This window comes from Allobosea sp. BK604 (assembly GCF_004341515.1).
GTDB lineage: Bacteria > Pseudomonadota > Alphaproteobacteria > Rhizobiales > Beijerinckiaceae > Allobosea.
Map to the genome: position 1 here is coordinate 1 of NZ_SLZF01000010.1, position 338,849 is coordinate 338,849.

A 338,849-nucleotide genomic window follows, 5' to 3' on the forward strand; every position below is an offset into this window, starting at 1 on the left:
GGCTATAACCGCGCTGCCTCGATCATGGAGCGGATGGAGAACGAGGGCATCGTCGGCCCCGCCAACCACGCCGGAAAGCGTGAGATCCTCGTCGATGGCGTTGATCTGTAGCGCATCGGCCCGAAAAGCGGCTTCCGCGTTTCGGAGAAACGCGGAAATGCTCTAGTCAGCGCTTCTCGGCAAGGAGTGCGAAGCGGGTCGAGGAGCCGAGCCGGATGGCGTCGTGCACCGGCGCCGTCATTTGCTGGGCCCTGACGACCTGGATGTAATCCGCCGGTTGGATGTTCACGAAGCCCGCAGCCGTGAGCATTCCCTTCAACCGGTCCTGACTCAACCCGTCCTTGAAGAAGAAGCGCTGGCTGATCGAAGCATGGGTGTCGCTGTCGATCTGATGGACGGGCGCACCCCGGCGGTCGCGCAGCCAGTTGCCGAAGCGGTTGATCAGGGCCTGCAGCCTGGTGCGATTGATCCAGTCGCCATCGATGACGAGCAGGCGCCCGCCCGGCCTGAGCACGCGGAACCATTCGGCGAAGGCCGCTTCAGGATCGGTCAGCGTCCAGACCAGATGGCGGGTGATCAGCGCGTCATAGCTCGCGTCGGAATCGAGCAGGCGCTCGGCATCGCCGAGCAGGATCCGGGCGGATTTGCCGTGCTTGGCGCGGGCCCGCTCGATCATCGCCTCGGAGAAATCGAGCGCGGTGACGCGATGGTTCAGCGAAAGCAGCGCGCGGGTGATCTCGCCGGTGCCGCAGGCGAGGTCGAGCACGTCGATCGGCTTCGGTCCGAACGAGTCGCGGAGCAGGCGCTGGAAAGCCTGCATCTCCCGGTCGGACTTGATCGCGTGGCCGTATGAGAGATCGAAAGTCTCGGCACGAACCGACCAATAGGCGCGGATCTCCTCCTTGAGGGAGAAGTTGTCTTGGGGCGTGGGTGCCGGCATGGCTCAGTGGACCTGGATATAGGGCTCGACCAGAAGCGTGCCGCGGGCCGAGCGTTCGAGATGCACGCCGACCGCATATGTCTCCGAGACGGCCGGATGCGCAAGCACCTTGTCGGGTTCTCCCGCCTGGGCGATGCGGCCCTGGTTCATCACCAGGATATGGTCGGCGAAACGCGCCGCCAGCGAGAGATCGTGGATCGCGACCACGGTGACGATGCCGCGGCGGCGGGTGGCGGCGCGGATCGTCGCCATGACGTCGAGTTGGCGGCGGACATCGAGCGCGCTGGTCGGCTCGTCGAGGAGCAGCGCGTCGGGCTCGCGCACCAGCGCCTGGCCGATCGCGGCAAGCTGGCGCTGGCCGCCCGAGAGCGTGCCGATATCGCGCGAGGCGAAGGGAGCGAGGCCGAGCTCCTCGATCACCGCCTCGACGGCCCTGACATCCTCGGGCGAGGCGGACAGGGCGAAGCCACGATGCAGGCTCTTGCGGGCGAGCAGGATGATGTCGAAGACCGAGAGCGCGACGCGCGCCTCGGTATCCTGCGACAGGTAAAACACCTTTCGGGCGCGCTCGCGGGCGGAGAGGCCGGAGAGGTCGTTGCCGTCGAGACTGACGCGGCCGCTCCTGGCGCGCAGCAGCCCCGCGGCGCAGCGGAACAGGGTCGATTTGCCCGAGCCGTTGGGGCCGACCAGCGCGGCAAGGCTGCCGCGCGGAAGCTCGCCGGTGCTCAGGCCCTGCAGCACGGGCGCCGCACCATAGCCGAAATGCACGTCCTGGACGGAAAGCGCCATCCTCAGGCTCCCTTGCTGCGGATCGACATGACCAGGCTGATGAAGAAGGGCACGCCGATCAGGGCGGTGATGATACCGATCGGGTAGATCACGCCGGGATTGATCGCCTTCGAGACGCTGGAGGCGAGCGAGAGCAGGGTGGCGCTGGCGATCGTCGCCACCGGCAGGAAGAAGCGCTGATCCTCGCCGACGAGCAGCCGCGCGATATGCGGGCCGACGAGGCCGATGAAGCCGATGCCACCGACGAAGGAGACCGAGACCGCCGCGAGCAGGGATGTCGCGACCAGGATCTCCAGCCTGAGACGGTCGACACGCACGCCGAGGCTTTCGGCCCGCTCGTCGCCGAGGCGCAGCGCCGTCAGCGCCCAGCCGCGCATCAGGAAGAAGGGCAGCGCGACCGCGATCAGCACGGCAGCGATCTCGACCTTGCCCCAGGTGGCGCGCGCCAGGCTGCCGAGCGTCCAGAACACGATCTGCGTCAGTTGCACCTCATTGGAACGGTATTGCAGCAGCGCAGTGATGGCGTTGCAGGTGAAGAGCAAGGCGATGCCGACCAGGATCATCGTCTCGGCGCTGACGCCGCGCAGCTTGGTCATGAAGAAAAGGACGAGCGAGGCGGAGAGCGCGAACACGAAGGCATTCGCCGTGACGATGAAGACGCCGGCGCCGGGAATGATGCTCCAGCCGAAGACGATCGCCACGGAGGCGCCGACCGTCGCCGCGGCCGAGACGCCGAGCGTGAACGGATCGGCCAGCGGATTGGAGAGGATCGTCTGCATGCCGGCGCCGCTGAGGCCGAGCATGGCGCCGACGGTCAGCGCCATCAGTGCGATCGGCAGTCGCAGGTCCCAGACGATGACCGAGAGACGCGGCTCGACGCCGGAGGGATCGGCCAGCGCCCTGAGCACGTCGCTCAGCGCCAGGTTGCCGGGGCCGATCGAGACATCGAGCGCGACCGCGAAAACGAGCGCGGCGAGGCCGAGCACGATCAGCTTCACCCGGCGTGCATTGCGCTGGCGATAATCTGCGGAAGCGCTGGCGCTCACGGGCAGTACTGCGGTCATCTTGCGTGGCGGCTCAGGGACTGCGGTGCCAGGCTCACTGGAGCTTGGCCCAGAAGATGCCGGAATAGGTGATCGGCAGGAACTTCTCGTGGAATTCCTTGAACACCGCCTCCGGATCGACGTCCTTGAACAGGTCGGGATAGAGCTCCTTGGCCATGGCGAGCTCGGCGACGAAGTAGAAGGGCGCGTCATAGAACTGGTGGTAGAAGGCCATCACCTTCTTGCCCTGGACGGCCTTGAGCTGGGGGAAGCCGGGGCGCTGCATCAGGGCCGAAAGCTCCTTCTGCACCTTCTCGGTCGTCGCGTCATAGCCGAGGCTGACGGCGGCGCTGCCGGGATTGCTGCCGTACCAGTTGGCCCCAGTGAGGAAATAGACGTCCGGATTGTCGGAGAGCACCTTCTCCTGCGCGGCCTCGGCCTGGAAGCCGGTGAAGAACTGGCTGCCCCAGTTGCGCCCGCCGGCCTCCTCGATGAAGCGGCCGAAATTGGCCGGGCCGAAGGTCGCGCAGCAGGGCAGCAGGCCGGCGGCGCGCTCGACGAACACCATCGGCTTCTTCTTGTCCGGGATCGCACCGACGCGGGCATAGATGCGCCGGGTCTGCTGCAGATAATAGTCCGAGAAGGCGGTCGCCTCCTTCTCGCGGCCAAGCACGCGGCCCAGCAGCTGAACGCTCGGCAGCACGTTCTGCGTCGGGTCCTGGCGGAAATCGACGAAGATCGTGGCGATGCCGGCCTTCTCGAGCTTGCCGAGCAGCCCGGTCTCCTGCGCCTTGAAGTAGTTGGACAGGTCGAGGATGTAGACCTCGGTGCCGAGAGAGGCGATCTTCTCCATGCTGACATCGGCCGCATAGGGGTTGCCCATGTCGGCGACGTCCTTCGCCTTCGGGAATTTGGCGAGGTATTTTTGCCAGGCACCGGGATCGTTCTGGATCAGGTCGTTGCCCCAGCCGACGACGCGCTTGAACGGATCATCGCGGTCGAGCATCGCCAGCGTATAGAGCTGGCGGCCTTCGCTGAGCACGATCTTCTGTGGGTCCTTGGTGACCTTGACGACGCGGCCGGCGAGATCGGTGACCTCGATCGTCTCGGCGGCGGCGGCCGCAGTGAAGAGAGCGGCGGCGGAGAAGGCGAGGGCCGAGACCCAGCGGCGCAGCGAAACGGAGGGGGAGAGCATAATTTGTCTTCCGGCTAGGGAGTATTAGCCAGCCGCTATCACGGGTATACCGCCCGCATCAAAGCAATTCTTGTTCTTTAGATTTAGTCTAAATAGCAGATACAAGTATTTCCGCGTGACAACCACGGCGGCGCAGGGCGCGAGCTTGGCTGAATCTTCCGTCCATCGGCGCGCGAATGGCGGGCAGGCGGCCGTGACCGGGCCGCGGGCGGCCCGGCCTTCCACAGGGCTGTGCGCTGGCTCAGCCGGCGGTCACGGTCAGCGCGACGCTGCCGAGCCCCTCGATCTCGAACGCGTAGGCCTCAGGAGTCTTGGGGAAACGGGTCGTGACCAGGCTGCCGGTCATGACGATCTCGCCGGCGCGCAGGGCCTGCCCTCGTGCGGCGAGATGGTTCGCCAGCCAGGCGAGCGGGGCGAAGGGATGGCCGAGCACGTCCCGGCCATGGCCGCGATCGACCTCGGCGCCATTGCTCTTGACGATGCCGAGCACCGACTCGAGCGCGGGCCAGGTCGGTCGGAATTCCGACAGCACGATGCCGGCATTCCAGGAGTTGTCGGCGACGAGCGAGAGGATATCGAGCTCGGCATAATTCGCGGCGCGGTCATCGACGATCTCGATCGCGGCGCAGACGCCGTCGACATAAGCGGCGACGCTCTCCGCCGTGAAGGGCGCCTCCTGCGGGGGCAGATCGCGGGCCATGCGCACGGCGATCTCGAATTCGAGGCCGAGGCGGCCATAGGCCGGGATCGCGACGCTGGCGCCGCTGGCGTGCACGCGCTCGGCCAGGACCACGCCGGCAATCGGGGAATCGATGCCGCACATGGCCTGCATGCGCTGCGAGGTCAGGCCGATCTTGTAGCCGACGGGCTTGCCGTGCTTGGCCTGCAGCAGCGGCACAAAGCCGTCCTGGATCGCATAGGCGTCGTCGAGCGAGGCTGCGCCATTCGCCGCCGCGAAGGGGCGAAACTGCTCATTCTGCTCATGCTCGCGCAGCAGCCGCTGCGCGAGTTCGTTGGCATTGCGCATCTTGTCCTCCCGGAATGGCGCTTCAGGCCTTGTCGATGCCCCAGAAGACCGGGAAGCCCTTGCCGACGCCGCTGATCGTCTTCCTGTATGCCGTGGCATAGAGGTACTGGCCAAGCGGAATATAGGGCACGTCCTCGAAGGCCTGGACCTGGATCGCCTCGGCGGCCTTCTTGCGCGCGGCCTCGTCCGGAGCCGAGAGCCAGGCGGCGCGCAGCTCTTCCAGCTTCGGGCTGCTCGGCCAGCCGGGCGCCGCCGAGGCGCCGTTGCTCCAGAGCATCGTGTGGGTCATCGGGTTGAGCTGGTCGAGCCCTCCGGTGAAATTGTCGATCACGCTCCAGCCGCCGGCATCGACGCCGTCGCGCTTGGCGCGGCGCTGCACGACCGTGCCCCAGTCGGTCGCCTGATAGTCGACATTGAAGCCGAGCTTGACCAGGAGGTCGCGGCCAACCTCGGCGACGGCCGAGAGGATCGGGATGTCGGTCGCGCCGAGCATGACGATCTTCTCGCCCTTGTAGCCGGCAGCGACGATCGCCTTGCGGGCTTCGTCGATGCTGAGGGGCGAGGGCATGCCGGCGCTGTTCGCCATCGGCGTGCCCGGGCAGAAGAAGCCGACGCCGTCCTTCCACATCGACTTGTCGTCTCCGACGGCGGCCTGCATGAAATCGGCCTGCGTGACGGCGCGGAGCACGGCGCGGCGGATCGCCGGATTGTCGAAGGGCGGGTGAAGCTGGTTCATCCGCATGATGCCGATATAGCCGGCAGGATCCTGGATCTCGACCTTGAGATTGGCGTCCTGCTTCAGGATCGGCAGAAGGTCGGGGATCGGCAGCTCCCACCAGTCGATGCCGCCTGTCTGGAGGGCGGAGCTGGCCGTGGAGGAATCCGGGATCGTGTGCCATTCGACCCGGTCGAATTTCACCACCTTCGGGCCCGCCATCCAGTCGGTGGTGCCGGTCGGGCATGGAACATAGCCGGCAAATTTCTCATAGACGGCGAGGGCGCCGGGCTGGCGCTCATCCGTCTTGAAGCGGAACGGCCCGCTGCCGATCATCTCGGTGACCTGCTTGAACGGATCGGTCTGGGCGATGCGCTCGGGCATGATCGCGGCGAGGTTGTTCGTCGCCTTGCCGAGGACATCAGGCAATTGCGGGAAGGGCCGCTTCAGCTTGAAGACGATCTTGCGATCGCCCGAGGCCGAGACCTCGTCGCAGGCGGCCATCAGCAGCATGCCCATGCTGTCGCGCTTGCCCCAGCGCTGGATGCTGGCGACGCAGTCGCGCGCGAGCACGGGCGTGTTGTCGTGGAACTTCAGCCCCTCGCGCAGGGTCAGTGTCCACTGCAAGCCGTCGTTCTCGACGACATGGCCCTCGACCATTTGCGGCGAGGTGCGGAAATTGCTGTCCTGGCCATAAAGCGTGTCGAAGACCATGGCCGCGTGGTTGCGGGTGACATAGGCCGTGGTCCAGACCGGATCGAGCACGGCGAGATCGGCCTGCGGAATGAATTTCAGCAGCTTCGCGCCTTGCGCCCGGGCGATGGAAGGCGCGGCGAGGCTGCTCGCCGCGAGCGCCGAGCCGATCAGGAATTCACGCCGCCTCATGGCTGCACCTCGTTCTGTCTGGATGTCGTGTCGATGCGGTAATAGCGGACCGCGTTGTCATGGAAGATCGCGCGCTGCTCGTCGGCCGAGAACGGCTCGAGCATATCCTTCAGCCGCTCGCAGATATCGGCGAAGCTCATGCTGCGCCGGGCGACCGGATAGTCGCTGCCGAACAGGGTGCGCGACGGGCCGAAAGCCTCGACGATGGGCAGCACCGTGGCCTTGAGATTGTCGAGCGAGCGGTCGGGATCGTAGGCGCCGTAATTCGAGAGCTTGATCGCGATGTTCGGCGCCTTGGCCATGGCGGCGAGCCCGGCGCGCCAGCGCGCGAGACCCTCTGCGTCGCGGTCGACCGGGCTCGCGCAGTGGTCGACCACGAAGACCTGATCGGGAAAGTCGAAGGCGAGCTTCGCGACATCCTCGGACTGATAGGGGTTCATCAGCAATTCGAGCAGCAGTCCGTGGCGTTCCAGGAGCTTCAGGCCGCGCCGCCAGTCCGGATCAGTGAGCAGTGGCTTGTCGGTCCAGCGCTTTTTCGGATCGGGATGCCAGCGAACGGTCTCGCGCAGGCCGGCTACAGCGGGGAATTCGGCCTGGCGCTCGACCATGCGCTCGGCATCATCAGCGTCGAGCTTGGCATAGACGACATAGCGCGTGGCGAGGCCGCCGGGCTTTTCGGCCGCCTCGAACCAGAGCGTCTCCTCGACCGGATCGCGAGCGCGGTCCCAGAGCGCCTCAATGCAAACCGTTGCGACGACATTCTGGCCGGCGGCATCGGCCCAGTAGTCGGGCGCGAGATAATTCTTGCGCATGTAGGAGATGTCGCCGAGCGCGCCGATGCCGGAGGCCGCGTCGGTCAGCCAGGGATGGCGCTTGAGGTCGAGATCCCAGAGATGGTGATGAGCATCGACGATCGGGCCGTCGTAGCGCGCCATGCAAACCCCCCTGCAGCCGGTTCCGCGCCCTCTCGCCATTCGGGAGGGCCGACATGAAAGCTCAATCTAGCTCAGGGCCTGCGATCTTTCTTTTCAAATTCGGCGGGTTCTGCGAGAGCCTTCGGCATGAACATTTCAAGGAAGCCCTGGAAGGCGAAACATTCATGTCGACCAAGCTGGACCGAATGGACTTAAAGATCATCGAGGCCTTGCAGGAGGATGCGCGGCTGTCGAGCGCGGAGCTCGCCGAGCGCGTCGCGCTGACGGCCTCGCCCTGCTGGCGCCGGGTCAAGCGGCTGGAGGAGGAGGGCGTGATCACCGGCTATCATGCCGAGGTCGACCCCGCCCGGCTCGGCTACAAGGTGATGGCCTTCGTCCACATCTCGCTGGCGCGCAAGGACGCGGCCAATGTGCGCGCCTTCGAGCAGGCGGTCGCGGCGATCCCGCAAGTGATCGCCTGCTATTGCGTCTCCGGCCGCTACGACCATCAACTGACCGTGGTCGCGCGCGATCTGGAGGAGTTCGGCCAGTTCGCCCGCGACCAACTCGGTGCGTTGCCGGGTGTGGCGGAGGTCTACAGCGCCTTCGTGATGCAGAACGTCAAGACGCGCGGGCGCCTGCTGCCGCACTTGGACGGCGCAGGCTGACGGGGAGCGAGCTGGCTCAGCCCGCGCGCGGCACGCTCTTGCGCTGGCCGCTCTCGGCCGAAGCCTCGATCAGCTCGAGCAGGCGCTGATGCTCGAGCGCGTCGGCGAAGCTGGGCAGGGCCGGCGTGCCGTTGCGGATCGCCTCCGCCAGCCGGACCAGGAGCTGCGCGCTGAAGAAGGGCGGCCCGGCCGGCATATCGGGCGGCGCCATATTATAATGAGTGGGCACGTCGAGCTCCTTGAACTCGCGGGCGCCGCGCCGGGCGCTCATCACGGCGAGGTCGGCGCGCTGCAGGCCAACCGTGGTGACGACCACCGGCGGCCTGGTGGCGATGACGAGGTCGCCGTCGGTGCCGTTGATCTCCAGGCGCACGCCGGTCGGCGCGTACATGTCGGTCTTGATATGGAGGCTGGCGACGGCGCCGCTTTCGAGCCGGCCCTGGACCAGCAACTGGTCGGGCGCGGTGACGTCGAGCACCTCATTGGTGCCGACGATGGCGGTCTTCTTGTGCTGCGTGGTCAAGACCGCCGAAAGCTCCGAGAAGCCGCCGAGCATGTGCTTGAGGCTGTCGAGCGAATGGCCGCCGGCGACCGTCAGGGCCGTGGCGCCGGCGCGCTTGTCGGTGCGGTAGGCTTCGCCCGGCGGCAGCTTCGCGCCGGAATTGGCGAGCGATGACGTGAAGGTATAGGAGATGACCTCGCCGACATGGCCGTCGCGGACGAGATCACGGATGAAGTTCAGGGTCGGGTTGGCGCGGCCCTGCAGGCCGACCATGTGCTTGACGCCAGAGGCTTCCGCCGCGCGCAGCATCGACTGCGCCTCGGTGCTGTCGAGCCCGAGCGGCCATTCGCAGAAGACGTGCTTGCCGGCATCGGCCGCGGCCTCGACCAGTTCCCTGTGCTGCGCGACCTTCACCGCGACGATGACGAGGTCGACATCCTCGCGGGTGACGAGCTGGCGCCAGTCGGCGAGCGCATGGGGCACGTTAAAGCGCTTCGCCGTCTCGTCAGCGCTCTCCTGGCGCGTGGTGCAGACGGCGGTCACCGCATATTGCGGCAGCTTCGCCAGGGCGGGCAGATGCGCGGTGATGCCCCAGCCGCGCTCCGGGTTCGCGCCGATGATACCGACGCGGATCTGCTGTTCAGCCATGTGTGATGTCCTTTGAAACGGTGTCGGGTCCGCCGGCGCAGGCTCAGCGATCCTCGACGAAGGCGGTCTCGCGCGTCTTCTGGAAGGAGGGCAGCATGATCAGGATCAGCAGCGCGACGGCGGCGGCGAGCAGCACGGCGCTGATCGGGCTGGTGACGAAGGTCATCGGATTGCCGCCTGAAAGCTGCATCGCCCGGCGCAGGTTCTCCTCCATCAGCGGCCCGAGCACGAAGGCGAGCAGAAGCGGCGCCGGCTCGAAGCCCCATTTCATGAAGAGATAGCCGACGAAGCCGAACAGGATGAGCAGCGTGACGTCGAAGGTGCTGTTGTTGAGCGTGTAGACGCCGATGCAGCAGAACACGATGATCGCCGGGTAGAACAGGTGGTAGGGGATCTTCAGGAGCGCGACCCAGACCCGGATCAGCGGCAGGTTGATCACCACCAGCATGATGTTGCCGATCAGCATCGAGGCGATGACGCCCCAGAACAAGTCGGGATTCTTGGCCATGACCTGCGGACCGGGCTGGACGCCGTGGATCATCATCGCGCCGGCCATCAGGGCGATGACGGCATTGGCCGGAATGCCGAGCGTGAGCAGCGGAATGAAGGAGGTCTGCGCACCGGCGTTGTTGGCCGATTCCGGTGCGGCGACGCCCTCGACCGCGCCACGGCCGAAGCGCTGCGGCTGCTTCGAAAGGCGCTTCTCGGCGGAATAGGCGACGAAGGAGGACAGCATCGCGCCGCCGCCGGGCAGGAGGCCGAGGAAGAGGCCGATGCCGGTGCCGCGCAGCACCGCCTTCCAGGCGCGGCGGAAATCATCGAGCGTCGGCCAGAGATTCTCGATGCGTCCGCTGATCGTGACGCGCTGCTCCGGCTTCTCCAGATTGGAGATGATCTCGGCGATGGCGAAGAGGCCCATGGCGAGCGGCACGAAATTGATGCCGTCGGCGAGGTCGGGAATGCCGAAGGTCATGCGCCTGGCGCCGGATTCGACATCGGTGCCGACCGAGGCGAGCAGCAGGCCGAGGATGATCATCGCCAGTGCCTTCACCAGCGAGCCCTGGGCGAGAACGATCGCGGCGACGAGGCCGAGCACCATCAGCGAGAAATAATCGGCCGGGCCGAAGGCGAGCGCGACTGCGGCCAGCGGCGGGGCGAAGAGCGCGATGAAGAAGGTCGCGACGATGCCGGCGAAGAGCGAGCCGAGAGCGGCGACGGCGAGCGCGGCGCCGGCGCGGCCTTGCCGGGCCATCTGGTAGCCGTCGAGGCAGGTCACGACCGAGGAGTTCTCGCCCGGCAGGTTGACCAGGATCGCCGTGGTCGAGCCGCCATATTGCGCGCCATAATAGATGCCGGCGAGCATGATCAGCGCCGAGGTCGGCTCCAGGTAGAAGGTCGCGGGCAGCAGCATCGCCACGGTGGCGACCGGGCCGATGCCGGGCAGGACGCCGATCAGCGTGCCGACCAGCGCGCCGATGAAGCAATAGAGCAGGTTGATGGGCAGGATCGCGATGCTGAGCCCATGCAGCAGGCCGGCGAGACTATCGATCATCACAGGCTCCCGAAGCTCGGCCAGACCGGCATGGACAGGCTGAGGCCCTTGACGAAGACGCCGACGCTGAAGGCGGCGAGGATCGCGGCCATCGCGGCGATCTGCAGCGCACGCGTCTCGCGGTTGGCCATGGCCGAGATCAAGACCACGCCCACCACGGCGACGACCAGGCCGAGGCGCTCGAGCGTCGCGGCGAAGAAGGCGACGCTGGCGAGCACGAAGATGATCGGTCGCGGCACCCAGCGCTCGAGCGGCGGTCCCTCGCTCATCACGCCCTGGACGAGCATGATCAGGCCGAAGCAGAGCTGGATGATGCAGAGCAGGCGCGGTGCGTAGCCCGGCCCCATCTCCAGCGTCGTGCCCTGGCGCAGCGGCGCGCAGAGCCAGAGCGCCAGCAGCGCGACGGCTATCAGGAACAGGCCGCCGATGACGTCATTCGGGTTTCGGATCTGCTTCAGCATGCCCGTTTTCCTCCTCGAGAGCGCGCGCCTGGCTCTTGCGGCCGGCACGTTCTGGTCTTGTCGTTGCAGTCCGGGCTCTGCGGCCCGTTCCCTCTGGTCTTATCGCTTGAGCATTTTCGCGCTTCTCCGAACCGCGAAAATTCTCTAACTATCTGTTTTGACGCATTTTCTTCAGGCGAACCGATATCCACTTCGCTCGAAAATGCTCTAGCCTATCAGACGCCCGCCATCGACGGGCATGACGATGCCCGTGACATATTCGGCTTCGTCCGAGGACAGGAAGACGGCGGCGGCGGCGATATCCGTCGGGCGACAGAGGCGCCCGAGCGGGATCGTGGTCACCAGCCGGTCATGCGCGGCCTCGGCTTCCGCCTCGTCCTTGAACATTTCGGCGAACATCGGCGTGCGCCCGACGGCGGGCGCGATCGCGTTCACGCGGATGCGGTCCGGCGCGAATTCGCCGGCCATGGACTGGGTGATCGAGATCACCGCCGCCTTGGTGGCGTTGTACCAGGTCATGCCCGGGCGCGGGCGCATCGCCGTCACCGAGGCGATGTTGATCACCGAGCCGCCGCCGACGCGGCGCAGAACCGGCATGGCATGGGCCGCCATGTGATAGAGGCTCTTGATGTTGATCGTCAGCAGCCGGTCGACCTCGGCCTCTGGCGTGCGGCCGGTGCGGGAAGGGTGCTGCGTGATCGCGGCATTGTTGATCAGGACATCGAAGCCGCCGAACTGGGCATCGACCTGCTTCACCATCGCCGCGACCGAGGGGCCGTCGGCGACATCGCATTGCACCGCGATCGCTGCGCCAGCGCCGGATTCCGCCGCGACCTGCTTCGCCGAGTCGAGATTGAGGTCGACGCAGGCGACGCGCGCACCCTCGGCGCGGAAGCGCCGCGCCATCTCGGCGCCGTAACCCGAGCCCGCGCCGGTGATCAGTGCCGTCTTGCCGTCTAGCCGCATCTTATCGTCCCACGAAAACAGGTTGGCGCTTTTCGACGAAGGCGCGCTTCGCCTCCTGCGCATCCTCGGTCCGGCCGAGCTTCGTCGTCATCTCCTGCTCGAAACGGTAGCCGTCGCGCAGGGTGAGGTTCTCGACCAGATTGAAGGAATCCTTGATCAGCTGGATCGCGAGCGGGCTCTTGGCGGCAAGCTCGGCCGCCAGCGCCATCGCCGCCGGCATGAGCTCGGCAGCCGGCCGCAGCTCGTCGACCACGCCGAGCCGGTAGAGCTCGGCCGTGGTGATGCGCCGCCCGGTCAGGAGCAGGCGGCGCGCCATGGTCGGGGTGAAATGGCGCTGCAGGAACTTGACGCCGCCGGCCAGGCCGACATCGACCTCCGGCATGGCGCAGAACGTGTCCTCGTCGGCAATGATCATGTCGCAGGACAGGGCCAGCGCGAAGCCGGCGCCGAGGGCCGGGCCGCTCAGCGCTGCGATGACCGGCTTCGGGCAGTCCATGACTGCGTAGAAGACCTCGCGCACCAGCCGGTTGAGGCGCCGATAGTCTCCGGCGTGCGGGGTCAGGGCGGCACGCTCCTTGATATCGGCGCCGGCGGAGAACGAGCGGGTGCTGCCGGTCAGGACGATGGCCCTGACATCCTCACGATCCGACAGATCGTCGAACATGTGCAGCAGCTCCTCGCGGAGCTCGCGGCTGAGCGCGTTCACCGGCGGGCGGCTCATGGTGACGGTGGCGACGCTGTCCGCCACCGCCAGGCTGAGATGCTTGAACTCCATCACTGGCTCTCGCTGGTTGCCATGGCTGGGGCAGGCGCGGCGGCGGCGAGCTCGCGCCTGATCTCGGCGCCGTGCTCGTCGAGCACGGGTGGCGGGGTCATGACGATGCCGTCGCGATTGCCGTCATAGACGATCGGGGTGCGCAAGGTGCGGACCTCGCCCTCGGTCGGGTGGACCAGCGTCCGGTCGATGCCGAGATGGCGCACCTGCGGGTCGGCGACGACCTCGTCGGCGCCCAGCACCGGCGCGTGCGGCACGTCCGCAGCCTCCAGCAGCGGCAGCCAATGGGCCCGCGGCTGGCTGGCGAAGATCGGCCGCAGCACGTCCTCGAGCTGATCGTGGTTGCGGACGCGGTCCATGCGCTGGACGAAGCGCGGGTCCTGGGCCAGGTCCGGCCGGCCGATCGCCTGCAGCAGGCCGTTCCAGAACTTTGGCGGCGAGGAGAGATGCAGCGCGATGGTGCGGCCATCGGCGCAGCGGAAGGCGAGCGATTGCGAAACCCGGCCGCGATCGCGCGGGGAGGGCACCTTGCCGTTGACGAAATAGCCCTGGAACTGCTCGACGGCGAAATGCATCGTCGCTTCCAGCATGGAGATCTCGACGAGGCGGCCCTGGCCGGTGCGCTCGCGCTCCATCAGGGCGCCCATGATGCCGAGGGCGGCATAGAGGCCGGTTACCGAGTCCGAGACCGCCGGACCGACGATGCGGGGCTCCTCTGGCGAGACGAACATGCTGAGGAAGCCCGAGACCGCCTGCGCAACTGTGTCATAGGCCGGGCGGCGCGCGTAGGGACCGTCACGGCCGAAGCCAGTGATCTCGCAATGGACCAGCCGCGGATTGAGGGTGCGGGCCTGTTCCGGGCCGATGCCGAACCTGTCGGCGGCGCCCGGCCGCGAGTTCTGGATCAGCACGTCGGCCCCAGCGATCAGATCACGAAAGGCCGCTTGGTCCTGCTCCAGCTCGAAATCGAGCGCGATCGAACGCTTGTTACGGTTGAAGGCCTGGAATTGCGGGCCGTAGAGACCCTTCTCGAAGCTGCGGAACGGGTCGCCGCTGCCGGCGCGCTCGACCTTGACGACGTCGGCGCCGAGATCGGCAAGCAGCATCGCCGCATAGGGGCCGGTGATGAAGCGGCCGAACTCGATGACGCGGATGCCCGCTAGGACGCGGGTCATGGCTGCGGACCCTGGAACGAAGGAGGGGAAAGGCGCTGCACGGCCCGAACATCTCGATTGCGTGACATGCAACGAGGGGAGCGACTTGGTGCTTTCAATGCAAACCAAGTTAGATCAATCTCGGTTGCAGTTTTTTAAATCGAAATGCCCCGCCATGCTGCGCCTGCCGCCGTTGAACGCCATCCGGGTCTTCGAGGCCGCCGGGCGCCATCTCAGCTTCAAGGATGCTGCAACCGAGCTCTGCGTGACGCCGGGCGCGGTCAGCCGGCACGTGATGAACCTGGAGCAGCATCTCGGCGAGCGGCTGTTCGAGCGCCATCATCGCGAGGTCCGGCTGACGCAGCTCGGCGAGCTTTATCTGGCGACGGTGCGCCGGACGCTGACCGAGCTTTCCGACGCCACGGAGGCGCTGGCCGCGATCCGCGCCAAGGGGTTGCTGCGGCTGAAGGTGCCGCCGACCTTCGCGACGCTCTGGCTGGTGCCGCGGCTCGCCCGGTTGAAGGCGCAGCATCCCGACCTCACCCTCCAGATCACCACCTCGCATGACCAGACCCGCTTCGCCGCCGACGAGATCGACGCCGCGATCGGCTATGGCGGCGATTATGGCGCCGATATCCAGGTCGATCGGCTCTTCGGCGAGGTGATGGTACCGATCGTGGCGGGGGCGCGGGACGGGCAGGGCACTGTTTCCATCCCGCCCGAGTTGCTCGTGCAACGCACCCTGCTGCATTCGAGCCATCGCATGCAGGATTGGGGGCAATGGCTCGCGGCGGCGGGGCTTGGCCAAGTTGACCGCAACGAGGGGCTGGTCTTCGAGAATTCGAGCCTGACCTTCCGCGGCGCGATCGAGGGCGTCGGCGTCGCGCTGACCCAGGTCGCCTTCGCACTCGACGAGCTCGAGAACGGTCGGCTGGTCATTCCCTGCGACATCCACTTGCGCGACGAGACCGCCTATGTGTTTGCTGTCCCGCGCGCCCGGCTGCGCGATGCGCGCGTTCAGCGCTTCCGCAACTGGATCGTCGAGGAGGCCCGCACGACCCGGGAGCGGGCGGCCCGTTTCCGCATCTGAAAACAGCCTTCGATCTTTGCATCCGCCGCACGTTGGATGTTCCAAAACCGGAACGCCCTGATCGTTGACGCAAAGGCGGGCGCTGTTAGCATTTCGACCAAAGGACAAGAAACTGTCGGGGAGGATCGAAATGCGCAGAATGTTGACGGGCCTGATCGCGTCCGTAGTGATGGCCATGAGCGCGCCGGTATCGGCGCAAGAATTTCCCAGTAAGCCCGTCCGCATTGTCGTGCCGTTCCTGCCTGGCGCCGGTAACGACGTCCTGGGCCGATTGACGGCGGAGCATCTGAGCCCGCGGCTCGGCCAGCCTGTGACGGTCGAGAACAGGGCCGGCGCAGGATCGCAGATCGGCGTCGACTTCGTCGCGAAGTCTCCGCCCGACGGCTATACGCTGCTCTGGGCGGCGTCGGACGGCATCTCGGTGCTGCCGGCGGTCAAGGACAACATGCCCTACAAGGTGCCGGACGATTTCACCTTCGTCTCGCGCATCGTCGAATTGCCCTTCGCGCTGGTGGTCTCCTCGAAGCTGCCGATCAACTCGGTGGCGGACCTGCTCGCCTATGCCAAGGCCAATCCGGGCAAGCTGCGCTACGGCACGTCCGGCGTCGGCGGCGTGCCGCATATGGGCACGGTGCTGATGGAGAAGCGCGCCGGCATCAAGCTGCAGCACATTCCCTATCGCGGCGTCGCGGCAGTGGTGAACGACCTGCTTGGCGGCCATGTCGATATCGGCTTCGTCACCCCGCCGACCATCAAGCCGCATGCCGGCTCGACCGACAAGATCAGGATCATCGCGACCACCGGCACGAAGCGCCATGCGCTCTTCCCGGATGTGCCGACCCTGATCGAGGCCGGCATTCCCGATGCGGTCATCACAGCCTGGTACGGCGTGCTCGCGCCCGCCAAGCTGCCGGCGCCGGTGCTCGACAGGCTGACCAAGGACCTGCGTGCGACGCTCGCCGATCCGCAGGTGCAGCAGCGGCTGGACCAGCTCGGCTACACGCTCTCTCCGCTCGAAGGCGCGCCGTTCCGCGACTTCGTGGTCAACGACCTCAAGACCTGGACGGCGCTCGCCAAGAGCGAGAACATCAAGGTCGAGGAGTGACCTGAAAAATACTGCCGCGCGCCGTTCCGGCGGTGCGCGGCCCCTCACAATTGCCAAGGCCGTGTCGATCTGCCCAACGCCCCGCGCTTGCGGGGCGAGCCTTATCGCACGCCACGCGACGAGAAGGCGAACTCATGAAGCAGCGGGTCATCCATGTCGGCATCGGCGTCTTCGGGCGCCGCTGGTGCAGCGAATTCCTCAAGACCAATGTCGCCGACGGCACGATCGAGGTCGTCGCCATCGTCGACCTCAACCCGGAGGCGCTGGCCTTCGGCGCCGCCCAGCTCGGGCTGCCGGCGGAGCGCTGCTACCAGGACGCCGCGAAGGCCTTCGCCGAAGTGAAGGCGGATTTCTGCACGGTCGTGGTGACGCCCGCCCATCACGAGGCGATCATCGACCTCGCGCTGGCGCATGGGCTCGACATCCTCTGTGAAAAGCCGATTGCCGATACGATGGCGGCCTCCCTGCGGATCGCGCGCAAGGTCGAGGCGGCCGGGCGCAAGATGGCGGTGACGATGAGCCACCGCTTCGACCAGGACAAGACGACGCTGCGCCGGATCGTGCGCTCCGGCATCCTCGGCAAGATCAACCATGTCAGCCTGCGCTTCCTCGGCGACATGCGCCAGCACATGGCCTGGAGCTCGCTGTTCCGGCACCAGATGGCCGATCCGCTGCTGATCGAAGGCGCGATCCACCATCTCGACATCATCGCCGACTTCGCCGGCGCACCCTGCCGGACCGTCTATGCCAATACCTGGAAGCCGAGCTGGGCCGAATATGCCGGTGATACCGACGGCATCGTGACCATGGAATTCGAGAACGGCGTGCGTGCGCTCTATGAGGGCTCCTGCGCGCATTCGACCGGGCTCAACACCTTCTACAAGGAGTATATCCGCGTCGATGGCGAGCACGGCAGCGCGATCCTGCATCATCGCGATGTAGAGGTGTTCATGCGCCAGGATATCTGGCGCCAGCAGAGCCGTGAGGGCACCGGCCAGAAGGTGCCGCTGCTCGAACAGCGCAAATGGATCAACAACTGGTTGATCGAGCTGTTCTGCCAGTGGCGCGACGGTGGGCCGGCCCTGGAGACGCAGGTCGCGGCGAATGTCCAGGCCTCGGCACTGGTCTTCGGCGCAATCGAGAGCAGCCGCAGCGGCAAGGTGGTGGAGCTGCAGGAGCTGCTTGCGCAGGCGGCCTGAAGCAGTCCGCAGCGCAAGCCGAGCAAGGTGAGGCGCTGGGAACCCTCTCCCGGATGGGAGAGGGCAGGGTGAGGGACGGGATCCCGCGCGCTTCCCGGAAAAAGTCAGCGCTTATTCGCGTCCTCGACCAGCGCCGTCAGCTCGCGGTTGAAGCGCTCGGTCTCCTCCCAGAAGGGCGAGTGGCCGACGCCGTCGTAGTAGGACGTCTTGGCGTGCGGCACGGTCGCCGCCGTATAGAGGCTCGCCGCCTTGAGCACCGCCTTGTCGGAATTGCCGTGGCTGACCAGCACCGGCACCTTCAAGCCCTTCAGCATGGCCTCATACGGCGTCTGGCGGCCGCCGAGATTGACCCGCACATAGGCCGGGGTGAGCTGGTTGAAGGCGACCATCCGCTCGAAATCCGCCTGTGCCGGCTGCTTCTCGAAGCAGAAGCGGATGAATTCGGCCACCGAACGCGTCTGCGTCAGCAGGTCGGGGCTGCCCATGCCGGCGGAGGCGTCGCCGGCCGGCGCGCCGGCATTGCTCGCGGCATTGGTCAGTGCCGCGACATAGCTCACCGCCGCGACATTGCCGTCGCCATAGACCATCAGGTAGTCGCTGACGACGCGCCCGGCATAGCTCCAGCCGACCAGCGTCGGCTTCTCCAGCTTCAGCGTGTCGATGATCGCCTTGACGTCGTCGGCCCAGCGCTTGTTCTCGTGATAGGCCGCCTTCTCGACCGGCTTGTCGGAATTGCCGTGGCCGCGCAGGTCGAAGGTCACCATCCGGAAGCGGCGCGCCATCTCGGGATCGGTGACCTGCTTCAGCCAGGACATGAAGGCCTGGGAATAGCCATGGACGAACAGGATGGCGGGTCCTTGCGGATTGCCCCATTCCTGCACCGAGAGCTTGACGCCGTCGGGCGAGGTCACGGTGTAGGGCTTATAGGGCAGGGCCGGCGGCTGCTGCGCGAACACGGGCGTCGCCAGCAGCAATGCCAGCGCCAGGGCGGCGATCTTCATATGTTTCCTCCCATTGTTATTACGCCCCGAGGTTAGGCCGGTGGCGCCGGGAGGAGAGCGGCCGGGCTTTGCAAAGCGGCTGTTCGGGCCGTGAAAGCATGCTCCCGCGAGAGGAGCCGCCATCGTCATTGCGAGCCCCGGGCCTTGGCTTCGGCAAGCCCGAGTACAGGCTCCGCGAAGCAATCCAGGAGGTCTCGCGCAGTCCCCTGGATTGCTTCGCTGCTCGCAATGACGGCAGGAAAACGCGCTATCCGGCCTTGGCGACCTTGCGCTCCGGCCCAGAACCCTCGCTGAAGGCGCCGGCCTCGGCGAGCCTCCGGATCTCGTCGGGCGCGAGGCCGTAATCGGCCAGGATCTCGTCGCGATGCTGGTCGAGCAGCGGGGGCGCATGGCGGGTCTCGGCCGGCGTCCCGGTCAAGCGGAACGGGCTCGAGACCGCCTTCACCGTTTCGCCGGCATAATCGAACTCGGTGACGCCGCCGGATTCGGCGAGCTGCGGATGCTCCGCCGCCTCGCCGGCATTGTTGACCTTGGCGACATTGACCTTGACCGGGCCGAGCCGCTCGATGACCTCCTGGCTCGAGAGCTGCCGCGTCACCGCCGAGATCGCCTCGATCACCTCGGTGCGGTGGGTCTGGCGGTCGCGCACCGTCTTGTAGCGGGGGATGGCGAGGCGCTCGGCATCGAGCGCCTGGGCGCAACGCTGCCACATCGCATCGCTCGGCGCGATGATGACGACGCTGCCATCGGCCGTTGGGAAGACCTGGTTGGGCACGCTGAGATGGTTGGCCGTGCCCATCGGCTTCCGGACGGTGCCGTCGATCCAGTACTCGGAATAGAAATAGTTCATGAGATGGGCCGAGCTCAGCAGCAGCGAGGCCTCGATGCGCTGGCCCTTGCCGGTCTGGGTGCGGCTGTAGAGCGCCGCCAGCACGGCGCCGACCAGGGCGAGCGAGCCGTGCAGGTCGACCGCCGCGGTGCCGATGCGGACCGGCGGACGGCCGGGCTCGCCGGTCAGGCTCATCAGGCCGCTATGGGCCTGGAGCGCGAGATCATTGGCGCCGATCTCCGAGAGCGGGCCGGACGGGCCATAGGCATAGAACTCGCCATAAATCAGGCCGGGATTGGCGTCGTTCAGCGAGTCGTAGTCGAGCTGCCATTTCCGCATCGCGCCCGGCCGGAAATTATGGACGGCGATATCGCATTGCGTCAGCAGCTTGCGCGCGACCTCGCGGCCGGCCTCGGAACCGAGGTCGAGCGCGATCGAGCGCTTGTTGCGGTTGAGCGCAAGGAAGGAGGGGCTGACGCCGAGCCGCGGCTCCGTGCCCTCGGTCAGGCCGAGATAGCGTGCCTCGTCGCCGCCCAGCGGCGCCTCGACCTTGACGACATCGGCGCCGAGATCGCCGAGGATCTGCGTGGCAGCCGGTCCCGCGAAAACGCGTGAGAAGTCCACGACCCTGATGCCGTCCAATGCGCCTGCCACGTCACTCGTCCATTCTGCTGTGGTATCGTCCGGCTGCGGCCTTGCTCCGCCACGGCCCATCCTGTCTCGGTTCAACGCGCCGGCGCGTAGACCAGCGCCTCGCCGACGGTCAGCTTCTTGCCGGTATCGTCCTCGCACCAGACATCGAACTGGTAGGCGGTCTCGCCCTCCGGCGTCTGCGTCGCGGCGGTGACGCGGGCGACGGAGATGACGATCTGGTCCTCGTAGATCGGCGCGATGTACTTGGTGCGCAGCCGGCCCTTTCCGGCGACGGCGCGCCCGAATGTGTCGAAGAGCAGGCCCATGATCCAGTTGGTCGAGATCATGCCGTCGGAGATGATGCCGGGCAGGCCCTGCTTCCTGGCGTAGTCGTCATCGTCATGGATCGTCGGATCCTGGGTATGGATGCGGCCATCGTCATGGGCGACGGTGGGCTGGGCATCGACATACCAGCGCATGCGCTCGCGGGTCATCGGGCGCGGGGCTGAGCGTAGCTCGGAGCCGATCTGCAAGGTCGTTGTCATCATCGTCTCCTCAGGCCGCGGCCGAGTCTGCGCCGCGATAGGCGAGGATGGCGGTGTCGCGATAGGCGATCAGCAATTTGCCGTCCGAGGCGCGCCGCAGATCGATCGTCATCACGACATAGTCGCGGCCCTTCTTCTGGTAGCGCTCGATCACCTCACCGGAGACGCTGAGCTTCTCGCCGACGGGCACCTCGGCATGGATGGTCGCATCGTATTCATAGTGGATGCGGGCGCTCGGGCCGGTGCCGAGCGGGCAGCCATGGCGATAGAGCCTGAGCTTGTCGAGATGAACCAGCGTCGGCGGCGCGATTGGATTGTCTATGCCCTGCAGGAATTCGTGATGCAACTCGTTGGCGTGGCTATACTCCCGCACCACGAAGGCACTCATCGTGTATTCGACCGGGCCGATCTTGTCGCCCACGTCGAGATCCGAAACATATTTGCCTGTCGCCACGTGCGTCCTCGCCGAAGTTCTGTCGCTTGTCTGACAGGAGGATAGGAGCCCGTTTCGCGCCCCTGAAGGCGCAGTGCGCGAGCAGGAACTTTTCATCCGCCGCAAATGACTGCGTGAAAGCCGGCAAAAGCCACGATGTTCTTGAATTTCGCTGGGCTTGGTGCCGGAATGGGCAAACCTGCAACACCGCCATCGCTTGCACGCCAAGCCGGCTCTCAATAGGCTTCCTTCCAAAATAAGCAAAGATCGAGGAGGACGTCATGGAGTGGCTGCGCGCCGCGGAACTGTTCGTGAATGTCGTGCAACTGGGCAGCCTGTCGGCGGCGGCGCGCCGCTGCGGCGTCTCGCCCGCGACAGTGTCGCGGATCATCCATTCGCTCGAGGAGGATGTCGGCGGGCGGCTGCTGAACCGCACCAGCCGCAAGCTCAACCTGACCGAGGCGGGCGAGTTCTACTACAACAAGGTCGACCAGATCCTGCACCAGATCCAGGAGGCGAACGAGAGCGTCGCGCGGCTGCAATCGAGCCCGCGCGGCACCTTGCGAGTGCATTCGCGCATGCTGGTCGGCAACCAGTACATCGTGCCGGCGCTGACCGAGTTCTCGCGGCGCTATCCCGAGATCAGCGTCGACCTCCTGCTCTCGAACTATGCGGTCGATCTCGTCGCGCAGAACATCGATGTCGATATCCGCATCGGCAAGATGGAGGACTCTGCGCTGATCGCGCGCAAGCTTGCGCAGGCGCATCGCGTGGTCTGCGCCACACCGCGCTATCTCGCAACCGTGCCGCCGCTTGAGACGCCGGATCAGCTCGGCGCCTATAACTGCCTGACGTATCGGCTCAATCTTGGCCGCTCGGTCTGGCGCTTCATCGATCCGGAGGGCAAGCTCAGCGAGGTTCCGGTCAGTGGCAACCTGCAATCCGACAACGGCCGGGCGCTCCTGCAGGCGGCGCTCGCCGGGCAGGGTATCGTGATCATGCCGGACTGGGCCGTGCGCGACGAGCTGGCGAGCGGCGCGCTGGTCCGGCTGCTGGCCGATTATCAGGTCAGCAATCTCGATTTCGACAACGGCATCTACGCCGTCTTCCAGCACGCGACGCAGGTTCCGAGCAAGATCCGGGTCTTCGTCGACTACATCGCCGGCTATTTCAAGGAACAGCTCGGTGAGCCGCCGCGCCAGCGCGAGCCGGCGAATTTGCGGGTGGTGTAGCGATCAGCTCGGCTCTGTCGCCGCCATCGAGGGGCGTTCGAGCAGCCTGGCGTAGAAGGCCGCCAGGCGTGGGTGCTTGATGCCCTCGAATTCCGGCAGGCGGCGCGCGGTGTAGCCGATGGCGCAGGCGGTCGCGACCACGCCGAGGTCGAATTCCGGCGCGGCCGGGTCGATCGTGCGCTCCATCTCGTCGAGGCAGCGCTGGACCTTGCCGAAATGCCAGGCGATGAACTCGGCCGATTGCTCGCCCTCCGGCCGCAGCCGCTCGTTGCGGACGAGGATCGCCGCCTCGATGATTCCGTCGGCATCGGCGATGCGCGTCAGCGCCCGCCAGCGCGCCGGGCCGCTCGCCGGGAGCAGCCGCGTCTTGCCGAACTCTGCGTCGAGATATTCGGCGATCACGGGCGAATCCTTGATCGTCAGCCCGTCGCCGGTGACGAGGAAGGGGATCTTGCCGAGGGGATTGAGCGGGATCACCGCTTCCGGCTTCTGGCGCGGATTGACGTCGATGAGCTCGACCCTGTCCTGGAGGCCGTGCTCGTGGATCACCACGAAGACCTTGCGGGCATAGGGCGACATGCTGTTTGCGTAGAGACGCATCGCGATCATCCTCGAGACTTGGCCACGCGGCATTGCCGGCACCGACCCTTGAGGTCTAGCGGCCCATATTCGCGCCCGCCAGAGGATGGTCCGGACAGCAGCTTTGCGCGGGGCGGAAACCGGCCGCACGAGAGGGCCGATCCCTCCAGCCCCTGAAAATCTGGTTTGCGCCGCGCCCTGTATCCGGCCGCCGGACTGCAAAATAGCATTCGGGCAGCCGGGAGGGGCGTTGTCCGCCATGCCGGCCTTTTCTTGCGCAGGACGAACGAACCCATGAACAAGATCGACCTCGACGGCCGCGTCGCCATCATCACGGGAGGCGCCGGCGGGATCGGCCTCGCCACGCTTGAACGTTTCGTCGCTTCAGGCGCGAAGAGCGTGATCTGGGATCTCGACGAGACCCTGATCGCCGAGGCGGCGGCACGCTTTCCCGGCACGACGGGCCTGCGCGTCGACGTGACCGACGAGGATGCGGTCAAGCGCGCTGCGGCGGAGACCTTCGCGCAGAACGGCAAGATCGACATCCTGGTGAATGCGGCCGGCGTCACCAATCCCCGGACGCTGGTGGTCGAGTACTCGCTGGCCCTGTGGCGGCGGATGATCGACATCAACCTGACCGGCACCTTCCTGTGCTCGCGGGAGGTCGTGCCCTTCATGCAGAAGGTCGATTATGGCCGCATCGTCAATCTCGGCTCGGTCTCGGGCAAGGAAGGCAACCCGTTCAGCTCGGGCTATTCCGCCTCGAAGGCGGCGGTCCATTCGCTGACCAAGTCGCTCGGCAAGGAACTGGCCAAGACCGGCATTCGCGTCAACGCGGTGGCGCCGGCGATCATCGCGACCAAGAACCTGTTCCACGACATGCCGGAGGAGATGCGCAATCTCTGGGTCTCGCGCGTGCCGATGGGGCGGCCGGGGCAGCCCGAGGAGGTCGCGGCGATGATCGCCTGGCTGGCCTCCGAGGATTGCAGCTTCTCGACCGGGGGCATCTTCGACCTGTCGGGCGGTCGCGCGACCTATTGAGCATCCGGGCGACAAGGCCCTCGCCGTTTGAGACCGCCGCGTCGCGGCGGTCCTTGGGGCAGGGCCCGGGCCCGTTTGGACGGCGTCCGAGGCGCTCTACTTTGTGACGAAGGTGCGGGCGATTTGCTGGTCGGCGAGCTTCCAGCCGCCCTCGGTCCGCACGAAGCGGCTGCGCCAGTCGCCGATGCTGAAGGGCTGGCTCATCGGCAGGGGTAACTCGGTGCCGCGGCCGTTATAGACCATGTAGTAGGACAGGCCCTCGGCATTGGCGCCGTCGATGATCCGGATGTGGACCGTCGTCAGCAGGTGCCGCATCACCAGGTCATCCGGGCGCTTGCCGAGGATGGTCGGGATCTCGTCCGGGCCGCGCAAGGTCAGGTCGCCCCGGCGCAGCGTGCCGTCGGGGGTAAACAGTGCCACCATGGCGGCTCCGTCGCCGCGATCGACCGCGACGGCATATTCGGCCAGCAGCGTGCGGCAGGCCTGCTCGATGCTCTGTTTCTCTTGGCTATCCATGGTCCAGCGGTCGCATGCGCGCGTGCCGCTGTCACGCCGGCGCGGGCGACAAGCTGATTTTCATCCCGTGAAACGGCGCGCCTGAAGCAGTTCCGCGTTTCTCGAAAAGCGCGGACATGCTCTCTCTATGTGTGGCGACGCATTTTCGTCACGCGAGCCGGTGTCCGCTTCGCTCGACCATGCTCGGGCGGCGCATTTGCATGCGGGGAGAAGCTGGCGTCCGGCGCCTGCGCCTTATCCGGCGGCAGGGCGCCTGATAGGTCTTGATCGTTAGGCGGCGGCGCTTTCTCGATGCCGGCCGTGACCGGGAGCGGGCCAGTCGCTGCGATGATCCATACAGAAATCAACGGCGTGAGCCTGCCCGTGCTGGGCTTCGGAACCTATCACCTGACCGGCCCCGAAGGCGTGAAGGCGATCCGCCACGCACTCGATCTCGGCTACCGCTATCTCGACACCGCGACGCGCTACGGCAACGAGGAGGAGGTTGGCCAGGCCATCGCCGAGTCGGGGATCGACCGGGATCGCATCTTCCTCGCGACCAAGCTGCGCTATGTCGATCTCGACCCCGCCACGATCGAGGACAGGGTCAAGGAGAGCCTGGCCCGGCTGCGCGTCGACCATGTCGACCTGCTGATGCCGCACTGGCCGAGCCCGACCATTCCGGTCGCCCCGATCATGGAGGCCTTCGCCAGGGTCAGGGACAAGGGCTATGCGACGCATATTGGCGTCAGCAACTTCCCGACCGACCTCATGCGCGAGGCGATCAAGGCTTTCGACGGGCCGATCTTTTCCAATCAGGTCGAGTATCACCCGTTCATCGCCCAGAGCGCGGTGCTCGATCAGCTACGGTCCCATGGCATCCTGCTGACGGCGGCCGTGCCGCTGGCGCGCGGCGCGATCGACGACGAGCCGGTCATTCGCGAGATCGCCGAGAGCTACGGCAAGACGACGGCGCAGATCACCCTGCGCTGGCTGATCCAGCAGCCGGGCGTGACTGCGATCCCGAAATCGGGGCAGCCCGAGCGGATCAGGCAGAACCTGGAGATTTTCGATTTCGCCCTATCCGAGGACGAGATGGCGCGTATCGGCGCGCTGCAGCGCAATCTGCGCCTCGTCGACGTGTCCTGGGCGCCGGTCTGGGACGCGCCGGGCTAGCGCATTTCCGCGTTTCTTCGAATCGTGAAAATTCTCTATCTACTTGTTTTTACGCATTTTCTTCACGCGAACCGGTATCCACTTCGCTCGAAAATGCTCTAGCGCACGGGCCCGAAAAGTGGATTGCGGTTTTCGGAAAAGGCTGACGCGAAAACAAGACGCCAGATGATCGAACCGGATACGATATCCGGTCCGATGATCTAAAGGGAGTGGTTCACGAGGGCCGCTTCCCGCGCTCCGTATAGGCGCCGAGCCCGTCCTTGAGCTCGGCATTGCCGGTCTTGGCCTTGGCGTTCTTGGTCGCGAGCGCGATGCCGTCCTCATAGCCGAGTTCCTCGCTATGCCGGATGAAGCGCTTGGTTTCCTCAAGCGCTCCCGGCTTGCCGGCGAGGATGCCGGTCAGCGTCTCGCCCAGCTCTTCCTCGAGTCGTCCAGCCGGAACGACCCGGTTGACGAGGCCGAGCCGCATGGCCTCGGGCGCCAGGAAGGTTCGGCCGGAGAGCAGGAGGTCGGCGACATCGCGCGAGCGCATCAACTTGAGCAGGCTGGGCGCCGCGCCATATGGCACGATGCCATGCCGCACCTCGGGGAAGCCGAGCTTCGCCGTCTCCTCGGCGATGGCGATGTCGGTCCAGCCGACGATCATGGTGCCGATGCCGAGGGCGAAGCGCTCGACCACGCTGACGACCGGCTTGGGACAGAAATAGATCGCGCGGTTCATGCCCTCCATCAGGTCGTACATGCGCTCGATCTCTTCGGGCGGGGCGCTCTGCAGGGCGGCGAGGTCGTTGAGGTCGCGCCCGGCGCAGAAGGCGCCCTGCCTGCCGCGCAGCACGACTGCGCGGCAGCTCGCATCCGCGGCGAGCGCCGTCATCTCCGCGACCAGACCGGCCACCATCCGGTTGGATAGCGCATTGAGCCGGCCGGGATTGTTCAGCCAGAGCGTCACGATACCCGCTGCGCTGCGCTCGACGTCGATCCCGCTCATGCCATGCTCCTTCCGGCCGAGGCGGCCGATGCTGTGCGGCCGTTATAGCCGACAAGGCGGAGCGGGATGTTGCGCTGGGCCGATGGCAGCTTTTCGCCCGGCGACCGGTCGGTTCAGCGCAGCGGCGGAGCGTAGAGCACGCCGCCCATGCTCCAGAGCTGGTTAAGGCCGCGCGGAATCCCAAGGCGCGAGCGCACGCCGAGATTGCGCTCATAGATTTCGGCATAGTTGCCGGAGGCCTTCACGGCGCGCAGTGCGAAGGCATCGTCGAGCCCGAGCATCTTGCCGAGCCCGCCTTCCGCCCCGCTGAACCGGCGCACATCGGGCTTGCCGGAGGCTGCGGCCTCGGCCGTGTTCGCCTGTGTGACGCCGAGTTCCTCGCCATTGATCAGGGCGAAATTCACCCATCTGACGACGTTGAACCAGGGGAAGTCGTCGGCGCGGGTCACCGGGCCGAGCGGCTCCTTGGAAATGACATCGGGCAGGATGATCGCATCGCCGGGCTTGGGCAGCCTGAGGCGCTCGGCATAGAGGGCCGACTGGTCGCGGGTCAGGACGTTGCACTGGCCGTTCTGAAAGGCTGCGAGCGTCTCCGAGCTCCGCGGGAAGGCGAACTCCTCGTATTTCATCGAGTTGGCGCGGAAGAAATCGGCGAGATTGGCTTGCGTCGTCGTGCCCGCCTCGACGCAGACCTTGGCGCCGTCGAGATCGAGCGCCGAGTCCTTGTTCAGGCTGCGCATCACCATGAAGCCCTGGCCGTCATGGAAGTTGATGCCGGCGAAGGCGAGGCCGAGGCCGGCCTCGCGTTCGAGGGTCCAGGTCGTATTGCGCGAGAGCAGATCGACCTTGCCCGAGCGCAGGGCCTCGAAACGGTTGCTTGCGGAGAGCGGGACGAATGTGACCTTCGCGGGATCGTCGAAGATCGCGCCCGCGACGGCACGGCAGAAATCGACGTCGAAGCCCGACCATTGGCCCTGGGCGTTCTGCTCGGAGAAGCCGTAGAGGCCCTCGCTGACGCCGCATTGCAGCGTGCCGCGCTGCTTGACGGTGTCGAGCGTTCCGGCGGCCGCCGGCAGCGCGAGCGCGCAGAGCGCTGCAGCACCGAGACAGGCGAGGGCGGAACGAGCGTGAAGCTTGACTGCGTGCAGCATGAGCGATCCCCCTGACGCGGAAAGTCCTGGTTCTGGAAAGTCCCGGTACTGGAAAGTCTTGGCTGTGGAAGGGCAGGCGCCTAGAGGCTGGCGCTGTGCCTGATGATCACCTTGGTGCCGACAGGCACGCGCTCGTAGAGGTCGATGATGTCGCCATTGGCGAGCCGGAAGCAGCCCGACGAGATCGCCTGACCGATCGTCTCCGGCTGGTTGGTGCCGTGGACACGGAACACGGTCGAGCCGAGATAGAGCGCGCGTGCGCCCATCGGGTTGCCCGGCCCGCCGGCCATGAAGCGCGGCAGATAGGGCTGGCGCGCGATCATTTCCGGGGGCGGGCGCCAATCCGGCCATTCCGACTTGCGGCTGACCTGGACCTTGCCGGACCACTGGAAGCCCTCGCGGCCGACGCCGATGCCGTAGCGCAGCGCCTTGCCATTGCCCTGGACGATATAGAGGAAGCGCTCGGAGGTATGGATGACGACCGTGCCCGGCGCCTCGCTCGAGCGGAACAGCACCATCTGCTTGGCATAGGGGCCTTCGGCATGGACGTCGTCGCCCGAGACGCGGCCGGGCTCGTCGCCGACATCCATGGTTTCCTCGGAACCCTTCGCCGATCCCTGCGCCGACGCAGGCACCCAGGTCACTGCGGCGAGAGAGAGGGAAAGGCAGGAAGCGGCGAGCACAGCTCGCGTCAGATCGCGCATCCGCATGATTGCTACTCCAGAAAGACCGATATTCAGCACCGCACGTAGACGAAGGTGCCATAGCGCCGATTGGCGTCGGCATCGATGAAACGCATGGTCATGACGCCGTTCGAGACGGGCTGGATCTCGCGGTCCTGCGGGTCTCCGGCCGGAGCCTCGAAGCCGACATAGATCTTGCCGCCCGGGCCGCCCTTGAGCTTCAGCTCATAGGGCTTGGGATCGTCGGCGACATGCATCATCACGCCGTCGGTCGGGCCCTTGGTGATGGTGTAGGGCTGGCTGCATTGCGCCTTGGCCTGGGCCTCGGTGCGCTTGCGGTCCTTCTCGGTATGGTAGGAGGCGATGCCCCAGCGGCCGATCAGCCGCTCATTGGTGAAGCCGGCGGGCGGTGGCGGTGCGGCGCCGACGGAGGGCGCGAGCGCGGTCTCGCTGGTCGAGCCACAGCCGGCGAGCGCCAGTGTCAGCAGCGTCGCGCCGAGCGCGGAGCATGGTAGCCAACGAAAGGGAATCGCCGTGCGGGTGCCAGTAATCGTGTCTGAACGTGAAGAGAGGGCGGATGAGGCCGCCGCTTGTCCGGCCCGGTATCGCAGTAGCACGTCATGCCCCCCAGCGTCTTTTGACCTGTGCCATCATGCGCGGACATTTTTGCGGATTTCAAGCCGCTGTGTGAAATCATGTTCCGGGATGCGCAGGACTGTGCCTGATCCTTGCGGCTCGCGCTTGCGGCGCCGGGCGTTGCAAGTTTCTGAATTGCCGGGAAAACTATCCGATGCCACGGGCAGCCGCGGCGCGGAGCTGGATGCGGCCGGATTTCATGATCATTCGCCAACTGGTCTATCTCGACGCGCTGGCCCGCGAGAAGCATTTCCGCCGCGCCGCCGAGGCCTGCCATGTCTCGCAGCCGACGCTTTCGGCTGCGATCGTGCAGCTCGAGGAGGAGCTCGGCGTGCTCATCGTCGAGCGCGGCCGGCGTTTCCAGGGTCTGACCAGGGAAGGCGAGATCGTGCTCGCCCATGCCCGCCGCATCCTCGCCGAAGCCGACCAGATGAAGGACGCCATCGCCGAGCTGCGTGACGGCGTCAGCGGCAAGATCAGGCTCGGCGCCGTGCCGACCGCACTGCCGATGATCGCGCATATCACCGCGCCGTTCTCGACGCGCTATCCCGGCGCCTCGCTCACCGTGCTGTCGCTGACCTCGACCGAGATCCAGGACGGAATCGACAATTTCGAGCTCGATGTCGGCTTGACCTATCTCGATAACGAACCGCTCGAACGCGTTGTTTCCAAACCGATCTACCAGGAAGCCTATGTGCTGCTGACGCGCGAGGACGGGCCGCTCGGCGAGCGCGAGAGCATCACCTGGGCGGAAGCCGCGGCGCTGAAGCTCTGCCTGCTCACCTCGGACATGCAGAACCGGCGCATCATCGACGGCATCTTCCGCTCGGTCGGGCACGCGCCGAAGCCGGCGATCGAGACCAATTCGATCTTCAACCTCTGTTCCCATGCCGGCATCCAGGGAGTCTCCAGCATCGTCTCCTCGCAATTGCTGGAATTCTTCGGCGTGCCGCTCGGCACCAAGGCGCTGCCGCTGATCGAGCCCGACGCCAAGCGCACGATCGGCCTGATCATGGCCGATCGCCACCCCGCTGCGCCGCTTGCCCGCAACCTCTTGGCGATGTCCGGGACGATGGCGGATGCCAGCCTGCCGAGGCGCCCGATCGTTAAATAGTTCGCTTCTATCGAAGCCGCCCGACGCGGCTGATCTTTGCGCATATCAGCGAAAGTTATCAGGGCGCCGCACGAGGTTGGCGGGCCGGCGTCTCGGGTTTTGATAGGTCCTGGCTATTGTGTGGTCGGAACAAACGATTTGAAATCATCCTAAACTTGCCCATCCTCCCCTGAAACGGCAGGCCGCGTGAACGGCCCGCATGGAGGAGGGACGATGGTCCACTACCCAGCCTGGGACCAGGACGAGGCGCGCTCGATCGTGTCGGGCCTGTCTCATCTCGAAGGAGCGACGCTGCCGATCCTGCACGCATTGCAGGAGGAGTTCGGCTATGTCGATCCTCAGATCGTGCCCGTCATCGCCGAGGCGCTGAACCTGTCACGGGCCGAGGTCCATGGCGCGATCACCTTCTATCATGATTTCAAGACCTCGCCGGCACCGCGCCGGGTGATCAAGCTCTGCCGCGCCGAGGCCTGCCAGGCGCTCGGCTGCGAGGCGGTGGTCGACGAATTGGCGCGTGAGCACGGCATCGATGTCACCGCGCTCGCGCATTCCGGCGATATCGCCGTCGAGACCGTCTATTGTCTCGGCAATTGCGCTCTCGGGCCGTCGGCGCTGGTCGATGGCGAGCTGATCGGACGGCTCGATGCCGACCGGCTGGCGGCGTTGTGCTCCCGTCACGGAGCCGACGCATGAGCGCCCAATCCGTGAAGGTCTTCGTGCCGGTCGATGCCGCGGCGCTCTCCGTGGGAGCCGAGGCCGTGGCCAAGGCGGTCGCGCGGGAGGCCGAGGCGCGCGGCCTCGAGGTCGAGATCATCCGCAACGGCACGCGCGGCATGCTATGGCTGGAGCCGCTGGTCGAGGTCGAGCTGCCCGAGGGGCGCGTCGCCTATGGCCCGGTTGCGGCACGCGATGTGGCCGGCCTGTTCGATGCTGGCTTCCTGAGCGGCGGCACGCACGCGCTCAGCCTCGGCAAGACCGTGGAACTCGACTGGATGAAGCGCCAGCAGCGCGTCACCTTCGAGCGTATCGGCGTCACCGATCCGCTATCGCTGGCCGATTACCGCAGCCATGACGGGCTCAAGGGGCTCCAGTACGCGCTGTCGCTGACCGGCGCCGAGATCGTCGAGATGGTCAAGGCCTCGGGCCTGCGCGGCCGTGGCGGCGCCGGCTTCCCGACCGGCATCAAGTGGAAGACCGTCCACGACGCCAAGGCCGAGCAGAAATACATCGTCTGCAATGCCGACGAGGGCGATAGCGGCACTTTCGCCGACCGCATGCTGATGGAGGGCGACCCCTTCCTGCTGATCGAGGGCATGACCATCGCGGCCGTCGCGGTCGGCGCGACGCGCGGCTATATCTACCTGCGCTCCGAATATCCGCATGCGCACAAGGCGCTCTCGCGCGCCATCCTCAAGGCCGAGGCGGTCGGGCTGCTCGGCGATTCCGTGCTCGGCACCGGCCATGCCTTCCATCTCGAGGTCAGGCTGGGCGCCGGCGCCTATATTTGCGGCGAGGAGACCTCGCTGCTCGAAAGCCTGGAAGGCAAGCGCGCCATTGTCCGCGCCAAGCCGCCGATCCCGGCGCTGAAGGGCCTGTTCGGCAAGCCGACCATCGTCAACAACGTCCTCTCCTTCGCGGCCGTGCCCTGGATCCTCCAGCACGGCGCCCAGGCCTATGCCGATTACGGCATGGGCCGTTCGCGCGGCACGCTGCCGGTCCAGCTCGGCGGCAACATCAAGCGCGGCGGGCTGATCGAGCTCGCCTTCGGCATCCCGCTGCGCGAGATCATCGAGGATATGGGCGGCGGCACGCGCTCGGGCCGGCCGATCCGCGCCGTGCAGGTCGGTGGCCCGCTCGGCGCCTATCTGACGGCGGCACAGCTCGACACGCCGATGGATTACGAGGCGCTCGCCGCCATCAAGGCGATGCTCGGCCATGGCGGCATTGTCGTCTTCGACGACACGGTCGACATGGCCAGGCAGGCGCGCTTCGCCTTCGAGTTCTGCGCCAAGGAGAGCTGCGGCAAGTGCACGCCCTGCCGCATCGGCGCGACACGCGGCGTCGAGGTGATGGACCGCATCATCGCCGGGGTCGAGCGGCCGAAGAACATCGCCGTGCTGCGCGACCTCAACAAGCTGATGACCGACGCTTCGCTCTGCGCCATGGGCGGCCTGACGCCGATGCCGGTGATGAGCGCGCTCAACCATTTCGCCGAGGATTTCGATCGCCCAAGCCTGCCGCTGGCGGCCGAATAGGAGAGACCGATGAGCCTGATCAAGGAACTCGACTTCGGTACACCGATCCGCGTCTCCGACAAGATGGTGACGCTGACCATCGACGGCGAACGCGTCACGGTGCCCGAGGGCACCTCGGTGATGGCGGCCGCGATGCAGATGGGGACGAAGATCCCCAAGCTCTGCGCCACCGACTCGCTCGAACCGTTCGGCTCCTGCCGGCTCTGCCTGGTCGAGATCGAGGGCCGGCGCGGTACGCCGGCTTCCTGCACCACGCCGGCCGAAGAGGGCATGGTCGTGCGGACCCAGACCGAGCAGCTCGCGACCCTGCGCAAGGGCGTGATGGAGCTCTACATTTCCGACCACCCGCTCGACTGCCTGACCTGCTCGGCCAACGGCAATTGCGAATTGCAGGACGCCGCGGGCGCGGTCGGCCTGCGCGAGGTGCGCTATGGCTACGAGGGCGAGAACCATGTCTTCGCCAAGAGCAAGGATGGCACGGACAACGTGCTCTATCTCGGCAAGGACACGTCCAACCCGTATTTCACCTATGATCCGACCAAGTGCATCGTCTGCAATCGCTGCGTCCGCGCCTGCGAGGAGGTGCAGGGCACTTTCGCGCTGACGATCAGCGGCCGCGGCTTCGATTCACGCGTCGCCGCCGGCCCGACGGATTTCCTCGGCTCGGAATGCGTCTCCTGCGGCGCCTGCGTGCAGGCCTGCCCGACCGCGACGCTGATGGAAAACCTCGTCATCGAGCACGGCCAGCCCGAGCATTCCAAGGTCACGACCTGCGCCTATTGCGGCGTCGGCTGCTCGTTCAAGGCCGAGATGCAGGGCGACAAGGTCGTCCGCATGGTGCCGTACAAGGACGGCAAGGCCAACGAGGGCCATTCCTGCGTCAAGGGCCGCTTCGCCTGGGGCTACGCGACCCACAAGGACCGCATCACCAAGCCGATGATCCGCGAGAAGATCACCGATCCCTGGCGCGAGGTCTCCTGGGACGAGGCGATTTCCCACGCGGCTTCGGAATTCAAGCGCATCCAGTCGAAATACGGACGCGAATCGCTTGGCGCCATCACCTCGTCGCGCTGCACCAACGAGGAGGTCTATCTCGTCCAGAAGCTGGTGCGCGCCGGCTTCCGCAACAACAATGTCGATACCTGCGCCCGCGTCTGCCATTCGCCGACGGGCTACGGCCTGAAGACGACGCTCGGCACCTCCGCCGGCACGCAGGATTTCAAGTCGGTCGAGAAGTCCGATGTCATCTTCGTCATCGGTGCCAATCCGACCGACGGCCATCCGGTCTTCGCCTCGCGGATGAAGAAGCGTATCCGCAAGGGCGCCCGCGTCATCGTCGCCGATCCGCGCCGGATCGACATGGTCAAGTCGCCGCATGTCAAGGCCGACTACCATCTCCAGCTCAAGCCCGGCACCAATGTCGCGCTGATCAACGCCATCGCCCATGTCATCGTCACCGAGGGGCTGATCGACGAGGATTATGTCCGCGAGCGCTGCGATCTCGCCGATTTCGAGCTCTGGGCCCGGTTCGTCGCCGAGGAGCGCAACTCGCCGGAGGCGAGCGAGCAATATACCGGCGTGCCGGCGGCCGATGTCCGCGGCGCCGCAAGGCTCTACGCCACCGGCGGCAATGGCGCGATCTTCTACGGGCTCGGCGTCACCGAGCACAGCCAGGGCTCGACCACGGTGATGGGCATGGCCAATATCGCCATGGCGACCGGCAATATCGGACGCGAAGGCGTCGGCGTGAATCCGCTGCGCGGCCAGAACAATGTCCAGGGCTCCTGCGACATGGGCTCGTTCCCGCACGAATTCACCGGCTATCGCCATGTCTCGGACGATGCCACACGCGACATCTTCGAGAAGCTCTGGGGTGTCACGCTCGATGCCGAGCAGGGCCTGCGCATCCCCAACATGCTCGACGAGGCGGTCGGCGGCAGCTTCAAGGGGCTCTATGTCCAGGGCGAGGATATCGCCCAGTCCGACCCGAACACCCAGCACGTCACGGCCGGCCTTGCCGCGATGGAATGCGTCGTCATCCAGGACCTGTTCCTGAACGAGACCGCGAAATACGCCCATGTCTTCCTGCCGGGCTCGTCCTTCCTGGAGAAGGACGGCACCTTCACCAATGCCGAGCGCCGCATCAACCGTGTCCGCCAGGTCATGGCGCCGATGTCGGGCAAGGCCGAGTTCCAGGTCACGATCGATCTGGCCCGGGCCTTGGGGCTGGAGATGAACTACGGCCATCCCAGCGAGATCATGGACGAGATCGCGCTGGTGACGCCGACCTTCGCAGGCGTCAGCTATGCGAAGCTGGAAGAGCTCGGCTCGGTGCAATGGCCCTGCAACGAGAAGGCGCCGCTGGGCACGCCGCTGATGCATGTCGATCGCTTCGTGCGCGGCAAGGGCAAGTTCATGATCACCGAGTTCGTCGCGACCGAGGAGCGGACCGGGCCGCGCTTCCCGCTGATCCTGACGACCGGGCGCATCCTTTCGCAATACAATGTCGGCGCGCAGACCAGGCGCACCGAGAACAGCCGCTGGCACGAGGAGGACGTGCTGGAGATCCACCCGTTCGACGCCGAGAGCCGCGGCATCAAGGATGGCGATCTCGTCGCGCTGGCGAGCCGCTCCGGCGACATTTCGCTGCGCGCCGAGGTCTCGGAGCGCATGCAACCGGGCGTGGTCTACACGACCTTCCACCATGCCTCGACCGGCGCCAACGTCATCACTACCGACTTCTCGGACTGGGCGACCAATTGCCCGGAATACAAGGTGACCGCGGTCGAGGTCCGGCGGACGAACTATTACTCGCAATGGCAGGAGAAGAACCGCGAGGAGGATTTCTCGCTGCGCCGCATCGCTGGAAGGCTGCAGGATGCAGCGGAATAGCGCTCCCGCCCAGCCTCCGGCGTCCTATGCCGTGCCGGTCAGGCCGCTGCGCTTCGCGGACGGCCTGCTGCCGGAGATCGCCGCCGAGGTCGCGGTCGAGGCGCCCGTCAACATCGTCTATGGCAGCTTGCCCTATGCGGTGATGATGGCGAGCCCGGCCGATCTCGAGGATTTCGTCGCAGGCTTCAGCCTGACCGAAGGCATCATCCGCGGCGTCGACGAGATCCGCGATATCGTGGTGACGCCGAAGGAGGAGGGGATCGAGGTCGCGGTCGAGCTCGCCCCCGGACGCTTCCGCGAGCATCTGGCGCGCCGGCGCAATCTTTCCGGCCGGACCTCCTGCGGGCTCTGCGGGGTTGAGACCTTTGACGAGGTACCGCTGGCAGCGCAGCGGATAGGCGAGGAGCCGCCGCTTTCGCTTGGCGCGATTCACGCGGCCCTGGAAGCGCTGACCCGGCACCAGCCACTCAACCGGCTGACACGCTCGGTCCATGCCGCCGCCTGGTGCGATCGCGACGGCACGATCCTGGCGGCGCGGGAGGATGTCGGCCGGCACAATGCCTTGGACAAGCTGATCGGTGCGCGGTTGCGAGCTGGGCAGGGTGCCGGTGGCGGCTTCGTTCTGACGACCAGCCGGGCTTCGTTCGAGATGGTCGAGAAGACCGCGATCTTCGGCGCGGCAGCGCTGGTGACGATCTCGGCGCCGACCTCGCTCGCGATCGAGCGCGCACGGAAGCTCGGGCTGACCCTGGTCTCCGTCGCCCGCGACGATGCCGCGATCCTCTTTGCCGGCGAACTCGCCGAGGAGCTGGAAACAGAAGCGCGATGAGCCAGGACACGCACGACGCCCATCACGATCCCGCCGCGGCCAAGGCCGCGAATGTGGTCAAGCTCGGCCATATGGCCAGCCAGATCGCGGATTTCTTCAAGTCCTATCCGGAAGAGCAGGCGGTGCCGGCGATCGCCGATCATATCAACCAGTTCTGGAACCGGCGGATGCGTGAGGATTTCCTCGCGACCTATAATTCCGAGCATCCCGACCTGCCGCTACTGGTGCGCAAGGCGATCGCGCAGATCAAGCCGGCGAGCCCGAGCATCTAAGCTCTCTAGGAATCAAGCGGCCCGCAGCAGCTCCTCCGCGGCTCGCCTGAGCAAGGGCGCCGCGGCGCCGTGGATCTCGAAATTCGGGTCGGCCCGTTCGCTGGCGAGCTGCGGCATGGCGAGCCCTTCCAAAGTGCCCTCGGTCCGGAACAGCGCGTCGAAATGGGCCCAGAGCCGGGCATTGGCGACGAATGGGCCGCTGACGATGATCCGGTTCGGGAAGAACAACCGGCAGGCATTGGCAAGTGCCCGCGCCAGGATCCGCGCCGCCTGATCGATCTCCGGCAAGCTCAGCAGGTCGCAGTTGGAGAACTGCTCGCTCAATTTCGCCTCGTCCTCGCCGAGGCTGCGCCAGTGCCGGCGCAGCAGCGGCAGCAGCGACCAGAGCGCCGCGCCGGTTTCCAGGCAGGCCGTGTTGCCGCAGCCGCAGCGACGGCCCTCCAGCACTGAGAAGCGCCAATGGCCGATCTCGCCGAAGGAGCCGCCGGCCGGCGAGAAGGGCTCGCCGTCGACGGCATAGGCGAGGCCGATCCCCCAGCCCCAATGCAGCAGCAGCGCCCCGCCGGCGAATGATTTCGGCTCCCGCGCCGCGCGCGCCCGGAGCTCGGCATCGAGATTGCGACAGATCTCGATCGGGCCGGCGACGGGTTCGAGAATGGCCTGGATGTCGAGCGCCCGCATCTTCGGCCAGCGCGACGCCATCAGCCATTGCCGGCCGCGGATATCGATCAGGCCGGAGAGCGAAACCGCCGTGCCCGCATGGCTCATGCCGCGCGGCATGGCGGCGACGAGGAAGCCGCCGAGCTCGGCCATGGCGGCGGCCAGCGCCGCGTTATCGGCCTCGGGTGCCAGCGCGATCGTGCGCTCCTCCAGGATATGGCCGTTGAGATCGACCAGCGCACCGGACAGCGACTGGCTCGCCACATAGATGACGGAGGCGCCGATGCGGCGCGGATTGGCGATCAGCACGGCCGCGGGCCGGCCGCGCCCGGCGGTCTCGCCGGGAACCTCGAGGATGAGACGGCGCGCCGCCAGGTCCGCAACGACGCGGGAGGTGGTGGTCGAGCGCAGCTCCAGCGCCTTGCTGAGCTCGGCCCGCGAATGGGCGAGCCCGCGTGCGACGAGCCCGTAGACGCGCGCGCAATCGCGCTCGTAGGGCGTGGCGAAAGGGGCCTCGTCGGTCGTCGCGAGCATGTCGGTCTTTATTTTGAACGCATGTGTTTAAAAATAGCCATTGCGTTTTCGAGCAGCACCCATAGAGTTTGTCACGGGAAATATAAACAATTCTTCTGTCTAAGGTTCAAAAATCACATGATCGATCTCCGCATCGTCGCCGACAAGGACACGCTCGGCTGCGAGGCCGCCAAGCTGGGGGCGGAGGCGATCCGCGCCGCCCAGGCCAGCCATGGCCACGCCAATATCATCGTGGCGACGGGCGCGAGCCAGTTCGAGGTGCTCGGCCACCTGGTCAAGGCTGAGGGTATCGACTGGTCGAAGGTCACGGCCTTCCATCTCGACGAATATGTCGGCCTGAGTGAGGCGCATCCGGCGAGCTTCCGCCGCTATCTGCGCGATCGCTTCGTCGCGCCGGTCGGCGGCAAGGTCGAGTTCATTCCGGTTGACGGGGAGGGCGATCCGGCGGGCGAGACCGCGCGGCTCAACGCGCTGATCGCCGGCAAGCGCATCGATGTCTGCTTCGCCGGCATCGGTGAGAACTGCCATCTCGCCTTCAACGATCCGCCGGCAGATTTCGAGACCGAGCAGCCCTATATCGTCGTGACGCTCGACGAGGCCTGCCGCAACCAGCAATTCGGTGAGGGCTGGTTCCCGACCTTCGCCGATGTGCCGGAGCGCGCCATCTCGATGAGCATCCGGCAGATCATGAAGAGCGAGCTGATCATCCTGTCGGTACCGGATGAGCGCAAGGCCAAGGCGGCTCAAGCCGCGGTCGAGGGGCCAGTCAGCCCGCTCTATCCGGCGTCGATCCTGCAGCAGCATGCCAGGACCGTGCTGTTCATGGATCCGCCTGCGGCCTCGCTGCTGAAGAAGTGACGGCGATGCGCTCAGCCGGGCTGATCGATCTTCAGGTCAACGGTTTCGCCGGGATCGATTTCAATTCCGGCGCGATCACGGCGGCAGAGCTCGACCATGCGCTGGAGGCGATGCTCGCCACCGGCGTGACGGCCTGCCTGCCGACGATCATCACGGCCCATCCGCACGAGCTGGAAGAGCGCTTCCTGGCGCTTGACTCGGCGGTTTCGGAAAGCAGGCTCGGGCCGCTGATGTGCCCGGGCTACCATCTCGAGGGCCCGTTCCTGAACCCGGCCGAGGGCTATCATGGCTGCCATCCGCCGGCGGCGATGACGGCCGCTGGCATCGGGCTGGTTGACCGGCTGCAGGCGCTGATCTCCCGGCCGATCCTGCTGGTGACGCTGGCGCCTGAGGTCGAGGGTGCGATGGCGCTGATCGCCGCGCTGAAGAGCTCGGGCCGCATCATCGCGCTTGGCCATACCGCCGTCGATTTCGCGCTGGCGGAGGCTGCCGCGCAGGCCGGGGCGACGCTGTCGACCCATCTCGGCAACGGCATGCCGCAGCAGGCCCACAAGCTCAACAACGCGATCTTCGCCCAGCTCGCCGAGGACGGTCTCTGGGCGAGCTTCATCGCCGACGGCATCCATATCCCGCCCAAGGCGCTGAAGGCCTTGCTGCGTGCCAAGGGCTTGGAGCGGGCGATCCTGGTCACCGACGCGATCTCGGCGGCGGCCTCGCAGCCGGGCCGCTATCCGTTCGCCGGCATGAGCGTCGAGCTCGGCCCGGATGGCGCGGTGCGCCAGCCGGGCGGCGTTGGCCTGGCCGGTTCGGCGCTCAGCCTCGACCAGGGCGTGCGCAATCTCGTAGCCTGGGGGCTTGCTACGCCGGACATGGCCATTGCGCTGGCCTCGGGCCATCCGCTTGCGCTGCTGGGGCCCGCTCTGAAAGCCTTCGGGATCACGCTCGACCTCGGCGAGGTCGACTGGTCCGATCGCCTTGCCGTCAGCCGCGTTCGGCTGGGCGAGGTCGAACGCCGCTTTGCCGCCTGATCGACGACGCCGAACAACTCACCAAGAAGAGGGGATCACCACATGAGCCATGACCTGACCAAGATCGACCGCCGCACCGTCCTGGGCGGCCTCGCCGCTACCGCAATGGGCGGCACGACCGGCGCCTTCGCGGCCTCGCCGCCGCTGCCGACCTCGCCCGTCGCGCTCAACCTGATCGATGTCGGCGGCGCGCTGGCGCTGATGCAGCGCGCCTTCGACGATTACAAGGCCGCCAATCCCAAGCTGATCTCGCGCCTGACCTATGTGAAGGCGCCGGCGCCGGAACTCGCCAGCAAGATCAAGGCGCAGCAGGATGCCGGCCGCGCCGATCTCGACATCGTGCTGACCGGCAGCGACGGCCTCGCCGCCGGTCTCGACCAGAATCTCTGGCTGAAGATCCTGCCCGATTTCAACGACAAGTTCCCGAATATCGAGGAGAACTACGAGCCAGCCGCGCTCAACCTGCACAAGGTGCAGGGCGCGGGCTTTGGCGTCGTTGTCAACTACTACCCCTCCGGGCCGCTGATCGAATACATGCCCGACCGGGTGAAGGCGCCGCCGACCACGGCCGAGGAACTGCTCGCCTGGGCCAAGGCCAATCCGAACAAGTTCATGTATGCGCGCCCGGCCAATTCCGGCCCCGGCCGCACCTTCATGATGGGCCTGCCCTATATCCTCGGCGACAAGGATCCGCAGGATCCGGTCAATGGCTGGGAGAAGACCTGGGCCTATCTCGCCGAGCTCGGCAAATATATCGAGTATTACCCTGCCGGCACCGGCGCGACGATGAAGGAGTTCGGCGACGGCTCGCGCGACATCATCATCTCGACCACCGGCTGGGACATCAACCCGCGCGCGCTCGGCATCGTGCCGAAGGAGGCCAAGGTCGGCACGATCAAGGGCTTCCACTGGGTCTCCGACGCCTTCTTCATGTGCGTGCCGAAGGGCGTGCCGAACGACCGGCTCGCGGTCGTGCTCGACATGATGGCCTATGTGCTCACCCCCAAGGCGCAGGCCTATGCCTATGACGAGGGCTATCTCTATCCTGGCCCGGCGGTGAAGAACGTGCCGCTCTCGCTCGCGCCCAAGGCGAGCCAGGACGTCATCGCCGAGTTCGGCCGGCCGGAATATGCCGACCTCATCGCCAACAACCCGATCGAGCTGCCGCTGAAGCCGGACAAGATGGTCGTCGCATTCCGCAAATGGGACGAGCTGGTCGGCTCAAAGGCCAACAAGAAGTAAGCTGATTCTGCATGAACGCGCCGCCGCGGCCGGGAGGTTGCGGCGGCGTTCTGTTGTCGGACGATCTGCCGCAGGCCGAGCCGGAGCGCGGACCGGCGCGGCGTTCACATCGACGACGCAATGCTGGTCAATGCAGCATGAGATTAATTTTGAAGAGCCCGGCGCATTTTCCAGTTTTCAGATTCTGGTCCGTGTATTAACCTTGCCTTCAATCGATGTCGTCTGCGCCTGATCTAAGGCTTCCGTTGTGAACGGCCGTTCACTTAAGCGGGTAGTAAGCAATATTTACTTTACTACCTCTTCTCCCTGATATGCCCGATCAGTTTGGGGTGATGCCGGAGCCGGGGGCGGCCTGGCGCGGGGGCATTTTCGGGCGTGTTCACCTGGTCGAGCGACCATATTGCTCCGCATGAGCGCTTCGAGCATTGGCGCGAAGTGCGTGCGAAGGGCATGTTCGGCGTCACGGCCGAGCGCGACGGCGACCATGACGGTGAGTTCCGCGGCAGCCTGACATTGCGCCCGCTGGGCTCGGCGGCGCTGGTCGAGTTGCATGCGACGCCCTACAAGGTCGCGCGCACGCAGGCCGATATCGTGGCTGCGCCGAGCGACAGCCTTTGCCTCTACCAGCAGCTCGAGGGCGGCGGCTGGTTCGAAGCCGGCCGGGGCGGACGCTTCATCACGCCGCGCGGCACGCTGGCGACCAGCTATTCCGACCTGGCCTACAACACCGTGCCGGCCACGGCGGCCGGCTATCACCTGCGCGTCCTCAAGATCCCGAACGGCCTGGCGCTGACGAAGCGCGCACATGAGCTCGTCGCTAGCCCGCTCGACGAGCGCGTGCCGGTGACGGCGCTGATCCAATCCTGCTTCTCCGATCTCGTCGAGACGGATAACAGCATCGGCGCGGAGGAGACCGAGCTCCTGGTGGAGGCGCTCGGGCAGCTCGTGCTGATCGCGCGCGGCGTCGCCGAGGCGCGCAGCGACGCCAGCCGCGCCGCGCTCAGGGTTGGGCGACTCTCGGCGGCGCGCTATATCATCGGCCGCGATTTCGACCATGCGGCGCTGTCGCCGGCCTTCGTCGCTGGCCAGCTCGGCATCTCGATCAGGCATCTTCACGCCCTGTTCGAGCCGACGGGCCAGAGCTTCTCGCAGAACGTCACCGCCGTCCGCCTCGCCGAGGCCGGACGCTGCCTGCGCCAGAACGCGGCGCGGCCGGTGGCGGACATCGCCTTTTCCTGCGGCTTCGACAGTCTCGCGACCTTCCACCGTGTCTTCCGCGCCGCCTATGGCATGGCGCCCGGCGATTATCGCCGGGCCCTGGCCGAGGGTGGCTGAGACGACACTACGCGCTGATTTCGTAGGGTTTTTTACTGCCGGCGCGCTGTCGTGCGCTGGATGAGAAGACAAGGGCGCTGACCTTGCGACAGGGTCCGCGCCGATCATGACGGGCACATTGCCGGGGATTCGGGTTTGGCCATGGCTGAGAAGACGAGAACGGGACTGCGGAAGGCGAGGCTCGGCAAGGGCGCGAAGCGCGCGGCCCTCCAGGCCGGTCGCGACATGGTCCAGCCGATCGCTCTGGCACTCGGCCGGCGCCACCGCCGGGCATTGCTGCTCGCCTGTACGGCTCTGGTCATGCCGATCGTGGTGGCCTTCCCCACAGCGCCGGCCATGGCGCAATACACCGGCGGCAATGGTGGGAATGGTGCCGGCGCACCCAATGGCTCCACCCCGGGCGGCGGCGGAGGCGGCGGTGCATATGGAGATGGCAGCGCAACCGCCGGTGGCGGTGGAGGCGGAGCGACCGGCGGTTCGGGCAACCGGGGCGGTAGCGGCGGCGGTTCGGATGGTGCTGGCGGCGGCGGAGCCGGTTTTGTCGCTGGTGCCGGCGGCGGTGGCGGCGGAGCTGGCGGCGCCGGCCTGACCCTCAGCGCCGATCTGACTAACGCCGCCGCCATCACGGGCGGCAACGGCGGCAATGGCGGTGGTGGAAACTACAATGCCGTCCCCAGCAACTCATATGGCGGCGGCGGCGGCGGCGGCGGTGGCGGCTCCGGCATTATCGCCGGGGCAGGCGCCAACCTGACTAATTCCGGCACGATTACGGGTGGCAAGGGCGGCGGCGGCGGATCTTCGAACGGAGCGATCAATCCGTTCACCGATCCCTCCGGCAACGGAGTGGGTGGCAGGGGCGGCAACGGCATCACCGCAACCGGTTCAGCCGGGTTGGTGATCACCAATACCGGGACCATCAGAGGCGGTGGTGGCGGCTCCGATTTCCAGAATGCGCAACCATACCGGCCTCAGCCCGGCGGCATCGGCATCATCGGGCAGAACCTGACGATCATCAACAGCGGTACGATCGCCGGTGGCGCCAACGGTGGCGCCGCTGGTGTGAACGGCGCTCTTTCCAACGCCATCACGATCACCGGCGGCACCAACAGCATCAAGGCGCTCGCGGGCAGCAATATCGGTGCGATCGAGCTTGGCGGCAACACGACGCTCGCCGGCACGTTCAACAGCACGATACAGGTCAATGGCGGCATCGCGATGTCGGTGACCGGCTCGACGGCCGCCGATGATGCGACGGGCATCACCACGCTGACCAATTTCGGCGCCACCTCGATTGCGGCCGGCCGCAAGCTCAGCGCGCAGACGATCAGCAACGGCGCCGGCTCGATCGGTATCGGCGCCGGCGCGACCCTGCAGGGCACCGGCAACACACTGAACAACAACGCGATCATCGATGTCGGCGCCGGCGGCAGCGTCATCGATGCCGGCGCGATCAACAACCAGGGCGGTGGCACGATCAACTTCAACGGCCCGACCGGAACGGCGACGCTGTCGGCGGGGCAGGGCATCTATAATGACGGGCAGATCAAGGTGCTCGGCGGCGACGTTGCCGTCACCGGCGATGTGAGCAACCAGAACAATGGCACGCTCACGCTGACCGGCGGCAACATGAGCGGCATCGGCACGCTGACCAATAGCGGCACGGCGACGCTGAACGTCGCCTCCGGCTACAATCTGAGCGTTGGCACGCTGTCCGTCACGGGCGGCAACGTCACCGGCACGGGTACGGTCACGGCGTCGACGGCCTTCAACCTGTCCGGCGGCACGATTGGCGCCACGCTCGCGGGCACTGCCGCCTTGACCAAGACGGGAACCGGAACCGCCATTCTGACCGGCGCGAACAGCTTCAGCGGCGGCACCACGGTCAATGCCGGCACCTTGCAGCTTGGCGCAGGCGGCAGCCTGGTCTCGACCAGCGACCTGACAGTCGCGACCGGCTCGATCTTCGATCTCAACGGCCGGTCGCAGGGCTTCGGCAAGGTCGAGGGTTCTGGCGAGGTCAAGCTCGGCACGGCCGGCGCGCTCACGGTCGGCAATGCTAACGCCAGCTCGACCTTCGACGGCGTCATCAGCGGCGCGGGCTCGCTGACCAAGGCGGGTAGCGGCACATTCGTGCTCAATGGCGCCAACACCTATACGGCCGGCACGACGGTCAGTGGCGGCATCCTGCAGCTGGGCGCGAGCGGTAGCCTGGCCGCTACGGGCAGCCTCGGCATCGGCTCGGGCGCGACCTTCGACCTCAACGGCCGCGCGCAGACGATCAGCACGCTCAGTGGCGCGGGCTCGATCGCGCTCGGCACCGGCGGTGCGCTCAGCATCGGCAATGGCAATGGCAGCTCGGGCTTCGGCGGCGTCATTTCCGGCGACGGCTCGCTGACCAAGCTCGGCGGCGGCACGCTGACGCTGACCGGCGCCAATACCTATACCGGCGGCACGACGATCTCGGGCGGCATGCTGCAGCTCGGCGACGGCGTCACCAACGGCACGATCACCGGCACCATCGTCAATAACGGCACGCTCGCCTTCAACCACACCGGCAGCCACAGCTTCGATGGCGCGATGACCGGCACCGGCGGCCTGGCCAAGTCGGGCAACGGCACCTTGACGCTGACCGGCGCCATCGGCAGCACCGGCGCGACGACGATCAACGGCGGCACGCTATTGCTCGGCACGGGGGGCGGCCTCTCCAGCAGCAGCGTGGTCTCGATCAACTTCGCCGGCACGATCCTCGACCTCAACGGCCATACCCAAACGATCGCGGGCCTCAACGGCACGGGCGAATTGAAGCTCGGCAGCGGCACGCTGACGATCGATCAGGGGCCGGGCACGTCGGGCTATGGCGGCGTGATCTCCGGCTCTGGCTCGCTGACCAAGAGCGGCGCCGGCACGTTCGTGCTCTCCGGCGACAACACCTATGGCGGCGGGACGACAATCTCCGACGGCACGTTTCAGATCGGCTCCGGTACCACCACGGGCTCGGTCCTGGGCAATATCGTCAATAACGGCTCGCTCGCCTTCAGCCGGACCGACGACTACACCTTCGCCGGCGATATCTCGGGCTCCGGCTCGGTCACGACGGTCGGCGGCGGCAAGCTCATCCTGACCGGCAACAACAGCTATACCGGCGGCACGACCGTCACCTTCGGCTCGCTGCAGATCGGCGACGGCACGACCGACGGCGTCGTGTCCGGCGACATCAACGTCCGCACCAATGTCACCTTCAACACGGTCGGTACCCAGACCTTCGCCGGCCGCGTCCTCGACGGCTTTGGCACCTCCGGCTCCTTCACCAAAGCGGGGGCGGGCTCCCTGACGCTGACCGGCACCAGCGATTTCCTCGGCGGTACGAGCGTCGATGGCGGGACCTTGGTGCTCGGCGGCAACGGGCTCCTGCGCAGCACCGGCGGCTTGTCGGTCAGCTCCGGCGCGGTGCTCGACCTCGCCGGCCATGCTCAGGGCGTGGGCGCGCTCAGTGGCGGCGGCACCGTCCAGCTCGGCACGGGCGGGGCGCTCACCGCGGGCAATGGCGATGCGACCTCGACCTTCGCGGGCGTGATCACCGGTGCCGGCTCGCTGACCAAGGCGGGCACCGGCACGCTCACGCTGACCGGCGCCAATGACTTCACCGGCGGCACGACGATCAGTGCCGGCACGTTGCAGATCGGCAATGGCGGCGCGACCGGGGCGATTGTCGGCAATGTCGTGAATGGCGGCACGCTCGCCTTCGATCGCACCGGCAGCTTGACTGTCGCGGGCGACATCTCCGGCGCGGGCGCCCTGGCCAAACGCGGTGCGGGCACGGTGATCCTGACCGGCACGAACAGCTATGCCGGCGGGACGACGATCAATGGCGGCACGCTGCAGATCGGCAATGGCGGCACCGCCGGCACGATCGGCGGCAACATCACCAATAATGGCGCGCTGAGCTTCAACCGCTCCGACAGCGTCACCTATGGCGGCGTGATCAGCGGCAGCGGTTCGCTGACCCAGGCCGGCAGCGCCACCCTGACCCTGACCGCAGCCAACAACTTCAGCGGCGGCACGACCATCAACGCCGGCGGCACGGTGCGCTTGGGCAATGACGGGACGAATGACGGCTCGATCACCGGCAATGTCGTCAATAACGGCACGCTCGAATTCGACAATCTGAACAATGCCAGCTTCGCAGGTGCGATCTCCGGCAGCGGCGACCTGACCAAGCTGGGCACGAACACGCTGACCCTGACCGGGGGCAGCAGCTATACCGGCCAGACGCTCGTGAGCGCCGGCACCTTGCAGCTCGGAGGCAACAACCGCTTGGGCGGCGGCGACCTCACGGTCGCGTCCGGCGCCAGCTTCGACGTCAACAGCTATGCGCAAAGCGTCGGCGCGCTTGGCGGAGCGGGCAACGTCCTGCTCGGCGGGGGCGGGGCGTTGACGGTCAACCCCGGTAGCGATGCGACCTTCTCCGGCACGATCACCGGCCTGGGCTCGCTGACGAAGACCGGCGCGGGCCGGCAGATCCTGACCGCGGACAATAGCTATACCGGCAGCACCACGATCAGCGCCGGCATTCTGCAACTCGGCAATGGCGGCACCGCGGGCTCGATCGCGACTGATGTCAGCAATAGCGGCATCCTCGCCTTCAACCGCTCGAACGAATATACCTTCGACAAGGTCGTCTCGGGATCCGGCTCCGTCGAGCAGAACGGCACCGGCCGCACGATCCTGACCGGCACGAACATCTATAGCGGCGGCACCGCGATCAATTCCGGTGCGCTCCAAATCGGCAATGGCACCGCGAGCGGCTCGATCGCCGGCTCGGTCACGGTCGCGTCCGGTGCGGAGTTCGCGGTCAACCGCTCCGACGTGTACACGCTTCCCAACGCGGTCAGCGGCGCCGGCAAATTCGCGCAGCGCGGCAGCGGCACGACGGTTCTCGGCGACGGCATGGCCTATACCGGCGGCACCGTGATCGCTGCCGGCACGCTCCAGGTCGGCACCGGCGGCACGAGCGGCTCGCTCGGCTCCGGCGATATCGCCAATGCCGGCGCGCTCGTCGTCAACAAGAGCAACGGCCTAAGCATTGCCGGCGCCATCAGCGGCACCGGCAGCTTCGAGACCGCAGGCGCCGGCAAGACCACGCTCTCCGGCGCCAATATCTATACCGGCGCGACCACTGTCAGCGGCGGCACGCTCGAGCTCTCGGGCTCGCTCGGCAACACGGCCGTCTCGGTCTCCAGCGGCGCGACCCTGGCCGGCGGCGGCACGATCACGGGCGCGGTCACGATCGCCGCTGGCGGCCATCTCGCGCCGGGCGCCAATCCCGGCACGCTGACCACCGGCGTCCTCAGCGTCGGCTCGCTGTCGCTCTCCTCGGGCTCGATCCTCGATTTCGATCTCGGCCTGCCCAATCTGCTGACCGGCAGCGACCGGGTCGACGTCACCGGCAATCTGACCCTGGCCGGCATATTGAACGTCTCCGATGCCGGCGGCTTCGGCGGCGGCATCTACCGGCTGTTCAACTATGGCGGCGCACTGATCAACAACGGGCTGGTGCTCGGCACCCTGCCGGCAGGAACCGTCGCCTCCGACCTCTCCGTGCAGACTTCGGTCGCAGCCCAGGTCAACCTGGTCAATTCGGCCGGCCTTTCGCTGAATTTCTGGGATGGCGGCGCCGCGGGCAATGCCAACAACAACCTGGTCGATGGCGGCGCTGGCACCTGGAGCGCCAGCAACGGCACCTGGACCAACCAGAACGGCAGCGTGAATGCGCCTCCGAGCGTCACACCGGGCTTCATGGTGTTCCAGACGCTGGGCGGCACCGTCACCGTCGACACGACGGGCGGCGCGGTCTCGGCTACCGGCATGCAGTTCGCCGCCGACGGCTATCGCGTCACCGGCGGTCCGATCGCGCTCAGCGGCGCGCAGGCGATCATCCGCGTCGGCGACGGCACCTCGGCCGGCGCTGCCTATACCGCGACGATCGACTCCGTGCTGACCGGCGCCAGCGCCTTGGTGAAGACCGATCTCGGTACGCTCGTGCTGACCGGCGCCAACACCTATACCGGCAACACCGTGTTGAATTCCGGCACGCTCTCGGTCTCGTCCGATGCCAATCTGGGCGATGCGGCCGGCGGCCTCGTCTTCAACGGCGGCGTGCTGCGCGTCACCGGCACGAGCTTCACCTCGACCGCGCGCGGCATCACCTTCGACAATGGCGGCGGCGGTTTCGATATCGCCGATGCCGGCAACAGCTTCACCGTCAGCCAGGCGCTCGGCGGCAATGGCGGGCTTGCCAAGCTCGGCGCAGGCGCGCTGGTGCTGACCGGAGCGAACAGCTACGCGGGCGGGACCACGATCGCCGGCGGCACGTTGCAACTCGGCGATGGCGGCGCCTCCGGCTCGATCACGGGCGACGTCGCCAACAGCGGTACGCTGGCCTTCAACCGCTCGGATGCCGTGACCTTCGCCGGCGCGATCTCGGGCAATGGCGCGGTGCGGCAGATCGGCAGCGGCACCACGATCCTGACCGGGGCGAATAGCTATACCGGGGGCACGGTCATCACGGCCGGCACCCTGCAGGTCGGCGATGGCGGCACGGTGGGGTCGATCGTCGGCGACGTCGTCAATGACGGCACGCTCGCCTTCAACCGCTCGGACAATGTCGCCTTCGCGGGCGCCGTCTCCGGCGGCGGTGTGCTGAAGCAATTCGGCGGCGGCACGCTCGTCCTGACCGGGGCAAACAGCTATACCGGCGGCACGAGCATCACCGGCGGCACCTTGCAGCTCGGCAATGGCGGCACCTCCGGCTCGATCACCGGCGATATCGTCAATGACGGCACGCTCGCCTTCAACCGATCCGACAACCTGACATTGGCTGGGGTGATCTCCGGCAGCGGCGCGGTTCGGCAGATCGGGACTGGCACGACGATCCTCATCGGGACGAACACCTATGCCGGTGGGACGGTGATCACGGCTGGCACGCTGCAGCTTGGCGATGGCGGCACCTCCGGCTCGATCACCGGCGATGTCGCCAATGACGGCGCACTCGCCTTCAACCGTTCGGATGTCGTGACCTTCGCCGGTACGATCTCGGGCAGCGGCACGGTGCGGCAGACCGGCAGTGGCACGACGGTTCTGACCGGAACGAACAGCTATGCCGGCGGCACCGCGATCACGGCAGGCACCTTGCAACTCGGCAATGGCGGCACGTCCGGCTCGATCACCGGCAATGTCGTCAATGACGGCACGCTCGCCTTCAGCCGTTCGGACGCGGTGACCTTCGCCGGGGCGATCTCCGGCAGCGGCGCCGTGCGGCAGATCGGCTCGGGCACGACGATCCTGACCGGGACGAACACTTATAGCGGCGGGACGGTGATCACGGCCGGCACCTTGCAGGTCGGCAATGGCGGCACGAGCGGTTCGATCACCGGCGATGTCGTGAATAACCACACGCTCGCTTTCAACCGCTCCGACAGCCTCACTCTCGCGGGTGCGATCTCCGGCAGCGGTACCGTGCAACAGATCGGCTCGGGCACGACGATCCTGACCGGGACGAACAGCTATACCGGCGGGACGGCGATCAGCGCCGGCACCTTGATGCTTGGCAATGGCGGCACCTCCGGCTCGATCGTCGGCGGTGTCGTCAATGCCGGCACGCTCGCCTTCAACCGTTCCGACAGCCTGACCCTGGCAGGGGTGATCTCCGGCAGTGGCGCGGTGCGGCAGATCGGTTCTGGCACGACGGCCCTGACCGGCAACAACAGCTATACGGGCGGCACGACGATCGTCGCGGGCACCTTGCAGCTCGGCAATGGCGGGACGTCCGGCTCGATCACCGGCGATGTCGCAAATAGCGGCACGCTCGCCTTCAACCGCTCGAATATGCTGAGTTTCGCCGGCGCGATCTCGGGCAGCGGCGCGCTGCGGCAGATCGGGTCGGGCACGACGATCCTGACCGGCACGAGCAGCTATACCGGCGGCACCACGATCAGCGCCGGCACCTTGATGCTCGGCAATGGCGGCACGTCCGGCTCGATCACCGGCGATGTCGTCAATGACGGCACGCTCGCCTTCAACCGCTCGAACGCAGTGACCTTCGCGGGGGCAATCTCGGGCAGCGGCGCGCTTTGGCAGATGGGCGCCGGCACGACCGTGCTCGACGGCACCAACAGCTATAGCGGCGGCACGGTGATCTCGGCCGGCACGCTGCGCGGCGCGGCCTCGAGTTTCGGCAGTGGCGCCATCCTCAACAACGCCGCTTTGATCATTGATCAGCCGGTCAATGCAGTCTTCGGCAATGCGATCGACGGCACCGGCTCCTTCACCAAGACCGGCGCCGGCAGCCTGAACCTGACGGGCAATAGCGGCCTGTCGGGCCCGACGACGATCGCGGCCGGCCGGCTTGCCGTGAACGGCTCGCTCGCCAATTCGCCGGTTACGGTGCAGAGCGGCGCCATTCTGGGCGGCAACGGCACGGTCGGCGCCTTGAGCGTGCAGAGCGGCGGCATTGTCGCCCCAGGCAATTCGATCGGGACCTTGACCGTCAATGGCGGCGTCACCTTCGCGCCCGGCTCGATCTATCAGGTCGAGGTCGACGGCCAGGGCCAATCGGACAAGATCATCGCCACCGGCACGATCGCCGTGTCGGGCGCGACGCTCGAGCTCGCTGCGATGACCGGCACGTTTTCACCCACGGCGCGCTATGAGCTGTTCAGCGCCGCAGGCGGCGTCTCCGGCCGGTTCGACAGCGTCGTCAGCAATTTCGCCTTCCTGGCATCGAGCCTCGACTATGATGCAGGGCAGACTTTTCTGACCATCTCGCGAAACGACGTCGCGTTTCCCGCCGTCGGCCAGACGGGCAACCAGATCGGCTCGGCCGCGGCGAGCGAACGGCTCGGGCTCGGCAATCCCGTCTACGACGCGGTCGTCAAGCTCGACGCTGCCTCGGCCCGTGCTGCCTTCGATGCGCTCTCGGGCGAGGTGCATGCCTCGGCCAAGACCGCGCTGGTCGAGGAGAGCAACGCCGTGCGCTCGGCTTCGATCGACCGGCTGCGCTCGGCCTTCGGCTCGGTCGGCTCGACGCCGATGGCGACGATGAATTACGGCTTCACCGCCGATCTCGCTCCCGCCATCAAGGGCTCGATGCCCCGGCTCAACACCGAGCGCTTCGCGGTCTGGGGCCAAGGCTATGGCTCCTGGGGTCGGACCGACGGTGATCGCAACGCTGCCAAGCTGACGCGCTCGACCGGCGGCTTCTTCATCGGCGCCGATATCGCCGCCTTCGACACGATGCGCTTCGGTCTGGTCACCGGCTATAGCCGCACCGAGTTCGACGTGAAGGGCCGGCGGTCGTCGGGCGAGAGCGACAACTACCATCTCGGCCTCTATGGCGGCGGGCAATGGGGTGCGCTCAGCCTGCGCACCGGCGCGAGCTATACCTGGCACGATGTGGAGACCTCTCGCATCGCCGCCTTCGCCGGCTTCGGCAACAACTTGAGAGCCGACTACAATGCCGGCACGGCCCAGGTCTTCGGCGAGCTCGGCTATCGGATCGATCTCGGCCGCGTCGCGCTCGAGCCCTTCGCCGGCCTCGCCTATGTCAACCTGCATACGGACGGCTTTAACGAGACAGGCGGTGTCGCCGCGCTCTCGGGCCGCAGCGACGACACCAGCATCGGCTATTCGACGCTGGGCCTGCGCGCCTCGACCTCCTTCGCGCTCTCGGGCATGGACATGACCCTGCGCGGAACATTGGCCTGGCGCCATGCCTTCGGCGACGTCGATCAGACCGCGACGCTGGCCTTCGCAGGCTCGACCCCCTTCGCGGTCGCCGGCCTGCCGATTGCCAGGGATGCCGCACTGGTCGAAGCAGGGCTCGATTTTGCGATCAGCCCGACCGCGACGCTCGGCCTGTCCTATACCGGACAGCTCGCGAACGATGCTCAGGATCACGCCTTCAAGGGCAATTTCGCCATCAAGTTCTGAGGTTCATCCCTCTAAGACGGCAAGCAACGCCGCCCACCCGGGCGGCGTTTCGCTGTTGGTACAGGGCATCGGCGTCGCCATTGGGGCGCTCGGAATACTTGTCTGTCATGTGAGTTCTGGCAGACCCGCGTGAACAAGCTTGCCGGCTACTCGGGCCTGCGCCATCATCCGATTGCCGGTCGAAATCGATGTCCGGCGCCGCGGAGTCAGATCGCGATCAGCACTTTGCATCGACCTTAACTCCTTACAGCAGCGCGGCTTTTTCGAAACCTTTCAGCAATCGGGAGATAGCAATGAAGGCTTTCAATGCGACGATGGTTTCCCTCGCTGCTTCGCTGATGCTCGCTGCTCCGGTCGCCGCGCAGCAGAACCTCGGTCCTCCAACCGGGTCGGTGCGGATCCAACAGGTTCAGGTGGCCTTCATCGGCTCCGGACAGGCTGGCGGCGGGACATTGAAGTTTCGCGGCCGTTCCTATGGCATTACCGCGGGCGGCCTGGGAATTGGCGGTATCGGGGCGTCCAAGCTCACGGCGACCGGCACGGTCTATGGCCTGACGCGGCTGAATGATTTCGCCGGCGCCTATGTCCAGCTTCGGGAAGGCTGGGCCGTGGGAGCCCAGGGACGCGGGCAGCTCTGGCTGCGCAACGACAAGGGCGTGACGATGCGGCTGGCGACGCGCCGCCAGGGCTTGCAGCTTTCTCTCGGGGCAGACGGCGTGCTGATCGGCTTCAAGTAAGCCTGGACGCGCCAAGCCGAACAGCGTCACCTCTCTGCGCGGACCGCCCTTCCGACCCTTTAGATCGGCGGTCCAGCAGCCGTGACATCCGTGTCGAGCGCCTTAAGAGGTCGAGCGGGCGAGCGCGTCGCGCTGCTTCATCAGGCGCGCGATCTCCGCCTCCTGATCGGCGATCCGTTGCGACATCAGCTCTTCATCCGCGGCGCCGGAATAAGCCGCGGCCTGCTCGATCAACTCGCTGAGATTTTCCCTGAGCGCCGCGATGCGGCCGTCGATCTCGGCGATGGTCGTCAACATGTCCGGCATGACAGATCTCCGGGAGATATCGCAGGTGACGCTGCGCCGTGATCAAGGCGTGCGGATGACGAAAGCGGTGATGTTAGCGCGACTTCACCTCGCCGCCATCCATGCGCAGCACGGTGCCGGTCATCCAGCGCGCTGCCGGCGATACGGTGAAGGCGATGAGATCGGCGATCTCCTCGGGTTCGCCATAGCGGCTGATCCCCGCCTGAGCGAGAAGCCTTGCCTTCGCCTCCTCGATGCCCAGCTTGTTGGCCGTCGCCCAAGTCGCGATCATGGCCTGCCGCCGACCGGTCATGACCGGACCCGGCGATACGCTGTTGACCTGGACCCCGTCCCGAAGCCCGCGATCCGCGAACGCCTTGGCCAGGGCTTCGATCGCCGCATTGATCGTGCCGATCGCGGCCGTGGCGGCATTCGGAATATCCGCGCCCGTGCCCGAGATGAAGATCACCGAGCCTTTCGACGCCATGAGAGCCTCCCACGCCCGCAGCGTCAGCCGGCGTGCGCCATGGAATTTGAGCGCCATTGCCGCGTCCCAGTGCTCATCGCTGAGTTGGAAGAGATCGACGCCTGGAACCGCACCGGCGATGTTCACGATCGCATCGATCCGGCCAAAGCGCTCCAGGCTCCGGCTCACCAAGCTGTCGGCTGCACCGGCCGCGCTCAGATCGAGTTCGAGGACCAGCGCTTCGGCGCCCGCAGCCTTCACCTCTTCCGCAACCCGGTCGAGTGTCTCGCCAGACCGCGAGGCCAGGACGACCGCGGAAAAATCGCGGGCGAGCCTGAGCGCAGTCGCCTTTCCGATGCCGGAGCTGGCGCCGGTTACGATCGCTACTGATGTCGTCATGGGGCATTCCCCTGAGGCTGGCTTCCATCGTCTCATTCGCGGCCACGCCTCAGGCGTGCACCACGACCATTTTTCCGGTGGCTTCGTTGGCTTCCATCACGCGATGCGCCTCGCGGATCTCCTCGAACCGGAAGATGCGCGACGGCTTCGCCTTCAGGCGGCCGGCGGCGACCTGTTCGGCGATGTCCTGCAGCGGGACATCCGACAGCGGAAAGCCGGGCGTGCCGAAGACGAAGCTGCCGAAGAAGGTCAGGTAAACGCCGCTCGCCATCTGCAGCAGAGGATTGAAATCCCTGATCGGGTCGAGGCCGCCGAGCCACCCCGCAAGGCAGGCCCTGCCACCGCGCCGAAGCATCGCAAGAGAGTCGACGATCGTGCTGTTTCCGACCAGGTCGAGTACCGCATCGAGCTGCTTCGTCTCGGCCAGGCGCTGCGACAGATCGGGCCCTTCGAGCTGGCAGCGCTCAGCCCCCAGCTCCTGAAGCATCGCAAAGCGCTCGCGGTTGCGCGTCGTGGCGATCACGCGCGCTCCCGCATTCACGGCCAGATTGACCGCTGCCTGACCGAATGATGAGGTCGCACCCCGGATCAGGAGGCCCTGGCCTTTCCTGAGTTCCAGGTTGCGGAAGAGGCAGGTCCATGCCGTCGCATAGGTTTCCGGGATCGCCGCCAACTCGGCCCAGGGCAGGCTGGATTCGATGAGCGCGACATTGGAGACGGGAACCCGGGTGAATTCGGCATAGCTGCCATTGATCGTGCGCCCGAGCCCGCCCATCAGCGCCGCGACCTTGGCGCCGACCGCAAACTCGCCGCCGGGGCAGGATTTCACCAGGCCGACGCATTCGATCCCGCTGACCTCCGCCGCCTCAGCCCATTCGCCGCGGCGCATATGCATCTCGGCATGATTGATGCCGAACGCCTTGATCGCGATCACGACATGGCCAGGCAGGGGCTCCGGCTCGGGAATGTCCTTGTAGACGAGGGCATCCAGCCCACCGAACGTGTCGATGACGATCGCGCGCATTGTCTTTCTCCAGGTTGGGACGTGCACAGGCTGCCGCGGGACGCGGGCCTCCTCCCGGTGCTGATAGGTTGGGCGGTCAGCGAGCCGTGCGGCTGCCCGTCAGTGCCGAGTTCAGGAAGTCGCGGATCTCCGCCGCGATCTCCTCGGCATGGGTCTCCAAAGCGAAATGGCCGGTGTCGAAGAAGCGGATCGCGGCATCGGGGATATCGCGCCCGAATGCCTCGGCGCCTGGCGGCAGGAAGAACGGATCATTCTTTCCCCAGACCGCGAGGAATGGCGGCTTGTACGCGCGGAAATAGCTCTGGAATTTGGGGTAGAGCGCGATGTTGCTCTTGTAGTCGCCAAAGAGGTCGAGCTGGATTTCGTCGGCGCCAGGACGCGCCAGATAGAAATTGTCGAGCGTGTAGCCATCCGGCGAGAGGCGCGCCTTGGCCGCATCCGGCACGCCGTGCGCGTATTGCCAGATCGTCATCTCCGGCGCGAGCATGGCCCGCAGCGCCTGGCGGTTCTGGTCCGACGGCTCCTGCCAATAGGCCCGGATCGGGTTCCAGCCGTCGCTGAGCCCGTCCTCATAGGCGTTGCCGTTCTGCGAGATGATCGCGGTGATGCGTTCGGGATGACGCATCGCCAGGCGGAAGCCAGTCGGGGCACCGTAGTCGAAGACGTAGATCGCAAAGCGATCGAGACCTGCGAGCTCGGTGAAGCGTTCGATGACGCCGGCGATGTTGTCGAAGGAATAGGTGAACTCGCTTCGCGGCGGCATATCCGATTGACCGAAGCCGGGAAGATCGGGCGCGACCACATGGAAACGGTCAGCGAGCAGCGGGATCAAATCGCGGAACATGTGCCCGGAACTCGGAAAGCCGTGAAGCAAGAGCAGCACCGGCGCGCCTTTGGGGCCGGCTTCGCGATAGGCGATCTTGAATCCGTCGACATCGATCTTGCGGAATTTCACGGTTGCCATGGAGCGCTCCTCTGCGAGGTTGCCGTAACCTCTCTGAATGCCAGAAGAGGGCTATCGTTCTTGGCGTAACCTGTCAATCGCTCTCATGGAGGTTATTCATACTCATCCTGCTTGGGAATCCGATAGGAATATGCCGCCCCATTCGTGCGCGGCCCGGCCGCGCCCGAAGCTATCAATCGAGAAGGCGACCAGGGCGCTCGTATCGTGCAGGCAAAGCAAGGTAAGCTTGAGGACACCGGCGAGCAGCACACAAGTCCCGATCACACCACACGGGAACCAGGTTCGCTGACGCGGACTGGTTCTGCGGGGCCCTCATCCGCAGCGATTTCGGCGTGAGCCGCCGCCGTTTGGCGGCTATGCCCGCCCTTAACTTGTCAGGCGTTGTTTTAGTGGTTATCTGCGGATTCTGAGCTTGATCGCAGGATGCGATAGGATCGCGACGTGATGACCGAAAAGCGCCCGCCCGCCTTCTTCCTTGCCGATGCGACCGGCCTCGATTTCCTCAATTCGATCGCGACACCGGTCGAAACGCCGGTCGAGTGGATCAACTCGGGTGAAGATCTGCTGTCCTGGCTCAAAGCCGCCGGCCTGGCGCCCGAACCCGTGCTCGACGGATTTCAGAAAGCGAGCGTGCCGGGCGAACTCGATGCCGTGGCAGCGCAGGCGCGCGCCTTGAGGGAATGGTTCCGCGGTTTCGTGCATAAGCACAAGGGCAAGCCGCTGGCCTCCGAGGCGCTGGATGAGCTGACCCCATTGAACAAGATCCTCGCCAGGGACGAGGAATTTGTTCAGATCGTCGCTCGCGACGGGACCGAAGCCGATGCGGGCGCATCGGGCCTGAAGCGGCAGGCGCAGCGCCGTTGGCGCTCGCCCGAGACGCTCTTGCTTCCGATCGCCCGCTCGATGAGCGACCTGGTCTGCACCGATGATTTCAGCCATGTGAAGGCTTGCGAGGGCGCGGCGTGCACGATGCTGTTCATCGATCGCACGCGCGGTCATGCGCGCCGCTGGTGCAGCATGGCGGTGTGTGGCAACAGGGCGAAGGCGCAGGCCCATCGCGATCGGGCGAAAGAGGCCGGACAGCCGTTGCAGCGCTCTCGGAAGCACTGATCCGGATGGAGAATTGGCTAGCCGGCTCTTGGGTTCGCTGAGCGATGCTCTGCGCCAGGCTGGATCCAGGCGAACGCCGCTAGCCTGGCGCGTGCGGGCTAGCGATTGATCGAGACGCCCCAGGCTCGCGGCTGGCCCATCGCCCAGCTCTTGTAGCCGGAGATATTGGCGCGCACGGCGCTGGTGCGCACCTCCGAATAGAGCACGATCATCGGCACCTCCGCCCGGAACATCGCCTCGAGCTTGTCGAAGATCGCCTGGCGTTTCGCCGGCTCAGCGATTTCCATGCTCTGCGCGAGGAGCTTTTGCGCCTCGCCATTATCCCAGACCTTGCGGGGTTGCTCGGCCTTGTCGCCGGAGAACATCTCGAAGGACAGGGACGGGTCGAGCCTTGCGGAAAAGCCGTGCGACATCAGTTGATAGCTGCCGGAGAGGTAGCGGTCCTGCTGCGTGCCCCATTCCAGCACGTCCAGGTCGATGTTGATGCCGGCTTCCTTGGCCATGGCCTGCACGATCACCGCCTGGTCGAACATGTTCTGGTAGCGCTTGTTGGTGATCATCTTGATCGGCTGGCCCCTATAGCCCGCGTCTGCCAGCAACTTCCTGGCCGTGGAGAGGTCGCGCTTCGGCCGCTCCGACTGGATCTTCTGGTGATAGCCGCTTGCCGGTGAGATCGGCGAGCTGTTGGGCCTGGCCGTTCCTTCGCTGACCTGGTCGACCAGGACAGGCAGGTCGAGCGAGAGCTGCAACGCCTGGCGGACCCGCACATCCGACAGCAGCGGATCCTTGGTCTGGATCAGGATGTCGTTGATGTTCATCACCGATGCCGAATCCAGGATGATGGCCTTGTTGGCCTTGTACCCGGCGAGGTCGGCATTCTGGATGTCGAAATTGATGTCGATATCGCCCGAGAGCAGGGCTGCCTTCGCCGTCGACTCGTCCGGGATGATCGTGAAGCGCAGTTTCTGGAGGCTGGTCGACTTATTGCCGGCGAGGCCGTCCGGCGTGCCGGGCAGGGCGGAATATTTGTCGTTGCGGATGAGGTCGATGAACTGGCCGCGGCGCCATTCGCCGAGCTTGAACGGCGCCGTCGTGACCGGAGCGAGCCATTTGCCGTCGGGCCCCAGCGAGCTCCTGTGGAAGACGCCGGTGCCGCCGCAATCGGGCCGCGCCAGCGTTCCGAGGAAGAGCGCCGAGGGCTTCGCCAGCGTGAATTCGACGGTCCTGGCGTCCTTGGCGACGACGCCGGTGACCTTCACGGCGCCGCGCCCGTCGACCTCGGACAGGCAGCGCCAGCCGGTGGCCGGATCGGTGTAGCGCTTCCATGAGAACAGGACGTCGTCACTGCTGACCGGCTCGCCATTGCTGAAGCGGAGATCGTCGCGCAACACGAAGCTATAGGTCTTGCCGTCCTCGGACACGTCGATCGACTTCGCCAGGAGCGGGCCGACGGTCGCATCCTCCTTGAAGGCGACGAGCCCTTCGAACAGATGGCTCTGGAGCGCGTCGGTATTGGCATCGCGATTGACGCCCGGATCGAGCGAGCGGATATCGGCGTTGAGGCGAATGCGGAGCGGCCGCTCCTCCTGGGCATTCGCCATGCCGGCCACCAAGCTGGTCGCCAGCACCAGAAGCATGAATGGTCTCATTTTATCCCCTCGTTTTTGAGTTGGCTCTGGGGTCTGTGCAGACCCCGTTCCGCGGGCCATCGCGTCGGCCCGCGGGGAGGGCGGGCTCAAGCCGCCGAGCGTGCGGCCTCCGTCGAGCGAGCGACCGTCGTGCTCGGCACCTCGATCTTCATTCCCAGCGAATAGCTCGCGAATTGCCGGTTCAGGGCCGGCAGCAGCGCGACCTCCATCGTGCCGGTCGCGGGCTCCATCACGATCATCGCGACCGTCGCGGACTGATTGTTGGAGAGGTTCTCGCGCGGCGGCCGGCAGACCGACCAGGGCGTCTCGAAATCGTCGAAAAGCGCGGCCTTCACCGTCTCCGGCGTGATGCTGCCGACATGCGGCTCCAGCAGCTCGCGGACCCTGATGTCGCGATAGAGCGAGTCCGGCATGTTGGCGACGCCGGTATCGCGCAGCTTCGAGAGCGCGACCGGGCTCTGGAAATGGTTGGCGTGGACGATGAGCCCGTTCTCGGGCTGCACCTGAAAGGTCTCGTCCGGCACGCACTCGAAATCGATGGCGATGCCGTTGGCGTGGCTGACGATGATGTTGTTGGAGGCCGATTTCGGCGTCGTGTAGACGGAGTGCATGGCGAGTGCCAGGCGGCGCTGTTCGAGCACCTTGCGGCGGATCAGAGCCAGTGGCACGCCGAGGCGGCGATAGTCCCGCTCGCATTCGAGATAGTTACCGGTGATGGCGATGCCGGCGGAGTTGAAACCGAAGCGCGCCAGGACACCCGCTTCAGTGAAGGTGAGGATGTCCGGCTCGTTCTCGCGGCGGATGCGCAGCACGACGGCCGTCTCCGCGCATTCGATCTTCCAGTCCCAGTTCTGGGCGTGAATGAGCCGTCCCGCCTTGGTCGCCGCGGGGAGCGCGACGAGGCCGGTGCAGCCATCGGGATCGTCAGGGATCTCTTCGCCGCGCTGGCGCCGCTTGGCGAGCTTCAGCATCTCGGTCCTGGCGTTGAGCAGCAGGATCGCGGCGTATTCGACGCCGGCCCCTTCCGCGATGCCGCGCATCTCCTCGACATAATCAGCGTCATAGGCCGTGATGCTCGGCTCGAAACGTGCGGTAATCTCGCGGATCTGCTGCCAGTCGACATTGCTGGCATGGATTTGCGTCGCATAGTGATCAACGCCACGCTTGATGCGATCTCTTGCCTGCTCGCCATATTGGCGGCCGCGCTCGCGCGCTGGACCTGAGATCTCGATCAATGGGCAGTTCGAAGGAATCGTCATCGTTGCTAAGCTCTCCGCGCAAAAAGGCTGCCGAGGCCTGTCGCAGCCATAAGGGAACGCTAGCAGAATGTTTTTTGTGATACAATGACCACGACGGACAACGACAATGGCCGCCAGCCTACGCGTCTCCAGGAGGAGCTCGCCGGGCGCATCATGGATCTCGCCCGCGCGGACGGCGCTGTTCCCGGCGACCGCCTCAACGAGAAGATCCTGGCCGAGCGCCTGAGCGTCTCGCGGTCCCCGGTTCGTGCGGCGCTCGATCTGCTGGCGGCGCGCGGGCTCGTCATCCGGCGGCCGCAGCGCGGCGTCGAGCTCCTCGCTGCGCTTCCCGGCGAGGCCGCGGCTTCCGGCGAGCGCGCGGGCGACGACGATCTTCTCGTGCGCATCGCCGCTGATCGGGACTATGGCAATCTCGGCGATGACGTCTCTGAAACCGAGCTGATGCAGCGCTACGGCGTCGTGCGCGCGGTCGTTCGCCGGGCGCTCGATCTGCTCGCGGATATGCAGATGGTGGAGCGCAAGCCGGGCTATGGCTGGCGTTTCCTGACGAGCTGGAGCGCCGAGCTGCGCCGTGACAGCTATCGCTTCAGGCTGGTCATCGAGCCGGCCGCCATCCTCGAACCCGGATTTGCACTGCGTCCCGGCTTTGCCGAGGAGATGCGGCGGCTGCACGATGACAGCCTTTCATTGCCATGGAGCGAGACCTCCAGCGTCGCCTTCTTCGAAATGAATGCCGCGTTCCATGAGGGCATCGCCGAGGCCTCGGGCAATCGCTTCCTGCTGGAGGCGATGCGGCGCCAGAACCGGCTGCGGCGCTTCTCGATTTACAATTGGAAGCACGGGTTCGACCGCGTGCGCGCCAACTACGCCGAGCATATGGAGATTCTGGCGAAGCTCGAGGCCGGGGATGTCGAGTTCGCCGCCCTGCTTATGAGGCGGCATCTGGAAATCGCCGGGAACATGAACCCGTCAGCAGCGAAGTGATGTTTTTTATCGACTGAAAGTCAATCTATCGGAATCGTACCTGTGCTGGGCGATCGGCTTTGCCTGGCCAGCGGCAGCTCAGGTCCAGCGCCGCTGCCCCGGGTGGATCAGCGATCAAGAACCGGTTATTGTTGTCCGCCGACGATAACCGAAGTTGTTGAAATGGACCTTTCCCTTGCCCTGAGGGCTTTCGTTCGCACGGTCGAGCGCGGCTCGGTGACGGCCGCGGCCAAGGACCTGGGTGTGTCCCAGCCCGCCGTGACCAAGCATCTCCGCAATCTGGAAGCTCATATCGGCGCGCGTCTGCTGGAGCGGTCCTCGCGTCACGTCAGGCTGACGCCGCACGGGCGCACGATCTATGAGGCCAGTCATCCGGCCTTGGCGTCGATCGATGCGGCGCTCGAAGGCGTCCGGCGCGACATGGGGGCGATCGAGGGGCTGATCCGCGTCCACGCGCCGTCCTGCATCGGCGCGAAGCACCTGCATGCGATGGTCATGGAGTTTCAGGCGCAGCATCCGACCGTGTCGGTCGATCTGGTGCTCGAGGATCGCGTCGTCGATCTCGTGTTCGAAAATTTCGACCTGGGCATCAAATACGGGCGGCCGGAAGGCCAGGACCTCGTCATCAGAAGCCTCGGGCAGATCAGGCGTATTCTCGTCGCCGCGCCATGCTTCCTCGGCAAGCATGGTCCGATCGATACGCTCGAACGGCTGTCCGAGGTCGATATGGTGACGACGGCCCAGGTGCTGTCGCCGCGCGATACGATCCAGCTCCAGCGCGGGCATGAAGGCGCCGAATTGCGGGTTCGGGCGACCCTGCGCACCAACAACGCCTATGTGATCGTCAATTCGCTCATGACCGGGCATGTCGCCGGGCCTGTCCAGCATCTTCTGGTGCATGAGGAACTCGAGCAGGGCGCGCTGATCCGCATCCTGCCGGAATACGAGGTCAAGTCGCACGAGATCTTCATGGCCTACCCATCGGTGCGGTTCATGCGGCCCGCCGTCCGGGCCTTCGCGGATTTCGTCGTGCCGCGCATCAAGGCGGTGGAGGGGGTCGATCCGCTCGAGCGCCCCTTGTCACGTCGCGAGGCGGGTTCCGATCGCGCCGTCGCCGTTTGAATAGCTATTGGATATGGAAGCTATAATTACATAACCAATCGACAAGTTTTCGATCTGGCCTCATCTCCCCGGAGACGTTTCGGAGAGATCGAAGACCATGATGACAAGACGCGGCGCCATGCTGGCGATCGGTTCAGGTGTGCTCCCGGGTTGTGTTTCGCTCCCGCAGCCCGAACTGGCGAGTACTGCCCCTCCCGGAATCGATCCGGCCTATGTCCGGATGTATGCGGCGCTCGATGACGAGCCGTTTCCCGTCCCGGCGGTCGAACTGGAGGAGGTCGATCCGCAGTTCTGGCGGCGGGAGATCGCCTATGCGACGCCGGAGCAGCCTGGCACGGTCGTCGTCGATCCCGGCGCCCGCCATGCCTATCTCGTCTTGCCCGGCGGGCGGGCCATTCGCTACGGCGTCGGTGTCGGCAAGGAAGAGGCGTTCAACTTCCAGGGAGCCGCGATCGTCGGCCGAAAGGCGCAATGGCCGCGCTGGACGCCGACGCCGGACATGATCCGCCGCGAGCCCGCGCGCTACGCGCAATATGCGGGAGGATTGGCTGGCGGCGCCGGCAATCCGCTCGGGCCACGCGCCCTGTACCTCTACCGGAACGGTCAGGATTCCCTCTACCGGCTGCACGGCACCGTGGAGCCCTGGACGATCGGCACGATGGTGTCCTCCGGCTGCGTTCGCTTTCTGAATCAGGACATTATCGATCTCCACCGGCGCGTGCCGACCGGCAGCAAGGTCGTCGTCCTGGCCGCTTCAGCCGGCATGGCCTGAATCTCCGACATCGCTTCCCAAGACATTCCATTCGATGCGCAGCCCGGCCCGTCCTGGGCCCGTGAGGTTGCGCGTCCAATTCCTCGTGGAGATTTCCATGGTTTCTCACCAGGCTCCCCTGTCCGTGGCCAAGGTCGATCGGCTGCTGGTATGGCGCTACATCTTTGCCGGCCTGTGCGCGAGCCTCGACAGTATCGGGCTGGCCCGCTTCGCCTTCACGCCGCTCATTCCGGAATTGATCGAGGCCGGGTGGTTCTCGGCCCCGAGCGTCGCCTATCTCGCCGCAGCCAATCTGGCGGGCTATGTCTGCGGCGCGCTTCTCGGCAGGCCGATCGCGGGGCGCCTCGCCAACGAGCATGTGCTGCGGATCATGATGGTGCTGATCTGCGCCGCATTCTTCGCCTGCGCTTTCCCATTCTCCTTCGCATGGTATTTCGGCTGGCGCTTCCTGTCGGGTTTCGCGGGCGGCGTCGTCATGGTGCTGGTGGCCGCCACCATCCTCCCGCATGTTCCGCCGGCCCGAAAGGGCGCTGCGGGTGGGGCGATTTTCCTCGGCCTCGGCCTTGGGATTGCCGGGTCAGGGACCATCATCCCCCTGCTGCTCGGGCTGGGTCTGGCTCAGACCTGGATCGGGCTGGGCATCATCTCCACCGTGCTGACTGCCGTGAGCTGGTTCGCCTGGCCTTCGAGCAAGCTCAGCCGGCGCGATGAGCCCAAGGCGGCTCCCGAGCGGGTCGCGCGGTTCGGCCGGGACGTCAGGCTGGTCTATGTCCAATATGCCTTGATGGCCACGGCCGCGGTTGCGCCCATGGTCTTCCTCGTCGATTTCGTGGCTCGCGGTCTGCGGGCGGGCACGCATCTAGGCTCGGTCTTCTGGGCGATCTATGGGCTAGGGGCCATTGCCGGCCCGCCTCTCTATGGCTACCTGGCTGACCGGATCGGCCCCAAGCCGACCATGAGGCTGGTTTCGCTGATCTTTGCCGTAGCGCTGGCAGGGTTCTACGCCACCGACAACCTGACCGTGCTGGCAGGCCTGACGATCATCATAGGCACCTTCGCGCCGGGGATCGTGCCGCTCGTGCTTGCGCGCGTGCATGAAGCGATTCCGCGGAGCGCGAGCCGCCAGAATCTTGCCTGGGGACGCGCCAGCATCATCTCCGCAGCCGCCATGGCGGTCGCAGCCTATGCCTACTCGGCGCTGTTCAATGCGACCGGTGGCGATCACCGCCTGCTGTTCCTCATGGCTGCCGGGCTGCTGGTGGTCTCGCTCATCTCGGATTTCGGCCTTCCCGCCAAGGTCAGTGGCGATCCCGAGGGGGCCTGACCGAGGGATACGACTCGCCTGGGTTGGCCCGTTCCGCACCGCAGGCGATCATATCCGACGCCTATTTTTTCCGAGCCGTCGTGCCGCGTTCCGTGATTCCGGTGGATGGAACGCGCACGACGCGCGGCTCGACGATCTGGCCCTGGCTGAGCGATGACAGCATCGCCAGCGTCTCGTCGACCATCCGCTCGATCGGCAGGCACAGGGTGGTGAGGTCGTGCGAGGACCAACTGGCGAGTGCGATGTTCTGGCAGCCGACGATGGACAGCTCTTCCGGGATGCGCAGGCCGAACCGTCGCCGGGCCTCGTCGGCGAAGCCAAGGGCCAGCAAGTCACTGGCGCAGAACAGGCTGTCGATCGCCGGCAACTGCTCGCGTGCCGCGAGGGCTGCATTGAGGCCATCCTCATAGCTGAAGCCTGTCGCCGGGATGATCTTGGGGGCAGGCAAGCCTCGCATCCGGGTCCGCTCGACGAAGCCGGTCATCCTCTCGATATTGGTGGTCGCGTCATTGCCGGACGACAGGAAGGCGAGGCGTTCATGCCCGCTGTCGATGAGCAGGTCGGCGACCAGAGCGGCGCCGGCCTCGTTGTCGCAACCAACGCCATAGGCATCGGGGTCGCGTGAAACCCTGTTGAAGTAGATCAGCGGAACACCGGCATGCTTGGCCTGTTCGATCGCGGCCTCGGAGAGGAGGCCGGAGAAGACCAGGATCGCATCGGGGCTGTAGGCCATGAGCGTCTGCAGGCTCGCGTCGAAGTCCTGGGCGTAGCTGCCCGGGATCAGCATCAGCGACATGTCGATCCGGTGGATGCGCTCCGACAGCTTTGCGAGAACCTCCGAATAGATCGGCGAATTGACGCTCGACATGATGACGCCGACGATGCGCGTCTTCCGCGTCGCCAGGCTTCTGGCGAAGACATTGGCCCGATAGCCGAGCTGTTCGGCCCGCCGTAGCACCAGTTGCCGCGTCTCCTCCGAGATGATCGTATCCTTCTGGAAGGCGCGTGCGACGGTCGCCAGCGAGATATCCAGGTCAAGCGCGATATCCTTCAAGGTCACGCGGCCATAACTGCGCTTTCCAGCCGCGCGCGTCGGGACTGCCGTGCCGTCGGTAAGAGCGTCCTCGGATATTGCAGGGCGATCATTGCTCACGCGGTCAAACCTTCGAATCCCCAAACCTGACAAGACCTTGCAGCATCTTGAACAGCGCTAGCGCTTCGGCGGTTCAGGTCAACACCAGAGCCTACAGCATTGCGGCGATCAAAAAAAGAGAGCGCTCTCATTGACAATGAGAGCGCTCTCTTTGTAGCGTCGCGGGCATCAGCTTTCGCGTTCGCGGCGCCGCTGAGGGCGTGGCGGGTGCTGATCGATCGGCGCCGGGCTTTCCGTAGGGAGCGCCGGCGTTCGTCAAGAACCAGAGCATCCGCAACCGAATGGATGCCTCGCCACAGGGAGATGATCATGAAGCTGCTGGCTGGCGCCTGCTTTGCGCTCGGCGTCGCATTCGCCTTGCCCGTGATCGCGCAGGAGACGCCGAAGCGCGGGGGCATTCTGGTTCAGTCGATGGATGTCGAGCCGGCATCGCTCGATCCGGCCTTTGGCAATGCCCCCGGTCGCGATCGGACCGTCTACACCCAGATTTTCGAGAACCTGTTCGTCCAGGACGAAAAGGGAAACCTCGTCCCGCAATTGGCCAAGTCCTGGGAGATCGCCAAGGACCAGCTCTCGATCACCTTCCATCTGCGCGACAACGTGGTCTTCCATGATGGAACGCCGCTGAACGCGGAAGCGGTCGCGTTCAACCTGAACCGGATCGTCGATCCGCAGGTCAAGGCGCGCGCCCGCCAGTTCGTCTCCGACATGAAGTCCGCAACGGCGGTCGACGCCATGACAGTCAGGGTCGATTTCACCCGGTCCTCGGCCTCGGTGCTGTCGGGCCTGGCCAATGAAGCCGGCATGATCTCATCGCCCAAGGCGATCCAGGCGCTGGGCAACGAATATGGCCGCAAGCCGGTGGGAACGGGCCCGTTCTCCTTCGCCAGCTGGACCAGCGGCAACCAGATCAAGCTGCAGAAATTCGAGAATTATTGGGGGCGTGACGAGAAGGGCGAGAAGCTGCCTTATCTCGATGGCGTCACCAACCGCATCATCGTCGATACCGCCTCGAAGATCGTCGAGGCCCGCGCAGGCACTGTCCATATCACCGATGCGATCCAGCCGAAGGATTATGCTCAGGTCGAGCGCGACCCGAACCTGACGCTCGAGGACAGCCTCGCCAGCAATCTGCAGATCCTGTCGTTCAACCTGACCCGGCCTCCCTTCGATGACGAGAAGCTGCGCCGCGCCTTCGTGCATGGCATCAACCGGGCCCTGATCGAGAAGGTCGCGTCGAACGGACAGGGGCTCGTGCTCAAGGGGCTGGAGCCGCCGCAATCGCCGATCTACGGCGAGAACCTGCGGGACTATGATTTCGACCTCGCCAAGGCCAAGAAATTCTATCAGGAATCCGGCCACAAGGGCGTGGTCAAGCTCGCCATGATCCAGCGCGATCCCGATACCAGGATCGCCCAGATCATCCAGGCCCAGATGGGCGCGGTCGGCGTGCGCGTCGAGATCGAAGCGCTGGAGCGGCTCGCCTGGGGCGACAAGATCTACAGCCACAATTACGATATCGCGCTGCATCGGATGTCGGCTCCGAAGGTCGATCCCGATGTCAATTTCGGCGCCTATTACGCCAGGACTGCCGGCGCGAACCATAGCGGCCACAAGGACGAGACAATCTTCGCGCTCATCGAGAAGGGCCGCACGACGATCGATCCGGCGGCGCGCAAGGCGATCTATGTCGAGTTCCAGCAATATTTGCTCGATCATGCCTATCAGCTGCCGCTGACCTCGGTCCGCGACCGCGGCATCATCCGCAAGGAGGTTGCCGGCCTCCACCAGGAATTCAGCGGCGCCTATCTTTTCGACCGGGCCTGGCTGCGGAAATAGCCCGATGCCTGCCTCCGCGAAGGCGTCGCTGCTCCGGTTGTCATGGACGCCGGGCAGGGCGCTTCCGGCCCCGTTCCAAGAGAGCCGCAGGAGAACCGCGTGATTGGGTTCCTGATCCGCAGGGTGCTGCAAATCGTGCCCGTCGCCATCGTGATGTGCGCGGTCGTCTTCACCACCGCCTTCATGCTTCCCGGCGATCCGACCCTGACCATCCTCGGCGAGAACGCGCCGGCGGCGGCGAGGGCGGCCTTGCGCGCGGAAATGGGCCTGGACCGGCCCATTCCACTGCAATTCATCGATTGGCTCGGGCGCGCGCTGACCGGCGACCTCGGCAAATCGTTCAAGACCGGGGAGCCGGTCATGGACATGCTGCTCACCCGCATTCCGGTGACGCTCGAACTCACAATCCTGGCGATCACGCTGGCCGCATGCATCGGCGTGCCGCTCGGCATCATCGCGGCGCTCCGACGTAACAGCTGGGTCGACACCCTCGTCAGCATTCTCTCGATTTCCAGCCTCGCCATGCCGTTCTTCTGGGTCGGCATGTTGCTGATCATGCTGTTCACGTTGCGGCTCGGCTGGCTGCCTCCCTCCGGCTACGTGCCCTTCTTCGAGGATCCGCTGAGGAACCTCCAGCTGATGATCATGCCGGTGATGACGGTCGGGATGGCTTACGCCGCGCTCCTGATGCGGCAGACCCGGGCGGCGATGATCGAGGTGCTGTTGCAGGACTATGTCAGGACGGCGCGGGCCAAGGGCGCGGCCGAGCCACGCATCATCATCCGGCACGCGCTGCGGAATGCGCTCATCCCGGTCATCACCGTGATCGGCCTGCAATTCGGCGGGCTGATCGGAGGCGCCGTCGTCACCGAGACGGTGTTCGCGCTGCCCGGTCTCGGCCGCATGATCACCAATGCCATTTTCGAGCGCGACTACATGGTCGTGCAGGGCGCGATCCTCGTCGTGGTCGTCGGCGTGATCCTGGTCAATCTCGTCACCGACATCACCTATTCGCTGCTCGACCGGCGGGTGCAGCTATGATCGCGACCTCCGAACCGGCCAAGGACGTGGCTGCAACGCCTGCCATCGGTGCGGCGCCTGAGCCGTCGCGCGTCCTGGCGGTACTGCGTGCGCTGCTGCGCCATCGCCTGGGCAGGATCGGCGCTATCGGCCTTTCGCTGTTGCTGTTCTGCGCTGCCTTTGCGCCGCTGCTGGCACCATTCGATCCCGCAGAGATCGACTATGAGGCGCTTCTCGAAGGGCCGAGCTGGCATCATTGGTTCGGCACGGACGAGCTCGGGCGGGATGTCCTGTCGCGCGTGCTCTATGGCAGCCAGACCTCGCTTCAGGTCATGGCGCTCGCGATCTCCGGGGCGCTGCTCATCGGCGTGACGCTCGGCATCGTCTCGGGCTTCCTGCGCGGCTGGTTCGACGATGTCGCCATGCGCGTCGTCGACGGCCTGCTCGCCTTTCCGACCATCATCCTGTCGCTCGCGATCGTCGCTGCGCTGGGGCCGAGCCTGACCAATGCGATCATCGCGATCGCCATCGTCAACGTCCCGGACTTCGCGCGACTCGTCCGCGGCGAGGTGATCTCGGTGCGCGAGCTTGAATACGTGCAGGCGGCGCGGGCAATCGGCATGACCAATGCCCGCATCCTCTGGAAGCATGTCTGGCCTAACGTCCGCGGCAGCGTGATCATCTACGCCTCGCTCAAGGCGGCGGCAGCGATCATCACCGAGAGCGCCTTGTCGTTCCTCGGTCTCGGCGTCCAGCCGCCGGATCCGACCTGGGGCTCGATGCTTTCGACCGCCATGCAATACAGCGACGCCTGGTGGATCAGCATCTTTCCGGGCCTCGCGATCTTCATCACCGTCCTGTCGCTGAACCTTCTCGGCGACGGCCTGCGCGACGTGCTCGACGCAAGGACGTGAGCCGCGACGCCGCCCGCATCCGCAATCCAGCCCAAATTCAAGACCGAGAAAGGCGCCACCATGCAGGATAGTTCATCGACGTCGAACCGGGTGAAGGAGCCCGGCATCCGGGCATTGTTCACGCTCGAAAGCCGCTGGCAGGCCTGGCTGGATGTCGAAGCCGCCCTGGCGCGGGCCCAGGCGAAGATCGGCATGGTGCCGGAGGAGGCCGCCCAGGCGATCACGGCCGCCGCGCGGCTGGAACTGCTCGACCCCGAGCGCATCCACGAAGGCTTCCTCCGCACCGCTCACACGCTGGTGCCGCTCGTCTGGGAACTCGGACGCGTCGTCGGCGAGCCGCATGGCGGCTGGGTCCATTGGGGCGCGACCACCCAGAACATCGTCGCCAGCGGCGATCTCCTGCTCATCCGCAGGGCTTTGTACATTTTCCGCGGCCAGCTGCGCGAGATTTTGGGCTCGATGGCCGCGCTGGCGGAACGCGGTGCGGAGATGGTCATGGCCGGCCGCACCCACGGCCAGCACGCCGTGCCGATCACCTTCGGCTACAAGGTGGCGACCTGGGTCGACGAGCTGCTGCGCCATCTCGACCGCATGGACCAGGCCGAGCCGCGGATCGTCGCTGCCATGCTGGGCGGCGCCGCGGGCACCTTCGCCTCCTTCGGGCCTGAAGGGCGCAAGCTTCAGGAACTGCTCGGCAAGGAGCTCAACATGCCCGCCCAGGAAATCCCCTCACGGGCGGTCGGCGATCGCGGCGCCGAATATGTCTGCTTGCTCGGAATGATCGCGGCGACCTCGGCGCGGATCGGCCGCGAGGTCTATACGCTGATGAAGACGGAGTTCGGCGAGGTCGAGGAGCCCGTGCCGCCTGGAACGGTCGGCAGCTCGACCATGCCGCAAAAGCGGAATCCGAAGCTGTCGCAGGATGTGGTGAGCCTCGCCGCCGAGGTGAGGGCATTTGTGCCGCTTGCGCTCGAGGCGATGCAGACGGAGCACGAGGCCGACCGGACCACCGACGTCCTGATGCAGACGGTCGAGGCGAATGCCAGCATCGCAGCCGGCGATATGCTGGCCCGCCTCGTCGAGATCATGGCCGGGCTGCAGCTCAACCCGACCAGGATGCGCGCCAATCTCGACCTCAGCGGCGGAATGATCATGTCCGAGGCGATCATGCTCAACCTCGGCAAGACCCTGGGACGCCAGCATGCCCATGACGTCGTCTATGATGCGGCTCAGAAGGCGGCGACCAGCGGCGGCAACTTCGCCGAGATCCTGGCGGGCGATGCGGCCGTGAAGGAGAGGCTCTCATCCCAGCAGATCGCCGATCTCCTCGACCCCGCCGGTTATACCGGACTCTGCGCGGAGATGGCGCGGGACGCGGCACGGCGAGTCCGGCAGGCGGCGCGACAGACAGCATCTTCTGCCGGCAAGCGTATCGGCTGACCGGGACGACACGAAACCTGATCCAGAATTACTTTTTCTGTTCCAGCGAAAGTAATTCTGGTGTTTCTTGGCGTTCGGGGGATGAACTGCGCGATGCGAGGACTGTCTGGCGCGCTTCAACCCTGGATCGAGGGGGGAGGCCGTCATGAACAGGTATATCGCCGTCAACAGGTATATCGCTGTCGCCTGTGTGCTCGCCGCGGGGCTGGCTTTGCCAGCCTGCCAGACATCGCAATCAAGGCAGGCCGAACTCGCGCAGATCTGCTCCAATCCCTATAATCGGCAGCCGGGCAATCTCTATTTCAGCGAATGCCAGGCGATCGCTCCGTCTTCCAACCAGCAGCTCCAGCAGGATTATCAGCAGGGGGCGCCGACCGGGGACGAATAGCCCGGCGGCTTCCCCGCTGGCAGGCTGACGCGCGTGTGAGCCGGCTCCTCAGGTGGGAATAACCGACCTATGCGAGCTGCGCGAGCGCGCCTTCATATTTCTCGAGGCGCGCCTTGAGCTCTTCCGGCTCAAGCTTCGCCAGCTGTGTTCGCGCGATGTTGTCACGCAGATCGGCGAGCTTGACTGGCTTCGCCAACGCATTCGCGCCGGCTCGGCGAACGAACGCTTCGTAAGGCTCGTCGTCCGGCCGCGTGAGGGCGTTCACCGCATCGACGATCTCCTCGCTGAACCCTTCATTCGTCAGATCCGTGAAAGTCCAGGCGGAATCTTCGACCACGTCGTGGAGCACCGCGATGATCGCACGCTTTTCGTCGTTCGAGCGGATGAAGGCCAGGGCGACCCGAAGCGGGTGCGAGATATAGGGCGCCCCGGCCTTGTCGCGCTGGCCGGAATGGGCTTCCGCGGCGATTTCGATGGCCCGCTCCAACGTGCTCATGGCCAATCTCCCTGCAGGCGGATGGCGGAGCTTCAGCGCGGCGTCAGGTTCTCGTCGCGATGCTCGCCGCCGAGCGTTGCGGCCCACCATGCTGCTGCGGCGCCGACCAGCAGCGCAGCCGCCGTCATGAACGCGGTCAGGACTGCGATCTTGCGGGCGCGCTCGGCGACCTGCTTCGCCGTTTCCTTCGCCTGGTTCAGCTTGGCAAAGGCGTCGTCCATCCGCTTTTCAGCCTCGGGCTGGGCAATGCCGGCGCGTGCGGCCAGCCGCGACGCGAGATATTCGCGATCTGCCGGATCGAATTTGCCGTTGGCCAATGCGCCGACGAAGATCCGTGAAGCCTCGTCCCGCTCGGCCGGCGTGACATTGGTCGTCCCGGTCGTCCGCATGACGCTGTCGAGCGCCGAGCCCATCGGATCTGCCTGTTGGGAGATCAGTGACGCGGCTCCCGAACCGGCTGCGGCGATGCCGCTCGCGGCCGTGCGTGCCACGCCGAACAGGGATGAGCTCGCGACCATGGTGATGAGCAGCGCGCCGACAGCCCAGACCAGCAGGCCATGGGCGCCATCGCGGATGCCACGCTCTTCCCGGGTTGCGTCCGGGATCGGGTGACGCATCCTGCCTGCGAGATAGCCACCTGCGGCACAGCATGAAACCGTGATCCACAGCGCCCAGAGCGTGCCGGCGACCATGAGCGCCGCTGCGCTGGTGCTGCGCTCGAAATCCGCCGAAACGAGCGAGAGGCCGACCGCGGCACCGAAAATGGTCAGGATGGTCGAGATCGCGGTCGCGAGCACGGCTCCGCCGATGATCGGCCCCCATTGCAGGTAGCTCTGATCCGGCTCGTTGACGGTGACGGGGGCTACGACGACATCGGTTCCCATGGACATGGCTTTGCCTCCCTACCGCAATCCAAAGAACGAAAGGATCGCCATGACGACGACGACGAGACCGACCAAGTAAATGATATCGTCCACATGAGCCTCCCTGCGGCGCGTCGCGGCATGAGGTTCAAACCAGAAGCGGGGCCGATTGGTTCCTCCCGGAACAGACGACGGGAGCTGCGCGGGGACGTGATGACTTGGCCCCTGATGACTTGGCCCCTGATGACTTGGCCCAGCTGATGACTTGGTCGAAACAAGCAAACCGGAGCGCAGCATCGCGCTCAGACGATGCCGCGCCCCGGGGCCGTTCGTTTTCGGGCATGACGGGCGGGCGACAAACGGCGCCTCCCGCCGGTCAGGTCGACGCTATTCGATCACGTCGATGATCTTGCGGCTCTGCGGATCGACGATCAGTACGTCGTCGCCGACCAGCGCGTAGTGATAGCCGCGCAGCTCGCTATCCTGCTCGCTGGCTTGGGCCGGGATCGGGCGAAGCACGATCTCGCTCGAGAGCACGGCACCCTTCAAGCCTTCGATGCCCTGGATGTCTCCGGGCCTGGCGTCGTTCAGGATGAGCCGCGCGATCTCATGCCGGGAGTCGGTGCCGTTCGACGTCGATTGCCGCGCCGTGCTGCCGGATGTCGCCGGAGCGGCGGCGGCCGAGCGCATCCCGCTCTTGTCGACCACATCGACGATCCGATGACTGCGCGGCTCGACGATCGCGACCTCGTCTTGCTCGGTCATGACATATTGGTAGCCGCGCCAGCGCGGGTTGCGGTCCACGAGCTCGGCCGGCAGATCGGCATAGGGAGCATCGGCCGGCAGGACGACACCTTCCTCGAAGACGACCGAAGTCGGTGCGCGCCAGCGCCTCACGTCTCGGCGCCGCTCGAAGCTGGCATAGACGTCGACGCCGCCGTGCCGTCCTCCGTCGCGCTCGATCACCTCGACGATACGTCGGCTGCGCGGGTCGACGATCACGATCTCCCGGTCCGAGACCGTGTAGCGGAAATCGCGATATTGCGGCCTGAGCGAGGCGATCTCGCCCGGCACCGGCTGGAGCTGGACGCGCGTGGGCAATTGCGCCCCCACCGAGACCGAGACGCCCAGGTTCTCCGCCTTGATCTCATTGCGATCGACGCGGCTGCGCACGGTGTCGGCGATTTTCTGCTTCTCGGATTCGGCACGCTCGTCTCCAGCCGGCTGGCGGCCGGCCGTAGCGCGGCTATCCGTCGGCTCGGCGCCCGCCGTACCAGGCTGCGCGCCGGGGCGCTGGGCGGTCGAGCCCGAGCGCTGATTGTCATCCGACCCCGGGGTCGCGCCCGGCCGAGCGGATTCGGTTGCGCCGGGTTGGTTAGGCTGCTGCGGCTGAGCGCGCTGCTGTGCGGGCCGCTGATTGTCGGGCCGCGACTGCTCCGCATCGCGCCGCCCGGAACGGTCTTCCTGTTGCCGGTCGCGCTGGGCCTGCTCGCGATCACGCTGGCTTTGTCCCTTCTGCATCTCCTGAGCGCGTTGTTCGGCCGGTTGCTCGTGCTTCTCGCGTTGCGCCTGCTCGCGTTCGCGCTGCTGGGCTTGTCCCCGCTGCATCTCCTGCGCGCGCTGCTCGGTCTGTTGCTCGCGCTGAGCCTGCTCGCGTGGGGAATTTGCACCTCGCTGGCTTTCGCCTCGCGGGCTTTCCTGGGCTCGCATTCCATCCGATTGCGGCCCGCGCTGAGCGCTTGGCGGCTGCTGGACATCACGCTCCACCCGGCCCGGCGCCCTTTGCGGCCCGGCATCTCCGGGCGAGGGGCGCTCGGCGCGTCCTCTCGGCGCCTCGTCCGGCGGCACCACCATGACCGGTTGGGCGAGCGCCCAACCCGACTGAGCGGCAAAGGCGATCGCAGCGATTCCTACAAATCGTTTCATTGGGATCACTCCCTGTTGAGTTTATCGGATTGGGCAAACAACGACGCGGGCGGATGCCTGTTCCCGTCATCGTGAAGGGCGCTGGTGCGGTGGGCCGTATTTCCGGCTGGTCAGATTGCCGGCGAGGGGCGGCTATTTCCGCTGCCAGCGTCGTCGCAGCCGGAGCCAGAGATCAATCGCTCCCATGGCGAAACGCGCCATCGGCTTTTGCAGGAACGGGATATCCGCAGCCAGCAGCAGCAGGCCGAGCGGCAGCATCCATAGACCCAGGAATGGAAGGATCGAGAAGACGCCGCCGATGATGAGAAGTGCGCCGGCAGGCAGGCGGATCCAGCGCGAGGCCGGATGCCTGAGCCAGCGCAAGGCCGCAGCGGCGCCCGCCGGGATCTCCTGCTCGATGCGCTTGAACGCCTGACGGAGAGCATGCTCGCCTTCGGTCATCGTTCAATCGCGCCCTCGGTCCCGTTCCGCGTCGTTGGGAAGTTCCTTCAATTTCGGCGGCGGGCCCAGCCGATGCAACCCAAGAAGGTTACTCCGGCCGAGCCCGCGTGCGGCGATGCCGAGGCATCCGTTCTATTCGATGATCTGCACCACGCGACGGGTCTTCGGCTCGACCAGGACCGTGCGATCATTCACCACCGTGTAGCGATACTTGCTCACGCCATACTCGCGCGGGACCGTGTGGTACACGACGCCCCTCGAGGGAAGCACCGTTCCAACCTCGACATCGTTCGAATAGGTGTACGACGGCACGCGCTGTTGCACGACATATTGCTTGAAGCGCGGGGTATTGTCGCCGACGATTCCGCCGGCAACGGCGCCGCCAACTCCACCCACCACGGCGCCTACGGGACCACCGACGATAGCGCCGCCGACCGCACCCGCCGCGCCGCCGCTCAGCGCGCCACCCCGGGCGCCGTCCGGGTTCTGGGCGAAGACAGCAGCCGGGATCAGCGTGAGCGCTGTGGCAAGAACAAGCTTCTTGATCATAATCGTAAGCTCCTCGTGATCCGAGACCTGTGAAACCGAACGGCTCGCCGTCCAGAAGGTTCCTGGGAGCCGGCCGCTAATCCACGAAGCGGACGGTGACGCCGGGCTTCACCATGCCGGCGAGTTCCTCCGCATCCCAATTGGTCAGCCGCACGCAGCCATGCGAGGAGGTCTTGCTGACGCGGGACGGCTCCGGCGTGCCGTGAATGCCGAAGGTCGGCTTCGACAGCGCGATCCAGACGGTGCCGACCGGGTTGTTCGGTCCGCGCGGGAGCACGAGCTTGCGGGTGTTGTTGCCCTGCTGGAAGTTCTTTTCCGGATCATAATGATAGGTCGGATTCTTGACGATCCGTGCGACCTGATACTCGCCTTCGGGTGAGGGCGTGTCGCCGCTGCCGATCGTGGCGGGATAGCTCGCGATCATCTCGCCCGCCGGCCCATAGGCCGAAACCATGCCGGTCCGCTTATTGGCCTCGATCGTCTGGACTTCGCTGGGTGGTGCCGCCCGACTGGCGGAAAGCACGGCGATCGTTTCTCCGGACTCGCGATAGCGTGCACGCGGATTCAGGGCTCGGAGCAGGCCCTGGCTCATCTTGAAGCGCTCGGCATACATTTCCGCCGCTGTGCGGTAGCCGAGCCGCCTCAGCCTCGCCTGCCTGCCATAGTCATGCGGGATCCGCTTGGTGAAGGCGTAGCGCACATCTGCAATGGTCAGGGCATAGGCGGTGACGATGTCCCGCGCGGTGTCGCCGCCGAGCGCCTGCCAGGTCGCGTTGTCGATTATATCGCCCTCACCAAGATTTGCGCGCTGGCGGAATTGGACGATGGCCTTGCGATAGTTCTCGCCGTCCATGCCGTCGATTTCGCCGGGGGAGATGCCCTGGCGCGCCAGCAACGTCTGGGCCTTGACGATCGATGCCGATGGCTTGGCCGATGGCTTGGTCGCCTTGCGCTTGGGCTGAGCAGGGGCACCGGCGCGGTTCACCTCGTCCGGCGTGAGCGCGAGCGCGCCGCCACCGAACGCCAGAGCGAACGCGACAACGAGCGCGCGGCTCAATCCGCGCCTCATGAATGGCTTCGGCATGGCCTTACCTGCGCTCCGCCCCAGTGCTTTCCGTCTCAGTGTTTGGAGACGTGGCCTGGCTTGCCCTTGCGCTTGGTCGAAGCGAGTTCGTCGAGTTGCTTCTCGCTCATCGATTTGGCCATCGATTTCGAGGCGCCTCTCAGCTCGCTCTTCGGCATGTCGCCGCGTTTCGCCGCAAGGGCGGCGCCGGCGGCCTTTTGCTGGGCTTGGGATTTGGCGGGCATGGCGGGATCTCCCGGTAGGTTTTCTGCAAATCCAACGGGCGAACGCGGCCAACGTTCCGCTGGCCGTGACGCGGGGCGCCCCAGCTCAGCTTTTTCGTGACTGGTGGACCCGATTATGCGAAATATGTTCTTGTTTGGTTCCGGAGGGCGATGTGGCTCAGCGGGCGGGCAGTGCCGATCTGCCATTGCATAATGGCCGTGTTCCAGCCTGGCTCGGCCAGCGCATGTCGCGGCTTGGCGCTGTGATCGCGCAGGCTATCGTGCACCATTACGGGCGCGACGAGTTCCTGCGTCGGCTCGCGCATCCCTACTGGTTTCAGTCCTTCGGCGCCGTCATGGGCATGGACTGGCACTCGTCCGGCATCACCACCTCCGTCATCGGCGCCTTGAAGCGCGGCCTGACGCCGCTCGCAGGCGAACTCGGCCTGCATGTCTGCGGCGGCCGCGGCAGTCATTCGCGCCAGACGCCCGCCGAACTGGTCGCGGTCGGAGATCGGATCGGCTTCGACGGCGCGGCGCTCGCCAAAGCGAGCCGGCTGGTCGCCAAGGTCGACAGCGCCGCCGTGCAGGATGGGTTCGAGCTCTATCTGCACGGTTTCGTGGTCGGCGATGACGGCAAATGGACAGTCATCCAGCAGGGCATGAACGGCGATAGCGGCGTGGCGCGGCGCTATCACTGGCTCTCCGAGGGGTTGGACAGCTTTGTCGATTCCCCGCATGCGGCGATCGACGGCAGAAGCCAGGGCAATATCGTCAATCTCGCCGATCGCAGGGCCGCGCCGTCGCGCGCCGGTCAACTCGACCTGCTGCGGCATCTGGGGCCGGATCGCATCGCCGAGGAGGTGGCTGCGCTCGAAGGGAGGGTTGCGCCGCTCGAGACGTTCGAGCAGCCGACCCTGCCGCATCTGGTCATGCCTGGACATCACGACGTACGGCCGAAGGATGTGATGATCCGCCGGCTTCACGGCGCGCTGGCGGCGGCGGCGGATGCCGGCCCGGAGGATTTCACCGATCTCCTGCTTGTGCCCGGCGTCGGCGCCCGCACCGTCCGCTCGCTCGCCATGGTGGCGGAAGTCATTCACGGCACGCCATGCCGCTTCGCCGATCCGGCGCGGTTCTCGCTCGCCCATGGCGGCAAGGACCGCCAGCCCTTCGCCGTGCCGACGAAGGTCTATGACGAGACGATCCGGGTGATGAAGTCCGCGGTGGAGCGGGCGAAACTGGGCAATGAAGAGCGTCTGGAGGCCATTCGCCGGATGGATGCCGAGACGCGCCGGCTCGAGCGCTTCGCAAGCGGGCCGAGCCTGCCGGCCTATATCGCCGAGGAACGCCGCCGTTCGCACGAATATGGCGGGCGGAGCGTGTTCGGCTGGGAGCAGGCGCCTGAAGAGGCAGATGCCACTGACGAAGCACCCGTACGTCCGAACCGGCGATAGGTGAGGGGATCTGCAGGTCAGGCTCCCCACCAGGGTGCCAGCTCTCGACGAGCTGAGTTTTTCCTCACCTCCGTGATGCCAAGCGACCCCACGTTATCCGATTGCCATATGCGGGAGCATGTGTATTTGAATTGTTTCAATTTCCTGATCTGCCCGGACATCGAGGGATATCGGTTGTGACAGGCATCCTGGACGAATCCCGCTCCGCTGGCGCTGTCGGCCAAACCGAAGCGGCGTTCAGCGTCACTCGGCAGTCAGACGATCGGTTCCTCGGCAGGAACATCCATTCCGGGCCGGGCCGCGTGTTCGGCGGCCTTCTGGTGGCACAGGGTCTTGCGGCCGGAGGGGCGACAGTGCGCGCGGACCTGGCACCGCATTCCCTGCACGCGCAATTCCTGAGGCCCGCCGATCAACTGATGCCGTTGGACTACATCGTCGAACGGATCAAGGATGGTCGCGGCTTCGCCACCCGTCTTGTACGCGTGCAGCAGGAGGGGCGCCTTGCCGCGCTGCTCATGCTGTCCTTCGCGGCCGAGAGCCGTGGTCCCTACCGAAATCCATTGCCGCCGATGGCCCCAGCTCCGGATGCCTGCCCGACGCTGGAGGCGTGGCTGAACGATGTCGGCCAGCACTATCCAGGACTTTCGGAGGTGCTGAGGGGGCGGGATCATCCGCTGGATATCCGGCCGGTGAGCGCGCCATCGCGTCTCGATATGCATGGAAGCCGCGATGCCTCGCTCTCCTTCTGGTTTCGACCGCTGGTTGCCGGGCGCGCCGATCGCCTGGCTCGCTGCTGCGCTCTCGCCTATGCGTCCGATCGGTTCGTGATGACGACGGCGGCGCTGACCGAGCTCGCGCGGTTTGTCGCCGGCGAGCTGATGACGGCGACCCTCGACCATTCCCTGCGGATTCATGCCGAGCCGCCCGAGGGATGGCTCTTCTTCCGAACCGACAACCCGGTCGCCGGGGCAGGGCGTGCCTTCGTCACGGGTGAGATCTGGTCGACAGATGGCCGCCTCATCGCCTCGGTCGGGCAGGAGGGGGCGATCGTCTATCGGGATGGCGTAGCAGCCTAGGCGCGCCTGGCGGCTCGGGGGAGCAGGGCCCCGTCAGATATGCCTGACGGACTCCCGGAAGATCACTTCGGCGTCGAGCTGGATCCGCTGTGGGATTTCGGCCTCGTTACGCATGCGGCGCATCAGGAACGTCCAGGCCATGCGCGCGATCTCCCGCGTCGGGCGTGACACGACCGAGAGTTTCGGCGTGACGAGGTCTTCCCATTCAGGCTGCTCGAAGGACAGCAGCGAAATATCGCGGGGGCAGTCGATGCGCAGCACCCGGAAGGCGCGGAGCACCCAGGCGGCGAAGGTCGAGGTGCTGACCACGATGGCCGTGGGGCGCGGCTCGTTCTGCAACTCGCCCGCCAGCCGCGCTGTCAGCGTGGATTGATCGCGTCCGCCTTCGAGCACACGGATATGGACCCCGACCGGGTCGGCTGCCGCCCGCATGCCCGCGATACGCTGTTGATTGACGATAAGGCCCGCCTCGCTGACGATGAACAGGATGCTGCGGTGGCCGCGATCGATCAGCCCCTGCGTCGCCCGCTGCATGACGGCATGATTGTCGAAGGTGACGCGGTCGAAGGCGAAATCGTCATCCGGGGCCCGCTCGACCACCACGGTCGGAACGCCGGAAGCCGCGATCATCTCATAGGTTGCCGAAGGATCCTTCGACGGCACGATCAGCAGCCCGCCCACGCGGTATTTCAGCAGGGACACGATGCGCTGGTACTCGATCTGGGCATCGCCCTGGCTGAGCACCTGCATGATCTCGATGCCATGCGCGGCGGCGACCTCCTCGAAGGCCTCCATCAGCGCCGAGAAATAGGGGATCGAGGTCTGCGGAACGCAGATGCCGACGACGGGCGAGCGCTTGCGGCGCAGGCCCAGCGCCAGCATGTTGGGCGAATAGCCCAGCTCCTTGATGACATCCAGGACACGCTGCCGGCGCGCTTCGCTGACTGTGATCGTGCCGTTCAGCACGTTGGAGACCGTGCCGACCGACACCCCGGCCATGGCCGCGACATCCAGGATCGTCATGCGCTTCTGCTTCACGCCCGGTCCAGCCTCCATCCTTGCTAAGCGACTTTACGTCTTTGATGATTTTGACGGCGATGGGAATAGTCCGATCGGACAAGTGCCCTTATGAGCCGGCGAATTCATCGAGAAACGGCCTTGCGGAAACGGCCCGCTGCTCAGAGTTCGGAATCCTGGCCGCGGACATTCGATACGATGCTCCGCGTCGAGAGCGCGACGATCGCGACCGCGAGGATGATGAGCCCGGCCGAGATCGGCCGCTCCATGAACACCATGAAACTGCCCTGGGATATTTCCAGCGACTGCCGCAACGACTGCTCCATTAGCGGCCCCAGGATCAGCGTCAGGATCAGCGGCGCGAGCGGCACATCGAGCTTCTTGAACAGATAGCCGACGACGCCGAACACCGTCATGGTGCCGACGTCGAAGAGACGGCCATTGGTCGAGTAGGCGCCCACTACGCAAAAGGCGAGGATGAGCGTGAAGAGCACCGCGCGCGGAATGCGCAGCAGGCTGACCCAGAGCGGGATCAGCGGCAGGTTGAGGATCAGCAGGATCAGGTTGCCGACGACGAAGCTCGCGATCACGCCCCAGACCACGTCCGCATGTTCCTGGAACAGGAAGGGACCCGGGATGATGTTCTTCATCATGAAGGCGCCCATGATGATGGCGACGGTCGGCGAGCCGGGAATGCCGAGGGTGAAGAGCGGGATCAGCGCGGCATTGGCATAGGCGTTGTTGGCGGTCTCGGGCCCCGCGACCCCCTCGATCATGCCCTTGCCGAATTCGCCCGGCGTCTTCGAGAGGCGCTTTTCGGTGATGTAGGAGATCACGGTCGGCACCACCGCTCCGACGCCGGGAACGAGGCCGAGCACGAAGCCAATGCCGGTACCGCGCAAGACCGGGCCGGTCGAGCGGCGCATATCCTCGCGCGTCGGGACAAGGTCGCGAATCCGCGCGCGGATGATCTCGATGCGCTGGTCGCCCTCGAGCGCGACCAGGATTTCGCCGATGCCGAACAACCCCATCGCGACGATGACGATGTCGATGCCGCCCATGAGATTGATATTGCCGAAGGTGAAGCGCGGCGCGCCCACCACCGGGTCGATGCCGACCATGGCGATCAGCAGGCCGAGCACGGCCGAGATGAGCGCGAGCGCGATCGAACGGCCGGCCAGTCCGATGACGAGCGTCAGGCCGACGAGCATCAGGCTGAAGAATTCAGGCGGGCCGAACAGCAATGCCAACTTGGTCAGCGGGCCGGCGAGCAAGACGAGCCCGGCGACCGAGACGAGACCACCGATGAAGGAGCCGATGGCCGCGACTGCGAGCGCAGGGCCGGCGCGACCGCGCTTCGCCATTTCGTAGCCGTCGATGCAGGTGATGGCGGAGGCGGCCTCGCCCGGGACATTGACCAGAACCGAGGTCAGCGTGCCGCCATACATCGTGCCGTAGTAGATTGAGGTCAGCATGATGATCGAGGCGGTCGGGTCCATCTTGAAAGCGATGGGCAAGAGCAGAGCCGTCCCCGCGACCGGGCCGATACCCGGCAGGATGCCGACCACCGTGCCGATGATGCCGCCAATGAGCGCAAACAGCAGGTTGTTAGGCTGGAGCGCGACGGAGAAGCCGGAAATCAGAAGCCCGAGCGTCTCCATCAGATCAAAGTCCGAACCGGCCGGATGGCAGCGCGACGCCGAGATAGTCCGAGAACAGCATGGAGAGGCCGAAGCTGGCGAAGATCACGGTGAGGCCGATCTGCACGGGGCTGCGGCAGCCCAGCGCCAGCAGCAGCCCCAGCGAAGCGATGAGCATGGTGAGCCGGAAGCCAAGCGCGTCCATGCTCGCCGCGACGAAGATGAGCGCGGCGATGACGGCGCCGATCCGCAGCAGCCCTGTCCGATCGGGCCAGAAATCAGCGGGTACCGCGCCGCCGTCGCGCCGGGCCGTGACGATCACGCTGGCGGCGAGCAGTGCCAGCGCGCCGCAAAGCCAGAGCGGAAAGAAGCCAGGTCCCGGGCCGAGGGCCGAGTAATAGGAATAGCGGGTCGCTTCCCAGCCGAGCCCCGCCGCGATCAGCATGAAGATCACGCCGGCCACAACATGCAGACGCGTCATTAAACCTCCGGGCAGGCGAGGGGACGGGGGACCGAACAGCCTATTGCGGGTTCGCGTCCATGACGGGTTTCATCCGCGTTTCGATGTCGATCCAAGCCTTGGTGTAGTCTTCCGGCGTGAGGTAGCGCGGCTCGACGCCCATCGCATCGAGCCCCTTGCGATGCTCGGGATCGGCGATGACCGTCTTCATGGCCGCGCTGATCTTGTCGACGATCGGGCGTGGCGTGCCGGCAGGCGCGAGGAGGCCGGTCCAGGACGCGGCGTTGACGTCGTAGCCCTGCGATTTGATCGTCGGCACGTCTGGCATGGCGGGGTCGCGCGTCTCCGCCGCAACGCCGAGCACCCGGAACGCGCCGGCCTTCATCTGGGTCAGCCCGTCGGTGATGCCACCGGCCAGGACGTCGACATGCCCTCCGAGCAGCGCCGTGACGGAGGGAGCGCCGCCATTGAAATGGACCGGTGCGAATTTCACGCCGGCGGCCCGCTCGAGCATCACCACCTGGATATGCGGCACGGCCATCAGCCCGGAATCGCTGATCTTGATCGTGCCCGGCTTGGCCTTGGCGGCCTCCACCAGGTCCTTGATGTCCTTGATCGGCGAATTGGTCCGCACCGCCAGCATGGCCGGCGTGAAATAATGCAGCCCGACCGGCTGGAAACTCTCGCGGCCGTAGATGGCCTGCCGCGTCTTGTCGAGATAATGGGTCGTCACCGTCGGTAGCACCGCGTAGCCGAGCGTGAAGCCATCTGGCGTCGCGCGGACGAGTTCGCTCAAGCCCACCTGCGAGGCGGCGCCGGCCTTGTTGACGATCTGCACGCGTGTCTTGAGTTCTTTCTCCAGCCCCTGGGCCATGAGCCGTGCGGCGGTGTCGGTCGCGCCGCCCGGCGCATAGGGCAGGATGATGGTGATGGTCTTGCCCGCCGGAAAGTCCTGCGCCATCGCGGGATGGACCGCGGCCATCGCGCAGAGCGCCAATGCTCCCAGGGCGAGGCTCGATAGCGAGCGGAATGCGACGATCGGCCGGCTTCGGCTCATCGTTCAATCTCCCATAGCGTTTCTCGGAGCTCTCTGACGAAGCTCTTTGTTATTGAATGGTTTCAGAGCGCGGGTGGTTTTGCAACCGCTGAATATTGGCGAAAACGTGCCGGTGACCCGGCTTCGCGACGGTCAACGATGCGAGAACATCACCCGCCCAGGCGTGGCCATGCGCGCTTTCAGGATCACGCCCTGTTCCGATTCAGTGAGATAGAGCGTCTTGCGGTCGGGCCCGCCATAGGCCGCGTTGGTCACGCGGATGCCGGCGCAGGACTTGATGCGCGCAATCGGCTCGCCAAGCCGGTCGAACAGCCAGGCGCAGGCGAGGCCGGAATGGCACACGACGAGGCCGCCATGTTCGTCCAGGGCCAGGCCGTCCGGCCCGGCAAGTCCGCCCGAAAGCTGGATGAAGAGGCCGAGCTTATGGGCGAGCGGGGACTCGGGATTGAGTGGAGCGCGGATGATCTGCAGCGTCCGGGACAGCGCGATCAGCAGCGCCTTGTTGCCCTCGTCGAACACGAGTCCATTCGGATAGGTCAATCCCTCGGCGACGAGTTCGACCGGCCCGCCCTCACGCCAGCGAAAGATGCGACCGACCGGGTTTTCGAGGCTCGCACCGCCGGGATCGGTGAAATAGAGGGTGCCATCCTCGGCGAAGACGAGGTCGTTGAGGGCGTTGAAGCGCTCGCCCGCGGGGCCTTCGACACAGTGCAGGATCTTGCCATTCTCGGGATCGAGGATGAGGAGGCCCTGAAACTGATCGGTGACGAAGAGGCGGCCATCACGATGGATCTTCAGGCCATTGGGAGCGCCGTCATAGCGCTTGAACAGCGACCATTCGCCCGCCGGGGTCAGCTTGAAAATGCGTCCATGGCAAATGTCGACGCAGTAGAAATTGCCCTGCCGGTCGAAGGATGGGCCCTCAAGGAAGGAATGGAGCGGGCCACTGCCGCGCCTGCGGCTCCACTCGGTCTCGTTGGTGAAGCGCCACTCGGCCGGCAAGCTGGCAAAGACCTCAGTCTCGACGATCGGGGGCGCGGCGAACATCGGGTTTCCTCCAGGGCTGGCTTGAGCAGGCGGGCGATCGGCTTCCGCCGGGCCTATTCGACGAGCAGCAGCCCATCGACGGCATGGCATGCATCGGCCGAAATCTTGAGCGGGTTGACCTCGAAGGTGAAGTTCTCCCAGGGCGCCGACGCGACGAGAGCTGAAAACCCGGCGAGGAAATCGGCGGCGAGCTTGTGCTGGGTCTCGGAGAGGAGGGCGGGCATCCGCCTGACGGTGCGCAGCCGGGAGAGGAGATCATAGGCTCCGTCCACATCGAGCGGAGCGCGGGCGAAGACCACATCATCGATGATCTCGGTCTGTCCCCCACCCATGCCGACGCCGACCATGATTCCGAATTCCTTGTCGCGGAAAGCGGTGACGAGAAGCTCGACATCGCCCGGCACCATGCGCTGGAGCCAGAGGCCGTCGAGCGTGGCGCCGAGCGCCTTGGCGCGATCGCGGAACACCGCGTCGGTCTTCAGCGCGGCCTCGGTGCTGTCGATGCCAAGCGCAAGCAGCCCGGCTGCGGCGCGATGCGTGACCTGAGGCGAGATCGCCTTCATCACGAGCGGGAAGCCGACCGTCTCGGCAGCCACTGCGACATCCCGGGGCGAAACCGCGAGCAGACCGGGCGCGACCGGCAGCCCGGCGGCTTCCAGAATGCCCGCGGCAACATTCTCGGAAACGACCTGGGGGCCGCCGGCTTCGCTGACGAAGGCTTTCCAGTCGAAATGCTGTACCAGGTCGGGCCTGAGGCGGATGCGACTGCGCCGATCCTCCGCATAGCGCGCGACATGGCCCATGGCGCGGATGGCGCGAGCATGCTCGTCATAGGCGCGCACGCCGCGCCCGGCGAGCAGATCAAGGATGCCTTCCGGCGGTGAGAGCCAGCTCACGGCGACCGGCTTGTCGATGGTCCCGCGCAGGTGCTCGACCATCTCGACCACCTCGCGGGCGTGCTTGCCGAAGCCGGCGGAGAGGAAGATCATCGAATCGACGTTCGGCGCCTCGGCGAAGATGCGCAGCACCTCGGGTAGGTTGGCGCGGTTCTTAGGATTGGTGACCGAACCAGGCGTCAGGTCGATTGGATTCATCGAGGATGCGAGCGGGGTGAGGATCGGCTTGACCTGCTCGCGGATATCCGCGTCGAGGGCCGGCACGGTGAGGCCTTCGCGAATGCATTGATCGGTGCCGATCACGCCGGAGCCGCCGCCGAAGGACGACAGCAGCACGCGGCTCCCGCGCGGAAGCTGCCCGGGTTTCAGCGCCGCGAGCTGCAGGCAGACATCGAGCTGTTCCTCGGTCGAATAGACGCGGATGGCGGCGAATTCGCGAAAGATCGCCTCATAGGTGCGGTCGAGCCCGGCGAGACGGCCGGTATGGGCAAGCGCCGCCCGGCCGCTCTCCTCGGTGGCGCCGCCCTTGAGGACCACGACCGGCTTGCCGCGATCCCGCGCCTTGCCCAGCGCCCTGGCGAAGGCAGCCGGGTTGGAAAGCCCTTCGGTATAGACGGCGATGACCCGCGTTCCCTCGTCCTCGACCAAGGCCTCGATGAATTCGGGAATGCCGATTACCGCCTCGTTGCCGCAACTGATGGTCATGCGGAAGCCGAGGCCGAGCTCCTGCGCGCGGGCATGGGCTGTGACGGAGAGCCCGCCGCTCTGGCTCACCATCGAGACCGAGCCGGGCACGAAATGGTCGAACTCGGTCATCAGCGACGAGAACGACGCCGTCAGTCCGATCGCGGTGTTGATGACGCCGATGCAGTTCGGGCCGCAGAGCTTGAGATCCGTACCGCGGCACAGGTCCTCGAGTTCTCGCTGGCGCGCCCTGCCATCCTCGTCACCCTCGGCGAAGCCGCCGGCCCAGACGATCGCAGCCGGAACCTTCGCCGCGATGCAGTCCGACACGACGCCGAGAACGGCATCGGCCGGTACCGCGATGATGGCGAGATCCGGCACCGCCGGCAGTGCCGAGAGGCTTGGGAAACATGGCAGGCCACCGACCTCGACCCGCCCCGCATTCACGGGCCAGACCGGGGCCTTGTAGCCGAATTTCTGCAGGTAGGAGACGCAGAGCCCGCCGAGATTGCCATCACGGTCGGAGGCGCCGATCACTGCGACGGAACGCGGCGCGAGCAGCGGCGTCAATGAGCCCATGGATGTGGTCACGCAGAACGTTCCGGTCGCTTGATGGTGGTCAGGGGAGGCGGGTCAGCGCAGTTTCCACACCGGCTTGCGCTTCTCGCGGAAGGCGCGCGGTCCCTCGGCGCCGTCCTCGCTCTCGGCCGTTTCCTTGTCGAGATGCTTGGCGTAGCTGTCGAGCGCCTCGTGCTGGCTCTGGGCCATGCGGTAGAGCTTGACGGCCGCCTGCGTCGCCAGGGGCGAGCCCATGCAGATCATCGCGGCAAGCTTCTCGGCCTCCTCGATGACCTTGTCCTGCGGTACGACGCGATTGACGATGGCGTATTGCAGGCATTCCTGCGCGGTCAGCCGGCCGTTGCACAGGGTGAGATAGGCCGCGATGGCGGGCGGAAGGCTCTGCAGCATCTTCTGCGGAGAGCCGAGGCGCCCGACCAACGTGTGGGTATCGCCGATCCAGGCATCGTCGGCCATCACGCGAAGCTGGCACTGCAGCGCGAGCGAAAGCCCGACGCCGACCGCGAAACCATTCAGGGCGCAGATCAGCGGCTTGTGGAGATTGGCGTCGCTCGGCTGGCCGCCGCCGCCCCAGAAGAACATCGGATTGGTTGGGTCCTCATGCGGCGTGCGCTTGCCCTCGGCCTGGTACTTGGCGAGGAATTTGACATCCCGCCCGGCGCAGAAGGCTTTGCCGGTGCCGGTGACGATGCCGCAGTAGATATTCGGGTCCATGCCGATATCGCGCCAGGCCGCCCGCATCTCGGCATAGGCGTAGGAGTGCAGGGCGTTCATCACCTCCGGGCGATTGATCCGCACATAGGCGACGTTGCCCTTCTTCTCGTAGACGATGTGCTCCTGGCCGGTCGGCATCTGGGCGGGATCGTAAGGCGATTCATATCTCGGCATGGCGGTTCCTCGGTTTGACCTGTGCGCGCTGTTTTGAAGAGGGGGCGCTGCGCCAGGACGCGCCTCCCATTTTTTGAATGCTTTCAGAAACTCTATTCGGTTTCCCCCATGACGCAAGCACGATGTTGATAAGACGGCGATTTCACGCTTTCCGGCGGCCGCCGCAGCGGGTTTCAGAACATGGCGATCAGCCTGCCTTCATCGGCGAGCTCCGCGGGGCTGCCGTCATAGAGCTTGGTGCCGCGATTGAGCACGATGGCCCGGTTCGCCACAGCGAGGCCCTGTTTCAGGTTCTGCTCGACGAGCAGGATCGTCGTCCCGAGCTCGGCATTGATCTCGCGGATGCTGTCCATGACGCGTTCGACCAGCAGGGGCGCGAGTCCGATGGAGGGTTCGTCGAGGATGAGCAGGCGCGGGCCGGACATCAGCGCCATGCCGATCGCGAGCATCTGCTGCTGCCCGCCCGACAGCGTGCCGCCGATCTGGCGGTGGCGCTCCTCGAGGATGGGAAACAGACCAAAGACACGTGCGATCCGCTCGGCGATGACGGCTTTGTCGGTGACCGAAAAGCCGCCGAGCTCGAGATTCTGCTGCACAGTCAGGCTGCGGAAGATGCCGTGGCCCTGCGGCACCAGCGCGACGCCGTCGAGGATGTTGTCCGAAGGGCTGCGGCCGGTGATGTCCCTGCCGTCGAAGCCGACCTTGCCGGATTTCAGCCTGATCAGTCCGAAAATCCCGCGCAACAACGTGGTCTTGCCCGCCCCGTTGTGGCCGAGGACCGTCACGATCTCGCCGGGCTCGACGACGAGGTCGACGCCGTTGACCACCGTCTTCTTGCCATAGCCCGCGTTGAGGCCTTCGATGACGAGACGCGCGCTCATTTGAAGTACCGCCGCATCAATTCCGGATCCCGCATGAGCGCGCCGGGCTCGCCCTCGGCCAGCGCCTTGCCTTCGTCGAGATAGACCAGGTGATCACAGGCGTTACGGATCGCCTCGAGATTGTGCTCGATGATGCAGATGGCGCGATTGCGGGCCGCGAGCTGGCGCAAGAGATCGATGATCTTCTGCATGGCCGCGCCATCGAGGCCGGATAGCGGCTCGTCGAGCAGCAACACCTCGGCATCGGTGGCGATGAGCCGCGCGACGACCAGGAGCTTCTCCTCGGCATAGGAGAGGTCCTCGGCCAGATCCATCGCCCGGTCGCCGAGACCGATAAACGCGAGGATCGCCATGGCCCTGGCAGTATTGGCCGCGTCCTCCCGACGCACGGCGAAGGGTCTCAGGAACAGCGCCGAGAGCCGGTCGCCGCTCTGGCGCGGCAGTGCCACGAGCACGTTTTCCAGCACCGACATCCTGGTGAAGAGCCGCAGGTCCTGGAAGGACCGCGCGATACCGGCACGGACGAGCTCGTGCGGCCGCAGCCTTGTCAGCAGCTTGCCGCGAAAGCGGATCTCCCCGCCATCGGCAACGAGAAAGCCGGTGAGGAGATTGAAGGCCGTGGTCTTGCCGGCGCCGTTGGGCCCGACGAGGCCGGTGATCCGGCCGCTCGCCAGATCGACGTCGAGCGAGGAAATCGCCACGATCCCGCCAAAGCGCTTATTGAGGCCGACCGCGGACAGGGCCGAGCCTTCGCGCGCCGCAAGCGGGACGATGGCGCCCATGGCGGGTGGGGCCCCGTCGGGCATGTTGCGATGCGGCGCCTTTTTTCCGCCCCGTTTCGGTTCGCGCAGCAGGCCTTCCGGCCGGAAGACGAGGAAGAGGATGAGGACGAGCCCGTATATGAGAAGGCGGAGCTGGCCGGCCATGCCCTGCGGCAGATCGATGAAGGCAAGCCCCGCGGGGAGCAGGACCAGGATGGCTGCCCCGAGCACGGAGCCGAGAAGATTGCCCGTTCCTCCGACCACCACCATCGAGAGGATCAGGACGGTTTCGCTGACCTGGAAGCTGTCGGCCCCGACATAGGAGAGGTAATGGGCGAAGAGCGAGCCGGCGACGGAGGCGAGGGCGGCGGAGAGGCCGAAGACGCCGACCTTGAGATAGAAGATGTTCTTGCCGACGGAAGCTGCCGCGCTTTCGTTCTCGCGCATGGCCCGCAGCGCCCGCCCGAACGGCGAATTCCCGACGTGATAGGCGACGGCGAAGCAGAGGGCGGCGGCCAGTGCAGCGATGGGCAGGAAGCGCGCCGGCCCGCCGAAGGCGTGCCCCAGGATCGTCAGCGGCGGCACGCCCGAGATGCCGGAGGCTCCGCCGGTCAGGCCCGTCCAGTTCAGCATCACGTCGATGGCGATGACCTGGAGCGCCAGCGTGGTGATGATGAGATAGATGCCGGAGACCCGGAGCGAGGGCAGGGCGATGGCGAGCCCGATCGCCCCTGTCAGGACGATCGAGGCGATGAGGGGCAGCGGGAAGGGCCAGCCGAGCCTGAGCGTCAGCAGCGCCGTCGCATAGGCACCGACCGCATAGAAGGTGGCGTGGCCGAAGGCGAAGAGCCCGGAGAAACCGATCAGCAGATTGAAAGAGGTCGCAAGGATCGCATAGAGGCAGATCATCACGCCGATATGGAGCACGAGATCCATGGCTTACCTCTTCAATCCGGAGAAGAGGCCCTGCGGCCTGACCAGCATGACCAGGAAGAGCAGGACGAAGGCAATCGAGTTCTGCCATTCGGTCGGGATCTTCCAGAGGCCCAGGCTTTCGACGAGGCCGACGAGATAACCGCCGGCGATCGCGCCGGGGATCGAGCCGAGCCCGCCCACCACCGCGACGACGAAGGCTATGAAGACGGGGTTGAAGCCCATGGTCGGCGTCGCGCCTTCGTTGAGCAGGGTGAACACGGCAGCGATGGCCGAGACGGCCGAGCCGATGGCGAAGACCACCAGCGAGATGCGATCGGTATCGATGCCGACGATGCGGGCCATGTCGCGATTGTCGCCGAGCGCCAGGATCGCCTGGCCATAGCGGGTGCGCCTGAGAAATAGGGTCAGGATGGCGGCGACCGCGACGACGGCGGCGATCTGACCGAGTTGCAGGGCGGTGACATAGACCGGCCCCAGTATAAAGATCGGGGCGGTGAACTCGGGAATGGTCTGCACGCTCGGCGTGAAGGCCAGCGTGAGGAGGCTGTCGAGTACGATCGACAGCGCCAGCGACAGGATCAGCACGGAATGCGATGACATTCCGCGTGCCTCGAACGGCCGATAGGCCAGTCCGTAGACGGCAGCACCGGCCAGCGCCGCGCCGGCGACGCCGATGGCGGCGCTGATCGCCAGCGGAAGGCCGGCCGCGGATGCTGCGAGCCAGGCGGCATAGGCCGCAACGGCATAGATCGGCCCGTAGGCGAAATGCACGATCCGCGTCGTGCCGAAGATCAGGCCGAAGCCGAGCCCCAGCAGCGCATAGCGGCTGCCATTGCCCAGCCCGTTGACCAGGAGTTGCGCAAAGAGGTCCACGCTGAGGCGAGCCGTCAGTTGATCTCGGCGAAATTCTGGAATTTCGCCTCGCCATTCGTGACCTTGAAGATGCCGACGCGCTTCAGCCCGGTTCCGTCGGGCTTGAAGGTCATGTCGCCGCCATAGACGCTCGGCACCTTGGGGTTGGCGAGAAGAGCGGCCCGGATACGCTCACCGGTGAAATAATCGCCACCTTGTGCGCGCGATCGCTTGATCGCCTCGCAGATGACGTGGATGCCCTCGTAGTAATTCGCGGCGTAGACCTCGGGGTTGTCGTTGAAGCGCTTGCGGTATTCCGCCGCGAAGCGCTGGGGCCAGGGGTCGGAGGCATTGGGATTGAAATAGTCGGAGGCAAAGATGTAGCCCTCGGAATGGGGACCCGCGACCTTGCCGATATCGGCGGTGTATTCGACGCCGATGATCGGCTGCTTCATGCCGAATTCGCGCGCCCGCTTCATCACCAGGCCCGGTCCGGGGGAGAACTGCCAGACAGCGAGGAAATCCGCATTGGTGTTGCGCAGCTTCGCCATTTGCGTGTCGATGTTCGAGGCGTTCGACATGGCCTGCTCGGTCGCGGTGATCTCGCCGCCATACGCCTTCCAGTCCGCCTCGGCGGCGCGGATCAGGCTTTGACCGTCATCGGTCACCGCCGCCATCTGCGCCATTTTCTTGAAGCCCATCTGCTTGGGCACCGTCAGCACGGCACGGGCGACGACCGAGGCCACCGAGCGGTTGTGGTAGAGATATTTGAACGGGCCGACGAGCGCGTCAGTGACCGAGCCGCCGTCGAGCATGAAGATCTTGTGCTCCTCGCCGATCGGAGCAACGGCAAGCCCGACCGCGGAATAGGACAACAGGACCGCCTGGATATCGTAGCGGGCGCGAAGCCGCTGCATTGCATCGACGCCGACGCGCGGCACGCCCTGATGATCCTCGATGGCGGCTTCGACCTTGATGCCTTCGACGCCGCCGGCCGCGTTGATCTCCTCGACCGCCATCTGGATGGCGCGCTGCATGACGAGCGCGTTCCAGTTGCCCTTGTCGGTGAGGCCGAGCAGCGCACCGATCCGGAACACGGGCGGGTCCTTCGGCGGCTCGGCGGCATAGGCCCGGCCCGCGAACGCCATGGCCGGCGCCAGTGCGAGCATCGATGCCACGCTGCGCCGAGATGGTGCCTTGGCGGGCGCCGGCGGCGCGCCGTCGGTGACCGCGTGCTGAAGCGGAAGCGTGTTCGTCGTCATGCCGCATCCTCCCGGATACTGATTTCGTTGATCCAGCCCCTCTGTGGAGGCGTTTGCCGCACGTCGCTCCGGATTGATCGGCGTGTCGATGTCGGGGCGGGCGGCGTGCGCGTGGCCGGCCAGGTGCCGTTGCACGGCCGTCTTCAGCGCTTCTTCATGCCCGCGGTGGCCAGTACCTCGTCCACGATCGGCGCCTGCGCCTTTAGGGCGCTCAGGAATTCGGCGCCGGTCATCGCGTTCGGCATGATGGTGAGCTGCTTCATCGTCGCGAGGAGTTCGGGATCCTTGCCGGCGACGATGATAGCCCTTTCCAGCCGCGCCTTGAGCTCCGCCGGCACGGCCGCGGGACAGGCGAAGCCGAGCGGCACGACGCTGGAGGCGTTGAAGCCCAGATCCTTCAGCGTCTGGACGTCCGGATAGTTGGGCCAGCGGTTGGCCGTCGCCGAGGCGAGCAGCCGGAGCTGCTTGCCCTCGATCAGGGAGACCATGTCGGGCGGGGTCTGCAGCACGATGTCGACATGGCCGCCGACCGCCTGCGCCACGGCCTCCGGCTGGGTGTTGGCCGGAACGAAGCGGAATTTCGCGCCCGTCAGGGTGCCGAGCTGCACCATGGCGATGCCGTTCATGATCGCACTGGCCGACCAGGTGATCGGCCGCGTCTTGCCGAGTTTGATGAGGTCGTCGACGGTCTTGATCGGGGAGTTGGCGGCGATCCCGATGCCGAAATAATTCTCGGCGACGCTGCCGAGGAAGCTGAAGCTGTCCCAGGTGTAAGGCACGGTCATCACATGCGGGAAGACCAGCAGTCCTCCGACATTGACGAGCCCGATGATCGAGCCGTCGGCTTTCGAGGCGGCAAGTTCGGCGAAGCCGGTGAGACCTGCGCCGCCGAGCACGTTCTTGACCTGTACGGGAACGCCGAGCTCGCGGCTCAGCACCTTGGCGACGCCGCGCGCGACCGAATCCGCAGAGGAGCCCGGGCCAACCGCGACGATAATGGTGATGTCACGCGTCGGCCATGCCTGGGCGCGGACCGGCAGCGGGCTTGCCACCACGCATGCGGCGAGCGCGCCAGCGGCTTTCAACAGTTCCCTGCGCTTCATGCGTTTCCCCTGGGTTTTGATTTTTGAATTGTTTCAAAATTGGCATGGGCCGGCCCGGCGCACAAGCGGATCAATGCCTGTTTTTCTTCCTAGCCATCCTCCCGCAGGACGAGCTTGCGATGCGGCAGCAGTCCGAGGACAAGGAAGAGGGCGGCGATGCAGAGCAAGCCGGTCGAGAGCGTGCCGGTCACGAAGATCGAGATTTCGCCACCCGAGATCGTCAGCGCCTGGCGCACCGAGCGCTCGAGGATCGGGCCCAGCACGAAGGCCAGGATCAGCAGCCCAAGATCGAAATTCATCTTGCGCAGGAAATAGCCGAGGAAGCCGAAGATCACGGCGACCAGGATCGCGGTCGTGCCGCCCGACGCATACACACCGATGACGCACATCAGCATGATCAACGGCGAGAGATAGGCGCGGGGAATGTCGAGGATCTTGATGAGCGGCCCGATCAACGGAAGATTGAGCAGCAGCAGCATGACGTTGCCGATATACATCGAGGCGATCAGCCCCCAGAACACCTCCGGCTGGCGCTCGATCATCGCGGGCCCCGGCGCGACGCCATGCATCATGAAGGCCGTGAGCAGGATGGCGGAGACCGCATTCGAGGGCAGTCCCATGCAGAGAAGCGGCAGGAGCGCGCCCGAGCTGCCGGCGTTATTGGCGGTTTCGGGGCCGGCGACGCCTTCGACCGCCCCCTGGCCGAACTCCTTGGGATATTTGCAGAGCTTGCGCTCCAGCGCATAGGAGAGGAACGAAGCCAGCATGGCGCCGCCACCCGGGAGAACGCCGACGGCGAAGCCCAGTACCGTGCCGCGCGCGACGGGTGCGACCGATCGGCGGGCTTCTTCCTTCGTCGGCAAATAGCCGAAGAAGCTCTTGGGAGGCTTGATGATCTTGAGCTTTTCCAGCGGCTGGCGCGCCATGGTCAGGATTTCGGAGAAGCCGAACAGTCCGATGGCGAGCGGCGTCAGGTCGATGCCGCCGGTCATGTCGATGCTGCCGAAGGTGAGCCGCGGCGCCAGCGTCATCGGGTCTGCGCCGATGCAACCGAGCGTCAAGCCGAAGCCGACCATGAGCAGCGCCTTGAGCAGCGGCCCGCCGGAGAAATAGGTGACAGCCGCGAGGGCCGCGAGCATCAGCGCCGCATATTGCGCCGGCCCGAAGGCGAAGACGATCTTGGCGAGGGGCGGCGACAAATAGGACATCGCGACCGTGCCGACCGTGCCGGCAATGAAGGAGCCGACGGCCGCGACCGTCAAAGCCGCGCCGGCCCGGCCTTTGCGGGCCATCATGTAGCCGTCGAGGCAAGTGACGACCGAGGATGCCTCGCCCGGGATGCGCAGCAGCACCGAGGTCGCCGTGCCGCCATAGGCGACCCCGTAGTAGATGCCGCAAAGCATGATCAAGGCTGGCGTCACGTCGAGATTGGCGCTGAGCGGCATGAGGATGGCGATGGTCGCGAGCGGGCCGACGCCAGGCAGGATGCCGATGACCGTACCGAGGAAGGTGCCGATGAAGCAGTAGAGGAGGTTTGTTGGCGTGGTGACCGTCGAAAAGCCGAGCAGGAGATTGTCCATCGCGCGGCCTCAGCGGGTGGCCAGGCGGAGCACGAATTCATCGAGCGGCCCGAGCGGCACCTGCGTCTCGAGCAGGTAATTGAAGCCGAGGACGCCCAGGAGACCGAGCAGGATCCCGTAGACGAGCGCGCCCTTCCAGCTTCGCCCTTCCGCGCCCCAGCACAGCGCGAGGACGAGGACGACGCTCATCAGAATGAAGCCGAGCCAGGCCGAAGCCAGAACAAGGAAGGGCAGAGCGAGGGCGTAGGCCCAAAAGTTGCGCTTCTCGGTTGGGCCAAGCTCCTGTTCCGGTTCCGCTTTTGCCTCCTCCGTGGCGAGGCCGGGGAATGCGAAGAGAATGGCGGCGAGCACGCAGCAGAACGCTGTCGTCAGCATCGGAAACAGGCCCGGCCCGGGGCCGAAAAGATCCCACATGTCGAGAGTCCGCGCCTGCCAGAAGAAAGCCAGGCCCAGGATGAGCGCGACAAGGAATGTCACGCGGTCAAGCGACATCCGCAGCATTCGGGGCTCCCTAGTCCCGGCGCCGCCTATCGCGTGCCCCAGCAGGGGCATCACCCGGCGACATTATTGAATGCTTTCATTGGGGCATTATCGGATTTTGCTGTCAACCCGCGAGGGCCCGCGGTGAGAGCGCTCCGGCTTGGTCTATCGGAGTAGTTTGGGGGACGTGGTTGCCCGCCCTGGCTCTTCCCGACCCGTACCAACCGTGGCCTTACGCAGACCAGACAGCAATTGTCCGCGCTCGCAGCGATTGGGAACCGCGCGTTGCGCACGAGCGAGCGCTGAATTGGGCATGCATCATCGAGGAACGTCTCGGCAGGAGACTTTTGGCCGATAGCTCCCGCTCGCTGGAAACCAGCCGCCACCCACAGGATCGAATGTCTGCCAACGCCCGGCCCAACAGTATTTTACCACGTTTAACGCGCGGGGGCCCGCGTTCATGCCTAATCTCTTCTCGAACCGGCGTCTCAATGGGGCCACGCCGTGATGCTGTCGCACCCGCGCGCGGTCGCCGCCTTCATCGAGATTGCCGATGCCGACATCAGCCCGAATCTCTGAACGCATCATCATTCATTCAAGGAGAGAACCTTGACCAAACATGTCCTGTTCATCGTCACCAACGCTGCCGTCATTGGCCCGCACAATCGCAAGACCGGGTTCTTTTTTGCCGAGGTCGCCCATCCTTTCGATGTGCTCGACAAGTCGGGAATCGCGGTAGAATTCGCATCCCCCGCCGGGGGATGGACGCCGTACGATGCATATGACGAGAAAGATCCGGCCCAGAAGGCGTTTATCGAGAGCAAAGCCTTTCGCCGATTGAATCGTAGCCGCAAACTATCCGAAGTGGACGCTGCGGATTATGACGCCATCCTGGTGCCCGGCGGTCTCGGACCCATGGTCGATATTCAGCACAATGCGGACGTCCAAAAGGCGATCGTGCGCGCCTGGAGCACGGGCAAGCTCGTCGCCGCCGTGTGTCACGGCCCGTGCGCGCTGCTCGGGGTGGACCTCGGCGACGGCACGCCGTTCGTGCGTGGCAGAAAGCTCACGTCCTTTTCCAAGAAGGAAGAATATGACTATGCCCGCGAGGATGTGCCCTATGAACTCGAGGATGCGCTAAGGGCAGAGGGCGCCGAGTTTTCGTCAACGTCCAATTGGCAACCTCATGTCGTGGTCGATGGCCGCCTCATCACCGGCCAGAATCCCGCCTCTGCAGGGCCATTGGCGAAAGAGCTGGTTGATGCCCTCGAGCATGCGCGCGCGTTGGCAGCCTAGCCTCGACGCAGCGGCGACCTCCCGCGGAAATGACCTATGTCCAATCCGGTGAAAATCGTTGCGGTCCTGGCCCCCCGGCCAGGCAAAACGGAAGAGCTGCAGGTATTGCTCGAGGGCTTGGCGGCTGCGAGCCGCACCGAGCCGGGGAATCTTCGATGGGATGTCTGGCAAGAGCAAGGCGCGGACAAGCGTTTTGTTCTCGACGAACTCTACACCGACAACGCAGCGGCCATTGCGCACCGCGAAACGCCGCATTTCCAGGACTATCTCAAGCGGGTCGGAGGTCTTGCCGAACGGTCCGCGCTGACACTTGATCCCTTCAATCTAGGCCAAGTCTAACGAAGCCAAGTCTAAAAATCTGCACCAGCTCGGTTAGGCACGACCGTCGCGATCGACCTGATGGCAAGCAATACGGACTGCCCGCACGGAACGGACCCGCTCAGCGTGTCTCGCAGGTTTCGCTGCTGCCATTACGGGTGAGGGTGGCGCTGCGCCCCTTGATCCAGAACTCGATGTCACCGCCGACATAGCGCCCGCCATCCGCCGACACGGCCTGCGGCAAGATCGCCTCACGACCGCCATCGAAGGTCAATTTAGCGCGACCGGCCTGCGCGGTGGGCGGGGAGAATTGGGCCGTCAGCTTCGTTCCGCCGCTGCATTCATAACGCGCCTCGGTCGCGGAAGCATGGCTGGCGAAGGCCAACGCCACCAGCGCCACACCAAGGGATACCGGCCGCGAGAATTTCGACATCCGCCAACTCCATTGTCCTGAATGCGTCGCCCAGGTCAGCGTCGCCATCACGGTTCCGTGGGGCCGTCGCCAGCGTTTACCGGCGGTCCCAGGAATTCCATGTTCCAGCGTCGGCCGAATTCATTCAAGCGGGCGCGGTCCGGCACGCCGTGCTGCATGATCTCGCCGAGCTCGGTGAAGAAGCGCTCGGCATCGAGGCCCGGCAGGATCATGATGAGCTGACGCGCGGGCCTGTCGGTGACGTTGACGAAGCCATGGCTGGCGCCGCCCGGCACGGACACCAGATCGCCGGCATCGGCGAAGAAGCGCCTGCCGTCGATCTCGTACAGATAGCGGCCCTCCATGACCCGGAACAGCTCGGTTTCGGGATGGCGGTGGCGCGGCGGGCCGTAGCCGGGAGCGTTGACCGTCTCGATCACGGTCATGGCACCGCGGTTCGTCGTGGGCGGCAACCGGACGCTCAGTTCCAGGCCGATCGCCGGCACGAGAATGGGCGGCTCGTCGCCGCGAGATCTCCAGAAAGAAAACGCCATCGGCCGGTCCTTTCTCGGCTTTCCCGAAATCGCTCGTTCATCGGCCGGCCCGGCCGCCGCGCCGAGCATGGCCTGCACCCTATTCTGGCGCTGGAACATCGCCCGAAAGCAGGCATAGTCGGTCGCTTCCATTGCGCCTGCAGGCAACTCGTGGCCGAGACGTGCCTGCCTGCCGCCCTATTGAGACATGTGTGAAACGGATTGGGTACGGGACGATGCAGATTTCCTTCAAAGACAAAAAGGTCGTGATCGCCGGAGGAAGTCGCGGGATCGGTCGCTCGATCGCCCTGGCCTTCGCTGCCGCAGGGGCCGATGTGGCCATCTGCGCGCGCACCCAGCAAGGGCTTACGCTGGCGGAGGCCGAGCTGAAGCGTCATGGCGGCAAGGTATTCGCCGCGCCCTGCGACCTCGCCGAAGCCGCCGCCGTGACACGCTTCGTGAACGAGGCGGCCGAGGCGCTCGGCGGCATCGATGTTCTCGTCAACAATGCCTCGGGCTTCGGCATGAAGAATGATGAGAGCGGTTGGCTTGCCAGCGTCAATGTCGACCTGATGGCGACGGTGCGCGCGACGGATGCGGCCATCCCCTATATGGAGAAGGCCGGGGGCGGCGCGATCATCAATGTCTCGTCGATCTCCGGGCTTCTGGCGGTGCCGCGCTCTTTGCCCTATGCCGCGCTCAAGGCGGCCGTGGTGAATTACACGATGGGGCAGGGACGGGCGCTGGCGCCGAAGGGCATCCGCGTGAACGCGATCGCGCCTGGCTCGATCGAGTTCCCCGGCGGATCGTGGGAGAGCCGCAAGGTCTCGGATCCCGAACTCTACCGCCGCACGCTCGACAGCATCCCCTCGGGCCGCTTCGGGGCGCCCGAGGAGATCGCCAAGGTCGCGCTCTTCCTGGGAGGCGATATGGCGAGCTGGGTGACCGGCCAGACGATCGTCGTCGATGGCGGCCAGATGCTGAGCTGAGCCGCACGCTTGGAGCGTTTTTGCGCTTCTCCGAAGCGCAGAAACGCTCTGTCTATAAGGCTTTGACGCATTTTCTTCACGCGAACCGGCCTCCGCTTCGCTCGAAAATGCGCTGGCCTGCGAGGCCGCGTAGCAATCGCGGCCTCGGTCCAATGGGCGTGGCGATCCAGCCTGCCTATTTTTCCGCGTCCGCGGCGATCGAGTTGTCGATGAGCGCGTCGGCCTTCAGGGTGATCGGCTCGCGGCTGAAGCGTTTCGCGAGATCGAGCGCGGTTTGCACGCCGGCGAGCGAAACCTCGGGCTTGTGGGCGTAGAAGGCGATATTGCCGTCGAAGCTCGCATCGAATGTGGGCTGGTCCATCGAGGCGAATTGCTTCTCCTTCAGGATCTTGCGGGCCTGGTCCGGGTGCTCGGCCAGCAGCACCTGCGCCTTTGCGATGGCGCGGACGAATTTCACCGCGAGCTCGCGATTCTTCGCTAGGAAGTTCGGATCGACCGCGATCGCCATGTAGAGCGAGTCGCGCAGCAGCGGGATCTTGTCCTTGCCGAGATCGACGATCGGGATCGCGTCGCCGGCCGCGATCGCGCGCTCGGGAACCGGCGGGGTCATGACGAAGGCGTCGATCTGGTGGTTCTGGATCGCCGGCGGCAGGTTCTGCGCGCCGAGCGCGATCAGTGTCGAGTCCTTCGAGGCATCCAGTCCGGCATCCTTCATCAGCAGCCGGACGACCTGGTCGGTCGAGGCATTCGGCTCGGTGATGCCGATCTTCTGCGCCTTGAGCGCCTTGACCCGGGCCTCGAGCGGGGAGTCGGGCGTCACGCCCGCCTTCTGCGCCTGCTCCTTGCCGAGCACGATCTTGTGGTTATAGCCGGTGATCAACGTGGCGATCACCTTCACGTCGCCGGCATTCACCTTCATCGCGTCGATCGGGTGAGAGAAGATGCAGGCGCAGAACTGGGAATCGCCGTTGATCAGCGGAACGATCGATTTCAGGCCGCTGCCGGTCGCGACGAAATCGACATCCAGCCCCTCCTTGGCGAAGAGGCCGGTATCGCGGGCGAGATAGACGGCGGCGGCCGAAAGGCTGGGGGCCGACTGGTTCACCACGATTTTCTGTGGCGCGGCATGCGCCGCCGTACAAAGCATCGCGCTCGCGAAAATCGCGGCCGTGCGAGACAAGACTGCACGCATTGAAACCTCCCTGTCGCTTGTCGTTTCAGCCTGCCGGACGCGACGATCTCCTCCACCGGAACAGGCTTTTTTCGATCCGCGTCAGCAGGGCGCTGAAGCTCGCGGAAACGATGACGAGAAGGATGAGGCCGGCGAAGACGCCCGCCGTGTCGAACTGCGCTCCGCTCGACTGGATCAGGTAGCCGATGCCGCGGTTCGACGCGAAGATCTCGCCGACGACGGCCCCGATCAGCGCATAGGGGATGGAGATGCGCAGGCCGGTCGAGACCCAGAGCAGGGCGCTCGGGATGATCACCTTGCGCAGGATCTGCAGGCGCGAGGCGCCCATCGTCTTGATGATGTTGACCAGGTCCTCGTCGACATCGCGCACGCCCATGAAGGTGTTGTAGAACACCAGGAAGAACACGATGACCACAGTCAGCACGACCTTCATCGTCAAGCCGATGCCGAACCAGAGAATGAAGAGCGGCGCCAGCGCGACCTTCGGCAGCGAGTTCAGGACGACGATGAACGGGCCGAGCACCCGCGCGAGAAATTCGTTGCGGCCGAGGAGCAGCCCGACCGCCATGCCGGCGAGCGCGCCGATCAGGAAGCCGAGGATCGCCTCGTGCAAGGTCGCCGCGAGATGCATCCAGATCTCGCCGCTCTCGATCCAGTGCCACAGGCGCTCGGCGACGAGGCTGGGCTTGCTGACATAGACCGGCCGGATCCAGCGGCCTGAGGCGAGCTCCCACAGAAGCAGGAGGCCGACGACGATGGTGATCCGCGCTGTCCAGATCACGGACGGGCGCAGCCAGAACGAGTTCTCCTCGGTCACATCGGCGGGCGCCGCGATCGGCATGTCGACCGTGTCGGCATCGGCAAGCTCGCCGCCACGGAGGGGCTGATGCACCGTCATGCGGCTTCCTCGCTTTCGGCCTGCCGCAACATCGCCGCGAGCTCGCGCTGGATCGTGAGGAACTCCGGCGAATATTCGAGCTCCTCGAGATGGCGCGGGCGCGGGAGCGGGACCTTGAGAACGCCCTTCACCCGGCCGGGCCGGCGGGAGAGCACGAGGATGCGGTCGGCGAGCTTGACCGCCTCGCCGAGATCATGCGTGACGAAGACCACGGTTTTGCGGTCGTTCTGCCAGATATCGAGCAGTTGCTGCTGCAACTGGCCGCGAAGCTGCGCGTCGAGCGCGGCGAAGGGCTCGTCGAGCAGCAAGGTCGCCGGCGCCGAGACCAGCATGCGGGCGATGCCGACGCGCTTGCGCATGCCGCCGGAGACCTCCGCGGGATAGTGCTTCTCGAAGCCGGACAGGCCGACCGCCGCCAGCATCTTCGCGGTCCGGTCGGCCGCTTCGCGGCGAGGGATTCCGGCGATCTCGAGCGGCAGCGCGACATTGTCGAAGACCGTGCGCCAGGGCAGCAGGCTGTCCTTCTGGGTGAGATAGCCGACCTTGGTGTTGATGCCGGTGACCTTGACCCCGTCGAAGAGTACCTCGCCGCGATTGGGCTTCATCAGGCCCGCGGTCATGTTCAGCGTTGTCGACTTGCCGCAGCCGCTCGCGCCAAGCACGGCGAGGAATTCACTGCGCTCGACCTCGAACGAGATCGGGCCGAGCGCGGGGATCGCCTTGCCCTCCTTGAAGAAGGTCTTGCAGACGTCCCGGAATACAATGGCGCGGTCGGATTGCGTCCTCATGCCGCCGTACTCCGCGCCGCGGCGAAGGCGGTCGCTGCGGCGATCTCAGTCAGGCTGACCGGACCATCGAGGCTGCGCAGCTTGCGGTAGAGCTTCCCGGAAAGGGTGGGATCGTTCATGACCTTGGCGCAATCATCGAATTTGGCCTCCAATTCGGCTTCGGAGAACCAGCGCGAGGGCTTGCCCTTCGCCAGCGGCACGAGCTTTTCGACGCTGCTGCCATCGCTGAAGGATACCGCGACGGCTGCGGCGAATTCGGGGCTGTCGGCGACGCGATCGTCGACGACGACGGTCATGCGCGACAGCAGCGCACGCAGCCGCGAGTCGGTCAGGGCGTTCGAGCCGAAGGTCGAGAGCAGCACTTCGCCATAGAGCAGGCCGGCGGCGACGCAGAAATTCATGCTGAACTTCGCTTCGAGCGCCGTCTTCGGGTCGGTATAGATCAGCGGGTCGAAGGAGAGAGCCGAGGCGCCGACCCGGATTTCAGCGATCTCCCGCCCGGCCATCTCGGCATGGATCTGCGTGGCGGCCTCGATCGCCGGGTGCGTCGCCCCGCAGGCGGGGTAGGGCTTCAGCGCGAGGCCGTATTCGGACAGGATTTCGAGCGGTTCGCCGGGGCGGGCGAGATGGGCGATATCTGCACCCGGCGTGCCGAAGACGGCGGCATAGCCGAACCTGTGCTCGAGCACGCCGCGCGCCGCGGTGAAGCCGGCCCGTGCGAGCAGCGCAGCGCGGACACCCGCTTCGGCAGCCTGCCCGGCATGGAGCGGCTTGGTCATCGTGCCGAAATTGCCGCGCAGGCCGCCGGCGGAGCTCGCGGCGATGGCCAGTGCCGTTTCCATGGTGGCCGTGTCGAGCCGCAGGATGCTGCCCGCCGCAAGTGCGGCGGCGAGGCAGCCGAAGCTCTTGGTCGCATGCCAGCCGCGCTTGTAATGGGCGGTGTTGAAGGCGCGGCCGAGCTTGCCGAACATGTCGAGTCCGACAATGTAGGCGCTGACCAGATCCCGGCCGCTGGCCTGGGACAGAGGCGCCACCGCGAGCGCGGCCGGCACGATGACCGCGCTCGGATGGGCATAGGCGGGGTGGTTGGTGTCGTCGTAGTCGAGCGCATGCGCGGCGGTGCCGCCGTAAAGCGCGGCTTCGGCGATGCCGGCATAGGCATTGCGGCCGACCAGCGCGCTCGGCAGGGCGGCGCTCGGCTCGCTCGCGCTGGCCATCGTCTTCAGCATGATCTCGGCGGCGGGCTCGGCCGACCCGGCGAGCTGGCACCCTACGCAATCGGTGATCGCATCGACGGCCCGGCGGCGTGCCTCGGCCGGGAAGACGCGCTCATGGGCCGACGCGGCGAAGGCGGCAAAGGCAGTCGCGAGCACGTCAGCCATGGCGATCGGCTCCCTCTCGGGCATGACGGATGAGCACATCCGCGACGACGAGGCCCTGGCCGTGCGGGCCGACGAAGACGGGATTGAGCTCGATCTCGGAGATCCGCCCGCGTGCCGCCAGTGCTGCATCGCCGAGCGTCAGCGCCGCCGCGACCAACGCATCGCCATCGGCCGCCGGAGCACCGCGAAAGCCGTTCAGCAGGCTGCTCAGCTTCAGACGGGCGATCGCCACACGGATCTCGCTTTCCGTGGCGGGCAGCGCGAGATAGGCGATGTCGCCCCAGAGCTCGATACCCTGTCCGCCGGTCCCGATGGCGAGGACGGGTCCGAAATCGGGATCGTCCACGATCGACAGCACGGCCTCGACGCCCTTTGCCATGGCCTGGATCAGCACGGGAGCCTGCGGATCGCCGAGGCGCTGGCGAATGCGGGCGACAGCGGCATCGGCATCGCCCACGCTCTTCAGACCAATTTCGACGAGACCGAGTTCGGTCTTGTGCTCCGCCTGCTCGGGCAATGCCTTGACCACATAGGGGCCGTCGCATGCGAGAGCATTGGCGCTGGTTCCCGGTGCGACGACGAGGCTTTGCGGGATCGGTAGATCGAGTTCCGCAAGGTAGCGCGAAGCTTCCGCCCATCCGGTATCCGCAGGCGGCTCCGCATCAAGGGTCGGCGTGCGGGCGTTGCGGCGCTCGGTCCTGGACTGCCTTGCGGCGTAGAGCCAGGACAGGTAGCGCACCGCGTCGGCGGGGTCCCGCGCGGCGACGATACCGTCAGCGATCATCTCGCGGCGTTCTGCGGCGGGAAGCACGTCGCCGAGCAGGGAGACGACGATCGGCAATCCGGTTCGGCGCGCGATATCGGCGACGAGCTCGCGCCGCTGGCGGATGTCGCGCGGCCCGCGATTGGCGAGCTGGATGATCAGGGCTTCGGTCGCGGCGTCCTCCGCCACGATGGCGAGCGCCTTCTCGAAGAGATCGGGATGGGACAGGACCTGGCCGGTCAGGTCGGTCGGGTTCTGAGCCTGCCCGAACGCCGGGAGGATGCCGGTCAACGCCGTGACGGAGGCATTGCTGAAACGGGCGAGGGGCACGCCATAGCGCTCGCAGAGATCGGCGGTGAGTGCGCGCGTGCCGCCGGGAATGCTGAACACCGAGACGCCCGCCTGCCCCTCTCCGCTGCGCTTTGGCGGCGGGATGAAGGTCAGGATTTCGGCGGCCTCGATCAGCTCGGCCAGGCTCTCGACCTGGACGACCCCGGCCTGGCGGAAGACGTCGCGATAGATCGCATAGGCACTGGCGAGCTTGCCGGTATGCGATCCGGCGGCCTCCCGGCCGATGGCCGAATTGCCGGATTTCAGCGCGACAAGCTTCACGCCGCGTTCACGCGCCCGCTGGGCAAGGTCGAGCAGCCGCGCCCCATCCTTCAGGCCCTCGATGAAGAGCAGCGCCACCTTGGTGTCGGGCTGCTCGATCAGCCAGTCCAGCACGTCGAGCGCGTCGGTGCAGGTCTCGTTGCCGACGCTGACGACATAGGAGCAGCCATAGCCGGCATCCTGGAGATGCCGCGCCAAGGCGCCGGCGACAGCGCCCGACTGCGAGACGATGGCGATCGGCGCATGGTGGAGCGTGTCGCGCGCCGCTGCCGAGCCGAAGGTCAGGACGAGCTTCTCGGCGACCGACCAGACGCCCTCGCAATTCGGGCCGATCAGGGTGATGCCGGCCTCCTCGGCAACGCGCGCCATCTCCTGTGCCAGCGCGTGGCCGCCTTCGGCCTCCTCGAAGCCCGAGGTCAGCACCACTGCCGCTCCGACGCCGCGGCGGCCGCATTCGGCGATGACGCCGGGCACCTGCGCCGCCTGCACCATCACCACTACCACGTCCGGCGCTTCCGGCAGGGCGGTGATCGACGGGTAGCAGGTCAGCCCGCCGATCTCGGCATATTTCGGATTGACCGGGTAGATCCGCCCGGTGAAGCCATTGCGCCGCAGGTTGAGCAGCGGCGCGCCATTGAGCTTCTGAGGGTCGGCCGAGAGCCCGACGAAGGCGACCGAGCGCGCCTTGAACAGCGCCTCGAAGCCGACGAGCCCCTCAGAACATGAACTCGCCGCCGTTCGCATGAATGATCTGTCCCGTGATGAAGCCGCCGGATTGCGAGGTGAGGAAGAGGCACGTGTCGGCGATGTCCTCGACACGCCCGAGCCGGCGTAACGGCAGGGCCTTGCGGCGCTTCTCGTACTCGACCTCGAAATTCGGATAGTGGACCGGGTCGCGCGTGGTCTCGATGATGCCTGGCGCGACCGCATTCGCAGTGATGCCGAACTCGCCGAACTCGATCGCGATCGCCTTGGCCAAGGCGAAAGTGCCGGCCTTGGCGGTGACGTTATGGGCGCGGTTGGTCTTGGGCGAGAAGCCGTCGCGGCCCGAGATATGGATGATCCGGCCCCAATTCCGTTTCTTCATGTGCGGGATCGCGGCATGCGCGAGGTAGAAGGCCGAGCTCAGGTTATTCTCGATGACCTGGCGCCAGCCCTTCGGCGTAATCTCGAGGAAGGGCTGGTGCAGGCGCAGCGAGACATTCGAGACGACGATGTCGAGCGAGCCGAAGCGGTCGACCGCCTGCTGCACCATCGCCTCGACCTGATCGGAATCGCCGACATCGGCCAGGAGCGGCAGCGCCTCGACGCCGAGTGCACGGGCCTCCTCGGCGACCTTCTCGATCGAGTCCCGGTTCTTCAGGCCGTTGACGACCACATTCGCGCCGGCAGCCGCGAAGGCAAGCAACGTCGCCCTGCCGATATTCTGGCCGGATCCCGTGACCAGCGCGGTCCGGCCCGCAAGCATCTTCTCAGTCATCGTCTGGTCCTCATGCAATGGCGCCGGCGCGACGAAGCTCGCCGATCTCGGCTTCCGAGCGGCCGAGGACGGCCGTCAGCACGTCCTCGGTGTGCTCGCCGAGCATGGGCGGCGGCGCCGCGACCTGGCCGGGCGAACGGCTGAAGCGGAAGGGCACGCCGAGCTGCGAGATCTCGCCGACGCCCTCGTGCTGCAGCTTCACCACCATGCCCGGCGAATTTCGTTCGAGATCGCGGAAGGCGCCGGCGAGGTCGTTGACCGGGGCGCAGGGCACGTCGGCGGCCTCGAGGATCTCGAGCCATTCCGCCGTGCTGCGCTGCTCGGTCACGGCCGAGATTTCCGGCACCATCAGCTTGCGGTTCTTGACGCGGAGCTGGTTGGTGCGGAAGCGCTCGTCCTCACCGAGCTCCGGCCGGCCGAGTGCGGCGCAGAGATCGCGATAGATCTTGTTGGTGCCGGCGCTGATGACGACATGGCCGTCCTTGGTCGGAAAGGCCTGGTAGGGCACGAGCTGGGGATGGCCGGAGCCCATCGGCCCGAGCTCCGCGCCACCGTCGAGCACTGCGACCGAATAGTTGATCAGCATGCTCATCGTCGCATCGAGCAGCGAGACCGAGAGCTCCTGGCCCTTGCCGGAGCGCTCGCGCTCGAACAGCGCCGCCATGATCGCATTGGAGAGATAGATGCCGCCGCCGAAATCGGCGAGCGAGACCCCCGGCCGCAGCGGATCCTGCGAGTCGGGCTGGCCGGTGATGCGCATGACGCCCGAGCGGGCCTGAACCGCGACGTCCATGCCCGGCTTGTCGGCCAGCGCGCCTTCGCTATAGGCGGCGATATTGGCGTAGATCAGCCGCTCGTTGAGGGCGCCGAGCTGGTCGTAGCCGAGGCCGAGCCGTTCCATCACGCCGGGCCGGAAATTCTGCACGGCGACATCGGCCCAGCGGGCCAGGTCGCGGCATACCGCCGCGCCTTCGGGCGTCTTCATGTCGATGCCGATGCTGCGCTTGTTGCGGTTGATCGCCAGGAAATAATCGCCGCCGACGCGCGGGATATCGGCGTGGAAGCGTTCGCTGACATTCATGTAGCGGGTCGGATCGCCGCGGCCGGGCTTCTCGATCTTGAGGACATCGGCACCGAGATCGGCGAGCACCATCGTGCAATAGGGGCCGGCGACGCCATGGGTGAAATCGAGGACGCGGATGCCCGCGAGTGGGCCGGAACGTTGCATCAGAGCTTCACCGAAATGTCGCGGGAGGGGAGGCGGACCTGTGCGGTGCCGCTGCAATTCTTCTCGCCGCGCTGATTGGTGCCCCACCATTCGACATCGACCAGCGCCTCGCCGTCGACGATCTGCTTGCCGGTGACCTTGCCGGTGAGCTTGGTGAGGTCGCCGACGAGATTGGGCTTGGTCACGCGCCCGCCGACCCGCCGGACGAAGCCCATGTCGCCAGCCCAGTTGGTCATCAGGTGGCCGGCCCAGTTGATGCGCTGCCAGCCCTGGTCATAGGCGCCGGGCATGCCGATCTCGCGGGCGATCTCCACGTCGAAATGGCCGGCTGCCGGATGGCAGGGCACATGGGTCGAGGGGGAATAGTAGACGTTGTGCGGGTGGCGGTCGCGCTCCTGGAAGGCGAGCTTCAGCACATTGTAGACCGTGCGCCGGCCCGCATAGAAGCCGACGATATCGACCAGCGTCAGCGGCCCCTTGAACAGGACCGGCAACTCCTCGCCGATGGCGACATCCTCGTAATAGCGCGCCTCGGCGCCGCGCCGCATCTCGTTGCGATAGGCGGCGGCGATCTCCTCGAGCTCGTCATCCGTATAGCGGTACGGCTCGCCGTTATTCCTCGGCTCCTTCTCGAAGCGGAAGCCGGCGCCGCTCCTGGCGCGGGGAATGCGGAAGATCTCGCCGACATAGCGCGAGACCTGCTCGCCCGCCTGGTTGCTGTAGATGACCTCGCCGACCTGGCTGATGAAGCGCTCGACCGAACGGCCGGATTTCTCGACCACGTCGATCAGGCGCGCCTTGGCGCTGATCGTGTCGCCGACGCGCACCGGCTTGCTGTGCTCGAAGGTGCCGCCGGCGAAGATCCACTGCACGCCCGGCAGGCCCGGCGCCACGATGCCGCTGTCGATCGTATAGAGGAAGGTCGGCGGCGCGATATTCGTGCCCCAGACGCTGCCCTTGCCGTAATCAGTGGTCGAGAACAGCGGGTTGTCGTCGCCGACGCTGTACTGCGCCCAGCGCCGGATGTCGTGCAGCGAGATCGGCTCGTAGATCGCCGGCAAATGAACGTCGCGGCGGAGCCAGACGCCGATCAGCTTGCGGGCTGCCTCGACCTGCTGGTCGCTCAGTCCCGGCGCCTGCTTGCCACGGTCGAGCAGGCGCGCCGCGCCCTCGTTTCCTTCGCCCATATGACGTCTCCACCAATTCGCGGCTGCTGTTTAGCCGTCATTATTTCATGCATGATTGCATGCAGATTTTCATGGCGCAACCCGAGCGACCGCGCTATTTCGACATGGCTGCCACGTCGTGAAGTGGGGATGTCGAGATGGATGAGCACCAGCCTTTTGCCCGCCGCATCGCGCAATTCGCCTTGGGTCTCGGGCCGATGGCGGGGCGCGAGGACGTGCGCGAGACGATCACGCGCTCCGTCGTCGATACGGTCGCCTGTCTCGTCGGCGCGCTCGACGCCAAGTCGGTGATTTCGGCCCGCGAAGCCGCTTTGGCCTTTGAGGCCGTGCCCGCGGATGCAGCTGTGCCAAGGGCGTCTCTCGCCGGCTCCGATGGTTATGCCACCATTGCCGCTGCCAGCTTCGTCAACGGCATCGCCGCTCGCTATCTCGACTATAACGACATCTACCTGTCGAAGGAGGCGATGCATCCGAGCGACAACATCCCGATGGTCCTGGCCCTCGCGGAAGGGCTCGGGCGCAGCGGTGCCGATGCGCTCGACGCCATCATCCGGGGCTATGAGGTGCATTGCCGGCTCGCCGACACGGTCAGCACCCGCAAGGGCGGATGGGACAATGTCATCCTCGGCGCGATCGCGGCTGCGGTCGCCGCCAGCACGCTGCTCGAGCTCGACGAGGAGGCGCTGGCCAATGCCATCGCGATCGCCGCCACCGGCAATGTCGCCCTGATGGAGACGCGCGTCGGCGAGCTCTCGATGTGGAAATCGGCCGCCTGCTCCTATGCCGGGCGCGCCGGCCTGTTCGCCGCGATGCAGGCCCGCCATGGCCTGACCGGGCCGGCGCTGGCGCTCGACGGCAAGAAGGGGCTGTTCGCGCAGGTCACGGGTGTTGCCGACCCCGCGCATTTCACGCTTCCCGTGGAGCGGCCGAGCCTCTTCGACGTCCATCTCAAGGCCTATCCGATCCAGTATTTCACCCAGACGGCGATCGACGCGGCGCTTGCGGTGCGCGGCGCGGCCCCCGTCGCCGAGATCGAGCGAATCCGGGTCGAGACCTTCGAGTTCGGCCGCGTCGCGGCGGCAGACAGCCCGCAGAAATGGCAGCCGCGCACCCGCGAGACCGCCGATCACAGCTTGCCCTATGCGGTCGCGGCAGCGCTGCTCGACGGCAAGGTCGGCGAGGCGCAGTTCGAGCCGGCGCGTATCCTCGCCAACGACATCCAGTCGCTGATGGCGCTGATCGAGGTCGAGGAGAATCCGGATTTCACTGCCGCCTATCCCGAGCGCGTCCCGACGCGGATCACGGTCAGCGCGCGCGGTGGCGATACGCATGAGGCACAGGTCGACTTTCCGCGCGGCCATGCCCGCAATCCGATGTCGCATGACGAGATTTCCGCCAAGTTCCGCGACATGTCGCCATTTGGCGGCGAGACCGATGCGCTCCTGGGCGAATGGTGGCGGCTCGCGTCCTTGCCGGGCGCGGCCTTCGCCGCGCTCATCCGCAAGACGCTGATCGCCGCCTGACCTCGCGACCAAGTGCTGTCAGGCGTTGGCGATCTCGGCCCGCCAGGGCAGGGCCCTGGCCCCGATGAATTCGCCGATGGCGAGGAGAACGAGGCCAAGGACAGCAAGTAGGACGATGGTCCCCATCACCGTCGCGGCATTGAGCTCGTTCAGCCCGTAGATCATCACGCTGCCCAGCCCGCTATTGCCGCCGACGAATTCCTGGAAGACCGTGCCGACGAAGGCGTAGGCGACCGATTGCGGAAAGGCGCGCATGGTCCAGGCCAACGCGACCGGGATCTGCAGGTCGAGGATCTCGTGGCGATGCCCGCCGCCGAGGACGGCGACATGGTCGATGCGGGCACGGTCGATCGTCGAGATGCCGTGCATCACGTTGAAATAGACGATGAAGAAGACGAAGGACGCCGCCATCACGATGCGCGGCTCGATGCCGATGCCGAGTGCGATCAGCAAATAGGGCGCCAGCACGATGCGCGGGATTGCGTTCGCAGTGCCGATGAAGGGATCGAGCACTCGCCGCATCAATGTCGAATTCGCCAGCAGCAGGGCGGCGCCGAAGCCGGTGAGCAGGCCGGCGATCAATCCCAGTACCGTCGCCAGCAAGGTGTAGCCGACATGCATCGCGAGCCGCGACTGGCCGTAGAGCTTGACCAACTGGCGCGCGACACCTGATGGCGTCGAGACGATGAAGGGGTCGAAGATCGGGAGCTGCCCGAGCAGCGGGATCCGGCTGCCCCATTCCCACAGCGCCAGGACAGCCGCCGCGAAGAGGATACGTGCGATCCAGATCTTCATGGCCTGGCGCCCCCGGGCGTGGCGTCGCCTAGCATCAACCGATGCGCGAAGGCGCGCTGCAGCCCGCGCGTGATTGCGATCAGCACGAGCCCGATGATGCCGAGGGCCAGCGCGCTGATGATGAGATCGTCGGGATGGCCGCGCTGCATCGCGTTGAACATCAGCGCGCCCAGGCCGCTCTCGGCATTCAGGCTCTCGGCGAAGACGACGCCGACCAGCGCGAAGGCGATCGCATTGGGCAAGGAGGCGATGACGGCGCCGATCGACGACCAGATGCGGACGTCGCGCATGCGGTGCCAATAGCTGCCGCCGAGCGCCCTGACCCCGTCGAGCAGGGCCGGCGGGGCATGCACGGCGGCATCGAGCACGTTGAAGAAGACGACGAGGAAGACGATCAGCCCGGACATCACGATCTTGGTGATGAAGCCGAAGCCGAAGAGCAGGGTCAGCGTCGGCACCCAGGCGACGCGTGGCACGGCGTTGGCCGCAGCCAGGAAGGGGGCGAGCGTCAGGCGGATCGTGGTGAATTCCGCCAGCGCGACGCCGAGTACGAACCCCAGCGCGCTGCCGCCGGCGAGGCCGACGAAGGTGGCGAGCACGGTGTCGCCGATCTGTCGGCTCAGCGGCGGCAAACCCTCGACGCCCTGCCAGAGCGCAGCGACGCGCGGGAAGACCAGCGAAGGCCGGCTCCACAGCATCTCGTCGATCGGGCCGAACTGCCAGAGCGCCAGGATCGCCAGGATGATGGCGATCTGGATCGCGGCGACCGTCAGGCCACTCGGCTGCCTAGGGCTCGCCAAGGCTGAACTCCTCGCTCAGCGCCGCCCAGGTCTGCTGGTAGCAGGCGGAGAATTCCGGCATCTGCTTGACCTGGAAGACGTTGCGTGGCCGCGGCAGCGGCACCTCGACGATGTCGAGGATGCGTCCTGGCCGCTTGGAAAAGATGACGATCCGATCGGCCAGCGTCACCGCCTCTTCGAGATCATGCGTGACGAAGACGACCGTCTGCCGGCTCTCCGACCAGAGGTCGAGCAGGTATTGCTGCAGCCCGGCGCGGGTAAAGGTGTCGAGCGCGCCGAAGGGCTCGTCCATCAGCAGCACGCTCGGCTCGATTGCGAGCATGGCGCAAAGAGCGGCGCGCCGGCGCATGCCGCCCGAGAGCTCGCTCGGATAAGCGCCTCGGACATCCGCGAGTCCGGCAATCTGGAGCAGGTGGTCGACGCGCTGACGCGCCTGGGCATCGTGCTTCAGGCCGCGATAGGACAGGCCGAGCGAGACGTTGTGCTCGACCGTGTACCAGGGCAGCAGCGTCTCCTTCTGGAAGAGATAGCCGATCTCGGACAGCGGCTTTCCCTGGACCTGCCGCTCGCCGATATGGATGCTGCCGGCAGAAGGCTCGGCGAGGCCCGCGATCGCATTCAGCAAGGTCGTCTTGCCGCAGCCGGACGGCCCGACGAAGGCGACGAACTCGCCGGCAGCGATCGTCAGGTCGATCGTCGTCAGCGCCTCGATCCTGCCGCCGGCGCGCGTGGTATAGCTCTTTTCCACCCCCGCAATGGCGATCCGCGCGCCGGCCGGCCGGGTGGTTTGGAGCTTGGCCATCGCGTTCACTTCGCGAAGGCCCCGACATCCTTGACGAGCTGGTCGTAGCCGTATTTTCCGCGCTCGGCTTCGGGGATCAGGCCGTTGGCGACGACGAAATCCTGCCAGCGCCTATATTCCTCGGGTGTGATCCTGATGCCCTGCGGTCGCCAGTAATTCTCCTTGTAGTCCTTAACCGCCAGCGTCACCGAGGCGAGATCCTGGCCGCCCATATCGGCGAGGATCGTCTTGGCAACCTCTTCCGGCGAGTTCGTCCTGATGAAGTCGTCGGCGGCGGCCATGGCGCGCACGACCTTCTTCACCATCTCCGGCTTCTGGTCGATCGTGGCTTGCAGCGCGTAGATCACCGAGGAGGGCATCGGGCCGCCGAAGATCGCGTCCCATTCCTTGCTGTCGCGGGAATCGAAGATGACGCGGCCATAGCCTTCCTTGACCGCCGTCTCGATCATCGAGACGCTCGCCACAGCTGCCTCGATGCGGCCGCTGCGCAGGGCGCCGACGATATTGTTGAGGGCGCCGAGGCTGAGCCATTGCACGTCCTGGTTCGTCAGGCCCGACTTCAGGAACATGTAGTTCGCATAATAATAGGCGCCGCCGCCGGTTGCGGTGACGCCGATCGGCTTGCCCTTGAGATCGGCGAGCGTCTTGGCGGCCGAGCCCTTGTTGACCAGGATGTTGCCGAAAGTGTTGCGCTGGTCGACCGCGGCCAGCATCGCCGCCGGGCGGCCTTCGCGGTTGATGACGATGACATGCTCGGGATTGCCGAGCAGCACGTCGGCCTGTCCGGTCGCGAGCAACTGGGCCGAGCGCGAGCCGCTGCCGGTGACGATCAGGTTCGGCTTAAGGCCCTCGGCGACGAAATAACCCTTGGCCATCGCGACATAGATGTGGGTGTAGATCGGGTCGCGCACGCCGACGGAGAGATTGATCGGGATCGGCTGTTGCGCCGCCGCAGGCTGTGATGCCGCGGCGAGACCGAGTCCCAGCAGGAATGCGCTGACCATCGCTTTGAACGGCATCTCGTCCTCCCTGTGGATTTTTGTGTTCTATTTTTCATGAATTTTTGCATGCAGAATTGGTTCTGGCAATCCCTTCTCCCGGTCATGGCGACGCGGGCGTTCGGAAGCGTTAGGGGCGCAAAGTCGAGGGCGCGAACTGGCGCAGATGTGAAAGCAGACGCTCGCGCGCGCCGCGAATATGCTGCGCGAGGATCTTGCGCGCCTTGCTCTCCTGGCCCTTCTCGAGGGCGCCGAGCAGGGCAAGGTGATCCTCGTAGACCGCGAGGCCGCGGGTGTCCGACATTCCGGCGATGCGACGCTTCAGGATCAGCCGCTCGAAAATGCCGTTGAGCATCGAAACGAGATAGGCATTGCCCGTGAGGCCCGCGAGAGCGAGGTGGAAATCGCGGTCGACGAGCATCCGCTCATAGGTGAGGTTCTGCGTGATCAGCGTGGAATAGCGCTCGTTGATGGTGCGCAGCTGACGCAGATCGTCTTCGGTGACTCCGCGCTCGAACAGGCGTTCGAGCTGGTAGAGTTCGAGCGCCTCACGGGTCTGGTAATAGTCGCGCGTATCATCGTCGCTGGTCTCGCCGACGAAAAAGCCGCGCCGGGGCAGGCGGAAGACGTAACCTTCCTGCAGGAGGCGCTCTAGCGCCTCGCGGACCGGGGTGCGGGACACGCCGAGGAGCTCGGCAATGCCCTGGTGGGTCAATTTGACGCCGGGCCTAAGCCTGTTGGTGAGGATCTCGGCCTTGATCCGATCGTAGACGCTGGCGTTCAAGCTCGCTTCTTTCGATTCAGCGCGGGCCCTCGCCATCACGGTCTCCCCATTCGGTTGCACGTCCTTTTCAGCATCGACTTGCATGCGCTATTGCATCCAATCAAGTGAGACTCAAGCATGAATGCGCGGGCGGCGAGCGGGAAAGACATGGCTCAACAGGAAATATACCCCATTGTCGACGGGCCTGTCTCCGCCGGCATCTGGAGCCGGATCGTCGATGGCGTCTACTGGGCGAGGATCCCGCTGCCCTTTCGACTGGATCACGTCAATGTCTGGCTCCTCGAGGATGGCGAGGGCTGGGCGATCGTCGATTGCGGCATCGACAGCGCGGAGGTCCGTGCGATCTGGGCGCAATTGCTGGCCTCCCTGCCGGGGGAGCGGCCGATCACGCGGATCATCGTGACGCATGGCCATACCGATCATATCGGCTGCGCCGGCCATCTGGTCTCGACCCTGGGCGTTCCGTTTCATGCGCCGCTGATCGAATGGCTGTCGGCGCGGCTGCGCCATGCCGCAAGCCTGACCACGCTGCCCGACGCGACCGCCTCGTTCCTGCTCCGGCATGGCTGCGACGAAACAATGCTGCAAGCCTTCGACGATGAGCGCCTGCGCGTATCGCAGTATCTTGGTGCCCCGCCGGCCGAGCTGCGGCGGATCAGCAATGGCGACAGGCTCCAGGTCGGCGGCCGCAGCTGGGCGGTGATCGTCGCCGGCGGGCATGCCGACGAGCATGTGTCGCTCTATTGCGAGGCGGACGGGCTGCTCCTGGCCGGCGACCAGATCCTGCCTCGGATATCGCCGGTCGTCGCCGTGTTTGCACACGAGCCGGATGCAAGCCCGCTCGGGAAATACCTGATTTCCCTCGACCAGTTTCTGAGCATTCCCGAGGGCGTCCTGGTCCTGCCAGGGCACGGCCTACCTTTCCGCGGGTTGCACGCGCGGATCGCTGCGCTCAGGCAACATCATGTCGACCGGCTCGACCAGTTGGAGACCGTCCTAGCGGAGCCGAAGACCGCCTTCGAGGCAGGGAGCATCCTGTTCAGCCGCGCGTTCGAAGGCGGGCATCGCCGCCTCGCGCTTGGCGAGACGCTGGCCCATTTGCACGTCCTCGTGCAGCAGGGCCGCGCGAGTGTCAGGACCGATCAGCAAGGGCGTCAGATTTTCTACCGGACGGGCGGCTAGATGATCGGACCGAATATCGTATCCGGTCCGACGATCTAACTATTTGTTCTCGCATCGGCTTTTCCGAAAGCCGCAATCCACTTTTCGGGCCGATGCGCTAGCTTCGACATTTAGTGGTCGCGGGAGCAGAGACGGGCCTCTCCCGGCCGCACGCCATAGCGCAGCTGGAAGGCCCGGCTGAAGGCGCTCTCCGACTGGTAGCCGACCTCGGCCGCGATATCGGCCAGCGGCCGCCCCGAGCCTGCCAGCTTGCGCCTGGCGATCTCCAGCCGGAGCTCGGTCAGGAAGGCGAGCGGGGCGATCCGGGCGCATTTGCGGAAGACACGCACGAGGCTGGCGCGGGAGGAATGCGCGACGCAGGCGAGCTCGTCCAGCGTCCACGCCTTGCCCGGCGCCTCCAGCATGGCGGCGACGGCGCGCCCGGCCTGCGGATGGCCCAGCAGGGCCAGAAGACTGTCGGATGTGCGGGCCGTCTCGAGATGGGCCCGCACCACCATGACCAGCAGCGCGCTCGCAAGATCCGAGGCGATCGCGGCCGCGCCGGGCCGGCCGCCGTCCAGTTCCTCCTTCACGAAGGCGATCAGCCGCCGGATCAGCAGCGCGTCGTCCCCCTCCGCGGCCGAGACGACGACCGCCTCCGGGAGGGCCGAGAGCACGAGGTTCTGCCCGGCATGCTCGAATCTGAGCCGGCCGCAGACGAGCTGCGCATTCGTCTCGCCGTCGGTATTCGATTTCACCAGGATCGCGCCATTGTCGCGGCTGGCGATCCCGAAAGGCCCGGACGCCGTCGGCGAGGTGGTGAGGCCGTGCATGATATGGGCGCTGCCGCGCGGCAGCAGCACGACATCCCCGGTCCGGAGCTGGATCGAGCGGCCCGATTCCGGAAGGTGCATGACGCAGGCGCCGTCCGTCACGATGTGGAAGGGCGCCCAGGACTCGACCTCGGCTGAATGCGGGGCAGCCCATTGTGCGCCGAAGCGGCAAACATATTGGAGCTCCGGGCGCACCCGCAGCAAAGGCGCAAGGCCGCTCAATGCGTCCGGCTGCGTCATGAACGGGTCCTGGCCAGCGCATCGGCCCGAAAAGTGGATTGCGGTTTTCGGACCACGCCGATGCGAAACCAAGCAGCTGGATCATCGGACCGGATACGATATCCGGTCCGATGATCCAGAGGCTTCGATTTGATCCGTTGGGACATGAGACTGAGCCTCGCTGACATTCCGGCAGGCATTATCCGATCCTACCCTCCTGCGTGAACCCTCGTCAGGAGCTCACCATGACCAGAACCGGCCACCAGATGCTGACACGACGCGGCTTCTGCCTCTGCTGTGTCGCTGCCACCAGCTTTACCGCCTCGGGTGCGTGGCTAACGCCGCGGCAGGCCTTTGCCCAGGCGAAGAACATCGTCGACATGATCCGCGAGCACGCCGCGACTGATCCGATCAAGGTCACCAAGCTCCGCGGCAATGTCAGCGTTCTCGAAGGCTCGGGCGGCAACATCGCCGTCCTGACGGGCGCCGACGGCAAGCTGCTGGTCGATGCCGGCATCACCGCGTCCAAGCCCCGCATCCTCGAGGCGCTTGCCGGCCTGGGCAAGGACCCCATCACCCGGCTGATCAACACCCATTGGCACTTCGATCATACCGATGGCAACGAGTGGCTGCACCAGAACGGAGCCGTCATCCTCGCGCATGAGAACACGCGCAAGCACCTTCAATCGGCCCAGCGGGTCGATGAATGGGACTTCAATTTCCCGGCTTCTCCCCCGGGAGCGATCCCCACGGAGGTGATGACGGCGGACAGGACGCTCAAGGCCAACGGCTCGACGCTGGAGCTCAAATATTACGGGCCGGCCCATACCGACAGCGATATCTCCGTCCGTTTCGCCGAGGCCGACGTGCTGCATACCGGCGATACGTTCTGGAACGGGGTCTATCCCTTCATCGACTATTCGACCGGTGGAGGCATCAAGGGCACGATCGCCGCTGCCGAAGCGAATGTGGCGGCGGCTGGCGACAAGACCATCGTCATTCCCGGCCACGGGCCGATCAGCGACCGCGCCGGATTGGTCGCCTTTCGCGACATGCTCGTCGCCATCCACGCCAAGGTGGCGGCGCTGAAGGCCAAGGGGCTCTCCCTCGAACAGGTCACGGCGGAGCGACCGACGGCGGCCTTTGACGAGAAATGGGGCCAGTTCGTCATCGGCCCCGCGTTCTTCACGCGCCTGGTCTACGAGGGCGCCTGACGGAGCCGCTGCCTGAGGCGACGGCGCGGCAGGACGGTTCATTGATAGCCCTACCTGCCGCGCTCTCTGCGGAAACCATTCCTGGGTATGAAAATGCTGAGCGGACATAGCAACGCGGACGGGTCTCCGGAGCGGCTGAACCGGCGCAGGTTTCTTGTGGCGGCTTCGGCCGGCCTCGCCGGCAGCGCCCTTGCCGAGAGCGCCACCGCCGAGAGCCTGGCGGATGTGCCGGCACGCGAACCGGGCGCCGATCTGAGCGGGTTCAGCGCGCGCTCCCAATACGTCAAGATCAGCCGGATTCCCGAGGCCGGGCCGGGCCGGCGCAATATCGACCCGAGCGAGGCGATCAACTCGAAGGCGCCTCTCCAGGACCTCGTCGGCACCATCACGCCGTCCGATCTGCACTATGAGCGCAGCCATTCCGGCGTGGTCGATCTCGACCCGGCCAGGCACCGGCTGCTCGTGCATGGCATGGTCGAGAGGCCCCTGGTCTTCAGCATGGACGACCTGAAATCCATGCCGGCCGTGACCCGTACCGCATTCCTCGAATGCACCGGCAATGGCTGGGAGAACTGGAAGAAGGCCGACGAGAACGTCACGGTTCAGAATACGCACGGGCTGGTCAGCACCAACGAGTGGACCGGCGTGCCGCTCAAGTTCGTGATCGGTCTTCTCGGCAAGGATCCGGCTTCGACCTGGATGCTGGCGGAGGGCGGCGATGCTGCCGGCGTCGCCCGCAGCATTCCGCTGACCGAGGAGATCCTCGACGAGGCGATCCTCGCCTATGGCCAGAATGGCGAGCCGCTGCGGCCGGCGCACGGCTTCCCGCTTCGTCTGCTGCTGCCGGGCATGGAAGGCAATTTGAACATCAAGTGGCTGCGCCGGCTGAAATTCGGCGACCAGCCCTGGATGACGCGCTGGGAGACGGCGCGCTACACCCAGCTCCTCGCCAATGGCAAGGCCCGGCAGTTCCAGCTCCGGATGGAGACCAACTCGGTCATCACGCAGCCTTCCGGCACGATGGTGATCCGGCCTGGTCGCAACCGCATCACCGGCCTGGCCTGGAGCGGTCACGGCAGGATCGCGAAGGTGGAGGTCAGCACCGACGGGGCGAGGACCTGGCAGGAGGTCGCGCTGACCGGCCCGGCACTGCCCAAGGCACAGGTCCGCTTTCAGCTGGATTGGGCCTGGGACGGCAAGCCCACCAAGATCGTGAGCCGCTCGACCGACGAGAAGGGCAACGTCCAGCCGGACCGCAAGAGCTTCATCGCGGCGATGGGGACCAATGCCCTGTTCCACTACAACGCCCAGCAGACCTGGGGCATCGACGAGTCCGGGAGGGTCCGCAATGTTCTCGACTAGGACGGTGCTTTACGCCGGCGCGCTCGCATCGCTGCTGATGTCGCCTGCCTTTGCCGACGGTTTCGGGCGTCCGGCAAGGCCCGACGAGATCGCCCTTTGGGATATCGATGTGCGTCCCGACGGCAAGGGGCTGCCGCATGGCAGTGGCACGGCCGAGCAGGGCAAGCAGATCTTCGCCGATAATTGCGCGGCCTGCCATGGCGAGAACGGCGTGGGCGGCATCAAGGATCGGCTCGTCGGCGGTCGCGGCACGCTCGCCTCCGACGCGCCACTCAAGACTGTGGGCAGCTTCTGGCCTTATGCCACGACCTTGTTCGACTATGTCCATCGCGCGATGCCCTATCAGGCGCCGGGATCGCTCAGCACCGACGAGACCTATGCCGTGGTGGCCTATATTCTCAGCCTGAACGGCATCGTCTCGGCGCAGGCGAAACTCGACGAGCACTCGCTCGTGACCGTCCGGATGCCGAACAGGGACGGCTTCATTCCCGAACCTGAATTCAGCGGCGTGAAGAAATGATGCGTGGACATCCAGGACAATGCTCGCTGCCGCTCTTCGCGCTTGTTCCCTGGCTGATCGCGCGCGGCATCAACGCACTCTTTGCGGCGGACATTCGCCTTGCGAGGCCCGCCATCGCCGCCGCTTTCGCCCTTGCTTCACTTTGCTCACCAGGAGGGCCGGCCATGGCCGCTGATGGACTGATTTCGCTGAAGAGCCAATACCAGCCGCTCGAAACGCAGGAGCGTCTGGAGGCCGCGATCGCGGCGCGCGGCCTGACCCTGTTCGCGCGAATCGACCATGGTGCCGGTGCTGCCCAGGCCGGCCTGCCGCTGCGCCCGACCGTCCTGCTGATCTTCGGCAATCCGAAGGGCGGGACGCCGCTGATGCAGTCCGCTCAGACAGCGGGGATCGACCTGCCGCTCAGGCTGCTGGTCTGGCAGGATGCGGATGGGACGACATGGCTCTCATATTATGACGTGGCCTGGATCGCCGATCATCATGGCGCGGGCCCGGACGCCAAGCCGGCGATTGCCGGCATGTCGGGGGCGCTGCAAGCGATCGCTTCGACAGTCACAGCGCGCTAACGACGGCGGGTGCCGCCGAGGGCGGGGCCGACATCCATCGGTGGCGCCGGCCGGCCATCATCCCGAGCCGACCGCCTTGCTCGGATCGGTGAGCGGTATCGGCGGAAAGTGCAGGCCGCGCTGGCCCGAAAGCCCGCGGTTGGGCGCCGATGACAGCTCGGGCTCGGCCATGCCGACGAGCGCGCCGTCGCGTAGCCAGGCCTCGTCGCCGCCATAGAGGTTGCCGGCCAGCGCCTGGCTGAGACGGGCCTTGACCTCGCCATGCCCGGGATCCGCGGCCAGGTCGCTCTCCTCATGCGGATCGCCCACGAGATCGAAGAGCTGCAGCCGGTTGCCGGCCGGATACCAGATCAGCTTGTAGCGCCCGTCATGCACCATGCGCGTCGCCTTCGCCCCGACGAGCGACTCGCCATAGAGGATCTCACGACGGTGCTCGCCGACCATCGACAGGCCTTCGCAGGTCGACGGCACCGGGATGCCGCACAAATCGAGCAGCGTCGGCATGACGTCCTGCAGCCCGACCAGGCGGTCATCGGTGGCGCCGATGCCGACGCGCTCGTCCGTCGTCGGTCCGACCAGCAGCATCGGCACCCCGGCGGAGGCCTCATACATCAGCCGCTTCGCATAGAGGCCGTTATCGCCGAGCATGTCGCCATGGTCGCCGCAGATCAGGATGATGGTGTCGTCGAGCAGGCCTTCCTCGCGCAAGGTGCCGATCAGGATGCGCAGCTGGTGGTCGATATGGGTGCAGAGCGCATAGACGGCGCGGCGCATGTCGGCGAGCTGCGCGGGCGGCAATTGCTCCCAGTAGTTCCAGGCGAGGCGGGCAGCATAGGGCAGTGCCGCGGGATCGCGCGCCCAGTCCGCCATGCGGGGCGTGTCGACCTCGCGCGCCCGGTAGCGCTCTAAATAGCTTGCCAGCGGCACGAGCGGCGGATGGGGATGAGTATAGGAGACGTGCCAGAAGCCGGGCCGCGTCGGGTCGCGGCGCTTGATCGTGCGCGCCGCCGCCCAGGTGGTCCAGTTGGTGACGTGCAGCTCTTCCGGTAGGTGCCAGGTGCGCCAGCCATATTCGTTGTTGCTCATGCCGTGCATGAACTGCTGGCCGGGATAGCCGCGATCGGCCAGGAAAAGCTCGTAATCGTCGACGCCGCCGAGATGGCCGCGGCCTTCCTCGGCGAGCAGCGCCTCCTCGAAGCCGATGCGGTCGCGTTGCGGGTAGACATGGAGCTTGCCGATCGCCGCCGTCTGGTAGCCGGCATCGCGGAAGCTTCGCGCCAGGGTCGGCAGATGCGCCGGCATCGGCAGGGCGGGCTGGAACTCGCGGTCGCCATGGCCGCGCGGGCTGGTACCGGTCATCATCGAACGGCGCGCCGGGATGCAGATCGGGCACTCCGCATAGGCATTGGTGTAGCGCGTGCCGACGCGGGCGATCTGGTCGAGCGTCGGCGTCTCGACGACCGGGTGGCCGGCAATGCCGAGAAGGCGCGCCGGCCATTGATCGACGGTGACGAACAGGACGTGATTGCGCTGCTGCGGCTCGGCCCCGTCCGGCGTCGCGTGAAGAGGCTCGCCGTGACGGTCGGCGGGGACGTCCTGCATCATTTCGCTCTCAGTTCGCCTTGGCGCCGGAGATCCGGACGAGCTCCGCGATCTTGCCGGACTCGGCCTTGATGAACGCGGCGAAGGCGGCGGGCGTGCCGCCGACGAGGTCGATATTCAGCGCCGTCATGCGCTCGCGGACGGCCGGATCGGCGATGACCTTGTTCAGCTCGGCGTTCAGCCGCTCGACGATGGCCGGGGGCGTGCCGGCCGGCACGAAGAGCCCGTGCCAGGAGGCGAACTCGTAACCCGGCACCGCAGCCTCGGCGACGGTCGGCACCTCCGGCAACGCCTTCGAGCGCTGCGGTCCGGTGACGGCCAGGGCGCGCAGCGTGCCTTCGCGCGCCATCGGCACGGCGGTGCCGTCGATCATCGCGGTGATCTGGCCGCCGATCAGGTCGTTGAGGGCTGGCGCCGAGCCGCGATAGGGCACATGGGTCGCGTTCATGCCGGTCTTCGCCTTGAGCAGCTCGAAGGCGAGATGCTGCGGGGTGCCGACGCCGGCCGAGGCATAGGTCAGCTTGTCAGGATTCGATTTGCCGTAGGCGATCAGGCCGGCAAGATCCCTGGCCGGGTCCTTGGGATTGACCACCAGCAGCAGCGAGACCGAGGTCAGCCGGATCACCGGGGTGAAATCCTCTTGCGGCCGGTAGGGCAGCTTGTCCTGCACGGCCGGGTTGATCGCATGGGTGGCGATGTCGCCGATCAGCAGCGTATGGCCGTCGGGCTCGGAACGGGCCGCATCGGCAGCGCCGATCGCGCCGCCCGCACCCGGCTTGTTGTCGATCACCACGGGTTGGCCGAAGGCCTCGCTCAGCTTGGGGCCGATCAGCCGGCCGAGCAGGTCGACATTGCCGCCGGCCGGGTAGGGCACGACCAGGCGGATCGGCTTGCTCGGCCAGGGCGCCTGCGCCGCTGCCGGCGCGATCCACGCCGCCGCTATCGTCAGTGTTGTCGCCACGAGGCAGGCTCGCCAGAGGCCACCGAACTTGCCACCGATCTTGCCGCCGATCTTGTCCCTGACCTTCATCATCTCGCCCTCCCGCGCGTCGGCAGGCATCGCTCGAACGTGCCTGTTCGCGGCGGAGGTTCGGCCAGTGCGGCCTGATCAAGAAATTAGTTTTTCTTATAAGTTGTTTGTGCTCGAAAAGAGCATGGATCAGAGACAGCTCATCTCTTTCGTCACCCTCGCGGAGGAGCTGCATTTCGTGCGGGCGGCTGCGCGCCTCGGCGTCACTCAGCCGGCGCTCAGCCAGCAGATCGCGAAGCTCGAATCGATGCTGTCCGTCACTCTGTTCGAGCGGACGAAGCGCCGCGTCGCGCTGACCGATGCCGGCCAGGTCTTCCTCGGCGACGCGCTCGTGATCCTGCGCCAGTTCGAGCAGGCGGCGGCCGGCGCGCGGCGGGCCGCGAAAGGCCAGATCGGGCGTCTGACGATCGGCTTCGTCGAGGCTTCGCCCTTCAACGTGCTGCCGCGCCTCGTCTCGCGGCTGAGCCGGGAACTGCCGGAAGTGTCTCTCGTGCTGCAGGAGATGGTCACCGACGAGCAGGTCGAGGCGCTGCGGTCCGGTCGCATCGATGTCGGGCTGCTGCGGCCGATCTTCAACGAACGCAGCTTCGGCAAGCTGCCGCTGTTCCGGGAGAGCTATGTGGTCGCGCTGCCTGCGGCGCATCCCCTGGCGCAGGCGGAAGAGATCGCACTCTCTGCCTTGCGGACGGAGCGCTTCATCGTCACGCCGGCGCGCAAGCGGCGCTATGTCGAGGGCCGCTTCCGCGCGGCCTTCAAGCGCGCAGGTTTCGAGCCGCAGGTCGCCCAGGAAGTCCTCCAGCTCCACACCATGATCGGGCTGGTCGGCGGCGGGCTCGGCGTCGCCCTGGTGCCGCAATCCGTCTCGCGGCTCGATCTCGAGGGCGTGATCTACCGGCCGCTGCGCTCAGAGGATTCGCCGGTCGCCGAGCTCGTCGCTGCCTGGTCGCGCGAGCGCGAGACGCCGGTGCTTCGCCGCTTCCTGGCCATCGCGCAGGCGACGGCGCTCGCAGGTGCCGGCGAGAGGGGCTGAGTCCGACCGACGTGAGCCAGGTGCGCTGGTTGGCATTCGATGTTGTGCTAGCCCTTCTCGGTTCCCTGGTTCTCATCGAGGTCGGTCACGAGCAAGGCTGCGCACTGGTGGCGATCACATAGGCTGGCCGGGAACGAATCGTCCCTGAACGTGAAAAGGACACCTTTCGGTGCCCTTTCCTGTTCGCCCGACGTGGCTTCGTCGCTCAGACGAAGCGGAAATCGTCCTGGGCGAGGCTGGCGAGCTGGACGCCCTTGAGGGTGAGGCTCGTATCGGCGTCGATGGTGAAGACGGTGTCGGCTCCGACCTGGTGGGCGGCGTCCATCGCCTCAGTGAAACCGACGAAGATATCGCTCGCGAACTCGATGACGTCCGAGCTTGAGCCCGTCGTCTTGAAGTCGGCGATCGTGTCCTTGCCGAAGCCCGCGGCGAAGACGAAGGCGTCATGGCCCGAGCCGCCGGTCAGCGCGTCGTCGCCGGCACCGCCGGTGATCCGGTCATCGCCCGAGCCGGCGTCGACCAGGTCGTTGCCGGCACCGGCGAGGATGGTGTCGTCGCCCGAACCGGCGTCGACATTGTCGTTGCCTGTGCCGGCATCGATCGCGTCATTGCCGGAGCCGGCCTTGATCGTGTCGATGCCGTTGCCGCCATTGACGCTGTCGTCGCCCGAGCCGCCATCGAGCAGATCGTCGCCGTCGCCGCCCGAAAGCGCGTCGTCGCCGGCGCCGCCCTTCAGCGTGTCGTTGCCGGCACCGCCGTCGAAGGCCTCATTGCCATTGCCACCGGTGACGGTGTCGTTGCCGGCGCCAAAGAGCAGCTTCTCGATATTGCTGAAGCTGTCGGTGCCGATGCCGGCGCCGGAGACCATGCCGCGGGTGATGTCGACCGAGATCGGCCCCGTCGCCGCCGAGAGGTCGAGCGTGTCGAAGCCGTCGCCGCCGTCGATCGTGTCGTTGCCGGCGCCGCCGACGAAGAGATTGTCGTGCTCGTCGCCGATCAGGGTGTCATTGCCCGAACCGCCGATGACACGCTCGATGCCCAGGACCTCGTCGGAGCCGATGGCATCGCCCTCGGCGCTACCGGCCGCGAGATCGACCCTGACGCCGGCGCTGTCGCCCGAGTAATCGGCCGTGTCGATGCCGGCGCCACCATCGAGCAGGTCGTCGCCCGCGCCGCCGATCAGCACGTCGTTGCCGCTGCCGCCGAGGAGCGTATCATCGCCGGCGCCGCCCTTGAGCAGGTCGTCGCCATCCTCGCCGGCGAGCGTGTCGTCGCCTTCGCCGCCGTCGACGCTGTCATTGCCGGCGCCGGCCGAGACTTCGTCATCGCCCAGGCCCGCAAGGATCGTGTCGTCGCCGGTCGTGCCCACCAGGATGTCGTCGCCGGGCGTACCCGTCGAGCCCGGATTGACCACCGAGAAATTCCAGGCGGCCGGGTCGCTGATGCCGGCAAAGGCGTTGCCATGCGGCACCTCGGGAATGCCGGTCACCGCGACATTGTCGATCGCCCACCAATAGGCATTGCCGGCCTGCATCATCTCGAAGGCTACGCTCATCGTCGTCGCTCCCTGGGGCACGTCGATGGTGAGGCTCAGCGTCTCGTTGGTCGCCGTCGCCTTGAAGTAGGGGCTGCCGGCCTGGTCGCTCCAATGGGCCAGTTCGAGCGTCTGGCCGTTGTCGAAGGTGACGACGATGCGCGCTTCCTGGATGTTGGTGTTTGAGGTCGGGTTCGCCCAGGAATTGTCGAAGCTCAGGGTAGCGCGGTCATCCTTGAGCCCGGTGACGTCGATCTGCGGGGTCCTGAGCAGCGCGCTGAACTTGTTCGGCGTGCTGGCTGAGTTGAGGTCGTCATAGGCATCGGGATCGGCCACCGCAACGACGCCCTGGCCCTTGGTGAACCCCGAGCGGCCCTGGTCGCCCTCGGTCGCCGTCCAGGACTGCTTGTCATGGAAGGTCCAGCCCTGGAACTCCTTCGGCCCGCCGGCCGGCGTGTTGTTGACATGACTCCAACCGTCCGGGGTCGTCGCCGTCCAGTCGGTCAGGTCGTCGTCCTTCTTTTCCGAGGAGCTTTCATAAGGCTTCAGGTCGTCGGCAAGGCTCTCGAAATTCTCGCTGAACAGCGTCTCCGCGTTGTTCAGGGCGAGGTCCTCGAAGGCGCCGGCGCTGACGGTCACATAATAGTCGCCGGTGGCCAGCGCCGTGCCCGGCTGGATCGTCACGGTCTTGCCATCGATCGCGACCGCCGCAGACGTCACGTCGATCGTCTCGGCAACGCTGCCATCGGCATGGTGGATGACGATGGTGCCTGCGCCCTTGCGCACGGCCTCGTCGAAGCTGATGACGAGCGGATCGCTCGGGGCGACCTCTGCCGCACCATCGCCCGGCGTGGTCGAGACGACGGTCGGCGCCGTCAGGTCGGCCGCGGTCCTGAAGCTCCAACTGGTGGCGTCGTTGATCCCTGCGAAGGCGTTGCCATGGGGCGAGGCGCCGCGGGTTTCGAGATCGTCGAAGGCGCCGGCATCGACCGTCACATAATAATCGGTCGCGGCGGCGAGCTGTCCGGAGAGATGCACGGTGACCACGCCGGCCGAGATGCTCACCCGGTCGGAATTGACGTCGATCGTCTCGACCACCGCGCCGTCGCCCGCATGGTGGATGGTGATGAAGCCCTGGCCCTTCTCGACGCGCTCGCTCAGGATGAGCTTCAGCGGGGCAGCGACCGCGACATTGTCGAGGTCGTCACCCGGCGTCGTGCCGAGCAGATAGGGCGCATGGGTGTCGACGGCGTCCTCGTCCAGCACGGACGGCCCACGGATGCCGTCCTGGTTGAGGCCGAGGAACTCGGCGATGCTCGCCGCCACCGAGGTCTGCGGCGCGGTTCCGTCGGAGCTGATCTCCTTGTTCGAAGCGATGAAGATCTGGCGCTCGCTGTCGGTCTGGTTGCCATGGCCGCTGCCGGTCGCCGGATCGCGGCCGTGATCGGTGCCGACGACGACCATCCAATCCTCGTCGGGATTGGCGGCCATGCGCTCGGCGACGGCGGTCAGGATCTGATAGAGCTGCTTGATGGCGACCAGCATGGCCTGGTCATAGGCCGCGCCAAAACCCGAGCTGTGGCCGACGGCATCGACCTGGTCGAGATGCAGGAAGGTGAAGGTCGGCGCCTCGTTCAGGATCAGGTCGACACCTTTCTCGGTGACGGCCGTATCGGACATGCCATGCGCCTCGTAATCGATGATCGAGGAGCCATCGGTGAGGCCGGTCTCGTCGCCGAAATGGCCGGTATTGATGTCCGGCCAGCTCACGATCGAGGCCAGCGTCGCATCGGGAATGCCGGCCTTGATGCGCTCGAAAAGGCTGACCACGGCGGACCTGATCGGCGAGTTGGAGTTGCCGGTGATGCCGTGCTCATTGGCCCAGACGCCGGAGAGAAGCGTCGACCAGCCGGGGCCGCTGACGGTCGGCTGCTGGGTGGCCGCGCCGAGATCACCGCCCGCATAGGCCTCGAGCAGGTCGAGATTGGGGAAGGCGCCGCCGAGCGCCAGCAGCTTGTCGAGCTGGGTGCCGTCGATGCCGAGGAAGACGACGTGGCGCGATTGCTGCGTCTCCGCGTCGAGCTGGGGGCTCTCGACGGTGAGGGTGACCTTGGCCTGGTCGGTGCCGCCATGGCCGTCGGAGACGGTGTAGGTGAACGACGCCTCGCCGGCGAAGCCCGCCTTCGGCGTGAACACGACATTGCCATGGGCGTCGAGCGTGACCGTGCCGCCCGTGCCCGCCGTCACCGAGTCGATCTTGAGCTGATAGCCATGAGGGTTGATGTCGTTCGACAGCAGCCCCGCGGCAGCGATCGTCACGGGTGTGTCATGGGCGGTGGAGAGGCCGGTATCGTCGACGCCCTGCGCGTCGCCGGTGATGACGCCGGTCGACTTGTCCCAGAGACCCATCGTGCCGTCGCCAATGCTGGCGCCGAGGCTGCCGTCGGTGAAGTCGAACTGCACCGCATGATCCGGATCGACCTGGCCCGGCTGCATGATGCCGCCAGACTTGGCGCCGCCGAGCGCGCCGATCTCGGCCGCGCTCATCACCTTGTCGGTGAAGAAGACGCTGTTGACATAGCCGGGCGCCGTCTCGGGCGTCGCCTGGCTGACTTCGGCTCCGCCATTGTCGGAGAAGATCAGGAAGCCCTTCTCGGGATCGATCGCATAGCGGCCGGCGGCATCCAGGCCGCTGGCGCCGGATGGCGACTGCGTGCCGACGAGCACGCCGTTGATGTATTTGCTCATGGTGACGGTGCCGTTGCCATTGTCATGCACGGTCACGGCGATGCGGTTCCAGCCGGTATAGTTGAAGGTGCCGGTATAGTTGCTGCTGATGCCGATGCCGTTCGAGTTCCTGAGCAGGAAGTCGGCATCGCTGGCATTGGTCGGGTCGGTCTGGAGCAGCGCCATCCAACGGCCGTTCGCGGCCGGGGCGTAGATGTCCCAGATCATGGTGTAGTCGTGGATCTTGCCGTCCGGCGCCGAGGCCGCGATGCCGGGCTTCACGAAATAGCCCTGGGCGGCCGAGGCCTCGACATAGGCCATGACCTCGTCGCTGCCGTTGCCGCCGGCGAGGTTGGGGATGCCGAGCCCGGCCGTGGTGCCGAAGCCGGTATCGGTCAGGACATCGGTCTCGGCCGAGACGACCTCGACGGCACCGGCCCCGAAAGTCGGCGCGAGCGGCGCGGCCGGATTGAAGTCGAACTGCACGCTCTGGCCGGCGCCGAGCGGGGCCGAGAGGATGCCGCTCGCGGAGGCGCCGCCGAGCGCGGTCACCTGCGTGCCGGTCAACACCTGGTCGGTGAACATCACGCTGCTGACGAAGCCGGGCTGGGTTTCGAGAGCGCCGACCTGGCTCGCGCCATCGTCGGAGAAGATCATGAAGCCCTTGACCGGGTCGATCTGGTAGCGGCTGGACGGTATCGACTGCGAGCCGATCAGGCTGCCGTCGAGATATTTGCTGAGGGTGACATTGCCGTTGCCGAGATCCTGCACCGTCAGGACGATGCGGTGCCAGGCATCCCAGGTGAAGGTCCCGGTATAGTTGCCGTTGATGCCGATGCCCTTGTTGGCGTTGACCAGGAACTCGGCGTCGCTGAGGTTGGTCGGGTCGGTCTGGAGCAGGGCGAACCACTTATTCGCATAGGCGTCGTCGACGTAGATATCGAGCGCGAGCGAATAGCTCTTGATCGGCGCGGTGCCGGTGAAGCCGGGCTTGATCAGGAAGCCGTCGACGACCGGGGCAGGGGCCGCAAAGCCCATCACGCCGCTGGCGCCGCCGGCAAGGTCGGGCAGGCCGAGGCTCGCCGAGGTTCCGAAGGTGAGCTGATCCTCGAATGTCGGCGCAGCATTGCTGGTGGAATTGGCGGAAGCCATGACGAAATCCCCTTGGGAGACGGGCAGCAGGATGCCCGGACCGTGGGGTGAGCGAGGCCGTTAATCCAATAGAAACCATCAATGTACGTTATCGGGCCGCCCGATCCTGAGCCCGTGCCTGTCGGCTTCGACAGGGCCTGGCGCGCTGCGCCGGTGGCTGAGGCCGGCCAAGCGCAAAATCGTCAGTTCGGTCCGCGAACCGGGCGGGAGGCCTCGAACGTCGCCGAAATCATGTTCGCGATCTCGAGGAAGGCCTTGATGAGCGGCGTCCTGATCAGATCCTGAGGGCAGGCGACATATTCGTCGAAGCCCGGCGCAGGTGGCGCCAGGCGGACCACGGTCCAGCGCTTGTCCTCGCCGGTCTCCGAATGCAGCAGCGGCGCGATGCCGAAGCCGCAGGCGACCGCTTCCTTGGTCGCCTCGCGGGACTCGATGTCGAGGAAGCGCGGCATGCTGAGATCCTCGGCCATCAGCGCGCTGACGAAGACGCTGCGGGTGACCGAGCCCTGCTCGCGGATGATCAGCGTCTCGTCGACGAGATCGGCATAGGTCGCGAAATCCCTCCGTGCGAGCCGATGGTCGTGTTTCACCAGAAGGACGATGTCGTCGCGGCGCAGGAACTGGATATGCAGCTTCTTATCGCCGGGCTTGAGATCGGCCATGATGCCGACATCGATGTCGTAGCGGGTCAGCGCATCGAGGATCTCGCTCGAATTGCCGGCACGCAGCGAGAAGGTGACCTCGGGATGCTTGGTCCTGAGCTCCTGGAGGATCGGCAGGACATGGTAGGGGCTGACCGCGCCGATGCGCAGATGCCCGCGGCTGAGCTTCTGATGACCGAGGAGCAGCTCGCGCGCCTCGTCCTGCGCCGTATAGATGCGCTCGGTCACCGCCTTGAGATGCATGCCGAAATCGGTCAGCTCGATCTTGCGGCCGACGCGGCGGAAGAGCTGGACGCCATAGCCGTCCTCGAGCGCCTTGATCTGGGCCGAGACCGTCGGCTGGCTGATGCCGAGGCGAACCGCCGCCCGCGTGATGCTCTCCTCCAGCGCCGCGACATGGAAGCATCTCAGCTGCGCGTCGTTCATGCTCCGGCCCCCTGAGCGCGTCGGCAGCGACGCGGGCAGGCCGATCTCAAATCCGCCGCGGATGACAGCCTAACGACATTATCCCGCGATGCGTGGGACGGACGGTGCCACGCGCGTCCGCTGGCCGGCTATGGCCGCGTCATCATCGATCGAACCGGCAGGTCAGCATGCTCCTTCGGGGGTTGAGCCGCGGGTCTCTCAAGCAGACCGCCATTTCTCGAACGCGTCGCGCTCCAAACGTTCCTGCGGCAAGGCGGCCGATTTCGGCATCCTTTCGGCAACGCTCGCCGCTGCATGCATCTGGTGCAGGCCGGTCAATCCGTGGCCGGTCTCGACCGCGCCGGTCCATTGCTGGAAGACCGAACCAACGCGTCTGCGTCGCCTGAGGGGACGTCAGAGAGACAAATCGCGGCAAAGGGGCGGGAGGGCTGAATTGAAGCTGCCATTGTGGGGGAGCGCCTTGAGCGCGACCCTTCTCGTGCAAGTCGTGAGTTCATTTGCCTCGGCAGCCATTCCTCTCCTGGGTCCGATCTTCACGCAGCGCTGGGGTCTGCCGCCTGAGAGCATCGGTTATGTCTCGGCTGTCGTCTCGATCGGCATCTGCTGGTGCCTGGCCTGTGGCGGGCCGATGCTCGATCACCACGGGCCGGTTCGTACCCTGCAATTCGGCCTGGCATCGATCGGCCTGGGCATGGTCTTCCTCGCGCAGCCCGTCGCCGTCATCGGCCTGTTGGGCGCTCTTCTCGTCGGTCTCGGCCTGGCCCCGAACAATCCGGCGGGCAGCAAGTTGCTCATGAGCGCGGCTCCGGCTCGGCACCGCAACCTCATCTTCTCGATCAGGCAGGCCGGTGTGCCTCTTGGCGGAGCGATCGCAGGCGTTTCGGTCGCTCCTGCGGTGGTTGCGTTGGGCTTGGCGCCGACGATCTGGCTGATCGCCGTAATCGTCATTCTCAGCCTGCTGGCCGTCCAGCCGTTTCAGAAGCGCCTCGATAGCGAGAAGGGGCCGATGAACCGGGCATGGCCACGGAACTTCCTATCGCCCTCCGCCCTGCTCAGATCGGCCAAGGTCATCCGGTCTCACCCTTCCTTGCCCCTGATCACCGGCATCGGCGTGTCGTTCTCGATCGCGCAAGCCAGCGTCCAGGCCTTCACCGCCACCTATCTGGTCACGCAGCTCGGCAAGGATCTCACGGAAGCGGGCTATTTCGTTGCGGTGTTGCTCGCTGGCAGCACGGTTTCGCGGATTTTCCTCGGCTGGCTCGCGGATCGCTGGGGTCGCGGCCTGCTGCTGCTCTGTCTCCTTTCGCTGGGAACGAGCGCCGCGCTCGTGCTTCTCGTCTGGTCCGCCGCGGCACCGTCCTGGATAGTGTATGTCAGCGTTGCCCTCGTCGGCGCGACGTCCCTGGGCTGGAACGGTATCTACATGGCCGAGCTGGCGCGGCTCTCGCCGCCCGCGCTCATCGGTGACGTGACCTCCGCCGCAAACCTGTTCGGATTTGCCGGCTCGGTCTGCGGTCCTCTCCTGTTTGCGCTCGTCGTCCGCCAGAGCGGCGGCTTCGATTGGCCGTACCTGCTGGTCGCGGGCCAGCTCGCCGCATGCGGCATCTTCTCGCTATCGCGCCGCGGCTGGCGTTGAAGCCCATCGGATCAAATTTGCGTGCTCCGGATGTTCGCGCTGCACAATCCGGGCGAAGAGTGGGGGCGTCCCCGCGGCTGGGGACGAGAGCCTTCAACTGAAGTTCGCCAATGAACAGCACTAGCACCGCTCTGAACGCCCATCTTCATCTGCCGGGTGTGATGACGGCCTGCAGTTGGCGCGCCGGCTGGCGCTCGCTCCTCCTGCGCGAATACCAGGATCCGGCGGAGGCGGAACAGTTCACCACTCCTGCCACGGCCGATCATCTAATCGTCCTTGTCGTCGACGGGCGCTGTGACATCGAGGGCCGCTATCGCGGCAGCTGGCACAAGTCGAGCTATCGCGCCGGCTGCATCGGGATGACGGCGCCTGGTGAAGAGGTGACGCTGCGCTGGCGTGACAATGGCGCGCACGCGACGCTGCAGTTGCACCTGCCCGAGGCGACGCTTCGCAGCGCCTACGAGGACCTGGCCGATCGACATGTCCCGGCGCCGGCAATGCCGCATGTGCTGGGCTATGACGATGACCTGATCGCGACGACGCTGCTGACGCTTTCCAGTGCCATGTCCGAGGGCGTGTCCGATCTCTATGCGGAGACGATGGCCCATTTCCTCACGAGCCACCTGCTCGTGCGTCACGCGAAGGCGTTGCCGCGCATGACCCAGGGGATCGACGGGCTGCGCATGCGGCGAATGGACGAATTCCTGCAGGCCAATCTTGGCGACGCGATCTCGCTCGAAGACATCGCCGCAGTCGCCGGGATCAGCCGTTTCCACCTGGTTCGGCTGTTCCGGAAAATCCACGGCGAGACGCCGTTCCGGCGTCTGACCCGCATGCGGATCGAGGAAGCGAAGCGGAAGCTGCAGGCCGGACGGGAGAGCGTAACCGAGATCGCATTCGCCTGCGGCTACGACAATCCGGCCCATTTTGCCTCGGCGTTCCGTCGCTGGGTCGGAGCTTCTCCGAGCGAATACCGCAAGCAAGCGCGATAGCCGCGTCTGAGCGAGCCCGGCCCAGGGCCGATGGCAATCCTGCGAAAGTGCGCAGCAATGGCAGGTAAGCGCCGTTGAATCGCATCTGGTAGTGGGTACTCCGCGATGGGCGGCTCGGGATGCACCCCAAGTCGCGGCGGCCGGGCATCATACGTCCGTATGGGTTCGGTCACACGAGAGGTCGATTTCCGACGAACCGGCATTCGACGATCTTCGAGCAACGGGCGCGGAATCCCCGGAGTTGGACGTGGGATCGCCCGTATTCAGGGAGGGATAGCCGTGGCTTTCACCATCAAGATCAACGGAATCCCGCATGAGGTGGATGTCGACGGCGACACCCCGCTGCTTTGGGTTCTGCGGGACATGCTCGGGATGACGGGGACGAAATTTGGTTGCGGCGCGGCCCTGTGCGGCGCCTGCACCGTCCATGTCGATGGCGCCCCGACCCGGTCCTGTGTGACGCCGATCGACAGTATCGGAGACAGCGCCATCACCACGATCGAGGCGATCGGCGAGACGCCGCAGGGCAAGGCGCTGCAGCAGGCCTGGCTCGAGCTCGAAGTCGTGCAATGCGGCTATTGCCAGTCGGGCCAGATCATGTCCGCGGCGGCGCTGCTCGCCAGCACGCCGAAGCCGACCGATGGCGATATCGACGATGCCATGTCCGGCAATGTCTGCCGCTGCGGCACCTATCAGCGCATCCGTGCCGCTATCCACCGCGCTGCGGCTTGAGGAGGCGGCCATGTTCGACGTGTCCCAGAACGCTGCTCTCGACCGCCGTGGTTTCCTCAAGATCGGCGCGGCCCTGGGCGGCGGCCTCGCCCTGACCGTGGCCCTGCCGCCGATCTTGCGGCCGACCCTGGCCGAGGCTGCCCCCGCAGCGGCGCCCGGCTTCGCGCCCAACGCCTTCATCCGCATCGACCGTACGGGGCTGGTGACGCTGGTGATGCCGATGGTGGAGATGGGGCAGGGAACCTATACCGCCCACGCCATGCTGCTCGCAGAGGAGCTCGAGGTCGGGCTCGATCAGGTCAAGCTCGAGCATTCGCCGCCGAATGACGCGCTCTACGCCAATCCGATGCTGCACATCCAGTCGACCGGGCTTTCCTCATCCGTCCGCGCCTTCTGGGAGCCGCTGCGTCGGGCCGGCGCGGCGGCGCGCATGCAGCTGATCGCAGCTGCGGCCAAGCAATGGGGCGTCGATCCGGCCCGGCTGAAGGCCGAGCATGGCGCGGTCAGCGACGGCGCCCGGTCGCTGCCCTATGGCGCGCTGGTCGATGCGGCGGCGCTGCTACCGGCACCGGATCTGCAGAAGGTGGTGCTGAAGAACCCGAAGGATTTCAAGCTGATCGGGACCCGGGCCAAGCGGCTGGATACGCCGGACAAGGTGGTAGGCAAGGCCGAGTACGGCATCGACGTGAAGCTGCCGGGCCTGAAGGTGGCGGCGATCGCGATCTCGCCGGTCCGCGGTGGCAAGCCGAAGACGGTTGATGAAGCGGCCGCCCTGGCGATCAAGGGCGTGCGCCAGGTGGTCAGGACCGACGAGGCCGTGGCCGTGGTCGCGGACCATATGGGCGCGGCCAAGAAGGGGCTGGAGGCAGCGGCCGTGCAATGGGATGACGGCCCCAACGCCAAGTCGGCAGCGCCGACATCGTCCGGGCGCTGGAGGAGGATTCGAAGAAGCCGGGCGTCGTCGCCCGCAACGATGGCGACGTCGGCAAGGCGCTGGCGGGCGCGGCGCAGCGGCTGGACGCGATCTATCAGGTGCCCTTCCTCGCCCATGCGGCGATGGAGCCGATGAACTGCACCGTCCATGTCCGCAAGGATGGCTGCGAGATCTGGGTCGGCACCCAGGTCCCGACCTTGACCCAGGCGGTGGTGGCCGAGCTGCTCGGCCTGCCGAAGGAGCAGGTCCAACTGCACAACCATCTGCTTGGCGGCGGCTTCGGCCGGCGCCTCGAGCCGGACGGCACCCTGACCGCCGTCAAGGTGGCGCAGCAGGTCGACGGGCCGGTGAAGGTGGTCTGGAGCCGGGAGGAAGACATCCAGCACGACCTTTACCGGCCGTACTATTTCGACCGGCTCTCGGCCGGCCTCGATGCCCAGGGGCGGCCAGTGGCCTGGACCCATCGGATCGCCGGCTCCTCGGTGGTCGCGCGTTACCTCCCGCCGCTTTTCAAGAACGGCTATGATTTCGATGCGGTGGAGGGTGCCGCCGAGCCGCCCTATGCCCTCGAAAACATCCATGTCGACTATGTCCGGGTCGAGCCGCCGGGTGTCACCACCGCGTTCTGGCGCGGTGTCGGCCCCACGCACAACATCTTCGTGGTCGAGAGCTTCATCGACGAGCTGGCGGCGGCGGCCAAGCAGGATCCGGTCGCCTATCGCAAGGCGCTGCTCGGCCATAATCCGCGGGCGCTCGCCGTCCTGACGCTGGCGGCGGAGAAGGCCGGCTGGGGCGCGCCGATGCCGAAGGGCCATGGTCGTGGCATCTCGGTGCAGTTCGCCTTCGGCAGCTATCTCTCGCAGGTCGCCGAGGTCGAAGTCGCACAGGACGGCTCGGTCAAGGTTCACCGCATCGTCTGTGCCGTGGATTGCGGTCTTCCGGTCAACCCGGACACGATCGAGGCGCAGATCCAGGGCGGCACCTTGTTCGGCCTGACCGCCGCGCTCTACGGCAACATCACCTTCAGGGACGGGCGGGTCGAACAGGCCAATTTCGATACCTACCAGCCGATGCGCATCAACGAGGCGCCAATGGTCGAAACCCATATCATTGGGAGTGCCGAGGCCCCGGGCGGCCTGGGCGAGGCGGCGACCGCGATCGTCACCCCGGCGGTGACCAATGCCATCTTTGCCGCGACCGGCAAGCGCGTCCGCACCCTGCCGATTGATCCCATGCAACTGAAATCGTCGACCTGAGACGGCTAGATAATCGGACCGGATATCGGATCCGGTCCGATTATCTAGCTCCTTGTTTTCGCATCGGCTTTTTCCGAAAACCGCAAGCCACTTTTCGGGCCGATGCGCTATTTGGAAGGATGGCCAGCTTGAACCTGTCACATTGGGCTCTCGCGGCCCTTCTCACCCTGGCCGTCGCCACGCCAGCGCTGGCCGATGGCGACGCGGCGCGCGGCAAGACCCTGTTCTCGCGCTGCAGCGCCTGCCACACGGTCACCGACCAGAACAGGCTCGGGCCCCATCTATCGGGCGTGTCGGGGCGCGTCGCCGGCACAGCCGCGGGCTATAGATATTCGAAGGCGATGGCCGCCTATGGCAAGAGCTGGGACGACGAGGCGCTCGATGGCTTCCTGGCCGCGCCGAGCAAGATCGTGCCCGGCACCAAGATGATCGCCGGCGCCATCGCCAATCCGCAGGACCGCGCCGACCTCATCGCCTATCTCAAGACGGTGCCGTCACCCTGATCTGGGCGTGAGCAGACGCGCCGATGGTCGAGAAAATGTTCTGTTCAGCCCGGAACACGCCGCAGGAGCGGGCTGATCGACTCAGCTTGCGCTCTCGCGCTGCTGCGTCGTCAGGGTTGGATAGTCGGAATCGGCGAGCATTAGGCTAAATCGCCTCATCAAATGCGGGGCTGGAAGGGCTCATGCGCATTCTTCATGCATTGCCAGATTATAATACAATCTGATTGCATGATGCCGGCGCATGTGCCAAGACACGCCGGTCGGATGGGCAGCGCCTGACGCATTGCTGCCTGTGACTGGGAGCTTTGAACGATGCCGATCGAAATCGATGCCAAGGGCAGGGGAATCTCGGTCGTGACCCTCAATGGGCACGCCACCGAGAATTTCCTCTACACCCAGGACCTGCTCGATCTGGCGGATGTGCTGACGCAATGCAGCCTCGACAAGGACCTGCGCGCGCTCATCGTCACAGGTAAGGGCGGCACGTTCTGCGGCGGCCGCGTCGGGGTCAAGGGCCTGACCCGCGCCTCGGAGGTCGGCGACGATCTCAACGCCATCCTCAAGGTCAACAACGCGCTGAATGCCGTCAAGGTGCCGGTCATCGCCGCCATCGAAGGGCAGGCGTTCGGCTTCGCCTTCGGATTCACGGCCCAGTCCGACTATGCGATCGCGGCGGAGAACGCCGTCTTCTCCCTGCCGGAAATGTCGCACGGCCTGCCGCCGCTGATCGTGTTTTCGTATCTGTTCCGCTTCGTCTCCTACAAGCAGGCCTTCGAGCTCGCGCTGACCAGCCGCAAGATCCCGGCCGGTGAGGCCAAGGATGTCGGCATCCTGACGGAGGTCGTGCCGGCGGGGACGACGCTGCAGCGCGCGCTCGAGGTCGCCGAGAACATGGCGTCGTTCGATCCGCGGACGCTCAGCCTGCTGCGCACCTTCGGGCGCAAGGCGGCCGAGCTGCATTCGCCCGAGCTCAGCGAGCATGCCGTCGCGGTGATGAGCATCATGCTCGCCGAGCGGGCCCCCGGCCACTAGGCGGGCAGGACAGGGCGACATGAACGTACTCGTAACCGGCGGGGCCGGGTTCCTCGGAAGCTATATCGTGGCAGCGCTCGCAAGCAGCGGCCACGAGGCCTTTGCCTATGATATCGCGCCGCCCGGCCCGGATGCGCTCAACGTGGCGCCGGCGCTCGCATCCCGCATTCGCATCGGTCAGATCGGCGATCTCGCCCGGCTGTTCGATGTCTGTGCGTCCGAGCGGATCGAGACGATCGTCCATAGCGCGGGCATCGTCGGGCTGGAGACCTCCCTGCAGCAGCCGCTGGCGACCTACCAGACCAATGTGATGGGCATGGTGAATGTCTGCGAGGTGGCGCGCCAGACGCGAATGCGCCGTGTCGTCTTCATGTCCAGCAATGCGGCCTATCACAAGGGCCCCAACGACCGGCTCTATGAGACCGATCCGGCCTTTTCGCCGAGCAACGGCAATCCGGCGGGGCATTACGGTACGTCAAAGATGGCGTCGGAGGCGATCGGGCTGGCCTATGCCAGCTTCCAGGACCTCGATTTCCTGAGCCTGCGGATCACCGCGATCTACGGCTTCGGCATGCGCAGCCCGATGTACATCAAGCCGATGGTGGAGAACGCGGTCCTCGGCTGGCCGACCCGGTTCGAGACGGGTGGTCCGATGAAGCGCGACTACACCCATGTGCTGGATTGCGGCGAGGCTGTCGTGGCCGCGCTCGGCGCGCCGCGCTGGACGGCTGGGGAGCAGCGGGTCCTGAATATCGCCGCGGGGCAGGCGCGCACCGCCTCCGAGGTCGCTCAGGCCGTGCGCAACGTGCTTCCCGGCGCCGATATCGAGATCGGCGACCGGCTGACGCCGCTCGAGGAGGAGAACGTCAAGATGCGCGCGCCGCTTGATATCGGCGCGGCCAAGCGCCTGCTGAACTGGTCGCCGAAATGGTCGCTGGAAGCGGGCATCGCCGAATATGCCGAAAGCTTTCGGCGCAGCCTCTCACAGTCCTGATCGAGCCGAGCCATGACCGACCTTCCGAACTACGAGCTCTATGCCATCAAGTACGCCTCGCGGGCCGGAAAGCGCTCCGAGAACTTCATCGGCGGCGATTCCCATGACGGCCCGATGCCGATGGCCTATTACGTCTGGGTCGCGATCGGGCCGGAGCGGAGCTATGTGATCGATACCGGCTTCACCGCCGAGATCGCCGCCAAGCGCAAGCGCGATCACCTGCGCTGCCCGGTGGATTCGCTGAAGCTCGTCGGCCTCGATCCGGCGAAGGTCACGGACGTCATCCTGACCCATCTGCACTACGACCATGTCGGCAATTTCGACAAGCTTCCTGCGGCGACCTTCCACCTGCAGGAAACCGAGATGCATTACGCCGTCGGGCGCTACATGCGCTACAAGAAGCTGCAGCATTCCTACGAGATCGAGGATGTCGTCGGAATGGTCCGGGCCAACTATGCCGGCCGCGTGCTGTTCTATGACGGGGTCGCCGAGTTGGCTCCGGGCATCACGCTCCATCCCGCGCCGGGCCATTCGGCGGGCCTGCAGTTCGTGCGGGTCCATACCAAGCGCGGCTGGGTGGTCGTGGCCTCCGACGTCACGCATTTCTACGAGAATATGGAAACCTACAGGCCCTATGTGACCGCCTTCCATATCGGTTGCATGCTGGAAGGTTTCGACAAGCTGCGCGCGGCGGCCCCGTCGCCCCAGCATATCGTGCCCGGCCACGATCCTCTGGTGATGGAGCGCTACAAGGCACCCCGTCCCGATCTCGAAGGTATCGTAGTACGTCTCGACGAGGCTCCGAACGCCTGATGCGACACGCCGTTGTGGGCTATGCGTCAGCGTTCGCTCTCAAGAGGTTTCATTCATGACAGCTACATCGCTCCGGGTCGCCCGCTCCGCAGTGTCGTTGAAAAGGCAGGTTATCGACACCTTGCGCAGCGCGATCTTCGATCGGCGCTTTGCTCCGGGCGACCGGCTGGTCGAGCGCGAGCTCTGCGAGATGCTCGATGTCAGCCGCACGCTGTTGCGCGAGGCCTTGAGCCAGCTCGAAGCGGAGGGCGTGGTCCAGATCATCCCGCATCGCGGGCCGATTGTCGCCGTCTACACGGCCGAAGACGCCAAGGCGATCTACGAGATGCGCGCGGCGCTGGAGGAGATGGCGGGCCGCTATTTCGTCGAGCGCGCGACCGACAAGGAATCCAAGGACCTGGAAATAGCCTTCGACGAGATGAAGCAGAAATACAGCGTCGAGCTGGGGTCTGACTATCTCAGCGTAAAAGCCAAGTTCTATGCCGCCCTGACCGCCGGCGCGCATAATCCCGTGCTGGTCGAGATGCTGCGGCTGATCCATGGCCGCGTTTCGATGCTGCGCGCGACGACCTTGACGCAGCCGGGCCGCCTGGCGGCGAGCCTCGAAGAGCTCAGCAACATCGTCAAGGCCATCAAGGCCCGCGATGCGGAGGCGGCCGGACGGGCCTGCCGCCTGCATGTCGAGAATGCCGGGGCGATCGCAGCCATTCTCCTGGCGGAAGAGGCATCGGTGCAATCCGAGCCGGATGCGCCTTCGCCGCCGCGCCGCCGGCTCATCTGATCAACCTCACCGAACGTGACTGGCCTTACCATGCAGCTCGATATCGCCCAGCAAGGCGCCCGGTCACGGGCCTCCAATGTCCATCTCGTCCGGACCGGTCAGCGAGGCAGGCCGCTCGTCGTCCTGATCCATGCGGTGGGTGTCGATCTCACCTATTGGGGCGAGCAGATCGAGGCCTTGGCGGCGTCCTATGACGTCATCGCCTATGATCTTCCCGGCCATGGTCGCTCGGACAAGCCGGAGAAGGGCTTCGGCTTCGCGGAGGCGGTCGCAACGCTTTCCCAACTGATCGAAGGCGCCGCGGCGGGACCGGTCCATCTCGTCGGCCTCTCCGTCGGCGGCATGATCGCGCAGCATCTCGTGCTGGCCCGGCCGGATCTTGTCCGCTCGCTCTCGCTGATCGACAGCATCTCGACCTTTCCCGACCAGGTGCGTGCGGCGTTGCGCGAGCGCGCCCGCCTGACCCGGGCGGAGGGCATGGAAGCCATCCTGAAGGCGACGATCGAGCGCTGGTTCACCGAGGATTTCGCGGCCCGCCGCCCCGATGTGATCGAGCGCGTGACGCGGACGCTGCTCGCCGACGATCCGGAGGTCCATGCCGGGATGTGGGAGATGATCGCGACACTGGATACCGCTCCCCGGTTGCCTGGTGTCGCCAAGCCGGCGCTGGTCATGGTCGGCGAGCATGATCCGACCACGCCGGTCGCGGCCTCCCGCCTCATGGCCGACAGCATTCCCGGCGCGACCCTCCACGTCATCGCCGGAGCCTCGCACATGGCTCCGCTCGAAAAGCCGGCGGAAGCCAACCGAGTCCTGACGGATTTCCTGGCGGCTCACTAAGCCTCTCTCATCGACCGGAGTGCATGATGAAGATCGGATTTATCGGCCTTGGAGCAATGGGCGGCCCGATGGCGGGCCATCTGATCGATGCCGGCCACGAACTGACCGTACTGACGCGGAGCCGGGAAACGGCTGCCGCAACCCTCGCCAAGGGCGCGGTCTGGGGGGAAACGCCCCGGCAGCTCGCCGAAAATTCCGAGATCGTCTTCACCGTCCTGCCGGCGCCGAAGGATATCGTTGCGACGATGGAAGGGCCGGACGGGCTCAAGGCGGGTTTCCGGCCCGGCACGATCTATGTCGATCTCTCGACGAATGCGCCCTCGCTGGTCCGCCAGCTTTTCGCAGAGCTGGCCGAGATCGGCGTGTCCATGCTGGACGCGCCGATCAGCGGTGGGCCGAAGGGCGCGGTTTCGCGCAAGCTGGCGATCTGGGTCGGCGGCGAACAATCGACCTTCGACCGCTGCAAGCCGGTGCTCGAGCAGATGGGCGACCAGACCCGCTATCTCGGCGGCAGCGGCAGCGGCTCGATCGCCAAGCTCGTCCATAACTGCGCCAATTACGGTATCCAGATGGTGCTGGCGGAATGTTTCACGCTCGGCGTCAAGGCGGGGGTCGATCCGGCCACGCTGTTCGGCGCGATACGGCAGGGTTCGCTCGGCCGCCAGCGCGCCGTCGACCGGATGGCAGACCAGTTCCTGCCGCATGTGTTCGACCAGCCAACCTTCATCCTGGAACTCGCCCATAAGGACATCTCCCTGGCGACCGCGCTGGGGCGGGAGACCAACGTCCCCATGCGCATCGGCAACATGACGCTCGCCGAGATGACGGAGGGCCTGAACAAGGGCTGGGGGAAGCTCGATTCCCGCGCCGCGATGCTCGTCCAAACCGAGCGTTCGGGGGTCGACATTCGCGTTCCCCGCGATGTGCTGCAGGACATCCTCAAAAACGAGCCGCTCTGACACCGGCGCGGCGCCAGTCTGCTTGACTCCAAACATTCAAAATGATTGTCTGACAATCATATAAAAATGATGTGGCTTATGCGCCGACAGCTGGCGCGACCGCAGACAGAAAAGCTCAACGAGTGGAGGAAGTTATGAAGCGATTTTCAATGATTTTTGCGTGCGGTCTGGCCGCGGCAATGCTGACGGGGGCCGCATCGGCCCAGACTCCTGCTCTGGAGAAAAAGAACGTCGCGATCTCCGTCGGCGGCTCGATCAGCCAGATGAACAAGGTGGCCTATGTGGTTGCCCTGCATCGCAAATATTTCGAGCAGGAAGGGCTGAACGTCGATTCCACGGCCTTCGCGTCCGGTACGGCGGCGCTGCAAAGCTTGGTGGGTGGCGGCGCCGACGTTGCGGAAGGGGCCTATGAGCACACGCTGCGCATGCAAACGAAGGGGGTGAACCTCACCTGCCTCGTGGCTTTCGGCCGCTATCCCGGGAACGTCCTGGTCGTGCGCAAATCGCTGGCCGACAAGATCAAGACCATTGCCGATCTCAAGGGCAAGAAGATCGGCGTCTCGGCTCCCGGATCCTCGACGCAGAATTTCGTCGCCGGCCTGATGGAGCGTGCCGGCGTGTCCTGGAAGGATGCGGGTTATGTCTCGATCGGCACCGGCGCCAGTGCCGTCGCGGCCATCAAGACCGGCGGCGAGCTCGACGCGCTGGTCAATCTCGATCCTGCGATCAACGCGCTCGTCGATGGCGGCGACGCCGTGGTCCTGTCCGACAGCCGCACCGATGCCGGCACCAAGGCGGCCTTCGGCGGCGATTACCTCGCGGATTGCCTGTTCGTGAAGACCGACTTCCTGAAGGCCAATCCCAATACCTCGCAGGCCCTCGTCAACGCCATCGTCCATGCCATGCAATGGCTCAAGACGGCCTCGGTCGACGACGTGATCAAGTCGCTGCCGGAATCCTACTACAAGAACGATGAGAAGCTTTACCGGGAATCCCTGGACAAGAACCTGTCGGCTTTCCAGTGGGACGGCATCATCACGCCGGAAGCCGCCAAGAACGTCCTCGACTCCATCGCGGTGCTCGAACCGGCGCTGCGCAACTCCAAGATCGATTTCGGCCGGACCTACGACAACAAGCTGATCGAGACGGCGCTGAAGAAATACAGCGCGCCGGTCAAGGAGTGACGCGCCCGCGCCTCAGGCTTCAACCGAACAGATGATGGAAACGCCATGATCGCACCCCTGGGGAAACCCGACGATGCTGCGAAGGCCGGCACGTCGAAAGCACCCGCTCTCGCCTTCGACCAGGTCACGGTCCGCTTCGGCAGTTACACCGCCGTCTCGAACGCATCGATCACCGTCGGCGACGGCGAGTTCGTTTCGATCGTCGGCCCGACGGGCTGCGGCAAGTCGACCTTGCTCAACGTTGCCGCCGGCTTGCTCGAGCCGACGGAAGGGGAGATCAGCGTCTACGGCAAGGAGCTCGACGGCATCAACCGGCAGGCCGGCTACCTCTTTCAGGCCGATGCGCTGATGCCCTGGCGCACCGCGCTGAACAACGTCATCACCGGTCTGCAATATCGCAATGTTCCGGTGCGCGAGGCGGAGGAACTCGGCCGCAAATGGCTGGCGCGCGTGGGGCTGAACGGCCACCACGAGCGCTTCCCCCACCAGCTCTCGGGCGGCATGCGCAAGCGCGTCGCGCTGGCGCAGACGCTGATCATGGATCCCAAGATCATCCTGATGGACGAGCCGTTCAGCGCGCTCGATGTCCAGACGCGGGTGCTCATGGAGAACGAGCTGCTGGCGCTCTGGATGGCCGACAAGAAGTCGGTTCTGTTCATCACGCATGATCTGGAGGAGGCGATCTCCCTGTCGGACCGCGTGATCATCCTGTCAGCCGGTCCCGGAACCCATCCGATCGCGGAATTCGTGATTGATCTGCCCCGTCCCCGGGATGTCTCCGAGGTGCGCATGACGCCGCGCTTCGTCGAGCTCCATCACCAGATCTGGGAAGCCATGCGAGAAGAGGTCTTGAAGGCTTATGAGCGAAATCAGCAGAAGCTTGCCAGCTAGCGCAGGCGTTGCGGCAAAGCCGCGCCGCCGGGCAGCAAAGAAGGCCAGCATGCCTGGCCGCGGCACCATGGTCCTGATGCAGCTCGCGCTGCTCGTGGCCCTGTTCGTGGCCTGGTTCGTCCTGGTCAAGATCAACATCCTGCCGATCTTCTTCTTCGGCGACCCGGTGCTGGTGCTCCAGCAGGTCTTCGACTGGATCATCAGCGGCGAGGTCTTCGTCCATCTTGCGACGACGCTGATCGAGACCATCCTCGGCTTCCTCATCGGCATCTTCTTCGGCGTCGCGGCCGGCATGTGGCTCGGCCTGTCGCCGATCGCGGCCGCGCTGCTCGACCCGTACATCAAGGCGCTGAATGCGATGCCGCGCGTCGTGCTCGGGCCGATCTTCGTGGTCTGGTTCGGCCTGGGGATCGCCTCGAAGGTCGCGCTCGGCGTCACGCTGGTCTTCTTCGTCGTATTCTTCAACGTCTTCCAGGGCGTGCGCGAGGTCAGCCCGGTCATCCTCGCCAATGCCCGGATGCTGGGCGCGAACAGGAGCCAGCTGCTGCGGACCGTCTATATCCCGTCGGCGATGAGCTGGGTCTTCTCCAGCCTGCACATGTCGGTCGGCATGGCCTTCGTCGGCGCCGTCGTCGGCGAATATCTCGGCTCGTCCCGTGGCATCGGCTACCTGATCCTGCAGGCTGAATCGACCTTCGACGTCAACGCGGTCTTTGCCGGCATCCTGGTGCTGACCGTGTTCGCGCTTCTCCTGGATCTGACCGTGACCCTCGCCGAACGACGCCTGATCGTCGGTCGTCCGAACTGATCCGCCCGTTTCAACAAGGAAAGACCATGGATATGTCTCAAGACAGCGATGCCCGCTTTCAGGCCGGGCTCGAAATTCGCCGCGAGGTCCTCGGCAAGGAGCATGTCGATCGCTCGCTCGCCAATGTCGATGCGTTCGCGGCTCCGCTCCAGCGCCTGGTGACCGAATATTGCTGGGGCGAGGTCTGGGGCCGCCCCGGCCTCGAGCGCAAGACGCGCAGCATGCTGAACCTAGCCATGCTTTCGGCGCTGAACCGGACCCACGAGTTCAAGCTGCACGTCCGCGGCGCGCTGCAGAACGGCGTCACCCGCGAGGAGATCCAGGAGGTTCTCCTGCAGGTCGCGATCTATTGCGGCGTTCCAGCCTCCCTTGAAAGCTCGCGAGCGGCCCAGGAAGTCTTCAAGGAACTCGACGCCAAGTAAGCGGAACCGCAGCGGGAATTTTCCCGCTGCGGTTCTCGGCTAGAACACGCGCCGATCAGATCGGATCACGCGTTCTCCATCAATCGTTGAGAGGTGGATTCACCGATCAGGTTGATTCAGCCTGATCGGATCCGGCTCCAGAGGCGGGCGCCAAAGCGGGCAGGGCGCGCCGCAACATCCCGACCCGCCTGAACGGTGCGCTGGATCACGGAACTCCAGCGTGATCTCGGCGTTTCATCTTCTGGCCTTGCGTTGGAGGGTGACATGTCGAAGCGGTTCGCAGCCTGCTCTCTTCTTGTCGTCGTGGGTTTGGCCGCCACGGGACCGGCTCAGGCCGGCATCCTGGAAGATCTGGCTCGCGCGGTCTTCGGGCGACCGGCGCGCCTCGCCCCGACCTACCTTGCACCCGAGCCGCTTCCACTCGACGTGACGGTTCGCCCGCAGCACCGAAAGAAGGCGAGCGTCGCGGCGTCCGCCAAACCGAAGCCACCAGCGATCAAGCTGGATCCGGAGACGGAGCCCTACTGGTATCTGCGCGATCCGACCTTGAGGCGCGGCGATATCGTCGTCGCCCGGTCGGGTGCTCTCGTGTTCGAGGGGCCGCGCGAGAGCGAGCATGTCACGGCCGATTTCGTCGCGCTCGAACACTCGCGCCTGGTGCCGAAAGCCTTCAAGCAACGCATCAATGCTGCCGTGGCCGGCACGGTCACCGACCCTGGTGCCGTCGCATCGGCGAACGACCGGACGGGAAACTGAGGTTCGCGTCGGCTAGCGCGGCCGGCGGATCGCCCTGACCTTGCCGGTATTGCCTCCGCCGCAGAAGAAGCGGTCGGTGCCGTCGGATTCCAGCCCCGAGACGGCCGTGCCCGGAGGCATGTCGAGCTGCTCCAGCACGGCCCCGCTCTGCGGATCGATCCGCCTGACGCTACTCTCGTCGCCTTCCCAGGTCCCGTGCCAGAGCTCGCCATCGACCCAGCTGACCCCGGTGACGAAGCGATTGGACTCGATCGTGCGCAGGGTCGCGCCGGTTTCGGGATCGATCTGATGGATCTTGCGCTCGCGATATTGGCCCACCCAGAGCGTCCCCTCGGCCCAGGCCAGGCCTGAATCGCCGCCGCCGCCCGGTGCCGGGATGGTGGCGAGGACGTTGCCGGTTTCCGGATCGATCTTCTGGATGCGATCCTCGGCGATCTGGAACAGGTGCCGGCCGTCGAAGGCCGTGCCCGCATGGGCGGGGACATCGAGCGAGCGCATGGTCTCGCCGCTTGCCGGGTCCAGGGCGTTCAGCCTGTCGCCGCAGGCGAACCAGACGTGCCGGCCGTCGAAGGTCACGCCACCGACCTGGTTGACGCCCGGAAACGGGCCGTATTCGCGGATGATTTCTGCAGGTGCGTTTTTCATGGCCTCACCCTAGCTGCCCGGCAACGGGGCAGGGAGTAACAAGGTCGTCGCGAAACCCGGCAGCGGCGGCGTGAGCCAGCGCCGTGCCCGTCCCCGTCCGAATGACTGCACCTTGCCGGCAAGCGCGAGCGAGTCGAGCGCCCGCTGCACGCTGCGCTGGCTGGTGTCCAGTGCGAGCGCGAGCGCCGAGCTCGACCAGGCCTCGCCATCGGCCAGGAAGGCGAGCACCGCCGCGTGCCGTTCCTCGATCGGACGCGCCAGCACCAGGACCTCGCACGCCTGGCGCGGCGCAAGCGCGAAGCCGCGCTTGGTCGCGCTCACGCCGGCAAGGGACCGCAGCAGCGAGCGCAGCCGCCCGATCTCGACCCGCAGCCGGGCGCGATGCGATTCATCGGCCTGCCTGCCTCCGAAGGCCTTGGCCACCAGCGCATCCCTCGGCACATCCGCGGGCCAGGCTTCGGCAAGCGCACGCGCGAGCGCGAAGAGGACCGGACGGGTCGCGAGCGAAACCGCGCCGCGCGGGTCGCGCACGACATGGCGGCAGGCATCGACCAGGAGCGCCTTCGAGCCTTGCAGCGCCTCGACCTCGTCGAGCAGGAGAGGGCGCTCTTCGCCGCGCGCAATCAGGCGCGCCGCCGGCGCATCGAGCAGGTGCGCCGCGCTTTCGACCTCGGCGGTCAAAGCCGGAATGCGAGCGATGCGCGCGGCGCTCTCGGCCCGGCCGAGCGCGGCACGCGCCTCCTTCGCCCGCAGGCGCCGCATCGCGATCCCGGTGGCGACCAGCTCATGGGCTGTCCTCAGCGCCGGCGGGAAGGGCGCCGGGTCGAGCTCGGAGAGGCGGCGCTCGGCTTCGTCGAGCCGCCCGAGCAGGACGAGGCGGCGGATCTCCAGGTAGCGCGCATGCGCGCCGTTCAGCCGGTCGCCATGCGCTTCGAGCGCCGAGCGCGCCGCGTCGAGTGTCTTTGCCGGCCAGCCAAGATCACGCGATGCGAGCGCGATCTCGGCCTGTGCGACGATGCAGCGCGCGCGGGCCACGGCCTCGCGCGGACCGAAGCCGCGTGCCGCGCGCCGAAGCAGGTCCTTCGCCCGGGCGAGGTCGCCGAGCTGCGCCATCGCGATGCCACGTAGCGCGAGCGCGGGCGCGTCATCGCGCAAGGCGATCCGGTTCAGGGCGCCGAGCGGATCACCCGCCGCCAGCGCACGCCCTGCGGCGGTGATCAGCGAGTCCATTCAAATCCCGCCAAACTTGTCACTCCCACCCTCTGCCCCCTCGGACCTACCACCGTTCAATACGTCGCGATGAGAACGGAACGCGCGACGCAGGACACAGGACGACAGGAGAGAAGGCAATGTCGATGCATGTGACCGGAACCCGTGAACAGTGGCTCGCGGCGCGGCTCGCGCTGCTGGAGGCGGAGAAGGAGCTGACGCGGCGGGGCGACGAGTTGGCGCGGCAGCGGCAGGCACTGCCCTGGGTCCGGGTCGACAAGGACTATCGCTTCGAGACCGAGGCTGGCGAGGTTGCGCTGCCGGAGCTCTTCGCCGGGCACTCGCAGCTCCTCGTCTACCATTTCATGTTCGGGCCGGACTACAAGGCGGGCTGCCCGTCCTGCTCTGCGATCGCGGACGGGTTCAACGGCATCTACAGCCATCTGGCGAACCATGACGTCACGCTCATGGCGGTGTCGCGGGCGCCGCTCGCCAAGCTGCAGGCCTATAAGCAGCGGATGGGATGGACCTTTCCCTGGGCGTCCTCGGCCGCTGGCGATTTCAGCTACGACTTCAACGTCTCGTTCACGGAGGCGGCGCTGCGCGCGGGGACGATCGAGTACAATTATCGCCGCAGCGGCTTCGTCATGGATGCGCTGCCGACCACCGGGCCCGTCGCCCAGTTCGCGGTCATGTCGGGCACCGACGTGCCGACCTATGTGCGCGACCGGCCCGGCGTCAGCGCCTTCATCCTCGCGGACGGCGTCATCTACCACACCTATTCCGCCTATGCGCGCGGCGTCGACGGGATCTGGAGCATGTTCGCCTGGCTCGACCGCGCGCCGAAGGGCCGCAACGAGGCCGACGGCCCCTGGTGGCGCCGTCATGACGAATACGGCAGGAGCTGAGCGGCGCCATGTCGATCCCTCTCCGACGCGGCGGCGCGTTCGCCCGAGGCGCAGCCGACTGGCTGCGCCTGGCGGCCGCACCGACCTTCGCGGCCATGGCTCTGGTCACGGCCATCTTCGAGGGCGACCGGCCGGATGTGCTCTGTTCAGTGGCGCAGCATGCGTCTGCATTGAGCGGAATGGCCGTGATGTACGCCCTGATGAGCGTCTTCCATCTGGCGCCCTGGTTGGGGCTGATTTCCCGTCAACGAGACGGAGCTTCGCGGATTTAATCCGGTGGGTCTTTCTTCGCACCATGCGCGGCGGGAAGGCGAGGACAGCCCGCCTTCCGCATAGGGCATCGGATCAGTCGTCAGCCGTCTGTCCGTGGCAGCGATTGCAGCACATGCACCGCCAACCCCTCCCGCTCCAGCCGGTCGCGCCCACCCATTCCGATCAGGTCGAAGACGAAGAGCGCGGTCACGCATCGCCCTCCCATCCGCCGGACGAGCTGCGCAGACGCGGCCGCCGTTCCACCTGTCATCAGAACATCGTCGAGAATGGCGACGGAGCGGCCTTCGAGGCGGTGGCCCTTGGACATGACGACGCCGCTGCCGAGCTCGTAATTGGCCATGACGCGGCGGATGACGTCGACCCGGATCGACTCGACTTTCCTGATGTCGATGAAGCCGAGGCCATTGCGGAGGGCGAGGGCGCCGGCAAGCCCGTAGCCGCCGATATCGATGCCGGCCAGCACATCGATGTCACCGGGCAGGCGCTGCGCCAGCGCCTCGACAATCGCTCGCGCGCTCGCGCCGTCGACAGTGGCGGCTGCAATATCGGGGAAATCCGTGCCCGGAACCGGATGGTCGTGCCAGCGTCGGTAGGGAATTTGGAGAGGTTTGCCGCCATCGGGGGCGAGTAAGGTAGCGCGATCCATGATGCTCGATGCCTGTGCCGCTTGCCCTAGGGGATTCTCACATGTCCTTGCCGCGTTGATGACAAGCCGGAGATGAGGCTTGGTCGTGCCGGCGGCAGGGTGAATCGACGAGCCGCAATCGAGCGAGGACTATCATCGGCGTCAGCCGTAAATCAGAGTGCAATGTTTCATCCGATTGCCACGCAAGAGAATGCGCCGGGAAAGACGCTGAAAATCGTGAGCGAAATATTTTAACAAATAGTGGGTGGCTAAGAATCGGGTGAATAAATACATATTTTTGCTTGTTCGAAGCTGCGTCAATAAAGAGTTAGCCCGGATTAGGATGCCGCTCGCCCGGCATCGGTTGGGTATAGTCGCGCCGTATCCAGTGGGGGCGCGGTCGTGCGAGCGCAGCCAGCAATCCTTTTACGTGACCTTTCATGGCCCGAACCCGGGTCTCCGGCCGAGCAAGTCCTGCTCGCCCAGGCCGAGCATGCGATCTCGGTCGAGATCGCCACGCCCGAACGATTCGCGTCCATCGAGCGGGAATGGCGGGATCTGACCACCCGCGCCCTGGCAGCCAATGTCTTCATGGAGCCGAGCATCGTCGCCGCTGCGGCCTTTGCCGATGGCGTCGAGATGCATGTCCTGCTCGCCTGGGCGGCGAAGGAGACAGCCGGGCCGGTGCGCCTTGTTGGCGCCTGGGCCTTTGCCTGCCGGCGCCCGACCTCGCTCGTGCCGCTCACCGTTCTGAAATCGCCTGTCCATCCTCATGGCTGCCTCGGGATACCGGTGCTCGATGCCGATATCGCGGCAGACGTCCTCATGCGGATGCTGGACACGGTCGTGCAGGAGCCCGACCTGCCCAAGCTCGTCGAGATCAACAGTCTCGACGATGCCGGTCCGATCGCTGCGCTCTTCGCCGATGTGCTGGCTCGCCGCGGCTCGCGCCATGTCCGTCTCGAGCCGCGCCGCAGGCCGCAACTCGTGAAAGGTCTCGCCGAAGCGGCCCACCTTTCGTCCAGCCGCGAGAAGGCGTTGCGCCAGAAGCACCGGCGCCTCGACAAGCGCGGGCAACTGAGCTGCACCACGCACCAGGCTCCCGAGGAGATCCGTGCCGCGCTCGAGGAGTTTCTCGCGCTCGAGATTGCCGGCTGGAAGGGCAAGGCGATCGAGCGCGGTCACGCGATCCGGCGATTTCCAGCGAACGAGACCTTTTTTCGCGCGGCGATCGAGGGTCTGGCCACGCGGGGACTGGCCAAGATCAGCGCGCTGCGCAGTGACGGCAAGCCGGTCGCCATGCAGATCACGGTGCAGTCGGGGTCCACGGCTTTCACCTGGAAATCCGCCTATGACGAGGCGCAAAGGGACTGCGCGCCGGGCATCCTGATGCTGCAGGAGGTCACGGCCGCGCTTCTGGCCGACCCCGCGATCGCCGTGGTCGATTCCTGCAATCACCGTGATGACGGCTATATGGCGGAGTTCTGGAGCGGGCGTAAGCCCGTCCTGGATATGGTGCTCGATGCGCGCCGGGGCATGACCCCGGCGTTCCTGCTGCTCGGCGGAGCCGAGCGCGCCCGGCAACGGCTCCAGGTCGAGGCCCGGCGCACCCACCGGGCGCTGCGCTCCGCCAAGGCGAGCGTATCTTCGTTGATCCAGTCGAAGCTGCAGCGCCTTCGGGACATTGGCGCGCGCCCGCCCGCGGATGAAGGCCCCACCAAGACCGCGCCCGCCCGTGTCGCCAAGTCTGCCCCTGCCGCCAAGCCCGGCCGCGAGCGATCCGGAAGGGACGCCGAATGACTGTCTTTGCGTTGCGTGAAGCCTCCGGGCGGCAGCCCGCATCATCCGCGCCTGCGCCGGCCATCGACAGGCCCGGAGTCGGTCATCTCGAACATATCAGCGTGGAACTGGCCGACGCGGCACGGTTCGCTGCGCTTGCCGAAGCCTGGATGTCGCTCGCCGCGAGGGCGGGGGTGCCGAACGCCTTCATGGATCCGGCCGTGGCGCTTGCGATGGCGGAAGCCTGGCCGGATCCGGTGCGGATTCTGCTCGCCTGGGCGCTGCCTGAACGAGGCGCGCCGGCCCAATTGGTCGGCGCCTGGCTGCTCATCGAGCGGCGGACGCGCCTGTCCTGGCCCTATCGGGCGCTCGTCAGTCCCGTCTGCTCGGTCGCCTATCTCGGCACGCCGGTGATCGACCCCGAACATGCCCGAGCCGCTTTTGCGGCGATGTTTGCGACGATCCGGAAGACCCCGGCACTGCCGAAGCTTGTCGATGTCGGCGATCTCTCCGACGACCAGGTCCTCATGGGAGCTCTCAAAGCGGCCCTGTCCGAAGGCGTGGGAGGCTGGGCGCAAGTCGAGCGGCGCCGGCGCGCCAAGCTGGAAACGCAGCTCGATGCGAAGGCCTATTGGACCCGCTCGATGTCGGACCACCATCGCCATGATCTTGCCCGCCTGCGGCGTCGGCTCTCCGAGCGAGGCAAGCTCGAATTCCGTGTCGTCCGTGATCCCGACGCGGTCGCGGCCGAGGTCGAGGAGTTTCTCGTTCTCGAAGCGTCCGGCTGGAAGGCCGCGCGCCACAGCGCCCTCGCTTGCGATCCGGCGACGGCGCGGTTCACCCGCGTGATGACGCGCGGGCTCGCATCGCGCGGCTTGGTTGCGGTCCATTCCCTGCGTCTCGACGACAGGCCGATCTCGAGCTCGATCGTGCTCTATTCAGGCACGGGCGCCTTCACCTGGCGGACGAGCTATGACGAGAGCTACCGGCGCTTCTCGCCCGGCATCCTCACCCTGGAAGGCACGACGACAGATCTGCTCTCGGACCCCTCGGTCAGATCGACCGATTCCTGCAACCACCTGGATATCGGCTTCCAGGCGCAGCGCTGGGCAGAACGGCACGAGATCGTCGATCTGGTGATCGATCTTGGATCGAAACGGCCCTGGCGGCTTGCGCTGCTGGTCGGGCGGGAACGCTGCCTGCGCCGCTGCAAGGCGCTCGCAAGACAGGCCTATCACGCCCTGCGCCGGCGCAAGGCGGAACTCACAGTGAAGCTACGTCGCTGGACCGAACGTCCCGGTTCTGCGGCATAAGAGACGAGACTCCCGGGCGGGGGCAAACATGCGTCAGGTAGAGATCGCGATCGTCGGGGGAGGGCTGGCCGGGTCATGCGCTGCGGCGATGCTCGGCCGCGCCGACCACGAGGTCGTTCTGATCGATCCGAATCCGGTCCACCGGCCGGATTTCCGCTGCGAGAAGCTCAGTCCGTCGCAGATCCGCCTGCTGCGCCGCATCGGACTCGAGAGTTTGGTGCTGCCGCATGCAACGCGAAACAGCGATCTTTGGGTCGCGCGCTTCGGTCGCCTGGTCGACCGGATACCCGTCGTCCAATACGGCATCCTCTATCAGGACCTGGTGAATGCGGTGCGGGCGGGCATTCCCGAGCGCGTGCCCGTCCTGGCGGGGACCGTTGCCGAGGTCAAGCCGAGCGGCGACCGGCAGCTTGTCACGCTACGCAGCGGCGAGGAGATCGAGGCCCGTCTCGTCGTCCTGGCGAGCGGTCTGAACTGGGCGTTGCGCCGCTCGCTCGGTTTCACCGCCCGGCGCCTCAGCCCGGCGCATTCCACCGCAATCGGCTTCAATATCGCGCCGCTGGAACGCAGCCGCTTCCCCTTCGACTCCCTGACCTATTACGGCGAGAAGCCGCGGGACCGGATCTCCTATCTGACATTGTTCAGGCTTGGGCAAGGCGTTCGCGCCAACCTCATGGTCTATTGGAACTGCGACGATCCCCTGCTGCAGCAGTTCCGCCTCGACCCGGAGGCGACCCTGTGCCGCGCGCTGCCGGGACTGCCCGCGCTTCTCGGTCCTTTCCGCATCATCGAGCCCGTACGGGTCAGGCCGGTCGATCTCTACGTGGCTGAGAACCTCGACCAGCCCGGTCTCGTCCTGATCGGCGATGCCTACGCGACCTCCTGTCCGGCGGCGGGGACCGGCACCGAGAAAGTGCTGAGCGATGTCGCGCGCCTGTGCAGCGTTCATATTCCGCGCTGGCTCGCGACCGAGGGCATGGGCGCCGCCAAGATCGCCGCCTTCTACGCCGACGGCCGCAAGCAGGCGGTCGACCGCAATTCCGAGCAGGCGGCCTTCGCGCTGAAGGCGGTGACCGTGGAGACCGGACCGGCCTGGCAGGCGCGGCGTTGGGCGCGCTTTCTCGGGCGATGGTCCAAGGGCTTGCTGCGGCGGGCTCTGGCCGTGGCGATCACCAAATTGCCGGCTACGCATATCGTTCGACAGATCGGCGCTGCACAGCTCCGCAAATGAGACAGGCCGATCGAGGAGAGGCTGGAATGGATGGACTAGTGACGGCTCCGCTTCGGCCGGTCGCAGCAGGGGGCGAGCCGCAATCGTTGCGGCTCGAGATCCATGACGGTGTCGTGGCGCTTTATCGGAGCTGGCGCGAGCTCGAGCAACGCAGCGCTGGTGGCAGCGTCTTTCAGAGCGCGGATTGGTGCCGGGCCTGGATCGAGGCGGCGCGTGTCGTCGGCGCGGTCGAGATGCCGCGCATCGTGACGCTTTGGCGTGGCAGCCGGCTCGTCCTGCTCTGGCCGCTGGCCGTGCGGCGCCTCTCGGTCTTCCGGGTCCTTCACGCGCTTGCTGAGCCGGCGACGCAATATGGCGACCTGCTGATCGATCCGGACGAGGACAGGGCTGCGCTCGTCGAGACCGCGTGGCGCGCGGTGCGATCCTGGCGCGATATCGATGTGATCGAGCTCCGTCGCGTTCCTGACGGTTCGAGCCTGGCAAATCTGCGCGAATTGGCCCGCCATGCCGTCGACAGCTCGGAGAACCGCGCGCCTCTGGTCGATTTCCGCATCCTCGCCGCCGATCGTGCCGACAGGCAGAGGACCAGCCGGACAAGGAACGCCCTGCGCCGCCACGAGCGCCTTCTGGCCGAGCTCGGACCCGTCGGCTTCGAAATTGTCGCGGAGCCGCAGGAGCAATGTGCCGCGATCGTTGAAGCTTTTGCGCTCAAGCGCAAATGGCAGGAGGAGAAATCCGTGGCGAGCGCCGGCTACGCGCATCGTGCGAGCGAAACCTGCCTGCAGCGGCTGGCGCGGGAAGGGCGTCTCTTCGTCGCGCGTCTGCGCGTCGGCGAGCAGACCGCGGCGCTCGAAATCGGCGCGCTCCGGCAGCGCCGCTACTGGTCGCTCGTCCAGAGCTACGACCTGCGCTTCGCCAAGCACGCGCCCGGCCGCCTGCTGTTCTGGCACCTGCTCGCCAGATGCCCCGAGATCGGCATCGACGTCTTCGATTTCCTGGCGCCGGCCAGCCGGCACAAGCTGGAATGGTCGAATACCGAGATCGGTATTCGCGACTATCTCGTACCGGCCTCGGCCAGGGGCGGTGTCGCGCTGTCCTATCTCTCGATCGTCAAGCCGCGCCTGCGCGACATCTATCGGCAGCTTCCGTCCAGGTTGCGCGGCCATTTGACCTGGATGCTGCCGGGGTTGAGCTGAGCCGCCGCGCAGTGCATCGGAAGTACCTCCAGCGCCGGGCTCGACGCGCCTGCGCCTGGCGCTTTCAATGGTGGCGCAGCCGGCATTCAAGGAAGCAGGGATGCCATTATCTCTCGTGACGCCCGTGACGGCGAGACCGGTCGATCTGGCTGCGCCGGCGCGCGACCTGGGCGATCGCTATCTCGTCTTCCTCTGCTTCCTGCTGTTCGGCTATGCGACCTTCGGCAAGGGCTTCGCCTATCTCGGCGTGCCGCCGCTCTTCGTCGGCGAGATCGCGCTGGTGCTGGGGCTGCTCGTCGTGATGATGTCGGGCTGCTGGCTCGCCATGCTGACGACGCTTCCGAGCCTAATGATCGTCCTGCTGATCGGCTGGGTGGTGCTGCGCACCTTGCCCTTTGTCGGGTCATACGGCTTCGACGCGCTGCGCGACAGCGTGCTCGCCGGCTATGGCATTTTCGCCTTCATCGTCATCGCCCTTCTGCTTCAGAAGCCGCAGCGCCTCGGCTGGCTGGTCGGCAAATATAGCCGTTTCGCATTGTTCTACGGCTTCGCCGGTGCGTCGCTCGCCTACGCCACCAATGCGTTCTCGCATCTCCTGGCCTGGCCTTTCTCCGGCGTACCCGTCGTCTATGTCCGGATGGGGGAGGCCTCGGTGCATCTGTGCGGGGCTGCGGTCTTCGTCCTGCTCGGGCTGCGGCGTGCGCCGCTGCTCTGGGTCGGCGCCGTGCTGGTCGGCTTCCTGATGGTCTCGGTCAGCCGTGGCGCGATGCTGGCCTTCCTGATCCCGGTCTGCGTGGCGGCATTGCTCGGCGGCAAGCTGCATCGCATCATGCCGATCGTCACGTCCGGCGGTGCGATCTTCGGCCTCGTCCTGCTCCTTGGCGTGCAGGTCGAGATCCCCGGCGGCCGCGTCATCGGCCCGGCCCAGCTCGTCAATAATTTCGAGAGCCTGCTCGGGCGCAGCGAGGCGTCGAATCTCGACGGCACCAAGACCTGGCGGCTGCGCTGGTGGCAAGCGATCCAGGACTACACGCTGCGCGGCCCCTATTTCTGGACGGGGAAGGGGTTCGGCGTGAATCTCGCGATCGATGACGGCTATGTCGTCGGCCAGGAAGGCGGCAGTGCCAGCGGCGCGCCGGTGCGGGCGCCGCATAACGCGCATATCAACATGCTCGCGCGGGCCGGCGTGCCCGGGCTCACCCTCTGGATCCTCACCTTCGCGATCTGGCTGGGAATGCTGATCTCGCGAATGATGGCGGCGCGACACCGCGGCGATGACGATTGGGCCAATCTCTTCCTCTGGATCGCCTGCTACGGGCTCTCAATGCTGATCAATGCCTCTTTCGACGTTGCGCTCGAGGGGCCGATGCTCGGAATCTGGTTCTGGTGCATCATCGGCCTCGGCATCGGTTCCACCATGCTCTATCGCGCCTCCTCCGCCATCGAGCCGCCCCGGCCGCCCCGGGACATGCTCGAGCCGATCGGGCCGCACCTGCCGGCGCAGCCTTTGCTGGTTGGTCGCTGATGCGCACGGCCGGGGCCTTGCTCTTCGTGGTGCTGGGCGGGATCCCGCTCCGGGCGCAAGAGACCCGAGCGCAAGAAATCAGAGCGCAAGAGACGGGGGCGCAAGAGACCATCGGCGAGGCCTGCCCGGCCGATGCGCTGCGCATCCGGCCCGACCAATCGCTCGGGATGGCCGTCAACCTCAACCCCCCGGGCGCAAGCTTCTGCATCCTGGCCGGGTTGCACCGGCTGGAATTCGCGACTCCGAAGACCGGGCAGAGCTTCTTCGGCGAACCGGGCGCCATCCTCAGCGGGGCGAAGATCCTGACCGGCTTCAAGCAGGTGGGGCAGGGCTGGGCCGCGCCGTCCGAGGTTGTTCCCGACGCCAAGGCGCGCGGCGTCTGTGCGCGTGGCTACGAGGCCTGCAGGCTTGCCGTCGGCGTGTTCGTCGACGGGGTGCCGCTGCGGCAGGTTGCCAGCCGCGAGTTGCTGCGCGCCGGCAGCTTCTTCCATGACCGGGTAAAGCGCCAGATCGTTCTGTCCGATCCGCCGGGGGAGAAGCTGGTCGAGGTCGCCGTCGTTCCCTTTGCCTTCCAGGGCTCGGCCGACAAGGTGACGATCCGTGGGCTCGTCATCGAGAAATACGCCAATCCGCCGCAGGAAGGTGCCGTCCGGGGTGACGGCCGCGGTTGGCGGGTCGAGAAGTCGGAGCTGCGCCTGAACAATGGCGCCGGCGTCTCAGTCGGACCGGACGGCGCGATCGTTAAATCCCGGATCCATCACAACGGCCAGATCGGCGCGACGGCCGACGGCGCCAATATCCTGCTCGAGGGCAACGAGATCTGGTCCAACAATATCTATGGCTTCGATCCGTCCTGGGATGCGGGCGGCGTCAAGATCACCGTCAGCTCGCAGGTCGTCTTCCGGGACAACCATGTCCATCACAATAACGGGCCCGGCCTGTGGTGCGATGAGCGCTGCGAGGATGTCCTGTTCGAGGGTAATCTCGTCGAGTTCAACCAGTCGGCCGGAATCTTCTTCGAGCTGTCGTCGCGGGCCGTGATCCGCCGCAATACGCTGCGCGAGAACAATCAGGCAGGAGCGTCCTGGTTCTGGGGCGCCGAAATCCAGATCGCAGCCTCGGACTATGCCGAGATCTACGAGAATACCTTGATCGTTCGCGACTCCGGCCGGGGCGTCATGCTCATCGACCAGAACCGCTGGAAGGTCGGCGGCGGCTTCTACAAGACGCAGGGCAACCGCGTGCACCACAATGACGTGACCTTCCTCGGCACCGGCGCCACCGGTGGCGTTTCATCCTCCGACCCCGCGGCCGAGAATTTCGCGATCATCGCCAAGGGCGGCAACACCTTCGATCACAACACCTATCGCGTGCTCGGGTCGCGCGCGCCGATCTTCGCATGGGACACGGCCCCGATGGACTTCGCGAGCTTTCGCAGCCGCGGCCAGGAGCCGAACGGCAGGGTGATCGCCGGCGCGCCGCGCGCGCCATGATCGAAGCCTAACAAAATAAAAGCTTGGAGGCGTTCCTAGAACGCCGAGACGGCCGGCTTGCCCGTCGCTGGCTTGCTTGCCGGAAGCGCGGGGGCCGTCCGGCGACGGAGCCGGCGATCGAGCGGCTTTTCCACGAGGATGAAGACCGCGACGCCAATGGCGATGCTGAGCACGATGCCGATTACCCGGATCGGCACCTCGTATGACGGCGATACGTGCAGATGGCCGAGAAGCTTGCCGCCTGCGGACAGCACGAACCAATGCGAGAGATAGATGCTGAACGAGGCATCGCCGAGCAGCCAGACCAGCCGGTTGAGGGCGTTGTCGGTGAAGAGCCTGCGGCAGGCGATGAAGGCTGTGAAGATCAGCGCCGCGATGCTGATCCGGTAGAACGGCTGAATGCCCCAGTCCGGCGCGAACCAGAGCGCGGCGAGGGCGAAGGCCGCGAAGGGGAAGGCGTTCAGCGACCGCTCGACGGGCTTCATGCTTTCCAGCACCCGCATCAGCCAGCCGAAGCCGAAGGCGAACATGAACGGGCTGAAGAGATGGTTGAGCACGGCATAGGAGCCGGCGCCGGGCGCCCCGGCGATTTTCGGATTTGGGATCCCGCCAAGGACGATGCCTGCCGCGCCCAACGCGGCGAGCATCCAGGCGAGGGTCAGCCGCGCCGGCGTGCTCGCTCCGAGCGTCAGCAGCATCGCCGCCACGGCGACGTAGAAGATCATCTCGTGCTCGAGCGTCCAGCCGACCCCGAGGATGGGGAAGCCCATTTGCGGCCAGATCAGGTAGGAGCGCGCGAGCGAGACGAGGTCGGGGTCGAAATTATGCAGCCGCCAGGCCGGATTCAGCACGAAAGCGAGGACGGCCAGGCTCGTGAACACCCAGTACATCGGGTAGAGCCGCAGGATGCGCGAGCGCAGGAAGGGCCAGGCCTTCTCGGACTCGCTCACCCGCATGCAGATCACATAGCCGGAGACGACGAAGAACAACTCCACGCCGATGGCCGAGAACGGCCGATACCATTCCGGCAGGGAGGTGTCGGACGAGATGTGCTTCATCAGCAGGAAGGAATGGCACAGCACGACCTCGCAGGCCGCAAGCGCACGCAACCACTGGATTTCAGCGCGGCGCTCCTTCTGCACGATCAGAAACCTTTATTGCTTCCGGCCAACCGGGCCGGTTTCACGCCGGGACCCGTCGTCATTTCGCGCCTCGTGCCGTGAGCACGGCGGGGATGGTCTCGATCAGGATGTAAAGATCAAGCCAGATCGACCAGTTGCGGATGTAGAAGAGATCCTGCTCCTTCTGGACATCGAGATCGCCGCCGCTGCGGGAGCTCACCTGCCAGAGGCCGGTCAGGCCCGGCGGCACGCTGACGCGCAAGGCCCGGAAATCCGCGTCGAAGCTGTTCATGTGATAGTCCGGAAACGGCCTGGGGCCGATGATGCTCATGTCGCCGCGCAGGATGTTCCAGAGCTGCGGCAACTCGTCGAGGCTGGACCGGCGCAGGAAATGCCCGATTCCGGGCAGCACGCGCGGGTCGGCGCTGAGCTTGAAGAAACGCGCCCATTCGGCAGCCGCTTCGGGATTGTTCTGCAGATGCTCGTGCAGCCGCTCCTCGGAGTCGCGATACATGGTGCGCAGCTTGAGCACGTCGAGCACCCGCCCGTCGCGGCCGACGCGGCGCTGGCGATAGAAAGCCGGGCCGGGGTCGACGAGCTTGATCGCGGCGGCCAGGATCGCGACGATCGGCGCGACCGCGATCGCGACCGGCACGGCCACGATCAGGTCGATCATGCGCTTGAGCGCGAGATTGCCCGGCCTGAACAGGTTGAAGCGCAGCTCCAGCCCCGCGGCGGTGCCGAGATTGCGCGTCCGCAGGCCGAGATTGGGAATGCCGCCGCTGCCTTCCGCTACGATGACATGCGCGAAGGGCAGCCGGTACAGGCGCAACGCCTCCGTCATGTCGGACTCGGTGAGATCGGACGCCGCGATGATCGCGACCTCGGCCACGCCGGCGAGCCGCTGCGCGTCGGTGATGCCGCACAAGATCGGCAGGGACGTGTCGGATCCCGGTGCCTCGGCCGGCTCGTCGGCGATGATGCCAAGCGGCCGCAGGCCGAGCTTGGGCTGGCTGAGCAGCGCCTTGCCGATCCGCGCGCATTTTTCCGGCGAGCCGATCAGGACGGTCGGCGCTTCCCACAGGCCGGCTCGCATCAGCGTCCGCCGCGTCAGCCCTTCCAGATAGTAGCCGATCACGAACAGGAGCGCTGCGGTCAGGCCGGCAGCGATCATATCCGCCGGCGAGGTCCAGGCCGAGGTCGCGACGAAGGCTGCCGCGCCGAGGCCGAGCGAGCCGAGGGCGCGCAGCCGCAGCCGTTCGATCGGGCAGGGGCCCCAGCCGCCGTAAAGACCGAGATAGGCATGGAGCGGCACCAGCGCCGCGAAGAGCAGGAATACGCTCTCCGGCCAGTTCCAGCTCGATTCCGGCACCAGGATCATGCCGAGGGCGACGGCAATGGCCGTCGCCAGATAATCGCTCGTCAGCAGTGCTGCGGTGACGGTGGCGCGGCGCCGCGAGATGCGCGGCGCCTGTCCCGAGCGAGCGGCGGCCGAGGCTGGCTTGCCCCAGTCCAAAGGCGGCGCCGTCGAAGGCGATAACCCCCAATGCATGGCTTCGACCCCCTGCCGATCGCGCGTTGCTTCGTTCGCGCGGCTTACTCGGCTGCTTGCGCAGCTTGGGCCCGCACGCCCTCGCGGCTGCCCGCGACCATCTCGGCGATCCAGCGATAGGTCGGCACCAGGCCGTCCTTCAGCATGATGCGCGGTTCCCAATCGAGGACCTCGCGCAGCCGGGAATTGTCGCTGTTGCGGCCGCGCACGCCTTGAGGCCGCGAGGTGTCGTGCTGCTTGATCACGCGCTTGCCGGCGATCTCGGCGACCATGTCGACGAGCTGGTCAATCGTGACGAGCTCGTCCGTGCCGAGATTGAGCGGCTTGTCGTAATCCGATTGCATGATCCGGTAGATGCCCTCGACGCAGTCATCGACATGCATGAAGGAGCGGGTCTGCTGGCCGTCGCCCCAGATCTCGATCGTGCCGCCATCGGCGATGCCGGCGATCTTGCGGCTGATCGCGGCCGGTGCCTTCTCGCGCCCGCCATCATAGGTGCCGAGCGGACCATAGACGTTGTGGAAGCGCACGACCCTGGTCGGGAAGCCCCAGTCCTCGGTGAAGTACTGGCACATCTTCTCCATGTAGAGCTTCTCGAGCCCGTAGCCTTCCTCGGGATCGGCCGGGAAGGCGTCGTCCTCGCGCAGCGGCGTGACGTCGGGCTTGCTCTGCAGGTATTGCGGATAGATGCAGGCCGAGGACGAGAACAGGAAGCGCTTCGCGCCGTTCTCGCGCGCCGCCTTGATCATGTTCACGTTGATCAGCGTGTTGTGCAGCGTGATCGGCGCGCGCGACGAGGTGATGTAGCCGATGCCGCCCATATCCGCGGCGAGATGGTAGATCTCGTCGACGCCGGCGGTCGCGATCGCGCAGTTCTTCTCCGTGCGCAGGTCGAGCACCTTGAAATCATGGGCCGCTGTCGGCGCATATTCCGGGTGCTTGATGTCGACGCCGCGGACCTGGCGCCCCTTCTTGACGAGATAGTCGACGAGATGGTGGCCGATGAAGCCTCCGGCGCCGGTAACGAGAGCGGTCTTAGCGGGCATGTCCCTCTCCTTTGAACTTTGAATGTGAATGGCCGCCGTGGCGGTCCGAATGGCGGATCTGTCCGGGCTTCACCCGGTCTTGAGATGGCGAAGGCGTTGAACGGTCCGCAGCCAAAAGGCCGAGCTGGCCCGGCGGATCAGCATTCCGCCGGCGGAGGCCAGGAAGGCGGGCACGATCCAGACGTAGCGGCGGAACAGGCGGCGCGGCTCCTGGCAAAGGCGGAACAGCCATTCCAGCCCGTTGCGCTGCATCCAGAGCGGTGCCTGGGCCTTTCGGCCGGCGAGGAAATCGAAGGCGGCGCCGACGCCGATCATGACCGGCGCCTCGACGCGTCCGGCATGGCTCGCCATCCAGTATTCCTGCTTGGGCGTGCTCAGCCCGACCCAGACGATATCGGGCCTCGCCGCATTGATCTGCTCGACGATGCCGGCATCTTCATCGCTGGAGAGCGGCCGGAAGGGCGGGCTCAGCGTGCCGGCGACGACGAGCCCCGGATAGGTCTCGCAGAGGCGCGCCGCGAGCGTGTCGGCAACGCCGACATCGCCGCCATAGTAGAACTGGCGATAGCCTTGCTTGGCCGAGAGCGCGCTCAGCGCCCGCATCAGGTCGGGGCCGTAGACGCGCCTGGTGCGCGAGTGGCCGAGCAGGCGCGACATCCAGACGAGCGGCATCCCGTCCGGCGTGACGAGCCCGGCCTGGTTGTGGATCGTCCGCAGCGTCTCGTCGTGCTGGCTTTCCATCACGCCATGGGCGCCGGTGATGCAGACATAGCGCTGCTTGCGTTCGGCGATCCAGGACTGGATCGTCTCGAGCGCCAGCGGCAGATTGATCGCGCTGACCCTGACGCCGAGGATATCGACGCGCGCGGGTTCCTGGCGGGCGCTCTTGGCCGTCATGCGATGGCCCTCCGCTCGATCAGCCGCACCGGCGCCTCCGGTTTGGCGAGCAGGTTGTCGAAATAGGCGATGGTCCGCTCGAGCCCATCCTTCAGCGCGACGCGCGGCTGCCAGTGGATCAGTTCGTTCGCCCGCTCGATATCGGGGCAGCGCTGGCGCGGATCGTCCTGGGGCAGCGGGCGCTGCACGATCTCCGAGTGCGAGCCGGTCAACGCGATGACCATCTCGGCGAGCTGCAGGATGCTGATCTCGTTGGGATTGCCGAGATTGACGGGACCGCGGACCTCGCCATCGACATTCATCAGCCGCACCAGGCCTTCGACGAGATCGTCGACGTAGCAGAAGGACCGGGTCTGGCTGCCATTGCCATAGATCGTGATCGGCTCGTTGCGCAGCGCCTGGACAATGAAGTTCGACACCACCCGCCCGTCCTGCGGATGCATATGCGGGCCATAGGTGTTGAAGATGCGCGCGACGCGGACCTGCAGCCCGTGCTGGCGCTGATAGTCGTAGAACAGGGTCTCGGCGCAGCGCTTGCCCTCGTCATAGCAGGCGCGCGGTCCGTTGATATTGACGAGGCCGCGATAATCCTCGCGCTGCGGATGGATGTCCGGATCGCCATAGACCTCGCTGGTCGAGGACTGCAGGATCCGTGCGCGCAGCCGCTTCGCCAGCCCGAGCATGTTGATCGCGCCGATGACGCTGGTCTTGGTCGTCTGGACCGGGTCGTGCTGGTAATGGATCGGCGAGGCCGGGCAGGCGAGATTGTAGATCTCGTCGACCTCCACATAGAGTGGGAAGGTGATGTCGTGCCTGACGACCTCGAATCCCGGATTTGTTAGAAGTTGAGCAATATTGCCGCGGTTGCCGGTGAAATAATTGTCGAGGCACAGAACCTCGTCGCCGCCGTGCAAAAGCTTGCGGCACAGGTGAGAACCGATGAAGCCAGCGCCGCCGGTCACAAGAATTCTTTTCATGCGATGCTGCCTCCTGGCGGGAAGTAAACGTCAGTAACAATCGATCCCGAGAGTAATGCTCTGCGAAAGCCAGAGCTCTGCGCTCGGTGAGTTATTCCCACGAAGCTTTCCCTCGAGATGACGGAACGTTTCGTTCGGGTTGCTCCATCGTTTACTTGATGTGGCAACGATGCAATTGGCGCTTTTGGGGGAATGGCGCGACTGGCCGCTTCTTTTGGGGGTACTCCGCGACTGGTCCAATCCGTTTCGTCGCCTGCCGGCATCGTCGGCGATGGCCCGGCGGGGAGGCGGGGATTATTGCGGCGCAGCGCGAGCGCCGAGCGAAACCGGAAATATCGCGGAATTCAACGCGGTTCAGGGCGAATCTGACCGGAAACCAGTCGAGGACCCTGGGAGTAGCCCCATCGCTCCCGGGGCTCGCTCCTAATAGCGCACGGTTTATCGCCGCACTGCTCTTAGGCTCTCTCTGGTCCGTTCCCGGCCGTTTCGCCGGGTCGGCCTGGTCTGTCGACAAGGGAAGAGTCGTGATGTCAGCGCGCATTTCCGTCATTCCGGACGAGTTTCGTCGGAATGGCAGCTTTACCGATGGGGCGGCATGGTTGGCGGGGTTGCTCCTGCTCGCGGCGCTTTTGATCGTCTTCCCTCGGCCGGTTCTGGCCGCGCCGGACGCCCCGCCGGTCTACCGCGTCGCGCCCGGCGATCGGCTGAACATCACCGTCTTCGGGCAGGCCGAGCTCACGGGCGAGTCCATGGTCGATGGCGCCAACACCGTCGCGGTGCCGTTGATCGGCGCGGTCCCGGTGCGTGGCCTGAGCATCAAGGAGATCGAGCAGCGCATCGCGCAGCGCCTGTCCGACGGCTATGTGCAGAAGCCGGTCGTCTCGGTCAGGCTAATCGAGCCGCGGCCGATCTATGTCGTCGGCGACGTCAAGACTTCCGGGAGCTACCCCTACCGCTACGGCATCTCGGTGATGGGAGCGGTGGCGCTGGCGGGCGGCTTCACGGTGACCGAGGAGCAGGCCCAGGCGGTCCTGCGTACCGATTACCTTCAGGCCGACGAGCGCGTTCGAACCCTGGAGACGACGCGCGCCGCCCTGCAGGCGCGCCGGATCAGGCTCGAGGCACAGCGCGACGGCCGGACCGCGCCTGATTTCGGCGAATTGATTGGACCGGGCGCGCCGAACGAGCAGCTCACCCAGATCATCAAGGGCGAGCAGGAGATGCTCGCCTTCCAGAACACCTCCCTGCAGCAGCAGATCGAGACGCTCGAGCAGCAGGATCCGAAGCTGCAAACGGTCAAGTCGTTTCTCGAAGAGCAACTCGCGGCCGAGAAGCGCCAGCTCGAGCTGATCCAGAAGCACCTGATCGATTACAACGCGCTGCTGACCTCCGGCCTCGCCAGGCGCTATACCGGCATCGAATTGCAGCGCGAGGAGGCGCGCAATCGCGGCAACATCGCCCGCTTCTCGGGGGACATGTCCGGCAACGACATCACCCGAGGCGAGTTGGCCCTGCGGATCCAGCAGGTCCGCGACGCCTACCAGCGCCAGGTCCGGACCGAACTGCAGGATACTTTGCAGCGCATCGCCGAGGTCGAGGCTTCGCTGCCGACGGCCCGGGCGACGCGCGAGCTGCGGCTGCGCCAGGTCGGCTTCGTCGCGGAGGTCGGTGCCGAACCGCGCCGCGCGCTCTTCGTCACCCGCACCGTCGACCAGAAGACCGAGACCTTCAGCGTCAATGACGGCTCGCCGCTGGAGCCGGGCGACATCCTGCGCGTCGAGCGGCTGCGCGAGCCCGATCGCTCGGCGGAACCGGTCTCGATCGCCGTCCGCTGAAGCACCCCCAATCTCGAAACCGACGAACGGAGAGGCGTATGACCAGTCAGATCCGGCCTTTGATCATGTGCGGAGGCGCCGGCACCCGGCTTTGGCCGATGTCGCGCGAGTCGTTCCCGAAGCAATTCGCGCTGCGCGTCGGCGAGCGTTCGATCTTCCAGCAGACGGTTCTGCGCGTGCGCAGCCCCGATTTTGGCCGGCCGATCATCATCACCAACAATGCCTATCGCTTCATCGTCGAGAAGCAGCTCGCCGAGATCGAGGTCGAGGCCGACCTGGTGCTGGAGCCCACGCGTCGTGACACCGCGCCGGCGATCGTCGCCGCGGCGGCGGTGGCGGGGCGCGCGGATCTCGATGCGCCCCTGCTCGTCGTCGCCTCCGACCACGTCGTGCGCGACGCCGAGGCTTTCCGCGCCGCCGTGCTCGCGGGCTTGCCGGCGGCCCTGGCGGGGCGCCTGGTCACCTTCGGCATCACGCCGACGCATCCGGCAACCGAATACGGCTATATCGAAGCCGGCGACGGATTGGAGGGCAAGGCGCGCGGCCTGCGCAAATTCGTCGAGAAGCCCGATGTCGAGCGTGCCATGCGCTATGTGCTCGACGGCTTCCTCTGGAACTCCGGCAACTTCATGTCGACGGCGCGCACGCTGATCGAGGAATACGCCAAGTTCGTGCCGCACAGCATCCAGGCCGTGCTGCTCTCCGCCGATCTGGCCAAGGATGCCTCGGGCGCCTTCGCTCTTGATGCCGAGCATTATGCGAAGGCCGAGCAGCAATCGATCGACTACGCGATCATGGAGCGCACGGAGCGCGCGGCCGTGGTCTCGCTCTCCTGCGGCTGGTCGGATGTCGGCAACTGGGACCTGCTCTGGTCGGCGAGCGAGCAGGACAAGGAGGGCAATGTCAGCCAGGGCCAGGTCATGCTCTCGGACGCGCATCGCTGCTTTGTCTCGACGGATGGGCCGCTGACCTCGGTGTTGGGCGTCGATGACCTCGTGGTGATCGTCAACAAGGACGCGATCCTCGTCGCCGACCGGGCGCGCAGCAAGGAGGTCAAGCAGATCGTCGAGGATCTGCGGCGCAACGGCCGCCAGGAGGCGGATACCCATGCGCGCGTCTACCGGCCCTGGGGCTGGTATCAGGTGATCGATCAGGGTGACGACTTTCAGGTCAAGCGTATCGTCGTCAACCCGAAGGGCCGGTTGTCGCTGCAGAAGCATCGCTATCGCGCCGAGCATTGGGTCGTCGTCAGCGGCACCGCCCAGGTCACCGTCGGCAAGAAGGTCAAGCTGCTGACGCCGAACCAGCACGCGAATATCCCGCTGGGCGCCATTCACCGGCTCGAAAACCCCGGCGATACGCTGGTCGAGCTCATCGAGGTCCAGCACGGAACCTATCTCGGCGAGGACGATATCGTGCGGCTCGAGGACGTCTACCACCGTGTCTGACCGGTGACCCTTTGACGGACCCCGCCGCGCCTGGCGCGGTGGGTTCCGGAAGACTGTATTGGGCGGATTTTCTGCATCGCAACATAGTACTGCGCGGTGCAATAGGATTAATCCCAGCGCACAGCTTCCCTGAGCCAGCGCAACTCCGTCCAATCATCGCACTCACTTTGCCGAACAACTTTCGCAGGGCGGTCGTGAAGCAGATGAACTGGGCCTTTCAGAATCCGATCCGGTTGGAAGGCGCCGTCCGGCGGCATTTCGAGAGCATTGGCTACACCGCCATGCTGACGCTCTGGCGGCGCAAGCGCATGATCCTCGCATTGATGGCAGTCGCGGCCCTCGCGGCCGTCGTCGTGCTGCTGAAGAGCGAGAAGCGCTACACCTCGAACGCGCTCGTCCAGGTCGATTTCGGCCGTGAAGACCAGACCGGCAATGGCCGGCAGGGTGGGGGGCTCTCCTTCGATGTCTCGGCCCTGGTCGAGACCGAGGCGCGCTTCGTCCGCTCACGCGCCATCGCCAGGCAGGTGGCCGATGCGCTGGCGGCCGCCCCGGGCGGCGAGCCGGTCACCGAGCGCCGGATCCAGGACCTGATGCGCGATCTCACGGTCCGCAACGACAGCCGCTCCTACCTGATCGAGATCGGCTATACGGCGAACGATCCCAAGCGCGCGGCCGAGATCACCAATCTCTTCGTCGACACCTATCTGAGGAACCGCAGCGAGACGAGCTTTGCCGCGGCGCGCCGGGCGAGCGACTGGTACGCGGCCCAGATGAAGGAAGCGCGGACGGCTCTCGAAGCGGCCGAGAACGCGGCTGGCGATTACCGCGCGACTTACAACATCGTCGACACCACGGCCGATGGCGGCGCCCTGCAGCAGCAGAAGATGCGCGAACTGGTCAGCCAGTCCAATAGCGCGTCGCTCGCACGCCTCAACGAGGAGGCGCGGCTCGAACGCGCCAACCGCGCGGTCGCCGAAGGCAATATCCCACCGGATATCGCGGCGCTCCCGCAGATCCAGCGCCTGATCGAGAGCCGCGAGACGGCGCGGCGCCAGGTGGCGGAACTGTCCGCCTCCTCCGGCGAGCGTCATCCCAGTGTCGAACGCGCCAGGGCCCTGCTCTCCGAGACGGAGGCGCGCCTGCGCGAAGAAGTCGGCAAATCCGTCGCGACGATTTCCGAGGATGTCGGGAATGCACGCCGGCTGGAGGGCGAGCTCGAGGAGAGCGTGCGCAAGGCCAAGCTCGCGCTGATCGACAACAAGTCCCGCGAAGCCGAGCTGCGGACCCTGCAGGGGCGGGCGGAGGCAACCCGTAGCCGCCTGAAGACCCTGACCGACAATTACGTGCAGTCCCAGGCCCTATCCGACCTGAAGCCGGTGGTCGCGCAGGTCATGATCGCAGCCGAGCCGATCGAAACCCCGTCGGGTCCGAAGGCTTCGCTCATCCTCGGCCTCGCCATCCTCGGCGCTGCGACGCTCGGCGCCGGCCTCGCCTTCCTGCTCGAGCGTCGCGACACCGGCTTCCATCGCGAGGACGAGGTCCTGCCCGAGACCGACTGCACCTGCCTTGGCCTGGTTGCGGCGACCACCGGAGCCGCGATGCGGCTCGACATCGCGGCGCGACGCGAGACCATGCGCGGGATCGCAGCCTCACTCGGCCTGACGGCCTTTCAGACCAGCGCGAAGACCGTGCTCGTGACCTCGGCCCTGCCGGGAGAGGGCAAGTCGCTGCTGGTCGACTCGCTCGCGCTCAGCCTGATGGAAATGGGCCGCAGCGTCCTGATCATCGACGCCTCGCCGTGCAGCGAGCCCGACAGGGATACGCGGCCGGCGCTCGAGGACATGGTCGCCGACACGGCGAGCCGCCGGCAGTTCCTGGAGAGCCGGCGCGGCGAGCCGATGCCGGTTCTCCAGCGCCGGAATGCCAATCTGCGCAACAGCCTGCCATTGGTCGTCGCCGGGCACATGGCGCCGCTCTCGGTGATCCAGCGCCGGACCGGCCTGTCGGAGGGCGGCGCGGTCTTCGCCAATGCCGGGATCGGCGATCTCGTCAAGGAAGCCAGCTCGAAATTCGACGTGGTCATCATCGAGGCGCCGCCGATCATGCTGGTCGCGGATTCCCTGATTCTGGCCCAGGTCGCCGATGTCGTGATCCAGGCGGTGCGCTGGCACGAGACGCCGAAGGCCACCGTCAACGCCGCGCTCAAGCGGCTGCGCGAGGCCTCCGTGCGCGTCCACGGCATCGTCCTCACCGGCGTGAACATGGCCAAATACCAGACCTATTACAGTTTCTTCCGCTCACCTTCGACGCGGAAGTTCCGCAAATATTACGCGGCCTTCGATTGATTATTGCACAGCACGTGATTGAGCTTCGGGGAGGCTAAATTGAACGGCCACGATCGTATTCTGATCACTGGTGGCAACGGCTATGTCGGCCGTCAGCTCACACGGCGGCTCTATGGAGACCATGAGATCTGCGTCGCGGATAATATCCGCTACGGCCAGGTCCGCTTCAGCGATGCCGACCTCGCTCGCATTCGGCTGGAACGGGTCGACATCACCGATCAGCAGGCCATCTCCGCGCTTGTCGCAGATTTCCAGCCCGACGTGATCATCCACCTCGCCGCGATACACTACATCCCGGAATGCGAGCAGGATCCGACGAAATCCCTGATGACCAATGTCGTCGGCGTGATGAACCTGCTCCTCGCCGCGCCCCCCGGCTGCCGCTTCGTCTATGCCAGCAGCGGCGCGGTCTATAAGCCCGATACGCAGCCGCATTGCGAAGGCACGGCGGCCCTCGAGCCGAGCGACATCTACGGACTGAACAAGCTGCATGGCGAGCATTATGTCCGCTATCTCGCCAAGCAGCGCTCGCTCGCCGCTGTGGTGGTCAGGCTTTTCAACGTCGTTGGACCGGGCGAGACCAATCCGCATCTGCTGCCGGAGATCGTCGCCCAGCTGAAGGCCGGGCGCACCACGCTCAAGCTCGGCAATCGCTGGCCCAAGCGCGACTATATCCATGTCGAGGATGCGGCGCGCGGCTTCGCGACGATCGCGACCGACGAGACGCTGGTCCCGGGCGCCACGGTGACGGTCAATCTCGGCACCTCGCGCCCCTATTCGGTCGACGAGATCCTGAGCAAGCTCAGCGGCATCGCCCGGATCGAGTTCGGGCTCGAGGAGGATAGCGACCGCGTCCGCGCCGTCGACCGGCCCTTCCTGGCCGCCGACACGACGCAGATCCGCCAGCGCTTCGGCTGGGAGCCGGCATTCACCATCGACGATGCCTTGAGCGATCTCTGGCGCGCCCCCGACCTCTCCGAGACGCTGACGGCGAAATATCGATGATCAGAGTCCTCGCAGCCATCGTGGCGCCGCCACATCTGTCGGTCAGCGGCGCCGGGCGCGCCGCCGAGCAGCTCAGCCTCGGGCTGGCCCAGCATTGCGACGTCACCATCGCCAGCATGATGGGGTCGCAGACCGCGCCGGAGGAAAGCAAGCTGCGCCGCGCCGCCGTGAAGGTGACGCTGCCCTTCGGCCTGCCCTGGCAGCGCATCCCCAACCGCTACCGGACGCTGTTCTACCGGTCGGACATTCCCGAACTGATCCGTGCGGGCGGCTTCGATCTCGTGCATCTGCACAATCCGATGCCGGCGCTCGAAATGGCCCGGATCGCCAGGGCCTGCCGACAGGCCGGCATTCCCTATGTGGTCTCGACCCACGGCTTCAACGAGATCGCCAATGGCGACCGCATCTACGGCTTCGGCCTGCTGAAGCAGCTGGTCTGGAAGTCGCTGGTGACGCTGCCGGTGCGTTCGGCCCTGCGGCATGCCGCAGCGATTTTCGCCCTGTCGCCGGCCGACAAGGAGATTTCCCGCAAGCTGGGCTTCGCCGGCGATGCCTTCGCACTCGTGCCGAACGGCGTGCCTGCGTCCCGGCCGGCCGATCCGGCTGGCGACGAGGCGATCTATGCGCGGCTCGGCCTCGGCGAGCGCAAGCCGGGCCGGATCACCTGCATGTTCCTGGCGAACCACACCCCGAACAAGGGCTTGCCGATCCTGCTTTCGGCCTTCTCGCAGCTCGATTGCCCCTATCAGCTGATCGTCGGCGGCGAGAAGCGGCCGGAGGTGGATTATGGCCTGGCGTCGCCGCGCCGGCCCGACCAGCAGATCGTCGTCACCGGCCGACTGTCGGACGACGAGGTTGCGGCCCTGTTCCGACGCTCCGACCTCTTCGTCTTCCCGACGCTCGCCGATACCTTCCCCTTGGCGATCCTGGAGGCGATGTCCTACGGGCTGCCGGTGCTCGCCTCCCATGTCGGCGGCATTCCCTATCAGATCGACGACCGGTGCGGCCGCCTGGTCGAGGCGGGCAATGTCGAGCAGCTCGCCGAGGCGGTGAGCCGCTTCGCGCGCGCTCCCGCCACCTTGGCCAAGATGGGCCGCCACGCCAGGGCGCGCGTCGCCACGCAGTTCACCTGGGATAGCGCCGCGAGCCGCGCCTTCGCGGAATACGAGCGCCTGCTCAGCTCGCCACATATCAAACCCGCACCCGCCAAGCCGCGCGTCGGTGCCGCCACCCGAATTGAAAGAGGGACGCCTGCATGAGCACGCAAGATCTAGGACGACTGGCCATTATCGGCTGCGGAGCGGTGGTGGATTATCATATCCTGCCGTCACTGCGGCGCATCGGCTGGTGCCCCGACGTGCTCGTCGACCGCTCGCCCGAGCGCATCGCGCTCGCCGCCGGCAAGCTCGGCAGCAAGGGGCGCTCCATCGTCAAGGCCGCGGACTGGCGCGAGGTCGCCGATAGCTTTGATGCCGCCATCGTCGCCGTGCCGCATGTGCTGCATGGGCCGATCGGCCTCGATCTCCTGGCCGCCGGCAAGCATCTCTTCATGGAGAAGCCGCTGGCCGTGACGACCGCGGAATGCGAGGCGATGATCGCGACGGCCAATGATGGCGGCCTCTCGCTGCGCGTCGGCTTGCTCAGGCGCTATCTCCACGTCACCCGCTGGCTCAAGGCGCTGCTCGAAGCCGGCGTGCTCGGCGAGATCAAGCGCTTCGACATCCGCGAAGGCTTCGTCTTCAATTGGGCGACGAGCTCCGATGCCCTGCTGCGGCGCGAGCTGGCCGGCGGCGGCGTCCTGATCGACACCGGCGCCCATACGCTCGATCTCCTGCTCTGGTGGCTCGGCGACGTCGCCTCGCTGAGCTATCGCGACGATGCCGGCCATGGCGTCGAGGCCGATTGCGTGATGGATTGCACGATGGCGTCCGGCGCCACCGGCCGGGTCGAGCTCAGCCGCACCCGCGACCTGCGCGATACCATCCTGATCGAAGGAACGCAGGGCTTCGTCGAGATCCATCTCGCCAAGAACCTGGTCCTGGATGGCTCGCCCAACGTGCTCGCCTTCCAGCATGAGGGCCACAGCCCGGCCGAGATGCCGATGCAGCTCTTCCCGGAGCTGTTCGACGGCGAATTGCGCGATTTCCGCGCCAGCGTCGCCGGCGATGCCAGCAAGGGCATCGGCGGCGTGGAAGGCATGCGCTCCGTCGACCTGATCGAACGCTGCTATGCGGCGCGCGAGCCACTCGAAATGCCCTGGCAATCGGCGCAGCCCGCGGCCGCCGCGGACGAGTCCGTGCCGCGCTTGCCGGCCGGCAGCACGGCGCTGATCACCGGCGCGACCGGCTTCATCGGCGGAAGGCTGGCCGAGCGTCTCCTCGAGCAGGGCGTGAAGGTGCGCTGCCTCATCCGCAATTTCGGCCAGGCGGTGCGGCTCGCGCGGCTGCCGGTGGAGATCGTTCGCGGCGCGCTCGACGATGCCGAAGCGGTCTCGCGCGCTGTCGAGGGCGCCGATTACGTCTTCCACTGCGCCTATGACCTGCGCTCGCGCGCGCTCAATCTCAATGGGCTGGAGAACCTGATCGCCGCATCGCGGCAGCAGAACGTCAAGGGCTTCGTCTATGTCAGCAGCTTCTCGGTCTATGAGCCCTTCCCGGACGGGGCGCTGACCGAAGAGACCCGCGACGGCGATCGCTCCTGGATCTATTGCCGCAACAAGCTCGATCTCGAGGCGCGCGTGGTCAAGGCCGCGCAGCAGGAAGGGCTGAATGCCAGCATCGTCCAGCCGGCGATCGTCTATGGCCCGTTCTGCAAGCCCTGGACCAATGCACCGGCGGAAATGCTGCTGACCGGCGAGGTGGTCCTGCCCGATCTCGGCGAGGGGCTGTGCAACGCGGTCTATATCGACGATCTGGTCGATGGGTTCGTGCTGGCGGCCTCACGGCCCGAGTCCAAGGGCGAGCGCTTCATCCTGTCGGGACCGGAGCCGGTAAGCTGGGCCACGTTCTACGAGACCATTGCCGATGCCGTGCAGTCCGCCAAGCCGGTCTATTGGCCGGCCGAGGCCATCGGCAAGGAAAATCACGGCTTCGTGCGCGATCTCAAGATGGTGCTCGCCAATCCCAAGCGGCTGATCCAGATCATCGTGCGCTGGCCGCCGGCGCGCCAGGCGCTGCAAGCCGGCTACGATGCTCTGCCGAAGCCGCTCTACGATTTCGTCACGCGCGTCTATTTCGGTGGCGGCGGCCGGCGTTTCGGCATGCGCTACCTGCCCGATCAGCAGGCCCTGGCGCTCTATCGCTCGCAGGCTCATGCCAGCAACGAGAAGGCGACGCGGCTGCTCGGCTACCGTCCGCGCTATGGCTTCACCGAGGGCATGCGCGAGACCGCCGCCTATCTGGCCTGGGCCTATGGTGACCTGCGCCGGCAAAGCGGCCAGGCATCCGCGCCCCCGGCTGCCAACACGAGCGAAGGCGCTTCGGCGAAGCTGGTCAATGCGGATTAACGCGCATCTGCTCCGCTCGTCCTGGACGATCCTCGACCAGGGGGTCGTCAGCCTCGGCGCCTTCCTGCTCAACATCGTGCTGGCGCGCAACCTGCCGCCGGACGAATACGGCGCCTTCGCGCTCGTGCTCGGCACGCTGGTGCTGGTGCAGCTGATCAACGGCTCGCTGATCTTCTATCCGATGTCGATCCGCTGCACGGTGCTGCCCGATGGCGAGCGGCAGAAGCTGATCGGCCGCAGCCTCGTCCTGCTCGGACTGCTTTGCGTGCCGCTTCTGCTGCTTGTCGGCATCGGACTGGTGCTGATGGGGCGTGACGAGCTCGTCGTGCCGCTGCTGGTCTACTTCGCCATCTGGCAGGTACAGGAGGCCTTGCGGCGCGGCCTTTTCGCCGAGTTCCGTCATCGTGACGCGCTGATCGGCGACGTGATCGGCTATCTTGGCCAGGTCGCCCTGGTGCTCCTCCTGCTGCAGCGCGGCAGTGTCGAGCTTCCCGAGGTCTTCCAGGCCTTGGCGCTGGCCTCGGCTGCGGCGCTTGTCGTGAATTACTGGCAGGTCGGCGCCAATTTCCGCGAGCTGCGCTCCTTGCGCGAGACCATGGCGGATTTCTGGCAATTGGGACGCTGGTCGCTCGCCAACAACCTGACGGGCGCCTCGCGCGTGCAGATCTTCCTGTGGGGGCTCACGGCGCTCTTCGGGCCGGCCGCGACGGCTTCGTTCCAGGCGGCGTTCAACGTCATCAACCTCACCAACCCGATCCTGCTCGGCCTGTGCAACGTCATCCCGCAGACGGCGGCCCGGAGGTTCCAGGACGGCTACGATAGCGCCTGGCAGGCGGCACGGCCTTACGCCTTCGCCGGCGCGCTGCCGATCATGCTTTGCTACGGCGTCCTGCTGGTCATGCCGGAGGCGATCCTGCATGTGCTCTACGGCCCGAACTCGGCCTATGCGGGCCTTGTGCTGCCGATCCGCATCCTGGCTGCGGGCGCGCTGCTCGGCTACTCGGCCGACATGGTCTGCTCCTACATGCACGGCGTCGATGCGGCGCGGCTGGCGCTGCTGATCAATGCTCTCGGCACGGTCGCGGCGCTGAGCCTGTTCCTGCCGCTCGCGCTAAATCTCGGCGTGGCCGGTGCCTGTGCGGCTGTGGCGGCTTCAAGCCTGGTGCGGCTGATTGCTTCGCAATGGATACTGTCGAGGATGATCGCCGATGGGCGCCGACCTGTTGTCTGAACCGCGTTTCGCGCCCAAGGCCTGGGTGCCCGCCGTCACTCGCCGGCGGCTGGATATCCGCCATGTCGTCATCGACGATATCAGCCCCCATCCATCCGCTGCGAACGGCATCCACCATGTCGCGCGCCGGCTCGCACGCGAGCAGATCGCTGCCGGCGACGATGCCAGGATCATCTTCCTGCGCCAGCACAAGATGGCTGGCGAGACGGAATCCTTCGATCTGCCGACGCTGATCCTGCCGCTCGACGGGCCCAGGATCATGGGCCATGTCGTCGGTGTGGTTCCGCAGGTCGTCAGCGCGCTGACCGCGGGCGCGGGTCCCGATACGATCTTCCATATCCACACGGCCCGGCAGCCGCTGCTGCTCTCGCTGGTGCGCGCGCTCAATCGGCGCGGGCTTCCCTTCGGCATCACCATCCATGGCCGCTATTCGCATGTCATCGACGGCAATGATGGCGTCGCGAACTGGAAATCCGCGCTCTACCTGCGCCTCGTCGAGCGCTGGGCCATCGAGCAGGCGCGTTTCGTCCAGGCGGTCTCGAGCGCCGAGGCGGCCGTCATCCGCCGCCTCGCGCCGCGAGCTCGGATCTGCGTGATCCCGAACGCGGCCTATTCGAGCACGCTTGACGGCAGGCCGGCGGTGCCGCGCCGTACGGCCTCCTTCGCGGCTTTCCCGACCTTCGGCTTCTGCGGGCGCTATGAGATCGTCCACAAGGGCCTCGACCTGCTGATCGAGGGCTTCGCGCTCCATCGCCGCGAGGGCGGTGCCGGGCGGCTCGTGATGATCGGAACCGGGCCGGCCCGCGACATCATCGCCGCGATGGTGAACACCTCGGGGATCGCCGACGCCGTCGAGATCCATGGCCCGTGCTTCGGCGCGGAGAAGCAGCGCAAGATGCAGGACTGGGATTTCTTCGTGCAGCCCTCGCGCTTCGACGGCGTGCCCATCGCGGCGCTCGAGGCGGCACTTACGGGACTGCCGCTGATCGTCTCCACCGAGACCGGGCTCGCCCAATCCATCGAGGTGGCCGATGCCGGGATCGTGATCCGCAGTCTGACGGCCAGGGCGGTCGCCACCGCCTTCGCGGAGGCGGCCGCGATCTCGACCCATGACTGGGATGGGATGGCCGCTGGCGCCTATGCCGTGGCGACGGCGATCGGCGACTGGACGCCGATCGCCGCGAGCCTGCGCAAGCTTTACGTATCGGCCTGATGAAACGCATCGGCCCCGCTCTGCCAGGGCAGGGCGGGGCCGAAATGTCGGGGCGCCAGTCGCTTTACGGCGCCAGTGGCCTCAGGGGGCCATGTGCACCCGGTTGGACTTGTAGGCTGCGCCATGAGTATCCAGCGCGCCATGCCCGTCGAGCACTGCAGGAGGCGGGTCGAGGCGGTTGACCGCCCAGATCGCAGCCTGGGTCCGGTTCTGCACATGGATCTTGCGCAGGATCGCCTTGATATGGACCTTCACAGTAGCCTCGACGATGTCGAGACTGCGCGCGATCATCTTGTTCGACTGTCCGCGCACGAGGCATTGCAGGATCTGCATCTCGCGAGCTGAGAGCGAGCGCGACGAATGCGAGATCGTCGGCACTTCCGTGACGATCTCATCGTCGATCTCGATATCCACGCCCTGCTCGTCGACCATCCGCGTCAGGATCGCCGAGGGGAAAATGCTCTCTCCGAGCATCACCAGTTCGAGCGACTTGATCAGGGTCGAACAATTGATGGTCTTCATCAAATATCCGCGCGCCGAGAGCCGGAAGGCGGTATGGACCTGGTCGGGAATGTATTGGTCGGCCAGCACAACGACCCGGGCCTGCGGAAACCGCGTCTTCAATGCGCGGATATTCTTTTCGAATCCGGTGTCGTTCTCGCTGACGCCAACAATGATGAGCTCCGGATCCGGTGAGGAGTCGGTTTCGACCTCATCGGAATGGGAAACCATCGCAGTAACGATGAAACCCGTTCGCGCCAGTAATTTGCAAAGACCTTCTCGAAATAGAGTGCTATGTTCTACTAATAACGTCGGGACGCCACTCATCGTTGCCCCTCCTGGGAGAATTACGAGTTAACTGCAATTTTTTTCGCCGCAATCTTTTAGCCAAAATTCCCTCAACTGGCTAAGGGCAAGTTATACATAATTTTCTCAGGTTTTCTAGCGATTTGTGAGTGCATTTGCTCACGTTCTTCGCTGTGATGTTTTGTGTAATTATGTAATAAATTCTTAATCTTTTGAAAGAAAATATTAATTCAATCGACTGTGTTGCCGATTTTGTTTGATAGTATTAGGTTTATTGGGGAATGTAACTAAAGGTTAGAATGATTAATTCCTCAAACATCAAAAAATGTAACCTAAAAAAACAAGAATTTACCTAAGGTAAGGGCTTTGGCGAATGGTCGTCATACGGGTTAGACTTCCAGCGCAAGGCTTCGGCCAGAATGAATAAGGTGTCGTGAGATTTTACGGCTTACGGCCTGCGATCGGGGCCGGCGAGGGGTTACCCCGAAAGAGATAGTCTCCGCCCCGGAACACTCGCCGAGGAAGCCAAAAGGTCAGGTTTCCTGGCGTCATTGTCGCCAGAAATTAAGTTGAGGCAAAGGACCGTCCAGGGTTGATCGAAAAGCGCAGCGATCGGCAAGGATGATGCTGGTCGCTTATGCTGATCCGATCAGTAAAGTCTTCCAAGTAACTCACGGCCATATCAGGCATTTTATTTAATTAGCCAGCACCGTGAAATAGCCCTTCCGCTTCCTGAGCCGGACAGTGCACCTCCCGGGCACGGCGCGTGGATATATGCTTGTCATCCGCGCGTTGAGGGGGGCAGCGTCACCTTGGAACGGCTCACTCGGCAGCGATGCGTACCACCTCCGGCATCGGATCGCGGGCTGCCCGGCCAACGCTGACATAGGTGAAGCCGAGGGCCTCCATATCCTCAGCACGATAGATGTTCCTGAGATCGACGATCACCGGCTCACGCAACGCTTGCCTGACCCGGTCGAGGTCGAGCGCGCGGAACTCGTCCCATTCGGTGACCACAGCGAGCGCGTGCGCGCCCGCGATGCAGCCATAGGCATCGCTGGCATAGTCGACATCGTCCAGGACGAGCCTGGCATTGTCGGCCCCCTCCGGGTCATAGGCGCGGATCCTGGCGCCGGCATCCTGCAGGGCGGTGATGATCGCGATCGAGGGCGCCTCGCGCATGTCGTCGGTATTCGGCTTGAAGGTCAGGCCGAGCACTGCGATCGTCTTGCCGCGAACCGAGCCGCCGCAGGCCGCAATCACCTTGCGGGCCATGGCGCGCTTGCGCTTGTCATTGACCGCGACGACCGTCTCGACCAGCCGGAGCGGTGCATCATATTCCTGCGCCGTCTTCATCAGCGCGAGCGTGTCCTTCGGGAAGCAGGAGCCGCCATAGCCCGGTCCGGCATGCAGGAATTTCGGCCCGATGCGGTTGTCGAGGCCGATGCCGCGCGCGACTTCCTGCACATTGGCGCCGACCTGCTCGCACAGATCCGCCATCTCGTTGATGAAGGTGATCTTGGTGGCGAGGAAGGCGTTGGCGGCGTATTTCGTCAGCTCCGAGGTCCGCCGCGAGGTGAAGAGCAGCGGTGCGGCGTTGAGATAGAGCGGCCGGTAGAGCTCCTCCATCACGGCCCGGGCGCGGGCATCCTCGGTGCCGATCACGATCCGGTCCGGCCGCTTGAAATCGGCGATCGCGGCGCCTTCGCGCAGGAATTCCGGGTTCGACACCACGGCGAAATCGGCGTCGGGCCGGGCCTCGCGCATGATCCGTTCGACCTCGTCTCCGGTGCCCACGGGCACGGTCGACTTGGTGACGACCACCGTATAGCCGGTCATTGCCAAAGCGATCTCGCGCGCCGCCTGGTAGACATAGGACAGATCGGCATGGCCGTCGCCGCGCCGCGCCGGCGTGCCGACCGCGATGAAGACGGCCTCCGCATCGGCGACGGCCGCTTTGAGGTCAGTCGAGAACGATAGCCGGCCAGCCTGGGCATTGCTGGCGACGAGCGCTTTCAGGCCCGGCTCGAAGATCGGGATCTCTCCGTGCCGCAGGGCCTCGATCTTGGCCGGTATCTTGTCGACGCAGGTGACGACATGGCCGAAATCGGAGAAGCAGGCGCCGGATACGAGTCCGACATATCCCGAGCCGATCATTGCGATACGCATCTTGAAACACCTGGGCTGAAAGCAGAACGCGCTCGCGTTTGTCGAATTTACGCAAAACACGTGCGTGGGGATGCTGTCGGCAATAGTTTCACCGGGCAACTGGCTAAAATGGTATCTGTTTGATCATTGGATGTATTGCCAATGCGCGCTCATCCTCCGCCAGCGCGGCTGCCGCCGGTCCTTGGCCATCCTCAGAGCCGATGCCGGCGTTGCGCTGCCGGGCGCAAGGTTGGGGCGGCATGGACGGCAATGGCCAGAAGGGCAGCGCAGTAGAAGACGATCCACAGCAGGCTGACGAAGCCGATGATGCCGGTCTCGCGCAATCCGAACTTATGGCCGGGATGTTCGAGGGCGGAATTGACGGCCGTCCACAGCGCGACGGCGGCATAGAAAAAGACGAGTACGAACTGGATGGCAGTTGCAAGCACAGCTCAATGTCCGTGAAATTGCCGAAGGTTTATTAATCACGATGTACTTCACGGTGCCAAGTTCAATTCCGAAGCAATGCTGCGCGAAATCATGATCTCGCGGACGATTTGGGGGTATCTCCCCGCTGGGCGCAGATGCCGGCTTGCCCCGCGCGGGAAGAGCCAAGCCAGTTCGTGAGGTCGGCAAATGGCGCGCGTCGAAATCGCCGGCTGCGTCTCGGGATGCCTGGTCGAAAGCGCTCTAGGATCTGGCGTTCGCGTAGACAGGCTGGTTGCCGGCGGGGCGTGCTGGCCGCGCCAGGCCGTCGCTTTCACTCTCCGGCTGCCTGGCGGGGATCGGCGCGGCGTTCCGCGCCTCCCGCCGGTGTTCCTGGACCCAGCCGCTGATGCCGCTAAGCGCCAGCCCGAGGGCGATCGCGAGCATGATGAGCGTCCATGTCATGAGATTGGCCTCGCCTGTACGCAACAAGCGACAGTATCGCAGGATTTTAACTATTGGTTAACTCTGATGGTGCTGCGGATGCGCGGAAATTCCGGATATAGCGGCGGGGACTATCGGGCATTTCGCCAAGTTGGCATGGAACGACCGGCCGGGGCGTTGCGCTCCGGCCGGCCGTGATCGTTACGCGACCGGCATCACCGGCAGGTCGAGCAGGTCGAACTTGCCGCCGCTGAGGCGCTGCCGGTTCCCGGGATCGCCGAGCAGCGCATAGGGAAAGACCGGTGCGATTGCGCTGACGGCATCGAGCCGCGCGATCTGCCCCGGCGTGAGCCTGACCTTCACCGCGCCGAGATTATCGGCGAGCTGCTCGACCGTGCGCGGGCCGATGATCGGCAGCGAGCCCTTGGCGGCGACCCAGGCAATGGCGACCTGGCCCGGCGTCGCGCCGATCTCGTCGGCGAGCGTCAGCACCTCGTCGAGAATGGCGCTGCGCTGGCTGCTGTTCTCGGCCTGGAAGACGCGCCCGCCGAAACCCTGCAGCCGGCCGGCTTCGCCGCGGCGGTATTTGCCGGTCAGCATGCCGCCGCCCAGCGGCGACCAGGCGACCACGCCGAGCCCCAGTGCCTGCGCCATCGGCAGCAGGTCGTGCTCGGTCGTGCGCTCGACCAGGCTGTGCTCGACCTGGATGCCGGCGATCGGCAGCGCGCCGCGCAGTTCGGCGATGGTCGCAGCGCGCGAGACGCGCCAGGCCGGAAAATCGGACAGGCCGCCATATTGGATCTTGCCGGCCCGGGCGAGGTCGTCGAAGCCGCGCAGGATCTCCTCGGCGGGCGTCACGCCATCGGCGAAATGCACCCAGTAGAGATCGATCCGCTCGGTCTTCAGCCGCTTGAGGCTTGCTTCCAGCGAGGTGACCATGGCCTTGCGGCTGTTCCCCGTGGCGAGAATGCCGTGGGCCGGCGTCGCGCCTTGCGTGAATTTCGTCGCGAGCACGAAATCGTCGCGTCTTCCCTGGAGCGCTTCGCCCAGGATCTCCTCGGACTCGCCGAACTGATAGCTGTCGGCCGTGTCGATGAAATTGCCGCCGGCCTCGGCATAGCCGTCGAGGATGCGGCGCGCCTCGGCCGGCTCGGCGCCATGCCCCCAGCGTGTCCCGAAACTTCCGGCGCCGAGCACGAGCTCGGAGACGCGCAGGCCCGTGTGCTCCCCGAAAACCTTGTAGCGCATGGAACTCTCCCGATGGTCGCCGGTCGGTGCGGCGCGCTGTTAAATGACGATCATCATGATCGTTGCGGATAAATGTCGACCATCATATATTCTGTCAAGGGATGATCTCGAAATGGGAGGCGCGGCATGAAAGTGAGCAGGGAACAGGCGGCGGAGAACCGCGAGCGCATCATCGACGTTGCCGGCAAGCTCTTCCGCGAGCGCGGCTTCGACGGCATCGGCGTCGCCGACCTGATGAAGGCCGCCGGGCTGACCCATGGCGGCTTCTACGGCCATTTCAAATCGAAGGACGACCTGATCGCCCAGGCCAGCGCCCGGGCCAATGCCGGAACTTGCAAGACATGGTCCGCGACGGTCGACAGGCTGGGTGAGGGCGCTTTTGCGGCCCTTGCCGGCCAGTATCTCTCAACCGCGCACCGCGACAATCCTGGCATGGGCTGCGCCTTCGCGGCGCTCGGCAGCGAGGTGGGGCGGCAGGGCGAGGCGGTGCGCGGCGTCTTCAGCGAGGGGCTCGAGGGGCTCATCGATATCCTGGCGGGTACGCTGCCCGGGGGCTCCGCCGCCGAGAAGCGGCGCAAGGCGCTGGCGGCAATGGCCGAGATGGTCGGGGCTCTGGCGCTCGCGCGCGCCGTCGGCGACGACGCCCTGTCAAAGGAAATCCTCGCGGCTGCCCGCGAGGATTTGGGGATCGAAGCGGCCTTCCCATGAAGGTCGATCGACTTCCGACGTCAGTGCAAGCGTGGCGAAGCCATCGAGGGGACCGGCGCCTGGCGGCCCCTGGATGGCTTCGTTGCTTGCGCGCCTCGCAGTGACGGCAAGCTCTTCGCCGTCAGACCAGCGGCGGGTTGAGCTGGGCGAAGCCGCCCGGGCGCCGGTAAGGGAAGTAAGGATAGGGTGCCGTCACTGCGCTCGCCGCGTCGAGCTTGGCGATCTGCTCCGGCGTCAGCGACCAGCCGACCGCGCCGAGATTCTGCCGCAACTGCTCCTCGTTGCGGGCGCCGATGATGACGCTCGACACGGTCGGGCGCTGCAGCAGCCAGTTGATCGCGATCTGCGGCACGCTCTTGCCGGTCTCCTGCGCGATCACGTCGAGCGCGTCGACTACCTTGTAGAGCCGCTCGTCATCGACCGGCGGACCGAACTCCGCCGTCTGGTGCAGGCGGCTGCCCGCGGGCAGGGGCTGGTTGCGGCGGATCTTGCCGGTCAGGCGGCCCCAGCCGAGCGGGCTCCAGGCCAGCGCGCCCACACCCTGGTCATGGCCGAGTGGCATCAACTCGTATTCGTAGTCGCGCCCGACCAGCGAGTAATAGACCTGATGCGCGACATAGCGCTGGAAACCATGCTTCTCGGCCGCAGCAAGCGATTTCATCAGCTCCCAGCCGGCGAAATTGGAGACGCCGACATAGCGCAGCTTACCGGCGCTCACGAGCCCGGACAGCGTCGACAGCACCTCCTCGACCGGCGTGCCGGCGTCGTAGGCGTGCAGTTGCAGCAGGTCGATATGGTCGGTCCCGAGCCGGCGCAGCGCATCCTCGACCGCCTTGATCAGCCGGACGCGCGAGGAGCCGGCATCGTTCGGCCCTTCACCCATTGGCAGGCTGGTCTTGGTCGAGATCAGCACCTCGTTGCGACGGCCCTTGATCGCCTCGCCCAGCACCTCCTCGGAGGCGCCGTTCGAATAGACGTCGGCGGTGTCGAACAGGGTGAGGCCGGCCTCAAGGCAGATATCGACGAGGCGGCGCGCTTCCTTCGCATCGGTATTGCCCCAGGCACCGAAAAGCGGGCCGGAGCCACCGAAGGTGCCGGCGCCGAAGCTGAGCGCCGGGACCTTCAGGCCGGAATTGCCGAGCCGACGATAGTCCATGGATCTTGTCCTTTTGGATCGGTGAGCTTGGATAAGTATGAGAATTGAAGCACTTAACCGCACAGCGCCGGGCCGGCGGGCGCCGCCTTGAGCGCGGCCTGCCTGCGGTCGAGCCGCAGGCTCCAGAAGGCGATGGCGAGCGCGCCGATCGGCATCAGCATCGCGACGAGCGGGATCGCGGTCAGGCCCGGCCCATAGTCGATGGTGGCGCCGCCGGCCCAGGCGCCGAGTGCGTTGCCGAGGTTGAAGGCGGCGATGTTGAGGCTCGAGGCCAGGCTCTGGCCGGCGCCGCTCGCGCGCTCGAGCACCCACATCTGCAGCGGCGGCACGGTGGCGAAGCCGGCAGCGCCAAGCAGGAAGACGAAGATGGTGGCCGCGATCGCATCATGGATGGCGAAACTCATCAGCCCGAGCACCAGGGCGAGCACGAGCATGCTGCCGAGCACGGTCGGGATGAGGTACCTGTCGGCGAGCTTGCCGCCGACAAGGTTGCCGATGATCAGGCCGGCGCCGAACATCAGCAGGATCGGCGAGACGGCACTGTCGCTCAGGCCGGTCACCTTGGTCAGGACGGGCGCGATATAGGTGAAGACCGCGAAGACGCCGGCAAAGCCGAGCACGGTCGTGAGCAGGCCGAGCAGCACGGGGCGCTGTGCCATCGCCTTGAGATCGGCGCGCCAATCGCTCGCCTCGGGGGCGTCCTTATCCTTCGGCACGAAGGCGGCGATGATCGCGAGCGCGACGATACCGACCAGGGTCACCGCCCAGAAGGTCGCGCGCCAGCCGAGCTGCTGGCCGAGCCAGGTGCCGAAGGGCACGCCGAGGATATTGGCGATGGTCAGGCCGGTGAACATGACCGCGATGGCGGACGCCTTGCGATCGGCCGGGACGAGATTGGTCGCGACCACCGAGCCGACGCCGAAGAACGTTCCATGCGCGAAGGCGGTCAGGATGCGCGCCGCCATCAGCAGGCCGTAGCTCGGCGCCAGCGCACAGGCTAGGTTGCCGAGGGTGAAGATCACCATCAGCGCCAGCAGCACGGTCTTGCGCGGCCAGCGCGCGGTGAAGGTGGTCATCAGCGGCGCCCCGACGACGACGCCGAGCGCATAGCCGGAAATCAGCAGGCCGGCCGCCGCGATCGAGACGCCGAGATCGGCGCTGACCTCGAGGAGCAGGCCCATGATCACGAATTCGGTGACGCCGATGCCGAAGGCGCCGGCGGTGAGGGCATAGAGGGCAATGGGCATGATTTCGATCCGCAGACGGAGGATGTCTGGCGGCAAGATGGTGCAATGCGGCATCGTGCATTAGATTGCCGCCGGGCACATCATTTGTGAGTTGAATTCATCATGGCGCGTCTCGACGTCAATCGCTCCGGCGAGATGGAGGTGTTTGCCAAGGTCGTGGAGCTCGGCGGCTTCTCAGCCGCGGCGCGCGTCTTCGGCATGACGCCCTCGGCGGTGAGCAAGCTGGTCGCCCGGCTGGAGGCACGGCTCGGCACGCGGCTGGTCAATCGCTCGACGCGCAAGCTCCAGCTCACGCTCGAAGGCACCGGCTTCTACGAGCGCAGCATCCGCATCCTTGCCGATCTCGACGAGGCCGAGCGCAGCGTGGCCGCGAGCGAACGTCCCGTCGGCCGCATCCGGCTCAACACCAACGCCTCCTACGCGACGCATATCCTGATGCCTGTGGTGCCTGAATTCCTGGCGCGCTATCCCGAAGTGACCCTGCATATCATCCAGACCGACACGGTCGTCGATCTGATGGAGGAGAGCACCGATGTCGCGGTCCGCGCCGGCCCGCTGAAGAGCTCGAACCTGATCGCCCGCAAGCTCGGCTCGACGCGCATCACCCTCGTCGCGGCTCCCGCCTATCTGAAGCGGCACGGTGAGCCGAAGAGCATCGCCGACCTCGACCGGCACAACCGGCTCGGCTTCTGCTACACCCGCGCCATCGAGGGCTGGCCGCTCCTGCGCGGTGGCGAGCAGGTCATCATCCCGATTGCCGGCAACGCCAGGACCAGCGATGGCGAGGCGCTGCGCCATCTCGCCATTGCCGGCGGCGGCATCGCGCGGCTCGCGGCCTTCACCGTGCGGGATGATATCAAGGCGGGGCGGCTGGTGCCGATCCTGGAAGAACTGAATCCCGGCGACCTGGAGCCCTTTCACGCGGTCTATCTCGGCCAGGGCGGGCCGCTGCCGTCTCGCGTCAGGGCGCTGCTCGATTTCCTGGGGGAGAAGGGCCGCGTCGGTTGAGCGCGAGCCTGCCACTGCCTAGAAACGGACGACGAGGCAGAGGACGTCATGGCGATCACGATCTACGGCATCAAGACCTGCGACACGATGAAGAAGGCGCGCACCTGGCTCGACCAGCACGGGGTTGCCTATGTCTTCCACGATTACAAGACGGAAGGCGTGTCGAAGGCGCTGCTCGAAGGCTGGTGCAAGGAGCATGGCTGGGAGGTGATCCTCAACCGCGCCGGCACGACGTTCCGCGCCCTGCCGGAGGCGGATAAGGAAGGGCTCGACGCCAAGAAGGCGGTGGCGCTGATGCAGGAGCATACGTCCCTGATCAAGCGCCCGGTGCTCGACCTCGGCGATCGGCGCCTCGTCGGCTTCAAGCCGGAGATCTATGCGGCAGCGTTCAAGGCCGCAGCCTGATTTGGACGGTCATTGCGAGGCGTGCAGCGACGAGGCAATCCAGCAGCCGTCGAGCTCCACGAGCCTGGATTGCTTCGCTGCGCTCGCAATGACGATGGGGGAGCCCGTAGCCAGAGCCTGTCAGCTCCCGGCCTTCATGCTCGAAGCCCAGTAATCCTTGACCTGCTTCACCAGGCTTTCCGGCAGCGGCACATAGCCGAGCGCGGTGGCGTCGGCCGCGCCGCCCTCGAAGGAGATGCGGAAGAAGTCGAGCACCTCCTGCGTGCGCCGGCTATGCGGCTTCGGCACCAGCGCGAAGGTCGTGGCGACGATCGGGTAGGCGTCCTTGCCCGGCGCATCGGTCAGCAGCAGCGAAAAATCCTTGGCCTTGGCCCATTCGGCGCTGGCCGCGGCCGCCGCGAAGGTGGCGGGCTCAGGCTTGACGAAGGTGCCGGCCTTGTTCTGCACCAGGCCATAGGCGAGCGCTGCGCGCACCACCTGGCCGAACTCGATATAGCCGATCGAGTTCTTGATGCGCTTCACCGCTTCGGTGACGCCCTGGGTGCGCTCGGCGCCGGCGCCGGCGGGCCAGGCGACCTGCGTGTTGACGCCGATCTTCTCGCGCCATTCCGGGCTCGCCTTGGCGAGGAAGTCGGTCCAGTTGAAGGTCGTGCCCGAGCCGTCGGCGCGATAGATCACGTTGATCGAGGCGTCGGGCAGCTTGAGATCGGGGTTGACCGCCTTGATGGCCGGGTCGGACCAGGTCTTGATCTTGCCGAGATAGATATCGGCAAGCAGCGCGCCGGTGAACTTGATCTGGCCGGCACTGATGCCGTCGATATTCACCACCGGGACGATACCGCCCATCACGATCGGGAACTGGATCAGGGCCGAGCGCTGCAGTTCCTCGGAAGAGAGCGGCCGGTCGGAAGCGCCGAACTCGGCGGCGCGCTGGGTGACGCGGACCTCGCCGCCGAGCGAGCCGATCGGCTCATAGTCGACGCCGATATCGAGCGGGGTCATCTCGGCGCCATCCGACTTCACGACGCGATAGTTCTGCGCCCATTTGCCGATGACGGGAAAGGCGAAGCTCGAGCCCGCGCCGGTGATCGGCTCGGCCTGGCCGGGAGCCACGGACGAGGCCAGAAGGGCGCCGGCGACAGCCAGCTTGGCCAAGAGCTTCATCATTCTCTCCCTGCAACAACGTGGCCGGGGCGCCAGTCGGTAGACTTATTGCTATGGTCGAGCGGTGACGCTGCGATGACGGTTATGACAGCGGCAACGGGGCGCATGCGGAAGAAATGCTTGCGCTTCAGCGCCTTCCGGTCGTCGCCAGGGCGATGCCGAGGAGAACCGCGCCGAGCCCGGCGATGATGTTCCAGCCGATCGTCTCGCCGAGCAGCAGCGCGCCGGTGAGCGCGGCGACGACCGGGTTGACCGTAACCGAGATCGCGACCCGCGTCGGCGTGGTGCGGCCGAGCGCGAAGGACCAGAGGAAGAAGGCAAGCGTGCTGCCGACGAGCCCGACATAGACGAAGGCGAGCCATTGCGCGGTGTCGGCCGAGCCCAGCCTTTGCAGTCCTCCACTCGCGGCGGAGATCGCGATCAGCGTGGCGGCGCCGACCGCGACGCCCATGGTCGTGAAGGTCACGGGGCCGGAGCGGGTGATGAGGGGCCGCGACCACACGCTGTAGAGCGCCATGCACAAGGCCGCGCCGATCATCAGCAGGTCGCCGTGCCAGGCATTGGCGGGTGCGCTGGCGAGGCCGGTCAGCAGGGCGAGCGCGACGCCTGCCATGGCGATGACGACGCCGAGCGATTTGCGCCGCGTCAGCGCCTCCACCTTGAGCAGCGCCGCGACGAGCATGGTGAGCAACGGCAAGGTCGACAGCGCCAGCGCCCCGCGTGCGGCGGTGGTGAAGATCAGCGCGGCATTGAACAGGATCGGGAACAGGCCGAAGAACAGCGCGCCCAGGCCCACGACGGCCGGCCAGTCGCGGCGCGGCGGCCAGGGCTGCCTCTGCCAGAGCGCGATCGGCAGTAGCCCGAGGAAGCCGATGCCGAAGCGCAGCGCTCCGAGCGTCATCGGATCGGTGGCGCCGACGACATAGCGTGTCGCCGCGACCGAACTGCCGCCGATTGCGCTCGACAGCATCGCGGCCAGCACGCCCAAGACCTCGTTCATCGAATCCTCCGCGATCGCATTGCCTGCTTGTGCCTTGAGCGGTACAAATCAGGGAATGGAATTTCCTGGATAAGCCCTATCAGGAAGCGTGATGACCAGCGTTGCCGCGCTCGATCCCGATCTGCTGCAGGCCTTTCTCGCGGTGGCCGATCTGCGCTCCTTCACGCGCGCCGCCGCCAGGCTCAACCGCACGCAATCGGCCGTGAGCATGCAGGTTCGCCGGCTGGAGGAGCGGTTGGGGACGGAGCTGTTCCACCGCAGCACTGTTCATGTTGAGCTCAGCGCCTCCGGCGAGGCGCTGATCGGCTATGCCCGCCGCATCCTTGTGCTGGGCGAAGAGGCCGTCTCGCGCCTGCGCGAGCACGAGACGCAAGGTCATGTCCGGCTCGGCGTCATGGATGATTACGGCACCTTGCTCGTGCCGCCGCTGCTGGCGAGCTTCGCCGCGCTCTATCCGCGCATCCAGGTCGAGATGCAGACCGGCCTGACCGCGACCATGCCGGAGCGGCTCGGCGAGGCCTATGATCTCGTCATCGCCATGCACCCGGCCGGGCAGGGCGGCGGCATCCTGCTCCGGCGCGAACAGGCGCTCTGGGCCGTGGGCGCGACACGTTCGGCCCTGGCGCAGGAGCCCCTGCCGGTCGCGCTCTATCCGCAGGGCTGCCTGTTCCGGAAATGGGCGACGGCTGCGCTCGATGCGGCGGGCCGGCCCTGGCGCCTCGCCTTCGTCAGCCATTCGCTGGCGGCGGTCGAGGCCGTCGCAGCGCAGGGGCTCGCGGTCACGGTGGTCAAATCGGGCACCTGCCCGTCGAGCCTGCGCACGCTCACGCAGGCCGATGGCCTGCCGCCTTTGCCGGCGGCGGATATTCGCCTGCACAGGGCAAAGGGGCTGTCGCACCCTGCCGGCTTGCTGGCGGACCATCTGGCCGCGGCGCTTGCCGAAGCGCCGGCGCATCGGCATGTGCGCGCCGTTTCCTAAAGCATTTTCGAGCGAAGTGGCCCCCCGGTTCGAGTGAAGAAAATGCGTCAACACAAATAGATAGAGCATTTCGCCAGATCGAGATCATTTTAGTGATCCAGCCAAATCGGACTTAAGCGGCTTTTGGCAGGACAGGGACATGTCCGATGTCCAGAGCTTGCGCTCCTCGATCAAGACCACGGCGTCATATGGCCCGTTCCGGTTGCTCGAGGCTGTGCCCTGGCTGATGCTTGCCTCCTCCATGCGCTTTGTCGCCTATGGCGGCGGTGTTCTGGCTATCCCGGCGATCATTGTCGCCAATCTCGCTCTGCTGCTGGCCTTCATCATCGTGGTCTGGCGCATGGTCAGGTTCAGCGGCGGGCGCAGCGGCCTTGGCGAACTCGGCCTGCGCGATCAGCTGGCGATGGCGCGAACCGTGCTCTTGCCCGTCTTCGGAATGCTCGCTCTGGCGGCAGCTCTCGCCAGCCTATCGGGCGGCTTCGTTCACCCGCACGTCTTGATGCTGGGATTCGACGCGATCGCTTTTGACCAGGTCACCGATATCGGCCGTCTCTGGAGCGCCATCGTCGCCGCCGTCATGCTGATCATGGTGCTCCAGGTCGACGGTGAGGCCAGGCCCAGCTTGTGGCGAGCCCTGCGCGAGCTGGCATGGCGTTGGCGCAGGCTGGTGCCGGCGATAGCGATGGTTACGGCCGCGCATATGCTGCTTCACCCGGTCCAGGGCGTTTTTCGCCGTCTGGTCTACGAGTTCATGTTGCTCGATGGCGTTTCCAATGGCCTGAAACTCTTCGCATATTTCAGCTTCGTGTTTTCCTTCGCGTCGATCCGCCTGTGGCTGACCATCGCGATCCTGGTGCTTGCCCTGCGTCGGTCCCATCAGCAGCTGCCGCCCCGCTAGCGCATCGGCTCGAAGAGCGGATTGCAGCCTTCGGAAAAGCCGATGCGAAAACAAGAAGTCCGATGATCCAAGGCAGCCCTGCGCCGGCTGCGTCGCCGCAGGTCGATAATGCGGCTTTTGTCGAGGGCGCGGGCACGTTAAGCCGCAGCGCATGACAACCGATTTCAGTTTCCACCTGCTCGGGCGCGACGGCGCGGCGCGTACCGGCGAGATCCGCATGCCGCGCGGTGTGATCCGCACCCCAGCCTTCATGCCGGTCGGCACCGCCGCGACGGTCAAGGGCATGTATCCCGAGCAGGTCAAGGCGCTCGGCGCCGATGTCGTGCTCGGCAACACCTATCACCTGATGCTGCGCCCGGGCGCGGAGCGTATCGGGGGCCTGGGCGGCCTGCACAAGTTCATGAACTGGCCGCACCCGATTTTGACCGATTCCGGCGGTTTCCAGGTGATGTCGCTGGCGCAGCTCAGGAAGCTGACCGAGGAGGGCGTCGCCTTCCAGTCCCATATCGACGGCTCGCGCCACATGCTCTCGCCCGAGCGCTCGGTCGAGATCCAGAACCTGCTCGGCTCCGACATCGTCATGCAGCTCGACGAATGCGTCTCGCTGCCCTGTGAGGACAAGGTCGCAGAGAAGGCGATGCGCCTGTCGCTGCGCTGGGCCGAGCGCTGCAAGGCGGCCTTCGGCAACCCGGCGGGCAGGGCGCTGTTCGGCATCGTCCAGGGCGGTGCGGTGCCGGCGCTACGCGTCGAGAGCGCAAGGTCGCTCGTCGAGATGGATTTCAAGGGCTACGCCATCGGCGGCCTCGCGGTCGGTGAGCCGCAGGAGATCATGCTGGCGATGATCGAGACGGTCGAGCCGCATCTGCCCACCGACAAGCCGCGCTATCTCATGGGCGTCGGCACGCCCGACGATCTCGTCGAGTCGGTCAGTCGCGGCATCGACATGTTCGATTGCGTGATGCCGACGCGGGCCGGCCGCCATGGCCAGATCTTCACCCGCTTCGGCCGGATGAACCTGCGCAACGCCAAGCATGCCGATGATCCGCGCCCGATCGACCCGAAGTCGAGCTGCCCGGCCGCCAATTCCTACGCGCGCGCCTATTTGCACCACCTGGTCAAGGCCGACGAGATGCTCGGCAAGATGCTGCTGACCTGGGTCAATCTTGCCTATTACCAGGAGCTGATGGCCGGCCTGCGCGGGGCCATCGCCGAGGGACGGCTCACGGATTTCGTCGCGCAGACCAAGGAAGCCTGGGCGCGGGGCGAGGAGGCATGAGCCTCGCTCCTGCCTCTGCGACTGGAACCCGGCTGCCGAGATGATCGACCCCTGGCTTCTGATGCTGCTGCTCAAGATGGCGGTGGCGGCGTCGATCGTCGTCGGCTGCTCCGTGCTGGCGGAGCGCACCGGTCCGCTGCTCGCCGCGATGATCGCGACGCTGCCGATCTCGGCCGGGCCGGTCTATGTCTTCCTGGCGATGGACCACGACGCGGCCTTCCTCTCGGCCGGCGCGCTCGGCAGCATGAGCTCAAATCTCGCCAATGCCTGCCTCTCGCTGGTCTATGTGCTGCTGGCGCAGCGTTTCGGGGTGATCGTCAGCCTCGGCGCCGGGCTCATCACCTGGGGCAGCGCCGTCACCGTCCTGCGCGAGCTGGCGCCGCCCTTCCTCGTGCTGCTCGTGCTGACGATCGCCGGCTATTCCTCGCTGCACCTGATCTTCAAGCCTTACCTCGCGTCCCGTCCTGCCAAGCCGCCCGGCCGGCTCTGGTACGTCATCCCGCTGCGCGCCGCGGCCGTCGCCACCTTGACCGGCGTCGTCACCACCTTGAGCGCCAAGGTCGGGCCGGCCTGGTCGGGCGTTCTCGCCGCCATGCCGCTCGTGCTGTCGAGCCTGATCGCGATCCTGCATAGCCGCATGGGCGGTCCGGCGAGCGCTGCCGTCATCGCCAATAGCGCGCTCGGCCTGCTCGGCTTCGGCCTCGGGCTGGGGACGCTTCACCTCACGGCCGTGCCGCTCGGCTCCTGGCTGGGGCTGGGGCTCGGCCTTCTCGTCTGCGTCGTCTGGAACCTCGCGCTGATGGCGCTAGCGCGGCGCAAGGCGCGCCGGCCGGCGCCATGAGGCGACGAACAGCCCGGCGATGATCAGGACGATGCCGCCGATCTGAAGGCCGCTCGGGATCTCGCCCAGCACCGGGATGGCCATCAACGTCCCGGTGACCGGGATCAGCGGAGGGAAGCGCCCGACCACGGACGCGCCGAGCACATGCGCGGCCCAGCCCCAGATCCACAGGCCGATGATGACGTTGAGGACGCCCTGGTTGAAGGCGTGGAAGAGCAGCACCCACCAGGGCGCGATGTCGAAGCCGCGGAAGAACAGCAGGGCGTAGAGCGGCAGATAGGCCATGGACAGCACCGAGACGATGGCCGTCGCGCCCAGCCCGTCGATCTTCCAGCGCTGGATCATCAGGGGATAGAAACCCCAGAGTAGCCCGACGCCGAGGAAGAACAGGTCGCCCTTCAGCGTGTCGTTGGCGCCGGTGCTGCCGGAAATGGCGAGGCAGAGCAGCCCCGCCACCACCCCGGCGATGCCGATGACGAGATTGCGGGTCAGCGCGGCGCCGAACATCAGCACGCTGCCGACGATGCCGATCACCGTCACCGTGCCGGGCCCGATCGTCGCGCCATGCGCGGCCGGCGCCAGGGTCAGCCCCGTCAGCATCAGATAGGTCATCGGGAAGCCGCTGCTGATCGCCAGGAACAGGCCGCGACCCCAGCCGACGCCACCGCAATTGCCAAGGCCGCCCCGCCTGAGGAAGAGCGGCAGCAGCAATGGCCCGGCGGTCACGAAGCGCAGCGCCAGCAGATCATGCTGACTCAGCCCGTGCTGTACGGCATAGCGACTGATGACGAAGTTGGAACCGTAGATCAGCACGCTGAGCAGCATGCCCGCCACGGCGAGGCGCCAATGCAGGCGGTATCTGCTCTCGTTGAGCGGCGAATTTTCAGCGAGCGCGTCCATGCCCCGATTAATCCCGCACTGCACAAGAGCGGTAGGGGCTGGGTTGCATGACCCTATGGCGCTCATGGCGGAGCCCGTCCGAAACCGCCGCAATTGCTCCCCGGCCGCGCCATTTTGCCGCCCACAGCCTCGGGCTTGCTGCGCTCACGATTGAGGGAGTGCCCATGTTCGACCATAGGTTTTCGGCGCCGATCGCCCGGACCCTGCGCAGGTTCGGCGGCCAGGTCGCCATATCCGTGGCAGCCTCGACCGCAGCGGCGGGGATCCTTGCCTTCCCGGACTTGCTGACCTCGCTCTCCGGCGAGCGCGCCGCCACGGCGATCCAGCTTCCGGCTACATTTGCCGAAGCCGGGCTCGACGTTGTCGGCGGCAAGTTCACCCAGCGCCATGGTCAGCCGGGACTTGCGGCTGAGGAGACGCCGAGCCGAGGCCTCGCCATGCCGGCGACTCTGATGATGCCGATGGCCGTCGCCTGGAATGCTCCGCCACCTGCCAGGCAGGAGGCGGTCGCCGTCGCCGCGCTGCCGGCGCGCACGGCGCAAGCCAGCCCGGCAACACGAACCAGCGCCAACGCCTCGCGCGAGCGCAGCCATGCCCCCGCTGGACAGCCCCTGCAGATCGCGGCGGTGCTTCAGGCGGTCCCTATCGTCGCACGAGCCGAAGAGTCCCGCGACACGACGACGATCCTCGGCGTGCCGCTGCCGCAGAGCGTCACACGCGCCGGCAGGGCGATCGGCGGGGCAGTCGACGCCGTTGGCTCGGCTGGAACCTGGACTGTTTCGGCCGCATCGAGCCTGCTGCCGAGCTGGGGCAGCTCGGCGCGCTGACGCGCGCTTCGCCTTGGCGATGCGTCAGGCGAGCACTTCGTCGAGCCAGTCGAAGATGCGAAGGTCGCGAAGTCCGTAGGCCATGGGCTCGCAATGGAGATCGCCGCCGCCGCTGTCCGAGAACGAGACCAGCGCCTTCGGTGCCTTCAGCATCTCGAACAGCTGTTGCGACTGCCCGGGCCAGAAGGCTTCGTTCGCCGGAGCGGTCACGAGCATCGGGCAGGTGATCTGGCCCGCCACATCGGCGAGGCGATAGTCCATCGTTGCCTTGAACGTATCGAAATAGGATTCGAAGCCGTAGGGCCGCATGCGGAAGCCGAGCGCGGTCTTGGCAGCGGGATCGAGTGCCTTGGCCATGATGGCGTCGAACTCCGCCTTGCGGCCGGCCGCGATCAGCTCGATCAGCGGCTTCGGCAGCGCGGCGGTCCAGGAGGTCGAGACGTCGACGAGGCCGGGATCGGCGATGGCCGCCGCGATCCGCTTCTCGAAAGCCACGGCCCGCGGAACCCAGTAGCCGCCCTGGCTGATGCCGAGCAGGGCGATGCGCTTCGGATCGACCTCGCTGCGGGTGAGGGCGTAGTCGACCACCGGGCTAATGACCTTCTCCCAGTCGGGCCGGAAGAACAGTTTCTGCTTCCACAGAGCGTAGCCCTGGCCCGGGCCGTCGAAAGTCAGCATGTCGTAGCCGCGTGCCAGCGCGGCGAAGCCGCCCAAAGTCAGCATGTCCAGCAGTGAGCCGTCGCTGCCATTGTTCATGATCAGGAGGGGCCGCCTGCCAGGCGCTCCCGGCGCCCGGAAGTAGTAGCCGCGCAGTTTCACGCCTTCATAGGGAATCTCGACCGGCTCGCCGGGGACCTGGAACAGCGCGATGGCGCTCGTCCAGCAGGCGTCGAGCCGCTCCCAGGTCGGGAGGAACCGGCTCGGATCGGCGGAGCCGTCGACGAAATAGGTCGCGCTGTCATAGTAGTTCTGCGCCCAGAGATAGGCCTGCCTTGCGCTTTCCTTGCGTCCCTTCGCAAGAGATGCGTCGGCCAGCGCGCTCGCCTCGTCGCCGGCCGCCTTGAAGGCCTGGAATGCGCCTTCGAAATCGCCGTCCCGAACCTGTCGGGTCAGGTACAGGACCTTGCCGGGATTTCCGCCCTGATGATAGGCGCGGCCCAGCGCGGTGAGAAACACGTATTCGAAGGCCGAGTTCTTGAAGAAATAGGTCGTCTGATGCGCGGCCCGCGGCGTGGTCGGCATGCTGTCCGTGCCCTGCGCATCGGCCGTGGCCGAGTGCAGCCCCGATGCCATCGAGGCCACGACGAGGCCCAGCGTGAATTGCTTGCGATCGATGTCCATGGGCATGATCCGATTGTCTTGCGGGACAAGATTACCCAGCCTGGTCGTAAGAATTGACGCCGCTGTGACAGGACGAAAACGCCCGGCACACGACTTTATCTACGAGGGTGCCGCTGGGAAAGCCCGTTCTTACGCGGGGAAGGCGAGGGCGCTCGCCGACCTTCAAGACAATTAGAAGATCAATTGAGAAGAGCTGATAGCATCGATGCCGGCCTTGTCGGGCCGGCATCGTCAAGTGCCATCTGGAGCGATCCGAGATCGCTCCAGTTCAGCCAGATAAGGGCTACGCGGCTCAGGCCAGCGCCTTCAGCGCGTCGCGGCCGGCATAGACCGCCTGGGCGCCGAGCTCTTCCTCAATGCGCAGGAGCTGGTTGTATTTCGCTGTCCGGTCGGAGCGGGCGAGCGAGCCGGTCTTGATCTGCCCGCAATTGGTCGCGACGGCGAGATCGGCGATGGTCGCGTCCTCGGTCTCGCCCGAGCGGTGCGACATCACGGCGGTATAGCCGGCGCGCTGTGCCATCTCGACGGCGGCGAGCGTCTCGGTCAGCGTGCCGATCTGGTTGACCTTCACCAGGATCGAGTTCGCGGTCTTCGATTTGATGCCCTGCGACATGCGGGTGACATTGGTGACGAAGAGGTCGTCGCCGACGAGCTGGCACTTGGAGCCGACAAGGTCGGTCAGCGCCTTCCAGCCATCCCAGTCATCCTCGGCCATGCCGTCCTCGATCGAGACGATCGGATAGCCGGCGACCAGCTTGGCCAGGTACTTGGCCTGTGCCTTCGGATCGCGCGTCTTGCGCTCGCCCTCGTAGACATAGGAGCCGTCCTTGAAGAACTCGGTCGCGGCGCAGTCGAGCGCCAGCGCGATATCCTCGCCGGCGCGGTAGCCGGCCTTCTCGATCGCGGCCATGACGAAGTCGAGCGCGGCCTCGGCCGATTTCAGGTTCGGCGCGAAGCCGCCCTCGTCGCCGACATTGGTGTTGTGGCCGGCATCGTGCAGCGCCTTCTTCAGCGTGTGGAACACCTCCGAGCCCATGCGCAGGCCTTCGGCGAAGGAGGGCGCGCCGACCGGCATGATCATGAATTCCTGGAAGTCGATCGGGTTGTCGGCATGGGCGCCGCCATTGACGATGTTCATCATCGGCACCGGCAGGGTGCGCGCCTGCGTGCCGCCGACATAGCGGTAGAGCGGCAGGCCGGACGAGTCGGCCGCGGCCTTGGCGACGGCGAGCGAGACGCCGAGAATGGCGTTGGCGCCGAGCTTCTTCTTGTTCGGCGTGCCGTCGAGCTCGATCATCGCCTGGTCGATCGCGACCTGGTCCTCGGCATCCATGGCGACCAGCGCCTCGGCGATCGTGGTGTTGACAGCTTCAACCGCCTTGAGCACGCCCTTGCCGAGATAGCGGCTCTTGTCGCCGTCGCGCAGCTCGACCGCCTCATGCGCGCCGGTCGAGGCGCCGGAGGGAACCGCGGCGCGCCCCATCGAGCCGTCCTCGAGCACGACATCGACCTCGACGGTCGGGTTGCCGCGGCTGTCGAGGATCTGGCGGCCGATGATGTCGATGATCGCGGTCATGGGAAGCTCCGGGCTTGGCGTCGGCTGAATGACGATGCGGATGGATGCCGGGCTTCTCTAGCCAAGCGCGGGCGCGACGGGAAGGGGGCGGCGCGGCGATTGATCTGTGGCGCGCGGGCCGCACAGGCTCTAGAAGGCCGCCTTCAAGGAGCCATACCTCATGACGATCGATGCATCGACGCTACAGCTCGGTCACGCGACCGTGCTTCCCAGCTCACCGGAGGAGGCGCGTCTCGACCGTGTGCCCAATCCGCACGAGGGCACGAGCTATCTCGCCCGCTTCACCTGCCCGGAATTCACCTCGATCTGCCCGGTCACCGGCCAGCCCGATTTCGGCATCCTGGTCATCGACTACCTGCCCGGCAAATGGCTGGTCGAGTCGAAGTCGCTGAAGCTTTATCTCGGCTCCTTCCGCAACCACGGCGCCTTCCATGAGGATTGCACGGTCGGCATCGGCAAGCGCCTGGTCGAGCTGCTGGAGCCGGAATGGTTCCGCATCGGCGGCTACTGGTATCCGCGCGGCGGCATCCCGATCGATGTGTTCTGGCAGACCGGCAAGCCGCCCGAGGGGCTCTGGCTGCCGGATCAGGGGGTTGCGCCCTATCGCGGGCGTTAGATCATCGGACCGGTTCGGTCCAATGATCTTGCTTCTTGTTATCGCAACGGCTTGCCCGAAAACCGCAATCCACTTTTCGGGCCGATGCGCTATCGCGACAGGCGCAGGCTGTTCAGCGAGGCGCCGATCGTCTCGAAGGCGGAGTTCAACGCGGCGGAATTCGTGGCGTCGAAATAGTGATCGGAGCCACTGGCACAGCCTTCCAGCATGGTCTTGGTGGCGAGGTCGCTGACCGCGAAGGCGATCGTGTAGAGCTCGATCGACCGGCCCTTGGCATAGGCGCAAAGGGCGGACGTATCCGCATCAGTCTTGTCCAGGTCCGACGACGAGTTCGTCCCCAGGTGCTTGCCGTCGGATTTGCTCAGCCGCATCGTGTTGTTGCCGTCGGTCATCAGCACCATCACCTTGCGCGGCCGGCGATTGGCGGAATCATAGGCGGCGCCTTCCATGAACGGCGCAGTCGCCGACAGGACGTTCACGCCCCAGACCACTCCCGCCGGAATATAGGTGGATGGCCGGTAGCCGCCGATATTGATGATGAGCCCGTTGATCGCCGTGGTCAGCTTGCTCTTGTCATTGGTGAGCGGAACGATCGGGCTCAGGCAGTTCTGGCTGCGGTCGAGAAAGCCCGGATAGGGTTCAGTCGGTTGAGCGTCCGACAGCCAGAGATTTGAGACGACGCGCGAGCCGACGCAGCCATACCATGTCATCTTCGTCGTTCCGCCGCCGCTGCAGACCTCATAGGCGGGGACGATCTTGTCGACGCAGGTCGAGGGCGTGCAGTCATAGGTCTCGGTGACGCCGTCCGTGCTGCGCGTGCAGGTTTTCGGGGTGCCTCGCGTGCATTCCTGCTTGGTGGTCTTCGTCTCGCAGGTCTTGGGGCTGGTCGTGGTGGAATCCGGCGGCACCGAAACCCAGGGCTGGCCGCGGTTGTTGACGCCGACATTCACGTAATCCGCGAAGGGCACCAGGCTGACCTTGACGTTGTTGGAGCTGCTATCCTTCAGCACAGTTTCGACGAGCTTCTTGGCAGCCCCTTTCAGGACGGTGATCTTCGAATCGCTGCCGCCGGCGCTCTCCGACATCGACCAGGTGTTGTCGAGCACGAGCGCGAGCTCGACGGTGCCGGTGACCTCCTTGACCGCGGTCGAATTGGCGGTGACGTCCAGCGAGTTGAACCCGAGCACCGACATCACGGATGTGCTGACCGACGCCTTCGCATTGACGCTGACGGCCCCTGTCGCCTCGTTATAGGTGAAGCCGTCGAGGACGACCTGGCTCGCGTCTATGCCGGCAGTGTTGACGGTGAAGTACTGGCTCGCGGCGCTCCTGAGCTTGGCGACGTCCTTGCTGTCGAGCTTCGCCGCGGCCAGCGCCGCCGAGTCCGTGGCCGCCTGCAAGGCCACCCGGGTTTGTGACGCCCGCGCATAGTCGATCGCCGCTCCCGCTACGGCGAGCAGCACGATGGCGCCGAACGCGAACGTGATCAGGACAGAACCCGAATCCTGCCTTGCGAACCGGCAGGCGAGACTGGAAAGCCAATTCTTGGCACGCACAGGCATCGTCCATCTCTCGTCAGGCAAGCACCGGAGGGGGCCCAGGATGGAGCAGATGCCGGCAAGCTCGTCTCGCTATCCCTTGCCGGGTAGGCGCAGGAAGTTGAGATTCCCTTGCGGCAGTTCGCTGAGAACGGCGGGATTTAGTGCTTGGTTAGCAATGGGTTGCCGGGGTTGGTGAGATCGGCTCGCGAGCCGAAGGGCGTGTTAACCCCTCTCTTCGGACGGCGTTAGAGCCGCTGAAGAGCCCGCAACTGGTCGAGTAGTGCCTCGACTGGATATTCCTCCTCATCGATGCCGAGCAGAGTCTTGGCCGCGTCGTTGAAGAGATATGGTCGAGAATCGGCAGCCGACAGTTCGGCTATGAGAAGAGGCAGGGCACGCATATCGTTTCGTCTCGCCAGACCGTGAAGCGCTTCTGCACGCGTTATCTCATCGTCGTCCTGGGTCGATCTCTGCAGAAGTGTGTTGCGTATGTCAGTTCCGTCGAACTCGACGGCGAAGCCGATACCGGTCGTCGCCCAATCCCGGACCTGCTCCTCACGGTCCTCCATCAATTGCAGAAGCGCCTCCACCGCGTGTTGTGACAAGGGGTGGCACGCGTTGACTAATGAGAACGCGACGCCACGGCGAACACGTGAGCTGCGATGGCGGAACCGCGCGATGAGCGCAGGCTCGGCCCGTGGATGGCCCAGATGCCCAAACGCGTAGATTGTCACGACCAGGGCGTCGAGGTTCCGCTCCTTTTCCACGAGATCGAGCAATGTATCGCAGCACTCTTCTGGAAAGGTGCGGCCTCGCCGCGACCCGAGCTGCCCTAGAATGAGTGCCCCGAGTTGGCGGCGCTTGGGATCCGCCGAGGCGCATTGTGCGCGAGCGGCATCGAGGACGTCGCGGGTTCCGCGCTCTTGCAGGCTGACGATGCATGGGCATGGGTCGTCGTCATTCCGATCAAGCTCGACCAGGGCGAGCTCGATCAGTTCAGCCGTCGATCTTCGATCAGACAGCACTTCAGGCGGGATGCACGACATATCCGTATCGACGACAGGGTGAAGTACTCACGTTAGCGTCCAAGGATGCTCGTGTCGTGGGGACTTACGTCCGGCTCCCCGCCAACGGCAGGATCCGCGGCGTCGCGAAGCCGAGCAGGCCGATCGCCAGCGCGAAGAGCAGGATCGCGCCGCTCGTACCGAGCAGGTGCAGCGCCAGCCCCATCAGCACGGGCCCCAGCGCATGGCCCATGAACAGCGAGCAGGCGAACAGAGCCATGCCCGAACTGCGGGCGCTTGGCGCAAGCTCGGTCGCCTGCGCCTGGAAGGTGCCGTGCATCAGGAAGAAGCCGAAGCCGTTGACGATGAAGAATCCGATCGCCGTCCACCAGGGCAGTGTCGGCACGGAGAACAGGGCGAAGCCGAGCGCCATCAGCAAGCCGCCAACCGTCGTCATCCGCGCCGGGCCGAGCCGCTCGACCAGGACACGCGTCAGGATGCCGTAGACGATGCCGCCGATGCCGGTGCCGGCGATGGCGAGACCCGACAGCGAGGAGCCGATCCCGGCCCGCTCCTGCAGGATCGCCGCGACATAGGGCGGCATGCCGAAGACCAGGCTGCCCTCGGTGATGACCAGGGCATAGAGCAGCTTGGTCCGCGGATTGGCGAAGACGGTGCCGTAATTCGCCAGCGCATTCTTGAAGCTGAGCGGCAGCCGGGCCGCATCGGGGCGTGGCTTCAGGACCAGCATGACGAGGGCTGCCGCCACGGCTGCCATTGCCGCCGCCACGACGAAGACGCTGCGCCAGCCGATATGCTCGGCGATCACGCCGGAGAACGCAGCTCCCGCCATCTGGCCGACGATCATCAGCACGAGGAAGCGCCCGAGCATGACCTGCCGCTCGGCCATCGGCGCACGGTCGCCGATCGCCGCCATGGCGACCGGGATCACCCCGCCGGCGACGATGCCGGTCGCGGCGCGGACCGCGGTCAGCAGCTCGAAGGAGAAGGCGAAGGTCGCGGCGAGCGAGAGCAGCGCAAGCAGGAACAGGCAGGTGCCGATCGTCTTCAGCTTGCCGATGGAATCGGCGATCGGCCCGAGAAAGGGCTGGCCGATCGCATAGGAAAAGGAGAAGGCCGTCGCCATGCCGGCGACCTGCGGGATGCTGCGGGTGAACTCGGATGCGAGCGTCGGCACCAGCGGGTCGACGATACGCATCGTGAAGGTCGAAGCGAAGCCGCAGGCTCCGAGGACCAGGATGAGCGGATGCAGCGATTCGGCTGTAACGGGCGGTGGCGAGGCGACGTTCATGCCCCATCAACAGGCGCGGACCGCGCCTTGGCAAGGCGATCGAAGCCTTGCAGCTCTGCGACCAGCGCAGGGAAGTCCTTGAGCGGCACCATGTTCGGCCCGTCCGAAGGCGCATTGTCCGGGTCGGGATGGGTCTCGATGAAGACGCCGGCGACACCGACCGCGACCGCCGCCCGCGCCAGCACCGGCACGTATTCGCGCTGGCCGCCAGAGGAAGCGCCCTTGCCGCCGGGCTGCTGCACCGAATGGGTGGCGTCGAAGATGACGGGGGCGCCGATCTCGGCCATGATCGGCAGGGAGCGCATGTCGGAGACCAGCGTGTTGTAGCCGAAGGAGGCGCCGCGCTCGGTCAGCATCACATCGGGGTTGCCGCTCTCGGTGATCTTGGCGGCGACATTGACCATGTCCCAGGGCGCCAGGAACTGGCCCTTCTTGACATTGACCACGCGGCCGGTCCTGGCCGCCGCGACCAGCAGGTCGGTCTGGCGGCAGAGGAAGGCCGGGATCTGCAGCACGTCGACGACCTCGGCCACCGGCGCGCATTGCTCCGCGTCATGCACGTCGGTCAGCACCGGCAGGCCGGTCTTCTCGCGGATCTCGGCGAAAACGGGCAGGGCGGCCTTGAGCCCCATGCCGCGCTGGCCCTTGGCGCTGGTGCGATTGGCCTTGTCGAAGGAGGTCTTGAAAACCAGCCCGATATCAAGCCGTTCCGCCATCTCCTTCAGCTGGAGCGCGATCTCCAGCGCGTGGTCGCGGCTCTCCATCTGGCATGGGCCGGCGATCAGCGCGAGCGGCAGCGCATTGCCGAAGCGCACCGGCCTGGCGAGGTCGGCGCCGATCGTGACGATGGCATTGGCAGCGGTCATGGCGGCATCCAATCGGTAAGTGGCAGGGCGGCTTAAGGTGCTGAGGCGAGCAGGGTCAACCCGCTCAAGTTACTTCGAACCAGGTCCAGAGCCCGAGGTCGAAGCGTTCCAGCACGGTCGAGGAGATCAGCCAGCGGCCGGGATTGTCGGCGATGAAGGCGATATGCAGCTTGCGCCCTTCCGGGATCTGCACCGTGTCGAGGAAATAGGGCTCCCAGCCATCATCGAGCGGATGCAGCAGGCGGAAGCTATGGCCATGGACATGCAGCGGCTGCGGGAACGCGGTCTTGTTGTCGATGCCGATCACCACCGGCGCGCCGCGCTTGACGCTGAACAGCGGCTTGCCATTGGCCTCGCCGACGCCGCCATTCAGCGTCCAGGGCCGGGCGAGATCGAGCCCGTCGAGATCGAGCTTGGCCTCGGGGGCGGGCTTGGCGCCGCCGGCGATCACGATCTCGCTGCGCCGCGCGTCCTGCAGCCTGACTGCGGCCGGCAGGGCCGGATTGGGCTTGAGCATGGCGATCGGCGCCGGCTGCACCTTCTTCTGCCCCTCGGCGACGAAGCGTACCAGCGGCACGCCCGGGCCGATCAGCGCGGTCACCATGGCCGTGGCGCCGGCATCCTCCGGCATGTCGAAGATCAGGTCGTAGCGCGTGCCGGGTGGGAAGGGCAGCTGTCCGCGCACAGGCTCGAAATTCTCGGTCGGCTGGCTGTCGACGGCGATGACGAAGGGTTTCATCCCGTCGAAGCGCAGCCGCGTGATCCGCGCGTTGCAGGCATTGGCCAGCCGGATGCGGATGCGTGCGCCGGGCGCGACCGCGACGCGCTGCGGCGGCGCCTTGCCGTTCACGGTCAGCCAGCTTCCGAGCCGTCCTGCGGCGGCATTCTCCGCCGCCCTGGCGTCGAAGGGCCTGAGCGCCTGGTCGTCGCCGAGCAGCCAATCGTCGATCAGCACCGGCAGGTCGAGATCGACCAGCGGCGGGCTCTCCTCCTCGACGATCAGGAAGCCGCTCAGCCCGCGCTCGGCCGGCTCGGACGAGCCGCCGAGCACCAGGGGGCGGTAGAGATAGCTGCCCGAATCGGGCGGCGTCAGCGCGTATTCGAAGCTGGCGCCGGGCGCGATCGGCGGCTGGCTGAAGCCGCCGACGCCGTCCATCTCGGACCGGCCGCGCAGGCCGTGCCAATGCAGCGCGAGCGGGCGCGCTGTCTTGTTCTCCAGGAGAAACCGTGTGGTCTCGCCCTGCTTCGCCCTCAAGATTGGTCCCGGCGTCGCGCCATCGAAGGCCCAGATCTCGGTTTCGGGCGCGGGCGCGGGGCGCAGGCGCGTCTTGGCCGGGATGGCGGTGAGCGTGCGCAGGGCCGGCTTGCCGGCGGAGGGCGGTGGCGCGGTCGCCCCGGCCGGCTGCTGGGCGGCGCTCCGCTCGGCGAGCACAAGGGCTGCTGCCGAGGCACCAAAGCCCGCCAGGGCCGCGCGCCGTGTCGGTTGCACGGGCGGCAGGGTGGAGACGGGGCGGATCGTGGTGCGATCGGTCATGATCAGCGGCATAATCCGCGGCGCGCGATCTGGCGAGAGGTCATCGCGCAGGGTGGGTGCTCCGGTCCTCTTGCCCGGCCTTCGCAGAAACGTCGCATTTTTTTGCTGCATGGTCCGCCTGAAATGCGTATAGCACCGCGGCCCAACGATGGCGGCGCTGCGTTTGCTCGCACGCGGCGCCTCGGGTCGGCGGGCGTGGCGGAACTGGTAGACGCACTGGATTTAGGTTCCAGCGGCGAAAGTCGTGGGGGTTCGAGTCCCTCCGCCCGCACCAGTGGCTTGTGGTTCTACCGGGATTGTCGGTCCTGCGTGAATCGCTTGCCGGGGCATTGAGGGAATTTCGCGAGCGCGGCGGCGGTCATCCGGCGTCGCGCTTTGGACATTGAGATAAGAAGAACTGTTGGCGGATCAGAACGATGAACGTGACCGAAACCCTGTCCCAGGGCCTCAAGCGCGAATTTCAGGTGGTGCTGAACGCCACCGACCTCAAGACTCGGCTCGATGACAGCCTGCAGGACCTTCAGGGCAAGGCCCGCATCAACGGCTTCCGTCCGGGCAAGGTCCCGGTCGCGCATCTGCGCCGGCTCTATGGCCGCTCGGTCATGGCCGACGTCCTGCAGAACGCGGTCAACGAGGCCAATCAGAAGATCGTCGCCGATAACGGCCTGAAGCTCGCCTTCGAGCCGCAGATCCGTTTCCCGGAGAACAAGGACGAGATCGAGGCCGCGATGGAGGCCAAGGGCGATCTCGCCTTCACCGTCGCGCTCGAGGTGCTGCCCAAGATCGAGATCGCCGATCTCTCGGACGTCTCGCTGGTCAAGCCCGTCGCCGAGGTGCCGGATGCCGATGTCGATGCCGCGCTCGAGCGCATGGCCTCGTCGAATCGCAGCTTCGCCTCGAAGGGCGACAAGGCCAAGGCCGCGACCGGCGATCGCCTGCTAATCTCCTTCGTCGGCACGCTCGAGGGCAAGCCCTTCGACGGCGGCACGGGCGAGGGCATCCCGCTCGATCTCGGCTCCGGCCAGTTCATCCCCGGCTTCGAGGAGCAGCTCGAAGGCGTCAAGAAGGGCGAGAAGCGCACCGTCCAGGTGACCTTCCCCGAGAACTACACCGCGACCCATCTCGCCGGTAAGCCGGCCGAGTTCGACGTCACCGTCGACGACGTCCAGGGCCCCGAGCCGCTCAAGATCGACGACGAGCTCGCCAAGAATTTCGGCATGGAGTCGCTCGACGCGCTCAAGACCGCGATCCGCGAGCAGATCGGCCGCGACTTCGGCGCCCAGTCCCGCCGCAAGGTCAAGAAGAGCCTGCTCGATGCGCTCGACGGCAAGTACACCTTCGAACTGCCCCCGACCCTGGTCGAGCAGGAATTCGGCAGCGTCTGGAGCCAGGTCGAGGCCGACATGAAGGAGGCGAAGAAGAGCTTCGCCGACGAGGGCACGACCGAGGACGAGGCGCGTGCGGAGTACCGCAAGATCGCCGAGCGCCGCGTGCGCCTGGGCCTCGTGCTGGCCGAGATCGGCGAGCAGGCCAAGGTCCAGATCTCCGATGACGAGGTCACCCAGGCCCTGGTCGAGCGCGCCCGCCAGTTCCCCGGCCAGGAGAAGCAGGTCTGGGAGTTCTACCAGAAGAACCCGCAGGCCCTCGCCGAGATCCGCGCCCCGATCTTCGAGGAGAAGGTCGTCGACCATCTGCTCGGCCAGGTGAAGGTCGAGGACCAGACGGTCTCCCGCGAGGCCCTCTATGCCGACGAGGATTCGGACGAGGCCGCCGCGACCGAGGCCAAGCCGAAGAAGGCCGCCAAGAAGACCAAGAAGACCGAGGCCAAGGAAGCCGATACGGCCGAGGAGGCCTGAGGCCGGATGATTTGCGTTGGGAACGCACGGCGTTTCCAGCGCAGATCTCGATCCTCCCCTCGACTGGAACAGGGCTTGATGCCTTCCGAAAGCCGCGTCGCGCCTTTCGGCATCACGCCCGGCTTGAGGGTCTCGGAAACCTTGATCTCAGATTTGGCGCCGCCCGGTCTCGTGCAGGGCGGCGCTTCCCTTTTCAGAGGCCGCAAGCGTGCTTATGTGGTGGCTCTCAACGACATCCGCTGATTCCCGGCGCCCGCGATCTCAAGGATAGACCCATGCTGCGCGATCCGATCGAGACCTACAACAATCTCGTCCCGATGGTGGTCGAGCAGTCGAGCCGCGGCGAACGCGCCTTCGACATCTATTCGCGCCTGCTGCGCGAGCGCATCATCTTCCTGACCGGCCCGGTCGAGGATTACAGCGCTTCGCTGATCGTGGCGCAGCTCCTCTTCCTCGAGGCCGAGAACCCGAAGAAGGAAATCTCCTTCTACATCAACTCGCCCGGCGGCGTGGTCACCTCCGGCCTGTCCATTTATGACACGATGCAGTTCATCCGCTGCCCGGTGACGACGCTCTGCGTCGGCCAGGCCGCCTCGATGGGCTCGCTCCTGCTGACGGCGGGCGCCAAGGACATGCGCTTTGCCCTGCCGAACGCCCGCATCATGGTCCACCAGCCCTCCGGCGGCTATCAGGGCCAGGTCACCGACATCCTGATCCATGCCCGCGAGGTCGAGAGCCTGAAGCGTCGGCTGAACGAGATCTATGTCAGGCACACCGGCCGCAGCTACGACGATATCGAGGCGGCGCTGGAGCGCGACAATTTCATGACCGCCGATGCGGCCAAGGATTTCGGCCTGATCGACAAGGTCATCGACAAGCGGCCCGACGAAGCCGCGGCGTAAACGGGTTACGCCACATCACCAAGACGCGAGCGCCGCAAAAAAGCCTCGCGCCTTGCTGAATCATACTTTTGAGCCGGCTGCGACTTCTGGCCCTGTTGCCTGTGGGTTGGCTTGGTCGGCAACGCGTCCCATATTGCAATGGGGGGCGGCCCCATGTTTGCATGGGGGAATCGGACGAGCTGCATAGCGCTCGGTTTTGGGTCAGCTTTCGGGTCGGGTGTGCCGATCCGCGACGTTAACCTAATAATCGTGAACTGAGCGCCCTATTATGACGGAGAGACGACGCCTGCATCCGCCACGGCTGATGTGAGCCTCCGGCTCCGGGAATGGAGATGGACGATGAGTAAGGTCAGCGGCGGCGGCGATTCGAAGAGCACCCTCTACTGCTCTTTCTGTGGCAAGAGCCAGCACGAGGTTCGCAAGCTGATTGCGGGACCGACCGTGTTCATCTGCGACGAATGCGTCGAGCTCTGCATGGACATCATCCGCGAGGAATCCAAATCCGCGCTGGTGAAGTCGAAGGACGGCGTGCCGACCCCGAAGGAGATCCGCAAGGTCCTCGATGACTATGTCATCGGCCAGGATCACGCGAAGAAGGTGCTCTCGGTCGCGGTCCACAACCACTACAAGCGGCTTTCGCACGCGACGAAGCACAACGACGTCGAGCTCGCCAAGTCGAACATCCTGCTGATCGGGCCGACCGGCTCGGGCAAGACGCTGCTCGCGCAGACGCTCGCCCGCATCCTCGACGTGCCCTTCACCATGGCCGACGCGACGACGCTGACCGAGGCGGGCTATGTCGGCGAGGATGTCGAGAACATCATCCTGAAGCTGCTCCAGGCCTCCGACTACAATGTCGAGCGGGCGCAGCGCGGCATTGTCTATATCGACGAGATCGACAAGATCAGCCGCAAGTCGGACAATCCCTCGATCACCCGCGACGTCTCGGGCGAGGGCGTCCAGCAGGCGCTGCTCAAGATCATGGAGGGCACGGTCGCTTCGGTGCCGCCGCAGGGCGGGCGCAAGCATCCACAGCAGGAATTCCTCCAGGTCGACACCACCAACATCCTGTTCATCTGCGGCGGCGCCTTCGCCGGTCTCGACAAGATCATCTCGAGCCGCGGCAAGGGCACCTCGATCGGCTTCGGCGCGACCGTGAAGTCGCCGGACGAGCGCCGCACCGGCGCGATCTTCCGCGAGGTTGAGCCTGAGGATCTGCTTAAGTTCGGCCTGATCCCCGAGTTCGTCGGCCGTCTGCCGGTTCTGGCGACGCTGGAGGATCTCGACGAGGCTGCGCTCAAGACCATCCTGACCGAGCCGAAGAATGCGCTGGTGAAGCAGTACCAGCGCCTCTTCGAGATGGAGGATACCGAGCTCACCTTCACCGACGAGGCGGTCAGCCTGATTGCCCGCAAGGCGATCGAGCGCAAGACCGGCGCGCGTGGCCTGCGCTCGATCATGGAAGGCATCCTGCTCGAGACGATGTACGAGCTGCCGGGGCTGGAAGGCGTTGAGCAGGTCGTGATCGGGCCGGAGGCGGTCGAGACCAAGTCGCGTCCGCTCTTCATCTATTCCGAGCGCGAAGACGAGGCGAAGTCGGCATCGGCATGACGCTCCGCCCCGCATCGGCGAGATCGGCCTACAGCAACGCGCGCCCCTTGGCGCGCGTTTTGCGTATGGAGCATGGCTGGCCTGCTATCGGTCTCGAACCGCGACAATCCAGCATGGGATGGCGCTCCGGGCCGCTTGAAAGCCGGTGCGGAAATCTCCACTTTGATTTCACTCGCGAGAGTCGTGTGCCTGCTGAGGGCGCGGCCCGCGGGGGCGAATGGGGTGAATGGTCGCCTCAGGTCGCTTACGTCCGATCGTTCCGCCCAACAGGGGGTTCGCCGGGCGCAACCACAAAGGATAAGTCATGACTGGCTCGGCGCCCCGCGCTCCATTCGTTCCCGGTGAGACCGGCACCTATCCGGTTCTTCCCCTGCGCGACATCGTCGTCTTCCCGCATATGATCGTGCCGCTCTTCGTCGGCCGCGAGAAGTCGATCCGCGCGCTCGAGGAGGTGGTCAAGACCGACGGGCTCATCCTGCTCGCCACCCAGAAAAATGCCGGCGATGACGACCCGGCGACCAAGGACATCTACGAGATCGGTACGCTCGCCCGCGTGCTCCAGCTGCTGAAGCTGCCCGACTCCACCGTCAAGGTGCTGGTCGAGGGCGTCGGCCGGGCCAAGGCGACCGCCTATCTCGCCGACGATGCCTTCTATCAGGCCGAAGCCGTCGCGCTCGCCGAGGAAGAGGGCAAGAAGGTCGAGATCGAGGCGCTCGGCCGTTCGGTCGTCAGCGAGTTCGAGAGCTATGTGAAGCTCAACAAGAAGATCTCGCCCGAGATCGTCGCTGCCGTCTCGCAGATCGACGAGCCCTCAAAGCTCGCCGATACCGTCGCCTCGCATCTGGCGGTGAAGATCGCCGATCGCCAGGCGGTGCTGGAGATCGTGAACGTCGCGCACCGGCTGGAGAAGGTGCTCTCGCTGATGGAAAGCGAGATGTCGGTTCTCCAGGTCGAGAAGCGCATCCGCTCGCGCGTCAAGCGCCAGATGGAGAAGACCCAGCGCGAGTACTATCTCAACGAGCAGATGAAGGCGATCCAGAAGGAGCTGGGCGACGGCGAGGAAGGCCGTGACGAGCTGGCCGAGCTGGAAGAGCGCATCGCCAACACCAAGCTCTCCAAGGAAGCCCGCGACAAGGCGATGGCGGAGTTGAAGAAGCTGCGTCAGATGTCGCCGATGTCGGCGGAAGCGACCGTGGTGCGCAACTATCTCGATTGGATGCTCGGCATCCCGTGGGGCAAGAAGTCGAAGATCAAGAAGGATCTCAACGTCGCCCAGGCGGTGCTCGACGACGACCATTACGGGCTCGACAAGGTCAAGGACCGCATCGTCGAGTACCTGGCCGTGCAGCAGCGCGCCAACCGGCTCGCCGGCCCGATCCTGTGCCTTGTCGGCCCTCCGGGCGTCGGCAAGACCTCGCTCGGCAAGTCGATCGCCAAGGCGACCGGCCGCGAGTTCGTGCGCATGTCGCTCGGCGGCGTGCGTGACGAGGCCGAGATCCGCGGTCACCGCCGCACCTATATCGGCTCGATGCCCGGCAAGATCATCCAGTCGATGAAGAAGGCCAAGACCTCGAACCCGCTCATCCTGCTCGACGAGATCGACAAGATGGGCCAGGACTTCCGCGGCGATCCGTCGGCGGCCCTGCTCGAGGTGCTCGATCCCGAGCAGAACTCGACCTTCAACGACCACTATCTGGAGGTCGATTACGACCTCTCGAACGTGATGTTCGTTACGACGGCCAACACGCTGAACATCCCGCCGGCCCTTCTGGACCGCATGGAGGTGATCCGGCTCGCTGGCTATACCGAAGAGGAGAAGCTGGAGATCTCGCGTCGCCATCTGATCCCGAGCACGATCAAGAAGCACGGCCTGGAGTCCAAGGAATGGTCCATGGACGACGATGCCCTGCTGACGCTGATCCGGCGCTATACCCGCGAGGCCGGCGTCCGCAACCTGGAGCGTGAGCTCTCCAACACCGTCCGCAAGGCGGTGAAGGACATCGTGCTCTCGAAGAAGAAGAAGGTCGCGGTCAACACCACGGTGCTCGAGGAGTATCTCGGCCCGCCGCGCTTCCGCTATGGCGAGGCTGAGACCGAGGATCAGGTCGGTGTCGTCACCGGCCTGGCCTGGACCGAGGTCGGCGGCGAGCTGCTGACGATCGAAGGCGTGATGATGCCCGGCAAGGGCAAGATGACCGTCACCGGCAACCTGCGCGACGTGATGAAGGAATCGATCTCGGCGGCGGCCTCCTATGTCCGCTCGCGTGCCATCGATTTCGGCATCGAGCCGCCGCTCTTCGACCGGCGCGACATCCACGTCCACGTTCCCGAGGGGGCGACCCCGAAGGACGGTCCGTCGGCCGGCATCGCGATGGCGACAGCCATCGTCTCGGTCCTGACCGGCATCCCGGTCCGTCGCGACATCGCCATGACCGGCGAGGTCACGCTGCGGGGCAGGGCGCTGCCGATCGGCGGCCTCAAGGAGAAGCTCCTGGCGGCCCTGCGGGGCGGCATCAAGAAGGTGCTGATCCCGGAGGATAACGCCAAGGATCTGGTCGACCTGCCGAAGTCCGTGAAGAACGGCCTCGAGATCGTCCCGGTCTCGCGCATGGACCAGGTGCTCCAGCATGCGCTGGTGCGTCAGCCCGTGCCGATCGTCTGGGAAGAGGACCTCACCAGCGTGCAGCCGAAGGTCGGCGACGAGGATGCCGCGGGCGGCCTGGTCGCCCACTGATCCGCGCTGATGGGCCTGCTGCGCAGGCCCGACAGAATGAGAAGGGCCGGCAGCACACGCTGCCGGCCCTTTTCGTTTGGCCTGTCGAGGAAAAGCGGGCTGGCGGGACAAGGCCGCGATGCGCTGCGGTTGCATGGCGGCGCCTCGGCGCTCGGCGCATGCCGCAGTTCGCCTCGGCTCTGAGCCGATGCTGGTAACGATCGGAATGTATTTGGGAAAACATGGCGCGGGCGACGGGGCTCGAACCCGCGACCTCCGGCGTGACAGGCCGGCACTCTAACCAACTGAGCTACGCCCGCGCGGGCGGCTGAGGCCTCGGCCGTCAGCGGGGTTGGGATTATGGCCCCCGGCCCGAAGTGTCAAGCACCCCGCGCCGGCAAATTGAAGCTTCCGCAAAATCAGGCCGAAACAGGCCGAAAAGCGCTAGCAGCGCAGCGCTGCACCTGTGGATTATTGGTCCACGGGAATTCCGAAGCCGTGAGCGGGGCGAATCTGGCTGACGTGTTGGCATTTTGACCGCCGAGACCGCCGGACCTGCCTGGGTGATCAAGGCGCGCCGCAACGATCCGCCGCGTCGATCTGGAGCTGAGCTTCGTGCACGGCCATCCTGAGGAAATGGGCCAGCATGGCAAAGCCGGCTTTGGCCGCCTCGTTCTGCAGATCGATAATGTCGGTCTGGATATCGATTAGGTCGCGCTCAAACCGCGGTGCCGCTGCAGCAGCCTCGTTTCCGTCCCCGAACATCGCGTGACTCCCCCGATCGCGACGTTACGGCACCTTTAGTTCAGCCGCGACGGCAAATTAACATTGTTCCAAACGGGACGGGATTGGCTTCGACGCCGCGAGCGTATGATTAGGTCGAATAGCGCGCTTCCGGCGCTCTGGCAGGCGATAGGCCTCGTCGGCGGCAGCGCTCGATTCGCGGCTGCATCGGCTCGCGCTCATTCTTCCGCGAAGCCACGACGCGCTCGACGACGCCATTCGTGGGCAGAACATGGGCAGAAGGGGGATAAGGCGCGCTGGGAGCGTCCAGCTCTCTGCCGAGGACCTCAGCATGATCAAGCGCCTGGACGTGGTGGGCGGTGACGGGCTCGAACCGCCGACCCTCTCGGTGTAAACGAGATGCTCTACCAACTGAGCTAACCGCCCTTGGCGAAGCGTTTAAGGCCTTGATGCCGCGCCTTCAAGCCTCGCGGCCGATCGAGCTGTGATGACGCGGGATGATTCCGCGCTCACCACGGCCGGCGCGGCCCGGTATCGATATGGATCAGCCCGTTCCAGTAGACCTTGTGGCCGCCGACCTCGGGCAGGCCGCGGGCATAGTCGAGCACGACGCGCGGGCGTATGCCCGGCACGCGAAAATCCATCGCCTCGCAGCGCTTGTGATAGGAGCCGCGCCGCGCGCGCCAGGGCGGCCGCCAGGTCGAGGTCACCTTCACCGCCCCGTATTTGTCGACGATCCTGCCGAGGATGCCCTTGAGGCGCTCGGGCAGGCACGCGGTCGAGGTGCCGGGATCGGTGCTGATTCCCGGCTTGTCCGGTTTCTCGTTCGGATCGAATGCAGGTTCGGCGCCGGCTTTCTGGCCGGGCGTGAGTTGCGGCCATTCCGGGCCCTCGTCCTCGTCGGGCTCGCTCAGCACCGGCGAATCGGGGCCGGCCGGGCCGGCCGGTGTCGGCTCGCCCGGCGTGAAGGGCGGTGGTTCAGCGACCGAGGCCCGGGCGGCAGGGGGAGCAGTTGGCGTAGGTGGCACGACGGGCGCGGGGATAATGATCTGCGGCGGCGCCGATGTCGTGGGCATGTCCAAGTCGAAGGGCCGCTCGGGCGGCAGCGGCGCACGCACCATCTGCGGCGGCTGCTGCTGGGCGTGGCCGGCCTCGGCCGCGACCAGGGCCGCGAAGGCGATCAGCGGGAGCAGGGGGAAGGCCGGGCGCGCCGTCTCTGTTGCGCCCGCAGCGATCGGCAGCGGCATGGTCAGGGCGCGGGCGCTGGCATGAACACGGCGCGCGTCTCGGCGCTCAGCAGCGAGAGCTGTGGTGATTTCGCGCAGAGCGCCTGCAATCCGGCCGGAGCCGCATTGATCTTATCAAGATCGAGCAAGGGCTTTTGCGCGCCGCCGGCGAAATAGCCCGCCAGCCAGAGCGAGAGCTGCGCCTGGTCGTTGCCGCTCATTCCGGAGAAATCGGCGCAGGTCGCGCGCGTCAGGTCGAAGCTTTCCGCCTGCGCCCCGCCTGTCACCACCAGCGGCCATGCGATGAGCGCCGCCCGAACCGCCATTCTGGATCGAAATCGAAGCATGTGACGTGTCCGTGGCGCAGGAAAAGGCCGATTCGCCTTCATCCTGTCGTGCCGCGCGTTCGCCAGCCAGTCAAATTGCAGTTAAATCACTGGAAACCGCGGGCGCGCCGGGCTTTCCGCCGTTGTCTTGCCCGTGCCGCGTTCTGCAATGCGCCACATTCATCCCCCTGGGGCGATTGTGCGGCGCGGCGAACCCTTGCAGGATTCTAAAGCAGGGGCTAATCGACTGCCGATGCAGCGTCATGCTGGCCGCTGCGCGAAGTGGGGTTGTCCATGCAAGCTCTCCCGGTGCCGTCCCTGCTGAGCGACTACCTGCCGCTGGCGATCTTCATCGGCGTCTCGCTGGTCATCGGCCTCGCCCTGCTGATCGCACCCTTCGCGATCGCCTATTCGAAGCCGGATGCCGAGAAGCTCTCGGCCTATGAGTGCGGCTTCAACGCCTTCGATGACGCGCGCATGAAATTCGACGTGCGCTTCTATCTCGTCGCGATTCTCTTCATCATCTTCGATCTCGAAGTCGCCTTCCTGTTTCCCTGGGCTGTCGCCTTCGGCGGGCTGGGCTGGTTCGGCTTCTGGTCGATGATGATCTTCCTGGGCGTGCTGACCGTCGGCTTCGTCTACGAGTGGCGCAAGGGCGCCCTGGAATGGGACTAATTGTCCGATCGCGGATCCCGGCATTGCTGCCTATCTGACAGGAATGGGTTCACAAGGGTAGGATTATGGCAGTCACAGCGATCGACCGCGGCGACCCGCTCGTCGCCCCCGCGCCCCGCGGCCTGCTTGGCCCGGACGGCAACCCCGTCGGCACGCGCGACCCCTTCTTCGTCGAGATCAACAACGAGCTCGCCGACAAGGGTTTCCTCGTCACCGCGACCGACGATCTGATCAACTGGGCCCGCACCGGCTCGCTGATGTGGATGACCTTCGGCCTGGCCTGCTGCGCGGTCGAGATGATGCAGCTCTCGATGCCGCGCTACGATGTCGAGCGCTTCGGCTTCGCGCCGCGCGCCAGCCCGCGCCAGTCGGACGTGATGATCGTGGCGGGGACGCTGACCAACAAGATGGCGCCGGCGCTGCGCAAGGTCTACGACCAGATGCCGGAGCCGCGCTACGTCATCTCGATGGGCTCCTGCGCCAATGGCGGCGGCTACTATCACTACAGCTATTCGGTGGTGCGCGGCTGCGACCGCATCGTGCCGATCGACGTCTACGTGCCGGGCTGCCCGCCCACCGCGGAGGCGCTGCTCTACGGCGTGCTGCTGCTCCAGAAGAAGATTCGCCGGACCGGCACGATCGAACGGTAATACGCGCGCGTCATGGTCGGGCTCGGCCCGGCCATTCCCGGTGGGGAGGCGCGGATTGAAATGGTAGCGAAGGTGGACCGATGAGCGAAGCGCTCGTGACCCTCGGCGAAGAGATCAAGGCGGCGCTGCCCGGCGCGGTCACCAATGCCGTCGTCGCCTTCGGCGAGCTGACGATCGAGGCCGAGGCCGCTCAGATCGTCACGGTGCTGAAGACGCTTTATGACGATCCGCGCTTCCGCTTCGTCAATTTCACCGACCTTGCCGGCGCCGACTATCCGGAGCGCGAGAAGCGCTTCGATGTCGTCTACCACCTGCTGTCGCCGCGCCATAACCGGCGCATCCGGGTCAAGGTGCAGACCGATGAGCGCACGCCGGTGCCGTCGGCCGTCGACGTCTTCCCGGCCGCGAACTGGTTCGAGCGCGAGGCCTACGACTTCTACGGCATGCTGTTCTCCGGCCATCCGGACCTGCGCCGCATCCTCACCGATTACGGCTTCGAGGGGTTCCCGCTGCGCAAGGACTTCCCGCTGACCGGCTTCGTCGAGGTTCGCTATGACGACGAGCAGAAGCGGGTTGTCTACGAGCCGGTGAAGCTCAACCAGGAATTCCGCAATTTCGACTTCCTCTCGCCCTGGGAAGGCACGGACTACGTGCTGCCGGGTGACGAGAAGGCCAAGGCGGGCTAGGGCGATGGGCGAAGCCTCACGAGCCTCCGGTGGCTGTCTCTGTGGCGCGGTGCGCTACAGCGCCGTGCCCGCGAAGCCGGAAATGGATGTCTGCCATTGCCGCATGTGCCGGCGCTGGAGCGGCGGCGTCTTCATGTCGGTGCCGTGCAACGACCTTGAAATCGAGAACGAGCAGGCGCTTCGCCGCTACGTCTCGTCCGAATGGGCCGAGCGGCTGTTCTGCAAGGATTGCGGCACCAGCCTGTTCTGGCGTTTCCAGGATGACGAGAGCGGCCATGTCGCGATCGCCTTCCAGAGCTTCGACGATCTCGCCCCGGTGAGCTTCGCCGAGGAGATCTTCATCGACGAGAAGCCGGCGCTTTATGCATTCGCCGGCGAGCGGCCCCGCAAGACCGGTGCCGAAGTCATCGCTGCCTTCGAAGCGCAGCAGCAGGAGGGTTGAGGATGACCGAGCACAACATCCGCAACTTCTCGATCAATTTCGGCCCGCAGCATCCGGCGGCGCACGGCGTGCTGCGCCTCGTGCTGGAGCTCGACGGCGAGATCGTCGAGCGCGTCGATCCGCATATCGGCCTGCTCCATCGCGGCACCGAGAAGCTGATCGAGGCCAAGACCTATCTCCAGGCCGTGCCCTATTTCGACCGGCTCGACTATGTCGCGCCGATGAACCAGGAGCATGCCTACGCGCTCGCGGTCGAGCGGCTGATGGGCGTTACCGTGCCCAAGCGCGGCCAGCTCATCCGCGTGCTCTATTCCGAGATCGGCCGCATCCTCTCGCATATCCTCAACGTCACCACGCAGGCGATGGATGTCGGCGCGCTGACGCCGCCGCTCTGGGGCTTCGAGGAGCGCGAGAAGCTGATGATCTTCTATGAGCGGGCCTGCGGCGCGCGCATGCACGCGGCCTATGTCCGGCCCGGCGGCGTCCACCAGGACCTGCCGACCTCGCTGATCCACGACATCGCCGAATGGTGCGATCCGTTCCTCAAGGTCTGCGACGATCTCGAGGGCCTGCTCAGCGACAATCGCATCTTCAAGCAGCGCAATGTCGATATCGGCGTGGTCGATCTCGAGACCTGCTGGAAATGGGGCTTCTCGGGCGTGATGGTGCGCGGCTCCGGCGCCGCCTGGGACCTGCGCAAGGCGCAGCCCTACGAGTGCTACGAAGAGCTCGAATTCGATATCCCGATCGGCAAGAACGGCGACTGCTACGACCGCTACCACATCCGCATGGAGGAGATGCGCCAGTCCGTGCGCATCATGAAGCAGTGCTGCGAGAAGCTGCTCTCGGCGGAGGGCGGCGGGCCGATCTCCTCGCTCGACGGCAAGATGGTGCCGCCCAAGCGCGGCGAGATGAAGCGCTCGATGGAATCGCTCATCCACCATTTCAAGCTCTATACCGAGGGCTACAAGGTGCCCGAGGGCGAGGTCTATGCTGCGGTCGAGGCGCCCAAGGGCGAATTCGGCGTCTATCTCGTCTCCGACGGCACCAACAAGCCCTACCGCTGCAAGATCAAGGCTCCGGGCTTCGCCCATCTCCAGGCCATGGATTTCATGTGCCGCAAGCACATGCTCGCCGACGTCTCGGCGATCCTGGGTTCACTGGACATCGTGTTCGGGGAGGTCGACCGGTGATTGCCTCAACCGTCATGGTCGGCCTCGTGCCGACCATCCACGTCTTGAACGTGGCCAATGTTGCCAAGACGTGGATGCTCGGGACAAGCCCGAGCATGACGCGTGGAGTGAACTGAGACATGTCCGTCCGTCGTCTCGCGCCCGATCAGGTCCAGCCTACCTCCTTCGCCTTCACTCCGGCGAACGAGAACTGGGCCGATCAGCAGATCGCCAAATATCCGGAAGGCCGCCAGGCCTCGGCCGTGATCCCGCTCCTGTGGAAAGCGCAGGAACAGCATCATGGCTGGGTGCCGCGCGCCGCGATCGAGGCCATCGCAAAGAAGCTCTCGATGGCGCCGATGCGCGTCATGGAGGTCGCCACCTTCTATACGATGTTCAACCTGCAGCCGGTCGGCGAGCATTTCATCCAGCTCTGCGGCACCACGCCCTGCGCATTGCGCGGCGCCGAGGCGCTGAAGAAGGTCTGCGAGGACGTGATCGGCCCGCAATCGACCGTGTCGGCCGACGGCAAGCTCTCCTGGCTCGAGGTCGAGTGCCTCGGCGCCTGCTGCAACGCGCCGATGGCGCAGGTCAATTTCGACTATTACGAGGACCTGACCCCGGAGAATTTCCGCAAGCTCCTCGACGATCTGCGGAACGGCCGGCCGACCAAGCCTGGCCCGCAGGTCGCGCGCTCCGGCTCCGAGCCGCTCGGCGGCGGCGAGACGCTGAAGGATCCCGCGCTGTTCGACGGCTCGATGATCGGCGCCGGCAATTGGCAGGCCCGCATCACCGAGCAGCGCAAGGCCGCGGCCGAGGCCGCTGCCGCCAAGGCGGCGGCCGAAGCGTCTGCGAAGGCCGAGGCGGAAGCCGCCGCTGCGGCCGGCAAGGCTGGTCCGACCGATACCAAGACCGCTCCGGCTCCCGAGGCCGCGACGCCCGCTCGTCCCAAGCCGTCGGAGCCGGCCCAGCCGGCCAGCGCCGCGCAGGACACGCCTTCGGCAGTGGGCAAGGCTGTGAAGGGCTCCGAGCCGGTGGAAGAGGGCAAGACGCCGTCCGACAAGGCTGGCGCGCCCGCCGCGGTCGAGGAGAGCAAGCCCGAATTGCTGACCGCCGCGCGCAACAATGCGCCTGACGATCTCGAGCTGATCTATGGCGTCGGGCCGAAGCTCGCCAAGATGCTCAACGAGATGGGCATCTGGCATTACGATCAGGTCGCGGCCTGGACGCCGGCGGAGCTGGCCTGGGTCGATTCGCGGCTGACCGGCTTCAAGGGCCGCGCCACCCGTGACGACTGGATCTCCCAGTCCAAGAAGCTCGCGACCGGCTGGCGGCCGGAATCGAAGCTCGGCGACAAGCCGGTGAAGTGAGGCGAAAACGATGCTTGCAGATCGCGACCGCATCTTCACCAATCTCTACGGCCTGCACGATCCCGGGCTGAAGGGCGCCATCCAGCGCGGCGCCTGGGACGGCACCAAGTTCCTGCTCGAGCAGGGCCGCGACTGGATCATCGACGAGATGAAGAAGTCGGGCCTGCGCGGCCGTGGCGGCGCCGGCTTCCCGACCGGCCTGAAATGGTCGTTCATGCCCAAGCAGAGCGACGGGCGCCCGCATTACCTCGTCGTCAACGCAGACGAGTCGGAGCCGGGCACCTGCAAGGACCGCGAGATCATGCGCAACGACCCGCATACGCTGGTCGAGGGCTGCCTGATCGCCTCCTTCGCGATGGGCGCGAACGCGGCCTACATCTATATCCGCGGCGAATATGTCGCCGAGCGCGAGGCGCTCCAGCGTGCCGTCGACGAGGCCTATGAGGCCAGGCTCATCGGCAAGGACAACAAGCACGGCTATCCGTTTGATCTTTATGTGCATCACGGCGCCGGCGCCTATATCTGCGGCGAAGAGACGGCGCTGCTCGAGAGCCTCGAGGGCAAGAAGGGCATGCCGCGGCTGAAGCCGCCATTCCCCGCCAATGTCGGCCTCTACGGTTGCCCGACCACGGTCAACAATGTCGAGTCGATCGCGGTCGCGCCGACCATCCTGCGCCGCGGCGCGAGCTGGTTCTCCTCGATCGGCACGCCCAACAATGTCGGCACCAAGCTGTTCTGCGTCTCCGGCCATGTGAACAAGCCGTGCAATGTCGAAGAGGCGATGGGCTTGACCTTCCGCGAGCTGATCGACCGCCATTGCGGCGGCATCCGCGGCGGCTGGGACAATCTCAAGGCGGTCATCCCGGGGGGCTCCTCGGTGCGCATGGTGCCGGCCGAGCAAATCATCGACACGCCGATGGATTTCGACTCGCTCTCGAAGCTGCGCTCCGGCCTCGGCACGGCGGCGGTGATCGTGATGGACAAGTCGACCGACATCGTCCGCGCCATCGCCCGCATCAGCTATTTCTACAAGCATGAGAGCTGCGGGCAGTGCACGCCCTGCCGCGAGGGCACTGGCTGGATGTGGCGCGTGATCAGCCGCATGGCCGAGGGCAGGGCGCAGAAGCGCGAGATCGACATGCTGCTCGACGTCACCAAGCAGATCGAGGGCCACACGATCTGCGCGCTCGGCGATGCCGCGGCCTGGCCGATCCAGGGCCTGATCGCGCATTTCCGTCATGAGATTGAGCAGCGCATCGACGACTATGCCGCCAACCCGCATAGCGAGCCGGTTCGGCTGATGGCGGCGGAGTGAGCGTGATGAAGATCGAGCGCGAGAAGCACCGGCTGGAGGTTCGCGGCTCGGATATTTCCGGGTCCGTGTTCGACGACGTGAACATGTCGGGCGGCACGTTCGAGAACGTCAACCTGTCCGGCGGCGAGTATCACAACGTCAATCTGGCTGGCTGCTCCTTCGACGATCTCAACATGTCGGGCTGGCGGGTGCACAACGTGAACCTGTCGGGCCTGCGCATCGACAAGGCCAATCTTGCGGGTGCCTCGAACACGGCGGGCCGCATGGAAGGCATGACGATTGACGGGATTCTTGTGACCGACCTGCTGGACTTCTGGACTGCGGGTCACGAGGCGAAACAGGCATGACCAAGCTCCTCATCGACGGCATCGAGGTCGACGTACCGGCCGACTACACCGTGCTCCAGGCCTGCGAGGCCGCAGGCGCCGAGGTGCCGCGCTTCTGCTTCCATGAGCGGCTCTCGATCGCCGGCAATTGCCGCATGTGCCTGGTCGAGGTGAAGGGCGGCCCGCCGAAGCCGCAGGCCTCCTGCGCCATCGGCGTGCGCGATCTGCGCCCCGGCCCGAACGGCGAGCCGCCGGTCGTCCTGACCAAGTCGCCGATGGTCAAGAAGGCGCGCGAAGGGGTGATGGAGTTCCTGCTCATCAACCACCCGCTCGACTGCCCGATCTGCGACCAGGGCGGCGAGTGCGACCTGCAGGACCAGGCGATGGCCTATGGCGTCGACACGTCGCGCTATGCCGAGAACAAGCGCGCGGTCGAGGACAAGTATATCGGCCCGCTGGTCAAGACCTCGATGACGCGCTGCATCCAGTGCACGCGCTGCGTCCGCTTCACCACTGAAGTCGCTGGCGGCACCGATCTTGGCGCCATCGGCCGCGGCGAGGACATGGAGATCACGACCTATCTCGAGCAGGCGATGACCTCTGAGCTCCAGGGCAACGTGGTCGATCTCTGCCCGGTCGGCGCGCTGACCTCAAAGCCCTACCAGAACAAGGCCCGCCCCTGGGAGCTGACCAAGACCGAATCCATCGACGTGATGGACGCGGTCGGCTCGGCGATCCGCGTCGATTCCCGCGGCCGCGAGGTGATGCGCATCCTGCCGCGCGTCAACGAGGCGGTGAACGAGGAGTGGATCTCCGACAAGACCCGCCACATCGTCGACGGGCTGCGGACGCAGCGGCTCGACCGGCCCTATATCCGCGAGAACGGCAAGCTCCGGGCCGCGAGCTGGACCGAGGCCTTCGCGCTGATCGCATCCAAGGTGAAGGCGGCCAAGCCCGAGCGCATCGGCGCCATTGCCGGCGATCTCGCCGCCGTCGAGGAGATGTTCGCCCTGAAGGCGCTGATCGCCTCGCTCGGCAGCGCCAATCTCGACGCCCGCCAGGACGGCACCAAGCTGCATCCGAAGCATGGCCGCGCCAGCTACGTCCTCAATGCCGGCATCGCCGGGATCGAGGAGGCGACCTCGCTACTGATCATCGGCGCCAATCCGCGCCGCGAGGCTCCGATCATCAATGCCCGCATCCGCAAGCGCTGGCTGCGCGGCGACTTCAAGGTCTCGCTGATCGGCGAGCAGGCCGACCTGACCTATAGTCATGACTATCTCGGCGCCGGCCCCGAGACACTGGCCGAGCTGGTCAAGAGCGCCTCGGCCGCCGGCGACAAGCCGATGGTGCTGGTCGGGCAGGGCGCTCTCGCCCGTGCCGACGGCGAGGCGCTGCTCTCGCTCGCCGCCAAGGCGGCGCAGACACTGGGCGCGGTCAAGGATGGCTGGAACGGCTTTGGCGTGCTCCACACCGCTGCCGCGCGTGTCGGCGCGCTCGATCTCGGCCTGGTGCCGGGCGAGGGCGGTCTCGACGTTGCCGGCATGCTGCAGCCGGGCGCGCTCGACGTGCTCTACCTGCTCGGCGCCGACGAGATCGAGGTGCCGGAAGGCGCCTTCGTGATCTACCAGGGCACCCATGGCGACAAGGGCGCCCATCGCGCCGACGTCATCCTGCCCGGCGCGACCTATACCGAGAAATCCGGCACCTACGCCAATACCGAGGGCAGGGTGCAGATGACCGACCGCGCAACTTTCCCGCCGGGCGATGCCCGCGAGGACTGGGCGATCCTGCGTGCGCTCTCTGGCGCGCTCGACAAGACGCTGCCCTTCGACTCGCTCGGCGCGTTGCGCAAGGCGCTCTATGCCGATCACCCGCACCTTGCCGCGCATGACACGCTGACGCTTGCCGATGCCTCGGTGCTCGGCGCGCTGGCGGGCCTCGGCGGCAAGACCGACAAGGCCGGCTTCGCTTCGGTGATCGCCGACTTCTATCAGACCAACCCGATCGCGCGCGCCTCGGCCATCATGGCCGAATGCTCGGCGCTGGCTTCCGGCCGGATGCGGCAGGCGGCGGAGTAAGGCACGATGAACTGGGATATCGTCCTCGATCTCGCGATCATTCTCGGCAAGAGCCTGCTGCTGCTGGTCTGCCTGCTGGTCTTCATCGCCTATATCCTGCTGGCCGACCGCAAGATCTGGGCGGCCGTGCAGCTGCGCCGCGGCCCCAACGTGGTCGGGCCCTTCGGCCTGTTCCAGAGCTTCGCCGACCTGCTGAAATTCGTCTTCAAGGAGCCGATCGTCCCGGCCAGCTCCAACAAGGGCGTCTTCCTGCTGGCGCCGCTCGTTTCCTGCGTGCTCGCGCTCGCGGCCTGGGCGGTCATTCCGGTGGCGGAAGGCTGGGCGATCGCCGATATCAATGTCGGCATCCTCTATATTTTCGCGATCTCCTCGCTCGGCGTCTACGGCGTCATCATGGGGGGCTGGGCTTCGAACTCGAAATACCCGTTCCTCGGCGCCCTGCGCTCGGCGGCGCAGATGGTGTCCTACGAGGTCTCGATCGGCTTCGTGATCATCACCGTGCTGCTCTGCGTCGGCTCGCTCAACCTCTCGGCCATCGTCGAGGCGCAGAACACCAGTTGGGGCATGCTGCGCTGGTACTGGCTGCCGCTCTTGCCGATGTTCGTGGTCTTCTTCATCTCGGCGCTGGCCGAGACGAACCGGCCGCCCTTCGACCTGCCCGAGGCCGAATCCGAGCTCGTCGCCGGCTTCATGGTCGAGTACTCCTCGACCCCGTACCTGCTGTTCATGCTCGGCGAATACGTGGCGATCATGACCATGTGCTCGCTGACCACGATCCTGTTCCTCGGCGGCTGGCTGCCGCCGTTCCCGATCGCGCCTTTCACCTGGCTGCCGGGCGTCTTCTGGTTCGCGCTGAAGATCACGCTGGTCTTCTTCATGTTCGCGATGGTGAAGGCCTTCGTGCCGCGCTACCGCTACGATCAGCTGATGCGGCTGGGCTGGAAGGTCTTCCTGCCGCTCTCGCTGGTCTCGGTCGTTGTCGTGGCGGCGGTGCTGCAGATCACCGGCTGGGCGCCGGTGCACTGATGGGGGATTGGCCCGGCCTCGTCGGAGCTCTGATCGGCTTCGTCGTTGGCCTGGTCCAGTACAGGCTGGTTTCGGGCGTGGTAGTCGCCGGTTTGCGCCGGACGAACCCCTCGAAGACCCGGGCCGAGTACGATGATTACGAGCGTCGGATTCGCCTGCTCCAGGCGGCGATTCTGGTGCTGACTTTGCTGGTTTGGCCCGTAATGGGCTATGTGATCGGCCGGACCCTGTTCGGCTGAGTATGAAGAGGGATTGAGGGCGATGTCACTCGCGCAAGCCGCCAAGGGATTGCTGCTCCAGGAGTTCGTCTCGGCGTTCTTCCTGTCGATGCGCTATTTCTTCAAGCCGAAGGCGACGCTGAACTACCCCTTCGAGAAGGGGCAGCTTTCGCCGCGTTTCCGTGGCGAGCACGCGCTGCGCCGCTATCCGAACGGTGAGGAACGCTGTATCGCCTGCAAGCTCTGCGAGGCGATCTGCCCGGCCCAGGCCATCACCATCGAGGCCGGCCCGCGCCGCAATGACGGCACCCGCCGCACCACGCGCTACGACATCGACATGACCAAGTGCATCTATTGCGGCTTCTGCCAGGAAGCCTGCCCGGTCGATGCCATCGTCGAAGGCCCGAATTTCGAGTTCGCGACCGAGACCCGCGAGGAGCTGTTCTACGACAAGGACAAGCTGCTCGCGAACGGCGCGCGCTGGGAACGCGAGATCGCGCGCAACATCGCGATGGATGCTCCCTACCGCTGATCAGCCTCGCCCGTCGCGCGGTTGTCGCGTCCGGCGGGCCTGACTATAGACGCTCCAAACTGCGCCGGAGTCGCCTGGCGCCCGACTGAAACGAGGACCGCCTGCGAGGGCGGAAGGGTTGGCCGAGATGAATGCCGCAGCGGCTTTCTTCTATCTGTTCTCAGGCATCACCATCGCCTCGGCGTTCATGGTGGTGTCGTCGCGCAACCCCGTTCATTCGGTGCTGTTCCTGATCCTCGCCTTCGTCAACGCGGCGGGGCTCTTCCTGCTGCTCGGGGCCGAGTTCCTCGCGATGCTGCTGGTCGTCGTCTATGTCGGCGCGGTCGCAGTGCTCTTCCTCTTCGTGGTGATGATGCTCGACGTCGACTTCGCCGAGTTCCGCCAGGGCTTCCTGCAATACCTGCCGGTCGGGGCGCTGATCGGGCTGATCTTCGCGGTCGAGCTCCTGCTCGTCGTCGGCGCCTGGGTCATCGACCCGCAGATCGTGCGCGCCCCCGTCGCCGCGATCCCGGCGAATATCAGCAATACCGAGGCGCTCGGCCGGGTGCTCTACACCCAGTATATCTACTACTTCCAGGCGGCCGGCCTCGTGCTGCTCGTCGCCATGATCGGCGCCATCGTGCTCACTCTGCGCGACCGGCCGGGCGTCAAGCGCCAGAGCATTCCGCAGCAGAACGCCCGCACCAAGGAGACCGCCATGGAGGTCCGCAAGGTGCAGTCGCATGCCGGCGTTGAGGAGACCGTCTGATGATCGGCCTTGGACATTATCTCGCGGTCGGCGCCATCCTGTTCACGCTCGGCGTGCTCGGCATCTTCATCAACCGCAAGAACGTCATCGTCATCCTGATGTCGGTCGAGCTGATCCTGCTCTCGGTCAACATCAACTTCGTCGCCTTCTCCAGCTTCCTGAACGACATCGTCGGCCAGGTCTTCGCGCTGCTGGTGCTGACGGTGGCTGCGGCTGAGGCCGCGATCGGCCTCGCCATTCTCGTCGTCTACTTCCGCAACCGCGGCACGATCGCGGTGGAAGACATCAACATGATGAAAGGCTGAGCGCCCTCGGGGCCCCGCGACCTGCCATGTATCACCTGATCGTCTTCCTCCCGCTCATCGGCTTCCTGATCGCCGGCATTCTCGGCCGCCTGATCGGCGCGCGTGGCTCCGAGATCGTCACCACCTCGCTGCTGATGGTCTCCGCGGTCCTGTCCTGGGTCGCCTTCTTCCAGGTCGGCTTCGGCTCGGGCACCACCCGCGTCCAGGTCGCGACCTGGCTCGCCTCGGCCGATCTTCGCGTCGACTGGGCCTTCCGCATCGATACGCTGACAGCGGTGATGCTGGTCGTCGTCAACACCGTGTCGTCGCTCGTGCACCTCTACTCGATCGGCTACATGCACGAGGATCCGCACCGTCCGCGCTTCTTCGCCTATCTCTCGCTCTTCACCTTCGCCATGCTGATGCTGGTGACGGCCGACAACCTAGTCCAGATGTTCTTCGGCTGGGAGGGCGTCGGTCTCGCCTCCTACTTGCTGATCGGCTTCTGGTACCAGAAGCCCTCGGCCAATGCCGCGGCGATGAAGGCCTTCATCGTCAACCGCGTCGGCGATTTCGGCTTCGCGCTCGGCATCTTCCTGGTCTTCGTGCTGTTCGGCACGGTCGCCTTCGACGGCATCTTCCCGAAGGCCGGCGAGCTGGTGAACCAGAATTTCCGCTTCCTCGGCCATGACTGGAACGCGCTCACGCTGGCCTCGTTGCTGCTCTTCATGGGCGCCATGGGCAAGTCGGCTCAGTTCCTGCTGCACACCTGGCTGCCTGACGCGATGGAGGGCCCGACCCCGGTCTCCGCGCTCATCCATGCCGCGACCATGGTAACCGCCGGCGTCTTCATGGTGGCGCGCCTGTCGCCGATCTTCGAATACGCCCCGGCGGCGCTCACCGTCGTCGTCGTCATCGGCGCGACCACGGCCTTCTTCGCCGCGACGGTCGGCCTCGTGCAGAACGACATCAAGCGCGTCATCGCCTATTCGACCTGCTCGCAGCTCGGCTACATGTTCGTCGCGCTCGGCGTCGGCGCCTATTCGGCCGGCATCTTCCACCTGTTCACCCACGCCTTCTTCAAGGCGCTGCTGTTCCTCGGGGCCGGCTCGGTCATCCACGCGATGCACCACGAGCAGGACATGCGGAACATGGGCGGCCTGCGGAAATACATCCCGTGGACGGCCGCGGCCATGACGATCGGCAACCTGGCGCTGACCGGCTTCCCGCTCTTCGCCGGCTACTTCTCCAAGGACGCGATCATCGAGAGCGCCTATGCCTCGGTCGAGCATGGCGGCTTCGCGAGTTCCTATGCCTATGTGCTGCTGGTCGTCGCCGCCTGCTTCACCTCCTTCTACTCCTGGCGCCTCTATTTCATGACTTTCGAGGGGCAGCCGCGCTGGGCCGGCCACGGTCATCACGATGACCACGCCCATGGCCATGACGACCATGCCGCCGCTCACCACGGCTCGCATGATGCGAACGCCAAGGATGATCACGCCCATGCCTCGCATGGTCACGATGATCACGGGCATGGCCATGACCACACGCCGCATGAGAGCCCGCTGGTGATGATGGTCCCGCTTGCCGTGCTGTCGCTCGGCGCGGTCTTCGCCGGTCTCGCGTTCAAGGGCGCCTTCATCGGCGAGGGCTACGAGCATTTCTGGAAGGCCGCCCTCTTCACCGGCAAGGACAACCACATCCTGCACGAGATGCACGAGGTTCCGGGCTGGGTCGTAGCCTCGCCCTTCGTCGCGATGGTGATCGGCTTCCTCGTCGCGCTCTACATGTACATGCTGCGGCCGGACGTGCCGGGCAAGCTCGCGGCGGCGAACCCGGTCCTGTACCGGTTCCTGCTCAACAAGTGGTACTTCGACGAGATCTACGACTTCCTGTTCGTGAAGCCGGCGATGTGGCTCGGCAGGTTCCTCTGGAAGAAGGGCGACGGGTTCGTCATCGACGGCTTCGGGCCGGATGGCGTCTCGGCCCGCGTGGTCGACGTCACCAACCGCGTCGTGCGGCTGCAGACGGGTTACGTCTACCACTACGCTTTCGCCATGCTGATCGGCGCCGCCGGCCTGGTGACCTGGTATCTCCTGACGCGCGGGTGAGATGATGTTCGGTTTCGGTATCCTCACCGGTCTTCTGGTCCTGCCGCTGGTCGGCGCGGCCTTCATCCTGGCGCAGCGGGGCGACGAGGCTTCGGTCAACTCCAACGCGCGCTATGCCGCGCTGGCGGCGACGATTGCAACCTTCCTGCTCGCCTGCTTCGCCTGGGCCCGCTTCGATCCCGCCAATCCCGGTTTCCAGATGGTCGAGACCCATGGCTGGGTCTCCGATGCGATCAAGTTCAAGCTCGGCGTCGACGGCTTCTCCTTCCCCTTCGTGGTGCTGACGGCCTTCCTGATGCCGTTCTGCATCCTCGCGTCCTGGACCTCGGTCGAGAAGCGCGTGCGCGAGTATATGGTCGCCTTCCTGATCCTGGAGACGCTGATGATCGGCGTCTTCGTGGCGCTCGACCTCGTGCTGTTCTACGTGTTCTTCGAGGCTGGCTTGATCCCGATGTTCCTGATCATCGGCATCTGGGGCGGCAAGCGCCGCGTCTACGCCTCCTACAAGTTCTTCCTCTACACGCTGCTCGGCTCGGTGTTGATGCTGCTGGCGCTGATGGCGATGTACTGGAACGCCGGCACCACCGATATCGAGGTGCTGCTGAAACACAGCTTCCCGTCGGCGATGCAGCCCTGGCTCTGGCTCGCCTTCTTCGCCTCCTTCGCGGTGAAGATGCCGATGTGGCCGGTCCATACCTGGCTACCCGACGCCCATGTCGAGGCGCCGACCGCCGGCTCCGTCATCCTGGCGGCGATCCTGCTGAAGATGGGCGGCTACGGCTTCATCCGCTTCTCGATCCCGATGTTCCCGGAAGCCTCGGCGATGTTCGCGCCGCTGGTCTTCGCGCTCTCGGTCATCGCCATCGTCTACACCTCGCTGGTGGCGCTGATGCAGGAGGACATCAAGAAGCTGATCGCCTATTCCTCGGTGGCCCATATGGGCTTCGTCACCATGGGCCTGTTCACCCTGACGCCGCAGGGCATCCAGGGCGCGATGTTCCAGATGATGAGCCACGGCCTGGTCTCGGGCGCGCTCTTCCTCTGCGTCGGCGTGGTCTATGACCGGATGCATACCCGCGAGATCGCCGCCTATGGCGGCCTGGTGAACCGGATGCCGCTCTATGCGGTCGTCTTCATGGTCTTCACCATGGCCAATGTCGGCCTGCCCGGCACGGCCGGCTTCGTCGGCGAGTTCCTGACCCTGCTCGGCGCCTTCAAGGCCAACCCCTGGGTCGCCTTCATCGCGACCTCCGGCGTCATCCTCTCGGCCGCCTACGCGCTCTGGCTCTATCGCCGCGTCGTCTTCGGCGAGCTCACCAAGCCCGAGCTCAAGTCGATCCAGGATCTCAACCCGCGCGAGATGGTCATCCTGGCGCCGCTGGTGCTTCTGACGATCTGGTATGGCATCGCGCCGGGCACCATCCTCGACGCCTTCGCCGCGCCGACCGAACACCTCATCCGGAACTATCAGGCTGCTCTCACCGCCGCTAAGACGGCGATGCTGGCCGCACAGTAAGGCTGATCGCGATGACCTTGCCCGCTCTCGGCCCCGCGCTGCCGGAAATCATCCTCGCCATCGGCGCCATCGCCATGGTGCTCGTCGGCGCGCTGCGCGGCGAAAGCGCGACGCGTCTGCTGGAAGGCGCGGCGCTTGCGCTGCTGGCGCTTGCGCTGGTGCTTGTTCTGTCCGGAACCGGCAAGGCCGTGACCTTCAACGGCGCCTTCGTCGCCGACAGCTTCGCCCGCTTCATGAAGGCGCTGACCCTGATCGGCGCCGCGGCCGCGATCCTGCTCTCGTCGGATTATATGCGCCGCGACGGCTCGATGCGCTTCGAGTTCCCGATCCTCGTCGTCCTCGCCACGATCGGCATGATGATGATGATCTCGGCGAGCGACCTGATCGGCCTCTATGTCGGCCTCGAGCTGCAGTCGCTGGCGCTCTATGTCGTCGCCGCATTCGACCGCGACAATGCCAAGTCGACCGAGGCGGGCCTCAAGTACTTCGTGCTCGGCGCGCTCTCCTCGGGCATGCTGCTTTACGGCTCCTCGCTGGTCTACGGCTTCACCGGCACGGTGACCTATACCGGCATCGCCCAGGCCATCCATGGCGAGCATGTCGGCATCGGCCTGATATTCGGCATCGTCTTCGTCGCCGCAGGCACCGCCTTCAAGATCTCGGCCGTGCCCTTCCACATGTGGACGCCGGACGTCTATGAGGGCGCCCCGACACCGGTCGCCGCCTTTTTCGCCTCCGCGCCCAAGATGGCGGCGATGGCGATGATCGTGCGCGTCTTCGTCGGCGCCTTCCCGGCCGCGCTGCACGAGTGGCAGCAGATCATCATCTTCATGTCGATCGCCTCGATGGCGCTCGGCGCCTTCGCCGCGATCGGCCAGAGCAACATCAAGCGCCTGCTCGCCTATTCCTCGATCGCCAATATGGGCTATGCGCTGGTCGGCCTCGCCGCCGGCACGGCCGATGGCGTCCAGGGCGTGATCACCTATATGGCGATTTATCTCGCGACCACGCTCGCCGCGTTCGCCTGCGTGCTGATGATGCGCCGCGACGGCAAGCCGATCGAGGAGATCTCCGAACTCGCAGGCCTGTCGCGCACCAATCCGTGGATGGCCTTCGCGCTGGCGATGATGATGTTCTCGCTTGCCGGCATCCCGCCGCTCGCGGGCTTCTGGGCGAAGTTCTATGTCTTCGCGGCGGCGATCAATGCGAAGCTCTACGTGCTGGCGGTCGTCGGCGTCGTGACCAGCGTGGTCGGCGCCTATTACTACCTGCGTGTCGTCAAGATCATTTATTTCGACGATGCCAAGCCGGCCTTCGAGCGGGCCGATCTCGCCGTACGTTTCGTGCTGCTGGTCTCGGCGATCTTCGTCTTCGCCCTGTCCTTCGTGCCCGGCCCGCTGTTCAACGCGGCCGAGGCCGCTGCGAAATCGCTGTTCTGAGCCGATCGCGGTGCTAGGCGAGGCGGCGCGCGCCGCCGGTTATCGGCTGATCATCCGCGACGAGGTCGCCTCCACCATGGAGGAGGCCCGCCGTGCGCTGGATCAGGGCGATCCCGGCCAGCTCTGGATCGTCGCGCGCAGCCAGAGCGCCGGGCGCGGCCGCCATGGCCGAAGCTGGGGCTCGCCGCCGGGAAACCTCTATGCCAGCCTGCTGCTGGTCGAGCCCTGCGAGATGGCGCTGGCGCCGCAACTCGGCTTCGTTGCCGGCCTTGCCCTGCATGACGCGGCCGCCAAGATCACGGGCCTCACCGCACCGCAGCTTGCGCTGAAATGGCCGAACGACCTGTTGATCGGCCGGGCCAAGACCGCGGGCCTGCTGCTCGAAGGCGAAAGCCGGGCAGGGCGCTTCGCCGTCACCATCGGCATGGGCGTCAATGTCGCAAGCCGGCCCGGGGACACACCCTATCCGGCGAGCTTCCTCAAGGAGATCGCGTCCTCCGCCACCGTCGAGACGCTGCTCGCCGCGCTGAGCGATGCCTGGCTCGCGCGCTTCCGCGCCTGGTCGCTGCCCGGCGGCTTCGGGCCGACCCGCGCCGCCTGGCTCGAACGCGCCGCCTTCCTCGGGGAGACCATCACCTTGCGCCTGTCGGAAGGCCCGCTCTCCGGCCGCTTCTCCGGTCTTGACGCCTTCGGACGGCTCGAGCTCGACACGGACGACGGCCGGCGCGTGATCGATGCCGGCGATCTCTATTTCGGCGCTCCGGCCTGATCGTGCTGCGCCAGCCGCCCATCCGCCGCTCCTGCCGCGGTCTGGAGGGGAGGCTGCGAGCATGCTAGGCCTGCTGTTTCCTCTTCAGGCGCCCGGCGCCTTCAATCTCACATGTCAGGATTTGCCGTGACCCGTTCCAGCGACCAGCTCGTATTCGTGCCCCTCGGCGGTCTTGGCGAGATCGGCATGAACGCGGCGCTGTACGGCTTCGGGCCCGAGGGGCGGCGCAAATGGATCCTGGTCGATTGCGGCCTGTCCTTCGCCGGGCCGGAGGCGCCGGGCGTCGACATCGTCCTGCCCGACCTGCGCTACATCATCGAGGAGCGCGCCAATCTCCTCGGCATCGTCATCACCCACGCGCATGAGGACCATATCGGCGCGCTCGCCGCGCTCTGGCCGAGCCTGCGCGCGCCGGTCTATTGCACGCAATTCGCTGCCGGCCTGCTGGCGACCCGCCGGCTCTCCGAGCCCGGCGCGCCCAAGGTGCCGATGAATATCGTGGCCCAAGGCGGGCGTTTCACGCTTGGGCCGTTCAACATCGAATTCGTGCCGGTCGCCCATTCCATCCCCGAATCGAACGCGCTGGCGATCCGGACCCCGGTCGGCCTCATCGTCCACACCGGCGACTGGAAGATCGACCCGACGCCGCAGGTCGGCCTGCCGACCGACGAGAAGCGCCTGCGCGAGCTCGGCGACGAGGGCGTGCTGGCGCTGATCTGCGATTCGACCAATGTCATGCGCGACGGCATCAGCCCGAGCGAGGCCGATGTCGCGGCCAAGCTCAAGGAACTGGTCGCCTCGGCGCCGGGCCGCGTCGCGGTGACCACCTTCGCCTCCAATGTCGCCCGGCTGCGCGCCGTGGCCGAGGCCGCGATGGCGGCCCAGCGTGAGGTCGTCGTCGTCGGCCGCGCCATGGACCGCGTCATCGACGTCGCGCGCGAATGCGGCTATCTGGAAGGCATCCCGGCTTTCCGCTCGGTCGATACCTATGGCTACCTGCCGCGCGACAAGGTCGTGGCGCTGCTCACCGGCAGCCAGGGCGAGCCGCGCGCCGCGCTCTCGCGTATCGCCTCGGACGATCATCCCGAGATCGCGCTCTCGCCCGGCGACCGCGTGATCTTCTCCTCGCGCACCATCCCCGGCAACGAGAAGTCGGTCGGCAACATCCTGAACGCGCTGGCACGCGACAATATCGAGATCATCACCGACCGGACCCATCTCGTCCATGTCTCCGGTCATCCGCGCCGCGAGGAACTGGCCCGGCTCTATGGCTGGCTGAAGCCGAGGATCGCCATTCCCGCCCATGGCGAAGATCTGCATCTCAGCGAGCACGCCGCCTTCGCCCGCGGCCTCGGCGTCAAGCATGTCATGCGCGCCGGCAATGGCGATGTCGTCGCGATCGGACCGGACGGTGCCCGCAAGGTCGACGAAGCCCCGCATGGCCGGCTCTACCAGGATGGCGACCTTCTGGTGGGCGCCATGGAGAAGACAATTGTCGAGCGGCGCCGGCTCTCCTTCGCCGGCATGATCTCGGTCGCGGTCGCGGTCGACGAGAAGGGCGGGCTCGCCGGCGATCCGGAGATTGCCGTCCTCGGCCTGCCGCCTCGTGCCAGTGATGGCACGCCCTTCGACGAGCTCGTCGCCGATGCCGTCTCGGAGCTGATCGACAATATCCCCAAGGCGCGCCGGCGCGATCCCGAAGCGCTGCGCAACGCGCTGGAGCGCGGCCTGCGCAGCGCCGTCAACGAGGAGTGGGGCAAGAAGCCGCTGGTGCATGCGCTGGTGATCGAGGTGTAGATAGGCTGATAAGCAGCGCCGCTGCTTCGCCTTTTCACTCGGGGGAGCTGATGATCGGACGCCTCAATCACGTCGCCATTGCGGTGAAGGACCTTGCCGCATCGACGGCGCTCTATCGTGACACGCTCGGCGCCCGCGTCTCCCAGCCGCTGCCGCAGCCTGAGCATGGCGTCACCGTCGTCTTCGTCGAATTGCCCAATACCAAGATCGAGCTGCTGGAGCCGCTCGGCGCCGACTCGCCGATCGCGAAATTCCTCGAGCGCAACGCCGATGGCGGCATCCACCATATCTGCTACGAGGTCGACGACATCCTCGCGGCGCGCGACCGGCTCAAGGAGGCTGGAGCGCGCGTGCTCGGCACGGGCGAGCCGCGTATCGGCGCCCATGGCAAGCCGGTGCTTTTCCTCCACCCCAAGGATTTCTGCGGCACGCTCGTGGAACTGGAACAGGCTTGAGGCTTCGGGCCCGGATTGGCGAATGGCAAGATGATCGAATTCCTCGAACAGCCCGAGGCGGGATCGCCACGACCGTTCAGCGCGGCGACGCGGGCGGGCGGTCTTGTCTTCGTCTCCGGCCATTCCGCGCCGCACGATCCCGCGCTCGGCATCTTTCGCGGCGATTCGCCGTCCGAGGAGGTGCGCAATGCGCTGGCCCGCATCGGCGTGATTCTGCGTGAGGCCGGCAGCGGGCTCGATCGCATCGTGCAGGTGACGATGCTGATCACCGACCCGGCCGACTACGCCGCCTGCAACGCCGAGTATGTGAAGCATTTTCCGGGCGGCCTGCCAGCCAGGCATACGGCGCGTTTCGGCGTGCCCACCGAGGCCCGCGTCGCATTCTCCTGCATCGCTCTCGCGGGCGAGGGCTCGTCGGCGAACGGCGCCGCGAAGGACTGACATCATGACCATTGCCGGCGGCCTGGCCGTTTACTTCGTGATCTGGTGGACGGTGCTCTTCACCGTGCTGCCCTTCGGCGTCCGCAATGAAGCAGAGACTGGGGAGGCGCATGTCGAGGGCACCGATCCCGGTGCGCCGGTCATGCCTAACCTGGTGAAGAAGGCGATGATCACATCGGTGATCGCGGCGGTCATCTTTGCGATCGTCTGGTATATCTGGGCCGTCTACGACATCTGAGCAAACAATCGCTCGCCGCCAAAAACAAAAGGCAAGGCCTGAGCCTTGCCTTTGGAGTTTGTTTTTACCGCAGTAATGGCGCGCGTCTATTTGCGTGCAGCTCATATACTAGGCGGGCGTTTGTTCCTCCCGAGACCTGGTCCGCGGCGCTCAAGTTTTACCCGAGCGAGCCCAGCCCCGAATGAGTAGCGGATTGTAACACTCCTGTCACCCATTTAGGCAGGGCTAGCCTGATCTTTTTGCAAATTTAATCCAACTTGCCCTTGTGCAGTGCAATAAAAATTGCCGAGCCGACTATGACGGGAGAAAACGCATCTGAAGAAGCCCGGCAAGGCTACTCTGGCCGAAACGCCCGCTGCCCCCAGTCTTCAAGTCGAAGAAGGGCTTCGGCACGAGCTTTCATCCATGCTCTCGGCATTGCGATCTATCCCGCTCGCAGCAACGCCATATCCGCCTTGTTCCGGCCAAAGGATAAAGCTACCACCGCCTATCTGATCTGCCGGGCCTCTCCGGCGGCCATGGAGACGGTCCTCATGCTGCGCAGCTCGCTTGCTATCCTTGCTCTTGCCGCTTCCTTGGGCTTTGCCCAGGCGCAGGCGCCTGCCAACGATCCCAACAACACGATCGTGCTCGAGACCAAGGACGGCAAGGTGACGATCCGGCTGCGCCCCGATCTCGCGCCCAAGCACGTCGCGCAGATCAAGGCGCTGACCAAGCGCGGTTTCTATGACGGCATCGTCTTCCACCGCGTCATCGACGGCTTCATGGCCCAGACCGGTGATCCGACCGGCACGGGCACTGGTAAGTCCGATCTGCCGAACCTGCCGGCCGAATTCAGCCAGACTCCCTACAAGGTCGGCTCGGTCGGCATGGCCCGCTCCAGCGCGCCGGATTCGGCCAATTCCCAGTTCTTCATCTGCTTCGAGGGCTGTGGCTCGCTGACCGGCCAATATACGCTGTTCGGCGAGGTCGTCTCCGGCATGGATGTCGTGCGCAAGATCAAGAAGGGCAGCTCGGCCAATAACGGCCAGGTCAGCGCGCCCGACAAGATCGTCAGCATGAAGCTGCTGGCTGACGCGAAGTAACAGGCGATGGCGAGGGCTGGCACGGTCCTGATCATTCTGGTGTCCCTGGGCGCGGCCGGTCCCGGCCTGGCCCAGGAGACCTTCGATCTCGGCCGCCCGCCGCCCTCCGGCTCGCAGAACCCGGTGCTGCCGCCGCCTTCGGGCTCGCAGAACCCGGTGCTGCCACCGCAATCAGGCCAGCGCTACGGGCCCGGTATCGGCGGGCGCTTCGGCGAGGGCGAGCGCCGCCCGGTTATTCCGAGCCCCTATCCCGGCGTCGACCAGGGCCTGAGCGGCTCGGTCTCGCCGACCACCGGCGGCCTGCAGGGCGACGTGGTCGACCGCATCTCCGAGATCGGACCGGCCTTGCGCCGCTGCTGGGAGCCGCCCGTGATGGCCGGCCCGACGGACGGAGCGATGGCGACGGTGCGTTTCAGCCTGCGCCGCAACGGCACGCTCTTCGGCCAGCCGCGCGTCACCTGGGAGACGCGTCGCTCGAACCCGGATCTGCAGGCGGCGTTCACGACGTCGATCCTGAACGCCGTTCGCAGTTGCACACCGATGAGGTTGTCGCCGCGCTTCGGAGCGAGTATCGCGGGACGACCCTTCACCATCCGCTTCCACGGCCGCGCGCCGTCCAATGAAAGGCCGACCTGATGGCACTCGATCCCGAGAACACCCTCGTCATGGAAACCACCAAGGGCCGCATCGTCATCGAGCTGCGCCCGGACCTCGCGCCGAACCATGTCGAGCGCCTCAAGACGCTCTCCCGCCAGGGCTTCTATGACGGCATCGTGTTCCACCGCGTCATCGACGGCTTCATGGCCCAGGTCGGCTGCCCGCACGGCACCGGCACCGGCGGCTCCGACCTGCCGGACCTGAAGCAGGAGTTCAATGCCGAGCCGCATGTCCGCGGCATCTGCTCGATGGCCCGCGCCCAGAACCCGAACTCGGCGAACAGCCAGTTCTTCATCGTCTTCGACGACGCCCGCTTCCTCGACAAGCAGTACACGGTCTGGGGCAAGGTCGTGGAAGGCATGGAGAATGTCGACAAGATCAAGCGCGGCGAGCCGGTGCGCGACCCCGACTCGATCGTCTCGATGAAGGTGATGGCGGACGCCTGAGCGTTTCAGCCGTTTATTCGCGAGCCCTCATCCTCGGGATGGGGGCTCGTTCTGTTTCAGCCGCAGCAAGGTGAGCGTCGGCCGTGGACGTCGGTCTTTTCGATTTCGACCTGCCGGAGGAGCGCATCGCGCTGAGGCCCGCGAGCCCGCGTGATGCGGCGCGCATGCTCGTCGTCAGGCCGGATGCAGCCGAGCCCCTGGAAGACCGCGGCGTGCGCGCTCTCGTCGATCTGCTGCGGCCGGGCGATGCGCTGGTGCTCAACGACACCCGCGTCATTCCCTCGCGCCTCTACGGCCGTCGCTATCGCGGCGAAACGTCCGCCCGCGTCGAAATCATGCTGCACAAGCGCGAGGGCGACGATCGCTGGCGCGCCTTTGCCCGGCCGGCCAAGAAGCTCGCCATCGGCGATACCGTCATCTTCGATAGTGAGGGTGCGAGCAATGCCTGCGAGCTCATGCGACTCCAGGCCGAGGTCGAGGAGAAGGGAGAGGGCGGGGAGGTCGTGCTCCGCTTCTCTCTGACCAGCGCCTATCTCGACGAGGCGATCGCACGGCTCGGCGAATTGCCGCTGCCGCCCTATATCGCCGGCAAGCGGCCGACCGATGCCGCCGATATCGGCGACTACCAGACGACCTATGCGCGGCAGGAGGGGGCGGTCGCGGCCCCGACAGCCGGCCTGCATTTCACGCCCGAGCTTTTCGCCGCCCTCGAGGCGCGCGGCGTCTCCCGCCATTTCGTCACGCTGCATGTCGGCGCCGGCACCTTCCTGCCGGTCAAGGCCGAGGATACGCGCGAGCATCGCATGCATGCCGAATGGGGCAGCGTCAGTGCCGGGACCGCCGATGCGCTGAATGCGGTCAGGCGCGCCGGAGGGCGCATCGTCGCCGTCGGCACCACGGCCCTGCGGCTCCTGGAGAGCGCGACTGGCGAGGACGACGTCGTAAAGCCCTTCTCGGGGGACACGGCGATCTTCATTACCCCCGGCTACCGCTTCCGCGCGGTCGACCTGCTGATGACGAATTTCCATCTGCCGCGCTCGACGCTGTTCATGCTGGTCTCGGCCTTCTGCGGGCTCGACATCATGAAACGGGCCTATGCCCATGCGATCGCTGAGGAATATCGCTTCTATTCCTATGGCGACGCCAGCCTGCTGTTCCGGGCCGGGCTGAAGGACTAGCTCTATCCTCGCATCCGGCTCGCAATCGCTCCGCGAAAATGCTACCCGGCAGGGCGAAAAGGAATATGACAGCTCATGGCCGATATTTTCCGTGAAATCGACGAGGAGGTCCGGCGCGACAAGGCGGCTGCCCTCTGGAAGAAATATGGCACCCTGATCACCATCCTGGCGGTGCTCGCCGTGCTGGGCGTCGCCGGCTGGCAGTTCTGGCTGCATCGCGAGCAGCAGGCCTCGCAGGCGGTCGGCGCCAAGCTGGAAGAGGCGCTGAAAGCCTCGCGCGACAATCGCGGCGCCGAGGCCGAGTCGATCCTGGTCGAGCTTTCGGCAAATGCGCCGGCCGGCTATCGCCAGATCGCCCGCTTCCGCCTCGCCGCCGAGACCGGCAAGCGCGATGCCGAGGCCGGGGCCAAGGCCTTTGACGGGCTCGCCAACGATGCGTCGCTCGAGCAGTTCTATCGCGACCTTGCCCGCCTGCGCGCCGGCATGCTGCGTGTCGATCTCGTGCCTTATTCGGAGATCCGCACGGCCCTGGAGCCGCTCGCGACGCCGCAAGGCGTCTGGCGCCATTCGGCCCGCGAATTCCTCGGGATCTCGGCGATGAAGGCGAACCAGTACGAGGATGCCGGCCGCTGGTTCGATGCCATCGTCACCGATCCCGCCTCGCCGCAGGTGCTGCGCCAGCGCACCGATCTCTACCTCGCGCTGGTGCGCGGCGGCCCGGTCCAGACCAAGAACTGACCAGAGCAAGAACTGACCAGACCAAGAACTGAGCCTGCGCCCGCAGGCCAGCACGTGTAGAAGAGTATCACGTAAAGAGCATCATGAGCGCGACCGTCGCCATCATCGGCCGGCCGAATGTCGGCAAGTCGACCCTGTTCAACCGGCTGGTCGGCAAGAAGCTTGCGCTGGTCGACGACCGGCCGGGCGTCACGCGCGACCGGCGCGAGGGCGAGGCCTCGCTCGGCCATCTCCGTTTCACGGTGATCGACACGGCCGGCCTGGAGGAGGCCGACAAGGATTCGCTCGCCGGCCGCATGCGCGCGCAGACCGAGACTGCCATCGCCCAGGCCGATGTCATCCTCTTCATGATCGACGCGCGCCTCGGTCTGACGCCGATGGACCAGCCCTTCGCCGATCTGGTGCGGCGCTCAGGCAAGCCGGTGATCCTGCTGGCCAACAAGGCCGAGGGCAACAAGGGCACTGACGGCGTCTTCGAGGCCTATACGCTCGGCCTTGGCGATCCTGTGCCGTTCTCTGCCGAGCATGGCGAGGGCACGGCAGACCTCCTGGAGGCGCTCGCCCCCTTCATCGCGATGCCCGAGGATGACGAGGACGAGCAGGACTGGGCCGAGGCTCCGGCCGGCGATGTCGATGAGGAGGACGATCCCAGCAAGCCGCTGCGTGTCACCATCATCGGACGGCCCAATGCCGGCAAGTCGACGCTAGTCAACCGCATCATCGGCGAGGATCGGCTGCTCACCGGCCCGGAGGCCGGCATCACCCGCGACACGATCTCGGTCGACTGGGAATGGCGCGGCCGCCCCGTAAAGCTCTTCGACACGGCCGGCATGAGGAAGCGCGCCCGCATCGAGGAGAAGCTGGAAAAACTCTCCGTCGCCGATGCGCTGCGCGCCATCCGCTTCGCCGAGGTCGTGGTCGTCCTGCTCGATTCGACCATCCCCTTCGAGAAGCAGGACCTGACGCTGGTCGACCTGACCGAGCGCGAGGGCAGGGCCGTCGTCATCGGCCTGAACAAGTGGGATCTCGTCGCCGACAAGCAGGGCCTGCTCGCCGAGCTCAAGGAAAAGGCCGGCTATTTGCTGGCGCAGGTGCGCGGCGTCCAGATCGTGCCGCTCTCGGGCCTCGCGGGCGAGGGCATCGACCGGCTCATGCAGGCGGTCTTCTCGAGCTACGAGGTCTGGAATCGGCGCGTCTCGACGGCGCGGATCAACCGCTGGCTCGAAGGCGTGCTCTCGGCCCATCCGCCTCCGGCAGTGTCCGGTCGCCGCATCAAGATCCGCTACATGACGCAGGCCAAGGCCCGCCCGCCGACCTTCGCATTGTTCGGCAACCAGCTCGATCATCTCCCGGTGTCCTACACGCGCTACCTGGTCAACAACCTGCGCGAGGCCTTCGAGCTGCCGGGCACGCCGATCCGCCTGCATACGCGCGGTGGGGCAAACCCCTACGACAAGGACAGGAAGTAGGGCAGCGCCTTCCTCCCCTCTTGGTGGCCGCGCGGGGTGCTGACGGGTGAGCGCAATGTTGTCATCCGAGGCCGCGCACCTGCTCCAATAGAAAAGGGCCGCTTGCGCGACCCTCATCCGTCCCGGCTTCGCCGATCCGTCTCCTCCCAGGGGGAAACGGACCTGCTCACGCCGGCATTTGCGGGCTCAGGACCTTGCCCTGCGGGAAATCGAAGATCTTGCCGCTCTCGCTCCAACTCGGCGAGGCCATCTCGACGAGATGCGGCGTCAGCTCCTCCGGCGTCCTCAGCGTCATCGGATCCTCGCCCGGCATGGCCTCGGCGCGCATGCGGGTGCGCAGCGGGCCCGGATTGACGATCATCACCTTGAGCGGCGTCGTCGCATTCTCGGCGGCATAGGTCCGCGCCATCGCCTCAACCGCCGCCTTCGAGATCGAATAGGGACCCCAATAGGCAAGGCAGCGATGCGCCGCGCCCGAGGACATCACGATGATCCGGCCGGCATCCGATTTCTGCAGCGCCGGCTCTGCCGTCTTGATCAGCCGCCAGTTGGCCGTGACGTTGGTGTCGAACACCTTGTTCCACTCGTTCGGCTGCACATGCGTGAGCGGCGAAAGCGGGCCGAGGATGCCGGCATTGGCGAGCAGGATGTCGAGCTTGCCCCAGCGCTCGATCAGCGCCGGCCCGAGCTTCTCGATGGCCTGAACATCGGCGAGGTCGACCGGCACCAGCGTCGCGCTGCCGCCCACAGCGCGGATCTCGTCATCGAGCTCTTCGAGCGCGCCGGAGGTTCGCGCCAGAGCCACGACATGGGCGCCGGCCTCGGCGAAAGCGAGCGCGGTGGCACGGCCGATGCCGCGCGAGGCACCGGTGACGAGGGCGATGCGCCCGTCGAGAGGCTTGGTCATAGGGATCCTGTCAGGCTCAGCCGGCTTCCGCGAGCAGCGACAATTGCTGCTTGGCGCTTTCGCCGATCACGTCGGTCAGCGAGGTCGGGTAGTCGCCGGTGAAGCAGTGGTCGGTGAATTGCGGCCGGATCGGATCGCGTCCGGCATGGCCCATGGCGCGGTAGAGCCCCTCGACCGACAGGAAGGCGAGCGAATCGGCGCCGACGAACTGACGCATCTCCTCGAGCGAATGGGTCGCGGCGAGCAGCTTCTCGCGGTCGGGCGTGTCGATGCCGTAATAGTCGGGATGGGTGATCGGCGGCGAGGAGATGCGGAAATGCACCTCGCGGGCGCCGGCCTCGCGCATCATCTTGACGATCTTGAACGAGGTCGTGCCGCGCACGATCGAGTCATCGACAAGGACGATGCTCTTGCCCTCGACCACCGAGCGGTTGGCGGAGTGCTTCAGGCGCACGCCGAGTTCGCGCACCTTCTGCGTCGGCTCAATGAAGGTGCGGCCGACATAGTGGTTGCGGATGATGCCGAGCTCAAAGGGGACGCCGCTCGCCTGGGCATAGCCGAGCGCCGCCGGCACGCCGGAATCGGGCACGGGTACGATGACGTCGGCATTGGCCGGCGCTTCGGCTGCGAGCTGCATGCCCATCTGCTTGCGGCGCTCGTAGATGCTGCGGCCCTTCACGATCGAATCCGGCCGGGCGAAATAGATGTACTCGAAGATGCAGGGCCGCTCCGGCATCGGCGGGAAGGGCTTGTGGCTCTCGATCCCGTCCTCGGAGGCGACGATGACCTCGCCATTTTCGACCTCGCGGATGAACTTGGCGCCAATGATGTCGAGCGCGCAGGTCTCGGAGGTCAGGATCGGGCAGCCGTCGAGCTCGCCCAGCACGAGCGGGCGGATGCCGAGCGGGTCGCGCGCGCCGATCAGCTTCTTGTTGGTCATGCCGACGAAGGCATAGGCGCCCTCGATCTGGCGGATCGCCTCGACGAAACGCTCGATGAAGCGGGTCTTGCGGCTACGTGCGACGAGATGGAGCAGCACCTCGGTATCGGAGGTCGACTGGTAGATCGCGCCGTCGCGCACGAGATTGCGCCGCAGCGTCAGGCCATTGGTCAGGTTGCCGTTATGGGCGACCGCGAAGCCGCCGCCATGCAATTCCGCAAAGAGCGGCTGGACATTGCGCAGGATGGTTTCGCCCGTCGTCGAGTAGCGGACATGGCCGATCGCCTGCGAGCCGGCGAGCTTCTCGATCACCGAGGCTTCCGAGAAGGCGTCGCCGACGAGGCCGAGCCGCCGCTCCGAATGGAAGCGCTTCCCGTCGAACGAGACGATACCGGCCGCCTCCTGACCGCGATGCTGCAGCGCGTGCAGGCCGAGCGCAGTCAGCGCCGCGGCGTCGGCATGGCCAAAAATGCCAAAGACGCCGCATTCTTCGCGGAGCCGGTCGGCATTGGGATCGAAGGCGGAATCGGCTTCATCCTGGGGCATCATCATGGCTCCATACGCGCTGTGGCGCGGCAACAACGGCAATGAACGCGGCTTCCGCCCGGCTTTTCAAAGGCCGAACGGAATTCGCGTCGGATCGATCCCTTGAGCATGGTCCTGTCGCAAAAGTGAGGCCACCTCTGCGCGGACCATGGCTTCAGGGCCTGTTCGGGACGGCGCCGGTGGTCGGCCGGCTCGTCTCGATTGCCCGTTGCAGTGCTTGCCTGTCGGGCGCAGCAGGAGCCTGCGTGCGGCGTTGGGGATCGCTCGTCGGATTGGCCGGCGTGCGCGGCTCCTCGGCCGGGGCCTCGACAGGCTCATCGCCGGTCTTGGGCTTCAGCAGGTTCTTGATGAAGTCGGAATTGATGTCTTGGGGCAGCATCGTCAAGAGCGAGCGGCCGGTTTCTTCGAGAATCGGCTTTGCCCTGGCTTCCTTGGCCCAGGCCGGCTGCATCTTCTCCGGCACCAGCGCCGAGAAGAACAGGTAGCCGATGACCGCGAGCAGGAGGCCGCGTCCGGCGCCAAAGACGAAGCCGAGCGTGCGGTCGAGCGCGCCGATGCGCGAGTCGAGCACGAAATCGGAGATCCGCGCCGTGATCAGCGAGACCACGATCAGCGTGACCAGGAAGAGTGCGGCGATCACGGCGACGAGCGCGATCGTCTTGTTCGGGATGTGCTGCTCTGCGATCGGCAGCAACTGCGGATGGAACATCCAGGCGACCACCGCCGCGGCAATCCAGGAGGCGATCGCCAGCACTTCGCGCGTCAGGCCGCGCACGGCCGCAAGCAATGCCGAGATCAGAACCACGCCGATGACGACGAGATCAAGGATGGTGACAGGCATTTCACAAGCCGCTTCGCTAGCACATCAGGATGGCCTGCATGAAATGGGCCGGCCGCACCGCGCTTGCTATACGCGCGAACGCGGCTTTCGTCACCATCGCGTGCGGGTCATTTCACATCTCTGCGCGGCGCCCGCGCGGCGATATCGGCAACAAGTTCCGTGACATGGCCGAAACGCCGCAGGTTGAGCCCGCCGCCATCGCCAAAATCCGCACCGCCCGAGGGCAGGAAGGCCGCCCCGAAGCCGAGCTTGGCTGCTTCCCTGAGTCGCGCCGCCGCGACGGAGACCGGCCGAATCGCCCCGGAAAGTGCGACCTCGCCGAAATAGACCGATTCATTGGGCAGGATCGCACCGGTCAGCGACGAGACCAGCGCAGCGGCGACCGCGATATCGGCCGCCGGCTCGTTGACGCGCAGGCCGCCGGCGACGTTGAGATAGACATCGTGCTGGCCGAGCCTGAGCCCGCCATGGGTTTCCAGCACGGCGAGGACCATGGCGAGCCGGCTGTTCTCCCAGCCGACGACGGCACGACGCGGCGTGCCGAGCGAGGTCGGCGAGACCAGCGCCTGGATCTCGACCAGGACGGGCCGCGTGCCCTCGACACCGGCGAAGACGGCCGCGCCCGGCGCCGCCTGATCGCGCCCCGCCAGGAAGAGCGCTGACGGGTTGGACACTTCGGACAGACCCTTGCCGGTCATCTCGAAGACGCCGATCTCGTCGGTCGCGCCGAAGCGGTTCTTCTGGCCGCGCAGGACGCGGAAGGAATGGGCGCCTTCACCCTCGAAGGAGAGCACGGCATCGACCATGTGCTCGACCACGCGCGGTCCGGCGATCTGCCCGTCCTTGGTGACATGGCCGACGAGGATCAGGCAGGCGCCGCTGGTCTTGGCATAGCGGATCAGCGATTGCGCCGACCCCCGCACCTGCGTCACCGTGCCCGGCGCGCTCTCGACCTCGCCCGACCACATGGTCTGGATCGAATCGATCACCACGAGGGCTGGACGCTGGCCCTGGCCGAGCGTGGCGATGATGTCCTCGACATTGGTCTCCGCCGCGAGGTCGACCGGCGCATCGGCGAGGCCCATGCGCTCGGCCCGCAGGCGGACCTGACCGGTCGATTCCTCGCCGGAGACATAGACGACGCGCTGTCCGCTATTGGCGAGCGCGGCGCAGGCCTGCATCAGCAGTGTCGACTTGCCGATGCCGGGATCGCCGCCGATGAGGAGCACCGAGCCTGGCACGAAGCCGCCGCCGGTGACGCGGTCGAGCTCGCCGATCCGCGAGACGATGCGCGGCGCGTCCTGCGTCTCGCCTTTCAGCGTCTCCAGCGCGAAGACGCGCCCGCGCGCCTTGCCTGACGAGCCGCGCGCGCCGGGGACGGGCGCGGCCTGCGCCTCCTCGGTCAGCGAGGACCAGGTGCCGCAGGCATCGCACTTCCCCTGCCAACGGTGATAGACCGCGCCGCAGGCTTGGCAGGTATAGGTCGGTCCGCGTTTCGCCACGCGCTCAGAGCCCGATATAGCGGCGCGTGTGGCGCCGGCCGAGCCTGGTCAGGATCTCGTAGCCGATCGTCTTGGCGCCGGCGCCGACCGTTTCCAGATCGAGCGGTCCGCCGATCAGCGTCATGCTGGCTCCGCGCTTGACGGCCTCGGGTGGCGCATCGCTGACATCGGCGATGATCAGGTCCATCGAGACCGAGCCGACGAACGGACAGATCACGCCGCCGAGGATGGCAGAGCCGCCCGTGTCGGTGTCGGTCCAGCTCGCATTGCGCGGATAGCCATCGGCATAGCCGAGATCGATCGTGGCGAGCTTGCGCCGGCTCTTTGCCGTCCAGCGACCGTTATAGCCGACCTGCGTGCCGGGCTCGACCTCGCGCAGCTGGATGATGCGCGCCTCCAGGCCGATGACGGGCAGCATCGGGTTCGGCCGCCCCGGCGTCGGGTTGCCGCCATAGAGCGCATAGCCCGGCCGCGTCAGCTGGTAGGACGGGCAATCGGCGAGAAAATGTCCCGAGGAGTTCTTCAACGAGGCGGGAATGCCGGGAAAGGCCGCGGCGATCTCGGCGAAGGCCCTGATCTGGCGGGCATTGGCGGGATCGTTGACATCCTCGGACGAGGCGAAATGCGACATCACCAGCCCGATGCCCGCGGCCTCGATGTCGCGCCTGCGCTCGCGGGCGAAATCGAGGCCTTCGCCGGGCCAGAGCCCGAGCCGGTTCATGGCCGTGTCGATATGCAGGGCGGCAGGGCGGGCCTTGTTCGTTTCCGCGCGGAACGCGGCCCATTCGGCCAGTTCCTCATGCGAGCCGAGCACGGGCGAGAGATCGTGCTGCGCATAGACCCCGCAGCTGCCGGGCATGAGCCCGTTCAGGATGTAGATCGTCGCCTCCGGCGCGACTGCGCGCGCCCGGATGCCTTCGGACAGGCGCGCGACGAAGAAGCTGCGGCAGCCGGCTCTGGCGAGCGCCGTCACGGCCGGCTCGATGCCGATGCCATAGGCATCGGCCTTGACCACCGCGCCGGCCTCCGCGCCGGCCCGTTCGCCGAGCGCGCGCCAGTTCGCCACCAGCGCGCCGAGGTCGATGGTCAGCGTTGCGCCGTCTGCCACGGCGCCGGGCGTATCGAACGGGCTCATAGATGGTCCGGCAGGCGGGCTTCGTCGGCGCGGTCGGAGAAGCGCGTCACGTCGGCGTCGAACTGGAGCGCGACCGTGCCGGTCGGGCCGTGGCGCTGCTTGCCGATGATCAGCTCGGCAAGGCCATGCGCGGCCTCCATCTCGATCTGCCACTTGTTGTGCTCTTCGGTGCCGGGGCGCGGCTCCTTGCCCTTGAGGTAGTATTCCTCGCGATAGACGAACATCACCACGTCGGCGTCCTGCTCGATCGAGCCGGATTCGCGCAGATCCGAGAGCTGCGGGCGCTTGTCGTCGCGGCTTTCGACCTGACGCGAGAGCTGCGACAGCGCGATGATCGGCACCGAGAGCTCCTTGGCCAGCGCCTTCAGGCTGGTTGTGATCTCGGTCAGCTCCTGCACGCGGTTCTGGCCGGCCTTGGCCGAGCCGGAGAGGAGCTGGAGATAGTCGATGAAGAGGACGTCGAGCCCCTTCTGGCGTTGCAGCCTTCGGGCGCGGGCGACGAGCTGCGCGATCGAGATGCCGCCGGTCTGGTCGATATAGAGGGGCAGCTTCTCGATCTGGGCGGCGACATCGGTCAGCCGGGCGAAATCGCCCTCGGTGATGCGGCCCTGCCTGATCTTGTAGGAGGAAATGCCGGATTGCTCGGCGACGATACGGGTCGCGAGCTGATCGGCCGACATTTCGAGCGAGAAGAAGCCGACTACGCCGCCATCGACGGTCTTGAGCGTGCCGTCCTCCTGGCGCTCGGCGCGCCAGGCCTTGGCGATGTTGAAGGCGATATTGGTCGCGAGCGAGGTCTTGCCCATGGCAGGGCGGCCGGCGAGCACGATCAGGTCGGAGCGCTGCAGGCCGCCCATGCGCTGGTCGACATCGCGCAGGCCGGACGAGATGCCGGAAAGGCCGCCGGCGCGCTGATAGGCGCTCGCCGCCATGTCGATGGCGAGGCGCAACGCCCCGTCGAATTTCTGGAAGCCGCCCTCGTAGCGGCCCTTTTCCGCCAGCGCATAGAGCTTGCGCTCTGCATCCTCGATCTGCTCGCGCGGCGCCATCTCGACCGGCGCGTCATAGGCGACGTTGACGAGATCCTCGCCGACGCCGATCAACTGGCGGCGGATCGCGAGGTCGTAGATCGTGCGGCCATAGTCGCCGGCATTGATGACGGTGGTCGCCTCGGCTGCGAGCCGGGCGAGATATTGCGAGGCGGTCAGCCCGCCCAGATCGATCTCACCGACGAAGGTCTTCAGCGTGATCGGGCTCGCGAGCTTCCCGGCCCGGATCATGCTGGCCATCAGCTCGAAGATGCGCTGGTGGATCGGCTCGAAGAAATGGTCGGCCAGCAGGAAGTCCGAGACGCGGTAGAGCGCCTCGTTATTGACCAGGATCGCGCCCAGCAATGCCTGCTCCGCCTCGATATTATGAGGCTGGACGCGATAGTCGGCCTCGGTCTTCTCGAGGCGGGCAACGAGGGCGGTGGCAGTGGCCATGATCTGCGGGCGTTCTCGGTTCGGCTGAGTCGGAAGATGCTAACTCTAGCACCCTGACGCCCGGCGCCAGCATTGAATGCACGAATTACCGAAGTTCACAGCCCAACGAAAAGGGCGCTGTGTTGCCACAGCGCCCCTTGACTCGAAGCGGGCTGAAAAAACTCAGCGCTCGTCGTCGCCGCCGGCCTCAGCCAGGGCAGCACCGACCTCGAGGCCGAGATCGTCAAGGTCGAACTCCTCGCGGGCGGTGACGTTCTCGCCCTGCGCCTGGCGCTCGGCTTCCTCGGCCGAACGGGCGACGTTGACGGTGACCGTGACAGAGACTTCCGGGTGCAGCACGACAGGGACGGTGTGCAGGCCGAGCGTCTTGATCGGCGTGTTGAGCGTGACCTGGTTGCGGTCGACGCTGAAGCCGGCCTTGGTCAGGGCCTCGGCCACGTCGCGGGTCGAGACCGAACCGTAGAGCACACCGGATTCGCCCGACTGGCGCAGCATCACGACGGTCTGGCCATTGAGGCTCTCGGCGACCGAATCGGCCTCCTTCTTCAGCTCGAGGTTGCGGGTCTCGAGTTGGGCGCGCTGGGTCTCGAAGCGCTTCCTGTTCTCCTCGGTGGCGCGCAGCGCCTTGCCGCGGGCGAGCAGGTAGTTGCGGCCGAAGCCGTCGCGGACGCGCACGACTTCGCCCATCTGGCCAAGCTTCGCGACGCGTTCGAGCAGGATCACTTCCATGGTTCTTCTCCTTCTTGGGCTTGCTGTTCAGGTGTTGACGGTAGGCGGGAGCGGAGGCTTCGGGCCGCGCTTGCGCAGCCCGAACAGGGAATCGGCCATGCCGACGAGGGTCAGCAGCGGCGTCAGCAGGGCCTGCATCACGATCAGTGCGACATAGACCGCGATCAGCGCCGGCGCCCGCCAGGGCTTGCCGCGGGTGAGGTCGTGGATCAGGGCGAGCCCGCTGAACATGAACACGGCGAGCAGCGCGCCCGTCAGCGCCGCGCCCGCGACGCCGATGAAGCCGCCGAACGAGATCGTCACCAGCGCGGCGGCGAGCAGGAACAGGGCCCGGCGCGGCACGGTCGTCGCCGGAATGAAGGGCCAGGGCCGCGGCAGCCGGCCGGAGACCTGGACGGCCTTGGCGGCGAGCCAGAGATTGGCGACGAGCGTGGTGACGAAGGAGGCGCCGATGCCGACGGGCACGGCCGGCGCCAGGCGCTGCGCCAGCTCGGACAGGTTCGCGTCCGGCGTCAGCGTGATCAACTGGCCGCGCACCATCTCGTTGAGCAGGTTCTCGATCACCCGCGCGATCACCGAGCGATAGGTGTCGTAATCCGTGGTCATCACCAGGGCACTGCCGACCGTGGTCAGTGCCGCCGTCGCCGCGATCCAGACCAGGAGATGGCCGAGCGGATACCATTCGGTGGTGCCGTTGCCGTCACCGCGCGCGAGCAGGGCGAGATAGGCGATCCACCAGGCCGGCAGGGCGACGATGAGCGCGAAGTTCAGGCCGGCGGGAAGACTGAGCGCGACGGCGCCGGCGACAGCGCCCGCGGCCATGGCGACGAGGCCGGCGCGATGGTTCCAGCCGAGCGCGGCAATGAAGATCGGCAGGGGCGCGGCCGAATACAGCAGCACGGCCAGCGGCGATCCGGTGATCACCACTGCGAAGAGAAGCGCCGAAACCAGGCCGGCGCCGATGCCGACGATCGGAAGCATGCTTTCGTCCTGCTGTCCCGCTGCTCCCGGGCCGTTCCGGCCGGGCAGGGTGAGAGGCGTCTCGCCTCAACATACCAGACGGGTTTTCACCGCCTGGCGACCAAGTTCTGTCGGTTCAATAGAGCCGGTGGCGCCATGGCGCCACCGGAAAAGCTTCAGCCGCTCAGCGGATGACGTAGGGCAGCAGGCCGAGGAAGCGGGCGCGCTTGATCGCCTGGGCGAGCTCACGCTGCTTCTTGGCCGAGACGGCCGTGATGCGGGACGGCACGATCTTGCCGCGCTCCGAGATGTAGCGCGAGAGCAGACGGACGTCCTTGTAGTCGATCTTCGGGGCGCCTTCGCCCGAGAACGGGCAGGACTTGCGGCGGCGGAAGAAGGGGCGGCGAGCGCCGGCAGATGCAGTCGACATGGATCAGGCCTCCCCGGCAGGCGCAGCTTCGCCGCCAGCTTCGTCTTCGCGGCGCGGACGGTCACGGCGCGGGCCGCGATCGAAACGGTCGCCACCACGCTCGAAGCGGTCGCCCCGCTCGCCGCGGTCGTCACGATCGCGCTTCTGCAGCATGGCCGACTGGCCTTCCTCGAGCTCCTCGACGCGGATGGTCAGGAAGCGCAGGACGTCTTCGTTGATGCGCATCTGGCGCTCCATCTCCAGCACGGCGGCGGAGGGGGCGTCGATGTTCAGCAGCGAGTAGTGAGCCTTGCGGTTCTTCTTGATGCGATAGCCGAGGGACTTCACGCCCCAATATTCGACCTTGGGGACCGAACCGCCATTCGCCTCGATGATGCCCTTGAACTGCTCGACGAGGGCTTCGACCTGCTGCGCGCTGACATCCTGCCGCGCGAGCAGCACATGCTCGTACAATGCCATAGATGGCCTTTCTGTTTCACCTCTGCTTCGCCCGGCGCGGAGCCCTCCGAGCCCTGGATAAGGCCCGACAGGATTTCATCGAAGGCGGAGACACGGGATGACGGCTCCAAGGAGCCTGCGGCAGCATCCGGGAAGGACGCAACTCGCCATCCGTTCAGCCTCCGGCCGAACAGCAGATGGCGGCTGATACAGGCTCGGGGCACTTCGCGCAAGCACAATCCAGAACTTATCGGGCCTGAAAGCCGAATACTTCCCCGGCAATGCTTGACTTGATGTGCCAAGCAATGTGAGAGGCGCGCCAGTTTGCCACATCGTTAACACGAGGTTTGACAGCATGACGACCGCGCTGATCTTTCCCGGGCAGGGTTCTCAGGCCGTCGGCATGGGCAAGAGCCTGGCCGAGGCCTTTCCAGCTGCGCGGGCTGTCTTCGACGAGGTCGATGCCGCCCTGTCGCAGAAGCTCTCCACGCTGATGTTCGAGGGGCCGGCCGAGGAGCTGACGCTCACCGCCAATGCCCAGCCGGCGCTGATGGCGGCCAGCCTCGCGGTCGTGAAGGTGCTCGAAGCCGAGGCCGGCTTCTCGTTGAAGCGCGACGCCGCTTTCGTCGCCGGCCACTCGCTCGGCGAATATTCGGCGCTTGCCGCCGCCGGCGCCTTCTCGATCTCCGACGCGGCCAGGCTGCTGCGCATCCGCGGCGATGCCATGCAGAAGGCCGTGCCGGCGGGTGAGGGCGCCATGGCGGCGCTGCTTGGCGTCGAGCTCGACAAGGCGCGCGAGCTCGCGGCCGAGGCGGCTCAAGGTCAGGTCTGCGAGGCGGCAAACGACAATGGCGGCGGCCAGGTCGTGCTCTCGGGTGCCAAGGCGGCAATCGAGCGCGCCATTGCGCTGGCGCCCGAACGGGGCATCAAGCGCGCCCTGTCGCTTCCGGTCTCGGCGCCGTTCCATTGCGCGCTGATGCAGCCTGCTGCCGACGCGATGCGGGACGCCCTCGCCAAGGTCGAGGTCAGGGCGCCGGTCGTGCCGGTCATGGCCAATGTCGGGGCCGCGCCGCTGTCCGATCCGGATGCGATCCGCGCCTCGCTGGTGGCGCAGGTCACCGGCACGGTGCGCTGGCGTGAATGCGTGCTGGCGCTGGCCGATGCCGGTGTCACCCGTTTCATCGAGGTCGGCAGCGGCAAGGTCCTCGCCGGCCTGGTCAAGCGCATCGCGGCGGGCGCGAGTGCCATCTCGATCGGCACCGCCGACGATATCAAGAGCTACGGCACTCCAAACGGGTAGGTGGCCCAGCGGGGTAATCGGCTGGGGAGCCGAAAAGGGGAGGTGACATGTTTGATCTGACGGGGAAAAGAGCCCTGGTGACCGGGGCGACCGGTGGCCTCGGCGGCGCCATCGCCCGCGTGCTCCACGCCCAGGGCGCGAGCGTCGCGCTGTCCGGCACGCGCGTCGAGGCGCTCGAGGCGCTCGCGGCCGAACTCGGCGAGCGGGTCGCGGTGACGCCGTGCAACCTCTCCGACAAGGCTTCGGTCGAGGCCCTGGTGCCGGCGGCCGAGGAGAAGCTCGGCGGGCTCGACATCCTCGTCAACAATGCCGGCGTCACGCGCGACAACCTGTTCATGCGCCTCAAGGACGAGGATTGGGACAGTGTCATCGCCGTCAACCTCACCGCCGCCTTCCGCCTCTCCCGCGCGGCCGTGAAGAGCATGATGCGCCGCCGCCATGGCCGCATCATCTCGATCGGCTCGGTCGTCGGCGTTACCGGCAATCCCGGGCAGGGCAACTACGCCGCCTCCAAGGCTGGGCTGATCGGCATGTCCAAGGCGCTCGCCGCCGAGGTCGCGAGCCGCAACATCACGGTCAATGTCGTCGCGCCCGGCTTCATCGAGTCGCCGATGACGCAGGCGCTGAACGACAAGCAGCGCGAGAGCATCCTCTCCGACGTGCCGATGGGCCGTCTCGGTTCCGGGGCGGATGTCGCCGCCGCGGTTGCCTATCTCGCCAGCAACGAGGCCGCCTACGTGACCGGGCAGACCTTGCACGTTAACGGCGGAATGACAATGATTTGAGAGGGTTATGTCGGGTTTCTGAAGCGTTTCCAAACCCGCTTCCGGCTCTCGCCAGTCCTGATCGAGTGTGTTAACTAGCGCCGTCACGCCGCACCGCGCCACCTTCGGGGGACTTGACGCGAACCCGGTTGTTGCGTTTGTGCAGCCTTGAGAGTTCCGCTCCGGCGGCATCCTTGCGATGTTGCCGGGCCGCGGGAGCAGTCCCTATACCCGTCGCGATCCAGCGATGTGTTTCAATCTTTGAGGAAAAGACCCATGAGCGATGTCGCCGAGCGCGTGAAGAAGATCGTGATCGAGCATCTCGGCGTCGAACCCGAGAAGGTCGTCGAAGGCGCCAATTTCATTGAGGACCTCGGTGCCGACAGCCTCGATACGGTCGAGCTCGTGATGGCGTTCGAAGAGGAGTTCGGCGTCGAGATCCCGGATGACGCCGCCGAGACCATCGTCACCGTCGGCGACGCCGTCAAGTTCCTGTCGAAGAGCGCCTGAGCGGCAGCGCCCGCCAAGACGACATGAGCCCACGCAGTCAGACCATGCGACGTGTCGTGGTGACCGGGCTCGGCATGGTGACGCCGCTTGGTTGCGGCGTCGAGCCGAGCTGGTCCCGCCTGATCGCCGGCGCCAGCGGCGCCGGTCCGATCACGACATTCGACGTCAGCGACCTTCCCGCCCGTATCGCCTGCACGATTCCGCGCGGCGACGGCTCCGACGGCACCTACAATCCCGACGATTGGATGGAGCCCAAGGAGCAGCGCAAGGTCGATGATTTCATCGTCTTCGCCATGGCGGCTGCCAAGCAGGCGCTCGACGATGCAGCCTGGAAACCCGAAAGCTACGAGGACCAGATCACGACCGGCGTCGCGATCGGTTCCGGCATCGGTGGCCTGGGGGGCATCTACGAGGCCTCGCTTCTGATCAAGGAGCGCGGCCCGCGCCGCCTCTCCCCCTTCTTCATTCCGGGCCGGCTGAGCAATCTCGCCGCCGGCTATGTCTCGATCGAGCACGGGCTGAAGGGCCCCAATCACGCGGTCGTCACCGCCTGCTCGACCGGCGCGCACGCCATTGGCGATGCCTCGCGCATGATCGCGCTGGGCGATGCCGACGTCATGGTCGCCGGCGGCACCGAATCGGCGGTCAACCGCATCGGCATTGCCGGCTTCTGCGCCTGCCGGGCGCTCTCGACCGGCTTCAACGACACGCCCGAGAAGGCCTCGCGCCCCTATGACAAGGATCGCGACGGTTTCGTCATGGGCGAGGGCGCCGGCGTCGTCGTGCTGGAAGAGCTCGAGCATGCCAAGGCGCGCGGCGCGCGCATCTATGCCGAGATCGTCGGCTACGGCATGTCGGGCGATGCCTATCACATCACCTCGCCGGCCGAGGATGGCGACGGCGCCTATCGCTGCATGTCGGCCGCGCTGAACCGCGCCGGCATCACCGCGGGCGATGTCGACTATATCAATGCCCACGGCACCTCGACCCAGGTCGGCGACGAGATCGAGCTGCGCGCGGTCGAGCGCCTGCTCGCGAATGCGCCGAAAAAGCCGTCCATGTCCTCGACCAAGTCGGCGACCGGGCACCTGCTCGGCGCGGCCGGCGCGATCGAGGCGATCTTTTCCGTGCTGGCGATTCGCGACCAGATCGTGCCGCCGACGATCAATCTCGACAATCCGTCGGTCGAGACCGATCTCGACCTCGTGCCGAACGTCGCGAAGAAGCGGAACATCGATGTCGCGCTGTCGAATTCCTTCGGCTTCGGCGGCACCAATGCCTCGCTCGTGATGCGCCGCTACGTCGACTGATGTTGCCGCCCATTCGGGGGGCAGCGCGCTTTCGCCATATTTTTCGCTAGTCTGTCGCGCAGATTCGAGACAGGCTAGGGCATGATGCCGAAGGGCGAGAGCCGGTTTTCGGGCTTCATCATGCGTTGACCCTGCCGATCTTGCGCCCATGACCGCCCCTGGCGGCAGGCGCGCCTGAAGACCCGAACCGCGAGCGCCTGAGACGTGAACACATCGCCCCGCGTCGCCCCGAAGAGTCCGAGCGAGGCGTTGAAGCCGGTCGCTCCGCCGGCTCCGCCACCAAAGGCGCGCCGTCGGCGCCGCAGCCCCTTCGTCGCCATGCTGAGCGGCCTGTTCACCGCCCTGCTCGTGCTTGCGGGCGTGGTCGGCGCCGGCATCGCCATGGTCTCGAGCCAGAGCAAGGCGCCGGGCCCGCTCGCCAGTGACCGGGTCCTGATCATTCCCAAGGAGAGCGGCCTCACCGATATCGCCGAGTTGCTCCAGCGCGAAGGGCTGATCGAGCATCCATGGGCCTTCCGCGTCTCGGCCCTGCTTTCGGGCAACTGGACCAAGCTCAAGGCCGGCGAATACCTGTTCAAGGCTCGCGCCAGCCAGGCCGACATCCTCGACATCATCGCCGACGGCAAGGCTGTCGAGCACGCGATCACCATTCCCGAGGGCCTGACCAGCGAGCAGATCGTCGCCCGGCTGATGGAGAACGATCTCCTGACCGGCGAGGTCAACCAGGCGCCGCGCGAGGGCGCGATCCTGCCCGACACCTACAAGTTCCAGCGCGGCTATCCGCGCCAGCAGATCATCAACCGCATGGCGCAGGACCAGCGCCGCATCCTGAACGACATCTGGTCGCGCCGCCCGGCCGATCTGCCGATCAAGACGCCGCAGGAACTCGTCACGCTGGCCTCGATCGTCGAGAAGGAGACCGGCCGCGCCGATGAGCGGCCGCGTGTCGCCGGCGTCTTCATCAACCGGCTGAACCGCAAGATGAAGCTGCAATCCGACCCGACGATCGTCTACGGTCTCGCCGGCGGCAAGGGCACGCTCGGCCGGCCGATCCAGCGCAACGAGATCACCCAGGCGACGCCCTACAACACCTATGTCATCGACGGGCTGCCGCCGGGACCGATCGCCAATCCCGGCCGCGCCGCGATGGAGGCCGTGGTCAACCATTCGCGCACGAAGGATCTCTATTTCGTCGCCGATGGCAGCGGTGGGCATGCCTTCGCCGAGACCTTGGATCAGCACAACCGCAATGTCGCGCGTTGGCGCCAGGTCGAGACGCAGCGTCGCGAGACCAACAAGCCGAGCGACACGGTCGACAAGATCGAGCCGCCGCCGGCCCCGGATACCCGCACCGAGGCTCCGGGCGCTTCGCGCGCCGGCCTCGATCCCGCCTCGGGCGACAGCGCGGCGGCAGCGCCCGGCCAGCCTGGCGCCGGCGGCACGCGCGCCCGTGCCTTCGATGCCTCCGAGGGCACGCAGCGCGACCCGCTGCTCAACAAGACCTATGATCTGAATTCGCCGAAGCAGCTTCCGCAGCTGAAAGTGCCCTGAGCGGCGGCGCGAACGGCGCTTCCGGGCGTTTCATCCCCATCTTCGCGACAGCTGTGGCCTCGCCCGACTTGCGGGCAGCCGGCCCCGTCTCTACGGTCCCGCCCCACTAGAGCATCGGATCGATCCGCTGCTGGAGAAGGAGCCAGATCGCCATGTCGCGTCCGACCGGACGTGCGGCGATCCGCAGCGGTGGAGACTGAGAGCCTATGGCCATTGAGAGCATGACCGGTTTTGCCCGCGTGGCGGGCGTAGCGGGCATTCATGCCTGGGCCTGGGAGATCAAGAGCGTCAATGCACGCGGGCTCGACGTGCGGGTGCGGGTGCCGCCGGGCTTCGAGCTGCTGGCCGAGGCGGCGCGCAAGCGCCTGAGCGGCGCCTTCTCACGCGGTACGCTCCACGTCAATCTCTCGATCACAAGCGATGCCGGGCCGCCGCGGCCGCGCATCAACGAGCAGGCGCTCTCGGCCTTGATCGAGGCGGTCGGCCGCCTGCCGGTCTCCGATACCATTCGCCCGCCATCCTTCGACGGGTTGCTCGGCATTCGCGGCGTGGTCGAGTTGGCCGAGGAAAGCGAGGACGCGCTCACCGTGCTCGAAGCGCCTATCCTCGCCGGACTGGAGGCAGTCGCGCTCGGTCTGACGGAAGCCCGCGCCGCCGAGGGCCGGGCCCTGGAAGCCGTCGTGACCGGCCATCTCGCCACCATCGCCCGCCTCACCGAAGAGGCCGAGCTGCATCCGGCTCGCGGCGTCGAAGCCATTCGTGAGCGCCTCGCGATCCAGGTCCAGGCCCTACTCGATGCCAGCCAGGCGCTCGATCCGCAGCGCTTGCACCAGGAGGCGGCGCTGCTCGCGGTCAAGGCCGATATCCGCGAGGAGATCGACCGGCTGCATGCTCATGTCGCGGCCCTGCGCACCCTGCTGGCCCAGGGCGGACCGATCGGCCGCAAGCTCGATTTCCTGGCGCAGGAATTCGGCCGTGAAGCCTCGACGCTTTGCGCCAAGGCCGGCGATGCCGGCCTGTCGCGGATCGGCCTCGAATTGCGCACGGTGGTCGACCAGCTGCGCGAGCAAGTTCAGAACGTGGAGTGAGCGCGATGGCCGATCTCGTGCGCCCGGCCCGCCGCGGGCTGATGCTGATCCTGTCCTCGCCCTCGGGCGCCGGCAAGTCGACCCTGACGCGGACGCTGTCGCAGAAGGAGACCAATCTCGATCTCTCCGTCTCGGTGACGACGCGGCCGCGGCGCGCCTCCGAGATCGATGGCGTCCACTACCATTTCATCGATCGCGAAACGTTCGACGCCCTGCGCCAGCACGACGACCTGCTGGAATCGGCCGAAGTCCATGGCAATGGCTATGGCACGCCGCGAAAGCCGGTCGAGGCCGCGCTGAGGGCGGGCCGCGATGTGCTGTTCGATATCGATTATCAGGGTACGCAGCAGATCCTGGAGAAGGCGCGCGAGGATGTCGTCGCCATTTTCATCCTGCCGCCTTCGATGGCCGAGCTGCGCTCGCGTCTGGTGCGCCGGGCCGAGGATGCGCCCGACGTCATCGCCCGCCGGCTGACCAATGCCCGCGACGAGATCGCGCGTTGGAGCGTCTACGACTATGTCATCATCAACGATGATCTCGGCGCCGCCTACGAGTCGATCCGCGCCATCCTGACCGCCGAGCGCCTGAAGCGCAGCCGTGCGATCGGCATGGCCGATTTCGTCGACGGCCTGCTCGGCGAGGCGATCGCCTGAGATCCAGCCGGGTGGTCAGAGCATTTCCTTGTTTTCGCATCGGCTTTCCCGAAAACCGCAATCCACTTTTCGGGCCGATGCTCTAGTTGGCCTGGATACCGGCTTCCTTGATCACCTTCGTCCAGCGCTCGGTATCCGCCGCGATCACTGCGGCGAGCTCTGCCGGGCTGTTTCCGATCGGCTGCGCACCCTGGGCCGCCATGGCGGCGACCACCTCGGGTACTTTCAGGGCCTCAGTGATGGCGCCGTGAAGCTTGCCGATGACCGCGTCAGGCGTTTTTGCCGGCGCCATCAGCGCATACCAGGACACCGCCTCGAAACCCGCGATCCCGGTTCCCTCGGCGATCGTCGGCAGCTCCGGCATCACCTTGCTGCGCTCGCGGCTTGCAATGCCGAGGGCCCGGAGCTGGCCGGAATCGATCAGCGGCTTGGCCGTCGAGAGCTGGGCGACGATCAGCGTGACGTCGCCGCGCATCACGTCGGTCAGCGCCGGCGCGACGCCGCGATAGGGCACATGCGTCATCTCGAAGCCGGCGGAGCGCGCCAGCAATTCTGCCGCGAGATGCGCCATGCTGCCAGCGCCCGGCGAGGCGTAGGTCAGGCTCGCCGTCTTGGCGCGGCCCTGTGCGATCAGGTCCTGGGCCGACTTGATCGGCGACTGGGCACTGACGACGAGCACGTTCTCGACGCTGGCGAGCTGGGTGATCGGGGCAAAGTCCTTCACCGGATCATAAGGCAGGCTGGCGAAGAGCGCCGGATTGACCGCAGCATTGCCGACCGGCATCAGCGCCAGCGTATAGCCGTCGGGCTCCGCCTTTGCGACGGCGGCAAGTGCGGTGTTGCCCTGCGCGCCGACCCGGTTTTCCACCGTGACCGGCTGGCCCCAGCGCTGGTTGAGCTTTTCGGCGACGATCCGGGCGAGCGCATCCGGCGCGCCGCCGGCGGCGAATCCGACGATGATGCGCAGCGGCTTGGTCGGGTAGTCCTCGGCCTGGGCCGGGGCGAGACTGGAGGCGAGGCCAGCGAGAAGAGCGCTGGCGATTAGAGAGCGGCGGCTGATGCGCATTGTCTGTCCATGCCGGAACGTGTCATCGGCATGGAGGCTAGCACGATCCGTGCCGTTCAGCGCTGCGCCGCCAGCGCATTGGCGAGCCGGACGAAGCCGGAGACCGGGATCTCCTCGGCCCGGGCCGTCGGATCGATGCCGGCCGCCTCGATCATCGGAACCGGATCGGGAATGACCGCCTTGAGACTCTGGCGCAGCATCTTGCGGCGCTGGCCGAAGGCGGCGAGCGTGACCCGCTCCAGCAGCCGCTGCTCGCAAGGCTCGGGATGCTCGCGTGGAACCAGCTGGACGATCGAGGAGGTGATCTTCGGCTGTGGCACGAAGGCGGTCTTCGGCACGTCGAACAGGATCTTCGTCTCGCAACGCCAGTTCGCCAGCACGGCGAGGCGTCCGTAATCGGCGCGCTGTTCCGGCGTCGCCACGATCCGCTCGGCGACCTCGCGCTGGAACATCAGCGTCAGCGAGCGCCACCAGGGCGGCCAAGGCTCGAGGCTGAGCCAGCCGACGAGCAGCGGCGTTCCGATATTATAGGGCAGGTTGGCGACGATGCGCGCCGTCTCGCCCTTGAGATGGACCGAAAGGTCGACCGCCAATGCATCGCCGTCGACGACCTCCAGGCGGCCGGGATAATGCTCGGCGATTTCGGCCAGCGCCGGCAGGCAGCGCCGGTCGCGCTCGACGGCGATGACACGCGCGGCGCCGTTGGCGAGTAGGGCGCGCGTCAATCCGCCTGGCCCGGGGCCGATCTCGACCACGGTCTCGCCCTCGAGCGGTCCGGCCGCGCGTGCGATCCGGCCGGTCAGGTTGAGGTCGAACAGGAAATTCTGGCCGAGCGCCTTCTGCGCCATCAGCCCATGCCGCTCGACCACCTCACGCAAGGGCGGCAACTCGTCGATCTGGCTCATGCGGACTGGCTGCTCTGGTGTGCCGCCATGCGGGCGGCGAGGCGCAATGCGGCGCAGAGGCTGTCCGGCAGCGCCACGCCCCGGCCGGCAATGTCGAAGGCGGTGCCATGGTCCGGCGAGGTCCGGATGAATGGCAGCCCGAGCGTGACGTTGACGCCCTCGTCGAAGGCGATGGTCTTGATCGGGATCAGCGCCTGATCGTGATACATGGCGAGCGCGGCGTCGTAGCCGGCGCGCGCCCGTTCGTGGAACATCGTGTCGGCCGGATAGGGGCCGCGCGCCGCGATGCCGAGCGCCTTGAGCTGCTCGATCGCCGGCGCGACGATGGCATCGTCCTCCTTGCCGAGCGCGCCGCCCTCGCCGGCATGCGGGTTGAGCCCGCTGACCGCGAGCCGCGGCTCGGCGATGCCGAAACGGCTCGTAAGCTCGGCTGCGACGATGCGGCCGGTCTCGACGATCAGTTCCGTCGTCAGCAGCGTCGGCACCGAGCTGAGTGGGACATGGATCGTCACCGGTATGACGGCGAGCGTGTCGCACCAGAGCATCATCACCGGAAGTGGCGGCTTGCCACCATCTGCGGCCAGATGCGCCAGATATTCGGTATGGCCTGGGTGGCCGAAGCCCGCCGCATAGAGCACGCTCTTGGCGATCGGATTGGTGACCAGCGCCGCCGCGTGACCCTGCCGCACGGCCGCGACGGCACGGTCGATCGCTTCGATCGTCGCCGCGGCATTCGCGGCATCGGGGCGGCCGGGTTCGGCCGAGACCGGGTGATCGAGCGGGATGACGGGCAAGGCGTCGGCGAAGAGCGCCTCGGCTTCGTTCCAGCCGCAGGGCGCGATCGGAACATCAAGCCCGAGCCGCTGCGCGAGCCGGCGCAAATGCTCGGGATCGGCGAGGCAGGCGAAAGGCGGCAGCGCCGCCTCCTGCCGCTGCCTCCAGGCCAGAAGACCGAGCTCTGGCCCGATGCCCGCCGGATCGCCTTGCGTCAGAGCGAGCAGTCTGGATGGCACGTCGTTCTCCAGGGGGGCGGGCGCCCCGGCCGAATGCCGCCCCGCCTCAGCGCGTGCCCGATACGCCGTCGCCCGTGGACTGGCCGAGATTCTGCGAATAGCTGATCTCGCCCAACGTCCTCAGCTCCAACCGGAACATCACGGTGCGCGAATCCTTGTTCGTTCCGCCCATCGCCCGGTCGGCATAGGCCTGCGTATAGGACACGTCGAAGACCGTGCATTCATCGGTGTAGTTGATGCCGAAATTCATCGAAGCCGTCTGGAACGGCGTCGTGTTCGGATAGGGCGGAACGAAAAGCGCGGGGTTCAGTTGGGCGGCCTGATACTGGTTGCGCCAGAGCTCGCGGTCGTACTTGTACTTGTCGAGGTCGAACAGCACGCCGGCGCGCACGCGCCAATATTGCGCCACCTCGACCGAGCCGTTCAGGCCGAGGCCCTCGCGCCGGCGCGGGATGCCGAGTTCGGGCTGGGGCTCGTACCGGCCGTAATTGACGGAGGTCGTGAACTTGCCGGTCGAATAGCTCGCCGACGCATCCACGCGCTGCGCCTCGAGCGTGCTCTCGTCGAAGCGCGCCGCGCCGGCGAAGAGCAGGCCCTTGAACGGCGAAAGCTGCGCGCGGGCGACGAAATCGGACTTATCCGTATCGAGACCCGAGTCGAGGCCGGTATTGATCAGGTCCGGCTGCGTGTACGAGTTGCGGCCGCCCAGTTGGTAGGACTGGCCGACCAGCACATTGGCATAGGCCTGCGAGCCGAAGCGGCCGGTATAGAGCATGCCGACATTGGCGCGGGTGCCGCCTTCGACGCGGTCATAGCCCGAGAACTTGCCGTTCCACTCGAACAGGTTGTTGGTATCGAAGACGAGGCTCTGTGCATCCTCGTTGGCGATGCGCAAGCTGTTCGTCTCGTTCGGCCGGGCAATGATCTGCGCCACCGGCTCGAAGATATGCGTGCCCCAGCCATTCGTCTTCGCCACGAACGGATAGCGGTACATCAGGCCGACACCCGGCATGACGCGGCCGAAGACGTCGTCCGACGCGTCGGCGATCGTGGCGACGTTATAGTTCGGATACCCGGTCGTGTTCGGGTTGATCGAGAAGATGTCGGCCCGCAACTGGGCGTAGGGCGTCCACATCTGGCCGAGCGGGTCGATGAAGTTGCGCCGCCAGGAGACCTCGGCCGTAGCGCGAGCGACCGAGCCGGCGATGCCACGCACCAGGCAGGTGTTCTTCTGATAGATCGCACAGCCGTCGTAGAGCGCGTTGGGCTGGGTGAAGAGATAGGTCTGCTGGACCGGCAGTTGCTTGAAGGCCGCCTTCTCGCGATTGAGATAGGTGACATTGACGTTGAACTCGACCTCGCCGCCGAGGAAGGACGGCTTGTGGACGCGCTTGTCGTAATCGAGCACCGGCAGCACCGTCGGCTGCTGCTTCTGCCAATCGTAGGATGACAGCGTCTGGAAATAATAGCCGCGCAGGTCGAACCAGGCGGTCGAGCTCTGGCCGTTGAGATAGGCGGTCGAGATCGATTCCTGCAGGAAGGTCGTCGCGCTGATGCTCTCGCTCTTGATCCGGTAGTTCTTCCAGAACCAGCGATCGGTGGACATCGCGAGGTCCCAGCCGAAATTCCAGCGCGGGTTGATGAAGAACTTGCCGGAGGTCTCGAGCGAGCCGCGGAAGGTCTTGTCGCCCGCGCCATAGGGCGAGGCCAGGAACGCGTCGGGGTCGGCCTGGAAGATGCCGGCCGCGCGGATGTTGTAGGAGCCGTTCTCGAGACGATGGCGCCATTCCGCCTGGCCGAGGAAGCCCTGCCGCGACAGCAGGGTCGGCGTCAGCGTCACGTCGTAGTTCGGCGCGAGATTGATGAAATAGGGCATGCCGACGCCGAAGCCGACAGCGCCGGTATTGAGGAAAGTCGGCGCCAGGAAGCCGGTCTTGCGCTTCACCGTCGAATCCGGGCCCGACATATACGGGATATAGGCGAGCGGAATTCCGGCGAATTCGACCCGCGAATCCTCGTAATAGATCGTCTGCTCGGACTTCTTGTGGATGATCCGTGCCGAGCGAACCTGCCAGAGCGGCGGCCGCTCCGGATGCTCCTTGCACGGCTCGCAGGCGGTGTAGATGCCCTTCTCGAAGACGAAGGTCTCGCCGTCGGTGCGCTCGGCCCGCGGCGCGGTGAAGCGCGTCTTGTCCGGGTTCACGACGCGCAGCGAATCGATGAATCCGTCGCGGAAGTCATCGGTCAGGTTGAAGCGGTCGCCGGTGATGACGGTGCCGTTGGACTCGGTGATGCGGGCATTGCCGGTCGCGACCACGCGCTTGCTGGCGCGGTCATAGGTAACCTTGTCGGCCTCGATCGTGCGGCCCTGATACAGGATCTGCACGTCGCCGACGGCGGAAACGGAATTGTTCTTGTTGTCGTAGACGAGCTCGCGAGCGTCGACGACCATGCGCTCCTGCGGCTTCTGCGGCGCCTGGGCCTGAGCCCATGCGTCGCCAGCCGGCAGGACGTAGGCCAGGCTCGAGACGAGCGCAGTCGCCGCGGCCAAGCGCGCCATTCGTCTCACGCCAGACGCCATACGCTCAACCCTAAATTAACCATAGGCACAGTACTGTTACCCATCTTCCTGGTGCAGGAGGGCGAGAGCGCCGAGCAACGTCCCCACAATTGCCGGCAGCCAAGCGGCCACCGGTGGGTTGACGATCCCCGATGCGCCCAGCTCCTCGGATAATTGCGTCGCAACATAGAGCACGAACCCAGCCGCTACGCCACCTATCACCAACTTGGTGACGCCACCAAACCTGAAAAATCTTAAGGAAACGGATGCTGCCACCAGCACCATGGCCAGCAGCAGCAGCGGCCTGGCCATAAGTGACTGATAACGCAGCTCGTATCGGGTCGTATCGAGGCCTGCTCTTTGTGTCCGTTCGATGACCCCCGGCATCGACCAGAAGCCGACGGAATCCGGCGGGGTGAAGCTTTGCCGCAACTGATCGGGCTCCAGTGTCGTCGCGAGCAAATAGGTCGTGTAGCTCTGTGGCTCTTCCGTGGCGGAAACCACCCGCGCGTCGGTCAATTCCCAATAGCCCCGATACAGCACCGCCTCGCGCGCCTCGATGCGCTCGCTGAAGCCACCCTCGGGGTTGAAGGCGAAGATCGCGACCTGCGACAGGCCATTGCCTTCGGGCAGGGCGGCCGCAGCGCGGATAATGGCCTGGCCGTCGACGCTGCGCTGGCGAATCCAGATGTCCTGCCCGGTGCCGGCGGCCTGGCCGGCACGGGCGAATATCGCCGCCTCCAGCGTCGTCGCGCGCCGCTTCATCTCGGCTGCGAGCGGGTTGTAGACCATGATCGAGACGAGCCCGACCAGTACCGCCACCAGCGCTGCCGGCTGCAGGAATTGCCAGGCCGAGACGCCGACCGAGCGGGCGACGACAAGCTCGAGCTTCCGGCTGAGCGTCAGCAGCGCGAACATGCCGCCGAACAGCACGGCGAAGGGAAAGATCTGCTCGGCCACCGCCGGCGCGCGGAACAGCGCGAGCTGGATGACCTTGGGCGTGGTGGCGAGCGGCGAATCGCCGGCGCGCCGCATCAGCTCGACGAAATCGAGCGTCAGCACCAGGAAGAAGAAGGTGCCGAAGACGCTGAGGATCGAGCGCGCGAAGCGCTTCGTCAGATAGCGGCCGAAAGTCGAGACGAGCAGCATCAGGCGCGCCGCAGCCGTGCCGTCAGGCCGTTGATCGGGATCATCAGCGGCTCGAAGAGCCGCGTCAGCCAGGGCCGCAGCCGGTTGCCGTAGAGAATCAGCGCGATCGAGATCACGATGGTCACCAGCGGCAGCACGTAGAGCAGGACGACCGCGAAGGGCGAGCGCACGCTCGCGGTCCAGGCGGCATAGGCTCCGATGCGCACCGCGCCGACGATCAGGATCGCGGCCTGGATCGCGGCGTTGCGCCCCTGTCGCGTCGTGCGCGCCTCGCCGAGCACGGCGAAAGCGACGAGCATGAAGGCGATCGGATAGAGCGGTGCCGAGAGCCGGTTGTGCAGTTCGGCGCGGAACCGGCCGGCCTGGATCTGGTAATAGCCCTCGTTCGGGTCCTGGTTGAGCAGGGCCCAGGTCGTGCGCTCGCGCGGCTTGTAGACCACCTTGTCGCCGCTGCCCTCGCCGTCGCCGCCGGTCGAGTCGCCCGACAGCGCCGAGAGGTTGAGGGCGTAGCGCTCGAAGGAGATGACCGAGGTCGCGTCGCTGCTCTTAGTCTCGCGCTGGATCGTGCCTTTTTCCAGCATCAGGAAGCTGTTGCCATCGGCTTCGACCGTGCGGCCGCGCTCGGCGATATAGACAGCCGGCTGGTTGGGGTCGCGCCGGTCCTGCATGAAGATGCCGAGCAGCGCGTCGCCCTGCTTCTCGCGATAGTGGAAGGTGACGCCCGAATCGAGCGCGACGAACTGGCCTTCCTTGACGATATTGGCGACGAAATCGGCGCGGATCAGCGTGATCAGGTCGCGCAATGCGCGAAAACCCGCCGGCATCACCGAGATCGACATCCAGCCGACCAGGAGCGACGCGGCGATGGTCAGCACGACGAAGGGCCGGGTCAGCCGGTGCGGCGCGATCCCGGAGGCGTTCATCACGATCAGCTCCGAATCGCCGTTGAGCTTGTTGAGCGTGTAGAGCGTCGCCATGAACAGCGCGACCGGCGTGATGCCCGCGATCAGCGCCGGCAGCGAGAGCAGCGTCACCGTGAAGAAGATATAGACGGTCTGGCCCTTGCCGGTGATCAGGTCGACCTCGCGCAGCGCCTGCGTCACCCAGATCACGCTCGTCAGCCCGACCAGAATCACGATCGCCGCAAGTGCGGCCATCTTCAGGATGTAGCGGTCGATGAGGAGCAGACGCACGCTTTCGCTTCCGGTTTGGCCAGCAAGGTCCTGGCGCCCTTGGACGGTTCGCCAAACACCCCCTATGGTATAGCCTTGATTATGGCGCAAACGGGAATCGTCCACGCCTTCGTCATTGCCCCTCTTCGATCCCTATTCCCCCCAATTGTGAGCAGCTTATGTCGCAGCGCCTGAAGCTTGATGTCAAAGCCCTGACCGCCATTGGGGCCGAGGACCTCGTCATCCTCGTCTCGGACCGGCTGACGCCGGCCAAGGTCGCCGAGGAATGGCTGGGCGAGGGCACGCGGGCGCTGCTCGCACGCGCCGCCGCGGCCGAACGCTTCAAGGGCAAGGCGCTTTCCGGCCTGACGGTGCTGGCTCCCGACGGCGCCGGCTACGAGCGCCTGATCGTCATCGGCACGGGCCCTGCCGGCGAGCGCGACAAGCTCGATTTCGCCAAGCTCGGCGGCGCCATCGCCGGCAAACTGGGCAGCGGCCGCTCCGCCGATGTCATCGCCGCCCTGCCGGAGAGCGAGATCAGCGCCGACGAGATCGCCCAGATCGGTCTCGGCCTCAGGCTGCGCGCCTATGCTTTCGATCGCTACAAGACCAAGAGCAAGGAGAAGGACGAGGCTGAGCCGATCGCCGTGACCTTGCGCGTCGCTGATTCCTCAGGTGTGAAGAAGGCGCTGAAAGCGCGCGAGGCGATCGCGGCGGGCGTCGAGGTCGCTCGCGACCTCGTGAACGAGCCGCCGAACGTGCTCTATCCCGAGGAATTCGCTGACCGTGCCGCCAAGCTGGAGAAGCTCGGCGTCGAGATCGAGATCCTCGACGAGAAGCAGCTCAAGAAGATCGGCATGCGCGCGCTGCTCGGCGTCGGCCAGGGCTCGCGCCGCGAAAGCCGCGTCGTGGTGATGCGCTGGAACGGTGCCAAGTCGAGCGTCCAGCCGGTCGCCTTCATCGGCAAGGGCGTGACCTTCGACACCGGTGGCATCTCGCTGAAGCCGGGCGCCGGCATGGAGGACATGAAGGGCGACATGGCCGGCGCAGCCTGCGTCACCGGCCTGATGCATGCGCTCGCCGCCCGCAAGGCCAAGGTCAATGCCGTCGGCGTCATCGGCCTGGTCGAGAACATGCCGGACGGCAATGCCCAGCGCCCCGGCGACATCGTCACTTCGCTATCCGGCCAGACCATCGAGATCATCAACACCGATGCCGAGGGCCGGCTCGTGCTGGCCGATGTGCTCTGGTACACGCAGGAGCGCTTCAAGCCGCAATTCATGGTCAATCTGGCGACCCTGACCGGCGCGATCCTGGTCGCGCTGGCGCAGGAGAATGCCGGCCTGTTCTCGAACAGCGATGAGCTCAGCGAGCGCCTGACCGTAGCGGGGAAGGCGACGGGCGAGACGGTCTGGCGCATGCCGCTCAGCCCCGGCTACGACAAGATGATCGATTCCAAGTTCGCCGACATGAAGAACTCTGCCGGCCGCTATGGCGGCTCGATCACCGCCGCCCAGTTCCTGCAGCGTCATGTCAACGACACGCCCTGGGCCCATCTCGACATCGCCGGCACCGGCATGAACTCGCCGAATTCCGACGTGAACCGCTCCTGGGGCTCGGGCTGGGGCGTGCGCCTGCTCGATCGGCTGGTCGCCGATCACTACGAGAGCTGATTCGATCCCTGCGCCACCTGGCGCAGTGCACTGATATGAAAGGGATTTCGTGGCCGAAATCCTGTTCTACCATCTCCAGTCGCGCCCGCTCGAGCAGGTCCTGCCGACCTTGCTCGACCGCTCGCTGGCGCGCGGCTGGCGGGCGGTGGTCGAGATGTCTAGCAGCGAGCGCCTGGCTGCGCTCGACGACCATCTCTGGACCTATGCCGACGAGAGCTTCCTGCCGCATGTCACGGCGGCCGATCCCGACGCCGCCAACAACCCGATCGTGCTGACCACGAAGCCGGAAAATCCCAACCGCGCGCAGGTTCGGTTCTGCGTCGAAGGGGTCCGCATTCCCGACGCATTGCAGGACTACGAGCGCATCGTCCTGATGTTCGACGGCGACGATCCCGACGCGCTCGCAGCGGCCCGCGAGGATTGGCGCAAACTCAAGGCGCTCGGCGAGAGCGCCACCTATTGGCAGCAGGATGAAACCGGCCGCTGGGAGAAGAAAGCGTGAGACTACCTGTTCTGTTCGCCTGTGCCGTGGCCCTGGGCGGCTGTTCCGTCGATATCGGCGGCTTCTCCTTCACCCAGGATTCAAGCGGCACCCGCACGAGCAGCGTCTCCGCCCGCGCGTCCACTCAGGAAGCGTTGCTCGGACCGGACGGGGAATGCGAGGCCAATGCCTCTCTCGATCCCTCCACGCGCCCGCTGCCGAAAGAGATCGCGCTCGGCATCACCGAATGCGAGCTGGTCAAGCTCAAGGGCTCGCGCCCGACCGACGTCCTGATCGGCGAGAGCGGCAAGGGGCAGCGCGAGGTCCAGGTGCTCTACTCCGAGCCCGGGGCCCGGGAGATCTACATGTTCACCGATAATCGCCTGAGCCGGATCAACAAGCCGGGACAGGGGCCGCAGGGTTAAGCGGCAAGTCTGGACGACAGTACTGAGGGGACGATCGGCGTCCGAGGGCTTTGGCGGTGCGGCGCGTAGACATGATGAGGGCGACGGCGGCGCTGCTCGCTGGTGTTGCGGTGGCAGCGGTGTCGCGGCAAGCGACGGCGCAGGTCGTCGATTTTCGTTCGTCGGACCAGGAGATGAACCGCGCGATCGCGCAGGCCCGCAAGACGCTGCCGAATTTCGTCGCGCTCTATCGTGCCGGCAAAGGGCAGCGCCATGCGGTCAAGGTCGCGATTCCCTACGGCCCCGGCCGGCGGGAGCATATCTGGATGAATCTGACCGCGATCGAAGGCGATGTTTTCGCCGGGCGCATCGCGAATGATCCTGTTCACCTCGACGGCCTGCACAATGGCGATGCCTATCGCGCAGAGCAGTCGGTGGTGACCGACTGGAACTATATGTCCGGCGGGATGATGCATGGCAGCTATACGACGCGTGTCGCGCTGAAGAAGCTGTCGCCCGAGCAGGTCAGGGAACTCGGCCTGAAGCTGGCGCCGCTGCCCTGAAACGTGTCGCCCGGGCTCCCGCCTCAGGCGCTCTCGAGCTCCGCGCTCAGTTCCAGCCATTCCTCTTCGGCAGCGCTCAGCGCTTCCGCAAGTTCGGCCCGCTGGCGCGAGAGCTGCAGCGCCTTGTCCGGGTCGCGGGCGAAGGCGGCGCCATTGCCGAGCACGCCGTCGACCTTTTCGATCAGCCCGGTCAGCTTGGCGATGCGGGCCTCGGCTAGGTTGAGTTTCTGGCGCAGCGGTCCCTGCGCCTGGCGCTTCGCCGCCGCTCCCTTGCGATCCTCGGTTTTCCCGTTGCCGTTAGCCGTATCCGAAGCCGGCTTCTCGTTCCGGCGGGCGGCCTTGGCATTACCGAGGACGAAGGCGCGATAATCCTCCATGTCGCCATCGAAATTCTTCACGGTGCCGTCGCCGACGAGCCAGAGCCGATCGGCGCAGGCCTCGATGAGGAAGCGGTCATGGCTGACCAGGATGACCGCGCCCGGATAGTCGTTGATCGCGGTCACCAGCGCGGTGCGGCTATCGATGTCGAGATGGTTGGTCGGCTCGTCGAGAATCAGCAGATGCGGCCCGCCAAACGCGGCGAGGCCGAGCATCAACCGCGCCTTCTCGCCGCCCGACAGGTTCTTCACCGGCGTATCGGCCTTGCTCGCGGGAAAGCCGATCTGCGCCGCCTTGGACCGGACCTTGGCCTCGGGCGCATCCGGCATGAGATCGCGGATATGGCCGACCGGGGTGTCCTCCAGCCGGAGTTCGTCGAGCTGATGCTGGGCGAAATAGGCGGTCTGCAGCTTGGACGAGCTGCGCATCTCGCCCGATAGCGGCGCGAGCCGGCCGCCGATCAGCTTGCAGAAGGTCGATTTGCCGTTGCCGTTCGATCCGAGCAGCGCGATCCGGTCATCCGGCAGCAAGGTCAAATTGAGCCGCGACAGCACCTTGCGCTCGCCATAGCCGGCGGCGACGTCGTCGAGCACGACCAACGGCGGCGAGAGCGGCCGCTCCGGCCCGGGCAGGCTGAAGGGCTGCACGTTCCGGTCGACGATGGTCGCGATCGTCTCCATCTTCTCCAGCCGCTTGACGCGCGACTGCGCCTGGCGCGCCTTGGTCGCCTTCGCCTTGAAGCGATCGATGAAGCTCTGCAGGTGCTTGCGCTCGGCGTCCTGCTTCTCGCGCGCCTTGGCGAGCTGCATCTGCTTCTCGGCGCGCTGGCGCTCGAAGGAGGAGTAGCCGCCGCGATAGATCGTCAGCTTGCCCTGGTCGAGATGCAGGATGTGGTCGACGCAGCTGTCGAGCAATTCGCGGTCGTGGCTGACGACCAGCACCGTGTGCGGATAGCGCTCGAGATAATCGTAGAGCCAGAGCGTGCCTTCGAGATCGAGATAGTTGGTCGGCTCGTCGAGCAGCAAGAGGTCGGGCTCGGCGAAGAGCACGGCCGCAAGCGCGACGCGCATGCGCCAGCCGCCGGAGAAATCGGAGCAGGGGCGCTGCTGCGCCTCCTCGTTGAAGCCGAGCCCGTGCAGCACGGTCGCGGCCCGGGCAGGCGCCGAATGGGCGCCGATATCGGCGAGCCGGGTCTCGATCTCGGCGATGCGATGCGGATCGGTCGCGGTCTCCGCCTCCTTCATCAGCGCGGCACGCTCGGTATCGGCGGCGAGCACGACCTCGATCAGCGATTCCGGCCCGCCCGGCGCCTCCTGCGCCACGCCGCCAATGCGCATCCCGCGCGGCACGCTCACCGAGCCGCCCTCGGGCGAGAGATCGCCGGTGATGATGCGGAAGAGGGTGGTCTTGCCCGTGCCGTTGCGGCCGACGAGGCCGACACGCGATCCTTCGGGCAGGGACGCGCTCGCGCGGTCCAGGAGCAGCCTCTCGCCGAGCCTGTAGGTGATGTCGTTGAGCGTGAGCATGGCGGGCGATGTAGGGCCTGGGGGCAGGGCAAGCAATGGTTAACGCTGTCGCCTAACCCGATCGAAAGGCTCGTCATGGTTTTGACATGAAGCAGCCACGGCCCCGCCGGAGCCGTCCATCAGCCAGGAATCGCGACTACACCCATGATTCGCCACGAGAAATCGATGCAGCTCAGTTCCCGCTACCAGGTCCAGCGGCGTTCCTCCAACACCGCTGCGGCTCTTGTGATCGTCTCCCTGTTGCTCGGCAGCGCCGGCGCGATGAGCGCGCTGACGGTCGATGCGCGCGGCCCCGGCTTGCCGCCGGGCTATCTTCTGCAGGATGCGGATGGCCTGCGCGGCCTGAGGTAAGCGCGCTATCCGACACGCGTCCCGCGTGTGTTGACCCGTGGTTAACCATGGCCGTGTTCACTCGTTCCAAAGCGCTGGAATCGCTATTGGGGCCGGGGGAAATGCGGTTGCTGTCGAGTCTACGGTTCCGGCTGCCGTTTGCCATGATCTGCCTCGCCGTGCTCGCGGCGGGAAGCGTGGGTTACGCGGCCTATTACTCCGTGAAGAATTGGGCTGACGAGGCGGTCCAGCAGCGCCTTCATGCGGCTGCCGAAAGCGAGGCTCTCGCCATCGAGCGGCGCTGGGATCATATCCGGGCCGAGGTTGCCGTTCTGGCGCGCAGCACCTTCGCCGCGAATGCCGTCCAGGAAGCCGATAAGTGGATGGATTACGATCGTGGCGGCGTCGACGCGATCAAGCGCCGGTATCGCGGCGACGACAATCTGCCGCTGACGGAGCGCTTGGCCATGACCGGGCAGGGCGACCATGGCGGCTACGCCTGGCGCCATGTCGGGATGCACGAGACCTTCGGCTCGGTCTATGCGAATTTCGGCCATGCCGATCTCTTCCTGGTCTCGCCGGCGGGTCGCGTCGTCTACAGCGTGACCAAGGGCAAGGAATTCGGCGAGATGGTGCATGCCGCCTCCCTGTCGGGCAGCGGACTGGCCAGGGCGGTGGCTTCGGTCAAGGCGGGCGAGCCTGGCACGCAGACGCTGATCGATTTCGCCCCCTATGCGCTTGCGGGCGACGAGATGCGCGCCTTTCTCGCCGAGCCGATCTTCAGTCTGAACAACGCGCCCGGAACGTCGCGGCAGCATGTCGGAACCTTGGTCGTCGCGATCGGGCTCGATATGCTCGACGCCGTTTTGTCGGCCACGGCGCAACGGCGCGCCAATTCCCGCGTCTTCGTCAGCGGCGCCGACGGCTCGCCCCGCTCGGCCGTGAATGCCCGCGAGGCCGATTTCATGCCCGCTGTGCCCCTCGATGGCTTGCTGCGCGGCAATATGCTCGAGGATACCGCGCAGAATGTCGAAAGCCGCGCTGGCGGCCCATTGGTGGTGGTCGCGCGCGACATCCAGGTCGGACCCTGGACCTGGTATCTCTGGCTGACCGAGCCGCTCGACGAGGCGCTCGCCGTCACCGACCATCTGCGCTCGGCCATGCTGGCCGCTGGCCTGCTCGCCCTGGTCCCGTTGCTCTTCATAGCGACCGCGCTCGGCTGGTCGGTGGCGCGGCCGATCGCCGGGCTGTCCGATGCGCTGGCCGGCATCGCCTCCGGCCGGTCGGACCAGCCGATCACCGGGCGTTTCCGGCGCGACGAGATCGGTGGGATCGCAGCCTCGGTCCAGCGCATCCGCGAGAACATGCTGGTCGAGGGGCGGATGCGTGAGCACGAGCGCGAGGAGCGTGGTCGCGAGGCCGACCAGCAGCGCGCACTCTTCCTCTCCGATCTCGCCGCCGATCTCGATCGCTCGATCCTGTCGGTCACCGGCGCGGTCTCGACCGCGGCCGAGGAGCTCAGCGTCACCGCCAATCAGCTCTCGAGCGGGGCGCAGGAGACGCAGGCGACGGTCGAGACCATGCATCACGCCACGAACCGCGCCGTCGCCAGCATCCTTTCGATCGAGAATGCGGCCAAAGACCTGCGTTCGGCGATCGACCGGCTCGGCAGCGACGTCCAGTCCTCCGACCAGTCCGCCCGCAGCGCCCGCGACTATGCCGGAGAGATGGGCACGGTGGTCGATTCACTTGCGGCCGGGGCGGCCCAGGTCTCCGCCGTCGTCGGCCTGATCTCCGAGATCGCGGCGCAGACAAACCTTCTCGCCCTCAACGCCACGATCGAGGCGGCGCGCGCCGGCGAGGCGGGGCGCGGCTTTGCCGTGGTCGCGTCGGAGGTGAAGGGCCTGGCCGGCCAGACCGCGAGCGCGATCGGCGATATCTCGCGACAGATCACGTCGATGAACAAGGCGACGGCGGCGACCGTCGAGGCGATCTCGGGCATCCAGGCGATGATCGGCAATCTCAGCGATACGGTCCGCCGCTCCGCCGATACGATGCGCCACCAACAGGGCGTGACCCATGCGATCGTGGCTGAGGTCGGTGCGGCCACAGGCGAGTTCAGCCGAATCGGCGAGGCGACGAGCCTGGTCCAGAGCGCCTCGCAACAGACCTCGGACGCGGCCGGCGCCGTGCTGCAGGCGGCCGGCGAGCTGACGAATCTGGCGCATTCCCTGAAAGGGCGCGTCGACGAGTTCATCGCGCAGGTGCGCGCGGCGTGAGGGCGGCGCTTGTCCTGTTCTCGTCCAGACGATAACGCTGTCGCATGAGCCACACCGCCTTCTATGCCGGGTCTTTCGACCCCGTCACCAACGGTCATGTCGACATGATCGAGGCCGCCTGCCGGCTGTGCGACAGGCTGGTTCTCGCGATTGGAATCAACCCGGGCAAGACACCGATCTTCTCGGCAGAAGAACGGGCGGATCTGCTGGGCGCCATCGCTGGGCCAGTCGCGGCTCAGTTCTCGACCGAGCTTGAGATCGTCACCTTCAGCGATCTCACCATCGATGCGGCGCGCCGCCATGGCGCCACGATTCTGGTCCGCGGCTTGCGCGATGGCACCGATCTCGACCTGGAAATGCAGCTGGCCGGAATGAACCACACCATGGCGCCGGAACTGCAGACGGTCCTGCTTCCATCGACCCCGCCGGCCCGCCACATCACCGCGACGCTCGTCCGGCAGATCGCCTCGATGGGCGGCGATGTCTCGGCCTTCGTGCCAGCGCTCGTGCGCGACAGGCTCAAGGCGAAATTCGCCGAGCGCTGACCCCGCAGCGGCGGTTGCCTGGAGCATCTTCGCGCCATCTTCGTCTGTACGACGTCGATTAGCGTTTGCAATTTGCAAACTACGATGGTGTCTCTGACATAACGTGACTCGGTGCGTCGCTGTGAGCGCATCGCCTTCGAACGAGTATCCCGATGCGCCTCTCCCGCTATTTCCTGCCGATCCTGCGCGATACGCCCAAGGAAGCCGAGATCGTCTCGCACCGGTTGATGCTGCGCGCCGGCATGATCCGCCAGCAATCGGCCGGCATCTATTCTTGGCTGCCGCTGGGCCTGCGCGTGCTGAACAAGATCAGCGCGGTCGTGCGCGAGGAGCAGAACCGCTCCGGCGCGGTCGAGATCCTGATGCCGACCATCCAGTCTGCCGATCTCTGGCGCGAGAGCGGGCGCTACGACGCCTATGGCAAGGAGATGCTGCGCATCAAGGATCGGCACGACCGCGAGATGCTCTACGGCCCGACCAACGAGGAGATGGTCACCGATATCTTCCGGTCCTATGTGAAGTCCTACAAAGACTTGCCGCTCAACCTCTACCACATCCAGTGGAAGTTCCGCGACGAGGTGCGCCCGCGCTTCGGCGTGATGCGCGGCCGCGAGTTCCTGATGAAGGATGCCTATTCCTTCGATCTCGATCAGGCCGGCGCCCGCCACGCCTATAACCGGATGTTCACGGCCTATCTGCGCACCTTCGCCCGGCTTGGCCTGAAGGCTATCCCGATGCGCGCCGATACCGGCCCGATCGGCGGCGATCTCAGCCACGAGTTCATCGTGCTCGCCTCGACCGGCGAGAGCGAGGTCTTCTGCCACAAGGATTATCTCGAATTCGCGACGCCGGCCGTCGATACCGATTTCGACAGCATCCCGGACCTGCAGGGCATCGTCGACAAATGGACGAGCCTCTACGCCGCGACCGACGAGATGCATGACAAGGCGGCTTTCGAGGCTATTCCCGCCGACAAGCAGGTTTCCGCCCGCGGCATCGAGGTCGGCCATATTTTCTACTTCGGCACCAAGTATTCCGCGCCGATGGGGGCCACCGTGACCGGCCCTGACGGAGCGCAGGTGCCGGTGCATATGGGATCCTACGGCATCGGGCCGAGCCGCCTCGTCGCGGCGCTGATCGAGGCCGGCCATGACGAGGGCGGCATCGTCTGGCCCGACGAGATCGCGCCCTTCGACATCGCCGTGCTCAACCTCAAGACCGGCGATGCCGCGACCGACGCGGCCTGCGAGCAGCTCTACAAGGCGCTCGCCGCCAAGGGCTACGACATGCTTTACGACGACACCGACGAGCGGCCGGGCGGAAAATTCGCGACCGCCGACCTGATCGGCGTGCCCTGGCAGATCATCGTCGGCCCGAAGGGGCTCGCCGAGGGCAAGGTCGAGATCAAGCGTCGTTCCGGCGGCGAGCGCGAGCTGGTCTCGCTCGCGGCGGCGCTCGACCGTTTCCCTGGGCGCGCCGCGTGAGCGTGCGGCGATGAACGCGGCGGTGGAGCCGATGGCGGGTGAGGGCGCTGAGCGCGACATGGCGGACATGCCGACGGGGACGCGTCCCTTCGCCGGCTTCGAGTGGCTGCTTGCCGGTCGCTATTTGCGCACCCGCCGCCGCGAGGGCTTCGTCTCGGTCATCGCCGGCTTCTCCTTCCTCGGCATCACGCTCGGGGTCATGACGCTGATCATCGTGATGTCTGTGATGAACGGCTTCCGCAAGGAGCTCCTGGAGAAGATCGTCGGCGTCAACGGCCATGTCTTCGCCACCCCGATCGACCGCCCGCTCGACGATTACGAGATGGTCGCCAATCGGCTGAAGCAGATTCCCGGGGTCAAGCTCGCGATCCCGCTGGTCGAGGGCCAGGCTCTGGCCTCATCGCAATACGCCAATGGCGGCGTGCTGGTGCGCGGCATCCGCGAGGCCGATCTGAAGGCGATCCCCTATATCGGCGGCAATATCAGGCGCGGCACGCTCGACGGCTTCGACACGGCCGGCGGCGTCGCTATCGGGGCAAGGCTCGCGGCGTCGCTCTCGCTGACTGCCGGCGATTCGATCACGCTGGTCTCGCCCAAGGGCGCCTCGACCCCGTTCGGCACGGCGCCGCGCATCAAGACCTATCCGATCCAGGCGATCTTCGAGATCGGCATGACCGAGTTCGACGCCTCCTTCGTCTATATGCCGCTGGCGGAATCGCAGGCCTATTTCAACCGCGACGGCGACGTGAACGTGGTCGAGGTCTTCCTCGACAATCCCGACCGGACGCAATCCGTGCGCGATGCGATCGAGGCCGATGCGCCGCGCCCGCTCGTGCTCTCCGACTGGCGCCAGCGCAACCGCAGCTTCTTCAATGCGCTCGAGGTCGAGCGCAACGTGATGTTCATCATCCTGACGCTGATCGTGCTTGTCGCGGCGCTCAACATCGTCTCCGGCCTGATCATGCTGGTGAAGGACAAGACCGAGGACATCGCGATCATGCGCACCATGGGCGCCTCGCGCGGCACGGTGCTGCGGGTCTTCCTGATCACCGGAGCGACGATCGGCGTCGTCGGCACGCTGTCGGGCCTGATCCTCGGCGTCCTCTTCGCCAACAACATCAAATCGATCCTGGCCTTCCTGAACTGGATCCTGGGCGCCGATCTGTGGAACCCGACGGTCCGCTTCCTCAGCGACATCCCCTCGGTGATCGACTGGCGCGAGGTCACGACCGTGGTCGTGATGGCGCTCGTGCTCTCGCTGCTGGCGACGCTCTATCCGGCCTGGAAGGCCGCGCGTCTCGACCCCGTCCAAGCGCTCAGGATGGGCTGAGCACCATGGCACAGGAGACTCCCGCGCTCTTCCTTTCGCAGATCGAGCGCTATTATCCGCAGAGCGATGCGCCGCTCGAAATCCTGCGCAAGGCCGATTTCGCGCTGTGGCCGGGCGAGCTCGTCGCGCTGGTGGCGCCCAGCGGCACCGGCAAGTCGACCCTGCTTCATGTCGCCGGCCTGCTGGAGAAGCCCGATTCCGGCGAGGTCTTCGTCGGCGGGCTCGCCACCACCAAGCTCGACGACAAGGGCCGCACCCGGCTGCGCCGCACCGAAATCGGCTTCGTCTACCAGTTCCATCATTTGCTGCCGGAATTCTCCGCGCTCGAGAATGTCGTGCTGCCGCAGCGCATCCGCGGCCTTGGCAAGGACGAGGCGGAAGAGCGCGCCAAGGAGCTGTTGACCTTCCTCGGCCTCGGCAGCCGGCTCGACCATTTGCCGGGCGAGCTCTCCGGCGGCGAGCAGCAGCGTGTCGCCATCGGCCGTGCCGTCGCCAATGCGCCGCGCCTGCTGCTGGCCGACGAGCCGACCGGCAATCTCGACCCGCACACCTCGCTGCATGTCTTCGGCACCCTGGTCGCGCTCGCCCGCGCCTCCGGCCTGGCGGCGCTGATCGCGACGCATAATCTCGATCTCGCCCGCCGCATGGACCGGCAGGTGACGATCCGCGACGGGCTCGTCGTGCCACTGGGCTAAATCGCGGCGCGGGCTTTCTGCCTTACCATCGCTGACCTTGGCGCCGCCGCCCCTCCGTGCGCGCGGCTGCTGACCGTTTCTGACACCGCCCTTGCGATGATCCGCCATCGACCTGATGGCAGCGCGCCGTTTCTTAATCGCCGAAAACGAATATTAAGCGTGCGTTAACTGGCCCATCGATCGAACAGCCTGCGACAAGCCGCAGAGATTGACGAGAACAAAACAAGAATTAAATTGAACATATCAGGAACTCAGGAGATGATCATGGTTCTGGCACGCAAACTGGCGCTCGGACTGGCGGAACTCGCTTCGCTCGGCACCTTCCTCGGCATGATCTGGCTCTGGGCGGCGCTGCTGTCCGGCCCGAACGTCTGAACCGCGCCATCCACAAGGGGCGCAATGTCCTCTCGACTGTGCTCGCGCCCGGCCGCCATATGATGCGCCAGGACTGCGCGAGTCGCGCAGGGAGGATACGAAGGATGAGGGCGGCATGAATCGCGAGAACGGCCGCATCATCGACGAGGTGGGTTTCGTCCATCTCCACGTACATTCCAGCTATTCGCTGCTGGAAGGCGCGATGGTCGTCGGCACGATCGCCAAGCTTGCCGCCACCGACGGTCAGCCCGCACTGGCGCTCACCGACACGAATAATCTCTTCGGCGCGCTCGAATTCTCGGAGAAGCTCGCCAGCTCCGGCCTGCAGCCGATTGCCGGCGTGCAGTTGTCCGTCGATTTCGCTGACGAGGCCGAGGGGGGACGCAAGCCCGTCCAGCAGGCCATCCCGCATATCGTCCTGCTCGCCATGACCGAGGCAGGCTATGGCAACCTGATGAAGCTCGTCACCGAGGCGGCGCTGGCGAGCGGCGGTGCCTCGCAGCCGGTCTCGACGCTGGAGAAGCTCGCGGCCCATCATGAGGGCGTCATCGCGCTGACCGGCGGCTTCGGCGGGCCCGTCGACGCCGCCCTGCGCAACAACCAGATCCCGCAGGCGAAGGCGCGTCTCGCCAGCCTCCAGGCCATTTTCGGCGACAGGCTCTATGTCGAGCTGCAACGCCATGGCCGCGACGGCGAGGCGGCGCTCGAGGCGCATCTGCTCAAGCTCGCCTATGATGCCGATCTGCCGATCGTCGCGACCTGCGAGCCGTTCTTCGCCAAGCCGGCCGATTTCGACGCACATGACGCGTTGCTGGCGGTCGCCGAGGGGCGGCTGGTCTCGGATGGCGAGCGCCGCCGCGTTACGCCCGAGCATTATTTCGCCACCCGCGCCGAGATGAAGCGCCGCTTCGCCGATCTGCCGGAGGCGCTCTCCGCGACGGTCGAGGTCGCGATGCGCTGCACCTGGCGCGTCACGACGCGCAAGCCGATTCTGCCGCGCTTCGGCGAGGAGGGCCGCGACGAGGCCGAGGAACTCCAGGCCCAGGCGCAGGTCGGCCTCGCGGCCCGGCTCGCCAAGCACGGCCCGGCCTCGGGCTTCACGGTCGAGGATTATGACAAGCGGCTCGCATTCGAGCTCTCGATCATCACCCGGATGAAGTTCCCGGGCTATTTCCTCATCGTCTCGGACTTCATCAAATGGGCCAAGGCCCATGACATTCCGGTCGGGCCGGGCCGCGGCTCGGGCGCGGGCTCGCTCGTCGCCTATGCGCTGACCATCACCGACGTCGATCCGCTGCGCTTCGGCCTGCTCTTCGAGCGCTTCCTCAACCCGGACCGCGTCTCGATGCCGGACTTCGACATCGACTTCTGCCAGAACCGGCGTGAAGAGGTGATCGAGTACGTCAAGCTCCATTACGGCGAGCAGCGCGTCGCGCAGATCATCACCTTCGGTACGCTGCTCGCCCGCGGCGTGCTGCGCGACGTCGGCCGCGTGCTCGAGATGCCCTATGGCCAGGTCGACAAGCTGACCAAGCTCGTGCCGCAGAATCCGGCCAAGCCGATCTCGCTGAAGGATGCGATCGAGGGCGAGCCCAAGCTGCAGGAGGCTGCGGCCGACGAGCCGACGGTCGCGCGCCTGCTCGAAATCGGCCAGAAGCTGGAAGGGCTTCACCGCCATGCTTCGACTCACGCCGCAGGCGTGGTGATCGGCGACAGGCCACTCGAGCAACTCGTCGCGCTCTCGGTCGATCCGCGCACCGGCATGCGCGTCACCCAGTTCAACATGAAATGGGTCGAGCAGGCCGGGCTGGTGAAGTTCGACTTCCTCGGCCTCAAGACACTGACGACGCTGACCACGGCGGTGAAGCTGATCGCGCAGCGCAACATCGCGATCGATCTGGCGCAGCTGCCCTTCGACGATCCGCCGACCTACGCGATGCTGGCGCGCGGCGAGACGGTCGGCGTGTTCCAGGTGGAATCGGCGGGCATGCGCAAGGCGCTGGTCGAGATGAAGGCCGACCGGATCGAGGACCTGATCGCGCTCGTCGCGCTCTACCGACCGGGCCCGATGGATAACATCCCGACCTATTGCCGGCGCAAGCTCGGGTTGGAAGATCCGACCTATCTCCACCCCGGCATGGAGCCCTTCCTGTCGGAGACGCATGGCATCATCGTCTACCAGGAGCAGGTGATGCAGGTCGCGCAGGCGCTCTCGGGCTATTCGCTCGGCGAAGCCGACCTGCTGCGCCGCGCCATGGGCAAGAAGATCAAGGCCGAGATGGACGCCCAGCGCGAGCGTTTCGTCAAAGGCGCGCTCGAAGGCGGCTTGAGCAAGGATCTCGCCTCCGAAATCTTCGACCTGCTCGCCAAATTCGCCGATTACGGCTTCAACAAGAGCCACGCGGCCGCCTATGCCGTGGTCGCCTTCCAGACCGCCTTTCTCAAGGCGAACTACCCGGTCGAGTTCCTGGCGGCGTCGATGACGCTCGATATGGGCAATACCGACAAGCTCTCGGAATTCCGCCGCGATGCCGAGCGCCTCAAGATCACCGTCGAGCCGCCCTCGATCAACCGCTCCGGTGTCGAGTTCGATGTCGCCGACGGCGCGATCCGCTATGCGCTCGGCGCGATCAAGGGCGTCGGCCGCGCCGCCGTCGAATCGGTCGTTACCGCGCGCAATGCCGGCGGCCCGTTCAAGGACCTCGCCGATCTCGCCCGCCGCATCGACACCAAGCTGGTCAATCGGCGCACGATCGAGGCGCTGATCGCGGCCGGTGCGCTCGATCCCCTGGAAAAGGACCGCGCTCGCGCGATGGCCGCGATCGACGGCATGCTGGCGCTGTCGAATCGGACGCGCGAGGCTGCTGCCGGCGGGCAATCCGAGCTCTTCGGCGGCGGCATGGTCCAGGAGGCCTTCCGCATTCCGCCGACCGAGCCCTGGTCCCCGGCGGAGCGGCTCCGGCGCGAGCACGATGCTGTCGGCTTCTTCCTCTCCGGTCACCCGCTGGATGAATACGAGCATGTGCTGAAGCGGCTGCGCGTGCAGCGCTTCGCCGATTTCGCCCAGGTCGTGCGTGCCAACGGCACGTCGGTCGCCAAGGTCGCGGTGTCGGTCATCGACAAGTCGGAGCGGCGGACCAAGTCGGGCTCCAAGATGGGCATCGTCAATCTGTCCGATCCGAGCGGGCAGTTCGAGGCCGTGCTGTTCTCGGAAGGCCTGCAACGCTATCGCGACTTCCTCGAGCCCGGGAAGGCCCTGGTGCTGCGTCTCAGCGCCGTGCTCGACGGCGACGATGTGCGGCCGCGCATCGAGGATGTCGAGGTGCTCGACGATCTCGCCAATCGCCAGAAGCAGGACCTGCTGATCTATCTGCGCGACGACAAGGCGCTTGCCAGCATCGCCGAGCGCGTGAAGCCCCGCGGCGATGGCAGCCGCGCCGATGGTCGCGTCTCGCTGATCATGATCCTCGACGACGGCGCCCAGGAGGTCGAGATCGAGCTGCCCGGCCGCTACGGCGTTAACCAGCAGATCGCCAATGCGGTTCGTGCAGCGCCCGGTGTCATCGACGTCCAGCTGCGCTGAACGGAGCCCCTGCCGCAGGCTGGCAGGGGCTGGGTCTAGGCTTCGACGGTCACTGCTTCGGAGGGCCCGTCATGCTCGATGCCAATTTCATTCTGCTCTATGTCGACAGCCCGGCTGCCAGTGCGCGCTTCTATGCTGATCTGTTTGGCGCCGAGCCGCTGGAGCAGTCGCCGACCTTCGCGATGTTCGCGCTGCCCTCCGGCGTCAGGCTTGGCCTATGGTCGCGCCACACCGTCGAACCTGCTGCCGCGGCGGCGGGCGGTGGCGGCGAGATCGCGACCGTGGTCGCTAGCGCCGAAGCGGTGAATGCCGTCCATGCCGACTGGAAGGCGCGCGGCCTGACCATCCTGCAGCCGCCAACCGATCTCGATTTCGGCCGCACCTTTGTCGCGACCGATCCGGACGGCCACCGTTTGCGGGTCTTCTTCCCGTTCGAAGGCTAGAGCATTTCCGCGTTTCTCCGAATCGTGAAAATTCTCTATCTCCTTGTTTCGGCGCATTTTCTTCACGCGAACCGGTGCCCACTTCGCTCGAAAATGCTCTAGGGTCCGGTTCGTCGGCGTCCCTCTCCAGCAGCACGCCTGCGTTGTGCCGGCTATTGGTTGCGTGCGGCGATTGATCGCGCTAGCGAGTGCCGCGGGGGGACAGGAGTGGCAGCGCTCGTGCTGCAACAAAGGACTATGCCGACATGATTTCAAACACGAAGCCGCTTGTTCTCGCCGCCGTTCTGGCGTCATTTTCCGTTCCAGCTTTTGCCCAGACCCAGGCCGATCAGATGGCCGTCGCGTATCAGGCCGCGCGCAACCAGCTCGGCATTCTCGGCTATTGCAGCGACAAGGGCTTCGTCGGCGCCGATGTCGTCGAAATTCAGAAGAAGCTGGTCGGCATGATCCCGGCCCCGGCCGACAAGAGCGGCGGCGATACCGCCGAGGCAGCGGGCAAGAAGGGCACCATCTCGGCCATGGGCATGACCCAGGATATCGAGGCCGTGGCCAAGGCGCAGGGCGGCACGGCCCAAGCGTTCTGCACGCAGATCGGCGCTGCCATCAAGCAGGCCGGCGCGGCGCTCCCGAAGTAAGCCGGTTCCTCTGAAGCGTGGTCCGCGCCGGCTGCATGTCGGTGCGGACCTCTGCCGCCTCGCCCGGTCCGGGCGTGGTCAAGCCAGCTGGATGTTGAAAGGCCGGCGAATGCCGAAGCTCCGCGACGAAATCGGTCGCCTTATTCTGATTCCGGCTGCGGCTCTGGTGATGGCGGGCGGAATGACGGCGCATGCCGGACCAGCGGAAGACGCTCTGCCGCGGCTGAAGGACATCCATCGCCTGGTGATGGATCCCTTGCGAAGCTTCAGCATCAGCGCGACGCTGGCCGAACTCGACGGGTTCGAGCGCGATCTTGCCGGCACGGCGCCGGACGGTATCGCCCGCGGCGAGCTCAACTATCTGCGTGGTTTCATTCTTTATCGTGCCGGCAGGACGCAGGATTCGCTGGCGCCAATGCGCGAGGCCCTGCGCATCGATGCGCTGACCTCGTTCCTGCCCGGTTCGGAGCGGACGCGGGCTCTCTACCGGCTGGCCAATCAGGCCGAGATGCTGAAGCAATGGCCGCTCGCGATCGAGACCTACCGGCAGGTGCTGCCGCTCTTCGATGCTGATCATGAGGTGACGCCGAACCAGCGGCTGGGCACGCGCGAGCGGCTGGCCTTCTGCCTGCACGAGGCCAAGCGCTTCATCGAGGCCCGCCAGCTCAATCAGGAGGTGCTGGAAGGCGGCGAGCAGCTCTTTGGCCTCGAAAGCGAGAAGCTTCTGGTAGTGATCACCAATCTCGCCCAGAACAACTACGAGCTTGGCGATTTCGTCGGCGCCCGCGCCATGCTCGAGCGCCGGCTGGCGATCGCCGGCAAGCATGGCGACGAGGCCCGGGTCGAGGACAGCCTGTTCCAGCTCGGCGTGCTCGCCTTCGAGCAGGGACAGCGGCAGGAGGCGGAGAGCTTCATGCGGCGCCGGCTGGCGCTCGCGGAGAAGAGCGGCAATGCCGGCCGCATCGCCGAGGCAAAGGACGATCTCGATATCCTCTATCAGAAGCTCGGCCGCTAGCGCATCGGCCCGAAGAAGGGATTTCGGCCGTTGGAAGCAGCCGGCGCGCAGACACGGAGCGCGATGACGCCGTCGACGCCTTGCTTTCCCGGCTCATAGCGTGTAAGGCGCACGCCATCCCACATGGGGAGCATCGCCTCGTTCCTGAGGCGTTCCGGTGACTTGGCAGCCCATGCCTCGTTCATTCGCACCCCAGAGGCTCAACCGGAAGGACGATAGACACCATGGCTTTGCCAGATTTTTCCATGCGCCAGTTGCTCGAGGCCGGCGCCCATTTCGGCCACCAGGCTCACCGCTGGAACCCGAAGATGTCGCCGTATATCTACGGCACGCGCAACAACATCCACATTCTCGACCTGTCGCAGTCGGTGCCGATGCTCTCGCGCGCCCTGCAGGCGGTCAGCGACACGGTGGCCCGCGGCGGCCGTGTCCTCTTCGTCGGCACCAAGCGCCAGGCGCAGGATGCCGTCGCTGACGCCGCCAAGCGTTCGGCCCAGTACTACGTCAACTCGCGTTGGCTCGGCGGCATGCTGACCAACTGGAAGACGATCTCGGCCTCGATCCAGCGCCTGCGCAAGGTCGACGAGCTGCTCAACGGTGGCGGCACCGGCCTCACCAAGAAGGAGCGCCTGATGCTGGCGCGCGAGCGCGACAAGCTCGAGAAGGCGCTCGGCGGCATCAAGGACATGGGCGGCACGCCCGACATGATCTTCGTGATCGACACCAACAAGGAAGCGCTCGCGATCAAGGAGGCCCAGCGCCTCGGCATCCCGGTCGCCGCCATCGTCGATTCGAACTCGGATCCGGACGGCATCACCTTCCCGGTCCCGGCCAATGACGACGCCGGCCGCGCCATCCAGCTCTATTGCGACCTGATCGCCCGCTCGGCCATCGACGGCATCTCGCGCGCCTCGGGCGATTCCGGCATCGATCTCGGCGCCGCCGAGGCTCCGATCGTCGAGGAGGCTCTGGCCGAGCCGACCGGCGAGGCTGGCCCTGCTTTCGAGCTGCTGACCGCTCCGCGCGGCGCGCCGGACGATCTGTCGAAGCTGAGCGGCATGGGGCCGGAGCTGCTGCAGAAGCTCAACGACGGTGGCATCTATCACTTCTGGCAGCTCTCCGCGATGTCGCCGGAAGACGTGACCAAGGTCGACCACGATCTCAAGCTCGGCGGCCGCATCGAGCGCGACGGCTGGGTTGCCCAGGCGCGCGATCTCGCCGAGGCGTGAGCCGGGTTGGCGGCGTCATCCTGACGTCGCAAAACGCGATTGTTTGAGTGATCAGCGCCGACGGCCGGAAACGGAGCGTCGGCGCTTCCCCATCACGCCCCGGGCGTGACGAGATTTCGAGAACGTGCCTGAGCGTCGCTCACTCCGCAGGCCGGGCACAGGACAGCAAGGAACGGACAGATGGCTGCGATCACCGCCGGCATGGTGAAGGAACTCCGCGACAAGACCGGCGCGGGCATGATGGATTGCAAGACCGCGCTCGCCGCGACCGATGGTGACATCGAGGCCGCCATCGACTGGCTGCGCACCAAGGGCCTGGCCAAGGCCGCAAAGAAGGCCGGCCGCGTCGCCGCCGAAGGCCTTGTCGCCGTGGCCGTCTCGGGCAATCGCGGCGTCGTGGTCGAGGTCAATTCCGAGACCGACTTCGTTGCCCGCAACCTCGAGTTCCAGGCGCTCGCCCGTTCCATCGCCGATGTCGCGCTCGAGCGTGGCGGCGATGTTGAGGCGCTCAAGGCCCATCATTATCCGGGCGGCGGCACCGTCGCCGACGCCATCGCCAACGCGATCGCCACGATCGGCGAGAACATGACCCTGCGCCGCGTCGCCGAGGTCAAGGTTTCGGCCGGCGTGATCGGCCAGTATGTCCATGGCTCGGTTGCCGATGGCCTCGGCAAGATCGGCGTCATCGTCGGCCTGGAATCGACCGGCAACACCGACGAGCTCGCCCAGCTCGGCCGCCAGCTCGCCATGCATGTCGCGGCGACCAACCCGGTCGCGCTCGACCTCGCCTCGGTCGATCCGGCGGTGCTGGAGCGCGAGAAGGCGATCCTGGCGGAGAAGAATGCCGGCAAGCCCGCCAACGTCCTCGAGAAGATCGTCGAGAGCGGCCTGAAGAGCTACGCCAAGGAATATTGCCTGCTCGAGCAGGCCTATATCCATGACGGCTCGAAGTCCGTCAGCCAGGCGCTCAAGGAGGCCGAGAACAAGGTCGGCGGCCCGGTCAAGCTCACTGGCTTCGCCCGCTTCGCGCTCGGCGAGGGCATCGAGAAGGAAGAGACCGATTTCGCGGCCGAGGTCGCTGCCGCCGGCGGCACCACCGGCTGAGAAATCTCGGGCGAGACCGTGTGAGATAGATCACAGATCTCACAGGCTTCGCCTCAATACCGTGGATGAGCCATCGAAAAGGCCGCGCTCAGCGCGGCCTTTTTGTAAGAAGACAGGGTCGGCGCCGAATCGCGCCTCCCTAAAGATGCGGAGAAAGCCGGTGAGACCTAAGCGCGTTCTTGTGAAGCTCTCCGGCGAAGCCCTTGCAGGACCTCAAGGTTCCGGTCTCGACGGTTTGACGCTGACGGAGCTCGCCGCCGACATCGCCAAGGCGGCGCATGAGGGGGTCGAGATCGCCATCGTCGTCGGTGGCGGCAATTTCTTCCGCGGCCTGCAGGGCCTGACCAAGGGGCTCGACCGGACCAGCGCCGATTCGATCGGCATGCTCGGCACCGTGATGAACGCAATCGCGCTCGAGCATGCGATCGAGATCGCCGGCGCTCCGGCCCGCGCCATGTCGGCGGTGCCGATGCCCTCGCTCTGCGAGAGCTATGCCCGCCGGCGCGCGCTCGACCATCTCAGCAACGGCAAGGTCGTCATTCTCGGCGGCGGCACCGGCAATCCCTATTTCACCACCGATACGGGCGCTGCCCTGCGCGCGGCCGAGCTCGATTGCCAGCAGCTGCTCAAGGCGACGCAGGTCGACGGCGTCTACACCGCCGACCCCAAGAAGGATGCGAGCGCGACCCGCTACGACCGGCTGACCCATGCCGAGGCGATCACCAGGGATCTCAAGGTGATGGATACCGCCGCCTTCGCGCTGGCGCGCGATGCCGGGCTGACCATCGTCGTCTTCTCGATCGCCGAGGCGGGCGCGCTCGCGGCCGTGCTGCGCGGCGAGGGCAGGGCGACCTATGTCACGCCCTGAGGCTCAATAGCCCGGCCAGTTTCCGGGGGTCATCAATTCCAGCAGGTTCTCGTCGGGATCTCGGAAGTAGAGGCTCTTGCCGCCGCGTTCCCATTGCATCCGGCCTTCGATGGGGACGCCGTGCTCCTCCAGCCGCATCTCCCAGGCTGCCAGCTCCGCCTCCTCGATCGCGAAGCAGATGTGGATCGGCCCGCGACCGTCATGCCCCGGGATGGTTCCGTTTGGTAAGCTCTGCGTCTGGCGCGATTCTCCGCGCTTGAAGAGGAGCAGCACGCCCACCCCGCCGACATCATAGGCGAGCAGCGTTCTGGTCCTCAGCAGGGCGTGAAGCTCGAGCACGGTTTCGTAGAAGGTGCGGGTACGGTCGAGATCGTCGACATAGAGCGCGGTCTCGATGATACGGTTCAGCCGCGGCATGGCGTGTCTCCGGCGTCGAAACGGAGTATCGTCAGCGTTTCGGAGGCGCAGGATAGCGCATTGCGGGGTATCAGCCCTGCGGAGCGCCGATCCCGAGCACGAAATCCTTGACCGTGACGGGGGGCGCCGCCATGGTCGCGCCGGTTTTCGATGAATTGCAAGGTCTTGAATACAATGGCCCAGACGACATTCGATCTCGCCGACCTCAAGCGCCGGATGCAGGGCGCGGTGCAGTCCTTCAAGGGCGATCTCGCCTCGCTGCGCACCGGCCGCGCCTCCGCCAATGTGCTCGACCCGATCCAGGTCGAGGCCTACGGCGCACGCCAGCCCCTCAACCAGCTCGCGACCGTCAGCGTGCCCGAAGCGCGCCTGCTCTCGGTCCAGGTCTGGGACCGCAGCATGGTCGCCGCGGTCGAGAAGGCGATCCGTGAATCGGATCTCGGCCTCAATCCGCAGACGGAAGGCCAGGTGCTGCGCATCCGCATCCCCGAGCTCAACGAGCAGCGCCGCAAGGAAATGGTCAAGGTCGCGCATAAATATGCCGAGGAATCGAAGGTCGCGGTGCGCCATGTCCGCCGCGACGGGCTCGACCTGATCAAGAAGCTGGAGAAGGACGGCCATCTGACCAAGGACGACGTGACCCGCGAGTCCGACCAGGTCCAGAAGGCGACCGACCAGCATATCGCCGAGATCGATCAGGCGCTGGCGGCGAAGGAAAAGGAAATCCTTCACGTCTGAGCGTCATCGGCTGGAAGGTTGCAGGACCTTTCGGCACCATCCCGGCCAGAGCGCCGAAAGAGGCACGAGAATGTCAGCAGGCCAGCGTCCGGGAGATGCCCAGGTGCCGTCCCATGTCGCGGTGATCATGGACGGCAACGGGCGCTGGGCCCAGCTGCGCGGCCTGCCGCGCCAGGAGGGCCATCGCCGTGGCCTCGAAGCGCTGCGCCGCACGGTCAAGAACGCGGCCGATCTCGGCATCGAGTTCCTGACGCTCTACAGCTTCTCGACCGAGAACTGGCGCCGCCCGGCGACCGAGGTCTCCTTCCTGATGGGGCTGCTCAAGCGCTTCGTCGAGAAGGACCTCGCCGAGCTCGACGCCTCGAATGTCCGCGTCCGCATCATCGGCGGTCGCCAGGACCTCTCGCCCGATCTGCGCCGCCTTGTCGAGCATGCCGAGGCGGTGACGCGCGACAATACCGGGCTGACCCTGGTCATCGCCTTCAACTACGGCTCACGCGACGAGATCGTGCGAACCGCTCGCCAGCTCGCTGCCGACGCGGCCGCCGGGCGTATCGCGGTGGAGTCGATCGACGAGGCGACGATCTCCGCCCGGCTCGACACCTCCGACATGCCGGATCCGGAGCTCGTCATCCGCACGTCCGGCGAGACGCGCGTCTCCAACTTCCTGCTTTGGCAGGCAGCCTATGCCGAATTCGTCTTCACCCCCGTTCTCTGGCCGGATTTCGACCGCGCGGCGCTCGAAGAAGCGCTCGCCGAATATCGTCGCCGCGAGCGCCGCTTCGGCGGCCTGTCCGAGCCGAGCGATCGCAATGTGGGCGCAGCGTGAATGCCCCTTCCACCGGCTCCCCGACGGCCGGCTCAGGTGAGCTGAGGCAGCGGGTCGCCTCGGCGCTGGTGCTGGCGGCGGGCGTCCTTGTCATCACCTGGCTCGGCGGCTGGCCCTTCCGGATCGTCTGGGCGCTCGCAGCCGGCGTGATCGCCTATGAATGGTTCGTGATCGCGAACGGCCCCCGTCCGATCATCGCCGGGCTTGCCGTTGCGCTTGTCGGCATCGCCGCCCTGCATGCCCCGCTGCCTCCCGCAGCACTCGCCGGCCTTGCCGCAGTTGCCGGGCTCGCGGCAGCTGTGACCAGCATGCAGGTGCAGAATGGCAGGCTGCTCGAAGCCTGCGGGCTGATCTACGCATCGGCGCTCGCCATCCTGGTGCCGCTGCTGCGTGATTTGCCGTTGATCGGCCTCGGCCTGATCCTGTGGAGCTTCGCGGTCACCTGGTTCACCGACATCGCCGCCTATTTCACCGGGCGTACGCTTGGCGGCCCCAAGCTCATGCCCGCGGTCAGCCCGAAGAAGACCTGGTCCGGCGCGACCGGCGGCACGCTCGCCGGCGTGCTTGGCGGCATCGCGATCTGGTCGCTGGCACCGTCCTTCGGGGTCGTGCCGCCGGGCACGCTGATGGCGGTCGCGGCCGCCTCGCTCCTCGCCTCGATTCTCTCGCAAGCCGGGGACCTGTTCGAATCCGCCTTCAAGCGCCGCTTCGGCGCCAAGGATTCCGGGCATCTCATTCCCGGTCACGGTGGCTTCATGGACAGGCTCGATGGCTATTGGGCCGTCATCGTTTTTGCCGGCGCCGTCCTCTGTCTGGTCCAGGCCTGGAACTGATGCCCCGTCTCGTCACGCTTCTCGGAGCCACCGGCTCCATCGGCCGCTCGACTCGTGAGGTCGTGGCGGAAAATCCCGATCGTCTGAAAATCGACACCGTGGTCGCCGGCCGGGATGCCGCGGCCCTGGCCAAGGTCGCGGTCGAGACCGGCGCCCGTTTCGCCGCGCTGGCGGACGAAAGCTGCGGCCCCGCGCTGGCGCGGGCTCTGGCGGGCACGGGCATCGCATGCGGGGCAGGGCGCTCGGCAGTGCTCGAGGCGGTGGCACGGCCGAGCGATATCGTCGTCAGTGCGATTTCGGGCGCTGCCGGTCTGGAAGCGACTTTCGCGGCTCTCACCTCCGGCCGTGTCGTCGCCCTCGCCAACAAGGAGAGCCTGGTTTGCGCGGGCGCGGCGGTGATGGCCCGCGCGCACGCGGTAGGCGCCCGCATCCTGCCGCTCGATTCCGAGCATAATGCGCTGTTCCAGGTCCTTGGCGCCGAACCGATCTCGTCGGTCGGCAAGATGACGTTGACTGCGTCCGGCGGGCCGTTCCGGACCTGGTCGGCCGAGCGGATTGCCGCCGCCACGCCCGAGCAGGCGCTCGCCCATCCGAATTATGCGATGGGCGCCAAGATCACGATCGATTCCGCCAGCATGATGAACAAGGGGCTGGAGCTGGTCGAGGCTTGCTTCCTGTTCGGGCTGGAAGCCGGCCAGCTCGACGTTCTGGTCCATCCCCAGCAGATCGTGCACGGGCTCGTCACCTTCCGTGACGGCTCGGTCAGTGCCGGCATGGCCGTGCCGGACATGCGCGTCGCGGCCGCCCATTGCCTTGGCGTCGACGGCCGGCTCGATGCGCCGGCTTCACGTTTCCTCGATCTGGCGGTGACCGCTCCGCTCAGCTTCGAGCGGCCGGACCTGGTCCGCTTTCCGGCTCTGAAATTGGCTGTTGCGGCACTCGCGGCGGGCGGCGCGATGCCAGCCATCCTCAACGCCGCCAACGAGATCGCGGTCGAAGCTTTCCTTGCCCGGCAGCTCGGCTTTACCGGCATTCCGGCACTGGTCGAGGCGGTCTGCGCAGAATCGGCGTCGGCCCTGGCTGCGCCGGAGGACATCGCCGGGGCGCTCGCGATTGACCATGAGGCGAGAAACCGCGCCAGGGCGCTCTTGTCGCAAAGCCGCTTCGCTGTCACCTAGAGGGCAGGGATCGGGAGAGGTTTATGGACTTCGTTGTGCACATCTGGAATGCGGGCAGTAACCTGCTCGGCTATCTGGTGCCGTTTCTGTTCGTCCTGACCATCGTCGTCTTCGTGCACGAGCTCGGCCATTTCCTCGTCGGCCGCTGGTGCGGCGTCGACGTCAAGACCTTTTCGATCGGCTTTGGCCGCGAGCTCTTCGGTTTCAACGATCGCCACGGCACGCGCTGGCGCTTCGCCCTGATCCCACTCGGCGGCTATGTGAAGTTCTCCGGCGATGGCGATGCCTCGTCGAGCGGCGTCGACAGCGAAGTCCAGCAGATGACGCCTGAGCAGCAGGCGCGCACCTTCCCGGCCCAGTCCATCGGCAAGCGCGCTGCGATCGTAGCGGCGGGACCGATCGCCAATTTCATCCTGGCGATCCTGATTTTCGCCGGCACCGTCTATGCTTTCGGCCGGCCGGCCCTGGTGCCGCGGGTTGAACAGGTCACGGTCGGCGGCGCCGCTGAACGGGCAGGGCTACGCTCCGGCGATCTTGTCGTCAGTATCAACGGCCACGAGATTCGCAGCTTCGGCGACATGCAGCGCGAGATTTCGACCCGCCCCAATGAAACATTGTCGGTCGTGATCGACCGCGCCGGCGAAACCCTGACGCTCCCCGTCACGCCCGAGCTCGTCGAGACCTCGACGGCGGTTGGCAAGCAGCGCATCGGCGTCGTCGGCATCCAGGCTTCGCGTCGGCCCGAGGATTGGTCGGTCCAGCACTTCACCTTCCTCGAATCGGTCAAGACGGGCTTTTCCGAGACCTGGTTCGTGGTCGATCGCACTTATGACTATCTCTCGAAGCTGGTCAGCGGCCGGGAATCGACCGACCAGCTCTCGGGTCCGATCCGGATCGCGCAGGTCTCCGGCATGGTCGCCTCGAATGGCGGCGTGCTCGCCCTGATCAACCTCGCCGCGATTCTGTCGGTCTCGATCGGGCTGATGAATCTTCTGCCCGTGCCGATGCTCGATGGCGGCCACCTCATGTTCTATTTAATCGAGGCGTTGCGAGGTCGGCCGCTGAGCGACCGGGCCCAGGAGATCGGCTACCGCCTCGGGCTCGGCCTGGTGCTGATGTTAATGATGTTCGTCACCTGGAACGACATCGTTCATGTCGGTTCGCCGCTCTGACGACACTCTCCGCGCGCACAACCGATCCGTTCTCGCCGGTTCCGCCGAACTGATGCGTGGATTCGTCGGTGTGGGCGCCGCGTGGCCTCATGGCCACGTCGTGGTGAAAAATAATTCGTTAACGACAATGGACATTTGCACCTCGCAGGAAACTTTGTAGAAGCGATTGGTCTGCAATGTCGCCGAGCCTGCACCCAAAAGGTGGAGGCCCCCAGTTGGGGTGGTGACCTGAGAAAATGGAATAGGCGACCCGATGACGTCGACCCAAAAGAGCCGGTCTTTCAAAACGCGGCTCTCTCGATCAGTCGGACTTTCGGCCGTCATTCTGGCCGTTAGCGGTGGCGTTGTTTTTGCGCAGGCCGTGATTGTCCAAGGTAATCGTCGCGTGGATTCGGAGACGATCCGAGGCTACGCAGCTCAGGGTGGCCCGCAGGAGATTCGGCAGAGTCTGCTCGCGACCGGGCTGTTCTCGAATGTCCAGGTCAGCCGCCGCGGTTCTCAGACTGTCATCTCCGTGCAGGAGAACGACACGGTCAACCGCGTCGCCTTCGAGGGCAACCGCCGCCTCAAGAGCGAGGTGCTGATCGATCAGGTCCAGTCCAAGGCCAACGGGCCGCTCAGCCAGGCTCTGATCGATTCCGACGTCGCCCGCCTGCGCGAGGTCTACAAGCGCGCCGGCTATGCCGCGACCTCGATTTCAGGCCGTATCGCGCCGCTGCCGAACGGCCGCTCGGACGTGGTCTTCACCATCAACGAAAGCGGCAAGACCGGCGTCAAGCAGATCAACTTCGCCGGCAACGGTGTCTATTCCTCGTCGCGCCTGCGCGGCCTGATGACGACGACCGAGTCGAATTTCCTGAGCTGGATCAAGACCTCCGACGTCTATGATCCGGACCGCATCAATTCCGACCTCGAGCTGATCCGCCGCTTCTACCTGAAGAACGGCTATGCCGATTTCCGCGTCGTCAGCCACACTGACCGCTATGACGATGCCCTGCAGGGCTGGGTCATCGACGTCACCCTCGATGAGGGCCCGCAATACAAGGTCGGCAACGTCTCCGTCGATTCGGCTCTGCGCGACATCGATCCGGCCAGCCTGCAGCGCTACGTCGCGACCTCGGCTGGCGATACCTACAATGCCGAGTCGGTCGAGAAGTCGCTGGTCAACCTCACCACCGAGGTGTCGCGCCGCGGCTATGCCTTCGCGCAGGTCCGCCCGCGCGGCGACCGTGACGCTGCCGGCCGCCTGATCGGCATCACCTATGTCGTCGACGAGGGCCCACGGGTCTATGTCGAGCGCATCAACGTGCGCGGCAACACCCGTACGCGCGACTATGTCGTGCGCCGCGAGCTCGATCTCGGCGAAGGCGACGCCTACAACAAGGTCATGGTCGACCGGGCCGAGCGCCGCCTGAACAATCTCGGCTTCTTCAACAAGGTCCGCATCACCAACGAGCCCGGCAGCGCGCCGGACCGCGTGATCGTCAATATCGACGTCGAGGACAAGGCGACCGGCTCCTTCGCCATCTCGGGTGGCTACTCGACCTCGGACGGCGTGATCGGCGAGGTCTCGCTGTCGGAATCGAACTTCCTCGGCCGCGGCCAGTTCGTCCGGATCGCCGGCACGGTCGGCCAGCGGACGCAGGGCATCGATTTCTCGTTCACCGAGCCCTATTTCCTCGGCCACCGCATCGCGGCGGGTATCGACCTGTTCTCGAAGTACAGCGACAACTACAACACCGGCCGCTTCGAGAGCCGCGTGACCGGCGGTCAGGTGCGCTTCACCTTCCCGATCACGGAAGAGTTCTCGATCACGCCGCGCTATTCGATCTACACGACCGAGATCGAGATCCCGAACACCTACGAGCGGCCCTATAACGACTGTACCTTCCCGATCCCGGGCATCACGCCTGGCACTCCCGGCGCCCCGCTCGGCACCCAGAGCGGCTATAACTGCTTGACCAACGGCGAAGCCACGGTCGCGGTCAAGGAAGCCGAGGGTTCGCAGCTGACTTCGCTGGTCGGCCTGAACTTCAACTACAACTCGCTCGATAGCGTCCAGACCCCGCGCAACGGCTTCATCGCCGAGCTCAAGCCGGAATTCGCCGGTGTCGGCGGTGACTCGAAGTTCCTGCGTATCGCGGCCGATGCCCGCTACTACAAGGAAATCTTCGACGACGTCGTCGGCTTCATCCGCGTCCAGGGCGGTCACGTCCAGGCGACCAGCGGCAACCTGCGCATGGTCGATCACTACTTCCTCGGCCCGACACTGGTGCGTGGCTTCGCCCCGTCCGGCATCGGCCCGCGCGACGTGCTGAACGACCCGACTGCGAACGCGCTCGGCGGCACCACCTATTTCGGTGGTACGCTCGAAATGCAGTTCCCGATCTGGGGCCTGCCGCGTGACCTCGGCCTGCGCGGCGCGATCTTCGCCGACGCCGGTACGCTGTTCAATTATGACGGCGGCTCGGCCTCGCTGTTCAACGGCTGTCCTGCGGGCTCGGAGGCGCGTCAGTTCAACGTCGCGATCGCGCCGAGCCAGCAGCAGTTCCAGAGCAACGTAGCCTGCGTGCGCGACAAGAACGTGCTGCGCTCGTCGGTCGGCGTGAGCTTGCTCTGGCAGTCGCCGCTCGGCCCGATCCGCTTCGACTATGCCTATGCCCTGACCAAGGACGATGGGCAGTGGGGCACCAACCCGCTCACCGGCATCACGGCCAAGTACGGCGGCGACCGCCTCCAGGCCTTCCGCTTCTCGGGCGGCGCCCGCTTCTGACGCGGCGGGGCGGCGACGCCCCGCAACGGATCCTTTACATGTCAGAACCTCAGTTCTTTCCGCTCGCGACCTCGCTGGATTTCGGCGAGGTCGCTGCCGTTTCAGGCGTGCCGCTTCCCGAAGGGGCCGATTCGGCGCGACGCGTCACCGGTGCCGCGGCGCTGGAGCATGCCGGTCCGAACGACCTCGCCTATATGGACAATGCGAAATACGTGGACGCTTTGGCGGCCACCGCTGCCGGGCTTTGCCTGGTCTCGCCGCGTTTCGCTGGCCGCGTTCCCGCGGGCACCACGGCGCTGGTCTCGCCCGCGCCCTACCATGCTTTCGCCAGGGTGCTCGCTCGGTTCTTCCCGACGGCGCTGAAGCCAGGCTCGGTCTTCGGCTCGCAGGGCGTGGCACCGGGCGCCTTCGTCCATGCCACCGCGCGGCTCGAGGATAATGTCACTGTCGATCCCGGCGCGGTCGTCGGTCCCGGTGCCGAGATCGGTTCCGGTACGGTGATCGCCTCCCATGCCGTGATCGGTCCGCAGGTCCGCATCGGCCGCGACTGCGCCATCGGTTCGGGCTCGACGATCCAGTCCGCCCTGATCGGCAACCGCGTCATCATTCACCCGGGCGTCCGCATCGGCCAGGACGGCTTCGGCTTCGCCATGAGCCCGAAGGGCCATATGAAGGTGCCGCAGATCGGGCGTGTCATCATCCAGGACGATGTCGAGATCGGCGCCAATAGCTGCATCGATCGGGGCGCCAGCCGCGATACGGTGATCGGCGAGGGCACCAAGATCGATAATCTCGTGCAGATCGGCCATAACTGCGTCATCGGTCGTCATTGCGTCATCGTCTCGCAGGTCGGCATCGCCGGCTCGTCGACGCTCGAGGATTTCGTCGTGCTCGGCGGCCAGGTCGGGCTTGCCGGCCATCTCACGGTGGGGATGGGCGCGCAGGTTGCGGCGCAGAGCGGTGTCGCCGGCGATATCCCGCGCGGCGCCCGCTATGGCGGCTATCCGGCCCAGCCGGCAATGAACTGGGCGCGCGAGAGCGCCATGCTGAAGATGCTTGTGGCCAAGCGCGGCAAGGGCTCGGGCGGCTCAGAGAGCTGAGCCATGTCGAATTTGCTTGATCGCCCGGGGCGATTTCCGGCAAACCGGCGCTGACGAGCCGGCAAGTGACCCGGTAGATGCCGCGGCGATCCAAAGGGATGGTCGCCAGGGGAGATGGGACAGAATGAACGAAGCGACTGCATCGCTGGGCGTGGCCGATATCCAGAAGATCATGGCCTGCATCCCGCATCGCTATCCCTTCCTCCTCGTCGATCGCGTCATCGAGATGAAGGGCGATGAATCCGGCATCGGCATCAAGAACGTCACCGCCAACGAACCTCAGTTCACCGGCCACTTCCCCGGCCGGCCGGTCTTTCCGGGCGTGCTGATGATCGAGGCGATGGCGCAGACCGCCGGCGTGCTCGTGGTGAGCGCGCGTGGCATCGAGGAGGCCGCGGTCAGCACGGTGCTCTTCACCACGATCGACAAGGCCAAGTTCCGCAAGCCGGTCGTGCCGGGCGACACCCTGCATTTCCACCTCACCAAGGTCGCGCGCAAGCGCAATCTCTGGTTCTACCGCGGCGAGGCCAAGGTCGATGGCGTGCTCGTCGCCGAGGCCGAGATTTCCGCGATGGTGGCGTGAGCCGGTCGCGTTCCGCCGAAATCAGGATATGTCTTCCATGAGCGCGACCATCCACGCGATGTCGATCGTCGACCCGGCCGCGCAGCTCGGCGAGGGCGTCGTCATCGGCCCCTTTTGCACGGTCGGTCCCCATGTCGTCCTTGGCGACGGGGTCGAGCTGATCAGCCATGTCGCGATCGCCGGCTGGACCACAATCGGCGCACGGACAAAGATCTATCCCTTCGCCTCGATCGGCAATCCGCCGCAGGACCTGAAATATCGCGGCGAGCCTTCGACACTGGTCATCGGCTCCGATTGCATGATCCGCGAAGGCGTCACGATGAATCCCGGCACGGATGGCGGCGGGATGACCACTTCAGTGGGCAACAACTGCTTCTTCCTGGCGAATTCGCATGTCGGACATGACAGCCGGATCGGCAACAACGTCATCTTCTCGAACAATGTCATGTGCGCCGGCCATGTCACGGTCGGCAATTTCGTCATCGTCAGCGGCGGCGCCGGGCTCCAGCAGTTCATCCGCATCGGCGATCACGCCTTCATTGGCGGCGGCGCCGGCGTGCTGAACGATGTCATTCCCTTCGGCATGGTCCGGGACAACCCGGCCCATCTCGCCGGCCTGAACCTGATCGGCCTGAAGCGCCGGAATTTCTCGCGCGAGCAGATCCATGAGCTGCGCCGTGCCTACCGCCTGCTTTTCGCCGATGAGGGCACATTGTCGGAGCGGGTCGAGGATGTCGCCAGCGAGTTCGCCGAGCATCCGCAGATTCACGAGATTCTCGACTTCATTCGCGAGGGCGGCGCGAACGCGATTTGCGTGCCGCGCGACGTCAACGCGCCAGACCGGTGAGTGCGGCTCCGACCGGAACCGAGGGCGCGGCGTTCCCGCTCGCCATCATTGCCGGCAGTGGCGAATACCCACCGCGCCTTGCCAGGCTTGCTGTGGCGCGGGGCCATGAGGTCTATGTCGCGGCAGTCGAGGGAGCGGCGAGCCTCGCTGATTTCGCGCCGGACATGGTTCGGGTCTATCGCCTCGGCCAGCTCGGGCGGCTGCTCGACGAGCTGAAGCGGCGCGGCATCGGCGATATCGTGCTGATCGGCGCCTTGCCGCGCCCAAGCTTCGGCTCGCTGCTGCCCGAGGCCTCGACGCTGAAATACCTGCCGCATTTCGCCCGGGCCTTCCAGGGTGGGGACGATCATCTGCTCAAGGGCGTCGTGCAGTTCTTCGAAGGGCAAGGCTTCCGTGTCCATGGTTCGGCCGATATCGCGCCTGAATTGACCGCTCCGCTCGGCCCGCTCGGCAAGCGGCAGGTCCCCACGGTAGCGCGCCCCGTCATCGAGCAAGGCTTTGCGCTGCTCGCCGCGCTCTCGCCCTTCGATGTCGGCCAGGCGGCAATCGTCGCCGATCACCGTGTCGTCGCCATAGAGGCCGCCGAAGGCACCGATGCGATGATCAAGCGGGTCTCCGAGCTTGTCGCGGCCGGACGGTTGAAATTCGGCAAGGGCGACGGCGTCCTGGTCAAGGCGCCGAAGGACGGCCAGGATCTGCGCGTCGACATGCCTGCGATCGGTCCCAATACGCTGCGGAACCTGGCGCAGGCAGGGCTATCCGGCATCGCCTTGCGTGCCGGAAAGGTTCTGGTCGGCGACAGCGAGCGGCTCGGCAAGCTCGCCGACGAGCTCGGGCTTTTCGTCGAGGGCGTGGCGTGAGCCGGCCGTTCCGCCTGGTCATCATCACCGGCGAGGCTTCGGGCGACGCGCTCGCGCAGCGCTTTCTCGTCGCCCTGCGCCAGCGCCTCGGCGATCGGCCGCTCGAACTCGCCGGCGTCGGCGGGCATGCCCTGATTGATCAGGGCTTGAAACCCTTCTTTCCGCAGGCCGATATCGCGGTGATGGGGTTTGGGCCGGTGATCGCGCGGCTGCCCCTCCTGTTGCGGCGCATGAAAGATGCAGCCAAGGGCACGGCCGAATTCAAGCCCGATCTCCTGCTTACCGTCGACGCGCCGGATTTCACGCTGCGCGTCGCGCAGAAGCTGCGCCGGCGCGCGCCTTCGATCCCGATCGTGCACTGGGTCTGCCCGACTGTCTGGGCCTGGCGCTCCGGTCGGGCGCGCCGCATGGTGCCCCATGTCGACCGCATCCTGGCGCTCCTGCCGTTCGAGCCCGCCGCCCTGGAGCGGCTGCATGGGCCGAAGACGGTCTATGTCGGCCATCCCGTGATCGAGCGGCTCGGCGAATTGCGCCCTGATGCGAATGAGGCGGCCCGCCGTGCCGATTCCGCCGCGCCCGACATCCTCGTTCTGCCGGGCAGCCGTCGCTCCGAGATCAACCATCTGATGCCGGTCTTCGGCAAGGCGGTGGTGCAGATCGCCAAGGCTGTTCCCGGTGCGCGTTTCCTGCTGCCGGCGGTGACGCATCTGCGCGGGCTGATCGCAGAGCAGGTCGCTGCCTGGCCGGTTGCGCCGCAGCTCGTCGACGGCGAGGCCGCCAAGTACGCCGCCTTCCGCAGCGCTCGTGCTGCGATTGCCGCCTCGGGAACCGTGACCTTGGAGCTCGCGCTCGCTCAGGTGCCGACCGTCGCGGCCTATCGCGGAGCCGACTGGGAGGCCGCGATCGCCAGGCGCCTGATCAAGCTGCCGACCGTCATCCTGGCGAACCTGGTCGCCGGCCGGAATGTCGTGCCGGAATTCATCCAGCAGGACCTGACGGCCGACGCGTTGGCGCGCGAACTCCTGGCTGTCCTGGCCGAGGGGCCGGCGCGCGAGGCGCAGCTCGCCGGCTTTCGTGAGATCGAGAAGAATATGCGTTCGGCCGGCGCGAGCCCGGCCGCGAACGCGGTCGAAGCCACGCTGGCACTGCTGGCGGAAACGGCGGGCAGCAGCGCCAGCGGCTAGCGCATCGGCCCGAGAAGTGGATCGCGGTTTTCTGGGAAAGCCGATGCGAAAACAAGGAGCTAGATCATCGGACCGGATGCGATGTCCGGTCCGATGATTTAGCTCTATTCGATCGTGGCGCCCGAGGCCTTGGCGATCGGTGCCCATTTCGCGACTTCGAGCTTCACATGCTCGCCGAGCGCTTCCGGCGTCGAGCCGATGATCTGGGCACTGACATCGTTCAGGCGCTGCTTCACCGTCGCATCGGTCAGCGCCTTGTTCGCCTCGGTATTGAGGCGCTCGAGGATCGGCTTCGGCAGATTGGCCGGGCCGAACAACGCGTTCCAGGTATAGGTCTCGTAGCCGGCAAGCCCGCCCTCGGCGATGGTCGGCAACTCCGGGAAGGAAGCGACGCGTTCCTTCGTCGTCACGCCGATGGCGCGCAATTGGCCATTGCGGATGAACTGGGCCGAGGAGGGCAGGTTGTCGAACATGATGGGCACGGCGCCCGAGACGACGTCGTTCAAGGCAGGGCCGGCGCCGCGATAGGGCACGTGGTTCATATTGACCCCGCCGAGCGACTTGAACAGCTCGCCCGAGAGATGCAGTGGCGTGCCGACGCCCGAGGAGGCGTAGGAGTATTTGCCGGGGTTCTCCTTCAGGAGCTTGATCACCTCCTGAACCGTCTTGGCCGGAAAACTCGGATTCACGACCATGACGTTGGGCACGACGGCGAGCAGCGAGATCGGCGTGAAATCCTTGACCGGGTCGAAGGTCACGGCCTTGAGTATGGCCGGATTGAGCGCATGGGTCGCGATCGTGCCCATCAGGATGGTGTAGCCATCGGGCTGCGCGCGGGCGACCGCGGTGGCGCCGACATTGCCGCCGGCTCCGGCACGGTTCTCGATCACGACCGATTGGCCGAGCGTCTCGGCCATCTTCTGCCCGACGAGCCGGGCGACGATATCGGTGGAGCCGCCGGCGGCGAAGGGAACGACGAGTGTGATTGGCCGCGTTGGAAAGCTGGCCTGCGCGCGCGCCGTGCCGGCGAGGCCGGTGAGCGAGGCGGCCGAGAAGCCGGCAAGCAGAGAGCGGCGGTCGAGATATCCGGATGTGGACATGGGATCGGGTCTCCTTTTCGGGGGCGACCTTACCCATTCAGCGGCGTCGCCGGACTTAGCAATTGGGCGCAATAAAAGAGCCGCGGCGGTTTCCCGCCGCGGCTCCGAAACTGCCTTGCCGAAGTCTCAGCGACGGCCGATCGGGGTGTACTCGCGCAGCGTCGGGCCAGTGTAGAGCTGGCGCGGGCGGCCGATGCGCTGGGACGGATCCTCGATCATCTCCTTCCACTGTGCGATCCAGCCGACGGTGCGGGCCAGCGCGAACAGGGCGGTGAACATCGTGGTCGGGAAGCCCATCGCCTTCAGGGTGATGCCCGAATAGAAGTCGATATTCGGGTAGAGCTTCTTCTCGATGAAGTACTCGTCGCTCAGCGCGATGCGCTCGAGCTCGATCGCGACGTCCAGCAGCGGATCGTCCTTGATGCCGAGCTCGTTCAGCACCTCATGCGTGGTCTTCTGCATGATCTTGGCGCGCGGATCGTAGTTCTTGTAGACGCGGTGGCCGAAGCCCATCAGGCGGAACGGATCGTTCTTGTCCTTCGCCTTGGCGATGTATTTCGGAATGTTCTCGACCGAGCCGATCTCCATCAGCATCCTCAGCGCGGCTTCGTTGGCACCGCCATGGGCAGGCCCCCACAGGCAGGCCGTGCCGGCCGCGATGCAGGCGAACGGGTTAGCACCCGACGAGCCGGCGAGGCGGACCGTCGAGGTCGAGGCGTTCTGCTCGTGATCGGCATGCAGGATGAAGATGCGGTCGAGCGCGCGCGACAGCACAGGGTTGACCTTGTACTCCTCTGCCGGCACCGCGAAGCACATGCGCAGGAAGTTCGAGGTATAGTCGAGCGAGTTCAGCGGATACACGAACGGCTGGCCGATCGTGTACTTATAGGCCATCGCCGCCAGCGTCGGCATCTTGGCGATCAGCCGCATCGACGCGATCATGCGCTGCTGCGGATCCGAGATGTCGGTGGAGTCGTGGTAGAAGGCCGACATGGCGCCGATCGAGCCGACCAGAACCGCCATTGGGTGCGCGTCGCGGCGGAAGCCCTGGAAGAAGCGGGCCATCTGCTCGTGCACCATGGTGTGGCGCGTCACGCGATAGTCGAAATCGGCCTTCTGCGCCGCGGTCGGCAGCTCGCCGTAAAGCAGCAGGTAGCAGGTCTCGAGGAAGTCGCCATGCTCGGCGAGCTGCTCGATCGGGTAGCCACGATGGAGCAGAACGCCCTCGTCGCCATCGATATAGGTGATCTCCGACTCGCAGCTCGCGGTCGAGGTGAAGCCGGGATCATAGGTGAACATCCCGGTTTGCGCGTAGAGCTTGGCGATGTCGATGACGGAGGGGCCGATCGAGCCCGTCTTGATCGCCATGTCGACCGTCTTGCCGTCGACACTCAGCTGGCTGGTGGTTCCGCTCATCGATACCGATCCTTTCAGACTCGCTGCGTCTCAGTCTTCTGCCCCGCTAGCCCGATCGGGCTGCCGGCCAGCATCCGTCATCGAAGAGGCCAAGTATGTCGGCCCCATGACAGGTTGGCTGGCGGACGAGAGCGAGTGGTAGGTTCATCCGACTGATTTACAAGCAATATTTGTGCCCGGGGAGAGGGGGGTTACGCTAGGCACAACCGGGTCACTAGCTCATTTGCCGGGGCCGTTCAACCAATGCAATTGCATGATCTGACCTGCGCCAGTTCACGATTGATCGGCCAGCCGCGCCAGCGTCTCGTCCCGGCCGAGCACGGCCATCACATCGAACAGACCTGGCGACATTGCGCGCCCCGTCAACGCCGCGCGCAAGGGCTGCGCTACCTGTCCGAGCTTCAGCGCATGCTCCTCGGCAAAGGCCCTGACCACGGCTTCGAGTGGGGCGGCCGTCCAGTCGTTGACCGCCGCGAGCTTGCTCGCGAGATCGGGCATGCGCTGGCGCGCCGGCTGGTCGAGCAGCGTCGCAGCCTTCTGATCAAGCGCGAGCGGGCGCTTGGCGAAGAGATAGGAGGCGCTGTCGAGCAGCTCGACCAGGGTCTTGGCGCGCTCCTTCAGGCCCGGCATGGCGGCGAGCAGCTTGGCCTCCAGCTCCGGCGAGAGCGTCGGCCCCAGCCCATGGGCCGGGCCGATCTCGGGCAGGATTGTCTTCAGCGCCGCGAGCAGGTCGCGATCCTCGGACTGGCGCATATAGATGCCGTTCAGGTTCTCGAGCTTGGCATAGTCGAAACGGGCCGGCGAGCGGCCGATCGAGGAGAGATTGAACAGCTCGATCATCTCCTGCGTGGAGAAGAGCTCCTGGTCGCCGTGGCTCCAGCCGAGGCGCAGCAGATAGTTGCGCAACGCCACGGGCAGATAACCCATGGAGCGATAGGCATCGACGCCGAGCGCACCATGGCGCTTAGACAGCTTGGCGCCATCTGCGCCATGGATCAGCGGGATATGCGACATGCTCGGCACTTTCCAGCCGAGCGCGCTATAGATCTGGGTCTGCCGCGCCGCATTGGTCAGGTGGTCGTCGCCGCGAATGATATGGGTGACTCCCATATCATGGTCGTCGACCACGACCGCGAGCATATAGGTCGGCGTGCCGTCCGAGCGCAGCAATACGAGATCGTCCAGATTCTCGTTCTGCCAGGTGACGCGGCCCTGAACCTCGTCCTCGACCACCGTCTCGCCGGTCTGCGGCGCGCGCAGGCGGATCACCGGCTTGACGCCATCCGGCGCGGTGGCAGGGTCACGGTCGCGCCAGCGCCCGTCATAGCGCAGCGGCTTGCCCTCGGCGCGCGCCCTCTCGCGCATCTCCTCGAGCTCCTGCTGGCTCGCGTAGCAGTAATAGGCCTTGCCGGCGGCGAGCATCTGCTCGGCCACCTCGCGGTGCCGCGCGGCGCGCGAGAACTGATAGACCGTGTCGCCGTCCCAATCGAGCCCGAGCCAGGAGAGCCCGTCCAGGATCGCGGCGATGGCCGGCTCGGTCGAGCGTTCGCGGTCCGTGTCCTCGATCCGGAGCAGCATCTTGCCGCCATGGCGGCGGGCATAGAGCCAGTTGAACAGGGCGGTGCGGGCGCCACCGATATGCAGGAATCCGGTAGGCGACGGGGCGAAGCGCGTGACGACCGCATCACTCATGAAAGAAGGGCTCCGACAGGGCGGGGGATGAAGGAAACACCGGCAAAGCGGCAATGAAACGGCGCGCCGGGCTCGCGCGCTTTCCGTCCGGCTGGAATCAGCCGAACGAAGAGAATTCGCGCAAGGCCAATCTCTTGAGCATGTTCATATCGCAAAAGTGCGTGCCACTTTTACGGAACATGCTCCAGGACATGACAACCGGCGCGGCCCCTGTAACATGCTCGCGGGGCCGGCGTTAAGCGAAGATCGCAGCCGGGCAGGGGGAGGGCGGATGCGCCAGGCGCCGCCGCAGCTTGGACCGCGTCGCGGCGCTTTGGCTTGGGCCTTGCCCGGCCGGCCCGAACGCTCGCGCTTTCCCGGCGCAGGCCTGGAATTCGCTCTTGCCGAGGCCCGAAAGCGCCTTCTGGCGGCTTGCGAGACCGAGATCGAGCGGCGGCGGCTGTTCCTCTGTCTGCCGGTGCTGATGGGCTTGGGCATCCTGCTCTATTTCGCCGCCGGCCGCGAACCGTCGCTCTGGGTTCCGGCTTCGGGTTTCGCCGCCGCTTCGATCGCAGCGGGGCTCCTGCGCTCGTGGCGCCCGGCCATGCTTGCCTGCATCGCGACCGCCGCGATCCTGGCCGGCTTCGGCGCGGCCGCCTGGCGTACAGCGACGGTGGCCACACCGATGCTGGAGCGCACCCGCGTCGGCCAGCTCAGCGGTTTCGTCGAATCGGTCGAGGCACGCGATGCCGGCGCACGGCTGGTTGTGCTGGTGACGGGTATTGCGGGGCTCGATGCTGCGCAACTGCCCAAGCGCGTCCGGGTCAACATCAGGACGGGCGCGGTCGCGCCGGGCGACCATATCTCCGCCGTCGCGCGGCTTCTGCCGCCGCCAGGACCGGCACGGCCGGGTGGCTATGATTTCGGTCGGGACGCCTTCTTCCGCGGCCTTGGCGCCGTCGGCGCCATTCCCGGCAAGATCAGCCTGTCGCCGCCACCCTGGCCGGCGCCTTTCGAGTTGCAGATGCGGGCCTCGCTCGATCGGGCCCGCAATGCCCTGACCGAGCGCATCGCCACGATCGGCGGGGCGCAGGCCGGCGCCATGGCGGCGGCGCTCGTCACCGGCAAGCGCGGCCTGATCACCGAGGCGACCAATGTCGACCTGCGCGCCGCCGGCATCTATCACGTCGTCTCGATCTCGGGCCTGCACATGGTGCTCGCCGCCGGCACGATCTTCTGGCTGGTGCGCGCGCTGCTGGCGCTCTCGCAGACACTGGCGCTGTATTGGCCGATCAAGAAGATCGCGGCCGTCGCTGCGATGATCGGTGCGGTCAGCTATTGCGTCTTTTCCGGAGCCGAGGTCGCAACCGTGCGCTCGCTGATCATGACGCTGGTGATGCTCGGCGCCATCCTGGTCGATCGGCCGGCGCTCAGCATGCGCAACCTCGCGATTGCCGCGATGATCGTACTGATCCGCGAGCCCGATGCGCTGCTCGGCCCGAGCTTCCAGATGTCCTTCGGGGCGGTCGCGGCGCTGATCGCCTTCGCCGAGCGCTGGGAGGAGCGGCGGCGCAGCGAGGCGCCCTCGCCATGGCCCTGGCCGCTGCGCCCGCTCTTCCAGGCCGCGATCGGGATCATCGTCACGACGCTGATCGCGACGGCGGCAACCGCGCCCTTCGGCGCCTATCATTTCCAGACCTTCAACCCGTTCGGGTTGATCGGCAATGCGTTCGCCTTGCCCTTCGTCTCGCTGATCGTGATGCCGGCCGCCGTCTTCGGCGTGCTCGCCTATCCGTTCGGGCTCGACTGGCCGGCTTGGGCGCTGATGGGCCTCGCGTCCGCCTGGGTGCTCGATCTTGCCCATTGGGTCGCGAGCTTCGACCATTCCAGCCTGGTCATCCCGGCCTTCGGAGCGCCGGCGCTCGCATGCTTCGCCGCGAGCCTGCTCTGGATGACGCTCTGGACGACGCCGATCCGCTTCCTGGCGATCCTGCCATTCGTCATCGGGCTCGCTGTCGCGTCGAAGCCGGAACGGCCGGACATCCTGATCGAGCGCGACGGCTCCGGCATCCTGGTCCGGGGCGCCGAGGGCAAGCTGATCCTCGCCGGCAAGCCGAGCGCCTTCGTCCTGCAGCAATGGCTCAATGCCGAGGGCGACAGCCGCAAGCCGGAAGATGCCAGCCTGCGCCAGGGCGCGGCTTGCGACACGCTCGGCTGCGTCATCCGCGACAAGGCCGGCCGCAGCATCTCCTATGCCCGGGATCGCCTCGCCATCGCCGAGGATTGCCGCCGCGCCGACCTCGTGGTCACGCCGATTCCCTGGCAGGCCGGCTGCGAGGCCAAGCTGATCGACCGCAGCGCGCTCTCACGCGATGGCGCGACCGCGCTGGTCAGCACCGGGACCGGCTGGCGGGCCCAACTATCCGAACAGGTCGACGCCAATCGACCCTGGAGCCGCAAGCCGCGCCAGCCGCAGGTTACGCAACCCGCTATCGCCGCGCCCCCGCAACCGAGCGAGACCAACGACGAACTGGAACGGCTTCATTAGTCTCGCGCACCCGTCGTCATTGCGAGGAGCGCAGCGACGAAGCAATCCAGGGAAACGTAGAGCGCTGCCGCGTCAGTAGCGCCGGAACAGGTTGACCAGCCGGCCCTGGATCTTGACGCGGTCGGGACCAAGCACGCGCGTCTCATAGGCCGGATTGGCGGCTTCCAACGCGATCGAGGAGCCGCGCTTGCGCAGCCGCTTGAGCGTCGCCTCCTCGTCATCGATCAGCGCGACGACGATATCGCCGGTATTGGCCGTATCCTGGCGGCGGATCACCACCGTATCGCCATCGAGGATGCCGGCCTCGACCATCGAGTCGCCACGCACCTCCAGCGCATAATGCTCGCCGCCGCCCAGCATGTCGGCCGGCATCGAGACATTGTGGCTGCGGCTCTGGATCGCCGAGATCGGCGTGCCCGCCGCGATCCGGCCCATGACCGGGATCGCGACCATCGAGCGTGTGTCTTCCTCGGGGGCAGGCGCAGCCGGCTTGGCCTTGCCGAGCCCGCCTTGCACGACGGAAGGGCTGAAACGGCCGCGCGGCGCCTGCGGGCCGCCAATGCCCTCTGGCATCTTGATCACTTCGAGAGCGCGCGCCCGATTCGGGAGCCGGCGAATGAAACCGCGCTCCTCCAGCGCCATGATCAGCCGGTGGATGCCCGATTTGGAGCGCAGGTCGAGCGCATCCTTCATCTCGTCGAAGGAGGGCGGCACACCGGTCTCGCGCAGGCGCTCCTGGATGAAGCGAAGCAGTTCGAACTGTTTGCGTGTCAGCATGACCTGCCGGTGCCCCTGGCTGCGGATTCGAAACAAAGCACGAACATAATACATGTTCGTGCTGTGTTCCGCAAGCCGAGCCGGAACAAGGTTCAGCGCAATCGAATGATCCGGCAGGGCGAATTTTGCTTCGCCGGCTCAGCGAATGCCGGCCTGATCACCAGAGCGTCGGCACGCGACAGGGCGGCGAGCATCGAGGAATCCTGCTTCTCGAAGGGAGTCGCCTGCCAGCCCGCGCCCGTCAGCACCAAACTTGCCCGCAAGTAATCCTGGCGCTCGTCGTTTGCCGGCAAATCTCTTCCGAGGAGGCCGGGCTCGCTGCGGTCGCGCTGCGGGTCGGGCATGCCAAGCAGAGCTTCGATCAGCGGCAGCACGAAGAGATGGCCGCAGACGATCGAGGAGACCGGGTTGCCGGGCAGGCCGACGGCAACCATGCGGCCGAGCCGTCCCATCATCATCGGCTTGCCCGGCCGCATCGCGATCTTCCAGAAGCCGAGTTCCATGCCCTGCGCCTTCAAGGCGGCCTGCACGAGGTCGTGCTCGCCGACGGAAGCGCCGCCGAGCGTGACCAGGACATCGGCATCGGCGCTGCGGGCACGGCCGATCTTTTCGGCGAGGTCCTCATGCGTGTCGCGGGCGATGCCGAGATCGAGTGCGGTCGCCCCTGCCTGTTCGACCAGCGCGGCCAGCGCGTAGCTGTTCGAGGCGACTATCTGGTCCGGGCCGACGGGCTCGCCGGGAAAGACCAGCTCGTCGCCAGTGGCGAGAATCGCGACGAGCGGCTTCTTCCGCACTGAAAGCGCCGGATGGCCCATTGCGGCGGCAAGGCCGAGCGCGGCGCTGTCGAGACGCGTACCGGCCTTGAGCAGGATCTTGCCCTCGCGGAAGTCGAGGCCGGCGGGACGAACGAAGCGGCCCTTGGTTGCGCCCTCGCGCACGGTGATGACGGGGCCGCCGACGCCCTCTGCATTCTCCTGGATCAAGATCGTATCGGCGCCTTCGGGAAGGGGCGCGCCGGTGAAGATGCGCACGGCCTCGCCGGCAGCGAGCGCGCCGCCGAAGGAGCGTCCGGCGGCGGCTTCGCCGATGACGCGCAATTCAGTGCCTATGGTGAGATCGTCGGCCCGCACGGCATAGCCGTCCATCGCCGAATTGGCGAAGGGCGGCTGGGTCCTGAGCGCCTTCAGGTCCTCCACCAGCACGCGCCCCGCACATGCCGCCAGCGGCAAGGTCTCGGCCGTCAACAGGCCGGGCACGCTGTCGATCAGCGCCTTCAGCGCGACGGGAACGGGGGTGAGGCTCACGTTGCCGGCTCCGCCATGTCGTAAGTGCCCGATTTGCCGCCGGATTTATGGACGAGCCGGATACCCTCGATCCGCATCGCCCGGTCGACCGCCTTGACCATGTCGTAGACCGTCAGGCAGGCGACGCTGACCGCGGTCAGCGCTTCCATCTCGACCCCGGTCTGGCCCTTCATCTTGACCTCGGCGCGCACGCGCACGCCGGGCAGGGCCTCATCGATCGCGAGATCGACCGCGACCTTGCTGATCAGCAAGGGATGGCAGAGCGGGATCAGCTCATGCGTGCGCTTGGCGGCCATGATGCCGGCGAGCCGGGCGGTGCCGAGCACGTCGCCTTTCTTCGCTTCGCCGTCGCGGACGATGGCGAGCGTCGCCGCCTGCATGATCACCAGGCCTTCGGCGATGGCGATGCGCGATGTCTCATCCTTGTCGCCGACATCGACCATATGGGCCTGGCCCTGCGCGTCGAGGTGGCTGAGACGGCTCATGCTGCGAGCAGCTCCCGCGTCGCGGCCGCGACATCCTGCTGGCGCATCAGGCTCTCGCCGACCAGGAAGGTGTTGACCCCGCTGCCTTGCAGCCGGGCGATATCGGCCGGAGTGAAGATGCCGCTTTCGCCGACTATGATCCGGTCAGCCGGCACGCGCGGCGCGAGCCGCTCCGTCACGGCGAGATCGACATTGAAGCTGCGCAGGTCGCGATTGTTGATGCCGAGCAGCCTGCTTTCGAGCGCGAGCGCCCGGTCGAGCTCCTCGTCGTCATGGACCTCGACCAGCACGTCCATGCCGAGGCCCACGGCCGTCTCGTTCAGCGCGCGCGCGGTGGCGTCGTCGACGCCGGCCATGATGATCAGGATGCAGTCGGCGCCCCAGGCGCGCGCCTCGAAGACCTGGTAGGGCTCGTAGAGGAAATCCTTGCGCAGCACCGGCAGACCACTGGCGGCGCGCGCCTGCTCCAGGAATTCCGGCCGTCCCTGGAAGGAGGGCGCGTCGGTCAGGACGGAGAGGCAGGCGGCTCCGCCCTCGGCATAGGCCCTGGCCAACGCCGGCGGATCGAAATCGGCGCGGATCAGCCCCTTGGACGGGCTCGCCTTCTTGATCTCGGCGATCAGCGCCGCCCGTCCGGCCGTATGCTTGGCGGCGAGTGCCGCGGCGAAGCCGCGCACGGGAGACGCGGCGAGCGCGAGCTTCTCGATCTGCGCGAGCGAGACCAGCGCCTTGGCGGCCGCGATCTCCTCGCGCTTATAGGCTTCGATCCGGGCCAGGATGTCGGTCATCGCCGCCTCACGCGTTCGAGCTCGCGACCAGCGCAGCCAGCACCGCCTTGGCCTTGCCGCTGTCGATCGCGGATGTGGCGCGCGCGAGGCCGTCGCGCAAGTCGCCGGCCTGGCCTGCGACCACGAGGGCGGCTGCTGCATTGAAGGCGGCGATATCGCGGAACGCGGTCTTCTGCCCGTCGAGCACGGCGCGCAGCGCCTCGGCATTCTGCGCCGGCTCGCCGCCGCGCAGCTCCTCCGGCTTGGCGCGCGGAAGGCCGACATCGTCGGGGCTGATCGAAAAGCTCTCGATCTTGCCGTTCTCCAGCGCGACGACGCGGGTCGGCCCGGTCGTGGTGATCTCATCGAGCCCGTCGGAGCCGTGCACGGCCCAGATGCGCTGCGAGCCGAGCGTCGACAGCACCTTCGCCATCGGTTCGAGCCAGGTCTCGGAGAAGGCGCCGACGAGCTGCTTCTTGACGCCGGCCGGGTTGGAGAGCGGGCCGAGCAGGTTGAAGATCGTGCGCGTGCCGAGCTCGGTGCGCACCGGCGCGACATGGCGCATCGAGGCGTGATGCGTCGGCGCGAACATAAAGCCGACGCCGGCCTCGCTGATGCAGCGCTCGGTTCCGGCCGGATCGAGCCCAACCTTGACGCCGAGTGCGGTCAGCACATCAGCCGCCCCTGAGCGCGAGGACGCTGCACGGTTGCCATGCTTGGCGACCGGCACGCCGCAGGCGGCGGTGATGATCGAGGCCAGGGTCGAGACATTGTAGGAGCCCGACGCATCGCCGCCGGTGCCGACGATGTCGATCGCGTCCTCCGGCGCCTTCAGCGGCAGCATCTTGCCGCGCATGGCGCTGACCGCACCCGCGATCTCCTCGGTGGTCTCGCCGCGCACGCGCAGCGCCATCAGGAAGGCGGCCGCCTGCGCGTTGGTGACTTCGCCGGAGAGGATGGTGTCGAAGGCATCCCGGGCCTCCTCGCGCGAGAGCGGGGCGCCGGTCGCCACCTTGGCGATAAAGGGTTTGAAATCGTCCATGATCGTCTTCGGAACTCAGGCTGTCTCGGAAGGGGGCGCGGCAATCACTGGTTTGGCGCGACGTCGTTTCGTTCGGCCGTGTCCGGCCGGGAATGCGCCTTCGACCATCGCTCGCTGAGGTCGAGGAAATTGCGCAGGATCGTCGCGCCATGCTCGGAGGCGATGCTCTCGGGATGGAACTGCACGCCATGCACCGGCAGCTCGCGATGCGAGAGGGCCATGATCACCCCGTCATCGGTGGCGGCCTCGATCTCCAGATCGGTCGGGCAGCTCTCGCGCGCCACGGCGAGAGAGTGATAGCGGGTCGCCTGGATCGGCCCGTTGATGCCATGGAAGAGGCCGCGCGCCCGGTGCGTGACCGTCGAGATCTTGCCATGCATCGGCAGCGGCGCGCGGATGATCTCGCCGCCAAAAGCCTGGCCGATGGCCTGCAAGCCGAGGCAGACGCCGAAGATCGGCTTCCGGCTTGCGCCCTCGCGCACGACGTCGAGGCAGATGCCGGCCTCGTTCGGGGTGCAGGGGCCGGGCGACAGCACGATCGCGTCGTGCTCGCCGCCAAGCGCGTCCTCGGCGCTCAGCGCGTCGTTGCGCTGCACCTCGACCTCGGCGCCAAGTCCGCCGATCAGGTGGACCAGGTTCCAGGTGAAGCTGTCATAATTGTCGATCAGCAGGACGCGCATTGTCGTTCTCGGCCTCCCGACCGCGATTATCGGCGAAGGTCATGCCCGTTCAAGGGTCCGCCGGTCAAGCTATTGTCCCGGCAAAGCCGGTCCACGCGGGTGGATGAGCGCCTTGGCGATTGCCTAACGATAGCACCAGGCGACATGATGCAAGCCTATGACGAAGGCGATGCGGCCGTCACGGCTGCGTCAAGCGGCGGTGGCATGCGGTAGCGTGATGGTTGGGGCGTCCATGATCCGGCGAATGCTGGCGGCAGGCATGCTGCTCGCGCTCGCCGCCTGCAATACCGGCGAGCGGCCGCGGGCGCTGCCGATGGATGAGCTCGCCACGGCGGAGGTCGTCAACTACGGCACGATCCGCTTCTGGGGCGACACGGTCGCCGACACCACCAGCCGCTATCTCGACAATCAATACCGGCAGATCGCCGCCTCCGGCTGCCGGGAATGCCAGAATTCGGCGACTTTCCTCGCGATTTCCGGCGGCAGCGGCGATGGCGCCTATGGCGCAGGGTTTCTCACCGGCTGGACGGCGCGCGGCGATCGGCCGGTATTCGAAGTCGTCACCGGCGTCAGCACCGGTTCGCTGATCGCGCCCTTCGCCTTCCTCGGCTCGAAATACGACGGCCCGTTGCGCGAGATCTACACGCGCTTTGGCGACGACCAGCTCTACCGCAACAAGGGCGTATTCGGGCTGGTCGGCGAGTCGCTCTACGACAACACGCCGCTGCGCCTGATCGTCGAGCGCTACGCGACCGACACGCTGCTGGACGAGATCGCCGCCGAGCACCGCAAGGGCCGCAGGCTCCTGGTCCAGTCGACCAATCTCGATGCGCAGCGCCCGGTGATCTGGGACATGGGCTCGATCGCGGCCAGCGGCCAGCCCGACCGCAAGAAGCTCTTCGTCGACATCCTGCTGGCCTCGGCCTCGATTCCGGCGATTTTTCCGGCTGTGAGGCTGAACGTCACCAGCAATGGCCGGGTCTATGACGAGCTCCATGTCGATGGCGGCGTCACCTCGCAGATCTTCTTCGCCCCGCCCGGGCTCGATCTCAAGGGCGCGGCGCGGCGCAATCTCGGCCATCAGCGCAAACTCTCGCTCTACGTCATCCGCAACGGCAAGCTGAAGCCGGATTACCAGGCTTCGGTCCAGACGGTCGCTGGCCTGGCGACGCGCTCGATCGCGACCTTGGTCAAGTACCAGGCGCTGGCGAATATCTGGGCCATCTCCGCCGCGGCCGAGCGCCTCGGAGCTCGCTTCTCCTTCACGGCGATCCCCGAGAGTTTCGATGAAAAGCAGCGCTCGGATTTCGACACGCGCTACATGACGTCGCTGTTCGATCTCGGCGTCGAGCAGGCGCTACGCGGCAAGGCCTGGGAGACCGAGCCGCCGCTCTCGCCGACACTGTCGATGCGGTAGGCGGGGCCATGTTGCAGCGCGACCACCTGACCGTCATCGCGCCCTCGCTGGCGGAGGGCGTCGCTCATATCCGGGCCTGTCTCGGCCTCGACATCCCCTATGGCCGCGCCCATGACGGCATGGGCACGCATAACCACCTGCTCAGGCTGGGCGACGACGTCTATCTGGAGGTGATCGCGGTCGATCCCGCCGCGCCGCCGCCCGGGCGGCCGCGCTGGTTCGGGCTCGATGATGCAGCCTCGGTGCGCAGTTCCTGGGATGACGGCTTTCGCTTGCGCGGCTGGGTCGCGCGAACGACCGGCATTGCCGAGCTGCTGGCGCGGCACGGAAGCATCCTCGGCGAAGAGGTCCGCCTGTCGGGCTCGGGGCGCAATTTCTCCTTCGCGGTGCCGCCGGGAGGGGCGTTGCCGCTCGGCGGGCTCGCGCCCTCCGTCATCGACCGCGGCGGCTATCCGCCCTCGGTCGCGGCGATGCCGGATCTCGGCGCCAGGCTGCGCGCCTTCGTCGTGGAGGATCCTGAGCCGGACGAGGTGAGGGCGCTCTATGAGCGGCTCGACGTCGAGAACCCGCCGGAGATCCGGCGCGGCGAGCGCCTGCGCTATCGCGCCGTGATCGAGACGCCGGCGGGGCTCAAGGAGCTCGCCTGAGCGAGTCCGGCGTTACTGTCCGCGCCCGGCGCGAGAAGCGAACCGGATCGCCTCCTCGGCTGCCTTGAACAGGGCCTTGGCCTTGTTGATGCATTCGAGCTGCTCCGATTCCGGATTGGAATCGTAGACGATGCCGGCACCGGCCTGGACATGCATGCGCCCGTCCTTGACCACGGCGGTGCGCAGCACGATGCAGGTATCCATCTCGCCATTGGCGCCGAAATAGCCGATGCAGCCGCCATAGGCGCCGCGCGCATCATGCTCGAGCTCGTCGATGATCTCCATGGCGCGGACTTTCGGCGCGCCGGAGACCGTGCCGGCCGGGAACCCTGCAGATAGCGCCGACAGCGCATCATGCTTCGGGTCGATCCTGCCTTCGACATTCGAGACGATGTGCATGACCTGGCTGTAGCGCTCGATGAAGAAGGAATCGGTCACCTTCACCGAGCCGATCTGGCTGACGCGGCCGACATCGTTGCGGCCAAGGTCGAGCAGCATCAGGTGCTCGGCCCGCTCTTTCGGATCGGCCAGCAGCTCCTCGGCCAATGCCTCGTCTTCCTGCGTCGTCGCCCCGCGGCGGCGCGTGCCGGCGATCGGACGGATGGTGACCGTGTCGTCGCGCAGCCGGACCAGGATCTCCGGGCTCGAGCAGACGATCTGGAAGGCGCCGAAATCGAGATAGCACAGGAAGGGCGCCGGATTGACCCGCCGCAGCGCCCGGTAGAGCGTGAAGGGCGGCAGTGCGAACGGCGCCTCGAAGCGCTGCGACAGCACGACCTGGAAAATGTCGCCGGCGCGGATGTATTCCTGCGCCTTGCCGACCATCTCGTAGAATTCCGCCTCCGTGGTATTCGAGACCACGTCGGGCTCGGGCAAGGCGCTGATATCGGTCTCGGCATCGGAGGGCAGGGGGCCTTCCAGCGCCATCACCACGGCATCGAGCTGGTCCTGCGCCCGTTCATAGGCCGCGCGCGCCGAGATGCCGACCTGCGGCCGCACCGGCGTGACGAGATGAATCTCGTCACGCACCGAATCGAACACTACCATCAGTGTCGGCCGGGTCAGGATCGCGTCGGGGACGCCGGTGCCGGTCTCCTTCGGCTCGGGCAGGCGCTCCATCAGCCGCACCATGTCGTAGCCGAGATAGCCGAAGATGCCGGCTGCCATTGGCGGCAGATCGTCCTCGCTCGGGATCGCGCTCTCGGCGAGCAGCGCCCGCAGGCTCTCGAAGGCCGGGCGCGGATCGGGCAGGAAGGTCTCGCCCAACGCCGGACGGCAGAGCGAGGCCTGCCCGGCATGGCAGCGCCAGATCACGTCGGGCTCGAGGCCGATCATCGAATAGCGGCCGCGCACGGCGCCGCCTTCGACCGATTCGAGCAGGAAGGCCGGCCCCTGCGTCGCATGGCGCAGCTTCAGGAAGGCCGCGACCGGCGTCTCGCAATCGCCGACGAGAACCTGGCGCAGAAGCTGGACATTGCCCGCGTCATAGGTTGCGGCGAAGCGCTCGAAGTCGAAGGAGCCGGGCATCAATTCGTCGCGCCGCCCGTCGCGTTCCGGAATGCCGCGTCGTTGATCGAGACGCCGAGATCGGCCTGCAGCTTGGCGACATATTCCATCAGCATGTCCTCGCTGACGCTGGAGCCGAGCAGCCGGGCGAAATTATCCGCGTCCTGCGTGGTGCGCACATAGGGCGGCACGGTCGCGCTATCGACCTTGAACAGCACGCGGCCATCGCCGGCCGCGGCGGAGTTGCTCTTGCCGACCGGCGTGCCAAAGATCAGCGACACGACATTGGCCGGAAGCTCCGGATTCTGGTCCTGGCGGCCGAGATCCTGGGCCTGCTCGATGGTCAGGCCGGCTGCGGCGGCGACCACGTCGAAGCTCTCGCCGGAATCGAGCTTCTGCACCAGCTCGCGCGTCTTGGCCGAGAGCCGGTTGGCGATCTCGTCGCCGCGCCATTGCGCTTCGACCTGCGCCTTGACCTCCTCGAAGCTCTGGTCGCGGGCCGGGTCGATCTTGGTCACGTCGAACCAGACATAGCCCGCATCGCGCGGCAGCCGGATCGCCTCGTTGTCGACGCCGATATCGGAGCGGAAGATCGCCTGCACCGCGCTGTCGCCACCCGGCAGGGCCTCCTCCTGCGTGCCGTCGGGCTTGCGCAGGCCGGAATCGACCGGCCCGACCGTCCGCAGCTTCAGCTTGAACTCGTTGGCGATATCGCCGAGCGGCTTGGCCGCGGCGCGCTGGTCCTCGATCTTGTCGTGCAGATCCCTGAGCTGCGCCGAGGCCCTGGTGGTCGCGAGCTCGCTCTTCACCTCGGCCGCGACCTCCTCGAACGGCCGCACATGCTCGGGCTCGACCTTGGAGACACGCAGCAGGACCGGCCCGAACGAGCCGTCGACCGGGCTGCTGACCGCGCCCTCGGCGAGCTCGAAAGCGGCGTTGCGCACGGCTTCGTCGAAAACCTGCGGGCGGGTGAAGGTGCCGAGCGTCAGGTCCTTCTCGGCGACATTGCGCTCGGCCGCGATCGACTCGAAGCTGGCGCCGCCATCGATCTTCGCCTTGGCCGCCTGCGCATCGGTCAGCGAGGGGAAGCTGATCTGCTGGATCGTGCGCTGCTCGGGCGCGGTGAAGCGCTGCGCCTTGATCTGCTCGTAATGGGCCTTGGCCTCGTCGTCGTTGATCGTGCTCGGATCGGCCAGCGTTTCGGCTGTGAGCGAGAGAAGATTGGCGCTGCGATATTCCGGCGCACGGAACGAGGTCTTGCGCTCGTCGAAATAGCTCCTGAGCTGGGCATCGCTCGGCGCGGCGATCTCGCCGGCGGCGCTGGCAGGCACCTTGGCGAAGGTGACGTTGCGGCGCTCGTTGCGCAGGCGGTGGCCAAGCTCCTGCAGCGCGACCGGCGCCGCGACCGCGCCGACCACCATCTCGGCCAGCTCCTGGCGCAGGATGGTCTCGCGCTGCGAGCGCACATAGCTCTGTTCGGTGAAGCCGTTCGAGCGCAGCAGGTCGTTGAAGCGCGGCGCCGAGAAATTGCCTGAGGCGTCGCGGAAGGTCGGATCCTCGAGGATCAGGTTGCGGATCGTCTCGTCGGAGACGGCGAGGCGCATGTTGCGCGCCGTCTGGTCGAGCGACGCCTCGGTCAGGAGCTTCGCCAGCACCTGCCGGTCGAGCCCGAGCGCGCGCGCCATCTCCGGCGGAATCGCGCGGCGCTGCTGACGCGTCAGTGTCTGGATCTCGTTCTGATAGGCATTGCGCATCTGGTCGATGCTGATCTCGGTACGGCCGACCTTGGCGACCTCGTTGCGGCCATAGCCGCGGAAGATGTCACCGACGCCCCAGATCGCGAAGGCGCCGATCAGGATGCTGAACAGGATGGTGATGAGGAGCTTGCCGAAGAAGCTCTGGCCCGCCTTGCGGATGCGCTGCATCATCATCTGAGTCGTTCTTTCCCTCGTCCGGCGGCGTGCTGATGCCGTTGGATCCGTCTTTGATCGGCGTCGCTTATAGAAACCGATCGTGCCGCCCGCAATCGTCGCGCTGCTCTTGCCGGCCGATTGCGGCGCCGGCTAGGCGTTGTTAGAGGCGAACGGATCAAAAAGGGAGGATTTCGCAGGTGACACGCAGCATCAGGCCGCTGGTGGCAGGCAACTGGAAGATGAATGGTCTCAGGGCGGAGCTCGCGATCGCCGCCGAGGTGGCGAAGGGTTATGCGCCCGAGCTGAAGAACAAGGTCGATCTCGCCATCTGCCCGCCCGCGAGCCTGCTTTTCATGACGAGCGCCGCCCTGATCGGCACGCGCATCGCCACCGGCGGCCAGGATTGCAGCATCCAGGAGGCTGGCGCCTTCACCGGCGAGATCTCGGCCGCGATGCTGGCCGATGCCGGCGCAAGCTATGCCATCGTCGGCCATTCCGAGCGCCGAACCTTGCATGGCGAGACCAACGCGATCGTGAAGGAAAAGGCGCAGGCGTCGCAGAAGGCGCTCCTCGTGCCGATCGTCTGCGTCGGCGAGACGAAGGACGAGCGAGAGGCCGGCAGGGCGCTCGCCATCGTCCGCAAGCAGCTGCGCGGCTCGGTGCCGGACGGCGCGACCGCCGCGACACTCGTCATCGCCTATGAGCCGGTCTGGGCGATCGGCACCGGCCTGACCCCGACGCCGCAGGATGTCGCCGAGATGCACGAGGCGATCCGCGCCGAGCTCGGCAAGTTGCTCGGCAAATCCGTCGCGGCCGGGGTGCGGCTGCTATATGGCGGTTCGGTCAAGCCCTCGAATGCGGCCGAATTGATGAATGTCGCCCATGTCGATGGCGCGCTCGTCGGTGGCGCCAGCCTGAAGGCCGAGGATTTCCTGGCCATTGCCAAGGCCTGCGCCTGAGCGACCTTCGCAACCCTGCCGTTGCAGGAATGACGCAATTGCCGGGTGGCATTGCTGGAATCTGCGTGCTATGTGCCCGGCCGAAACCGCAAAAGCGGAACGCGGCGCGGGCACCCTTGGCGGCGGCCTGCGCCATACCCATTTCGTGAGATCATGCAGAACGTTCTCATCGTCATACACCTGATCATCGTGATCGCGCTCGTCGGCGTGGTCCTGTTGCAGCGTTCCGAGGGCGGCGGCCTCGGCATGGGGTCGGGCGGAGGCGGCGTCGGCGGCTTCATGACCGGCCGTGGCCAGGCCAACGCCCTGACGCGTGCCACCGCGATCCTGGCGGGCGCGTTCTTCCTGACCTCGATCGCTCTGGCGATCCTGGCCAATCAGGGCCGTACGCAGCGCTCGATCCTCGACGGCGCGCCGGCTTCGACCGCGCCTGCGGCGCCGACCGGGCCGAGCGCCCCCAATGCCAGCGGTCAGGGCGGCGTGCTCGACCAGCTCCGGCAGATGCAGAACCAGAGCGGCGGCGGCGGCTCGCAACCGCCGACGCCATCGGCGCCGGCAGCGCCGCAGCAGTAAGGATGACAGGGCAGGGGCCGGGAAACCGGCCCTTCTCTTTTGCGAGGGAGCTGCCGGGAAACCGGCCCTTCTCTTTTGTGGATTGGCTTGCCGGAACGGTGGTTCTGTCAGGTTGTGGACAAGCGCGTGGGGCAGGGCGGTGTTGCACGCCGGCGCTTCGCGAATCGGAAACCTGGGTCTAGAGGAGAACTCCCATGACGCGGTACGTTTTCATCACCGGCGGCGTGGTGTCCTCGCTTGGCAAAGGCCTGGCGGCGGCGGCTCTCGCAGCTCTCCTGCAGGCACGTGGCTATAAGGTCCGCCTGCGCAAGCTCGACCCCTATCTCAATGTCGATCCGGGCACGATGAGCCCGTATCAGCACGGCGAGGTCTTCGTCACCGACGATGGCGCCGAGACCGATCTCGACCTCGGCCATTACGAGCGGTTCACCGGCCGTCCCTGCAACAGGGGCGACAACATCACCACCGGCCGCATCTACATGGACATCCTGACCAAGGAGCGCCGTGGCGATTATCTCGGCGCCACCATCCAGGTCGTCCCGCACGTCACCAATGCGATCAAGGACTTCGTCCTCACCGGTAATGACGATTACGACTTCACGCTGGTTGAGATCGGCGGAACCGTCGGCGATATCGAGAGCCTGCCCTTCCTCGAATCGATCCGCCAGGTCAGCCAGCAATTGCCGCGCGGCCAGTGCATCTTCATCCACCTGACGCTGCTGCCCTATATCCCGACCGCCGGCGAGCTGAAGACCAAGCCGACCCAGCACTCCGTCGCCGAGCTGCGCTCGATCGGCATCCAGCCCGACATCCTGCTCTGCCGCACCGACCGCGAGATCCCGCGGGAAGAACGCCGCAAGCTCGCGCTGTTCTGCAATGTCCGCGAGACCGCGGTGATCGAAGCCCGCGACGCCGCTTCGATCTACGACGTGCCGCTCTCGTACCATGCCGAGGGGCTCGACACCGAAGTGCTCGCCGCTTTCGGCATGGATGCGTCCAAGGAGCCGGATATCAGCGGCTGGAAGCGCATCTCGGAGCGCGTCAAGAATCCGGAGGGCGAGGTCACCATCGCCATCGTCGGCAAATATACCGGGATGAAGGATGCCTATAAGTCGCTGATCGAGGCGCTGACCCATGGCGGCATCGCCAACCGGGTCAAGGTCAATCTCGACTGGATCGAGTCGGAGGTCTTCGAGAAGGAGGACCCGGCGCCCTTCCTCGAACATGTCCACGGCATTCTCGTGCCCGGCGGCTTCGGCCATCGCGGCGCCGAGGGCAAGATCAAGGCGGCGACCTTCGCCAGGCAGCGCAAAGTGCCCTATTTCGGCATCTGCTTCGGCATGCAGATGGCGGTGATCGAGGCCGCTCGCTCGCTCGCCGGCATCGCGGACGCGAACTCGACCGAGTTCGGCCCGACGCAGGAGCCCGTCGTCGGCCTGATGACCGAGTGGATGCGCGGCAATGAGCTGGAGCAGCGCGCGGCCGGCGGCGATCTCGGCGGCACGATGCGGCTCGGCGCCTATGCCTCGAAGCTCAATGCGGAGTCCAAGATCGCGCGGATCTACGGCTCGACCGAGATCTCCGAGCGCCATCGCCACCGCTACGAGGTCAATATGGGCTATCGCGAGCGGCTGGAGGCGCAGGGCATGGCGTTCAGCGGCGTCTCGCCGGATGGCCTGCTGCCGGAAACGATCGAATATCCCGGCCATCCCTGGTTCATCGGCGTGCAGTATCATCCCGAGCTGAAATCGCGCCCGTTCGAGCCGCATCCGCTCTTCGCCAGCTTCATCGAGGCGGCGGTGGTGCAGAGCCGGCTGGTCTGATCCGTTTCTTCCTTCTCCCCCTGCGGGAGAAGGATGCACGCAGTACCGGACGAAGGTTGCGGTGTCCTTGCCGATAGGGAGCCTGTCGGGCAGCCGTTGCTGCAATCGTCGCGACCCCTCATCCGTCTCGGTTTCGCCGAGCCACCTTCTGCCGCAAGGGGAGGAGGGACGGCGCGCACCCCCTCGAAGAATTTGCCCTAACCCTGCTGGCGAAACCGCGCCGGCCGCTTATAGTCTGCCCGGATATTTCGATCCGTCGAAGGCTTGGGGGCAGGCGCGATGACGATCTCTATGGCCGGTTTGCCGGCCTTTCTGCTGTATTTCTGCGTCGGCACCGCGCTGATCGTCGGCTTCGCGGTGATCTATCTGCGCCTGACCGCGCATGACGAGATCGCGCTGATCCGCTCCGGCAATCTCTCCGCCGCTATTGCTTTCGGCGGCAATCTCGCCGGCTTCTCGATCCCGCTGGAAAAGGCGATCGAACAGGCGAGCAGCATTCCGGACCTGGTGCTGTGGGCGCTTGCGGCGATGCTGATCCAGTTCGCAGCCTATGGCGTGGCGCGTTATCTTAGCCCCGAACTCTCCAAGAAGATCGAGGAAGACCGGCTGCCCTCGGCCGCCATGCTCGCCGTCATCGCCGTGATCAGCGGCACGCTGGCTGCGGCCAGCATGACGGAGTGAGCGCGATGAAGCGCTCGACCCAGATCGGATTGGCTGCCGTCGGCATCGTGCTCGTCGCCTCGTTCTGGCCGCGCGCCGAGGAGCCCGAGGAGGATCTCGTCTACAACTCCCTGGCGGATTGCCGCGCCGCCGGCCAGATCAGCGCGACGCAATGCGAGCAGCGCTTCAACGAAGCCTCGGCCAACCATCTGCGTGACGCCAAGAAGTTTTCCAATAGCAGCCAGTGCGAGGCGGAATACGGCGCCGGAGGCTGCCAGAACGCGGTCTGGAACGGTGCCCAGGTCGTGATTCCGGCGCTGGCCGGCATTATGCTCGCTCGCCAGTTCATGCAGGGCGGCGGTGCGGCTCAGGCTCTGCTGCCGCCGACGCGCCAGGCCTGCCCGCCCGGCAGCCAGCTTCCGGAATGCCAGCCGGCACGCTCCTCATCGTCTTCGGGCGGAGGCGGTGGTGGCAGCTCCAGCAGTCGTTCCTTCTCGTCATCCTCGACCCGGGCCTATTCGACGACCTCGGGCGGCACCGTCATCGCGCGCAGCGGCTCGACGCCCGGCAGCGCCACGACGACAAGCGTTTCCTCGCGCGGCGGCTTCGGCTCTAGCTCGCGCTCCTACAGCTCCTCCTCGTCGTCCTGAGATGCGCCGCGTCAAGCTCGCCCCGCGCACGAACTGGCAGGCCGAGGTCGAGCGCCTCGGCTTCGCCTTCCATACGATCGATGGCGAGACCTATTGGGACGAGAGCGCGGCCTATGCGTTCACGCTCGAGGAGATCGAGCGCGATATCGAAGGGCCGACCGGGGAGATCGAGCAGCTTTGCTTCGCCTTCATCGAGCGCGCCATCGGCGACGAGGCCACGCTGACGAAGCTGGCGATCCCGGAGATGCATTGGCCCCTGATCCGCGAGAGCTGGCAGCGCGGCGACCGCAATCTCTACGGCCGGCTCGATCTCGCCTATGACGGCAAGGGCCCCGCCAAGCTTCTCGAATACAATGCCGATACGCCGACGGCGCTGTTCGAATCGAGCGTGGTGCAATGGGATTGGTTGGAGCAGGCGATGGCGCGCGGCGCCCTGCCATCGGGCTGCGATCAGTTCAACTCGCTGCATGAGCGCCTGATCGCGGCCCTCGCGGCGCTGCGCCAGCCTTCTCCCTATCGCCTGCATCTGACCTGCGTCCAGAACAGCAATGAGGACAAGGGCACGGTCGACTACTTGCAGGATTGCGCGGTGCAAGCAGGGCTCGATGCCCGCTTCACCTATATCGAGGAGATCGGCCTGCTCAGCGATGGCCGGTTTTGCGATGGCTCGAACCTGCCGATCGAGACGCTGTTCAAGCTCTATCCCTGGGAATGGCTCTTCCGCGAGAGCTACGCCTCGGCGCTGGCCGGTGCGCGCTGCCAGTTCATCGAGCCGCCCTGGAAGGCGCTGCTCTCGAACAAGGGCCTGCTTGCCTGTCTCTGGGAGATGGAAGCGGGCCATCCCAACCTGCTGCCGGCTTTCTTCGAGGGCGATCCGCGCTGCGTCTCGCTCTCGCCCCGCCATGTCCGCAAGCCGCTCTATTCGCGCGAGGGCGCCAATATCGAGCTGATCGAACGCGGCAAGGTGCTCGACAGCGATGACGGTCCCTATGGCGCCGAGGGCCATATCCTTCAGGATGCGGCTCAGCTCGCCTCTTTCGACGGCACCTATGCCGTGCTCGGCTCCTGGCTGGTCGCCTCGGAAGCTTGCGGGCTCTGCATCCGCGAGGATGCGACGCCGATCACCAAGAACACCTCGCGCTTCCTGCCGCATTATATCGAGCCGTGACCATCGGCCGAAAGCTTGCTACGACCAGTGAGCAGGCAGCTCCAAGCCGCTCCGAACCATAGCGATTCCCGACATGTCCGAGCCCAATCGGCCCCGTGGCCTCGACCATCTCGTCATCGGCGTGCACGATCTCGACGCCGCCGGCCGGCTCTATGAGCGGCTCGGCTTTCGCGTCGGCGCGCGCAACCGCCATCCCTGGGGAACCGAGAACCGGATCGTCCAGTTTCCCGGCGCCTTCCTCGAATTGATCACGGTCGGCGATCCCGGCGCGATTCCGCAGCATGCACCGCATCGCTTCTCCTTCGGCGCTTTCGTTCGCGATGCGCTCGCGCGGGGCGAGGGCCTGTCGATGCTGGTGCTGGAGAGCAAGGACGCCAAGGCCGACGCCGAGATCTTCAAGGACGCCGCCATTGGCGATTTCGAGCCGTTCTTCTTCGAGCGCCAGGCAAGGCGGCCCGATGGCAGCGAGGTCCGCGTCGCCTTCTCGCTCGCCTTCGCGGAGAATGATCGCGCCCCCGCCTGCGGCTTCTTCACCTGTCAGCAGCACGAGCCGCAGAATTTCTGGAACCCGGCCTTCCAGCAGCATGCCAATGGCACGACGGGACTTGCCGCCGCGATCATGCTGGCCGAGAACCCGACCGACCATCACATCTTCCTCTCCGCCTTCACCGGTGAGCGCAGCCTGAAATCCAACTCCCTCGGCATCAGCGCGCCGCTGCCGCGCGGGCGCTTCGACATCCTGACGCCGCATGCCGCTTTCCAGCTCTTTGCCGGCGAGGAAGGGGCGCCCGGTCCGCGTTTCGCCGGCTTCGTCGTCACCGTGCCGGACCTGGCGGCGGTGCGGGCGCTTCTCGCGGCCGGCGACATCCCGTCGCTGCAGGTCGGCGAAAGGATCGTGGTGCCGTCCGGCGCCGCCATGGGCTGCATGGTTGCGTTCGAGAAGGGCTGAGGCGAGGATCGTCGTCAGAATCGGCGGGGGCGGTCGGAATGGGCGATGGAAGTTCGTTGGCTCTTGGCCAGGCGCTGGGGCGCCTGCCCGATTTCGCGCTGTTCTTCTCGGTCGCGCTCGGTCTCGTCGCGATCTACCTGCTGATCTACACGCTCGCGACATCGCATAACGAGTTCGGCCTGATCCGTCGCAACAACGTCGCCGCGGCGCTTTCCCTCGGCCTGAGCCTGACCGGCTTCGCGCTGCCCTTGTCGAGCGCCGTCGTCCATTCGACCACGATCATCGACCTTGTGGTCTGGGGCCTCGTCGCGCTCGTGGTGCAGTTGCTCGTCTATGTCCTGGTCCGGCTGGTGCTGCCGAATCTCTCGGGCCGGATCGCTGCCGGCGAGCTCGCCGCAGCCCTGTTCCTCGGAGCCGCCTCGCTCGCGGCCGGCGTCATCAACGCGGCGGCGATGACTTTTTGAGGATGTCCGCCCGGCCTCAGGTCGGGCAATTCTGCGTGGTCTCGGGCGGTAGCGAGGCGAGCAGGCCGATCAGCGCCCGGTCGTGCAGCAGCACCATGCGCTCCTTCGGCTTCAGCCAGATCGAAGCTTCCTCGATCGTCTCGGCATCGACCAGCTTGGCCTGAGCGACGGCGCGGTCGGGCTCGATCTCGCCACGGCGGCGGCTGTGGCCCTCCGGCAGCATCGCCTCATGCGCGGCCCGCAATTGCGGCTCGGCATGCAGCGCCTTCAGCCCGCAGGCATCGTCATAGCCGGCCTTGGCGAACTCGGCCTGCAATTCGTTGGCGCGGGTCGCGATCGCCGGCGGGTCGCCTTCCTCCGGCGTAACGAGCAGCTTGTGCCGCTTCAGCCAGAGCCCGAGCGCGAGCTGGCCCGAGGCCCATGACAGCGGAATCGCCAGCACGAGGCCGACGATCGTCGGCGACATCCAGGCGAAGAGCGAGGTCGCGATCATGAAGGCCGAGACGCCCGTGACCAGGCCGAGCGCCGTATGCATGCGGTGGCGCCGCACGATGTCCTTGAACGGGATCGAGCCGTCGTCGCGCCGCTGCGGGTTCCAGCCGGTATCGCGCCCGAGCAGGATCTGGAAGACCGAGCCCGACTGGATCAGCATCATGATCGGCGCGAAGAAGGCCGAGAGCAGGATTTCCAGCAGCGCCGAGACGATGAGTCTGAGGCCGCCGCCGCAGGCACGCCTGAGGCGGGTGTGGAACAGCGTCAGCAGCAGGCCGAAGATCTTTGGCGCGAGCAGGATCGCCATGGTCAGGGCGAACAGGTTCAAGGCTCGCTCGGGGTCGAACCGCGGCCAGACCGGGAAGAGCGTGAACTCCTGCGTGAAATATTCGGGCCGCGCGTAATTGACCTGCAGCACGATCAGGATGCCGACCACCAGCTGCATCAGCCAGAAGGGCGAGGCGACATAGCCCATGATGCCGGTGGCGAAATGCTGTCGCGTCGACCAGACGAAACCCTTCGCGCCGATGATGCGGGAATGCTGGAGATTGCCCTGCGCCCAGCGCCGGTCGCGTACGGAGATGTCGATCAGCGAGGGCGGGCTCTCCTCATACGAGCCGGTCAGGTCCGGCAGCATGTAGACCGACCAGCCGGCACGCCGGATCAGCGCCGCCTCGACGAAGTCATGGCTGAGCACATGCCCGCCGAAGGGCGGCTTGCCCTTGAGGTCGGGCAGGCCGCAATGCTCGGCGAAGGCCTTGGTGCGGATGATCGCATTGTGGCCCCAGTAGTTGCCGTCGCGGCCCGACCACATCGCGAGCCCGGTCGCGATCACCGGCCCGTAGACCCGCGCCGCGAATTGCTGCAGCCGGGCGAAGAAGGTGTTGCGGTTGATGATCAGCGGCAACGACTGGATGATGCCCGAATCGGGATCGGCCTCCATCGCCGCGGCGAGCCGGACGATGCAGGTTCCGGTCATCAGGCTGTCGGCGTCGAGCACGACCATGTGCTCGTAATGACCGCCCCAGCGCGTGACGAAATCGGCGATATTGCCGGCCTTGCGATGATGGTTCTTCGGGCGATGCCGGTAATAGACCCGGCAATTCGGCCCGAGCCGCTCGCGCAGCGCCAGGAAGGCGCGCTCCTCCGCGATCCAGACATCCGGATTTGTCGTGTCGGACACGATGAAATAGTCGAAATGCTCGCCGAGCCCGGTCGCCTCGACCGATTCCCTGATCGCCGCCAGCGCGGCGAAGGTGCGTGCCGTCGATTCATTGTAGATCGGCATCACCACGACGGTGCGGTGCTGCAGGCTCTCGGCCCGGCCGGCCTTGCCAGCCCCGAGCATCAGCCCGACGAAGCCGAGCAGCGCGCTGGTGAAGGCGAGGGCGATCCATGAGAAATTGACCGTGAACAGCGCCAGCAAGGCATACTGCAGCAGGGTCGTGCGGCTGACCGACACGACATGGTACATTTCCCAGGCGCCATAGGCGGTCAGTGCCATGCCGCCGCCGAAGACGAAGAGGCGCTTCAACCAGGGCGTCGTCCAGTGCTCCGGCGCGACGGGCTTGCGCCGTTCCGAGGCCTTCCAGCTCCGGAACGACTGCACCGGCATCACCAGCCGGCTCTCCGGCGGCGTTGCAGGCTGCACGGCGGCAGGTGCGGAGCGCTGCGCCCGCTCGGCCGCCCGCAAGGGAGCTTCGGTCACCACGTCCATCGGTCGAGCCAGGTTTCGGATACAGGCTGGCCGCCGGCTTCGAGCACGAGGCGCAACTCCGACAGGTTGTCGGTATTGGGGTCGATCTCGAAGCCGACACGCATGGTCTTGCGCTCAGGATAAGGCCAAAGCCTCAAGCCGTGAACAGCGCCGGGCGTCGCGGTGATATTGGCGCGCGTCGCCGCGACGATGCCGGCATCGCCGAGCTTGTCGCCGGTGAATTCCACCGAGAATCGTCGGCGCCGGCCCTGGCTGCCGCGGCCCTGGCGAATCCGGGTCACTGTCGCCAGCGGCGCCGGCCGTTCCTGCGGCTGCCAGCACCAGGACTGGCGATAGGCGATGGTGGTCTCGCTGCCTGCGGCGATCGCCTGGCGCGGTCGCCAATAGGTGATGATGTTGTCGTTCTGCTCGGAATCGCTGGGGATCTCGATGAGCTGCACCGAACCGGCGCCCCATTCGCCAAGCGGCTCCATCCAGACGCTGGGCCTCAGTTCGTAGCGCTGGTCTTCGTCCTGGAAGGCGCCCGGATCGCGCTCGCGCTGGACCAGGCCGAAGCCGCGCGGATTGGTGTCGACGAAGGAGGAGACCTGGAGCGCCGCCGGATTGTTGACCGGCCGATAGATCCACTCGCCGCCGCCGGTCAGCATCTGCACGCCGGAGACCTCATGGATCGCCGGGCGCAGGTCGTCGAAGGTGCGCCGGCTCTGCGGCCCGGAAAGGAATGTGCCCATCGCACAGCCGAAGCCGACATGGTCGAGCGCCTGCCGGGCGAAGAGCGTCATTTCGACATCGATGAAGGTGACGTCGCCGGGCCGAAGCGTCATCCGTACCGCGCCGGTCAGGCTCTCCGAATCGAGCAGCGCATGGATGACCAGGAAGCCGGAGGCCGGGCTCGGACGCTCGATCCAGAAGGCGCGGAAGAACGGAATCTCCTCGCCGCGCTGCTCGCCCGGCCGCAGGATCAGGGCGCGCGCCAGCGCGCCGAAATTCTGGCCGCGAGCCAGCGCGCGGAAGAAGGTCGCGCCCTGGAAGATCGCGACCTCGTAGGGCCGCTCATGCCCGGCCGCGACACGGAAGCCGGAGAATTGCAGGTCGACATTGGCAGGCGGCGGCGTCACCCGGCCGTAATCGAACTTGCTACGGTCGAAGGTGACGCGGCGCACGACCTCGTCCTCGACCGTAAACAGGCTGACCGGATTGGAGAAGACGTAGCCGCGATGCAGCGGCTCGATGGTGAAGCCGCGATTCTCCCCCGCCCAGATCAGGCCGTTTGCCTGCGCCCGAATCCCGACGAACTGGTCGAACGGCATGGTCGCGTAGCCGTCGGGCAGGTCGGTCGTCACCACGGGAATCGTCGCCCGGCGCGCAAGCATGCGGGCGGCCTCGACCACGAGCGCGGGGTCGAAGCGCTGGCCCTCGGCGATCACCGACTGCACCGTGGCGGCCCAACCGGCGGGCTGGGCCTGAGCGGCGCCCGCATTCAGCAATGGCGCAGCTGCCAGACCGTAGGCCGCGCTCTCCAGAAACTGTCGGCGATTCAAGGATTTCGACATCATATCCAACATACGCGGGCGGCCCCTTCGCCCGTTGCGCTTCTAGAGCATTTCGCTGTGAGCTGAAAAGCGGTCGTGACCACGAAAGTGCAAATCTTAGGCAATTCGGGCAGTGCTTTCGTTCCGACTCGCGAGGGCGTTGGCCATTCTGCACCGGCCAAGGTGTATGCCGGCTGAACATCACATGAGTTTTTGGCAAACCGCGGCGAGATCGGCTATCCACGCCAGCGCCACCATGCGCCGGATCGACCAGGGCTGACCGGAACCGAACCGCGAATTTGAAGGCAAGCCTGCAAGGAAGCCTAGAATCATGACCGAAATGCAGTCCGGCCGGAGCTGTCTGGCGATCATCCTCGCGGCGGGCGAGGGCACGAGGATGAAATCGCTGCGCCCGAAGGTGCTGCATGAAGTCGCAGGCCGTTCGCTGCTCGGCCACGCCATCGCCTCGGTTTCCGCTGCCGGCGCCGACGCGATCGTGATCGTGATCGGACCGGATCGGCCGGAGGTCGCGGCCGAGGCCAAGGCGCTGCTGCCGGCGGCCGAGATCGCCATCCAGCAGGAGCGGCGGGGCACCGCCCATGCCGTGCTGGCGGCGCGCGAGGCCCTGGCCCGCGGCTATGACGACGTGCTCGTCGCCTTCGCGGACACCCCGCTGCTGCGGCCAGAGACCTATCAGGCGATGCGGGCGGAACTCGCGAAAGGCTCGCAGATCGCCGCGCTCGGCTTCGAGGCGCGCGATCCCACGGGCTATGGCCGGTTTGTGATCGAGGGCGGGGCGCTGAAGGCCATTGTCGAGCACAAGGACGCGAGCGAGGCGGAGCGCGCCATCACGCTCTGCAATGCCGGGCTGATGGCGCTCGAGGGTCGCGACGCGCTGGCGATCCTCGATGCGATCGGCAACGCCAACGCCCAGAACGAGTATTATCTGACCGATGCCGTCGCCGTTGCCCGGGGCAAGGGCCTGAAGACCGTCGCGCTCACCGCGCCTGAGAGCGAGGTGCAGGGCGTCAACGACCGCGCCCAGCTCGCCAGCGTCGAGGCCGAGTTCCAGCGCCGCAAGCGGCTGGAGGTCATGGCGAATGGCGCGACCCTGATCGCGCCCGAGACGGTGTTCTTCAGCCATGACACCAGGATCGGCCGCGATGTCCTGATCGAGCCGAATGTCGTCTTCGGTCCGGGTGTCAGCGTTGCCGACGAGGCGGTGATCCACGCCTTCTCGCATCTGGAAGGTGCCGAGGTCGGCCCGCAGGCCAGCGTCGGTCCCTATGGCCGCCTGCGTCCCGGCGCGAAGCTCGGCAGGAAGGTCCGCATCGGCAATTTCGTGGAGATCAAGGCGGCCGATCTCGGCGAGGGCGTCAAGGTCAACCACCTCACCTATGTCGGCGATGCCAGCGTCGGCCCCAATTCCAATATCGGCGCCGGCACGATCACCTGCAACTATGACGGCTTCCTCAAGAGCCGGACCACGATCGGAGCCGGCGCCTTCGTCGGCTCGAACTCCTCGCTGGTCGCGCCGGTGACGATCGGCGATGGCGCCTATATCGGCTCCGGCTCGGTGATCACACGCGATGTCCCGGCCGATGCCCTGGCGATCGGGCGCGGCCGGCAAGTCGAGCGCGAAGGCTGGGCCAGGAATTTCCGTGCGGAGGCGCAGGAAATGAAGAAGAACGCCGCCAAAACCAAGGATTAGGCAGTCCCAGCAAGCCTCCGTTCATAGTTTGACATTCATCGTGATTGGGCGTTTTCGCCGCTCGCCGCTAAACGATCCCGCGACGGCAATCACGGATGAGGTTCGGGCATGTGCGGCATCGTGGGGATTCTGGGCAAGGAAGCCGTGGCGACGCAGGTGGTCGAGGCGCTCCGGCGGCTCGAATATCGCGGCTATGATTCCGCCGGTGTCGCGACGCTAGAAGGCGGTCTGCTGACCCGTCGCCGCGCCGAGGGCAAGCTCAAGAACCTCGAGATCCGCCTCTCCAACGAGCCGCTCGAAGGCCTGATCGGCATCGGCCACACCCGCTGGGCGACCCATGGCAAGCCCAACGAGACCAACGCACATCCGCACGCGACCGAGCGGCTCGCCGTCGTCCATAACGGCATCATCGAGAATTTCCGCGAGTTGCGCGCGGAGCTCGAGGCCGACGGCCATATCTTCCAGACCGAGACCGATACCGAGGTCGTCGCCCATCTCGTCACCCGCGAGATGAATCGCGGGAAGGACCCGGCCGCCGCGGTCGGCGCCAGCCTGCCGCTGCTGCGTGGCGCTTTCGCGCTCGCCTTCCTGTTCGAGGGCCAGGACGATCTGCTGATCGGCGCGCGCCGCGGCTCGCCGCTGGCAGTTGGCGTCGGCGATGGCGAGATGTATCTCGGCTCGGATGCGCTTGCGCTCGCGCCCTTCACCAATCTCATCGCCTATCTGGAGGAGGGCGACTGGGTCGTCCTCAACCGCAAGGGCGCGACCTTCTACGACAAGAGCAACCGCCAGGTGGAGCGCCGCGCCCAGCGCGTCGCCGCCGGCGCCTTCCTGGTCGAGAAGGGCAACCATCGCCACTTCATGGCGAAGGAGATCTACGAGCAGCCCGAGGTCGTCGGTCACACGCTGACGCAATATCTCGACATGGTCGCGGGCAAGATCCGGCTGCCCTTCGAGGCCAAGTTCGACTGGTCGGCCCTGTCGCGCCTTTCCGTCTCTGCCTGCGGCACGGCCTATTATGCCGGTCTCACCGCGAAATACTGGTTCGAACGTCTGGCCCGCCTGCCGGTCGAGATCGATGTCGCCTCGGAGTTCCGCTATCGCGAGGCGCCGCTGCCGAAGGACGGGCTCTCGCTCTTCGTCTCGCAATCGGGCGAGACCGCCGACACGCTGGCGAGCCTGCGCTACGCCCGCCAGGAGCAGCAGCATGTGCTCTCCGTCGTCAACGTCACCACATCGACCATCGCCCGCGAGAGCGATGTCGTCGCGCCGACGCTCGCCGGCCCCGAGATCGGCGTCGCCTCGACCAAGGCCTTCACCTGCCAGCTCACGACCCTGGCCTGCCTCGCTCTCGCCGCTGCCCGCGCCCGCGGTACGATCACGGCCGAGGACGAGGCGAAACATGTGCAGAACCTGATCGCGCTGCCCGGCCTGATCGCCAAGGCGCTGGAGCTGGAGCCGCAGATCGAGCAACTCGCCCGCGAGCTCTCCAAGGCCCGGGACGTGCTCTATCTCGGCCGCGGCACGAGCTTCCCGATGGCGCTGGAGGGCGCGCTGAAGCTCAAGGAAATCAGCTATATCCACGCCGAAGGCTATCCGGCGGGCGAGCTCAAGCACGGGCCGATCGCGCTGATCGACGAGGCCATGCCTGTCATCGTCATCGCTCCGCACGATCCGCTGTTCGAGAAGACCGCCTCGAACATGCAGGAGGTCGCTGCGCGCGGCGGCCGCATCATCCTGATCACCGACGCAAAGGGCGCGGCCGAATGCGGCATCACGCCGGAGGCGACGATCATCATGCCGGAGATGGACCCGCTCTTCGCGCCGATCGTCTACGCCTTGCCGGTCCAGATGATCGCCTATCAGACGGCGGTCTTCATGGGCAAGGATGTCGACCAGCCGCGCAATCTCGCCAAATCCGTCACGGTCGAGTGAGGCTCTATTCCTCGCGGGTCGGCTCCGGCCGGCTCGCGACATAGGCGCCGGATGCGAGCAGGCAGGCCCCGGTCGCCCAGAGCGCGACCGGCGGCGCAGCGCTCATGGCGACAAGGCCGAAACTCACCAGCATCGAGAAGCAGGCGACCAGCTTCGCCTTGCGGTCGATCGCGCCGGTCGCACGCCAGCGCCGCACATGTGGCCCAAGCCGCTCATGGCCGAGCAGCCAAGCCTCGAAGCGCGGCGAGGAGCGCGAGAAGCACCAGGCCGCCGCGATCAGGAAGATCGTGCCCGGCATCAGCGGCAGCACGAGCCCGACCACGCCGAGGCCGGTCAGGATCCAGCCGGCTGCGAAGATGAGCGGGCGGTGCCAATGCCGCGCCGGCCTGGGTGCCTCGTTCACGACGATCCCTGCCTGAAATTCAGCCCAAGGCAGGGCTGTTCAGCGTCTGCGGCTTGGCTATCCTGCTCATATCGCGGCATTGCGCTGTCGAGACTAGCAGGCTCTCAGCCAGAAAGCGCCCTCGGGACTGTCCATGAACCCTGCCGGCCCACCTGACCCCCGCCTGCTTCCCCAGCCGGACCTGCTCCATCCAAGCTTCGGCACCAGACTGCGCCGCTATTTCCTCACCGGGCTCGTCATCGCCGGGCCGCTGGCGATCACGCTCTGGGTGACCTGGTGGTTCATCAACCTGATCGACGGGATGGTGAAGGCGCTGATCCCGGCAAACTATTTGCCGGAAGCCTATTTGCCCTATTCGATTCCCGGCTTCGGCCTGGTGATCGGCGTGCTCGGCATCATGCTGATCGGCTTCCTCACCGCCAATCTTGTCGGCCGGACCCTGCTCGATGCCGGCGAGGCGATCCTCAACCGGATGCCGGTGGTGCGCAGCCTCTACAAGGGCGTGAAGCAGGTCTTCGAGACGGTCTTTTCCCAATCGGGCACCTCGTTCCGCACGGTCGGGATGGTGCAGTTCCCGCAGCCCGGAATGTGGTCGATCGTCTTCATCGCGCAGGAGGCGGCGCCGGAGATTGCCGGGCGCCTGCCGCATGGCGACGAGCAGGTCGGCGTCTTCCTGCCGTGCACGCCGAACCCGACCACCGGCTTCTTCTTCTATCTGCCGCGCCGCGAGATCGTCGAGCTCACGATCTCGGTCGAGGACGGCGCCAAGCTCGTCATGTCCGCCGGGCTGATCCAGCCCGGCGATCTCGATCCGAAGCTCGCGCCGGGCGAGGCGGCGAGCAAATAGAGCATTGTCGAGCGATATCGGCACCGGTTCGCGTGGTGACATGCGGCACGGCACTCCGTCTGTCAGTCTTTCAGGGCCAGCCAGATTTCGACGATGCCGTTGCCGGTCGCACCGTCGAAGCGCTCGTCCATGCGCTCCAGTATCGGCCCGTCGGCCGGCTTGCGCCCGGATTTGGGCAGCCAGTCGCGAAAGATCGCCTCATAGGTCTGCTTGATGCCGGTGACATGGCCGCGATGTTCGAACACCGCGTAATTCTGCTCGGGCACGCGGGTGCGCTCGAACTCGGCCGGCAGGTCGGTGAACTCGGAGACCTCGGCGCCGGCGATATAGTCGAAATTGCCGTGATCGTCGCAGTTATAGCTGACGCCATAGGCGATGTAGCCGACCTGGTCGGGAATATGCCCGAAATGCGGGGCGATCCTTTGCCAGAGCGACGGGATGCCCTGGGTGTTCTCATAGGAGAAGCGTCCCCCGAAGCCGGCGACGAGGATCGGCTTGCCTTTGACGAAGCGCGGTTCGGGCAAGGTGATGGTGGTTTCGCTATGCATGGGCAGGGGCTCCACGAGCTGCAGTGATGACAGATCGCGCACAGCACGCAGCTGTTCCGGCGTGATGCCGAACTGCTCGCGGAAGGCGCGTGTGAATGCCTCGTGAGAGCCATAGCCCCAATCCAGCGCGACCGAGAGGATGTCGGGCGCGCCGTCTGCGAGCTGGCGCGCCGCCTCCGACAGCCGGCGAGCGCGGACATAGCGCATGATCGAATGGCCGGTAGCGACACCGAAGGCGCGGCTGAGATGGAAGCGCGAGACGCCGCTGACCGCCGCGATCTCGTCGAGCGAGATGTCGGAGGCGAAGCGGCTCTCGATGCACCAGACAGCTTTCTTGATCGGGTCCATGGCGGCTCTCACGAAACGCCGCGACCATGTCGCAGGCAAGACGGCTCCGCTTGATCGGGATTGCTCAGGATAACCGCCACTGCCGGATATGTGGCACGGCACCACGGAGGCGCGAACTATCGCGGCGCTTTGACGACATCGAGGAAGGCGCGCAGCGCCGGCGGTACGGCCCGATGTCCCGGATAGTAGATGGCGATGCGTTCGGGAGCGGGCGTCCACGGGTTCAGAACCTGGCGCAACTGCCCGCAAGCCAAGGCCGCCTCTGCGGCAGGACTGACGACATAGGCGATGCCGAGACCTTCGATCGCGGCCTCGACCATCAGTTCCTCGTCGTCGAGAATGACCGGGCCGGCTGTGTCGATCGTCAACGCCTGGCCGGCGCGCGCGAACTCCCAGCGATAGAGCTTGCCGTTGGGCACGCGGTGCCCGATGCAGCGATGGCGCGCGAGGTCGTCGGGCGTGCCCGGCTCGCCGAAGCGTTCGAGATAGGCCGGTGACGCGACGCAAATAAAGCTGACCATGCCCGCGAACGGCACGGCGATCATGTCCTTCGGAACCGAGTCCAGGAGACGCAGCCCGGCATCGAAGCCGCCTGCGACGATGTCGACGAGCTTCCCCTCGACGACGAGGTCGACCACCACGTCCGGAAAGCGCTGCGACATGGCAGGGAGCACGTCCCGCACCAGCAATGTGGCTCCAAGCCGGGGCGCATTGATCCGGACGGTGCCCGCGACATTGCCGCGAAACGTGGCGACGCTCTCAAGCGCGTCGTCCAACGTGGCGAGGGCCGGCCGAAGCCGCTCGAGCAATGCGGAGCCGGCCTCCGTCGGAGAGACGCTGCGCGTCGTGCGGTTGAGCAGGCGCACGCCCATGCGCTCCTCGAGGGCGCGCATCGCATGGCTCAATGTCGAGGGGGCCGTGCCGAGCTCATCCGCTGCGCGACGGAAGCTGCGGCGGGTCGCGACGGTCACGAAAGCGGTGAGATCGTTGAGCGACGGATGAACCATTGCTGGCGATTTTGCATCTACCCATACGAATTTCAACGGCTACTGCGAACAATGCCCCGGCTCTATCTCCGAAGCCGTACCAGCGAGACCTCGCGGCTTGTGCCGCTGCGGTTCGAAACCGGAGAAAGAAACGAGATGTCCAAACGCGACGCCATCTTCCCCGCCGATCGACACGCGCTCTACGATCTCCATCGCTATTCGGCGGCGATACGCTCCGGCGATCTGCTCTTCGTCTCGGGCCAGGTCGGCAGCCGCGAGGACGGCACGCCAGAGCCGGTGTTCGAGGATCAGGTCCGGCGCGCCTTCGCCAATCTGCGCGCCGTGCTGGCCGCGGCCGGCTGCAGCTTCGACGACGTGATCGACGTCACCAGCTTCCATACCGACCCGCAGGCGCAGTTCGACACCGTGCTGGCTGTTCGCGAGCAGGAGATCGGCGAGCCGCCCTATCCGGCCTGGACGGCGATCGGCGTGACCTGGTTGGCGGGCTTCGATTTCGAGCTCAAGGTCATCGCCCGAATTCCGGCCGGCGGCGAGCGCGCTTAGATCTTCCAGCTCCTTGTTTCGCATCGGCTTTTCCGAAAGCCACAAGCCAGTTTTCGGGCCGATACGCTAGCCCGCCCTGAGCAACCGGATCGCGACGTCGCGCTCGAACAGATAGAGCAGGGTGCGCACCGCCTGGCCACGCGGGGTCTCCAATTGCGGATCGCGCTCGATCAGCAGGCGGGCATCGTCGCGCGCCGCCGCTAGGAGATCGCCGTCGATCTCCGGCCGCGCGATGCGCCAGTCGGGCGAGCCCGATTGCTTGGTGCCGAGCACCTCGCCTTCGCCGCGCAGGCGCAGGTCCTCCTCGGCGATCCGGAAGCCGTCCTCGGTCTCGCGCATGATGGTGAGGCGCGCCTCCGCCACCGGCCCGAGCGGGCCCTTGTAGAGCAGCAGGCAGGTCGATGCGGCCGAGCCGCGCCCGATGCGGCCGCGCAGCTGATGAAGCTGGGCGAGGCCGAAGCGCTCGGCATGCTCGATCACCATCACGCTGGCATTGGGCACGTCGACGCCGACCTCGATCACCGTGGTCGAGACCAGGATGCGCGTCTCGCCGGTCGAGAACGCCGCCATGGCCGCGTCCTTGTCGCGGCCGGGCATCTGGCCATGCAGCAGCCCGACCTTGGCGCCAAAGACCTCGCGCAGCGCCTCGAAGCGCTCCTGCGCGGCGGCGACGTCGAGCGTGTCGGATTCCTGCACGAGCGGGCAGACCCAGTAGACCTGCGCGCCCGCATCGACCGCGCGCCCGACGGCGCCGACGACCTCGTCATGGCGCTCCGAGGAGATCGCTCGCGTCACGATCGGCTTGCGACCCGCCGGCTTCTCCGAGAGCACGGAGATGTCCATGTCGCCGAACCAGGTCAGCGACAGCGTGCGCGGGATCGGCGTCGCGGTCATGACGAGCACGTCGACCGCCTCGCCCTTCGAGCCGAGCAGCAGGCGCTGATGCACGCCGAAGCGGTGCTGCTCGTCGACGACGGCCAGCGCGAGGTCGTGAAAGACAACGCCTTCCTGGAACAGCGCATGGGTGCCGACGGCGATGTCGATCTCGCCATTCGCCAGACCTTCCAGCACCTGTCGCCGGCCGGCGCCTTTCTCGCGCCCGGTCAGCAGCGCGAGCTTGAGGCCTGCGCTCTGAGCCAGCGGCGCCAGCCGCTCGGCATGCTGGCGGGCGAGGATCTCGGTCGGCGCCATCATGACCGATTGCCTGTTGGCCTCGGCTGCGGCCGCCATGGCCATCAGCGCCACCACGGTCTTGCCGGAGCCGACATCGCCCTGCAGCAGCCGCAGCATGCGCTCGGGTTTTTCCATGTCGTCATGGATATCGGCGACAGCCTTGCGTTGGCCATCGGTGAGCGAGAAGGGCAGGGTGGCTTCGATGGCGCGACGGATTGCGCCGTCGCCCGCCGTGACGCGCCCAGCCGCTTTTTTCTGCTGCCGGCGCACCAGAGCGAGCGCGATCTGGCTCGCCAGCAATTCATCATAGCCGACGCGCCGACGCGCGATCGTGTCGGCCTGGACGGCACGCAGGTCCGGGGGATGGTGCAGCGCCTGCATCGCCGTGATGAAGCTCGGAAAGCCGCTCCTGGCGTGGAAACCGGAATCCTGCCATTCGGCGAGATCGGGGCATTTCTCGGCCGCGCCGGCCGCGATCCGCGTCATCACGCGCGCGCCTATGCCCTCGGTCAGGCCATAGACCGGCTCGATCGCGGGCAGGGTGGCGAAGGCCTTCGCATCCATGATCCGGTCCGGATGCACCATCTGGCGCATGCCGTCCCAGAGCTCGAGCTTGCCCGAGATGATGCGGTATTCGCCGATGGGCATGGTCTGCAGCAGGTGCCGGATATCGGCATGGAAGAAGACCAGCGTCACATCGCCAGTCTCGTCCTCGACGATGATGCGATAGGGCGCCTTGGCCTTGCCGGGCGGGGCCGGGCGATGCTCGGCGACGCGCGCCGAGAAGGTCGCGATCTCGCCGATCGGCGCGTCCGAAATGCTGGCGCTCGGCCGCCGGTCGACCGCTCCGGTCGGCAAATGGAACAGCAGGTCGATGACGCGCGCCGGGCGCGTCTCGTCGCCCAGGAGCTTGTCCAGCGCCTTGCCGAGCTTGGGGCCGACGCCGGAAAGCGTCGTCGCGGGGGCGAAGAGCGGGTCGAGGATCGAGGGGCGCAATCGGGTTCTCAGGACATGTCAGGAGTGTGGCGAACGCGGCCGTTCGACCGCTGACTTCGCCCGACTCCCTCGCTATATAGCCGGTGACGGCAGGCTCCGCGACGGGGCCGGCCCGTTTCCCGTTTTCAGTCCCCAGAGCAGCGCGCAAGCCATGCTCCGGATTTTGGTGAGGATGACGATGTCCGGCACGACCCGCACCAGCGCCGATCTCGACCCGCGCCGCCGCAAGCTGCTCTTCCGTGCCTGGCATCGCGGCATGCGCGAGATGGATCTGATCATGGGCCGCTTCGCCGATGCCGAGATCGGCGCCCTCAGCGAGGCCGATCTCGACGAGTTCGAGCGGCTGATCGAGGTGCTCGACCGCGACCTGCTCTCCTGGGTGACGGGGGAGGCTGCGGTGCCGGAGAATTACGACACGGATCTCTTCCGCCGGCTGAAGGGTTTCCATCACCACGACAAGCCAATTCATGTCTGACCCGTCACTGCGAGCGAAGCGAAGCAATTCAGGGGGGCAGGTGAGCGAGCCCTCTGGATTGCTTCGTCGGCTTCGCCTCCTCGCAATGACGGCCAGGCGACCAGCGCTTATTCAGATCAAGAAGACCGCATGAGCATTCCCGCACCCGCCCAGCTCGCCAAGCTGCAGATCGACCGCATCCTCGACGCGCTCAACCGCGGCGACAAGCCGACGCTCGCCAGCGTGCCCGATGGCTTCGACGCCATCGTCCTTGCCGACCTGAGCCGCGCCCGGGCGAAGAAATCCGAAGGCGCGGCCATGCTGGTCTTCGTCGCGCGCGACGGCCAGCGGCTGCAGGTGCTCGAGAACGCCCTGCAATTCGTCGCGCCGGACCTGGAGGTGATGTCCTTCCCGGCCTGGGACTGCCAGCCTTATGACCGCGTCTCGCCGGCGCCCTCGATCGTCGCGCACCGGATGACGACGCTGTCGCGGCTTGCCAAGACCAAGTCCGGCGACAAGCCGCGCCTGCTGCTGACGACGGTCAACGCCGCGCTCCAGCGCGTGCCGGCCTTCTCGCGGGTGGCGTCGGAAAGCTTCTCGGCCGCGCCGGGCAACATGGTCGATACCGAGGAGCTCGCCCGCTGGCTCGACATTAACGGTTATTTGCGCACCTCGACCGTGCGCGAGACCGGCGAATTCGCCGTGCGCGGCGGCATCGTCGATCTCTACCCGCCGGGCATGCCGGCGCCGATCCGTCTCGATTTCTTCGGCGACACGCTCGAATCGATCCGCACCTTCGATCCGGAGACGCAGCGCACCAGCGGGCAATTGCGCGGGCTCGACCTCGTGCCGATGTCCGAGGCGCAAATGACCAGCGAAAGCATCAAGCGCTTCCGCCAGTCCTATATCGCGACCTTCGGCACGCCCGGCCGTGACGACACGCTTTATGAAGCGGTGAGCGAGGGCCGGCGGCCGGCCGGCCTGGAGCATTGGCTGCCGCTGCTGGCGGACAGGCTCGACACGCTCTTCACCTATCTGCCGGACGTACCGATCGTCCTGGATTCGCTCGTCGAGGACGCCGTCGGCGAGCGCATCAGCCTGATCAAGGACTATTACGACGCCCGCAAGGCTGCGCTCGACCAGCCCAGCGGCGGTGGCATTCCCTACAAGCCGCTGCGGCCCGATGCGCTCTATCTTTCACCATCGGAATGGCGCGGTGTCATCGACAATGCCGGCACGGCCTCGCTGACGCCCTTCGTCATGCCCGACAGCGAGGGCAAGCTCGTCGTCGAGCTCGGCGCCCGTCAGGGCCGCAGCTTCGCCGCCGAGCGGGCCGACACGTCCGGGAACGTCTTCGACGCTGCCGTCAAGCATGTGAAGGCGCTGGAGGCCGATGGCCGCCGCGTCATCCTCGCCGCCTGGTCGGAGGGCTCGCGCGAGCGCCTCGCCCATGTGCTGGCCGATCACGGCCTGAAGAGCACGCAGCTGACCGGCAGCCTGCGCGCCGCCTTCGATCTCAAGCCCGGCACCGTGGCGCTTGCCGTCTGGGGTTTCGAGACCGGGTTCGAGGCCGGCAAGCTCGCGGTCATCGGCGAGCAGGACATTCTCGGCGATCGCCTGGTGCGGCCGCGGCGCAAGGCACGCCGGCCGCAGGACTTCATCGCGGAGCTGTCCTCGCTCGCGATGGGCGATCTCGTCGTCCATGTCGATCACGGCATCGGCCGCTTCGTCGGCCTGCAGTCGATCACCGCCGCCGGCGCGCCGCATGACTGCCTCGAGATCCATTATGCGGCGGACGCGAAGCTCTTCCTGCCGGTCGAGAATATCGAGCTGCTCTCGCGCTACGGCTCGGAGGATACCGAGGTTCCGCTCGATCGGCTCGGCGGTGGCGGCTGGCAGGCGCGCAAGGCCAAGCTGAAGCAGCGCATCCGCGAGATGGCGGGCAAGCTGATCCAGATCGCCGCGGCCCGGGCCCTCAAGGAAGCGCCGCGCCTGATCCCGCAGGAGGGGCTCTACGACGAGTTCTGCGCCCGCTTCCCCTTCGAGGAGACGGAGGACCAGCAGAACACGATCGATGCCGTGCTCGACGACCTCGCCGCCGGCCGGCCAATGGACCGGCTGGTCTGCGGCGATGTCGGCTTCGGCAAGACCGAGGTGGCGCTGCGCGCCGCCTTCGCCGCCGCCATGGCCGGCAAGCAGGTCGCGGTCGTGGTGCCGACGACTCTGCTCGCGCGCCAGCACTACCGGAATTTCGCCGAGCGCTTCAAAGGCCTGCCGCTCCAGATCGGCCAGGCCTCGCGCTTCGTCTCGGCGCAGGAGCTGAAAGCGGTCAAGCAGGGCGTGAAGGACGGCACGATGGACATCGTCGTCGGCACCCATGCGCTGCTCGGCAAGGGCATCGAGTTCAAGGATCTCGGCCTCGTCATCGTCGATGAGGAGCAGCATTTCGGCGTCAATCACAAGGAGCGCCTGAAGGAGTTCCGCGCCGAGGTCCATATGCTGACGCTCTCGGCGACGCCGATCCCGCGCACGCTGCAGCTCGCCATGACCGGCGTGCGCGAGCTCTCGATCATCGCGACGCCGCCAGTCGATCGTCTCGCGGTGCGCACCTTCGTCACGCCCTTCGACCCGTTGATCGTGCGCGAGGCGCTGCTGCGCGAGCGCTATCGTGGCGGGCGCAGCTTCTATGTCGTGCCGCGCATCGAGGACATCGCCGAGGTCAAGGACTTCCTCGACAAGCAGGTCCCGGAATGCAAGGTCGGCATCGCCCATGGCCAGATGGCGGCGGGTACGCTCGAGGACGTGATGACGGCGTTCTATGAGGGCCAGTACGACATCCTGCTCTCGACCACGATCGTCGAATCCGGGCTGGACATCCCGACCGCCAACACGCTGATCGTGCACCGGGCCGACATGTTCGGCCTCGCCCAGCTCTATCAGCTGCGCGGCCGCGTCGGCCGCTCGAAGATCCGCGCCTATGCGCTCTTCACCATGCCGGCCAAGCGCAAGCTGACCGAGCAGGCCGAGCGCCGTCTCAAGGTGCTGCAATCGCTCGATACGCTCGGCGCCGGCTTCCAGCTGGCGAGCCACGATCTCGACATCCGCGGCGCCGGCAACCTGCTCGGCGATGAGCAATCCGGCCATATCAAGGAGGTCGGTTACGAGCTCTACCAGCAGATGCTGGAAGAGGCGGTGGCTGCGCTCAAGGCCGGTGTCGAGATCGAGAGCGACGCGCATTGGTCGCCGTCGATCCAGATCGGCGCGCCGGTGATGATCCCGGAGCATTACGTTACCGATCTGACGCTCCGCCTCACGCTCTACAAGCGGCTCTCGACCATGGACGAGGACGGCGAGATCCAGTCCTTTGGCGCCGAGCTGGTCGACCGGTTCGGGCCGCTGCCGGAAGAGGTCCAGCAGCTTCTGGAGATCGTCGCAATCAAGGCGCTTTGCAAACGCGCCAATGTCGAGAAGGTCGAGGCCGGGCCGAAGGGCATCATCGTCGCCTTCCGCGACAATGAATTCGCCAATCCCGAAGGGCTGGTTTCCTATGTCGCCAAGCAGGGCACGCTGGCGAAAGTCCGTCCGGACATGCGCGTCGTCTTCATCGACGATTTCGAGACCGCTGAACAGCGCCTCAAGGGCACGCGGCGACTGCTGACCGACCTGGCGCGGATCGCGGAGCGGAAGAAGGCGGCCTGAACCTCGTCGTCATTGCGAGGAGCGTAGCGACGAAGCAATCCTGGGGGACGTGGAGTGCTGCCGCCCTGGCGACTGTGTCTGACGTCAAGTCTTGGAGGGCGGTTTGTCTTGCCATGGCCTGTTCTGGCGGGCCATTGAGCTGAGGGCGACGAGAAGCT

Annotated in this window: 305 protein-coding genes and 3 tRNA genes; 171 read left to right on the forward strand and 137 right to left on the reverse strand. The window is 66.2% G+C overall.

Annotated elements, in window-relative coordinates:
* On the forward strand, window positions 1-111 hold a 111-nt coding region (locus EV560_RS36905; protein ID WP_131858891.1), incomplete at its 5' end, for a DNA translocase FtsK.
* A gap of 55 nt (window positions 112-166) precedes the next feature.
* Here EV560_RS36905 and EV560_RS26700 read toward each other — a convergent pair.
* From EV560_RS26700 to EV560_RS26730, 7 genes are all read right to left on the reverse strand, one after another.
* Window positions 167-940 (reverse strand): class I SAM-dependent methyltransferase, encoded by a 774-nt coding sequence (locus tag EV560_RS26700; protein ID WP_131858892.1) that lies wholly within the window; start codon window positions 938-940, stop codon window positions 167-169.
* A gap of 3 nt (window positions 941-943) precedes the next feature.
* Window positions 944-1,729, reverse strand: a complete 786-nt coding sequence (locus EV560_RS26705; RefSeq protein ID WP_131858893.1) for an ABC transporter ATP-binding protein — start codon at window positions 1,727-1,729, stop codon at window positions 944-946.
* A 2-nt stretch (window positions 1,730-1,731) separates the two neighbouring features.
* On the reverse strand, window positions 1,732-2,793 hold the full coding sequence (locus tag EV560_RS26710) for a FecCD family ABC transporter permease (protein ID WP_131858894.1): 1,062 nt from the start codon (window positions 2,791-2,793) through the stop codon (window positions 1,732-1,734).
* A gap of 34 nt (window positions 2,794-2,827) precedes the next feature.
* A complete protein-coding gene (locus EV560_RS26715; RefSeq protein WP_131858895.1) occupies window positions 2,828-3,967 on the reverse strand; it encodes an ABC transporter substrate-binding protein in 1,140 nt (379 codons plus the stop codon).
* A 241-nt stretch (window positions 3,968-4,208) separates the two neighbouring features.
* Window positions 4,209-4,994 (reverse strand): 2-keto-4-pentenoate hydratase, encoded by a 786-nt coding sequence (locus tag EV560_RS26720; protein WP_131858896.1) that lies wholly within the window; start codon window positions 4,992-4,994, stop codon window positions 4,209-4,211.
* Window positions 4,995-5,016: 22 nt separating this feature from the next.
* Complete coding sequence (locus tag EV560_RS26725; RefSeq protein WP_131858897.1) at window positions 5,017-6,594, reverse strand: ABC transporter substrate-binding protein; 1,578 nt, start codon at window positions 6,592-6,594, stop codon at window positions 5,017-5,019.
* Complete coding sequence (locus tag EV560_RS26730) at window positions 6,591-7,529, reverse strand: amidohydrolase family protein (protein ID WP_165923653.1); 939 nt, start codon at window positions 7,527-7,529, stop codon at window positions 6,591-6,593. The genes EV560_RS26725 and EV560_RS26730 overlap by 4 nt, the downstream gene beginning before the upstream one ends.
* Window positions 7,530-7,693: 164 nt before the next feature.
* Here EV560_RS26730 and EV560_RS26735 point away from each other — a divergent pair, with 164 nt between their 5' ends.
* Window positions 7,694-8,176: an Lrp/AsnC family transcriptional regulator gene (locus tag EV560_RS26735; RefSeq protein ID WP_131858899.1), complete on the forward strand. Its 483-nt coding sequence runs from the start codon at window positions 7,694-7,696 to the stop codon at window positions 8,174-8,176.
* 16 nt (window positions 8,177-8,192) lie between these two features.
* Here the strand turns inward: EV560_RS26735 and EV560_RS26740 are convergent, their stop codons facing one another.
* The 6 genes from EV560_RS26740 to EV560_RS26765 form a co-directional block, all read right to left on the reverse strand.
* Window positions 8,193-9,326, reverse strand: coding sequence for a Gfo/Idh/MocA family protein (locus EV560_RS26740; RefSeq protein ID WP_131858900.1), 1,134 nt, complete (start codon window positions 9,324-9,326; stop codon window positions 8,193-8,195).
* A 43-nt stretch (window positions 9,327-9,369) separates the two neighbouring features.
* Window positions 9,370-10,878 carry a tripartite tricarboxylate transporter permease gene (locus EV560_RS26745; protein ID WP_131858901.1) on the reverse strand — a complete coding sequence of 503 codons (1,509 nt, stop codon included), beginning with the start codon at window positions 10,876-10,878 and terminating at the stop codon, window positions 9,370-9,372.
* A complete protein-coding gene (locus EV560_RS26750; RefSeq protein ID WP_131858902.1) occupies window positions 10,878-11,339 on the reverse strand; it encodes a tripartite tricarboxylate transporter TctB family protein in 462 nt (153 codons plus the stop codon). Before EV560_RS26750 ends, EV560_RS26745 begins: the two co-directional genes overlap by 1 nt.
* A gap of 207 nt (window positions 11,340-11,546) precedes the next feature.
* Window positions 11,547-12,305 carry an SDR family oxidoreductase gene (locus tag EV560_RS26755; protein WP_131858903.1) on the reverse strand — a complete coding sequence of 253 codons (759 nt, stop codon included), beginning with the start codon at window positions 12,303-12,305 and terminating at the stop codon, window positions 11,547-11,549.
* A 1-nt stretch (window position 12,306) separates the two neighbouring features.
* A complete protein-coding gene (locus EV560_RS26760) occupies window positions 12,307-13,080 on the reverse strand; it encodes an enoyl-CoA hydratase/isomerase family protein (RefSeq protein WP_131858904.1) in 774 nt (257 codons plus the stop codon).
* The gene (locus EV560_RS26765) at window positions 13,080-14,255 is read right to left on the reverse strand and encodes a CaiB/BaiF CoA transferase family protein (protein ID WP_131858905.1); all 1,176 of its coding nucleotides are present in this window, start codon (window positions 14,253-14,255) and stop codon (window positions 13,080-13,082) included. Before EV560_RS26765 ends, EV560_RS26760 begins: the two co-directional genes overlap by 1 nt.
* Window positions 14,256-14,409: 154 nt before the next feature.
* On the opposite strand from EV560_RS26765, the gene gcvA reads away from it, so the two are divergent.
* From gcvA to EV560_RS26780, 3 genes are all read left to right on the forward strand, one after another.
* A complete protein-coding gene (gene gcvA / locus EV560_RS26770; RefSeq protein ID WP_165923654.1) occupies window positions 14,410-15,324 on the forward strand; it encodes a transcriptional regulator GcvA in 915 nt (304 codons plus the stop codon).
* A 130-nt stretch (window positions 15,325-15,454) separates the two neighbouring features.
* Entirely contained in the window at window positions 15,455-16,429 is a 975-nt protein-coding gene (locus EV560_RS26775) for a Bug family tripartite tricarboxylate transporter substrate binding protein (protein WP_131858907.1), read from the forward strand.
* Between the two features lie 134 nt (window positions 16,430-16,563).
* Window positions 16,564-17,628, forward strand: coding sequence for a Gfo/Idh/MocA family protein (locus EV560_RS26780; protein WP_131858908.1), 1,065 nt, complete (start codon window positions 16,564-16,566; stop codon window positions 17,626-17,628).
* 104 nt (window positions 17,629-17,732) lie between these two features.
* Here EV560_RS26780 and EV560_RS26785 read toward each other — a convergent pair whose 3' ends face one another.
* The 4 genes from EV560_RS26785 to EV560_RS26800 form a co-directional block, all read right to left on the reverse strand.
* The gene (locus EV560_RS26785) at window positions 17,733-18,629 is read right to left on the reverse strand and encodes an alpha/beta fold hydrolase (RefSeq protein ID WP_165923655.1); all 897 of its coding nucleotides are present in this window, start codon (window positions 18,627-18,629) and stop codon (window positions 17,733-17,735) included.
* A gap of 247 nt (window positions 18,630-18,876) precedes the next feature.
* Entirely contained in the window at window positions 18,877-20,112 is a 1,236-nt protein-coding gene (locus tag EV560_RS26790) for a CaiB/BaiF CoA transferase family protein (protein WP_131859165.1), read from the reverse strand.
* Window positions 20,113-20,183: 71 nt separating this feature from the next.
* Window positions 20,184-20,636: a MaoC family dehydratase gene (locus EV560_RS26795; RefSeq protein ID WP_248312223.1), complete on the reverse strand. Its 453-nt coding sequence runs from the start codon at window positions 20,634-20,636 to the stop codon at window positions 20,184-20,186.
* Window positions 20,637-20,646: 10 nt separating this feature from the next.
* Window positions 20,647-21,090 (reverse strand): hypothetical protein, encoded by a 444-nt coding sequence (locus tag EV560_RS26800; RefSeq protein ID WP_131858911.1) that lies wholly within the window; start codon window positions 21,088-21,090, stop codon window positions 20,647-20,649.
* 260 nt (window positions 21,091-21,350) lie between these two features.
* On the opposite strand from EV560_RS26800, the gene EV560_RS26805 reads away from it, so the two are divergent.
* Complete coding sequence (locus EV560_RS26805; protein WP_131858912.1) at window positions 21,351-22,301, forward strand: LysR family transcriptional regulator; 951 nt, start codon at window positions 21,351-21,353, stop codon at window positions 22,299-22,301.
* A gap of 3 nt (window positions 22,302-22,304) precedes the next feature.
* On the opposite strand, the gene EV560_RS26810 is transcribed toward EV560_RS26805, so the two are convergent.
* The gene (locus EV560_RS26810; protein WP_165923656.1) at window positions 22,305-22,901 is read right to left on the reverse strand and encodes a glutathione S-transferase family protein; all 597 of its coding nucleotides are present in this window, start codon (window positions 22,899-22,901) and stop codon (window positions 22,305-22,307) included.
* Between the two features lie 273 nt (window positions 22,902-23,174).
* Between EV560_RS26810 and EV560_RS26815 the strand changes: the two genes are divergently transcribed.
* A complete protein-coding gene (locus EV560_RS26815) occupies window positions 23,175-23,921 on the forward strand; it encodes an SDR family NAD(P)-dependent oxidoreductase (RefSeq protein ID WP_131858914.1) in 747 nt (248 codons plus the stop codon).
* Between the two features lie 96 nt (window positions 23,922-24,017).
* Here the strand turns inward: EV560_RS26815 and EV560_RS26820 are convergent, their stop codons facing one another.
* The gene (locus tag EV560_RS26820) at window positions 24,018-24,437 is read right to left on the reverse strand and encodes a nuclear transport factor 2 family protein (protein WP_131858915.1); all 420 of its coding nucleotides are present in this window, start codon (window positions 24,435-24,437) and stop codon (window positions 24,018-24,020) included.
* A gap of 327 nt (window positions 24,438-24,764) precedes the next feature.
* Between EV560_RS26820 and EV560_RS26825 the strand changes: the two genes are divergently transcribed.
* Window positions 24,765-25,592 carry an aldo/keto reductase gene (locus EV560_RS26825; protein WP_131858916.1) on the forward strand — a complete coding sequence of 276 codons (828 nt, stop codon included), beginning with the start codon at window positions 24,765-24,767 and terminating at the stop codon, window positions 25,590-25,592.
* 214 nt (window positions 25,593-25,806) lie between these two features.
* On the opposite strand, the gene EV560_RS26830 is transcribed toward EV560_RS26825, so the two are convergent.
* The 4 genes from EV560_RS26830 to EV560_RS26845 form a co-directional block, all read right to left on the reverse strand.
* Window positions 25,807-26,580: an enoyl-CoA hydratase/isomerase family protein gene (locus EV560_RS26830; RefSeq protein ID WP_131858917.1), complete on the reverse strand. Its 774-nt coding sequence runs from the start codon at window positions 26,578-26,580 to the stop codon at window positions 25,807-25,809.
* 113 nt (window positions 26,581-26,693) lie between these two features.
* The gene (locus EV560_RS26835; protein WP_131858918.1) at window positions 26,694-27,731 is read right to left on the reverse strand and encodes an amino acid ABC transporter substrate-binding protein; all 1,038 of its coding nucleotides are present in this window, start codon (window positions 27,729-27,731) and stop codon (window positions 26,694-26,696) included.
* Between the two features lie 80 nt (window positions 27,732-27,811).
* The gene (locus EV560_RS26840; protein ID WP_248312224.1) at window positions 27,812-28,441 is read right to left on the reverse strand and encodes a L,D-transpeptidase; all 630 of its coding nucleotides are present in this window, start codon (window positions 28,439-28,441) and stop codon (window positions 27,812-27,814) included.
* Between the two features lie 26 nt (window positions 28,442-28,467).
* A complete protein-coding gene (locus tag EV560_RS26845; protein WP_248312225.1) occupies window positions 28,468-29,031 on the reverse strand; it encodes a hypothetical protein in 564 nt (187 codons plus the stop codon).
* Between the two features lie 173 nt (window positions 29,032-29,204).
* Here EV560_RS26845 and EV560_RS26850 point away from each other — a divergent pair, with 173 nt between their 5' ends.
* The 6 genes from EV560_RS26850 (at window position 29,205) to EV560_RS26875 (ending at window position 36,412) form a co-directional block, all read left to right on the forward strand.
* Complete coding sequence (locus EV560_RS26850) at window positions 29,205-30,164, forward strand: LysR family transcriptional regulator (RefSeq protein WP_207908130.1); 960 nt, start codon at window positions 29,205-29,207, stop codon at window positions 30,162-30,164.
* A 213-nt stretch (window positions 30,165-30,377) separates the two neighbouring features.
* Window positions 30,378-30,857, forward strand: coding sequence for an NAD(P)H-dependent oxidoreductase subunit E (locus tag EV560_RS26855; protein ID WP_131858919.1), 480 nt, complete (start codon window positions 30,378-30,380; stop codon window positions 30,855-30,857).
* A complete protein-coding gene (locus EV560_RS26860) occupies window positions 30,854-32,419 on the forward strand; it encodes a formate dehydrogenase beta subunit (RefSeq protein WP_131858920.1) in 1,566 nt (521 codons plus the stop codon). Before EV560_RS26855 ends, EV560_RS26860 begins: the two co-directional genes overlap by 4 nt.
* 9 nt (window positions 32,420-32,428) lie before the next feature.
* Entirely contained in the window at window positions 32,429-35,311 is a 2,883-nt protein-coding gene (gene fdhF, locus EV560_RS26865) for a formate dehydrogenase subunit alpha (RefSeq protein ID WP_131858921.1), read from the forward strand.
* Window positions 35,298-36,140 (forward strand): formate dehydrogenase accessory sulfurtransferase FdhD, encoded by an 843-nt coding sequence (gene fdhD / locus EV560_RS26870; protein WP_131858922.1) that lies wholly within the window; start codon window positions 35,298-35,300, stop codon window positions 36,138-36,140. The genes fdhF and fdhD overlap by 14 nt, the downstream gene beginning before the upstream one ends.
* The gene (locus EV560_RS26875; protein WP_131858923.1) at window positions 36,137-36,412 is read left to right on the forward strand and encodes a formate dehydrogenase subunit delta; all 276 of its coding nucleotides are present in this window, start codon (window positions 36,137-36,139) and stop codon (window positions 36,410-36,412) included. The genes fdhD and EV560_RS26875 overlap by 4 nt, the downstream gene beginning before the upstream one ends.
* 12 nt (window positions 36,413-36,424) lie before the next feature.
* Here the strand turns inward: EV560_RS26875 and EV560_RS26880 are convergent, their stop codons facing one another.
* Window positions 36,425-37,606: an ROK family transcriptional regulator gene (locus tag EV560_RS26880; RefSeq protein ID WP_131858924.1), complete on the reverse strand. Its 1,182-nt coding sequence runs from the start codon at window positions 37,604-37,606 to the stop codon at window positions 36,425-36,427.
* Window positions 37,607-37,723: 117 nt separating this feature from the next.
* On the opposite strand from EV560_RS26880, the gene EV560_RS26885 reads away from it, so the two are divergent.
* From EV560_RS26885 to EV560_RS26915, 6 genes are all read left to right on the forward strand, one after another.
* Entirely contained in the window at window positions 37,724-38,464 is a 741-nt protein-coding gene (locus EV560_RS26885; protein ID WP_131858925.1) for a glucosamine-6-phosphate deaminase, read from the forward strand.
* A 5-nt stretch (window positions 38,465-38,469) separates the two neighbouring features.
* Window positions 38,470-39,492, forward strand: a complete 1,023-nt coding sequence (locus EV560_RS26890) for an N-acetylglucosamine-6-phosphate deacetylase (protein ID WP_131858926.1) — start codon at window positions 38,470-38,472, stop codon at window positions 39,490-39,492.
* A gap of 42 nt (window positions 39,493-39,534) precedes the next feature.
* Complete coding sequence (locus tag EV560_RS26895; RefSeq protein WP_131858927.1) at window positions 39,535-40,734, forward strand: ABC transporter substrate-binding protein; 1,200 nt, start codon at window positions 39,535-39,537, stop codon at window positions 40,732-40,734.
* Between the two features lie 375 nt (window positions 40,735-41,109).
* Complete coding sequence (locus EV560_RS26900; protein ID WP_131858928.1) at window positions 41,110-42,069, forward strand: helix-turn-helix domain-containing protein; 960 nt, start codon at window positions 41,110-41,112, stop codon at window positions 42,067-42,069.
* A 141-nt stretch (window positions 42,070-42,210) separates the two neighbouring features.
* Complete coding sequence (locus EV560_RS26910) at window positions 42,211-52,056, forward strand: autotransporter-associated beta strand repeat-containing protein (protein ID WP_165923657.1); 9,846 nt, start codon at window positions 42,211-42,213, stop codon at window positions 52,054-52,056.
* Between the two features lie 188 nt (window positions 52,057-52,244).
* Entirely contained in the window at window positions 52,245-52,793 is a 549-nt protein-coding gene (locus tag EV560_RS26915; protein ID WP_131858930.1) for a hypothetical protein, read from the forward strand.
* Between the two features lie 102 nt (window positions 52,794-52,895).
* On the opposite strand, the gene EV560_RS26920 is transcribed toward EV560_RS26915, so the two are convergent.
* The 4 genes from EV560_RS26920 to EV560_RS26935 all read right to left on the reverse strand — a co-directional run bounded on the left by EV560_RS26920 (window position 52,896) and on the right by EV560_RS26935 (window position 55,931).
* Window positions 52,896-53,099: a hypothetical protein gene (locus EV560_RS26920; RefSeq protein ID WP_131858931.1), complete on the reverse strand. Its 204-nt coding sequence runs from the start codon at window positions 53,097-53,099 to the stop codon at window positions 52,896-52,898.
* Between the two features lie 73 nt (window positions 53,100-53,172).
* Window positions 53,173-53,943 carry an SDR family oxidoreductase gene (locus EV560_RS26925; protein ID WP_131858932.1) on the reverse strand — a complete coding sequence of 257 codons (771 nt, stop codon included), beginning with the start codon at window positions 53,941-53,943 and terminating at the stop codon, window positions 53,173-53,175.
* Between the two features lie 49 nt (window positions 53,944-53,992).
* Window positions 53,993-54,967 (reverse strand): zinc-binding alcohol dehydrogenase family protein, encoded by a 975-nt coding sequence (locus EV560_RS26930; protein ID WP_131858933.1) that lies wholly within the window; start codon window positions 54,965-54,967, stop codon window positions 53,993-53,995.
* A gap of 76 nt (window positions 54,968-55,043) precedes the next feature.
* Complete coding sequence (locus tag EV560_RS26935; protein WP_131858934.1) at window positions 55,044-55,931, reverse strand: alpha/beta fold hydrolase; 888 nt, start codon at window positions 55,929-55,931, stop codon at window positions 55,044-55,046.
* A gap of 444 nt (window positions 55,932-56,375) precedes the next feature.
* Between EV560_RS26935 and EV560_RS26940 the strand changes: the two genes are divergently transcribed.
* On the forward strand, window positions 56,376-57,041 hold the full coding sequence (locus EV560_RS26940; protein WP_131858935.1) for a CGNR zinc finger domain-containing protein: 666 nt from the start codon (window positions 56,376-56,378) through the stop codon (window positions 57,039-57,041).
* A gap of 98 nt (window positions 57,042-57,139) precedes the next feature.
* On the opposite strand, the gene EV560_RS26945 is transcribed toward EV560_RS26940, so the two are convergent.
* Window positions 57,140-58,678: an ABC transporter substrate-binding protein gene (locus EV560_RS26945; RefSeq protein WP_248312226.1), complete on the reverse strand. Its 1,539-nt coding sequence runs from the start codon at window positions 58,676-58,678 to the stop codon at window positions 57,140-57,142.
* 98 nt (window positions 58,679-58,776) lie between these two features.
* The gene (locus EV560_RS26950) at window positions 58,777-59,949 is read right to left on the reverse strand and encodes a C45 family autoproteolytic acyltransferase/hydolase (RefSeq protein WP_131858936.1); all 1,173 of its coding nucleotides are present in this window, start codon (window positions 59,947-59,949) and stop codon (window positions 58,777-58,779) included.
* Window positions 59,950-60,033: 84 nt separating this feature from the next.
* Between EV560_RS26950 and EV560_RS26955 the strand changes: the two genes are divergently transcribed.
* The 4 genes from EV560_RS26955 to EV560_RS26970 all read left to right on the forward strand — a co-directional run bounded on the left by EV560_RS26955 (window position 60,034) and on the right by EV560_RS26970 (window position 64,151).
* Window positions 60,034-60,933 carry a GntR family transcriptional regulator gene (locus EV560_RS26955; protein ID WP_248312227.1) on the forward strand — a complete coding sequence of 300 codons (900 nt, stop codon included), beginning with the start codon at window positions 60,034-60,036 and terminating at the stop codon, window positions 60,931-60,933.
* Between the two features lie 162 nt (window positions 60,934-61,095).
* A complete protein-coding gene (locus EV560_RS26960; RefSeq protein WP_131859171.1) occupies window positions 61,096-62,055 on the forward strand; it encodes a LysR family transcriptional regulator in 960 nt (319 codons plus the stop codon).
* A 97-nt stretch (window positions 62,056-62,152) separates the two neighbouring features.
* The gene (locus EV560_RS26965; RefSeq protein WP_131858937.1) at window positions 62,153-62,827 is read left to right on the forward strand and encodes a L,D-transpeptidase; all 675 of its coding nucleotides are present in this window, start codon (window positions 62,153-62,155) and stop codon (window positions 62,825-62,827) included.
* 97 nt (window positions 62,828-62,924) lie between these two features.
* A complete protein-coding gene (locus EV560_RS26970) occupies window positions 62,925-64,151 on the forward strand; it encodes a YbfB/YjiJ family MFS transporter (protein WP_131858938.1) in 1,227 nt (408 codons plus the stop codon).
* A gap of 61 nt (window positions 64,152-64,212) precedes the next feature.
* On the opposite strand, the gene EV560_RS26975 is transcribed toward EV560_RS26970, so the two are convergent.
* On the reverse strand, window positions 64,213-65,211 hold the full coding sequence (locus tag EV560_RS26975) for a LacI family DNA-binding transcriptional regulator (protein WP_165923658.1): 999 nt from the start codon (window positions 65,209-65,211) through the stop codon (window positions 64,213-64,215).
* A 402-nt stretch (window positions 65,212-65,613) separates the two neighbouring features.
* Between EV560_RS26975 and EV560_RS26980 the strand changes: the two genes are divergently transcribed.
* The 5 genes from EV560_RS26980 (at window position 65,614) to EV560_RS27000 (ending at window position 70,905) form a co-directional block, all read left to right on the forward strand.
* Window positions 65,614-67,143, forward strand: coding sequence for an ABC transporter substrate-binding protein (locus tag EV560_RS26980; protein WP_165923659.1), 1,530 nt, complete (start codon window positions 65,614-65,616; stop codon window positions 67,141-67,143).
* Window positions 67,144-67,242: 99 nt separating this feature from the next.
* On the forward strand, window positions 67,243-68,184 hold the full coding sequence (locus tag EV560_RS26985) for an ABC transporter permease (protein WP_165923660.1): 942 nt from the start codon (window positions 67,243-67,245) through the stop codon (window positions 68,182-68,184).
* Window positions 68,181-69,077 (forward strand): ABC transporter permease, encoded by an 897-nt coding sequence (locus EV560_RS26990; RefSeq protein WP_131858942.1) that lies wholly within the window; start codon window positions 68,181-68,183, stop codon window positions 69,075-69,077. Before EV560_RS26985 ends, EV560_RS26990 begins: the two co-directional genes overlap by 4 nt.
* A gap of 60 nt (window positions 69,078-69,137) precedes the next feature.
* Window positions 69,138-70,517 (forward strand): class-II fumarase/aspartase family protein, encoded by a 1,380-nt coding sequence (locus tag EV560_RS26995; protein WP_131858943.1) that lies wholly within the window; start codon window positions 69,138-69,140, stop codon window positions 70,515-70,517.
* Window positions 70,518-70,662: 145 nt separating this feature from the next.
* Entirely contained in the window at window positions 70,663-70,905 is a 243-nt protein-coding gene (locus EV560_RS27000) for a hypothetical protein (RefSeq protein ID WP_131858944.1), read from the forward strand.
* Window positions 70,906-70,972: 67 nt separating this feature from the next.
* On the opposite strand, the gene EV560_RS27005 is transcribed toward EV560_RS27000, so the two are convergent.
* The 3 genes from EV560_RS27005 to EV560_RS35880 all read right to left on the reverse strand — a co-directional run bounded on the left by EV560_RS27005 (window position 70,973) and on the right by EV560_RS35880 (window position 73,437).
* Complete coding sequence (locus EV560_RS27005; protein WP_131858945.1) at window positions 70,973-71,401, reverse strand: HD domain-containing protein; 429 nt, start codon at window positions 71,399-71,401, stop codon at window positions 70,973-70,975.
* A gap of 32 nt (window positions 71,402-71,433) precedes the next feature.
* Window positions 71,434-72,291, reverse strand: a complete 858-nt coding sequence (locus tag EV560_RS27010) for a hypothetical protein (RefSeq protein WP_131858946.1) — start codon at window positions 72,289-72,291, stop codon at window positions 71,434-71,436.
* A gap of 360 nt (window positions 72,292-72,651) precedes the next feature.
* Window positions 72,652-73,437 (reverse strand): DUF1236 domain-containing protein, encoded by a 786-nt coding sequence (locus EV560_RS35880; protein ID WP_165923661.1) that lies wholly within the window; start codon window positions 73,435-73,437, stop codon window positions 72,652-72,654.
* A gap of 198 nt (window positions 73,438-73,635) precedes the next feature.
* On the opposite strand from EV560_RS35880, the gene EV560_RS35885 reads away from it, so the two are divergent.
* Entirely contained in the window at window positions 73,636-74,265 is a 630-nt protein-coding gene (locus tag EV560_RS35885; protein ID WP_165923662.1) for a hypothetical protein, read from the forward strand.
* A gap of 57 nt (window positions 74,266-74,322) precedes the next feature.
* Here the strand turns inward: EV560_RS35885 and EV560_RS27025 are convergent, their stop codons facing one another.
* The 4 genes from EV560_RS27025 to EV560_RS27040 all read right to left on the reverse strand — a co-directional run bounded on the left by EV560_RS27025 (window position 74,323) and on the right by EV560_RS27040 (window position 76,488).
* Complete coding sequence (locus EV560_RS27025) at window positions 74,323-74,631, reverse strand: hypothetical protein (protein ID WP_131858949.1); 309 nt, start codon at window positions 74,629-74,631, stop codon at window positions 74,323-74,325.
* A 132-nt stretch (window positions 74,632-74,763) separates the two neighbouring features.
* Window positions 74,764-75,180, reverse strand: coding sequence for a DUF1236 domain-containing protein (locus EV560_RS27030; protein ID WP_131858950.1), 417 nt, complete (start codon window positions 75,178-75,180; stop codon window positions 74,764-74,766).
* A 76-nt stretch (window positions 75,181-75,256) separates the two neighbouring features.
* Window positions 75,257-76,237 (reverse strand): L,D-transpeptidase family protein, encoded by a 981-nt coding sequence (locus EV560_RS27035; protein WP_165923663.1) that lies wholly within the window; start codon window positions 76,235-76,237, stop codon window positions 75,257-75,259.
* A 62-nt stretch (window positions 76,238-76,299) separates the two neighbouring features.
* Window positions 76,300-76,488, reverse strand: a complete 189-nt coding sequence (locus EV560_RS27040; RefSeq protein ID WP_131858952.1) for a DUF3008 family protein — start codon at window positions 76,486-76,488, stop codon at window positions 76,300-76,302.
* Window positions 76,489-76,640: 152 nt separating this feature from the next.
* On the opposite strand from EV560_RS27040, the gene EV560_RS27045 reads away from it, so the two are divergent.
* Entirely contained in the window at window positions 76,641-77,924 is a 1,284-nt protein-coding gene (locus tag EV560_RS27045; protein WP_131859172.1) for a DUF763 domain-containing protein, read from the forward strand.
* A gap of 176 nt (window positions 77,925-78,100) precedes the next feature.
* Window positions 78,101-79,000 (forward strand): acyl-CoA thioesterase, encoded by a 900-nt coding sequence (locus tag EV560_RS27050; RefSeq protein ID WP_165923664.1) that lies wholly within the window; start codon window positions 78,101-78,103, stop codon window positions 78,998-79,000.
* 33 nt (window positions 79,001-79,033) lie between these two features.
* On the opposite strand, the gene EV560_RS27055 is transcribed toward EV560_RS27050, so the two are convergent.
* From EV560_RS27055 to EV560_RS27120, 14 genes are all read right to left on the reverse strand, one after another.
* Window positions 79,034-80,023, reverse strand: coding sequence for a LacI family DNA-binding transcriptional regulator (locus EV560_RS27055; protein WP_165923665.1), 990 nt, complete (start codon window positions 80,021-80,023; stop codon window positions 79,034-79,036).
* A gap of 155 nt (window positions 80,024-80,178) precedes the next feature.
* The gene (locus EV560_RS27060) at window positions 80,179-81,678 is read right to left on the reverse strand and encodes a tripartite tricarboxylate transporter permease (RefSeq protein WP_131858955.1); all 1,500 of its coding nucleotides are present in this window, start codon (window positions 81,676-81,678) and stop codon (window positions 80,179-80,181) included.
* Window positions 81,679-81,682: 4 nt separating this feature from the next.
* Window positions 81,683-82,138 (reverse strand): tripartite tricarboxylate transporter TctB family protein, encoded by a 456-nt coding sequence (locus EV560_RS27065; RefSeq protein ID WP_131858956.1) that lies wholly within the window; start codon window positions 82,136-82,138, stop codon window positions 81,683-81,685.
* A 40-nt stretch (window positions 82,139-82,178) separates the two neighbouring features.
* Window positions 82,179-83,174 carry a tripartite tricarboxylate transporter substrate binding protein gene (locus EV560_RS27070; protein ID WP_131858957.1) on the reverse strand — a complete coding sequence of 332 codons (996 nt, stop codon included), beginning with the start codon at window positions 83,172-83,174 and terminating at the stop codon, window positions 82,179-82,181.
* 132 nt (window positions 83,175-83,306) lie between these two features.
* Window positions 83,307-84,221: an SMP-30/gluconolactonase/LRE family protein gene (locus EV560_RS27075; protein ID WP_131858958.1), complete on the reverse strand. Its 915-nt coding sequence runs from the start codon at window positions 84,219-84,221 to the stop codon at window positions 83,307-83,309.
* Window positions 84,222-84,274: 53 nt separating this feature from the next.
* Window positions 84,275-86,392, reverse strand: a complete 2,118-nt coding sequence (locus tag EV560_RS27080; protein ID WP_131858959.1) for an acetate--CoA ligase family protein — start codon at window positions 86,390-86,392, stop codon at window positions 84,275-84,277.
* A 42-nt stretch (window positions 86,393-86,434) separates the two neighbouring features.
* The gene (locus EV560_RS27085) at window positions 86,435-87,268 is read right to left on the reverse strand and encodes an enoyl-CoA hydratase/isomerase family protein (RefSeq protein WP_131858960.1); all 834 of its coding nucleotides are present in this window, start codon (window positions 87,266-87,268) and stop codon (window positions 86,435-86,437) included.
* A gap of 173 nt (window positions 87,269-87,441) precedes the next feature.
* Window positions 87,442-88,149, reverse strand: a complete 708-nt coding sequence (locus EV560_RS27090; protein ID WP_131858961.1) for an ABC transporter ATP-binding protein — start codon at window positions 88,147-88,149, stop codon at window positions 87,442-87,444.
* The gene (locus EV560_RS27095) at window positions 88,146-89,846 is read right to left on the reverse strand and encodes a branched-chain amino acid ABC transporter ATP-binding protein/permease (protein ID WP_131858962.1); all 1,701 of its coding nucleotides are present in this window, start codon (window positions 89,844-89,846) and stop codon (window positions 88,146-88,148) included. Before EV560_RS27095 ends, EV560_RS27090 begins: the two co-directional genes overlap by 4 nt.
* A gap of 3 nt (window positions 89,847-89,849) precedes the next feature.
* A complete protein-coding gene (locus EV560_RS27100) occupies window positions 89,850-90,719 on the reverse strand; it encodes a branched-chain amino acid ABC transporter permease (RefSeq protein WP_131858963.1) in 870 nt (289 codons plus the stop codon).
* Between the two features lie 14 nt (window positions 90,720-90,733).
* On the reverse strand, window positions 90,734-91,960 hold the full coding sequence (locus EV560_RS27105; protein ID WP_131858964.1) for an ABC transporter substrate-binding protein: 1,227 nt from the start codon (window positions 91,958-91,960) through the stop codon (window positions 90,734-90,736).
* Between the two features lie 143 nt (window positions 91,961-92,103).
* A complete protein-coding gene (locus tag EV560_RS27110) occupies window positions 92,104-93,063 on the reverse strand; it encodes a Bug family tripartite tricarboxylate transporter substrate binding protein (protein WP_131858965.1) in 960 nt (319 codons plus the stop codon).
* Between the two features lie 89 nt (window positions 93,064-93,152).
* Window positions 93,153-94,643, reverse strand: a complete 1,491-nt coding sequence (locus tag EV560_RS27115) for a tripartite tricarboxylate transporter permease (RefSeq protein ID WP_131858966.1) — start codon at window positions 94,641-94,643, stop codon at window positions 93,153-93,155.
* A 9-nt stretch (window positions 94,644-94,652) separates the two neighbouring features.
* Window positions 94,653-95,144, reverse strand: a complete 492-nt coding sequence (locus EV560_RS27120) for a tripartite tricarboxylate transporter TctB family protein (RefSeq protein WP_165923666.1) — start codon at window positions 95,142-95,144, stop codon at window positions 94,653-94,655.
* A gap of 588 nt (window positions 95,145-95,732) precedes the next feature.
* On the opposite strand from EV560_RS27120, the gene EV560_RS27125 reads away from it, so the two are divergent.
* Window positions 95,733-96,419 (forward strand): type 1 glutamine amidotransferase domain-containing protein, encoded by a 687-nt coding sequence (locus EV560_RS27125; protein WP_131858968.1) that lies wholly within the window; start codon window positions 95,733-95,735, stop codon window positions 96,417-96,419.
* Window positions 96,420-96,455: 36 nt separating this feature from the next.
* Window positions 96,456-96,758, forward strand: coding sequence for a putative quinol monooxygenase (locus EV560_RS27130; protein WP_131858969.1), 303 nt, complete (start codon window positions 96,456-96,458; stop codon window positions 96,756-96,758).
* A 100-nt stretch (window positions 96,759-96,858) separates the two neighbouring features.
* Here the strand turns inward: EV560_RS27130 and EV560_RS27135 are convergent, their stop codons facing one another.
* Together EV560_RS27135 and EV560_RS27140 are read right to left on the reverse strand one after the other, a co-directional pair.
* The gene (locus EV560_RS27135) at window positions 96,859-97,218 is read right to left on the reverse strand and encodes an MliC family protein (RefSeq protein ID WP_248312228.1); all 360 of its coding nucleotides are present in this window, start codon (window positions 97,216-97,218) and stop codon (window positions 96,859-96,861) included.
* A complete protein-coding gene (locus EV560_RS27140) occupies window positions 97,218-97,835 on the reverse strand; it encodes a cupin domain-containing protein (RefSeq protein ID WP_248312229.1) in 618 nt (205 codons plus the stop codon). The genes EV560_RS27135 and EV560_RS27140 overlap by 1 nt, the downstream gene beginning before the upstream one ends.
* A gap of 83 nt (window positions 97,836-97,918) precedes the next feature.
* Here EV560_RS27140 and EV560_RS27145 point away from each other — a divergent pair, with 83 nt between their 5' ends.
* On the forward strand, window positions 97,919-98,671 hold the full coding sequence (locus tag EV560_RS27145) for an SDR family NAD(P)-dependent oxidoreductase (protein WP_131858970.1): 753 nt from the start codon (window positions 97,919-97,921) through the stop codon (window positions 98,669-98,671).
* 175 nt (window positions 98,672-98,846) lie between these two features.
* Here EV560_RS27145 and EV560_RS27150 read toward each other — a convergent pair whose 3' ends face one another.
* The 8 genes from EV560_RS27150 to EV560_RS27185 form a co-directional block, all read right to left on the reverse strand.
* Window positions 98,847-99,776, reverse strand: a complete 930-nt coding sequence (locus EV560_RS27150; protein ID WP_165923667.1) for an ABC transporter substrate-binding protein — start codon at window positions 99,774-99,776, stop codon at window positions 98,847-98,849.
* Window positions 99,777-99,888: 112 nt separating this feature from the next.
* Window positions 99,889-100,761: an ABC transporter permease gene (locus tag EV560_RS27155; RefSeq protein ID WP_207908131.1), complete on the reverse strand. Its 873-nt coding sequence runs from the start codon at window positions 100,759-100,761 to the stop codon at window positions 99,889-99,891.
* Complete coding sequence (locus EV560_RS27160; RefSeq protein WP_131858972.1) at window positions 100,758-101,549, reverse strand: ABC transporter ATP-binding protein; 792 nt, start codon at window positions 101,547-101,549, stop codon at window positions 100,758-100,760. Before EV560_RS27160 ends, EV560_RS27155 begins: the two co-directional genes overlap by 4 nt.
* On the reverse strand, window positions 101,546-102,931 hold the full coding sequence (locus EV560_RS27165) for an MmgE/PrpD family protein (protein WP_165923668.1): 1,386 nt from the start codon (window positions 102,929-102,931) through the stop codon (window positions 101,546-101,548). Before EV560_RS27165 ends, EV560_RS27160 begins: the two co-directional genes overlap by 4 nt.
* Complete coding sequence (locus tag EV560_RS27170) at window positions 102,924-105,050, reverse strand: acetate--CoA ligase family protein (protein ID WP_131858974.1); 2,127 nt, start codon at window positions 105,048-105,050, stop codon at window positions 102,924-102,926. Before EV560_RS27170 ends, EV560_RS27165 begins: the two co-directional genes overlap by 8 nt.
* Window positions 105,022-105,786, reverse strand: a complete 765-nt coding sequence (locus EV560_RS27175; protein WP_131858975.1) for an SDR family NAD(P)-dependent oxidoreductase — start codon at window positions 105,784-105,786, stop codon at window positions 105,022-105,024. The genes EV560_RS27170 and EV560_RS27175 overlap by 29 nt, the downstream gene beginning before the upstream one ends.
* Window positions 105,787-105,796: 10 nt before the next feature.
* The gene (locus EV560_RS27180) at window positions 105,797-107,014 is read right to left on the reverse strand and encodes a CaiB/BaiF CoA transferase family protein (RefSeq protein ID WP_165923669.1); all 1,218 of its coding nucleotides are present in this window, start codon (window positions 107,012-107,014) and stop codon (window positions 105,797-105,799) included.
* Window positions 107,014-108,201: an FAS1-like dehydratase domain-containing protein gene (locus tag EV560_RS27185; protein WP_131858977.1), complete on the reverse strand. Its 1,188-nt coding sequence runs from the start codon at window positions 108,199-108,201 to the stop codon at window positions 107,014-107,016. Before EV560_RS27185 ends, EV560_RS27180 begins: the two co-directional genes overlap by 1 nt.
* A 137-nt stretch (window positions 108,202-108,338) precedes the next feature.
* Here EV560_RS27185 and EV560_RS27190 point away from each other — a divergent pair, with 137 nt between their 5' ends.
* Complete coding sequence (locus tag EV560_RS27190) at window positions 108,339-109,724, forward strand: MmgE/PrpD family protein (protein WP_131858978.1); 1,386 nt, start codon at window positions 108,339-108,341, stop codon at window positions 109,722-109,724.
* Window positions 109,725-109,742: 18 nt separating this feature from the next.
* On the opposite strand, the gene EV560_RS27195 is transcribed toward EV560_RS27190, so the two are convergent.
* The 5 genes from EV560_RS27195 to EV560_RS27215 form a co-directional block, all read right to left on the reverse strand.
* Window positions 109,743-110,519, reverse strand: a complete 777-nt coding sequence (locus EV560_RS27195) for an ABC transporter permease (RefSeq protein WP_131858979.1) — start codon at window positions 110,517-110,519, stop codon at window positions 109,743-109,745.
* Entirely contained in the window at window positions 110,516-111,319 is an 804-nt protein-coding gene (locus tag EV560_RS27200; RefSeq protein ID WP_131858980.1) for an ABC transporter permease, read from the reverse strand. Before EV560_RS27200 ends, EV560_RS27195 begins: the two co-directional genes overlap by 4 nt.
* Window positions 111,306-112,121 (reverse strand): ABC transporter ATP-binding protein, encoded by an 816-nt coding sequence (locus EV560_RS27205; RefSeq protein ID WP_131858981.1) that lies wholly within the window; start codon window positions 112,119-112,121, stop codon window positions 111,306-111,308. The genes EV560_RS27200 and EV560_RS27205 overlap by 14 nt, the downstream gene beginning before the upstream one ends.
* A gap of 5 nt (window positions 112,122-112,126) precedes the next feature.
* Window positions 112,127-113,140, reverse strand: coding sequence for an ABC transporter substrate-binding protein (locus EV560_RS27210; protein WP_131858982.1), 1,014 nt, complete (start codon window positions 113,138-113,140; stop codon window positions 112,127-112,129).
* Between the two features lie 109 nt (window positions 113,141-113,249).
* On the reverse strand, window positions 113,250-113,939 hold the full coding sequence (locus EV560_RS27215) for a GntR family transcriptional regulator (RefSeq protein ID WP_165923670.1): 690 nt from the start codon (window positions 113,937-113,939) through the stop codon (window positions 113,250-113,252).
* Window positions 113,940-114,050: 111 nt separating this feature from the next.
* Between EV560_RS27215 and EV560_RS27220 the strand changes: the two genes are divergently transcribed.
* Window positions 114,051-115,085 (forward strand): MBL fold metallo-hydrolase, encoded by a 1,035-nt coding sequence (locus EV560_RS27220; RefSeq protein WP_165923671.1) that lies wholly within the window; start codon window positions 114,051-114,053, stop codon window positions 115,083-115,085.
* 110 nt (window positions 115,086-115,195) lie between these two features.
* Here EV560_RS27220 and EV560_RS27225 read toward each other — a convergent pair whose 3' ends face one another.
* Window positions 115,196-116,137, reverse strand: a complete 942-nt coding sequence (locus EV560_RS27225) for an AraC family transcriptional regulator (RefSeq protein WP_131858985.1) — start codon at window positions 116,135-116,137, stop codon at window positions 115,196-115,198.
* A gap of 224 nt (window positions 116,138-116,361) precedes the next feature.
* Between EV560_RS27225 and EV560_RS27230 the strand changes: the two genes are divergently transcribed.
* From EV560_RS27230 to EV560_RS27245, 4 genes are all read left to right on the forward strand, one after another.
* The gene (locus EV560_RS27230) at window positions 116,362-117,330 is read left to right on the forward strand and encodes an MBL fold metallo-hydrolase (protein WP_131858986.1); all 969 of its coding nucleotides are present in this window, start codon (window positions 116,362-116,364) and stop codon (window positions 117,328-117,330) included.
* Between the two features lie 93 nt (window positions 117,331-117,423).
* Window positions 117,424-118,692: a sulfite dehydrogenase gene (gene soxC / locus EV560_RS27235; RefSeq protein ID WP_131858987.1), complete on the forward strand. Its 1,269-nt coding sequence runs from the start codon at window positions 117,424-117,426 to the stop codon at window positions 118,690-118,692.
* The gene (locus tag EV560_RS27240) at window positions 118,679-119,212 is read left to right on the forward strand and encodes a c-type cytochrome (RefSeq protein WP_131858988.1); all 534 of its coding nucleotides are present in this window, start codon (window positions 118,679-118,681) and stop codon (window positions 119,210-119,212) included. Before soxC ends, EV560_RS27240 begins: the two co-directional genes overlap by 14 nt.
* Before the next feature lie 164 nt (window positions 119,213-119,376).
* The gene (locus EV560_RS27245; RefSeq protein WP_131858989.1) at window positions 119,377-119,778 is read left to right on the forward strand and encodes a DUF302 domain-containing protein; all 402 of its coding nucleotides are present in this window, start codon (window positions 119,377-119,379) and stop codon (window positions 119,776-119,778) included.
* Between the two features lie 57 nt (window positions 119,779-119,835).
* Here the strand turns inward: EV560_RS27245 and EV560_RS27250 are convergent, their stop codons facing one another.
* On the reverse strand, window positions 119,836-121,383 hold the full coding sequence (locus EV560_RS27250) for a sulfatase-like hydrolase/transferase (RefSeq protein WP_207908132.1): 1,548 nt from the start codon (window positions 121,381-121,383) through the stop codon (window positions 119,836-119,838).
* A 7-nt stretch (window positions 121,384-121,390) separates the two neighbouring features.
* Window positions 121,391-122,413, reverse strand: a complete 1,023-nt coding sequence (locus tag EV560_RS27255; protein WP_207908133.1) for a Bug family tripartite tricarboxylate transporter substrate binding protein — start codon at window positions 122,411-122,413, stop codon at window positions 121,391-121,393.
* A gap of 121 nt (window positions 122,414-122,534) precedes the next feature.
* On the opposite strand from EV560_RS27255, the gene EV560_RS27260 reads away from it, so the two are divergent.
* Window positions 122,535-123,440 (forward strand): LysR family transcriptional regulator, encoded by a 906-nt coding sequence (locus tag EV560_RS27260; protein WP_131858990.1) that lies wholly within the window; start codon window positions 122,535-122,537, stop codon window positions 123,438-123,440.
* Window positions 123,441-123,645: 205 nt separating this feature from the next.
* Here EV560_RS27260 and EV560_RS36785 read toward each other — a convergent pair whose 3' ends face one another.
* Together EV560_RS36785 and EV560_RS27270 are read right to left on the reverse strand one after the other, a co-directional pair.
* Window positions 123,646-128,853, reverse strand: a complete 5,208-nt coding sequence (locus EV560_RS36785) for an Ig-like domain-containing protein (protein ID WP_131858991.1) — start codon at window positions 128,851-128,853, stop codon at window positions 123,646-123,648.
* Between the two features lie 182 nt (window positions 128,854-129,035).
* Window positions 129,036-129,941: a LysR substrate-binding domain-containing protein gene (locus EV560_RS27270; RefSeq protein ID WP_131858992.1), complete on the reverse strand. Its 906-nt coding sequence runs from the start codon at window positions 129,939-129,941 to the stop codon at window positions 129,036-129,038.
* A gap of 130 nt (window positions 129,942-130,071) precedes the next feature.
* Here EV560_RS27270 and EV560_RS27275 point away from each other — a divergent pair, with 130 nt between their 5' ends.
* The 17 genes from EV560_RS27275 (at window position 130,072) to EV560_RS27350 (ending at window position 145,474) form a co-directional block, all read left to right on the forward strand.
* Window positions 130,072-131,577, forward strand: a complete 1,506-nt coding sequence (locus EV560_RS27275; RefSeq protein ID WP_165923672.1) for an MFS transporter — start codon at window positions 130,072-130,074, stop codon at window positions 131,575-131,577.
* A 161-nt stretch (window positions 131,578-131,738) separates the two neighbouring features.
* Window positions 131,739-132,569 carry a helix-turn-helix transcriptional regulator gene (locus tag EV560_RS27280; RefSeq protein ID WP_248312240.1) on the forward strand — a complete coding sequence of 277 codons (831 nt, stop codon included), beginning with the start codon at window positions 131,739-131,741 and terminating at the stop codon, window positions 132,567-132,569.
* A gap of 279 nt (window positions 132,570-132,848) precedes the next feature.
* Window positions 132,849-133,301 carry a (2Fe-2S)-binding protein gene (locus tag EV560_RS27285; protein WP_131858995.1) on the forward strand — a complete coding sequence of 151 codons (453 nt, stop codon included), beginning with the start codon at window positions 132,849-132,851 and terminating at the stop codon, window positions 133,299-133,301.
* A 10-nt stretch (window positions 133,302-133,311) separates the two neighbouring features.
* Window positions 133,312-134,370 carry a molybdopterin cofactor-binding domain-containing protein gene (locus EV560_RS36790; RefSeq protein WP_348982266.1) on the forward strand — a complete coding sequence of 353 codons (1,059 nt, stop codon included), beginning with the start codon at window positions 133,312-133,314 and terminating at the stop codon, window positions 134,368-134,370.
* On the forward strand, window positions 134,316-135,491 hold the full coding sequence (locus tag EV560_RS36795; RefSeq protein WP_348982268.1) for a xanthine dehydrogenase family protein molybdopterin-binding subunit: 1,176 nt from the start codon (window positions 134,316-134,318) through the stop codon (window positions 135,489-135,491). The genes EV560_RS36790 and EV560_RS36795 overlap by 55 nt, the downstream gene beginning before the upstream one ends.
* Before the next feature lie 128 nt (window positions 135,492-135,619).
* Window positions 135,620-135,994, forward strand: coding sequence for a c-type cytochrome (locus EV560_RS27295; protein ID WP_248312230.1), 375 nt, complete (start codon window positions 135,620-135,622; stop codon window positions 135,992-135,994).
* A gap of 312 nt (window positions 135,995-136,306) precedes the next feature.
* Window positions 136,307-137,026: an enoyl-CoA hydratase/isomerase family protein gene (locus tag EV560_RS27300; RefSeq protein ID WP_131858997.1), complete on the forward strand. Its 720-nt coding sequence runs from the start codon at window positions 136,307-136,309 to the stop codon at window positions 137,024-137,026.
* 19 nt (window positions 137,027-137,045) lie between these two features.
* Window positions 137,046-138,020: an NAD-dependent epimerase/dehydratase family protein gene (locus tag EV560_RS27305; protein WP_131858998.1), complete on the forward strand. Its 975-nt coding sequence runs from the start codon at window positions 137,046-137,048 to the stop codon at window positions 138,018-138,020.
* 12 nt (window positions 138,021-138,032) lie between these two features.
* Window positions 138,033-138,833: an N-acyl homoserine lactonase family protein gene (locus EV560_RS27310; protein WP_131858999.1), complete on the forward strand. Its 801-nt coding sequence runs from the start codon at window positions 138,033-138,035 to the stop codon at window positions 138,831-138,833.
* 55 nt (window positions 138,834-138,888) lie between these two features.
* A complete protein-coding gene (locus EV560_RS27315) occupies window positions 138,889-139,614 on the forward strand; it encodes a GntR family transcriptional regulator (RefSeq protein ID WP_131859000.1) in 726 nt (241 codons plus the stop codon).
* A 15-nt stretch (window positions 139,615-139,629) separates the two neighbouring features.
* Window positions 139,630-140,454: an alpha/beta fold hydrolase gene (locus tag EV560_RS27320; protein ID WP_131859001.1), complete on the forward strand. Its 825-nt coding sequence runs from the start codon at window positions 139,630-139,632 to the stop codon at window positions 140,452-140,454.
* Window positions 140,455-140,480: 26 nt separating this feature from the next.
* Window positions 140,481-141,413 carry an NAD(P)-dependent oxidoreductase gene (locus EV560_RS27325; protein ID WP_131859002.1) on the forward strand — a complete coding sequence of 311 codons (933 nt, stop codon included), beginning with the start codon at window positions 140,481-140,483 and terminating at the stop codon, window positions 141,411-141,413.
* Window positions 141,414-141,592: 179 nt separating this feature from the next.
* A complete protein-coding gene (locus EV560_RS27330) occupies window positions 141,593-142,597 on the forward strand; it encodes an ABC transporter substrate-binding protein (RefSeq protein WP_165923675.1) in 1,005 nt (334 codons plus the stop codon).
* Window positions 142,598-142,642: 45 nt separating this feature from the next.
* A complete protein-coding gene (locus tag EV560_RS27335; protein WP_131859004.1) occupies window positions 142,643-143,488 on the forward strand; it encodes an ABC transporter ATP-binding protein in 846 nt (281 codons plus the stop codon).
* Window positions 143,489-143,537: 49 nt separating this feature from the next.
* Complete coding sequence (locus tag EV560_RS27340) at window positions 143,538-144,296, forward strand: ABC transporter permease (protein ID WP_131859005.1); 759 nt, start codon at window positions 143,538-143,540, stop codon at window positions 144,294-144,296.
* Window positions 144,297-144,322: 26 nt separating this feature from the next.
* Window positions 144,323-144,718: a 4-carboxymuconolactone decarboxylase gene (pcaC, locus tag EV560_RS27345; protein WP_465247043.1), complete on the forward strand. Its 396-nt coding sequence runs from the start codon at window positions 144,323-144,325 to the stop codon at window positions 144,716-144,718.
* Window positions 144,719-144,913: 195 nt separating this feature from the next.
* Window positions 144,914-145,474: a hypothetical protein gene (locus EV560_RS27350; RefSeq protein WP_131859006.1), complete on the forward strand. Its 561-nt coding sequence runs from the start codon at window positions 144,914-144,916 to the stop codon at window positions 145,472-145,474.
* A 12-nt stretch (window positions 145,475-145,486) separates the two neighbouring features.
* On the opposite strand, the gene EV560_RS27355 is transcribed toward EV560_RS27350, so the two are convergent.
* Together EV560_RS27355 and EV560_RS27360 are read right to left on the reverse strand one after the other, a co-directional pair.
* Window positions 145,487-146,119, reverse strand: coding sequence for a Vgb family protein (locus tag EV560_RS27355; protein ID WP_131859007.1), 633 nt, complete (start codon window positions 146,117-146,119; stop codon window positions 145,487-145,489).
* A 9-nt stretch (window positions 146,120-146,128) separates the two neighbouring features.
* Window positions 146,129-147,349, reverse strand: a complete 1,221-nt coding sequence (locus tag EV560_RS27360; protein WP_131859008.1) for a helix-turn-helix domain-containing protein — start codon at window positions 147,347-147,349, stop codon at window positions 146,129-146,131.
* A 119-nt stretch (window positions 147,350-147,468) separates the two neighbouring features.
* On the opposite strand from EV560_RS27360, the gene EV560_RS27365 reads away from it, so the two are divergent.
* Together EV560_RS27365 and EV560_RS27370 are read left to right on the forward strand one after the other, a co-directional pair.
* Entirely contained in the window at window positions 147,469-148,236 is a 768-nt protein-coding gene (locus tag EV560_RS27365; protein ID WP_131859009.1) for a DUF899 domain-containing protein, read from the forward strand.
* An 8-nt stretch (window positions 148,237-148,244) separates the two neighbouring features.
* The gene (locus tag EV560_RS27370) at window positions 148,245-148,508 is read left to right on the forward strand and encodes a hypothetical protein (RefSeq protein WP_131859010.1); all 264 of its coding nucleotides are present in this window, start codon (window positions 148,245-148,247) and stop codon (window positions 148,506-148,508) included.
* Between the two features lie 80 nt (window positions 148,509-148,588).
* Here EV560_RS27370 and EV560_RS27375 read toward each other — a convergent pair whose 3' ends face one another.
* The gene (locus EV560_RS27375) at window positions 148,589-149,155 is read right to left on the reverse strand and encodes a phosphoribosyltransferase family protein (protein WP_131859011.1); all 567 of its coding nucleotides are present in this window, start codon (window positions 149,153-149,155) and stop codon (window positions 148,589-148,591) included.
* Window positions 149,156-149,536: 381 nt separating this feature from the next.
* Here EV560_RS27375 and EV560_RS27380 point away from each other — a divergent pair, with 381 nt between their 5' ends.
* The 6 genes from EV560_RS27380 (at window position 149,537) to EV560_RS27405 (ending at window position 157,671) form a co-directional block, all read left to right on the forward strand.
* Window positions 149,537-150,934, forward strand: a complete 1,398-nt coding sequence (locus EV560_RS27380) for a GNAT family N-acetyltransferase (RefSeq protein ID WP_131859012.1) — start codon at window positions 149,537-149,539, stop codon at window positions 150,932-150,934.
* A gap of 101 nt (window positions 150,935-151,035) precedes the next feature.
* On the forward strand, window positions 151,036-152,226 hold the full coding sequence (locus EV560_RS27385) for a GNAT family N-acetyltransferase (RefSeq protein WP_165923676.1): 1,191 nt from the start codon (window positions 151,036-151,038) through the stop codon (window positions 152,224-152,226).
* Window positions 152,227-152,254: 28 nt separating this feature from the next.
* Window positions 152,255-153,457, forward strand: coding sequence for an FAD-dependent oxidoreductase (locus tag EV560_RS27390; protein WP_131859014.1), 1,203 nt, complete (start codon window positions 152,255-152,257; stop codon window positions 153,455-153,457).
* A 26-nt stretch (window positions 153,458-153,483) separates the two neighbouring features.
* Window positions 153,484-154,653 (forward strand): GNAT family N-acetyltransferase, encoded by a 1,170-nt coding sequence (locus tag EV560_RS27395; protein ID WP_165923677.1) that lies wholly within the window; start codon window positions 153,484-153,486, stop codon window positions 154,651-154,653.
* 100 nt (window positions 154,654-154,753) lie between these two features.
* A complete protein-coding gene (locus EV560_RS27400) occupies window positions 154,754-156,178 on the forward strand; it encodes an O-antigen ligase family protein (RefSeq protein WP_165923678.1) in 1,425 nt (474 codons plus the stop codon).
* Window positions 156,178-157,671 carry a right-handed parallel beta-helix repeat-containing protein gene (locus EV560_RS27405; protein WP_131859017.1) on the forward strand — a complete coding sequence of 498 codons (1,494 nt, stop codon included), beginning with the start codon at window positions 156,178-156,180 and terminating at the stop codon, window positions 157,669-157,671. Before EV560_RS27400 ends, EV560_RS27405 begins: the two co-directional genes overlap by 1 nt.
* 35 nt (window positions 157,672-157,706) lie before the next feature.
* On the opposite strand, the gene EV560_RS27410 is transcribed toward EV560_RS27405, so the two are convergent.
* The 5 genes from EV560_RS27410 to EV560_RS27430 all read right to left on the reverse strand — a co-directional run bounded on the left by EV560_RS27410 (window position 157,707) and on the right by EV560_RS27430 (window position 163,264).
* A complete protein-coding gene (locus EV560_RS27410) occupies window positions 157,707-158,813 on the reverse strand; it encodes an acyltransferase family protein (protein ID WP_165923679.1) in 1,107 nt (368 codons plus the stop codon).
* A 58-nt stretch (window positions 158,814-158,871) separates the two neighbouring features.
* Complete coding sequence (locus tag EV560_RS27415) at window positions 158,872-160,308, reverse strand: exopolysaccharide biosynthesis polyprenyl glycosylphosphotransferase (protein ID WP_165923680.1); 1,437 nt, start codon at window positions 160,306-160,308, stop codon at window positions 158,872-158,874.
* Window positions 160,309-160,388: 80 nt separating this feature from the next.
* Complete coding sequence (locus EV560_RS27420) at window positions 160,389-161,390, reverse strand: NAD-dependent epimerase/dehydratase family protein (RefSeq protein ID WP_131859020.1); 1,002 nt, start codon at window positions 161,388-161,390, stop codon at window positions 160,389-160,391.
* Between the two features lie 69 nt (window positions 161,391-161,459).
* Window positions 161,460-162,287 (reverse strand): WecB/TagA/CpsF family glycosyltransferase, encoded by an 828-nt coding sequence (locus EV560_RS27425; protein ID WP_131859021.1) that lies wholly within the window; start codon window positions 162,285-162,287, stop codon window positions 161,460-161,462.
* On the reverse strand, window positions 162,284-163,264 hold the full coding sequence (locus tag EV560_RS27430; protein ID WP_131859022.1) for a UDP-glucuronic acid decarboxylase family protein: 981 nt from the start codon (window positions 163,262-163,264) through the stop codon (window positions 162,284-162,286). Before EV560_RS27430 ends, EV560_RS27425 begins: the two co-directional genes overlap by 4 nt.
* 527 nt (window positions 163,265-163,791) lie before the next feature.
* On the opposite strand from EV560_RS27430, the gene EV560_RS27435 reads away from it, so the two are divergent.
* The 8 genes from EV560_RS27435 (at window position 163,792) to EV560_RS27470 (ending at window position 175,846) form a co-directional block, all read left to right on the forward strand.
* Complete coding sequence (locus EV560_RS27435; RefSeq protein ID WP_165923681.1) at window positions 163,792-165,099, forward strand: polysaccharide biosynthesis/export family protein; 1,308 nt, start codon at window positions 163,792-163,794, stop codon at window positions 165,097-165,099.
* Window positions 165,100-165,137: 38 nt separating this feature from the next.
* A complete protein-coding gene (locus EV560_RS27440; protein WP_131859024.1) occupies window positions 165,138-166,547 on the forward strand; it encodes a mannose-1-phosphate guanylyltransferase/mannose-6-phosphate isomerase in 1,410 nt (469 codons plus the stop codon).
* A gap of 203 nt (window positions 166,548-166,750) precedes the next feature.
* Window positions 166,751-168,892: a GumC family protein gene (locus EV560_RS27445; RefSeq protein ID WP_131859025.1), complete on the forward strand. Its 2,142-nt coding sequence runs from the start codon at window positions 166,751-166,753 to the stop codon at window positions 168,890-168,892.
* A gap of 39 nt (window positions 168,893-168,931) precedes the next feature.
* On the forward strand, window positions 168,932-169,897 hold the full coding sequence (locus EV560_RS27450; protein ID WP_131859026.1) for an NAD-dependent epimerase/dehydratase family protein: 966 nt from the start codon (window positions 168,932-168,934) through the stop codon (window positions 169,895-169,897).
* A complete protein-coding gene (locus tag EV560_RS27455) occupies window positions 169,894-171,156 on the forward strand; it encodes a glycosyltransferase family 4 protein (RefSeq protein WP_131859027.1) in 1,263 nt (420 codons plus the stop codon). Before EV560_RS27450 ends, EV560_RS27455 begins: the two co-directional genes overlap by 4 nt.
* Window positions 171,153-173,402 (forward strand): NAD-dependent epimerase/dehydratase family protein, encoded by a 2,250-nt coding sequence (locus tag EV560_RS27460; RefSeq protein ID WP_131859028.1) that lies wholly within the window; start codon window positions 171,153-171,155, stop codon window positions 173,400-173,402. The genes EV560_RS27455 and EV560_RS27460 overlap by 4 nt, the downstream gene beginning before the upstream one ends.
* Window positions 173,392-174,633 (forward strand): oligosaccharide flippase family protein, encoded by a 1,242-nt coding sequence (locus EV560_RS27465; protein ID WP_165923682.1) that lies wholly within the window; start codon window positions 173,392-173,394, stop codon window positions 174,631-174,633. The genes EV560_RS27460 and EV560_RS27465 overlap by 11 nt, the downstream gene beginning before the upstream one ends.
* Complete coding sequence (locus EV560_RS27470; RefSeq protein WP_131859030.1) at window positions 174,611-175,846, forward strand: glycosyltransferase; 1,236 nt, start codon at window positions 174,611-174,613, stop codon at window positions 175,844-175,846. The genes EV560_RS27465 and EV560_RS27470 overlap by 23 nt, the downstream gene beginning before the upstream one ends.
* 81 nt (window positions 175,847-175,927) lie before the next feature.
* Here the strand turns inward: EV560_RS27470 and EV560_RS27475 are convergent, their stop codons facing one another.
* From EV560_RS27475 to EV560_RS27495, 5 genes are all read right to left on the reverse strand, one after another.
* Window positions 175,928-176,674 carry a LuxR C-terminal-related transcriptional regulator gene (locus EV560_RS27475; protein ID WP_131859031.1) on the reverse strand — a complete coding sequence of 249 codons (747 nt, stop codon included), beginning with the start codon at window positions 176,672-176,674 and terminating at the stop codon, window positions 175,928-175,930.
* Window positions 176,675-177,475: 801 nt separating this feature from the next.
* Window positions 177,476-178,822, reverse strand: a complete 1,347-nt coding sequence (locus EV560_RS27480; protein WP_131859032.1) for a UDP-glucose dehydrogenase family protein — start codon at window positions 178,820-178,822, stop codon at window positions 177,476-177,478.
* Window positions 178,823-179,013: 191 nt separating this feature from the next.
* Window positions 179,014-179,250, reverse strand: coding sequence for a hypothetical protein (locus tag EV560_RS27485; protein WP_131859033.1), 237 nt, complete (start codon window positions 179,248-179,250; stop codon window positions 179,014-179,016).
* Between the two features lie 241 nt (window positions 179,251-179,491).
* Window positions 179,492-179,692, reverse strand: a complete 201-nt coding sequence (locus tag EV560_RS27490) for a hypothetical protein (RefSeq protein ID WP_131859034.1) — start codon at window positions 179,690-179,692, stop codon at window positions 179,492-179,494.
* Window positions 179,693-179,872: 180 nt separating this feature from the next.
* Entirely contained in the window at window positions 179,873-180,919 is a 1,047-nt protein-coding gene (locus tag EV560_RS27495; protein WP_131859035.1) for an aldo/keto reductase, read from the reverse strand.
* Between the two features lie 126 nt (window positions 180,920-181,045).
* Here EV560_RS27495 and EV560_RS27500 point away from each other — a divergent pair, with 126 nt between their 5' ends.
* Entirely contained in the window at window positions 181,046-181,627 is a 582-nt protein-coding gene (locus tag EV560_RS27500; RefSeq protein ID WP_131859036.1) for a TetR/AcrR family transcriptional regulator, read from the forward strand.
* A gap of 121 nt (window positions 181,628-181,748) precedes the next feature.
* Here the strand turns inward: EV560_RS27500 and EV560_RS27505 are convergent, their stop codons facing one another.
* Window positions 181,749-182,783 carry an aldo/keto reductase gene (locus EV560_RS27505; RefSeq protein ID WP_131859037.1) on the reverse strand — a complete coding sequence of 345 codons (1,035 nt, stop codon included), beginning with the start codon at window positions 182,781-182,783 and terminating at the stop codon, window positions 181,749-181,751.
* 53 nt (window positions 182,784-182,836) lie between these two features.
* Entirely contained in the window at window positions 182,837-184,030 is a 1,194-nt protein-coding gene (locus EV560_RS27510) for an MFS transporter (RefSeq protein ID WP_131859038.1), read from the reverse strand.
* Between the two features lie 102 nt (window positions 184,031-184,132).
* Between EV560_RS27510 and EV560_RS27515 the strand changes: the two genes are divergently transcribed.
* Both EV560_RS27515 and EV560_RS27520 read left to right on the forward strand, forming a co-directional pair.
* The gene (locus EV560_RS27515; protein ID WP_131859039.1) at window positions 184,133-185,038 is read left to right on the forward strand and encodes a LysR family transcriptional regulator; all 906 of its coding nucleotides are present in this window, start codon (window positions 184,133-184,135) and stop codon (window positions 185,036-185,038) included.
* Window positions 185,039-185,086: 48 nt separating this feature from the next.
* On the forward strand, window positions 185,087-185,443 hold the full coding sequence (locus tag EV560_RS27520) for an arsenate reductase (protein ID WP_131859040.1): 357 nt from the start codon (window positions 185,087-185,089) through the stop codon (window positions 185,441-185,443).
* A gap of 120 nt (window positions 185,444-185,563) precedes the next feature.
* Here the strand turns inward: EV560_RS27520 and pstS are convergent, their stop codons facing one another.
* Window positions 185,564-186,607 (reverse strand): phosphate ABC transporter substrate-binding protein PstS, encoded by a 1,044-nt coding sequence (gene pstS, locus EV560_RS27525; protein WP_248312231.1) that lies wholly within the window; start codon window positions 186,605-186,607, stop codon window positions 185,564-185,566.
* A 127-nt stretch (window positions 186,608-186,734) separates the two neighbouring features.
* Window positions 186,735-187,607 (reverse strand): DMT family transporter, encoded by an 873-nt coding sequence (locus EV560_RS27530; RefSeq protein WP_131859042.1) that lies wholly within the window; start codon window positions 187,605-187,607, stop codon window positions 186,735-186,737.
* A gap of 91 nt (window positions 187,608-187,698) precedes the next feature.
* Between EV560_RS27530 and EV560_RS27535 the strand changes: the two genes are divergently transcribed.
* From EV560_RS27535 to EV560_RS27550, 4 genes are all read left to right on the forward strand, one after another.
* Entirely contained in the window at window positions 187,699-188,586 is an 888-nt protein-coding gene (locus EV560_RS27535) for a LysR family transcriptional regulator (protein WP_131859043.1), read from the forward strand.
* Between the two features lie 139 nt (window positions 188,587-188,725).
* Window positions 188,726-189,484: a hypothetical protein gene (locus EV560_RS27540; RefSeq protein WP_131859044.1), complete on the forward strand. Its 759-nt coding sequence runs from the start codon at window positions 188,726-188,728 to the stop codon at window positions 189,482-189,484.
* A 151-nt stretch (window positions 189,485-189,635) separates the two neighbouring features.
* On the forward strand, window positions 189,636-190,760 hold the full coding sequence (gene tgt, locus EV560_RS27545) for a tRNA guanosine(34) transglycosylase Tgt (protein WP_131859045.1): 1,125 nt from the start codon (window positions 189,636-189,638) through the stop codon (window positions 190,758-190,760).
* Window positions 190,761-190,800: 40 nt separating this feature from the next.
* A complete protein-coding gene (locus tag EV560_RS27550) occupies window positions 190,801-191,601 on the forward strand; it encodes a hypothetical protein (protein ID WP_131859046.1) in 801 nt (266 codons plus the stop codon).
* On the opposite strand, the gene EV560_RS27555 is transcribed toward EV560_RS27550, so the two are convergent.
* On the reverse strand, window positions 191,566-192,501 hold the full coding sequence (locus tag EV560_RS27555; RefSeq protein WP_165923683.1) for a DMT family transporter: 936 nt from the start codon (window positions 192,499-192,501) through the stop codon (window positions 191,566-191,568). The two genes, EV560_RS27550 and EV560_RS27555, sit on opposite strands and share 36 nt — an antisense overlap.
* Window positions 192,502-192,665: 164 nt before the next feature.
* Here EV560_RS27555 and EV560_RS27560 point away from each other — a divergent pair, with 164 nt between their 5' ends.
* Entirely contained in the window at window positions 192,666-193,328 is a 663-nt protein-coding gene (locus EV560_RS27560; RefSeq protein ID WP_131859048.1) for a hypothetical protein, read from the forward strand.
* 24 nt (window positions 193,329-193,352) lie between these two features.
* Here EV560_RS27560 and EV560_RS27565 read toward each other — a convergent pair whose 3' ends face one another.
* Both EV560_RS27565 and eno read right to left on the reverse strand, forming a co-directional pair.
* On the reverse strand, window positions 193,353-194,669 hold the full coding sequence (locus EV560_RS27565) for an alpha/beta hydrolase family protein (RefSeq protein ID WP_131859049.1): 1,317 nt from the start codon (window positions 194,667-194,669) through the stop codon (window positions 193,353-193,355).
* A 292-nt stretch (window positions 194,670-194,961) separates the two neighbouring features.
* The gene (gene eno, locus EV560_RS27570) at window positions 194,962-196,245 is read right to left on the reverse strand and encodes a phosphopyruvate hydratase (protein ID WP_131859050.1); all 1,284 of its coding nucleotides are present in this window, start codon (window positions 196,243-196,245) and stop codon (window positions 194,962-194,964) included.
* Window positions 196,246-196,405: 160 nt separating this feature from the next.
* Here eno and queF point away from each other — a divergent pair, with 160 nt between their 5' ends.
* The gene (gene queF / locus EV560_RS27575) at window positions 196,406-196,861 is read left to right on the forward strand and encodes a preQ(1) synthase (protein WP_131859051.1); all 456 of its coding nucleotides are present in this window, start codon (window positions 196,406-196,408) and stop codon (window positions 196,859-196,861) included.
* An 89-nt stretch (window positions 196,862-196,950) separates the two neighbouring features.
* Here the strand turns inward: queF and EV560_RS27580 are convergent, their stop codons facing one another.
* The 5 genes from EV560_RS27580 to EV560_RS27600 all read right to left on the reverse strand — a co-directional run bounded on the left by EV560_RS27580 (window position 196,951) and on the right by EV560_RS27600 (window position 203,118).
* Complete coding sequence (locus EV560_RS27580; RefSeq protein ID WP_131859052.1) at window positions 196,951-198,423, reverse strand: pilus assembly protein TadG-related protein; 1,473 nt, start codon at window positions 198,421-198,423, stop codon at window positions 196,951-196,953.
* A gap of 224 nt (window positions 198,424-198,647) precedes the next feature.
* Entirely contained in the window at window positions 198,648-199,448 is an 801-nt protein-coding gene (locus tag EV560_RS27585) for a HEAT repeat domain-containing protein (RefSeq protein ID WP_131859053.1), read from the reverse strand.
* Between the two features lie 64 nt (window positions 199,449-199,512).
* Window positions 199,513-200,718: an MFS transporter gene (locus tag EV560_RS27590; protein WP_131859054.1), complete on the reverse strand. Its 1,206-nt coding sequence runs from the start codon at window positions 200,716-200,718 to the stop codon at window positions 199,513-199,515.
* Window positions 200,715-201,584: a 3-deoxy-8-phosphooctulonate synthase gene (gene kdsA, locus EV560_RS27595; RefSeq protein WP_131859055.1), complete on the reverse strand. Its 870-nt coding sequence runs from the start codon at window positions 201,582-201,584 to the stop codon at window positions 200,715-200,717. The genes EV560_RS27590 and kdsA overlap by 4 nt, the downstream gene beginning before the upstream one ends.
* 64 nt (window positions 201,585-201,648) lie before the next feature.
* Window positions 201,649-203,118, reverse strand: a complete 1,470-nt coding sequence (locus EV560_RS27600) for a multicopper oxidase family protein (RefSeq protein WP_131859056.1) — start codon at window positions 203,116-203,118, stop codon at window positions 201,649-201,651.
* A gap of 189 nt (window positions 203,119-203,307) precedes the next feature.
* On the opposite strand from EV560_RS27600, the gene EV560_RS27605 reads away from it, so the two are divergent.
* The 6 genes from EV560_RS27605 to lon all read left to right on the forward strand — a co-directional run bounded on the left by EV560_RS27605 (window position 203,308) and on the right by lon (window position 210,221).
* Window positions 203,308-203,392: transfer RNA gene (locus EV560_RS27605), tRNA-Leu, on the forward strand.
* 142 nt (window positions 203,393-203,534) lie between these two features.
* Complete coding sequence (tig, locus tag EV560_RS27610; RefSeq protein ID WP_131859057.1) at window positions 203,535-204,974, forward strand: trigger factor; 1,440 nt, start codon at window positions 203,535-203,537, stop codon at window positions 204,972-204,974.
* Window positions 204,975-205,049: 75 nt separating this feature from the next.
* Window positions 205,050-205,217, forward strand: coding sequence for a hypothetical protein (locus tag EV560_RS35890; RefSeq protein ID WP_165923684.1), 168 nt, complete (start codon window positions 205,050-205,052; stop codon window positions 205,215-205,217).
* A 32-nt stretch (window positions 205,218-205,249) separates the two neighbouring features.
* Entirely contained in the window at window positions 205,250-205,876 is a 627-nt protein-coding gene (locus EV560_RS27615; RefSeq protein ID WP_465247044.1) for an ATP-dependent Clp protease proteolytic subunit, read from the forward strand.
* Window positions 205,877-206,215: 339 nt separating this feature from the next.
* Window positions 206,216-207,487, forward strand: a complete 1,272-nt coding sequence (gene clpX, locus EV560_RS27620; RefSeq protein WP_131859058.1) for an ATP-dependent Clp protease ATP-binding subunit ClpX — start codon at window positions 206,216-206,218, stop codon at window positions 207,485-207,487.
* 304 nt (window positions 207,488-207,791) lie between these two features.
* Entirely contained in the window at window positions 207,792-210,221 is a 2,430-nt protein-coding gene (gene lon / locus EV560_RS27625; protein WP_131859059.1) for an endopeptidase La, read from the forward strand.
* Window positions 210,222-210,443: 222 nt separating this feature from the next.
* Here lon and EV560_RS27630 read toward each other — a convergent pair.
* The 5 genes from EV560_RS27630 to EV560_RS27650 form a co-directional block, all read right to left on the reverse strand.
* Window positions 210,444-210,520: transfer RNA gene (locus tag EV560_RS27630), tRNA-Asp, on the reverse strand.
* Window positions 210,521-210,767: 247 nt separating this feature from the next.
* The gene (locus tag EV560_RS27635; protein ID WP_131859060.1) at window positions 210,768-210,965 is read right to left on the reverse strand and encodes a hypothetical protein; all 198 of its coding nucleotides are present in this window, start codon (window positions 210,963-210,965) and stop codon (window positions 210,768-210,770) included.
* Between the two features lie 329 nt (window positions 210,966-211,294).
* A tRNA-Val gene (locus EV560_RS27640) sits at window positions 211,295-211,370 on the reverse strand.
* 83 nt (window positions 211,371-211,453) lie between these two features.
* Window positions 211,454-212,191 (reverse strand): YcbK family protein, encoded by a 738-nt coding sequence (locus tag EV560_RS27645; RefSeq protein ID WP_131859061.1) that lies wholly within the window; start codon window positions 212,189-212,191, stop codon window positions 211,454-211,456.
* A 2-nt stretch (window positions 212,192-212,193) separates the two neighbouring features.
* Window positions 212,194-212,496, reverse strand: a complete 303-nt coding sequence (locus EV560_RS27650) for an HdeA/HdeB family chaperone (RefSeq protein WP_165923685.1) — start codon at window positions 212,494-212,496, stop codon at window positions 212,194-212,196.
* Between the two features lie 309 nt (window positions 212,497-212,805).
* Here EV560_RS27650 and EV560_RS27655 point away from each other — a divergent pair, with 309 nt between their 5' ends.
* The 28 genes from EV560_RS27655 (at window position 212,806) to der (ending at window position 238,360) form a co-directional block, all read left to right on the forward strand.
* Window positions 212,806-213,171, forward strand: a complete 366-nt coding sequence (locus EV560_RS27655) for an NADH-quinone oxidoreductase subunit A (RefSeq protein WP_131859180.1) — start codon at window positions 212,806-212,808, stop codon at window positions 213,169-213,171.
* 65 nt (window positions 213,172-213,236) lie between these two features.
* Window positions 213,237-213,821 (forward strand): NuoB/complex I 20 kDa subunit family protein, encoded by a 585-nt coding sequence (locus tag EV560_RS27660; RefSeq protein ID WP_131859063.1) that lies wholly within the window; start codon window positions 213,237-213,239, stop codon window positions 213,819-213,821.
* An 80-nt stretch (window positions 213,822-213,901) separates the two neighbouring features.
* Window positions 213,902-214,507: an NADH-quinone oxidoreductase subunit C gene (locus tag EV560_RS27665; protein WP_131859064.1), complete on the forward strand. Its 606-nt coding sequence runs from the start codon at window positions 213,902-213,904 to the stop codon at window positions 214,505-214,507.
* A 4-nt stretch (window positions 214,508-214,511) separates the two neighbouring features.
* The gene (locus EV560_RS27670) at window positions 214,512-214,949 is read left to right on the forward strand and encodes a GFA family protein (protein ID WP_131859065.1); all 438 of its coding nucleotides are present in this window, start codon (window positions 214,512-214,514) and stop codon (window positions 214,947-214,949) included.
* 2 nt (window positions 214,950-214,951) lie between these two features.
* Window positions 214,952-216,142 (forward strand): NADH-quinone oxidoreductase subunit D, encoded by a 1,191-nt coding sequence (locus EV560_RS27675; RefSeq protein ID WP_131859066.1) that lies wholly within the window; start codon window positions 214,952-214,954, stop codon window positions 216,140-216,142.
* Window positions 216,143-216,261: 119 nt separating this feature from the next.
* Window positions 216,262-217,491 (forward strand): NADH-quinone oxidoreductase subunit NuoE, encoded by a 1,230-nt coding sequence (gene nuoE / locus EV560_RS27680; RefSeq protein WP_131859067.1) that lies wholly within the window; start codon window positions 216,262-216,264, stop codon window positions 217,489-217,491.
* A 10-nt stretch (window positions 217,492-217,501) separates the two neighbouring features.
* Complete coding sequence (nuoF, locus tag EV560_RS27685; RefSeq protein WP_131859068.1) at window positions 217,502-218,806, forward strand: NADH-quinone oxidoreductase subunit NuoF; 1,305 nt, start codon at window positions 217,502-217,504, stop codon at window positions 218,804-218,806.
* Window positions 218,807-218,811: 5 nt separating this feature from the next.
* Window positions 218,812-219,153, forward strand: coding sequence for a pentapeptide repeat-containing protein (locus EV560_RS27690; RefSeq protein WP_131859069.1), 342 nt, complete (start codon window positions 218,812-218,814; stop codon window positions 219,151-219,153).
* Window positions 219,150-221,213, forward strand: a complete 2,064-nt coding sequence (gene nuoG, locus EV560_RS27695) for an NADH-quinone oxidoreductase subunit NuoG (RefSeq protein ID WP_131859070.1) — start codon at window positions 219,150-219,152, stop codon at window positions 221,211-221,213. The genes EV560_RS27690 and nuoG overlap by 4 nt, the downstream gene beginning before the upstream one ends.
* 6 nt (window positions 221,214-221,219) lie before the next feature.
* Window positions 221,220-222,239: an NADH-quinone oxidoreductase subunit NuoH gene (nuoH, locus tag EV560_RS27700; protein ID WP_131859071.1), complete on the forward strand. Its 1,020-nt coding sequence runs from the start codon at window positions 221,220-221,222 to the stop codon at window positions 222,237-222,239.
* Complete coding sequence (locus EV560_RS27705; RefSeq protein ID WP_131859072.1) at window positions 222,239-222,478, forward strand: hypothetical protein; 240 nt, start codon at window positions 222,239-222,241, stop codon at window positions 222,476-222,478. Before nuoH ends, EV560_RS27705 begins: the two co-directional genes overlap by 1 nt.
* A gap of 22 nt (window positions 222,479-222,500) precedes the next feature.
* Window positions 222,501-222,989, forward strand: a complete 489-nt coding sequence (nuoI, locus tag EV560_RS27710; RefSeq protein WP_114829994.1) for an NADH-quinone oxidoreductase subunit NuoI — start codon at window positions 222,501-222,503, stop codon at window positions 222,987-222,989.
* Between the two features lie 127 nt (window positions 222,990-223,116).
* On the forward strand, window positions 223,117-223,737 hold the full coding sequence (locus EV560_RS27715) for an NADH-quinone oxidoreductase subunit J (protein WP_131859073.1): 621 nt from the start codon (window positions 223,117-223,119) through the stop codon (window positions 223,735-223,737).
* Window positions 223,734-224,042: an NADH-quinone oxidoreductase subunit NuoK gene (gene nuoK, locus EV560_RS27720; protein ID WP_066620004.1), complete on the forward strand. Its 309-nt coding sequence runs from the start codon at window positions 223,734-223,736 to the stop codon at window positions 224,040-224,042. Before EV560_RS27715 ends, nuoK begins: the two co-directional genes overlap by 4 nt.
* Before the next feature lie 26 nt (window positions 224,043-224,068).
* Window positions 224,069-226,132: an NADH-quinone oxidoreductase subunit L gene (nuoL, locus tag EV560_RS27725; protein ID WP_131859074.1), complete on the forward strand. Its 2,064-nt coding sequence runs from the start codon at window positions 224,069-224,071 to the stop codon at window positions 226,130-226,132.
* A 4-nt stretch (window positions 226,133-226,136) separates the two neighbouring features.
* A complete protein-coding gene (locus EV560_RS27730) occupies window positions 226,137-227,648 on the forward strand; it encodes an NADH-quinone oxidoreductase subunit M (RefSeq protein ID WP_131859075.1) in 1,512 nt (503 codons plus the stop codon).
* 11 nt (window positions 227,649-227,659) lie between these two features.
* Window positions 227,660-229,087: an NADH-quinone oxidoreductase subunit NuoN gene (gene nuoN / locus EV560_RS27735; RefSeq protein WP_131859076.1), complete on the forward strand. Its 1,428-nt coding sequence runs from the start codon at window positions 227,660-227,662 to the stop codon at window positions 229,085-229,087.
* Window positions 229,088-229,097: 10 nt separating this feature from the next.
* Window positions 229,098-229,856: a biotin--[acetyl-CoA-carboxylase] ligase gene (locus EV560_RS27740; protein WP_248312232.1), complete on the forward strand. Its 759-nt coding sequence runs from the start codon at window positions 229,098-229,100 to the stop codon at window positions 229,854-229,856.
* Between the two features lie 126 nt (window positions 229,857-229,982).
* Entirely contained in the window at window positions 229,983-231,653 is a 1,671-nt protein-coding gene (locus EV560_RS27745; protein ID WP_131859077.1) for a ribonuclease J, read from the forward strand.
* Between the two features lie 50 nt (window positions 231,654-231,703).
* Window positions 231,704-232,108 (forward strand): methylmalonyl-CoA epimerase, encoded by a 405-nt coding sequence (gene mce / locus EV560_RS27750; protein ID WP_131859078.1) that lies wholly within the window; start codon window positions 231,704-231,706, stop codon window positions 232,106-232,108.
* 30 nt (window positions 232,109-232,138) lie between these two features.
* Window positions 232,139-232,549, forward strand: a complete 411-nt coding sequence (locus EV560_RS27755) for a RidA family protein (RefSeq protein ID WP_131859079.1) — start codon at window positions 232,139-232,141, stop codon at window positions 232,547-232,549.
* Between the two features lie 4 nt (window positions 232,550-232,553).
* A complete protein-coding gene (locus tag EV560_RS27760) occupies window positions 232,554-232,787 on the forward strand; it encodes a DUF1467 family protein (protein ID WP_131859080.1) in 234 nt (77 codons plus the stop codon).
* A 533-nt stretch (window positions 232,788-233,320) separates the two neighbouring features.
* The gene (locus EV560_RS27765; protein ID WP_131859081.1) at window positions 233,321-233,872 is read left to right on the forward strand and encodes a peptidylprolyl isomerase; all 552 of its coding nucleotides are present in this window, start codon (window positions 233,321-233,323) and stop codon (window positions 233,870-233,872) included.
* 6 nt (window positions 233,873-233,878) lie between these two features.
* Window positions 233,879-234,508: a hypothetical protein gene (locus tag EV560_RS27770; protein ID WP_131859082.1), complete on the forward strand. Its 630-nt coding sequence runs from the start codon at window positions 233,879-233,881 to the stop codon at window positions 234,506-234,508.
* Window positions 234,508-234,975 carry a peptidylprolyl isomerase gene (locus EV560_RS27775; protein WP_131859083.1) on the forward strand — a complete coding sequence of 156 codons (468 nt, stop codon included), beginning with the start codon at window positions 234,508-234,510 and terminating at the stop codon, window positions 234,973-234,975. Before EV560_RS27770 ends, EV560_RS27775 begins: the two co-directional genes overlap by 1 nt.
* An 83-nt stretch (window positions 234,976-235,058) precedes the next feature.
* On the forward strand, window positions 235,059-236,153 hold the full coding sequence (gene queA, locus EV560_RS27780) for a tRNA preQ1(34) S-adenosylmethionine ribosyltransferase-isomerase QueA (RefSeq protein ID WP_131859084.1): 1,095 nt from the start codon (window positions 235,059-235,061) through the stop codon (window positions 236,151-236,153).
* A gap of 75 nt (window positions 236,154-236,228) precedes the next feature.
* Window positions 236,229-236,891, forward strand: a complete 663-nt coding sequence (locus EV560_RS27785; protein ID WP_131859085.1) for a tetratricopeptide repeat protein — start codon at window positions 236,229-236,231, stop codon at window positions 236,889-236,891.
* A gap of 83 nt (window positions 236,892-236,974) precedes the next feature.
* A complete protein-coding gene (gene der / locus EV560_RS27790; RefSeq protein ID WP_465247045.1) occupies window positions 236,975-238,360 on the forward strand; it encodes a ribosome biogenesis GTPase Der in 1,386 nt (461 codons plus the stop codon).
* Between the two features lie 166 nt (window positions 238,361-238,526).
* Here der and EV560_RS27795 read toward each other — a convergent pair whose 3' ends face one another.
* The 10 genes from EV560_RS27795 to rpsF form a co-directional block, all read right to left on the reverse strand.
* Entirely contained in the window at window positions 238,527-239,267 is a 741-nt protein-coding gene (locus tag EV560_RS27795; protein ID WP_131859087.1) for an SDR family NAD(P)-dependent oxidoreductase, read from the reverse strand.
* 16 nt (window positions 239,268-239,283) lie between these two features.
* Window positions 239,284-240,756 carry an amidophosphoribosyltransferase gene (gene purF, locus EV560_RS27800; RefSeq protein WP_131859088.1) on the reverse strand — a complete coding sequence of 491 codons (1,473 nt, stop codon included), beginning with the start codon at window positions 240,754-240,756 and terminating at the stop codon, window positions 239,284-239,286.
* Window positions 240,757-240,907: 151 nt separating this feature from the next.
* Window positions 240,908-241,594 carry a CvpA family protein gene (locus EV560_RS27805; RefSeq protein ID WP_131859089.1) on the reverse strand — a complete coding sequence of 229 codons (687 nt, stop codon included), beginning with the start codon at window positions 241,592-241,594 and terminating at the stop codon, window positions 240,908-240,910.
* A gap of 107 nt (window positions 241,595-241,701) precedes the next feature.
* Window positions 241,702-243,096 carry a DNA repair protein RadA gene (gene radA / locus EV560_RS27810; RefSeq protein WP_131859090.1) on the reverse strand — a complete coding sequence of 465 codons (1,395 nt, stop codon included), beginning with the start codon at window positions 243,094-243,096 and terminating at the stop codon, window positions 241,702-241,704.
* Window positions 243,097-243,100: 4 nt separating this feature from the next.
* Window positions 243,101-244,231 carry an alanine racemase gene (gene alr / locus EV560_RS27815; RefSeq protein WP_131859091.1) on the reverse strand — a complete coding sequence of 377 codons (1,131 nt, stop codon included), beginning with the start codon at window positions 244,229-244,231 and terminating at the stop codon, window positions 243,101-243,103.
* Window positions 244,228-245,715: a replicative DNA helicase gene (locus EV560_RS27820; protein ID WP_131859092.1), complete on the reverse strand. Its 1,488-nt coding sequence runs from the start codon at window positions 245,713-245,715 to the stop codon at window positions 244,228-244,230. The genes alr and EV560_RS27820 overlap by 4 nt, the downstream gene beginning before the upstream one ends.
* Before the next feature lie 162 nt (window positions 245,716-245,877).
* Complete coding sequence (rplI, locus tag EV560_RS27825) at window positions 245,878-246,444, reverse strand: 50S ribosomal protein L9 (protein WP_131859093.1); 567 nt, start codon at window positions 246,442-246,444, stop codon at window positions 245,878-245,880.
* A gap of 27 nt (window positions 246,445-246,471) precedes the next feature.
* Window positions 246,472-247,425 (reverse strand): DUF2232 domain-containing protein, encoded by a 954-nt coding sequence (locus tag EV560_RS27830; RefSeq protein ID WP_131859094.1) that lies wholly within the window; start codon window positions 247,423-247,425, stop codon window positions 246,472-246,474.
* Window positions 247,426-247,588: 163 nt separating this feature from the next.
* A complete protein-coding gene (gene rpsR, locus EV560_RS27835; RefSeq protein ID WP_038367644.1) occupies window positions 247,589-247,834 on the reverse strand; it encodes a 30S ribosomal protein S18 in 246 nt (81 codons plus the stop codon).
* 3 nt (window positions 247,835-247,837) lie between these two features.
* Window positions 247,838-248,293, reverse strand: a complete 456-nt coding sequence (gene rpsF / locus EV560_RS27840) for a 30S ribosomal protein S6 (RefSeq protein WP_131859095.1) — start codon at window positions 248,291-248,293, stop codon at window positions 247,838-247,840.
* A gap of 334 nt (window positions 248,294-248,627) precedes the next feature.
* On the opposite strand from rpsF, the gene fabD reads away from it, so the two are divergent.
* The 7 genes from fabD (at window position 248,628) to gmk (ending at window position 255,448) form a co-directional block, all read left to right on the forward strand.
* Window positions 248,628-249,572: an ACP S-malonyltransferase gene (gene fabD / locus EV560_RS27845; RefSeq protein WP_131859096.1), complete on the forward strand. Its 945-nt coding sequence runs from the start codon at window positions 248,628-248,630 to the stop codon at window positions 249,570-249,572.
* Between the two features lie 47 nt (window positions 249,573-249,619).
* Window positions 249,620-250,357: a 3-oxoacyl-[acyl-carrier-protein] reductase gene (gene fabG, locus EV560_RS27850; protein ID WP_131859097.1), complete on the forward strand. Its 738-nt coding sequence runs from the start codon at window positions 249,620-249,622 to the stop codon at window positions 250,355-250,357.
* Window positions 250,358-250,612: 255 nt separating this feature from the next.
* Window positions 250,613-250,846, forward strand: coding sequence for an acyl carrier protein (locus EV560_RS27855; RefSeq protein WP_043236751.1), 234 nt, complete (start codon window positions 250,613-250,615; stop codon window positions 250,844-250,846).
* A 44-nt stretch (window positions 250,847-250,890) separates the two neighbouring features.
* A complete protein-coding gene (gene fabF, locus EV560_RS27860) occupies window positions 250,891-252,156 on the forward strand; it encodes a beta-ketoacyl-ACP synthase II (RefSeq protein WP_131859182.1) in 1,266 nt (421 codons plus the stop codon).
* Window positions 252,157-252,360: 204 nt separating this feature from the next.
* Window positions 252,361-253,707, forward strand: coding sequence for an endolytic transglycosylase MltG (gene mltG, locus EV560_RS27865; protein WP_131859098.1), 1,347 nt, complete (start codon window positions 252,361-252,363; stop codon window positions 253,705-253,707).
* A 206-nt stretch (window positions 253,708-253,913) separates the two neighbouring features.
* Window positions 253,914-254,795, forward strand: coding sequence for a YicC/YloC family endoribonuclease (locus EV560_RS27870; RefSeq protein WP_131859099.1), 882 nt, complete (start codon window positions 253,914-253,916; stop codon window positions 254,793-254,795).
* 5 nt (window positions 254,796-254,800) lie between these two features.
* On the forward strand, window positions 254,801-255,448 hold the full coding sequence (gene gmk, locus EV560_RS27875) for a guanylate kinase (protein WP_131859100.1): 648 nt from the start codon (window positions 254,801-254,803) through the stop codon (window positions 255,446-255,448).
* A gap of 82 nt (window positions 255,449-255,530) precedes the next feature.
* Here gmk and EV560_RS27880 read toward each other — a convergent pair whose 3' ends face one another.
* Genes EV560_RS27880 through lptF form a run of 6 tightly spaced genes read right to left on the reverse strand, consistent with a single transcriptional unit; the run spans window position 255,531 to window position 263,334 of the window.
* Complete coding sequence (locus EV560_RS27880; RefSeq protein ID WP_131859101.1) at window positions 255,531-256,514, reverse strand: Bug family tripartite tricarboxylate transporter substrate binding protein; 984 nt, start codon at window positions 256,512-256,514, stop codon at window positions 255,531-255,533.
* 56 nt (window positions 256,515-256,570) lie between these two features.
* The gene (gene rsmA, locus EV560_RS27885) at window positions 256,571-257,419 is read right to left on the reverse strand and encodes a 16S rRNA (adenine(1518)-N(6)/adenine(1519)-N(6))-dimethyltransferase RsmA (protein ID WP_131859102.1); all 849 of its coding nucleotides are present in this window, start codon (window positions 257,417-257,419) and stop codon (window positions 256,571-256,573) included.
* Window positions 257,416-258,432 (reverse strand): 4-hydroxythreonine-4-phosphate dehydrogenase PdxA, encoded by a 1,017-nt coding sequence (gene pdxA, locus EV560_RS27890; protein WP_131859103.1) that lies wholly within the window; start codon window positions 258,430-258,432, stop codon window positions 257,416-257,418. Before pdxA ends, rsmA begins: the two co-directional genes overlap by 4 nt.
* 46 nt (window positions 258,433-258,478) lie before the next feature.
* The gene (locus EV560_RS27895; RefSeq protein ID WP_248312233.1) at window positions 258,479-260,992 is read right to left on the reverse strand and encodes an LPS-assembly protein LptD; all 2,514 of its coding nucleotides are present in this window, start codon (window positions 260,990-260,992) and stop codon (window positions 258,479-258,481) included.
* 57 nt (window positions 260,993-261,049) lie between these two features.
* Window positions 261,050-262,141, reverse strand: a complete 1,092-nt coding sequence (lptG, locus tag EV560_RS27900) for an LPS export ABC transporter permease LptG (protein WP_131859105.1) — start codon at window positions 262,139-262,141, stop codon at window positions 261,050-261,052.
* The gene (gene lptF / locus EV560_RS27905) at window positions 262,141-263,334 is read right to left on the reverse strand and encodes an LPS export ABC transporter permease LptF (protein WP_248312234.1); all 1,194 of its coding nucleotides are present in this window, start codon (window positions 263,332-263,334) and stop codon (window positions 262,141-262,143) included. Before lptF ends, lptG begins: the two co-directional genes overlap by 1 nt.
* Before the next feature lie 158 nt (window positions 263,335-263,492).
* Between lptF and EV560_RS27910 the strand changes: the two genes are divergently transcribed.
* The 4 genes from EV560_RS27910 (at window position 263,493) to EV560_RS27925 (ending at window position 266,434) form a co-directional block, all read left to right on the forward strand.
* Window positions 263,493-264,986 (forward strand): leucyl aminopeptidase, encoded by a 1,494-nt coding sequence (locus EV560_RS27910; RefSeq protein ID WP_131859106.1) that lies wholly within the window; start codon window positions 263,493-263,495, stop codon window positions 264,984-264,986.
* Between the two features lie 49 nt (window positions 264,987-265,035).
* On the forward strand, window positions 265,036-265,488 hold the full coding sequence (locus EV560_RS27915) for a DNA polymerase III subunit chi (RefSeq protein WP_131859107.1): 453 nt from the start codon (window positions 265,036-265,038) through the stop codon (window positions 265,486-265,488).
* Window positions 265,485-265,892: a hypothetical protein gene (locus EV560_RS27920; RefSeq protein ID WP_248312235.1), complete on the forward strand. Its 408-nt coding sequence runs from the start codon at window positions 265,485-265,487 to the stop codon at window positions 265,890-265,892. Before EV560_RS27915 ends, EV560_RS27920 begins: the two co-directional genes overlap by 4 nt.
* 71 nt (window positions 265,893-265,963) lie before the next feature.
* The gene (locus tag EV560_RS27925) at window positions 265,964-266,434 is read left to right on the forward strand and encodes a YegJ family protein (protein ID WP_131859109.1); all 471 of its coding nucleotides are present in this window, start codon (window positions 265,964-265,966) and stop codon (window positions 266,432-266,434) included.
* A 23-nt stretch (window positions 266,435-266,457) separates the two neighbouring features.
* Here EV560_RS27925 and EV560_RS27930 read toward each other — a convergent pair whose 3' ends face one another.
* On the reverse strand, window positions 266,458-268,338 hold the full coding sequence (locus EV560_RS27930) for an ABC-F family ATP-binding cassette domain-containing protein (RefSeq protein ID WP_131859110.1): 1,881 nt from the start codon (window positions 268,336-268,338) through the stop codon (window positions 266,458-266,460).
* Between the two features lie 165 nt (window positions 268,339-268,503).
* Here EV560_RS27930 and EV560_RS35895 point away from each other — a divergent pair, with 165 nt between their 5' ends.
* The 13 genes from EV560_RS35895 to pyrH all read left to right on the forward strand — a co-directional run bounded on the left by EV560_RS35895 (window position 268,504) and on the right by pyrH (window position 284,253).
* Window positions 268,504-268,689 carry a hypothetical protein gene (locus tag EV560_RS35895; RefSeq protein ID WP_165923686.1) on the forward strand — a complete coding sequence of 62 codons (186 nt, stop codon included), beginning with the start codon at window positions 268,504-268,506 and terminating at the stop codon, window positions 268,687-268,689.
* A 143-nt stretch (window positions 268,690-268,832) separates the two neighbouring features.
* Entirely contained in the window at window positions 268,833-270,947 is a 2,115-nt protein-coding gene (locus EV560_RS27935) for a methyl-accepting chemotaxis protein (protein WP_165923687.1), read from the forward strand.
* 44 nt (window positions 270,948-270,991) lie between these two features.
* Window positions 270,992-271,492, forward strand: coding sequence for a pantetheine-phosphate adenylyltransferase (gene coaD / locus EV560_RS27940; RefSeq protein WP_131859112.1), 501 nt, complete (start codon window positions 270,992-270,994; stop codon window positions 271,490-271,492).
* 152 nt (window positions 271,493-271,644) lie between these two features.
* Window positions 271,645-272,976: a proline--tRNA ligase gene (gene proS / locus EV560_RS27945; RefSeq protein ID WP_131859113.1), complete on the forward strand. Its 1,332-nt coding sequence runs from the start codon at window positions 271,645-271,647 to the stop codon at window positions 272,974-272,976.
* Between the two features lie 10 nt (window positions 272,977-272,986).
* On the forward strand, window positions 272,987-274,306 hold the full coding sequence (locus tag EV560_RS27950; RefSeq protein WP_207908135.1) for a lipoprotein-releasing ABC transporter permease subunit: 1,320 nt from the start codon (window positions 272,987-272,989) through the stop codon (window positions 274,304-274,306).
* 5 nt (window positions 274,307-274,311) lie between these two features.
* On the forward strand, window positions 274,312-275,001 hold the full coding sequence (locus EV560_RS27955; RefSeq protein WP_131859114.1) for an ABC transporter ATP-binding protein: 690 nt from the start codon (window positions 274,312-274,314) through the stop codon (window positions 274,999-275,001).
* Window positions 275,002-275,491: 490 nt separating this feature from the next.
* Window positions 275,492-278,959: a DNA polymerase III subunit alpha gene (dnaE, locus tag EV560_RS27960; protein ID WP_131859115.1), complete on the forward strand. Its 3,468-nt coding sequence runs from the start codon at window positions 275,492-275,494 to the stop codon at window positions 278,957-278,959.
* 71 nt (window positions 278,960-279,030) lie between these two features.
* On the forward strand, window positions 279,031-279,402 hold the full coding sequence (locus tag EV560_RS27965) for a VOC family protein (protein ID WP_131859116.1): 372 nt from the start codon (window positions 279,031-279,033) through the stop codon (window positions 279,400-279,402).
* A gap of 245 nt (window positions 279,403-279,647) precedes the next feature.
* Window positions 279,648-280,037: a pore-forming ESAT-6 family protein gene (locus EV560_RS27970; protein WP_131859117.1), complete on the forward strand. Its 390-nt coding sequence runs from the start codon at window positions 279,648-279,650 to the stop codon at window positions 280,035-280,037.
* A 181-nt stretch (window positions 280,038-280,218) separates the two neighbouring features.
* Window positions 280,219-281,052, forward strand: coding sequence for a tetratricopeptide repeat protein (locus EV560_RS27975; protein WP_165923688.1), 834 nt, complete (start codon window positions 280,219-280,221; stop codon window positions 281,050-281,052).
* 224 nt (window positions 281,053-281,276) lie between these two features.
* The gene (locus EV560_RS27980) at window positions 281,277-282,281 is read left to right on the forward strand and encodes a 30S ribosomal protein S2 (RefSeq protein WP_131859119.1); all 1,005 of its coding nucleotides are present in this window, start codon (window positions 281,277-281,279) and stop codon (window positions 282,279-282,281) included.
* A 180-nt stretch (window positions 282,282-282,461) separates the two neighbouring features.
* Window positions 282,462-283,385, forward strand: a complete 924-nt coding sequence (gene tsf, locus EV560_RS27985) for a translation elongation factor Ts (RefSeq protein ID WP_131859120.1) — start codon at window positions 282,462-282,464, stop codon at window positions 283,383-283,385.
* Window positions 283,386-283,530: 145 nt separating this feature from the next.
* Window positions 283,531-284,253, forward strand: a complete 723-nt coding sequence (gene pyrH, locus EV560_RS27990) for a UMP kinase (protein WP_131859121.1) — start codon at window positions 283,531-283,533, stop codon at window positions 284,251-284,253.
* Window positions 284,254-284,256: 3 nt separating this feature from the next.
* On the opposite strand, the gene EV560_RS27995 is transcribed toward pyrH, so the two are convergent.
* Complete coding sequence (locus tag EV560_RS27995) at window positions 284,257-284,670, reverse strand: VOC family protein (protein WP_131859122.1); 414 nt, start codon at window positions 284,668-284,670, stop codon at window positions 284,257-284,259.
* A gap of 174 nt (window positions 284,671-284,844) precedes the next feature.
* Here EV560_RS27995 and frr point away from each other — a divergent pair, with 174 nt between their 5' ends.
* The 11 genes from frr (at window position 284,845) to lpxB (ending at window position 296,767) form a co-directional block, all read left to right on the forward strand.
* The gene (frr, locus tag EV560_RS28000) at window positions 284,845-285,408 is read left to right on the forward strand and encodes a ribosome recycling factor (RefSeq protein ID WP_131859123.1); all 564 of its coding nucleotides are present in this window, start codon (window positions 284,845-284,847) and stop codon (window positions 285,406-285,408) included.
* A 70-nt stretch (window positions 285,409-285,478) separates the two neighbouring features.
* Window positions 285,479-286,237, forward strand: a complete 759-nt coding sequence (locus EV560_RS28005; RefSeq protein ID WP_131859124.1) for an isoprenyl transferase — start codon at window positions 285,479-285,481, stop codon at window positions 286,235-286,237.
* A complete protein-coding gene (locus EV560_RS28010; protein ID WP_131859125.1) occupies window positions 286,234-287,070 on the forward strand; it encodes a phosphatidate cytidylyltransferase in 837 nt (278 codons plus the stop codon). Before EV560_RS28005 ends, EV560_RS28010 begins: the two co-directional genes overlap by 4 nt.
* Window positions 287,070-288,248 carry a 1-deoxy-D-xylulose-5-phosphate reductoisomerase gene (dxr, locus tag EV560_RS28015; RefSeq protein ID WP_131859126.1) on the forward strand — a complete coding sequence of 393 codons (1,179 nt, stop codon included), beginning with the start codon at window positions 287,070-287,072 and terminating at the stop codon, window positions 288,246-288,248. Before EV560_RS28010 ends, dxr begins: the two co-directional genes overlap by 1 nt.
* A 23-nt stretch (window positions 288,249-288,271) precedes the next feature.
* Window positions 288,272-289,420 carry an RIP metalloprotease RseP gene (gene rseP / locus EV560_RS28020; protein WP_131859127.1) on the forward strand — a complete coding sequence of 383 codons (1,149 nt, stop codon included), beginning with the start codon at window positions 288,272-288,274 and terminating at the stop codon, window positions 289,418-289,420.
* 253 nt (window positions 289,421-289,673) lie between these two features.
* Entirely contained in the window at window positions 289,674-292,193 is a 2,520-nt protein-coding gene (gene bamA / locus EV560_RS28025; RefSeq protein ID WP_131859128.1) for an outer membrane protein assembly factor BamA, read from the forward strand.
* A gap of 38 nt (window positions 292,194-292,231) precedes the next feature.
* Complete coding sequence (gene lpxD / locus EV560_RS28030; protein ID WP_131859129.1) at window positions 292,232-293,293, forward strand: UDP-3-O-(3-hydroxymyristoyl)glucosamine N-acyltransferase; 1,062 nt, start codon at window positions 292,232-292,234, stop codon at window positions 293,291-293,293.
* Window positions 293,294-293,417: 124 nt separating this feature from the next.
* Window positions 293,418-293,876, forward strand: coding sequence for a 3-hydroxyacyl-ACP dehydratase FabZ (fabZ, locus tag EV560_RS28035; protein ID WP_131859130.1), 459 nt, complete (start codon window positions 293,418-293,420; stop codon window positions 293,874-293,876).
* A 37-nt stretch (window positions 293,877-293,913) separates the two neighbouring features.
* Window positions 293,914-294,723, forward strand: coding sequence for an acyl-ACP--UDP-N-acetylglucosamine O-acyltransferase (gene lpxA / locus EV560_RS28040; RefSeq protein WP_131859131.1), 810 nt, complete (start codon window positions 293,914-293,916; stop codon window positions 294,721-294,723).
* Window positions 294,720-295,583 (forward strand): LpxI family protein, encoded by an 864-nt coding sequence (locus tag EV560_RS28045; RefSeq protein WP_131859132.1) that lies wholly within the window; start codon window positions 294,720-294,722, stop codon window positions 295,581-295,583. The genes lpxA and EV560_RS28045 overlap by 4 nt, the downstream gene beginning before the upstream one ends.
* Window positions 295,580-296,767 (forward strand): lipid-A-disaccharide synthase, encoded by a 1,188-nt coding sequence (lpxB, locus tag EV560_RS28050; RefSeq protein WP_131859133.1) that lies wholly within the window; start codon window positions 295,580-295,582, stop codon window positions 296,765-296,767. Before EV560_RS28045 ends, lpxB begins: the two co-directional genes overlap by 4 nt.
* A 104-nt stretch (window positions 296,768-296,871) precedes the next feature.
* On the opposite strand, the gene EV560_RS28055 is transcribed toward lpxB, so the two are convergent.
* The 3 genes from EV560_RS28055 to gltX all read right to left on the reverse strand — a co-directional run bounded on the left by EV560_RS28055 (window position 296,872) and on the right by gltX (window position 300,975).
* Window positions 296,872-297,867: a Bug family tripartite tricarboxylate transporter substrate binding protein gene (locus EV560_RS28055; protein WP_131859134.1), complete on the reverse strand. Its 996-nt coding sequence runs from the start codon at window positions 297,865-297,867 to the stop codon at window positions 296,872-296,874.
* A gap of 126 nt (window positions 297,868-297,993) precedes the next feature.
* Window positions 297,994-299,283 (reverse strand): citrate synthase, encoded by a 1,290-nt coding sequence (gene gltA / locus EV560_RS28060; protein ID WP_131859135.1) that lies wholly within the window; start codon window positions 299,281-299,283, stop codon window positions 297,994-297,996.
* Window positions 299,284-299,556: 273 nt separating this feature from the next.
* Window positions 299,557-300,975, reverse strand: coding sequence for a glutamate--tRNA ligase (gene gltX, locus EV560_RS28065; protein WP_131859136.1), 1,419 nt, complete (start codon window positions 300,973-300,975; stop codon window positions 299,557-299,559).
* Between the two features lie 271 nt (window positions 300,976-301,246).
* Between gltX and EV560_RS28070 the strand changes: the two genes are divergently transcribed.
* Entirely contained in the window at window positions 301,247-303,502 is a 2,256-nt protein-coding gene (locus tag EV560_RS28070; protein ID WP_165923689.1) for a ComEC/Rec2 family competence protein, read from the forward strand.
* A 72-nt stretch (window positions 303,503-303,574) separates the two neighbouring features.
* Here EV560_RS28070 and lexA read toward each other — a convergent pair whose 3' ends face one another.
* From lexA to EV560_RS28100, 6 genes are all read right to left on the reverse strand, one after another.
* Window positions 303,575-304,279, reverse strand: coding sequence for a transcriptional repressor LexA (lexA, locus tag EV560_RS28075; RefSeq protein ID WP_131859138.1), 705 nt, complete (start codon window positions 304,277-304,279; stop codon window positions 303,575-303,577).
* A gap of 92 nt (window positions 304,280-304,371) precedes the next feature.
* Window positions 304,372-305,583 (reverse strand): molybdopterin molybdotransferase MoeA, encoded by a 1,212-nt coding sequence (locus tag EV560_RS28080; protein ID WP_131859139.1) that lies wholly within the window; start codon window positions 305,581-305,583, stop codon window positions 304,372-304,374.
* On the reverse strand, window positions 305,580-306,068 hold the full coding sequence (moaC, locus tag EV560_RS28085; protein WP_131859140.1) for a cyclic pyranopterin monophosphate synthase MoaC: 489 nt from the start codon (window positions 306,066-306,068) through the stop codon (window positions 305,580-305,582). The genes EV560_RS28080 and moaC overlap by 4 nt, the downstream gene beginning before the upstream one ends.
* Window positions 306,065-306,856, reverse strand: coding sequence for an indole-3-glycerol phosphate synthase TrpC (gene trpC, locus EV560_RS28090; protein WP_131859141.1), 792 nt, complete (start codon window positions 306,854-306,856; stop codon window positions 306,065-306,067). The genes moaC and trpC overlap by 4 nt, the downstream gene beginning before the upstream one ends.
* Before the next feature lie 7 nt (window positions 306,857-306,863).
* Window positions 306,864-307,877, reverse strand: a complete 1,014-nt coding sequence (gene trpD / locus EV560_RS28095; protein WP_131859142.1) for an anthranilate phosphoribosyltransferase — start codon at window positions 307,875-307,877, stop codon at window positions 306,864-306,866.
* 44 nt (window positions 307,878-307,921) lie between these two features.
* On the reverse strand, window positions 307,922-308,557 hold the full coding sequence (locus tag EV560_RS28100) for an anthranilate synthase component II (protein WP_131859143.1): 636 nt from the start codon (window positions 308,555-308,557) through the stop codon (window positions 307,922-307,924).
* Window positions 308,558-308,801: 244 nt separating this feature from the next.
* Between EV560_RS28100 and EV560_RS28105 the strand changes: the two genes are divergently transcribed.
* The gene (locus tag EV560_RS28105) at window positions 308,802-309,974 is read left to right on the forward strand and encodes a patatin-like phospholipase family protein (protein ID WP_165923690.1); all 1,173 of its coding nucleotides are present in this window, start codon (window positions 308,802-308,804) and stop codon (window positions 309,972-309,974) included.
* A gap of 8 nt (window positions 309,975-309,982) precedes the next feature.
* Window positions 309,983-310,621 (forward strand): VOC family protein, encoded by a 639-nt coding sequence (locus EV560_RS28110; RefSeq protein WP_131859145.1) that lies wholly within the window; start codon window positions 309,983-309,985, stop codon window positions 310,619-310,621.
* A 12-nt stretch (window positions 310,622-310,633) separates the two neighbouring features.
* Here EV560_RS28110 and trpE read toward each other — a convergent pair whose 3' ends face one another.
* Both trpE and EV560_RS28120 read right to left on the reverse strand, forming a co-directional pair.
* Window positions 310,634-312,148, reverse strand: a complete 1,515-nt coding sequence (gene trpE, locus EV560_RS28115; RefSeq protein ID WP_131859146.1) for an anthranilate synthase component I — start codon at window positions 312,146-312,148, stop codon at window positions 310,634-310,636.
* Window positions 312,148-314,058: a SurA N-terminal domain-containing protein gene (locus EV560_RS28120; protein WP_131859147.1), complete on the reverse strand. Its 1,911-nt coding sequence runs from the start codon at window positions 314,056-314,058 to the stop codon at window positions 312,148-312,150. Before EV560_RS28120 ends, trpE begins: the two co-directional genes overlap by 1 nt.
* 179 nt (window positions 314,059-314,237) lie before the next feature.
* Here EV560_RS28120 and tpiA point away from each other — a divergent pair, with 179 nt between their 5' ends.
* The 8 genes from tpiA to EV560_RS28160 all read left to right on the forward strand — a co-directional run bounded on the left by tpiA (window position 314,238) and on the right by EV560_RS28160 (window position 321,286).
* Window positions 314,238-314,999 carry a triose-phosphate isomerase gene (gene tpiA, locus EV560_RS28125; RefSeq protein ID WP_131859148.1) on the forward strand — a complete coding sequence of 254 codons (762 nt, stop codon included), beginning with the start codon at window positions 314,238-314,240 and terminating at the stop codon, window positions 314,997-314,999.
* A gap of 153 nt (window positions 315,000-315,152) precedes the next feature.
* Entirely contained in the window at window positions 315,153-315,572 is a 420-nt protein-coding gene (gene secG, locus EV560_RS28130; RefSeq protein WP_131859149.1) for a preprotein translocase subunit SecG, read from the forward strand.
* A gap of 194 nt (window positions 315,573-315,766) precedes the next feature.
* On the forward strand, window positions 315,767-317,395 hold the full coding sequence (locus EV560_RS28135) for a CTP synthase (protein ID WP_131859150.1): 1,629 nt from the start codon (window positions 315,767-315,769) through the stop codon (window positions 317,393-317,395).
* 279 nt (window positions 317,396-317,674) lie between these two features.
* The gene (locus tag EV560_RS28140; protein ID WP_131859151.1) at window positions 317,675-318,076 is read left to right on the forward strand and encodes a DUF350 domain-containing protein; all 402 of its coding nucleotides are present in this window, start codon (window positions 317,675-317,677) and stop codon (window positions 318,074-318,076) included.
* Window positions 318,077-318,081: 5 nt separating this feature from the next.
* The gene (locus EV560_RS28145) at window positions 318,082-318,705 is read left to right on the forward strand and encodes a DUF1190 domain-containing protein (RefSeq protein ID WP_131859152.1); all 624 of its coding nucleotides are present in this window, start codon (window positions 318,082-318,084) and stop codon (window positions 318,703-318,705) included.
* Window position 318,706: 1 nt separating this feature from the next.
* A complete protein-coding gene (locus EV560_RS28150) occupies window positions 318,707-319,873 on the forward strand; it encodes a glutathionylspermidine synthase family protein (protein WP_131859153.1) in 1,167 nt (388 codons plus the stop codon).
* A 73-nt stretch (window positions 319,874-319,946) separates the two neighbouring features.
* Window positions 319,947-320,822, forward strand: a complete 876-nt coding sequence (locus tag EV560_RS28155; protein ID WP_131859154.1) for a VOC family protein — start codon at window positions 319,947-319,949, stop codon at window positions 320,820-320,822.
* 38 nt (window positions 320,823-320,860) lie between these two features.
* On the forward strand, window positions 320,861-321,286 hold the full coding sequence (locus tag EV560_RS28160) for a DUF350 domain-containing protein (RefSeq protein WP_131859155.1): 426 nt from the start codon (window positions 320,861-320,863) through the stop codon (window positions 321,284-321,286).
* A gap of 16 nt (window positions 321,287-321,302) precedes the next feature.
* On the opposite strand, the gene mdoH is transcribed toward EV560_RS28160, so the two are convergent.
* Together mdoH and EV560_RS28170 are read right to left on the reverse strand one after the other, a co-directional pair.
* Complete coding sequence (gene mdoH / locus EV560_RS28165) at window positions 321,303-323,495, reverse strand: glucans biosynthesis glucosyltransferase MdoH (protein WP_131859156.1); 2,193 nt, start codon at window positions 323,493-323,495, stop codon at window positions 321,303-321,305.
* Window positions 323,483-325,036: an OpgD/OpgG family glucan biosynthesis protein gene (locus EV560_RS28170; RefSeq protein ID WP_248312237.1), complete on the reverse strand. Its 1,554-nt coding sequence runs from the start codon at window positions 325,034-325,036 to the stop codon at window positions 323,483-323,485. The genes mdoH and EV560_RS28170 overlap by 13 nt, the downstream gene beginning before the upstream one ends.
* A 331-nt stretch (window positions 325,037-325,367) precedes the next feature.
* Between EV560_RS28170 and glmU the strand changes: the two genes are divergently transcribed.
* Together glmU and glmS are read left to right on the forward strand one after the other, a co-directional pair.
* On the forward strand, window positions 325,368-326,738 hold the full coding sequence (gene glmU / locus EV560_RS28175) for a bifunctional UDP-N-acetylglucosamine diphosphorylase/glucosamine-1-phosphate N-acetyltransferase GlmU (protein WP_131859186.1): 1,371 nt from the start codon (window positions 325,368-325,370) through the stop codon (window positions 326,736-326,738).
* Window positions 326,739-326,846: 108 nt separating this feature from the next.
* The gene (gene glmS, locus EV560_RS28180; protein ID WP_131859157.1) at window positions 326,847-328,673 is read left to right on the forward strand and encodes a glutamine--fructose-6-phosphate transaminase (isomerizing); all 1,827 of its coding nucleotides are present in this window, start codon (window positions 326,847-326,849) and stop codon (window positions 328,671-328,673) included.
* Window positions 328,674-328,677: 4 nt separating this feature from the next.
* Here glmS and EV560_RS28185 read toward each other — a convergent pair whose 3' ends face one another.
* On the reverse strand, window positions 328,678-329,076 hold the full coding sequence (locus EV560_RS28185; protein WP_248312238.1) for a YbaN family protein: 399 nt from the start codon (window positions 329,074-329,076) through the stop codon (window positions 328,678-328,680).
* 133 nt (window positions 329,077-329,209) lie between these two features.
* On the opposite strand from EV560_RS28185, the gene EV560_RS28190 reads away from it, so the two are divergent.
* Entirely contained in the window at window positions 329,210-329,923 is a 714-nt protein-coding gene (locus EV560_RS28190) for a DUF502 domain-containing protein (RefSeq protein WP_131859158.1), read from the forward strand.
* Between the two features lie 62 nt (window positions 329,924-329,985).
* Here EV560_RS28190 and EV560_RS28195 read toward each other — a convergent pair whose 3' ends face one another.
* Together EV560_RS28195 and EV560_RS28200 are read right to left on the reverse strand one after the other, a co-directional pair.
* On the reverse strand, window positions 329,986-330,819 hold the full coding sequence (locus EV560_RS28195) for an AraC family transcriptional regulator (RefSeq protein WP_131859159.1): 834 nt from the start codon (window positions 330,817-330,819) through the stop codon (window positions 329,986-329,988).
* A 116-nt stretch (window positions 330,820-330,935) separates the two neighbouring features.
* Entirely contained in the window at window positions 330,936-331,826 is an 891-nt protein-coding gene (locus EV560_RS28200) for a LysR family transcriptional regulator (protein WP_131859160.1), read from the reverse strand.
* Between the two features lie 135 nt (window positions 331,827-331,961).
* Here EV560_RS28200 and EV560_RS28205 point away from each other — a divergent pair, with 135 nt between their 5' ends.
* Window positions 331,962-332,369, forward strand: a complete 408-nt coding sequence (locus tag EV560_RS28205; protein ID WP_131859161.1) for a RidA family protein — start codon at window positions 331,962-331,964, stop codon at window positions 332,367-332,369.
* Window positions 332,370-332,435: 66 nt separating this feature from the next.
* On the opposite strand, the gene recG is transcribed toward EV560_RS28205, so the two are convergent.
* Entirely contained in the window at window positions 332,436-334,538 is a 2,103-nt protein-coding gene (gene recG / locus EV560_RS28210) for an ATP-dependent DNA helicase RecG (RefSeq protein WP_131859162.1), read from the reverse strand.
* A 178-nt stretch (window positions 334,539-334,716) separates the two neighbouring features.
* On the opposite strand from recG, the gene EV560_RS28215 reads away from it, so the two are divergent.
* Together EV560_RS28215 and mfd are read left to right on the forward strand one after the other, a co-directional pair.
* Window positions 334,717-335,013: an FAD assembly factor SdhE gene (locus EV560_RS28215; protein WP_131859163.1), complete on the forward strand. Its 297-nt coding sequence runs from the start codon at window positions 334,717-334,719 to the stop codon at window positions 335,011-335,013.
* Window positions 335,014-335,142: 129 nt separating this feature from the next.
* Entirely contained in the window at window positions 335,143-338,691 is a 3,549-nt protein-coding gene (gene mfd / locus EV560_RS28220; RefSeq protein ID WP_131859164.1) for a transcription-repair coupling factor, read from the forward strand.
* The last annotated feature ends 158 nt before the right edge of the window (window positions 338,692-338,849 follow it).

Coding starts and splice junctions, on each gene's coding strand:
- EV560_RS26700 (WP_131858892.1), bottom strand. CDS start 940: ATGCCGGCACCCACGCCCCAAGACAACTTCTCCCTCAAGGAGGAGATC.
- EV560_RS26705 (WP_131858893.1), bottom strand. CDS start 1,729: ATGGCGCTTTCCGTCCAGGACGTGCATTTCGGCTATGGTGCGGCGCCC.
- EV560_RS26710 (WP_131858894.1), bottom strand. CDS start 2,793: ATGACCGCAGTACTGCCCGTGAGCGCCAGCGCTTCCGCAGATTATCGC.
- EV560_RS26715 (WP_131858895.1), bottom strand. CDS start 3,967: ATGCTCTCCCCCTCCGTTTCGCTGCGCCGCTGGGTCTCGGCCCTCGCC.
- EV560_RS26720 (WP_131858896.1), bottom strand. CDS start 4,994: ATGCGCAATGCCAACGAACTCGCGCAGCGGCTGCTGCGCGAGCATGAG.
- EV560_RS26725 (WP_131858897.1), bottom strand. CDS start 6,594: ATGAGGCGGCGTGAATTCCTGATCGGCTCGGCGCTCGCGGCGAGCAGC.
- EV560_RS26730 (WP_165923653.1), bottom strand. CDS start 7,529: ATGGCGCGCTACGACGGCCCGATCGTCGATGCTCATCACCATCTCTGG.
- EV560_RS26735 (WP_131858899.1), top strand. CDS start 7,694: ATGTCGACCAAGCTGGACCGAATGGACTTAAAGATCATCGAGGCCTTG.
- EV560_RS26740 (WP_131858900.1), bottom strand. CDS start 9,326: ATGGCTGAACAGCAGATCCGCGTCGGTATCATCGGCGCGAACCCGGAG.
- EV560_RS26745 (WP_131858901.1), bottom strand. CDS start 10,878: ATGATCGATAGTCTCGCCGGCCTGCTGCATGGGCTCAGCATCGCGATC.
- EV560_RS26750 (WP_131858902.1), bottom strand. CDS start 11,339: ATGCTGAAGCAGATCCGAAACCCGAATGACGTCATCGGCGGCCTGTTC.
- EV560_RS26755 (WP_131858903.1), bottom strand. CDS start 12,305: ATGCGGCTAGACGGCAAGACGGCACTGATCACCGGCGCGGGCTCGGGT.
- EV560_RS26760 (WP_131858904.1), bottom strand. CDS start 13,080: ATGGAGTTCAAGCATCTCAGCCTGGCGGTGGCGGACAGCGTCGCCACC.
- EV560_RS26765 (WP_131858905.1), bottom strand. CDS start 14,255: ATGACCCGCGTCCTAGCGGGCATCCGCGTCATCGAGTTCGGCCGCTTC.
- gcvA (WP_165923654.1), top strand. CDS start 14,410: ATGCTGCGCCTGCCGCCGTTGAACGCCATCCGGGTCTTCGAGGCCGCC.
- EV560_RS26775 (WP_131858907.1), top strand. CDS start 15,455: ATGCGCAGAATGTTGACGGGCCTGATCGCGTCCGTAGTGATGGCCATG.
- EV560_RS26780 (WP_131858908.1), top strand. CDS start 16,564: ATGAAGCAGCGGGTCATCCATGTCGGCATCGGCGTCTTCGGGCGCCGC.
- EV560_RS26785 (WP_165923655.1), bottom strand. CDS start 18,629: ATGAAGATCGCCGCCCTGGCGCTGGCATTGCTGCTGGCGACGCCCGTG.
- EV560_RS26795 (WP_248312223.1), bottom strand. CDS start 20,636: ATGACAACGACCTTGCAGATCGGCTCCGAGCTACGCTCAGCCCCGCGC.
- EV560_RS26805 (WP_131858912.1), top strand. CDS start 21,351: ATGGAGTGGCTGCGCGCCGCGGAACTGTTCGTGAATGTCGTGCAACTG.
- EV560_RS26810 (WP_165923656.1), bottom strand. CDS start 22,901: ATGCGTCTCTACGCAAACAGCATGTCGCCCTATGCCCGCAAGGTCTTC.
- EV560_RS26815 (WP_131858914.1), top strand. CDS start 23,175: ATGAACAAGATCGACCTCGACGGCCGCGTCGCCATCATCACGGGAGGC.
- EV560_RS26820 (WP_131858915.1), bottom strand. CDS start 24,437: ATGGATAGCCAAGAGAAACAGAGCATCGAGCAGGCCTGCCGCACGCTG.
- EV560_RS26825 (WP_131858916.1), top strand. CDS start 24,765: ATGATCCATACAGAAATCAACGGCGTGAGCCTGCCCGTGCTGGGCTTC.
- EV560_RS26830 (WP_131858917.1), bottom strand. CDS start 26,580: ATGAGCGGGATCGACGTCGAGCGCAGCGCAGCGGGTATCGTGACGCTC.
- EV560_RS26835 (WP_131858918.1), bottom strand. CDS start 27,731: ATGCTGCACGCAGTCAAGCTTCACGCTCGTTCCGCCCTCGCCTGTCTC.
- EV560_RS26840 (WP_248312224.1), bottom strand. CDS start 28,441: ATGCGGATGCGCGATCTGACGCGAGCTGTGCTCGCCGCTTCCTGCCTT.
- EV560_RS26850 (WP_207908130.1), top strand. CDS start 29,205: ATGCCACGGGCAGCCGCGGCGCGGAGCTGGATGCGGCCGGATTTCATG.
- EV560_RS26855 (WP_131858919.1), top strand. CDS start 30,378: ATGGTCCACTACCCAGCCTGGGACCAGGACGAGGCGCGCTCGATCGTG.
- EV560_RS26860 (WP_131858920.1), top strand. CDS start 30,854: ATGAGCGCCCAATCCGTGAAGGTCTTCGTGCCGGTCGATGCCGCGGCG.
- fdhF (WP_131858921.1), top strand. CDS start 32,429: ATGAGCCTGATCAAGGAACTCGACTTCGGTACACCGATCCGCGTCTCC.
- fdhD (WP_131858922.1), top strand. CDS start 35,298: ATGCAGCGGAATAGCGCTCCCGCCCAGCCTCCGGCGTCCTATGCCGTG.
- EV560_RS26875 (WP_131858923.1), top strand. CDS start 36,137: ATGAGCCAGGACACGCACGACGCCCATCACGATCCCGCCGCGGCCAAG.
- EV560_RS26880 (WP_131858924.1), bottom strand. CDS start 37,606: ATGCTCGCGACGACCGACGAGGCCCCTTTCGCCACGCCCTACGAGCGC.
- EV560_RS26885 (WP_131858925.1), top strand. CDS start 37,724: ATGATCGATCTCCGCATCGTCGCCGACAAGGACACGCTCGGCTGCGAG.
- EV560_RS26890 (WP_131858926.1), top strand. CDS start 38,470: ATGCGCTCAGCCGGGCTGATCGATCTTCAGGTCAACGGTTTCGCCGGG.
- EV560_RS26895 (WP_131858927.1), top strand. CDS start 39,535: ATGAGCCATGACCTGACCAAGATCGACCGCCGCACCGTCCTGGGCGGC.
- EV560_RS26910 (WP_165923657.1), top strand. CDS start 42,211: ATGGCTGAGAAGACGAGAACGGGACTGCGGAAGGCGAGGCTCGGCAAG.
- EV560_RS26915 (WP_131858930.1), top strand. CDS start 52,245: ATGTCCGGCGCCGCGGAGTCAGATCGCGATCAGCACTTTGCATCGACC.
- EV560_RS26920 (WP_131858931.1), bottom strand. CDS start 53,099: ATGCCGGACATGTTGACGACCATCGCCGAGATCGACGGCCGCATCGCG.
- EV560_RS26925 (WP_131858932.1), bottom strand. CDS start 53,943: ATGACGACATCAGTAGCGATCGTAACCGGCGCCAGCTCCGGCATCGGA.
- EV560_RS26930 (WP_131858933.1), bottom strand. CDS start 54,967: ATGCGCGCGATCGTCATCGACACGTTCGGTGGGCTGGATGCCCTCGTC.
- EV560_RS26935 (WP_131858934.1), bottom strand. CDS start 55,931: ATGGCAACCGTGAAATTCCGCAAGATCGATGTCGACGGATTCAAGATC.
- EV560_RS26940 (WP_131858935.1), top strand. CDS start 56,376: ATGACCGAAAAGCGCCCGCCCGCCTTCTTCCTTGCCGATGCGACCGGC.
- EV560_RS26945 (WP_248312226.1), bottom strand. CDS start 58,678: ATGCTTCTGGTGCTGGCGACCAGCTTGGTGGCCGGCATGGCGAATGCC.
- EV560_RS26950 (WP_131858936.1), bottom strand. CDS start 59,949: ATGACGATTCCTTCGAACTGCCCATTGATCGAGATCTCAGGTCCAGCG.
- EV560_RS26955 (WP_248312227.1), top strand. CDS start 60,034: ATGACCACGACGGACAACGACAATGGCCGCCAGCCTACGCGTCTCCAG.
- EV560_RS26960 (WP_131859171.1), top strand. CDS start 61,096: ATGGACCTTTCCCTTGCCCTGAGGGCTTTCGTTCGCACGGTCGAGCGC.
- EV560_RS26965 (WP_131858937.1), top strand. CDS start 62,153: ATGATGACAAGACGCGGCGCCATGCTGGCGATCGGTTCAGGTGTGCTC.
- EV560_RS26970 (WP_131858938.1), top strand. CDS start 62,925: ATGGTTTCTCACCAGGCTCCCCTGTCCGTGGCCAAGGTCGATCGGCTG.
- EV560_RS26980 (WP_165923659.1), top strand. CDS start 65,614: ATGAAGCTGCTGGCTGGCGCCTGCTTTGCGCTCGGCGTCGCATTCGCC.
- EV560_RS26990 (WP_131858942.1), top strand. CDS start 68,181: ATGATCGCGACCTCCGAACCGGCCAAGGACGTGGCTGCAACGCCTGCC.
- EV560_RS26995 (WP_131858943.1), top strand. CDS start 69,138: ATGCAGGATAGTTCATCGACGTCGAACCGGGTGAAGGAGCCCGGCATC.
- EV560_RS27000 (WP_131858944.1), top strand. CDS start 70,663: ATGAACAGGTATATCGCCGTCAACAGGTATATCGCTGTCGCCTGTGTG.
- EV560_RS27005 (WP_131858945.1), bottom strand. CDS start 71,401: ATGAGCACGTTGGAGCGGGCCATCGAAATCGCCGCGGAAGCCCATTCC.
- EV560_RS27010 (WP_131858946.1), bottom strand. CDS start 72,291: ATGTCCATGGGAACCGATGTCGTCGTAGCCCCCGTCACCGTCAACGAG.
- EV560_RS27025 (WP_131858949.1), bottom strand. CDS start 74,631: ATGACCGAAGGCGAGCATGCTCTCCGTCAGGCGTTCAAGCGCATCGAG.
- EV560_RS27030 (WP_131858950.1), bottom strand. CDS start 75,180: ATGATCAAGAAGCTTGTTCTTGCCACAGCGCTCACGCTGATCCCGGCT.
- EV560_RS27040 (WP_131858952.1), bottom strand. CDS start 76,488: ATGCCCGCCAAATCCCAAGCCCAGCAAAAGGCCGCCGGCGCCGCCCTT.
- EV560_RS27055 (WP_165923665.1), bottom strand. CDS start 80,023: ATGACGATCCTGGATGTCGCGGCCATGGCCGGGGTGTCGGTCGGCACG.
- EV560_RS27060 (WP_131858955.1), bottom strand. CDS start 81,678: ATGGAGACGCTCGGGCTTCTGATTTCCGGCTTCTCCGTCGCGCTCCAG.
- EV560_RS27065 (WP_131858956.1), bottom strand. CDS start 82,138: ATGACGCGTCTGCATGTTGTGGCCGGCGTGATCTTCATGCTGATCGCG.
- EV560_RS27070 (WP_131858957.1), bottom strand. CDS start 83,174: ATGAGCCGAAGCCGGCCGATCGTCGCATTCCGCTCGCTATCGAGCCTC.
- EV560_RS27075 (WP_131858958.1), bottom strand. CDS start 84,221: ATGTTCGCCGCGCCCCCGATCGTCGAGACTGAGGTCTTTGCCAGCTTG.
- EV560_RS27085 (WP_131858960.1), bottom strand. CDS start 87,268: ATGCCGAGATATGAATCGCCTTACGATCCCGCCCAGATGCCGACCGGC.
- EV560_RS27090 (WP_131858961.1), bottom strand. CDS start 88,149: ATGAGCGCGCGTCTCGTCATCGAAGGCCTCAACGCGGGCTATGGCAAG.
- EV560_RS27095 (WP_131858962.1), bottom strand. CDS start 89,846: ATGGATCTCGTGCTCCATATCGGCGTGATGATCTGCCTCTATGCGATC.
- EV560_RS27105 (WP_131858964.1), bottom strand. CDS start 91,960: ATGACGACGAACACGCTTCCGCTTCAGCACGCGGTCACCGACGGCGCG.
- EV560_RS27110 (WP_131858965.1), bottom strand. CDS start 93,063: ATGAAGCGCAGGGAACTGTTGAAAGCCGCTGGCGCGCTCGCCGCATGC.
- EV560_RS27115 (WP_131858966.1), bottom strand. CDS start 94,643: ATGGACAATCTCCTGCTCGGCTTTTCGACGGTCACCACGCCAACAAAC.
- EV560_RS27120 (WP_165923666.1), bottom strand. CDS start 95,144: ATGCTGCGGATGTCGCTTGACCGCGTGACATTCCTTGTCGCGCTCATC.
- EV560_RS27130 (WP_131858969.1), top strand. CDS start 96,456: ATGTCCAATCCGGTGAAAATCGTTGCGGTCCTGGCCCCCCGGCCAGGC.
- EV560_RS27135 (WP_248312228.1), bottom strand. CDS start 97,218: ATGGCGACGCTGACCTGGGCGACGCATTCAGGACAATGGAGTTGGCGG.
- EV560_RS27140 (WP_248312229.1), bottom strand. CDS start 97,835: ATGGAAGCGACCGACTATGCCTGCTTTCGGGCGATGTTCCAGCGCCAG.
- EV560_RS27145 (WP_131858970.1), top strand. CDS start 97,919: ATGCAGATTTCCTTCAAAGACAAAAAGGTCGTGATCGCCGGAGGAAGT.
- EV560_RS27155 (WP_207908131.1), bottom strand. CDS start 100,761: ATGACGGTGCATCAGCCCCTCCGTGGCGGCGAGCTTGCCGATGCCGAC.
- EV560_RS27160 (WP_131858972.1), bottom strand. CDS start 101,549: ATGAGGACGCAATCCGACCGCGCCATTGTATTCCGGGACGTCTGCAAG.
- EV560_RS27165 (WP_165923668.1), bottom strand. CDS start 102,931: ATGGCTGACGTGCTCGCGACTGCCTTTGCCGCCTTCGCCGCGTCGGCC.
- EV560_RS27170 (WP_131858974.1), bottom strand. CDS start 105,050: ATGCGAACGGCGGCGAGTTCATGTTCTGAGGGGCTCGTCGGCTTCGAG.
- EV560_RS27175 (WP_131858975.1), bottom strand. CDS start 105,786: ATGACTGAGAAGATGCTTGCGGGCCGGACCGCGCTGGTCACGGGATCC.
- EV560_RS27180 (WP_165923669.1), bottom strand. CDS start 107,014: ATGCAACGTTCCGGCCCACTCGCGGGCATCCGCGTCCTCGATTTCACC.
- EV560_RS27185 (WP_131858977.1), bottom strand. CDS start 108,201: ATGGGCGAAGGAAACGAGGGCGCGGCGCGCCTGCTCGACCGTGGCAAG.
- EV560_RS27190 (WP_131858978.1), top strand. CDS start 108,339: ATGGATGAGCACCAGCCTTTTGCCCGCCGCATCGCGCAATTCGCCTTG.
- EV560_RS27195 (WP_131858979.1), bottom strand. CDS start 110,519: ATGAAGATCTGGATCGCACGTATCCTCTTCGCGGCGGCTGTCCTGGCG.
- EV560_RS27205 (WP_131858981.1), bottom strand. CDS start 112,121: ATGGCCAAGCTCCAAACCACCCGGCCGGCCGGCGCGCGGATCGCCATT.
- EV560_RS27210 (WP_131858982.1), bottom strand. CDS start 113,140: ATGCCGTTCAAAGCGATGGTCAGCGCATTCCTGCTGGGACTCGGTCTC.
- EV560_RS27215 (WP_165923670.1), bottom strand. CDS start 113,939: ATGGCGAGGGCCCGCGCTGAATCGAAAGAAGCGAGCTTGAACGCCAGC.
- EV560_RS27220 (WP_165923671.1), top strand. CDS start 114,051: ATGGCTCAACAGGAAATATACCCCATTGTCGACGGGCCTGTCTCCGCC.
- EV560_RS27225 (WP_131858985.1), bottom strand. CDS start 116,137: ATGACGCAGCCGGACGCATTGAGCGGCCTTGCGCCTTTGCTGCGGGTG.
- EV560_RS27230 (WP_131858986.1), top strand. CDS start 116,362: ATGACCAGAACCGGCCACCAGATGCTGACACGACGCGGCTTCTGCCTC.
- soxC (WP_131858987.1), top strand. CDS start 117,424: ATGCTGAGCGGACATAGCAACGCGGACGGGTCTCCGGAGCGGCTGAAC.
- EV560_RS27240 (WP_131858988.1), top strand. CDS start 118,679: ATGTTCTCGACTAGGACGGTGCTTTACGCCGGCGCGCTCGCATCGCTG.
- EV560_RS27245 (WP_131858989.1), top strand. CDS start 119,377: ATGGCCGCTGATGGACTGATTTCGCTGAAGAGCCAATACCAGCCGCTC.
- EV560_RS27250 (WP_207908132.1), bottom strand. CDS start 121,383: ATGATGCAGGACGTCCCCGCCGACCGTCACGGCGAGCCTCTTCACGCG.
- EV560_RS27255 (WP_207908133.1), bottom strand. CDS start 122,413: ATGATGAAGGTCAGGGACAAGATCGGCGGCAAGATCGGTGGCAAGTTC.
- EV560_RS27260 (WP_131858990.1), top strand. CDS start 122,535: ATGGATCAGAGACAGCTCATCTCTTTCGTCACCCTCGCGGAGGAGCTG.
- EV560_RS36785 (WP_131858991.1), bottom strand. CDS start 128,853: ATGGCTTCCGCCAATTCCACCAGCAATGCTGCGCCGACATTCGAGGAT.
- EV560_RS27270 (WP_131858992.1), bottom strand. CDS start 129,941: ATGAACGACGCGCAGCTGAGATGCTTCCATGTCGCGGCGCTGGAGGAG.
- EV560_RS27275 (WP_165923672.1), top strand. CDS start 130,072: ATGGCCGCGTCATCATCGATCGAACCGGCAGGTCAGCATGCTCCTTCG.
- EV560_RS27280 (WP_248312240.1), top strand. CDS start 131,739: ATGACGGCCTGCAGTTGGCGCGCCGGCTGGCGCTCGCTCCTCCTGCGC.
- EV560_RS36790 (WP_348982266.1), top strand. CDS start 133,312: ATGTTCGACGTGTCCCAGAACGCTGCTCTCGACCGCCGTGGTTTCCTC.
- EV560_RS27300 (WP_131858997.1), top strand. CDS start 136,307: ATGCCGATCGAAATCGATGCCAAGGGCAGGGGAATCTCGGTCGTGACC.
- EV560_RS27305 (WP_131858998.1), top strand. CDS start 137,046: ATGAACGTACTCGTAACCGGCGGGGCCGGGTTCCTCGGAAGCTATATC.
- EV560_RS27310 (WP_131858999.1), top strand. CDS start 138,033: ATGACCGACCTTCCGAACTACGAGCTCTATGCCATCAAGTACGCCTCG.
- EV560_RS27315 (WP_131859000.1), top strand. CDS start 138,889: ATGACAGCTACATCGCTCCGGGTCGCCCGCTCCGCAGTGTCGTTGAAA.
- EV560_RS27325 (WP_131859002.1), top strand. CDS start 140,481: ATGAAGATCGGATTTATCGGCCTTGGAGCAATGGGCGGCCCGATGGCG.
- EV560_RS27330 (WP_165923675.1), top strand. CDS start 141,593: ATGCTGACGGGGGCCGCATCGGCCCAGACTCCTGCTCTGGAGAAAAAG.
- EV560_RS27335 (WP_131859004.1), top strand. CDS start 142,643: ATGATCGCACCCCTGGGGAAACCCGACGATGCTGCGAAGGCCGGCACG.
- EV560_RS27340 (WP_131859005.1), top strand. CDS start 143,538: ATGCCTGGCCGCGGCACCATGGTCCTGATGCAGCTCGCGCTGCTCGTG.
- pcaC (WP_465247043.1), top strand. CDS start 144,323: ATGGATATGTCTCAAGACAGCGATGCCCGCTTTCAGGCCGGGCTCGAA.
- EV560_RS27355 (WP_131859007.1), bottom strand. CDS start 146,119: ATGAAAAACGCACCTGCAGAAATCATCCGCGAATACGGCCCGTTTCCG.
- EV560_RS27360 (WP_131859008.1), bottom strand. CDS start 147,349: ATGGACTCGCTGATCACCGCCGCAGGGCGTGCGCTGGCGGCGGGTGAT.
- EV560_RS27365 (WP_131859009.1), top strand. CDS start 147,469: ATGTCGATGCATGTGACCGGAACCCGTGAACAGTGGCTCGCGGCGCGG.
- EV560_RS27370 (WP_131859010.1), top strand. CDS start 148,245: ATGTCGATCCCTCTCCGACGCGGCGGCGCGTTCGCCCGAGGCGCAGCC.
- EV560_RS27375 (WP_131859011.1), bottom strand. CDS start 149,155: ATGGATCGCGCTACCTTACTCGCCCCCGATGGCGGCAAACCTCTCCAA.
- EV560_RS27390 (WP_131859014.1), top strand. CDS start 152,255: ATGCGTCAGGTAGAGATCGCGATCGTCGGGGGAGGGCTGGCCGGGTCA.
- EV560_RS27395 (WP_165923677.1), top strand. CDS start 153,484: ATGGATGGACTAGTGACGGCTCCGCTTCGGCCGGTCGCAGCAGGGGGC.
- EV560_RS27400 (WP_165923678.1), top strand. CDS start 154,754: ATGCCATTATCTCTCGTGACGCCCGTGACGGCGAGACCGGTCGATCTG.
- EV560_RS27405 (WP_131859017.1), top strand. CDS start 156,178: ATGCGCACGGCCGGGGCCTTGCTCTTCGTGGTGCTGGGCGGGATCCCG.
- EV560_RS27420 (WP_131859020.1), bottom strand. CDS start 161,390: ATGCCCGCTAAGACCGCTCTCGTTACCGGCGCCGGAGGCTTCATCGGC.
- EV560_RS27425 (WP_131859021.1), bottom strand. CDS start 162,287: ATGACGGCCAAGAGCGCCCGCCAGGAACCCGCGCGCGTCGATATCCTC.
- EV560_RS27430 (WP_131859022.1), bottom strand. CDS start 163,264: ATGAAAAGAATTCTTGTGACCGGCGGCGCTGGCTTCATCGGTTCTCAC.
- EV560_RS27435 (WP_165923681.1), top strand. CDS start 163,792: ATGTCAGCGCGCATTTCCGTCATTCCGGACGAGTTTCGTCGGAATGGC.
- EV560_RS27440 (WP_131859024.1), top strand. CDS start 165,138: ATGACCAGTCAGATCCGGCCTTTGATCATGTGCGGAGGCGCCGGCACC.
- EV560_RS27445 (WP_131859025.1), top strand. CDS start 166,751: ATGAACTGGGCCTTTCAGAATCCGATCCGGTTGGAAGGCGCCGTCCGG.
- EV560_RS27455 (WP_131859027.1), top strand. CDS start 169,894: ATGATCAGAGTCCTCGCAGCCATCGTGGCGCCGCCACATCTGTCGGTC.
- EV560_RS27460 (WP_131859028.1), top strand. CDS start 171,153: ATGAGCACGCAAGATCTAGGACGACTGGCCATTATCGGCTGCGGAGCG.
- EV560_RS27465 (WP_165923682.1), top strand. CDS start 173,392: ATGCGGATTAACGCGCATCTGCTCCGCTCGTCCTGGACGATCCTCGAC.
- EV560_RS27470 (WP_131859030.1), top strand. CDS start 174,611: ATGGGCGCCGACCTGTTGTCTGAACCGCGTTTCGCGCCCAAGGCCTGG.
- EV560_RS27475 (WP_131859031.1), bottom strand. CDS start 176,674: ATGAGTGGCGTCCCGACGTTATTAGTAGAACATAGCACTCTATTTCGA.
- EV560_RS27480 (WP_131859032.1), bottom strand. CDS start 178,822: ATGCGTATCGCAATGATCGGCTCGGGATATGTCGGACTCGTATCCGGC.
- EV560_RS27490 (WP_131859034.1), bottom strand. CDS start 179,692: ATGACATGGACGCTCATCATGCTCGCGATCGCCCTCGGGCTGGCGCTT.
- EV560_RS27495 (WP_131859035.1), bottom strand. CDS start 180,919: ATGCGCTACAAGGTTTTCGGGGAGCACACGGGCCTGCGCGTCTCCGAG.
- EV560_RS27500 (WP_131859036.1), top strand. CDS start 181,046: ATGAAAGTGAGCAGGGAACAGGCGGCGGAGAACCGCGAGCGCATCATC.
- EV560_RS27505 (WP_131859037.1), bottom strand. CDS start 182,783: ATGGACTATCGTCGGCTCGGCAATTCCGGCCTGAAGGTCCCGGCGCTC.
- EV560_RS27510 (WP_131859038.1), bottom strand. CDS start 184,030: ATGCCCATTGCCCTCTATGCCCTCACCGCCGGCGCCTTCGGCATCGGC.
- EV560_RS27515 (WP_131859039.1), top strand. CDS start 184,133: ATGGCGCGTCTCGACGTCAATCGCTCCGGCGAGATGGAGGTGTTTGCC.
- EV560_RS27520 (WP_131859040.1), top strand. CDS start 185,087: ATGGCGATCACGATCTACGGCATCAAGACCTGCGACACGATGAAGAAG.
- pstS (WP_248312231.1), bottom strand. CDS start 186,607: ATGAAGCTCTTGGCCAAGCTGGCTGTCGCCGGCGCCCTTCTGGCCTCG.
- EV560_RS27530 (WP_131859042.1), bottom strand. CDS start 187,607: ATGAACGAGGTCTTGGGCGTGCTGGCCGCGATGCTGTCGAGCGCAATC.
- EV560_RS27535 (WP_131859043.1), top strand. CDS start 187,699: ATGACCAGCGTTGCCGCGCTCGATCCCGATCTGCTGCAGGCCTTTCTC.
- EV560_RS27540 (WP_131859044.1), top strand. CDS start 188,726: ATGTCCGATGTCCAGAGCTTGCGCTCCTCGATCAAGACCACGGCGTCA.
- tgt (WP_131859045.1), top strand. CDS start 189,636: ATGACAACCGATTTCAGTTTCCACCTGCTCGGGCGCGACGGCGCGGCG.
- EV560_RS27550 (WP_131859046.1), top strand. CDS start 190,801: ATGATCGACCCCTGGCTTCTGATGCTGCTGCTCAAGATGGCGGTGGCG.
- EV560_RS27555 (WP_165923683.1), bottom strand. CDS start 192,501: ATGGACGCGCTCGCTGAAAATTCGCCGCTCAACGAGAGCAGATACCGC.
- EV560_RS27560 (WP_131859048.1), top strand. CDS start 192,666: ATGTTCGACCATAGGTTTTCGGCGCCGATCGCCCGGACCCTGCGCAGG.
- EV560_RS27565 (WP_131859049.1), bottom strand. CDS start 194,669: ATGGACATCGATCGCAAGCAATTCACGCTGGGCCTCGTCGTGGCCTCG.
- eno (WP_131859050.1), bottom strand. CDS start 196,245: ATGACCGCGATCATCGACATCATCGGCCGCCAGATCCTCGACAGCCGC.
- queF (WP_131859051.1), top strand. CDS start 196,406: ATGACGATCGATGCATCGACGCTACAGCTCGGTCACGCGACCGTGCTT.
- EV560_RS27580 (WP_131859052.1), bottom strand. CDS start 198,423: ATGCCTGTGCGTGCCAAGAATTGGCTTTCCAGTCTCGCCTGCCGGTTC.
- EV560_RS27585 (WP_131859053.1), bottom strand. CDS start 199,448: ATGTCGTGCATCCCGCCTGAAGTGCTGTCTGATCGAAGATCGACGGCT.
- EV560_RS27590 (WP_131859054.1), bottom strand. CDS start 200,718: ATGAACGTCGCCTCGCCACCGCCCGTTACAGCCGAATCGCTGCATCCG.
- kdsA (WP_131859055.1), bottom strand. CDS start 201,584: ATGACCGCTGCCAATGCCATCGTCACGATCGGCGCCGACCTCGCCAGG.
- EV560_RS27600 (WP_131859056.1), bottom strand. CDS start 203,118: ATGACCGATCGCACCACGATCCGCCCCGTCTCCACCCTGCCGCCCGTG.
- tig (WP_131859057.1), top strand. CDS start 203,535: ATGAACGTGACCGAAACCCTGTCCCAGGGCCTCAAGCGCGAATTTCAG.
- EV560_RS27615 (WP_465247044.1), top strand. CDS start 205,250: ATGCTGCGCGATCCGATCGAGACCTACAACAATCTCGTCCCGATGGTG.
- clpX (WP_131859058.1), top strand. CDS start 206,216: ATGAGTAAGGTCAGCGGCGGCGGCGATTCGAAGAGCACCCTCTACTGC.
- lon (WP_131859059.1), top strand. CDS start 207,792: ATGACTGGCTCGGCGCCCCGCGCTCCATTCGTTCCCGGTGAGACCGGC.
- EV560_RS27635 (WP_131859060.1), bottom strand. CDS start 210,965: ATGTTCGGGGACGGAAACGAGGCTGCTGCAGCGGCACCGCGGTTTGAG.
- EV560_RS27645 (WP_131859061.1), bottom strand. CDS start 212,191: ATGCCGCTGCCGATCGCTGCGGGCGCAACAGAGACGGCGCGCCCGGCC.
- EV560_RS27650 (WP_165923685.1), bottom strand. CDS start 212,496: ATGGCGGTTCGGGCGGCGCTCATCGCATGGCCGCTGGTGGTGACAGGC.
- EV560_RS27660 (WP_131859063.1), top strand. CDS start 213,237: ATGGCAGTCACAGCGATCGACCGCGGCGACCCGCTCGTCGCCCCCGCG.
- EV560_RS27665 (WP_131859064.1), top strand. CDS start 213,902: ATGAGCGAAGCGCTCGTGACCCTCGGCGAAGAGATCAAGGCGGCGCTG.
- EV560_RS27670 (WP_131859065.1), top strand. CDS start 214,512: ATGGGCGAAGCCTCACGAGCCTCCGGTGGCTGTCTCTGTGGCGCGGTG.
- EV560_RS27675 (WP_131859066.1), top strand. CDS start 214,952: ATGACCGAGCACAACATCCGCAACTTCTCGATCAATTTCGGCCCGCAG.
- nuoE (WP_131859067.1), top strand. CDS start 216,262: ATGTCCGTCCGTCGTCTCGCGCCCGATCAGGTCCAGCCTACCTCCTTC.
- nuoF (WP_131859068.1), top strand. CDS start 217,502: ATGCTTGCAGATCGCGACCGCATCTTCACCAATCTCTACGGCCTGCAC.
- EV560_RS27690 (WP_131859069.1), top strand. CDS start 218,812: ATGAAGATCGAGCGCGAGAAGCACCGGCTGGAGGTTCGCGGCTCGGAT.
- nuoG (WP_131859070.1), top strand. CDS start 219,150: ATGACCAAGCTCCTCATCGACGGCATCGAGGTCGACGTACCGGCCGAC.
- nuoH (WP_131859071.1), top strand. CDS start 221,220: ATGAACTGGGATATCGTCCTCGATCTCGCGATCATTCTCGGCAAGAGC.
- EV560_RS27705 (WP_131859072.1), top strand. CDS start 222,239: ATGGGGGATTGGCCCGGCCTCGTCGGAGCTCTGATCGGCTTCGTCGTT.
- nuoI (WP_114829994.1), top strand. CDS start 222,501: ATGTCACTCGCGCAAGCCGCCAAGGGATTGCTGCTCCAGGAGTTCGTC.
- EV560_RS27715 (WP_131859073.1), top strand. CDS start 223,117: ATGAATGCCGCAGCGGCTTTCTTCTATCTGTTCTCAGGCATCACCATC.
- nuoL (WP_131859074.1), top strand. CDS start 224,069: ATGTATCACCTGATCGTCTTCCTCCCGCTCATCGGCTTCCTGATCGCC.
- EV560_RS27730 (WP_131859075.1), top strand. CDS start 226,137: ATGTTCGGTTTCGGTATCCTCACCGGTCTTCTGGTCCTGCCGCTGGTC.
- nuoN (WP_131859076.1), top strand. CDS start 227,660: ATGACCTTGCCCGCTCTCGGCCCCGCGCTGCCGGAAATCATCCTCGCC.
- mce (WP_131859078.1), top strand. CDS start 231,704: ATGATCGGACGCCTCAATCACGTCGCCATTGCGGTGAAGGACCTTGCC.
- EV560_RS27755 (WP_131859079.1), top strand. CDS start 232,139: ATGATCGAATTCCTCGAACAGCCCGAGGCGGGATCGCCACGACCGTTC.
- EV560_RS27760 (WP_131859080.1), top strand. CDS start 232,554: ATGACCATTGCCGGCGGCCTGGCCGTTTACTTCGTGATCTGGTGGACG.
- EV560_RS27765 (WP_131859081.1), top strand. CDS start 233,321: ATGCTGCGCAGCTCGCTTGCTATCCTTGCTCTTGCCGCTTCCTTGGGC.
- EV560_RS27770 (WP_131859082.1), top strand. CDS start 233,879: ATGGCGAGGGCTGGCACGGTCCTGATCATTCTGGTGTCCCTGGGCGCG.
- EV560_RS27775 (WP_131859083.1), top strand. CDS start 234,508: ATGGCACTCGATCCCGAGAACACCCTCGTCATGGAAACCACCAAGGGC.
- EV560_RS27785 (WP_131859085.1), top strand. CDS start 236,229: ATGGCCGATATTTTCCGTGAAATCGACGAGGAGGTCCGGCGCGACAAG.
- der (WP_465247045.1), top strand. CDS start 236,975: ATGAGCGCGACCGTCGCCATCATCGGCCGGCCGAATGTCGGCAAGTCG.
- EV560_RS27795 (WP_131859087.1), bottom strand. CDS start 239,267: ATGACCAAGCCTCTCGACGGGCGCATCGCCCTCGTCACCGGTGCCTCG.
- purF (WP_131859088.1), bottom strand. CDS start 240,756: ATGATGCCCCAGGATGAAGCCGATTCCGCCTTCGATCCCAATGCCGAC.
- EV560_RS27805 (WP_131859089.1), bottom strand. CDS start 241,594: ATGCCTGTCACCATCCTTGATCTCGTCGTCATCGGCGTGGTTCTGATC.
- alr (WP_131859091.1), bottom strand. CDS start 244,231: ATGAGCCCGTTCGATACGCCCGGCGCCGTGGCAGACGGCGCAACGCTG.
- EV560_RS27820 (WP_131859092.1), bottom strand. CDS start 245,715: ATGGCCACTGCCACCGCCCTCGTTGCCCGCCTCGAGAAGACCGAGGCC.
- rplI (WP_131859093.1), bottom strand. CDS start 246,444: ATGGAAGTGATCCTGCTCGAACGCGTCGCGAAGCTTGGCCAGATGGGC.
- EV560_RS27830 (WP_131859094.1), bottom strand. CDS start 247,425: ATGCTTCCGATCGTCGGCATCGGCGCCGGCCTGGTTTCGGCGCTTCTC.
- rpsR (WP_038367644.1), bottom strand. CDS start 247,834: ATGTCGACTGCATCTGCCGGCGCTCGCCGCCCCTTCTTCCGCCGCCGC.
- rpsF (WP_131859095.1), bottom strand. CDS start 248,293: ATGGCATTGTACGAGCATGTGCTGCTCGCGCGGCAGGATGTCAGCGCG.
- fabD (WP_131859096.1), top strand. CDS start 248,628: ATGACGACCGCGCTGATCTTTCCCGGGCAGGGTTCTCAGGCCGTCGGC.
- fabG (WP_131859097.1), top strand. CDS start 249,620: ATGTTTGATCTGACGGGGAAAAGAGCCCTGGTGACCGGGGCGACCGGT.
- EV560_RS27855 (WP_043236751.1), top strand. CDS start 250,613: ATGAGCGATGTCGCCGAGCGCGTGAAGAAGATCGTGATCGAGCATCTC.
- fabF (WP_131859182.1), top strand. CDS start 250,891: ATGCGACGTGTCGTGGTGACCGGGCTCGGCATGGTGACGCCGCTTGGT.
- EV560_RS27870 (WP_131859099.1), top strand. CDS start 253,914: ATGGCCATTGAGAGCATGACCGGTTTTGCCCGCGTGGCGGGCGTAGCG.
- gmk (WP_131859100.1), top strand. CDS start 254,801: ATGGCCGATCTCGTGCGCCCGGCCCGCCGCGGGCTGATGCTGATCCTG.
- EV560_RS27880 (WP_131859101.1), bottom strand. CDS start 256,514: ATGCGCATCAGCCGCCGCTCTCTAATCGCCAGCGCTCTTCTCGCTGGC.
- rsmA (WP_131859102.1), bottom strand. CDS start 257,419: ATGAGCCAGATCGACGAGTTGCCGCCCTTGCGTGAGGTGGTCGAGCGG.
- EV560_RS27895 (WP_248312233.1), bottom strand. CDS start 260,992: ATGGCGCGCTTGGCCGCGGCGACTGCGCTCGTCTCGAGCCTGGCCTAC.
- lptG (WP_131859105.1), bottom strand. CDS start 262,141: ATGCTGCTCGTCTCGACTTTCGGCCGCTATCTGACGAAGCGCTTCGCG.
- EV560_RS27910 (WP_131859106.1), top strand. CDS start 263,493: ATGTCGCAGCGCCTGAAGCTTGATGTCAAAGCCCTGACCGCCATTGGG.
- EV560_RS27925 (WP_131859109.1), top strand. CDS start 265,964: ATGATGAGGGCGACGGCGGCGCTGCTCGCTGGTGTTGCGGTGGCAGCG.
- EV560_RS27930 (WP_131859110.1), bottom strand. CDS start 268,338: ATGCTCACGCTCAACGACATCACCTACAGGCTCGGCGAGAGGCTGCTC.
- EV560_RS35895 (WP_165923686.1), top strand. CDS start 268,504: ATGCAGCTCAGTTCCCGCTACCAGGTCCAGCGGCGTTCCTCCAACACC.
- EV560_RS27935 (WP_165923687.1), top strand. CDS start 268,833: ATGATCTGCCTCGCCGTGCTCGCGGCGGGAAGCGTGGGTTACGCGGCC.
- coaD (WP_131859112.1), top strand. CDS start 270,992: ATGAGCCACACCGCCTTCTATGCCGGGTCTTTCGACCCCGTCACCAAC.
- proS (WP_131859113.1), top strand. CDS start 271,645: ATGCGCCTCTCCCGCTATTTCCTGCCGATCCTGCGCGATACGCCCAAG.
- EV560_RS27950 (WP_207908135.1), top strand. CDS start 272,987: ATGAACGCGGCGGTGGAGCCGATGGCGGGTGAGGGCGCTGAGCGCGAC.
- EV560_RS27955 (WP_131859114.1), top strand. CDS start 274,312: ATGGCACAGGAGACTCCCGCGCTCTTCCTTTCGCAGATCGAGCGCTAT.
- dnaE (WP_131859115.1), top strand. CDS start 275,492: ATGAATCGCGAGAACGGCCGCATCATCGACGAGGTGGGTTTCGTCCAT.
- EV560_RS27965 (WP_131859116.1), top strand. CDS start 279,031: ATGCTCGATGCCAATTTCATTCTGCTCTATGTCGACAGCCCGGCTGCC.
- EV560_RS27970 (WP_131859117.1), top strand. CDS start 279,648: ATGATTTCAAACACGAAGCCGCTTGTTCTCGCCGCCGTTCTGGCGTCA.
- EV560_RS27975 (WP_165923688.1), top strand. CDS start 280,219: ATGACGGCGCATGCCGGACCAGCGGAAGACGCTCTGCCGCGGCTGAAG.
- EV560_RS27980 (WP_131859119.1), top strand. CDS start 281,277: ATGGCTTTGCCAGATTTTTCCATGCGCCAGTTGCTCGAGGCCGGCGCC.
- tsf (WP_131859120.1), top strand. CDS start 282,462: ATGGCTGCGATCACCGCCGGCATGGTGAAGGAACTCCGCGACAAGACC.
- pyrH (WP_131859121.1), top strand. CDS start 283,531: ATGCGGAGAAAGCCGGTGAGACCTAAGCGCGTTCTTGTGAAGCTCTCC.
- EV560_RS27995 (WP_131859122.1), bottom strand. CDS start 284,670: ATGCCGCGGCTGAACCGTATCATCGAGACCGCGCTCTATGTCGACGAT.
- frr (WP_131859123.1), top strand. CDS start 284,845: ATGGCCCAGACGACATTCGATCTCGCCGACCTCAAGCGCCGGATGCAG.
- EV560_RS28005 (WP_131859124.1), top strand. CDS start 285,479: ATGTCAGCAGGCCAGCGTCCGGGAGATGCCCAGGTGCCGTCCCATGTC.
- dxr (WP_131859126.1), top strand. CDS start 287,070: ATGCCCCGTCTCGTCACGCTTCTCGGAGCCACCGGCTCCATCGGCCGC.
- rseP (WP_131859127.1), top strand. CDS start 288,272: ATGGACTTCGTTGTGCACATCTGGAATGCGGGCAGTAACCTGCTCGGC.
- bamA (WP_131859128.1), top strand. CDS start 289,674: ATGACGTCGACCCAAAAGAGCCGGTCTTTCAAAACGCGGCTCTCTCGA.
- lpxD (WP_131859129.1), top strand. CDS start 292,232: ATGTCAGAACCTCAGTTCTTTCCGCTCGCGACCTCGCTGGATTTCGGC.
- fabZ (WP_131859130.1), top strand. CDS start 293,418: ATGAACGAAGCGACTGCATCGCTGGGCGTGGCCGATATCCAGAAGATC.
- lpxA (WP_131859131.1), top strand. CDS start 293,914: ATGAGCGCGACCATCCACGCGATGTCGATCGTCGACCCGGCCGCGCAG.
- EV560_RS28055 (WP_131859134.1), bottom strand. CDS start 297,867: ATGTCCACATCCGGATATCTCGACCGCCGCTCTCTGCTTGCCGGCTTC.
- gltA (WP_131859135.1), bottom strand. CDS start 299,283: ATGAGCGGAACCACCAGCCAGCTGAGTGTCGACGGCAAGACGGTCGAC.
- gltX (WP_131859136.1), bottom strand. CDS start 300,975: ATGAGTGATGCGGTCGTCACGCGCTTCGCCCCGTCGCCTACCGGATTC.
- EV560_RS28070 (WP_165923689.1), top strand. CDS start 301,247: ATGCGCCAGGCGCCGCCGCAGCTTGGACCGCGTCGCGGCGCTTTGGCT.
- lexA (WP_131859138.1), bottom strand. CDS start 304,279: ATGCTGACACGCAAACAGTTCGAACTGCTTCGCTTCATCCAGGAGCGC.
- moaC (WP_131859140.1), bottom strand. CDS start 306,068: ATGAGCCGTCTCAGCCACCTCGACGCGCAGGGCCAGGCCCATATGGTC.
- trpC (WP_131859141.1), bottom strand. CDS start 306,856: ATGACCGACATCCTGGCCCGGATCGAAGCCTATAAGCGCGAGGAGATC.
- trpD (WP_131859142.1), bottom strand. CDS start 307,877: ATGGACGATTTCAAACCCTTTATCGCCAAGGTGGCGACCGGCGCCCCG.
- EV560_RS28100 (WP_131859143.1), bottom strand. CDS start 308,557: ATGCGCGTCCTGCTGATCGACAATTATGACAGCTTCACCTGGAACCTG.
- EV560_RS28105 (WP_165923690.1), top strand. CDS start 308,802: ATGCTGGCGGCAGGCATGCTGCTCGCGCTCGCCGCCTGCAATACCGGC.
- EV560_RS28110 (WP_131859145.1), top strand. CDS start 309,983: ATGTTGCAGCGCGACCACCTGACCGTCATCGCGCCCTCGCTGGCGGAG.
- trpE (WP_131859146.1), bottom strand. CDS start 312,148: ATGCCCGGCTCCTTCGACTTCGAGCGCTTCGCCGCAACCTATGACGCG.
- EV560_RS28120 (WP_131859147.1), bottom strand. CDS start 314,058: ATGATGATGCAGCGCATCCGCAAGGCGGGCCAGAGCTTCTTCGGCAAG.
- secG (WP_131859149.1), top strand. CDS start 315,153: ATGCAGAACGTTCTCATCGTCATACACCTGATCATCGTGATCGCGCTC.
- EV560_RS28135 (WP_131859150.1), top strand. CDS start 315,767: ATGACGCGGTACGTTTTCATCACCGGCGGCGTGGTGTCCTCGCTTGGC.
- EV560_RS28140 (WP_131859151.1), top strand. CDS start 317,675: ATGACGATCTCTATGGCCGGTTTGCCGGCCTTTCTGCTGTATTTCTGC.
- EV560_RS28145 (WP_131859152.1), top strand. CDS start 318,082: ATGAAGCGCTCGACCCAGATCGGATTGGCTGCCGTCGGCATCGTGCTC.
- EV560_RS28150 (WP_131859153.1), top strand. CDS start 318,707: ATGCGCCGCGTCAAGCTCGCCCCGCGCACGAACTGGCAGGCCGAGGTC.
- EV560_RS28155 (WP_131859154.1), top strand. CDS start 319,947: ATGTCCGAGCCCAATCGGCCCCGTGGCCTCGACCATCTCGTCATCGGC.
- EV560_RS28160 (WP_131859155.1), top strand. CDS start 320,861: ATGGGCGATGGAAGTTCGTTGGCTCTTGGCCAGGCGCTGGGGCGCCTG.
- mdoH (WP_131859156.1), bottom strand. CDS start 323,495: ATGGACGTGGTGACCGAAGCTCCCTTGCGGGCGGCCGAGCGGGCGCAG.
- glmU (WP_131859186.1), top strand. CDS start 325,368: ATGCAGTCCGGCCGGAGCTGTCTGGCGATCATCCTCGCGGCGGGCGAG.
- glmS (WP_131859157.1), top strand. CDS start 326,847: ATGTGCGGCATCGTGGGGATTCTGGGCAAGGAAGCCGTGGCGACGCAG.
- EV560_RS28190 (WP_131859158.1), top strand. CDS start 329,210: ATGAACCCTGCCGGCCCACCTGACCCCCGCCTGCTTCCCCAGCCGGAC.
- EV560_RS28195 (WP_131859159.1), bottom strand. CDS start 330,819: ATGGACCCGATCAAGAAAGCTGTCTGGTGCATCGAGAGCCGCTTCGCC.
- EV560_RS28200 (WP_131859160.1), bottom strand. CDS start 331,826: ATGGTTCATCCGTCGCTCAACGATCTCACCGCTTTCGTGACCGTCGCG.
- EV560_RS28205 (WP_131859161.1), top strand. CDS start 331,962: ATGTCCAAACGCGACGCCATCTTCCCCGCCGATCGACACGCGCTCTAC.
- EV560_RS28215 (WP_131859163.1), top strand. CDS start 334,717: ATGTCCGGCACGACCCGCACCAGCGCCGATCTCGACCCGCGCCGCCGC.
- mfd (WP_131859164.1), top strand. CDS start 335,143: ATGAGCATTCCCGCACCCGCCCAGCTCGCCAAGCTGCAGATCGACCGC.